Genomic DNA, 451,599 nt, shown 5'->3' on the forward strand with positions numbered 1-451,599 from the left:
GCGCGGCCAGGGCCTCATCCGCACGGTCCGCGGGCGCAGCGGCGGCAGCTTCATCGCCGACGACGCCCTGCCGTCCCCGCAGAAGGCCCGCCAGCGACTCGCTTCCCTCACCCGGCTCCAGATCAGCGACCTCAGCCTGCACTACCAGGCGATCGCGTCCGCCTGCGCCGGCCTGGCCGCCCGGCGTGCCACCGCGGACGACGTCGACACGCTCGAAGAACTCGCCTTCCTGCCCGGCAAGGACTCCGAGGATCCCCTCGCCTGGCGCATGGCGCACTCCGAATTCGTCCTGGAGATCGCCGCCGCCGCGCGTTCCGCACGCCTGGCCCGCGAGCTGCTCCGCATCCAGGCGGAACTCGGCACCTTGACGCTGCTGCCCTTCGGGGAACAAGCTTTTCGCGTGGAGGCCACCCGGCTCCATCAAGCCCTCGCCACCGCCATCGGACAGCACGATCCCCCCACCGCAGAGTCCCTGGTGCGCGAACTCATCCAGAACATCAGTTCATGGCTGCTCAGCGAACTCGCCACGGAGCAGCTCAGCCGCAAGGAGGCGGCTCATGACACACACTGACCCCATCACCCTTCCCCAGCCCGCCGAGGACGCCCCCGAGTCCATCCGGCACCTGAACACCCTGCTCTACACCCTGGACAGCCGCCTGGTGGCCTGGGCGGAGCAGACCACCGCCTGGCTCGCTGCGACGCCCCGGATCACCAGCACCGCTGTGGACAAGGTCATCCGCCCCGCCGTCGAAGCGCTGCTCCACCAGCCGGGCTCCCCGTTCGCGGGGGCCGGTTTCGTCGCGAACCTCGGCCTCCTGGCGCCCGACCGCAGCTACATCGCCTGGTGGCAGGGCGATGACATGGAACGCGTCGACGCCCTGGCGAACTTCAGCCCCCAGCCCGTCAGCCGGTACATGCGGGCGGAGTGGTTCCGCGTCCCCGTCTCGACAGGTCTGCCGCACGTCACCGGCCCGTACATCGATCTCCTCTGCACGGACGAATACGTCTGCACCTTCACCCACCCGGTGTTCCGCGACGGTCTCGTGGCGGGCATCGTCGGGATGGACGTGACGGCGCAGAATCTCGAGGTGATGGCCCTCGCGTCCCTGCGGACCCTGGGGCCGGAGGCGGCCCTGGTGAGCGACGCCGGCCGCGCGATCGTGGCCGTGAGCCCTGCGGTGGACCCGGGCGACGCCGTGCACGCGGCGCCGGGCGCGGCCTCCTATCGCCTGGGCCGGCACTTCACGGCCCACACCGCGGTCACCCCCGCCGGCTGAGCGACACGGGCGGGCGTTGGACGCCGGGCGCCGGGACCGGGCACCAGGTACCAGGTGCCGAGCCCGGGCACCGGGATCCCGGCGTCCCCGCCCGCCGTCCATCGCCTTCGTGACACATCCGCGCGCCTGTGACGCTTGACACCCACCCCTCTCACGCCGTTCAATAATTACGCATATTGAAAATCAACTTTCGCAATGCGAAATTGTGAGGAGCTTCCGTCGGGACGGTCTCACGCGGCGTCGCAGCCGCGCCCCTCCCCGCCCGGGACGCCTCCACGCAGAGGACAGAGGACACATGACGCTCGACGAATTCAACGCCCTGTCGCGGGAGGACGCCATCGCCGTCGTCCGCCCGTGCCTGGACATCCAGCGCTGGATCGAGGCCGTGGTGGACGCCCGCCCCTACGCCTCGGCCGGGGAACTGAGTGAGACGGCCGGATCCGTCGCGGACCCGTTCACCGCGGAGGAACTCGAAGCCGCGCTCGCGCACCACCCGCGGATCGGTGAGCGGGCCAAGGGGGACAGCAAGGAGGCCTCGCTGTCCCGCAACGAACAGTCCGCCGTCGATCCCAGCGACCGCGAGGTCCAGGAGGCCCTGGCCACCGGCAACGCCGCCTACGACCAGAAGTTCGGCCGGGTCTTCCTGATCCGCGCCGCAGGCCGCAGCGCTCAGGAGATCCTGGCCGCGCTGAACGAACGCCTGGGCAACACCCCGGAAGAAGAAGACATCATCGTGGCCGAGCAACTGCGTCAGATCGCCGTGCTCCGCCTGGAAGGAGCCGTGCAGGCATGAGCGTTTCCCAGATCACCACCCACATCCTGGACACCGGTTCAGGCCGGCCCGCGGCCGACGTCCCCGTGATCCTCTTCGCGGGCGCCGACGGCGCCTGGAACGAGATCGCGCGCGGCGTCACCGACGCCGACGGCCGGATCAAGAACCTCGGCCCCGAGTCCGTTACCGGCGGCACCTACAAGCTCAACTTCGCCACCGGCGCCTACTACGAGGGCCAGGGCCAGTCCACGTTCTTCCCGGAGGTCGAACTCACGTTCGCCGTGGCGGACACGGGCGAGCACTACCACGTGCCGCTCCTCCTGAGCCCCTTCGCGTTCTCCACCTACCGCGGCTCCTGACCCCCGATTCTCCTCCCGCGAACCGCCAGTAGGCGCCCGTATCGCCACCGCATACGGGCATCTACTGGCGGTTCGCGCATGAGTGGGCAGGGTTGCGAAGGATCCTGCGGGCCTGCACGGGTAGCTCGCAGGGAACGTCCAGTGATCCGGGATACCCTTGGAGGCATGCAGCAGGACCCCGCCTCCTCCGGCGAAACGACGTTCGAACAGCGCCAGATCACCGTGCGTACCGCCCCGAAGTACGTGCCGTTCCTGGTGCTCGGCGGCCTCATCGGCCTGGCCGTCGCCGCGATCTCCGCCTTCGGGTTCCCCAACCCCCAGTCGGCTTCCAACCCGGCCCGCTCCTATGACCCCAGCACGGTCTTCGGGTTCCTGGCCGTCCTGTTCGCCGGCCTCGGCGTCGTCCTCGGGGCCATCGTGGCGCTGATCCTGGACCGCGTGGGCCGCAAGCGCAGCCGCATCGCCACCGTTCAGGCCCTCACCCCGGAAGAGGACCGCGCGGCCGAGCAGGCCGAACGGGATGCCGACGCCTGACGGCGTCCACTCACGTCCCCCTCGGCCTCCGCACCGCTGCTGAACAGGCTCTTCACCGCTTTCCGCGACCCTCGCGACGGCGCCCGGCGCGCGACGGCGGAGGGCCGCCGTCGCGGTTCCCGTCACAGGGCGGCGCGTCCCTCCGGACATGCGATAATTGAGCAGTGGCACGCGGCGACGGAAAACTCACACACGATCTTCTTCCCGGCGAAAAAGGCCCCCAGGACGCCTGTGGCGTCTTCGGCGTCTGGGCACCGGGCGAAGAAGTGGCAAAACTGACCTACTACGGCCTTTACGCTCTGCAACACCGCGGGCAGGAATCCGCCGGCATTGCGACGAGCGATGGGCAACGCATCAACGTCTACAAGGACATGGGGCTCGTGTCCCAGGTGTTCGACGAGACCACCCTGAACACCCTCACGGGTCATCTGGCCGTGGGGCACTGCCGGTACTCCACCACGGGTGCGAGCCACTGGGCCAACGCCCAGCCGACCCTGGGAGCGACCGCCAACGGCACCGTGGCCCTGGCGCACAACGGCAACCTGACCAACACCGCCGAACTCCGCCAGATGATCATGGACCGCACCGGCGGCCAGCTCAGCGGCGAGATGAAGCAGGGCAACACCTCGGACACCGCCCTGGTCACGGCCCTGCTGGAGGGCGACAGCGGCAAGACCCTGGAGCAGACGGCGCTCGAGCTGCTGCCCAAGATCAAGGGCGGCTTCTGTTTCGTCTTCATGGATGAAGGCACCCTTTACGCCGCCCGCGACACCTACGGCATCCGCCCGCTGGTGCTCGGCCGCCTGGAGCGCGGCTGGGTGGTGGCCTCCGAGCAGTCCGCTCTCGCCACCGTCGGCGCGAGCTTCATCCGCGAGATCGAGCCCGGCGAGTTCCTGGCCATCGACGAGAACGGCGTCCGCACCCAGCGCTTCGCCGAGGCCACCCCGGCCGGCTGCGTCTTCGAGTACGTCTACCTGGCCCGTCCGGACGCCTCGATCGCCGGCCGCTCCGTCTACGAATCCCGCGTGGAGATGGGCCGTCAGCTGGCCCGTGAGAACACCCACGAGGCGGACATCGTCATCCCCGTGCCGGAATCCGGCACCCCCGCCGCCGTCGGCTACGCCGAGGAGTCCGGCATCCCGTTCGCGCACGGCTTCGTGAAGAACTCCTATGTGGGACGCACCTTCATCCAGCCCTCGCAGACGCTGCGCCAGCTGGGCATCCGCCTCAAGCTCAACGCCCTCGAGTCCGTGATCCGCGGCAAGCGCGTGGTCGTGGTGGACGATTCGATCGTGCGCGGCAACACCCAGCGCGCCATCGTGCGGATGCTGCGCGAGGCCGGGGCCAAGGAGGTCCACGTCAAGATCTCCTCGCCGCCCGTGCAGTGGCCGTGCTTCTACGGCATCGACTTCGCGTCCCGCGCGGAACTCATCGCCTCCGGCGCCTCCATCGAGGAGATCTCCAAGGCGATCGGCGCGGACTCCCTCGCGTACATCTCCGAGGACGGCATGATCGCCGCGACCCACCAGCCGCGCGAACGCCTCTGCACCGCCTGCTTCACCGGCAAGTACCCGATCGCCCTCCCCGATCCGGAGCTGCTCGGCAAAAACCTGCTGGAGCGCGAGGACGAGGTCCCGGCGGACACCCAGGCGGTTCCCGCTCCCACGGCCGAGCCGTCCGAGGAGCCGCAGGTCGCTCCCACGGGTGAGGTCGTCGCGGGCGCCACCGGATGCGATCCAGGCCCCGACTCCGAGTTCGAGAACTTCCTGACCGACGCAGACAAGCGCCCCGCTTCCTAAGCCGCGCCCACCAGAAAGGCAGCCATGAGCTCCTCCCCCGCCGAGAACGGCATCACCTACGCCTCCGCCGGCGTCGATGTGGAAGCCGGCGACCGCGCCGTCGAACTGATGAAGGACGCCGTCAAGGCGACCCACAACTCCTCCGTGCTGGGCGGCGTGGGCGGCTTCGCCGGCCTCTTCGACGTCTCCCGCCTCCTGACGTACCGCAAGCCGCTGCTCGCGACGTCCACGGACGGCGTCGGCACCAAGGTCGCGATCGCCCAGGCCATGGACATCCACGACACCATCGGCTTCGACCTGGTGGGCATGGTGGTGGACGACATCGTGGTGGTGGGCGCCGAGCCGCTGTACATGACCGACTACATCGCCTGCGGCAAGGTGGTCCCGGAGCGCATCGCGGACATCGTCCGCGGCATCGCCGCTGCCTGCTCCGTGGCGGGCACCGCGCTGGTGGGCGGCGAGACGGCCGAGCACCCCGGTCTGCTGGGCGAGCATGAGTACGACGTCGCGGGCGCGGCCACCGGTGTGGTCGAGGCCGACGCGCTGCTCGGCCCGGAGCGGGTCAAGGCGGGCGACGTCGTGATCGGCATGGCCTCCTCCGGCCTGCACTCCAACGGCTACTCCCTGGTCCGCCGCGTCATCAACCACGCCGGCTGGGAACTGGACCGTCAGGTGTCCGAACTCGGCCGCACCCTCGGCGAGGAGCTCCTGGAGCCCACCCGCGTGTACGCCGCCGACTGCCTCGACCTGACCCGTGCCTTCCCGGTGAACTCCGGCAAGGGCATCAACGGTTTCAGCCACGTCACGGGTGGCGGTCTGGCCGCCAACCTGGCCCGCGTGCTGCCGCAGGGCCTGCTGGCCACGGTCGACCGCAACACGTGGGAACTGCCCGCGATCTTCAAGCTGGTCTCCGAACTGGGCAACGTGCCGCTCGCCGATCTGGAGCGCACCCTGAACCTGGGTGTGGGCATGGTGGCGATCGCTTCCCCGGAAGCCGCGGATGCCGCCGTCGCGCGTCTGAACGAGCGTGGCCTGCCGTCCTGGGTCATGGGCACGGTCGCCGAGGACACCGGCGCCTTCACCGGCACGGTCGACTACGTCCAGGGCGCCAAGGGCGTCGACGGCGGCGCGGTCCGCCTGGTGGGCCAGTACGCCTGACTCTCCCTCCCCCTCATCGACTGCTCCATAGGATGTCGTTTTTCCCCGGAAATCGGGGATTTCGACATCGTATGGAGCAGTCGATCGTTAAGGGGGGCCCGCTTCCCGTTCGGTGTCGCACGGTGTGACACGGCCCATGCCAGAATGTGTCCGCACCGCACTCACATCGACTTCTGGAGGAATCCTTGACCGAGAACACCGCCGCCTCCGATCGACCCCGTCCAGAAGGGGACCCCCGGGACGCCATCGATTGGACGCAACCGCAGTCCTGGGAGCAGCCCCGGTACGGCGTCCGCTCGTCCGCAGACGTTCCGCCCTGGCACCCGGAGGCCAATGCGCAGCAGCGTGCGGCCGCCGTCCCGCCGGAGCCGGCACCCGGCGAGGATGTCCTGCGGGGAGCCCTGTTCGCGCTGGTGGTTCTCCCGCTCGGCATCATCGTCTGGATGCTGCTGTGGGAGGTGCATGTGATCGCGTCGATCGTCACCTTCGGCGTGGCCGCCGGCGCCGCGCGTCTCTACGTCGTCGGCACCAGGGGCCGCCTGAGCCGCACCGGGGTCTGGGTGATCGTGGGCATCACCGTCGCCACCGCGATTCTGGCATTCGTCGGCGGAGTCTGGCTCGACGCCGTCGACTTCCTGGGCGGTTCCCCTCTCGCCAGGATCTTCGGCCCGGAGCCGTGGCGCCTCATGGCAGCCAACCTCGCGTCGAACCCCGACTTCGTCAAGGGCTATTCGGGCGATCTGCTCATGTCCCTCGCCTTCGGCGCGCTGGGCTGCTTCTTAACCCTTCGTCGCCTCTTCGCGGCCACCCGTAATCGCTGAGCCTTCCACCACCCTCAAAAAAGATCGACTGCTCCATACGATGTCGAAATCCCCGATTTCCGGGGAAAAACGACACCCTATGGAGCAGTCGATCTTTAAGGTGTGCTACTTCAGGCCGAGCTGTGCGGTCGGGACCTTGGCCGTCTCGCGGGCGGTCAGTGCCGACACCGCGGCGATCACGCAGATGACCGCGGCGAAGATCGACGTCTGGACCCAGCCGCCGGGGCCGGTGCCGCCGATCGCCGAGACGATCGTGGGGGCGAAGCCGGCCATGAGGAAGCCGAGCTGGGTTCCCACGGCCAGGCCGGAGAAGCGGACCTGGGTGCTGAACATCTCGCCGTAGAAGGACGGCCAGACCGCGTTCGCCGCCGCATAGCCGCACGAGAAGTACACGATGGCCGCCGCGAACATCAGCGGGATGGAGCCGGACTGCAGACTCAGGAAGAACAGCGGCGTCATGACCGCGCTGGACAGGGCGCCGTAGACGAACAGCGGCTTGCGGCCGAAGCGGTCGGCCAGCGTGCCGAAGAACGGTTGGGTGCCGAGGGCCACCACGTTCGCCACGACCACGAGCCACAGCGTCACAGTGCTGTCCACATGGGCGACCTGCTTGCCGTAGCTGATGGCGAGCGTTCCGAAGACGGTGCTGATCGCGGCGATGAAGGCGCAGCAGACGACGCGGATCACGTCACGCCAGTGATACTTCATCAGCTCGACGAAGGGCAGCCGAGCCTTCTTGGCCTCGGCGAAGGTGGTGTGGGCTCGTGCAGGCTGCGGCGGATGAAGAACGCGACCACGACGACGGCGGCGCTCAGCCAGAACGGGATGCGCCAGCCGATGCCGTACTTGAGGTCGTCCGGCAAGGCGACGACGGGGATGAAGGCCAGGGCGGCGAGGATCTGCCCGCCCTGGGTCCCGGTGAGGGTCCACGAGGTGAAGAACGCGCGACGGTCGTCGGGGGCGTGTTCCAGCGTCATCGAGGAGGCGCCGGCCTGTTCACCGGCCGCGGAGAGCCCCTGGCAGAGGCGTGCGAGGACCAGGAGAGCGGGCGCCCACCAGCCCACCGTCTTGAAGTCGGGGAGGCAGCCGATGACGAAGGTCGAGGCGCCCATCAGGACCAGGGTGAACATGAGCACCCTCTGTCGTCCGAGACGGTCGCCGAAGTGACCGAGGAAGACCGCGCCCACGGGCCGGGCGATGTAGGCGAAGCCGAAGGTCGCGAAGGACATGATGGTGGCGTTCGCGTCGGCGCTCGGGAAGAACACCTTGGGGAAGATCAGCGCCGCGGCGGAGCCGAAGATGAAGAAGTCGTAGTACTCCACCGCGCTGCCGAGGAAGCTGGCCAGGGCGGCCTTCCGGGGAGTGCCGGAGTGGCCCGCGGCCGCTCCGGAGGGGACGGCGCCCGGCGCTGCGGGCGGAAGGGTCTGGTTCATGGGATTCCTTCGGTGTGACGGCGATGTCGCATCAGGGTGGAGTCGCTGGGGTGAATGCGGGCGGCCGGCCCGGATCACGGTTTCGGCTGGCGAGAGAATTCCCGCTCGACAACAGCTTCCGGATCATGAGAGCTGTTGGTGCGATATAGAAGATTCTGGCTGTGAGCGCCGTCACTGTCAAGAATTTTTCTCACGATCTAGATATAGCTCTCACAATGTGGCAATCTTCTCTTCATGAGCGAGAAGGAAACCGGCAAGACGGACATGATCGGCAAGGCGCTGAGTCTGCTGGTGCTGCTGGGCGACGAGCCCCGTGGCGCGAGCGCAGCGGAGCTGGCACGCCGATCCGATCTGCCGTTCAGCACCGCCTACCGGCTGCTCGGATCCCTGACGCGGGACGGTTTCGTGGATTACGAGCCCGAGGGGCGGCGGTACCACCTGGGCCTCCGGGTCTTCCAGTTGGGGCAGCGCGTCTCCAATCACCACGGCTTCGCCGGGACGGCCCGGCCGGTCCTGCAACGGGTCACCGAAGGCACGGGTGAGGCGACGATCCTCTCCGTCCGGGATCAGCACCGCTACCTGACCGTGAACAAGGTGGACGGCCCCCAGATGTTCCGCGTCACGAGCGACCCCGGACACCTCGGCCAGCTGCACACGACGGCGGTGGGCAAGGTCCTCGTGGCGTTCGCGCCGGAGGACGAGCGGGAGGCGCTCCTCGACGAGCTGGAGCTGACGCCGCTGACCGAGCACTCGATCACGGACCGCGAAGCGTTCCGCGCCGAGATCGCCCGCGTCCGGCACCAGGGCTTCGCCCTCATGGACGAGGAGAACGAGATCGGCATGCGGGCCATCGCGGTGCCGGTGCTCGCCGGCCACGGCGGCGTGCTCGCGGCCCTCGCCACGGCGGCGCCGGTGTTCCGGATGAGCGTGGAGCAACTGCAGGGCGCCGTCCCCCTCCTGCGGGACGCGGCGGGCGAGCTGGCCGCGCGCCTGCCGGCACGATGAGCGCCGGGACGAGCGACGCGATGAGCGACGCACTCGCCCGCAGCGTGACGAGCGCGCCGAGCGCGACGCCAGTTCGCGACGCCAGTTCGCGATACGAACACTTGTACTTGATGTGAACATGGTGTGTACCCTGAGTCATACCGTCCGGCACTGAACCTCAGGCCGACAAAGGAGCGAAGAGCATGAGCACTCGAGCAGGATCATTCCTGGTGGGCCTGGTGGGCGAAGGGGTACTTCCGTCCCTCACGCCACCGATGCACGAGCGGGAGGGCGACCGGCAGGGCCTTCGGTACCTCTACCGTCCCCTCGACCTGCTCGAGACAGGCATCCCCGCCGCCTCGATCGGCGATCTGCTGCACTGGGCCTCCGACCTCGGCTTCAACGGCCTGAACATCACCCACCCCTGCAAGCAGCTCGTGATGGCGCACCTCGACGAGGTGTCCGAGGATGCCCGGCGGCTCGCCGCAGTGAACACCGTGGTGATCGAGGACGGACGGTTCATCGGCCACAACACCGATTTCTCCGGCTTCGCCCGCGCCCTCGCCGACGGCCTGCCGGGAGCTTCGCTGGAGCGGGTGGTGCAGCTGGGTGCGGGAGGCGCCGGGTCCGCCGTCGCCTACGCGCTCCTGACCGCCGGCGTCGGGGTGCTGGATCTGGTGGACACGGACCCCGTCCGGAGCACCGAGCGGGCCGATGGTCTGAGGGAGCTGTTCCCTGGCGCGGTCGTCACCGCACACACCCCGGAAGAGCTGCCGACGCTCCTGCCGCTCGCCGCGGGTCTGGTGCACTGCACGCCCGTCGGGATGGCGGCGCACCCCGGACTGCCGCTGGATCCGGCGCTGCTGGAACCCCGGCACTGGGTGGCGGACATCGTCTACCGGCCGCTCGAGACCGAACTGGTGCGCCGGGCCCGGGCCATCGGCTGCCGCGTCCTGGACGGGGGCCGCATGGCGGTGGGCCAGGCCGCCGACGCCTTCCGGCTCTTCACCGGCCGCGAAGCCGACGCCGGGCGCATGCGCGAGCACTTCCTGGAGCTGATCGCGGCGGAGGACGCCGCAGCCGGCGCGGCCCCGGACAGCACCGCCGCCACGGAAGGGGGCCGCTGATGCGCACGGGAGTCGCCACCGTCTGCCTGTCCGGCACACTCCGCGAGAAGATGCAGGCCTGCGCCATCGCCGGCTTCGACGGGATCGAGATCTTCGAGCCCGATCTGATCACCTCCCCGCTCAGCCCCGAGGACGTCCGCACGCTGGCCGCCGACCTCGGCCTCGGCCTGGACCTGTACCAGCCGTTCCGCGATTTCGACAGCGTCCCCGAAAATCTCCTGCGGGAGAACCTCCGCCGCGCCGACGCGAAATTCCGCCTCATGTCCCGGCTCGGCATGGACACGATCCTCGTGTGCAGCAACGTCGCCACCGCGCAGATCGACGACGACGGCCTGCGCGCCGAGCAGCTCGCCCGCCTCGCGGAGCTGGCCGGTGAGCACGGGGTGAAGGTCGCTTACGAGGCGCTGGCGTGGGGCAAGTACGTCAACGACTACGAACACGCGCACCGGCTCGTCGAGATGGTGAACCACCCGAACCTCGGCACCTGCCTGGACTCGTTCCACATCCTCTCCCGGGACTGGGACACCGCGCCGATCGAGACGTTCGCTCCGGAGAAAATCTTCTTCGTCCAGGTGGCGGACGCCCCGCGCCTCTCCATGGACGTCCTGTCCTGGAGCCGGCACCACCGGGTATTCCCGGGCGAGGGGCAGTTCGCCCTGGCGAAGTTCATGGGCCACGTGATCCGGGCGGGCTACTCCGGTCCGGTCTCCCTCGAGGTGTTCAACGACGTCTTCCGGCAGGCCGATGTGGACCGAACCGCGGTGGACGCCATGCGGTCGCTCATCTGGCTGGAGGAGCAGAGCGCGCGCTGGCTCACCGAGCAGAACGGGGACTCGGAAGGGGCGCGTCGCCGTCGTCATCCGATGGAGCTGGCCACCCTGCCCAGGGTTCCGGAGCCCGCCGGCTTCGACTTCGCCGAGGTGAAGGCCGAGGACACCGCCGGTCTGGAGACGCTGCTCGGGCACCTCGGCTTCAGTTTCGCGGGGCGTCACCGCACCAAGGACGTCCAGCTCTGGACGCTGGGGCAGGCGCGCGTCATCATCAACGAGCAGGCGCCCTCCCAGGCCGAGCCCGCGATCGCCGCGCTCGGCTTCGACGTCGAGTCACCGCTGCTCGCCTCCGCCCGCGCCCAGCAGCTGAAGGCGCCCGCGGTCGCCCGCACGGTCCAGGCCGACGAGGAGGTCTTCCAGGGGGTCTCCGCCCCGGATTCCACGGAGATCTTCCTGTGCCAGAGCCGGCCCGGCGGGGTGGCCGTGTGGACCCACGAATTCGGTGACGGGGAACGCCCCGGGGAAGCGAACGGCGCCGCGAGGATCGACCACGTGAACCTGGCACAGCCATGGCAGCACTTCGACGAGGCCGTCCTCTTCTACACGAGCGCCCTGGCCCTGGAACCCGCGCCGTTCGCGGAGGTGCCCAGCCCCACCGGCCTGGTCCGTTCGCAGGTCATGCAGACCTCGGACCGTGCCGTGCGCCTGGTGCTCAATCTCGCGCCCGTGATCCAGCAGGGCCTCGGTGCGGGCGGGAACCCGGGCCGCAAGACCTACCAGGAGCACATCGCCTTCGCCGTGGACGACCTCGTGTCCACGGCTCGCGCGGCGAAGGACCGCGGGCTGGAATTCTTGCCCATCCCCGCCAACTACTACGAGGACCTGGACGCCCGGTTCCAGCTCGATCCGGACTTCCTGGCCACCCTCCGGAACCTCGATCTCCTCTACGACCGCGACGGCGACGGCGAGTTCCTGCACTTCTACACCGCCACGGTGGGCAGCGTCTTCTTCGAGATGGTGGAGCGACGCGGCGGCTATGACGGCTACGGCGCCGCGAACGCCCCGGTCCGCCACGCCGTCCAGTACGACGCCCGTCAGGACCGGCCGTCCGCCTGAGCGGCGCGGCCCGGCACGAGGAGGTGTCCCATGGCGAACTCCGCATCCGGTGACTCCGTGGTGGACCGCGTGGTGCGGCTGCTGGCCGCCTTCCCGGAAGGCACCCCACGGCTCAGCCTCTCCGACCTCGCGGCCCGGGCGGGGCTTCCGCTGTCCTCCGCGCATCGCCTCGTCCGGCAGATGAGCGATCACGGGCTCCTCGACGTCGAGGAGGGCGGCGCGGTCAAGCCCGGGCTGCGCCTCTGGGAACTCGTCAGCAGGAACGCGCCCACCCTGGAACTGCGCACCGTGGCCCTGCCGTTCATGGAGGACATCCAGCAGGTGCTCCGGCAGAACGTGAACCTCGCCGTGCTGGATGGGCAGGACGCCTTGTTCGTGGAGCGGCTCTCCCGGCCGGGCTCCGTGACGAACCGCGCGACGGTCGCGGGCCGGCTTCCCGTGTACATCTCCTCGGCGGGTCTGGCGCTCATGGCGTTCCAGCCCCGCGAGGTCCAGGCGGAGTACGTGACGCGGCAGATCCTCGCCGGCGCCGTGCCGGAGGACGAACTCCGCCAGCGGCTCGCGGAGACCGCCCGCAACGGGTATGCCCAACTCGTGGGGATCCTCGACCCCGAGACGTCGGGCATCGCCGCACCCGTGCTCGACCCGCAGGGCCACGCGGTGGCCGCGCTCGGCGTCGTCGTCCCGGTGACGGAGGTGCGCCTCCGGGAGATCGTGGCGGCGCTCCAGGGCGCGGCGCAGGGCGTGCGGCGCGGCCTGGAGACGATCCGGCGGGCTTAGTCCACCGGGCGCGACGTCGGGACGAACAGCAGCGCGGCCAGCGCGGCCACCGCGGCGAGGGCGAACACGTAGAAGCCCCACGGGTAGGCGATGCCTCCGGCGACGAGCGCTCCCGTGACGGCCGGCCCCAGAATCGCCCCCACGCGGCCCACGCCCGCGGAGAATCCGAGCGCGGTGCCCGTGAGTTCACGGGGGAAGAGCTGGCTCACCCACGCGTACACCAGGACCTGCGCGCTGAACACGAACACCCCGGTGACGAAGACGGCCAGGTCGAGCAGGATCTCGTTCTGGAGCTTCAGGCTGAGCAGGGCGAGCAGCACCGCGGCCAGGCCGAACCAGAGCAGGGTGATCCGCTTGGTGCCGTGCCGGTCAGCGAGCCAGCCGGCCAGCAGGAGCCCCGCCACGGCACCGAGATTCAGGATGAACAGCAGGGCGAGGGACGAGCTCATCGAGTACCCGGCACTCGCCATGAGGGTCGGGAGCCAGGTGTTCAGGCCGTACACGAGCAGCAGCCCCATGAAGGACGCGGCCGCGATGCCCGCCGCGATGAGCGGGTACGGCTTCCGCAGCAGGACCTTCAGGCCCGGCTTCGCGCCGCCGTCGGCCACCGCCTGGCCGCCCTCGGAGGCGCCCACGGCGAGCCGGTCCACGGTGGTGTCCGGCAGCCGGAACCACAGGATCGGCGCGAGGACGAGCCCGGCGACGCCGCCGATCACGAACACGGCCCGCCAGTTGGGAATGAGGGCCAGCGCGAGCAGCGACGTCACGACGGCGCCGGCGTGATAGCCGGTCATGGTGCGGGTGGTGGCACGGGCGGCGGAGGACGCGGGGGCGAAGTCGTTCATGTAGGCCAGGGCCGCGGGCAGGCAGGCGCCGAGCCCGACGCCGGCGAGCAGCCGGAAGGCGCTGAAGACCGCGACGTTCGGCGCCACGGTCACGGCCAGGGTGAAGACGGAGAACCACAGCACGCAGGCGACCAGAAGGCGCTTACGGCCGAAGCGGTCGGAGAGGGGCGCGATGAAGAGCGCGCCGAGTCCCACGCCCACGAGCGAGAGGGTGGCGGCCAGGGTGGCCCCTGCAGGATCGAAACCGAGGTCCTTGCTCTTGAGCAGGGTCGGGATCACGGCTCCGAGGACCACCAGGTCGAAGCCGTCCAGCACCATGGCCAGCCAGCAGAGGGCGGCCGGCCCGGAGGACCGGGGGCGGGACTGGGCGAGGGAAGGGGACGGCGGGGAGGGGGACGGCATTGTCACGAAAGGACCTCCTGAAGGGGATGGGTGTGAGAGGTGTATCACTTTCCCAACCCGGTCCGGAACGCGGTTTTCCATTGAATGGAACAGGACTTGGTCCAGAAGGTGATCCGGAGCACACTCGTCAGAGTCGTTCCGGGCCGATCCGATGAGGGGTCGGTCCCTGCCGAAAGAGAGGCGCCCATGAGCCAGACCGAGACCCTCCGCACCCAGGTGGCCATCGTGGGAGGCGGCCCCGCGGGGCTCATGCTGTCCCATCTGCTGGCCACCCGCGGCATCGAATCCGTGGTGCTGGAGGCCCGCAGCCGCCAGGCGATCCACGAGACGGTCCGCGCCGGCATCCTCGAACACGGCACCGTGAATCTGCTGGTGGACTCGGGGGTCTCCGACCGGGTGCTGCGCGAGGGCGACCGGCACGACGGCATCGAACTCCGCTTCGACGGCGAGAGCCACCGCATCGACTTCCAGGAACTCGTGGGGGAATCGGTGTGGCTGTACCCGCAGACCGAGGTGTTCGCCGACCTCGCCGCACGACGGGAGGCCGACGGCGGCGACGTCCGGTACGGGGTGTCCGGCGTGACGGTGCACGACGTCGCCTCCGATCCCCGGGTCACGTTCACGGACGCCGAGGGCCGGGACGTCGAGCTGCGCGCCGATTTCGTGGTGGGCGCGGACGGGTCCCGCAGCCACTGCCGGGGGCTGATCCCGGAGGACCGCCGTCACCGGTACTTCAAGGAGTACCCCTTCGCCTGGTTCGGCATCCTCGCCGAAGCGCCCCGCAGCGCGGACGAGCTGATCTACGCGAACTCACCCCAGGGCTTCGCGCTCATCAGCCAGCGGACCGAGACCATGCAGCGGATGTACTTCCAGTGCGACCCCGGCGAGTCGGCCGCCGACTGGGACGACGAGCGCATCTGGGCCACGCTCCGCGAGCGCGTGAACGGCAACGGCTTCGAACTGGTGGAGGGTCCGGTGCTGGAGAAGGTGGTGCTCCCGTTCCGGAGTTTCGTCCAGGCGCCCCTGCGTCACGGGAAGCTCTTCCTGGCGGGCGATGCCGCTCACACCGTGCCGCCGACCGGCGCCAAGGGCCTCAACCTCGCCCTCCACGACGTCAGGATGCTCTTCGAAGCTCTCGACTCCTTCTACACCGGCGGTTCGGAGGACCTGCTCGACGGCTACAGCGAGCGCGCCCTCGGGCGGGTCTGGAAGGCTCAGCACTTCTCCTCCTGGATGACGTCCCTGCTGCATGCGGCCCCGGGCGAGAGTGATTTCGACCGGGCCCGCCGGCGGGGCGAGCTCGACTCGGTCGTCTCCTCAGCCCACGGCCGGGCGTATCTGGCCGAGTCGTACACGGGGTGGCCGGACCGTGGGTGAGGGCCGCCGTCGTCGCGCATCCGATGCCGTGTTGTTCGCTAGACGAACACTAGTGCGTTATTCGAACGTCCCGGGTATGCTGGATCACACAGCGCCCGGTTCGCCCCCGGTCCCCACCGTCGAACCCCTCCCCGACCGCTCTCAGACCCGACCACTTCCCGAAAGGAGCCGGCCATGACCTCAGGGCCCCGCACCGTGCACCCTGACCCCGACGCCGCAGCGGAGACGCAGGCCGATCTCAACGCCGAGATCGCAGCGACCGCCGCCTCCTACCGCGAGGAGCTCCTCGGCGGCGCCGCCCCGGAGACCCAGCCGCGGCTCGACTTCGCGCCGTACCGCAGCTCGATCCTGCGCCACCCCACCAAGAGCCTGCACCACGCGGACCCGGAGACCATCGAGCTGTTCTCCCCCGCGTTCGGGCACCAGGACGTCCACGCGCTGGAATCGGACCTGACCATCCAGCACAACGGCGAACCCCTCGGCGAGCGGATCATCGTCTCCGGCAAGGTCCTCGACGGCGACGGCCGCCCCGTGGCCGGGCAGCTCGTGGAGATCTGGCAGGCCAACGCGGCCGGGCGCTACATCCACAAGCGGGACCAGCACCCCGCGCCCCTCGATCCGAACTTCACGGGCGTCGGCCGCTGCATCACCGGCGAAGACGGCTCCTACCGCTTCGTCACCATCAAGCCCGGCGCCTATCCGTGGAAGAACCACCTCAACGCGTGGCGCCCGGCCCACATCCACTTCTCGCTCTTCGGTTCCGAGTTCACGCAGCGCATCGTCACCCAGATGTACTTCCCGGGGGACCAGCTCTTCCCGCTGGACCCCATCTACCAGTCGATCGTGGACCAGGACGCGCGGGATCGCCTCGTGGCCCGCTACGATCACGACCTCACCCGCCCCGAATGGGCCCTCGGCTACAACTGGGACATCGTCCTGACGGGCGCCCACCGGACCTGGACCGAGAACGAAGCCTTCGGCGACGCCGGAGACGAGGAGTAGACCGCCATGACCGAACAGACCCCGGGCACCCTCACCGCCACCCCCGGCCAGACCGTGGGGCCGTTCTTCGGCTACGCCCTGCCGTTCCCGAAGGACAACGAACTGCTGGCCCCCGGCACCCCCGGTTCCATCCGCCTGCAGGGCACCGTGTACGACGGCGCCGGCCACCCGGTCCCGGACGCCATCCTCGAGATCTGGCAGCCGGACAGCGCGGGCCGGGTCCCGCGCCGCACCGGCTCGCTCGTGCGGGACGGCTACACCTTCACCGGCTGGGGCCGCGCCTCCACGGGGAACACCGGCCGCTTCACCTTCACCACCGTGAACCCGGGCCCCACCGAGGAAGGCGCCGCCGCGTTCATCGCCGTCGCGGTGTTCGCCCGCGGCCTCATGAACCGCCTGTTCACGCGGATCTACCTCCCGGAGCACCCGGAGTACCTCGTCACGGACCCCCTGCTCTCGTCGCTGCCGGAGGACCGCAGGGAGACCCTGGTCGCGCGGCGCGACGCCGACGGCGGCCTCAGCTGGGACGTCCGGCTGCAGGGCGACGGCGAGACCGTCTTCCTGGACTTCGAGGGCACCTCCACCCCGACGGGGGCGTTCCGGTGACGGACTTCGGACTGCTGAGCGCCGTCACGGCGTCCCCCGAGGTCGAGGCCCTGACCGGGGACCGCGCCGTGCTGACCGCGCTGCTCGATGTGGAGAGCACCTGGTCCACCGTGCTGGAGGACGCCGGGCTCGTCCCGGCCGGGGCTGCGGACGCCGTCGCGGAGGCCGCAGACCCGGACCTGTACGACCCGGCGTCGCTCGCCCGGCAGGCACAGGGCGGGGGCAACCCTGTGATCCCGCTGGTCGCCGCGCTCAAGGCGCAGGTCCGCGGGATCGACGCCGCCGCCGTGAAGGCCGTGCACGCCTCGCTGACCAGCCAGGACGTGCAGGACTCCGCCCTCATGCTGCTGGCAGCCCGGGTGCGCGCGGAGCTGCTCCGCGAACTCTCCCGCACCACGACGGCGCTCGCCCGGCTCTCGGAGGAGCACGCGGACACGCTGTGCGTGGGGCGCAGCCTGGGCCAGCACGCGCTGCCGTACACCTTCGGCCTCAAGGCGGCCCAGTGGCTCCAGGGTCTGACCTCCGCCGGCCGCCGGCTCGGCGAGGCCACCCTGCCCGCGCAATTCGGCGGGGCCGTCGGCACGCTCGCGTCCGCCACGCTGCTCACCGCGGGATCCTCCGCCACCCCGTTCGCCCTGGCACAGGACCACGCCGCCCGGCTCGGGCTCGCCACGGCCCACGTGCCCTGGCACGGCGACCGCCAGCCGGTGACGGTCCTGGGCGACGCCCTCGCGGGGGTGCTGGACGCGGCCGGCAAGATCGCCGGCGACGTCCTGTTCCTCACCCGTCCCGAGGTCGCAGAGCTGGGCGAACCGACCGGGGCGGGCCGCGGCGTGTCCTCGGCCATGCCGCAGAAGCAGAACCCCGTGCTGTCCGTCCTCCTCCGCAGCGCCGCGCTCCAGGGACCCACCTTCGCTTCGCAGCTGCACCTCGCCGCAGGACTCTTCAACGACGAACGGGCCGACGGCGCCTGGCACAGCGAGTGGCCCGCCCTCCGGTCCCTGCTGGGCCTCTCGCTGGGCGCGGTGCTCACCTTGCGCGAAATGATCGAAGGCCTGCGTGTCTTCCCCGACGCCATGCGCCGCAACCTGGATCTCACCGGTCCGCTGCTGCTGAGCGAAAAGGTCAAGGCCGCCGTCGGGCCGCTGCTCGGTGATGCCGGGCAGGAGGCTCTGCAAGCAGTCGTCGACGCCGCGCTCCGGGAATCCCCCGAGCGGCGAGCGGAGGCTTACGCCCGCGAACTCCGTGCGGCGGTGCCGGCCGAGGCCCTGAGCGACGACGCCCTCGCGCAGCTGCTCGACCCCGCCGGCTACGTCGGGGAAGCCGAGGAGATCCGCCGCAGGATCCTCGGCTCCCTCCCGGACACCGTCGGCTCCCAGGACACCCTCGACGCCCAGGACGCACCCAACTCCCTGGACGAAGGAGCCACTCGTGACTGACACGATCGACACCGCAGCCCCGGCCCTCAAGGCGGTCCTGCTCTCGCCCCGCCGTGACCTCGGAGACCGGCCGCTCCTGGTGCTCGGCCCGTCCCTCGGCACCTCCACCGTGCTCTGGAATGAGACCGCGGCCCTGCTCGCGGAGGAGTACGACGTGATCGGCTGGGACCTCCCGGGCCACGGTGTCTCCCCGGCCGCCGAGCGCCCGTTCCGCATGGAGGACCTCGCCGCCTCGGTGCTGTCGCTGGTGGACTCCATCGCCCCCGGCGCCCGATTCCACTACGCGGGGGTCTCCCTCGGCGGCGCAGTGGGTCTCCAGCTCGCGCTCGACCACGGCGACCGGCTGCTCGGCCTGTCCGTGCAGTGCAGCGGCCCCAAGCTCGCCACGGAGGAGAGCTGGCTCGAACGGGCCGGCACCGTCCGGACCCAGGGCACGGCCGTCATGATCCAGGGATCCGCGCAGCGCTGGTTCGCGGCGGGATTCATGGAACGCCGGCCGGAACAGAGCAGCCGTCTGCTGCACGTCCTGCGGGACACCGAGCGGAACAGTTACGCCGCGTGCTGCGAGGCACTCGCCGCCTTCGACGTCCGTGACCGCCTGGGCGGCATCACCGTTCCCGTGCAGCTCGTCGCCGGCGCCGAAGATCAGGTGGCGCCGCCGTCGCTCGCCGAGGAGACCGCAGCGGCCATCACCGCGGGAGGTGGCAAGGCGACCGTCGAGGTGCTCGACGGCGTCGCCCACCTCGCGCCGACTGAGGCGCCTGAGACGGTCGCCGCCCTGCTCCGTTCCTTCCTCCAGGAGGTCTCCGCATGAGTGAACAGCCACAGGATTCCGCACGTAACGGGGCCGTCCAGCCGGACGCCACCGCGCGCCAGATCCACGACGCCGGCATGGTGGTCCGCCGCGAAGTCCTCGGGGACGCCCACGTGGACCGGGCCAACGCCGCCAAGAACGAGTTCACCGAGGACTTCCAGGACATGATCACCCGCATCGCCTGGGGCGGGATCTGGACCCGGCCCGGGCTGTCCCGGCAGATGCGCTCCGCCGTGACCCTGACCGCCATGGTGGCGCATGGTCACTGGGAGGAGTTCGCCATGCACGTCCGCGCGGCGCTGCGGAACGGTCTGACCCGCGAGGAGATCAAGGAGATCCTCCTGCAGACCGCCATCTATTGCGGGGTCCCTTCCGCCAACACCGCTTTCAAGACCGCACAGCAGGTCTTCGCAGAAATGGATCAGCCCTCATGAATCAGGCCTATGTGTACGACGCCGTGCGCACGCCCTTCGGCAAGTTCGGCTCCGGGCTGGCGGCGGTGCGTCCCGACGACCTCGCCGCGCACATCGTCCGCGAGTCGGTGCGCCGCGCCCCGGGCCTCGACGCCGCCCGGATCGACGAGATCGTCTTCGGCAACGCCAACGGCGCGGGCGAGGAGAACCGCAACGTGGCCCGCATGGCAGGCCTGCTCGCGGGGCTGCCCGTCTCCGTGCCCGGGACCACCGTCAACCGCCTCTGCGGGTCCTCCCTGGACGCGGCGATCATCGCCTCCCGGCAGATCGAGACCGGCGACGCCGACCTCCTGCTGGTCGGCGGCGTCGAGTCCATGAGCCGCGCGCCGTGGGTGCTGCCCAAGACCACCCGCCCGTTCCCGGCCGGGGACATGACCCTCGCGTCGACCACGCTCGGCTGGCGCCTGGTGAACCCTGCGATGAACCCGGAGTGGACCGTGTCCCTCGGGGAGGCCACCGAGCGGCTGCGGGAACGGCACGGCATCAGCCGCGAACGGCAGGACGAGTTCGCCGCGGAGTCCCACCGGCTGGCCGCCGCGGCCTGGGACGAGGGCTTCTACGACGCCCTCGTCTCCCCCGTGCCCGGCACCGAGCTGGTCCGGGACGAGGGCATCCGCCCCGGGACCACCACGGAGAAGCTCGCCGGCCTCAAGACCGCCTTCCGCCCGGACAACGGCGACCGTTCCGGCACGACGGCGGGCGGCACCGTCACGGCGGGGAACGCCTCGCCGCTGTCGGACGGGGCCTCGGCGGCGTGGCTGGGCTCCGAACGGGCCGCCGGGCTGCTCGGGATGGATCCCGTGGCCCGTGTGGCCGGACGGGGCGCGCACGGCAACGACCCGCAGTTCTTCGGTTTCGCGCCCGTGGAGGCGGCGAACCAGGCCCTCGCCCGGGCCGGCGTCCGCTGGGAGGAGGTGGGCGCCGTCGAGCTCAATGAGGCGTTCGCCGCCCAGTCCCTGGCCTGCGTCGACGCCTGGGGCATCGACCCGGGCATCGTCAACCGGCATGGCGGCGCGATCGCGATGGGTCACCCGCTGGGCGCCTCCGGGACGCGGATCCTCGGCACGCTGGCGCGCTCGCTTCAGGCGAGTGGCGAACGCTGGGGCGTCGCGGCGATCTGCATCGGCGTCGGGCAAGGCCTGGCCGTGGTGCTGGAGAACGTGAGCGCGGGGGTGAAGGGCTGATGCTGACCTTCCTCGACTCCGTGACCGAGGCGGTCGCGGGAATCCGTGACGGGTCCACCGTGATGATCGGCGGTTTCGGCAACGCCGGGCAGCCGTTCGAGCTGATCGACGCGCTGCTGGACTCCGGCGCGACCGATCTGACCGTGGTCAACAACAACGCCGGGCAGGCCGACCAGGGCCTGGCGCTGCTCATCAAGGAGGGCCGGGTGCGGAAGATGATCTGCTCCTTCCCGCGCCAGTCCGACTCCTGGCACTTCGATGAGAAGTACCGGGCCGGCGAGATCGAACTGGAGCTCGTCCCCCAGGGCAATCTGGCCGAGCGCATCCGCGCGGCGGGGGCCGGGATCGGCGGGTTCTTCACGCCCACCGGTTACGGGACCATGCTCGCCGAGGGCAAGGAGACCCGCTTCCTGGACGGCGTGTGGCAGGTGTTCGAGACTCCGATCCACGCCGACGTCGCGCTGATCAAGGCGCTCAAGGCCGACGGCAAGGGCAATCTCGTCTACCGCAAGACCGCCCGGAACTTCGGACCCATCATGGCCGCCGCCGCACGGCACACCATCGCCCAGGTGTCCGAGATCGTGCCGGTCGGGGCCCTGGACCCGGAACACGTCGTGACCCCGGGCATCTACGTCAACAGCATCGTGAAGGTGGCCTCATGAGCACGCTCCCGTCCCTTCAAACCTCGCCCGAAACGCTCGGTCGGTCCGAGCTCGCCGCGCTCGTGGCCCGCGACATCCCCACGGGTTCCTTCGTGAACCTGGGGATCGGACAGCCCACCCTGGTCTCCAACTTCCTCACCGAGGAGCAGAACGTCACCCTCCACACGGAGAACGGCATGCTCGGCATGGGACCGGAGGCCGTGGGCGAACAGATCGACGGCGACCTCATCAACGCCGGCAAGATCCCGGTCACCGAGCTCCCCGGGGCGTCCTACTTCCACCACGCCGACTCGTTCGCGATCATGCGCGGCGGCCACCTGGACATCTGCGTGCTGGGCGCCTTCCAGGTCTCCGCCACTGGGGATCTGGCGAACTGGCACACCGGCGCTCCGGACGCGATCCCCGCGGTCGGCGGCGCGATGGACCTGGCCACGGGCGCCAAGGACGTGTTCGTCATGATGAGCCTGCTCACCCGCGACGGCGCGTCCAAGCTCGTGGAAACCTGCACCTACCCGCTCACGGGGGTCGGCTGCGTGACCCGGGTGTACACGGAACGCGCAGTGTTCCTGATCGGGCCCGACGGCGTCACGGTGCGGGAGACCTTCGGCTGCACCGTGGATGAACTCCGCTCCCTCGTGCCGATGCCGCTGCTCACGCCTGCCGGCTGAGCCTGGAGGTACAGGCTGACCCCGCGAGGCCTCCGCGGAGCGGCCACATAGGATAGGTGATCATGAGAGAAGCAGGACCAGCTGCCCCGCAGGCCGGCGATCAGTACGTGCAATCGCTCGCCCGCGGCCTCGCGGTGATCAGGGCCTTCGACGCGAACAACCCGCACATGACCCTGAGCGAGGTCGCCGCGCGGACGGGTCTGACCCGTGCCACCGCGCGCCGCTTCCTGCACACCCTGGTGGAGCTGGGTTACGTCCGCACGGACGGCAAGACCTTCGCCCTCACCGCTCTGGTGCTCCAGCTCGGCTACTCGTACCTGTCCGCGCTGACGCTCCCCCAGCTGGCGCAGCCGCACCTGGAGGAGCTGTCCGTGCGACTCGGGGAGTCGACGTCGGCCGCGGTGCTGGACGGGAACGACATCTTCTACGTCGCCCGGGTGGCCACCCGCCGCATCATGACCGTGGGCATCACGGTCGGGACCCGGTTCCCCGCCTACGCCACGTCCATGGGACGTGTGCTGCTGGCCGGGCTCCCGAATCCTGAACTGCGCGCCTACCTGGACGCCGTAACGCTCGAAGCGCTGACCCCTCGCACCGTGTCCACGCGACAGGACCTGCTCGCGGAGCTCGAGAAGGTCCGCGACCAGGGATGGTGCCTGCTGGATCAGGAGCTGGAGCTCGGCCTCCTGTCCGTGGCGGCGCCGGTGCGCAATGCCGCCGGCAAGACCGTTGCGGCAGTGAACGTCTCGCTGCAGGCCCAGAATGTCGCCGGTCAGGACGACCCCGAAGCGTACCTGGCCTCGGTGACCCGCGAGATCGTGGGGACGGCGGCGCTCATCTCCCAGGAGATCTCCGCGCGGGCCTAGTCCCGGGTGACAGCACCCGGTACCACCACCTCGCCTCCACCCGATCGACTGCTCCATAGGATGTCGTTTTCACCCGGAATTCGGGGATTTCCGCATCCTATGGAGCAATCGATCCAAGGCGCGCGCACGACGAAGGCGCGCGCACGACGAAGGCGCGGGCACGACGAAGGCCCCGTGGCCGGATCACTCCGGCCACGGGGCCTATCAGGGGAGGGGACTCATCCCGTCATCGCATCAGCTGATGCGGCGGGTATCAGTCTCATCCTCCTCGTCGAACGCGTCAGCGTATTTGTCCTCGTACTCCGAATAGTCCGGTTCAAGAGGGTCCGACTCGAAAGACGCCGCGGAACCACGACGGCCGGATACCTGAGAATTGGCGGAGCCAAGCTCACGTTGCAGTGCTGAATAGTCAGTGCTCGGAGAGTAGTACTTGATGTCCCGAGCCTGCTTGGTTGCCTTAGCCTTTTGACGGCCGCGCCCCATGGCGTGACCCCCTCTGTACGTCGATCCGGAGGTGGTCGCCCTGGCAGGTAGCGAGGCCCCGGAATGTTTGGTCAATGTTTCGTACTTCTAGATTACATGGTTTCGCATTATCGCGTGCGGCCGTGACCCCTCGGGACGCGTGTTTCCGGGCTGGCGAGAGTGCCATGCGGGTGCGGCTTGGGTAGAGTCATGAGTAGCATCGCCCCGCGCCACCACGCGTTCCTGCGGCCGCAGTCCGGGTCGCCGGACCTTTGGTGCGGGCAGAAGAAGGCATGATGGACGACACGGTGGGAGTTTGGCTATGAGCGAACCGACGCAAGGGCACGACGACGGCGCCGGGCAGCCAGGAGCCGCCCCCGGCCCGGGTCAGCCCTCACCGGGTCCCGGCTTCCCCGGTCAGCAGCCGCCCCAGCCGCCTGCCGGACAGCCGCACTCCCAGCCGACGCAGAGCTTCCCACAGCAGCCCCAGCCCACGCAGGCGTACCCCCAGCAGCCGCAGCAGCCCGGCTACGGCGCCCCCGGCGCTCCGGGGAACCCTGCCACTCCAGGGAACCCCGCCGGCGGCCAGGCGCCCGGCCAGCCGGCCTACGACCCCCGCACCAACACCTACGGCGGTCAGCAGAACGGGCCCCAGAACAATGGCCCCCAGAACGGCCCCGTCTACGGCGCGCCCACCGGCTACCCGGGCGGCTACCCCGCCCAGCAGGCCCCGGCGAAGAAGAGCAACAAGGGCCTGGTGATCGGCGGCGCGGTGGTCGGCGGCGTCGTCGTGATCCTGCTGGTGGTCTGGCTGGTCAATCTGGTGGTGGGCGGCATGACGCCCCAGGCCGATCCGACCGCGCCGCCGGCCACGTCCAACGGCCGCACCACCCCCGCGCCCGGGCAGAGCGGCAGCGCCGCTCCCTCGGACGCGGAGACCATCAGCGCCCTGGACGCCAAGAAGGGGCAGTGCTTCTGGGGCTACCCGGACAACAGCAACTCGCGGCTCGTGGTCGTGGACTGCGGCGAGAACCACTCGGCTCAGCTGGTGAACGTCTACTACTACCAGCAGGACGAGGCGTTCCCCGGCGTGGACACCTTCAAGACCAAGGGCCGGGAACTGTGCCGCACGGCCAGCCTGTCCAGCGATGTGGACTCCCTGAACCTGCGCCAGCGCTTCGCGTACCCCAGCCAGAAGAGCTGGGACGCCGGCGACCGCCGCGTGGACTGCATCGTCTTCTCCGATGACGGCAACACGCTCACCAAGAGCCTGACCAAGTAATCCGCGCCGGCACCCCGCCGCACGCACGACAAGGGCCACGCAGGAAGGGCCGCACCCCGTGGGGTGCGGCCCTTCGTGCTTCTGAGTCCGTCTGAGCCGGGACGGCTACTTGCGGTTCACGGTCAGTTCGCCGAGGTCCTCGCTGGTGTCCACCAGCACGGTGTCCCCGTCGGTGATCTCACCGCTGAGGATGGCCCGGGCCAGCCGGTCGCCGATCTCCTTCTGCACCAGCCGGCGGAGCGGCCGGGCGCCGAAGGCGGGATCGTAACCGGTCATGGCGAGCCAGGCCCGGGCGCCGTCGCTGACCTCGAGGGTCAGGCGGCGATCCCGCAGGCGCTTGGCCAGATCCTTGACCTGGATCTCCACGATGTCGTTGAGCTGCTCCACGGAGAGCGGCTCGAACATGATGACCTCGTCCAGACGGTTCAGGAACTCCGGCTTGAAGGCGGAACGGACCACCTCCATGACCGCGGTCTTCTTGGTCTGATCGTCCAGGTTCGGGTCCACCAGGAACTGGCTGCCGAGGTTGGAGGTCAGGACCAGGATGACGTTGCGGAAGTCCACGGTGCGGCCCTGGCCGTCGGTGAGGCGGCCGTCGTCGAGCACCTGGAGGAGGATGTCGAAGACCTCGGGGTGAGCCTTCTCCACCTCGTCCAGCAGGACCACGGAGTACGGACGGCGCCGCACGGCCTCGGTCAGCTGGCCGCCCTCCTCGTAGCCGACGTACCCGGGAGGGGCGCCGACCAGGCGGGAGACCGAGTGCTTCTCCGAGTACTCGCTCATGTCGATCCGGACCATGGCCCGCTCGTCATCGAAGAGGAAGTCCGCCAGGGACTTCGCCAGTTCCGTCTTGCCCACACCGGTGGGACCGAGGAACAGGAACGAACCCGTGGGGCGGTTCGGGTCGCTGATGCCGGCGCGGGCACGCCGCACGGCGTCCGAGACGGCCGCCACGGCCTTCTTCTGGCCGATCAGGCGCTCCCCGAGGAACTCCTCCATCTGCAGGAGCTTCTGGCTCTCGCCCTGAAGCATGCGCCCGGCGGGGATGCCGGTCCACGCCTCGATCACCTCGGCGATGTCTTCCGCCGTGACCTCATCGGCCACCATGGCGGCGGGCTTCTCGCCGAGTTCCGCTTCTGCGGCGGCCGCGGCGCTGAGCTCACGCTCCAGCGTCGGGATCTCGCCGTACAGGATGCGGGAGGCCTCGCCGAGGTCACCCTCGCGCTGGGCCTTGTCCGCCACGGAACGCAGTTCGTCCAGCTTGGCCTTCAGGTCACCCACGCGGTTGAGTCCGGCCTTCTCGGCCTCCCACCGGGCGTTCAGTGCCGCCAGCTCCTCCTTCTTGTCCGCCATGTCGGCGCGCAGCGCGGCGAGCCGCTCCACGGATGCCGGGTCGGTCTCGTCCGCCAGGGCCAGTTCCTCCATGGTGAGGCGGTCCACGGAACGGCGCAGCTGGTCGATCTCCTCCGGGGCGGAGTCGATCTCCATGCGCAGCCGGCTCGCGGCCTCGTCCACCAGGTCGATGGCCTTGTCCGGGAGCTGTCGGCCGGAGATGTACCGGTTCGACAGGTTCGCGGCGGCCACCAGGGCGGAGTCGGCGATGGCCACCTTGTGGTGGGCCTCGTACCGTTCCTTCAGGCCGCGGAGGATGCCGATGGTGTCATCCACGCTCGGCTCGCCCACGTACACCTGCTGGAAGCGGCGTTCGAGCGCCGGGTCCTTCTCGATGTTCTCGCGGTACTCGTCCAGCGTGGTGGCGCCGATGAGGCGAAGCTCGCCGCGGGCCAGCATGGGCTTGAGCATGTTGCCCGCGTCCATGGCGCCCTCGCCGCTGGCGCCGGCGCCGACCACGGTGTGGATCTCATCGATGAACGTGACGATCTGCCCGTCCGAGTTCTTGATCTCCTCCAGGACTGCCTTGAGGCGTTCCTCGAACTCGCCACGGTACTTGGCGCCCGCCACCATGGACCCGAGGTCCAGGGAGATCAGAGTCTTGCCCCGCAGGCTCTCCGGGACGTCCCCGGCGACCATGCGCTGGGCGAGCCCCTCGACCACGGCGGTCTTGCCGACGCCGGGCTCACCGATCAGCACCGGGTTGTTCTTGGTGCGGCGGGAGAGGACCTGGATGACACGGCGGATCTCCGAGTCACGGCCGATCACGGGATCAAGCTTGCCGGAGCGCGCGACGGCCGTCAGGTCCGTGCCGTACTTCTCCAGCGCCTGGAAGGTGTTCTCCGGGTCCGGGCCGTCCACCTTGCGGTCACCCCGCACGCCCGGCAGGGCGGCCAGGAGTGCCTGAGGACTGGCGCCGGCGTCCCGCAGAAGGCGCGCGACGGCGTCGTTCCCGGCGGCAAGGCCCAGGAGCAGGTGCTCGGTGGAGACGTAGCTGTCCCCCATCTTCTCCGCTTCGCTCTGTGCGGCCTGAACGGCCTGCAGGGCGGAACGCGAGAGCTGGGCCTGGGCGACGGACGCCCCCGAGGTGGACGGCAGCGCCTTGATGGCGGCGCTGGCCTGAACGCTCACGGCGTCCGGATCGACACCGGCTGCCTTGAGGAGGGCGACGGCCACGCCTTCCCGCTGGTCCATGAGGGCCTTGAGGAGATGAGCGGGCTCGATCTGCGGATTACCCGCGGTGGAGGCATTCATGGCCGCTGCGGACAGCGCCTCCTGGCTCTTGGTGGTGAACTTGACGTCCAAAAAAGGCTCCTTTCAGCACACTCTGGACCACGGTTTGGTTCTACTCTTCATCAAAGCGCTGCCAGGTGACTCCCGTCAACGCATCTAACTTGAGTCTACTTAACTCAACTTTGAGAGTCAAGTTATCCACAGGCTGTTTCCGGCCCCGGCGGGACGCTTCGCGGGCATAGGATGCGAGCATGACCGTGCTGATCGACCCGCCCTTCTGGCCTGCTCATGGCACGGTGTTCTCCCATCTCGTGTCGGACGCGTCGCTTGAGGAACTGCACGCCTTCGCGACGGCGGCGGGCATCCCGGAACGGGCCTTCGACGGAGATCACTACGACGTCGCCGCCCGCCACTTCGAACGCCTGGTGGCCGCCGGAGCGACCCCGGTGGGCGGCAAGGAACTGGTGCGACGGCTCGCCGCGAGCGGGCTCCGCATCCCGGCCCGCGAGCGCCCGTCCAAGATCGTCCCGGCCCTCCGGGAGCGCTGGTCGCGGCTGCTGCCCGAGGACCCGGAGCTCGGCGAGGACCTCCTGCTGCGCTGGGGCGAACCGCACCGGAGCTACCACTCCCGGGTCCACCTGCTCAACGTCCTCGAAGCCCTGGACGTGCTCCTGCCGGGGTCCGGACTGCCCGTCGAACTCCACCGTCCGCTCCTGCTGGCCGCCTGGTTCCACGACGCGGTCTACCAGGGAGTCCCCGGCCAGGATGAGGAGGAATCGGCCCGGCTGGCCGAGCGCGGTCTGGGGGCGCTGTCCGTTCACGGCGCCCTGCCGGGCGCGGAGGCCGCGGAGGTGGCCCGCCTGGTGCGGCTCACGACCAACCACGATCCCGCGCCGGACGATCTGCCCGGTCAGCTCCTCTGCGACGCAGACCTCTCCGTCCTCGCCTGGCCCGCGCCGCGCTACGCCCGCTACCTCGCCGCCGTCCGGGCCGACTACGCCCACGTGAGCGACGCCGACTTCGCGCGGGGCCGTGCCGCCGTCGTGGAGCAGCTTCTGGCGCTGGAACCGCTCTTCCACCGTCCGCTCGCGCGGGAGCTCTGGCTGGACGCCGCGCACGGCAACCTCCGGGGCGAGCTCGACGCCTTCCGTCGGGAGGGGAGCCGCTGATGCACGCCGCACACCGTCAGCTGCCCTTCACCGTCCGCCTCGAATGGGGGCTGCGCGGCGCTCAGGCGGTGCTCCCGGGGGCCGGGGCCGCCGTCGTGGTGGACACGCTGTCCTTCTCCACCGCGGTGTCCGTGGGGGTCGAGGCGGGGCTCGCCGTGCTCCCGTTCCGTGCCGCGCCCGGCGACGGCGAGCTGCACGACGCCGCGGCCCGCCTCGCGGAGGAGCGCGGCGCCCTGCTCGCGGGACCGCGCAGTCTCAGCCGCCTGAGCCTGTCCCCCGGTTCGATCCGCGCCCATGGCGCCGCGCACGCGGGCCGCGAACTCGTGCTGCCGTCGCCCAACGGCTCGGCGATCTCCGAGCACCTGGCGGGCCGGGTCCCCGAGCTGCTGGCCGGGACCCTCCGCAACGCCGGCGCGACGGCGGCCTGGCTGGCGCGTCACCTCCCGCCGTCCGCGGTGGTCGTGGTGGTCGCGGCCGGGGAGCGCTGGCCCGGCGGCGCCCTGCGGCCCGCCGTCGAGGACCAGCTCGGCGCGGGCGCCGTGCTCGCGGCGCTGCTGCGATCGGCGCCGGGCCGGACTCGCGAGCAGCTGTCGCCGGAGGCACGGGCCGCCGTCGCGGTCTTCGAAGCCTTCCGGGACGATCTGCCCACCGAGCTGGCGGAAAGCGCGAGCGGAAGCGAGCTGGTGCTGGGAGGCTTCGGCTCCGATGTGGATCTGGCCGCGGAACTCGACGCGAGCCGCGTCGCCGCGCACTTCAGCGACGGGGCGTTCCGGCCGGTGTGACCCCGTTCCGCCGCGGGCCCGGCTCCGGACCCCGACGTCACTCCGCCGGCGGGAAGGTGACCCGGACGCGCAGGCCGCCCCCTGGTCTGGCGGTCAGGTCCAGCCGTGCGCCGTGGGCCTGGGCGATGGCCGCCACGATCGCGAGCCCCAGCCCCGACCCGCGGCCGGGCCCGGCCTGGCGTCCGCGGCCCTGCACGAACGGCTCCGTCAGGTGACCCAGCAGCTCCTGACTGACGGCCTCCCCGGGGTTCTGGATCTCCAGGAACGCCCCGCCGCCGGGGTCCTCCCCCGTCCGGAGCCACAGGTCCCCACCGTCCGCCAGGTTGTGCACCACGGCGTTCCGCACCAGATTGCCCACGAGCTGCGCCAGGAGGACCCTGTCCCCCTCCACGGGGGCGCCGCCGTAGTCGGCCAGGACGGTGATGCGACGGGATTCCAGTTCCTCGCGCTGAGAGCCGAGCGACTCCTCGGCCAGCTCCGCCAGATCGCACGGTTCCGGGAGGAGCCGGGAGCCTTCGGCCCTGGTCAGCGCCAGGAGAGCCTCCACGGTGCCCGTGGCCCGCGTGTTGACCTCCCGCAGACGGCGCAGCAGATGCGGGACGTCCACGGCGTCGGGATCGGATTCGGCGAGCTCCAGCATGCCGCCCATCACCGCGTGGGGCGTCCTCAGTTCGTGGGACGCATTGGCCGCGAAACGGCGCTGCTCCTCCAGCATCGCCGAGAGCCGGTCCAGCATCGCGTCCACGGAATCGGCCAGTTCGCGGAGTTCGTCCCCCTTGCCCTCGAGGTGGATCCGGCGGTCCACCTCGCCCCGCTGAACGGCGAGCGCCACCTCGTGGATGCGTCCGATCGGTTTGAGCATCGCACCGGCCAGCAGCCAGCCGCCCACCAGTCCGACCACCGCGAAGAACAGGAGCCCCAGCGCGGCCTTGGGCAGCAGCGCCTCCATGAGGTCGCGGCGGCTCGGGGCGAACCCGCCGTCGACGGTCACGAGGAAACCCGCCGGGAGGTACCGCAGCAGCAGGAGGACCAGGGCGAAGAAACCCGAGCCGGACACGAACAGGAACGCCGCGTAGCTGAGGGTGAGCTTCAGCCGGAGCCCGAGGCCACGCGGCCGGGGCTGGGACGTCGGGGTGGCGACGGACGCGTCAGGCCGGTCACTCATCGCAGCTCCTCCTCGGCCGGCTCGCCGAAGCGGTAGCCGACGCCCACCAGGGTGTGGATCAGCCCGGGGTCCCCGAGCTTCTTCCGCAGCGAGGAGATCGTGATCCGCACGGTGTTGGTGAAGGGGTCGGCGTTCTCGTCCCAGGCCTTCTCCAGGAGTTCCTCGGCGCTGATCACGCCGCCGTCGGCCTGCATCAGCAGTTCCAGGACCGCGAACTGCTTGCGGGTCAGCGCCACGGACCGTCCGTCGCGGCTCACCTCCCGCCGGAAGGGGTCCAGGCGCACGCCAGCGCTTTCCAGGACCGGCGGTCGCGCCGCGCCCGGCCGCCGGAGCAGGGCCCGCAGCCTGAGGGTCAGCTCCTTGAGCATGAAGGGTTTGGGCAGGTAGTCATCCACGCCCGTTTCGAAGCCGCTGACCTTGTCATCCAGCCGGTCCGCCGCGGTGACCATGATGAGGCGCGCGGGCAGACCCTCCGCCACCATCCAGCGGGCGATCTCGTCACCGCTCGGGGCGGGGACGTCGCGGTCCAGAACGACGGCGTCGTAGCCGTTGACCCCGAGCAGCTCCATCGCGGTGGCTCCGTCGTACGCCACATCCACCGAGAAGGCCTCCCGCCGGAGCCCCTCGGCCATGGAATCGGCCAGATACGGCTCGTCCTCGACGATCAGGATCCGCATGCTCAGAGTCTAGCCATCGCGGGCTGGCGGCCGTCGCGCCGGATCACCGCTTCATCCTCGAGTCCTCGGTGGGGTCCTGGTACATGAGCGGGCAGGCGCCGCTCAGAGCGGACGGCCGGTACTCGTAGTGCCACCGCTCGTTGGAATAGATCTGGCACAGCCCGAACTGAGCACCGTGCTGGGACAGCCAGCTCATGGCGTCCTCCCCCGCGATGTCCACGGCATCCCCGCTGACGTGCGGAGACGTCTCCGGGGTCGCCACCCAGCGGGCGGCCTCTTCCTGCGAGCGGTACTTGCGGGTGGCATCCGCCAGGAGCTGCGCCTGGTACTTCGGACTGCGCCAGCCGCTGCTCACGGACAGGGTCACGCCGTCCGCCCCGGCGTGGACGGACGCCTCCCGCAAGGCGACGAGCAGTTCCGGACGCAGCCGGGAGATCGCGGCGTCCCGGCTGTCCAGGCCGAGAGGCCGGTCGAGCGGGATCGCCCCGTCCTCGGTGGTCGTCTGGCCGCCGGACCCGACCGCGACGGCGACGCCGGACCCTCCGCCGGGCCTCGGAAGGACGGGAGCGGCGGAGCAGGCCGCCAGCAGGGCGGCGCTGAAGATCGCCAGGGCGGTGGCCCGGCGTCGTCGGACGGTGAACATGTCTGCCTCCAGAAGTCGGTGGATGGCATCCACTCAACTCCGGGAGGCATATCGCCAGTGTTAAGCGCCGGCGGGCCGGCTCAGCGGTAGTTCGAGACGAACGGGCGGTCCGTGGGGACGATCTCCTTGCCCAGCGGCATGAGGGACACCGGGATGAGCTTCAGATTCGCGATGCCCAGCGGGATGCCGACGATGCTGATGAACATGGGGATGGCGGTCAGCACGTGACCGATCGCCAGCCACAGCCCGGCCACCAGGAACCAGATGACGTTGCCGACGAGCGCGAAACCGTTGCTCCCGCCCGGCTTCTCGACCACGGTCCGGCCGAACGGCCACAGGGCGTAAGCGCCCACCCGGAAGGAGGCGATGCCCCACGGGATCGTCACGATCAGCACGCAGCAGAGCAGGCCGGCGGCGAAGTAGCCGATCGCCAGCCACAGGCCGCCGAAGACGAGCCAGATGATGTTAAGAAGGGTCTTCATGACTTCAGTCTGCCAAGAATGCCTGGCAGAATCCCCCAGGGTTCCCCCTGATTGAACCCCCGATCTGACGGACTGCACCGCACCCACGCTCCGGACGTCAGTCGGTCCAGGGGATTGCCCGCGGCTCTGAACGAGGCGCATAGTTCGAGGGAGGGTCTGCGCTCAGGCGCCGACCACGACCCGGGAGAAATGAGGTCTGGCATGGCAAAGACAGCGAACCCGTTCTCGGTCCTGAGGCGAAAGCCCATCGAGGACATGGACGAGGAGGTCGCCGAAGGAGGGCTCTTCCGATCCCTCGGACTCTGGCAACTCACGGCGATCGGCGTCGGCGGCATCATCGGCGTCGGCATCTTCTCGCTCGCCGGGCTGGTGGCCCACGGCGATGACTCGACGCCGGGTGTGGGCCCCGCGGTGCTCATCTCCTTCCTCATCGCGGGTCTGGCCTCCGCGGCCGCGGCTCTGTCCTACGCCGAGTTCGCGGGCATGATCCCGAAAGCCGGCTCCGCCTACACCTACGGCTATGTGGCCCTCGGCGAGCTGATCGGCTGGTTCATCGGCTGGGACCTGCTCCTGGAGTACGTGGCGATCGTGGCCGTGGTGGCCATCGGCATCTCCGGGTACCTCAACTTCTTCCTGGCCGGCCTCGGCATGCAGCTGCCCGTCGAGCTGACGTCCACCTTCGACGAGGGCAAGGGCGGCTGGATCAACCTGCCGGCCATCCTCGTGTGTCTGCTGGTCACCTGGATCCTGAGCCGCGGCACCAAGACGTTCGGGCGTTTCGAGCTGATCGCCGTGGGCATCAAGGTGGTCCTGATCCTGTTCATCATCGGACTCGGCGTGTTCTTCGTGAACACGAACAACTACAACCCGTTCATGCCCAGCGGGTTCGGTCCGGTGTTCACGGGCGCGGCCACGGTGTTCTTCGCGGTGTTCGGCTATGACGCCATGAGCACCGCCGCGGAAGAGGCCAAGGACGGCAAGAAGCACATGCCGAAGGCCATCATCCTCTCCCTGGTGATCGCCATGGTGCTCTACATCCTGGCCACCCTGGTCCTGACCGGCATGCAGAACTACAAGGACATCGATCCCAAGGCCGGCTTCGGCTCGGCCTTCAGCAATGTGGGGCTGCCGGTGATCGCCACGATCATCTCCGCCTTCGCCGTGCTGTCCATCCTGACCGTGATGCTGACCTTCCTCCTGGGCGTCACGCGCGTCTGGTTCTCCATGAGCCGCGACGGTCTGCTGCCCAAGTGGTTCTCCAAGGTGGACCGCGGCGGCACCCCGCAGCGCGTCACCTGGATCGCCGGCATCGGCTCGGCTGTGCTGGCGGGCGTGCTCCCGATCCGGCAGGTCGCGGACCTCACCAACATCGGCATCCTGGCCGCGTTCGTGGTGGTGTGCATCTCGGTGATCTCGTTCCGCTACACCCGGCCCGAGGCGCCTCGCGAGTTCCGCCTGCCGTTCATGCCCGTGGTGCCGCTGATCGGCGTCGCGGCCTCGCTGTTCCTGATCTCGCAGCTGCACTGGGAGACCTGGCTGCGCTTCGGGATCTGGCTCATCATCGGCCTGATCATCTACTTCGGCTACGGCCGCAAGAACTCGATCATGAACCCGAACAGCCCCCGGCACCAGCTGAGCTGATCCGCCGGCCCACGGGGGCTTGTGTGCTCAGTTGTTGCGGGTGTTCCCGCGGAACACCCGCAACAACTGAGCACGCAACGGGAAGGGGTGGGTCAGCCTGCCAGCGCGGCCGCCACGAAGGCGCGGATCTTCTCCGGGTCCTTGACGCCACGGGAGCTTTCGACGCCGGACGAGACGTCGACGCCCCAGGCCGCGGCCGTCTGCGCGGCGGCGGCGACGTTGCCGGCGTCGAGCCCTCCGGCCAGCAGCCAGCGGCGGCTGTCCAGGCCGCGCTCGCGCACGGAGGCGTAATCCCAGGATTCGCCGGAGCCGGGCACGGAGGCGTCCACCAGCAGCAGTTCCTCGCCCCAGTCGGCGAAGACGCGGTCCGGGTCATCCATCCGCACGGCGCGGATCACGGAGAAGCCGCGTTCCTGCAGGGCGTCGACCTCCTGGGGAGTCCGCTCGCCGTGCAGCTGGATCCAGCTGAGACCGGCCTCCTCGGCCAGCGCGGCGGCCTGTTCGGCGTCCTCATGACGGAACACGCCCACGGCGGCGACTTCGGCGGGGACCTCGGCCAGCAGAGCCCGCACCTGCTCCGGGCTGACTTCGCGAGGGCTCGGGGTGAGCACGAAACCGACGGCCTGTGCACCGGCCTCGACGGCGGCGCGCACCGATTCGGGCGTGCTCAAGCCGCACACTTTCACGAACATCTACTGGTCCTCCCCGTGGATTGTCACCTCTGACGGTACCAAGAGGACACCGCGCGGCCCTAAGATGCCCCCTTCACCGAGGCCCCGGTGACGCCGCCTCCCCCGGGTCCGGCCGGAGTACTAGGCTGGTCGTGACGAGAGGAACCCATGGAGATCATCCGCTTTTCCAGCATCCGGCCCGAGCCCTGGCGCAACGGCGGCGGTGTCACGCGGGAGATCGCCCGGCACCCCCGCGGGGCCTCGGACGGTTCCTGGGACTGGCGCGTCAGCATCGCGGAGGTGGGCAAGGCCGGCGACTTCTCCACGTTCCCGGGCATGGAACGCGTCATCTCGGTGATCGACGGCGAGCTGCTCGTGCTGACCGTCGACGGCGAGGAGAACGCCATGGAGCGGTACCGGCCGTTCCGCTTCTCCGGGGACGCCGTCTCCTCCTCCGCACTCCCGACCGGGGACATCCGGGACCTGAACGTGATCGCCCGCCGCGGCGCCTTCAAGGGATACCTGTCCATCCTCGAGCTGTCGAAGAAGCGCGCGCATCCGATCTTCGAGGGCCAGCTCGCGATCCTTCTCGAGGGCAAGGCGTCGGTGGCCGAAGAGCGCGGCGAGGAGTCCGGCGACGGGCAGGTGGAGCTGGGCCGGTACGACGCCGTCGTCGGCTCCGACGAGGCGAGTCCCGAACTGCTCGGCCGGGGTTTCGTCGCGATCGTGTCGCTCGACCCCGCGGATCCCGCGGACGCCTGAGCAGCGCCTGACCGGGGCCTGACCCGGACCTGACCCGCCATCGCGCCCGTTCCGTAGAGTGGGCGCATGGACTCACTCACACATCCGCTCCAGGACATCACCATCCGGCGCATCTCCGTGGGCGGGATGGACAACAACGTCTACCTGCTGACCTCGCGGTCCTCCGGTGACCAGGTGCTGATCGACGCGGCCGACGACCTGCCGGCCATCCAGGCACTCCTCGCCGACTCGGCCGCCGACACCGACGCCACGCCCCAGCTGAAGCTCATCGCCACGACCCACCAGCACTGGGATCACGTGCGCGCGCTGCCCGGACTCGTCGAGGCTACCGGCGCCCCCACGGCCGCAGGGGCCGACGACGCCGCGGCGCTGCCCGTCCCGGTGGACGTCGCCTTGGGGCACGGGGACGTGAGCGGCTTCGACGGTTTCGCGCTCACCGCGGTGCACCTGCGGGGCCACACGCCGGGCTCGATCGCCTATGTGTACCAGGACCCCGCCGGCCCGGCGCACATCTTCAGCGGGGATTCCCTCTTCCCTGGCGGCGTCGGGAACACGGACAAGGATCCGGCCCGTTTCACCTCACTCCTGAACGACGTGACCGAGCGCCTCTTCGACGTCTACCCGGACGACACCATCGTGCACCCCGGCCACGGCGCCCCCACGACGCTCGGCGCCGAGCGCCCGCACCTCGACGAATGGCGCGCCCGGGGCTGGTGAAAGCCCCTTAAAAACCCATCGACTGCTCCATAGGATGCCGAAATCCCGGGAAATCCGGAGAAAACGACATCCTATGGAGCAGTCGATGGTTAAGGTGCGAGGCCTCAGCGGCCGCGGCGCTCGTTCGACGCCGGGGCGGACGCGCGGCGCGGACCCTTGCGGGGCGGACGGCCGGCACCGGACTTCTGCCCGCCGGCGCCGAAGGAACCGCCCGAGGTGCCCCCGGTGTTCGAGGACCACACGGTCGAACTGCCGCCACGCGGCGCGGCGGAACGCTGGCCGGTGCGCGGAGCGGAGGACCGCTCACCACGAGCCGGACGGTCAGCACGGGCCGGACGCTCACCGCGGGGCGCCCGCTCAGCACGAGGAGCACGCTCGCCGCGAGGCGCACCGTGTTCCGGACGAGCCTGGGCAGGACGGTCGTTGCGCGAGCCGGTGGCGCCGGCAGCGGCGGAGCCGCCCTGGCCGCCACGACGGGCACGCTTGCGCTGGGCGTTCGCACCGGTGGACTTGCCGCCACCCTGCTGCGGGGCCTTGGCGGCCATCACTGCGGCACGGGACGCGGGGTCCACGGCGTCGGCCTGCTCGCCCACGAAGTCGAGGATCTCGTTGGAGCCGGGAGCCACAGGGGTGAACGGGGCCTTGACGCCGGCTGCGCGGAGGAGCTTCTGCACCTCGGAGCGCTCCTCCGGCAGGACCAGGGTCACCACGGTGCCCTCGGCCCCGGCACGGGCGGTGCGGCCGGAACGGTGCAGGTACGCCTTGTGCTCCGCGGGAGGATCGACGTGGATCACGAGTTCGACCTCGTCCACGTGCACACCCCGGGCGGCGACGTCGGTGGCCACCAGGACCCGGACCTCGCCGGAGGAGAACTCCGCCAGGTTGCGGTCACGGGCGTTCTGGGACAGGTTGCCGTGCAAGTCGACGGCGGGGATGCCGTTGGCGGTCAGCGCCTTGGCCAGCTTCTTGGCGGCGTGCTTGGTGCGCGTGAAGAGCACGCGCTTGCCCGCGCCGGACGCCAGGTCGTTGATGAGGAGCTTCTTGGCGTCCTTGTCCTTCGCCAGGAACACGTGGTGCTCCATGGTGGTGACGGCGGCCTGGGGAGCGTCCACGGAGTGCGTGACCGGCTTCTGCATGTAGCGGTTGACCAGCTTGTCCACGCCGTTGTCCAGCGTGGCGGAGAACAGCAGGCGCTGGCCACCGGCCGGGGTCGCATCCAGGATGCGGCGCACCACGGGGAGGAAGCCGAGGTCGGCCATGTGGTCGGCCTCGTCCAGGACGCTGATGCTCACCTGGTCCAGGGACACGATGCCCTGCTTCATGAGGTCCTCGAGACGGCCGGGGCAGGCGATGACGATGTCGACGCCGGCCGCCAGGGCCTTCTCCTGACGCGTCTGGGACACGCCGCCGAAGATCACGGTGGTGCGCAGGCCCAAGGCCTCCGCGAGGGGTGCCACGGTGCGGTCGATCTGGGTGGCCAGCTCACGCGTGGGGGCCAGCACCAGGCCGCGCGGCTTGCGGGAGCCGGACGCGCGACGGCGAGCGCCGTCGTCGTCCGCGGCACCGGCGAGGCGGGTCACCAGCGGGATGGCGAAAGCGAGCGTCTTACCGGAGCCGGTCTGGCCACGGCCCAGGACGTCCCGGCCGGCCAGCGTGTCCGGCAGGGTTTTGACCTGGATGGGGAAGGGTTCGGTGATGTCCAGAGTGGCCAGGGCGGAAGTGATCCCGGCTGGCACGCCAAGGGAAGAAAAAGAAGTCATAGGGAAGAAAGTCCTCAGGCAGCGTGGCTCACGTGCTGAATCGCACAGGCCAGACGTACTAGTCTACCAGTGCCCGTGTGCGTGGCGCGATCAGCAGCATCGCCACCCCGCAGGCCGCCGCCACCGCGAACACCCCGGCGTAGGCGTTGCCGGTCCCGACGAGCGCCGCGAAGACCAGCCCGGAGACCGCCACGCAGAGGGCGTTCCCCAGGGAGTCGGCCATGGCGAGGGCGGAGCTGTTGAACCCCTGCTCCCCCGGTCGCGACAGCGCCAGCACCATGACGCTCAGGCGCGGGAACATGAGCCCCATGCCGGCCCCGCCGAACAGCCACACCGCGATCAGCGCCCAGGCGGGTCCCTGGAACAGGATGACCAGGAAGATCCCCACGACGACGGCTGCCACCATCGCCGAGCCGATCCGCACCGCGCGGTGATGCGGCAGCCGCGTGGCGCCGAGCCGGCCCTGGATCCCCGAGCTGATGCCCCAGGAGACCGCGCTGCACGTCAGGGCCAGGCCCGCGAAGGACGGTTCGAAGTGGTAGATCTCGAACAGGACCTTCGGCAGGTAGACCTCGGTGCCGAAGAACGCGGCGGAGCCGATGGCACGGGTCAGGACCACGCTCGGCAGCCCGCGCTGCGCCGTGAGCGTGCCCCGCGGGATGAGCGGGCGGATGGCCAGGATGCAGACCGCGGCCATCGCGAGGGCGAGCACCCAGCCGACCACCGGAACCTCACTGCTGAGGTTCAGGCCCATGACACTCGCGGCGGCCAGCACGGCCCAGAGCAGACGGCCCCAGGGATACGGGCCGGCGCGGTTCGGTGCGGCGTGCTGCTGGTCGTGGCTGATCCTCCGGAGCGCCGGGACGAGCCCGAGCAGGGCCGGGACCACCAGGATCAGCACGCCCAGAAAGACCCAGTGCCAACTGGCCACCTGGGCCACCAGACCGCCGATGTACGGGCCGAGGATCGACGGCAGCACCCAGGCCGCGGCGAAGGCGGCGAACATGCGGGCGTGCAGATCGGCGGGGTAGGCCTTGCCGACCAGGACGGTCAGGGCGACGCCGTTGGCCCCTCCCGCGAACCCCTGGACGATCCGGCCCAGAACCAGCAGTTCCATGGTCGGGGCCGTGCCCGCGATCACGAGGCCGACCGTGAAGAGGGCCACCGAGGCGTAGATGGCGCCGACCGGCCCGCGGCGGTCGGACCAGCTGCCCGCCAGGACCATGCCGATCACGCTGGCGGCCATCGGACCGGCGAAGGCGAGGGCGTAGAGCTGCTGCCCGCCGAGTTCCTGGGCCGCCACGGGCATGACCGTGGTGACGGCCATCGACTCGAACGCGTTGAACACCACGAGGGACAGCAGACCCAGGCTGGTCAGGGTGTACGGAGGGCTGAAAACACCGTGGTGGGAGGAGGGGGCGGCAGATGGCACAGCACCTATTTGAGCGCCTGCCCGAGCCCCGTGCCAACGTCCCGGGAACGCCGTCCAGTCAACCGAACACGAGTGCACAGCGGGGGTGGTTTTCTCCGGTGCCGAAGCGGCTTCCCGGGGGTGTCGGCCCGCCTTTCCCCGGCAGTCTGGACATCCCCCGCGCTGGGGCGGCGGGGACCGTCCACTCGGGTGGGGAAACCCGCGGCGGCAGCGGACGGCCGACGTCGGCGGCCCGGCTGTGCGCACGGCGGGCCGGGCGGGTTCCGCATCTTCGCGGTCGCGCCTAGGCTGGGAGCACATCACCGCATTTCAGACGGGAGAACACCCCATGGCCTGCCGCATCAGTGAACTCGTCTTCGGCTGCCGCGAACCCGAGGTCCTCGCCGACTTCTGGTGCAAGGTTCTGGACTTCGTGGTCCTGGGCCGGGAGGACGACGGGTCCGTGGAGATCGGCGCGCGGGACGGCTTCGGCGGCTCGCAGCCCACTCTGTTCTTCAGCTACCGGAATCAGCCCGAACCGGGCAAGTCCCGCCTGCACATCGACCTCAATGCGACGGACCAGGAGCAGGAGGCCGAGCTCGAACGGCTCCTGGCCCTCGGTGCACGGCCCGCAGACATCGGCCAGACCGGCGACGAGGCGTGGCACGTCCTCGCCGACCCGGAGGGCAACGAGTTCTGCCTGCTCAAGCCGCGCATCGCCCCCGTCCCGGTCCCGGCGGGCTGAGGTTCACCGACTTCTGAGGACGGCCCGGGGCACGTCGCAGCCGCTCCCGACGACGTCACCCACGTGGACTAGAGTGGCCAGGAACAGCCGACACCCCTGAGCCTTCCCGGCCGGTTCGACCTCTGCGCCGTTCCGCCCGGTGACCGATGGACGTCGTGTCAGGCAGAAGGTCAGGACCGCAGAGGAGGACGAGCCGCCGTGGCGCCAGGCAAGACTCCCTCGTCCAAGACCCCCTCGTCCCCCCGCCGGATCACCCTCAACCACGTGGCCGAACGGGCGGGCGTCTCGCGTTCCGCGGCGTCCTTCGTCATGAGCGGACGAACGGATCAACGCCTGTCCGCCGAGGTGTTCGCCCGCGTCCGCGCGGCGGCGGAAGAACTGGGATACAAACCGAATCTGACCGCTAAAACCCTCAGAACGGGGCGCTCGGGCACGGTGGCGCTCGTCTCGGACTTCGTCAGCACCACATCGTTCGCCAGCACGATGGTGCGTGGCGCTCTCGAGGAGCTCTGCCAGCGTGATTCGCTGCTCTTCACCGTGGACACCCACGGCCGCGAGGAACTCGAATCGCGACTGCTGGACAGCCTTCTGGCCCGCAACATCGACGGCGTCCTGTATGCCTCGATGTTCACCCGGTCCGTCACGGTTCCGCCGGTCCTGAAGGACACCCCCGTCGTCCTGCTGAACTGCCTCTCCGACGACGGCGGCGGGATCTCGGTGATCCCTGACGAGGCCTCGGCCGGCGCGGATGCGGCGCGTCTCCTCCTGGAGGCCGGCCACCTCCGGGACATCTGGTTCGTCGGTTCGATGCCCCCGGGCCAGGTGGGAGGCACGATCTGGCCCCCTTGGGCGCCACTCGCACTCTCGGAACGGCGCGAGGGAATCGATCGCGCTCTGAAGAACGCAGGCACGTCCCTCGCGGGCAGCGTGGTGGTGGAGGACGACTGGGACATCGCCAACGGCCGCGCCGCCGTCGCCGGGCTCCTGGCGAGCGGTGAGCGCCCCCGGGCCCTGATCTGCGTCAACGACGCGGTGGCCATCGGCGCAGGCCAGGCTCTCCGGGCCGCCGGGCTGCGCATTCCCGACGACGTGTCCCTGGTCAGTTTCGACGGCACCCCGTTGGCGCAGGCCGGCGAACCCGCACTCACCACCATCGCGCTCCCCCATCTGGAGCTGGGTCGCCGCGCCGCGTCCCTCCTCTTCGACCCGGACCGCACTCCCCGCCGTATCCGGGTCCCCATGCCGGTGGTTCCCGGGGGTTCCATCGCCGGCCCACGCACCGGTCTCTGACTCCACACGTCGGCACCTCCACCGGCTCCTTCAGGCATGCCGCCTCTCCTGTCGGATGACCTCTTTACAGCGAGTGCTAAATCGATCTAGCATTCATGTGTCCGACCGAACGGCATCTCATTCAGCCTTCGGATGCTGGAGTACAAAGGAGTAATCACATGGATGGATCGCGCCGCTTCGGGGCGATGAGCCCCAACCCCTGGTGGGTCGGTTTCGTCTGTGGAATGGCGACTTTCGTGGACGCCGCCGCCACCACGGGCATCGGCATCGCGTTCGTCCTCTTCCAGGCGCCGGCGCCGGGCGCGCCAGGACTCACGCCGGATCAGATCGGGATGCTCACCGGTGTTCTGACCGCCGGCGTCGCCATCGGCTCGCTTCTGGGAGGTCGGCTGGGAGACCGTTTCGGGCGCCGGACCGTCTTCCTCACGACCATGGCCCTGATCGTGATCGGGGCGGCCACACCGTTCCTCGGCACCGGCTTCGGGACGCTTCTGCCGGGCGTGGCTCTGATCGGCCTGGGCGTCGGCGCTGATCTGCCGGTCGCTCTGGCCACCATTTCGGAAGCCGCCACCGACCGTAACCGGGGAAAGATCATCGTGTTCTCCAATCTGCTGGGCGGATTCGGAATTCTCCTGGCGGTCGTGCTCGGCATCCAGTTCGGCGCTCTGGGACCCGACGGCGGAAGGATCATCTTCGGCGCCTTCGGCGGCGCAGGCCTTCTGGTCCTCGCACTGCGCCTGACAATCCCCGAATCCCGGACGTGGCTGCTGGCCCGGAGTTCGGAGGAGCCGGCGGCCCGCACCACACGCTTCACCACTGCGCGGCTCGCCGATCTGGGCAAGGCGCCGCTGCGGAAGCCACTGTTCATCCTCCTGGCGTACTACACGCTCACGTCCCTGGCCATCAGTGTCGCGGGCAGCTTCGGAACGTTCGTGGCGGTGAATGTCGCCCACCTCCCGGTCAGCGAATACCAGACCTGGACCCTTCTGGCGATGCCCGCGGCCGTCATCGGGGCGCTGTGGTTCATGTCAGTCGCCGACACCCGGTTCAGAATGATCTACTTCATCCTCGGAGCCGTCACCGTGGTCGTCTCCAACCTGGTGCCGGTCCTGTTCGGCTTCTCACTGCCCACCCTGGTCATCTCCGTGATCGGGTCGACGTTCGCCGGCGCATTCTGCTTCGAAACCATCATGAAGGTGTGGACGCAGGAGTCCTTCCCCACGATGCTCCGGGCCACGGCCCAAGGGACGATCTACGCCGTGGCACGGTTCGCCACTGCCGGACTCAACGTCGTCACCCCTGCTCTCCTCGCTCTGAATCCCTTCGGGGTCTATGCCGGAGTCGCCGCGGTCGCCGCGCTGGGCTTCCTGATCGGATGGCTCGGCTTCCGCCGCAACACCATCAACCACTTCACCCTCCCCAGCCCCGGCCGGCCGTCCGCGTCCGCCCGGCCCGACGTCGTCGCCGCGCCCTAGTTGATTCACGCCACAGGAAAGCTCACCACGATGGATCTCCGACCATTTCACACGACGGTTGACGGCCTCACGCTCCGGGGCTCCCACTACCTGCCGGTCGACCGCGCGCCCCGGGAAACCGCCGTGCTGTTTCACGGGTTCGGGGGCTCCCGGGTGGAAACCACGGGCGTGTTCGTCACCCTCGCCAGGGCCCTGACCGACGCCGGGGTCGCCGTCGTCGCCTATGACCGCGCGGGACATGGGGAGAGCGACGGCGACTTCTTCACCACCACCGCGTCGGGCGACATCCGCCAGGCGCACCGGGTCCTGGAGGCGGTCACCTGCCTCGAAGGGGCATCGGGCGGTGAGGTGCATCTGGTCGGCATGAGCCTGGGCGCGGTGATCGCGTCCGTCGTGGCGGCGGAAAGCCCGCTGCCGATCCGTTCGCTGACCATGTGGTCCACCGCCGCGGTCTTCACCGACGACATCAGATCAGGCCGGCTTCAGGGGAAATCCCTGGAATCCCTCGACACCGACGGGTTCTTCGACTTCCTCGGCATGCGGCTCGGCCCCGACATGCGGGACGACGCCCTGACGTTCGACGTGTACGGGCGCGCGGCCCCGTACCGGAATCCTGCGCTGCTGCTGCATGGCGACGCCGACTTCGTCCCCGTCTCCTACGCTGCCCGCTATCTCGAGGACGATGTCTTCGGCTCCCGGGCCGAATTGCAGGTCGTCTCCGGGGCCGACCACGGATGGGCGCAGCTTCCTCAACGGGATCGGCTGATCGAACGCACCACTGATTTCATCCTCAGCAACACCCACGGAAAGAAACCATGAACACCACCTCCCTTCGCGCCGGCCTCGGCGAAGTCGTCGACCTCGACGGCGGCAGCGTCCTTCTGAGTGGACATCTGGACACGATCCGTTCCTCCGGCGTCCGCCCCGTGCGGATCCCCACGGCGGCCTGGCAGAAGTTCCCGCCCCACGGCGAGAACTTGCGCGCGGTCACCATGCAAGCGAGCGGAGTGCGCATCGCCTTCGAAACGGCCTCCACCCGGGTCACTCTCCGCGTCCGGTGCACACGCTTCCAGGTCGAGGACTTCCTGGGCGCCCGGAACCAGTTCGTGGCTGAAGTCGAGGAACGCGAAGTGGGCCACGTCGAGTCTCCTGTGAACGCGGTCCTGAAGGTCAGTCTGGCAGGAGACCGGGCGCAGCTCCTCGGGGCCGGCGTGCCCTCGGACATCGTCTTCGATGCGCTCCCGGCCGGGCCGAAGAGGGTCGTCATCTGGCTTCCGCAGGGAATGATCGTCGACCTAATCGGCCTTCACGGCGATGCCCCCATCACCGCCTCAGAACCTCTCCGCCGCCCGGTGTGGATCCACCACGGAAGCTCGATCAGCCACTGTGTGGAGACCCCCTCGCCGACGGGCGTCTGGCCGGTCATCGCAGCGAAAGAGGCTGGGCTGGACGTCCTCAACCTCGGTTTCGGCGGGCAGTGCATGCTGGATCCGTTCGTCGCGGATGCCATCGCCTCGACGCCGGCCGACGTGATCTCCCTGAAGGTCGGGGTCAACATGGTGGGCGCCCGTTCCTTCGACCAGCGCACGTTCGCCCCGGCCCTGCACGGGTTCATCGACCGGGTGCGCGCCGGCCACCCGGACACACCCATCGTGCTGGCCTCGTCGATCCTGTGGCCGGGCAGTGAGGACACCCCCGGCCCGTCGGACGTCGAGTTCCTCCCGGGCGGCTCGCTGCGGTGCTTCACCGCCGGCGCCAAGGACGATGTCCTCAAGGGAGCGCTGACCCTGCAGGAGTCCCGGCATCACGTGGCCCACGTGGCGGGGGTGAGGGCAGCCGCGGGGGAGAAGATCCACTACCTCGAAGGCTTGTCCCTCTACGGTCCGCAGGATACGAAGCGCTTCACGCTGCCGGATTCGCTGCATCCCGACGCCGAGCTCTACGCCGAGATCGGGCACAGGTTCGCCCGAATCGTCTTCGGGGAGGGCGGCCTCGTGCCCCGGTCCACGTTGGGCTGAGGTCACCCTCCAGACGGCACGGCATACCGGCTCCGGCAGTCCGCACAGCACGGCTACCGAGCCGGGCCGCTCCGCTTTCGACGCCATCTTTCCCTGCCCGCAGTGTTACGGTCGCGCCAGGCGAAGCGGGCCCGCACCTCCCGCACACCCCGGCACATCCCGCACACCAGAGAGCGTTTCATGACCATCCTCCAGTCGATCCTGCCCATCATCGTCTCGCTCATCGCGGGTTACGGCCTGGGCAAACTGCTGCCCCAGCCGGCCAACACGCTCCTGATCAGGCTGATCGGCCCTCTCGTCTGGCTCTTGCTGTTCCTCATCGGATCGGAATTCGGCGAGGTCATCTCGACGGCGGAATCGGCGGGCAAAGTCCTGGGAACCGCCATGTCGTTCGCCCTTCTGGCCACTCTGATCCCATTCGCCCTGATTTTCGCCACGCGCCCGCGCACTTTGATGAAGGCCGCCGGCCGTCAGAGTTTCCGATGGGCTCACCTGTGGCACCCCCTCAGAGAGTGCGTGGTGGCGGTGGCCATGGTGGGGCTGGGCTGCGGGTTCCATCTGGCGAACAAAGCACTGTTCGACGGCGGCGTGAGTCTTCCCACGAGCTCCACCTTCCTCCTCGTCCTCATCGTCCTGGTCGGCGTCGATCTGGCGGAGACGAAGCTCGGATCGCAGTGGTTCACGTGGCGCAATCTCTCGATCCCGGTCCTCGTCGTCGCGGGTTCGATGCTGGCCGGACTGCTCGCTTCCCTGATGACCGGCGAGTCACTGCGCACGTCCCTGGCCCTCACCAGCGGCTACGGATGGTTCTCGCTGTCGAGCGTTCTGGTGGGGGACCAACTGGGCCAGACCTACGGCACCATGGCCCTGATGATCGACCTCGCGCGCGAGCTGCTGGCGATCGTCATCCTCTATGCGCTGGGGAGCAGCCACCCCCACGCCGGAATCGGCAGCGCCGGTGCGACAGCTCTCGACTCCACTCTGCCGATCATCAAGCAGGCGTGCTCCCCGGAGGCCGTTCCGACCGCCATGGTCAGCGGGCTGATCCTGACCGTGCTGGCGCCGATCGCGATCACCACGGCACTGGCCTGAGAGAATGGCCGGACCGCGCGCACCCGTGGAACAGCCGATTCGGCGAGCACACCAGGGTGCGGCGACCAGCTCCGCTTCTCTCCTCAGGTGGTGACCCCTCGTGACCGACCAGCCCTCCGCGGCACCTCAACAGGGCCGCGCTCTCCAGCAGTCCCCGGTGTCGCCGTCGCTCGCGCTGACCATCCTTGCGGGTGGAGTCCAGCAGGACATCGCCAGGATCCTGGCGGAGCACGGAATGAACCCTCGCAAGCATGGAGCGCTGGGGCATATCCACAGGGAGCCGGGGATCTCCATCAGCGAACTGGCCCGGCGCTCGGGGATCACGGCGCAGAGCATGCACACGCTGATCGCGTCCCTCATCGCCGATGACCTCGTCCAGAGCACGATCCCCCGGCCCGGCGCTCCGGCGTCGCTGGCGGTGACGGACGCCGGAACGCACCTTCTCGCAGCCATCCGGGCAGAGCTCGCCGTGCTCGACGAGCGCTTGTTCGGCCCGGCGGCCCCTGCCGAGTGGCAAGCCCTGGCCCGGGCCGTGCACGCCGTGGCGGAGCTCCGGAAGCGGACCTGAAAACCGGCGGTTCACGGCAGAGCACAACCCACCCTTCAGCTAAACTGCAAGGTATCAGTTTGGCTGAAAGGTAGGCAGTGAACAACGTCATTCTCATCGCGCACGTCATCGGGGCCATCGTGCTCATCGGCCCGCCGACGGCCGCCGCCAGCATCTTCCCCCGCCACCTCACGGTCCGGGCGTCCGGCGAGACGGAACCGGAAGGACCAGACGACGCGTCCGGCGTGGCCGCGCAGAACCCGACCCTCCTTGCGGCCTTGCACCGCCTGACCCGCGTGTACAGCACGCTGGGGGCGGTAGTGCCCGCGCTGGGCATCATCCTCGCCGCGAGGATGGGAATCCTCAGCGACGGCTGGGTGATCACGTCCATGGCACTGACCGTGCTGGCTGCCTTGATCCTCGCCTTCGCCGTCGTCCCCCTTCAGCGCGAGGCGCTCCAGGGCGCCGTGGAACGTTCAGCGCTCCTGAAGCTGCGCGCCTCAGCGGGCGCGTTCGCCGTCCTATGGGCCGTCGTGGTCGCGTTGATGATCCTTCGGCCGGGAGCCTCCGCATGAGCCCGCAGGATGAACGCACGCCGTCCCGAGCGGTCCTGAGGGCTGTGCCCTGGATGGGGATCGTCGAACTGTGCACGCTCAGCGTGATGCTCCTCAATCTCCTGACGCTTCGCGACCGGCTCATCCCGGCAGTCGTGGGTCCGCTCCACGGGCTGACCTGGGTGGCGCTGGTCATGGTGGCGGCACTCGCCGGGGGACTCTCCCGCCGGGACCGCGTGCTGCTGGCGATCCCCGCGATCGGAGGCCTCGCGGCCGCGGCCCGGCTCGCGGGGCGTTCCCGCAGGAAGACCGGGGGTGAAGGCTGAAATCATCACGCGCGACGACGGCGCGGGCGCGGGCCCGCTGAGCGCGCACGTCAGGGACGCCGAACGGTTCCCGGACCGCCTGCGGAGAACAGCTTCCGGTAGTCCTGCAGTGACCGCCCCGTGCACCGCTTGAAATGTGTCCGGAGATTGGCGCCGGTCCCCATGCCGACCGCCCGGGCGATCGCTTCCACGGAGAGCTCCGTGCTCTCCAGATACTCCTTGGCCCGTTTCACCCTCGCCTGGATGAGCCAGCGTCCGGGCGGCATCCCCTGCTCCGCCGCGAACCGCCGTTCGAAGGTCCGCGCGCTCAGGTGGGCACGTTCCGCCAGGGACGCCGTGGTGTGGTGGAGCTCGAGATGCCCTAGCAGCCATTCGACAAGCCCCGCCGTCGCCGGCCCGCGGTCGCCCCCGACCGGAGTCTCGATGTACTGGGCCTGCCCGCCTTCTCTGAACGGCGCCACGATGCACGCCCGCGCCACCGCATTGGCGATGCGCGTGCCGTGATCGGTGCGGATCAGATGCAGGCACAGGTCGAGCCCGGCGGCCACCCCGGCCGAGGTGAGCACCTCCCCCTCATCGACGAACAGCGCCTCAGGCTGGACGGCGACGGAAGGATGCCGCCGGGCCAAAAGGTCGCCGTGCCGCCAATGGGTGGTCGCGGCCCGCCCGTCCAGGAGGCCCAGGGAGCCGAGCAGGAACGCGCCGGAACAGATCGATGCGATGCGCCGGCCACGCGGCGTCGCAGTCTCCCCCAGAAGCGTCTCCAGCCCTCGGGCGAGACGGTCACTTTCGGTAGGATCCAGGAGGGACTCGCTTGAGCTGACGATCACGACATCCGCAGAGCGCAGCTTCTCCTCGAGCGGTTCGGTCGTGAGGGTGAGCCCTTCGGCGGTCACCACCTCGCGCTTCCCGTCCGCGGACACCACGGCCACGTCGTACAGTGGCGCTCCGGCAGCATCGCGCGCGGCGCCGAAGATGCGGGACGGTATCCCCAGCTCGAACAGGGGCGCCCCGGGGACGGCCACGGTCACGATGTTCTGCATGGCGGAATCCTTTCACAAGGTGACGATTCCGCCACTGTCGCCGGGCCGGCCACCTTGAAAGGCTGGAACCATGAACACCACCACGACCACACGCGACGTCGTCGACGCCTTCTTCGCTTGCTTCGCGGCCGGCGACCTCGACGCCGTCACAGCACTCTTCGCACCCGACTTCACCCTGACGGTCCACGGCAGCCCCCGCACACCCTGGGCGGGCAGCCGCCACCGCCGCGAAGAACTCGACGGCTTCTTCTCCGCCTTCGGCGCCCTGGGGCCCGCCACCGAGTACGCGGTCGAGCACCTGGTGGTCGACGGCGAGCACGCCGTCGCGATCGGCCGCAACGCCTTTCCCGTCACGGCGACGGGAAAGACCTTCACGAACGCCTTCGCGCTGCACTTCACCGTGGCCGACGGCCTGATCACCGGATACCGGATGCACGAGGACTCGTACGCCATCGACCAGGCCTTCACCGCCTCCTGACAGAACACCGGAAGGGCCCGCCGGGATGAACCCGGCGGGCCCTTCCGGGCTCTCAACCCGCACGGACCGGTGATGGCCTCAGGGAGTCCGGACCCGCCCCGCGCACGCCACCGACAGCAGCGCCACGCACGCGGTCAGCGCGAAGACCCCCAGGAACGCGCCGCCGGCTCCGAGCAGGTGGAACACCAGACCGGTCGCGGCCAGGGAGAGCGCGGCGCCCACGGAGTCCGCCACGTTCGCCGCGGACCCGTTGAACCCCTGGTTGCCCGGCGTCGAATACGACAGCACCATCACGCTCAGGCGCGGACTCATCAGACCCATGCCGCCACCCGCCAGGATCCAGCCGACGATGATGACCGCAGGCGGCAGGCCACCGAACGTGGCGGTGAGCACGATCAGGATCGACAGCGCCAGCGACGCCGCACCCAGCCGCACCGCGCCCACGTTCGAGAGTCCGGTGGACAGCCGCCCCTGGATCGCCGAGCCGATGGACCACGCCACCGCGGAGAGCGTCAGGGCCAGGCCGGCGGTCGCGGGTTCGAAATGGTGCCGGTCCATGAGGAGGTACGGGACGTAGACCTCGGCGCCGAAGAACGCCGCGGCGATCAGGAACTTCACCAGGATGACCGACGGCAGGCCGCGCCGTCCGAGCAGCACGCCGGCCGGCAGGAGCCTCCGCACCGCGAGCAGCGCGACGGCCGCCGCGAGCACCGCCACCGGCACCGCCCACGGGCCGGTCTCCACCGACAGGTTCAGCCCCAGCACGGCCACGCCCACCACGGCGGCCACCGCGAGACGCCGGCCGGTGGACAGGCGGCTCGTGGACGGGCGGGAGCCTTGCTCGGCGCCACCCGCCGCGGTTCCGTCCGGCACCTGCCCGCCGTCGAGGACGTCCCCCGCCTCCTCCGGCGACGCGTCCGCGGGCGCCGGGCCGGCGTCGTCGTGCGCGGGCTGGGCGGCCAGTCGCCGCAATGCGGGCAGCAGCAGAAGCAACGCCGGCACCACCAGGACCACCACGCCGAGGAAGACCCAGTGCCAGCTGATGTACTGCGCCACGAGTCCCGCGCCGAACGGCCCCACCATGGACGGCACCACCCACGCAGCCGAGAACGCGGCGAAGATCTTGGGGTGCAGCGCGGCGGGGTACGCACGGGCTACGAGCACGTAGAGCACCACGTTGATCGCGCCTCCGCCGAGGCCCTGGATGAGCCGACCGGCCAGGAAGACCGGCATGGACCCCGCCAGGCCCGCGACCAGGAGTCCCAGCGCGAAGACCGCCGTGGACGCGAAGAGCGGCAGGGCCGGTCCTCGGCGGTCGGTCCAGGCGCCGGCCAGCACCATGCCGATCACGCCGCTGGCGAGCGGTCCCGCGAAGGCGAGGGCGTAGAGGGCGGTGCCGTCGAGGTCGCGGGCGACGAGCGGCATGACCGTGGTGACGGCCATGGCTTCGAACGCCGCGAGGAACACGAGGGCGCAGGTCCCCAGGGTCGTGAGGAGGTAGGTGGGAGAGAGCACGCCCGGGGTCCGGGTCGGCGCCGTCTCCGGTCGCGCGCCGGGCGGCATCTGGTCCTCCTGGGTGCTGGAGGAGGTGCGAGTGGATTCCATGGTCCCGACGCTACGACCTCAACTATGGTTGAGGTCAAAGCCCTGAGCGAGGAGTATCCGCATGCCCCAGATCCACGGCGGGAAACAGCACGAACTGAGCATCGGGGAACTGTCCGCCCGCAGCGGCGTGCCGGTCTCCGCGCTCCACTTCTACGAGCGCCAGGGCCTCCTGCGCGCCGAGCGGAACAGCCTCAACCAGCGGCGTTACTCCCGGGACGCGCTTCGCCGGGTCGCGTTCATCCGCACGGCGCAGCGCGTGGGGATGGCGCTCAAGGACATCGGCGCGGCGCTGGACTCGCTCCCGGAGCAGCGCACGCCCACCAAGCGCGACTGGGCCCGGCTCTCCCGCCTCTGGCGCGAAGAGCTCGACGCCCGGATCGCCGCCCTCACACACCTCCGGGACGACCTGGACTCCTGCATCGGCTGCGGCTGCCTCAGCCTGAAACGCTGCGCACTCCAGAACCCCGACGACGAACTCGGCCGCACCGGCAGCGGCCCGGTCCTCTGGGAGTAAGCTCGGCCCTCCCCTCTCGATCGACTGCTCCATACGAGGCTCCCAACCCGGCGTGTCGCGGGGAGAACGACTTCCTGTGGAGCAGTCGATCGGAGGGAGGCGCGCAGTCACTAGGATCGGAGCCATGAACCGCGCATCTCCCGGACCCGACGGCACGCCCGGGGCCGCAGTAGCCGGCACCTCCCCGGTCCGGCAGATCCTGTGGCTGATGCTGGCGGTGGTCGTCGGGGTGCCGGCGTTCATCGGGTCGTGGATCGGGCTCCTGTTCCTCGGCGACCACCTCGACTGGGGCCTGAGCGCCAACCAGGTGTTCGCGTGGGAGCTCGCCGCCGTCGTCGCGGTCGTGCTGTGGCCGCTCGCGATCCGCGGCTCCCTGCGTCAGTTCTGGCACCAGCGCGGCCGGCGACCCGACCAGGTGACCGCCTGGGGATCCGAACCCACGACGCCGGTGCCCAAAGTTCCGCTCAGCGTCGGGCAGCGCCTCGCCCGGGTGGCGGTGGTGCTGCTCGGAGGCGCCGGAATCCTCGCGATCTGCGGGCCGCAGGAGGTCTCGCTCCTGGTGCTGCGGGCGCTGGGCGTCGTGAGCCTCGGACCGGCGACGCTGTGGGGCGCGCTCCAGCTCGTCACCGTTCTGCTCCTACTGGCGCTCCTGCTCCCGGTCATGGCCCTCACGGAGCACTCGCTGCGCCGGTATCCGCGCGGCAGCGAGGAGCGCTTCCGTCTCGAGGTGCAGCAGCACTGGTGCCTGGCGGCCGCCACGGCGTGGGTCATCTGCGTGGCGATGGGCCTGATGTTCGCCTGGCTCGTGGTCGCTTACCTCTGACCAGCCCTACTCCACCAGCCGGCGTCGCCCGGCCAAGTAGCCGAACACCGCGCCCAGCACCGAGATGCCCAGGAACACCCAGCCGGCCACGGTGAACGCTCCCGTCGCCTGGTGCACCTGCGCGACCATGAGCGTCCCGACCGACCCCACGCCGTAGCCGACGCCCTGCATCATGCCCGACAGCCGGGCCGCGGTGTGCTGGTCCTCGGTGCGCAGCATGATCAGCGTGAGCGCCACGGCCGTGAGGGCGCCCTGGCCCAGGCCCAGCAGGGAGATCCACGCCCAGATGCCCTCGATCGGACCCAGGATGCTGAGGGCGAACCCCGCGCCGGTCATGAGCGCCAGCACCACGTTGATCCCGCGCTGATCCCAGAACCGGGCCGCGAGCGCGGGAGCCACCAGGGAGCCGAGCATCTGCAACAGGATCGACACGGACACCATGATCCCGGCGGCGCTCCCGTCGATTCCCCGGTCGCGCAGCACCGGCGCCAGCCACGCGAAGACGCTGAAGGAACTCATCGCCTGAAGCGCCATGAATGCCGTGACCTGCCAGGCGACAGGCGAGCGCCACACATTCGCGCCGTCGTGGTCGACGGCCTCGCGGTGGCGCGGCGCCCCGAGCGCAAGCGGGGCGAACAGCAGCGCGACGACGGCGGCCGGCGCCGCCCAGGCGAGCAGCGCCGTCGTCCACTGGCCGGTGAGTTCGAAAAGCGGGTACGTGAATCCCGCGCCGAGGGCGGCCGACGCGCAGATGGCGGTGGTGTAGAGGCCGCCCATGAGGCCGAGCCGGTGCTGGAAGTCGCGCTTGACGACGGTCGGCAGGATGACATTGCACAGGGAGATCGCCGCGCCGCACAGGGCCGTTCCGAGCAACAGCATCGGCAGGTGGCCGAGGGTCCCGAAGTCGGCGGGACGGATCAGGAGGCCGCCCGTGAGGACCACCATCGCGCCGAGCAGCACGCGTTCGGCGCCGAATCGCCGCGCCAGGACCGGGGCCAGTGGGGCGAAGACCCCGAGCAAGGTGGCGGGAACGGTGGTGAGGGCGGTGACGGCCCATTCCGGAATGGCTCCGGCGGCACGGATCTCGACGAGGACCGCGGCGAAGCTCGAGAACACGGTGCGCAGGTTCAGACCGATCAGGACCAGACAGACCCCCAGGAACGCGAGGCGGGTGCGGCTGGGGGCGGGGGTCATGGTCTGCGTGTGCACGGTATCCATTCTGGCCCTCCCTGCTGAAACAGTGGGTTTCCGCCGAAACAGTGTGTTTACTACACGGTTTCGGCGGAAATCCACTGTTTCACGGGCCCGGCGAGGGTGCCCGGCGAACGGCTCCAGCGAACGACTCCGGCACGCGCTTCGGAACCACCCGCCCTGCGAGCGCGAGCCGCAACCACCGATCCCTCCAAAAAACTTACTGTGCATATCTTGCACAGGTAGTGCAGATATCGCTACTGTGATGTAGGCCTCATCAGAGACCGCGCAATGAAGCGAGGAGTCATCATGAACATCCCAGTGCCGGAGAATGCTTCCGCCACCCGTCGGCCGGATCCTGGATCCCTGCCGGAAAGGACCCTGAGGAAGGTCCGGTGGCGCATCGTCCCGCTGATCGTCCTCCTGTATCTGATCGCCTTCCTGGACCGGAACAACGTCGGATTCGCCAAAGGACCACTCACCCACGACCTCGGCATCAACGACGCCGCCTACGGTCTGGGAGCGGGGATCTTCTTCATCGGCTATGTCTTGATGGAGATCCCCAGCAACGCGGGCATGTACCGTTTCGGGGCCCGGCGCTGGATCGCGAGGATCCTGATCAGCTGGGGCATCCTGGCGACCGCCATGGCCTTCGTCTGGAACGAACCGTCCTTCTTCACGGCGCGATTCCTGCTCGGCGCCGCGGAAGCGGGGTTCTTCCCCGCCGTGCTGTTCTACTTCACCCTCTGGTTCCCCACGGCTCAGCGCGCGGCCGTCCTGGGCCTGTTCATCATGGCGCAGCCCGTGGCCAACGCGCTCGGCGCTCCGTTGTCCGCCGCCCTCCTCAACCTGGACGGATTCCTCGGGCTCACCGGCTGGCAGTGGATGTTCATCATCGAAGGCATCCCGGCAGTGGTGCTGGGTGTCTTCGTGCCCCGTCTCCTGACCGACCGCCCCTCCGAGGCACGCTGGCTCGCTCCGGACGAGAAGGCCTGGCTCACCTCCACCATGGAAGCCGAATACGCGGCCAAAGTGCTCCCGGGCAAGCACTCGTTCCTTCAGGGGCTCCGCGAACCGCGGGCCTGGGCTTACGGTCTGCTCAACTTCGGCATGGTCTGCGGCATCTACGGCCTCGGTCTGTGGCTGCCGACCATCGTCAAGGGCCTGGGCATCAAGGACAACACCTCGCTCGGCCTCCTGGTCATGATCCCGTACGCCGTCGCCATCCCCTTCGTGTACTGGTGGGCGAAACGCGCGGACCGCACCGGACGGCGGGCCCTGCACGCGTCGCTCAGCATGGTGCTCGCCGCCGTCGGCCTGATCGGCGCAGCGTATCTCCTGCCTGTGAACGCGGCCTGGGCCATGGCCGCGCTGTCGGTGGCCGCCGTCGGGATCTTCTCGGCCGGCGCACCCTTCCTGTCCATCCCGTCCGCGGCTTTCGCCGGCGCGACGGCCGCCGCTGCCCTGGGCCTCATGAACTCCCTGGGCAACGTCGGCGGCTTCGTCGCCCCGTACCTGGTGGGCCTCATCAAGCAGGCCACCGGGAGCGACCAGCTCGCCCTCACCTTCCTGGCCGGTTGCCTCACCCTGACCGCCGTGCTCGTGTACGCCTATGCGAACCGGCGGCCGGAGGGCAACTCCCGCATCCCGCAGACCACCCCGTGAAACACCATCTGGAGGAAACCATGACCACACAGCACCTCGCCGGCACCACCGCCCTCGTCACCGGAGGAAGCGTCGGCATCGGACGCGGGATCGCCCTGTCCCTGGCCCGTGCCGGAGCCCGGGTGGCCCTCACCTACCGCAGCCACGCGCCGGAGGACTCGCTCCTGGACGAACTCCGGGCGCTCTCCGGGGCGGAGCCCCTGGTACTCCAGGTCGACGCCACGGACGAGACCCAGGTCGGGAACCTGGCGGACGCCGTCGGCCGGGAGTTCGGCCGGCTGGACGTCCTGGTCAACAATGCCGGGGGCCTGGTGCAGCGCGCCACGCTCCGCCAACTCGATCTGGACCTGTGGCACCGCATCCTCAGCGTCAACCTGGACACGACGTTCCTCATCACCCACCACCTCAAGCCGCTGCTGCCCCAGGGCCGCGGCCGGATCATCAACATCGCCTCCCTGGCCGGGCACAACGGCGGGCACCCCGGCGCCCTCGCCTACGCGACGTCCAAGGCCGCGATCTTCGGCTTCACCCGCTCGCTCGCCCGGGAGGTCGCGCCCGAAGGCATCACGGTGAACGCCCTGGCGCCCGGCTTCATCGAGGCCACGCCGTTCCATGACACCTTCACGACGGCGGACTCGAAGAACGCGACGGTCGCCACCATCCCGGCGGGCCGGGCAGGGGTCCCCGACGACGTGGCGGACGCCGTGCTCTGGCTCGCCGGAGAGGGATCCGCCTTCGTCACGGGAACGGTGATCGACATCAACGGAGGTCAGTACGTCCGATGATCCGCGGATCTCTCAAACACCCCGTCGTCCTGGCGGCCCTGGCGGGCGCGGGCCACAAGTCGACCGTGCTGATCGCGGATCTCAACTACGCGGCCTCCACCGCGGTGGCCGCCGGAACCCCGACGGTCCATCTGGCCCTGACCGCGGGGACCCCCACGGTGCCGGAGGTGCTGGACGTGGTCCAGGGAGTGATCCCGGTCGAGCACGCCACGCAGATCCGCCCGTCCGAGGACGCGCTGCCCAGCCCCGTGCAGGACGAGGTGCGGACCCTGCTCGGCGTCGCCCCGGAGCTCGTGAGCCGCGAGGACTTCTACCGGCTCGCCCGTTCCGAGGACCTGGCCCTGGCGATCATCACGGGTGACACCCGCCGTTTCGGCAACGTCCTGCTCCGGATCGGCGCGCTCACCGAGCCGCCCTACTGAGCAACCTCACCGAACAACCTGAGTGACGACGACGGCGACGCTCCGCACGGCGGGGCCCCCACCACCGTGCGGGGCGTCGCCGTCGTCGTCACCCGGCCACCCTGTCGCAGAGTCAGCGAGGACGCCCGCTCAGGACGCCGTCGGGCTCCAGCCGAGAGACTCAGACACGGCGCGGGCGGTCTCCAGCAGATCCGGGAGCAGTTCCCGCAAGCGGATCAAGTCCATCTGGGACTTGATGGCGGTGATCGAAATGGCGCCGGCCGCGGTGCCCGCGTGGTTCCACACCGGGGCAGCGATGCAGTTGGAGATCTCCTCGTACTCGCCGTCGTCGTAGGCCCAGCCAGTGTCCCGCACCTCGTCCAGGCGGCGCAGGAACTCCTCACGCGAGGTGATCGAGGAGGAGGTGAAGGGCCGGAAGGTGATCCCGTCCACGATCCGGTCCCGCTGTTCCGGGTCCATGAAGGCCAGCAGCGCCTTGCTCACCCCGGCGGTCTGCACCACCACGTGCCCGCCGATGCGGGTGTCGAGGTGGATGGAATCGGCCGGTTCGATCTTGTCGACGTAGACCACCGCGTCGCCGTCCGGGACGGCGAACTGCACGGTCTGCCCGACGCGCTCGCTCAGATCCACGATGAACGGGTGCACCATGGTGCGCAGATCGAACTGACGGAGCGCCGAGTCGGCCAGCGCGGCCAGCCGGAAACCCACCCCGTAGAGGCCACGCTCGTCCCGCCGGATCAGCCCGCCGCCCGCCAGGGTCTGCACGAGGCGCAGCGCCGTGGTGCGGTGCACGCCGATCATGTCCGCGATCTCCAGCAGGGTCCGGGGCCGGACGCTGCAGAACTCCAGGATGTCGATGGCTCGCTGGACCGTCTGACTCATGGGGGGCCTCCCTTCAACTGTGCAATAGTTGCACACGCTGGCCCCTCGCCCAAGGCGCGTCCACCCCGGATGAATCCCTGTCACCCCTCCCCGGTACCCTGGAAGACGATGAACGGCATGGAATCCCCAGACCCCGCGAACGCCTCCGAGAGCGCCCCCGCCTCCGAGCCGCGCGCCCCGCACCACCCCGTCACCGAAGGCAGCCAGGCCTCCTTCGGGACGTACCGGCGCAACCCCGTGAGCTTCGTGCGGCGCGGCACCCGTTTGCAGGGCCGCCGCCAGGAGGCCTGGGACGAGTATGCGGACCGCTTCGTGGTGGACGTGCCGCGCCATGTCGCCGACACCTCGGTGCACCCCGACTACCGCTTCGACGCCGAAGCCGCCTTCGGCCGCAAGGCTCCGCTCGTCGTGGAGGTCGGCTCAGGCCTGGGCGAGGCCGTCACCCATGCCGCCGCGGAACACCCCGAATGGGACTTCCTGGCCGTCGAGGTCTACACGCCCGGACTTGCCAACACCCTCGTGAAGATCGCGCAGGCCGGCCTGACGAACGTCCGGGTGGTCCAGGCGAACGCCCCCGAGGTCCTGACCACCATGCTGCCGGCCGGCTCGGTGCATCAGGTGTGGGTGTTCTTCCCGGACCCCTGGCACAAGGCGAAGCACCACAAGCGGCGCCTCCTTCAGCCCGCGTTCGCGGAACAGGTCGCCCAGGCACTGGAGCCAGGCGGGCTGTGGCGGATCGCCACCGACTGGTCCAACTACGCCGTGCACGCGCGCGACGTCGTGAACGCGTCACCGGACTTCGAGAATCTGCACGACGGCGAGCGCGCCGGTGCGGACAGCCCCCTCACGCAGGTGTGGGCGAGCGGCGTGGAGACCGTGGTGGGCGGCGCACCCGTGCGGGAGGGCAGGGCTCCCGTGAGCACCGGCCACACCGGCCCGAACGAAGGCGTCGACGAGCTGGGCGGCTGGGCCCCGCGCTTCGACGGCCGGACCCTGACGAGCTTCGAGCGCAAAGCCCTGGAGGCCGGGCGCATGGTGTTCGATCTGACGTACCGGAGGAAGCCATGACCGAGACGCTCCATCCCGCCGCGGCCCGCGAGGCCACAGCCCAGGGCGCCCCCGCGAGCGACGCCGTGCTGTGCGAGGACGGTCTGCGCCGCCCGGCCTGGGCCGCCGTCGACGGCATGATGCGCGAGTACTACGACACTGAATGGGGCATGCCCGTCCGTGACGAGCAGGGGCTGTTCGAGCGGATCTCGCTGGAGGGGTTCCAGGCGGGTCTGTCGTGGGCGACCATCCTGCGGAAGCGGCCTGCGTTCCGGGCCGCATTCGCGGACTTCGCCCCGGACGTGGTCGCGGCTTTCACGGACGACGACGTCGAGCGGCTCATGGCGGACGCCGGCATCGTGCGGAACCGGGCGAAGATCCTGGCCACCATCGCCAACGCGCGCGCCACCGTGGCGCTCCGCGAGGAGGGCGGACTCGTGGATTTCGTCTGGTCCTTCAAGCCTGCCGAGACCCCGGCGCCGCGCACATTCGCGGACGTCCCGACCGTCTCGGACGAGTCCAAGGCCCTGTCCAAAGCCTTGAAGAAGAAGGGCTTCAACTTCGTGGGGCCCACCACCATGTACGCGCTCATGGAAGCCATCGGCATCGTGGACACGCACCTGGTGGACAGCCACCGCCGCGGGACCTCCGGGGTGTGGACGAGCGCCTAGCGAGCACCAGCAAGCACGACCAACCAGAGGAGCACAGCATGTCCGCAGCACTGACCCGCGTGGTGATCTCCGTCCGCGCCCTGGAACCGGCCCTGGCCTTCTACCGCGACCTCCTCGGTCTTCCGGCACAGCTCTCTCCGGGCTTCGCCATGCTGACGGCGGGCAACGGCGTCGAGGTGTTCCTCCACGAACGGGAGAGCCAGGCGAGTGACCTCTCCGTCGCCGCCACGTTCACCGTCCCAGGCCTGGACGCGCTGTGCGAGGCGTGGGCGGCGCAGGGCGGCGAGGTCGTCGACGCGCCGGACACCCGCCCGTGGGGCGACCGGATGGCCGTGATCCGCGACGCCGACGGCCACCTGGTCTGCCTCGTCGAGGAACGCTGAGGCCCGGGACGCCGGGGGCGCCCCTGGCGTCCCCGGCCCCGCCACCCGCTGGCCGCCGTCCGCCTCAGCGGACCGTCAGTGCGCCCTCCTGGATGCTCACGGTGAAGGACCGCACCTCGCCCAGGTCCTCGCCGTCGATCTCCAGAATCCGCGGCTCCGAGAGCGTCACGGTGAGGCGGCGCGCCTGCCGGTGGGACACCGACTCCGAATCGACCGCGGACTCCTCCTTGCCGATGAACTTCCGGATCCCGTTGTCCCAAAGGTAGGAGCGTGCGGTGTCGAGCCAGGTGCCGATGCCGTCCGCGCTGAGGAGGGCCAGATCCAGGAGACCGTCGTCCGGCTCCGCGTCCGGGAAGACCACCATGCCGCCCTGGATGGTGCCGCAGTTCCCCACCAGAAGGGTGTGGGCGGAGGTCTCCCAGGGCTCCTCCTCGTCGAGGGAGAGCGTGATGTCGAGGACGTCGCTCGTGCCGATCGCACGGCCGATCGCCTCGACGTACGCGAGCCAGCCGGCACGGGACTTGAGGTCGTCGTCGGTCTCGGTGATCATGTGGGCGTCGATCCCGATGCCGGCCATGACGGCCGAGGCGTGCTTCTCCGCGACGCCGTCGATCTCGGCCTCGACCCAGGCCAGGTCGATCTTCCGGGGCTCCTCCCCCGCGAGCGCGCGCCCGAGCGCGTCCTTCAGGCTGCCGAGCGGGACGCCGAGGTTGCGCGCCAGGAGATTCCCGGTGCCCAGGGGCACGATGCCGAGCGGCACCCCGGCGTCGCTCCCGGCGAGCGTCTCGGCGACGGCACGCACGGTGCCGTCCCCGCCCGCGGCCACGACGACGTCGGCCCCGTCGTCGAGGGCTCGCTGCGCGGCCCCCTGACCGGGATCCTCCGGGTCAGTCTCCCACCAGGAGACCTCGGCGTCCGGGAACTCGGCGAGCGCCGCCTCCAGGTCCTCACGGGAGACTTTCGACGGGTTCCAGACCAATCCGATGCGCTGCATCGGCCCCTCCTTCTCGTCCGGGCGTGAAGGGCGCGAGCCGGGAGTGAAACCCCTCAGCCCAGACCCCTCCGCACTCCTTCACTGCGAATGATGTTGTTATTCTCATGCATTCCCGGCAAACAACCTACGGGTGCCCGCGGCATCCGCCGGACCGACAGCTGTGGCCCGGGCATCGCCCGGGCCACAGCCTCTTCAACCGCCGCGCCGTGGGATCACCACGGCCGCGGAGCGCTGATCCCCTGGATTCAGGGGTTCACCTGGATTCAGGAGTCACGCGCCCTGCCGGCTGACCTTGGCAAGCTTCCGGCGGACCTTCTTGGTGGTGTTCCCGGTCAGAAGGCGCTCGACCTGGTGGCGGAGATCCTCGTAGTCCCCGTCCCTCTTCTTCGCCTTCACCACACCGATGCGGTATGCCGCCGCGGCGACCAGTGCCAGGATCAGAACGTTCTTTCCCATGACGACCTCATTTCCTCCAGATGCTTGAACTCTTCGTGGGCCGGATGAGCTCCGGTCCCGGACGCCGGGCAGATGACCGCCCGGCGCCTGCGCCGCGTCAGGAGCGGCGCTTGGTGACGAATCCCCAGATGACCAGCACGATCAGCGAACCGCCGATCGCCAGCAGCCAGGAACCCAGCGACCAGAAACTGTTGATGCCGGTGTTGAACACGGCGGATCCGATCCAGCCGCCGAGCGCGGCGCCGATGACGCCGAGGATCAGCGTCGCGAACCAGCCGCCGCCCTGCTCACCCGGCATGATCGCCTTGGCGATGGCGCCGGCGATGAGGCCGAGAATGATCCATCCGATGAAACCCATGTGTCTGCTCCTCTTTCAGGTGTTGGTGAAAAGTTTCGGGTGTTGGTGAAAAGTCCGGCCGTGCTCAGCCGGGGTGGGACGCCGAGGCGCCCAACCAGATTCAGATGCCCCGGATCCTGCTTGGCCGGAGCAGAGACGTCGAACCGCACGTGCCGTCGCGTGAAGCCCACGCCCAGCACGGTCTCCATGTCGGGGATGAGCCGCTGTTCCACCAGCTCCATCGCCTCCACGGCGTCGGCGTCCGAGCGCAGCGTGTACTTGGCGTAGAGCACGGGCTCCTTCGCGCTGCCGCTGATGCGGACTCCGGCCGCGCTCACGGTCGGGTGGGCCGTGGCGGCGTTCTCCGCGGCCCGGGCGATCACCCCGGTGTCGATCTGGGTCATCGCTCCTCCTGAGCGGTCACTGTGGAAACGGAAGGTGTGGGTGGCGGGCCTCGAGGGCAGCGCCGTCAGGATCACCCAGAGGGCCAGCACCACCAGGACGGCGCCCGCGATCACGACCGCCACTCCCGCCTGATCGCCCTGCCACGGGATCAGCCCGACGGGCTTCTCCGGCACCGCAACGCCCCAGGACGGAAGGACGGTCCGGCCGAGCAGCAGCAGCGCCGCCGCGGCTCCGAGGACCAGGACCGCGAGGATCAGGAGCACCCGCTGCCGGGGTCCGTGGGTCTTCCACATCAGCCTTCTCCCTTCCTGAGCACCTGCACCTGGACCTGCGGCACACGCCGCAGCGGCAGGCTGTCGAGCACGGTCTCCGCGCGGCGCCGGACGTCGTCGCGGATGGGCGCGGTGGTCCGGACCGGAGTGCGCACGACGACGCGCACACTCTTCTCACCGGACGTCACCGAGGCGGAGGAGACTCCGTCCGCGCGTTCGGCGGCGGCACGCACGAGGGCGGAGAGCCCCGCGGCGGCCAGCACTTCCTCGCGGCCGGCGCCGGCGTCGTCGCCCTGGAGCAGCAGGGTGGCCCTGCCGCCCGGGAGGACCGCCGCCAGCAAGAACACCAGCGCGAGCACGGCCAGGACGGCGCCGATGCCCACCCAGAGCGGATCCTGCCAGCCGGCCGCGGCGAGCTGGGAGAGCCAGCCGTTGACCGGGTCCGGCCAGGAACCGCTGGACAGCCGCGCCGCCCCGGCCCACAGGCTGAGGCAGCCGACGGCCAGCGCGAGCAGCGCGGCGAGCAGGATCGCCACTGTGCGCGCCGGGCGCACATGCCAGAAACGCTTCACAGGAGCCTCCTTCGCTCGTTCGTGTCCTCTGCGTTCAACCAGGACACCGTGATGTCCACCTGGGTCCGGGTGACGCCCGCGTCACGCCGGAGCCTTTCGTCGACCCGCTGCCGGACGGCATCGCAGGTCTTCTCGACGGGGCTCGGATAGCGCAGGCCCAGGTCCAGCCGCACCACCGCGGTGCTGCCGAGGATCTCGACTTCGGCGCGTGGCCTGCGGTCGAAGTCCCGTCGCTGCGCCACGCCCAGGACTCCGCCTGCGGGCGCGCCGACCCCGTCGACTTCCCGGGCCGCCTGCGCCGCGATCTTGGCCAGCACGGCGGCCGGGATGTGCGTGTTGCCCCGGCCGTCCGGCCGGGAGTCCGCTGTCGCGATCTCATGAGTGGTCATGAGCTCACCTGCGGCGTTGCTTGAGGAACCCGCTCACATCGGTGCGGTTCTGCAGCACCCATCCGACGGCGCCGCCCACCAGGGTGAAAAAGGCGACGACGATCAGCTGGGTGAACGAGCCGAACGCGATGATCAGGCCGATCACGATGCCGGCGGCCAGGCCCCAACGTGTTGCATTCATGTCTGCTCCTTGTGTGGCAGCTTGCTCTGGCGGCTTACGGGCCACCGGGCGGGGCGGCCGGGATGGCCACCCCTGCCCGTGGTGGTCACTTCAGTTCGTCACGCCCGGAGTCGGACGAGGTGTCGTCGTCATCCTCGGGCAGGTGCACATCGGAGACGTCCACGTTGACCTCGATGACCTCGAGGCCGGTGGCGCGCTCCACGGCGGAGATGATGTTCGCGCGGATGTCCTGGGAGACCTCCACGATGGAGAAGCCGTACTCGACGACGATGGTCACGTCGATGGCGGCCTGCTGCTCGCCCTTCTCCACGTTCACGCCGCCGGCGGTGTTGGCCGACGCGCCCGGGATGCGCTCCGCGATGGAGTTGAACGTCCGGCGGGCCGCGTTGCCCATGGCGTAGACGCCGGGGACCTCACGCGCTGCGATCGAGGCGATCTTCTGGACCACGCGGTCCTCGATGGTGGTCTTGCCGTGGTCGGTGTGCAGCGGGCCCGTGGGGCGGGTCTCCTGCTGCTCCTCGTGCTGCTGCGCTGCTTCGCGCTTCGCCTGGCGTTCCGCTTCCTCACCGGTGGGCTTCACGACGGGGCTGACATTCTGCGACATGGTCACTCCTTGCTTCTCAGTCTTGCTGTCGAAAACGCTGGACACAGAAGAAGACGGAACGGACACCGGAATCCTCACGCGGTATTTCCGTGATCTGCATCACATGGCGTGAGGGGTTCTGGGACCCCGCTCCCGCTTACTCCCATCCTGCCTTAGGCTGGCCACATGTCACAGGGGGTTCCCGACTCACTCGTTCCCTGGGTGGGCCGCGCCCAGGAGGGTGATCCGGCCGCCTTCGAACACCTCGTCACGCGCCTGAACGGTCCCTTGCGGAGCTTCGCCCGCGGTGTGCTCGGACACTGGGCGGAAGCCGAGGACGCCGTCCAGGAGGCGTGGCTGCGCATCTGGCGCCGGCTCCCCCATCTGAAGGACCGCGCAGCCTTCACCGGCTGGGCGTACTCGATCACCCGCAATGTCTGCCTGGACAGGATCCGTTCGCGGGATAGGCTCAAAGCCGACTCGCTCGACGCTCAGGTCCTGGAGCTCGCCGCCCCCGAGGACGCACAGCCCGAAGAGCAGACCGAGCGCAGACTGGAACTGGAGCGGGCGTGGAGCCGGGTGGCCGCGCTGCCGCTCGCGCAGCGCGAGGCGTTCCTCCTGGTGGCCGTGCACGGGCTGAGCTACCGGGACGCCGCACTCGCCATGGGGACCACCGAGACCACCCTGCGCGGACGCCTGGCACGGGCCCGCGCGGCTCTGACCACCGATCCTGGAGAGGAGGCGACGCCATGAGCACCCTGCCCTGCGGCAGGACACGCGATGACGTCCTGCAGAATCTCGACGGGCCACCCGACGCCCACGAAATCCAGTGCCCCTGGTGCCACGCCGAGCGCGCCCGCCTGAAGGACCTGGACACCGGCCTGGCCACGCTCCTGCGCAGCGAAGACGAGGATCAAGGCAACGACGACGGTGCGATCGCCGCCGTGATGCGCGCGGTCCGCGAGAACCTTCGTCCTCTGCGCAGCACCAGCGCCATCGCCGCCGACGGTGGCGAACCGGTCAAGGTGACGTCGCTGGATCTCGCCGACGCCGTGCGGAACGTCTTCGGCGGAATCGCCCGCATCCAGGTGAACTACGTGGACGTCCGGCCCGAGGACAGCGACTCCCCGCACGTGCGCTGGCGCGCGGAATGCGCCGTGAGCGTGGCCCCGGACAGCGATCTCACGGAGGTCGAGTCCGCCGTGGTGAGCAAGGTGTCCGAGGGTGTACGCGCCGTCGTGATGGCCGAGCACCTCGTGGTGGATGTGACCCTGGAGGACGTGCACGGCGAGACCCTCCGGCACGCGGTGCGGGACTCGTGATGACGGTGGAGACGTTCACCGGCGCCGAGGAGCTGCACCGCCCTGTCGGCATCTTCGACGCCGGGATCGGCAGCTACGACCTCGTGCGCCGCATCCGCGCGGCGTACCCCCGGCAGGACGTGCTGTACTTCGCCGATCGCGCGAGTTTCCCCTACGGGGCCAAAAGCGAGGAGGCCCTGCTGGCCAGCGTCGGCCGGGCGGCCGAGGCGCTCGAATCCCTGGGCGCGGGCTCGATCATCCTCGCCTCGAACGCGCCGAGCGTCACCGTCCTCGAACCACTGCGCGCTGAGGTGCGAGCGCCGATTCTCGGCGTGGTTCCGCCCGTGCGCTCGGCCCTGGCCTCGCTTCCCGACGACAGCACCCTCGTCGTGGCCGGGGCGAGCGTCCTGGTCCGGAGCCCTGCGCTGGGACGGCTCATCGCGGACGCCGCGGGCTTGGAAGCGCACCGCGTGCACGCCGTGGCCGCCGACGGTCTCATCGGCTTGGTCGAATCCGGGGCGTTCCTCGATCTCGCGAAGGTCGAACGGCCCATCGCCGCGTTCATCACAGCCCTCCGCGAGCGGCACCCGCGACTGCGCGGCCTATCCCTGTCGAGCACGCACTTGCCATGGCTCGCGCCCGCGATCGCTCCGGTGGCGCCGGACCTGACGCTCTTCGACCCTGCGGACGAGGTCGTGGAAGAGTTCGCTCCCCTGGCCACGCCCGGATCCGGCCGGCTCGTCTGCATCGCCACGGCCTCCGAGGAGCATCCCCTCGAGGAGTTCCAGTCCATGCTGACGAGACTGCGCCTCGACATCGCCCCGGCACTCATCGAGCTCTGACGAGGAGGAACGCCTCGCCGGGTGCGGGAGCGGGTGTTGATGGCCCCTCCATCGAGTGCGGCAGAATGAAGCCATGCACAGCATCCCGGACGAGATCGAGACCCCTGCCATCCTGATCGAGCGGGACATTCTGCACCGCAACATCGACCGCATGGCCTCGCGGGTGCGGGAACGGGGCCTGGCGCTCCGGCCCCATGTGAAGACGCACAAGATCCCCCAGATCGCGGCGCTCCAGATTGAGGCGGGAGCGGTGGGCCTGACGGTCGCGACGATCGGCGAGGCGGAGGTCTTCGCCGGCCACGGCGCCACCGACCTGTTCATCGCCTACCCCCTGTGGCTCAGCGCGGCGAAGGCGGAGCGTCTCAGGGCTCTCTCGCAGCGGGCACGGATCGCGTTCGGCACGGATTCCGTCGAGGCGATCCAGGAGGCCGGTCGTCTGCTGGGCCTGGCGGCCGCGGACTTCGGCGTGCTGGTCGAGATCGACAGCGGGCATCACCGCAGCGGCGTGCGGCCCGAGGACGCGGCAGCGATCGCCGACGCCGCCCGCGATGCCGGCTTCCGCGTCGCCGGCGTCTTCACGTTCCCGGGGCACAGCTACGCCCCGGGCATGCCCGGCACCGCGGTGGACCAGGAGGGAGCGGCCCTGGACCAGGCCGCCGTCGCGCTCCGGGAAGCCGGGCACGACGTCGCGGTCCTCAGCGGAGGTTCGACGCCGACCGCGCTGCTCACCGGGGATTCGGTCGCCACGGAGCTGCGGCCGGGTGTCTACGTGTTCGGGGACGCGCAGCAGCTCGAACTCGGGCGGTGCACCCCCGAGGACGTGTCCCTCAGCGTGGCGGCGACCGTGGTCAGCCGCCACGAAGGCGCTGATGGGATTCCGCGCCGGATCGTGCTCGACGCCGGCACCAAGATGCTCGGCGGCGACCGCCCCGCCTGGGCGAGCGGCTTCGCCCGGGTCCAGGAGGAGCCCGATGCGCGGGTCAGCGCCCTCTCTGAGCATCACGCGACGGTCCTGTGGCCCGAGGATTCACCGCTTCCCGCGCTGGGCAGCAGGCTGCGCCTCATCCCCAATCACGTCTGTGTGGCGGTGAACCTGGTGGACGAGGTCACCGTGGTGTCCGACGGCGCCGTCGTGGACCGCTGGGACATCGCGGCGCGAGGCCGCAACGCCTGAGCGTCTCTAGCTTTCTAGAGGGATCGCGGCTCTCACACGCGCCAGGTAGGGTGACCCCTATGTCGGGGGATCAGGAACGCCTGGATTTTGAGAAGCGCTACGCGTCGGACGCGGTGGAGATCACCGTCCTCACCGGTCAGCACACCGGTGGGGCGGGAAAAGCCGGTGGCGCGGTTCTCTGGACGGCCTCGGCCGATGTGCTGGCCTACCGTGACGAAGACGGCTCGGAGGTGACGGAATCAGGCCGCCTGTCGTGGCTCGCGACCGACGAGCAGCGCGATACGTGGATTCACGACCTCAAGCCGCTGACCCAGTACGTGGTCAGGGCGCGCCGCGCGACCCCGGATCCTGCCGAGTACGCCAAGTACAAGCTGCCTGTCCCCGATCTCTCGCACCACTTCGCCCTCGACGAGGTGGTGGAGCGGGACGTGCAGAACCGCTTCCTCCTCGAGTGGAGGGACCAGTGGGTCCAGCCCGTCATCATGTCCACCGACATCGGCGATTTCGAGCTCGATCGCGCCTTCGGATGGTTCTCGGGCCTGATCACGCGGGACGACGGCGACATCTCGGTGACGCTCGCCGTCGATGAACCCGCCGTTCTGGGCGCCGAGACCTGCCGGGCATCGTTCGCCTGCCTGCAAGCGCTGGTCGCCGATCTGCCGGGCATCGACGCACGGTGGCGGGCGTTCGCCGCGGAGAAGCTCACCGACCTGGCCAACGATTGGCAGGAAGACGAGCAGGATGAGGCGGCGCCCGAAGCTCCGATCACGGCCGGCACGTTCGCCCGGCGCATCCGCCTCCGCGAGCTCTCTATCGACGCGGATGGTTCGATGACCGCCTATTACGACGATGACGAGCTGTTCTGGGGCCACGTGATCCTCATCGAGGTGGCATCCGACGGAACCCTGGGCGACGCCTCCATCGCCGGTTAAGGCCCGCGATCAGGCGTGTTCGGCCTCGTAGCGGACCTTGAGGGCGCCGCGCTTGACCTTCAGTTCGAGCACGCGGACGTCCTTCAGCTGGGACAGGTCCGAGACGTGCGTGCCGCCGCACGGCTCCGCGTTCACGCCCTCGATCGTCACGGTGCGGTGCCCGGACTCGTCGGTCGTGGCGGTGACGGCGCCGCCACGGGCGAGCACAGTGTCGAACGCCTCCTGCAACTCGGCGCGCACCGCGTCCCGCAGCTCCGGCGTCGCGAGCTCTGATTCCAGGCCCTCGGGGCTGAAGTCGAGGCGCGCCTGACCCGGATAGTGGCTGTGACCGGCGCTCTGCCAGCCCCGCGCCTCACCCAGGTGTCCTAGAACGTGACCCGCGGTGTGGAGCGCGGCGTGCCGCTTGCGCAGGGTCTCGTCGATCGCGCTGACCACCTCGGCGCCCTCCTCCAGCGCGAGCCCGTCGCCGCTCAGCACCACGAGACCCTCCTCGGTGCGGGACGGGACCACGGGAACACCGTTCACGGTGCCCTCGTCGGACGGCTGACCGCCGCCCTTCGGGTGGAAGATGTTGGGGCTCACGGCGACCCAGGCGCCGTCGTCGTCCTGGCCTGCGGCCACCACCTGGGCGGGGGATTCGAAAAGGTAGGTGTCCCGGTAATAGGCCTGGTCCTGCGAGATGCTCATGGTTTCACCTTATCTGTCACAGATCGGCCCCGGCCGGTGTCTTCATGATGTCAGGAACAGAACACCCCTCAGGAGGAGTCATGACCACCCGCATCCCCGCCACCGAGATCACAGGCCTCTACGGGGCCCTGGTCAAGAAGTTCAGCGCCAAGATGTTCGGCCGCGTCCCGGAATCCCTGGGCGTCATGTGGCACAGCCCGGGCGTCCTGAAAGCCTCCATGGGCTTCGGGCAGAAGCTGCAGAAGTGGAACCACTGCGACGAGTCGCTGAAGTCCTACGCCCACATGGCCGTGGCCTCGTACATCGGCTGCAGCTGGTGCCTCGACTACAACTACTTCATGGCCTACAACCAGGGCCTTGACCTGGAGAAGGCGCGCCAGATCCCCTGCTGGCGGGACTCCGACGTCTTCACGCCCCTGGAGCGTGACGTCCTCGAGTACGCCGAGGCCATGACCAGCACTCCGGTCGCCGTGACCGACGAGCTCTCGGCCCGGCTTCTGAAGGCCCTCGGGGCGCCGGCGCTCGTGGAGCTGACCAGCGTCATCGGCTTCGCGAACCTCACGACCCGCGGCAACGTGGCGATGGGCATCGAGTCCGAAGGCTTCGCCGAGGCCTGCGAACTGAAGCCCCTCGCGGCGCGCAGCGGCCACGGGGTAGCCTGAGCGCCATGAGCAGCCCCGGCGCCATCGACAGCGCGGACCCGTTCGTCACCCACCGCAGCCTGCTCTTCACCGTGGCCTACGAGATGCTCGGCTCCGCCGCGGACGCCGAGGATCTGGTGCAGGAGGCCTGGCTGCGGTGGGCCGGGCTGGATCCGGCCTCCCGCGCGGAGGTGCGCGACCCGCGCGCCTATCTGGTCCGGACGGTCACGCGCCTGGCGCTCAACCAGCTCCGGACCCTGGCGCGGCGGCGGGAGGACTACATCGGGGAATGGCTTCCCGAGCCGGTGCTCACCGTGCCGGATGTGGCCGACGACGTCGAGCTGGCCGAGAGCGTCTCGATCGCCATGCTGACGGTGCTGGAGTCGCTGGCGCCGGTGGAGCGCGCGGTGTTCGTGCTGCGCGAGGTGTTCGACACCCCATACGAAGAGATCGCCCAGGCGGTGGACAAGTCGCCGGCCGCGGTGCGGCAGATCGTCAGCCGCGCCCGGTCCCACGTGGCCGCGCGGCGTCCTCGCCTCCACGTCGACCGCAGCGAGCAGCGCGCAGTCGTCGAGCAGTTCTTGGCGGCGGTGAGCACCGGCGATGTGCAGGGCCTCATGGACGTCCTGGCGCCCGACGTCGTGCTGATCGCCGACGGCGGCGGCCTGGCTCAGGCGGTCAGGGTGCCGGTGTCTGGCCTCAAGAAGGTCATCAACCTGCTCAAGTCGTTCCCGCAGGCGGCGGTGAATCCGCGCAGCGCGGTGCTCTGGCTCAACGGCCTGCCCGGCCTGCGCATCGACGACGAAGTGGCGGGCCCGACGCTCATCAGCGTGGCGGTCGAGGGCGGCCGGATCACCCGGATCTTCGCGATGCGGAACCCGCAGAAACTCGGCGCCGTGGAGGAGGAGACCCGGCTGACGCGGTGAGTACCGGGGCTGGGTTTTCCTAGCTCTCCCCCATGGCGGCGTTGAAGCGGTCCAGCATCTCGGCGAACGCCTCCAGGTCCTCGTTGGACCAATCGGCGAGACGCTCGGTCATGATCTCGTTGAGCAAGCGGGCCGAGGTCACCAGCGCCTCCTCACCCTCCGGGGTGAGCCGCAGGGCCTGACTGCGCGCGGTGGACTCCGGGTCCACCGCGGCCATGAGCCCCATACGGGTGAGCGCCGCGAGCTGCCGGGACACCGTGGAGCGGTTGAGTTCGAAGTGCGTGGCCATGTCCACGGCACGGCACCCGGGGTGGGAGCGGATGTACTCCAGCATCGAATGGTCCACGGGCGAGAGCGTCTGGTTGGAGCGCCTCAGCCGGGCGCTCCCCCGTCTGCTGACCGTGGTCAGGCCCGTCTGAATACGGGCGACGGCGGCGTTGTGCTCGGCATGCTCCTTCTCCGGTGTCACCATCCCTCCAGCCTAGTGCCGCGGCTGTCACGCCGGAGTCACGTCGGAGCGGTGGGCACCGTCTCAGGCGGACCCGCGCACCACGAGCTCGGTCTCCAGAACGGTCCGGCGGGGCGGCTCGGCGCCGGTGAGAAGGTCGATGAGGACACCGGCCGTCGCCTCCCCCAGCGCATGGAGCGGCTGGCGGATCGTGGTCAGGGGCGGGTTCGTGGAGATCGCGACCGGGGAGTCGTCATAGCCGACGATCGCGACGTCCTCCGGGACCCTGACTCCCTCCGCGCTGAGGGTCTCCAGCGCGCCACGGGCCATGAGGTCGTTCGCCGCGAAGATCGCATCGGGCAGCCGCCCGCCCGGCTCAGCGGCCCGGGCGAGCAGCTGGCGTGCGGCCTTGACGCCGTCGGCCTCGAAGTAGTCGCCGGGGACCTCCGCGAAGGGTTCCAGCCCGGCGTCGAGGAGTGCCTTGCGGAATCCCTGGAGCCGGTCCTCCGCGGCACCCATCGAAAGGGAACCGGTGATGGTCGCGATCCTGGTGCGTCCCGTGCTGATCAGGTGGTCGGCCGCGTACCGCGCGCCGGTGACATTGTCGACGTCGACGACGTAATCGCTCTCCCGTTCGGCCCACGGCCGGCCGCCGAAGACCACGGGAACGGCCTCGACGATGCTGTCGATGAAGGCATCGCTCGTGTGATACGAGAGGACGATCGCGCCGTCCACGCCGCCGTTGCGGACGAAACCGGTGACCCGCCCACCCGGATCGTCGCTGGCCACCAGCAGGTTCAGGACATAGTCGGAACGGGCGATCCGGTCGCTGATCCCGGCCACCACGGCCGCGAAGAACGGGTCTCCGAAGAAGCGGGTGGTGTCCTCCGGAACGACCAGGGCGATCGCATGGGTCTGGCGGGTGGCCAGGGAGCGTGCGGCACGATTCGGCACATAACCGAGCCGTTCGATGGCTGCTTCCACGGCTTCCAGGGCTTCAGGGCTCACCGCAGTGGAACCGTTCACCACCCGTGACACCGTGGATCGGGACACCCCGGCGGCGGCCGCGACTTCTTCCAGTGTCGGCCGGGTCGCGCTTTCCTTCTGATCCACCCCTGCTCCGTTCTCCTGCATACGCTTCGGCTTCGTCGCGGATGACAGCCGTGATCTTACACTGCCCGCCTTCGGGCAGCGCCCCTCCTTTCGGGCACCGCCTCACACGGCGCGTGCGGCGATGATCCGTCGGTATTCCAGACCCGAGTCCTTCACCAGACGCTCCTGCGTCTCGTAGTCGACCCGGACGATCCCGAACCGCTTCTCGTATCCCCAGGCCCACTCGTAGTTGTCGAGCAGAGACCAGTAGAAGAAGCCGCGGACATCGACTCCCGCGTCGATCGCCTCGAGGACGGCGCCGAGGTGGTCCCTCAGGAACGCGGTGCGCTCCGAGTCGGGGACCCGGCCGTCGACGAGTTCGTCGTCGTAGGCCGCGCCGTTCTCGGTCACGTACAGGGGCAGGCCGGGGGCGGACTCGGCGACGCGCTGGAGCACCCGCCTCAGGCCGTCGGGCTGCACCTCCCAGTCCATGCCGGTGCGCGGGAGCCCGCGTTCGACCCAGTGCACCCCGTCGGCGGCCGGGAAGGGCGACTCCGTGCGACGGGAGACGTGGGCGTCGCCTCCCGGCGCCTGCTCGTTCGCGCTCCCCGGAGCATGCCCCGACACCAGCTCACCGTGGTAGTAATTGACGCCCAGCCAGTCGAGTGGCGTGGACACCGCGGCGAGGTCGCCGTCCCGGACGGCCGCCTCCCACCGTGTCACCGCTTCCGGGTGGGCCGACCGGATGTCCTCCACGATGTCCTCCGGGTACGAGCCCCGGAGCACCGGGTCGAGGAACCACCGGTTGAACTGTCCGTCGATCCGCCGGGCGGCGTCGAGATCGGCGGGGTCCTGCGGATCGGCGGGATCCGCGACCGTCAGGTTGAGCGTGATGCCGCATTCCAGGGTGTCATCACGCTCGCGCAGGGCCTCGATCGTGCGTCCGTGGGCGAGCAGCAGGTGGTGGGCGGCCAGCAGTCCGTCGCCGGCGTCGTACCGGCCCGGGGCATGCGCACCCGCGGTGTAGGAGAGGAAGGACGAACACCACGGCTCGTTCAGCGTCGTCCAGTGCTTCACCCGGTCGCCGAGCGCGTCGTGCAGGGTGAGCCCGTACTCGACGAACCGGTCCGAGGTCTCGCGGACGGTCCAGCCGCCCTTCTCCTCCAGCGCCTGCGGCATGTCCCAGTGGTAGAGCGTCAGCCAGGGCAGGATGCCCGCCTCCAGGAGCTCGTCCACCAGGCGGTCGTAGAACGCGACCCCGGCCGGGTTGACCGCGCCGCCGTCCGGCCGCACCCGCGACCACGACGCCGAGAACCGGTAACTCTGCAGGCCCAGCTCGCGCATCAGCGCGACGTCCTCGGGGTACCGGTTGTAGTGGTCGCAGGCCACATCCCCGGTGTCGCCATTCACCACGGCCCCGGGAACCCGGCTGAAGGCGTCCCAGATCGAGGCGGTGCGGCCGTCGTCGAACGCGGCGCCCTCGATCTGATACGCGGCGGTCGCGGCGCCGAAGAGGAACTTCTCCGGGAAGGGTCGGGACATACGGGTCATCCTTTCACCGCACCCTGCATGATGCCGCTGACCAATTGCTTTCCTGCTCCGGCGAACAGGATCAGCAAGGGGATGGTCGACAGCAGCACACCTGCGAGCACGATCGAGTAGTCGACGAAATGGTTGGACTGGAGCAGCGACAGGGCCACCGGAAGGGTCGGGTCCTGCCGGTCGAGCACGATGAACGGCCAGAAGAAGTTGTTCCAGGCCGAGACGAAGGTGAAGAGCCCGAGCATCGAGGCAGCGGGCCGGGCGGCCGGCAGGCCGATGGTCCAGAAGGTGCGGAAGGAGCTGGCCCCGTCCATCCGGGCCGCTTCGATCAGTTCATCGGGCACCGCCTGCTGCAAGTACTGGGTCATCCAGAACACCCCGAAGGCGCTCACCAGCGCGGGGACGATGATGGCGCCCGTCTTCCCCGTCCAGCCGAGATCGTTGAAGAGCACATACAGCGGGACGACACCCAACTGAGTCGGCACCGCCATGGTCCCGACGACGAACGCGAGCAGCCACCCACGCCCACGGAAGCGGAGCTTGGCGAACGCCCAGCCGGCGAGCGTGGAGAAGAACACCACGGAGAGCGCGATCAGCGCCGAGGTGAAGACCGAATTCCACAGGGCCTTCCAGAAATTCAGGGCGGGGTCATTGACCACGGTCAGGGCGTTGGAGATGAAATTGCCGCCGGGGATCCAGGACATGTGAGGGTCGCGGAGCGTGTAGGCGTCCCCCGAACCGATCAGGAACGACCAGTAGAACGGGAAGACGCTCCCGGCCAGCACGAGACCGAGACACCCGTACACGAACCATCCGGGGCGGGTGCCGCGGACGCGTTTGGGGCGCTGTGAGGCGGGCGAGGTGAGCGCCGTCGTCGTGCTGCGGTCGCGGGCGGCGGCGCGTGTTGCGGTGGTCATCGCTGGTCTCCGTCCGTGCGCACCAGGGCGCGGGTGATGAGCATGTTGATCGCCCCGATGACGAGCACGATGAGGAACAGGAGCCAGGCCAGGGCGGCCGCACGTCCGAAGTTCCATTCGCCCCAGCCGATGTTGTAGAGGTACAGGGAGATGGTCAGCCACTGGCTGTTGGACCCTCCGGTCCCGTACTGGTCATACATCCGCGGCTCGTCGAAGATCTGCAGGCCGCCGATGGTGGAGGTGATGACGACGAAGATGAGCGTCGGGCGCAGGCTCGGCAGCGTGATGGCGAAGAACTGGCGGAACCGGCCCGCGCCGTCCACCGTCGCGGCCTCGTAGTAGTCGCGGGGGATCGCCTGCATCGCGGCCAGCAGGATCAGCGTGTTGTAGCCCGTCCAGCGGAAGTTCACCATCGTGGCGATCGCGATGTGACTGGCGAAAGCGTTGGTGTGCCACGGGATCGGCTCCAGGCCGATTCCCTGAAGCGCGGTGTTGACGAGGCCGTACCGGTCACCGAACAGATTCGAGAAGATGAGTGCGACGGCGACGGGCGCGACGACGTACGGCAACAGCACTCCCATGCGCCAGAAGGTCTTCGCCCGCAGGTTCTGGTCCAGGAGCGCGGCGAGGAACACCGCGAACACCATCTGAGGAACGCTGGAGAGCAGGAAGATGCTGAACGTGTTGCGGAGGGCGATCCAGAACTTCGGCTGCCCCAGCACGTAGGCGTACTGGTCGAAGCCGATCCAGGTGCCCGTGCCGCGGACCTGGTCCCAGTCCATGAACGAGATGACCGCCGTATAGGCGATGGGGAAGAGACCCACGACGAGGAACAGCAGGAAGAACGGCGAAATATAGAGGTAGGGCGAGAACTTCAGGTCCCAGCGCGAAAGGCGCGCCCCGAAGCCGAAACGCCGCGGCGTGGCAGTGGTCATGACAGGTCCTAGAGGGTTGTCCGGGCAGGAAGGCGGGAAACGGGCGGGGCCGCCCTGGTGTACGGAAGGCGGCCCCGCAGCGGCGTTACTTCAGTGCCGTGACTTCGTCGGTCCACTGCTTCCAGGAGGTCTCCGCGTCCTGGGTTCGTTCCTCGACGCGGGTCAGGGCCTTCTGCATCGCGTCGTTGATCGGGAAGTAGCGCTGTCCCTTGAACGGCGCCACCGTCACGGCCTTCGCGCGCTCCGACAGGATCTTGCCGACAGGCGCATTGTTGAAGTACTTGTCGGTCGCCCCGAGCAGCGTCTTGTCAGCGAGCCCCTTCTGCTGGCTCGGGAAGGTTCCGGCGTTGGAGAACGCCTTGATCTGCTGGGCAGGGTCCGTCAGCCAGTCCGCAAGCTCCTGGGCGGCTTTGACGTTCTTCCCGTTCTTCGGCACCGTCAGGTAGGAGCCGCCCCAGTTGCCGCCCCCGTTGGGGAACACATTGGCGATGTCCCAACCCTTGACGCCCTTGGCGTTGCCCGAGATGACGCCCAGCATCCATCCGGGGCAGAGCATCGTGGCGAAGGAGCCGTTCGACAGGCCCTTCATCCAGTCCGGCGACCACTGGCTGAGGTGTGCGGACTGCGTCTTGCTGGCCTTCAGGACCTTGTCATAGGCCGTCTTGACCTGGGCGTTCGTCGTCGCGATGACCTCACCACTCTTGGGGTCCTCGTACGCGGCTTCAATCTGGTTCACGATGCCCTGGTAGGTCCCGCCGGCCGAGTCGAAGAACGGCTTGCCCGTCGCGGCGGTGTACTTCGCACCCACCTCGAAGTAGTGGTCCCAGTCGCCCTGGAGAAGCTTCGCCACGGCTTCGCGGTCGGTCGGGAGGCCGGCTGCGGCGAACAGATCGCTGCGGTAGCAGACACCTTCCGGCCCGATGTCGGTGCCGTAGCCGATGAGGTTTCCGTCTTTGTCCGTGGCGGCTGCGGACTTCCAGTCGAGCCAGCGGTCCTTGAGCTTCGCGTCGACCGGTGCGAGCAGATCGGAGTACTTCATGACTTCGGGGAGCCAATCGACCTCGATGGCTTCGACGTCGGCCAGGCCGGCCTTGCCGATCTTCTGGAAGTAGTTCTCGCGAGCCTCATTACTGGTGGCGGCCCGGTTGTGCACGATCTTCACGTTGGGGTGGGAAGCCGTGTACTCCTTCAGCAGCGCATCGGTGTACCCGAAATCGTTGAAGGTCGCGACCGTGAGCGTGACGGGGGCATTCGGGTCGGCCTGGGTGTTGCCGCTGGAACAGCCGGTCAGAACCAGGGATGCGGCGGCGACGGCCGCCGCGGCGGGGATGACGAATCTGCGTGCTGTGAGTTTCACGGGCACTCCTTTGTGTGCGTGGTGATGATGCAGGGTTCATGTGGTGCGAGGTGGAGCATGGGAGCGCTCTCAAAAGGAATTTGAGTGTATGAGAGCGCTCCCACGCGTGTCAATGGATTTCATCGACTCTCAGATCCGGGCGGGAAATCCCCCTCCGCGGACCCGAGCCGGCTAACGGGTCGCGCAGGCTGCGCCGTTGAGGCGGAACTGCCACGGCGCCTCGGCCGCTCCGACGCCCCGCACGACGAGGGAAGTTTCAGCCCCGGGCGCCAGGGACGTGGCCCGGCCGCGCGCACTGACCGACACCTCGGCGCCCCACTGCGCGAACGTCGCGCCAGGAACGGCCTTGACCTTCTGGTCGCCGCCGAAGGTCCAGCTCAGCACCCAGGGCGCGGCAGGCTCCGACCCGAGATTTCGGATGCGCAGGGCCTGCGAGAACGAAGCGCCATGCCCGCTCGACGTCACCGTCACCTCACAGGTGAGCGGCGCCAGGGCGGGCACCGCGTTCGCCACGAGTTCACGCGCCTGCTCGGGGAACCACTGCCCTGCCGGCGGATCCTGAATTCCCCGCGCCGGATCGAGAGGCCCTGCCGTGCCGCGATAGCACTGGCCGTCGGACTCGCCCGGAACCTTGACCCAGAGGTATGCGTCCGCGAGATCGACGCCCGTGCTGGTGGTCGGCCTCTGACCCGCGCCACGCCCGGGAGGATTGCACCAGTCCTCGTGCTGCGGATACACGCCGGCCGGGTACTGCCAGGGGCCGATGCCGTTGCGGCTGGTGTCGACGATGAAGCGTGCGGTCGGCTTGACGCCGCCCAGCTGGGCGGCGTACCGCGAGTCGACCCCCGCCGTGTTGAGGGCCGGGTCCGCGGCTCCCGCACTCCACTCGCCGTACTGCGACATCGCGACGCCGTGCCACTCGTTGGCAGGGCCGCCATTCCAGAATTGGTCCCCGCAGTCCTTGAACTTGCCCTGCGCGACCTGGGTGGCATAGGCGATGCAGGACGAGACCCACGTGCCATAGGCGTTCGAGTTCTTCGTGTGCAGATAGTTCGACACGTTGAGGAAGAACCCCGTGGTGCGGCCCACGCCGGCCCGGACGAGACGCGAGGAGATCTCCCCGACGTTCAGCCACGCGGCGTTGGTGCCATCGAGATACGTGGCCGCGGAAGGCAGCGCGCTCAGGACGTCGACGGCGTGGTTCAGCTGCTCGAACCGCGCGTCCGAGGCACGCGCGGGATCGGCGCCCTCGGGCCGGCAGGAATCGAGCACGCCGTCGAGCGTCGTGTGGAACGGGATCACCCCGAGCCCGTCCGGCTCGATGAGAACGATCGCCCGGCGGTTGCCGATTCCTGCGGCGACGCCGTCGATCCATGCGTTGTAGGCCTTGGTGTCCACGGCGCCACCGGCCGAGTACAGCGCGCAGTCCCGGAAGGGCAGGTTGTAGGCGACGAGCACCGGGACCGTGCCGGACTTCGCGGCGGCCGTGACCACGCGATCGGCCTTGGCCCGCGCCTCCTGGGGAGTGCCGCCCGCCAGCCAGGTCGCTGACGGAATACTGGCCAGCAGTTGCGCGTCGGAGCGCGCCTGACCGCGGAGTCCCTGCGCGGCGGCGAGGGTCGTGCTCAGCGGGTCTGCGAACAGCGCCGAACCGCCGATCCCGGAGCCGCCACCCGGATCGTCGACCGCGGCCGGGGCCGTGGCCTGGGCCGGCAGAGCGGACCCCGTTCCGAGCAAGAGCGCGGACGCCAGAACCGCCGACGCTCGCATTTTTCTGAAGCTCATGTCACTCCTTCGTGAGGGAAAACTCGCCGCGGCGAGCGTTTGGGAGCGCTCCCAAATTGGATCAACCCTGCCCGACCGGCAACTCCTCCGTCAAGGGTCGGAGCCCAGCGCGCGGCCGCTCCCCGACCCCTTGACAGGGCGCGCCCGGTGCGTGAAGGTTGATGATGGGAGCGCTCTCATTTCGCCGTTGAAAACTCGATCTCGATGGAGGCTCAGCTCCCATGCGCTCAACCCTCAGGCACTCAACTCCGCGGCACTCCACCGCACGCCACTCAACCGCCCGTCTCAAGCGGAAGTTTTCGCCGCGCGTCGTTCACCGGCTCCTCCGCATGGCCGCGGTGGCACTTCTCCTGCTCGCCGCATCGCCACTGGGCGCGGGACCCGCGTCGGCGGCGACCGGCGGAAGCTTCTCCGACGATTTCACCTCTTACGACACCTCCCGATGGAGCAAGGCGGACGGCTGGTCGAACGGCGGCATGTTCAACGCAGGATGGCGCGCCGACCACGTCTGGTTCAACGGCGGCGTGATGGGGCTGAACCTGGACACCGCCACCTGCCCCTCCGGCTGCTCGGGCAAGCCGTACGCGTCGGGCGAGTACCGGACCAACGATCTCTTCTCCTACGGCCGCTACAGTGCCCGCCTGAAGGCGAGCGCCGGCGCAGGCACCGTCACCTCGTTCTTCACCTACACGGGGGCGAGTGACGGCCAGCCGTGGGACGAGATCGACGTCGAGATCCTCGGCAAGAACACGTGGCAGATGCAGACCAATTACTTCACCAACGGGGTCGGCGGACACGAGACCCTGATCAACCTGGGATTCGACGCGTCGGCCGGCTATCACGACTACGCCTTCGAATGGTGGCCGGGCGGTTCCATCAACTGGTTCGTCGACGGGCGCCTCGTCCACCAGGAGACCGGTTCACGCGGCCCATTGCCGACTCATCCTCAGCGCATCATCACGAACTTCTGGCCGGGGACAGGTGTCGACTCGTGGCTCGGCTCCTTCCAGTACTCCGGACAGCGCACGGCGACCTACGACCGCGTCCAGTACACGAAGTACTGACCACGCGGCACTGACGTCAGACGCTCCGGAGCGGCGCGGCCCGGCGGGCCGCGCCGCTCCGGCTGTCGACTGACGGACGCGTCCACGGCCCGCCGGGAGCATGGCCGCCTGTCGCCCGTCTCCTGTCGCGGGCCGCCCACCGCTCCAATAGTTGCGTAATGCAACAATTGGGCCTAAAGTAGTTAGCGAGCCTAATCTTCCCTTCGCGGAACACCTCCCCCTTGCTGACTTTTCTCCGACAGGAACCCATGTCCACGCATCGCCTCCCCCTTGTGAAAACGCTGCCCTCGGCACGCCCGCGCCTCTGGCCCGACGGCAAGACCTGGGGCCACATCGCCCTGCATCTGCTCATCCCCCTCGTCATGGGCGCCGGCATGGCCTTCGCCTACCTCGGTGCCTTCCACTCCCCGGATCCGCACCACTTCCCGGTGGCCGTGGTAGGCCAGGGCCCCGAGACGAAGGTGTTCGCCCAGTCGCTGAACGACGGTTCGGACGGCAAGCTCCAGGTCACGACCGTGGCCACCGCCGATCAGGCGCGCCAGCAGATCACCGACCAGAAGATCTCCGCAGCCTACGTCCCGAGCAGGGATCACGCGACCATCCTGGTCTCCGGCGCCGCTTCCGAAGCGGCCGCCGGCGCGGCCCAGAAGGTCTTCCTGCCGCTGGCGTACAAGCAGCACCTGCCGGTCGCCGTCGAGGACGTCCGCCCGGGCGGCCCCAATGACACCGCCGGCCAGTCCGTGTTCTTCATGCTCGTGGCCCTGAGCGTGGGCTCCTACGCCAGCGTGGTGGCGATCGCCGCCGCGACCGCGAAGCTCCGGGTGGGCATCCGCCTGCTGATCGGCGCGGGCACCGCCCTGGTGGTGGCCGGCATCGCGACCCTCGTGGCCGGCCCGGTGTACCAGGTGCTCAACGGCTACGAATGGAACATCTGGCTGCTCGGCTCGCTGTACTCGTTCGGCATCATCACGATCGGTCTGGGGCTGCACCCGATCCTCGGCAAGTGGACCACCCCGGCCCTGACGCTGCTGTTCGTGATGCTCAACTTCACCAGCAGCGGCGGGGTGTACCCGGCGTCGCTGTCGCCGGCCTTCTTCGCCGGCCTCAACACCTTCTGGAACGGCGCGGCCTGGCTCAACGCAGTCCGCGATCTGACCTACTTCCCGGGCGCCGACTTCGGCATGGACGGACTCAAGCTGGCCCTGTGGGCACTCGGTGGCGTCACCCTGGTGCTGCTCAGCCACCTGGCGACCGTCAAGAAGCGGCAGCTCGCGGACGACACCCTGCCCGTCTCCCGCGAGGAGGAGGAATCCTCGGTGGTCGCCGCGGGCTGACTCAGGCGTCCGGGACCCGGATGATCTTCTGCTGGACCGCCGTCGTGATGGCGGCGGTCCTGTTGTCCACGCCGAGTTTGGCGTAGATGTGCACCAGGTGCGTCTTGACGGTCGCCTCCGAAATGAAGAGCGCCCTGGCCAGCGCCCGGTTGGACAGCCCGGTGGCCAGCAGTTCGAGGATCTCGACCTCCCGGGCCGAGAGCTGCGGGACCGGATTCCTCAAGCGGCCCACCAGCCGGGCGGCGACCTCCGGGGCGAGGGCCGTCTCCCCCGCGGCGGCGGCGCGCACAGCGGACCGGATCCGCTCGGACTCGGCGTCCTTGAGCATGTAGCCACTGGCCCCGGCCTCGAGGGCGCTGAGGATGTCCGAGTCGCTGTCGTATGTGGTCAGGACCAGCACCGGAACCGGGCGGACCCCTCCCTCTCCCTGGCGGATTTTCCGGGTGGCCGTGGCCCCGTCCATGCCATCGCCCATCTGGAGATCCATGAGGACCAGGTCGATGTCCTCCCCGAGAATCTGGCGGCGCCGGAGCTCCGCCAACGCCGCGGCGCCGTCCGACGCTTCGGCCACCACGCGGATGCCCTGGGTGTCATCGGATGCAGGACCCTCGGACGGCACTGCGGGGTCCTCCAGCATCGCCTTCAGACCGGCTCTCACCACCGGGTGGTCATCCACCAGCAGAACCCTGATCATGGCCGTTCCTCCGTGTCAGTCGGGGCGTGGTCAACCTGCTCATCCAGGCCACTGGGGGAACCGCCGGGCGCGGCCCCCTCGGGGACCCTGATCGCCACCACGGTCCCCTCGCCGGGGGTCGACTCCAGCACCAGGCTCCCGCCCAGCGCCTCGACGCGGGACCTCAGCAGACCGAGCCCCACTCCCTCCCCCACCGCAGGGGCCTCGGGGCGGAAGCCGACGCCGTCGTCGAACACATCCAGCGTCAGTTCCTGCTCCAGGAAGCCGAGCGTGAGCACCGCGTGATCCGCCCGGGCATGGCGGAGGACGTTCGCGAGCGACGCCTGCGAGGCGCGGAGCAACGCCTGTGACAGCTCCACGGGGACGTCCCGCGGCTCTCCGCTGAGCCGGAACGTCACGGACAAACCGCTCCCGGCGGCACGGGCCTGCCGTTCGGTGTCGGCGCAGAGCGAGGCGAGCAGCTCGGGCAGCGCGGCGCCCGCGGAGGCGCCGGGCGAGCGCACGAACTCGCGCGCCTGCTCCAAGGCCGACGACGCCGTCTCCTCCACCACGGCCAGTCGTTCCCGGGCCGTGCCGAGATCCTCGGCTTCCAGGGATCGTCCGGCCGCACGGCTCATGAGCACGATCGAGGAGAGGCCCTGCGCCAGGGTGTCGTGGATTTCGCGGGCCAGGCGCGCCCGTTCGGACAGCACTCCGGCCTCACGCTGACTCGCGGCCAGCTCCGAGCGGGCCGCACGCAGGGCTGCCGCGACGCGCCGCTGCTCCTCCGCCTCCCGGTACAGGGCCTGATAACTGAGCGCCGTCACCACGGCGAACGCGGCGCCGAAGCCCGGACCGATCACGAGCGCGCCGTTCGGCGAGCCCGGCGCGGCGTGCAGGAACAGCGCCACCACCAGCGCCGCCGTCGTGCACACGACCGCCAGCAGACCCACCCCGCGCGGCAGCACGTGCAGTTCCAGGAAGAAGAGCGGGAACGCGAGCCACGCGAAATCGGCCGAGAACACCAGCAGGACCAGCCACAGCACCACGACGACGGCGAGCCACCCCCGGGCGTACGGCGCGGGATCGAGGCGGCTGGCGCCGAGGGCGTGGCGTTTTTCGGCGGCGGTGCCCCCCAGATAGACCGCCGCGAGCAACGCCGCCACCGGGTAGACCACCGCGGGACTCCAGGCAGGAGCCGGACCGCCCGACCCGAGCTCCAAAGACCCCAGCGTCAGGGAGTAGCGGACCACGCCCAGCAGCAGGAGCGCGGCGAATCCGAGATGCAGGCTCACCCGCAGAATCCGCAGGATGACCTGGGTCCCCTGGGCCGGGTTCCGGGCAGCGTCCAGGGCACTCTCACCCACGCCGCCACCGGCGACGGAGTGGCCGTGAGGTCCGGGCCCGATTCCCATGCCACCACCCTAACGGCGGGCGCCGACAGGAATCCCTCCGGACGCCGCCCCGCCCCATCAACCATTCGGTTGATTCGGCGCTCAACCACAGCGAGCGCCCGGTTCAACCACCCCGCCGATGTGCGCGCGCACGCTCCGCGGGAGGCTGGAGATACGCCAGAAACCCCGGCATTCCAGGAGACCCCACCATGTTCCTCGCGCTCCGCGACCTCCGCTTCAGCAAGGGCCGTTTCGCCCTCATGGGCGGAGTGGTCGCACTCATCACCGTCCTGCTCGTCATGCTCTCCGGCCTCACCGCCGGCCTGGCGCACCAGTCCACGTCCGCGATCGGAGCCCTGCCCGCCGGCCGCGTGGTCTTCGGGGCGCCACAGGGCACCGCGGCGAAGGCGAGCTACGCGGATTCCGAGGTCACCCCGGAGCAGGCCGCGGCCTGGTCGCGTGACGCCGGTGTCACGGCCGTCCCACTCGGCATCTCGCAGGGCAAGCTGCGCACCGGCACGGCGGCGTCCACCCCCGACGGCGGTCGCACCACCAACGCGGCGTTCTTCGGATCAGACGGTGTGGACGGCACGGCACTGGCGCCCGTGACGCCCGGCAAGGGCGAGATCGTGCTCAGCGAGTCCCTCGCCTCGGCGCTGAACCTGTCGCGACGGCGGCGTCCTGAACAGCAACGGCACAGACCTCACGGTGAAGGCCGTCGTCCCGGACCAGTGGTACTCGCACCTCGCCGTGGCCTGGGTGGGCCTGGGCGACTGGCAGCAGATGAACCGGGGCCGCGAGGCGACCGTCCTGGTGGCGCCCGGCGCGGACGCCGGCGCCGCGGACCGTGCGGACAGCCGGAACGGCACCGTCAGCGCGGAGCGCACCGCGAGCTTCCAGGCGCTCGAGTCCTTCAAGAGCGAGAACGGCTCGCTGCTCCTCATCCAGGGGTTCCTCTACGGCATCTCGGCCCTGGTGGTCGGCGCGTTCCTGAGCATCTGGACTGTGCAGCGCACCCGGGACATCGCCGTCCTCAAGGCCCTGGGCGCGACGCAGGGCTACGTCTTCAAGGACGCCCTGGCGCAGGCCCTGATCGTGCTGCTGAGCGGCACCGTCCTGGGCGCCGTGATCGGCGGGCTGGGCGGCTGGTTCGCCGGACAGGCCGCGCCGTTCGTCCTGGGGCCGCTGACCATCGCCGGTCCCGTGGTGGGCATCGTGCTGCTGGGCCTCGCAGGTTCCGCGCTGGCGGTCCGCAAGGTCACCCGCGTGGACCCGCTGCTCGCGCTCGGCGGCAGCTGAGCCGGCCCCCACCCCCGTCGTCATCACCAGGAGAATCTCATGAACACGCCCGCACTGCAGCTCGAATCCGTCACCGTCGACTACCCGGACGGCGCCGGGACCATCACCGCCCTGGACCGGGCGTCGCTCACCGTGCACCAGGGGGAATTCCTCGCCCTGACCGGCCCGTCCGGCTCCGGGAAGTCCACCCTCCTGGCCGTCGCCGCCACGCTTGTGAAGCCGACGGCCGGTCGGATCCTGGTGGACGGCCGCGAAGTCCAGGCGCTGGGCCGGAAGGAGCAAGCGGCTCTGCGGCGCGAGAAGGTGGGCATCATCTTCCAGCAGCCGAATCTGCTGCCGTCGCTGACCGCCGTCGAACAGCTGCTCGTGACGCAGCATGTCCGCGGCTTCGGCGGAAAGACGGCCCGCGCGTCGGCGGAGGCCCGGGCACGTCGGCTGCTCGCCGCCGTCGGGCTGGAAGGGCAGGAGGACAAACGTCCGCATCAGCTGTCCGGCGGGCAGCGGCAGCGGGTGAACATCGCCCGGGCGCTCATGGGCGAGCCGAGCGTGCTTCTGGTGGACGAGCCGACGGCGGCGCTGGACGAGGAGCGCAGCCGCGCCGTGGTCGAGCTGCTGGCCCGGATCACGCACGAGTTCGGCACCGCGACGGTCATGGTCACGCACGATCTGGAGTTCGTCGAGCTCTGCGACCGCGAGGCCCACATGCGCGACGGGAAGCTCAGCGAAGCCGCGTTCGCCTGACGCTGAGCCGCTGACCTTCCGTCGAGTTCGGGCAGAAAAGGCACGGGCGAGGCCTACAGTCGAGGCGTGAGCGATTCACTCGAAGACTTCGTCCTGTCGGCCGTCCTGGACGACCCGGTGTGCCGCGGGCTCCTGGAGCGACTGCCCGGACTGGGCCTGGACGACTGGTACCTCACCGCGGGAGCCGTCTTCCAGAATGTCTGGAATGCCCGCACCGGACGGAATCCGGGGCACGGCATCAAGGACTATGACGTCTTCTACTTCGACGACACGGACCTGTCCTGGGAGGCCGAAGACCGGGTCATCCGCACTGCGGACCGACTCCTCGCCGGCCTCGGGGAGACGGTCGAGACCCGCAATCAGGCCCGTGTCCACCTCTGGTACGAACAGAAGTTCGGCAAGAGCATCCTCCCGTTCCGCTCCGCGGGGGACGGGATCAGGGGCTTCGCATCGGTCACCTGCAGCGTGGGCGTCACGGTGCGGAACGGCCGTTACGAGGTCTTCGCCCCGTACGGCCTCGCCGACACGGTGGGCCTGCGGATGGTCCCGAATCCCCTCATGGCGCCCCGGTCCGTGTACGAACGGAAAGTGCGCGAATACTCCGAACGCTGGCCGGAACTGAGCCACGAGCCCTGGCCCGGAACGCGGGGTCACTCGATGTCGGATTCCGGTCCCGGATCCGACGTCATGTGACTCCGCATTGCTGATTCAGCCCGCGACGACCTCCGCCGTGGCCTCGGCGATCGCCTGCTCCTCGTTGGTGGGGATCACGAGCACCGGGATCCGCGACGCCGCAGTGGAGATGACCCGCGGCTCCTTGGAGCGCACGGCGTTGAGTTCCGGGTCGAGCTCGATCCCCAGCGCCCCGAGCTGCTCGCAGACCAGCGCGCGGAACGGCGAGGAGTTCTCCCCGATCCCGGCCGTGAACACGATCGCCTGCGCCCCGCCGACGGCCACGTGGTACGCGCCCACGTACTTCGCCAGGCGGTAGGCGGCCACCTCGAGCGCCCGCCGAGCGCGCAGGGGATCGACGCCGGAGGAGGTGGCGTCGTCGTCGCCCACGGCTTCGGCGGCGTCCACGAGCGTCCGCATGTCATTGGAGCCGCCCAGGCCCAGAAGCCCCGATTCGCGGTTGAGCAGATCGTCCAGCGCGTCCGCGTCCAGGCCCTGGCGTCCGAGGAACACGAGGATGGACGGGTCGATGTCGCCGGAACGGGTGCCCATCACGAGGCCTTCCAGCGGGGTGAAGCCCATGGACGTGTCCACCGAGGCCCCGCCCTTGACCGCCGTGGCGGAGGCGCCGTTGCCGAGGTGCAGGATGACGCCGTTGAACTCGTCCGGCGCCTCACCCAGCAGCGCGGCCGCGCGGGCCGCGACGTACTGGTGACTGGTGCCGTGGAAGCCGTAGCGGCGGATGCCATGGCGTGTGTAGAGCCAGTCCGGGACGGCGTAGCGCCAGGCCTTCTCCGGCAGGGTGCGGTGGTAGGCGGTGTCGAACACGGCCACCTGCGGCAGTTGCGGCCATTTCTCCGTGATGGCGCGGATGCCGAGCACGGCGGCGGGGTTGTGCAACGGGGCCAGTGGATTGAGCCGCTCGATGGACCGCGTGACCTCGTTGTTGATCAGGACCGGCTCGGCGAACCGCTCGCCGCCGTGCACCACGCGGTGCCCGACGGCGTCCACCTGCCGGTCTCCCAGGACCTCGTGCAGGCGTGCCGCCACGATCTCGAGGGCCGCGCCGTGGTCCGGGACCGCGGCCGGCGTGTCGCCGTCGGGCTGGCCGATCCGCTCCACGAGGCCCTCCAGCAGCACCTCCCCCGCGTCGACGTCGCGCACCTGGTACTTCAGGGAGGAGGAGCCGGAGTTGATGACGAGGATGAGCATTCAGTTCTCCTGGGATGCGGCGGGCGACGGCGCGGCGACGCTCTGGGCCTGGACGGCGGTGATGGCGACGGTGTTGACGATGTCCTCCACCGTGCAGCCGCGCGAGAGGTCGTTGACGGGCTTGTTCAGGCCCTGCAGCACCGGCCCGACGGCGACCGCGCCGGAGGACTGCTGCACGGCCTTGTACGTGTTGTTGCCGGTGTTGAGGTCCGGGAAGATGAACACCGTCGCCTGACCGGCCACATCCGATCCCGGCAGCTTGGCCGCGGCGATCGCGGCGTCCACGGCGGCGTCGTACTGGATGGGACCCTCGACGGCGAGGTCAGGCTTGCGCTCCCGCACCAGTTCCGTCGCGGCCCGCACCTTGTCCACGGTCGCGCCGGTGCCGGAGCCGCCGGTGGAGTAGCTGAGCATCGCCACGCGCGGGTCCACCCCGAACTGCCGGGCCGTCTCGGCCGAGGCCAGCGCGATGTCCGCGAGCTGTTCGGCCGTGGGCTCCGGGTTCACGGCGCAGTCGCCGTAGGCGAGGACGCGGTCCTGCATGAGCATGAGGAACACCGAGGACACGATCGCCACGCCCGGCCGGGTCTTCACGAACTCGAGCGCCGGCCGGATGGTGTGCGCGGTGGTGTGCGCGGCGCCGGAGACCATGCCGTCCACGATGCCCAGCTGCACCATCATGGTGCCGAAGTAGCTGACGTCCAGCATGGTCTCGAGGGCCTTGGCGAGGTCCACGCCCTTGTGAGCGCGGAGCCGGGCGTACTCCTCGGCGAACCGCTGACGCAGCTCACTCGTGGCCGGGTCCACCAGCGTGATGCCGTCCAGGGAGACGCCGTGCGCCGCGGCCAGCTCACGGACCGCGGCCTCGTTGCCGAGGATGGTCAGCTCGCAGACATCGCGGCGGCGCAGGATCTCAGCGGCCCGCAGGATCCGCAGGTCCGTGCCCTCCGGCAGCACCACGTGGCGGCGGTCCGCCTGGGCGCGGCCGATCAGTTGGTGGAGGAAGCGCAGCGGGGTCATCGACGCCGGGCGGCTCAGGTTGAAACGCTCGAAGATCTCATCCTCGTCCACCTGGCGGGACCACTCGCCGAGGGCCGAGGCCACCTTGCGGCTGTTGCCCGTCGAGATCTCGCTGCGCACCCCGGAGACAGCCGTGGCCGTGTGATAGGTGTCCTCAGGGTGGGCGAAGAACGGGAACGGGGCGCCGGCCAGCAGCGGCAGGATGTGCGGGTCCGGCATGAGGCCGCCGCTGAGGACCACGCCGGACGGCACCGGGAAGTCGGGCGACTGCGTGGAGGCGAGCACGCCAGCCAGGATGTCGGCCCGGTCGCCGGGGGCGATCACCAGATCGCCGGGCTCCAGGGCGCCGATGAAGTTGCCGAGGCTCATGGCGGCCACCTTGACCCCGGCGACTTCGCGTTCCATGTCCGCGGTGCCCGCGAGCAACTGGAGGCCCAGGGCCGCGGAGATCTCGCCGGTGGTGGGACGGGCCATCTCGGGCCGTTCCTCCAGGACGTAGACGGGCCGCTTCAGGTCACCGGGACGGATCGCGGCCCGCACCTCGTCCACCTGGTCCGGGTCCGCGCGGTTGACCATCACCATCAGGAGGTCGGCGTGCACGGCGGAGAGCTCTGCGCGGACCACGTCCACCGCATCCGCGATCTCCTCCGGGTTGAGGTCCTTGCCGCTCACCACGGCCACGACGGGACAGCCGAGATCCTTGGCCAGCTGGGCGTTGAGGTCGAATTCGACGGCGGAGTCGGCGCCGGAGAGGTCTGAACCCTCCACGATCACCACATCGCACAGGGCGGAGACTTCGCTGAACACCTGCACGCACCGGGTGCTGATCTCCTCGCGGCGACCCTCGGCCACCAGGCGTCGGGCCTCCTTGAGCGTGAGACCGGCCCGGCAGACGGCGGGATCCAGGTGGTAGCGCGTGCGGATCAGCTCGACCATGGGGTCGTGGTCCGGGGTGTCGCCGGGGACCACGGGCCGGAAGTACCCGATCCGTCCCGCCCGGCGGTAGAGGGCCTCGGCCAGGCCGAGAGCCACCACGGATTTGCCCGATCCCGTGGAGGTGGCGGTGACGTAGATTCCTGTGAACATGGCGCTCCTGAGGGTTGTTCCACCCCCATCTTTTCACCGCGGTTCCCGGCCGCCCATAGCGTGGGTCACTATGTCGCGAGGTTCACACCCCGCGCCCGCCACCGTAGGCTGGAATCCGGCCGGCAACCCGGCCCCACTTCAGATCCGATGCACCTTTTGGAGGCTCCACCATGTTGTTCAGCAAGAAGGGCGACGACGCCGCTCTCGCCAAACTCCGGGAAGCCCCCGCGCCGTACGCGGAACTCGGCGAGCGGCTGCACGCCATCATCCGCGAGAACGCCCCCTCCCTGGAACCGGTGGTCCGCTGGGGTCTGCCGTTCTACGTCCGGAACGGCGAGGACATCTGCTACATCAAGACCGGCAAGAACTACCTCGCCTTCGGCTTCGGCGAATCCGTGAACCCGGCCTTCCAGGAGGGCGCCTCAATGCACCCGATCGTCTGGAACATCACGTCCCTCGACGCGGAAACGGAAGCCACCCTCGCGGCCCTGATCCGCACGGCGGCCGGCTGACCCGCAACCCCTTAACGCGCGACGACGACGAGGGGAACCCGCCGCCGTCGCGCGTCAAGGCGTCGGGGCACTGAGGGACGTGCGGGAGTCGGCGTCAAGGGGCCCCGCGGCCACGACCACGGCGGATGCCGGGCACGAGGGCCGCGGGGATAGCCGACAGAGCATGTCCCTCAGTGCCCCGACCTTCCGCTCAGGCCTCGGCGCCGGCGGGTTCCAGCTCGTCGTCGTCGATCTCCTCGATCTCGACCGCGGCCACGACCTCGAGCGACTCCGGCCGGAGCATGAGGGCCTCGTCCTCCAGCTCCACCATGATGTACTCCTCGCCGTCGGCCAGGAAGTGCCAGGCCACCACGGTCTCGGCCTCGTAGACGAAGTTGGGGTCGCCGAGGGTGATCTTCTCCAGCTCCACCTCGGCGACGTCGCAGAGTTCGCGGATGATGATCTCGAAATCGGGCATGTCCTCCAGGGAGGCGGCCTCGGCCTGAGCACGGCGCTCCTCGAGGTCCTCGACGGTGGCCAGGCGCTCGTCGATCACGGCGTCCAGGCCGTCCTCGTCCACCACCAGCAGGCCTTCGAGGCCCCGCAGCCAAGCGCCGTTGAGCTCCATCAGGTCCTCGGTCTCCAGGAGCGCCTCGAATTCGTTGTCGAGCTCCTCCTGGGCCAGGACGGCGTCGCTGACTTCGCTGTCCTCATCCTCGGCGTCGCCGTCCAGGTAGGCGTCGACCTCGTCCTCGCTGAGGGCTTCGAAGGCCGCGGCGGTGCGGTCGAAGAGGTCCAGGTGGGCCTTCGCGCCCATGGCTTCGAGGCCGCCGCGGACGTAGGCGTCGATCTCTTCGCGATCCGTGGCCGTGAAGACGTACTGGGCGAAGCCGCCGCCCAGGGCCTGGGTCAGGTAGAAGTCCACGTAGTAGCTGCGGAGGGCGTCCTCGGCGATCTCCTCCTGGCCCAGGAGCTCCTGGTACATGGCATTGACCACGGTGACGTTGCCGTCCACCACTTCATCGGGGCCGGCTTCAAGGCTTTCCTTGAAAAGGACAACGGGGAGCTGCTTGCTGGTCATGCTGATCCTCACTCGAGAAGTCCACGGGACACTTCGACCGTACGCGCCGTCCCTGGGAGTGACCGGTGGTCCCGGGTCACAGGCGGGTGAACCTTGGGTGAACTGAGCCGGGCGCTCAGCCCTCCTTCACGTCGATCCCGGCCTGGAGCGCCATCTGCACGGCGAGCTCCCGCACCTGGGTCTCCGTCAGGGTGGCGCCGCGGAGCCCGGTCACCGAGGTGAAGACGCGGGCGTCCAGGCCGCGGAGGTCGACGTCGGTGGCGTCCAGGTCGCGGCTGTCCACGTCCTCGGCGCCGCTGTCCCGGAACGCGACGCGCTTGAGCTTCGCCAGCGGCACGTCGAGGGTGCGGAGCCGGCAGCCCGCCACGACGACGTCGTTGCCCTCGGCGCCGTTCAGGCCCAGGTAGTCGATCCTGACGTCCCGCAGTTCCAGGCTGTCCACCTCCGCGCCCGAGAGGTCCAGCGTGCCGATCCTGCCGCCGCTCATCCGCACGCGGCGCAGCCGCGCGTTCCGGAGCACGAGTTCGGTGACCTGCAGATCCTCGACGTCGAGGTCCGTCAGGGTGGCGCCGGTGAGGTCCAGACGGTCCAGCTGGGCGTCCCGGATCACGCATTCACTGAGGTGAGCGTGGGACGCGTCGACGTCCCCGGACAGTCCGAGCACGGCGCTCTCCGAGACCTCGTCGTAGCGCCGCAGCCCGTCCACCTCGCCGAGATGAGCGGGCAGGTCCGGGGCCGCGGCCCGGGGTGCGGCGGGGCGGTTCTTCCTCGTCTGTGCCATGCCGCTCAGCCTATCGGCCGGGTCCGACAGTGCCCGCGGATTCCGCCTCGCGCGGATCCGCCCACCGGGCACGGCCCGCGTGTGTCCCCGGGCCCGCGCCCGGGTCCCGGAGCCCAGGTCCCGGAGCCCGGGCGGCTGGCGGTCGTTCATCGGCTGTCGGCTGACGGGCCGTCCCCGCCCGAAGCGAGGAGCCCGCCATGCAGCTTTTCCAGGAGGAACACCAGCTGAGCCTGTTCGGCATCGCTCAGCGGCGCCACCAGCGACTCCTCGTGGTCGAGCAGTTGCCGGACGGCGGGGATGAGCACTTCGTGCCCTGCCTCCGTCAGCTCCACCGTGACCGCACGACGCCCCTCGGCGGACGGCTTCCGGAGAACAAACCCGTCCTTCTCGGCCCGTGCCACCCGCTGGGAGATGGCCCCCGCGCTGACCAAGGTCCGAGCGGCCAGCTCGCGAGTGGTCAACCGGTACGGGGATCCCGCGCGGCGCAGTGTCGAGAGCAGATCGAGAGTGGCGGCGTCGAGCCCCAGGCGCCGCAGCGTCCGTTGGCGGTCGTCCGAAAACACTTTCCCCGTCCGCCACAGCGTGGTGATGACGGGGATGGACCGAACGGGAATCCCGGGCACCTCGCGCTCCCACGCTCGCGCGATGTCCGCGGCGGGGATGCGTCCTTCCCAGCCTTCGGTATCCTGGCGGCCTCGTTCAGTCACGTGCTAGCCTCCCATATCGTTTAGGTCTAAACGTACAGGAGGACGGAATGGCTCGGCAGATCGTCATCACCGGGGGAACCAGCGGTATCGGCGCCGCGATCGCGCGCCGGTTCGTCGCCGACGGCGACGTCGTCACCCTCACCGGAAGGGACCCCGAGCGGGTCCGGAGCGTCGCCGCAGAACTCGGCGCGCGCGGAGAAGTCTGCGACATCACCTCAGCCGCATCCGTCGAGGCGTTCGCAGCGACCCTCGACGCTCCCCTCGACGTCGTGATCGCCATGGCGGGCGGCAATGCCGAACCGGACCGGGACGAAGGTCAGGAGCCTCTCAGCGCGGTCGCACTCGCGGACGCCGCCTGGACCGCGAACCTGCGCACCAACACGATTGGAACCGCCCTCACGGTGACAGCCCTCCTGCCGAAGCTCCGGGCGGGAGGAGCCATCATCATGGTCAGCAGCATCGGCGCCGAATACGCCTCCGGACCCTACGGCGCCTCCAAGGCCGCGGTCGCCGCCTGGACCGCCGGGCTGTCCGCTCAGGTCGGCCCCGACGGCATCACGGTGAACACCATCGCTCCGGGCTATATCGAGGACACCGCGTTCTTCGGCGACACCATGACGGAACAGCGCCGTCAGCGCCTGATCGACGCGACGCACACCAAGCGTCCCGGGCGGCCGGAGGACGTCGCCGGGCTGGCGTTCTTCCTGGCCGGACCCGACTCCCGTCACATCACCGGGCAGACCATCCATGTGAATGGAGGCGCCCACACCACCCGCTGACCCAGGATCCGCACACCGGGCACGGCCCGCCTGTGTCCACATAACCCCCTGTGCTCCATCTCGCAGACCGCTCCCGGGCTGCTCGCACTAGACTGTTGTGGATGGCCACCTCGCAGGCCCAGGAACGCTTGGGCACCCTCGCCGCGCGCTTTGACGAAGGCAGCGTGGAACGCGGCTACGAGTATGCCCGCCAGGAGCGCGTGTTCAACGTCGTCTTCGGCCGCACCACCGGGCTGCTCACCGGCCGCGTGGAAGGCACCCGCTCGTACCGCGCCGTCGCCAAGCTGCAGCCCAAGGACGACTCCTGGATCTGCCTCACCGCGCTGTGCGACTGCCCGGTCCGGCAGGACTGCAAGCATGTGGCCGCCCTCCTCTTCGCCGCCAAGGAACGCGGCCTCCTGGACTCGGACGACGCCGTCGCCCGCCGTCGCCGGGGCCCCGCGCCGCTGCCCGGGTCGGCGTCGTCCGCCAACGGCTCCGCGCCCACCTCACCGGCCGCGTCCTCCGCCTGGGAGAAAGCCCTCGCGCCCCTCCTGCCCGAGTCGGCCACGACCGCCGCCTCCACCACACCGCAGCTGGCCCTGCTCTTCGAAGTGACGGACCCCAAGCCGGCCGTGTCCCGCGGCGGCCGCGTCTACAGCCAGGCCGAGCCTTCCGGACTGCGGGTCCGCCCCATGTCCATGGGCGCGCGCGGCAAGTGGATCAAGAGCGAGGTGGCCTGGACCAACATCAACTACCTCAGCTATTACCGGAAGTTCAGCCGGGAACAGACGGACGCCCTCGCGGAATTCCTCGAGCTGTCCCGCATGCCGGGCCAGTACCAGGGCCCCGCGGGTCAGTGGCTGGAGCTCTCCCAGTACAACGGCAGGCACCTGGCCACGGCCCTCGCGGACCTGGCCGGCAAGGGGATCCTCCTCATCCAGGACACGGATCCGCGGTCGCCCGGCGTGCGGCTCGAGCGCGAACCCGCCGTCCTGGAGCTCTCGGTGGACCGCCGTACGGACGGCGGCCTGGATGTCGCGCCGCGGCTCGAAGCCCAGGGCCGTGATCTCGATCTGAAGAAACTCCACTTCACGGGTGAGCCCGCGGCGCTGGCGTTCCACGGCGGCGCCTCGGTGCCGGGCGGCCTCGTGGACGGGACGCTTGTGCTGACGCCTCTGGCTCCCGCCTCCCCCGAGATGGTGGCTTTCGCGCGCGCCGCGGAGCCTGTGCACATCCCCGCAGCGGACGAGGAACGCTTCCTCAGCGAGTTCTACCCGCGGCTGCGGCAGGGAGCCCCCGTGGTCGCGGCGTCGGAGAGCGTGCGCCTGCCGACCATCGGCAAACCCGTGCTGTCCCTCCTGGCCGACTACCGCAAGGACCACCGCCTCGATCTGCACTGGGAGTGGCACTACACGAGCAACGGCAAACAGGTCTCGCAGCCGCTCGCCTTCGACCGCGCTGATGCCGGCTACCGGGACGAGGCTCAGGAGAAGAAGATCCTGAACGCGCTCGGCAAGCCGTGGGAGGTGGTGGCCGCCCTGGCCACCGAACCCACGATCGGATCGGACGGGCTCTGGACCCTCCCGTCGCTGGCCCCCACCGCGACCCTTCACGGCATGGACACGGTCGCCTTCACCGAAGAGGTGCTGCCGCAGCTGCGCACCGTCCCGGATGTCGAGGTGGACGTGAACGGCGTGGTCCCCGACTTCCAGGAGGCCGTCGAAGCCCCGGTCGTGCACGTCTCCACGCTGGACAAGGACGACCGTGACTGGTTCGGCCTCGAGATCGTGGTCACCCTCGAGGGCGAGCAGGTGGCGTTCGGCCAGATCTTCTCCGCCCTGGCCTCGGGTCAGACGCGCATGGTCCTGCCGAGCGGCAAGCACTTCCCCCTCGACAGTCCCGAGCTCCAGCAGTTGCGCGAACTGATCGACGAGGCCCGCGCCCTCTCCGACCGCCCCGGCGAGGAGCTCCAGATCAGCCGCTTCCAGGTGGGACTCTGGGAGCAGTTCGCGGCGATCGGCGTGGTGGAGGAGCAGGCGAAGGAGTGGCGCCGCAGCGTCACCGGGCTGCTCAACGTGGACGACTCCACGCGGGATCTCGCGGCACCTGCCGGTCTGCACGCCGAACTGCGCCCGTACCAGCTGGAGGGTTTCCGCTGGCTCCGTTTCCTGTACGACCACCGGCTGGGCGGGGTCCTGGCCGATGACATGGGCCTCGGCAAGACCCTCCAGACCCTGGCGCTGCTGTGCTCGCTGCGCGAGGATCCCACGGGCACCACGGACGACGACGGCGCCCCGGCCGGCCCGTCCGCGACGGTCACCACGGCTGAGCCCGCCGCAGCCGTGGCCGGCGAGAGCGCGGAGGGCGGCCCGGCGTCGTCGGCGGCCGGAGAAACCGCGGCACCCGGAGATCCCGCAGCGACCCGCGCGCCGTTCCTGGTGGTGGCGCCGAGCAGCGTCGTGTCCAACTGGGCGATGGAGGCGGCCCGCTTCGCGCCCGGACTGAAGACCGTGGCCGTGGCCGAGACGTTCAAGCGCAGCGGCCTGAACCCGGCGGAGGAGTTCGCCGGGGCGGACCTGGTGGTGACGTCCTACGCTCTGTTCCGCCTGGAACTCGAGAAGTACCAGAAGCTCTCCTGGGGTGCGCTGGTCCTGGACGAGGCGCAGTTCGTGAAGAACCACCAGTCCAAGGCGTACCAGGCGGCGCGGAAGCTCGATGCCCCCTTCAAACTCGCGATCACCGGCACGCCCCTGGAGAACAACCTCATGGAGCTCTGGGCGCTGCTGTCGATCGTGGCTCCCGGCCTGTTCCCGAGCCCCGGGAAGTTCGCGGAGTATTACCGCAGGCCCATCGAGGTCCACGGCCACCCGAAGCTGCTGGCCAAGCTGCGGCAGCGGATCCGTCCGCTCATGTTGCGCCGCACCAAGGAGCAGGTGGTCAAGGAGCTGCCGCCGAAGCTGGAGCAGGTCCTCACGGTGGAGCTGAATCAGCGCCATGCGAAGGCCTACCAGACGCATCTGCAGCGCGAGCGGCAGAAGATCCTGGGGCTCCTGGAGGACGCGAACAAGCACCGCTTCACCATTTTCCAGTCGCTGACGCTGCTCCGGCAGATGGCTCTCGACCCGTCCCTCGTGGACCCCGAGCTGAGCGGTGTGCGGTCGAGCAAACTGGACGTCCTGTTCGAGCAGCTGGAAGATGTGCTGGCCGAAGGGCACCGCGCCCTCATCTTCAGCCAGTTCACCGGATTCCTCGGGAAGGTCCGGGAACGGCTCGATGCGGCGGGCGTGCAGTACGCGTACCTGGACGGGTCCACGCGGCAGCGCGCCGATGTGATCGCGTCTTTCAAGGAGGGCGACGCGCCGCTGTTCCTCATCAGCCTGAAGGCCGGCGGCTTCGGCATCAACCTCACCGAAGCCGATTACGTGTTCCTCCTCGATCCCTGGTGGAACCCGGCCAGCGAGGCTCAGGCCGTGGACCGGGCGCACCGGATCGGCCAGGACAAGCAGGTCATGGTGTACCGGCTGGTCGCGAAGGACACCATCGAGGAGAAGGTCATGGCGCTCAAGGCCAAGAAGTCCAAGCTCTTCGATTCGGTGGCCGGGGACGAGGCTCTCGCATCCACCCACCTCACCGCGGACGACCTCGCCGGGCTGTTCCGGGAGTAGGCCTCTCCCCCTCCCCCCGTTGCGGGGTCACATGATGTCCCCTCCGACGGTCACATCGGACACTATGTGACCCCGCAACGGCAGGACGAGGCGCCCCCTACCGGCGGCCTGACGGCCGGGCGTAGCCTGAAAGGGCAGTGTCCACGTCTGCCGAGGAGGAACCATGACGGACTTCCGCAGTTACACCGCCGAGGAACGGGCCAGCTTCGTCGCCCCCGCCTGCGAGATGTGCGGTCAGCACCGCCACGTGCGCTGGGTGCCGGTCGAGGATGCCGGGGACCCGCCGCGCTGGACGGCGCGCGACGCCGGGTGCAGCAACGAGGCGTGCACCGGTTTCCGGGTCTGACGCCTCGCCGGCCCCACCCTTCCGCACCGGCTGGCCCACGAAAAAGCGCCCTGGCTCACCTTCCGCGGGGACATCGACCCGCGGAAGGTGAATCAGGGCGCCGAGCTCGGCGAGGCAGGCTGGGCGAGGCGGACTCAGCCCCGCAGAGCCACGAGCCCTGCGACGGCGTCCGCCACCGGCGTCGAGCCGTCGGTGAGCTCCACGATCTCCCGGCTCACGGCCGGCTCGTGGAGCACCTCAGCCAGGAATGCCGCGACATTGCCGCGGCGGACGTTCCCGTACTCGATGGCGGGCCCGGCGGTGACCAGACCGTCGCCGGGCTCGTCCTTGAGCGTTCCGGGCCGGACGATGACCCAGTCGAGGTCCGTCCCGGCCAGGTGGACGTCCGCGGTCTTCTTGACCCGCATGTAGTGCTCGAAGCCGGCGTTCGGGGAGTCCCCGCCGCGCCCGGCGTCGGGGAACACGGACACCAGCACGAACCGCTTCACCCCGGCCAGGGCCGCGGCGTCGGCGGCCTTCACCAGGCCCTCGCCGTCGATCGCGGTGGTCATCTCCTGCCCCGTGCCGTGCGCCCCGGCGGAGAACACGACGGCGTCGTGCCCGGCCAGGTGGCCGGCCAGCGTCTCCGTGGAGTCATTGATCAGGTCACCGAGCACGGACTCCGCCCCGGTGCGCGTGATGGTGTCCGTCTGTTCGGGGCTGCGGTGCATCCCGGTGACCTGGTCCCCGCGCTCCACGAGGAGCCCGGAGAGGATGCTGCCGATGCCTCCGGCCGCACCGATCTGGAAAACCTTCATGGTATCTCCTTCCGGAGTGGTCAGGCGATGGTGGACACGTCGATGACGAAGCGGTACCGGACGTCGGACGCCAGCACGCGCTCATACGCCTCGTTGACCTGGTCCGCGTCGATCACCTCGATCTGCGCGCCGATGCCGTGCTCGGCGCAGAAGTCGAGCATCTCCTGGGTCTCCGGGATGCCGCCGATGTTCGAGCCGGCCAGCGCCTTGGCCCCGCCGATCAGACTGAAGATGTTCAGTTCCAGCGGCTCGCCCGGGGCGCCCACGCAGACCATGGCGCCGTGCGGCTTCACGAGGCGCAGGTAGTCGTCCAGGGGGATCTTGGCGCTGACCGTGTTGATGATGAGGTCGAAGCTGCCCTTGAGGTCCTGGAAGGTGGTCTCGTCGCTCGTGGCGTAGTAGTGGTCCGCGCCGAGCTTGAGCCCGTCCTCCTGCTTCTTGAGGGACTGGGACAGCACGGTCACCTCGGCGCCCAGTGCGTGGGCCAGCTGGACGGCCATGTGGCCCAGGCCGCCGAGGCCGATCACGGCGACCTTCTTGCCCGGGCCGGCGCCCCAGCGGCGCAGCGGCGAGTACGTGGTGATGCCGGCGCAGAGGAGCGGGGCTGCGACGTCGAGCTCAAGAGAATCCGGGATCAGCAGCGTGAACGCGTCGTTCACCACCACCTGGCTGGAGTAGCCGCCCTGGGTGATGGAGCCGTCGCGGTCCTTGGAGGCGTAGGTGCCCACGCTCCCGTTGAGGCAGTCCTGCTCCTGACCGGCCAGGCACTGCTCACACTCGCGGCAGGAGTTGACCAGACAGCCCACGCCCACGCGGTCGCCGACCTTACGGGTGGTGACCTCGGAGCCGACGGCGGCCACGATCCCGGCGATCTCGTGGCCGGGGGTCAGGGGGTACGGGACCGGGCCCCAGTCACCGCGGACGGTGTGGATGTCCGAATGGCAGATGCCCGCGTACTTGATGTCGATCAGCACGTCATGCGGGCCGAGTTCGCGGCGTTCTACGGTGGTGCGGATGAGCGGTTCCGTGGCGGACGGCGCGGCGAGAGCGGCAACGGTGGTCATGAGGACTCCTTCACAAGGGGGATGTCAGGTCCAAAGGGTTGAACTGGCCGGGGCGCGAGGTCATTCCCCGATCTCAGGATTCACCCGCAATTCCCACTCTGGCACAGCGAGACCCCTAACGGGAGGGCCTTCGGGAACCGCTCAGGGAATCCCCGGCGGAAGCTCATCCGCGCCATCGAATCCGAGCGGCGGTTCCACCAGCAGGGAGAGCGGGAAGCCGGAGAGCAGCGCGATCATCTCGTAGTAGTCGGAGGCGAAGACGTACCCGGGAAGACCGAACTCCCCGGCCCTGAAGTCCAGATACGCCGAATGGGACGGGAAGTACTGCTCCGGGCGGCGGCCCTGCAGGAAGGTCTTGGCGATCGCGAGTTCCCGCGCGGCCTGGAGGAAGATGAGCTGCCGGGCGGTCTCCGTGGGGTCCTGGGCGGTCCACCAGCGCTGACGGCGCAACGTCTCCTCGACGGCGAGCTGAACGGCCTCGGCGAACCGCTCCGCTGCGGCACGAGGAGTGGGATGCGCGGCCACGGCCTCCAGCAGCGCTTCAACACACACCGCGCACCCCTTCGGCCCGGGGTCACGGTGGCGCGGACGCACCACGCAGTTGATGATCACCCGCATGGGCCCGCCTCCCTCACTCCCCCGTGAGGCGGAGGCGCGGGCGCGGCGTGGCCCGGGAACGGGGGAAGAGACATGACGACGGTCCTTTCAGCGTGTCAGGGGCACGGCCCCTGCGCTTCAGGGGCCGGTCAGGCGTGGACGGCTGAGCCGTTCCGGGAGCGTCGCGCCTGGGCGGCGCGGCGCGGGTCTTTGAGCACTGTCTGTGCCGCGGCGCCGAGCGCCCGGACCAGGACGGGCGCCGGCTTGCCGGGCAGCCGCACCACCGCCAGCGGGGTGGAGACCTCCGGCTCGATCAGCGGCAGCACATGGATGGACGGATCGTCACGGCGGGCCGCGACGGCGGTCTCCGGGACGACGGCGGCCCACAGCCCGGAGGTGACCAGGCTCAGGAGCGCCTCGTTGGAGTCCGCTTCCAGGCGGGGCTTGATCTGAAGGCCGGCGGCCCGCCACGCTTCATCGGCGAGCTGCCGGGCCCGCATATCGGACGCCAGCAGTCCGAGAGGCACCTCGGAGAGCATGCGTCCCGTGATCGAAGCCTGGTCTTCGGGGAACATGCCCGGAGCGGCCACGACCACATTGGTGACCTCGCCCAGGGGCACCGACACGAGGTCCGGGCCGTCCGCCGCGGACGGGTGGATGATGCCGGCGTCGAGTTCGAAGGCCCTCAGCCGCGCCACCACGTCCTCGCTGTTCAGCCCGGATTGGACGGTGGACCGCACGAGCGGATGCGCATCCGCCAGGGCCGACACCACCGCCGTCGCGAGGGCGATCCCCGCCGGGATGGTGCCGATCCGAGCGACGCCGGTGAGCTGGCCCCGTGCCGCCGCGATCTCCGCGGAGAGCGCCTCCTGGTCGGAGACCACCCGGCGTGCCCAGGTGAGCGCCATCTCGCCTTCCGGGGTGAGCCCTTCGAAAGCATGTCCGCGGCGGACCAGCGGCACCCCGAGTTCGACTTCCAGCTTGCGCACCGCCTCCGAGAGCGTCGACGGCGAGACGAAGCATGCCGCAGCTGCCCGGCCGAAGTGCTCCTCCCGCGCCAGGGCGACGAAGTACTGGAGTTGTGTCAGAAGCATGGCATCCCATCTGGTCGTGGTCAGGAGAAGTGAGAGGAACCGCGCTGGACCCGCTCCCTCGCGGTCCCTCTCACCTCAAGAACTGCGGAAGAAGACCTCCGCAGCGTCGTGGGACCTTCGCTGGTGCCCCACGTTCGTACCGCCTTGGTGGGCGGTGGCTTGTCATCGTTGTGCTTTCAGCCTAGGAGCGCTATTGTTCGGCGTCCATCGGGCGAAACCGACCGGTCATTCGGAGCTGCCGAACAACCGGACGGCGCGGACGAACGAACGGAAGAACGGCTGAGCGCGGGATCTCCCCGCGGGGTCCCCGCGCCCGATGGGCTGCGGAGGACCCGCCTGAGGACACACGAAAGGCGGGACACCTGCCTGGTGTCCCGCCCCTGGTGATGCAGTCCTGGTGGTTCAGGCCTGGGACGGCACGGGATTGCTCAGAATCCGCACCGGATGCGAACGGGCGCAGCCCGGAAGGCTACGGCCGCCAGATGACGACGGCCTGGCTCCGCGGCGTCGGGCGCTGGCCCCGCGCGAGCGGGACCACGTCGCCGGCCGACACCCCGGCCGCGAAGACGCGGGGTTCCTGCGCCGCCGGGCGGCGCTCCAGTTCCTCGGTCAGTTCCCGGACGCGGGACTGCAGAGCCGCGACCTGGTTCTCCAATTCGAGGATGCGCTTGATGCCCTCGAGGGAGACGCCCTCCTGGGAGAGGCGCTGGACCTCACGCAGCCGGTCGACGTCGTGCTGCGAGTAGCGGCGCGCCTTACCCGGCGCCCGGCTCGGCGACACGATGCCCAGCCGGTCATACTGACGCAGGGTCTGGGGATGCATCTCGGCCAGCTCGGCGGCAACCGAGATCACGAAAAGCGGTTGATTCAGGTCGATCGCCATGGCTCACCTCCTACAGCACGGCGTGGGCGGCGATGACCGCCCGGGGGTCCTCACCGGCGGTGGCGTCGGCGAAGGCCTCGACTGCCGCCTTGGCGGCGTCGTTCAGCTTCTGGGGCACGACGACGTCGACCGTCACCAGCAGATCGCCGGTGGCCTTCGCCGTCTTCACGCCGCGGCCCTTGACCCGCAGGGTGCGTCCGCTCGGAGTGCCGGCGGCCAGGTGGAGCTTGACCTTCTCGCCCTCCATGGTCGGCACCTCGATGTTCCCGCCGAGGGCGGCCTCGTTGAAGCTGATCGGCACGTGGATGCGGATGTTGTTCCCGTCCCGTTTGAAGAAGGGGTGCTCCTTCACGTGGACGGTGATGATCAGGTCGCCGTTGCCACCGGATCCGGGGTTGCCCTTGCCCCGCTGGCGGACCTTCTGGCCGTCCTTGATGCCGGCCGGGATCTTGACGTCGATGACGTTGCCGTCCGGCTCGCGCAGGCTGACCGTGGTGCCCTGGATGGAGCCCTTGAAGGAGATCGTAGTGCTGGCCGTGCGGTCCGTGCCCTTGGTGGGCTGCTGGGAAAAGCCTCCGAAGCCGCCTCCGCCGCCGAACAGGTCGGCGAATTCCGGCGGGATCCCGCCCGAGGCGCCGCCGCGGGTGCGTCCGCCCTGGTTGAAGATGCCGCCGAAGAGGTCCTCGAAACCGCCGGGCCCGGCGCCCTGTCCGCCACTGCCCGGGGCGAAGCGTGCGCCGCTCCCCATGGCACGGATGGCGTCGTACTGCTGACGGTCCTCCGGGTTGGAGAGCACCGAGTTGGCCTCGGTGATGTCCTTGAACTTCTTCTCCGCTTCGGCGTCCCCGGCGTTGGTGTCGGGGTGATACTTGCGGGCGAGCTTGCGGTACGCCTTCTTGATGTCGGCGTCGGACGCGTCCTTGGCGACACCAAGGATCTTGTAAAAGTCCTTCTCAACCCAGTCCTGGCTTGCCAAGGGCGTTTCCTTTCCTGTCTGAAAATCCAAAGGGGGCGGTGCGGGCGCCGTGGCGCCCGCACCGCTGATGGTGCCCGCTTACTGCGGGACCGCGACGATGACCTGCGCAGCCCGCAGGACGCGGGAGGAGGTCCGGTAGCCGGCCCGGAGGACCTGGCTGACCGTGTCCACCTCGACCTCGCCGGGCTGCTGGATGAGTGCCTCGTGGATGGTGGGGTCGAACTCGACACCCGTCTCCTCGATGCGCTCCAGTCCGTAGGTCTTGAGCGTGTTCTCCAGCTTGCCGGCGATCGAGGCGAACGGGCCGTCGGAGAGGTCCCCGTGGGCACGTGCCGCGTCGATGTCGTCCATGACCGGGAGGATGGCGTTCAGCACGCCGATGACGGCCATCTCGCCCGCCACCGCCCGGTCACGTTCCACCCGCTTGCGGTAGTTGACGTACTCGGCCTGGAGGCGCAGCAGATCGTTGCGCAGCTCCTCCGCCTCGGACGACGAGGGAGTGTTCCCCGCATCGGCGCCCGCGGCGTTGAGGATCTCCTCGGCCTGGCTGAGTGCGTCACCGTTAGCGTCGGTGGCGCCGCCACCGGCTGGAGCTTCGGAGCCCTGGGGGGTCCGTGCCTGGCCGGTCTCCGGGTCGACCTTGCGGTTGTCCCGGATGACCGGCTCCTGGCGCTCGTCCCCGGTCCCGGAGCCGTGTTCTGCTTCGTTACCGTGGTGCGGCATGGTTACTTCTTCTCGTCTTCGTCGATGATCTCGGCGTCCACGATGTCCTCTTCAGGAGCACCGGCGGAGGCGCCTGCGGCTTCCTCACCACCGGCGGGAGCCTGGGACTGGGCGTAGATGGCCTCGCCGAGCTTCGTCTGGGAAGCCTGGAGCTTCTCGAACGCAGCCTTCACAGCGTCGTCATCCGTGCCTTCGAGGGCGGCCTTGAGGGCGTCGACATCGGCCTTGACCTCGGTCTTGACCTCTTCCGGCAGCTTGTCGTCGTTGTCGGCGATGAGCTTGTCGGTGGCGTAGGCCAGCTGCTCGGCGGCGTTGCGGGTGTCCGCAGCCTCACGGCGCTTCTTGTCCTCGGCGGCGTGCGCCTCGGCGTCGGCGACCATGCGCTCGATGTCCTCCTTGGAGAGGGCGCTGCCACCGGAGATCGTCATGGACTGCTCCACACCGGTGCCCTTGTCCTTGGCGGACACGTGCACGATGCCGTTGGCGTCGATGTCGAAGGTGACCTCGATCTGCGGCACGCCACGCGGTGCGGGGGCGATGCCGGTCAGCTCGAAGGTGCCCAGCGGCTTGTTGTCCCGGGTGAACTCACGCTCGCCCTGGAAGACCTGGATCGACACGGACGGCTGGTTGTCATCCGCCGTGGTGAAGGTCTCGCTGCGCTTGGTGGGGATCGCGGTGTTGCGCTCGATCAGCTTGGTCATGACGCCGCCCTTGGTCTCGATGCCGAGGGACAGGGGGGTCACGTCGATCAGGAGCACGTCCTTGCGCTCGCCCTTCAGCACGCCGGCCTGCAGGGCTGCGCCCACGGCCACGACCTCGTCCGGGTTGACGCCCTTGTTGGGCTCCTTGCCACCGGCGAGCTCCTTGACCAGCTCGGTCACGGCGGGCATACGGGTGGAACCACCGACGAGCACGATGTGATCGATGTCGGAGACCTTGATGCCGGCTTCCTTGATGACGTCGTGGAACGGCTTCTTGGTGCGCTCCAGCAGGTCCTTGGTCAGGTCCTGGAACTTGGCACGGGTGAGGTGCTCGTCCAGGTGGACCGGGCCGTCTGCGGTGACCGAGAGGTACTGCAGGGAGATGTTGGTGCTGGTCGAGGAGGAGAGTTCCTTCTTGGCCTGCTCCGCAGCCTCGCGCAGACGCTGGAGGGCGATCTTGTCCTTGGAGAGGTCGATGCCCTTGGCCTTCAGCTGGCCCAGGAGGTACTGGACGATCCGGTCATCCCAGTCGTCGCCACCGAGACGGTTGTCACCGGCGGTCGCGCGGACCTGGATGGTGGAGAAGCCGTCCTCGTCCTTGCCGACTTCGAGCAGGGACACGTCGAAGGTGCCGCCACCGAGGTCGAAGACCAGGATGAGTTCGTCTTCCTTGCCCTTGTCCAGACCGTAGGCCAGAGCGGCCGCGGTGGGCTCGTTGACGATGCGCAGGACGTTGAGGCCCGCGATCTCACCGGCCTCCTTGGTGGCCTGGCGCTCGGCGTCGTTGAAGTATGCCGGAACGGTGATGACCGCGTCGGTGACCTTCTCGCCCAGGTACGCCTCGGCGTCGTTCTTCAGCTTCATGAGCGTACGGGCGGAGATCTCCTGCGCCGTGTACTTCTTGCCGTCGACGTCGACGCTCCAGTCGGTGCCCATGTGGCGCTTGACGGAGGCGATGGTGCGGTCGATGTTGTTGACGGCCTGGCGCTTGGCGATCTCGCCGACCAGGACCTCACCGTTCTTGGAGAACGCAACCACTGACGGCGTAGTGCGACCGCCTTCAGCGTTGGCGATGACGGTGGGCTCGCCACCTTCCAGAACGGAGACGACCGAGTTGGTGGTTCCGAGGTCAATGCCTACAGCACGTGACATGTGTTGCTTCCTTCCTTGGAAAAAGTAGGTGTTCGCTGCGTTCAAGGCTTTTCCTTGAGCGCTCTGCACTCAACTCTACTCTTAAGCATTCAGGTGTCAAGCAAAGTTGAGTCGCCTCCACTCAAGTTCGCTGTGAGCGAACAAAAGTCGAGATGCCCGGCGTCCTCAGGCGAGGCCGACGCTCTCTTCAGCGGTGTCATTGGAGGGGTCTGTGTCGCCCGGGACGTTGCTGATCAGCGCCACGGCATGGGCCGCGTTCAGCGCGGTGGATGGGCCCGCCGTGAGGGACACGGCCGCCGGCGGGGCGCCCACGATGAGGGGCGCGACCGTCGTGGCGGTGAGCGTGAACACCTCGGTGCTGGTGATCGTCTGCGGCACCGTGGAGGTGAGCTTCAGGCGGGGATCGACCACGACGCCGGCCACCGGGATGGTGTTCTCCCGCACCAGGGTGACATCCAGGGTGAGCGTCAAGAGGACGCCCGCCGGGATGTCCCCGCCGGAGGACGGGCCGGCCACCACTCCGCCGCCGAGTCGGGTGCGGAGGCCGCCATCGATGAAGTCGGCCTCCGCCCACGCCGCGGCGTCGATGCCCGCTCCGCTCGCGGCCGACTGCGGGGCGGCCACGGCCGCGGCGATCACGGGAATGCTCCAGGCCGCGCCCCGCACGACCGCGCGCCGCGGCGTTCCGCCGGAGGACGGGGATTCGGGCGAACGCCCCTGCTGATCCATCATGTGCTCATGCCCTTCCGAGGGGCCGGCCGGAGACCCGCCAGGACCCACCGGCACAGGGCCCCGCTCTGAAATTCAGGAGGCCGCCGAGTACGGCGGCCAAAAGGTCAAAACTAGCATGACGATCGTTTGGGGATGACAACCGTAAGGGGATGGGGCGGCCTGCTCTCCTGACGCGCCCGCCCCCTGATTCACGCCGCCCCGATTCCGGTGCCCCGATTTCTTTCGGGTGCGGATATTGCCACACCGGAAGGAAACTGGCGCACCGGGATCACCACTCCAGATCGGACTCGCCGAGGGAGCAGAACCGGGGACTCCGCCGGTCCGCCTCATCGACCAAGGCCAGGAGTTCCCGGGCCGCCACCGCCGGGTCCTTGTCCGCACCGACCCGGCCCATTCCCGTCGTCAGCCGGCCGGGATGCACAGCCAGGACCCTGATTCCGGGAGACAGCTCCTGCGCCAGCGAGACGGTCAGCATGTTCTGCGCCGCCTTCGAAATCCGGTAGGCGTAGCTGGTGCCGAAACCGTCGAAACCGCCCTGGCCTGGGCCGTCACCGAACCCAGCCGCGAGCTCACGTTGACGATCACGGGAGCCGGCGCCTTGCGCAGTGACGGCAGCAGCGCCGCGACGAGCCGCATCGGACCGGCGACGGCGACGTCTAGGCTCGCGAGCACGAGGTCCGGATCGGCGCGCTGGACACCGCCGCCGGGCGCGCCCTGCGCCGCGTTGTTGACGAGCAGATCGACCGGGCGATCCCCGACCGCCGCCATCAGATGCTCGGGCGTGTCAGCCCGCACGTCGTGCCGGAGGACCGTCAGACCGGCCCGCGGTTCGCGCCGCACTCCCGGCTGACGCTCCAGGCCGATCACCGACCAGCCGGCGCCGAGCAGTTCCTCCGCGATGGCCCGCCCGAGGCCCCGGCCCGTCCCGGACACCACGGCGAGCCGGGTCATCCGGCCCCGCCGTTGAAGGGCCCTGGAGTGACATCCTGCACCGTGATCATTCCGCCACGGAACCAGCCCGCGCCGAGCGGGTCAAGTCATGACCATCGTGCGCGACTCACGCCGCCCCGATTCCGGTGCCCTGATTTCTCCCGGGTGCGGATATTGCCGCACCGGAAGGACATCAGGGCACCGGAATCGGGAGCAGGGCGCGCTGACTCTACAGCCCGACGACGTCGGCCAGCGTCCGCATCTGATGCGCGAAGAGTTCCTCCCGGGCGGGGAAGGTGTCCGGCCCGTACTGCCCGAACACCTCGAAGCTGACCGCCCCGAACACTGACGTCCAGACCAGGACGCCCCGGGCGAGCAACTCGTCCGGCAGTTCCAGCCCGAGTTCGTCGCGCACCGCAGCGAGGTTGCCGGCCAGGTCGTCGGACACGACGCCGGCCTCCCCCGCGTCCCGCAGCGCACCGGCTCGGTATGCGGCATCGAGGATCCCGACCAGCCGGAGCACCACCCGGGTCCCGGGCTCCACGGTCCGCTCCCCCGGCGCCTGGTACCCCGGCACGGGGCTGCCGAACAGCAGCGCGTAGCAGGCGGGTTCTGCCACGGCCCAGCGGCGGACGGCCTGCGCGAGGGTCAGGAACCGCTCCCTGAAGTCGTCGTCCGGCACCTGGTTCACGGCCGCGTCGACGGCGTCGCCCAGTTCGTTGTAGGCGTCGATCAGCAGGAGCGTCAGCAGTTCGTCCCGGCTCTCCACATAGCGGTACACGGCCGAGGAGACGACGCCGAGGTCACGCGCCACCGCCCGCAGGGACAGGGCCGCCGCCCCCTGCTCGGCGAGGTGCTTCCGCCCGAGGCTCACGATGTCCGCGATGGTGCGGGCCCGGGCGCGCTCACGGGGTCCGGGGGTGCGATCGGCGGGAGGAGCTGAGGTGTCCGGCATGGACCCATGCTGTCCGATTCCGAGAGCAGCGTCAACTTTTGAGAGCAGTGCTCTTGACATCCCCCAAAAGGAGCCTCATTCTGGATTCAGAGAGCGGTGCTCTCGCTTCCGCTTCGAACTCAGGAGAACACCATGTCCCAGAACCCCAGCACCTACCTCGTCATCGGCGCCGGCCCCATCGGCTGGACCGTGGCCTCCCAGCTCGCCGAGCAGGGCGAACGGGTCCGCCTGCTCACCCGCTCAGGCTCCGGCCCGGATCACCCGCTGATCGACCGCGTGCGGGGCGACGCCGGGGACCCGGCATCGCTCGCCCGGGAGCTCGACGGCGTGCGGGCCGTCTTCCACTGCATGCACGGCAGCGCCTACACGGAGCAGGCCTGGCGCGCCGAGCTGCCGCAGGCCGAGCGCGCGGTGCTGGATGCCGCAGCCGCGGCGGGGGCCGTCGTCGTGTTCCCCGAAAGCCTGTACTCGTACAGCGAGCCCGACCGCGTCATGCGCGAGGACGGCCCACGCCGGGCCCGCGGCGGAAAGCGCGGGGTGCGCACCGAATTGCTCGCGGCCCGGGCGGCCCATCCCGCACACACCGTGAGCATCGTGGCGAGCGATTACTTCGGCCCGCAGGCGCTCAACGCCCACGCCGGCGAGCGCATGGTCCCGCTCGTCCTGGCGGGCAAGACGGTGCGCGTCGTGGGGTCGGCGGACCAGCCGCACTCCTTCACGTACGTGCCCGACTACGCGGCCGCCATGATCGCCGCCGCCCGCGACGTGTCCCTCTGGGACCGCGTGCTGCACGCCCCCACTGGGCCGGCCCTCACGCAGCGCGCGCTGGCGGAGGCCTTCGCGACGGCGGCCGGCGCTCCTCCCGCCAAGGTCGCCGTGCTGCCGCGCTCGCTAATGAAGGGGCTGGGCCTGGTGATGCCGTCGATCCGGGAGCTGAACGAGTTGGAGTACCAGTTCACGGCGCCGTTCGTGATGGACTCGACCGCGAGCGAGGCACTGCTCGGTTTCGGGCCGACCCCGCTGGACGAGGCGGTCCGGGCGACCGTGGCCTGGTGGCGGGAGCGCGCGACGGCGTGAGGCGGGGCCGCCGCCGATGGCCTCGGCCCGGCCCCGCCTCAGGTCAGCTCGGCTCAGCTCAGCTCAGCTCAGCGTGTCAGCGCCGTCGGCGCAGCACGAGCACGATGAAGATGGCCGCAGCCACTGCGACAAGAGCGCCAGGATTCGTTGCTCAACCCTTCAGAACGGAATGGGCGGGACAGTCGGGCCGTCCGCCTCCTGCGGCCATTCTCCTCCGTGTTCGCCGCGACCGCACGGCCCCAGCCCCTGACGCGTGCGTGACCGCACGGATCCGCGCCCTCTTGCCGCTGGGTGCGCCGCCTGCGGTACTTTGTGTCCATGATCGCCGACAGCACCGCACTCGATGTGGGAATCCTCTTCCTGCGCCTCGTCGTAGGGGTCACGATGGCCGCCCACGGTTTCCAGAAGTTCCTCGGCAAGGGCGGGATCGGGCAGGTCGCCGCCTGGTTCGACAGCATCGGCATGAAACCGGGCAGGTTCAACGCGCTCATGGCCGCTTCGACTGAGACGGCCGCCGGGATCGCGCTCGCCCTCGGACTCGTCACCCCGCTTGCCGCGGCCGCGTATGTCGCCCTGATGGCTGTCGCGTTCTGGACAGTCCACCGGCACGGCTTCTTCGCGACCAAGGGCGGATGGGAGTACAACCTGGTCCTCGGCGCGACGGCGGTGACCGTGGCGATGCTCGGTGCCGGAAGGCTCAGCGTGGACCACGTGTTCACCGGCACCGGGATCGCCGGCCTCCTCTGCGGCTGGGCGGGACTGCTCATCGCAGTCCTCCTCGGGGTCGTCGGCGCGGTAGGCCAGCTCGCGATCTTCTATCGACCTCCCGCGCCCACGGATCGATGATGGGCGATCGCCGACGTCGAGCCGGCCAAGCTGACGCGGAGAACTGACTCCCGCGTGAAACGAACTCAGTCGAGCGGCTCGCGTTCGGGTCGCCGGCCGTGTGCGTGAGTGGCCTCCACGAGTGCCGCGACGACGTCGGAGGCGAGTCCGCCGCTGAAGGCTTCGCGCTGCAGGCGCTCCCCTGAGCCGTGCTCGAGGATCCGCGCGATCCCGGCGCGGACGAGCGGGAGGTCGCCGGCGCCGTCGAGCGCCGCTTCAAGGTGATGCGCGAAGTCCTCGACGACGGCGGCCGCGGGGCGGGGGACGCCGGTGGCCGGATCGAGCAGTTCGCCCCGCAGTCCGAAGCGGCTCGCCTGCCAGTCAGCCAGCCGCAGCGTGTCCGTCCGGACGGCTGGAGCGGGAATGCCCGCCCGCCACTCCATGGCCGCGGTTTCGACCAGTGCCCGCACGGCGGCGGCGAGCACCACGGCGTCCTCGGCCAGGAGGCAGATGTCGGCGATCCGCACCTCCACGGTGGACTGGTGCCGGCAGAGCCGCGCGTCGAAATACACCATGCCCTCGTCCAGCAGCACCCCGGTGCGGATCAGCCGCGCGATGGTCGCGTCGTATCCGTCCGCGGTGCCGAAGATCTCGGCTGGCCCCGCCGAAGGCCAGCGGCTCCAGATCTGCGTGCGGTAGCTGGCGAACCCCGTGTCCTCGCCCTTCCAGAAGGGCGAGTTCGCGCTGAGGGCGAGGAGCACCGGGAGCCAGGGTCTGATGCGGTCCAGGACGGCCACACCCTCGTCCCGCGAATCCACGGAGACGTGGACATGGAATCCGCAGGTGATTTGTTCCCGCGCGACCATGCCGAAGCGCTCGGACATGGCGGAGTACCGCTGGTCGCCTTCCGTCGGCGTCGTATGCATCAGCGGAGGGGTGCCCGAGGCGGCGATCCGCGCTCCGACAGTCCGGGCCGCAGCATCGGCCAGTGAACGTCCGGCCACGATCTCGGCGCGAAGGTCATCCGCCGTCTCACAGGGCCGGGTATTGACCTCGATCTGCTCCTGCTTGAACTCCGTCGTGAAATCGGGTCCGGGTGGGGAATCAGTACCGGAGCGCGCCACAGCGTCGAGAACCGCTCCGGCGAGTGGCAGCGGCCACCCGCTGTCCGCCGAGACGATCAGCAGTTCCTCTTCGACTCCGAACGTGCGCATCCGCGCCTCCGCTCACCTGGCCCGAGAGGTCCGATCCGTCCGGGCGCCATGCCGTGTTCCCCCTTGAATCATCCCACCGCGACCAGTGCGGAGAGAAGGTGGGTTCAGGGGGCTCGGTCATCCCTCTCCGCCCACTTCACCGCCGGCACGCGGGTTGTCATGAGACCGCCATCCATCACGGAGTGGAGCGAGTCGCCGGGGTGATGTCGCGTCGGCCGGCGGGCCAGGAACGCCATGCCTGGTCAGTGGAAGCGGACTTCGGCTGCGGCTTTCCTCAGCTGTTCCCGCCTGCTTTCCGAGAGGTGAGGCGCCGGGTGCGCCGGGCGGTCGGCGTCGTCGACGACGTCGGAAAGTTCCTGGATCAGTGCGCCTAGCAGGAGCGCGAGCCCCTCGCTGAGTTCGTCCAGGGTGGTGTTGGTGATATCCAGTCGGCGTTCATTGAGAATGAGCCCGACGTCCGGGTAGCCGGCCTCCGTGAGCCGGTCGGAAGCGGCAAGGTGAAGGAGCCGTTCATGTTCGGACCGGCTGGGGCGCCGGTTCAGGATCGTTGGAACGGTGTACCTCTCCGCCTGCGGGAATTCTTCGATTCCAGCGACCAGACAGGAGAACACCACCCCTTCCACCCGAAGGAGTTCCGGATGGCTCGTCATGCTGCCGTGCGTGTTCATGGTGTTGATCCTTGGTCTGCTGGCGGACACCCGTTCAGCTCGTGAGCGCCGGCCGTCGCAGTGTCTGCGCGACAGGGCATTCGAAGACCGATCCGCGCCCGTAGCCGACCTCGTTGAGATATTTGATGACGGTCCCGTAGGAGGCCAGCAGTGTCGATGTGGTGTACGGGATGCTCTCCTCGGCGCAGGTACGCCGGACGATCGCCGCGGCGCGTCGGAGGGCGGGTCGAGGCATGGTGGGGAAGAGGTGGTGCTCGATCTGGTAGTTCAAGCCGCCCATGAGCAGATCCATGGCCCAGTTGCCGGTGATGTTCCGCGAGGACCGGACTTGCCTGGTCAGGAAGTCGACCCGGTCCCCCGCTGCGTACACCTTCATGCCCTTGTGGTTCGGGGCGAAGGTGGCTCCCATGTAGAAACCGAAGACACCCTGCTGGACCAGCACGAAGGTGATGGCCAGGGGCAGCGGAAGGAAGACGAACGCCAGCACAGGGACTGCGCAGGTCCTGGCCGTGAGAATCACCAGTTCAAGGGCGCGCCGGTCCACCCGCCCTCTGCTGAGCAGGTGCCGGTAGGAGTCCACCTGCAGGCTGATACCGAGGAACGGCAACAGCAGAAAGAGGAAGTAGCCCTGCCCCTTGGCGATGAAGTGCAGTGCCCTCGGCCTTGCCGCAGCCGCCTGATCGTAGAAGGCAACGAACCCGGGGCGGATATCGGGATCCTTGCCGATCATGTTCGGCGTCGAATGGTGCCTGGTGTGTTTCTGCTGCCACATGGCGTAACTGATGCCGGACAGCCCCGTGGCGACCAGACGCGCGAACCAGTCGTTGGCTTTCCAGGTGGAGAAGATCTGGCGGTGCGCCGCCTCATGGGCGAGAAAGCCGAATTGGGTCATCAGCACGCCCAGGCCCACCGCGATCAGGATCTGGAAACCGGAATCACCCAGCAGGCCGAAGCCGGCCCATGCGGCGCCGTAGGCCACGATCAGGATCGAAAAAAGTGTGAGGTAGAAGCCCCGGCGGCGAACCAGAAGCCCATCGGATTTCATCTGGGTTTGAAGAGCGACGAATCGCTCCACCAGGGGGTTGCTCCGCGCAGGGCGCGAGAGAAGGTCAGTGTTCATTCAGTGCCGCCAATGGCTGGGAGGTTCGGTGCGACCCTCGATATCGGGGCACCATTCCCTCGTTTCTCGACTCTACGGGATCCACCTGAGAGAGCTGTCGGAATGTCGACGGACCCGCCCGAATCGCCATTGACCCGGACGGGAGTGCAAGGGAAGCCTGGGGAGGATCCCACGCGGGCGACCAGAACCGGTGTCACCGGCCTCAGATGGTTATTCGTGATGTTCCGCTCTCCATCAGGAGTCACTCCTCCCCGGTCGAGGACTGCCGCCAGAAGGAGATCTGCATCACAGTCTACCAGAAAGGTTGCTTGTCTAGCTAGGAAACTTCGGTCGGAACCCGTCAGCGCACCGGCAGACGTCAATCCGCCATGCCACGCTTGGGCCGCGGGTCGAACTCGGCCAAGGCTCCGATGAGGGCCTCCAGATACTTCTCCACGGTGGCGAGTTCGGCCGCGCTGAACGTGCTGGCGGCGGACAGCAGGGCGCTGACCTGACGCTGCAGTCCCGATTCGAGCATGGCCTGAGCCGCCTCCGTGGCATGCAGGATCCGCGCTCGGCGGTCCCGCCTATCGACTTCGCGGGTGAGATAGTCGGCCGAGATCAGTCGCTCTACGAGTGCGGAGACGGAAGCCGAGGTGAGTTTGAGGTAGTTCCCCAGTAGTCGTGACGTGACCTTCCGGGTCGCGGATTCATCCACGACGAAGCGCAGAGCGTCCAGGTCGGTGTTGTTGATGTTCAGATCCGCTCGGAGCGTTTCCCGTGCGCCCGCCTCGACCAACCGGAACTCGCGCAAGAGGTGGAGTGAGTTGAGGACGTGATCTTCCCGCCCTCCCTCGAGCCAACTGCGATTGATCAGTTCCAATGCCATGAGCGGTGAACCTTCCGTAGGGTGAGCGCCTCGCTTAACGAACTAGCTTTAAGGTTCACCTCCATTTTAGAACCGCTTCACATCGCATTGAACCCCCCTTAGCTGATTCCGCCTTCCCGAACGTCGAATTCGAACCCTCTTGCGTGTAGATAGTTTGATAAACTAGATTTCAGCTAAGGGGTCGTTTACCGCCCCAACGAAGAGAAGCGCCACCGGTCTCACCCGAACAGTTCACTCGTCTCAACCCCTTCAAGGAGAGAGCATGCGAATCGTCAGCAAGACCCAGAACATCGTGGACAACCAGGTCCAGAACCAGTACGAGATCTACCGGGACGGAAACGTCCAGGGCGTCGTGAAGTACCGCATCGAGGGAACCACTCTCCGGTTCTTCCTCTGCCGCACCACCGGCCTCCGCTCCCCGTGGGAACGACGCGCGTTCTATCTGGCGGCGGCCCGGGACGCGAAGCGCCGCCGTATGAACGTTCAGATCACGTCCCGTTCCATGGCCGAAGATCTCGCCCCCTTCAGAAAGTGGTGCCATGCCGCGCCGCAGGAGCGCCCGGTGCGCCGCGTCGACAGCGCCCGCGTCACTCCCTCACTGCAGCACGCCGCCTAGCCGTTCGACTTCGCCGGCTGACGGCGTCGACCCGGTCGACGCCGTCAGCCCCCTCGCCCTACTCCAGCGCCCTCATCCGGCCCGACCGCCGGGGCGCACCCTGAATCCACAGGAGGACACCGTGGCCGCGGACACTCCCGGACATGAACCTGGCCGCGCGGACGAAGCGAACGAACCGCACGGCGCGAAGAAGTACCTTAAAGCACTCGGCCCGGGTCTGATCTCCGGAGCCTCCGACGACGACCCCTCGGGCATCGCGACCTACGCACAAGCAGGCGCCACTTACCAGGCCTCGGCCCTGTGGACCGTGCCTGCCACCCTGCCGCTCATGATGGCGGTGCAGGAGATCTGCGACCGCACGGCCCTTGCCACGGGGAAGTCCCTCGGCGCCCTGGCCCGGGAGAAGTTCTCCAGCAGTCTCCGTCTGCTCATCGCCATCCTGCTGGTCGCGCTCATCATCGCGAACGTCGTGAACCTCGCCGCGGACACCCTCGCCGTCGGCAAAGGCATGGAGATGCTGGGCGCCGGTCCCGCGTTCCTCTGGAACCTGATCGCCGGTGCGGGCATCGCGTTCACTCTCGCCAAAGGGTCGTTCGCCACCATCGAGCGCATCTTCAAGTGGCTGTGCCTCGCCCTGTTCGCCTACGTCGCCGTCCTCTTCACGGTCCATGCGGACTGGGGTGAGATCCTCCAGGGGCTCCTCGCCACCCGCCTGCACTGGGACCTCAGCTATTGGGCGCTGATCGCGGCGATCTTCGGCACCACCATCTCCCCCTACCTGTTCTTCTGGCAGAGCGCCAACCGCGTGGAGGATCTCAAGGCCGAGTCCTCGGACGGTGACGCCGCCGGGCTCAACGAGCGCGGACCACAGGACACGAAGAACAAGAAGCGCCTCGCCCGCGTCGACGTCTTCACCGGCATGGCGTTCTCGGTCCTGATCATGTTCGCGATCATCGTGGCCACGGCGGCGACCCTCGGACAGACCGGAACCGAGATCGGATCGGCGGATGACGCCGCAAAGGCCCTGGAACCCATCGCCGGCCCCTTCGCCAAACTGCTCTTCGCCCTCGGATTCATCGGCTCCGGCATCCTCGCCATCCCCGTGCTCGCGTCCTCCGGCGCGGCCGGCCTGTCCGGCCTGCTGAACAAGAACTGGGACCTCGACTCCTCGCCCCGCAAGGCCCCGGTGTTCTACACGCTGGTCCTCGTCGGCGCGGCGCTGGGCACCGTGCTGAGCCTCATCTTCAGCAACCCGATCCAGCTCCTGGTCCTCTCGGCCACCATCAACGCGATCGCCGCAGCGCCCTTCCTGATCATCACGATGCTCATCGCCCGCGACAGGAAACTCATGGGAGATCAGGTCAACGGACGGCTCAGCAACACCCTCGGCTGGCTCACCGTCGCCGTGATGACCGTGCTGGGGATCCTGGGGATCGTCGGAACCATCTTCGGCGCCTGACGCAGGGCTGCGCCTCCCGGCCCGTGCCGGGAGGCGCAGCCGTGCACGACGACGGCGGCAGGGTCAGTCCCCGCGGTATGCCGCCTGCATCGCCGCGAGGTCGATCCTGGTCATCGTGATCAGGGCGTTCATGGCACGCAGGGACGCCGCCGTGTCCGTGGACGCGGTCATGGCGTCCACCTCGGCGGGGACCACCTGCCAGGAGACCCCGAACTTGTCCTTGAGCCAGCCGCACGGCTGTTCCAGGCCGCCGTCGGCGGTGAGGGCGTCCCAATAGTGGTCCGTCTCCTCCTGGTCCTTCGTGATGATGACGAAGGAGACGCCTTCGCTCGGGCTGAACATGGGGCCGCCGTTGAGGGCCTGGAAGGCCGCGCCGTCCAGGGTGAAGTCCACGGTGAGCGCGGTCCCGGGCGGGAACGGCGCCGGGAAGGGCGAGCCCTCCAGCACGCGCGTGGTGATGCCACGGGCGGAGTTCGGGAACACCGAGACGTAGAAGTCCGCGGCCTCCTCGGCGGTGCCGTCCAGCCAGATGCAGTTCTTCAGGGCGGGCATGACGGTCACTCCCCCCGGTAGGCGGCTTCAAGCGCCGCGATGTCGAACTTCTTCATCCCCATGAAGGCCTGCATGGCCCGGCCCACGCCTGCGGCGTCGTCGCCGGACATGATCGAGCCGAGCGCCTGCGGCACCACCTGCCAGGAGACGCCGAACTTGTCCTTGAGCCAGCCGCACTGGCCCTCGGAGCCGCCGTCGGCGGTGAGCTTGTCCCAGTAGTAGTCGACTTCGGCCTGGTCGGCGCAGCTGATGGAGAAGGAGATGGCTTCGTTGAAGTTGAACTGGGGGCCGCCGTTCAGGCCCTGATACGGGGTCCCGTTGAGCTGGAACTCGACCGTCAGCGCGGTCCCGGCGGGGAACGGGGCGCCCTCACCGTAGCGGGACACGGCGGTCACGGAGGAGCCGGGGAACACGGAGACGTAGAACTCGGCGGCTTCCTCCGCCTGGCCGTCGAACCAGAGGCAATTGGTGATGCTGGACATGGGACATCCTCTCGAGGGTCCGGAGTGGGCCCGGGCAGAGCCCACGTCTTCCAAGCCTACGTCCGGACGGTGCCCGGCACGAGGGTTCAATTCGGGTCCGCGGAACCTCTGGCCCCGGACGCCATCCCGGCCTAGCGTGGCAGAGGGGGATTCAGCCGTGAATCGTTCTGAAAGGACATGACATGACGTTCAAGGTCGGCGTTCTGGTGGGTTCGCTGTCATCCACCTCGATCAACCGGAAACTCGCCAAGGCGCTGGAGAAACTGGCGCCCGAGCAGTTGCAGCTTGAGGAGATCCCCCTGAAGGACCTCCCGCTCTACAGCCAGGATTACGACAAGACCTTCCCGCCCGTCGCCCGCGAATTCAAGGCGCGGATCGAGGCCTCCGACGCGCTCATCTTCGTCACCCCCGAGTACAACCGTTCCATCCCCGGATCCCTCAAGAACGCCATCGACTGGGCCTCCCGCCCCTACGGCAGCAACTCCTTCGCGAAGAAGCCCTCGGCGGTCACGGGCGCCTCGCCGGGCAACATCTCCACGGCCGTGGCGCAGCAGCACTTGCGGAGCATCCTCTCCTTCGTGAACTCCCCCGAGCTCGCCAGCCCGGAGGCGTACATCCACTTCACGCCCGGCTTGATCGACGACGACGGCACCGTCACCAACGAGGGCACCGCCGAGTTCCTGCGCGGCTGGCTGGACGCGTTCGCGCTGTTCGTCGCACGCGTCACCGCCGCGGTGAACGACGGGCAGGATCCCGACCGGGGCTAGGCTCCCACCATGGGGAATGACGCGGGGAACAACACGCACACCGACCACCAGCTCCGCACCGGCCGGCTGCTGACCGGTGCGGGCCTGCTGGTGTTCGCCGCCACGGTCGTGTGGTTCCTGACCGTGGCACCGGGCACCGTGCCGGGCCATTTCGGGGTGGACGGCACGGTCAACCGCTGGGACACCAAGGGACGTTTCGTCCTCACGCTGTCCGCGGTGGCGGTGGGCATCACCCTGCTCCTGACCACCGCGCCGTCCTGGATCTTCCGGCTCCCGGCCGGCCTAGTCAACGTGCCCAACGCCGAATACTGGTTCCGGCCGGAGAACCGCGCCCGTCTGGCCCGCAATCTCACCCGCGACCTGGGCGTGGTGAATCTGATCGTGCTTCTGCTGCTGAGCTGGATCATGGTGGCTTCCGTCATCGCGGCGGATCGCGACGGTCAGGTGTCACCGCTTTTCCTGATCATTCCCACGCTGCTCGTGGCGGGAGCCGTCATGGGTCTCGCGCTCAGGATCTACAGCAGCCCGCGCTACGCGATCCCGCCCGACGACCGGCGTTCCTGACTATCATTCCTGACCGGCGCACCTGGCCGGGGAGCCCGTCAGCGTCGGGAGACGAGCCCCGCGAACCGGAGGAGCGCCAGAATCCCGAGACCCACCGCCAGGACCCCGAGCACCGTGGCCGACGGGAACCGCGTCCCGGCCCAGAGCAGCCAGACCGCCGGAATCACGGGCCTGAGCAGCCACAGGACCATGAACACGGCGGTCGTGTCACCCACCGGGGTGCTGACGGGCGTCAGGTACTGGGCGGGAAGGCCCGCCGCTCCCAGACTCGCGAACCGGATCAGCGCGGCGCAGGCCGTCACCAGGAGGGCGGGCGCCAGACGGGCGGGATCGACGACCAGGACCGGCGCCGCGACGGCTGCCAGCAGGACCATCAGCGGCAGCGCCGCATGGGCCAGCAGCCGGGCCGGCAGCGGCTGCGGCACGACGACGTCGTACCCCACGGTGTCCGCGACGTCGCCGAGGGCGCCGCTCAGCCGGGTCATGGCGGCCTGCGCGAGCAGCAGCAGCACCGCGAGCATCGCCGGAGCCGCTCCCGCCAAAGCCAGAGCCGTCGCACCCGCCACCAGAAACACGAGCGTGAGCCCCACACCCCACGGGTCCTGCCGGAGATACCGGAGATCGATGGCGACCGAACGCGCGAGCAGACCCGCCGGGAAGGCACGCCCGGTCCGGCGTGGCCCGCGGCGCGGGATGCCGGCGGCGAGGGACCGGCTGTCGCCGGTCATGAGTCCGGCGAGCGCGACATCGCGCGCGGCGGTCAGATCCTCGAGCCGCGGGATCGTCAGGCCGGCCGGGCCCCGCTGCTTGCGGGAGGCCAGCACGGCCGAGACGAGCCCGCCGATCAGTCCCACTCCGAGCGCCGTCCCGAGGAGGCCGGGAAGTCCCGGGGCTTCGCCGTTCCCCTGCCACCAGGCCAGGACCGGCAGCGCGGCGAGGACCAGGGCGAAGAGCACCGCGCACCCCTGGATGAGCCGCGTGCGAGTGCCGAGGGTGGCCCGGAGACCGAAGGGTCCCGCGGCCAGGTAGTGGATCTCCTCGGCGGAACTCCACACCGGTCCGAGGTAGGCGGGGGTCGCCGCGGCGGCCAGGACCAGAAGCGCTTCCAGGCCTGCGACGAGGCCCAGCAGTCCGGCCGAAGACAACGGTGCGACCGGCCCGGCGAGCACGAGCACCACGGACCAGACGCCCGGGCCGATCACCAGTCCCAGGAGGAGAGCCGCCAGATACCAGGGGTACCAGCGGCCGTCCTCGGACGCGCCGCGGAGCAGCACCCTGACGGCCTGAAGCTGCCGACGCCCCGCCGGGGCGGGTGCTGTGGCAGGGTCGCGTGGTGTGGCGGGTCCGGGTGATGCGCTCACAGCGCTCCGTCGCCGGGGTCGCGGGAGCCGCCGTCGATGGAGTCGTCGCCGGGCTCGTCGCCGTCCGCCCACGCGCTCCCCTCCTGCCCGCGGGCGAGCACCACTTCGCGGGCGCCCAGCAGGTCCACGAGACGGGGATCGTGCGTGGCCAGCAGGACGCCGGTCCCGAGGTCGCGGCGGCGCAGCATCAGCTCGGCGATGACCTGACGGCGCCGGGCATCCAGACGCTGTTCCGGTTCGTCCAGGACGAGCAGCGCGGCGGGGCGGGCGAACGCCATCACCAGCCCGATCCCCTGGCGCTCCCCCGAGGACAACTCATCCGGGTACTGGTCGGCCAGCCGGGCCAGGTCCAGGGCTTCGAGCACCTCGTCCAGGGGGAGGGCCATGCCGCCCGAACCGGCCCAGGAGGTCTCCACGAGATCCAGGTGTTCCGCGATCGTCAGACGGGCGTAGAACGGCGGTGGGCCGGTCATGGCGGCGATGCCCCGGGCTCCGTCCCCCAGGGCCACTCGCCGGTCGAGGGCCCCCGTCGTGGGGGCGAGACGGCCCAGCGCCAGCCTCAGCAACGTGGTCTTGCCGGAACCGTTGGGCCCCGTGAGGGCCACGATCTCCCCGGGCCGTACGGTGAAGGTGGTGGGGCGCACGAGCCAGCGCTCGCCCACCTGGGCTCCCACGGCGGAGGCGCGCAGCAGCGCGGCCGGGGTGTCAGTCATCGGTGCGTCCCGTCATCGTGCGTCCGGAGGTCATCCGCGGCTCCTGACCAAACAAAAGCGCCCGCGCCGGAAACCGGCACGGGCGCTTGAAAGCCGATCAGCCTTCGCACTCGACGCAGTACACGAGGCCATTCTTCTCTCGTGCGATCTGCGAGCGGTGCCGGACCAGGAAACAGGAGGCGCAGGTGAATTCATCCGCACGCTCCGGGATGACCACCACGGTGAGTTCCTCATTGCTGAGGTCCACATCAGGGACATCCACACCATCAGAGGTGTCCGCCTCGTCGAGCTCACGCACCACGCTGCGGGCATCACCCGAGTTGACGGTCTTCAGCGCCTCAAGGGACTCGTTCTGGATCTCCGCAACATCAGAGCGCACTGCATCGTAGTCGGTTGCCATGTGTGGCCTGCCTCTCCTCGCCTAGCGGACGCCTGGTGGGACGTCACGGCAATGCATCATAGGGCACCCATGACCACATAGCCAATCGCTTCCGGAATTCCTTCCACCGGACACCCATTCCCCCACGTCATGCCCGGGAGTACGGTGTCTGCATGAGCGCGCAGGAACAGGACGACATCTACACTCACGGCCACCACGCCTCCGTTGTCCGGGCCCATGCCAGCAGGACCGCGCGCGAGTGCGCGGGCTACCTCCTGGAGCACCTCGCACCGGGCGTGACGATGCTCGACGTCGGCTGCGGCCCCGGCAGCATCACGTGCGACTTCGCGGAGCTGGTCGCCCCCGCCGTGGTCACCGGACTGGACCGGGCGCCGGAGGTGGTGGAACAGGCCGCGGAGCTCGCCCGCACCCGTGGCGTGGAGAACGTCGCCTTCGTCTCCGGCAACATCTACGCGCTGGACTTCCCGGACGACACCTTCGACGTGGTGCACGCCCACCAGGTGCTCCAGCACCTCACGGATCCCGTGGCCGCCCTGCGGGAGATGCGCCGTGTGGCCAAGCCCGGCGGCCTCGTGGCCGTGCGGGACGCCGATTTCCACGGCATCTTCTGGTACCCCGAGATCCCGGAGCTGGACGAGTGGATGGAGATGTATCAGAAGGTGGCCCGGCACAATCAGGCCGAACCGGACGGCGGACGGCACCTGGTGGCCTGGGCTCAGGAGGCCGGTTTCACGGACGTCGCCCCGAGCAGCAGCAACTGGACCTACGCCACCGCCCAGCAGCGCCGCTGGCTGGCCCGTGTCTGGGCGGAGCGGGTGGTTCACTCGTCCCTCGGAGAGCAGGCCCTCTCCTACGGTTATGCCACGCAGACCGGCCTGGAGAGGATCGCCGCGGGCTGGCACCGCTGGGGCGAGACGAGCGACGGCTGGCTCGTCATGCCGAACGGCGAGGTGCTGCTGAGGGCCTGACGGGCTGCGCGGCGGGCGCCTCGGCGCGGCGGGCGGCGGGCGGCGCGGGAGGCCAGGCCGCGCGGCGCTACTGGCTCTGCACGCCGGAGGCGCCGGCGGTGAACATCAGGGTGAAGATCCCGATCATGAAGAACAGCACGATCGCCCAGCCCACCAGCATGATGCTGTTGATGATGATGCCCGCGACCGCGATCCCCTTGCCCGCGGGCTCCTTCCGCGAGCCGACGATGCCCAGCACGAGCCCGACGATCGGCACCAGGAAGGTCCAGCCGAAGAACATGCTGCTCAGGCCGAGGACCAGGGAGGCGATGGAGTTCCCCTTGGGCTGCGGCGCGGGGAAGGTCAGGTAGACCGGGGCCGGCTGCGAACCGTAGGGCCCGGGCCCGGTGGGCGGGTAATCCGGCGGATAGTTCGGCGGCACCTGGGACACTGCGCAGCTCCTAGTTTCGTGGCGGCGCCGGTTCATCCGTCGCCTCCGTCTCGTTCTCCCGGCATTCTGTCAGACCGCGGGCCCTGGGTCCCGGGTCAGACCGCTGTCGGCTCCGGCACGGTGCTCCGGGCGGGGACACTGGCCACCTGACGGATGAAGAGGATGAGCCACGTGAAGATCAGGGCGAACGCGATCAGCTCCATGCCCGTGAGGTTGTAATAGCCGAGCGGCAGGTACAGGACCACGGAGACGACCACACCGGTCACGAACACGCCACTGGCCACGTGGAAGGTGAAGCCGAGCCCGGGGATCCACCACGGCAGCGCGATGACCAGCACACCCCAGGCCACGACCATGCCGGTGGCGCCGGTGTTGTGCAGGAGCTCGGACTCGTCCACGGGCACCAGACCCGCGAGCGCGAGGCCGACCCCCATGAGCACCAGGCAGCCGTAGACCGGCCGCAGTTTCGGGTGCAGATAGCGTTCGCGTCCCACGTTCTTCGCCCAGCCGCGCGCGCCGAAGAAGCGCAGCCACCGCTGTCCCGCCTGCTGCCGCAGGGCCTGGATCTGCGTGAAGGCGACCGCCCCGGCGTCGGACTCCGAGAAGTGCTGCAGATCCGCCAGGATGAAGTGCGCCATCGTGACGATCAGCGCGCCCGCCACGAGGAGCGTGATGTTGAAGGTGTAGGCGGTCCCGGAGTGGGCGGTGCCGAGGGCGCTGATGTTGGACTGCCACCAATCCGCCTGCTCCGTGTTCACCATGGCGTTCAGCACCCCCATGACCAGGAAGGCGCCGAGCAGGGTCGCGACGCGCTCGGTCGTCAGGTTCTGGGCGTTCACCGCGGTCAGATAAGCCGAAGCGCCGGCCGTCATGGCCAGGAGCAGCGCAGCGGCGAAGGCGTCCAGGGTCAGCCCGATGAAGGCCTGCTGGAACAGTGCGAACAGTGCCACGGCCCCCATGTACGCGAGGGCGGCATGGGAGAGGGCCAGCGCGACGACGTCGAGCAGATAGAGCCATGGCGGACGTCCCGCGGTGCGCACGCGCCGGACGACCCGGCCTCCCACCACGAACCCGAAGGCCGCGAGCGCGACGACGGCGCTGAGCACGGCGGCGGCGACACCGATCGAGCCGCTGCCGGATAGCGGCGGATGCGCGCCGAAGAACAGCACGAAACCGGCGAGGAACCCGAGGATCAGGGCGCCACCACCGGCCTGCAGAGCACGCTCCTCGGCCGTGTGCCGAGGCGTGGAGGCGGGGTTGCTGGTTCTCAGGGGCGGCAGTGACATGTCTCTATTCTGCCCAGTCGCCGGCGCTCCCCTACTCTTGTCGGGTGGAACTCTCCCTTTGGCTGGCTCTGGCCACCGCAGCGCTGCTCATCAGCCTCACCCCCGGCGCGGGTGCCGTCAACACCATGAGCAACGCCCTCAACGTCGGATTCACCCGCTCGATCTGGGGGATTCTGGGGCAGCAGGCGGCCTTGGTGATCCACGTGGTGGTGGTCGCCCTGGGACTGGGCGTGCTGGTCTCGCAGTCGCCCGTCCTGTTCAACGTGATCCGCTACGCGGGCGCCGCCTATCTGGTGTATCTGGGCATCCGGCAGTTCCTGGCCAAGCCGGTGCACACCGCGGAGGCGCAGGCGGAACTCGCGGGCGAACCCGCGTGGAGCATGTTCCGCCGGGGCCTCTGGGTCAACCTGCTGAACCCCAAGGCGATCGTCTTCTTCCTGGCCTTCCTGCCGCAGTTCATCAAGGCCGATCAGCCGCTGCTCACGCAGTACGCGGTGGTGGCCGTGACGGTGGTCGTGATCGACATCCTGGTCATGTGGTTCTTCTTCGCCCTGGCCGCGAAGTCGGTGCGCAGCTTCACCCGTTCGGCACGCGGGCAGCTGGTGCTCAACCGGAGCTTCGGGGTGCTCTTCGTCCTGCTCGGCGTCGGGCTGGCGCTCCTGCACTGATTCACTGGCCGTTCACTGGCCGGGGGCGCCGAACGGGGGCACCGACCGGACGGGCCGGACGGGCCGCACCCCTGCCTGCGCCGGCCCGGTTCTTCGTCACTCCTCGTCGGCGCCTTCGGCCGGGTCCTCCGCATGGACGCGTTCCGTCTCCTCGGATTGCTCCTCGTCTTCGCCTTCCGCGGGTGCCTCGCTGTGGGTGCGGTCATCGTCACCGGGCTGGATTCCGGACATCGCCGGACCTCCCCTCGAACGTGCCCCACGACCCTTCGCGTGGGGTCTGTCCTTCCAGCGTAGGCCGGTGCGGCTCACGGGGCCAGGGGTTCCGGGGCCGTCATGCAAGGGCCTGAAGGCCGGCCCGGAGGCCTCCTCCGGCACCCGGCCCCCCGCCGTCGTGGGCGGAGCGGCTACCGTTGGAGCATGGCTGAAAAACCTTTCCGGGTGATCACGGTGTGCACGGGCAACATCTGCCGCTCACCCATGGCTGAATACCAGCTGCGCCGCGCTCTGGCGGAGGCCGCGCAGCAGCACCCCGAGGACGGGTTCCTGGCCGCCGTCGTCGTTGATTCGGCCGGGATCAGCGACGAAGAGGTGGGCCGCTCGATGGACCGCCGCGCCGCCACTCAGCTGCGCGCCCTGGGGATCGACCCCGCCGGGCATGTGGCCCGTGAATGGGACAACGCCTGGTTCCGCGAACGCGACCTCATCCTGGCCATGGATGAGAACCACTACCGGGCTCTGCAGCGCTGGGTGCCGGACGAGCAGTCCCGCGCCCGGATCCGCATGTTCCGGTCCTTCGATCCGTCGCTGGCCGGCAGGAGCACCGCGGAACTCGGCATCTACGACCCCTGGTACGGCGACCAGCGCGACTTCGTGGAGTGCGCGGACATGATCTCCGGCTCGCTGGAACCGCTCGTGGAGTACATCCGGGCCGCGGCGGCGCACGGGGCCCAGCCCGAGTGATGTCCGCACCTCGCACGGCGCCCCTGCTGATCGGCATCGACGGCCGGTCCGGCGCCGGGAAGACCACCCTCGCCGTCGAACTGTGCGCCCGGCTGCGGCAGCACCGCACCGTCTCCCTGTTCCACCTCGAGGACATCTACCCGGGGTGGCAGGGTCTCGACCAGGGGATCCAGCGCTATCTGGACTCCGTCCTCGCGCCGCTCTCCACAGGCCACGACGCCGAGTGGACCACCTGGGACTGGGCTGCCGGCACGGACGGTCCGCTCCGCACGACGCCGGCCGCGGACGTCGTCGTGATCGAAGGTGTGGGCGCCTGTGCCGCTGGCGCCCGGGAACTGCTCGACGCCACGATCTGGGTCTCCGGCGCGGACGACGAGCGGAAGTCCCGCGCCCTGGCCCGCGACGGCGAGAGCTACGTGCCCTTCTGGGACACCTGGGCGGAGCAGGAGGAACGCTGGCTCGCCACGGATCCCGTGCCGGCGTCCGTGGATGTCACCGTCCGGGACGCGGCGGGCGAAGGCGGCCCGGGCGAGGGCGGGCCCGGCTCCGGCCACGCCGTCGATGAGGTCCTCGAACTCCTGAGCCACCACCCCGCGCTCCACGCGGAACTCGCCCCGGAACGCAGCGCGCTGGCCTCCCGGCCCGTGCGTATCACCGCGGCCGGACCTCTGGCCTCCGAGAACGGCACGGCGCTGGACGCCGGAGCCCTCTTCGCGGAGCTCTTCAGGAACGACGCCCACGCCGTCTGGCTCGACTCCTCGGACGCGGGGCTTCCCGGCGCCACCCGGAACCGTTTCAGCATCATGGCCGGCAACCCGGGCGCCGGGCTGTCCATGAGCCATCGCCGCGGCGTCACGGAACTCCGCCGCGGCACCTCGTCCGCGAGCCTGCCGCTGCCGTTCTTCCGCTGGCTCGCCACCGCCTGGACACCCCAGCCCCTGCCGGCCGGCCCCACCGGGTACGACTGCCCGTTCCGCCTCGGCTGGCTCGGCTGGCTCGGGTACGAACTCAAGCGCGAGACCGGCGGCTCGGATCAGGACACCTCCGGCTCGGCCGTGCCGGACGCGGGCCTGCTCTTCGCGGATCACGCCGTGGTCCTGGACCATCAGGAGGGCCTCGCCTGGGCGCTGGAGCTGGCCGGCACCGAGCCCGACGACGACGCCCCCGCTCCCGCCCCGGCCTCCCCCGGCGCGGGTCCGGTCCGTCGTGAGGGCTGGGCGGCCGCCGTCGCCCGCGCGCTGGAGACCGCCAGGACGCCCACGGACGCCGCACCCGGCACCGTCACGGCCGCGCCGGCGTCGCCCGCCCCACGCTTCACCGCCCGCGACACCCATCAGGACTACCTCGCGAAGGTGCTGGCCAGCCAGGACGAGATCCGTGAGGGCAACAGCTACGAGGTCTGCCTGACGACCACCCTCACCGCGGACGCCTCCGGTTTCGACGTCACCGCCGCGTACCGGGCCCTGCGGCGGCGCAACCCGGCGCCCTTCGCGGCCTTGCTGCGCTTCGGGGACGTGAGCATCGCGAGCACGTCGCCGGAACGGTTCCTCTCGATCGACGCGGGCGGCGGGCTGCTGGCCGAACCCATCAAGGGCACGCGGCGCCGTTCCGCCGACGCCGCGGAGGACGCGGCGCTCCGCGAGGACCTCTCCACGAGCCTGAAGGACCGGGCGGAGAACATCATGATCGTGGACCTGCTCCGCAACGACCTCAGTCACTTCGCCGAACCGGGGTCCGTGACGGTGAGCCGGCTCTGCGCCATCGAAAGCTACGCCACGGTGCACCAGATGGTGAGCAGCATCCGGGCGCAGCTCAGGCCCGGGGCGTCCCGCGTGGAGGCCGTCGCCGCGGCGTTCCCGGCCGGGTCCATGACGGGCGCTCCGAAGATCAGCACCATGGCGATCCTGGACGGTCTCGAGGGCGGTCCCCGGGGGATCTACTCGGGCGCGCTCGGGTACTTCTCGCTCGACGGGTCCGTGGACCTCTCGGTCGTGATCCGCACGCTGGTGGCCTCCGGCGCCGGCGAGGACACGCGACTGAGCCTCGGCGTCGGCGGAGCGGTCACGGCGGATTCCGTGCCCGAGGACGAGTACCAGGAGATCCGGACGAAGGCGTACGGGGTGCTCAGCACGCTCGGCGCCGAGTACCCGGAATAGGCGGGCCACCTCCCGGCTGAGTCCGCTGGAAACGCCGTGAGTCCGCTACACGATGCAGCGGACTCACGGACTGGAGAGCGGACTCGGCGCCCCGGGAGCTGGGTGACCAGCCCCTGAGTGTGCGGCTACTGCGCCACCGGCTGCGGGGAGGTCATGCGGTACAGGGCGTCGACGTCGCGCACGGCGCCCTTGTCCGCGGAGGTCGCCATGGCCGCGTAGGCCCGCAACGCGGCGGAGACCTGACGTTCGCGGCCCACCGGGTGGTAGCCGGTGGTGGCCTCGAGGCGGTCGCGACGGGCTTCCAGCTCGGCCGGGTCCACCAGCAGCTCCAGGGAACGGGTGGGGATGTCGATGCGGATACGGTCACCGTCCTCGACCAGGGCGATCATGCCGCCCGACGCCGCCTCCGGCGAGATGTGGCCGATCGAGAGCCCCGAGGTGCCGCCGGAGAAGCGGCCGTCCGTGATCAGGGCGCACTTCTTGCCCAGACCGCGGCCCTTGAGGAAGGACGTCGGGTACAGCATTTCCTGCATGCCCGGGCCGCCCTTGGGGCCTTCGTAGCGGATGACCACCACGTCGCCCTCCTTGACGGTCTTGTTGAGGATCTTCTCCACGGCCTCGTCCTGGGATTCGCAGACCACGGCGGGTCCCTCGAACGTCCAGATCGACTCGTCCACGCCGGCGGTCTTCACCACGGCGCCGTCCACGGCGATGTTGCCGCGCAGCACGGCCAGGCCGCCGTCCTTGGAGTAGGCGTGCTCCACGGAGCGGATGCAGCCGCCCTCCGCGTCGGTGTCCAGGGAGGTCCAGACGTTCGACTGCGAGAACGCGGTGGAGGAGCGGACGCCGCCCGGGGCCGCGTGCCACAGGTCCTGCGCTTCCTGGGTGGCCTTGCCGCCGCGGACGTCCCAGTCGTCCAGCCAGCCGTTGAGGTCCGTGGAGTGCACGGAGTGGACGTCCTGGTGCAGCAGCCCGCCACGGTTCAGCTCACCGAGCAGTGCGGGGATGCCGCCGGCGCGGTGCACGTCCTCCATGTAGTAGGTCTTGTCCTTGGCCACATTCGGCGCCACCTTGGCCAGGCAGGGCACCTGGCGGGACTTGGCATCCATCTCGGCCAGCCCGTACTCCACGCCGGCCTCCTGGGCGGCGGCCAGCAGGTGCAGGATGGTGTTGGTAGAGCCGCCCATGGAGATGTCCAGGGCCATGGCGTTGTCGAAGGCCTTCGCGGTGGCGATGGAGCGGGGGAGGACGGACTCGTCGCCGCCGTCGTAATACCGCTTGGCGAGCTCGACGGCGGTGGCGCCGGCGCGCTCATAGAGCGCCTTGCGCGCGGTGTGGGTGGCCAGCACGGAACCGTTGCCGGGCAGCGAGAGGCCGATGGCCTCGGTGAGGCAGTTCATGGAGTTGGCCGTGAACATGCCGGAGCAGGAACCGCAGGTGGGGCAGGCGTTCTCTTCGATGAGGTTGATGTCCTCGTCCGAGATCGATTCGTCCACGGCGTCCGCGATGGCGTTCACCAGGTCCAGGGAGCGCACGGAGCCGTCGGTCAGGGTCACGCGGCCGGCTTCCATGGGGCCGCCGGAGACGAAGACCACGGGGATGTTCAGGCGCAGGGCGGCCATCAGCATGCCGGGGGTGATCTTGTCGCAGTTGGAGATGCAGACCAGGGCGTCCGCGCAGTGGGCGTTGACCATGTACTCCACGGAGTCCGCGATCAGGTCCCGCGACGGCAGCGAGTAGAGCATGCCGCCGTGGCCCATGGCGATGCCGTCATCCACGGCGATGGTGTTGAATTCGCGGGCAACGGCGCCAGCGGCGTGGATGGCCTCGGAAACGATCCGGCCCACCGGGGCCAGGTGCGTGTGGCCGGGGACGAATTCGGTGAAGGAGTTGGCGACGGCGATGATCGGCTTGCCGATGTCCTCGTTGGCAACGCCGGAGGCACGCAGCAGTGCGCGGGCGCCGGCCATGTTGCGGCCGTGGGTGACAGTGCGGGAACGATATGCAGGCATGGTCCCAGTCTTCCGTCTGGAACGACCAGCACCAAGACGGCGCTGCTTCTGGTAGTGGGAGTACTAGAATCAGTACTCGATGACGGCGGCGAGCCCCGCCGAATCCCGCCGAGTTCGTGGGTTTCGCGTGAGTTCGCGGGCCTTGTCCACGAACTCACCCGGAATCCACGAACTCAGGCCCCGTACCCCGCCCGGGTGACCCACCGAAAGGCGACCACCATGACCGAAGCCGAAGCCTGGCGGAAGGAAGTCGGCGGATTCCTGGCCGCGCGGCGTCGTCGTGCGGTGCGCAGCGATTACGGCCTCCCGCAGGCCGGCCGCGGCAAGGACGTCGGGCTGCGGCGCGAGGAGGTCGCGTTCCTCTCGGCCATCTCGGTCACCTGGTACACGTGGCTGGAACAAGGCCGGAAGGTCAACCCGTCGCGGGAGGTGCTCACCTCGCTGGCGACGGTGCTCCGGCTGGATCCCGCCGAGGAACGGTACCTGTTCACCCCGTTCGGGTACGCCGCCCCCGCGCCGAGCCTCGGCACCGCGGAGACCACCGCGCACGTGCAGCGGCTCCTGGACGCGATCGACCCGAACCCTGCCCTGGCGCTGGAGGGCAATTGGGACATCGTGGCCTGGAACGACGCCTACAGTTCGCTCTTCCCGCGCGTCCTGGAGGTCTCCGGGCCGGACCGGAACCTGCTGCGACTGGTCTTCACGGATCCGGCCGTGCGTGCCCTGCTGCCCGACTGGGACCAGACGAGCGCGCAGTTCCTCGCCGAGTTCCGGGCCGAGACGGGCTCACGGATCGAGGACGCCCGGAAGGCCAGTCTGGTGGCGGGACTCCTGCAGTCGAGCCCGGAGTTCCGCGCCCAGTGGGAGGCGCACGGCATCCGTGGGTTCACGCCCCGGACCCGCAGCTTCAACCACCTCGACGGCAGCACGGTCACCTACGAGCACCACCAGCTCACGCTCGCGGACGCCCCGGCGCTGAAGCTGATCGTCTACACGCCGGCACAGGACCCTGCGACGGACGACGGCGGCGCCGCCTCCCGCTGACCCCGCCCGGCCCGGCGTCGTCCGGGTCAGCCCCCCGTCGGCGTCGCCCACGCTTTCGTGGTTCACCCACGGACATTTCCGTGGGCGAACCACAAAGCCGTGGGTCCGGCCAGATCCGATGCAGCTACTGCAGAGTGGCCGAGAGCCGGCAGACGTTGTCCACGTACTTCGAGAGCACGGACCGTTCCTGCCACTCCTCCAGCGTCAGTTCCCGCGAAGTGGCCCGGTAGGCCTCCTGCACCTTCCGCAGCGCTGACACGATCTCGGGGCCCACCATCATGAGGGACACCTCGAAGTTCAGGGAGAAGGACCGCATGTCCATGTTGCTCGAGCCGAGGACCGCCACCTCCTCGTCCACCGTGAAGTGCTTCGCGTGCAGCACGGCGGGCGCTTTGTAGAGGAAGATCCGCACCCCGGCCTCGAGGAGGGCCTGGTAATAGGACCGCTGGGCGTGATGCACCAGGAACTGGTCGCCCTGCTCAGAGACGAAGAGCTCCACGTGAACGCCACGCTGAACGGCGGTGGTGATGGCATACAGCAGGGAATCGTCCGGGACGAAGTACGGGCTGCAGATGGAGACCCGCTCCTGCGCGGAGTAGATCAGCGTGTTGAACAGGCGCAGGTTGTTCTCCTGGGAGAACCCGGGCCCACTCGGCACCACCTGGGCCGGGATGTGGCCGTCGACCGCCTCGGGCAGGACGATCTGCTCCTCCAGGGATTCATCCGTCTCGCTCAGCCAGTCGGTGGCGAAGACGACGTTCAGGCTCGCGACCACCGGCCCCTCGACCCGGGCCATGAGCTCCACCCAGTGGCGGCCGGCCTTGCGGTGCTTGGGATTGTTGTAGGAGGGCTCCGTGAGGTTCTGCGACCCGGTGAAGGCCACCTCCCCGTCGACCACCATGATCTTGCGGTGGTTCCGGAGGTCCGGGCGGCGCCACTGCCCGGAGAACGGCATGACCGGAAGCATGCGCCGCCAGCGGATCTGGGAATTCTTCAGACGCCGCAGCAGCCGCCGGTAGCCCCGTACCCGCAGCGTGCCGATGTGATCGAACAGCAGGCGGACTTCCACCCCTCGTTCGGCCGCCTCCTCCAGGGCCGTGAACAGCGGTTCCGTCACCGAGTCGTACGCCATGATGTAGAACTCGACATTGACGTAGCGCTTGGCCCCGCGCGCCGCCGCCGTCATCGCATCGATCGATTCCAAGTAGCCGGGGATGAGTTCGACACGGTTCCGGGTGGTGAGCGGCTGGGCTCCGAGCCGGTGGTTGAGTTCGATCGCGGAACGCAGCCAGACCGGCAGGTGCAGCTGCTCGGACTCGCCTTCCAAGAGGGAGCTGGCCTCCCGCACCCGTCGGTTGACGTCCTCCAGTTCGCGGACGCGGCGGCCCTTGAGCCGGAAGTTGCCGAACAGCAGGAACAGGACCAGGCCGGCGTCGGGCACCAGGAAGATGGCCAGCAGCCACGCCATCGCCGTGGTGGGACGGCGATTGCCGGGCACCACACCGAGCAGGACGAGACGGATCACGATGTCGGCCATGACCCAGATGGTGAACCCCACCGACCACTCCTGAGGCCAGCTGTATGGCAGCACGCATCTCCCCCTTGTCGTGGTCGCGTTCCCCTCTCCGGATGGTCCCGGGTGGCCGCGGTCTCCCCTGAGAATATCCGTCCCCGGGCGTTTCCGGGGCGGGCTTCCCAGCGCGGCCCTGCGCGAACCTCTCCTCCCCTCGTGTTGTGTGCTCAGTTGTTGTGGGTATTCCGGCCGGACACCCGCAACAACTGAGCACGCAATGCTGGGCAGACACCACCGGGCCGCGCGCACCTCAGGGGCTGCGGCTCTAAGCTGGACCCATGACTTCGACGTCCCCCAGCACCGTGCTCGTGTTCCTCGATCCCGCCTTCCCGCAGGGCCGCGTGGCGGATGCCTCCGTGCCTCAGCTGATGGCGACGGACCTGGGCGCGACCCGCGGTGACGGTGTCTTCGAATCGCTCCTGGTGCTCGACGGCAAGCTCCGCAAGCTCCCCGCGCACCTGGCCCGCCTGGCCGGGTCCGCCGCCGCCCTGGACCTCGCGATCAGCGATGCGGACGTGTGGCGCGCGGCGATCGGCACGGCCGTGGACGAGTACCTCGAATCGCACCCCGGCGTGGACGAGTTCGTGGTGAAGCTGCTGGTCACGCGTGGCGTGGAGGGGGCGGGGGCGCCCACCGAGTGGGTGCAGGCCAGCCCGGCCCCCGCTCTGGGGAAGAAGCAGCGCGTGGAGGGGATCGACGTCGTGCTGCTGGACCGCGGCTACGACAGCGATCTCGCCGAGCGCGCCCCGTGGCTCCTGCTCGGCGCGAAGACCCTCAGCTACGCCGTTAACATGGCGGCGCTGCGGCACGCGCATTCGCTCGGCGCGGATGACGTGATCTTCACGTCCGCGGACGGCCGGGTGCTGGAAGGGCCGACCTCCACCGTGCTGCTCGCGCACCGTGACGTGAACGACGACGGCTCGGTCACCAAGCGTCTCGTCACGCCGCAGCTTGATGCCGGGATCCTCCCGGGCACCTCGCAGGGCGCCCTCTTCGCCGCGGCGAAGGAGGCAGGCTGGGAACTCGGCTACGGGCCGCTCGAGCCGGAGGACCTGTTCGACGCCGACGCCGTGTGGCTGATCTCCTCGATCCGCCTGATCGCACCGGTGAAGCACCTCGACGGCAGGACGATCGGCTCCGACCCGGCCGTTGCGGCGGAACTCACCGAGGAACTGAACCGGCTGTTCGCCGGCATCGAATAAGCGGGGTCGCGCGGCCGGAACCCCGACCTACAGCTCCGCGGCCATGACCACGCGCGGCCAGCGGTCCAGGCCGTGGGCGGCCTCCTCGGCGACCTTGGCGCGGAGCTCCGGCCCCCACTCCGATTCCGGCAGGACGGCGAATCCGAGCCGGGCGTAATAGGCCGCGTTCCAGGGGATCTCGCTGAAGGTCGTCAGGGTTGCTCGGCGCATCCCGCGATCCCGGGCGACGGTACGGAAGTGCTCCAGAAGCCGCGCGCCCAGCCCCTGCCGGCCGTGTCGCGGGTCGACGCTGAGCTGTTCCAGGTGGGCCTCGCCGTCCACCACCTCGCCGACGGCGTAGCCAGCCACTTCGACGGTGGCGTCCTCCACGCCGGGGACCGGCGCAACCCCGCCGGCCGGCACGGTCAGCACCCACGCCCAGCCGGACGCCGCGAAAGTGGCCAGTACGGCGTCACTGAAGGGCTCGTCGTCGGCGATCGAGGCCATCCCGGCCTGCCGGAAGAGTTCGCCGGCGGCACGTTCCAGGTCCTGGACGGCACGGAAGTCTGCAGTGGTCATGGCGCGGATCATCACTCCAGTCAACCAGTCCCGGGATTGCGCCGCATGACCCGGGATGAACGCCGGTGACGAATTGTGCCGCCCGATGAGGGCTGTCGTTGACCTTGGATGACGGCCGCCGCAGACTTCCAGGAGAACAAGGAGGACGAACAGGTGGAGAGCATCCGGCAGCTCGAGGAATGGCAGGGCCTGCGCGGCATCAACAGGGTCTGGGAGTTCGACGCGCCCGTTGAGACCGTGTTCCGCGCGCACACCGACCCGCTCTGGCTGGCCCGCTGGCTGGTGCCGGACGGCGTCGAACTGCGGTTCCGCCGCTGGGATGCCCGCACCGGCGGATCCTGGAGCTACTCCGTGGGCGCCGGCGGGGACGACTGGACCTTCTACGGCTCCTTCCACGAGGTCTCCGAGCCGTGGCGCATCGTGCAGACGGTGGAGGCGGAGGCCGACTCGCACGGCCCCGTCCTCGAAGTCCTCGACTTCCTCGAACTGCCCGGCGGCGGCTGCCGCCTCGAGGCCATCGCCATGTTCACCTCGCCCGCCGCCCGCGAAGAGGTCGGCGGCTCGGACGACGACGGCGGCCTGGCCCGCCTGACCGACCTCCTCTCCGAGCTGGGCGCCTTCTCCACCCCGCTGCCGCAGTAGAGTTACGCGCCCTCTGACCCCGCACGCGCCCTGTCGGACCCGCGCCCGAGCCCTTTCCCCGTCATCTGACGTCGCATCCGGAATGCCGTCGTCGCGAGTCCCGTTGCACGGGGCATCAGTGGGAACAGCATCAGTGAGAACAGTGCGCCGGACCGGCCCCTCACGCGAGAGGTGACCGGGACGACGCCGACAGCGCAAAGCGAGGAATCACCATGACACGTGCAGTGCGGTATGAAGAGTTCGGCGGACCCGAGGTCCTGCAGCTGGTCGCCGGCGAGGTGCCTCAGCCGGGCCCGGGCGAGGTCCGTGTCCGCGTCGCGGCCGCCGGTCTGAACCCGGTCGACTTCAAGATCTTCCACGGCGGCCCCGCGGCGGAGGCGTTCGGCGGAGCTCCCGGCTCCGGCGTCGGCAACGACTTCGCCGGCGAAATCGACGAACTCGGCGAGGGCGTCACGGGCTTCGCCGTGGGCGACCGGGTGTTCGGCGGCAAGCGGCACGAAGCGGTGGCCGACTTCGGTCCTGGTCCCCGCGAGCGGACTGCACCGCACCCCGGACGGACTCTCCGATGAGCTGGCCGCGACCCTGGACATCGCCGGACGGACCGCTGCCGCCGCGATCGACCAGTTGAAGCTGACGCCGGAGGACACCGTGTTGATCGGCGGGGCCGCGGGAGGCGTGGGCGTTCTGGCCACGCAGCTCGCCGTCGCGACCGGAGCCACGGTGATCGGGACAGCGTCCGAACGCAATCACGAATTCCTGCGCGGACTCGGCGCCGTGCCCGTCACGTATGGCGCGGGCCTGGCGGACCGCGTCGCGGAGATCGGCACGCCCACTGCCGCTGCTGACCTCAACGGCACCGAAGTGATCACCGTGGCGCAGGGCTTCGGTGTCCCCGCGGAGCGCATCACCGCGATCGCCGCGCACGGCCATCAGGACGGCGGGTTCATCGCGACCGGTGGCGGGGATGCCGGTCCGGGCGCGCTGGAGCGCATCGCGGCGGGCCTCGCCGACGGTTCCCTGGTCCTGCCCCTCGAAGCGACCTTCCCCGTGGAACAGGTGGCGGACGCCTACCGGCTGCTGGAGGAGGGCCACGTCCGCGGCAAGGTGGTCGTCACGCTCGACTGACGGGCGCAGCGCCGGGCCGGCCGGTTCCCGCGCCTTCACCCACGGAAACGTGGTTCACCCCCTGAAATTTCCCGGGGTGAACCACGTTTCCGGGGGCGCTTCCGTCAGCGCCCCTGGCAGAGCCCGCCCACAGAGGGGGTGTTGGATTCCCCGGCCCCGGCCTAGCGTGGAAGGGAGGGGCGACGCCCCGCCGCCGCCGTCGGGAGCACGGCGCATCACCCGGTGACGGTGGTTCCATCCGATCGAGGAAGGGGAACACCATGACGTCACTCTGGCTGGACCGGCCACCGATTGAGGGAGCCGGCGAATTCATTCCGGAGGCCCGCTACGACACCGTGGTCGTCGGCGCGGGACTGAGCGGACTGGCCACCGGGCTGCTGCTGGCCCGTGGCGGCCAGCGCGTCGCGATCGTGGAGGCCCGCGCCGTCGGCTCCGGCACCACCGGCAACACCACCGCGAAACTGAGCCTCCTGCAGGGCACCCGGCTGTCCGCGCTGCGTGACCGCCATCCGCTGAGTCTGGTGGAGGCCTACGTCGAGGGCAACCGGGAGGGTCAGGCCTGGCTCCTCCGATTCCTGGAGGAACAGGGCGTCCCCTTCCAGCGGCGTGACGCCTACGTCTTCTCCGTGACCGACGACGGCGCGCGGCAGCTGGGCGCCGAGTTCCAGGCCGCGCGGGACGCCGGGCTGGCCGTGGCTGAGGTCGCGGCCACGGAGCTGCCGTTCCCGATCACGGCCGCACTCCGCCTCGACGACCAGGCGCAGTTCGACCCGATGGACGTCCTGGAGGCCATGACCCGGGACTTCCTCGCCCACGACGGTGTGCTCCTGGAGGGCACCCGCGTCCACGACATCGAGCAGGAGGAGGAAGGCCTCATCCTCCGGACGTCCCGCGGCCGGCTCCTCGCGGACCGGGCCGTCCTCGCCACCGGCATTCCGTTCCTGGACCGCGGCGGCTACTTCGCCCGGCTCCACCCCTCGCAGTCCTACGCCGCGGCACTCCGGCTGCCTCCGGGCACGCCCGTCCCGCAGGGCATGTACCTCTCCGTCGAGACGCCAGCGCGGTCGCTCCGCAGCGCCCCGGACGACGACGGCGGCGACCTCCTCCTGATCGGAGGCAACGGTCACGCGACGGGCAAGGAACCCTCGCCCCAGGCCCGCCTGGACGAACTGCTCGACTGGGGCCGGCACCACTTCCCCGGAGCCGAGGTCACCCACACCTGGTCCGGCCAGGACTACCGTTCCGCGGACCGTCTGCCCTACATCGGACCGATGCCGTTCGGCGGAGGCCGGATCTTCGTGGCCACCGGGTACGACAAGTGGGGCATGAGCACCGGCATGGCGGCCGGGCTGGCCCTGAGTGCCGAGATCCTGGGCGGTCGGATGCCGTGGGCCGAGAGGCTGCGGGACCGTTCGGCCACCAGCCCCGGCCTGAGGTCCGGACTCGCGCAGAACGCCGCGGTCGCCGTCGACTGGGCCAAGGACTGGGTCAGTTCCCGTTTCCTCTCGCCGCCGGACGCCCACGAGGTGGTGCCGCGGGAGGGCCACGGCGTGGTGGCGCACGACGGCGACGGACCCGAGGCCGTCTCCACGGTCGGCGGGCGCACGTGCAGGCTCTCCGCCGTGTGCACGCACCGTGGCGGGATCGTGCGCTGGAACGACGCCGAACGCAGCTGGGACTGCCCTTTGCACGGGTCCCGGTTCGCCCCGGACGGCACGGTGCTCCAGGGACCGGCGACGCAGGATCTGGTGGTCGACTCCGTGGCCACCGGCGCCGCGACCCACGAGCCGGAGGAGTGAGCGCCGGCCGGTCCTGCGCGTTCACCCACGGAAACGTGGTTCACCCCCTGAAATTTCCCGGGGTGAACCACGTTTCCGTGGGTGCTGTTTCCGTGAGCGAATCCGCCCGGTTCATGACAGAAGATGAAGCCTCCCGTCACACTTCTCCCCGGGGCCTGGTGCTAGATTTTTTGCAGAGTAACGAGCACCGGTGACAAGCCCTGACTGACCGGTCGGCAACCCTCCACACGCGGCGGGGTGCCTCAGGTGACTACTCGGCATGTGTCAACTGCAAGCGCGAAGGAGCCCCACTTGCCTGCCCGCAAAGAACCCACGTCCGCCCCTGCCGGAACCGCCGGCGCCGCCAAGGCCACGACGCCCAGGAGCACCGCGGCCAAGCCCGCCACCCGGGCTCCGCGCACCACGAAGGCCGCGGCCGCCAAGCCGGCAGCCGCCAAGGCCTCCCCCGCGAAGGCCGCCACGACGACGGCGACCGCCCCCGCCGCCGAGCAGGCCACTGCCGCCGCGCCCGCCGTCGCGCCCCAGGACGTGACGGCCGAGACGCCCGCCCGCCTGCCCTACCGCCTCCTGACCGGCCCGGACACCCGCGAATTCTGCGAACGGGTCTCCGCCGCCCTGGCCGATGGGTACATCCTCTACGGGAGCCCGTCCGTGACCTTCAACGGGGAGACGGTGATCGCGGCCCAGGCCGTCGTCCTGCCCTACGCGCCGCCCGCGCCGCCGGCCCCGGTCGTCGACCCGTACGCCGTCCCCGCCACCGGCTTCGCCCCCTACGGCGGTGCCCTGTGAGCTACGCGGGTGACCTGACGCCACAGCAGGCCTGGAACAAGCTCAAGGACGGCGCCATCCTCGTGGACGTGCGCACCGAGGCGGAGTGGGCGCACATCGGCCGTCCGAAGGCCCCGTCCGGCGACCCCCTGTTCATCCAGTGGAACCTGGCCGGTGGCGCGCCGAACCAGGGCTTCCTCACGGAGCTCGCCGAGCAGGCGCCGGAGGCGGGCACCGCGGAGCTCGTGTTCCTGTGCCGCTCCGGGCAGCGCTCCATCGCGGCGGCCGAAGCCGCGACGGCGGCGGGCTGGTCCTCGTACAACGTCCTGGAAGGCTTCGAGGGCGTCCCGGACCGTTTCGGGGAGCGCACCGTGAACGGCTGGAAGAACAGCGGCCTGCCGACCACCATCGGGGCGTGAGGCATGGCGTTCAATCCTGAGGCCGCGTCCTGGTCGCCGGCCACGCAGGCCGTCCGGGGCGGGCTGGACCGCACGGGCTTCTACGAGACCTCCGAGGCGTTGTTCCTGAACTCGGGCTTCGTCTACGACTCCGCGGAGGCCGCCGAACGCGCCTTCACCGGTGAGGACGAGCGCTTCGTGTACTCGCGCTACGGCAATCCGACCGTCGCCACCTTCCAGGAGCGGCTGCGGCTGCTCGAAGGCACCGAGGCGTGCTTCGCGACGGCGTCCGGCATGTCCGCGGTGTTCACGGCCCTGGGCGCGCTGCTCGCCGCCGGGGACCGCGTGGTCGCGGCGCGGTCGCTGTTCGGTTCCTGCTTCGTGATCCTGAACGAGATCCTGCCGCGCTGGGGCGTGGAGACCGTGTTCGTCGACGGGCCCGATCTGGAGCAGTGGCGCGAGGCCCTGTCCGTGCCGACGCAGGCGGTGTTCTTCGAATCGCCGTCGAACCCGATGCAGGAGATCGTGGACATCGCCGCGGTCAGCGAGCTCGCGCACGCCGCGGGCGCCACCGTGGTGGCCGACAACGTCTTCGCCACCCCCATGCTGCAGCGCTGCACGGATCTGGGGGCCGACGTCGTCGTGTATTCCGGGACCAAGCACATCGACGGGCAGGGGCGCGTCATGGGCGGCGCGATCCTCGGGACCAAGGAGTTCATCGACGGGCCGGTGAAGAACCTCATGCGGCACACGGGGCCGTCGCTGTCGAGCTTCAACGCCTGGGTGCTGACGAAGGGCCTGGAGACGCTGGACATGCGCGTGCGGCACTCGTCCGCCTCCGCTCTGAAGCTGGCCGAGTGGCTCGAACGGCAGCCCGGGGTGACCTGGGTGAAGTATCCGTTGCTGCCCTCGCACCCGCAGTTCGAACTGGCGAAACAGCAGATGAGCGCGGGCGGCACCGTGCTGACGTTCGAGCTCGCGCCGCTTCCCGGCGGCACGGCCAAGGACGCGGCGTTCACGCTGCTCAACGGCCTGAAGATCGTGGACATCTCGAACAACCTGGGCGACTCCAAGAGCCTCATCACTCATCCGGCGACGACGACGCACCGCGCCATGGGTCCGGAAGGCCGGGCCTCGATCGGGCTGGGTGACGGTGTGGTGCGCTTGTCGGTCGGGCTGGAGGATGTGGACGACCTGATCCGCGACTTCGAGCAGGCGCTGGCGGGCTAGCCCCCTGGAATGCGGGGTCAGTTGATGCCGCGCGATCGGCGATCATGCGGCATCAACTGACCCCGCATCGGGTCTGGGCCATGGGGAGCACTCCATGGGTACCCCTACCCATCGACGGTTCGTGCACGATCCGGATAGCTTTGAGTCAACAGAAACCGGGCAGGCCGGGTTCACCACGAGCAAGGAGTAAGACAATGGCAGTTTGGGGTGCAGACGTCCAGCAGCTTCGCGCACTGGGTAAGAAGCTCGAAGCAGGCGCACAGGCCATCGACGAGCAGCGTAACCAGCTCACCAGCGCCCTCAACGGCGTCCAGTGGATGGGCCCGGACGCGGACAAGTTCAAGAACGAATGGCAGTCCCAGCACGTGCCGGCCCTGAACAAGGTCGCCGAAGCACTGCGCACCGCCGGCAAGAGCGCGGCCAAGAACGCCCAGGAACAGGAAACCGCTTCCCACTAAGCGGCCCACCCCACCCACCGTGGGGAACCCTGGACCACACCCACGGCGGGCACCCCACACACGGGGAGCCCGCCGTCGGGCATTTAAAACACCACCCGCCGCCCCTCCTGCCGCGAGGGAACAGCTCACGCCCCCAAAACCCCGCCATGAGGGCACGAACTGCTCCCTCGCGACGCCGGACGGCAAGGGGCGCCGCAATGGGGAGCGCTGCCCATCGACTCGGGGGCCGCGGCTGCGTACGGTGATCGCAGGATCCCCGGCCGCGACAGCCCCCGGGCAGAACACCGAGGAGGATGTCATGGCCGTATGGGGCGCGAACGTCGAGCAGCTCAGGACCCTGGGCAAGAGGATGCAGAAGGGCGCCGACGTGCTGAACGACCAGCGCACCACCCTCTCCTCCAGCCTGAACAGCACCCAGTGGATGGGCCCCGACGCGGAGAAGTTCCGGACCGAGTGGGACTCCACTCATGCCCCGGCGCTGTCGAACGCGGCGCACGCCCTGAGCGTCGCCGGCACCGCGGCCGCCCGCAACGCCAACGAGCAGGAGCAGGCCTCGCACTGACGGGTCACCGCGAGGGAACAGTTCGCGCCCCGAAAACGGTGCGGAGAGGGCATCAGCTGTTCCCTCGCGGAGAAACGCACGACGACGGCGGGTGCGCACCGCTGCCCGGCACCCCCGCCCCGCGCCCCCTACGCGCGCACGGAGTCCCAGGTCAGCCAGGTCATGTCGACCGAGACCTCGAGCCGCGAACCCCCGCCGCCGGACAGGATGCCCTTGAGCGGCGCCACGTCGCGGTAGTCCCGGCCGCGGGCCACCACCACGTGGAAGTCCCCGGCGGCCTTGTGATTGGTCGGATCCCAGCTGTGCCAGGCGCCGTCCCACCATTCGAGCCAGGCGTGAGACTGCCCGGCCACGGTCTGGCCCGGGTCGGCCTCCGCCCGCGGGTGCAGGTATCCGGAGACGTACCGTGCCGGGATCCCGAGGCTCCTGAGGCAGCCGATGGCCAGGTGGGCAAGGTCCTGGCAGACCCCCTGGCGCTGCGCCCACGCCTGCGCCGCGTCGGTGTGCACGCCGGTGCTGCCGGGCATGTACGTCATCTCGCCCCGCAGCCTCGAGAACACCTCCTCCGCGGCGGCCTTCGGCGTCGGCCGTCCGGCGAGCGCCGCCACCAGTTCCGTCGCCTCCTCACCCGGCGCGGACAGGCGCGTCTGGGGCAGGTGGTCGCTGAACTCGTCCTGCACCGCTCGGCTGGACAGCTCAGCCCAGCCGAGCGGTTCGCCGTCGGGCGCCGGAGCCTGCTCGCGGTTCACGTCGACCGTGGCGGTGGCCACCACTTCGAGCCATTCGTGAGGCTCGTGGACCTCGAAGGTGGTCACCTGGGTGCCCCAGTAGTCGGCGTACCGGGCCTGGGTGGCGCCGGGCCGTTCGACCGTGATGCGCGAGCCGAGCACCGTCTGCCCGGGCTCCGTGGGCGGTGTCATCCGTGCTTCGTTGTAGCTGACCAGGACCGGCTTGTTGTAGTGGTAGCCGGTGCGGTGCACGATCTTCAGACGTGTCATGACAGTTCTCCCACCCAGGCCTGCTCTTCGCGGGCGCTGTAGTACCTGCGGGCGATCTCCTCCGAGGCCCGCGCGACGGATCGCTGGATGCGTTCCATGTGTTCCGGCAATTCGTCCATGAGGTTCTCGCTGCGGTGGAACTCCAGGAACGTCCTGGCCTGGCCCACGATGCGCCGGGCGTCGTTGAACATCCCGGAGCGCTGGTCGCTGGGTTCCAGCAGGGCGAGCGCCTCGTCCGCGTTCTTGAGCGAGTAGACGATCGACCGTGGGAACTGCCGGTCCATGAGCAGGAACTCGGCGGCGTTGCGGTCATCGAACGCGGCGCGGCGCGTGCGCAGGAACGACTCGTACGCCCCTGCGCAGCGCAGCATGTTCACCCAGGACACGCCCGCGGGGTTGGCGTCGCACGTGGCGAGCATCCGGGCGGTCATGTCCGCGCGCTCCAGCGACCGGCCCAGGACCATGAACAGCCAGCTGTCGTCGTGGCTCATGGTGCTGTCCGTCAGGCCGCTCGTGGTGGCCGCCCGCTCGATCACCCATTGGCAGAAGCGGTACGTCCCCGCCACGTCCTCACGGTGCCGGCTGAGGCCGAAGTACGTCGTGTTCAGGCATTCCCACAGGCTCGTGGAGACGGTCTCCCGGGCCCGTCGGGCGTTCTCCCGCGCGGCTCCGAGAGCGCCGGCGATCGACGTCGGGCTCGACCGGTCATAGGCGAGCACCCGCAGCAGCTCCGGCAAGGTGATGTCCTGCCGGTCCAGGGGCGACCCCATGACCTGCAGCAGGTCCCGCGCCACCTGTTGCTGCTGCTCCGGCGGCAGATGATTGAGGCGTTCCAGGTGCACATCGAGGATGCGGGCTGTCCCGTCCGCACGTTCCACATAGCGTCCGATCCAGAACAGGGACTCGGCGATCCGGCTCAGCATGACGTCCTCCTGACGTACGGTGCGGGATGTGATTGACGACGACGGCGCGCGGCGCTCATTGCTGCTGCCCCGCCTGGGAATCGCGCCAGCTGGTCTCCACGGGCCACACGCTGGTGCGTGCGCTGTGGCCGAACCGCCGCCGTGACGGCCCTGGGTCCGCCGCGCCCGTCTCCTCCCCCAGCACCCACGTGTCCTTGGACCCGCCGCCCTGGCTGGAGTTGACCACCAGGCTGCCCTCCTTGAGCGCCACCCGCGTGAGTCCGCCCGGCAGCACCCAGACGTCCTCGCCGTCGTTGACCGCGAACGGCCGCAGGTCCACGTGCCGGGGGCTGAACCGCTCGCGGTGCAGGGTGGGGACGGTGCTCAACTGGAGCACGGGCTGCGCGATCCAGCCGCGCGGGTCTTCGATGAGCTGCCGGCGCAGAGTGTCGAGCTCCTCGCGGCTGGCGTCGGGACCGATCACGAGACCTTTGCCGCCCGAACCGTCCACGGGCTTGACCACGAGTTCCGGCAGCCGGTCCAGGACCTCCTCGCGGGCCGCGTCCTCCTCGAGCCGGAAGGTGTCCACATTGGCCAGGATCGGCTCCTCGCCCAGGTAGTACCGGATGAGGTCCGGGACGTAGGAGTAGATGAGTTTGTCATCGGCCACCCCGTTGCCGACGGCGTTCGCGATCGTCACCCCGCCCGACCGCGCCGCGTTGACCAGGCCAGGGCAGCCCAGCATGGAGTCGGCCCGGAACTGCAGGGGGTCGAGGAACTCGTCGTCGAGGCGCTTGTAGATGACGTCCACGCGCTGCTCGCCGGAGGTGGTCCGCATGAAGACCTGGTTGCCGCGGCACGTGAGGTCCCGGCCCTCCACGAGTTCCACGCCCATCAGCCCCGCCAGGAGGGTGTGCTCGAAGTACGCGGAGTTGAAGATGCCCGGGGTCAGGACCACGACCGTCGGGTCCTCCACGCCGTCCGGGGCGGTCTTCCGGAGGGCCGAGAGCAGGCGCCGCGGGTACTCCTCCACGGGGCGGATGGACTGCTGGCTGAACACCTCCGGCAGCGCCTTCGCCATGGCCCGCCGGTTCTCCAGGACGTAACTGACGCCCGAGGGGACGCGCACATTGTCCTCGAGCACCCGCAGCGTGCCCTCGCCGTCGCGGACGATGTCGATCCCGGACACGTGCACCCGGACGCCGCCCGCCGGACGGAAGCCGTGGACCTGCCGGTGGAAGTGCTTGCTGGACGTGATGAGCTTGCGCGGCAGGACGCCGTCGCGCACGGCATCCTGCGCGCCGTAGACGTCGTTGAGGAAGGCCTCCAGGGCCCGGACCCGCTGGGCCACGCCTCGTTCCAGGCCCTGCCATTCCTGGGCGTCGATGACCCGCGGGACGATGTCCAGGGGGAACGGCCGTTCCTCGCCGGCGAAGTCGAAGGTGACGCCGCGGTCCAGGAAGGTGCGGGCCATGGCCTCCGCCCGGGCAGCGATGTCGTCCGGGGTGAGCCCCGCGAGGACCGTGGTCAGCTGGCGGTAAGAGCCCCGTGCCGTGAGGCCCGCGGACTCCGCGCCACCGCCCGCCGCAGCCGCGATGAACATCTCGTCGAAGGCTTTCGACGTGGCCAAGGCCCCCGAATAGCTGGCGAACAGATCCGATGATGATGCCGGCATGACCCCTCCAAAGACCGCGGTGACGCTGAGGAACAGAGCTTCCCACCGGGATGTGTCAGGCGGATTTCCAGCAGTCACCCTACGATGTCCAGGGTGTTTCGGGCGGGTGTCCTGGCCGGTCAGCGCACCGGGGCGGCGACGCCCGGTCCCGTGGTGCCGGGCGCTTGCCACGGGACCGCCGGCTTATTCGCGGGAATGTGACGCGGGGCGGCGCCTCCCGGCCGTCCGGAGCACGGAACGCCCGACGCCGGGCCGCCGGACCGCGCGACGCCGCCTCAGCTGGGGAGCTCCGGCGTCATGGTGGGCTGTTTTCGGCCCGTGACAACGTCGAATCCCGGCGAAAAACGCCGGAATTCCGGGGTTTTCCGCATGGGGAGAGGTTCATGGGGAGCACTCCCCATCGACGGCTCGTCCAATCATTGGATAGTTTGTTCTCAGAGGTTCACGGAAACGAACCACCACCCGCCAGGGAGGTGAGCCGGGAGCCCACAACGGAATACCACTGACATGGGAACCCGGCACAGTTCGGATCCATCACAACAAAGGAGTAAGACAATGGCAGTTTGGGGTGCAGACGTCCAGCAGCTTCGCGCACTGGGTAAGAAGCTCGAAGCAGGCGCACAGGCCATCGATGAGCAGCGTAACCAGCTCACCAGCGCCCTCAACGGCGTCCAGTGGATGGGCCCGGACGCGGACAAGTTCAAGAACGAATGGCAGTCCCAGCACGTGCCGGCCCTGAACAAGGTCGCCGAAGCACTGCGCACCGCCGGCAAGAGCGCGGCCAAGAACGCCCAGGAACAGGAAACCGCTTCCCACTAAGCGGCCCACCCCACCCACCGTGGGGAACCCTGGACCCACACCCACGGCGGGCACCCCACACACGGGGCGCCCGCCGTCGGGCATTTAAAACACCCGCCGCCCCCGTCCCGGCCCGAGGGAACAGTTGATGCCTCGAAACCCGCGCTTTCGGGGCGCGAGCTGTTCTCTCGCGTCTCACGCAGGGCCGGCGGGTGCACACTGGAGGCATGAGCTTCACCATCGCGGAGGTCGCCGAACGCACCGGCCTCAGCCAGCACACCCTCCGGTACTACGAGCGTGACGGGCTCCTGCCGCGCGAGGTAGGCCGCGCGTCGTCGGGCCGTCGCGCCTATACCGAGCAGGACGTGAACGGCATCATCATGATCGCCCGGCTGCGGGCCACCGGCATGCCGATCTCCGACGTCAGGCGGTACGCGCGACTGGTGCGCGACGGCGACGCCTCGGTCCCCGCGCGACTGAGCCTCCTGCTGGAGCATCGCGAGCACGTGATAGCACAGCTGCGCCAAGTCGAGGAGAACCTCGCCGCGATCGACACCAAGATCGACATCTACCGCGCGACAACGGCAGAGACGTTCGCGTGCCCAGCCCGGAGCGGCGCGTTGAGTCCGTTGGCCGCGGGGTCGTCGAGTCCGCTATCGAAGGGGTGAATCCGCTACCAGATGTAGCGGATTCACAGCCCACCCAGCGGACTCAGTCGCCCCCGGACGGCGACCCCTTGACTTAGAGTGCGCTCGAAGGAGTTTGCTGGTCTCATGACGATCTCCACACGAACTCTCGGCACTGATTCCCCCCTCACCGTCTCCGCCCTGGGCCTCGGCTGCATGGGCATGTCCGAGTTCTACGGAACGCCGGACCCGGACGCAGGCCTCGCCACCATCCACCGGGCGCTCGACCTCGGCGTCACCTTCCTCGACACCGCGGACATGTACGGGCCGTTCACGAACGAAGAGCTGGTCGGGCGGGCGATCGCCGGACGCCGCGACGAGGTCCAGCTCGCCACCAAGTTCGGCAACATGCGCGGTCCGAACGGCGAACGACTCGGCATCAACGGCCGGCCCGAGTATGTGCGTTCCGCCTGCGACGCCTCCCTGCAGCGGCTCGGCGTCGACCACATCGACCTGTACTACCAGCACCGCGTGGATCCGAACGTCCCCATCGAGGAGACTGTCGGCGCCATGGCGGAGCTCGTGACGGCCGGCAAGGTGCGGCACCTGGGGCTGTCGGAGGCCTCGGCCGCGACGATCCGCCGCGCCCACGCCGTGCACCCGATCACCGCCGTCGAGACGGAGTACTCCCTGTTCTCCCGCGATGTGGAGGACTCGGTCCTGCCCGCGCTGCGCGAGCTGGGGATCGGCCTGGTGCCGTACTCGCCGCTGGGCCGCGGCATCCTGACGGGCACCATGACGGCGGAGTCGGTGACCGGCGACGGCGACGCGCGGTCGTCCGCCTACTTCCCGCGTTTCCAGGGTGAGGCGCTGGAAGCCAACCTGGCGCTGGCCGCGAGGGTGACGGAGTTGGCCGAAGCACGCGGCTGCACCCCGAGTCAGCTCGCACTCGCGTGGCTGCTGGCCCAGGGCGAGGACATCGTCCCGATCCCGGGCACCCGCCGCGTGAAGTACCTGGAGGAGAACGTGGTCGCCGCGTCCCTGGAACTCAGCCCGGCGGAACTGGAGGCGCTGGAAGAAGCCGTCCCGCGTGATGCCGTGGTGGGCGAGCGGTACGGGGACATGAGCTCGATCGACGGGTAGTTGCGTCGAGTGCCGCGAAGGAACACGTGGCGCCCTCAAAACGTGGTTTTGGGGGCACCACGTGTTCTCTCGCGCTCACCAACTTTTGAGATACTCCTGAAAACGCCGGTCCAAGCTGGCGGGGTCCGGGCGGAGCGATATTACGCGTGGGACGTACAACGAACGACCATTCATGTCCTGCATCCCGTGCTTCACCAGCGAAGTGCTTGGCAACGCGAGAACATCGGGTCGCACCGATACTCGATAATGACGGTCAATGCTCAGCAAATTGCCGTCAAACGCAGCATGATGCAACTTACACAATGCCAAACCATTGGACACCTCGGTTGAGCTCGAGACATGAGCGTCCGGAGTGATATGCGCAGCATCAATCAAGGCGGGAATATCCAGTTCACAGACGGCGCAGTGATACTCATAGGCGTGCACCACACGACGCCGGAAGTCCCGCTGATGCAAGCGGACGCTGCGGACCTGTTGGGCGTATGATTTCGGCAACGCGGGCTCGTAAAGCGGGTCCTCCGGGTCACTCAGCGCACGATCCAAAAAGACGTCAACGTAACCTTCGACCGGATCATCTCCTTCAAGAAAGACCGGGTATCGAGGCACATACAACGCCGGATGGACTTCCTGAAACAGAATGACTGGGTCTTTACGCTCCGCCGCGGCCCGGAGCTTAAGATTGCGGCCACTGACCAATGGCTGGCCGGACCGCCTCTCGTAGGAGTACCTCAAATACTCCGCGTTCGCCTCGTCATCGTAGGGACCCTTCAGCGTATTGGTAATAGACAGGGTTGTATCGAACCCTCGAGGATTCCAAATACCTGTCTGGGGGTCCATCAGCGCGATCTGATGCCCACGGTAGCTATAGGCAGACCGGAGGAATTCTCTGCGAAACTCATAACCGCCATTGGCAATCTCCTGGCCCTGAAGCCACTTGAAGATGTCGCGTCTGATCTCCGCCTGTTCGTCCACGGACCACCGCGTCGCGTCCGTGCCCGAATGTGTTCCCCTAGCCATGACATCCCCCTCGCTTCCAGCCTATTGTGCAAGATTTCCCGATCACCTGTGCCGCCACTCCACGCCCCGTGCCACAATTCCCCCATGCCCCACACGCCCCCGCCCGTCCTCGGCCCCACGGTCGATGACGAGACCCGGTGCATCCACTACCGCACGCCCGTCGACATCATCGCCATCAAGTTCTTCTGCTGCGGCGACTACTACCCGTGCCACCTCTGCCACGAGGAAACCGCCGACCACCCCGCACGCCAGTGGCCCCGGGAACGCCGCGGCGAGAAGGCAGTCCTCTGCGGAGTCTGCCGGACCGAGCTGAGCATCGACGCCTACCTCGCCACCGACAGTTGCCCCGACTGCCACGGCCTCTTCAACGAGCGCTGCCGCCTCCACACACACCTCTACTTCGACTGACCTCGCCGCCCGGCGACCCGGATGAAGTGCGGCGACACCGCACGGATTCCCATCCGCGTGCCCCGCGCCGCCGTCGTCGGGCATGCTGGAAGGACCGCACCACCTCATTGAAGGAGAGAACCTTGATCTTCATCACCGCCCAGTTCCCGGTCAAGCCCGAGCACGCCGACGCCTGGCCCGAGATCTCCCGCGCCTTCACCGAGGCCACCCGCGCCGAAGAAGGCTGCCTGTTCTACGAATGGTCGCGCTCCCTGACGGACCCCAGCACCTACGTGCTGCTCGAGGCGTTCAAGGACGACGACGCCGGCGCAGCCCACGTGAATTCCGCTCACTTCAAGCAGGCGCAGGCTGAGCTTCCGCAGTACCTGTCGCGGACCCCGGACATCGTCAATGTGAAGGTCGACGGCTGGTCCGAGCTCGGCGAACTCGCCGTCCGCTGACCTCTCCCACCTGAGCCGGCGCGACGCGGGGTTTCCGGACACCTCGTGGTTGTCCACATAGAGGACTTCGGGGAACCCCGCGCCGGGCCCGGAAGCCCTATCCTGAAGGCGGGAACTCACTCTCACCTCACGGCCGTTCGGCCCATTCAGGAACAGGGACCATGAAGAATCGTTTGGCCGCGGCCTTTGCCGCCCTCCTGCTTGGCGCGGGCCTCCTCGTCACAGCCCCGGCACCCGCCGGCGCGGCGACCCCCACCGGCAAGGTCGCGATCAAGACGCAGCGCATGGCCAAGGCCACCCTCAACAGCACCCAGCTCGGCTGGTACAACGCCGGGCAGTCGCTCACACTGAAGTGCTACGCGCGCGGCCAGGCCGTCAGCGGCTACTACAGCCCCTGGCTCCCGAACGGCGGCCTCGACGACCTCTGGTACAAGACGTCGGACAACGGCTTCGTCGCCGACGTGGACATCAACACCAACTCGAACGACCCCGTGACCCCGGCGTGCACGGACCCCTTCACCGCCGCGCCGAACCCCACCATCGCCGGCACAGCGGCCGTCGGCCAGGCACTCCGCGCCGTCCCGGGCTCCTGGGATCCTGCCGCCACCTTCAGCTACCAGTGGATCCTCGCGGGCACGGCCGTCGCCGGAGCCACCGGACCGACGTGGGCTCCGCCCGCCACCGCGCTCGGCAAGACCGTCTCGGTCCGCGTCACCGGTTCCCGGGCGGGCTTCGCGACGACCGCACGCACCTCCGGAGCCACGGCCGCCCTGCAGCGCGGGTCGATCGCCACGGTCCAGCCCGTCATCACCGGTGTCCCAGCACCTGGTCAGACCGTCACCGTGAATCCCGGGGCGTGGAATCCGAAGCCGGCCACCTTCACGTACCAATGGCGCCGCAACGGAGCGAACATCGCCGGGGCCACCACCGCGTCCTACAAGGTCGCGGCGGCAGACACCGGCGCTGACCTGACCGCTGTAGTCACCGGCGCCGTCACCGGCTACAACACCGCCACCGCCGTAAGCGCCCCGGTGCGTGCCGGCAAGCAGTTCACCGCGGCCCCGAATCCCACCATCTCCGGCGGGCTCGACGTCGGCAACCGGCTCACCGCCGTCGTCGGCGCCTGGAATCCCAAGCCGGCGTATGCGTACCAGTGGCTGCGCAGCGGCGCGCCGATCGCGGGGGCGACCGCGACCACCTACGTGCTGACGAACGCCGACGCCGGCCGGGCCATCAGCTTCCGCGTCACCGGCACGCTGAGCGGCTACGCCACGGCGGTGCGCACGTCGAACGCGCTCACCACGCGCTCGCTCCTGGTACCCGCACCCGCCCCGGTGTTCCGCGGCTACCCGGCAGCCGGGCAGACCCTCACCGCCCTCGCGGGAACCTGGGGACCAGGCGCCGTGTCGCTCAGCTATCAGTGGCTGCGCAACGGCGCACCGATCGCCGGGGCGACGTCCACCACGCTCACCCTGAATAGTTCGCACGTCGGGGCACAGATCGCGGTTCGAGTCACGGGAACGCGGGCCGGGTTCATCCCCGCGACGCGCACCTCGGTGGCGTCGACCGTCGCGGCCAGCACTGCCGGGAGGCGCCCCTATAAGCTGCCGTTCCCGAAGGGCAAGTCGTACTCGATCCTGCAGGGTCCCGCCGAGCACGCCCGGGGCATCCTGCCGGAATACAACAAGCACGCGGTCGACTTCGGCACGGGTATGGGCGCCCCCATCACCGCTTCCGCGAGCGGCCTCGTTGTCTTCAGCGGCTGGGGCAGCACCGGCGAGATCCAGGTCCGGATCGACCACGGCGACAACCGCTGCACCCAGTACTCACACCTGAGCAGCACCACGATCAGTGCCGGGACGCCGATCCAGCAGGGGCAGCTCCTGGGGTACTCCGGCCAGACCGGTATCGCGTCCGGACCTCACCTGCACTGGAACGTCGTCTACTGCGATTCCCAGATCAGCCGCGAAGTGCCCAATAGCGTCGAAATGGGCACGACGTACCGCGTGGGAGCCATCGCCACCAGCCAGAACGGCTGACAGCCGGGGGGCCGCATACCCCTTCCCCCGCGTGTTTCCGTCCAGTATGCTCTGGCTAACTTACCGAACATTCGGTCATCATCGCGCGGCGGATCCGCCCTGCGCGCAGGATCAGAACAATGGAGTTCGCATGTCGTCACCTGCCATCGCTCCCGCCAGGGGCCGGAATCTCTCCTCCGAAGAACGCAAGGTCCTTGCCGGAACGCTCGTGGGGACGTCCATCGAGTGGTACGACTTCTTCATCTACGCCCAGGCGGCCGCCCTCGTGCTGGCACCGCTCTTCCTGGCACCCGTCTCGCGCGAAAACCCCGCCCTGGCGCAGGTCCTCTCGTTCGCCACGATCGGCATCTCGTTCCTCTTCCGGCCCCTCGGCGCGGTCGTCGCAGGCCGCCTCGGCGATCGCCTCGGACGCAAGAAGATGCTCGTCCTCACGCTCGTCATGATGGGCCTCTCCACCTCCCTGATCGGCTTCCTGCCGGACTACAACGCCATCGGCATCGCGGCCCCGATCCTGCTGATCCTCCTCCGCATCCTGCAAGGCTTCTCGGCCGGCGGCGAATGGGGTGGCGCGGCGCTCATGGCGGTCGAACATGCCCCGAAGAACCGGCGCGGCCTCTTCGGCGCGTTCCCCCAGATCGGCGTTCCCATCGGCATGATCCTGGCGACCTTCACCCTCTGGGCCCTCACGAGCTCCATGTCCAAGGAAGCCTTCCTCGCCTGGGGCTGGCGGGTTCCCTTCCTGCTCTCGATCGTGCTGATCGTGGTCGGCTTCGTGATCCGCCGCGCCGTCGAGGAGAGCCCGGTCTTCGACGAACTCGTGCGCCGTCGCAAGGAGTCCTCCGCACCCCTCGGCGAGCTGTTCCGCCACCACACCCGCCAGGTCTTCCTGACCGCGATCATCTTCATCGCCAACAATGCGGCCGGCTACCTGCTCATCGCGTACTTCGCCGCCTACGCCTCGACCGCACTGCACATGGACCGCCCGAGCGTCCTACTGGCCACCGCGCTCGCCTCTTTCGGCTGGCTGATCTTCACGCTCTGGGGTGGCCACGTCTCCGACCGGCTCGGACGGGTCCGGACCTTCCAGCTCGGCTACATCCTCCTGGCCGTCTGGGCCATCCCGATGTGGTTCCTGATCGATTCCCGGAACATCGTCCTGTACTTCGTGGCGCTCTTCGTCATGACTCTGGGCCTCGGACTGTCCTACGGACCCCAGGCTGCACTGTATGCGGAGATGTTCCCGGCCAAGGTCCGCTACTCCGGTGTCTCGATCGGCTACGCGCTCGGCGCCGTGCTCGGTGGAGCCTTCGCGCCGATGATCGCCGACGCCCTGCTCAACCAGTTCCATTCCTCCTGGGTGATCGGCCTCTACATCGCGATCGCCGCCATCATCTCGTTCATCGGGGTCTCGGCCGTGAAAGAACCGCGCGACGTGGACCTGCTCGCCTGACCGCCTCCCTCCCGCAGCCCGACGACGGCGCGTCGCCGAGCCCCGCTCAACGCCCCGGCGGCGCTGTCAATGGGGAGTCGTCCCCTCATTTCGCAGGTGCCCGACGGACTCCCCGCCTTTAGGATGGTGCCTAGCGGTAACTACAGTCGCTTGACTATCACTCGGAGAGCACCATGTCGCACAACACCCCTTCCGCCGGCTCGGGACCCGACGGACGAGAGCCAGGAAACCAGCCTGGGAATCCCCCGGCTCCGCCGTACCCCGGTCAGGCGGCACCCGGTCAGGCGGCATCCGGCCAGGGTTTCCCTGCGCCGGGCCAGCCCGGCCAGCCCGGCCAACCGGGTCCCGCGCAGCCGGGCCAGTCGTACCCAGGTCAGCCCTCCTCCGGACCGTCGTATCCCGGTCAGCAACAACCCCCCGGTCAGCCCGGTCAGCAGCCAGGCCGGCCGCAGCCCGGTCAGTCCTACCCGGGACAAGCCCGTCCTGGCCAGGCTCCCGGCGGCGCCCCGTACGGTGGCGCCCCCTATGGCGGGACTCCCCAGAACGGCGGATTCGGCGTTGGAGGACCCGGCCAGGGTGGTCCAGGCGCCGGCGGCCCCGGCTATGGTGGCCCGAGCTATGGCGCGCCGCAGTACGGCGGCCTCCCGCCGGCGTCGTCGGGCCCTAAGGGTCTGGCGATCGCGGCACTGATCTGCGGCATCGCCTCCCTGGTGTTCGCGTGGATCCCGGTCGTCAACGTCGTGGCCCTGGTCGCCGGGCTCGCCGCCATCACACTCGGCGTGGTGTCGCTGGTGAAGAAATTCGGCGGCACGGTCATGGCGTGGTTCGGCGCGGGCCTCGGCCTGGTCGGCGTGCTGGGATCGATCCTCGCGATGCTCGCGTTCGCCGCCCTGACCAGCATCGCGGACCGGCCCGACCCGCTCAAGACGTACAACGAGGACCGGAACAAGCAGGTCTCCGTCAAGTACATCGTCACCACCACGACGCCCACGGACGTTCGCTGGTCCACCCCGACCGGAACCTCCGAAGTGAGCGTCAGCAAGGACCAGACCACGGAATTCACCGCTCAAGCGAAGGATTCCCTGAGGATCTCGGCGAACCCGACCGACGGCTCGGCGACCGACACGAAGATCAGCTGCGAGATCGTGGTCGACGGGACCACCGTGGCAAAGGAGACCGGAGAGGGCAAGTACGCCGCCGCGAGCTGCTACTACTACAAGTTGTACTCGCGCTACTCGAGCGAGAAGCCCTCCAACGACGTGTCCGTCGAGTTCAAGGTGACCACGAACGGCAAGGTCTCGGTGAACTCACGCTGGTCGGCGAGCGGCGCCCAGAGCAGCAGCAGCCGTTATGCCGAGGTCGGCTCGGACTCCACGAGCACCGTCCAGGCCAAGTCCGACGGCACGCTCTCCCTGACCGTGCGCAGTGAGGACCGGGAGGCCGCCAGCCCGGCCTTCGGCTGCGAGATCCTGGTGGACGGGAAGTCCGTGTCGAAGCAGGCAAGCAACACGGCCTACGGCTCCGCCCGCTGCACCTACACACCCGAGAAGTGAGCTGATCTCCACACGCTGAGCGGGCGGGCGGTGACCGGCGGAGTGATCCGCACGGTGACCGCCCGCCCTTCGGCGTTTAACATGGGCTCCACCGTCGTTGTCCCACGGGTCCGGGGCAAGGGGCGGCGCCGCATCGGTCGGAAACGGGCAGTCCCGCCTCTACAGTGGGTGTTCATGGAGTTCACCATCCGCCCCCGCGTTCCCGGGGACGTCCCCGCCCTCGCCGAGTTGCTCGAACGCCAGCAGCCCACTAGCCGCTATCCCTTCGTGTGGCCGTTCCCCGGCGGGGCCGAATCCTTCCTGGTGCGCGCCGGCGAACTGGCCTCCTGGGTGGCCGAAGCCGCCGACGGCACGCTACTGGGTCATGTCGCGGTCACCCGGGTGGACGACGGCATCGAGGGACGGCTGTGGGCGGACGCACTCGACGCGGGCCTCGACGAACTGCGCTGCGTGAGCGTCCTCTTCACGGACCCGGCGCAGGCGGGATCCGGCGTGGGCTCGGCGCTCCTGGAATGCGCCACCCGGGCCGCCGCGGCCGACGGCCTGCCCGTGCTCGACGTCGTCGCCTCGGCCGAGCGCCCCGTGCAGCTCTACCAGCGGCGCGGCTGGCGGATCATCGCCACCATCTCCGCGCCTTGGCACCCCGAGCTCGACCTGCCCATCCATCTCATGGTCCTCCCCCGGGACGGCGAGGCGTAACCCTCGCCGAAGGCTCCGCCGCGCGTCACTCCGGCCGCACGACGACGGCGGCCCGCCCCCGAGCGGCCCGGATCAGCCGGGCGTTGGCCTCGTCCGTCCCGAGGGCCCAGGCGCGCGCCGCCTCGGGGCTCTTCCCGAACGCCTCGTGACGCGCGATGAGCCGCTCCAGCCGGACGCCGTCGTCCGATTCCACGAACCAGGCCTCGTCGAGAAGCGGGAGCACGCCCGCCCAGGGCCCGTCCTGCAGCAGGAGGTAGTTGCCCTCGGTGATCACGAGCCGCGCTTCCCGCGGAACGGCGATGGCGCCCGCCACCGGTTCCTCGATCTCGCGCCGGAATTCCGGGGCGAACACGACGTCCTCATCTCGCGCGCGGAGCCGCCGCAGCAGCGCGACGTAGCCCGCGCCGTCGAACGTTTCGGGAGCGCCCTTGCGCTGCCGCAGCCCGCGCCGCTCCAGCACGGCATTCGCCAGGTGATAACCGTCGAGGGGCACCGCGACGGCGAGGCCCGGGCCGAAGTGCTCCACCAGCGTCGTGGAGAGCGTGGTCTTCCCGGCGCCTGGCGAGCCGGCCAGTCCGAGGATGACGCGCTCCCCGGACGCCAGTAGCCGCTCGATCCGCTCGAGGGCTGCGGGCAGGCCGAGGAGGGAAGGGGCGGTGTCCGGGGTGGCGAAGTCCATGCCGGAACCGTACCGCGACGGAGCCGCCGCACCGGTTCCGCACCGGTTCCACACACCGATTCAGCGCAGCGCGAACACCCTCTGAACCCCCGCCATTCCGGGCTTTTCAGAGGTTCCTGGGAGTTCGCCGGGTTGCGGACCCAGAACAAGTGTGATGAGGATTGAAGTATCGCTTCACGGCGTAGCGGTTGATGGGAGAGTCATCTCTTACCGCCCGTTCCAGGATTCGACCAAGGGCCACGAGCCCGCTGACGAGGAGGACATCATGGGTATCGGCGACAAGATCAACAACAAGGCTGAAGAGCTGGGTGGCAAGGCCAAGGAAGCAGCCGGCCAGGCAAGCGGCGACGAGCGCCTCGAGGCCGAGGGTCAGAAGGACCAGGCTTCGGCGGGCCTGAAGCAGGCCGGCGAAAAGGTCAAGGACGCCGCGGCCGAGGCCGTGGACAACGTCAAGGACATCTTCAAGAAGTAGCGTCCCGACGGCGGTCTTCCGCCACTCGCGACGTGCACACTGTGGCCCGGGCGATGCCCGGGCCACAGTCGTGTCCGGAAGAGTGCCCGCCGCTCGGCCCGGCTGGGTTCATTTGATTAGCCCATCGACTGGATACACTGTCGCCATGCAGACCATTCCAGAGCGTCAGCGCCGCGTCTTCCATATCGCCTTGCTGTGCCAGTTGACCGCCGTGGGGCTGGTGCTCGGCGGATTCGCTGGACTGTTCCTGGGCCTGAACCGCAACAGCGGCAGCATGGTCCCGTCCGTGATGGTGGCGCTCTCCGTCGCTCTCTCGATCGTGATCATGGCGGTGCTCCTCCCACTCATGTCCTCGGAGGAGCGGAACCTGCAAGGACGGCTGCACGAGTGCGACACTGCCGCGATGGCCTCAGGCGCGACGGCTTGGCCTGCGGCGACGGCGGTCCTGGTGCGCGTCATGCCGGCACGACGACGCGCCACGTTCAAGACCGCGCTCTTCGCGGCGAACACCCCCGAACGGGGCGTCCTTCCCGTGGCCGTCCGGCTCCCTGCGGCGGCTTCGCCCCAGCCCTCCAGTGGCGCGTGGCTCCGCCTGAACCCCGCCGACCCGGCGGTCGCGGTCATCGACCCCCTCGCCACCCCGGACGACCACGCGAACGCAGGTACCGACCCTGCCCTCGCCCGCCTCAGCCGGGTGCAGCGGGGCCTCGCAGTGCCGGCCGGAGCCTGGGTCGGCCCGGCGCTGATCGGCGTCGCTGTCGCGGTGGTCATGGCGGCACTGACGGCCCTCCTCGCCCACTGACCGACGACGGCGGGGCGGGCACCGGGGATTCGTCAGCTGACCGTCCGACAAATGCGTGACAGAGTCCTTAGCTAGGGTGGCGTCATGGTGGAGAACGGAGAACACGACGCAATACGGCGGCAATTCGTGACGAACCTCGGGCTCGTGGCGAACGGCCTCTCGAACGGGTGGACCCGATGGGCACAGGACGGCACTGGATTGGCGAAAACGGTGAACGATCTCTTCGGAACGCTACGCCCCGTCCAGTTCACCGGCGAATGTGTGAACGTCTACATCCCTGACCAACCGTCGTATCTCAGCTTCAAGCTGGCCAACGAGGATGGGCCACTGCTGGATGTATATATCAGCGCCCACAACCGACAGAAGATCCGGGGGTTTCTCGGAGAAGACCCGTGGGACATTCTGCAAGAAGGAACACTGATTTCGGTGGGCGGCCGCCTTCAGCCCCGGCAGAATGTATCGGCTTACCGCTTGGCTGCTGAACGGATCGGCCCGGTGTGGGTTCAGGGCGGAGGCCTTCACCATCTCCGCCTTCAAGAATCCAGAAACGTCCTTCTGGCAAAGTACGCTCCTGGGACACCTGTGGGTGATCGGCTGAGGAACCCGGCCTTCTCACACGAAAGTAAAGGCAAGCGCCTGGCATCGAAACTGACTACCCGCGGCGTTCGGTTGCATCACGTCCTGCTCCTGTGCCCACGCACCACCGGCACCACCGAAGAGTTCCTGGAACAGCTTCCACCCAAAGGCATCGGGTATGAGGCGGCCCAGGTCGATTTCACTCCCGCGTCCCTCGCAGAGTTTCTCGGCAGTCTGCCACCGGCCCGAAACACCGTGGTGGCTCTGTACCGAGGTGGCGGCTCCTGGGCCGATCTCCGGATGTTTGATTCGCACGTTCTGGCGGCGGCCATTGCGGAATGTGCAGTACCTGTGCTCACAGGAATCGGCCATCGCTATGACATCAGTCTGTCCGACCGAACTGCCTTCGCTTCTGCCAGCACACCCACCGGGTTAGGGAAACTGCTCAGCGGTATCTACTTCGGGCAGCGCGACGAGGCAGCTCCGCAGGCAGATCGTCACACCCCTCTGCTCCGTGAACGTGAGCAGACGCCGCCTGCGGCAGCAAGCCGCACTGGTGGAGAGCTACGAACGCAAGCGGAAGCCGATGCAGCCGTGCGGGAAGCGCGGGAAGAGCAGCTCCGAAATCAGCTGGGTCGCGACCTTGAGGCCGCCCGCCGAGTTGCTGGCGCCATGCGTGACCGCTTCGCCGCGGAACGACAGGCTCGCTCGGAGGAGGCCCAGAATGCTGCCCTTCAACGGGTGGACCAGCGCGCCACCTTCCAGGCAGTGCTGTGCTCGATAGCTTCGGTACTCGCTGGGTGCTTCTGCTTGGCGCAGGCCATCAACGGGCGGCCCGCCCCTTCACTGACATGGCTCATGATCGCGCTACTGGCGGCAGGGTTCGGCCGGTGGCTCTGGCTCGGCAAGAGCCGTGCACGTCAGCATCTTGCCTACGGCGAACCGCTCGACCGTTCGGGGGCCACCCCGGAGTGGTTCGCAGTTGCCGCTCGCGCTAGCACCCCACGGGAAGTCACGGAAGTGTTCGGGGTGAAGTGACCGGGTACCTGGCACCCCGTGCCACGCGCGTTCGTGGGTGTCGTGTGCATTCGTGGCTTTTGGTAGCGAATTCACTCAAAATCCACGAACCCAGGGCTATGGCGGGACCGGGCCTTCCGCGGCCGGCCGACCCTACCCGCCCATCCGGTTCTTGGTGCGGGCGGTCGCGACGGCGGCCCACGGGTCCTCCGGCCAGGGATGTTTCGGGTACCGCCCCCGCATCTCGGCCCTGACCTGCGCATACGGACCGGACCAGAACGACGCCAGATCAGCCGTCACGGCCAGCGGCCGCCCAGCCGGGGACAGGAGATGGAACACCACGGGCACCCGCATATCCACGAGCCGCGGCGTGTCGGCCCAGCCGAAGCACTCCTGAAGCTTCACGGCGACCACGGGCTGCGGCACGGGAGCGCCATCGGCCGGAGCCTCCTCCACCTCCGGGTACTCCAGGCGCACCCGGCGTCCGCTCGGCACCTCGAGCTCCGCGGGAACCAGCTCCTCCAGCCGCACGGCCTCGGGCCACGGCAGCAGACGGCGCAAGGCGTCCACGAGCGGTAGCGACTTCACGGAGGCTCCGGCGGCGAGCGCCTCGAGTTCGGGCCCCAGCCACTCGTCGGCACGGGCCAGCAGCGCCGCCGACGACGTGTCCGGCCACGGCTCCCCCAGCACGCGGTGCAGCAGGGCGAGTCGACGACGCAGTGCGTCCGCCGGGCCGGGGAAGCCGATGACCTCGAGCCCCTCCCGTTCCAGAGCCCGGAGGACCGCGGCGTGACCCTCCCGGGGACCGGGCTTCACAGGCGTCGAGGACAGCACGATCGCCCCCAGCCGGTTCACCTTCCGCGCGGCCACCTTGCCGCCGTCGAAGGACGCCTCCACGCCATCGGCCAGCAGATGCGACGCCGCGAGCGCCGCGGTCTCCCCGGAGATCCCGGCGGCCGCACGGATCACGGCACCGGTCCCGGCGGCCTCCCTGCCGCCGGCTCGGCTCGCCTCCGCCACGGCGAGCCACTCGTGCCCCGAGAGCGGGCTCCCCGACGGCAGGGCCGCCCGGGTCCCGGAGGCCAGCAGGTAGACCTCCCGCTCGCCCGGCACCCTGCGCGCCACTTGCGCCGGGAAGGCCAGCGCGACGATGGCACCCACCTCCTCCCCGCGCGGCACCGGCCGGGCGGGGGCCGGCGTCGTCGTGCGTGAGGAGTCGGCGATGCGCTCGAAGCGGCGGACTTCGTCCTTCCAGGCCCGCGCCTGCGGGTCCTGTCCGGAGCGCAGCCCGCTCAGGAGTCTGCCCAGATCGGCGCCCGGCGCCCGGAACTCCCGCGCCACGAGGGCCACGGCCTCCGCCGCGGGCCGGGCGCCCAGGAGCGCGGCGCCTTCCAACAGGGCCCGGCCCAATCGGGGGTCGGCGGGGATACCGGCGAGGGTTTGGCCCTCCTCGGTCGGCTGCCCGTTCGGGGTCACGGCTCCGAGGGCTGTCAGGGTGGCGAGGGCGTCGCGCAGGGCGGGCTGCGGGGGTGCGTCGGGCAGGGCGAAACGGTCAGGATCATCCGCGCCGGACAGCACGCCGGGCAGCGCGCCCCAGCAGGCCAGCACGAGGGCGGCCTCCGTCAGATCCGCTGCGGCGATCTCGGGCGTCGGCTGCGCGGGGGCGGCGGCGAAGGCCCGCTCGTCGCAGCAGCGCACCGCACGTCCCGGGCCTTGTCGCGCGGCGCGTCCGGCCCGCTGTTCGGCACTCGCCCGCGAACACGCCACGGTCACCAGACCGTTCATGCCTCGCGAGGCATCTCTCCGGGGCTCGCGGCTCAAACAGGAGTCGATCACGAGTCGCACGCCGGGGACCGTGAGCGAGGATTCCGCCAGGGATGTGGACACGACGATCCGCGGGCGGTCCCCCGGCCGGCGTCCCGAGACGGCCCTCTGCTGTTCCGCGGGGCTGATCTGACCGTGAAGCTCGAGAACCTCCGTGTCGGGCGCCAGGCTGCGGAGCCGATCGGTGACATGCCTGACTTCGCGGGCGCCGGGTACGAACACGAGAGCGTCGATCCCGGGATCCGCGGCGAGCGCGGACCGGTGCTCGCGAGCCGCCGTCTCAGCCACGTGGTCCAGAAAACCCCTGGTCACGCCGCGTTCGTCCATGCGAGTGACGGGCGACGGGCGCCAGGCCACGTCGAGCGGATGCAGCGCCGAGGGGCAGTCGACCACGGGCACCGCGCCCGCGGTCCCGCCGAGCAGCTCCGCAAACCGCGCGGCGTCCAGGGTGGCGGACATCGCGACCACCAGCAGATCGTCGCGGAGCTGCCGCAGTTCGGCGAGCATGGCGAAGAGCAGGTCACTCTCCAGAGCGCGTTCGTGCACTTCATCCAGGACGACGGCGTCCACCCCGTCCAGCCCCGGATCGGCCAGGAGACGGCGCAGCAGGATGCCCGGGGTCACGAACTCCACCACCGTGTCCCGCCCGGCCTGCCGTTCGCCCCGGACCGTGAAGCCCACTCTCCGTCCCAGCGGGCTCCCATCCAGAGCGGCCAGGCGCGCTGCCGCGGCGCGTGCGGCGACCCTTCTCGGCTGGGTCACGACGACGCGCGGGCTCCTCCCCGCGGCCCGCGCGGCGGCCAGCGTGGCCACGAGAGGCGGGACGAGGGTCGTCTTGCCCGTCCCGGGCGGCGCCTGGACGACCGCGGCGGGCCCGGCGTCGTCGTCCGCCCGACCGGAAGCGGACCCGTCCGGTCCGCCGAGCGCGGCGGACAGGTCTCCCAGCGCCGAGGCGAAGGGCAGTCCCGCGCCGATCACGTCGAGGTCGAACAGAGACGCTCCGGTCATGTGGCAGCCTGGGCCCGGCGCAGTTTCGTGACGGACAGGACAGCGATCTTCAGGCCGACCAGCACGCTGCGCAAGCCGAAGGCGAAGGCCAAGACCGTGGTCCCGGTGCCCGGCAGAACCGCGCAGAAGGCGGCCAGGACCAGGTCCAGGATGCTCCGGAGAAGGTCCTGCCACGGCGCGTCGGAGTGGTTGCGGAGCACCTCGACCAGTCGCGTGGCCCCGCTGGAGACGAAGGTCAGCGCTGCCAGGTACACCAGCACAGCGGACGGGAGCGGGATCAGCAGCACGACCAGGCCGGCCGCGATCCAGACGAGCCCGAGGAGGAAGGGCCAGAGCCGTCGTCGCGACGTCCCGGCACGGGCCTCCTGCGCGGCGTCGGCCAGATCGCCCACGCCGGACAGCACGAAGCCCGCCCCGGCGTAGATCTCGATGCGGGTCAGCGCCCCGAGCGGATGCAGGAACAGCCAGACGCCACCGGCCAGGGACGCCAGGCCGACCAGGAACACGACCCACCAGGGCAGCCGTGCGACGTGCTTGCCGAGCAGGCCGGGCAGGGTCCAGAAACGCTGGTGGATGGAGCTCATTCCTCCATTCTCCCCGGCGGACGCCCGCACGGTGTGGAGCGCCCCCACGCGAGAGAACAGGTGATGCCCCCAAAACCGGGTTTTGGGGGCATCACCTGTTCTCTCGCGAACCGCGCGCGGAGGATCAGTCCTCGAAGTACTCGATCCGGGCGCCGATGGAGTTCAGCCGGTCCGCGAGGTCTGCGTAGCCGCGCTCGATCACGTAGATGTTGCGCAGGGTCGAGGTGCCGCGGGCCGCGAGCATCGCGAGCAGCAGGCAGGCCGCGGGGCGGAGAGCCGGCGGGCAGCCGATCTCGGCCGCGCGCCACTTGGTCGGGCCGTTGACGTAGATGCGGTGCGGATCCAGGAGCTGCACGTTGGCGCCGAGACGGTTGAGCTCCGTCAGGTAGATGGCCCGGTTCTCGTAGACCCAGTCGTGGATCATCGTCTGACCCTCGGCGTTGGCCGCGATGACCGCGAAGAACGGCAGGTTGTCGATGTTCATGCCCGGGAACGGCATGGGGTGGATCTTGTCCACGGAGGCGTGCAGCTTGCTCGGCTTGGTGGTGACGTCCACCAGGCGCGTGTGGCCGTTGCGCGCCACGTACTCGCCGGAGATCTCCAGTTCCTGGCCCATGTGCTGCAGGAAGGCCAGCTCGATCTCCATGAACTCGATCGGCACACGGCGCACGGTGACCTCGGAGTTCGTCACGATGCCCGCGGTGATCAGGCTCATGGCCTCGATCGGGTCCTCGGACGGGAAGTACTCGATGTCCTGGTTGATGTTGGTGCGGCCCGTGATGCGCAGCGTGGTGGTGCCGATGCCCTCGATGGTCACGCCCAGCATCTGCAGGTAGAAGCAGAGGTCCTGGACCATGTAGTTGGGGCTCGCGTTGCGGATCACGGTGGTGCCGGTGCGGTGCGCGGCGGCCATGATCGCGTTCTCGGTGACGGTGTCGCCACGCTCGGTCAGCACGAAGGTGCGGTCCTTGCTGTCGGCCTCGGGGGCCTGGACCAGGTAGAAGCCGGACTTGGCCTCCACGGCGAGCCCGAACTGGCGCAGCGCCTGCATGTGCGGCTCCACGGTGCGGGTGCCGAGGTCGCAGCCGCCGGCGTAGGGCAGCTGGTACTCCTCGCGCTCGTCCAGGAGCGGGCCGAGGAGCATGATGACGCTGCGGGTGCGACGGGCCGCGTCCACATCCATGGCGTCCAGGTCCAGGACGGCGGGGCGGCGGATCTGCAGATCGTTGTCGTTGAGCCAGGTGCACTCGACGCCGATGCTCGCCAGCACCTCGACGATCCGGTTGACCTCCTCGATGCGCGCCAGGCGGCGCAGCGTGGTGGTGCCGCGGTTGATGAGGCTGGCCAGCAGAAGCGCGACGCCGGCGTTCTTGCTGCTGTTGACGTCCACCGCGCCGCTGAGCTGATGTCCGCCCTCCACCCGCAGGTGGGTGACGCGCGGCCGCGCGGGGGTCAGGAGCGTTGCCTCGAAGAGATCCTCCAAGCGGCGGATCATGCGCAGGCTCAGATTCTGCTTGCCGGTCTCCATACGGGCCACGGCGCTCTGGCTGGTGCCGAGCTCCTCGGCCAGCTTGCCCTGCGTCCAGCCCTTCTCGCTGCGGGCGTCGCGAAGCCAGGAAGCCAGGTGATCCATCGTCTCAGTCATGAGCATGAATATATCAGATGTGAGTTACCGCGAAGCAAATCACCGGCCCGTCGGCGTGAATATGGGATACCTAAGTCGCAGGGTGCGATATTTCTTCCGGAATTTCGCGTCACGATCCGCAAGCCCAGGCCACTCAGCAGCCCAGGCCATCAAACCCGACCACCCCTCAGCCCGGTCAGTACACCACGTGCCAGACGCCGAGCAGCACCGAGATCCCCACGGACAGCCCGGCGATGACCACAGAGCCGAGCACCACCCAGGTGTCGACCGCGGAGAGCCGGGACGGGCGGGCCCATGTTCGCGGCCCGGCGCCGAAGCCCCGGGCCTCCATGGTCACAGCCAGACGGGAGGCCCGGCGGATCGACTGGACGAGCAGCCCGAAACTCTGCCCCAGCTTCGCGGCAAGCCCGGACAGGACGTTCCCGGTGGCACCGACCCCGCGTGCCCGGCGAGCCATGCCGATGGTCTGCCACTCGGCCACCATGAGTCCCACCAGGCGCAGCGCCGCGAGGGTGCCCAGGACGAAGCGGTGCGGGAGGCGCGCCAGCTGTGCCAGAGCATCGGCCAGGTCGGTCGGCTCGGTGCACGCCATGACGATCACCGCCGGCAGTGCGATCGCGAGTCCACGCAGGAGGAACCCGACACCCAGGAGCAGAGAATGTTCGCCCATGGTCCAGATCCCGAAACTGAAAATGAGCGGCCCCTTGTCCGGGGCGAGCACCGCCGTGCTCCAGCCGCCCAGGACGGCGGCGGCCACGAGCGGCCACGCCCTGGTCCACAGCAGGCGGAGATTCAGGCCCGCCAGCGGCAGCACGAGGAGCTCGCAGAGCACCGCGATCCCGGCCGACAGCCAGTCGATCGACCACACGAGGGCGAGCGTGATGATCGCGAGCGCGCCGAACTTGGACAGCGGATTCGCACGCCCCAGGAGCGGAAGCTCGGCACGGGACGCCGCGTACGGGTCCACGACGGCGCGGTCCTCGGTCACGACGCTCATGCCTCCCCCTTTCCGGGTTCATCCCCGGTTCGCACGACGGCGGCCGCGCCCGCGAGCTCCGGCCCCGGGGCTCCCCCGAGCACCAGCTCCGTGGCGCCGAGGGCGCGGGTGAAGTCGGCGTCGTGCGTGACGGACAGGAGCGAGACGCCCTCGTCGAGCAGTTCGAGCAGCAGTGAGCCCAGCTCAGCCCAGGTACGCGCGTCCTGCCCGAAGGTGGGCTCGTCCAGGATCAGCAGCCGGGGATGGGCGGCGAGCACGGTCGCGACGGACAGCCGCCGCTTCTCGCCCCCGGACAGGGTGTACGGGTTGGCGTCGGCCAGGCCGTCGAGCCTCAGCCGGTGCAGCAGCTCGTCCACGCGCTCCTCGCCGCGACCCAGCTGCCGCGGCCCGAAGCGCAGTTCGTCCAGCACGCTGCCGGTCACGAACTGGTGCTCGGGCTCCTGGAACACGGTGCCGATCCGGGTGATCAGCTCCTTCGCCTTCCAGCGGTACGGCTCCGGGTGCCGGGGCAGGGCAGCACCCGCGGCCAGTAACTCGGACGAGCCGACGACGGCGCCCCCGGCCGGGGCGAGCAGCCCCGCCAGGGTGAGGGCCAGGGTCGATTTGCCCACGCCATTGGGCCCGGTCACCGAGAGCGCGCTGCCGGCCCGCAACTCCAGCTCCACCCCGCTCAGCACGGGGACGGACTTCCGGGGCGCGAGTCCACGGCGGGACGCTGACGCCCGGCTCACCGCCAGGTCGCGGGCTTCCAAAAGGACCGCGCCGGCAGGCGACGTCGCGGGACGGGACGCCACGGAACCAGCGCTCGAACGGCCGACCGTGCGATCTCCGGAACGGCCCGCGCCGGCCTCGGACAGGACGCGACTTCCGGAACGGCCCGCGCCCGCCAGCACCGGCACCCGTCCCGGGATCCAGACTCCCTGGGCGGCCAGAGCCTCACCCTGCGCGTCGAGCACGGCGTCGGGATCACCGGACGCGACCACGCCCGACGGCCCGTCGGCGCCCGCACCCAGAACCACCACACGGTCCACCGAGTCCTTCCACACCTCCACCCGGTGCTCGACCACCAGGAGCGTGGCACCGGAGGCGGCGACCGCACGGATCACGGCATCGCGGACCTCGAGCACGCCGTCGGGGTCCAGGTTGGCGGTGGGCTCATCCAGCAGCACCAGTCCGGGGCGCATCGCGAGCACCCCTGCGAGCGCCAGCCGCTGCTTCTGCCCGCCGGACAGGGCATGGGTGGGGTGGTCGAGGGGCAGAAACCCGAGCCCGACGTCGTGCAGGGCCTGGCGCACCCGAGGCCAGATCTCAGAGGGCGGCACGGCGAGGTTCTCCGCTCCGAAGGCGACGTCGTCGCCCACGCGGCCGAGCACCACCTGCGTCTCCGGATCCTGCTGCACCAGACCGGCCCGGCCCCGGGCGTCCCTGGGCGCACGGCCGTCGATCAGCAGCGTGCCGGACTCGTCGGCGTCGTCGTCCTCCGCAGAGCCGAGAACTCCGGCGAGGGCGTGGAGCAGCGTCGACTTGCCCGCGCCGGACGGGCCCAGCAGGAGGACCTTCTCCCCGGGTTCCAGGTCGAGGTCGAGTCCCGCCACAGCAGCGCGGCTGCGCCCGCCGTGGCGCCAGCCCCAGTCCCGTGCCGTGACGCGGGCCGGCTGCACGCCGCCGGCGACTCCGCTCATGATCAGCCGAAGACCGGCTCGGTACGGGCCTTGCGGGAGGCGAAGGAGGCGAGGGCGCCGGTCCGGGCCAGGCCACGCGTGGCCACCCAGGACAGCGCGCCTGCGATCACGGCGCCGGAGATGAGGCAGAAGAGGATGTAGAGGAACTTGGCGGTGCCGTCGTAGGCGATGTTCCAGCCCCAAGGCAGGAAGCTGTCGTTGAGGCCGCAGAAGAGCCCGGATGCCGCTCCGGCCAGGAGCGCGGTGGGCAGGTTGAACTTCCGGTAGAGGAACGCGGCGAAGATCAGCTCCGCGCCGAGGCCCTGGAGCAGCCCGGAGATCAGCACGGTCAGGCCGTACTGCGAGCCCATGATGAGCTCACCGCTCGCAGCCACGGCCTCGCAGAAGATGGCGGCGCCGGGCTTGCGGATGATGAGCGCGCCGAGCACGGCCGGGATCATCCAGCCACCGGCGTAGAGGCCCGAGAGCGGGGCGTAGGCGGCGGTCAGCGGGGTGATCAGGTTCGCGCCCTGGGACCACGCCCAGAACAGCACGCCACCGGCCACGGCGATCAGTGCCGCCACCACGATGTCCACCACGCGCCAGCCACGACGCTGGGCAACAGCCTGAGTAGTCATTGTCATCCTCCTGGGATTACAGGAGGGGAGGTGCCCGGAGGCACGTTCTGAGATGCTCGACTCCCTATCGCCGGTACTAACCGGATCAGGTTCGAGGGTCTGCGGTTGCTCCGCACTCTCAGCGCCCACACACCCTGCGGTGGCGGCGCTCCCCTGTCGTTCGTTGTGCGTCCCAGTTTATACCTGCACGACGACGCCGGCGCAGGCCCCGCTGTCACATTCCCCGGGTGCCGCGGAAGTCAGCCCGGGCCGGGTGCGCGCGGGACGCCTCCCGGCTGCCGAACTCGCTAGGGAGAGCCGGAGGTCGCTGTCGCCGGTAGCGACCTCAAACCCTTCATAGCGAGTTCAGCGCCACGCCTACAGAAAACACGGGTGGCCCGCCTCACGAAACTTGGCCCCGCCTCCGCGCCCTCGTTAGGCTCACACGCAAGCCGAACGTGACGATGGAAGAAGACTGATGCGCACCCAGAAGGCCGGACTGACCGCCAAGACCCTCCTCGCCTCGCTGGCCCTCGTGGTCGCCGCGGGGACGCTGGGAGCGTGCGGGGCGCCGTCGTCGTCCAATGCCTCCGCGCCGTCCGCGAGCGCCACGGCCACCGCACCGGCCACGCCGTCCGCCGAGCTCATGGCGAAGCTGGTCCCCTCGGATGCGCGGATCATCGCCAACCCGGCGAAGCCGCGGACCACGCTCATCCTCTTCACCGATTACCAGTGCCCGTACTGCGCCAAGATGGACACGCTGATCGAGCGGGCCAAGAAGGAGTACGGGTCCGAGGTGCGGATCGTCGTGCGCAACTTCCCGCTCCCCATGCATGAGAACGCCCCGCTCGCGGCCAAGGCCGTGGAGGCCGCGGCCGAGCAGGGCGCCCTCGAGAAGATGAGCCACCTCGTGTTCAGCAAGCAGGCCGAATGGGCCAAGTCGACGTCGGGCCAGGCGGAGACCTTCACCGGATACGCCCGCGAACTGGGGCTGAACATGGACCGCTTCGCCAAGGACTTCACGTCCCCGGCCGTCGCGACCCGCGTCCAGCGCGACCTCGACGATGCCAAGGAACTCGGCCTGCGGGGCACCCCCTCCCTGGTGCTGGAAGGTCAGCTGCTGCAGGTCGACTCCAGTGACTACAACACCCTGAAGGCCCCGCTCGATCAGGTTCTGGGGAACTGAGCACCAGCCCCGAACTTTGCACTCGGTCCCCTAATTGCACTGGGTGCACAAATTGCCGTAGCATCGGAGCATGGACTCCACCACTTTCCTGGACGGAACTCCACCGGATCATCCCCACGGCGGCTCCGCGGAGGAGAAGACCTCTCGCCGCGAGCTCAATAAGCAGGCCACTCGCGCCGCCATCATCGAGGCCGCGGTCAACCTGCTCTCCGAAAACGGCCTGGGCAACTTCACGGCGGAGGACCTGGCCGACGCCGTCGGCATCTCCCGCCGCACCTTCTTCAACTACTTCCCGAGCCCCGAAGCGGCCCTGGCGGCCACGGTCCAGAACTTCCTGGACGGCGCCATCGAGGAGTTCCGCCAGCGCCCCGCCGACGAGACGATCCTCGACTCCGCGATCGCCGCGGTCATGGCGCTCGTCGAGCCCGGATCGCTCTCCCGCATGGCGCGGATGTGCCTCCTGACCGAGAACCAGCCCCAGGTCCAGCGCTGGCAGCTCATGGCCTGGGATGATGCCACCAGTAAGCTCAGCGCCGCCGCGGTGGAACGTCTGGGAACAAAAGCGGACCCCTTCTTCGTCAGAACCATGGTGGGCGCCATCATCGGCGCCGGGAAGGCCGCCATGGAGTACTGGCTGGAGCACGAGGCTCCTCGCAGTGGACAGGTGACGGATGCCCACAGCATGGTCCTCAGAAACCTCATCACCCAGGCCCTCCAGCACCTCCGCAACGGCTTCGCCTGAGCGGCTCACGCCGCCCAGGAACCCCAGACCTCCCGTCCACTCGCACTCCGCTCCGCACCACCGGCACCAACAAAGGCACAGACCATGGCACTCCTGCTCTACAGGCTCGGCAAGTTCTCCTACCGGCACCGCTGGTGGGTCGTCTCCTTCTGGCTCGTGGTACTCCTGGCCGTGGGCGGCTCCGCCGCGCTGTTCAAGGGGCAGCTGACCAACGAGTTCAAGATCCCGGGGACCGAGACACAGCGGGTCATCGACCACCTCAAGCAGGCGCTCCCCGAGGCGGCTGGCGGCACGGCGTCCGTGGTGTTCCAGAACAAGGACGGCAAGCCGTTCACGGACGAGCAGAAGAAGGCCGTCTCCGACGCGCTGACCAAGCTCAACGGCACCTCGCAGGTCCAGTCGAGCGTGGACCCGTTCACCACGCAGGCCGAGGTGGACGCCGCCCCGGCGAAGCTGGCCGCGGCGCAGAAGCAGCTCGACGCCGGCAAGGCCCAGCAGGAGGCCGGCAACAAGCAGCTGGACGACGCCAAGAAGCAGCTGGACAGCGCCAAGGCGCAGGCCGCCGCAGCCCAGAACTCGGGCGTGCAGGTGCCCGCCGCCCAGGCCGAGGCCGCAGCCGCCCAGATCGCCGCCGCGGAGAAGGACTACAACGCCGGCCGCGCCAAGGCCGACGCGGCCGCCAAGGAACTCGCGAGCCACCAGGCCGAGCTGGACTTCAACAAGCGCAAGTCCGACGCCTCGCAGGGCATCCGCTTCGTCTCCAAGGACGACACGGTCGCGGTCGCGCAGATCAGCTTCAAGGGCTCCCTGAGCGCCCTCTCCACCGAGGACCGGGACCACGTGGTGAAGAGCCTCGTCGCCACGGAGAACACCGGACTCAACGTCTACCCGAGCAAGGAACTCTCCGAGGATCTGGGGAGCCTGGCCGGCCCCGCGGAGATCATCGGCCTCTGCGTGGCGGTGCTGGTCCTGATCATCATGCTCGGCACCCTGATCGCCGCGGGCCTTCCGCTCCTCATGGCGATCGCCGGGGTGGGCGTGGGCGTCGGTGGCACCATCGCGCTCTCGGGCGTCATCCAGATGAACAGCATGACGCCGATCCTGGCCCTCATGCTCGGGCTGGCCGTCGGCATCGACTACTCCCTCTTCATCGTCAACCGGCACCGTGGTCAGATCCTGTCCGGCATGTCGATGGAGGAATCCGTCGCCCGCGCGACCGGCACGAGCGGCAATGCCGTGTTCTTCGCCGGCGTCACGGTGGTCATCACTCTGGCCGCCCTCGCCGTCCCCGGCCTGCCGTTCCTGAGCCTCATGGGTCTGGCCGCCGCTGCCACGGTCGCCGTGTCGGTGCTGGTCTCCCTGACCCTGACGCCCGCGGTGCTCGGGCTGATCGGCAAGCGCGTCATCTCGAAGCGGGGCTGGCGGCGCGCCGCGGACAGCGCCGCGCACCCGCTGGCAGATCACGACGACGCCGCCCGCGGCTGGGGCGCCTGGGTCACCAAGTGGCCGTGGCTGGCCGTGGTGGTGTCCGTCGTCGTGCTGGGCGTGGTGGCGCTTCCCGCGCAGAAGCTGCACCTGGCGCTGCCGGACGGCGGTTCCGAGGCCGCCGACTCCTCCGCCTACAAGGCGTACTCCACCATCAGCACGTCCTTCGGGGACGGCATGAACGGGCCGATCGTGGTGGTCGGCGAGTTCCCGGCCGGTCTCAGCGAGCAGGACGCCGCCCTCAAGCAGCTCGACCTGGCCGACCGCCTGCGCTCCGTGCCGGGCGTCGTCGCGGCCGTGCCCGCCAAGCTCAGCGATGACCGCCAGACCGCCGTGTTCCAGGTGATCCCCACCGAGGGACCGGCGAGTGAGAAGACCGTCCAGGTGGTCGCAGACATCCGTGCCAAGGGTGCGGACATCCAGCGGGATCTCGGCGTGACGATCGGCCTCACGGGCCAGACCACCGCGAACATCGACGTCTCGAACAAACTGATCGAAGCCCTGCCGCTCTACCTGAGCATCGTGGTGGGTCTGTCCCTGATCCTGCTGCTCCTGGTGTTCCGCTCCATCTGGGTCCCGGTCCTGGCGACGGTGGGCTTCCTGCTGTCCCTGGCCGCGTCGTTCGGAGCCGTGGTGGCCGTGTACCAGTGGGGCTGGCTGGGCGCCGTGTTCGACGTCCCGCACCCCGGCCCGATCCTGAGCATGCTGCCCATCATCCTGATCGGCGTGCTGTTCGGCCTCGCGATGGACTATCAGGTGTTCATCGGCTCCGGCATGCGCGAAGCCTATGTCCACGGCGCGAAGGCCAAGGCGGCCGTCCGGATCGGCTTCAAGCACGCCGCCGTCGTGGTCACCGCCGCAGCGATCATCATGACCAGCGTGTTCGCGGGCTTCATCTTCAACCATCTGACGATGGTCCGGCCGCTCGGCTTCTCCCTGGCGTTCGGCGTGCTGGTGGACGCGTTCGTGGTCCGCATGACCCTGATCCCCGCGGCCATGCACCTCCTGGGCAAGCGGGCCTGGTGGCTGCCGGCCTGGCTGGAGAAGCACCTTCCCGATGTCGACGTGGAGGGCGCCCGCCTGAACCAGGGCCACGGTGAGGACTCCACCACGACCGACGACGCCGACGGGCCGGCCCTGGCCACGGCTGCGGCGGGCGTCTCCGCCCCGGCCACCGCTGCGGCGGGCCCCGCGAAGGCGAAGAAGGCCAAGGGGAAGCGCGTCGTCGTCGAGCAGCCGGAAGAGCCGCACGCCCTCACCGGGTCCCACGCGCTCATCCAGCTTCCGGACGCCGAACCCCGCGAACTGGGCAATCCGGTCCCGGGCGGACGGCGCGAGGCCCGTCAGCGCGAGCGGCTGATCGCGACGGGGATGATCCCCGTGGTGCCGGCCGCGGGCGAGCAGGACTCCCAGCGTGACGACAAGCCCGAGAGCGATCCGGTGAACGCCGGCCGCTGACCCGTCCCGCACACGCACTGAGCCCCCGCCCCACCGGCGGGGGCTCAGTCGTTCCGGGGTTCGGCCGTTTCCCAAACCCACGACTTCGCTTGGACCCCCTGCGTACTACGCTTAGGGTGACGGCATTGTCAGCACCGTGAGGGAGAAACATGCAGCTTCTGTTCAAATTGCTCGGTACGGCCGTGAGCATCGGCGCAGGTCTCGTGGGGTCGAAGCTGGTGAACGCCGCGTGGGAGAAGGCCACGGGCAACAAGCCGCCCCAGAAGGGCGACGACGCCGAGGCGAGCCTCCGCGCGGCCCTCAGCTTCGCGGTCATCTCCGCCGCCGTGAGCGCCGTGATCCAGGTCCTCACCAACCGTGGCACCCAGCAGGCCATCGCCAAGTTCAACAAGTCGCGGGACGTCGTCTGATCTGACGGTCGCCGCGCCACCCGCATCGCGAGTGGGCCTTCCGATCACCATCCCGTCCGGGATCCGGTGATCGAAAGGCCCACTCGTGGCGTTTCTGGGACTTTCAGCCCTCGGCAGGCGCGTGGCTGTCGTGGGCGGAGCAGTGCGACTGCCCACCATAGACGGGCAGCGGCGCCGGATCGACGTCGGCGTCGTGCACCACCTCGCCGCCCACCAGCGTCAGGGCCGCGCGGTGTTCCAGGAGCGCCGCGGGATCCTGCTCGTGGTCGTAGAGATTCCCGCTCCAGGCCACCAGATCAGCGAGGGCCCCGGGCCTGATGACGCCGAGTTCGTGCTCCGCGTGCCAGGCCCAGGCACCCTCCGCCGTGTAGCCGCGGAGGGCCTGATCCAGGGTGAGCCGTTCCGCCGGAGTCCAGGCGTCCGAACCGTCCAGCCCGGCCCGGGTGAGGGCCGAGTAGAAGCCCACCACGGGGTCCATCTCGCCCACCTGCCAGTCGCTGGACAGGGCCACATGCGCCCCGGATTCCATGAGCGACCGGAACCGCCAGGCACGGTCCCAGCGCTGTTCGCCCACGTTCTCCATCCAGGTCCCGGCCACGAGATCCGGGGAGCAGTGCCGCGGCTGCATGGCCGCGGTGACGCCCAGCTGACGGAACCGGGGGAGGTCCGCGGGGTCCAGGCACTCGACGTGGACGATCCCGTGGCGGCGGTCCGTGGTCCCGTTGGCCCGCGCGGCGTGCTCGATCGCGTCCAGCGCCAGGCGGATGCCGCCGTCGCCGGTCGCATGGGTGTGGGTCTGGAAGCCGAGGCGGTCCAGCTCGGTGACGATCCGCGTGAGTTCGCCCAGGGCCGCCGACGGGTGCCCGCGATGGCCGGGGCGGTTCGCGTAGTCGTCCAGCATCCAGGCGGTGTGGGGCTCGATCACGTCATCCGCGTAGAGCTTGATGGGGCCGAGCCGGAGGCGGTCGTGGGACGGGCCGTGGTCGACGGCGTCCCGGAGCTCGCGGCGGAAGGCGTCGTCCGCGTCGACGGGGTGGAAGAGCGCGGCGATCACCCGGGAGGACAGCTTGCTCTCGCGGATCGCGCGCTCCAGGAGCGGCACCTCGGCGAGGGGGACCTGCGGCTCCACGACCGTGGTGATGCCCGTGGCCGTGGCCATCTCCAGGCTCGAGAGGAACTTCCGGTAGCGGCGGTCCGGGGAGTACATCGGGATGTCGCGCTGGAGACCCGCGAGCCCCGCCGTCGTCATGGCGCTCGTGTAGAAGTCGGTGACCCAGCCGGTGGGACGGCCGTCGGCATCGAGCTCCGGGTTGCCCCACGGGATGTCGCCGCCGTCGTTGATCCCCAGAACCCGCAGAGCCGCTTCGTTGAGCCAGACGGAGTGCTGGTCGTAAGTGGTGACGAACACCGGGCGGTCCGTCAGCCCGGCCAGGTCGCGGGCGTTCGGGCGGCGGCCGTGGACCACGGAGTAGACGGCGTTCTCCGCACAGATCCAGTCCAGCCCGGGGCGGCGGTCCGCGAGCTCCTTGATCCGCCGGCGGACCTCCTCGAGTGTCTCGGCGCCTTCGAGACTGACCGCGTCGGCGTCGAAGCCGAGGAGGAGATGGTTGTGCGAGTCGATCACGCCCGGGGTGACCAGCGCGCCGTCGAGGTCCCTGGTGCGACGGGCCGACGGCGCGTCCGCCGCGCGGCCCACATAGCTGATGCGGCCGTCGGTGATGCCCACGGCCTCGGCCCACGGCTGGGCCGGGTCGAAGGTCCGGACGGTCGCGCGGGTCAGGAGGAGATCGAGCATGGCGGGGTCCTGTCGGGAGTCAGAGAAATTCTTTGACATCAGCGTCAAGGAATTCCTCCCAGTGAAGCATCGGCGCTCTGCTAACGTCAAGGCATGGCGAGGCCGAGCAACCAGACTGCACGACGCGAGAAGCTCGTGGCCGCCGCATTGGAGGCGGCATCGGAACGCGGGCTGCGCTCCATCTCAATGACCGACGTCGCGGCGAAAGCCGGCCTGACCAGGGGCGCCGTCCTCTACTACTACGAGGATCTGGACGAGCTGCTCGTGGAGGCGCACCGCGCCGGCGTCGCACGCTTCTGCGACGCCCGCGATGCGATCGTGGCCGATCTGCCCACCGCCGCCGCCCGTCTCGCGGCAGCCATCCGGCACGGCCTTCCGAGCGGCCCGGACGACGCCCTCATGCGCCTGCTCTACGAATTCGACGTCCTCGCCGGAAACTCCACGCTGCACCACGAACTCGTCGAGACCATGTACCGGCGACAGCTCCGGACGTACCAGGGCATCCTGGAGGGCGGCGCGGCGAGCGGGGAATTCGCCCTCCGCCTGCCCGTCCAGACCCTGGCCATGAACCTCGTCGCGCTGGAAGACGCCTACGGCCTGCACATCACGGCGGGGAACAGCCTCATCACCGTCGCCACGGCGGAACAGGCCATGCGCGACGCCGCGGCAGCCCTCGGCGCGGCCCCCGCCTGAGGGGTGCCGCGGGCAGAGTCCGTGGACGTGACGAGACCGCCTTCATATACTCCGACTGTGAACCTCACGACGATCGAGACGATTCAGCAGGCCACTCGCGACTCCGCCGCCAGGCTTCTCGGCGTCGACCCCGCATCTCACGTCCCCCAGGTGCGCCGATCCACGTTCGCCGACTTCCAGGTCAACGACGCCCTCAGCATGGCCCGGGCAGCCGGGCGCGCCCCGCGCGAGATCGCTGCGATCCTCGCGAGGGACCTGGCGGAATGTGAGTGCGTCTCCCGCGCTGAGGTCTCCGGGCCCGGCTACGTCAACCTGACGCTCGACGACGGGTGGCTGCTCAGCAGACTCGCGGAGCTGAACACCTCATCCGCGGCCTCACGGGAGGGGACAGGGCGGCGAGTGGTCATCGACTATTCCTCCCCCAATGTCGCGAAGAGCATGCACGTTGGACATCTGAGGACCACGGTCGTCGGAGACGCGCTGGCGAACATCCACGAGCACCTCGGCGACGAGGTGATCCGCCAGAACCACATCGGCGATTGGGGCACGCCGTTCGGGATGATCCTGGAATACCTCCTCACTGACGACGTCGACATCGACAGGCTGTCCCAGAACGACGTCGGCCGCCTCTACCGGGTGGCGCGTGCCCGGTTCGACGCGGACCCGGCCTTCGCCGAGCAGGCGAAGCAGCGCGTCGTCCTGCTGCAGTCCGGCGATCCGACCACCGTCACCCGGTGGAAGGCCCTCGTCGCACGGTCCGTGGAGTACTTCCAGGAGCAGTACCGGGAACTGGGGGTCGGACTCGCGGAACAGGATATCCGCGGGGAGAGCTTCTACAACGACGACCTCGCGGCGGTCTGCGGCGAGCTCGAAGCGAAGGGCCTGGCCTCACTCAGTGACGGCGCCCTCTGCGCTTTCCCCCGTGGCTTCATCGGCCGGGACGGCGAGCGCCTCCCGCTCATCGTGCGGAAGTCGGACGGCGGGTACGGCTACGCGGCCACCGACCTCGCCGCGATCCGGTTCCGCACCTCCGAGCTGGCCGCGGACCGGATCGTCTACGTGGTCGGGGCTCCTCAGCGCTTGCACTTCGCCATGCTGTTCCAGACCGCGCTCGACGCCGGTTGGGTCCAGGACCCGGACAGCCTCCGGCACGTGGAGATCGGCAATGTGCTCGGCCAGGACGGCAAGATCCTCAAGACCCGGAGCGGCGACGCCCCGCTGCTGTCCGAGGCCCTTGGAGACGCAGTGGACGCGGCGGAACGCCAGCTCGCCTCCCGTGCCGACGGCGCGGATCCGGCGATGCTCCGGCGGAGCGCACACGCCCTGGGGATCGGCGCCCTCAAGTTCGCGGATCTATCCACACAACCGGGCACCGGCTACATCTTCGATCTGGCGCGCATGCTCAAGCCGACGGGCAACACCGGCCCCTATGTCCAGTACGCGGTGGTGCGCCTCCGCTCCCTGCGGGACAAGACCGGCTTCGCCCCGTACGAGGCGGCCATCGCACCCGTGTTCCATTCCGCGGAGGAACGCGAGCTGGGCATCCATCTCCTGGATCTGGACCAGGCCACGGCGGACGCCCGGGATGCGGGTTCACCGGCCCTGCTCTGCGACTATCTCGTCGAGCTGGGCCGGCTTTCCAACGCCCTCTACGAGCGCGTCAGCATCACCGGCGACGAGGATGCCGACCGGAGGCGGGCCCGATTGTCGCTCTTCGCCGTGACGGAACGCCGGCTCGTGATGGGCCTGTCCCTCCTGGGAATCGACGTCCCCGAGGTGATGTAGTCGGCAAGCCCGCCGCTGTCAGTCCTGCGTCTTCCGCTCCTCCGCGGCCTGGGACACGACGGCGGCGAGGTCGTCCTCGGTCAGCAGCTCCGGGTGACGGTGCTTGGTGCGGTAGCCGGCGCGGCTGACCATGTGCGCGGAGATCGGCACCGTCAGCAGCTGGAAGAGCCAGGCGAGCAGGAGCACGGGCCAGACCACCCAGCTGCGCATCTGGAGCCCCAGTGCCACGAAGACGAGCAGCAGGCCCAGGACCTGCGGCTTGCTGGCGGCGTGCATGCGGCTCATGAGGTCCGGGAAACGGACCATGCCCACCGCGGCGCCGAGGCTCAGCAGAGCGCCGAGGGTCAGGGCCACACCACTCAGGATGTCGACCACGCTGTTCCAGTCGATGCCAGTCCCGTCAGCGGTCATCGCGGGGCTCCTCACGGCGGTCCTGCACGAAGCGTGCGACGGTCACGGAACCGATGAAACCCACCACGGTCAGCGAGATCACCAGGATCAGATTGTTCAGGTGCCGGTGCACGGCCATGTCGATGCACAAGGCCGTGACCACGATGCTCAGCAGCACGTCCGTGGCGAGCACGCGGTCCAGCAGGGAGGGCCCCTTGGCGATGCGGTAGATCGCCGCGGCGGAGGCGAGCCCCAGCGCCACGACGGCCACCGTCACGAAGACCGGGTTGATCATGCCGTCACCTCCCCGGCCCGTTCGGCCTTCAGGCGTTTCAGTTCTTCGCGGGAGCCCATGACCTCGATGAGCTTCGCCTCGATGCGGCGCACCCCGGCGCGCACCTTCTCGGCGTCGGCTTCAGTGTGCACATCCAGCGCGTGCAGGTACAGGGTGGAGGTGGAGCGGTCGACCTCCACGACCATGGACCCGGGAATCCACGAGCTGACGTGCCCCACGGCCGTCAGGATGAGGTCGGAGTGGCTGCGCAGCGGCACGCTCAGCACCGCGTTCCGCACCTTGGGGCCCTGGAAGACCGCCACGAGGCTGACCTGGAGAGAAGCCCACGCCATGCGCGCCAGCACCTCGATGCCGAACGCGACCGCGTGGAACACATTGAAGCGCCCGCTCAGCTGCACCGGCGGCAGGTAGAACACCCGCGTCACGGCGATGGCCAGCAGCGCGCCGAAGAGCAGCGTCCCCGGGCTGAAGTCCTGCCAGAGCATGGCCCACACCAGCATCAGCCAGATGAGCAGGGGCAGCTCCTGCAGGAACCGGATCTTGCGGCGGTGGAGACTCATCGTGCACCTCCCTGAGTGTCAGCGGCCGGGGATTCCGCGGGCGACGGCGGCGCCTCCTTGGGCGGCACCGCCACCTCCGGGCCGAGCACCGCGTGGATGTAGGAACTGCGGTCCAGCATCTGGGCGGCGGACCGGTCCGCGAGCCCGAAGAGCGGACCGGCGAACACCGTCAGGGCCACGCCCAGAACGACGAGTGCAGCCGTCGGGGCGACCATGCCGCGCGGCATGAGCCGCCGTGCCGCCGCGCCCGTGGTGAGGAGTTCGGGCTCCGGGTCCTCGGCGTCGTCGGTCGTGCGCCAGAAGGCGCGGTTCCACACGCGGGCGATCGCCAGCAGCGTCAGCAGCGAGGCGAACACGCCGCCCACCACGAGGATCACGGCGAGCACCGTCCCCTGCGCGACACCGGCCTGGAGCAGGCCCAGTTTGCCCAGGAAGCCGGAGAACGGCGGGATGCCGGCCAGGTTCATCGCCGGGATGAAGAAGAGCACGGCCAGGAGCGGGGACAGCTTGCCCAGACCACCGAGGCGGTCGAGGGACGAGCTGCCCGCCCGGAGTTCCACCAGGCCCGCCACCAGGAACAACGAGGTCTGGATGGTGATGTGGTGCGCCACGTAGAAGACGGCGGCGCCCAGCCCCGCGGTGGAGCTCAGAGCCAGCCCGAACACCATGTACCCGATGTGGGAGACGAGGGTGAAGGACAGGAGACGTTTGATGTCGTTCTGCGCGACGGCGCCCAGGATCCCCACCACCATAGTCAGCAGCGCGACCACCATGAGGGGCTGGTTGAGGGTGTCGCCCGGGAACAGGAGCGTCTCCGTCCTGACCATCGCGTAGACGCCGACCTTCGTGAGCAGACCCGCGAACACCGCGGTGACCGGCGCGGGTGCCGTCGGATACGAGTCGGGGAGCCAGAAGGACAGCGGGAACACGGCCGCCTTGATGCCGAACGCCACGAGCAGCATGACGTGCAGCAGGGTCTGTATGCCGGGGTCGAGCTGCGCGAGCTTCACGGCCAGGTCGGCCATGTTCACGGTTCCGGTGGCCGCGTAGATCATCCCGATCGCGATCAGGAAGAGCAGGGAGGACACCACCGACACCACCACGTAGGTGACGCCGGCCCGGATGCGCGCCTCGGTCCCGCCGAGCGTCATGAGCACGTAACTCGCGGTGAGCAGGATTTCGAAGCCCACGTAGAGGTTGAACAGATCGCCCGAGAGGAACGCGTTGGACACGCCCGCGATCAGGATCAGGTAGCTCGGGTGGAAGATCGACACCGGGCCGTCGTAGCCGGATTCACTGGCGCCCTGGGCCGAGGCGTACAGGAGCACGCAGAGGCTCACGGCCGAGGAGACCACGAGCATCAGCGACGAGAACGCGTCCACCACCATGACGATGCCGAATGGCGGGAACCAGTGCCCCAGCCGCACGGCCGTGGTGCCGCCGTCCCAGCTGGAGGCCAGGAGGAAGCACTCGAGCACCAGGGTCAGGGACAGGACCGAGACGCTGACGGTGCGCTGCGCCCGGGGATGCCGGACGAGCGTGAACGCCACGGCCGCGCCCAGGATCGGCAGCAGGACGGCCAGGGGGGCCAGGTACGCGAGATTGACGCTCATGCCCGGCCTCCTTCCTCGGGGTGCTGTCCATGGTCGGCTTCAGGGTCGGAGCGGTGGTTCCAGCCCTCTTGGGGCTCGACGCCGGGCTGCGGGCCGGCGCCGTCGGCTGCCGGACCGCGCGTCCCGCCATCGGCGGAGCGGGTCTCGGTGTCCACGCCGTCCGCCAGGGCGGCCCCCGCACTGGACGCCGCGGAACGGGTTCCCCCGGAGCTGTCCGGGGCGGTGGAGCCGGTGGAGCTATCCGGGGCGGCGGAGCCGCTGGAGCCCTCGGCGTTCTCGCCGCCCTCCCCCGCGGAGCCGTCGGTTCGCGCGGCGCCGTGGGCGTGGGCGTGGGTGGCGGCGCCCACGGCGGCGAGGACCGCGCCGTGCTGGGCGTCGTCGTCGGCGGTGAGCGGGAACTCGGTGGTCTCCTCCGGGATGACGGCGTCGTCCTCGGCGTCGAAGCTGGGCGTGTTGGCCACTCTCTGGTCTTCCGTGTCGTCCGCGATGACGTCCTGGCGGCCCAGGACCCACGTGCGGTAGATGATGCCGAGCATGAACGCCGTGACCGCGAAGCTGATGACGATCGAGGTCAGGATGAGGGCCTGCGGGAGGGGGTCGTTGTAGTCATGCGGGTCAGTGCCCTTGACGAACAGCGGAGCCAGGCCCGCGTACCCGCCCGTCACCAGGATCAGCAGATTGGTGGCGTTGGCCAGGAGCATGAGGCCGAGGGTGACGCGGGTGAGGCTGCGCTCCAGCAGGAGGTAGATGCCGCACGCGTACAGGATCCCCATGATCACCAGGAGGGTCATATTGGCGCTCATCGTGCCGCCACCTCGCTTTCCTCCTCGAGTTCGACATCGATCTGGGCGCCGAAGCCCCTCAGCACATCCAGCACCAGGCCGATCACCACGAGATACACCCCGATGTCGAAGAAGGTGCTCGTCACGAATTTCACGTCGCCCACCACGGGCAGGCCGAAGTGGACGATGGCGCTCTGGAACACGTTCCCGCCCAGCAGGAGCGGGGCGAGCCCCGACACGGCGGCCAGCGCGAGGCCGATGCCGAGCACGAGGCCTGGGCTCATCCGGACGGCTTCCGCGAGTTCGAAGCGACCGCCGGCCAGGTACCGGATGGTCAGGGCCATGCCGGCCATCAAGCCGCCGGCGAAGCCGCCGCCCGGAAGGTTGTGCCCCGCGAACAGCAGGTACACGGAGAGCACCACCATGGTGTGGAAGATGAGCCGTGTGACCACCTCGAAGAGGATGGAACGGCGTTCCGGAGCCAGCGTCCGGCCGGCCACGATCCACGGGTTCCGCAGTGCCACACCGGTCTTGGCGCGGGGCGGCGCCCCGAACTTGCGGGCCGTGGCAAGCGCCGCGGCCTCTGCGGAGCCCTCCGCCTGGACGCGTACCCGTCCGACGCTGCCGGTCTCCACCCCGGCACTGCGGCCGAGGCTGTTGCCGATGTTCCGGACGAAGATCAGGCTGGCGACGCCGGTGGCGGCCAGGGCCAGCACCGAGATCTCGCCGAAGGTGTCCCAGGCCCGCAGGTCCACGAGCGTCACGTTGACCACGTTGAGGCCGCCGCCCTGTTCGTAGGCGAGCTTCGGGAAGTCGAGGGAGATGGGCGACGCCACCCGGGAATCCGTGGCGAAGAGCGCGAACACCACCATGGCGGCGCCGAAGGCCAAGCCCAGGATCACGCGGATCACCCGGAAGTGACCGCCCGTGCGGTCCCGGAGTTCCGGAGGAAGCCGGCGCATCGCCAGGACGAACGCCACCAGGGCCACCGTCTCCACGAGCATCTGGGTCAGCGCGAGGTCCGGCGCACCCTGCAGCGCGAAGATCAGCGCCATGCCGTAGCCCGTCACGGAGACGAACAGGACGGCCATGAAGCGCTTGTCGGCGCGGACCGCGCCGAAGGCGCCGATCACGATCGCCAGGCCGATGAGCCACTGGAACGGCGAGCCGGGGTCGATCCAGTACAGATTCGACGGCACCGCCTGGCCATGCCAGAGCAGCGTGACCGCCGGCATGATCACCGCGACGGCGAGGATCACCACCAGGTAGAAGAACAGGGAACCGCGCTGCGTGCGGCCCGTGACCCAGACGGCGGTGTCATCGAGCCCGCCGATGACGTGCTGGTACACCCGGTCCGCTTCGGGGACCTTCGGCATCGCCGCCTGGAAGCGGGTGACCCGCTCGCGGGCGATCACGAGCAGGGTGCCGACCAGGAAGGTCACCGCGGTCAGGCCGAGCGCCGCCGTGAAGCCGTGCCACAGCTCGAGATGACCGGCGGAGGCCGCCTCCTCGATGTGTTCCTCGGTCTCCTGGAAGAGCGCCGCGTACGGCTGGACCCAGGAATCCACCGGCACGGGCCACAGACCGTAGACCAGGCTGAGCGCGGCCAGGATGGCGGGCGACGCGAGGAAGGAGAAACGGATCGGCTTGAACGGCGTGGGCGGCACACCCGGCTTCGTCGAGAAAGCACCCCATATGAACCGAGCGGAATATGCGAACGTGAGTATAGATCCCACCACGATGCCGATCAGCACCACCGGGCCCCAGGGACCCGGCGCCGTCGACGTCTCGCCCGTAGCCCAGTCGACGAACGCCGTGAACACGCTCTCCTTGGCCACGAATCCGGCGAGCGGCGGGATGCCGGCCATGGAGGCCGCGGCCAGCACGGCCACGACGCCGAGCGCCCGGGAGGAGCGGAACACCCCGGAGAGCTTGCGGACGTCACGCGTTCCCGTCTGGTGGTCGATGATGCCCACCACAAGGAACAGCGCGGCCTTGAACAGACCGTGCGCGAGGAGCAGGGCGAGTCCCGCAAGGGCCGCCTCGGGCGTCCCCAGGCCCACCACCATCGTGAGGAAGCCGAGCTGCGACACCGTGCCGTACGCCAGGATGAGCTTGATGTCCGTCTGGCGGAGAGCCCGGTACCCGCCCACCAGCATGGTGATGAGCCCCAGACTGAGGACGACGGGGAGCCACGTCTCGGCCTGCGCGAAGCCGGGCGCCAGACGCGCCACGAGGTAGATGCCCGCCTTCACCATGGCCGCCGCGTGAAGGTACGCGCTCACCGGGGTAGGCGCGGCCATCGCGCCGGGCAGCCAGAAGTGGAACGGGAAGAGCGCGCTCTTGGTGATGGCGCCGACCAGTACCAGCACGACGGCGACGCCGAGCGCGGCGGCCGCGGCGCCGTCGCGGTTCGCGCCCGTCAGCAGGGCCGGGGCGCGCTCCAGGAGGGTCGAGACGCGACTGGTCCCGGTGATCTGAGCCATCATGAGCAGGCCGATCAGCATGGTCAGGCCGCCGGCCGTGGTGACGATCAGGGCCGTGAGGGCGGAGCGCCGGGCGGACAGGCGGGCCCGGGCGTAGCCGATCAGGAGGTAGGACAGGATCGTGGTCAGTTCCCAGAACACGAACATGAGGATGAGGTCGTCCGAGGTGACCAGGCCGAACATGGCGCCCGCGAAGGCCAGGAGCTGAGCGCCGAAACTGCCCAGATCGGCGTCGTCCGCCTTGAAATAGCGGGCGCAGTACGCGAGCACGAGCGATCCCACGCCGAGGACCAGGAGGCACATCACCCAGGACAGCGGATCCATGCGGAAGGTCAGGTCCAGCTGGAGCTGCGGGATCCAGTCGAAGTGCTCCACGAGGCCGGCGCCGTAGGCGGCGGGGTACTGGAAGAGCAGCCAGACGAAGGCGGCGGCAGGGGCCGCGGCCAGGAGGTAGAAGGCGTTCCGCCCCAGGCGCTTGAAGATCAGCGGAGCCACCGCGGCAAGCGCGAAAAGGGAACAGAGGACTAGGGTCACGTGGTCATCACCACTTCCGGTGTTGCTGGCCGCGGGCAGTCCTGTCATCCGGAGCGGTTCCTTAAACAGGTGTCTTCTCATTTTAGCAACTGGCGCCCGTTACTATTCGTGCTATGAGCCCCGAAGCGACTTACAACGCCGGTAGCGAACACGCGTCGCAGGAGACCGGACGGCGGCGGGGCATGGTCCTGGCCTGGGCCTCGTGGGATTGGGGCTCGGCCTCGTTCAACGCGGTCATGACGACGTTCGTTTTCACCGTTTACCTGACGTCCAAAGCATTCGGCGGCGAGGACCACGCGTCCGGAGTCCTGGGTCTCGGTTTCGGGCTGGCGGGCTTCGCGATCGCCCTGCTCGCCCCCGTGACGGGCCAGCGCGCGGATGCGGGCGGTCGGCGGAAGCTCTGGCTCGGCATCTACAGCGCCGTGGTGGTCATCCTCATGGCGCTGTGCTTCTTCGTGCGGCCCGAGCCCGAGTACCTCCTGCTCGGCGTGATCCTCATCAGCGTGGGGCACGTGTTCTTCGAACTGGCCGGGGTCAACTACAACGCCATGCTGACCCAGATCTCGACTCCGGCGACCATCGGGCGGGTCTCCGGCTTCGGCTGGGCCGCCGGGTACCTGGGCGGGATCGTGGCGCTGCTGCTGGTGCTCCAGCTGTTCGTCCAGCCCGCGTTCCACTGGTTCGGCGCGTCGACCGACGACGCCCTCAACATCCGCCTCGTGGCGCTCTTCTCCGCGGTGTGGTTCGGGGTGTTCGCGCTGCCGGTGTTCTTCCGGGTGCCGGAACCCCCGGTTCAGCCGGGCGAGGCGCGGGTGGGTTTCCTGCAGTCCTATGTGGTGCTCGTCCGGCGGATCCGGGCCCTGTTCCGGCGGTCCCCGCACACCATCTACTTCCTCCTGGCGAGCGCGGTGTTCCGGGATGGCCTCGCGGCGGTGTTCACCTTCGGCGGGGTGATCGCGGCCGGGACGTTCGGCTTCCAGCTCAAGGACGTCATCTTCTTCGCGGTCTTCGGGAACGTGGTGGCCGCGGCGGGTGCGATCCTGGGCGGCTTCCTGGACGACCGCATCGGGCCGAAGCGCGTCATCGAGCTGTCCCTGGTGGGCCTCCTCGTGGCGGGGACGGCCATCCTGATCCTGGGCAACAGCGAATATTCCTTCTTCGGCATGCAGTGGCACGGCAAGCTGACGTTCTGGGTGTTCGGGCTGCTGCTCTGCCTGTTCGTGGGGCCGGCGCAGGCCTCCGCACGGGCATTCCTGGGGCGGCTGGCCCCCGACGGCGAGGTGGGCGAGCTCTTCGGCCTCTACGCCACGACGGGCCGCGCGGTGTCCTTCCTGGCGCCCACGCTCTTCACCATCTCCATCGCCGTGGCGTCGCGGTACGTCGCGGAGGGCCAGGCGCAGCGCTGGGGGATCCTCGGCATCATGGTGGTGCTCCTGGCCGGCCTGCTGGTCCTGATCCCGGTCAAGGCCCCGGCGAAGGACAAGGTCACCGCCTGATCCCGCTCAGCACGCCCGCCCCACGCGTTGTGTGCTCAGTAGTTGCGGGTGTATCGGGCCAAGACCCGCAACTACTGAGCACGCAACTGCGGGGACCTGGAACCACCGGAAACCGGAGCCATCCACATAGGTGAAACGGCCCGACCGTTCGCGTTCCCGCCTTGTTCGGATGGGTGGATGAGAGCACAAGAACTTCCCGCACGATTCCTGAACACCTCCTTCACCGTGGCGGACGCCCTGGCAGGTGGTGTGTCCAACAGCCGCCTCCGGGCCGCCGACCTGCGAGCGCCGAGCCGTGGGATACGCATCCCCCGGGGCGCGGACCCGACACTCCTGGCGAGCCTTCGGGCTCTGACCGCACTTGACGACGCGACGGCGATCTCCGAGCTGACCGCTGCACGCGCCCGGGGCATGCCGCTGCCGTTCTGGGCTGATCAACGGATCCATGTCTCGCGCACACGGGGTGGCACGCACCCCCGCCGCGCCGGTGTGGTCGGGCATCGAACGCTGCTCCTTCCAGGAGAAGTCGAGTACCTGGCCGGTGTGCGCATCACCTCGGCAGCGCGAACCTGGCTGGATCTGGCGCACCACGTGCCCCTGGCCGATCTCGTGGCGGCGGGAGACCATCTCGTCAACGAGCACGGCCCGGACCACCCGTTCCCACGGGCGCCGCTCTGCACGGTGGCCGACCTCCGCCGAGTCACGGTGGCCCACCCCAAGATGAAAGGGAAAAGGAACGCCCTGGCGGCGTTGGACCTGATCCGCCCGGGCGCGGACTCGGTGCAGGAGACCCGGATGCGCCTGATCCTGCTGGATCATGGCGTCCCCGAACCGGAGCTCAATGTGGTTCTCTACGACCCCTGGGGCACCCCCCGGGTCTGGCCCGACCTTGCCTACCAGCGGCAGCGGTTCAGCATTCAGTACGACGGCAAGGTCCACGGGGAGGAGCGGCAGTACGACAGGGACATCGCCCGGGCCACGATCACGGCGGAGCTGGGCTGGCAGGAACTACGGATCGGCGCCGCCGACCTCCGCGGAACGCGGCCGAGCGTGGTCCGGAAGGTACAACGGGCACTTCGCGCGGCCGGCGAGCCCTCATGACCACGTTGTGTGCTCAGTAGTTGCGGGTGTCAGGGGCCAGGACCCGCAACTACTGAGCACACAACGCGAGGGGAGTCCGGGGACTAGGCTTATGCCATGCACGTGGATGAAACCGACCTCCCCGGACTCGGGGTGCGGAAAGACTTCATGACCGCCAGCGGCCGCAGGATCGGCGTGGTGGTCCACCGTGATGGAACCACGGAGTTCATCGTCTCCACCTGGGACGACCCGGACACTTGCCAGGCCTCCATCCCCCTCACGGGGCAGGAGACCACCACCCTCGCTCAGCTGCTGGGCGGCCAGCTCATCGTCAACCAGCTCACGGAAGAGCACCGGGACGTCCCGGGCATCGTGACGCGCCAGTTCTCCATCCTCCAGGATTCGCCCTTCCGGGACCGCCCCATGGGTGCAGCCTCGATCCGCACCCGCAGCGGCGTCTCGATCGTGGCGATCATGCGGGAAGGCGAGGTCATCCCTTCGCCCGGTCCCGACGTCGTGCTCCACCGTGGTGACCTGCTCGTGGCGGTGGGAACGCTCGAAGGCCTGGACAGGGCCGCCGAAATCCTCCGCAAGGGATAGCAGTGGACCAACTCGCGGTGACCCTGATCGAGTTGGGGGCCGTGGTCTTCGTACTCGGCCTCCTGGCCCGGCTTGCCGGACGGGTGGGCATGTCCCCCATCCCGTTCTACCTGCTGGGAGGCCTGGGCTTCGGCGCGGGCGGGATCATCCAGCTCGACGGTGTCCGCGAGTTCAGCCACCTTTCGGGCGAGATCGGCGTGATCCTCCTGCTGCTGATGCTCGGCCTAGAGTACACCGCGGATGAGCTTTTCACCGGCCTCAGGAAATCCTGGCAGGCCGGTGTGCTCGACGCCGTGCTGAACGCCATCCCGGGCGCGGCCGTGGCACTCCTGCTCGGCTGGGGTCCGGTCGGCGCGCTCGTGATGGCCGGCGTCACCTACATCTCGTCGTCGGGGATCGCCGCGAAGACCCTCACCGATCTGGGACGGCTCGGCAACCGCGAGACGCCTGTGGTCCTCTCCGTGCTGGTGTTCGAGGACCTCGCCATGGCCGTCTATCTCCCCATCCTGACGGCCACGCTGGCCGGCGTGGGCTTCTTCGGCGGGCTGCAGGCGGTGGCCATCGCGCTGGCGGTCATCACGGTGGTGCTCCTGGTCGCGATGAAGCACGGGCAGCGCGTCTCGGCGATCGTGCACAGCGAGAACGCCGAAGTCTTCCTGCTCACGGTGCTCGGCGCGGCCCTCCTGGTGGCGGGCCTCGCCTCGGCGCTTCAGGTGTCCGCCGCCGTGGGCGCGTTCATGCTGGGCATCGCCATCTCCGGCGCGACGGCGCACAACGCCACCCGGATGCTGGAGCCGCTGCGCGACCTCTTCGCCGCCATCTTCTTCGTGGCGTTCGGCCTCAGCACCGACGCGACGTCCATCCCACCGGTCCTCGGCTGGGCGCTGCTCCTGGCCGTCGCGACCACCGCCACCAAGATGCTCACGGGCTGGTGGGCCGCGGGACGGGCCGGGATCGGCAAGCCGGGTCGCGTGCGCGCGGGCGCGGCGCTCGTGGCGCGCGGCGAGTTCTCCATCGTCATCGCGGGCCTCGCGGTCGCCTCCGGCGCGGTGCCGGGACAGATGGCCGCCCTCGCCTCGTCCTACGTGCTCATCATGGCGGTCCTCGGGCCGCTGATCGCCCGGTTCATCGAAAGCTGGGCCAAGCCCTTCATCAAACCCCGCAAAGCGCCGGTGGCCGGAGCCGGAACCTCGGCCTGAGGTCCGGTTCCGGCCACCGTCGGATCGCTGCGGCGAGTTGGACTCAGGCGGCGAGCGCCTCGTCCGACCGGATCGGGATTCCTGCGCGGGAACGCGCGGCCAGCACCTGGCGGATGCGCCAGGCCGCGAAGATCGCCACCACGCTGATCACCAGGTGCATGATCAGGAACGCGTCCCCGAGTCCCGCACCCAGCAGCACGCCGGCGATCAGCGGGCCGGCCGCGGAGAACGCCGTCTGCAGCGCCGCGACCACGCCCAGGGTCTGGCCGACCATGCCGGCGGGCGCCAGCGACGCCGTGAGCGGGTTCAGCACCGGGCTGTACACCGTCTCCCCCACCGCGAAGATCCCGTACGTCATGACGAACAGCGCCGATGCGATCCCGGGCATGAACTGCGCCACCGAGAGCAGCAGCCAGGACACCAGCCAGACCGAACCGACCGCCATGAGCAGGGTCGCGGCGGGCCGCTTGGCCGTCAGCTTCACGACGACGAGCTGCAGCGCCACGATCACCAGGCAGTTCACGGCCGCGGCGGTTCCGATCACGGACGGTTCGGCGTTCAGCACCGTGAGCGCGTAGGCGGGCAGGCCGGACTCGAACTGGGCGTAGAACCCGAGGGCGAGCGCGATCGTCACGACGGCGGTCCAGCGCATGGCGGGGTCCGCGAAGATGAGCCGCAGGGCGCCACGGCGGCGGCCGCCGTCGTCGAGCGCCTGATCGGTGGTGGAGGCGACGCCGTCGGGCACCGGGGCGGTGCCGCGGCCGAGGCTTCCGGCCAGTGCGATGATCGCCGAGGAGATCACGAAACCGCCGGCGGCCATGAGGAAGCCGACGGTCAGACCGTCGGCGCGGCCGAGGTCGACCACCAGGCCGGCCAGGAACGCGCCCGCGGCCATGCCGAGGGACTCGCCCGTGAATTTGTAGGCGAAGACCTTGCGGCGGTCGGCGCTGGAGGACCACTCGAGCGCGAGGACCTGCTTCGCCGGGACCGCGCCGGCCAGGCCGAGGCCGAACACCAGCATGCCGAGCAGGAAGGTGCCGGGCTCCTGGACGAACATCAGCGAACCGACCGCCACCGCGCCGATCAGCTGTGCCAGCACGGCCACCAGGACCGGGTTGAAGCGGTCCGCGAGCCGCCCGGCCACCGGCGAGGCGAAGAGCGCCCCGAGGGAGAACAGGGAGGCTGCCGCGGCGGCCAGCAGGGCGCCCCAGCCGCGCGTTTCCGCGGCATAGGCGTACTGATAGGGAAGAACGGCTCCCCAGCCGAGAGAACCGATGGCGGACGCGAGGATCAAAAGCTTCGCGCGCATGAGTGCACCCCCTTGGGTCTGATGAAGGAACGATGTCCGCTGACGGACAGGTGGTGTGGTACGCCCTGTGCTCAACAGGCTCTGTGCTCAACAGGACGAGCCGCCCTCATTCCTCCCGGAGTGAGCGCGGCCACATTTATTCGACTTCGAATATTTCGATATCGAAATATTACCACATCGAAGTTCATGAGAGAATCCCTGAATGTCCCCTCGCAAGCCCAGTGCCCAGGAAGAACACCGCCGGAGCGTCGCGGCCTATGTCGCGGCCGGCGGCGAAGAGACCGTGCAGCGGGTCATCACCGCCGTGCAGTCCCTCAACCGGAAGCTGGACCAGTGGTACGCCCGTCAGTTGGCCGATCTGGACGTCACAGCGGGCGAATGGGGCGTGGTCACCGCACTGGTGAAGGCGAAGGAGCCCCTCACGCCGAGTCAGCTCGCGGACCTGAGCAACGTCGCGCCGTCGTCGATGACGCATCGCCTGGACAAGCTCGCGCTGCGCGGACTGGTCGAACGCACGCAGGACCCCGGCAACCGCACCCGCGTGTTCGTGAGCCTCACCGAGGAGGGCCGTCAGCTCTTCAACCTCGCGATCAAGGGGTCGAGCGTCGTGGAGACGGATGTGCTTCAGGACCTCAGCAGCCCGGAGATGAAGGAACTGGCCCGGATGCTGGAGGTCGTGATCGCGCGGCTGGACGACATCGAGGCGTAGGCCGGGCGGCTCACCACCCACCCCGCGGAACGGTCAGGCCCCTGCCCCGTCCGCCTCCTCGAGTTCCTCGATGCGCTCCGACGCCGCCAGGGTGGCCGGCAGCTCCAGCAGCACCACCAGCAGGATCATGACGAGGGAGGCGGCCACCATCGAGCCGAGGGTGTTCTCCCCGGGCACCAGCGCACAGGCCGCCAGGAGCACGGTCAGCACCAGGAAGAGCAGGCTGGTGGGGCGCGGAAGCGACTTCCGCAGCGTGATGAACCAGGTGGTGAGCACGAAGAGCGCGATCGGCACGGTGAGCGTGGCCGCGGCGGCCACCCGGCCCAGCTCGGCGTGCCCGTCCGCGAAGTCGATCGCCACCTCGATCCCCGCCGAGAACGAGGCCGCGGCGGCGAACACCAGGTAGTGGCCGTAGCCGAAGGTCAGCGCGTTCCGGAGGCTGCCGAAGTGCTCGTGATGCTCGCGGGAGAAGTAGATCCACCACATCCCCGCCGCGAGGACCAGGCCACACGCGGCGATCGGCAGCAGGGCTCCGAGATGCTCCTGGGCGGCCGCGGCGTCGACGACCGCACCCGTGGACGCCAGGATCGACTCGCCCAGCACGATCAGGGTGAAGCAGCCGTACCGCTCCGCAATGTGGCTGGGGTGCCAGGGGGTCTTGCGCGCTGTCTCGGCCCACACCGGCACCGACACCTCGGCCAGCACCAGGATCACGAATCCCCAGAACCCGATCTGCCCCGGCAGCAGGAGCCTGAGCAGCCACAGCACCTGGACCACCGCCACCCCGCCGGCGTAACGCAGCGCGGTGACCCTGAGCTCCGGGCTGGACGCCGCGGCGCGGAGCCATTGGCAGACCAGCGGCACCCGCATCACGAGGTACCCCAGGGTCACGACGGTGAAGTCTCCCTCGGACATCGCCGCCCCGACACCGCCGGCCAGGACCAGGGCACCGGCCATCTGGATGATCGTCAGGATGCGGTACAACCAGTCATCCGTGTCGAAGGAGGTGGCGAACCAGGTGAAGTTCATCCACGCCCACCAGATGCCGAAGAACACCAGGAGGAAGGCCACGATCCCCTCCCCCACATGGTTTTCGGCGTAGAAGTGGTGCAGCTGCGCGGAGATCATCGACACCGCCACCACGAACACCAGGTCGAAGAACAGTTCCAGCGGGCTTGCGGCGCGGAACGACTCGAAGGGGTCGCGGGGCGTCATGCGCCGGAGTCCAAGTCGGGCGGTGCTCATGTGCGGTTCTCCCTGCGCGAGGCCGGGGCGGTGCGCCCCGGGTTCCGGATCGGTTCTGCCTCCCACGATAGAGAACCCGCGCAAGCCGACGCCGTTCCTGCCCCGAAAACGCCGATGTCCCCTGGTCCCCGCACTGCGGAACCAGGGGACACCGTGGACTGCACGGCCTCGCTTCAGGCGAAGTTGCCGATTTCCAGGACGAGGCCGCCGGGCGCGCGGACGAAGGCGGCGCGCTGGCCCCATTCGCGGTCGGTGGGCTCCACGAGCGACTCCGCGCCCGCGGTGACGGCCTGCTGGTAGGCGGCGTCGACGTCGTCGGCGACGAAGCTGAGCACGCCCGTGACCCGGGCGGGGTCGGCGACCTCGAGCGGCTGCCCGGGAAGGTGGTTGCCGGCGGCCTCGAGAGTGCCGAAGGCGAGCTTGGTGTCACCCGCGGCGACCTCGGCGTAGCCCTCGCCGTAGACCTGGGTCTGCAGTCCGAAGGCGGTGCCGAAGAACTCGGCGGCGTCCTTGGCGTTGTCGACGTAGAACATGCTCTTGGCGTAGCGCATGGGATTCTCCTTCAGGATCGATACGGGCACTTCCCGCATTCACCCTCTTGACGTCTGGGCGTTCGAAGATGTGACATGGCCAGGGCGGCGCGTCACATCCAGCGCCCACCGGACGTCGAAGAGACATGGAGAACATGGAATCCGAGCTCGAACTCGCCACCCGCTTCGACCAGGAGCGCCCCCGTCTGCTGGGCATCGCCCAGAGGATCCTCGGACCGTCCGGCCCACTCGGCGCCGAGGACGCCGTCCAGGAGGCCTGGTTCCGTCTCGCCCGGCTGGACGACGACGTCGACAACCTCCCTGCCTGGCTCACCACCGTGGTGAGCCGCATCTGTCTCGACGCCCTCCGCTCCCATGCACGGCACGAGGCGCTGGCGGAGACGCTCGCCGGACAGCTCGACGAGGTCGCGCCCGGGCCGGAAGAACAGGCCCAGCTGGACGACTCCCTGAGCGTGGCGCTCCTGGTCGTCCTGGACACGCTGAGCCCGGCGGAGCGGGTCGCGTTCGTCCTCCACGACCTCTTCGGCGCACCGTTCGAGGAGGTCGCCGCGGCCACCGGACGGTCCGCCGCGGCCGCGCGGCAGCTGGCCAGCCGCGCACGACGCCGGGTGCGCGGCCAGGCCGGACCGGAGCCGTCGGCGTCGTCGGACGACCTCCCTGAGAGCCCGACGGCGGACGCCGCCGACGGAGCACGGGCACCCCGGGAGGTGGTCGAGGCGTTCATGACGGCGGCGAAGGGCGGCGACCTGGCCGCGCTGGTCAGGCTGCTGGATCCCGACGTCGTCATGACCTCGGATGCGGCCGCCGCGGCGATGGGTTCCCCGGCCCTCAAACTCGGACGGGACGAGGTCTCCGGTTTCTTCAACGGCAAGGCCAAGGCCGCCCGCTTCGCGATGCTCGGCGGCGAACCCGGCCTCGTGTGGCAGTACCGCGGCGTGGTCCAGGTGGCGTTCACCTTCCAGCTCCGCGACGGCGTCATCCATGCGGTGCGCCTGATCGGCGACCGCGAGGAACTGGACCGTCTGACGGCGTAGAGCGCTGCGCCGCGCGCCTGACCCGGTCTTGTGTGCTCAGTTGTTGCGGGTCATTCCGTCGAGAACCCGCAACAACTGAGCACACAACCGTCCATGGCCGGCCGGTCCCCATCCCCGCGGCCGGATCGGGGAGACTGGGACCATGGACGAGATCCTCGCCGCCATCCCCGCCGGAGCCGACCACCACCAGGCCGAACGCGCGTTCCGCTCCGCCGGGTGGACGCCGTGCGGCGCGGGCGACTGGGCCATCGCCTTGCGGTCCCCGGACGGACACCTGGCCGCACGGATCAGCCCCTTCGACCCGACCGGCCCGTACACCGCGGCGCTGTACCGGGCGGCCGCTCACACGGGTCAGGTCCCCCGGCTGCACGCACACCGCAGGCTTGCCGGGGGTGGGGACCTTCAGATCATGGAGTGGCTCGCTCCGGCGTCCGAGCACGAGGCCGCGGGCTTTCTCCGGGCCGTTTCAGAGGGCACGGCACCCGCTGAGGACCTCTCCCGGATCGTCCGCGAAGTGCACGCTCAAGCGGTCGCGGACCTGCCCTGGTGTGGCCCGCTGGACGAGAACCCGGCCAATGTCATGCGCGGCGACGACGGCCGCCTCGTGGTGACGGACCTCTTCTACGCCGATGGCCCCGCACTCTACGCCCAGGCCGCGGAGGACCCGGAGGCGTTCGTGGCGAGGATGCCGGAGGAGGAGCGCCGCTTCATGACGGAGATCCCTCTCGCGACTTCCGGTCCCTGGCCCGACGCCGAGCGGATGGCCCTGCGCGCTGCCCTCGCGGAGGCCGACAGGAGGAAGTCTCGGGGGACGAGCGCCTAGCTGGGAACCCGCTGATCCACGGGTTGAGCGAGCAGGCCCAGACGCCTTCCGAGGTGTGCCAGGGGACGTTTCAGGCGGTCGCCGTCACGTTCCATCCTGCACTAGCCGTCGAGACATTCAGATGACGGATGCGCGGGCGACCGCGCCGCGCCCTCGGCCTGGTGCGCTCTCGCAGTGAACCGGAAGCGAGCGTCAAGGACGTTCCTCGAGTACGCCCAGACCCAGGGCAAGCAGCGTGGTGTTGGCCATCTCGCGATGACCCACGCTGTTCGGATGGGTGTGATCGTCCATCCAGGGAGTCGGGAGCGCTTGACCGAAACGCTCCTGCCAATGCCGCTCGTGGTCGACGAGAGTAGCCCCGAGCGCACTGGCGACGCGGCGCACACGCTCCGCGTAGCGCGGCAGTGCGCGGCGACGGTTCTCGGGGGCGTCGGGCAATGTGAGAACCGGGGTGTGAAGCACGACCTGGGCCCCTAGTTCCTGGGCCTGGCGGGAGAGGGCCGCCAACTGGGTTTCGAATTCATCCAAGTGTCCGACTCCCGAGTGCGCGTCGTTCGTGCCAAGCGCGATGCTGACCACCTGCGGAGCGAATCGGCCGATCAAATGATCGAATCGATCCGCGATGAGGGGAACAGTCCAACCCGAAACGCCCGTGTTGATCACGACGTCGTCGAGGCGGTCACATTCCCATCGAATGCGCTCGTGCACCAGCTCGACCCAGGAGCGCGCTCCGTGCGTGTGATACACGCCTTGCGTGATGCTGTCGCCGGTGAAGACCCAGGTTGCACCGGCAGGCAGGGAAGAAAAGTCCGTGTGCGTCATGTCGGCGGTAACGGCTGTGATCCGCGCCCTATTCCGTTTGCGGTCGTGCTGGACCGCGGCTCAGCAAGGCGCCACTCGTTGGGCCTCTTGATGTCTCAGCGCTCGAGGATGCTCGCGGCTCACACCCGCCGAAACCGATCCTCATTCCCGCCTGGCCGTGGAGGGCCCGTCAAGTGAACCCCGCTTTGGCAGCACGCATGCCAGAAAGGCATCTCTTTGCGGACTGGACTGCTCGGGGCGCCAGGCGAGCCCTAGGCCGAGATGCGGGGAGGGTGTCAGCTTCCGCGTCACGAGTCCCCTGACGCGGCCGACCCTCGCCCGGTCCAGCAGACCAATACCCCCGTTAGCGCGCACCGCCGCGAGAATGTTGTCGGCGTCGGGCTCGCTTCGCAGCACTGGGCGGATGCCCGCGCCGAAAAGCTCCTGGAGGAGCGCGTCGTGTGCCCCAGGGGCCTGCTTCCGGGGCCAGAAGATCAAGGTCTCTTCAGCCAGATCAGCGGCGTTCAGGACGCGCCGCCGCGCCAAGGGGTGATGAGCAGGCAGTACCGCGACGATCTCCGAGACGCCGAGCTGGTCGACACGGACCCCCTGTTGGGAGACAGGCATGCGGACGAGCGCGGCATCGATGTCGCCGCGCACGAGTTGTTCAAGATTCCACGACGTCCATCCTGCCTCGGTCTGCACCTCCACCCCGGGATGCAGCCTCTGGAATTCGGTCACCAACGCACGGCCGACGGCATCACCATCGGATCGAGTCAGTGCCAGGCGCAGGACGCCTGAGGCTCCACGGCCGATAGCGATGACCTCGTTGCGCAGAGCCTCATAGGAGGACAGCACTGCGGCCCCGCCGCTCGCCAGCCGACGTCCGGGCTCCGTGAGGCGGACGCCCTGGGCATCACGCTCACAAAGCATCACCCCGAGCTCGGACTCGAGACGTTTGATCTGCTGGGAGAGTGCGGGCTGCGACAACCGCAGCCGCGTCGCAGCGCGACCGAAATGCAGTTCTTCCGCCAGAGCCAGGAAGTACTCCAGCCGTTCGAGCTTCACCCTCGCAGTATAAGCACCGCTTATCACGCGAGTGGCGATCAGTCTTGGACGGCATGGCCTGCCGGCCGCCACGGTGGTGAGGTGACTATTCCGCAGCTCCCTCAATCACCGGCCCGGACTCCGTGGTCGCAGCACACACTTCTGTACGCCCTGTTCTTCCTCATGGGCGCCGAACTATTCCTCATCTCCCCACTCCTGGCCACGATCGCCGCCGACTTCCGCGTCCCGGACGGAGAGGCGGCGTGGACGGTGAGCGGATATGTCCTCGGCTATGCGCTGTCGAGCCCGGTGCTCGCCGCGCTGACTGACCGCCGACGCCGGCGCACAGTCATCCTCGCAGGCGCCGCGCTCTTCGCCGTCGGGGACGTGGCCTGCGCTTCGGCGCCCTCGGCACCCCTGCTCGCTCTCGCCCACGCGCTGAGCGGTGTCGGCGGTGGCTTGGCCGCCCCGGCCGTCTGGGCGTATCTCGGGGAAACCGCCTCAGCGGATCAGCGTGGCCGCGCCATCGCGATGGGAGCCGCGTCATACGCCGCCGGCCAGATCCTCGGCGTGCCACTCGGGACCTTTCTCTCCGCACATCTCGGCTGGCGGGTGGCGTTTCTCGCGATCTCCGCAGGAGTCATCATGGTGGCGGCCTTGATCGCCCTGCGGCTGAAGGAACCAGACCCTGCTGACCGCCGGCGCCTTCGTCCTCGCGAGGCGATCCGTCACTCCCTCGGCCTATGGACGCGCCGCCCGTTCACCACCGTCCTCACCGCCACGGCGCTCAGCCAGGCCGCACGAATCGGAACCTACAGCTACATCGGCGTCCTGTTCGCGGATCGCTTCGGTTTCACCCTCACCGAACTGGGGACGCTTGGCGCGATCGTCGGCGTGGGATCCCTCAGCGGTTCACTCGCGATCGGTCCTGTCATCGATGTGTGGCATCGCCGAGGTCGATCGATCCCGTTCCTGCTCGGAGCCTGCGCATTCCTGCTCGCGATCGCGATCGGGATCGCTCTCACGACGTCGTCCCTCGCGGTCGCCATCCCCGTGCTCTTCCTCTGGTGCGCTGCCGGGGGCGCCTGCTTCAGCACCACCCAGGCATTTCTCTCGCTCCGGTTCTCGGACGCCCGGGCCGCCGCCGTCAGCTGGAACAACGCGGCGATGAACGGCGGCGTCGCCCTCGGCACGGCGGCGCTCGGGACAGCCGCCGTCGGCTCGGCGACATTCGACATGATTGCGATCGCCCTCGCACTGGCAGCTGCCATCGCAGCCGCAATGGCCGGTCAGCGACGCCGGGTCCCGTGATGGCTGCCAACGGTGTGTGTGCAAGACGGTGTGTGCAAGACTGGCCGCATGCGCTTGAAAGCCTGCATCAACGGTGCGAGGCGGCCCACCGAACATCCGGAGTTGCCGGTCTCAGCGGGACAGATGGCAGCGGACGCGCTGGCGGTCCTTTCGGCGGGTGCGGACGGCATCCATCTTCACGTGAAGGATGAGCACGGTGTGGACACGCTCGCTGCCCAGCCGTTGGCCCTGGTTCTCGACGCGGTGAGCGACAAGGCCCCAGGCCTGCCCCTCGGAGTGACGACGGGTGCGTGGACGCTGCCCGATCCGGCCGCTCGGATCGCCGCCATCCGGTCCTGGGACAAGTGGCCTGACTTCGCGTCGGTCAACTGGCACGAGGATGGTGCCGACGAGGTGGCCAGGGCACTACTGGATCTCGGGGTCGACGTTGAAGCCGGGCTGTGGCATGAGGCCGCAGTGGACCGGTGGGCCAGATCGCCTGTCCGTGACGACTGTGTGCGGGTCCTGCTCGAGCTTCCCGATGGTCCGGGCCCCTCCGCCACCGCAGCGATGGCTCGGCGATTGCTCGCCCACGTTGAACGCGTGGCAGGCGACCAGCTGCCGGTTCTCCTTCACGGCGAAGGAAGCAGCTGCTGGCCGGCCTTGAAAGAAGCCGCGCGGCTGGGGCTGCCCACACGCATCGGCCTGGAGGACACCTTGGTGTTGCCGGACGGCAGTCCCGCACCCGATAACGCTGCACTTGTGCATGCTGCGCTGCGGCTGATCGACGCAGAGCGCTCGCTAGGATGAGGCAAACGGGGCGGATGGCATGTTTTCGCGGCCCCCGTTGGAACCAGTGCACCATCACCAGGCATCTGAAAGGGACATCATGACTCACTCGAACCGCCCCCTGGCTGTCGTCACCGGGGCGACCGGAGGAATCGGCCGCGACATCTGCCGCCTGCTGGCCCGCGAGGGTTACGACATCGTGGCGCAGTACAACTCCCAGCACGACAGGGCCGAGCAGCTGAAGAGTTCTCTCGAAGAGCTCGGAGCGCACTGCGCCACGGTGTCCTGCGACCTGGGAACCCCCGAAGCCGTCGACGCCGTGGACGCCGCCGTCGCGGAAGCGCTCAGGAGCACCGGCGGCGAGCTCAAGGCGCTCGTCAACAACGCGGCGATGCTCCTCGGGCCGTCGCTGAACAGCGCCACCCACGAGCAGTTCGACGCCTACATGGCCGTGAACGTGCGCGCCCCCTTCTTCCTGGCGCAGAGGCTTTCGCTCCGGATGCCGCCGGGCGGGTCGATCGTCAACGTGTCCTCCGCCGGGGTGCACTTCTCCTGCCCCGACGACATCGTGTACGCGATGGGCAAGGCCGCGCTTGAATCCATGGCGTTCCACGCGGCCGAGTCACTGGCGGAACGCGGGGTCCGCATCAACGCGGTGATCCCCGGGTTCACCGACAACGGTCACGAACTGTTCAGCATCCCCGAGGCCCGCGCCCACATGTCGACGTTCGCGGTGCAGGGCGACGTCGCGGCCCCGTCCGTGGTGGCCGAGGCCGTGCTGTTCCTCGTGTCCGACCGGGCGTCACGGACCACCGGGACCACTCTCGACGTCAGCGGCGGCAGCACCCTGGGAGCGAGGCCGCGCTCCGCGGAGAAGCTGACCCTCCTGGCCTTGCAGGGCCAGGGCGCCTGACGGAGGCGCGACGCCGGCGGCGACCTCGCGTTGCGTGCTCAGTTGTTGCGGGTACCGGGACGGATCACCCGCAACAACTGAGCACACAACGGGTGATGGCCCCGATCCCGTGGCCAGTGATTCCAACTGGCTACATCTTTCAAGGCCATTTTCGGCGAGACTGGCTTCCTGGCGCTGCGCCGGTACCCCTCGGGAACGCCCTGCGGCGCGAAGGATCCCGGATCGTGAAGGAGCCCCACTCGGCATGGACCGTGAACAGCTGCGACAGGCCTATCAGGACCTCAGCACCCCGCACGTCGCCGACGCGTGCCTGCGTCTCGGCGTCGAGGTCCGCTGTGCCCCCACCGGCACGAAAGCGCCCTGGGAAGGGGCCGTCGTCGTCGGCCGCGCCCGGCCGGTGCAGCACTTCGGCAGCGCCGACATCTTCCTCGAAGTGATCAACGGCGCCGAAGCCGGCGACGTCCTGGTCGTGGACAACGGCGGCCGCGTGGATGAGGCGTGCGTCGGCGACCTGGTCGCCCTCGAAGCCGGCCAGGCGGGACTGGCCGGCGTGGTCATCTGGGGCCTGCACCGCGACACCTCGGAGCTCCGGGCGATCCAGCTGCCGGTCTTCAGCCTGGGAGCGATGCCGGCCGGGCCGCAGCGCCTCGACCTGCGGACCGCGGACGCGATGGCATCGGCACGGATCGGCGATCACGTGATCACGGCGGAGGACTTCGTCCTGGGCGACGACGACGGCGTCCTCTTCGTCCCGCTCGACCGCGCCGCCGAAGTGGCGGAGACCGCCGCGGCGATCCGCGAGACCGAACGAGGCCAGGCCCTCAGGATGCTCCAGGGCACGAGCCTGAGGCAGCAGACCGATTTCGACGGATACCTCGCGGCCCGCTCCGCGGACCCGGATCTGACGTTCCGCCGCTACCTCCGGGCGGTCGGTGCGGAGATCGAGGAGTAGGCAGGGGCCCGGGCGGACAGCCCGCGGCGCCCCGACGAGTCAGCTCAGCCGTTCCCGCAGGACCTCGAGATGCTCCGGACCGATCCCGCAGCATCCCCCGATGATCGACGCGCCCTGCTCGCGCCAGCGCTCCGCCCAGCTCAGGTACCCGGCCGGGTCGAGATCCTCGCGGAGTTCGTCGAGGCCGTCATTCGCCGTCGCGTCCTCGGGCTGCGGCGGGAAGGCGTTCGCGTACACGCCGAGCTCCAGCTCAGCCCCCAGCCGCTCGACGACGGCGCCCGCCTCAGCGAGTGCCGCCCCCATGACCTCGGGCCGGCTGCAGTTGAACAGCAGTGCCGCGGCTCCCAGGGCGACGGCCGTCTCGGCGGCCTCGGCCACACTTTCCCCGGAGCGCAGCACGGCCGGGCCGTCCTCCTGCTCGTCGCGCAGGGTGAACGAGATCCAGAAGGGGAGGCCGTCCTCGGGAAGTCCGGCCTTCACGGCACGGGCTTCGGCGAGGGATCCCTGGGTCTCGGCCAGCCAGAGGTCCACGTGCCCGGACAGACCCGCCACCAGGGGAGCCAGCACCTCCGGCGCGCGCTCGGCGTCGAAGAGATCGGGGCGGTAGGAGCCGAACAGCGGCGGCAGGGAGCCCGCGACGCGCACGCCCGGGGCTCCGGCGTCGTCGGCCGCAGCACGCGCCAATCGCCCCGCGCGGTCGGCGAGTGTCCGGGCCTGGGCGGCGAAGACGTCCTCACCCAGGTGGAAGGGGACGAGGGCGTAGCTGTCGGTGGTGATGACCCGCGCGCCGGCGCCGATGAAGTCCTCGTGGACGGCCTGGACGTGCTCCGGCGCTTCCATGAGGGCGAGCGCGGACCATTCGGGCTGCCGGAACGGGGCGCCTCGGCGGGCCAGCTCACGGCCCATGCCGCCGTCCAGCAGTGTCAGAGCGACGGACACCCTCAGATGTCCGTCCGGTGGAAGTTCAGGTGGCTGCGGGACGCGGTGGGACCGCGCTGGCCCTGGTACCGGTTGCCGTACTCACGGGAGCCGTACGGGTGTTCGGCGGCCGAGGTGAGCTGGAAGAAGCAGAGCTGGCCGATCTTCATGCCGGGCCACAGCTTGATGGGCAGGGTCGCGACGTTGGAGAGCTCCAGGGTGACGTGGCCGGAGAATCCGGGGTCGATGAACCCGGCGGTCGAGTGCGTCAGCAGGCCGAGCCGGCCCAGCGAGGACTTGCCTTCGAGGCGTGCCGCGATGTCGTTCGGAAGCGTCACCGTCTCGTAGGTGGAGCCGAGCACGAATTCGCCGGGGTGCAGGATGAAGGGTTCGTCGCCGTCCACCTCGACCAGACGCGTCAGCTCGGGCTGCTCCTGCGCCGGATCGATGTGCGCGTATTTGTGGTTGTCGAAGAGGCGGAAGAACCGGTCCAGCCGGACATCGACGCTGGAGGGCTGCACCATGGAGGGCTCGAAGGGGTCCAGAGCGATGCGCCCTGCGGCCAGTTCGGATCGGATGTCGCGGTCAGAGATCAGCACAGTCTCAAAAATACCGCACCGGGCTCAGGCCACGCGTTCCAGAGGCGTCTCGAGGACTTCTTTGAGACGCTCCAGCTGGCGGACCTCCTGTTCGAGGATGCGCTGGGAATCGCGCCAGTAGAAGCGGCGGAAGCCACGCGGCGTGAAGTCGAGCGCGTACCGCACGCGGGTGGAGTCGCCTTCGGTGCTCAGGTAGTAGCCGCCGCGAGTGCCCACCGGCCCGTACAGCACGGCGAATTCCAGCTCGGCGCCGCTGCGGGAGGCGGTGATCCGGTAGGTGCCGGGGATGCTGCTGGCCGAGCTGTGCTCATACGACTGCTGGTAGACGGCTCCCACGGCGCCCGGGGACCCGCTGCGCAGGATCACGGAGCGCAGACCTTCCCTCCAACGGGGATTGTTCGCGCCGTCCGCCAGGAAGCTGAAGACAGAGAGCGCATCACAACGGATGAGCACATCATGCGAAGCATGCACCACTGCCATAGTCCTTCCTCGAGAGTCGTCAACAGCCCGTATCCCCCGATCAAGGCACAAAAAAGAATACGTTTCACTTGCAGGTACAACCAGGACTTCCGGCCAGGTTTTACCGAATGGTTATCCCCTGTCACGCTGAACGCCTCCCCCGCGCCCCTTCCACCCGGCGGAAAACAAGGGGATGATGAGCCTGACTGCACAGGGGGTTGCTCATGTCCGAATCCGTTCACGTGTCCGCATCGTCACCTGCCCGCAGACCGCGCAGACTGCGCCTGCTGGCCGCCGCGGCCGCCGTCGCCGCGCTGACTCTGGGCTTCACGACGCCGGCGCACGCCACCGGCAACCCCCTTCCGTCCGCGGACCCCTCGCCGTCCGCGTCGAGCATCGCGGTGCTGGTCAACAAACAGCGCCCCCTCAATCCGAGCCAGTACTACCCGTCCGATCTGGTGAATTTCCGTGGCACGGGATACTCTCTCCGCCGCGAGGCCGCCACGGCGCTGAACAACCTCTTCACGGCGGCCGGCGCAGCGGGGCGGTCCCTCACCGTCGTCAGCGCGTTCCGGAGCTATCAGACCCAGGTCAGCACCTACAACTACTACGTCAGCCAGTACGGCGAGGCGTACGCCAACACCATCTCCGCCCGGCCCGGTTACAGCGAGCACCAGACGGGCCTGGCCGTCGACGTCGGCAACACCTACAACTGCGGCCTCAGCACCTGCTTCGGCAGCACCCCGGAGGGCCAGTGGGTCGCGGCCAACGCCTGGCGCTTCGGCTTCATCGTGCGGTACCCGAACGGTTACACCGGCACCACGGGCTACGCCTACGAACCCTGGCATCTGCGGTACGTCGGCGGCGATGTCTCCTCGGACATGCGCGCCCGGAAGATCCCGACCCTGGAGCAGTACTTCTCCGGCAGCCCTGCCCGCGCGGCCACGGTCAAAAGCGGCGGCGACATCCTGGCGGTGGACAGCTCGGGCGCCCTGCGGCTCTACCGGGGCGTCAACGGGACGGTGACGCTCGTCGGGACCGTCAGTAACGGCTGGTCCGGGTTCCGGGAGGGTCACCTCGTGGACTGGACCGGCGATGGGATCTACGACATCGTGGCCGTCACCAAGGACGGGCGCCTCATGCTGTACCGGGGCGGCGGACAGGGTGGATTCGCGGCGGGCCAGCAGATCGGCAGCGGCTGGGGACCCATGACCCTGGCCATCGGACGTCTCAAGGCCGGGCAGCGACCGGGGATCGTCGCCTACAACGCCACCGGGTACCTCTACCACTACGCCAACCCGACGGGCGGCGCCCCTGCGGCCGCCACGTACATCGGGGCCGGCTGGAAGGGCGCGGCCCTCTCGCTGACAGATTTCACCGGCGACGGCCAGACCGACCTCATGGCACGGATGCCCAATGGCACGCTCCGCGCCTACCCGGGCAACGGCACGGGAACAGTGCGAGGCTTCTCCACGGTCGGCAGCGGCTGGCAGGGCTACACGAGCATCTTCGCGGACTACGGATTCGCGGGCGCCGGGAGCCGGGGACTGATGACCCGCCAGGCGAACGGCGGGCTGGTCTACCACGGGTTCCGGAACGGCCAGTGGCTCGCTCCACGGACGGTCGGCTGGGGCTGGGGGCCGCTGAACATCTTCCGCTGAGCGGCGGTTTCAGCGCTCTGGACCGGATTCGCACCGGACGGCCGGCTGCGCTAAGCTGAGGCGTGCTGCCACGGCTTGACCGTGGCTCCGGGGCTGTAGCTCAATGGTAGAGCACCTGCTTCCCAAGCAGGTGACGCGGGTTCGATTCCCGTCAGCCCCTCGTTTCCGAAGGCCCCCACTCCTCGAGTGGGGGCCTTTCGCGTGCCCGGCCGGGGCAGGCCCGGCCGGCGGCCCGGACCCGGGGGCGCGGACCCGCACCCGGGCACGCGAAAGGCCGGCCATCCATGCGGATGACCGGCCTTTCAGTCTCAGGTGGAAGCGACCCTCAGAGGGTCACGGTCCTACCAGGAAGACTTGGTGATGCCCGGCAGCTCGCCCTTGTGGGCCATGTCGCGGAAGCGAACACGGGAGATGCCGAACTTCTGGAAGGTGCCACGGGGGCGGCCATCGATGGCGTCGCGGTTGCGGACGCGGATGGGGGAAGCGTTGCGGGGCAGCTTCTGCAGACCCAGGCGGGCCTCCTCGCGTGCCTCGTCCGACGCGTTCGGGTCGACCAGGGTCTTCTTGAGCTCGAGGCGCTTGGCAGCGTAGCGCTCAACGATGACCTTGCGCTGCTCGTTACGAGCAATCTTGGACTTCTTCGCCATGTTTAGCGCTCCTCTCGGAATTCGACGTGCTGGCGCACAACCGGGTCGTACTTCTTCAGGACCAGACGGTCCGGGTCGTTACGACGGTTCTTGCGCGTCACGTAGGTGTAGCCGGTGCCCGCGGTGGACTTCAGCTTGATGATCGGACGTACGTCCTTGTCCTTCTTTGCCATTAGAGCTTCACCCCACGAGCCAGAATCTCGGCGACAACAGCGTCGATACCGCGCTGGTCGATGACCTTGATGCCCTTGGCAGAAACCTGCAGGGTCACGTTACGGCGCAGGGACGGAACCCAGTAGCGCTTCTTCTGGATGTTCGGGTCGAACCGACGCTTGTTGCGGCGGTGCGAGTGCGAAATGCTGTGCCCGAAGCCCGGCTCGGCCCCAGTCACCTGGCAGTGTGCTGCCATGATCGACTCCTCGATGTTCAGTGATACCGGGAGGGTTTTCCTTCCCGGGCGCCGCCGTCGCGTCCACGCACGTCACCCCTGAAAGGATGAGCACGGGAAACAGAAATGGCTGACTTGAGCCCCTAACTACCGGCGAGCTTGACCGCGAGGTCCGCTGCAAGCCGGAGCAATCAGGCACACTTCACACAACTGAGCGCCTATCAAGTCTACGGGGCCGCGTCAATTAAGGCCAATCAGCGTGTTTCGCCCGCACGACGACGGCGGGCGGCGCGGCAGTCGCGACCGGCCGGCCGGCGCGGTCCCCGGCTCAGTCGCCCAGACCGCGCGGGTCCACCAGGTGAGGGTAGCGGGGGCTCAGCGAATCCCCGGAGGAAGTCCCCGTCAGACGGCGTTTGACCCACGGCACGGCCTCGTCGCGCGTCCACGCCGCGTTGGCCTTGAGCGCCTCGGCCCGCGGAACCACGGGCGCCGCCGGGAGGAGGGGAGGCGTGAACGGCCCCGGCTCCGCGCCAGGCGTCTGGATCCCGCGCAGGCGATGGAACACCCGCTCGGCCATGTTCTGATGCCCGAGCGTGGACATGTGCATCCGGTCGACGCCCCAAAGGCGCCAGTCGTTGTATTCCGCGAAGCGCCAGTAGTCCACCACGATCGCGCCATGGTCTTCAGCGATGCCCCGGACCAGCTCGTTGTAGATCGCCGTCCGGCCGCGCATGGCGCCGAACACCTTGGAGGAACGCGCGTCGAAGCCGGTGAAGAGCAGCACCTGCGCACCGGAATCCCGGAGGCGGGCGACGGCCCGACCGTAGTCGGCCAGGAGCGCGTCGATGTCGATCTTGGGCCGGAGGATGTCGTTGGCGCCGGAGTAGATGCTCACGAGCGTGGGTTTCATCGCGAGCGCAGGCTCGATCTGCTCAGCCAGGATCCCGCGCATCTTGCGCCCGCGGATCGCCAGGTTCGCGTAACCGACCCCGCCGTCGTCGGCCGCTTCCCCGGCCAACAGCGCGGCGAAACGGTCCGCCCAGCCGCGCACGCCGTTCGGGCGGGTGGGGTCGATGTCGCCGACGCCCTCCGTGAAGGAGTCGCCCAGTGCCACGTAACGGGTGGTGAAGTCGGTCATGGTCCTTCTTTCAGTGGCCTTCCTGGAGTTCCCGGCCCTCACGGAGGATCCAGTGGTCGCAGTTGAGGCGTTCCACGATCCGTTCGCCGACGCGGGCCAGGTCTTCCACATCCTGCTCGTCCAGCGCGTCGAACACCAGCTCCCGCACCACTTCGACGTGTTCCGGGGCGAGCCGGGCCAGGGTCTGGAAGCCCTCGTCCGTCAGATGCGCCACGGTCACCCGGGCGTCCTCAGGATGCGACTCCCGCTGGACCCAGCCGCGTCCCTGGAGCTTCGTCACGACATGCGAGAGGCGGGAGAGCGACGCGGACGTCCGCGCGGCCAGTTCGCTCATGGCCAGATACCGTCCGTCGGCCTCGGAGAGCATGGCCAGGACGTTGTAGTCAAACAGGGAGAGACGGCCCCGCGTATTGAGGTCCGTGTCCAGCGCCGCGGGCAGGAGCGTGCTCACGCTCACCACCGCCAGCCAGGCGCGCCGCTCAGCCGGCGAGAGCCACCGTACATCCTTCATAGGGAGATTCTATGTGCACTGACGGGCGAGGTCAGGGCCGGATTCCGCGGTCCGGCATCAAGGGCACGGGAGCGGCGGCCGGGGCGGCCCGGCCTTTCGGATTCATCGCGACTTCATCGCGACACGAGCGGGGTCCTGGACCACGGACGACGCGTATCGTCCGGACGCCCACCCCGCCCCCACGTCACGAACCACCGTCGAGTTGAAGAGATAATGAGAATCATTATCATTTAACGAATGACACGCACCCTCTTGAAACACGCCCCTGCCCACCCCCTCCCGGACTCGCACCGCGCCAAGCACTGGCTCGCGCTCACCGTGCCGGCCGCCGTCGTCGGGCTGCTGCTCACCGGCTGCGGCACCCCGGCGCCCGCCGCCGGGCCCTCCACTACGAGCACGTCGACGGCTAGCGCGAAACCGCGCGAGGCGGCCGGACCGACCCCGCGGCTCGTCCTCAGCCACGACGGCGGCCTCACCGTCCTCGATGCGAAGACGCTCAAGCCCGTGGGCGGCGCCGAACTCGACGGCTTCCTCCGCCTCAATCCCGCCGGGGACGGCCGCCACGTGCTCGTCTCGACCGGGGACGCCTTCCGGGTGTTCGACGCCGGGGCCTGGTCCGAGCCGCACGGCGACCACTCGCACCACTACACCTCCGCCCCGCGCCTGACCGACCGCGCCTTCCCCGCCGACCACGCCGGTCACGTCGTGCGGCACGCCGGACGGACGGTCCTGTTCAGCGACGGCTCCGGCAAGGTCGAGTCCTTCGATCCGAAGACCCTCACGGAGGCGCTGAAGACCGGCCTGCCCACCACCTCCGTCTACACCACGCCGCATCCCCATCACGGCGTGGCGGTCGAGCTGTCCGACGGGAAGCTCCTGGTGACCCGCGGCGACGAGAAGTCCCGCAGCGGCATCTCCGTGCTCGGTCCCGCTCCGAAGGGCGGCAGCAGCCAGGACCGCCCCGAGCTGCTGAAGAACGACGACTGCCCCGGCGTGCACGGTGAAGCGGTTGCGGCGGAGGAGGCCGTGGTGGTCGGTTGCCAGGACGGCATGCTGATCTACCGCGACGGGAAGATCACCAAGGTCGACAGCCCGGACTCCTACGGCCGCTTAGGCAACCAGGCCGGATCGGAGAAGTCGCCCGTGATCCTCGGCGACTACAAAGTGGACCGTGACGCGACCCTGGAGCGCCCCACCCGCGTCTCTCTCGTGGACACCAGGACGGCCACCCTGCGGCTGGTCGAGCTGGGGACCAGCTACTCGTTCCGTTCCCTCGGCCGCGGACCCGCCGGGGAAGCGCTCGTGCTCGGCACCGACGGCGGCCTGCGCGTGATCGACCCGACCACCGGGAAGATCTCCGCGACCATCCCCGTGGTCGGCGCCTGGACCGAATCGGAGACCTGGCAGGACCCCCGCCCGACGCTCCACGTCCGCGGCGGCACCGCCTACGTGACCGAGCCCGGAAAGCGCACCCTGCACACCGTCGATCTCGCCACGCGCAAGGTCAGCGGAAGCACGCAGCTGGAGCACGTCCCCAACGAGGTGACCAGCATCGACGGCTGACACACGGCCACACGAAGCCGTGTGACGTGGCCCCGCCGGGCACCCTGTCCGGCGGGGCCACGGGCCATTACCCTGGAAGCATGATCGTGGTGTCCCTCAGCTACAAAGTCCCGCTCGACGTGGTGGAGTTCCACATCCCGGCCCACCTCGAGTGGCTGGACGAGTGCTACTCACGCGGGCTGTTCGTGGCGTCCGGCCGCAAATCGCCCCGCACCGGCGGCATCCTGCTGTCCACGGCGGGCCTGGAAGAGGTCCGCGCCGCCGTGGAACGCGACCCCTTCAACGTCAACGGCGTGGCCGAGTTCGACATCGAAGAGTTCGTGCCCAATCGGGTCGCCGAAGGGTACGAGGCGCTCCTGCCGCCCCAAACCGACTAGCCCCGTCACGGGATCCACCGGGCCGGGCACCGGCCAGCGGGGGCCCAGCGCATCGCCGCTGGACACTCCCCGCACCTTGCGCCCGAGCCAGGGCGCGAAATCGCGGCGCAGCCACGCGGCGTCGTCCCTCACGCGGCGCGCCAGGGTCGCTTTCGCCTCAGCCCCCGACGACGGCGCCTCCCCCGCCGCGGTCAGGCGCGGCACCCCGAGCACCTCCAGGACTTTGGCCGCCATGTAGCGGTGACCCTCCGCGGACATGTGGAGACGATCAGGAGCCCACAGCGCCCGGTCCTGGAAACGCTCGAAGCACCAGTAATCCACCAAGGGGCAGTCGAGCTCCCGTGCGACGCGCCGGACCCTCGTGTTGTACGCGGCACTGCGGAGCTTGAGCGGTTCCAGCAGCGGCGAGAGCGGCACGTTGTAGCCCGTGAACAGGAGCACCTGCGCGCCCGACTCCCGCAGCGTCCGCACGGCCCGTTCCAGGCGGCCGAGCAGGGAGGCGAGGTCGAGGCGGGCCATGAGCAGGTCGTTCCCACCCGCGTAGAAACTGACCAGCGTGGGGTCGAGGGCGAGCGCCGCCTCGACCTGCTCCTCGACGATCCGGTCGAGACGCCGCCCCCGGACAGCCAGGTTCGCGTACTCCGTGCCGGGATTGAAGCGGGCTAGCTCCTGGGCCACACGATCCGCCCAGCCCCGGCAGCCGTGAGGAAGGTCGGGCGCCGGATCGCCCACCCCCTCCGTGAACGAATCCCCCAGCGCCACGAAGCGCAGCCGCCCGCTCAGATCCAGGATCACGGGCGCTCTCCGTCCGATGCGGCGTCCAGCAGGCGGCATTCCGCGAGTTTCCTCAGGCCGCCCTTACGCGGGACCTTCACGGGCTCCGGCCAGCGCGGTTCGAGGGTGTCCCCCAGGGTCACCCCGCGCAGTTTCCGCCCGAACAGGGGCAGCACCCACTCGTGCACCCAGCGGCGCTGAGCGGCTTCCCACTCACGGAAACCCCGGGGTGTGGGCGCGTCCCAGTCCTTCTCCTTGATGCGGTGCGGGACTCCGAGCTGCTCCAGGACGCGGGCGGCGAGGTACTTGTGCCCGGCCTTCGACATGTGCAGCCGGTCGGTGTCCCACATGCGCGGGTCGTTGTAGGCGTCGAAGCACCAGTAGTCCACGAGGATCGCGTCGTGCTCGGCGGCGATCTCCCGGACGCGCTCGTTGTAGAAGGTGTTGCGCTTCTTCAGGGGCTCCAGGAGGGCGGAGACCTTGACGTCGTAGCCCGTGAAGAGGATCAGCTTCGCGCCCGTGGACGCCAGGTCCGACACGAGCCCCCGGTACTCCTCCATGAGCCGGTCCATGTCGGTGCCGAGGTCGAGGATGTCGTTCCCGCCCGCATAGAGCGAGATGAGCGTGGGTTTCATGGCGAGCGCGGGTTCGAGTTGCTCGTCGATGATATGGCGGAGCCTCTTACTGCGGATCGCCAGGTTGGCGTACTCCCACCCCGGCTCCGCCTTCGCCAGCCGCTCCGCGACCCGGTCCGCCCAGCCCCGCACCCCGTTGGGCATCAGGGGATGACGGTCCCCCACGCCCTCGGTGAAGGAGTCCCCCAGGGCGAGGTACCGTCGCACCCCGTTCTGCTCGGCCACAGCGCCAGCCTAGGGACCCCGGGCGACGGGCGTGGAACCTCCACGGAACGGGAGGGTGAACTCATGTCCCTCAGGATGCCGGCCAGATCAGGGCCCGCCACCTCATCGGCCGAGTTCGTGGTTTTCCGGCCAGTTCGCGGACAAGGTCCACGACCTCACCCGGAAACCGCGAACTCGGCGGGAGGACGGAGCCGAGAGATTCGGCGGGGAGCAGGGCGCAGCCTGGACGCAGGCTCAGTCGATGACGCGGCCGTGACGCCAGTAGCCCATGAAGGCGACCTGCTTACGGTCGATGCCGGCGTCGCGCACCAGGTAGCGGCGGATCTCCTTGACCACACCGGCCTCCCCGGCCACCCACGCGTAGAACGGCAGAGCGCCGGCGGGCGCGCCCGGGACGCGGGTCGCCTTGACCTCGGACGGATCCAGCAGCTGCGGGGTGTCCCAGAGGATCTCGGCGTCGATGTTGACGTCCGCGGGCTCGGAGCCCGCCACGGCGGGCCTGCCGTCGGCCCCGAGCCGGGCGTGACCCGGAAGCGGGACGGCCCGGCGCACGGCCTCCTGCAGCACCTCGCCGTGGGGACGGGAACGGCCCAGCGAGGCGCCGCGCGCCAGCCACGTGATCTCGATGTCCGCCGCGGTGCGCACATCCTGGAAGTCGCCCGCTTCCGGGACCTCCAGGAAGGCATGCCCGCTCATGTACGCCGGCAGGGTCTCCAGGATGGCGCAGATGGCGGGGACCGCGGTCTCATCGCCCGCCAGGAGCACGCGCTGGGCCAGGCCCGGCCGCCACTCGATGCCGCCGTAGGTCTGCGCGGTGATGCAGTGCGCCGCCCGATTGTTCGGCCCGATGATCGTCAGACGGTCGCCCGCCGTCGCCTGAGCGGCCCACGTCGCGGCAGGGCCGGCCTCGCCGTCGCCGTGCACGCCGTGCAGCACGAAGTCCACGTCGATCTCCGGGTAGGCCGCGTCGAGACGCGCCTGGCGGACGGAATAGGTGCGCATCGAACCGCGCTCCTCCTCCGGCAGCGCGAGCCACTGCTGATACCAGCCCTCATCATGCGCGTCGAACTCCGGGAGCGCGGCCCAGCCGTCGGCGGTCCGCGGCGGGATGATCACCTTGATGCGGGCGTCCAGCAGCTCACCGTGCACGCCGAACTGGCGCAGGCTGTAGCCGCCGAACGTGATCCGCCGGAAATTGGCGCCCAGATCCTGCACCGCCGTCACCTGAACGGCGAAAGCGATGGCCATGGGTTCGACGGCGGCGGTGCCTGCCGTCACGGACGTTCCACTCATGCGTGGGCCTCCTCGCGTCGGGTGCTGTGGTGCCTGCCGATGGGGACGATCAACGGCGTCCCGGAGACAGGGTCGAGCAGGACCTGGGATTCCAGGCCGAACACCTCGGACACCAGGTCCTGGGTGAAGACTTCCTGGGACGGACCCTGTGCCACGATCCGTCCTTCCTTCATGGCCACCACGTAGTGGGCGTAGCGCGCGGCCAGATTGAGGTCATGCAGCACGATCGCCACCGTGGTCCCCCGGCGCTGGTTCAGCTCCGTGACCACGTCCAGGACCTCCACCTGATGGGCCAAGTCGAGGTAGGTGGTGGGCTCGTCGAGGAGGAGCACGTCGGTCTCCTGAGCCAGGGCCATCGCGATCCAGACCCGCTGGCGCTGCCCGCCGGACAGCTCACTCACAGGGCGCTCGGCCAGCTCCAGCGTGCCGGTGACCTCGAGCGCCTGGTGGACGGCGGCGTCGTCGTCCGCGCTGGCACTCCGGAAGAAGCCCTGGTGCGGGTAGCGGCCACGCCCCACGAGTTCCCGGACCGTGATCGCGTCCGGCGCCAAGGGGTGCTGCGGCAGCAGGCCGAGTTCGCGGGCCAGATCCCGGGCGGCACGGGTGTGGATGTCCTTGCCGTCCAGGGTGACCACGCCCTGCGCGGGCTTCAGCAGACGGGACAGGCCGCGCAGCATCGTGGACTTCCCGCAGGCGTTGGCCCCCACGATCATGGTGATCCGGCCCTCGGGCAGCGTGAGGGAGAGGTCCTCCACGATCGCCCGGTCCTGGTACTGGAGCGTGATGTTCTGGGCGTTGAGCCGGCTCATGCCGCCGCCTTTCGTGTCGTACGGTCCGCCCGCTGGGCGCGCCCGGCCGGGGCCACCAGAAGCCAGAGGAGGAAGGGAGCGCCGAGTGCGCCCGTGACGAGGCCCACCGGGAGGACGGAGCCACCCAGCAGGAGAGGCGCCAGATTGGCGCCGGCGAAGTCCGCGATCACCACGATCGCCGCGCCGCTCAGAGCCGCGGTCGGCAGTCCGGCCCGGGGGTCGAGCTGCCGGGCCAGCGGCAGGGACAGGAAGGCCACGAACGCCAGCGGACCGGCCGCGGCGGTGCCGAACGCTGCGAGCGCGACGGCGACCAGGAGCAACCCGAGCCGCGCGCGGGGGACGTTCACGCCCAGTCCCGCGGCGGCGTCGTCGCCCAGCTCCAGCACCCGCAGCGGCCGGGAGAGCCAGAGGAGTGCCGGGACCAGCACCACGAGGGCGAGCGCCAGCACCGTGATGCGCTCCCCCGACGCCGGGTTCAGCGACCCGGAGACCCACAGCAGGGCGTCGGCGGCGGTGCGGATGTCGGTGCGCGCCATGAGGAACTGCACCACGGCCTGGAGGGCCGCGCCCACGCCGATGCCGGCCAGGATGAGCCGGAGACCCGCGTTGCCACCGCCCAGACCACCCCGCGAGAGCGAGTAGATCAGCAGCGCCACCGCGAGGGCGCCCACCAGCGCGGCCACCGAGACGGCCGCTCCGGACGCGCCGAACAGCACGATCGCGGCCACGGCACTCGCGCTCGCGCCGGAACTCACGCCGATCACATCGGGGCTGGCGAGCGGGTTGCGGAGCATGGTCTGGAAGGTCGCGCCGGACAGGCCGAACGCGAGACCCGCCAGGGCGCCGAGCACGGCGCGCGGGATCTTGTTCTCCAGCACGATGAAACTGGCCCCGGGGATCCCCGGTTCGCCGCGGAGATTGCTCACCACGATCGTCACCAGGTCCGGGAACGTCACCGTGTAGCTGCCGAGCAGGACGTACCCGAGGACCAGCAGCGGCACCAGGACCGCCAGGACCACGGTCAGCGGCCGCACGCGGCGGCGGGCTTCACGCGGCGAGCGCACGACGGCGGCCGGCGCCTCCGCGCCGCCCTCCCGCGGGTGACCGCTCGCCGGAGCCGTGGAACCGGGGCCCGAGACCCGCGGATCCGTGAGAGCCGGGCTCATACGCCCACCCCCTTGCCGCGTCGGAGGAGCAGGACGAAGACGGGGGCGCCGACCATCGCGGTCAGGACGCCGGCCGGAATCTCGCCCGGCAGCACGACGACGCGGCCCAGGACATCCGCCACGAGCACCAGGGCCGGGGCGGCCAGGAGCGTCGTCCCGAGGAGCCAGCGGTGATCCGGGCCCGTGAAGCGGCGCAGGGCGTGCGGGACGATCAGGCCGACGAAGCCGATCGGCCCCGCCACGGCCGTGGCCCCACCGGCCAGCAGCACCACGGAGATGCCGGCCACCACGCGGGTCAGGCCGACGCGCTGGCCCAGGGCGCGGGCCGCGTCATCGCCCATGGCCAGGCCGTTGAGCGGACGCGCCATGCCGAGCGCCAGGACGGCGCCGACGGCCAGGAAGGGAAGAGCGGGAAGGACGGCGTCCCATTCGCGCGCGGCCACACTGCCGAGCTGCCAGAAACGGAACCGGTCCAGGGTGTCCTGCCGGGTCACGAGGGCCATGCTCATGAGGGAGTACAGCCCGGCGGACAGGGCGGCGCCGGCGAGGGCGAGGGACAGCGGGGTGGGACCGGAGCCGCTTCCGCCCTGGGCCCGTCCGGCGAGCGTCGCCAGGACGTAGACGAGGACCATGGCCACGGCGGCGCCGATCAGGGCGACCCAGAGGTACGCGCCCACGGTGGCGAGGCCCAGGAACTGGATGCCGAAGACCACGGCGCACGCGGCGCCGGCGTTGACGCCGAGGATGCCGGGGTCGGCCAGGGGGTTGCGGGTCACGCCCTGCATGAGGACGCCCGCCAGGCCGAGCGCCGCACCCGCGACGACGGCCAGCACGGTGCGCGGCAGACGCGACAGCACGACGGCCTGGTCGCCGTTGCCGGGATCCGCGGCCGGGGAGAACGCGTGGCCGAGGGCGTCCAGGACCTCGGGGAACGGCACGGCCCGCGCGCCGACCGCCAGGGAGGCCAGGCAGGCCAGCCCCAGCAGGACGGCGAGGGCCAGCAGGAGGAGGCCGCGGCGTCGTGCGTCGCGGCCTTCCCCCGTGGTGACCTTCCCCGGGGACGCCGGAGACTTCAGGCGCTGCACGGCGTCATCTCCGGTGTCCGTCCCCGAGGAGGGCCGTGCCTGGGTGAGGGACACGGGCTACTTGCCGGCCTTCTCGGCCGCGGCCGCGATCTGGTCCAGCGTGGTGTCCAGGGCCCACGGGAGGCTCAGCGGGGAGGCCGCGGAGGTGGCGAGGGTGACCGTCTTGTCCTCGAACGCGACGAAGGCGCCCTTCTTGATGGCCGGGATCTGGCCGAGCAGCGGGTCCTTCTTGATGGCATCGGTGGTCTTGGCGTCCGGCACCCAGGTGACGAAGACGTCGCTGGCGAGCTCATTGGCCTTCTCCGCCGACCACGGCAGGAAGAACTCCTTGCTGTTCTTGCTCTTGTCTGCGACGACGGGCGCCAGCGTCATGCCGATCGCGGAGAGGAAGCGCGGGCGGTTGTCGTTGGCGGTGTAGACGTTCACGCCGTCACCCTTGGCGGGCTCCAGGTTGCCGTAGATGAAGGACTTGCCGGCGATCGCCGGGTGGGCGGCGGCCTTGTCCTTGATCTGCTGCTCGACGTTCTTGACGAGCTCATTGGCCTCGGTCTCCTTGCCGAGGGCCTTGCCGATCATCGTGGTGGCGGTCTCCCAGGGCGTGCCCCAGGCGAGTTCCGGGTAGGCGACGACGGGCGCGATCTTGGAGAGCTTCTGGTAGTCGTCCTTGCTCAGGCCCGAGTAGGCGGCCAGGATGACATCCGGGTTGGTCTTGGCCAGCTCGGTGAAGTTGATGCCGTCGGCCTCGGAGTACATGGCGGGGGCTTTGGCGGTGCCGAAGGACGCGCCGAGCTTCTCCAGGGCGGCGTCCTTCCACGGGGTGGAGCCCTTGTCGTTGCCGCCCCACTCGACCTTCGGAACGCCCACGGGGACCACCCCGAGGGCGATGGCGACGTCGTCGTTCACCCAGGCCACCGTGGCGACGCGCTGCGGCTGAGCCTTGATGGTGGTCTCGCCGTACACGTGCTTGATGGTCACGGGGAAGGAGGCGGAAGCGGAGCCGGACTGCGCGGGTGCGCTGGTGGAGGCGGTGCCGCCGGCCGGGCCCGTGGCGCAGGCCGCCAGGACGACGGCGGACAGGGCGGCAGCGCCCAGGCCGGCTCCCGTCCGGAGCAGGGTGCGGCGGCTGGGCTGGTTGACGTCGGACGACATGCGGGCTCCTCGAGGAACAATGAAAGGTACTTAGGCAAGGCTAAGCTATTTCGGCGGCAAATACGTTAAGTTTTTATCACTTATTGCTCCGAGCTGGGAATCCTTCGTCGCCGATGTGACGAAGCGCACGTTCCACGGGGCGCGCTACACTGAAGAAGTCGGAAAAGACGCTTTCACATCCCGGTGCGTCCGGGCAGAGGAGTTGAGCATGCGCACCAGTACCGTGCCTCATGCCGCGGATCGCGGGGTGGCCGTCATGGCCTGCTGCGCACCCGTGCCCTCCTCCTCTCATCACTGAACCGCCGGTTCCTCCTCGCTCAGACCCCGGGCATTCCTCTGCCCGCTGGCGTCTTCGGAGCGACCTCGCGGCGGTTCTCCACCGACTCATCGTGAAAGCACAGAACCATGCAGCAACCCAGCGCCCAGAAGATCCGCGCGTCCTTCATCAACGCCAGCCGCTCCGAGGCCTCCAAGCTCAACCTCCCCAAGGACTTCGACTCCCTGGACTGGGAGAACCTGGACTATCTCGGCTGGCGGGACCCCAAGATGCCCCTGCGCGGGTATCTCGTCCTGCCGTCCGACGACGGCGGACTCACCTCCGTCCTGCTCCGGGCACCCGAAGGCGGGGCCCGGAAGAACCGGTCCGTGCTCTGCGAACTCTGCCGGGCCGTCCACGCCAAGAACGATGTGTTCCTCTGGGTGGCCCGCCGCGCCGGCCAGTCCGGCCGCGACGGGAACACCGTCGGCACGTTGATCTGCGCGGATTTCGACTGCAGCGCCAACGTGCGCGTGGAGCCGCCGAAGAACGAGATCAACCCGGACCCCGCCGTCGTGGTGAAGGAACGCATCGTGGGCCTGAAGGACCGCGCCCAGCTGTTCCTGGACCGCGTCCGGGGCGTCTGAGTCTCAGGGCCCGGGGGCTCGCGCGCTGAGTTCGTGGGTTCCGACCGTCCAGGTCCTGAGTTCGTGGGTTTCGGGTGAGTTCGTGGTTTCAGCCCGCGAATTCAACCCCACCCCACGAACTCGGTGTCGTTCCGGCCGCCCGACGCCGAGTTCGTGGGTTCCGACCGGCCGACGCCGAGTTCGTGGGTTCCGACCGGCCGCACGCTGAGTTCGTGGGTTTCGGGTGAGTTCGTGGATCCAGCCCGCGAATTCACTCGAAACCCACGAACTCGGCAGCCGGAGCCCACTCGATCCCGGCAGAACCGACTGAGTTCGCTGAGTTCGCTGAGTTCGCTATTGAGGGTGCGAGTCCGCTACACGATGTAGCGACCTCGCACCCTCAATAGCGAACTCGGCAGCAGGGGCGGGCCACAAGACCCAGGGTCACGCCCGGCGGGACGCCACAACCCGCCGGAACACCGCCGGCGCGATCACCACGAGCAGGCCCACGGCCGAGCCGATCACGGTGTCGATGAGCCGGTCGTGGAACAGCGCGCCCGGCTCCACCGGCGCGACCAGAAGCGTGGACAGCAGGGCGAGCGGGGTCACGAGCACCTGTGCCAGGAAGTACTGCCGGGTGATCAGCAGCTCGACGCCGAACTGGCACAGCGCGATGAGCACCACCATCTGCCACACCTCCGGCCGGAGCGCCACGATCGCGCCGAGCACGGCCAGACCCACCACGGTGCCGAACACACGCTGAAGACCCCGGGTCACGCGATGCCGGGTGGAATGCCCCACGAGCGGCACCACCGACGCGACCATGGCCCAGTAGTTGTGCCCGAAGCCCAGCGCCTGGCCCACCGCCGTCGCGACACAGCCCGCGATGGCCGGCGCCACGATGTACCCCACGGACTCGATCCACACCATGCGCTGCTCCGCGGGAGCCACCCGGATCCGCCAGACCCTCCGCAGCTCTTTCCAGTTCAGCGGCGTGCGATGGGACGGCCTGACGCGGGACAGGAGGCCGATGCCGAGGCACAGGGCGATCGTGAGGATCGAAGTCAGCGCCACCTCCCAGAGAGGCGGCTGATGCGGGACGGACGCCACGGCGGCGAAGGCGAAGATGTAGAACAGGGAACCCGCGGGCCGCAGATGCCACAGCCCGGCGATCACCGAACAGGCCCACGCGACGCCGGTGGTGACGGCCACGCTGACCCAGGGGTCGAGGGTCCCGCCGGGGCTCTGCCGGGCCAGGAGCGTCGCGGCCATGAGCACGCCGAACATGAGGAGACCGGCCCGCGCCTGCGTGACCACGCGCATCCGGTGCGGCTCATTACGGCCGTAGATGCCCGTGAACGCGGAGAAGTTGGCGAAGATCGCGAGGTCCAGACGTCCCGTCAGGACCAGCAGGAGCAGCGGCAGGAAGAGCCCGAGCGCCACGCGGGCGGCCGGGTGATGATCCCGTCCTGCCGGCCCGATGCTGAACAGCATCTCCCGGAAGAACGTGCCCACGGCCCGTGCGCGCCCTCCGGCGGCCCGGCCGTCGCCGGGCGCCTCGTCCAGTGCGCCGCTCCGAGTCACGTGCCGCTTACTCCGCCGCGGCGAGCTGCCCGCAGGCGCCGTCGATCTCCTTGCCGCGGGTGTCCCGCAGCGTGGTGGGCACGCCGGCGTCGCGCAGGGTGGTGACGAAGAGGTCCTGGATCTCCGGCTCGGAGGCCGTCCAGATCGAACCGGGCGTCGGGTTCAGCGGGATCGGGTTCACGTGGACCCAGCCACGGCCGCGGCGGTTGAGCTTCTTGGCCAGGAGCGCGGCACGCCAGGCGTGGTCGTTCATGTCCTTGATGAGCGCGTACTCGATGCTCACGCGGCGGCCGGTCTTGCGGAAGTAGTCGTACGCGGCGTCGATCGCCTCGTCCACGTTCCAGCGGTTGTTGACCGGGATCAGCTCGTCCCGGAGCTCGTCGTCCGGGGCGTGCAGGGACAGCGCGAAGGTGACGGGGACGTCCTCGTCCGCGAGCTTGCGGATCGCCGGGACCAGCCCGACCGTGGACACCGTGATGTTACGGGCGCTCATGCCGAGGCCCTGCGGGGACGGGTCGACGAAGCGGTGCACGGCCGCCATGACGCGCTTGTAGTTGGCCAGCGGCTCACCCATGCCCATGAAGACGATGTTGGTGACGCGCTCGTCGTCGTGCTCCTTCTCGCCCAGCTCACCCGCGGCGATGGCACGGTTCGCGGCCACCACCTGGTCCACGATCTCCGCCGTGGACATGTTGCGGGTCAGGCCGGCCTGACCGGTCGCGCAGAACGGACAGTTCATGCCGCAGCCCGCCTGGGAGGAGACGCAGAGGGTGATGCGGCCGGGGTACCGCATGAGCACGGACTCGACCAGCGCGCCGTCGAACAGCCGCCAGAGGAACTTGATGGTGTTGCCGTCATCCGTGCGAAGGCGGCGGACCTGCGTCAGGAGCGGCGGGAACATGGCCTCGACCAGTTCCTCACGCCCGGCCTTGGGCAGATCGCTCATCTGCTCGGGGTCCGTGGTCCAGTGCTGGAAGTAGTGCGTGGAGAGCTGCTTGGCGCGGAACGCCGGCAGGCCGAGCTCCTTGAGCTTCGCGGCGCGCTCGTCCAGGGTCATGTCCGCGAGGTGCTGCGGCGGCTGCTTCACGCGCGGCGAGGCGAACTGCAGGAGCGGGCGGCCCTCGGTGGTGCGGGCCTGCTCCCAGCCTTCAGCCGCGGGGCGGACCTGCGGGCGGTCCTCGGTGAGGGCCACCTTCGCGACCGCTTCACCGTGTGCCGAACCCTGGATCTTGGCGGGCACGACGCCGGCACGCGCCGGGCGCGCGGAAGCCTTGCCGTTGCTGGGCGTTTCGGAGCTGGGGTTACGGGGTGAGGAAGCCATCACCTTCCATTGTCCCACGGCTGCCCGGCGGCCCGACAGCTCCCGGGCCCCGACCCGGCCCGAACCCCGCCGGACTCCACGTGCCGAGACAGTGAGTTTCCGCTGAAACAGTGTGTTCTGATCACTGTTTCAGCGGAAACTCACTGTCTCGGCGGGGAGGGCCCTACCCCAGCCGGATGTCCACGGGGTTCGCCTCACTCCGGGGCTGACCTGGGGCGGCCTTGCCCCCGATCGGCAGGACGCCCGAGCGGTTCGTGCGGCGGTCCCGCAGGATCTCCGTGACGGATCCGAGGTGGCGTGAGAGATCGATCACGTTCTCCGGCGCCGCCAGAAGCAGCTGGAAGCCGAACTCGTGCAGCGCGGCGATGCCCTGACCCGCGAACTCCTCGCTGGCCAGCACGAACGCCTCGTCCATCATCACGGTGCCGTAGCTCGTGAAGCCCTGCTCCGCGATGCCCAGCTGGTAGCTCAGGGCCGCCGCCATGATGAAGGCCGTGAACCGCTGCCGCTCGCCACCGGACATGGACCCGGTGTCCGAGTGCATGAACACCTCGGCCCGGGGCTCCTCGCCCTCCACCTGGACCATGCGGTGCTCCTTGCACGCGATGAACAGATGCCCGCGGACGTCCAGGACTTCCGCCCGCCAGCGGCGATCCTCCGGCGCCTGGGAGGAGAGTCTGGTGACCAGGTTTTCGAGGGTCTTGTAGCGGATGGTGAGCTCGTCGTCGTCGGCCGTGGCGCCGGCCGCGCCCCCGGAAGCCGTCTCCGCGCCGCGCGCAGGCCGGACCCGCAGAGCCCGCGAGATGGCGTCCTTGAACGCCTTGGCGCTCGGCGGGACCGTCTGCTTGATGTCGAGTTCCAGGTGGCTGCCCTCGTGGAAATCGACGCCGGCCAAGATGCCGTTGAGGGGCAGGATGCGGCTCGTGATGGCGCGCCGCTCCTCGTCCAGGAGGTGCAGCAGGGTGGAGAAGGACTCGTGCGTGCGCTGGTTGAAGAAGGCCCGGAACTCGTCCTCCTGAGCGGGCAGTCCGTCCCGGACGATCGCGTGGTAGCGCTGTTCGTAGTCCGGCGCGGCCCCGATCCCGGTGCCGTGATCCGCCGAGACGGTGCCGCCCCAGCGGCGGGCGAACGAGTCGAAGATCCTGGTCAGGCGCTCGGCGGTGGCCTGCGCGGCGCTCTCGGCCCGGTGCAGTTCGTCCTGCAGGGCCGAGCGCACGCGCACGGCGGCCAGGTCGAGCTCGGCGATGTCCCCGAACTCCCCCATCTCCTCGAACCGCGGGGCGAGCGCCTCCACGGTCTCCGGCGACGGCGGGTTCTCCGCCACGCGCTTGCGGGCGGCGGCGAGCAGCTTGTCCGCGGAGACCAACTGCGCGTCGAGGGCCTTGTACTCGTTCTGGAGGACGGCCGCGGCTTCGGTGCTCTCCTGGTGGTGCCTCCGGGTCTGCTCGACCTTGGCCCGCAGGGGCTCCAGGTCGGCCTGGGCCGCGAGCGCGTCGGCCAGACGGCGCTCCAGCCGCTGCACCTCCTCGGCCGCGACCTCCGCGGAGACCTCGCTCCACTCGCGGTGGTCCGCGGCGACCCGGCGCAGGGCCTCGAGCTGCCGGGCCACGCCCTGGTGCGAGTCCTCGCGGTCCTGGGCCACGGTCTCCGCGGCCTTCAGGGTCTCCCGCAGCTCGGCGATCCGGTCCTGGACCATCGCGACCTTGCTGGCGTTGTCGAATCCGAGCACGAAGTCACGGCGCGCAGCGAAGCGGTCGTCCTTCTCCACGGTGTGACTGTTGCGCTTGACCACGCCACCCAGCGACAGGCCGCGTTCCAGCCCGGCGAGCTCGGCCGGGTCCTCCACACACGGATACGCGTAGTCCAGCGCGATCCGCTCGCGCAGCCACTCGACCGCCGTCTCCCGGGCCGGCGTCAATCCGGTCTCCAGGAAGCGCAGTTTCGCCAGAAGGTCCCGCGGTTCCACGGCGGACAGGGCCGCTTCCGCGCCAGGGAGCACGCGGGAGACGTCGACGGCGCGCAGCGCCCCGCGGATCGTGGTGCCGTCCAGGAACTCGGTCACGCGGGTGAACAGCTCGCCCGGGACCAGGAGCGTGGTGGCGAGATTGCGCAGGGCGCGCTCAGCGGCGGGACGCCACCGGCCCTCCTCGGGGAGCAGGTCCATCAGCTCGCCCGCGAAGGGCAGCTCCGAGATCTCGACCTCCAGCGCCGCGGCGATCGCGGCCCGGTTCTCGAGGGCGGGCTGCGGCATGAGCGACGTCCCCGACTGCAGGGACCGCAGCTCCTTCCCGGCCTCCTCCAGCTCGCGCTTGGCGGTGGCGTGGGCGTCGAAGGCCTCGAAACGGAGCGCCCTGAGGGACTCGGCGTCGCCCGTCAGCTCGGCACTGCGCTGCTCCGCCTGCTGGTGCGCCTGCGCCCAGCCCTCGGCCGTCCACTGGAGTTCCAGACCGGCGTCGCGCAGTTGCTTCTGCACGGTCGTCTCGAGGTCACGACGGAGCCGCTGCGCCAGCCGCGCGTTCTCCAGACCCGCCTCGATCGAGGCGATCGCGTTGCCGCCCTGGTTGTTGTAGTCCAGTTCGAGTTCGCGCAGCTGCGCGGCGAGCGCGTCACGGCTCATCCGCTCGGCCTTGAGCGCCTGCGCCTTGTCCGCGGCGAGCGCCTTGAGCCGCGCCACGGTGTTCTCATGCACGACGACGGCGAGCGCCTGCCGCTGCGCGTCGAACTCGGTGCCGCCCAGGGTCCGGAGGCGGTTGGCTTCCAGCAGGTGGCGGGCGTAGTCCTTGTTCAGCTGCGGGACGGGGGCGAGATCATCGCGCTGGAGGCGGACGTCCTCGAGCCGCTGACGGATGGAGATGAGGTTGCTGAACTCCTCCACGACCGCGTCCGCGGCGTCCAGCGTGGCGGGCGGGTCCAGGACCTGGTCGCGGAAGAAGGTGTTGACGCTGCCGCCGAGGCCCTTGCCGGCCTGGATGACGCGCAGGAGCGGAAGGGCCTGGTCACTGCCGATGCCGAGGATGCGCCGGAACCGTTCGGCGAAGGTGCGATGCACGTCGAACACCTGCGCGCCGGGGAAGGCGTCCTCGAGGGCCGAGCGCGTGAAGCGTCTGTGCGCCAGGGTCTCCAGCACGTCTACGTCGAGCGGGACGGAGTCGATCATGTAATGGCGGCCCACATTGGCCTCGGTGCCGTTCTTCGGCAGGTCGAAGAGGGCGGAGAGCGTCACCGTGGTGCCGGCGGCGTTGTCGAAGGTCAGGGCGACGGCCGACCAGGTGGCGCCCGGACGCTGGAACGCGCTCGTGGCGCCGTCCGTGGTGGCGCGGTCGCCGACCTTGCCGCGCATGTAGGTGTAGGTGGTGCGCTTGTCGTCCACCGCGCCGCCCATCCGTGCCGCGGCGGCTTCGTTGGAGCGGGGACGGGCGTCGAACACGCGGAGCATGGCGTCGAAGAGCGTCGACTTGCCGACTCCGGAGTTGCCGGTCAGGAGGGTGCCGCGGCGGTCGACGTGCATGACGTGGGCGCCGTGGAACGTGCCCCAGTTGACGAGCTGGACGCGCGCCAGGCGCATCTGGCCCGGGTTGATGTCGTCACCGATGGGCAGCAGCACGGGGATGCTCATGCCTGCTCCTCCTCGTGGGTTCCGGGCTCGTCAGCCGGCTCGGCGTCCGGGGTTTCGGCGTCCGGGGTTACGGCATCCTGCACGTCGGCGTCCGCCGAGTTCGCGGGTTCCGCGTCGATTCGTGGTTCTTGTGCGCGAACTGAACCGCCATCCACGAACTCGGCGGCGGAATCCGGGGCGACGCCGGCCACATCCGAGTCGGCGACGTCCGGCTCCGCGTCGACGTCACCGGCGTCGTCGATGTCCAGGAGCGCCTGGGTGCCCACCGCGTCCTCCGTGGCGTGCTGGAGCCGTTCCAGCTGGGCTGTGATGGCGGTGATGCTGTCGAACGGGAGAGCCAGCGGCAGGGCCCCGCTGATGCCGTAGACGTTCTCCAGACCGGTCGGCAGGAGGAGCTGACGGGCGCGGAGCTTCTCGACGGCGGCCTGGACGGTCTTGGCGTCCCGGTACGCGTCCTGCTCCGCGGCAGGTTGGTAGTGCGCCACGATCTCCGCGATCTCCTCCAGGGTGACGGTGGGCTCCGTCTGGGCCTCGCTGTGCCGGTCGAGGAGGAGCCGCAGGCGCAGCAGGACGATGGTCTCCACGCGGCTGAGAGCACGCTGCTGCCGGAGCAGGCTGGACCGGGCGTTGCCGCCGAGCAGCTCCGGATCGACCGGGCGCAGGACGGCGATCTTGCGTTCGTGGTCCAGGTGCAAGGTGAGGAACAGCTCCGAGAGGCGGGACCGCAGGACCTGCTGATGATCGGTCAGCGTGGTCCACAGCTTCTCGTCGCGCCCGCCGTCCACATAGGGACCCTTGAGCAGGCGCACGAGGGCATGGCGCAGCCGCAGCGGGAGGACGCCGGTGTCGCCGGGGTAGAGCTCGGCTCCGTCCACGAAGGTGTCCCGGGCGTCGACGCCCTGGATCTGCTCGCTCATTCCTGTCCTTCCTTCGTGCGTTGCCTGCGCTTGGTGCTCGGCGTCTGCGTCGCCGGCCCACCCGGCGTGTCCGGCGCGTGAGCGCCTTCCTCGACTGTGCCGCTGGCACCCGCCGCGCCGGCACTGGTACTGGCACCGCCGCCGCCGTCGTCCGCAACGCCGCCAGCACTGCCCGGCAGGGTCACGAGCGGCACGGTCGCGGCGCGCAGGCTGCCGTCCACCTGCTCGAACTCCACGCTCTCCTGACCGGCGGCGGAGAACGCCGCCCCGGAGTTGAGCGCTTCGGACAGCAGGGCGCGGATCGAGTTGATGTGCCGTTCCTGCGGAGGGAGGGCCGACCAGGCTCCGCCCACCGTCTGCGCCCCGGCCAGGGCGGTCCTGATCAGCGCCGGCTTGGCCTTCGGTGTCCGCGGCGAGCGGGTCCGGTCCTGCTCGGCGAAGTCGATGGGATCCGCCAGCCGCGGCGGCTCCTCGAATTCGTCCGGGTCGAACAGCTGCACCATGGAGATCGACTCCAGCACGCCGCCGAACAGCTCCGGAGCGGCCGCGAAGCCTGGCTTGTCCCGTTCATAGGGAAGACCGCGGACGGCCTGCTCGGCCTGCCGGAGCGCCTGCCGGAGGCGGAGCGAATGCCGGAAGTCGTCGCTCTGCACATAGGTGTTGAGGCTCTCGGAGAGCTTGCCGTAGATCCGCTGGATCTGCGCGTGCTGGTTCCGGAGCTCCGAGACAAGGCTCTTGAGGGTCTCCCGGTCCTCGGCGGCGAGGGTGTCCGCGAACTGCCGGCTCAGCACCTCGGCGATTGCCGAGCGGAACCGCAGCTGCTGCTGAGGGTCCTCGAGGAATGCGGTGAAGGAGCGGAACGTCCTGCCCTCGGGGCTCTGGCGCAGGATGCGGTCCTGTTCCAGCACCTGGGCCATCGTGGCGCCCTTGGTCAGGGACTCTTCGATGATCTGGTTGCGGAGCTTGCCCACCAGATCCTCGATGCTGTCGCGCATCTTCTTGTAGTCGGCCGGCAGGCTCGCGGCGAGGTCGAGGATGTTCTCCGTGGCCTCCACGGCCTCGTCCTCGTCCAGCAGCCCGTCGAGTTCGCCGGAGGTGATGCCGCGGATCAGTTCCTCGCGTTCGTGGATCTCTTCGCGGAGCGATTCTAGGCGCGCCGTCTGGTCCGGGTTGGTCTCGTGGGCCAGCTTCTCGACGTCGTTCAGCAGCGTGCCCAGGCGGGATCCGGTGAGCGTGGAGCGGGGCGAGCTGAGGCTTTCCAGGAAGGCGAGCACGCGGGAGGCCGCTTCGGTGAGTTCGTAGACGATGTGCCCGGAGTGGTGGCGGCGGGTCACGAACTTCCGGCGCGTCCACTCATCGGCCACGGTGCGCCCGGTGTTCGCGCCCGCGATCGTCGGGTCGGTGGTGCGCAGCTGTTCCAGGCAGAGGTCGAGTTCCGCGTGGAACTCCTCCAGGGTCAGGCTCGGCCGGGTCCGGGTGAAGGTGGACTGCAGGACGGCGATCACCCAGGGGGCCGATCGCGTCAGCGCCCAGGCGGGGCCTTTGGTCAGCGCTTCGAGCGTGGCGAGCCGTCGCGAGAGGTCCGTGGTGTCCACCGGGCACACCCCTTTCCTCAACCTCTCGACCCCGCGCGGAGCGAGGCACGCCGAAAATGACCAGCTTTAAGGGTACGCGGGCCGCGCGCCGGGTCCGGACCTGTCATTTTTCATCACAAACGAACTACGATTCCGCAACGGACCCGACACGTCGTTCCCCTGACCGTCCCCCGGTCGCTACCGTTGAATTTCAGAGTTCCGTCAGAGCGTCCTAGGAAAGCGCCCTGACACCTGGTCTGCACACCGCCAAAGGGGATGACGGCGAATGACATCTGATACGACCATGATCTTGAACCTCACCTTCGTGGGGACGCTGATGATCGCCGCCTTCCTGGCGGCCCTGGTGCTCTTCGCGGGCTGCATGGCGCTGGTCTTCACGGGCCTCGGCCGCCTGGTTTATCTGGGCGCCACCCGGCTGATCGGCGCGGGCCGCTCACTCGGCGGCCGCGTGGTCGCCGCACGCCAGCCTGCGGGTCACCAGATCGCGCCGCACGACGCCGACGCCCCCGCGCCTGCCTCCGTCACCTCCTCTGCCGCGGGAGACGGCCCGGGCCGGGTTCCGGCCCCGTCGTCCGGCGCCGCCGCGGCGGCTTCCGGAACGCCCACGCCGAACGGCAAATCCGGTCTCATCCCGTCCTGGCGGAAGGCTTCCAGCCCCGCGGCCACCCCCGTAGCGGACGCGGCGTCCACCGAGAAGGCCGCGCCGTCTGTGACGGTGAAGCTGAGCGAACCGGAGACGCCCGCCGCCGAACGCGCGGGACTCCGCGCCGAACCGGCCCCGGAGCAAGCCCTGGAAACAGCGCCGGAGCCCGCCGTCGCAGTCACCCCCGCGGGTGTCCCCGCGAGCGGCCCCCGCACGCCGAAGAAGGCCGCGCCGAAGCCCGCCGGACGGACCGCCCCGCGGCCGACCGGCTCCGCCCGGAACACCGTTCCCGGCATCCTCCGGCCGTCCCAGGATCCGGAGGAACAGCACGCCAAGGGCGCTTAAGGCGCATAATCAATACCCATGGCTGCCCCTTCCGGGACCTCGTCCCTTTCCAAGTCCGCGCCCAACGCCGTCCGGGTGGATGCGTGGCTCTGGGCCGTGCGCGCCTACAAGACCCGTTCCGCGGCCACGGCGGCCTGCCGGGCGGGCCACGTCCGGCTGAACGGGAACCCGGTCAAGGCGTCCCAGATCGTGATCCCCGGCGATGAGGTCCGCATCCGCATGCCCGGCTACGAGCGCATCCTCGAGGTGCGCCAGCTGATCGCCAAGCGCGTGGGCGCCGAGGCGGCGTCGCACGCGTTCACGGACCGCACCCCGCCGCGCCCGCTGGCCCCGCAGCTCGGCATCCCGGTCCGGGACCGGGGCACCGGGCGACCCACCAAGAAGGACCGCCGCGAGATGGACCGCCTGCGCGGGAGCTGATCACACCGCGGGACCGCATGCTGCGCTGAGGCCCGCAACTCCGCCGCCTGATCCACGTGACGCGCGTCGCAGTCACATTTCACCCTCACCCAGGCCTGCCCGGACACTGGTGGCATGACCCTCAAGTTCGCCCGTTTCGGCTCCCTCGGGGCCGAGGAGCCCGTGGTGGTTGTCGATGACGCCAACGGCCGCACCCGGCATTTCAGCCTCCTGCCCCTGACGCAGGACATCGACTCCGCCTTCCTCTCCCGCGACTTCGTGGCCGAGACCCAGCTCGCCCTCGACGCCGGGCGGCTGCCCGCCGTCGAACCGTCCGCCCGGATCGGCGCCCCGGTGGCGCGCCCCGGAACCGTGGTGGGCATCGGCCTGAACTACGCGGCCCACGCCGCGGAGTCCGGGCTGGAGCCGCCGGCGTCGCCGGTCGTGTTCCTCAAGCCCGCCAACACCGTCGCCGGCCCCTACGACGAGTTCCCGGGCCTGCCCGGCAGCGAGCAGCTCGACTGGGAGGTGGAGCTCGGCCTGGTGATCGGCCGCCCCGCGCACCTCCTGGCCGACGAACACGAAGCGCAGGCCGCCATCGCCGGCTACGTCCTCGCCAACGACCTCTCCGAGCGCTCCCTCCAGCTGGGCGGCGCGGGCGGTCAGTGGACGAAGGGCAAGTCGCTGCCCGGCTCCACGCCGCTCGGCCCGTGGCTGGTCCCTGCCGTCGGCGCGGACGGAGCGCCGTTCGACGTCTCCTCGCTCCCCCTCGCCACGCGCGTGAACGGCGTGGAGTGCCAGCGCTCGACGACGGCGGACATGGTCTTCCGTGCCGCGTTCCTGGTGCATCATGTCAGTCAGTTCATGGCCCTGGAGCCGGGCGACGTGATCATCACGGGCACCCCCGAAGGCGTCGCCATGTCCGGCCGGTTCGAATACCTCAAGCACGGTGACGTGGTCGAGATCGAAGCGCCGGGCCTCGGTGCGCAGCGCGTCGTCGTCGGCTGACCAGATGTCCGCCGGCATCGCCCGCCCGTCTCCCGTTGATCGGGGGAACCGGCGGGCGAGGTGGCCGCGTGTCCGGCGCGGCGCTTCCTGTGGTTGCTCAACGCAACTAGCCTGGGGACATGACTCTGGATCTCACCGCCATATACAAGGACCTCCACAGCAACCCGGAACTCTCCTTCCAGGAGACCCGCACCGCCGGCATCGTCGCCGGGCACTTGCGTGAGCTCGGCTTCGAGGTGACGGAGGGCGTGGGCCGGACCGGCGTCGTCGGCGTCCTGGCCAACGGCGTCGGCCCCACCGTGCTGCTGCGCGCGGACATGGACGGCCTGCCCGTCGAGGAGCAGACCGGCCTCGACTACGCCAGCACCGCCCGCGGGACCGATCCGGACGGCAACGACGTCCCCGTCATGCACGCCTGCGGCCACGATGTGCACGTGACCTGCCTGCTCGGGGCGGCCGAACTGCTGGCCGGGTCCCGCGAGGAGTGGTCGGGCACGCTCGTCACGGTCTTCCAGCCCGCCGAGGAGGCCGGAGGCGGCGCCGCAGAGATGCTCCGCGACGGTTTCCTGGACCGTTTCCCGCGTCCCGATGTGGTGCTGGGACAGCACGTCGCGCCGATCCCGGCCGGTTTCATCGGCCTCACGCCCGGCCCGGCCATGGCCGCCGCGGACAGCCTGAGCATCACGCTGCACGGCGTGGGCGGTCACGGTTCGCGTCCCGAGGCGACGGTGGACCCCGTGTACCTCGCGGCCAATGTCATCAACCGCCTGCAGGGCGTGGTGTCCGCGCGAGATCAGCGCCCTGGACACCGCCGTCGTAACGGTGGGCCAGGTTCACGCCGGGACCAAGAACAACATCATCCCGGACAAGGCGACCCTCGGTCTGACGGTGCGCAGCTACCGCGAGGAGGTCCGTTCCAAGGTCCTGGAGAGCGTGGAGCGCGTGGCCAAGGCGGAGGCGCAGGCCTCGGCCAGCCCGAAGGAACCCACGATCGAGTACTTCGAGCGCTTCCCCGTCACGGTCAACGACCCCACCGCGAGCGAGCGGGTCGCCACCGTGCTGCGGGGCGTGCTGGGCGAACAGCGGGTGCTGAACCCGGGGCCGCTCTCCGGCAGCGAGGACGTCGGGGAGTTCTCCACGGCGGCTGACGTGCCGCTGGTCTACTGGTTCCTGGGTGGCGGCGAACCGTCCCTCGCGGAGATCGTGGCGAAGACCGGCCGGATGCCCGACGACATCCCCTCCAACCACTCGCCGTTCTTCGCCCCCGTCATTGACCCGACGCTGGACAACGGCGTGAAGGCCCTGGTGGCCGCCGCCCGGGAGTTCCTGAGCTAGGCGCCGGTCGCAGGGGCGAGCGGGTGCTCGCCCCTGCGACCACGCACCGATTGACAGCCACCATAGAACTTCACGACGCCGTTCAGCGGGCGTGGCCGTCGGACATCCGGCGCGTGGAACCCCGCACTTCTCCGGAGTGCCGCCGGAGGCCCGGTCATTCGGGCCTGAGCGCGCAGCGGAACGCCCCGGCCAGGCTGCGATTTTCGACAGGAATGTCGTGGGCCGGCGGGTATAGCCTGGGACCGACCACACCGAAGGGCTCACACCGAGCGGATCAAGGAGCTGTCATGGGACACGACAAGAACGACGAACTGCGCGAAGAGCACAACGAGCAGGACGAGCAGCGCCAGGAACGCCGCGACGCTGATTTCTTCGAGGGGAACGACGGCGCCGACCTCGGCTCCCAGGACGACCGCCGCGAAGAAGGCGAAGAAAAGAAGCACCACTGATCAGCGTCTCCTCTGCTGAATCCTGAGGCTTCTCAGGGCCCGAATCCCCCGGTCAGCGCGCACTGGCGCGCCGGCCGGGGGATTTTCGTTGTTCTGGAGATTCCGACCACGTCAAATCTTCTGGAGCGCGAAACGAAAGACCAGCGGGATTTTTGAGTGCGAGTTCCGTAGCAATGAGGTCCGAAACGACATCGCAAACTTCGCCCCATGGCGCTCGCTTCCGGACGTTACAGCCACACCGCGGCCACGACCAGGCCATCGCCGATCACCAGCTCTCCCAGTGGTGGATCCACCACTGGGATGCGCACGCCAGGGTCCTGTTCAGCCCGTCTGGGCCATTCGAGTCGTGGCGCTACGGACGACACCAATTCTTCAACAAGAGCGAGTCCTACACGCCCCGCCTGGTCGCCGAACTTCCGCCGCCAACGTGGGCGCCGTGAGTCCACTTGCCGATTGGCCCCGGGTCTCCGTGCCGCCGAAAGGTGGCCAGCAGAATCCGAAGGCCTTCGGCTTCGCCTCATCAACGGCAGTGGTCGGGCCCGCCCCCCTGGTCCTGCAACCAGAACCTCCAACAGAGGCCCACCCCAAAGGGGGAGAGGACAACGTCGGCGCGTACCAGCGAGGCGCACCGCTGAACGGTCCGTTCGACATCAGCAGCGATGCAATGATGAGCTGGTGGCCCAGGCCTTGGGCTCTAGCTGATCGATTTCCCTGTGAGGTCGACACGCAAATTAGGCATCCAGGCAAACACGATAGGACACAACCTTGAGTCGATCCAAGGATAGGCCCATCGCAGCGGCCGTCTTCATGACAGTTCCTCCCTGGATGACAGGAGGAGACCCAAAGCAGCTTCAGGACATATGTGAATGGCATATGAAAAGTACTGATGACTCGGAGAGGCCATACCTCGTACGCACCGCCGAAGCACTGCATGGACGGAGTCCACAGCTCCTGACGATGACTAAATTAGCCGACTCAGGAAACGCAAATAAGCACGGTGCCTTTTCGAGAATGCACCGGCTCAAGCACCTTGACGGCTTAGTGCCGGAAGAGTCGTGGGAGGCAGCCACCAAAGCACACAGCCGCCTCGTGGAGCATTACCCGCAAGAACCAACGGCGCTCCTGATGAGCATGCGAATGCTCATCAGTTCGGCTCCCACCGCGGAGAAAGCCGCCAAGGTGCTCCACAGGTCGTTTGCGGAATGGTTCCTGGACTCCGCACCCGAGGCGTCCTGCTACTTGATCGAAGTCTCAGAAACGCTCGGATATCGCTACTCCGTCACCAGGGCGCTCCTGAATACGCATGACCCCGCTCGAACGGAGCATGGCCGGGCTACTCAAGACCTCCTGTTCGAATCGGCGCGGGGCTTGTTTAGCGACACAACCTTCGGGTTGAGCGCCTACCTCGATTGCATGTGCACCAGCCTCAGCCCGGAGGTTTGGGCATTTCCGATTGGTCGCCCAGGTGCTGTGATTCTGATCCTCTTCGGGGCGCCGATGTCAGGCCAGTCGAGCTTGCCACTCGACAAGATTCAGTTGTTTTCACCAGCGGGCTACGGAGGATACAAAAGCCGCGTGGATCCGACGATCAAGTCGTCCGTACTGGCAAAGGCTGCCTCCTGGTGGATCCAGCAACTCAACACCCTATTTTCTGTGGCTACGGAACCCGCCAATTACGTGCGAAATGAAACCTACGAGCCATCCATGGCCATGGAGAAGCTACTCACCCTGGAACAGGTTTTTCGTGATTGCCAATCCATCGCAACTGCCACTCGGGACCGGCATGCTCGGTTGAGTCTGGCGTTCCAGGCCCTTGTGCGGATACAGGGCCTGGTGCCAGGGCTAACCTGGAAGAAGGTGGCTGGCCTCTCAGAGGTGCGATTAACCTTGGCACTCATCCAGGAGAGCATGCCAGCAAAGCTTCATCCAGTTTTTCTTCCCCGAGCCGAGCAAGCAATAGAGGCATTGGAAGAACTTGAACGAGGCTTTTTTCTCGCCAACCTGGCCGGCGAAGACGAAGTGAGACTCCCTGGCCCAAGGGGGAAAGAGGAAAATGTGCCCCGGCGTCAAGCCGTCACAGAGTGGTTGCTGTTGTACAGAAACAGCCTTCACGGCTTCGACAAGACCCCGACACTTCGTCAACGCGCTCTACTGGCTGCACACGACGGGAGGATTCCCGGGGCCATAGCTGATTTGGCCTGGCTGCAACTTTTGGCTCTTCTCGCCCGGCCCGAGTCGTTGAGTCGCTTTCGGCGAAAGACCGGAAGAAGCTCACAGGCCTCTGAGTGACTACCGGCCGTTCCTAGCCGCGGCGCCAGGATCCGCGTTCGCAGTTCTCGGTTGCGCGGCGGAGGTAGCAGCTTTTCGTTGCGGATCTGCTGCTCGGTCTTGAGCCGCCGCAAGGTCGACGCCGTCTTCCGGCCCTCTTCGCGGTGGTTAATCGCAGCGGCTTCACGGGAGGCGACCCGGCCCTCGTATCGGCGCGGTAGCGGTCGATGTAGCTAGCACAATGAGCCTCAATCAACCCGTTCCAGTCCGCCGCACACAGCGCACGCCGGCCATTCGCCCACAGCCAATGGCCAGCTGCCTCTCGTCAGCGCGCCTTTCAAGCGCCTGCAGGCGAAGCCCGAATCGTTCGCCCTATCCCCGGCGGACGGCTCGCTTCAGGCATGCCGCCTTGCGAGCTGACAGGCGATGATCCACACTTCACGCTGGACACCGGACATCCGCCCGAACTCCTGCGGCGCCAGCGCACAAAACCCCGTTCCCCGCACGGTCGCCATGCCGTGCGCGACCGATGCCTTTGACGCTCGTGATGGTTTCTTGAAGAATGGCCGTGCGGGGCGCATCTCGCGATCCGGTGACGTCCGGAGAGGGAAATCCCAGCTCAGAGCGATGGCGCCACGCTCCGGTCCCGTGTGGATCCGGACGGCCGGGGTTCTCCCTCGGCGCCGAGTGCACCTCGCCCGGGAACGGATTGACCCGAACAACCGAAGGAGAGCACGACATGACATTCGACAGTGACTCGCAACTCGACGCCCCTGTGCCGTCGACCACGGAATCGGGAGCCCGTCGCGACAGCGACGCCCACTCGCTCAGCGTCGGCCCGGACGGCCCCCTGCTGCTCCATGACATCGCACTCATCGAAAAGCTGGCACGTTTCGACCGGGAGCGCATCCCGGAGCGCAGCCCCCACGCGAAGGGCTCCGGGGCCTTCGGGCAGCTCGAGGTCACCGAGGACGTCTCGGCCTACACCAAGGCGAAGCTGTTCCAACAGGGCGCCGTGACCCCGATGCTCGCCCGGTTCTCCACGGTGGCCGGCGAACTCGGCTCGCCGGACAGCTGGCGGGACGTGCGCGGTTTCGCGCTGAAGTTCTACACCGAAGACGGCAACTACGACATCGTCGGCAACAACACGCCGGTCTTCTTCGTCCGCGATCCGATGAAGTTCCCCGACTTCATCCACTCCCAGAAGCGCCTGCCGGACTCCGGTCTGCGGGACGTCAACATGCAGTGGGACTTCTGGACGCTCTCCCCCGAATCGTCGCACCAGGTCTCGTACCTCATGGGCGACCGCGGCATCCCGCGGAGCTGGCGCCACATGAACGGCTACTCCTCCCACACCTACATGTGGGTCAACGAGGCCGGCGAGCGCTTCTGGGTCAAGTACCACTTCCTGACCGAGCAGGGCCTCGAGTTCCTCACGAACGACGAAGCCGCCACCCTGGCCGGCGAGGACGCCGACGCCCACCGCCGCGACCTCTTCGAGGCGATCGGCCGCGGCGAGTTCCCGTCCTGGCGCGTCGAGGTCCAGATCATGCCGTACGAGGAGGCCCGAAGTTACCGCTTCAACCCCTTCGACCTGACCAAGGTGTGGTCGAAGAAGGACTACCCCCGCATCCCGGTGGGCCGCTTCACGCTCAACCAGAACCCGGTGAACCACTTCGCCCAGATCGAGCAGGCCGCGTTCAGCCCGTCGAACCTGGTGCCCGGCACCGGCGTCTCCCCGGACAAGATGCTGCTGGCCCGGACCTTCTCCTACCCGGACGCGCAGCGGAACCGCCTCGGGACCAACTTCAACCAGCTGCCGGTCAACCGCCCGGCCGTCCCGCTGAACTCCTACGACAAGGAAGGGGCCATGCAGTATCACCACAGCGGCGCGGCCCCCGCCTACGCCCCGAACTCGTACGGCCGTCCGTACCAGGAGACGCAGGGCCGGGACGAGAACGGCTGGGAGGCCGACGGCGAGCTGGTCCGTTCCGCGTACACGCTCCACGCCGAGGATGACGACTTCGGTCAGGCCCACACCCTGGTCCGCGACGTCATGAACGACGCCGAGCGGGACCGCCTCGTCGACACGGTCGTCGGCATGGTGTCCGGCCAGGTCGTGGAACCCGTCCTCAGCCGCGTCTTCGAGTACTGGAAGAAGATCGACCAGGAGGTCGGCGAACGGATCGAGGCCGGCGTGCGGGCCGACGGCGCCGCCTGATCCCGGGCGCGCTGGGCAGGCTCTGACGGCCTGACCACGAAGCCCGTCCGAACCGGTGAAGCCACCGGTTCGGACGGGCTTTCGTGTGCCCGGAACCGGGTATCCGGGAACCGCGAGCATCACCCGGCCCGTGTCAGGCGAGCAGGATCCCGGCCCACGCGGCCAGGAGGCACAGCGCCGCGCCGCCCAAGCCGTAGAGCACCGCCCGCAACGGCTCGCGGTTGTGCAGAAGCCGGACGGTCTCCAGGCTCGCCGTGCTGAAGGTCGTGTACCCGCCGAGGAACCCGGTGCCGGCGATCAGCAGGGCTTCCGGGCCGATCCTCTGGGCCGCCACAGCCCCGGCCAGCACGCCCAGGGCGAAGGACCCGGTCACGTTGATGACCAGGGTCGCGAAGGGGAAGTCCGTGGGCCAGCGGCGCCGCACCGCGCCGTCGAGCATGAATCGCGCGACGGCGCCCACCCCTCCTGCGAGGGCCAGCCAGAGCGGGATGAGCGCGCTCATGCCGCGCCTCCCGGCGTCGCGCGGCCGTCCCGGCGCGTTTCCCTCAGCCGGTGGCTCAGCGCGGCGAGCCAGATGCCGAGGGCCGTGGCGGCGCCCCCGAGCAGGAGCGTCGCGGCGAGGTAGCCGAACGCCTCTGCGAGGCGGCCGGCCTGCAGCAGATGGACGGCGTCGACGGCGAAGGTGCTGTACGTGGTGAAGGCGCCCAGGAAACCGGTGCCGGCCATGAGACGGATGCGGCGCGCCCAGCCGATGTCCGAGCCGCGGCGGATGAGCGACTCCAGCAGCAGGCCGAGCAGGAAGGCGCCCAGCACATTGATCAGGACGGTCGCCAACGGCCAGCCGCCGGGGGCCGGGACGACGACGGACAGCCCGTACCGCGCGTAGGCGCCGAGCACTCCACCGCCGAACACCCAGCCGATCGCCCGGGGATCCAGATGCAGAGGGGGGACCGCGCCGTGGGCGGTGGTCCTGGACGGCTCCCGCATCGGTCAAGCTCCCTCCGGACGGTGTGACACGGCTTCGACACACGCCGCCTTCCAAGGCTAGCGCGAAGTTCCCCGGGAGCCCGGCGCGGCGAGCGATGACCCGCTCTTCCCGCGTCATCCCGCGGAAGTGGCGAAGTGGACTCTCAGTTCACGCCGATTTTTTGAAGATGTCATTTCATGACAAATTTAAAAACCTCTTGACTGCGAGTTAACTTCTCCTGCATTCTCAGTCGGGGGGCAACACCAATCAAAATCAGGAGGAATCATCGTGCGATCCACGTCAGGCCTCAAGAGGCTGGGAACCATGTGCGCTGTCGGTGCACTCGCCACAGTCGGCCTTTCCGTCAACACGGCCTGGGCCGGCCAGAACAACCCGGACGACAGCCAAGCGTTCACCTCGAAGTCAGGCCAGGCCGAGAGCTTCGTCTTCAAGAGCAAGTCACATCATGTCGATCGCAATACTGTCAGCGGAATGCTGGAGGAGTCCTTCGGCTCGGCGCCCGGATCCCAGTTCAAGCAAGTCCGGGGACCAGCAGCTCGGCACCGGTCACCTCTCCCGCTTCGTCCAGGTGATCGACGGTCACGAAGTGGCGGGTTCCTCCGTCGCCCAGACCCTCGACAAGGACGGCGCCCTGATCCAGGCCATGGGTTCCGTGGCCACCGGCACCACGAGCGCCACGTTCCCGCAGCAGCGCGATCTGGCCAAGGGTGAGAAGGCCGCCAAGGAAGCCGCCGCCACCCAGGTCAAGCTCCCGGCCTCCAAGGCCAAGGTCACCAAGACCGTCTGGTACGCACCGGCCCTCGCAGGCTTCCCGGAAGGCGGCACCGTCGGTCAGCCCGCTTACCAGGTCGTGGTGAGCAACAAGGACGCCAGCTTCACCGTCACCGTCGCCGCCACCGGCGCACCCACGGTCCTGGCCACCGCCACCAACACCCACGAGCTCAACCGCGCCGTGTGTGACGCCAACCGCTACAGCGCCGTCACCTATGACGACCTCAAGTGCGGCGTGGGCACCAAGAACGTCCTGAAGCGCAAGGAAGGCCAGGCGGCCTCCACCGTGGCCGACGTCAACGCCGTCTACAACTTCTTCGGCGACACCAGCTCCTTCTACGCCGCCAACACCAACGCCGGTGACCTGACCACGCTAGTGGGCGCGAACTACAACGACGGCGTCGGCACCGCGATCCGCGGCAGCGTCCGCCAGTGCGTCAGTGGCGATTCCTGCCCCTACACCAACGCCTTCTGGTCCGATGAGATCAGCGCGATGGTCTACGGCGAGGGTGTCACCACCGATGACGTCACCGGCCACGAGCTGACCCACGGCGTGACCTCCAAGACCAACGGACTGCTCTACCAGAACGAGTCCGGCGCCATCAACGAGTCCATGTCCGACATCTTCGGCGAACTCACCGACATCACCAACGGCAGCGCCGATGACACCGCCGCCAACCGCTGGAAGATGGGCGAGGGCAGCTCGCTGGGCGTCATCCGTGACATGAAGAGCCCGAAGAACTACCAGCAGCCAGGAGATCTACAAGGGCACGTACTGGCACGCGACCAGCACCAACCCGAACCAGAACAACGACCAGGGCGGCGTCCACACCAACAGCGGCGTGGGCAACAAGCTGGCCTACCTGATCACCGACGGCGCGACCTTCAACGGTCAGACCATCACCGGCCTGGGCGTCCACAAGACGGCCGAGCTGTACTGGACCACGCAGACCCTGCTGCCGTCCAACGCCACGTACGCCTCCCTCAAGAGCGCACTGAAGCAGGCCTGCACCGCGAACGTCACCAACGGCGTCGCCGGCACCACCACCGCAGACTGCACCCAGGTGAACAACGCGATCACCTCGGTGGGCATCTGATCCCTCTCCATCCCGCGAAGTAACAGATGGTGCCCCTTCCCAGCACGGGAAGGGGCACCATCTGTTCTCTCGCGAGGAGCCGGAGCCGTGCCTACGATGGCTTCATGGGAGCGGTGCAGGGGGAAAGCGTCATCCGGGTGACTCGTGCGAGCACGAACAACCTGAGGAATGTCAGTGTGGACGTGCCCAAGAAGGCGCTGACCGTGGTCACCGGGGTGTCGGGATCCGGGAAATCCTCGTTGGTGCTCGACACCATCGCCGCGGAAGCCCAGCGGCTGGTCAACGACTCCTACCCGACCTTCGTCCGCAACCGCCTGCCGCAGCTCCCCGCCCCGGAAGTCCAGGCCATGGGAGGCCTCACCTTCACAGCCCTCATCGATCAGCGGCGGTTCACCGGCAACGCACGGTCCACGGTGGCGACGGCGTCCGACGTCGCGCCCTTGCTGCGGCTGGTGTTCTCCCGCATCGGGGAACCCTCCGCCGGTTACTCCCCGGCATACTCCTTCAACGACCCCACCGGCATGTGCCCCCGGTGCGAAGGGCTGGGCACGGTGGTCGACATCGACGTCGAGGCGCTGATCGATCCCGCGAAGAACATCGACGAGGGCCCGGTGCGCTTCAGCCAGTTCCGGCCCGGCGTCTACCGCTGGAAGCGTTTCGCCTACAGCGGGCTGTTCGACCGGAAGAAGCCGCTCGGCGAGTACACCCCGGAGGAAATGGATCTCTTCCTCTACGCCGATCAGCTCAAGCTTGAGGACCCGGACCCGCGGTTCCCCAAGACCGCGCGGTTCGACGGCGTCGTCACCCGGATGCGCGACGTGTACGTCAAGAACCGTCCGGAGAAGATCGCGGCGCCGGTGCGCGAAGAACTGGATCACCTCACGTCCCGCCGCACCTGTCCCGATTGCCACGGCGCCCGGCTGAATGCCGCAGCCCGGAACAGCCTGATCGACGGCCGTTCGATCGCCGACTGGTCCGCCCTGTCCGTGGCGGAACTCCGCACCCTCCTGGAGGAGATGGACGACCTGCGGGTGGAGCCCGCCCTGGTGGGGATCCGCCACACACTCGACGCGCTGCTGTCCGTGGGCCTGGGGTACCTCTCCCTGGACCGCCAGTCGTCGACGCTGTCCGGCGGGGAGGCCCAGCGCGTGAAGATCGTGCGCCACCTGGGCAGCGCCCTCACCGATGTCACCTATGTCTTCGACGAGCCGTCCACCGGGCTGCACCCCGCCGATGTCCGTCGCCTCAACCGGCTCCTGCACAGGCTGCGGGACGAGGGCAACACCGTGCTCGTGGTGGAGCACCACCCGCAGGTGATCCGGGTCGCCGATCACGTGATCGACATCGGCCCCGGCGCCGGTCCGGACGGTGGCACGGTCCAGTTCGAGGGAACGCCGGACGCACTGGCGGAGAGCGGCACCCTCACGGGACGGCTGATCTCGCGACCGCTCCACCTCAAGGAGACGCCCCGGGTGCCACGAGGCGCCGTCACCGTGCGGCAGGCGGCCGCCCACAATCTGCGCGGCTTCGACGTCGACGTGCCGCTCGGCGTCCTCACCGCGGTGACCGGCGTCGCGGGCTCCGGCAAGAGCTCCTTCGCCACCGCGGAACTGCCGCGCCAGCATCCGGAGTTCACCGTGGTGGGCCAGGACCCGCTCCGCGGCGGGGTCCGCTCCACATCCCTCAGCGTCCTCGGCATCGCCGACGAGGTCCGCGACGTGTTCGCCGACGCCGGCGGGCTCGCCCCGGCCTGGTTCAGCTTCAACTCGAAGGGCGCCTGCCCCGCGTGCAAGGGCAAGGGCTACATCACGACGGAACTCGCGTTCCTGGACGACGTCGCCACGCCCTGCGACGTGTGCGGCGGCGCACGGTTCAACGGCGAAGCGCTGAGCGTGCGGATCGGCGGCCACACCATCGCCGACGTCCTGACCATGACCGCGGCATCCGTGGCCCGGCTCTTCTCGGAGCATCCGGCGATCGTCTCCGCCATGACCTGGCTGGAACGGGTGGGTCTGGGGTACCTCGCCGTGGGGCAGTCCCTCGACACCCTGTCCGGCGGGGAGAAGCAGCGGCTCCTCCTGGCCCGGCACCTGCAGGCCTCCGGCGACCTCGGCGCCGAACGCATCGTGCTGGACGAACCCACCACGGGCCTCCACCCGAGTGATGTGGACCGGATCAACGATCTGTTCGCGGAGCTCGTGGACGCGGGCGCGACCCTCGTAGTGGTGGAGCACAATCTCCGGGTCGTCGCGCAGGCCGACCACGTCATCGACATCGGCCCCGGAGCCGGATCGGACGGGGGAAGCCTGCTGTTCGCCGGCCGCCCCGCGGATCTGCTCGAGTGCGCCGACTCGCAGACCGGCCATGCCCTCGCTCTGGCCTCGGCGCGCTGAGACCGGCCGGCGAGGAGGAGGTCGGCAGTGGCCGCGGAACAGTCTTCACATCGCGTCTGGATCCTCCAGGCGACGGAACACCTCATCGGTTCGACCCTGCACGGGGGCACCACGGTCCCGCGGTTCATGATCGACACGCTGCGGCTGGTGAAGCCGTCGTCCCTGGACCGCTTCGCCTTCTCCGCCGCGGAACGCCAGACCATCGGCGCGGCCATGATCATGGCCCAGGTCCGCGTCAACGATCTGACGGCCGCCCTGGACCTGGCGGAAACTGTGCGGGAATCGCGGCTGGCGGTCGCGCCCGTCGCCACGGACGCCGTCCCCGCCTTCCTGGCCCTGGAGGCGGCACTGTCCGAAGCAGCCCTCGCCGCCGGCCTGTCCACCTCCGCCCTGGAGCACGGCGTCCGGCTCGCCGACTACGCCGCGGCCCATGGAGATCCCCGCTGGATTCAGCGAGCCCACGGTCTGCTGGCGGCGGCCGCGGCTTTCGGAGGCGAGCATCTTCTGGCGGAGGACCATCTGAACGCCCTCCGGAGTCTTGCCCGCGAACAGGGCTGGGACACCCGCCGGGCCGAGTACATGGAGGGCATCGCGGAATCCCTCCTCGCCTTCACGCAGGCGAACCGGGGAAGGATGGACCGTCTCCTGCCCCGGGTCGAAGCGCTGCAGGGGGCCGACGCGAGCGCCGCGTCGCTCGTGGTCATGGTGTCCGTGCTGTGCCATGTCCTGCACGGCCGGCTCCACGAGGCCATGGCCCAGGCGTCATTGCTGGCCATGGGCAAGAGCCAGCCGTTCACGCCGAAGCTCCTCCGCGACTACGCCGTGTCCCTTCAGGCGTTCCTCCTCATCCTCCGCGGTGATCCCCTTCGCGCGCAGGGCATGCTGCGGGGCCTGGAATCCTCGGAGAACCACTTCCTCTGCACCGGCACGCTGCGCGCGTCGGCGGCGCTGCAGCTTCAGGACTACCGGGGCGTCCTGAGCGGGACGAGCGACTGCCTCCAACTGCGCAGCGCCCACAACCTCTGGACGCTGCCCCAGGTGCTGCTGCGCCGGTCCATCGCGAACTTCCGGCTCGGCAACACCCAGACGGCCCTTCACGAGTTCGGCGACGCGGTGCAGCTCCTCCGGCTCTCGGCTTCAGGCCCGGCCCTGCTGACCACACCGGTCCCGGAGCTCGAGTACCTCGCGGCCCGGCTGGCACAGCACTCCCCCGAGCTGGCAGCCGACGCGGCACTCCTGGTCCGGCAGGCCGACGACGTGCTGCAGACCGCGGAGCCGGCGCTCGTGCTGCCCGCGTTGTCCGAGCGGGAACGGCTCGTCGCCACCATGCTACGGTCGGACACGCCACTCCCGCAGATCGCGCAGCAACTCCACGTCGCCCCGAGCACCGTGAAGTCCCAGGCGATCGCCATCTACCGCAAGCTCCAGGTGAACTCCCGCCAGGAGGCCGTGGAACTTCTGGAGCGCAGCGGCTTCTTCGAAAGCTGAGACGCCGTTCACCACCCTGCGTGACGGGCTTCACGGAACCGGCCGCAGCAGGTGGAAAGCCCGGTGGAAAAACACTCCGATCCCGCTCCGCCGCACGTCCGCCCGGATAGTTTCTCCAGGTCAGGCAGGCCCTTCTGAGGCCCTGCGCAGTCCCGGCCGCAGCGAGCCGCCGGGCCGGAGATTTCCAGGAGCCCCCATGACCGAGCACTTCCACAGCCACCACAGGACCCCCGCGGAGGCGGGTCCCGGGGGTATCCAGCCTCTGGATCTTCCGGCCGGCACCGGGCGGCCGCAGCACTCGCGGCGCTCGGTGGTCAGGGCGGCCGCGTGGTCGGTCCCGGTGATCGCGGCGGCTGTGGCGGCCCCGGCCGCCGTCGCGAGCGCGGCTCCCGGGCTCATGCTGACCGGGGTGCCGGGCGTCGTCGTCGCAGGGGCACTGGTGAAGAGTGTGATCACGACGGCGACGGCGACCGGCGGGCAGGACGTCGCGGTGACGCTGCCGGCCGGCTTCGCCTGGGTGGACGGCGCGGGCGGCGCGGGCCTGCCACGCGTGGTCGGGCGAGGAGACGGCGCGTTCACCGTGCCGCCGTTCCGGGCCGGAACCGTTGCCGGGACCGCGTCGGTGACGGCGGAGATCCGGGGGACCAGCGCCACGGCGACGGCGGTCCTGACCGTGGAGGCGGTGTACTCGATGGCCCTCCTCGGCGGCACCAACGCCATCGGCGACGGCCCCGACGAGTTCCGTGCCGATTTCACGGCGATCGTCCCGCGCGGCGTGCGCCCCCGGCGTCTCGAGTACCTCTTCTACCCGGAGGCCGGCACCGGCTGGACGGCCCTGAGTCCGACCGCTCCCCCGACCGGCCAGCGCTACGACGTGGTGCACGCCCAGCGCCTGGACGACGACTTCGAGCGGATCTTCCTCTCAGCCCGGGGCGACGCAGACGTTCCCAACGCCCCGTTCGGCTCCTACTCGTGGCCGATCCGCGCCACCTGGCCCGACGGCACCGTGACCACGCTGTCCATGCCATTCGAGCACGTCCACTTCGGCAGCGACGGCCGGCCCCTCGGCGTCAACGCCTGGGACACCATCACCTCCGGCGTGCCGGGATATCCGGGCCCCGATTCCCAGACCGGCTGGGGCAACGTCATCGACGCGGGCTCGGACGGGCTGATCGACGGCAACCGCTTCTTCGTCGGCGCGAAGACCTCCGGGCGCACTCCCGCGCGGGGCAACGACCGGACCACCTCAGTGTTCTTCCAGTTCGTCCACGAATCCGGCACCGCCGCCTCCATCACCCCCGCACCGCGCGCGCTGACCGTCCCGAACTACGTCTCCGACGCCTCCGGCGTGTACCTCGGAGCCACCCTCGGCTCATTCCGCCTCGACCTGCCGGGCTACTGGAAGCTGCTCGTCTGGCCCCAGAGCAGCAACTCGCAGCCGGGCAACCCCGCCACCCCCGACGGCGTCGCGTGGGACCCCGCCACCGAACCCGGCCATCAGCTCGGCTCGGTCTTCTACCGGCTCACTCCTTGAACTCGCCTCCTGAACTCGCCGCGAGAGAACAGCTGGTGCCCCTTCCCGGCGCGGGAAAGGGCACGAGCTGTTCCTTCGCGAGCCGGGCAGGGAGCGGTCAGGGCGCGGTGCGGCGGAGCAGCGCGACGCCCGTGACCAGCTCCCAGGCGATGATCGTGTAGACCGACCCCCGTTCCCAGACGCCGTCCGGCAGCCAGGTGTGGGTCGTCAGGAGCACGGCGAACACGAAACCCGCCGCGCCCAAGGACCGTGCTGATCCTCCGGTACAGCGCGCCGCCGGGCTGGTCCCGGAACGCGAGCGCGTCTCCGGTCCCCGCCACGAGTGCCGCGGCATTGCCGGCCCCGATGGCCGCCACGGCCCCCAGGCCGTGGAACAGCATCAGCCCGTTGGCCGCGTTCTCCGGTGAGCCGTGCACCAGACCCACCACGGCGATGCCGGCGGAGTGCACGAGGAGAAGGGCGAAGAGGGCGCCGCGGCGCCGTCGTCGGCCGGCATCCGCGGCGAGGAGCGCGACGACGGCGAGGGTGATCAGCAGTCCCTCGCCGATGAAGCCGGCGTTCATCACTTCGGCGAGGCGGGACTCCATCGCCCGGCCCTCGAAGACTCCCCCGGCAGGGACGCCGAGGTCACTGATGTAGTTCCGCGCGTAGTCGTAGCCGGGGAAGCCGAGCGCGGCGATCGTCTCGCAGAACAAGTACCAGCACGCGGCCAGGACGAACAGGACCGCGGCGGCGCGCACGGCGGGACGGGACAGGGATGGCGGAGCAGCCTGGGATGAGGACACGACCGGACTTCCTTCCACGAGGGCGGCGGCCCGCCCGTTCAGGGACAGGGGCTCAGTATTCGAGGGCTCAGAACCCGGGGGCTCAGTACTCGCCCTTGATCACGAAGTATGAGCCGCGGATCTCCCCGGCCAGCTTCGACTTCTGGCGGGCGAACTTGAAGCGGGACGCCAGCTCCTCCGGGACCTCCATGCCCTGGGAGAGCTTGAAACCCACGGCCCGCTTCCCGCCGTCCTCCAGCGTGTACATCACGTTGAGGACCAGGCCCGATTCGTAGATGACGTAGTCCATGCGGATCCCGTCCACCTCGAAGGAGGAGACCTCCAGCGGCGTGGAGGCGATGACGATCTCCCGTTCCTCCCGCAGGATGCGGTTCACGCGCTCCAGGACCTCGGGCGCGTCAGCGGCGGGCTGGACGGTGAAGACGTGGTCGTACTTGTTCTTGAAGTACCGGGCCTCATTCGCCCGCAGGCCGGCGAGCGCGTCCACGACGGGCGAGGACTCCAGACCGGTGGTGGAGACGTTGACGAAATCCACGATGTACGACATGAGACCTCCTGGGATCGGTTGACTACAGCAACCATAGCGAACCGGAGTGACGGATCCGTCGCGGGGAGACACCAGGGGCCCTCCGGCACTGCCGGAGGGCCCCTGGTATGGGAATCACTGTTTGACGCAGTTCTCCGCGAACCGGTCGTCCTTCACACAGGGTTCAATCGCGACCATGAACCGTGCGCTGAAGTCGGCCACGGTGCCGAGCGGGCTCGCCAGCCAGCCGCCGCCCTCCTTGACGGCCACGAGCGGGGCGGTGTCCAGCCCGATGTTGCGCAGCAGTTCGACGTCCTTGAGGCAGCCGCCCCGCTTCTCGGCGTCGCCGAAACCACCGAGCGGTGTCATCCAGACACAGCTGTCGGCAATCTGGAGAGCGGCGCCTCCAGCGCCGTTACGGCTCTTGATCTCGGCGCCGAGCTTCAGGTTGATGCGCGCGACGTCGCCGTCCACCTTCGCGTCGCCGCCCGCCTCCTGCACCGTGAACTCGAGCTGACGCAGCGAGCGCGAAACGGCCGGGTTCATCAGGGAGCCGCCGTAGATGGAGACCAGCCGGCGCTCGGCCAGCGGCAGCGTTTCGGCGAAGGGCGTCGGGTCCGCGGCGCCGGACGTGAGCGTCGCCGCCAGCCCGTCGAACATGCCCTTCGCGGCGGCTTCCGGGGTGTCGAAGCGCTTGGCGTCCACCACACGGGATCCACGGTCAGCCTTGGAGCCGTGCCGGCCCAGCATCTGACGGCCCAGTTCCGCGCCGGACATCATGGGGCTGATATACCAATCCCCCTCCTTGACGGTGACCAGGCCGAACTGCGTTGCGGGGCCGAGCTGGCGGTGCAGGGAATCCACGTCGATCGTCAGCGGGAGCATGCGCTTGAGCTGCTCGAGGGACTTCTCCTTCTGCCGCTCCAGCTCCCGCTTGATCTCCTCCTCATCGGCGCCGGTGGCCTTGGCCCGGTCCCGCGCGCCGGCTTCACTCGCCGTGGACTGCAGCTCGGCGATCTTTTCGGCGTCGCCGTCGATCACGAGACGACCGCTGGTGATCTCGACGAATGTCACCCCGTCCGCGATCTTCTCCTCGGAGAACGTCAGGGAGTTCTCTTTGACGTTCAGGCTCTGGAAGGCGTCCTGGCTGCGTTTCAGAGTGTCCAGGCCGCCGCTGGGCTTCAGCTTCGCAGCCTCCTGGGTCACCTGGTTGATGAACTTGGCCTCGCTGGGAGCCATGATCGAGGTCAGCTTGAGCAGGTCATGTGACCCGATGCCGTCGATGACATTGGTGACCGCGGCCGTGGGCGTGGCGCCCCCGCCCGGTCCCCGGACGAGCGCCCAGAGCCCCACCCCTCCGATGCCGAGCACGACGACGAGCGCCGCCACGAGCGCGATGACCAGCCCCTTGCGCGACTTCCGCGGCGGGCGAGGAGCATGGTCCGGCGTCGGCGGCAGGGCGGGCGCCTGGGTGGGAACGCCGTGCGGCTGCGGAGCCGGGACACCGAACGGTTCGGGCCGGAACCCGTCTACCGGCTCAGGCTGGCCCACGGGCTCTGGCTGATGCACCGGCTCAGGCTGCTCAACAGGCTCGGGCACCTCGCCCGGGTTCCGGGCCTGTCCGTTCTGCTGCTGGGCAGCGCTGTCCGCTGCCGGATCGTTCGATGTCACAGTCCTGCTCCGTTCATTCCTTGTCCCCCTGCCCGGAACTACCCGGCGTGCCGGAGATCCGGCGGCCACCCCGTGTCAGACGGAGCGGCGACGAGCGGCCCACCGGACGGCCGCGGGATTCCCCGCGGACCGGCCCTCGGCGGGCGGCATCACCACAGTCTCACCGAGTATGCCGCGAGCAGGCAAACCTGTCATGTCGCAGGATCGGCCCGTATCAGCCCCGCGTGAGCCAGAGGGCCAGGACCGAGGCGACCATCACGAGCGGGGCGGCCACCAGGCCCAGGCGGACATAGGCGCCCCAGCTGACGCTGACGCCGACCGTCTTGAGGCGGTCGTGCCAGAGGAGCGTGGCCAGGGATGCCCACGGCGTCACGAGGGGCGCCGTGTTGACGCCGATCAGCAGACTGCCGAGCAGCTGAGGCGAGGTCGCGAACGGCTCCAGGCCCAGATACGCGGGCAGATTGTTGACGGCGTTGGAGCCCACGGCGCCGCTTCCGGCCATGGCCAGCAGCTGCGGAAGGCCCGAGCCCTGATTGCCGAGACCGGCCAGGACCGTCGTCACGCCGAGCGAATGCACGGACTGCACCACCAGGAAGAGGCCGCAGACGAACACGATCAGCGGCCCGGGGAACAGCCGCCAGCTCAGGGAGGCCCGGCGTCGCACGGCGAACACCGCGAGCAGCACCACCGCGGCGGCACACGCCGGGATCCACGGCTCCAGACCGCTCGTGAGCAGAGGCAGCAGCACGGCGGTCACCACGGCCGAGATCCAGAAGAGCACCGTGTCCTCCGGCGGCTTCACGGTCTCGGGGGTGAACGTGCCGCGCAGTTCCTTCCGGAACAGCAGGAAGATGAGGAGCGCCGGAAGCAGGCTGGCGACCAGCGCCGGCGCCCAGAGCAGCTGCAGGAACCCCCCGGCACTGCCGTCGCCGAGCCGATGGGTGGCGAGCAGATTGCTCAGATTGGACACCGGCAGCCACAGCGACGCCGTGTTGGCCAGCCAGACGGTGGTCAGGGCGAACGGGAAGGGGCGCAGGCCGGCATGCGACGCCAGGAGGACGACCACGGGCGTCAGGAGCACGGCCGTCGTGTCGATCGAGAGGAACGCGGTGCACAGGATGGACAGCAGCACGATCAGGAGCCACAGGAGGACCGTCCGGCCACGGGCCAGGCGGGCCAGGAGCCCCGAGACCGCGCGGAACACCCCGGCGTCGGCGGCGAGTTCGGCCACCACGGTGATCCCTCCCGCGAACAGCAGCACCGGCAGCACGCGCTCGCCCAGCGCGAGCGCCTCGGTGGCCGGCAGCACGCCGGTGAGCACCGCGATGCCGCCGAGGAGAAGGAGACCGAAGCCGATCAGGAGAAGTCGCACGTTCTGATGGTACGGACCCCGGCTCTCGACAGGACACCCGACCCACGTCAGAGTGGATTCATGAGCACCGTGGACACCCGCGCACCCCGGCCCGACGGCCTCAGCACCGCCCCCGCCGCCTGGGACGAGGTGGAACGCCTCTTCTCCCTCGGCGGGGACGCGGCGGGCTGCTGGTGCCAGTGGTTCAGACTCCGTCCGGCCGAATGGAAGAGCCACTCGCGCGAAGAGCGCAAGGAACTGCTGCACGGGCAGTTCCTTCAGGACAGCCTGCCGCCGGGGGTGCTGGCGTTCGTCGACGGCGAGGCGGTGGGCTGGGCGGCAGTGGCCCCGCGCTGCTGTTATCCCCGCGTGGAGCACGTGCAGCTCGTGCAGCGGGCCGACCGCGCTGCCCCCGCCCGAGGACGGCGAGCACTGGGTGGTGAGCTGCTTCGTGGTGGCGCGGACGCACCGCCGTCGCGGGGTGGCCCGCGCACTGCTGGACGCGGCGGTCGCCTTCGCGGCCGAGCACGGGGCCGACTGGGTGGAGGGCTACCCGGTGAACACCGCCAGCCGGCCCAAGGCGACGTCCTCGGATCTGTTCCACGGGACGGTGGCGCTCTTCGAGCAGGCGGGCTTCGAGTCGGTGTACGACGGCGTGCCCGGCCGCGCGCTCATGCGTCGCCGGGCGCGGGAGAACCGGACGGCCTAGCCTCGGCCGCGCCTCTCGCCGCCAGGACCTCGATCCAGGCGACGGACGCCTGAATGGCGAGGGTGAGGCCTTCGGCCACCCGTTCGGACGGCGTCGCGGCGGCGACCGCCTCGTGAAGCGCCGGCTGCGAGAGCGGGGACGTGAGCCAGAGGGGGTCCGGCGAGACGGCGTCGGCCGCCGAACCGAACACGACGGCGTCGAGCATCGACACCACCGCGACCCGCTGCCGCGCCGGGACCCCCGCCTCGGCGAGCAGCGCGACCAGCGTCTCGTATACAGCGAGCGTGGGCCGGTCATCCACCATGCGGCCCATCAGGAGCGGGATCGCAGCGGGGTACTGGGCCACGGCCTCGCGGTACGAGCGGATCCAATGCTCCACGCGCTCCTGCCAGGGGCGGTCCGCGTCCCGCAGCGCGTCGAGGCTGATCTTCCGGTAGAACCGCTCGCGGAGCGCGTTGATGATCTCGTCCCGCCCGCCGCTGAGGTGGTGATACAGCGACGACGGGTTCACGCCCAGGTGCTTGCCGATCCCCTGGATGGTGAAGTCATGGTGGCGGTCGATCAGTTCCAGCGCCGCGTCCAGGATGATGTCGCGCGAGAGAAGACGCGTGCGGGGTCTGGCCATGGTCCGAGTATTCCAGTTCCCGCCTGCACGGCCTAAAACCAAATGCCATTTGATTAAAATGTGATCCAGGCCATACCATGGTGAAAACTTTCGTTGCATACCAGACAACCCGACTCTTCCAGCCCCGCCCGATACGCCGTCATCCCCCTTCTCCCGGACCTCATCTCGCCGGGATCCCTCCCCCTCGAAGGAACGCCATGACCACCACCCCTTCAGACACCGGCAGCCCCGCCCGGCTCATCGAAGCCCGGTCCATCGACTGGGTCCCGGAGAGCGAACGCCACGGCAAACTCTGGCACCAGGGCCCGTTGTGGTTCCTGGGCAACTTCCAGTACTTCTCCATCCCCATCGGCTTCATCGGCCCGTCCATGGGGCTCTCCCTCGGCTGGACCGTCGTGGCGAGCGTCCTGGGCATCGCCGTCGGCACGGTCTTCATGGCCTTCCACGCCTCCCAGGGCCCCACCATGGGCCTGCCCCAACTGATCCAGTCGCGGGCGCAATTCGGGTACCGCGGCGTCGTGGTCCCGCTCCTCGCCACCCTCTTCACGTACATCGCGTTCAACGTGGCGGACACGGTCCTGCTGAGCGAAGGCCTGAACAGCTCCTTCGGCTGGAACCCGACGCTGATCGCCATTCTCGCGACGGTGGCCGGCGCGGGCCTGGCGATCTTCGGCCACGACTGGCTGCACAAGGCGTTCCGCATCCTCCTGTACGTCTCGCTGCCCATCATGACGATCCTGACCATCGGGGTCATCAGCGGCGGCGCCGGCGGGTCCTGGGATGCCTCGCACTACGGCTTCACCTGGGTCGCGTTCATGGCCCAGTTCGCGGCCTGCGCCGCGTACAACATCACCTACGCCCCCTACGTCTCCGACTACTCGCGGTACCTCCCCACGAGCACCCCGGCGCGGTCCGTGATCGCCGCCGTCTTCTTCGGCGCCTCCTCCTCGGCCATCTGGCTGATCTCGCTGGGCGCGTGGCTGTCGATCGCCCTCGGCGCGACCGACGGCCTCGCCGGCCTCCAGACCGCGGGCAACACGATCTTCCCGTCGCTCGGGAACGTGGCCGCGCTGCTCTCGGCGCTCGCCCTGACCGCCACCATGGGCATGAACGCCTACGGCGGCATGCTCACCGTCCTGACCACGGTCGACTCGATCCGCCCGATCAAGCCCAAGACCACCGCCCGCGTGGTCACGGTCCTCGGGCTCGCGGTGCTCTGGTACCTGGTGGCCTCCTCGATCAGCTCCGGATCCGTCGCCACGGTCTTCTCCGCGCTGACCCTGATGCTCTACATCCTGGTCCCGTGGACGGCCACCAACCTGGTCGACTTCTTCGTGGTGCGCCGCGGCCACTACGCCATCGCGGACCTCTTCACACCCAACGGAATCTACGGCGCCTGGGGCTGGCGCGGGCTCACCGCCTTCGCCATCGGCCTCCTGAGCGAGATCCCCTTCATGGTCCTGCCGACCATCGGCGGCTGGAGCTTCGTGGGCCCGGTGGCCTCGGCTCTGGGCGACGTCGACATCGCCTGGCTTGTCGGCCTCGCCGTCACCTCGGTGGCGTACTGGCTGCTGGGCCGTTCGCTCGACCTGGCAGCGGAGGAGAGCGAACGACGCCGGAGCGACGAACAGCTCTCCGGGCAGGGTCCCGCGTAGGCGGCGTCCGCCTCCACACCGTTCCGATCACAGCTTGCCGACTGCAGCTTTCCGGCTGCTGCCTTCCGATCAGGAGATCACCATGACCGAAGCCACCACCTTCCGCACCGGACGCGGAGTGTCCCGGGAACCGCTCACCGTGGCGTCCCCCGGGCCGGGCCAGGTCCGGGTCGGCATCCGCGCCACCGGCGTCTGCCACTCGGATCTGCACATCGTCAACGGCGACTGGCCCGCGGAGCAGCCCCTGGTCCTGGGGCACGAGGCCGCCGGCGTCGTCGAGGAGACCGGCCCGGGCGTCACCACCGTTCAGCCCGGCGACCATGTGGTGCTGTCCTGGTTCGCCCCGTGCGGACGGTGCGTCAACTGCGCCGCCGGCCGCGGCTGGCTGTGCACCGGCACCACCGCACTCTCCAACACCCTGCCGGACGGCACCACCGCCTTCCGCGACGCCGACGGCGAGCCGCTGTGGCCCTACCTCGGACTCGGCACCTTCACCCCGACGGTCGTCGTGCCCGAGTCGGCCGCGGTCAAGGTCGACGAACGGCTGCCCTTCACGGTGGGCGCCCTCCTCGGCTGCTCGGTGACCACCGGTGTGGGCGCCGTGCTGAACACCGCCCGGGTGCCCGCCGGAGCGTCCGCCGTCGTGATCGGCTGCGGCGGCGTCGGGCTGTCCGTGGTGATGGGGCTCCGGCTGGCGGGTGCGGACCCGATCATCGCCGTGGACCTCTCCGAGGAGAAACGCGCCAAGGCCCGGGAGCTGGGGGCCACGGTCACCCTGGACCCGCGCGAGACGGACCTGACCGGGTTCGTCACGGAACAGCTCGGAGGCGTGGACTTCGCGTTCGAGGCGATCGGGAACGAGAAGGTCATTGAGACGCTTCCCGGGCTGCTCGCTCCGGGCGGTGCCGCCGTGCTGGTCGGCATGACCCGCATCGGCGCCCGCGCCAGCATCGACCCGTTCGACCTGGCGGATCAGGGGAAGAGCATCCTGGGGTGCAATTACGGGTCGAGCGTGGCGCAGGTGGACATCCCCCGGCTCGCACGGCTCCACCTCGCCGGCCTGCTGCCGCTCGAACGGCTCATCGACCGCGTCCGGCCCCTCTCCGAGGCGGCCGATGCCCTCGAGGACCTGGCGGCCGGAACCGGGCTGCGGTCGGTCCTGTCCCCCTGACGGGTTCCATGGACCGGACCGACGCCTCAGGCGACCCGCCCCGCTTCCCACCAACGGAGGCGACGGCGGTCAGATATCTCCGCCACCCAAGCAAGGCCACTCGAGCGGCGGCCGAAGGTGAAGCTCGAAAGAATCCCATTGCTCAACATTTCTCAAGTCGCAATTTCTTATTAGACGTGACAGGGTCACATGCTTCAAAATGCCCACAGCGCGGTTTTATACCGGAAGTAGATCGGTCGTTTGCCGATCTCGTCACTTCCAGGAGGTAAGCGTGCGATCACGTCTAAGACAACTTCTTGCAGTCCTCGCAGTCAGCGCGTGTGCCCTGAGCGGGGCAGCCCCTGCTGTCCAGGCCGCAGGGGCCAATTCCGATTCTCTCCAGATCGCGACGCAGCAGGCCACCCCGAAAGCCGATCGGGCTACTGTCGCTCAAGTCGCACTGGCCGCCAGGAGCACCTCAAGAGTCGGACCAGTCGTTCAATTCAATTACGATGCGGCCCTCAAGTCTGGGGTCGCCGAAGGTATTGCTGACGAATTCGCTGGCGGCATCGTTGCTGGTGGAGGATCCGTCATCCATGCCCCAGCATCAGCGAGGATCGCGCCGACTTCGCTTAGTTCCGTCGCCGCAGCGATCTCCAATTGTCAGGGACGGAACGGCTTCTCCACCTACTGGTGGGGAACCCAGATCCAATTGGATTCCTGCGCCGCGAACGTAGTCACGAACGCCATGTGGGGCGGGGCCGGCGTCGCAGCCATCGCGGGTATCATCTCTTCTGAAACCGGTATTGGAGGAGCAGCCGGCGCTGTTGCTGCAGCGGCCTTCACCATCGGGGCCGCCGGGCTGGGGTCTGCTCCGCCTGGGGCACCGGGATTTACGTCAACCAAGTCTGGGGAGCCGTCCCCGGATGCTGGGCTCAGTAAGTCGTCGAATGGAGGAACCAAATGCTTGATGCATGGAAAAGGTTCGGCATTCCGATTCGAATTTGCATCGTCATCGCCCTGTGTTTGCTGCTCGCAGGGGTCACGATCTTGATGACAACCCTGTTCTCCACCGAACACGGTTCGGCGTCATTCGATGCTGGAATGGCAGCATCTCGCTGGGTCCTACAAGGGGGCGCGATCCTCGGCTTGCTGACTCTCCTTTACATCCTGATCAGGAGACCGCGAAAGCAGCCGTAAAGCAGGCTTGGCAGGCAGGGGGTCCCTCCCTGGGTCCAGTCTTACCGGTCAGCGCTCGAAATGGTGACCGCAGGCAGTAGACCACCCCCGCGCCTCAGGCGACCTGCTTCGCTTCCCACCAGCGGAGGACCCGGAGCGCCCGGAAGGTGATCCAGCGCGACGGGAGGCCGGCGCCGTCGTCGAGGGTGAACCAGACCCGGCCGCGCAGCTCCTCGTCCAGGAGCCAGCGTCCGTCGGCCTGACGCCGGGACCGCAGATGGTCGATCACAGGGGCCAGCCGGGGATCGGGCGCGGTGCCGTCCACGAGCGACGCGGCCCGGAGGTGGTCGGCGGCGCGGAGGACGTCGTAGCGCCACCGCCACGGATAGCGGAGGTCCAGATACCCGGGGTCGGCGGGTTCGCCCGTGCTCTTCCGGCGGAAGAGGCCGCGTTCCAGGAGGTACTCCTCGCCCGCCTGACGCGCCCGCTGGGTCGCCAGGGTGCCCTGCCCGTGGCGTTCCAGTTCCAGGAGCGCCTCGAGGACGTTGAGGGTGGTGTCGAAGGAGGAGCGCACGGAACCGTTCTCACGCTCACAGTTCCAGCCGCCGTCGGGCTGCTGTTCGGCGAGCATCCACTCGACGAGAGCGGGAAGCGCGAGACCGAAGTAGACGCCGTCCGCGAGCGTCCTGGCGTTGATGCAGGTGTCCACTTCGCCGTCCCAGAACCGCTGGCCGTCATGATCCCAGCGGGAGTTCCGGCCCACGAGTTCCACGATCTCCCGGATTCGCGGGGTAGAGGAGTCCAGGCCGAACTCGCGCAGCTGCGTGAGGCTGTAGGTGGTGGCGGTCCAGGGCTGCCCCTCCGCCTTCCAATCCGCCGGTGTGAAGCCGTCGGGCACGAACGATCCACCAGCCCATTGGCCGTCCTCCCCGGCCAGGGCGAGGAGCCTGGCGCCGGCGCCCTCGGTCGCGATCCGCGCCCGTTCGGCCTCCCACACGGAGGCGGGCGCGTCCAGGAGATCGCGCAGCACCTGCCAGCGCAGCGCGGGGTCGCCGCGCAGGAGCCAGTCGACGACGGCACCGTCGGGGGCCGTGATCTGCTGCTCGCCGTCGGCATGCTCAGCCGTCATCGCCGCACCGTCCCTTCCGAAGTTCGCCGCCGCGGAACCCGATGGCCCGCGACGGCGGGGACGCTCCACCCCCTGCCCAGAGCGTCCCCTGCCGATCAGCTGATGCTGGTCAGCTGAGACCGATCAGCCGAGACCGGTCAGCTCAGGCCTTTGTCCTTGAGCCAGGCCGTGGCGATCTCGGCGGGCTGGCGCTTGTCCACCGTGCTCTGGACGTTCAGCTTCACCAGTTCCTCGGTGGTCAGCTTCGCGCTGATCGCGTTGATCACCTTGGAGATCTTCCCGGAGACGGCCTCACTCGCGATCGGCACCACGTTGGAGGACAGGATCATGTTCTTCGGATCCTTCAGCGCGACCAGGTCGCCCTTTTCGAACGCCGGATCCGCCGAGTAGATGTCCGCCACCTGCACCGTCCCGGCACGCAGCGCGTCCAGGGTGGTGGGGCCGGTCGCGGAGAAGGCGAGGTCCACGCCGTACTGGGTCTTCGCGGCTGCGGGGCCGTACGGGCGCTTCTCGAACTCCGGTGCGCCGCCGATCGTGACCTTGCCCTCCACCTTGCTCAGGTCCGCGATCGTCTGGAGACCGTACTTGTCGGCGGTCGCCTTGGTCACCGTGTAGGTGTCCTGGTCCGCGGCCTGGGCGTAGTCGAGCGCCACGAGACCCTTGGGCAGGGCCTTCTTCAGCTCGGCGTAGACGTCGGCGGGGCTGGTCGAAGCGGCCTTGCCCTGCAGGAACTCCAGGAGGTTCCCCGTGTACTCGGGGAACAGGCTGATCGCCCCGGACTTCACGTCGCCCATGTACGCGTCGCGCTGGCCGATGTTGAACCGGCGCTCCACCTTCTGGCCGTCCTTCTCGAGTCCCTGAGCGTAGATCTCGGCGATGATCTCGTTCGAGTAGTACGCCTGCGACCCGACGACGATCTTGTCCCCGGAGCCGCCTCCCGCGCTGCTGGGCTGGTCCAGCGGGTTGCCGGAACCGCACGCGCTGAGGGCGAGGGTGACGGCGAGCGCGGCGCCGGCCGCGGCGATCCTGGCGATGCGAGCAGTGAACATGGTGGTTCCTCTCTTCACTTCCTCACGCGGAGTTTCACTCGGCGTGCTGTCTGGACGCGGCTGGGGTGTTCAGCCGGACGCGGGATGACGTGCGACGGCGCGCACGGGGTTCGGCCTCCTGACGCCCGCCGCCGGACGCGCGGACCCCGGCGGGGACGGCGGCGCGCTGAGCCAGGGCGAACAGGAGGTCGACGATCAGGGCGAGGACGGCCACCAGCAGGGCGCCGGCCAGCACCTGATCGAAGCGGCGCAGCGGGATGCCCTGGATGATGGGCCAGCCGAGACCGCCCAGATTGACGTAGGCGGCGATGGTGACCGTGGCGATGACCTGGAGCGTGGCTGCACGGAGCCCGCCGATGAGCAGTGGCAGCCCGAGGCGGAACTCCACCTTCCAGAACACCTGCCACGGGGTCATGCCCATGGCCTTGGCGGCGTCGATCACGCGGCGGTCGATCGCCTCGATCCCCGTGTACGCGCCGGCCAGGAGGGACGGGATGCCGAGCAGCACGAATGTCACGAGGGCGGCGGCCGGGACCTGCAGCACGCCGAACAGGAGCACCAGCAGGATGAGCAGGCCGAACGACGGGATCGCCCGGGCGGCGCCGGAGATCGCGACGGCCACCTCACGCCCGCGCCCCGTGTGGCCGATGAGCCAGCCGGCAGGCACCGCCACGACGGCGGCGATCAGCACGGACAGCGCCGTGTACAGGAGGTGCTGCCCGAGGAGGGTGGGGAGCGCGTAGGTGCCGGTCCACTGCGCGGGATCGGTCAGCCAACGGACCGCATCGGCGAAGAGGTTCATGCGGACACCTCCGCCGGCTCGGTGGCCCGCGGGCGCTTCGCCCGGCCGCTCGTGGCACGCTGCCAGGGCATGAGCAGGCGCCCCAGAAGCACCAGGACCACGTCCACGACCACCGCCAGGATCACCACGGCCGCGACTCCGGCGAACACCTCTTCGATGAGCCGGCGGTCCAGCCCGTTGGTGAAGAGGTACCCCAGATTGTTGACCCCGATCAGGGTGCCCACCGTGGCGAGGGCGATCGTGCTGACCGCCGCCACACGCACCCCGGCGAGGATCACGGGGGCGGCGAGGGGCAGTTCCACCGTCCAGAAGCGGCGCGCCGGCGCGTACCCCATGGCGGTGGCGGCACGGCGCACGTCCGGGTCCACGGCGTCGAGGCCGTCCGCCACGGAGCGCACCAGGATGGCGACGGCATAGATGGTGAGCGCTGTGACGAGATTGGCCTCGTTGGTGGCCGGGTAGCCGAAGAGCGCCGGCAGCAGGATGAGCAGGGCGAGCGACGGGATCGTGTAGAGCAGCCCGGTCAGCAGGATGACGGGCCCGCGGACGAGCCGGTATCGCCAGGCGAATCGGCCCAGCGGGACCGCCACTACGATGCCGAGGGCGAGGGCGATGACGCTCTGCCGCAGATGCACTCCGGTCAGGTTGAGGATCAGCCCCAGGTTGTCGAGGATCCAGGTCACGTCAGCCGCCGGTCCCGCCGCCCGGCGCCACGGACGGGGCGGTTCCGCCCACGGCTCCGGACGTCGCCGGGGCATCCACGAGCGCTCCCTGGGCCCGCCCGGTCGCGTCGACCACCACGGTGCCCTCGGGAGTCTCGACCAGGCGCAGGGCGCGCTTGCCCCGGTCCGCGCCGATGAAGGCGGCCACGAAGTCGTCGGCAGGATTCGCGATGATCTCCTCGGGAGTGCCTTCCTGCACGATCTGCGCGCCGGCGCCAAGGATGACGATGCGGTCGCCGAGCAGGAACGCCTCGTCGATGTCATGGGTCACGAACACCACGGTCTTGCCGAGTTCGGACTGGAGGCGCAGGAGTTCCTGCTGGAGCTCGGCGCGGACGATCGGATCCACCGCACCGAACGGCTCGTCCATGAGCAGGATGTTCGGGTCTGCCGCGAGACCGCGGGCCACGCCGACCCTCTGCTGCTGCCCGCCGGACAGCTGGCTCGGGTACCGGTCCGCGAGCTTCTGGGAGAGGCCCACGGTGTCCAGCATCTCGCGGGCGCGCGCGTGGGCGTCGGCCCGGGAGGCCCCGTTGAGCCGCATGACGGTGGCGACGTTGTCCAGCACCGTGAAATGCGGCATCAGGCCGGAATTCTGCATGACGTAGCCGATGCCACGCCGCAGGGCCACGGGGTCACGGTCCAGGACGCTTTCGCCGTCGATCTCCACGGTGCCGGAGCTCGGCTCCACCATGCGGTTGATCATGCGGAGCAGGGTGGTCTTGCCCGATCCGGAGGAGCCCACCAGGACGGTCGTCTGACGGGGCGGGATGACCAGGTTGAAGCCGTCCACGGCGAGCGTGCCGTCGGGGAAGGTCTTGGAGACGGAGCGGAATTCGATCATCGTCCGGCCCGCCCCCGGTCTCCGGCGAGCGCCGGGACGTCGGGACACGCCGGCGCGGCGGCCCGTGTGGTCTCGGCGCGCGCGACGGCGGCCCGCGGCTCAGCCACGCTGCCGGCGGACCCGTGCGGGCGGCCGTTTCCTGCGAATTCGGTGTGCATGATCTTCCTTCTCCCGTGTCCTTCCGACACTACGGTGAGCCTCTGACACTCTTCGGAGCCGACCCCTCAGGCGGATTGCCGCCCGTACGATTCGAGGAGCCGCAGCCAGACCTCACTCAGCGTCGGGTAGGACGGAACGGCGTGCCAGAGGCGCTTCACGGGCACCTCGCCCACCACCGCGATGGCAGCGGCGTGAATCAGCTCGGCCACGTCAGGCCCCACGAACGTCACCCCGAGGAGCACCTGGCGATCCTCGTCCACCACGATGCGGGCGCGGCCCTGGTAGCCGTCCTCGTGCAGGGAGGCCCCCGCCACGGAGGAGAACTCGACGTCCACGGCCCGCACCCGGCGCCCCGAATCACGGGCTTCCGCTTCGGTGAGCCCCACGGCGGCGACCTCCGGCTCGGAGAAGATGACCTGCGGCACCGCGGCGTGATCGGCGGTGGCGACGTGGCGGCCCCACGCGCCGTCGTCGATCGGCTGACCCTGCGCACGCGCCGCGATCACGTCCCCGGCAGCCCGCGCCTGGTACTTGCCCTGATGGGTGAGGAGCACACGGCCGTTGACGTCGCCCACCGCGTAGAGCCAGTCCACGCCCGTCACGCGCAGCGTGTCATCGACGGCGACGGAAGCACCCGGCTCCAGCCCCACCGTTTCCAGCCCGATATCGCTGCTGCGCGGCTTCCGGCCGGTGGCCACGAGGATCTCGGCGGCGCGCACGTCGCCGGCGTCGGTGCGGACGGTCACGCCCTCGTCGTCGCGCTCCACGGACAGGGTCTTCACGTCCAGGCGCACGTCCACGCCGAGGTCCCGCAGCCCGTCGGCCACCAGGTCCCCGGCGAACGGCTCCACCGAGCCGAGCAGCCCGCTCCGCGCCAGCAGCGTGACCTGCGAGCCCAGCGCGGCGTAGGCCGTCGCCATCTCGACCGCCACGACGCCGCCTCCCACCACCACGAGGGAATCCGGCACCTCCTGGGCACTCGTCGCCTCGCGGCTGGTCCAGGGCTTGGCCTCGCGCAGACCGGGGATCCCGGGAACCGCGGCGTCGGAACCGGTGCTCAGCACGACGGCGTGGCGGGCCGTGAGCGTGCGCTCCTCGCCGTCCGGCGTCGTGACGGTCACCCGGCGCTCACCGCTGAGGCGCCCGTGCCCGCGGACCAGATCGATCCCGGCCGAGTCGAGCCAGGACACCTGCCCGTCGTCCTTCCAGTGGCTCGTGAACGAGTCACGCCGGTCCAGAACGGCGCGGATGTCGAGGTCGCCCGTGACGGCTTCGGCGCTGCCGGGCACCTTCCGGGCAGCCCGCAGCGCCTGCGGGGACCGGAGCAATGCCTTCGACGGCATGCAAGCCCAGTAGGAACACTCTCCCCCGACCAGTTCGCTCTCCACGATCACGGCCGTGAGGCCACCCTGGACGGCCCGGTCGGCCACGTTCTCGCCCACGGGGCCACCGCCCAACACGATCAGGTCATACTCGTCACTCATGCGCAGCGCCGCCTCCCCGGTTCGCGTGGTCTCTCCACTCAAGCCGATCCGCTCACCGCGCGTCAACCACCCATGACGAAACCGCAGTTCAGAGGCCCCTTCCGAGCGCCTTCCGGGCTCGTCCGGGGTCATTTCCGGCGCTTGAGCTTCCGGAACTCCTTGCTCCACTCCTGGTGGGCGTCCCGCTCGCCCGACCTCGGCTTCGGCGCCACCCTCCCGGGGCGTGTTCGCGGCAGGGCCTTCCAGCCGGCGTCGAGCACCAGAAGTGCGCGCTCGGTCAGCGCCGCATTGCGCAATTGCAGTGCCGTGCCTTTGCGCCGCAGCACCTCCGTGAGCGTCGCCTCGGCATCCTTGAGGCGACCGCTCTGCCGCTGAGCCCGCGCGCGGAGAAGCAGCAGGGCGGCACTCAGCTCGTCCGCGTTCCGCGCCCCCTCACTCAGCCGGATCACGGACTCGAAATCCTCCTGCAGACTCGCCAGCTGGGCGAGCGCGAGCGCCTTGGCGGGCGAATGCGGCACCTGCTCCAGCTCGACGACGGCGGCCTCCACCTCGCCGACCTCGCGCAGCGCGTGCGCGGCAGCGTAGTGCAGGGCCTCATCGGAGTAGAGGATGCGGGCCGCGACCCCGTCGCTGAGTTCGACCTCCACCACAAGGCCCAGCAGATGGCGCTGCATGAAGCGGTGGGCGGCGTCGTCCACCAGCGTCTCCTGCCCGCGGCGCAGCAGTTCCACGGCCTGCGGGTACTGCCGCCCCTGGTACGCCCGCAGCCCGGCCAGGACGTAGCAGAGCCCCGCGAAGCCACTGTGGCTCCGGGCCAGGAGGATGAGACGCTCCGGTCCGCCACCCATCGTGATCTCGGTGTGGAGCGCCTTGGCGAACTTGCCGGAGAACCCCTGCAGCCGCCCCGGCCCCTCTCGGAACGCGAACCGGTTCACCGGGTCGAGACCTCGCCCGGCCCTGATCCTCTCGCCCAGTCCCCCCGCGATCTTCCGCACCGACACCTGGAAGACCACGCCCACGAACGGCGTGATGTCCCGGGTCTCCCGGTGCACGGGCATCCCGCCGCCCACCGGATGCGGGGGCAGGCTCCGGGGAGGCTTCCCGGGAGGCTGGGGACCGGCCACGTCTAGTCCACTCCCTTGATCCGCACCACGAACACCGCCCCCAGCAATCCGATCACCGCGGCGGCGACATAGAGGGAGAGGTATCCGCCCCAGAGCGTCACAAACGGCCAGGCGATGGCCGGCGCGATGACCTGCGGCAGCGAGTTGGCGATGTTGATGACGCCCAGGTCCTTGCCGCGCTCCTCGGCGTGGGGCAGGACCTGCGTGATGAGCGCGAAGTCGACCGCGAGATACGCGCCGAAGCCGATCCCGAGCACCGCGGCGCCGATCAGGCCGCCCGCCCAGGTCGGGGAGAACGCCAGGATGAGCGCGGAGGTGGCGATGATCGCGGACGAGATGATGACCAGCGGCTTCCGCCGGCCCAACCGGTCGCTGATCCGGCCGCCGATCACGCTGGTGATGATCACGAAGATCGCGTAGAGACCCGTCAGGATCAGCACGCCGGTCTCCGCGGGGATGCCCTGCGTCTCCTGAAGGTGCACGGCGTCCGTGAGGAAGAACAGGAGATACAGCGTGATCATGTGGTTGCCGATGTTCACGAGCAGGCGCGTGATCCAGGCCCAGCGGAAATCGGCGGAGGCCAGCGGCGTGATGAAGCTCAGCAGGAACTTCCCCCAGTTCAGGGGCGGGACGGCTTCACGCGGAAGCGGCGCGTCACCGGACCGGAAGGCGAAGAGGACCACGCCGAGCACCAGCGCCAGAGCGGCCAGCCCGTAGCCGAGCCACAGATTGCCGCTGACCACGGCCGCGATGACGGCGCCCAGCAGGATGCCAGCCGTCTGGCCCATCGCCGCGAGGCCGCCCACCGTGGCGCGCTGCTCCGTGGGGACCTTGTCCGGGACGGCGGCGGTGACGGCGGCGTAGGCGCCGTTGCAGCCGGCCTGGACCAGGCACCAGGCCAGGGTCATGAGGGCGACGTCGGGCACCCCCGCGAGCGCCACCAGAGCCAGGGCGCCGACGACCGCGCCACCCACCACCCAGGGCACGCGGCGTCCGAAGCGGCCGGTGGTCCGGTCACTGAACGCGCCGAAGACGGGGTTGGCCACGAGGGACACGGCCGCGCCGCAGCCGGTCACCAGGGCGAGGATGCCTTCCTTCTGGCCAGGGTCCAGCTGCGCGGCCTGCAATCCGAGCAGCACCTGGAGCGGGGCGAAGAAGGCCGCGTTGATGCCCAGGTTGACCAGGACCACACCCGTGATCCAGATCGGGCTCACCTCACGGGTGGGCTCCTGGGCCACACCCGACGGGCCGTGCTGGGCGATCGACATGCCGTGCTCCTCATCCCCTGAAGGCCGGGTCCCGTGTCCTGCACGCGGGCCCGCCGTGCCTCATCCTATGCCGAGCGGCGGACTCGTGGGCGGGCGAACCGTGCCCTGTGGACACGTCACGGCCGGGCCAGACAGGGCGTCAGGCGCGCCAGTAGCCCAGGGCGTCCACGCGGTCCCGCGTCATGCGGTGGGTGGACCGCAGTTCCTTGGACAGGAGGCGGAAGGCGGAGCTTTCACTCGCGATCCACACGAAGTCCTGTTCCGGGTCGAGGGCGTGGTCGCCGGTGGACCAGGCGGCGCTCACCTCGGCGACGAAACGTCGCCCGTCGTCCTCCCGCGGAATCCAGATGAGGCTGTCCTGAGGGCGCAGACGCAGCGGGATGCCGCCGTCGCTCTCGTGCTGCTGCTCGAGGAACACGACGGCGGGCGTCTCCCCCAGCACGTCCAGCAGGGTGTTGAGTCCGGGGACCGCCGCCGCATCCCCCACCGCGTGGACGCGCCGTGGCGCGGGGTCCGGGAGGCGGAAGGCGCTGCCCTGGATGGTGACGTCGAGGACCTCGCCCGCGGCGGCGGCGCGCGCCCAATCAGCCGCGGGCCCTCGGTGCATCGCGAATTCGAGGCTGAACGTGCCCGATGCGGGGTCGGGGTCCACCAGGGTGTACGCCCGCTGGTGGCCGCGGCCGCCGGTCGGGAACCAGACCCGGATCCAGGCGGTGGGGTGGGCGCCGATGGCCTCCAGCAGTTCACGACCGGTGAAGTCGACCCGGAGGTAATCCTCGGTGATCCAGCGGCTGCCGACCGTCCTGACCTGGAAATCCTTGGCGCCGAAGGCCTTGAGGACCACGCCCTCCCAGCCGTGCTTGGTCAGCGCCATGTGCCGTCCTCCGTCTCGCTCGTGTGCCGCGGACCAGTCGGCCGGCCCACGCGAGACTTAGGATAGCTTAACCTCACCTCGGGGGCCGGTGCGGCGGGAGGAGGTCAGACCACCGACGTCGCGCCCTCCCGTTCGCGGAGCTCCCGCGAGCGCTTCGCCGCCGTCGCCCACGGCCAGTACACCGCGGCGGTCACCACGATGCCGACGATCCAGGAGATGTCCGTCCCGCCCAGGTAGGCGGTGAGCGGCCCGGTGTAGAGCGCCTGGGACAGGAACGGGATCTGCACCAGGATGCCGATGGCATAGGACACGAGCGCGACCACGTTCCAGCGTCCGTACCGGCCGTCCGGGTTGTAGAGCGCGGCCACGTCGATCCGGTGACCGGACACCTTGTAGTAGTCGATGAGGTTGATGACCGACCACGGCGTGAACACCATGAGCAGCAGCAGGATGAAGTTCTTGAAGAGGTTCAGGAAGTCGGCGGACGCCACCAGCGCCACGATCACGCTGAGGGCGATCACCACGAGCACGGACACCGCGCGGACCGCGGGACGGACCGTGTTCCGGCGGGTGAACGCGGTGGAGATCGTGGCCGAGCACATGAAGGAGCCGTACGCGTTGAGGCAGTTCACGGTCAGCTTGCCGGTGACGATCATGATGTAGACCCCGAGCGCCAGCAGTCCGCCGCCCGCCAGATCTCCCATGTAGCCCACCTGGTTCTTGAGGAAGCTGCCACCCAGCCCCGCGGCGGAGAGCCCGCCGGCCAGGGCGCCCAGGGTCATGGCCCACTGCGCACCGATGGTCGACCCCGCGAAGGTGTACCAGAACGTCCGCTTCGCGCTGGTGTCCTCCGGCAGGTACCGCGAGTAGTCCGCGACGTACGGGCCGAAGGTCAGCTGCCAGCCGGCCGCCACGGAGACCGCGATCAGGAAGGTGCTCACCTCGAAGGGCTTGGTGAACAGGACCTGGGAGATGTCGTAGCGGGTCAGGATCACGAAGGTCAGATACGCGAAACCGGCCAGCCCCAGCACCGTCGCCACGCGGCCCAGGGCGTGGATGTAACGGTAGCCCATGATCGCGAGGACGGCCGTCAGCGCGCCGAACACGATGATGCCCACCGAACGGTTGTCAGACCCGATGATGAGGTTGATCGCCTGCCCGGAGAGGACCGTGCCGGTCGCCGCGAAGCCGATGTACATGAGGATCACGAACACCAGCGGGATGATCGCGCCGTACACCCCGAACTGCGCTCGGCTCGAGATCATCTGGGGCAGGCCCAGGCTCGGCCCTTGCGCCGAGTGCAGCGCCATGACGGCCCCGCCCAGGAGATTGCCCACCAGCAGGCCGATGATCGCCCAGAACGCGTCGGCCCCGAACACCACGGCCAGGGCGCCGTCCACGATCGCCGTGATCTGGGCGTTCGCCCCGAACCAGAGCGTGAACTGGCTCCACGGGCTGCCGTGGCGCTCCCCGCTGGGGACCCTGTCGATGGATCGGATCTCTAGAGTGGCTGCCGCCATGGTCACGCTCCCGGGGGTGAGGTTCCTGCTGGGTGTTCTGCTCCATTGCACTCCAGCGGAGGAATGCTGTGAACCGGATCACAGGGGAAGCTGTCCGGCATCCCGGACGGCGACGCACGACGACGGCCGCCCGCCGTCGTCGCACCCCGTCGCCCCCCGCAACCGCCCTGTCGACGCGCCCCCCAAACGCGCGAACCGCCGGCAGGCGCCCATATTCGCGGGGAATACGGGCGCCTACTGGCGGTTCGCGAGGGAAACGCGGGAGGCGGAGAGCCTCAGACGATGTGCGGCTCGTGGGCGTTCAGGTACTTCCGGCCCGTGAAGATCGCCACGAGGGAGAAGACCATGATCACCGCGGCGAAGAAGAACGGCACCTGCGCCCCGAAGTTCTCACCGAGTTGCGCCGCGATGAACGGAGCCAGCGCGCCGCCCATCCAGCGCACGAAGTTGTACCCGGCGGACGCCACGGGCCGCGGCGAATCGGACACCTCCATGGCCAGCTCGGTGAACAGGGTGTTGTTGATGCCGAGCAGCGCGCCCGAGATGATCACGAGCACCACGACGGTGGGCACGGAGTGCGCCAGGGCGGCGAGCCCCAGCCCCACGAGCACCACGAGCAGGCCGGTCAGCGCCAGCATCACGCTGCGCGTCGTGCCGAAGCGGCGCTGCAGGATCGGCGCCACGAAGATGGAGAACACCGCGAGCGCGACGCCCCAGCCGAAGAACACGGCCCCGATGCCGTAGGCGTTCATGTGCAGGATGAACGGCGTGAAGGCCAGGATGGTGAAGAAGCCGAAGTTGTAGAACAAGCCGGCGAGAGCCGTGGTGCGCAGACCCGCGTGGCCGAGGGCCAGGATCGGATCGCGGAGCCGCACCTTTTGCGCGGGCTTCGGCAGCGTCGGCAGCATGATGAAGAGGGCGATGAACGCCGCCGCCATGAGGAGTGCGGTGCCGAAGAACGGGGCACGCCACTGCCAGCCGCCCAGCAGGGCGCCCAGGAGCGGGCCGAGCGAGATACCGAGGCCCAGCGCGGCCTCGTAGAGGATGATGGCCACGCCCGAGCCGCCGCTGGCGACGCCGACGATCACCGCGAGCGCGGTCGCCACGAACAGTGCGTTTGCCGAGGCCCCAGCCGGCGCGGAAGCCGACGAGCTGCTCGACCGATCCGGACAGCCCGGACAGGGAGGCGAACACCGCGATCAGGCCCAGACCGATCAGCAGCGTCTTCTTCCCGCCGATCCGCGAGGAGACGAAGCCCGTGATGAGCATGGCCACGGCCGTCACCAGGAAGTAGCTGGTGAACAGCAGGGACACCTGGCTCGGGCTGGCGTGCAGATTCTCCGCGATGGCCGGGAGGATGGGGTCCACCAGGCCGATCCCCATGAAGGAGAACACGGCCGCCAGAGCGGTGGCCCAGACTGCCTTCGGCTGTCGGAAGAAGGACGCTTTCTCCTCTTCCAGGACTTCTTGACTCTCGTGGATGGTCTCATCCAACTGGTTCATTACTCGCTTCTCTCCTGTGGGCGGGATCCGGAAGGTCCGGTCACTCGCCACGCAAACGGTCGTAAATACTGGTCAGAACAGGAATGGCGGCTTCGAGGGCCGCTCGGTCGCGGGGCGCCAGATCGTCGATCACGGCGGCGATGGCGCGGTTGCGGCGCAGGTTGACGCGGGCCACCGCGTCCCAGCCGTCATCGGTCAGCCGCACGACGACGGCGCGCGAGTCCTCGGGATCGCTGTCGCGCCGCACGTAGCCGCGTCCTTCGAGGCGGGTGATCTGCTCCGTCGCGGTGGGTGCGCGCACCCCCAGGTTGCGGGCGATGTCGCTGACGCGTGCTCCGCCGTCGGCAAGCTGCGTGAGAAGGCTCAATTGCGAGCCGGTCAACTCGGTCTCCCCGACGTCCAGTCGGCGCGTGACGTAGACCGCCTGGCGGAGCGCCTCCCGGAAGGTCCGGGCCAGCTCCAGAGCTGCATCTGATTCGCTGTTCATACTTAGGTATCCTAACAGTTAGGGAACCTAACTTCAAGAGTCGACGTTCAGGAGTGACGGTTGCGGACACCGCCCGCGCTCTTCGACAGTTCGTCGCGTAACACCCGAAAGCATTCGACAACTGTCCCCTTCGGAGAAATCCCCTTCGCGCTAGGCTATGAGCGGCAAAATGTCAGCCAGGTCACAACCAGGCATTGCGAACGAGAGGGCCCCGCATGACCAATCCGCAATCGGCCACCACAGCCACCCGGACTCCCGGCGCCGCCCCCTCGGGCGAGGGCGAGCCGCACCTCGCCCGGGCCCTGAGCAACCGGCACATCCAGCTCCTGGCCATCGGCGGAGCCATCGGCACCGGCCTGTTCATGGGCAGCGGCAAGACCATCTCCGTCGCCGGGCCGTCCGTCATCTTCGTGTACATGATCATCGGCTTCATGCTGTTCTTCGTCATGCGCGCCATGGGCGAACTGCTGCTCTCCAACCTGAACTACAAGTCGTTCAGCGACTTCGCCGGCGACCTCCTCGGCCCGTGGGCCGGATTCTTCACCGGCTGGACCTACTGGTTCTGCTGGGTGGTCACCGGCGTCGCCGACGTCATCGCGATCGCCGGGTACGCGGAGACCCTCATCCCCGGCATCCCCCTCTGGATCCCCGGCGTGCTGACCATCCTGATCCTCCTGGCGCTCAACCTGCCGACGGTGAAGGCCTTCGGCGAGACCGAGTTCTGGTTCGCGCTCATCAAGATCGTCGCGATCGTCGCCCTGATCGTCACGGGTCTCGTCATGATCCTCACGGGCTTCCAGTCCCCGGCCGGCCAGGCGAGCTTCACCAACCTCTGGAGCCACGGCGGCTTCTTCCCGCGCGAGTTCATGGGCTTCGTGGCGGGCTTCCAGATCGCCGTCTTCGCCTTCGTGGGCATCGAGCTGGTGGGCACTGCCGCCGCCGAGACCAAGAACCCGGAGCACAACCTGCCCAAGGCCATCAACGCCATCCCCGTGCGCGTGATGCTCTTCTACGTGGGCGCCCTCATCATCCTGATGTCCGTCACCCCGTGGACCGAGTTCAAGGCCGGTCACAGCCCCTTCATCGGCATGTTCTCCCTGGCCGGCCTCGGCATCGCGGCGACCGTCGTGAACCTCGTGGTCCTGACCTCAGCAATGTCGAGCGCCAACTCCGGCATCTACTCCACGTCCCGCATGGTGTTCGGGCTGGCCCGCGACGGCGACGCCCCGGCGGTCTTCGGCAAGCTGTCCCGCCGCAAGGTGCCCCAGAACGCGCTGTTCCTGTCCTGCGTGCTGCTGCTGGGCGGCGTCGTCCTCCTGTACGCGGGCAAGGACATCGGCGCGGCCTTCGACATGGTGACCACCGTCTCCGCCGTCTGCTTCATGTTCGTGTGGAGCATCATCCTGCTGAGCTACCTGGTCTACCGGAAGAAGCGTCCCGAACTGGCCGCGGCGTCCAAGTACAAGATGCCCGGCGGCGTCGCGATGGTCTACGTGGTCTTCGCGTTCTTCGTCTTCCTGATCTGGGCGCTGACCACCCAGCCGGACACGCTGACGGCCCTGCTCGTGACGCCGATCTGGTTCGTGATCCTCGTGATCGCCTGGCTCGTGATCCGGCGATCGCCCCATCACCTGGCACGTCATGAGGCGTGGAAACAAAGTATGAAGTAGCGTCTTTTAGTGGGCGGGCCTCAGGCCCGCCCACTAGTATTTCGACAGTGTTGCCAGCACATGATCCGTGTGAGTCGATCGGAGTTTTCACCATGGGGTTCCAGGGAGTCGGAGTCAATCCGGGCCGCGTCATCGCTACCGTCAAGCACATGCCGGAGCCGTTGGCGGAGCCTCAGGCCGGGGAGACTCTGCCGCCGGGAGCGGACCCCGCGGAGGTGATCGCGGGCCTGAAGGCCGCGGCCCTGGCGGTGCACGACGAGCTCAAGGAACGCGCCACCCGTGCCAGTGAGGACGGCAAGGCCGTGCTCGAGGCCACCGCGCTCATGGCCAAGGACACCATGCTCCTCAAGGCCGCCGGGAAGCTGATCACCGCCGGCACCGGCGCCGAACGCGCCGTCTGGGAGGCGGCCGAAGGCGTGGCCGCCCAGTTCAAGGCTCTCGGCGGCTACATGGCCGAGCGCGCCACGGACGTGCTGGACGTGCGCTCCCGCCTCGTCGCGCAGCTGCGCGGCGTCCCCGCGCCGGGCATCCCGGCGTCGGCGACCCCCTTCATCCTCATGGCGGAGGACCTGGCCCCGGCCGACACCGCCACCCTGGACACCTCCGTGGTGCTCGCCCTCGCGACCTCCGGCGGCGGCCCCCAGTCCCACACGGCCATCATCGCCCGCTCGCTCGGCCTGCCGGCCGTGGTGGCAGCCGAGGGGATCGAGGAGATCCCCGAGGGCACCGAAGTGTACGTCGACGGCGCGGCCGGCCTGGTCGTCCCCGAGCCGGGCGACGAGGAGCGCGAAGCCGCCGCGAAGTGGGCGAGCAGCGCCGCGACCCTGGCCACCTTCGACGGTGAAGGCTCGACGGCGGACGGCCACCTCGTGCCGCTGCTCGCCAATGTGGGCAACGCCAAGGACGCCGAAGCCGCCGCGGCCCTCGGTGCGCAGGGCGTGGGCCTGTTCCGCACCGAATTCTGTTTCCTGGAACGCGACACCGAGCCGTCCGTGAACGAGCAGGCCGACGCCTACCGCGCCGTCTTCGCCGCCTTCCCGGGCAAGAAGGTCGTGGTCCGGACCCTGGACGCGGGCGCGGACAAGCCCCTGCCGTTCCTCACCGACACCACCGAACCGAACCCGGCCCTGGGCGTGCGCGGTTACCGCACCGACTGGACCACCCCGGGCGTGCTCGAGCGCCAGCTCTCCGCGATCGCCGTGGCCGCCGTGGACACCGAGGCCGAGGTCTGGGTCATGGCGCCGATGATCGCGACGCAGCCCGAGGCCGCGCACTTCGCCTCCCTCTGCGCCGGCGTGGGCCTGAAGACCCCGGGCGTCATGGTCGAGGTCCCGTCCGCGGCGCTGAACGCGTCCAGCGTTCTCAAGGACGTCGCGTTCGCCTCGCTCGGCACCAACGACCTCACGCAGTACACGATGGCCGCGGACCGTATGCTCGGCCCGCTCGCGAGCTTGAACGACCCGTGGCAGCCCGCCGTTCTCCGCCTGGTCCAGCTGACCGTCGAGGGCGCCAGGGCCGCCGGGGACAAAGCCGTGGGCGTCTGCGGTGAGTCCGCCGCGGACCCGGCCCTCGCCGTCGTGCTCACCGGTCTGGGAGTGAACACGCTGTCCATGACCGCGCGGTCGCTGGCCGCCGTCGGCACCGTGCTGAAGAGCGTCACGCTGGCCGAGGCGCAGGAGATCGCCGCGCTGGCCCTGAACGCCGCGACCGCCGTGGAGGGCCGCGCCGCCGTCCGCGCCCGGCTGCCGATCCTGGACGACCTCGGCCTGTAACGGCCCCGGTCTGCGACAGCGCCCGGAATTTCACCCGACCCCCACCGTTTCCACCTGAAGGAGAACCCCATGCCCGAACGCACAGCAGTCGTCGCCAGCGCCTCCGGCCTGCACGCCCGTCCCGCTGCGATCTTCGCCGAGGCCGCAGCCGAGCTCGACGTCGAGGTGACGATCGCCCTGGCCGGCACCCCCGAGGATGAGGCCATGGACGCCTCGAGCATCCTGTCCCTCATGACCCTGGGCGCCGGCAACGGCGACACCGTGGTCCTCCGCGCCGAGGGCCCGGGCGCCGAAGAGGCCCTGGACAAGCTCGCCACCCTCGTCGAAACCGACCTGGACGCCGAGTAACCCTCCCTGCCTTCCTGTCCACTGTCCCCGGCGGCTCCCGGGCCTCGCAAGCTCGGCTCGGGGCCCTCGCCGCCGGGGGCCCACCATAGGATGCCGGAATCACCCCGAATCGGGTGGAAAATGGCATCTTATGGAGCAGTCGACGATTAAGGCCCAGCCGCACACCACCGGCCCCCTCACCGCCGACGCCGCCTCCGGGCTGCGGCGAGCGCTCGACGGCGGGCAGGACGTCACCGTCTTCGTGGACGGCACGGTCTTCCGGCTCCCCGACGGCGCACGGGACGCCGTGGTGGACCTCCTGACGCGCCTGTCCCGCGGGGAGACCGTCACCGTGACCAGCGGCGATGCCGCCCACGCGGAGACCCGGGACCCGCTCGACGACGAACTGCTCACCACGAGCAAGGCGGCGGAGCTGGCCGGCATCTCCCACACGTACCTGCGGAACATGACGGACCGTGGTGAGATCCCGGTCCAGTACCGCGGCACGCACCGCCGGATCCGCCGCGGCGACATCACGGCCTGGCTGGCCGCGCAGAAGGCCTCACACCCCGGAACCGTAGACTGATCCCGTGCCCAAACTCTTCGGTCTTCACAACCTCTACGGCGCCCTCGCGGCGGTCCTCGTCGGGACGCTCCTGAGCCTGCTGAAGGCCGACGGACTGATGCAGCTGCTCTTCGTGGCGGTGGCGTACATCGGCGGATCGATCGTGGCGCATGACGTGCTGAAGAAGCGCCGGGCGGCCCACGAACCGGCGCCCAGCCCCGAGGAGGACCAGGGGACGCGCTTCCACCACTTCGACTCCCGCTCCCTGGACCGGATCCAGGAGGAACGGGCCCGTTCGGACCGCCGCGAAGCGGACGCGCAGCGCCTGCAGCCCGCTCCCCCGGCTCCCGTCACGTCGCCCGCTGAACGGCCGGCGCCCGCTCCGGCCACCTCGGCCCAGGACGAGTCCGCACCTCAGCATTTCGACGCCCGCGCGCTGGACCGCATCGAGCGCGAACGCCAGGCCACCGAACGCCGAGACACCGAACGTCGCGACACCGGCCGCCGGGACGGCTGAGAGGCAAGACCCGTGGGCGAAGGGCCGACGGCCCCTCAGATGCGCGGGCGACCGTGCCAGCGCGCCGCCTTCAGCGCCGCGTGCAGCTCCAGGCGGACGGAGCCCTTGAGCGGGTCGGCGCCGATGATCTGCCGGACCTTCGCGAGCCGGTTGTACACGGTGCTGCGGTGCAGATGGAGCTCGTCGGCCACGTCCTGCACGGTCCCGCCGGTGTCGTAGATCATCTCCAGCACCGGCCGCAGCTCCTGGTTCTTGTCCCCGGCCTCGAGCGCCGCGAAGTTGAGCGTGCTCGCCCCGCCCCAGTCCATGGGGCCCTGCGCCGCCGTCGCGAAGAACTGATAGATGCCCGTGTCGCGGCAGTCCACCAGCTCACCCAGGGACGGTTCGACGACGCCGGCGAGCGCCGCCGTCCGCGACTCACCGTAAGCGTCCGGCAGCTTCCGGATCTCGGCGAAGGGCTCGCTGAGCCCGATCACGATCCTCGGCCTGCCCTGTCCCGACCGTTTGGCGAGTTCCAGCTGGTAATGCACCAGGACCTGCGCATGCACCGCCCGGCCCTGCGAGGCCCGGAACAGCATGACGGAATGGCTGGGACGGCCTGCGCTGAAGAGAGCCTCCTGCACACCGACCGTGGACTGCAGCGCCGCGCTGCGGTGCGTCAGGGAGGCCGCGAGGGGGTCCTCGGGCTCGTGGCGCGCGCCGGCGTCGAGCACCGTGATCAGCTGCCAGGGGCCTTTGCCGTGCACCTCAGCCCAGTTCCCGACGGCGGCGATCGCGCCACGCTCCCCCGAGCAGGCGGAGAGGAACTCGACCTCGCGGCGCTTCCGCTGCTCCGATTCGGCCGTGTTGGATTCAAGGAGGAGGGTCGCCAGGAGCTCGATCTCGTGGCGGACCTCGGCGAGCTGACCCAGGATGGGAGCGGCACTGCTCTCCCCGCTGCTCTGCTGCACCCAGAGGTACCCGACCCGGAAGCCGCGCACCAGGAGCGGGACGCAGACACGGCCGAGCATGCCGAGCTCCTCGTTGGCCGGGACCACCACGGGACGCACGGCGGCCGAGATGCCATGCGAGAGCTGCCAGGCGCTGACATCCGGCGGGACCCTCTTGGTGAGCAGGAAATTGACCCGCACACGGTCCGCCTGCTCCTGATTGGAGCTGTAGGCCACGAGGAGACCGTCCAGGTCCTCCAGAGACAGGCCTCGCCCCAGGCGGGCGGCGAGCTGCTCGACGAGCTGTTCCACATCGGGTTGCTGCATGTCGTCCAGCCTACTGGACGGCAAGCTACACCAGGCGACAGTTGCCGCCACGGCCTTGAACAAATGTAGACAGCAAACAAGGAAAATCCCCGGAAATCCGCGGATCATCTTCAGCCACCAGGGCATCCGCCCTGTCGGGTGGCTCACACCGGACCTAAGCTGATCCCACAGAAACTTCCCCGGTCCGCACCGGGCCAGAGACCGGCCCGACGGACATGAACGTCATGGAGCCCCCACATGATCATCGGTGTCCCCAAGGAAATCAAGAACAACGAATTCCGCGTGGCCATCACGGCCTCCGGTGTCCACGAACTGCGCCACCACGGCCACGACGTCCTCATCGAGGCGGGGGCCGGCCTCGGTTCCGGCATCACCGACGCCGAGTACGAAGCGGCCGGCGCCACCCTGCTGGCGGACGCCGACGAGGTCTGGGCCCGTGCCGACATGGTCATGAAGGTCAAGGAGCCCATCGCCGCGGAGTACCACCGTTTCCGTGAGGGCCTCATCCTCTTCACCTACCTGCACCTGGCCGCTGAGCCCGAGCTGACCGCACGACTCGTGGAGTCCGGGGTCACGGCCATCGCGTATGAAACCGTGCAGGAAGGCCGCGCCCTGCCGCTGCTCGCCCCCATGTCCGAGGTGGCCGGCCGGCTCTCCGTGCAGGTGGGCGCCTCCTCGCTCCTGGCCCCGAACGGCGGCAAGGGCATCCTCCTGGGCGGCGTCCCCGGCGTGCGCCCGGCGAACGTCGTCGTCCTCGGCGCCGGCGTGGCGGGCACCAACGCCGCCGTCATGGCCATGGGCGCCGGTGCGGATGTCACCATCCTGGACATCAACATCAACCGCCTCCGCGAGCTCGACGCCCTCTATGGCGGCCGCCTCAAGACCGTGGCCTCCAACTCCTACGAGATCGAGCGCGCCCTGGTCGAGGCCGACCTGGTCATCGGCTCCGTGCTGATCCCGGGCGCCAAGGCCCCCAAGCTCGTCACCAATGAGCTGGTCGCCAAGATGAAGCCAGGCTCGGTCCTGGTGGACATCGCCGTGGACCAGGGCGGCTGCTTCGAGGACACCCACCCCACCACGCACGAGGACCCCACCTTCAAGGTCCACAACTCGATCTTCTACTGCGTGGCGAACATGCCGGGCGCCGTCCCGAACACCTCCACCTACGCGCTGACCAACGTCACCCTCCGCTACGCCGTGGCGCTGGCCAACCTGGGCGTCCGGGCCGCTTTCGAGCGCGACGCCGCCCTGGCCGCCGGCCTGAACGTGGCGGCGGGCAAGGTGGCGCACCACTCGGTCTCCGACGCCTCCGGCCTGGAGCTCTCCGACTGGCGCGAGCTGGTCTAGTCCGCTCTCCTCGCTTGTGACGGGTGGGGAGGGGTGAAGCTCTGGCTGCTATCCCTGCGGCCCTGCCCGCAGCTTTCGCTGCGCGCGGGGCCGCAGGGGCCCTTGACGCAGCCTGCCGCTTCACCCCTCCCCACCCGTTTGCTGTTAGCCTCCCCGGACCGGCCCGTCGCACTCGAACACCCCACACCACCGCGCGTCGGGCGGAGACCTCGCTCCCGAGGGAAGAAACACCCCGGGCTCCTTCTCCCCCTCGACCCTGCCGGCACCGTCGAGACGGCCCACGCTCACGTTCCGGCCCACGACGGCGGGGACCCGCCGAGGTGCGGGGTGAGGGGGTGGTGTTGCGGCCGCTTGCGTCAAGGGGCCCCATGCCCCGACCCGAGTGGAAGCCGACCCACCGCGCATGGGGATAGCAAGCAGAGCAATGCCACCCCCTCACCCCGCCAACCCACAAAACCCAGCCCCCGCCGTCGTGCCCATAAACTGAAGCAATGGGCCATATCGACGTTGCCGGCATCGACTACTTTCTTTCGGACGGCACCCAACTCCTCAACGGCGTGACCTTCAAGGTCCCCGACGGCACCAAGACCGCCCTGATCGGGCCGAACGGCACCGGCAAGACCACGCTCTTCCGCATCATCTCCGGCGATCTCAAGCCGGACGAGGGCGTGGTGGGCCGTTCCGGCGGCATGGGCATCATGCGCCAGTTCGTGGGCCAGGTCCGCGACGAATCCACCGTCCGCGACCTCCTGCTCACCACGGCCACCCCCGCCCTCGCGGCGGCCGGCAAAGCGGTCGAGGAGGCGGAGAACGCCATGCTGGAGCACGACGACGAGCCCACCCAGATGCGGTACGCGCAGGCGATCGTCGATTGGGGGGACGCGGGCGGCTACGAGCTGGAGACCGTCTGGGACGAGGTCTGCATGGCCGCGCTCGGCGTCTCGTTCGACAAAGCGGCGCACCGTGCGGCGTCGTCGCTGTCCGGCGGCGAGCAGAAGCGCCTGGTGCTGGAGGCACTGTTCTCCGGTCCGGACGAGCTGCTGCTCCTCGACGAACCGGACAACTACCTCGACGTGCCCGGCAAGCGCTGGCTCGAGGACAAGCTCCGGGAGTCCAAGAAGACCGTGTTCTTCATCAGCCACGACCGCGAGCTGCTGAACAACGCCGCGGACCGCATCGTGACCCTGGAACCCGGCATCAACGGCGCCGGCGCCTGGATCCACGGCGGCGGCTTCGCCTCCTATGTGCAGGCCCGCGAGGACCGCAACGCGCGCTTCGAGGAGCTGCGCAAACGCTGGGACGAGGAGCACGTCAAGCTCAAGGAACTGGTCACCATGTACAAGACCAAGGCCGCGTTCCGCTCCGACATGGCCAACAAGTACCAGGCCGCCCAGACCCGTCTGGCGAAGTTCCTGGAGGCCGGTCCGCCCGAGGCCCTGCCCCTCGAACAGAACGTCCAGATGCGCCTGCGCGGCGGCCGCACGGGCAAGCGCGCCGTGGTGGCGGAGAAGCTCGAGCTCACGGGCCTCATGAAGCCGTTCTCCACGGAGATCTGGTTCGGCGACCGGGTGGGCGTGCTGGGGTCGAACGGGTCGGGCAAGAGCCACTTCCTGCGGCTGCTGGCTCTGGGCGGCACGGATCCCGAGCGGGAGCACCTGCCGGTCTCGGACATCCAGATCCGCGAGGTGCCCCACGAGGGAACCGTGAAGCTCGGGGCCCGCATCCGGCCCGGGTACTTCGCCCAGACGCACTCCCGGCCCGACCTGGCCGGGCGCACCCTCCTGGACATCCTGCACCGGGGCGACGAGCACCGTTCCGGCCTGGGCCGGGAAGCCGCTTCCGGCGCGCTCGACTCCTACGGGCTCGTGGCGCAGGCGGAGAACAAGTACGAATCGCTCTCGGGCGGTCAGCAGGCGCGTTTCCAGATCCTGCTGCTGCAGCTCTCCGGGGCCACGCTGCTGCTCCTGGACGAGCCGACGGACAACCTGGACCTCCACTCGGGCGAAGCGCTGGAACGCGCGATCGACGCCTTCGAGGGGACCGTCCTGGCCGTGACGCACGACCGCTGGTTCGCCAAGTCGTTCGACCGCTTCCTGGTGTTCGGCTCGGACGGCAAGGTCTACGAGTCCGAGGAGCCGGTCTGGGACGAGAAGCGGGTGGAGCGCGCCCGCTAGTCGCGTCCCGCACCCCTTCCTTGTCCACGAGAAGCCACCTCAGCACAGTCCGGGACCCCGGCATGGTGCTGAAGTGGCTTCTCGCGTCTCAGGAGGAGCTCAGCGTGCGATCCTCCGCGCCTCTTCGATCAGGCGCAGCCCGGCGAGCGGTCCTGTCTCACCGGCCACCTCGACGGGCGCAGGACCTTCGCCGCGCACGTGACGCGCCAGGAGCCGGTAGAACTCCTGATACCCGCCGGGCTCACTCGTCACGGGCCGCACAGCGGTACCGTCGCTGAACGTCCCGGACGCCTCCTCCGGCTCCACGCCGTAGCCGGGGTCGGACGGACGCAGCCCCGCCGACAGCTGGCGTTCCTGCGGGTCGTAGCCGTATTTCAGGTAGCTCCCGGCGCTCCCGCGGACGTCGAACACCGGGCCCGGCTGGGCGGCGGAAAGGGTCATCGACAGGTGGCTGAGCACCGGCGCCCCACCGCCTTCCGGGGCGTGCTCGAGGACGAGGAACGCGTCGTCGTCGGCCGGCTCACCGGGGCGGCGCGCCGCGATCTCCGCATGGACGACACGTGCTGGGCCGAAGAGCTGCAGGGCGCAGTCCACCAGGTGGGTGCCCAGGTCGAAGAGCAGGCCACCGCCCCGCTCCACACCCGAAGCCTGTTTCCAGGCCTTGGAGAACCCCGGCGACCACCGCTCCATGCCGGCGTTGAACCGGTGCACGTCCCCCAGCGCCCCGTCCGCCAGGAGCTTCTGAAGGGTGAGGAACGCGTTGTCCCAGCGGCGGTTCTGATACACCGCCAGCGTGCGCCCCAGCCGCTCCGCGAGCGCCACGAGCTCCTCACCCTGTGCACTGGTGACGGTGAACGGTTTGTCCACCACGACGTCGAGCCCCGCTTCCAGCGCGGCTTTCGCCTGCGGGTGGTGCAGTTCGGGCGGGGTGGCGATGACCACGAGGTCCAGTTCCGCCGCGCGGGCGAGGACGTCCTCGAAGCCGGGCACCACCGTCACCTCGGGGTACGTCTCCCGCGCCGAGCCGGCACGCTCAGGATTGCCCGTGACGATCACGTCCAGGCTGAAGTCGGGGCTGTGCTCGATCAGCGGTGAGTGGAAGGCCCGGCCGGCCAGTCCGTAGCCCACCACGGCGGTTCTCAGGGGTGCGGGTCGCTGCATGGTCCTCAGTGTCCCAGCAAACGGCGCCCCTGTCCCCTGCCCGCCCGGAAACGAACAGGCCTGGGAGAGTCAACAGCCCTGCAACGACGAGAGCCCCGGGGAACGCTGAACGTTCCCCGGGGCCTTCGGCTCCGATGCGCCGGCCGCTCACCTCAGGGTGAACGGGGCGTCGGCAAGCGGTGAGTCACCGCCGGATGGTGTTACTTGTGGGTGGAACCCTTTTCCCAGCCGACCGTGGTCCAGTCCGGGACGTGGGTGTCCGTGGCCTGGTTCGCGAAGAGGGTCGGGCCATAGTTGGCCAGGCCCTTCTTGACGAACTCGATCTGCGGGCCGTTCAGGACCGGGCCGAGGGTGAAGTACTGCTTGGCGTAGTCCTTCTCCACATCCAGGGCTTCCTTGTTGCGCTTGGCGTCGTCAGCCTCGGACTGCAGAGCGGCGATGCGCTTGTCCAGGTCGGCGTTGCCGAGGCCGTTGCGGTCGCTCTCGGTGGAGTAGTACTGGCCCACGGCCTGGGTGGCGTCGGAGCCGACCGTGTAACCGGACATGGTCACGTCGAACTCGCGGTCGCCCACGATCTTGCCGAACTCGGCGCTGCCGCGCTGGTCGATCCCGACATCCATGCCGGCGGCCTGGAGCTGCTTCTGCAGGGTCTGCACGGAGGCGAGGACGGTGGGATCGTCACCGAAGTTGGTGATCTTGAAGGTGACGGGCTTGCCGTTCTTCTCCATGATGCCCTTGGCGTTCGGCTTGTAACCGGCGTCGCTCAGCACCTTCTTGGCGGCGTCAGCACCCTGCTCCTGCACCGGCCAGTTGTCCTGGTAGTACTTGGAGAACGGCATCAGCATCATGGTGCCGGAGTTGGGCTCTTCCCAGTTCAGACCGTTGAAGCGGACCTTGCGGATGGCTTCGCGGTCGACGGCGGTGAAGATGGCCTTGCGGACGGCGACGTCCTGGACGCCCGGACGCTTGGCGTTGACGTTCAGACCACCGGCGAACAGACGCTGGCCACGACGGATGTCGGTGTCCTTGGTGCCCTCGAGCTGCTTGTAGCGGCCCACGGTGCGGCCACCGGTCGCGTCGATCTCACCGTTCTTGAACGCGGCGATCGTGGCGGAATCCTCCATCTGGCGGAAGACGACCTTGTCGAGCACCGGCTTGTTGCCCCACCACTTCTCGTTCTTGACCATGCTGACGGTCAGAGCGGCGGAGTCGAACTTCTCCACCTTGAACGGGCCGGCCATCCACTCGGGGTGCATGTTGTTGTTGAAGCCCTTGTTGAAGATCTCCGGGGTGTTGACCTTCGGGTGGACGATACCGGCGAAGAAGGACGCCAGCGGGTACACGGGCTGCTTGACCGTCACGACGACGTCCTTGTCGGTCGCACCACGGGTCACAGACTCGATGTACTTGTAGGAGCCGGAATCGACGATGTCGTAGTCCTTGTTGGTGCCGTTGAGCACCTTCCAGGTGTTCTCGAAGGTCTTCCAGTCGATGGGGGTGCCATCGTTCCAGGTCGCCTTGTCGTTGATCTTGATGTTCAGGATCTGCTTGCCGTCCTTGACCTCAGACTTGAAGTCCTCGCAGAAGTCCTTGTCCAGCTCGAAGTCGCCCACCGCGGTGGTCTTCCAGCAGCCGTAGTAGAAAGCCTGGTTGATCGGACCCATGAGCGCGGTGTTGTCGGAGGAGTTTCCGCTGTTGCCGAAGCCGTTGAAATCGGGGCCGATGTTGCCCAGTTCCAGAGTCAGGGTGCCGCCCTGGTCCAGGTCCTTGACGTCTTTCGGGTTGGTCTGGATCAGCTTGGAGACGTCCGAGCCGGACCCCTCGGCCTTGGCGCTCTCGGGGCCCTTGGCCGTGCCGCCGCCGCAAGCGGTCAGCGCCAGCGTGACGGCCGCCAGAGTGGCGACGCCGAGCGTGACTTTCTTTTTCATACTGTTCCCTTCAAAGGAGCGAGGGTTGGGTTTCCCACTGTCATCAACGATATTCACGCAGCGCTGTCCGATGAGTCGTGCAGCACCAGCATGTCCGCATCCATCTCCCCGTTCGGGTAGAAGCAGGCGAACTGGTGGTCCCCTCCACCATTCTCGAGGGGAGGTTCAAGTTCCAGGCACTTGGTCCTCTTGTCCTCAGGCAAGGCAGCGAAAATGGGGCACCGGGAAGCGAAGTTGCATCCTCGGGGGGCATCCAATGGCGTTGGAAGGTCTCCCTTGAGGATGATCCTCTCCCGTGAGCGCTCCGCCTCGGGATCCGGAACCGGAATCGCCGAAAGCAGTGCACGGGTGTAGGGGTGCCGGGGATTGTCGAAGACGCTGTCCACGTCGCCGACCTCCACGATCTTCCCCAGATACATCACAGCCACCCGGTTCGAGATGTGACGTACAACTGAGAGGTCGTGAGCCACCATGAGGTAGCTCAGACCGAGTTCCGCCCGGAGCTTGTCCAGGAGGTTGATGACCCCGGCCTGGACGGAGACGTCCAGCGCAGAGACGGGTTCGTCCAGCACCACGAGCTTCGGGTTCACGGCCAGGGCACGGGCGATGCCGATGCGCTGGCGCTGACCGCCGGAGAACTGGTTGGGGAAACGGTTCACGTGGTCCGGCTGGAGACCCACCAGCTTCATGAGCTCCATGATCCGCTTGCGGATCTCGGACTTGGGGGTGCCCAGGTTCTCGAGGGGCTCCGCGAGCGCCTCGTACACGGTGAAGCGGGGATCCAGGGCGCCCGTGGGGTCCTGGAAGACGATCTGCAGCGACTTCCGCATGGCGGTCTTCTCGCCGGCCGAGGTGGCGGCCTTCGAATTCACGCCGCCGATGGTGATCTCGCCCGGCTGATCCTTGCTGAACTCCATGATCTCCAGGAGCGTGGTGGTCTTGCCACAGCCGGACTCGCCCACGATCGAGAAGCACTCGCCTTCACGGATGTCGAAGCTGAGGCCGTCCACGGCCTTGACCGTGCCGATCCGCTTCTTGAAGAGCGACCCCTTCATGAGGGGGAAGTGCTTCTTGACGTCCTTGAGTTCCAGCACGGTGGTGCGGTCGGTCCGCGGGGTCCCCTCGAACTTGGACACCGGCACCGGGGGCGCCTTGAAGATCTCATGGACGTCGACGCCGGCGCCGAACTCCTCCATCTTCACGCAGGCGGCGCGGTGGCCGTCGTCGCCGGGCACGAGGCGCAGCGGCGGCTCGCCGCTCAGGCACTCCGGACCGGCCAGGGGGCAGCGCGGCGCGAAGGAGCAGCCGGTGGGCGGGGTGATGAGGTTCGGGGGCATGCCCTCGATCGGGACCAGGGACGTCTCAGCGGAGACGTCGACGCGCGGCACGGCGCCCAGCAGACCCATCGTGTACGGCATGCGCGGGGCGTAGTAGAGCTGGTCCACCGAGCCGGTCTCCACCGGCTTGCCCGCGTACATGACCATGATGTCGTCGGCCATGCCGGCCACGACGCCGAGGTCGTGGGTGATCATGACCAGCGCGGCGCCGGTCTCCTCCTGCGCCTTGTGCATGACCTCCAGCACCTGCGCCTGGATGGTGACGTCCAGGGCGGTGGTGGGCTCGTCGGCGATCAGGACGCGCGGGTCGTTCGCGATCGCGATCGCGATCATCACGCGCTGGCGCATGCCGCCGGAGAATTCGTGCGGGAAGGACTTCAGGCGGGCCTGCGGGCTGGGGATGCCCACCAGGGTCAGGAGTTCGACGGCGCGGGCCTCCTTCGCCTTGCCGCTCATCCTCGGGTTGTGGACCGTCAGCGCCTCGATGATCTGCGCGCCGATGGTGAAGACCGGGGTCAGCGAAGAGAGCGGATCCTGGAACACCATGGCCAGGTCATTGCCGCGGTACTTGCACATCTGCGAGTCCGTGAGGCCCAGGAGCTCCTGGCCGTGCAGCCGGACCGAGCCCGTGATCTCCGCCGTCTCCGGCAGCAGGCCCATGATCGCCATGGACGTGACGGACTTGCCGGAACCGGATTCGCCCACGATGCCGAGGGTTTTGCCGGGCAGGAGGTCGAAATCGACGCCTCGGACGGCGTGCACCACGCCGTTCTCCGAGTTGAAGCGGACGTTCAGGTCGCGGACGGAGAGCACCGGTTCGCCGGGGGCGTGCAGTCCCGCGACGTGGAGGCGTTCGGTGGTGTCCAGTGCTCCGGTGCCTTGTGTCACGGTGCCTTCCTGCGTGCTGTCGTGCTGGGAAGCGCTCATACCGCCGCCTCCACGGTGTTCTTGCGGGCCTTGCGCGACTTCTTGGCCTTGCCCACGGAGCTGGAGCTCGGGTCGAAGGCGTCGCGGAGGCCGTCATTCATCATGGCCATGGAACCGGTCAGGGCGAACATGGCCAGGAGCGGGAACCAGAACATCCACGGGAAGCTGCTGACCTGCTGGCTGGCCTGGCCGATCAGGATGCCGAGGCTCATGTCCGGCGGCTTGATGCCGATGCCGATGAAGGAATACGCCACCTCGGAGAGGATCGCCAGGGTCACGCCGCGGGTGATCTCCAGGACCAGCAACGAGCCGATGTTGGGGATCAGGTGCTTCCAGACGATGCGCCAGGTGGAGACGCCCATGTAGCGGGCGGCCTTGACGTAATCCCGTTCGATGAGGGACATGGAGATGGAGCGGATGAGTCGCGCGGCGCCCATCCAGCCGAACACCAGCAGGACCACGGTCAGCAGGAACCAGCTCGGGAGCGCGTCCTTCAGGTCGCCGCCGTTGCCGCTGGTGACCACGGCCACCACGAGCAGCGAGGGCATCATGATGAGCGCTTCGAGGATGAAGAGCATCACCTTGTCGACTTTGCCGCCGTAGAAGGCCATGACACAGCCGTAGACGGCTGCCACGAGCATGGAGCCGACGCCCACGATCAGGCCGATCAGAATCGAGGTCCGCACCCCTTCGACCATGAGGACGTAGAGGTCCACGCCGGCCTGGGTGGTGCCGAAGAAGTGGTCAGCGGAGGGGCCTTCGCCGATGAAGGCGGGGTCGATGTCGTTCTTGGTCCAGGGGGTCAGGAACTGACCCACCAGGGAGAAGACCGTCAGGGCCAGGAAGAGGATCAGGCCCGCCACGGCGGTCTTGTTCCGGAGGAAGCGGCGGAAGATGATGACGCCCTTGGCGATCACCACGCCGTCGTCCGTCGTGAGAATGTCCGCCTCTGTCTCAGGCTGGACCGCTTCAACAGTGGACATCAGGAAACCCTCACTCTCGGGTCGACCAGGGTGGTGGCAAGGTCCGCGAGGATGGCGCCGACGGCGAAGATCACGGAGCCGTAGGCCAGCGTCGCGGTGGCCGCGTTGACGTCCTGCTTGCCGATCGCGTCGATGCTCCAGAAGCCGACGCCGGGCCACGCGAAGATGGCCTCGGCGAAGAAGCCGCCCGCGAAGATGGCCGGCACGGTGAAGGCGATGGTCTGAGCGACGGGAATGAAGGAGACCCGCAGCGCGTGGCGCCGGATGGCCTGGTTCCGGGTGAGGCCCTTGGCCCTGGCGGTGCGGACGAAGTCGGCGTTGACGTTGTCCAGCAGATACTGGCGCTGGGCGATCTGATAACCGCCCCAGCCCACCAGGGTGATGGCGAAGGTCGGCACCACGTAGTGGGCCACGAGGTCCACGAAGGCGGGCCATCCCGGCTCCACGCCGGGTGTGGAGATGCCGGTGACGAAGAAGATCTGCTGACCGGTGGCGTCGTTGATCCAGATCGCCGCCAGCTGCACCAGGAAGTAGGCGATCGGGGCCGGAACGATGTACGTCAGGTAGGAATAGCTGGTGATCGCGCGGTCCGAGGCCTTGTACTGCCGTGCGGCCGTGAACACGCCGAGCGCGACGCCGATCACGAGCGTCAGGAAGATCGCGGCAATGAACAGGCGCGTGGAGACCCACACACGGTCACCGAAGGCCGCGTTGACCGATCCGCCGGCCGGGCTCATGCCCCAGTCCCAACGGGTCACGATGCCCGTGAGCCACTGGACGTAGCGGTCCCAGGCGCTCATGGCGGGATCGAGTCCCTTGAGCGCCAGGGAGTGCGCGACCTGTTCGGGGGTGGGCCGCGGGATCTTCTCCTGCTCGATCAGGGCCGGCTTCATGGTGGAGACCGCCAGGAAGTATCCGGCCGAGGTGGTCAGGAAGATCATGACCACATAGGTCGCCATGCGCTTGAGGAGATACTTGATCACTGACGTCCGCCCTTCTCACGCACGGCGTGCAGGCGTGAGGGCGTACGGCTACCGCGCAAGGCAGGGGCCGTGGATTTTTGGTGCACGGGGTTTCCTTCCAGACTGCCGCGGGCTCGTGGCCTGTGTGCGGCGCGTCACATTCCACGGGAAAAGTACCACGAACCAGACGGTCTGAAAGGCCTATTTCACTCCTTGGCAATCAGATCGTTATCTAGCTACCGGTCGGTAACGCAGGGTTGCGCAAGGAGTGGACACCCGACGGCCCTCACTATAAAGTGACCGTTTCACATCTCCTCCGGCCGTGCCGAACGATCCGCCAGCTCGGATGCACTTTTCCGCCGTGCCGCCGCCGTCTACAGTTACTTGCAACATAAGCATCAACGAGGAGCGGATATGTCCGGAATTGTGATTGTTGGCGTCGACGGTAGCGAGACCGCGGCCCGGGCTGCCGCAGCGGCCTACAAGCTGGCCCAGGGCCTCGAAGCCCGGCTGCACGTGATCACCGCCTTCGACAAGGACAACGTCGAGGTCTTCGGCAGCGGCAGCGACACCTTCATCATGTCCGACGCCGATGACGCGCAGCGTGTGGCCAAGCAGGTCGCCGAGGGCCTGGGCACGGACGTCGAGTACCTGTCCGCCCGCGGCAAGCCGGCCGACGCTCTCCTGTCCGAGGCCGAGCGCCTCGGCGCCGATGTGATCGTGGTCGGCAACCGCCGCATGAGCGGCATCGGCCGCGTCCTGGGTTCCGTCGCGAACACGGTCGCGCACAACGCCCCCTGCGACGTCTACATCGTCAACACCACGGTGTCCTGACCGGTCTCCCGACCAGCGCACGCACCGGCCGCGCGTTCACGCGCAGCCCACACGACGACGGCGCCGTCCCCCGAGGTTCCCTGCGGAACGTCCGGTGGGCGGCGCCGTCGTCGTGAGGCCTCCGATCAGGCCTCGAGGTCGAGCTGGTAGGTCAGGAACGGCGTGCGGGTGGAGAGGCGGTCGTAGACGGCGCGGGCACGGTAGTTGTCCTCCGAGGTGATCCACCGGACGTGGCTCCAGCCTTCCTCCCGGGCCTGGGCGCGGATCGCGTCGAACAGGGCGTCCACGACGCCTCCGCCACGCCCCGCGGGGTCCACGAACAAGTCGTCCAGGTAGCCGGCGACCACGCCGAGCGTGGGACGCACGACGGGCCGCACATGGGCCAGGCCCACCAGACGTCCCGGAGTCGCAGGATTCTCGGCCACCAGGCCGGTCAGGCGGCCGTCCTGAAGCCACGACCAGACGACGTCCCGGTGCTCCGGGGTGAGCTCACGGCCGTAGAAGGCGCAGTACCCCTCGAACAGCCGGGCCCACTCCTCCCGGTCGCCGTCGGTCAGCGTGCGGGTGATCCACTCGGTCATCCCGGTCCTCTCTCGAATCGTTCCGCTCCCGGCGTTTCCGGCCCTCGGAGGCCCGGCTCGCGCTGATGCCCGCGGTGGGGAGGCTCAGCGGATCGCCGGCTTTCGGTCACGCGGCAGACACTCAGTCGAGCAGCAGCGCGGGTTCTTCCATGATCGCCGCGACATCGGCCATGAAGCGCGCCGAGAGGTCCCCGTCGACCACGCGGTGGTCGAAGGAGCCGCCGAGCGTGGTGATCCAGCGCGGGATGACCTCACCGGAGACCACCCACGGCTTCTGCTTGATGGTGCCGAACGCGACGATCGCCACCTCACCGGGGTTGATGATCGGAGTGCCGGTGTCGATGCCGAGGGCGCCGATGTTGGTGACCGTGAGGGTCCCGTCCCGCATGTCCGCCGGGCTGGTCTTGCCCGCCCGGGCCGTGGTGGCGAGCTCATTCAGGGCCACCGCGAGTTCCTTGAGGGAGAGGTCCTGTGCGTCCTTGATGTTGGGGACGAGCAGACCGCGCGGCGTGGCGGCGGCGATGCCGAGGTTCATGAAGTGCTTGACGTGGATCTCATCGCCCTCAGGACCGGACACCCATTCCGAATTCACACTGGGATTGCGCGCGGCGGCCCAGATGACCGCCTTGGCCAGGATGAGGAGCGGGGAGACCTTGATGCCTTCGAAGTCGCGGGACTTCTTGAGGCGCTGCACGAACTCCATGGTGCGACTGGCGTCGATGTCCACGAAGATCGAGACGTGCGGGGCCTGGAAGGCGGAATCCACCATGGCCTTCGCCGTCGCCTTGCGCACGCCCTTCACCGGGATGCGTTCGATCCGGCGCTCCGGATTCCTCGCCGGAGCGGTCCAGAACTTGCCGGCCTGATCCTGCTCGGCCTCCCGCTGGGACTGGTAGCTCACCAGGTCCTCACGGGTCACCTCGCCGCGGGCGCCGGTGGGGGTCACCAACGCGAGATCGATCCCGAGGTCGCGGGCGATCTTGCGGACCGGCGGCTTCGCCAGCACCCGGTTGACGAGGCCGGTCAGGGCACCGCCGATACCGGGGCGCTCCTCGCCGGCGGCCCCCGTGGCCGACGGCGCGGGAGGTGCGGACGGGACGGGAGGCGTGGACGGGGCTTGCTGAGCCGGCCGGACGACGGCGGCCTGCGCGGGAGCCTCCGGGGTCTGAGCGGCGGCCGGGGCCTGAGGGGCTGCCTGGGCGACCGGTGCCGGCGTCGCGGCTGACGCGCCGTTGCGGCGCGGGCGCCGCTTGACCGCGTCGGCCTTCGGGCCGGAGCCCACGAGGGGGCCCGGGGCCTCGGAGTCGTCCACAGGGAGTGTGCCGTAGGTGACCCGGGGGGACTCGGCCGCAGCGGACGGCTGGGCCGCAGGTGCGGCCGGCGATGCGCCGTCGTCGTCCACAGTGCTGTCTTCTGCGGCGCCCACCGCGATGATCGGGGTGCCCACGTCGACCGTCTTGCCTTCGGGAACCAGGAGCGCGGTCACGGTGCCGGCGAACGGGGACGGAAGCTCCACGAGGGACTTCGCGGTCTCGATCTCGCAGAGGACGTCGTTGATCGCGACCGTGTCCCCCACCTTGACCTTCCAGGACACGATCTCGGCCTCGGTCAGGCCTTCGCCCACATCGGGGAGATTGAATTTCTGCGTGCTCATGATTTCCCTAAACTCCGTGGCTCAGTAGGAGAAAGCGCGGTCGAGTGCTTCGAGGATGCGGTCGATGTCCGGCAGGTAGTGTTCCTCCACCTTCGCCACCGGATACGGCATGTGGAAACCGCCCACCCGGATGACCGGCGCCTCCAGGCTCAGGAAGGCGCGTTCGCTGATCCGGCTCGCGATCTCTCCGCCGATCCCGCCGAAGGTCGGGGCCTCGTGCGTGACCAGGAGGCGGCCGGTCTTGCGGACCGAGGCCTCCACGGTGTCGAAATCGATCGGGGAGATGCTCCGCAGATCGATGACCTCGATGCTGCGGCCGTCCTCCTCCGCGGCAGCGGCCGCCGCGAGCGCCACCGGGACGAGCGGACCATAGGCGACCAGCGTGGCGTCGGAGCCTTCCCGCACCACATGAGCGCTGAACGGATCCGCCGACGTGCCGGGATCCTCCGTGTTCACCTCACCCTTCAGCCAGTACCGCTTCTTGGGCTCGAAGACGATCACCGGGTCCTGGCATTCAATGGCCTGCCGGGTCATCCAGTAGGCGTCATGCGGGTTGGACGGGGTGATGATCCGCAAGCCCGCCGTGTGGGCGAACAAGGCCTCGGGGGACTCCGAATGGTGCTCGATCGAACCGATGCCGCCGCCGTACGGGATGCGGATGGTCACGGGCAGCGTCACCGCTCCGCTCGTCCTCGCGTGGTACTTGGACAGCTGAGTGGTGATCTGGTTGAAACCGGGGAAGACGAAACCGTCGAACTGGATCTCGCAGACCGGCCGGTAGCCGCGCATGGCCAGGCCGATCGACGTGCCGATGATGCCGGCTTCCGCGAGCGGGGAATCGACCACGCGGTCCTCGCCGAACTCCTGCTGCAGGCCGTCGGTGACCCGGTAGACGCCGCCGAGGGCTCCGATGTCCTCGCCCATCAGCAGGGTCTTCTCATCCTGGCCCAGGGCCTCGCGAAGGCCCTCGTTGATGGCCTTGGCAATGGTCATGGTGGTCATGGCTCAGCCCTCACCCGCGCCTTCCGCGTTCTCGAATCCTGCCTCGTACTCTCGGAACCACTGCAGTTCCTCCTGGACCAGAGGATGGGCCTGCGAGTACACATGAGCGAAGGCTTCCTCCATGCTCGGGCCCTCCATCGCCAGCACGGCCTGACGGACGGAGTCCGCCAGTTCCTGACCCTGACGACGGACCTCCTCGAAGAAGGAGTCATCCGCGAGGCCCTCGGCCCGGAGGTAGGTCTCCAGACGCGTGAGGGGGTCCTTCGCACGCCACTGGTCCTCTTCGGAACTCGTGCGGTACTTGGTGGGGTCGTCGGCCGTGGTGTGAGCGCCCAGGCGGTAGGTGAAGGCCTCGATCAGCACCGGGCCCTCTCCCTTGCGGGCACGGTCGAGCGCCCACTGCGTGACCGCGTGCACCGCCAGGATGTCGTTGCCGTCCACGCGAACTCCGGGGAAGCCATATCCCTGGGCGCGGTGCGCCAGGGGGACCTTCGTCTGGACCTTGGACGGCACCGAGATCGCCCAGTGGTTGTTCTGGCAGAAGAACACCACGGGAGCCTTGTAGCTGGAGGCGAAGACCATCGCCTCGTGGACGTCGCCTTCGCTGCTCGCGCCGTCACCGTAATAGGCGACGACGGCGGCATCCTCCGCCGCCTGGCCCTTCGCCTGAGCGGAGGCCTGGTCACGCTGGATGCCCATGGCGTAGCCGACCGCGTGGAGCACCTGGGCGGCAAGCACCAAGGTGTAGATGTTGAAGTTCTTCTCCTGGGGATCCCAGCCGCCGTGAGTGACACCGCGGAAGATCCTGAGCAGGTCCGACATGTCGAGGCCGCGGGACAGCGCCACCCCGTGTTCGCGATAGCTGGGGAAGACGAAGTCCTCGGGGCGGAGCGCGTGCCCGGACCCGATCTGGGCCGCTTCCTGGCCGGTCAGAGGGACCCACAGGGCCAGCTGGCCCTGGCGCTGGAGAGCGGTGGCCTCCTGGTCGAAGCGGCGCACCACGGCCATGTCACGGTAGAACGCACGCAGCGCCTCGGGATCCAAGGACTCGACATACGGCCCGAACACCGGGTCCTCCCGACGGTTCCCCTGAGCATCCAGAAGCTGGATCATGTCCCCGCCGGCCGGCTGGGATGCCGGGTCCTGGTGAGTCTCCGGGTGATCGTCGAGTTCCTCGTCATTGAATTCAGTGGTCGGCAGCTGCCCTACGCCCATGCCGTCTCCTTGCCTCCGTCCCACACCTCGTGGGAATCAATCGATATATTCCGCCCTAGGCATGTATTCCCGAGGTGGAATATATCTGGTCCGGGGATCACTTTAGCCGGATTTCCGGGAGAAGTGATCATTAAGTCGTGAACGCAACGGAATACACGCGACCCCTCAGGACCGCCTGAATTCCTCACACAGTTCGATGAATCGCGAGTTCGCCTCAGGCTCGCCGATACTGACCCGCACGCCCTCCGGAGCGAACGCCCGGACCGACAGTCCGTTCGTTCCGGCCAGTTCGGCGAAGCGGGCCGTGTCCTCGCCCAGCGGCAACCAGACGAAGTTGCCCTGAGCCTGGGGGATCTCCCAGCCCTGGGATGCCAGAGCGGCGACCACACGCTCACGCTCGGCCACCACGCCGTCCACCCGCTCCAGGACCTCCGGAAGATGGTCCAGCGATGCGACGGCGGCGCGTTCCGCCACCTGAGACACCGCGAAAGGAGTCGCGGACAGTCTGAGGTACTGGGTCACCTCGGGATGGGAGACCGAGTAACCGACGCGGAGACCCGCCAGGCCATGGGCCTTGGAGAAGGTCCGCAGCACCACGACATTGGGATAGCGTTCCAGGAACTCCAGACCCTTGACGGCATCGGGATCACGGACGAATTCGACATACGCCTCATCGATCACCACCAGGACGTTGGCCGGAACCTTCGCCAGGAAGTCATGGGTCTCCTGGGTCCGCAGGACGGGACCCGTGGGGTTGTTCGGAGTGCAGAGGAGGATCACCTTGGTGTTCTCGGTAATCGCCGCGGCCATGGCGTCGAGGTCATGGCGTCCGTCGGACAGCAAGGGGACCTGAACGCTGCGGGCTCCGGCCAGGCCGACACAGATGGGGTACGCCTCGAAAGAACGCCACGCGTAGAGAACTTCGTCCTGGCTCCCGTCCGGATTCTGCCCTGCGAAGGCTCCGATGATCTGCACCAGGGCCCCAAGGCTCCCGGCGCCGGTGACCACGTCCTCGGCGGGCACGCCGAACTCTTGGGCGATCCGTTCCCGCAGCTGAGTGACCAGGGGATCGGGATAGCGATTGAAGCCGTCGAAGCCCGCCACGGCCTCCTTGACCTGCGGCAGGGGGCCAAGCGCCACCTCGTTGGAGGAGAGCTTGTAGCTGGTCAGCCCTTCCAGGACGCGCGGCGGCTTGCCGGCCGTGTACTTGGGAAGGAGTCCCACTGCGGGACGGGGAAGGATTTCCTGACCGTGGTCTGCGGACACGCCCTCGGAGGGCGACACATGGGAGCTCATATCTCCACCCTAATTGCCGGGCCTACGCCCAGACAGGTATGACAGCATGGTTGCATGGCGAAGTTCCTCCTGCGTCTGGCGATCAATGCGTTCTCCCTCTGGGTGGCGGCCTGGCTTCTGCCCGGGCTCACCCTGTCCACGGGAGCAGCCCAGAACCTGGTGGCCGGCGCGGCTCCCTCAGCGCCCGCGGACACCCTCGGAAGCATTCTGGCGTACCTCTTCATCGGCCTGATCTTCGCGGTGGTCAACGCGTGGATCCGGCCCGTGGTCCGCTTCCTGGCACTGCCCGTGACGGTCCTGACGCTCGGTCTGTTCACTCTCGTGATCAATGCCGCCATGCTCTACCTCACCTCCTGGCTCAGTGGTTTCACGCCCGTCCACCTCGGAATCGACACTTTCTTCTGGACGGCTGTCCTGGGTGCGCTGATCATCAGCCTGATCTCCCTGATCACGGACCGTCTCTTCGACCGGGACAAGGACCGCTGAGCCGGCCGGGGCTCTGACGGCGCAGGGGCGGACGCGCACGCGTGGTCAACGTGATCAGCGCCGGCACTGGTCCTCACCCAGCGGCGGCTCATGGGCCGTGTAAACGGTCCGCGTGGCTTTTCTGACCGAGTCCGGGGAAGTGTCTAGCCGGTCGGGACCCAGGATGTCCGCGAGCACCTTCTGATGCCTGAGCACTCCTGGATCGTGGCTGGTCTCCAGTCGATCCGCTGCCGCGATGTAGTTGCCGATATCGTGAGCGTTCCTGATCTTCGTCGGCACATCGAAAGTGCCGGTCACCATTTCCACCGGTCTCCCTTTGGCCATCCCGGACAAGACCGGGTCGACCGTGGCCGTCTCCGCGGAGAAGCGCGCCGTCACCACGTTCGGCCTTCGCGGGTTGTGCACCCCGTCCAGCGCAGGAACCATGTCCCGCTGGTTCTCGAGCGCCAGCACGCTCGCGTCCACGCGGCCCAGGAATCGGCCGACCGGCGAACCCGCGGTGTTGACGGCGCGGACCGTGTACGTGGCGGTGAAATCCTTGTTCGCGGCGAGCGCCACCGCGTTGATGCCTCCCTGGCTGTAGCCGTTCAGCACGATGTCGTCCTTCCTGGTGACGTGCTCCGCCTCGAGCGCTTTCACCACGGCCGCCTGGGTCTGGGTGAGATAGCTCCGGCGCTCCGTTCCCTGAGCCATCGCCGAGATATCGCCTTTGAGGTCGTCGGTGGTGTCCGGGGAGTCGAACGGCGCCCACTTCTCAGTGCCGGGAATGCTCACGATCACGGCGTAACTGCCGTCAGTCCGGGGGTACTTGTCCACCACGACGGACGACAAGGGGATCGGCTTCTCGCCCGGGGTCACGGGCCCATCACCAGCCGCACGATTCGCGCTCCGGAACGCTGAACCCAGGAAGGTCCCGGGCGTGGGGGCCGGAGGCACGGAATGCCATCGCTCGGCTGTCACCGTCACCGCGTCCTGCCGGAGGCGTGCCTCCTCCACGCCCCCGTCCCAGGACGACAGGGCATGAGTGAGAGCATCCACGGAGTCCTTGGCCCCGGTGGCGCTGAGCGCCCTGACATATTCGTCCCGGGCTCGCGGGTCGATCATCCCCAGGACATAAGCGAGCAGCCCTGGCACGAGCCACAGCCCGGACTGAATCAGATCCCCCGCACCGGCCACCGTCGATTCGGCGCCGCGTTCGGCCTCCTGATAGGAGGTGGCCGTGCCTCGAAGTGAAGCAGACAGAGACCGTAACGCCGAGACGACTCCGTCAAGGAGTGCGGTGGCCTGGTTCACCGCCATTCCGCACTGACTGACCCGTGCCCCGCCCGCCGGCCCCGGACTCAGATCCAGATTCAGGTCCAGAATCGCCTCCCATCGGCCCTGGATCCCCTGAAGGCACCTCAGCAGACCGTCCGCGACGAGATCGATCCGCCCCGATGCCGTCCAGAGCTCATCCGGATTGACGCTGACCATGCTGTACCGCCCGTTGATCCAGAAGCCGGTCTCGCCCGACGTGTCGGCCATCATCGCCCCTCGTAGTGGATCGCCGGACCCGTGTCACCATCGGCTGCACCTCCGGGCCGCAGGGCGGACGCCGGCCCCCTTCCACCGCTCGACGACACCGCACTGGAGTAGGAGTACAGGAGCATCAGTGCCGTCCGCGCCGCCTCCATCGCCTCGCCGGCGCGAAGGAGGCTGCGCCGTCGTTCCTCCAGGGCCGTCCGGTACGCGTTTCCCGCCGCCGATGCCCAGCCCAGACCGCCTGCCTGACGTAAGGCGGCGAGGGCCGTGGTGAGTTCGTCCCGTTGCCGCCCGATCCAGAGCGCGAGCTCCACGAGCCCTGCTCCAGCGTCGCCCTGCCCGCCCCGGGGATTCGCGGACCTCTGATGCACCGCGTCCATGTCGTTCCTCCTCACTCGATGGATGCCGCCCTGACTCCACGCTAGGAGCTCGGGCCCTTCGCAGGAGGAGGGGACGTGACCATGTGGACGGAGCACGTCACGCATTGTCCACATGGCCGCTCCGAGATGAGACAGCCGCCCTGCCCGTGAAAGAATGAGCACATGGCTGAAACCACTGCGCGCATCCCGTCCGGACGTCTCTCCCTGGCTGCAGGCGAGGGCCAGATCGCCCTAGGGCCCCTGGACGGCCGGTACCGTGCAGCCGTGGCACCCCTCGTGGACTACTTGTCCGAGGCCGCGCTGAACCGTGACCGCGTCGCCGTCGAGGTGGAGTGGCTGATCCACCTCACCTCGAATTCCGTCCTTCCCGGCTCGGCCCCGCTGAGCCAGGAACAGCAGGAGCAGCTGCGCGCCATCGTCACCGAGTTCAACGCGGACTCCGTGGCCGAGCTCGCGGAGATCGAGGCCGTGACGGTCCACGATGTGAAGGCCGTGGAGTACTACATCGGCCGCCGCCTGCCGGCCATCGGGATCGAATCCCTGACCCCCATGGTGCACTTCGCCTGCACCTCGGAGGACATCAACAACCTCTCGTACGCGCTCGGTGTCAAGGGCGCCGTGGAAGACGTCTGGCTTCCGGCCGCACGCGCCCTGGTGGACCAGATCGGCGCCATGGCCACGGAGAACCGTGACGTCCCGATGCTGTCCCGCACCCACGGTCAGCCTGCCACCCCCACCACGCTCGGCAAGGAACTCGCCGTCGTGGCTCACCGCCTCAGCCGCCAGCTGGACCGGATCTCCCGCACGGAGTACCTCGGCAAGATCAACGGCGCCACCGGCACCTTCGCCGCCCACGTGTCCGCCGTGCCGGCTGCCGACTGGACCGAAGTCTCCCGGACCTTCGTCGAGGGTCTGGGCCTGGACTGGAACCCGCTGACCACCCAGATCGAAAGCCATGACTGGCAGGCGGAGCTGTACGCGGACGTCGCCCGCTTCAACCGCATCCTGCACAACTTCTGCACCGATGTGTGGAGCTACATCTCCATCGGGTACTTCGCGCAGATCCCCGTGGCCGGCGCCACCGGTTCCTCCACCATGCCGCACAAGGTCAACCCGATCCGCTTCGAGAACGCTGAAGCCAACCTCGAGATCTCCAGCGGACTGCTCGACGTCCTGGCCTCGACCCTGGTCACCTCCCGCTGGCAGCGTGACCTCACGGACTCGTCCTCGCAGCGCAACATCGGTGTCGCTTTCGGGCACTCCCTGCTGGCCATCAGTAACGTGGTCAAGGGCCTCAAGCAGCTCAAGGTGTCCGTGGACGTCCTCGCCACCGATCTGGACGGGAACTGGGAGGTCCTCGGCGAGGCCATCCAGACCGTGATGCGTGCCGAGGCCATCGCGGGTGTTCCCGGGATGGAGAACCCGTACGAGCGCCTCAAGGACCTCACGCGCGGCCACCGCGTCGACGCGGCGCGCATGCAGGAGTTCGTCTCCGGCCTGGGCCTCTCGGACGAAGCCCGGGACCGTCTCCTCCAGCTGACCCCCGCGTCCTACACGGGCGTGGCGGCGGCACTGGTCGACTACCTGAAGTAGCCCCGGCCGTGCGCCTGTTCCTCGTCCGGCATGGCCAGACGCCCAGTAACCTGCTCCGCGCCCTGGACACGGGGCGCCCGGGTCCTGGGCTGACGGACCTGGGTCTGGAACAGGCGCACGCTCTCGTGGAACGGCTGTCCGCGGAACACCTGGACGCCGTCTACGCCTCGCCCCTGCTGCGGGCCCAGCTCACTGCCGGCCCGCTCTCCCAGGCCAGGAACCTCCCGGCCACCGTGCTCGAGGGCCTGGAAGAGATCGGCGCCGGCGTGCTCGAAATGCTGAACGACGACGACTCGTGCTCCAGCTACGGCGCTCACGTCATCGCCTGGGCCCTCGGCGACACCCTGTCGCGGATCGACGGCGCCGAAGATCACACCGCCTTCTTCCGCCGCTTCGACGCCGCGGTGGACCAAATGGCCCGGACCCACGGTTCCGACGCCAGTGTCCTGGCCATCAGCCACGGCGCGGCGATCCGCTGCTGGACCGCGGCCCGGGTGACGCACGACGGCGCGTTCGACGTCCGTCTGCCACTCGCCAACACCGGGATCGTCGCTCTCGAGGGGGCACCGGGATCCTGGCGCCTCACCGGCCTCCTCTGACGCGCGACCCGCCCGCCTGACCCACCCAGGCCGCCCGGGCTCACGGGACCCGCCCTGACCCGCCCTGGGCCTACCCCAGTCCCGCGGCCGCGGCACACCGCATCCGTAACCGCCCATCCGTAACCGCGCCCTCACCCACTTCTTACGGCACCGAAACCCGCCTGAAATCCCAGGCCGGTTGACTGGGAGTACCGAAAATTTCTCTCCGTGGAGGTGAAGGGACATGACCGCACGAACCCTCATCAGTTCGCTCCACCAATTGCGCCGTGGTGATCACGTGGAGGCCGAACGCTTCCACCTGATGCCCCGGACCACGTTCGTCCGGCGCGGCCAGGTTCAGGACATCGCTCCCGGCCTGGGCGTGGTGTGGATCCGGGACGAGGAGACGGGCCAACGCCGCGTTCTCGATTCCCAGGACTACCAGCTGTGGCGGGTCGCCTGACGGGCCGGAGTCCTAGCCACCCGCGACGGACTGGATGATCATCAGCTCCGCCCCATCAGGGACTTCGGTCTCGAGCCCCTGAAGCCTGCGGACCTCATCGGGTCCCAGGTACACGTTCACATGACGCCGGAGAGCTCCCGTCTCATCGCGGAGCCGCCGGCCCAGCACGGGATGGTCGGCCGCCACAGAGCCCAGGATGCGGGCCACGGTGGCCGGCCGGCCGTCGTCGGGAAGCTCGACGTCCAGCAGGTCTGCGTCCTGCACCAGGGGGCGCAGGACACTGGGGATCAGAACGGTGAAGGCGCCCATTCAGCTCGTCACCGGGACTCCGTCATCGGCCGCTGATTCCTGGTCCGGCACCTCGATGACCGCCGCTCGGACACACAGCACGTCCGGCAAATGGGACGCGATCTCCTGGAAGGTGGCGCCCTCATCGGAGCTCGCATAGACACTGCCGCCACGGGTCCCGAAGTAGACCCCCACGGGTTCCGCCGTGTCGACGGCGGCGGCGTCCCGGAGAATCGAGTTGTAATCCTTGGCGGGCAGGCCTGCGTCGAGCATCTCCCAGTTCTCCCCGGCGTCCCGCGTGCGCCCGACGGCCGGATGCCCATCCACCGGGATACGCTCCACGTCCGCGGCCAGCGGGATCACCCACGCCGTCCCGGCGTTGCGCGGATGGCTCAGCATGACGAAACCGAAGTTCGCCGGCAGCCCGTGCTCGATCGCCTGCCAGCTGTCGCCGGCATCCCGCGTTCGGTACACACCGCCGTGGTTCTGCGCGTAGATCTGGTCCGGATCGCCCGCGTCGGCGGCGATCTTGTGAACGCATTGCCCGAACTCGGGAAGCTCGCCGGGCAGGAACGACGCCCCGATGCCCCGGTTCGTGGCCTGCCAGCTCTCCCCGCCGTCCCGCGTGCGATAGACGCCGCCGGTGCTCATGGCGACGTGCACGGTGGATCCGTCGGGCGCGGGGATGATCGAGTGCACCGCACCGCCGCCTGCCCCCTCGCCCCATTCCGGACGGTGCGGGTGCTCCCACAGCCCGCGGTTGAGCTCGAAGTGCTCGCCGCCGTCGTCGGATCGCCAGAGCGAGATCGGCTCGACGCCGGCCCAGACGACGCCCGGACGGTCCTCGCGGTCGGGCTGCAACTGCCAGATGCGTTCGACGGCGGCGCCGTCGCCTTCGCCGAAGGCGATCCCGCCCCCGTCCGGTTCGGTCCAGGTGGCGCCGAGATCATCCGAGTGCGCCACCGTGGGACCCCAGTGCTCGGAACGGATGCCCACGAGGAGCCGCGTTCCGTCCCGGGTGTCGATGCCGATGCTCGGGATCTCCGTCATGAGGAAATGGGGTCCGTCCAGGACCCAGTCCTTGCGGTCCTTGCTGCGGGCCAGCCAGAGGCCCTTTTTCGTACCGATCGCCACCAGATACTGCGTCGCCGTTGACATGCCTCCATGCAAGCACTGCTTCAGAACACCCGCAATAGTGCGGAATTCTGCGCCGATTTTCTCCGCATCTGCGATTCATACGGTTGTTGATTTTCTGTCACGAAAGTCCGCCGCGATTAGTAATCGGCAGAAGTGGCGAAGCGCCCGGAATTGCCGCTAAGCTCGATCCAGCGACGAAGAAGTTGCCCCATGAGCTGCCCCGGAGCACGTATCCCCCAATGACGTGTTCCGGGGCTTTCCATTTCCCGGGATCGCGCGTCCGGCCCCGGAGCGGCCCTTGATTGATACCCCTAGGGGGTATACCCTCGAGACATGAGCGAGTCCGGCATTCAGGAACACCCCCACCAGCACGGCTACTCCGCCAACAAAGAGGCCTACCAGCGGCGTCTGAAGCGGATCGAAGGGCAGGTCCGGGGCATCGCGCGCATGGTCGAGGAGGACAAGTACTGCATCGACATCCTCACGCAGATCGCCGCCGTCAACAAGGCTCTGCACGCCGTCAGCCTGGGCCTGGTGGAGGAGCACATCGGCCACTGCGTGGTGGGCGCCGCGGAGGAGTCCGACGGCGCACTGCGCCAGGAGAAGGTCGACGCCAAGGTCAAAGAGGCCACGGACGCCATCGGCCGCCTGCTCCGCTGATCAAGCACCCGTCACCCGAATCACGTCACCCCGAGGAGAACATCATGAGCACCCCTGAATCCCTGATCACCACCCAGGTCTCCGTCTCTGGCATGACCTGCGGCCACTGCGTCTCCTCCGTGACGGAGGAGCTGGAAGCGGTCGACGGCGTGGAGCGCGTCGCGGTGGACCTGAATGCCGGTGGGGTCTCCACCGTGACCATCTCCTCGCGCGGAAAGCTCTCCCCCGAGGAGATCGGCGAGGCCGTGGCGGAGGCCGGTTACGTGGTCGTCGCAGACCGCGCCTGAAGCGCGGCCCCTGCGATCACGACGACGGCGCCCCACCCCCGGCCGCGCCCCCACCCGGAAGGGCGGGTGGCGGCCGGGAGGGGGCGCCGTCGTCGTCGAAGCGCCGCTCCCGGGCGCTCGGCTCAGGCGTCGACCCGGGCCTCGGGCCGCCCGGCCGGCACCGCCTCGGCCACCATGGCGGATTCGTCCGTGAAGTCGGGATCCCGGAGCTCGTCCACCCGCACCAGGAGGACGCCCAGGACGATCAGCATGCCGCCGCCGATCTGGATGGGCGCCGGCAGTTCGCCGAGCAGCAGCCACGCCCACACGACGGCGAACAGCACCTCGGTGAGGGACACGAACGACGCCACCTTGGATCCCAGGGCGCGCGACGCGTAGATGCCGGTCACGTAAGCGATCACGGTGGACAGGATGACCATCCCGGCCAGGGAGATCCACCACGGCACCGACGCGCCGCCGAGGTGGGCTTCGCCGAAGGTGAAACGCAGCGGCATGATCCCCGTGAGGGTCACGATCCACAGCACCACGGCCCCCACGAGCATCCCGCCCGAGGCGAGCACCAGCGGCGGCAGGCCCTCATTCTGGCGAGCGGTGATGAAGAAGTAGACCACCAGGCAGACCGCGGCCGCGACGCCCCAGAGGACGCCCACCGGGTCGACGCGCGCGCCGCCCAGGTCGAGCACCAGGAGCAGGCCTGCGATCGACACGACCGTGCCGGTGATGGTGAGCCAGCGCGGCGCGTGCCGCTTGACCACCCACAGCCACAGCACGATCATGACGGGCGCCAGGTACTCCAGGAGCAGCGCGACCCCCACCGAGAGGGTCTGGACGGCATTGAAGTAGAAGAGCTGGCACGCCGCCACGCCGAACAGGCCGAAGAGGACGATGGTGAGCCAGTTGTCCCGCACCTGGTGCCATTTGCCGCGCAGCGACCAGAGGGCCGGAAGGGTCAGAATGAGAACGGCGCCGCTCAGGCGCATCGCGACCGCGGCTCCGGGCGACCAGCCCATCTCCAGCAGGGATTTGCCGAAGGACCCCGAGGTGGCGAACACCGCCGAGGAGAGCAGCGCCACGGGGACGCCGACGAAGGCCGAAGGGGCGCGGCGCGCGGTCGTTGCGGTGCGAGGCATGGCGAGTTCCTGTCAGGAGTGAAACGTGCTTTACTCGTGACAGTAGCGGCAGGAGAAGTAAGGAGTCAATATGGTTTTTGCTCATGACACCGAGGTGGCCCTGCGTTCCGCCATGAATCTCATCAACACGAGCGCGAACGGGGCGGAACTCCTCCCCGATGACGGACACCTGACCGCCTTCCTGACGCGCGAGGAGTTCTACGGCTCACGCACGCACGACGACGCCGAGCTCGCCTCCGTGCGACGGCTGCGGGACGTGCTGCGCGCCCTGTGGACGTCCCCGGAGGACGAGGCGGCGGAAGAGGTCAACAGGATCCTCCGGGACGCCCGGGCGCTGCCCCAGCTGATGAAACACGACGGCCTGGACTGGCATCTCCATGCGACGACTCACGAGGCGCCGCTGGCGGACCGCATCGCGACCGAGACCGCCATGGGGATCCTGGACGTCATCCGCTCCAAAGAGCTCTCCCGGCTGGCGCTGTGCGCGGCCGAGGACTGCGACGCCGCGGTGCTGGACCTGAGCCGCAACCGCTCCAAACGCTTCTGCGACACCGGCAACTGCGCCAATCGCACGCACGTCGCCGCGTACCGGGCCCGCCAGCGGAGCTGACGGGCGACGCAGCCGCCAGAAGGCGGGCGAGGACGGTGCCGCCATCGGCGCCGCGCCCGGGCTTGCCCGCCGCGCCCGACAGGGCCGTCAGGCCCGGATCGAGGTGCTCAGCGGCCGACCTTGCCCATGAGGGATGCGATCGGCCGCAGGAAGACCGGGCGGGCGAGCAGCCACGCCGCCGCCATGACCACCAGCGAGGCCACGAAGAGCCAGAAGCCCAGCCAGTCCTCGCCGTCGTGGTTGCCGTACATGTGGTTCAGGTTCCGCAGCATGCCCGTGCTGAGCACGAGGAACACGTGCACCACCACGAAGGCCACGAAGTAGATCATGACCGGGAAGTGGACCTTGCGGGCGAGCTCCAGCGGGTAGAACTTGTTGATCGCGGCCTTCTTGGGCCACGCGCCGGACATCCGGATGCCGGTCAGGAGCGCCAACGGCGCCGCGACGAACACCGTGAGGAAGTACGTCAGCAGCTGCAGTGCGTTGTAGTTGACCCAGCCGTTCTCGGTGGGCCAGTTCAGGGAGGCGTACTGCAGGCCCGCGGAGACGGCGTTCGGGAAGGCGTCCCAGCTCGTGGGGACGATCCGCACCCAGTGGCCGGTGGCGAAGAGCAGCACGATGAACACCACGCCGTTGAGGACCCAGAGCGCATCGAGGCAGAGGTGGAACCACAGGTCCAGCGAGATCTTGGCCGGCGGGTTCTTGGTCTTGATGAAGCCCTTGTTGTTGCGCGTGAAATACGCCGCGGGGCGCTGCACGGTCCGCACCTGGAGGCCGGTGCGCACGATCAGCAGCAGGAAGAAGGCATTCAGGAAGTGCTGCCAGCTCAGCCAGAGCGGAAGGCCTTCCTGCGTCCCCGCCGGAAGCCCGGAATGCCCGGGGTAGGTGCGGATGAAGTCCTGGCCTGCGGTGGTGGACCGGATCCAGATGGCCAGGAGCACCACCACGATGGCTCCCAGCACCACAGCGCCCGTGGCGATCAGGGTCTTCCGTGACGGCATCGCCAGCACTCCGCCCCGCGCGTTCTTGGAGGCACCGCTGCCCGGTTTGCGGGCTGCTTTGGGGGCTTGGGGGACGCGGGACATGGACCGGGACACCTCATCTGTTGGCGGCGCTCAGGGTGTCGGCGCCGTGGCGGTATGCGAAGTGCAGCCAGTCTAACGAGTGGTCAGGAATTCTCCCTAGTGGTGTGAACCCTGTTCGTCGTCGGGCTTCTCAGAGTCACGGGATTCGCCGGCCTCGTCCGCGGAGGAGAGGTGCACGCCGGAGCCCTCACCGAGGTGCGGGGCGTTGTCCTTGTGCGTCAGGGAGAGCATGGCCGAGATGACCAGGGTGACGATGAACGCGATCCCGGCGCCGGTGAAGGCGAGGTCGAAGCGCTGCATCTTGGCGCTGCCGCCGGAGGCGAAGATCAGGACACCGAAGAAGGCCACCACGGCCCAGAAAGCGGAGAACATCAAGGGACCCTTGATGGACGACCGCACTGAACGCTGTTCTTCCGGCTGCTGCCCGTCCACTGTCCAACTCCTGGCTTGTCGTGCGTCTGAATCGTGCAGCCTCCACGGCTGCCCTCGTGTGTGCCCTCGTGGCACTGGTTTCTACCTCGCGTAGAACCTCTACCAGTTTACGCGTTCAGCGATCCGGGGCTGCGCCGCGCATCGTGACGGAGGGTGAGCGCCGAGAGGATCCACAGGACACCGGTCAGCACGGCGCCACCGCCGGCCACTCCGAGGAGCGCGTGGGCGCCCAGTGAGATGAAGAAGGGAAGCAGCAGCGCGGTGCCGAGCCCGACGACGCCCGAGATCAGCAGATCCCGACCCAGGACCCGCGCCTCGGAGGATGTGCGGCGCTTGAGGAACAGCCCGATCTCCACCGCGCCGGCCACTGCCAGGGCCGCAGAGAGCGCCAGCGTGACCCCCGCGTCGGTGTGCGGATTGAGCGCCAGGATCACGACGGCGGCGGCCGCCTCGGCGATCGCGGCCACCGAGAGCGGTGTGCGCAGTGAGTCCGAGGAGAGCCGTCCGAGCCAGAAGAGCGAGGCTCCACTCGCCAGCAGATACCCGGCGGCGGCATAGGCGTAGACGGCCAGGCTGGGCCCGACCCAGAAGACCGTGACGGCGCCGAACACCAGGGCCACGAGGGACCGGACCAGCAAGGGCGCCCAGAGTTTTCCGGCATCCTGCGAGACGCCCGGGCGCCCGGCAGGCTCGTTCTGGGGGAGTTCCTGGTCCATAGTCACGCCTTCAAGCTTAAAGCCGCGGCGATCAGGCGGCGAATCGGGCCCCCGCCGCGAGGCTGAGTCTCATGCCCCGGCCACCATCCAGTTGTCCTTCCTGACCCGCCAGCCCAGCGTCAATGCCCGCGCAGACATATAACCGATGCCGAATGCGAGCCAGAGCCAGAACAGCCCCCACGGACCCTCCTGCGGCCCCAGGAAGTACACCCCGAGCAGGAGCGGCGCATACACGAGGACGTTGACCACGCCCGCCAGGGCGAGATACCGCGCATCCCCGGCGCCGATCAGGACACCGTCCAGCACGAACACCAGTCCCGCGATGGGCTGCCCCACGGCCAGGACCAGGAGCGCGGCGATCAAGGACTGGTGAACCCGTTCATCCGGGGTGAACAGCCAGCCGGCCCAGGGGGAGACCGCGGCCAGGAACACCCCGGTGATGACCCCGAACCCGAGGCCCCAGCGCATCATGGTGCGGGTCAGTTCGCGGACCTTCTCCAGCTGGTGGGCGCCCAGCTCCTTGCCGATCATCGCCTGGGCCGCGATGGCGAGGGCGTCCAGCGCGAAGGCGAGGAAGCTGAAGATGGTCATGGTGAGCTGATGGGCCGCCAGATTCACGGCGCCCTGCGCACTGGCCACGAAGACCGTCGCGAGGATGGCCAGGCGCATGGAGGCCGTGCGCAGCATGAGCCACGAGCCCACCTGGGCCAGCGAGAGGACGCCCTTGAGGTCCGGAGCCATCCCCACCCCCAGCCGCGAGGCCCTTCGGGCGACCATGACGATGTAGACGAGCGCCATGAGCCACTGAGCGATGCTGGTGCCGAGGGCGGAGCCCGCCACGGAAAGCCCCATCCCGTACACCAGGATCCAGTTCAGCACGATGTTGATGCCGAAGCCCGCTCCAGCCACCACGAGGGGCGTGCGGGTGTCCTGGAAGCCGCGCAGGACGCCCGTCCCGGCGAAGACGAGCAGCATGGCCACCAGGCCCGGCAAGGACCACAGCAGGTACTCCGCCGCGAAACCGAGCACCGCCTCGTCGCTGGCGCCAAGGGTGGCCAGCAGCGGACGCGCCGTCCACAGGCCCAGCAGGGCGAGGATGACCCCGAGGACGCCCGCCAGCCACAAGCCGTCCCGGCCCGCCGCCAGAGCCTTCTCCGGATGTCCGGCGCCCACGAGCCGCGCGACGGCCGGCGTGGTGGAGTACGCCAGGAACACCATGAGCCCCACGGCAGTGTGCAGGACCGTGGTCGCCAGGCCGGCGCCGGCCAGTTCCGCGACGCCGAGGTGGCCGATGATCGCGGAGTCCGCCAGCAGAAAGAGCGGCTCCGCGATGAGCGCGCCGAAGGCCGGGACGGCGAGCCGGAGGATCTCCCGGCCCAGCCGCGCATCACGGGCCATCAGAATCCTTCTTGTTCTGCGGCCATGTCCTTGAAGCGCGAGTACCGGCCCTGGAAGGCGACCACGAGGTCCTTGGTGGGGCCGTTACGGTGCTTGGCTATCAGGATGTCCGCCTCACCGGCACGGGCCGTCTCCTTGTCGTACACCTCTTCACGGTGGAGGAGGATGACCATGTCGGCGTCCTGCTCGATCGAGCCGGATTCACGCAGATCGGAGACCATGGGCCGCTTGTCCGTACGCTGCTCCGAACCACGGTTCAGCTGCGAGAGCGCGATGACCGGGACCTGGATCTCCTTGGCCAGCAGCTTGAGGGCACGGGAGAACTCGGAGACCTCTTGCTGGCGGGACTCGACCTTCTTGCCGCTCGTCATGAGCTGGAGGTAGTCGAGGATGACGAGCTTGAGACCGTGCTGCTGCTTGAGGCGGCGGCACTTCGCCCGGATCTCCATCAGCGTCATGTTCGGGCTGTCATCGATGAAGAGCGGAGCGTCGTTCATGCTGGCCATGCTCCCGGCGATCTTGTCCCACTGGTCCTGCTTGACCGTGCCGCGGCGCAGGTCCTGAAGGTTGATCTCCGCCTCCGCCGACAGCAGACGCATCGCGATCTCGTTCCGGCCCATTTCGAGCGAGAAGAAGACGGTGGGCAGGTTGTTGGCGATGGCGGCCGACCGTGCGAAGTCGAGGGCGAAGGTCGACTTGCCCACGGCGGGACGGGCCGCGATGACGATCATCTGACCGGGGTGCAGGCCGTGGGTGAGCTCGTCGAACTCCCGGAAGCCCGTGGGGATGCCGGAGATGCCGCCGGTCTGCGTGCCGGCGGCCTCGATCTCATCGAGGGTCGGCTCCATGACGTCCTTCAGGGCGACATAGTCCTCGGTGGTGGTGCGCTCGGCCACGGCGTAGACCTCGGCCTGCGCCTGGTTGACCAGTTCTTCGACCTCGCCGTCCTGGCCGTAGCCCAGCTGGACGATCTTGGTGCCGGCGGTGATGAGCCGGCGCAGCACTGCGCGCTCGGCGACGATGTCCGCGTAATAGTTGGCGTTCGCGGCCGTGGGGACGGTCTGCAGGAGCTCATGGAGGTAGGCCGGTCCGCCGATGCGGTTGATCTCGCCGCGCTTGGTCAGCTCGTCCGAGACCGTGACGGCGTCCACCGGCTCGCCCCGCGAGTCCAGGTCGAGGATGGCGTCGAAGATCGCCTCGTGGGCCGGGCGGTAGAAGTCATTGCCGCGCATGACCTCGCTGACGCTGGAGATCGCGTCCTTGGAGAGGAGCATGGCTCCCAGGACGGATTGTTCAGCGGCGATGTCCTGCGGGGGAGTCCTCAGGTTGTCGTCTTGACGCGGGCCATCCACGGCCTCGATGGGCGCTACGGACACGGTTGCCTTCCTTTTTCCTGCTGTCTGTCAAGAAGATCTTCCCCGGGAGGACTGACAGTATTTCCGAGCCGACAGGCGCTCGATCTGACAGGGGTGTCCGGCCGGAGTGCGGCTCCGCCCTCCGGCCGTTCCGGATCGGTCCAGCCCCGGATCACGGGAGGAGGGACACCCTGGAGAACCGACTCGGGAATCGGTCGCGACGGCGGCCGCATCGCGCGGCGCGCGCCGTCCCGGGTGGAGTACCCACTCACGGTAGTCGGGTTTCCCACAGCCTCAAAGCCCACATTTCCTCACAGCTGTGGATAACTTGTGGATGACCAAGCTGAGCTTGTGCGCTTCCCTGGGTCCACTTGTGGGTAAGTGGGAGAGGCCGTTACTGCAAACGCGCTCTGACCTGCGGAAATGCTATCTACATCATGTGGAGGGAAAGAATTTCCGGATATTTTTTCATCCACAGGCCGCAGCCCGAGATGTGGACAACCTGTCGCCCACTCCCCGGTGAGCCTGTGAGCTGCGCCCATGCGCGGCGCGCCTGTCTGGAACGCGCCTGTCTGGAATAGGCTGGTGGCGTGGAACCTCTCCTGATCCCGCTTCTCATCCTGATCGCCGTCGTGGCCGTGGTTCTGCTGCTGGCCCGCCGCTGGAACCGCCCCGCGGAGCCCCGGGAAGAAGTGGATCCTCGGGAGCTGGCCCGGGAGGCCACCCGCGGGCTGAACTCGGAGCAGCACCGTGCGCTGTACTCCCTCATCGCCCAGGAGCAGCTGATCGGCGCCATCAAGGTGTACCGCGAAGCCACCGGGGTCGGACTCCGTCAGGCACGGGACACCGTGCTGGCCATGGCCCGCTACCCTCAGCCGTACATCGCCGCGCCCCAGCCGGCGAACTCGGGCGAGGCCGGGGAAGAGGACACCCCGGAGGTGTTCGGCTACCGCTACCGCGCCATCGCGAGCAGCGGCGACACCACCCTCGAGGTGAGCAGCAACATGCTCAACGATCAGATTTACGGACGGATCCGGGATCTCGCCGTCCAGGGCGAGCGGGAGCAGGCCGCAGCCCTCCTCGCCCGCCACTCGACGATCTCCCTCGACGAGGCCCGGGAGTTCGTCTCCCTGCTCTAGTGAGCTGCTCTAGTGAGCGGAGATGCCTGCCAGGAGCTGCTCGAAGGGGAGGGAGACCATGTCGTCCTCGCGCCGGCGGGCGGGAGCTTCCGCGATGACGGCTGCGAGCTCACCGCCTGCGCGCTCGACCCGGTCGGCCAGCGAACCCCGCTGCGCGCCGTCGTCCGTGTTCCCCCAGTCCTGCGGACCCGCGAATACGGCGGTGGGCACCACGCGCGAGCGGAGGTAGCCGAACAAGGGACGCATCGCGTAATCCAGCACCATCTGGTGCCGGTCGGTCCCGGCCGTGGCGCCCAGGAGCACCGGGGTCCCCTCTAGCGCCTTCGGGTCGACGACGTCGAAGAAGGACTTGAAGAGGCCGCTGAAGCTGGCGCTGAACACCGGGCTGACCGCCACCAGTCCGTCCGCGTTCTCCACAGCCGAGATGAGGTCCGCGAGGCGCGGCGCCGCGAACCCGGTGACGAAGTTGTTGGCGATGTCGACGGCGTAGTCACGCAGTTCCACCACCTGAACCTCGGACTGGATCCCCAGTCCGGTCAGGGAGCGCTGAGTCGCCGCGGCGAGCTGATCCGCCAGCAGACGGCTCGACGACGGCACGCCCAGGCCTGCCGAGAGAACCACGACCTTGCGGGGCTCAGTTGCTGATTCCATGTGATCCACACTCCCATAGTAGATGCATTTGCATTTACTTTCCTTAACGCGTGCCCGCCGGATCTATTCCCTGGACGTCGGCGGTGCTTGGATGGGGGTATGCACCCCCTCGACGCCGCCGTCGGCTCCTCGCCCGTCGATGACCTGATCGTCTCCCTGGACCGTCCGGAGCAGCAGGTCGACTCCCGGGCTCTGATCCGGCTGTTCGAGGCGCTGAGCGGCCATACGGCGGTCCTCTGGACGGGAAAGATCGTGGGCTTCGGTCAGTATCACTACCGCTACGAGAGCGGCCACGAGGGCGACGCTCCTCCGCTCGGCTTCTCGCCGCGGAAGGGGAAGTTCGCCCTGTACGGCCTGCTCGCCCATCCTGAGGCGGAACACCTGCTAGAGCGGCTGGGCAAGCACCGACGCGGCGTGAGCTGCCTGTACGTCAACCGGCTCTCCGACGTGGATCCCGACGTCCTGAGCGAGCTCGCACGGCTCGGCTACGCCCACACGATGGAACACGACCACCGGCCCTGACCACCGCTCCGCGGCGGGGCGGCTGCCCGTGGGAGTGGCCTGGAAGGCGGCCCAGGATGCGGACCGCCTCCGTAAATGACGAAGGCGCCCCACCCCCCAAGGGGTGGAGCGCCTTCCGAAGCACTGCGGCAGGTCCCTGGCGCCTCGCTACGCTCGGTCTCGGGGAACCCTATGCTACTTCCGCAAATTACTTGCTGGCCACGATCTCCAGGTTGACCACAGCGGTCACGTCGTCGTGCAGACGGACGTTCGCGGTGTAGGAACCGGTGGACTTGATGTGGACCGGCAGCTGCACGGAGCGCTTGTCGACCGAGCCCAGGCCAGCGGCCTCGACAGCGGCGACGACGTCGCTCGGCTTGATGGTGCCGAAGAGACGACCGGCGACGCCGGCCTTCGCCTTCAGGACGACCTTCTTGGCAGACAGGGCGGCAGCCTGGGCCTGAGCGGCCTCGAGGCTGGCCTGCTGACGAGCAGCGCGGGCAGCCCTGATGCTCTCAACCTGCTTCTCGCCACCGCGAGTCCAGGTCAGAGCGAAGCCGCGGGGCAGAAGGTAGTTACGGGCGTACCCGTTCTTGACCTCGACCACGTCGCCAGCAGCACCGAGACCGGTGACTTCCTGGGTAAGAATGAGCTTTGCCATGGTAGTGAATCCCTTCCTTAGCCGCGGCCAGCGCCGGAGTAAGGGAGCAGAGCAACTTCGCGGGCGTTCTTGATTGCCTGTGCGATCTTGCGCTGTTCCTGAACGGAGACACCAGTGACACGGCGGGCACGGATCTTGCCACGGTCAGAGATGAACTTGCGCAGAAGTGCGACGTCCTTGTAGTCGATGACGGTGATGTCAGCGGCCTTCAAGGGGTTGGACTTTGGTTTGGGCTTACGGATTTCAGCCTTAGCCATCGTGGAGCTCCTTTTCCTGGGAGCCCGTGGAGTGATCCACGGGATGGTGAATGTTGTGGTTTAGAAAGGCGGTTCGGAGTCCGGGCCGTTGCCCCAGCCATCGGACACACCCGGGGTCGCCCACGGGTCGTCCTGCGGCTGGGAGGCCGGACGCTGCTGAGGACGGCTGTTGCCGCCGCCCCAGTTGCCACCCTGGGTTCCACCGGAGGGGGCCGGAGAGCCCCCGCCCTGGTTGCCCCAGGAGTCGCCACCGTTGCCGGACTGGCCACCGTTCCAGCCACCGCCGCCCTGGGCGCCGGAGCGCTGGTTGCGGTTGACCTTCGCGTTGGCGTACCGGAGGCTCGGGCCGATCTCGTCGACCTCGAGCTCCATAACGGTGCGCTTCTCGCCTTCCTTGGTCTCGTAGGTGCGGCTCTTCAGACGGCCGCTGACGATCACGCGCATGCCCTTGGTCAGGGATTCTGCGACGTTCTCGGCAGCCTCACGCCAGATCGAAGCGCGAAGGAACAGGGTTTCCCCGTCCTTCCATTCATTCGACTGGCGGTCGAAGGTCCGCGGGGTGGAAGCAATGGTGAAGTTCGCAACGGCCGAACCGGACGGCGTGAAACGCAGTTCGGGGTCGTTGGTCAGATTGCCAATAACGGTGATTGGGGTTTCGCCTGCCATCTGCTTCCTCCTTGGGGTTCCTGCGAGAAATGTGGAGGACCGAAGTCACGCAGAATTACTCTGCGGAAACCTTCTGGTCTTCCGGACGGATGATCTTGGTGCGCAGAACGGTCTCGTTGAGGCCGAGCTGGCGATCCAGTTCCTGAGCGGTAGCGGGAGCAGCGGTGAAGTTGACCACTGCGTAGATACCCTCAGACTTCTTCTTGATTTCGTAGGCCAGACGGCGACGGCCCCAGATGTCAACGTTGTCGACGGTTCCACCGTCGGTGGTGATGACATTCAGGAACTTCTGCAGCGACGGCTCAACGGCGCGGTCTTCGACCTCGGGGTCGAAGATCACCATCAACTCATAAGGACGCATATGTGAACCCACCTCCTTTGGGCTGAACGGTTACGGTCTCTCCGTAACAGGAGGTTCATTGCGACTGTCGGTGGCCCGACCCTCCGATTGAGGGCAAGGCGCAACACAGACTTCACAATCTTAGTGCATTTCACGTCTCAAGCCTATTCGGCGTCTCCGCAGGAGGACAGTGCGCGCGTCCATATGTGGATCGCTGCGACAGGAGGTGCTGTGGACCGACGGTTAGCCTTGGGTCATGACCCCCAAGAAACCGGTCCGCAGGGCACGCCTGCGCTTCCTCATCATGCTGATCGTCGGAGCGACGACGGCCGTGATCGTCCTCCTCACGGGACACCCCGTCCAGGCCCCGGCCGCGGGCTGGGCCGCGGCCGCAGCCTCCTACGTGGGATGGGTGCTCTCCCGGACCATCCGGCTCAACGCCGCGCAGACGCGCGAGCACGCGACGTCGGAGGACCCGTCCCGCGGCGTGACGGAGGCGCTGATCCTGAGCGCCAACATCGCGGCGATCGTCGCCGTCGCGATCCTGGTGATCTCCTCCCACCAGGGGGATTCGTCCGAGCGGCTGTCCAACGCCGCACTCGGTTTCGTGACCGTGGCCTTGTCCTGGATGCTCATCCAGACCCTGTTCACCCTCCGCTACGCGGAGATGTACTACGGCGGAGACAAGGTGGGCGGCATCGCCTTCAACCAGGACGAGCCCCCTCAGTACACCGATTTCGCCTACCTGGGCACGAGCCTCGGCATGACCTACCAGGTCTCGGACACCAACCTGGAGACCACTGCCATCCGCAAGGAGGCGCTCAAGCACTCGCTGCTCTCGTACCTGTTCGGCACCGTGGTCCTGGCCAGCACCATCAACCTCGTGGTCAGCCTGGCGTCCTGACACAAGCACCCTGAAACGCCGGTGGCCCCACGGATTTCCGTGGGGCCACCGGCAATTGAGGGGAGGAACGTGCAGGGAGGAAGAGGCCTCAGACCGCCGTCCGGAAGAACAGCTCCGAAGCCTTCGCCAGCCGGAACGGGTCCTCCACACCGCACAGCTCGCGGGCCGAGTGCATGGAGAGCAGCGCGACGCCCACATCCACCGTCCGGATACCGAGCCGGGTGGCCGTCAGGGGCCCGATCGTGGAGCCGCAGGGCACGTCGTTGTTGGACACGAACTCCTGGTACGGCACGCCGGCCTCCGCGCAGAGCCGCGCCCAGAAGGCGGCCCCCATGGCGTCCGTGGCGTACCGCTGATTGGCGTTGATCTTAAGGAGTGGCCCCGCCGTTCAGGACCGGACGGTTGGCGGGGTCGTGCCGCTCGGGATAGTTGGGGTGCACGGCGTGGCCGGCGTCCGCGGACACGCAGAACGACGCCGCCAGGGCCTGCCGCCGCTGACTCACCGTGGCGCCGAGGCCGTCCGAGATCCGGGTCAGGATGTCCTCGAGGATCGGACCGCAGGCTCCCGATCGCGAGCCGGATCCGATCTCCTCGTGGTCGAACGCCGCCAGCACCGCGATGGGACCGCCCGCGGGGACCTCCGATGCGGAATGCCGGATCAGGGCGACGAGGCCCGCGTGCGTCGCCGAGAGGTTGTCGAGACGTCCGGAGGCGAAGAATTCGTCCTTCGCCCCGAACACCGCGGGCTGCTGCGTGTCCGCCACCACGACGTCGTACCCGCCGATGTCCGCGGGATCCACCCCGCCGCCCGGAACGCTCGCGGCAAGGACCGCCAGAAGGTCCTCCTGCAGCGGATCGCCCAGGCCGAACACGGGGTTCATGTGGTGCTGCTTGTCCAGGGTGAGCCCGTCGTTGACCCCGCGGTCCAGGTGGATGGCCAGCTGCGGGAAGCGGAGCACGGGCCCCGTGGCCGTGAGATGCTCGCTGCCGTCGCGCAGGACCAGGCGGCCCGCCAGGCGGAGCTCGCGGTCCAGCCAGGAGTTCAGGAGCGGACCACCGTAGACCTCGACGCCGGCCTGCAGCCACCCGAAGCGGCCCGTGGTGGGGCGGGGCTTGAGTTTGAAGGACGGGGAGTCCGTGTGGGCGCCCAGGATGTTGAAGGGCGTGGTGGGGCCGGCGCCGTCGGGGGTGACCCAGGCGATGAGCGCCCCGTCCCGGACGACGTAGAAGGCGCCGGGGCCGCCAGCCCACGGCTCGCGCTCGTCCAGCGCGGTGAAACCCGCCGCGTCGAGGCGGGCTGCGGCCTCATGGGCGGCATGAAAACTCGACGGCGAGGCGCTGACATACGCCCCCAAGTCCTGGATGTGTTCGTATGCGGTGGCAGGTGAAGACATGGTTCAAGGCTAGCCCCCCGCCGTCGCGGGCTCAGGAGCGGCGGCCCCGCACCAGGGGAAACGACCACAAATGCGCACGCACCCCGTGGAGCACCCCCGCGGAGCACCGCGAGGGAGCGGCTCAGTAGTCCGGGTTGCTCGGGACCACGAGGCCCGTCTCATAGGCGTACACCACGGCCTGGACCCGGTCCCGCAGGTGGAGCTTGGCCAGGATGCGGCGCACGTGCGTCTTCACCGTCGCCTCGGAGAGGAAGAACTTCAACGCGATTTCACCGTTCGTGAGGCCCTCGGCCATCGCCAGGAGGACCTCGGTCTCCCGCGGCGTGAGCTCCTCGAGCATCGGGTCGCGGGGAGGCGTCTGGCCGTCGCCATGCCCCCGCCCCGCTCCGCGGACGTAGGTCTCGAGCAGCCGCTGCGTCACCCGGGGCGCCACCACGGCGTCGCCGCTCGCCACGACGTGCACCGCGTGGATGAGCTCCTCGGGGGCCACGTCCTTGAGAAGGAACGCCGAGGCTCCGGCCTGAAGTCCCGCGAACGCATACTCGTCCAGATCGAAGGTCGTCAGGATGATCACCCTGGTCTCCGGGTGCGCGGCGGCGATCAGGCGGGTGGCCTCGATCCCGTCCATACCGGGCATCCTGACGTCCATGAGCACCACATGCGGCTTCAGGGCGGTCACCTGGCGCACTGCCTCGGCGCCGTTGGAGGCCTCGCCCACCACGACCAGGTTCTCCTCGCCTTCCAGCACCAGCCGGAACCCCACGCGCAGCAGCGGCTGGTCGTCCACCAGTAGCAATCGCACCGGACCACTCACGGCGCCACCCGTCTCATTCACCAGCTCAGGCATCGCCTGCAACCCCCTTGTCATAGTGCAGCTCCGCGGTGACCAGCCAGCCGCCGGCCGGCAGGGCGGACGCCTGCACAGTGCCACCGTACATGCCGGCCCGCGCACGCATCCCCGGGATGCCCTGTCCGCTGCCGAGGGCGCTGGCGGTCCCCGACGCATAAGCCGACCCGACGCCGTCGTTCTGCACCCGGATGTGCACGACGCCGGGCGCGTGCTCCACCACGGCGTCCACACGGGACAGTCCTTTGCCGTACCGCAGGACATTGGTCAGCGCCTCCTGCACGATCCGGTGGACCGACAGGCGCAGCGTGGTGTCCTCGGGCAGGCCCGGACCCGTGAAGGTGAAGGTCAGCGGCAGCCCCGCCGTGCGGAAACCGGTGACCATCCGTTCGAGATCGTTGTCGCCGTTGAGAGGGGTCAAGGGTGCCGCGCCGTCCTCCTCGCGGAGGACGCCGAGGACCCGTCGCGTGTCCGCCAGGGCCGCACGCCCTGTCCGCGAGAGTTCGGTGAGCACCTCCGCCGCGCGCTCAGGATCCCTTTTCAGCACCGTCGACGCGCCGTCCGCCAACGAGACCATGACCGTCAGGGAGTGCGCCACCACATCGTGCATCTCCCGCGCGATCCGGCTCCGCTCGGCCGAACGGCCCCATTGCGTCGACTGTTCCGCCCAGGACGCGATCGCGGCTTCGTACTGCCTCCGCTGGCGGACGGCGATGCCGAATCCGACCGCGATCACGCAGCTCAGGTAGGTGGTGAGCACCACCGAGAGGCGCAAGGCGATGTCGCTGACCTCGGGGCCGCCGTTCGTGAACGCCTCCGCGTACTGCTCGGCGCTCGTTCCGAAGACGTAGCGCCAGACCAGGGGGGCCGGCCCGAGGATCAAGGCGATGACCGCGACACGACGGCGGTACGCGACCCCCACCGCATAAAGGGCGAACCACAGCCCGGCGCTCAGATTGGACGCCCAGAGATCGGTCAGGGCCAGGACGAACTCCAGCACCGCCACCACGCCGAAGACCACCAGCGGGGCCTTCCGCCGGAAGAACAGCGCCGCCGCGATGGCCAGGACGGCCACGGGGGCGAGCCAGGTTCCGCGCGCGGCGTTGCTGATCGACGTCGCGAGGGAGAGCAGGAGGTAACAGACCACCACGACGGCGTCCATCACCTTCGGATGCGCGCTGAAGTACCGGCGGACCGCCCCGCGGTGGCGGGCGTTGATCTCCGCCAGTGAAAGCGGCGCGGGCGCCGTCCCCGTGGGGGACGGCGCCGCGAAGGAGTCCTTGGAGCGGGTCACGTGCTCAGACGTCCCGTTTCTTCAGGACGAACAGGGCCGGGATGGCCAGCAGCAGGACCCAGCCGAGCAGGACGAGACCCGCGATGCCCGGATCCAGCATCCCGTCGACGTGCCCGATGGCGAGGAAACGCCCGCCGGCCTGGCTCGGGAGGTACTGGGGGACGTACTTCCAGAACTCGCCCGGGATGAGCTGCATGAAACTGCCCGCGAAGTCCAGGACGAACAGGAGCGCCACCAGCACGGTCACGCCGCCGGCCGAGCTCTTCAGGAGAGCGGCGAGGGAGAGGCCGATGATCGCCACGGCGGCCACGTACAGGCCACCGGTGAAGACCCCCTGCAGCACGCCCTCGGTGTCCCAGCCCAGATTGAAGACGGGCATGTCCGAGAAGATCGCCATCGAGATCAGGAAGGTGATCACGGCGGTGACGGTGGCCAGCACGTACCCGACCACGGCCAGGATGATCGCCTTGGCCGCGAACACCGGAAGGCGCTGAGGCGTGGCGGACATGGTGGAACGGATCATGCCGGTGGCGAATTCGCTCGAGAGGAACAGCACCGCGAGGGAGCCGAGGACCAGGACGGCGATCTGAAGGCCGGCGTTCGGCAGGTTGTAGAGGTCGATGCCGCTGCCCTGGCCGATCGAGGACTGCAGTTCCTGAGCGGACGGCTTGGCGCCCATCTTGCTGGCCTGATCGATCATGGTCTCGAAGATCGTGTGGCGGACCCAGGCGGTCAGCGCGCCGACACCCACAGCCGCGACGGCGGTGCACGCCAGCAGCCAGATGGTGGAGCGGAGGCTCCAGAACTTGATCCATTCGCTGCGCAGCAGGCCGAGGAAGCTCCAGTTGCCGGTGGTGGCCCCCTGGGCGGGGGCCTTCTGCGTCGTGTTCAAAGTCTGTGTGCTCATCACTGTCCCCTAGTTCCCGAAGCCCTGGCCATCGGCGGGACCGGCCGCCGCGGCGTGAGCGTGAGTGGCGTTGGCCATGCTGAAGTCGGACTGGTATTCGGCGGCCCCGCGCGTCAACTCGAAGTACGCCTGCTCGAGGGAGGCCTCCTGCGGCGTCAGCTCGTACAGGAGGATCTGACGCTCCAGCGCTGCGCGGGCGATGTCCCGCGTGTCCAGGCCGGAGACCTCGAGGGTCTCGTGGGCGGACTGGCTGACGGAGACGCCGGGAGCCGCGAGTGCCGCGGCGAGTTCCGCCGACTGCGGCGTTCTGACCAGGGCTTTCTTCTGCTGGACACCCGCGATCAGCTCCTGCACGGACATGTCCGCGAGGATCTGACCGCGGCCGATCACCAGCAGGTGGTCAGCGGTCTGAGCCATTTCGCTCATCAGATGGGAGGAGAGGAAGACCGTCTTGCCCTGCCCGGCGAGGTAGCGGACCAGGTTCCTGACCCAGTGCACACCCTCGGGGTCGAGGCCGTTGACGGGCTCGTCCAGGATGAGGGTCTGGGGGTCGCCCAGCAGTGCGTTGGCGATGCCGAGCCGCTGGCCCATGCCCAGCGAGAACCCGCCGGCACGCTTCTTGGCCACCTCGGTCAGGCCGGTCATGGCCATCACCTCGTGGACCCGGCTCAGCGGGATGTCGTGGGTGGCGGCCATGGCGCGGAGGTGGTTGTAGGCGCTCCGGCCGGTGTGCACGGCCTTGGCGTCCAGGAGCGCGCCCACCTCACGCAGCGGCGCCTTGTGCTGGGCGAACGGCTTCCCGTTGACGGTCACGTGCCCGGCGGTCGGCTTGTCCAGCCCCATGATCATGCGCATGGTGGTGGACTTCCCGGCGCCGTTCGGCCCCAGGAAGCCCGTGACCCTGCCTGGCTGGACGGTGAAGCTGATGCCGGAAACAGCGGTCTTGGGTCCGTACTGCTTGCGCAAGCCTTGTGCTTGGATCATGCCTGGTCCTCGCTTTTCGATGATGCGATCGGTGTCGGCTCCTGCCAGGTTCGGCTGGCGAAGTGCCCTGCTTCCAGGCTATCCAGCGGGATCGCGGCATGCCTCTGTCCGGCGGATGATTCCCGACGACGCCGGTACGCCCTCAGGTGGACCCCGGCGGTCAGCGGGGCGTACGTTCCACGCTGAGCGGCTTGGCTGCCGACGCCAGGACGGCGGCGAGCACGATCGGGATCCCGATGAACAACAGTGCATTGCGGACGCCGAGGTGGTCAGCCAGGAAGCCCAGCACGGGCGGCCCCGCCAGGAACGCCACGTAGCCCACCGTGGACACCACGGAGACACGCGCCGCGGCCAGGCGCGGATCGTCGGCGGCGGCGGACATGCCCATGGGGAAGGTCAGCGCGGCGCCCGCACCCCACAGGAGAGCCCCCAGGATCGCGAGCCAGAGAGTGCCGCTCCAGCAGAACAGGGCCAGACCGGCCGCGGCCGCGAGCATGCTGCCGCGCAGCACGGCCACGCGTCCGAAGCGGTCGATCAGGCCCGCGCCCAGCACCCGGAACACGGTCATGCCGGCAACGAACACCGCGAAGACGAGCGCGCCCGTCGATTCACTCTGGTGCAGACCGTCCACGGTGCCCTTGGCGATCCAGTCGTTCCCGGCGCCCTCGCTCAGGGTCGCGCCCATGACCACCACGCCGATGAGCAAGGTGCGGAGTTCCTTCCAGGCGAACATCCGGCCACCGGCTGGCACGTCGTCCTGGTCTTCCGGGGCATGGGGCAGGAAGTAACGCGGCGCCGCGAGGCCCATCACCAGGACGAGGACCGCGATGCCGATCATGTGCGCGGGCAGGCCGACGCCCACGGCGGAGAGACCCGCACCCAGGAGGGCTCCCACGAACGCGCCTCCGCTGAACGCCGCGTGGAACTGCGGCATGATGGTGCGCCGCAGCTGGTGTTCCACGTCGGCGCCCTCGATGTTCTGCGCGACGTCCCACAGCCCGATGCCCACGCCGATCAGCACGAGGCTGCCGCCCGTGACCGGCACGGAGTGCAATGCGAGGCCCGTGGCGACCCCGGAGACCGCAAGGGCGCAGAAAACACTGGCCACCCGGATGGTGTTGGCGACCCCGATCCGGTTCACGCACCATCCCGCGCTAGGCAGCGCCACGAGCGATCCGACCGCCATGCAGAGCAGCAGACCGCCGATCTCGCCGGGGGAGAGCTGCAGGGTCGCGGCGACGGCCGGGATGCGTGACGCCCAACTGGCGAACACGAGTCCGTTGATGCCGAAGACCACGAAGGTCATGATGGTTGCGCGTCGGAGCTGGATGTTCACGGCTGAGCCTCGGCCTCTTCCTTCTGGAGTTCTGCTGTCTGGAATTCTGCTGTTTGCGGTTCTGCCGGCACGGGTGCGGGTGTCACGGGTGCGGGTGTCACGGGTGCGGTCCTCACGGGTGCGGAGTGTGCTGCGGTGCTGCGGGTGTGCGCGGGGTCCTGCGGAGCGACGCGCCGAGACGGCGAGGCTCGAGCCTCAGCCGGTCCGGACGGAGGTCGAAGACGCCGCCCTGAGGGTCGTCCACCCCGCCGGCGCGCACGACGTCGTCGTCCGGATTCACCATGTCCCACACGACCCGGACCATCAGATAGAAGGTGGCGGCCATGTGCAGGAGCACGGCACAGACATAGTACGGGACGTCGATGTTGTGCTGCGGGCCGCTTCCACTGGCGCCGGCGCCGAGGTACATCCAGATGGCGGCCCAGTGCACCACCTCGGCCGCCTGCCAGATCAGGAAGTCGCGCCACACAGGGCGCGCGAGCACAGCCAGTGGGATCAGCCAGACCACGAACTGCGGCGAGTAGACCTTGTTGCACAGGACAAACGCGGCCACCAGCAGGAAGAGGACCTGCGCCAGTCGCGGACGCTGCGGGACCGACAGCGCCAGGAGCGTGATCAGCAGCGCGACGACGGCGAACGACACCACCGCCGCCACGTTCACCTGGGCGGGACTCAGGCCCGGCTGCCCCAGCCGGGCGGCCACGAGGTTCCAGGATTCCCAGAGCGAGGAGAATCCCGCCCCGCGGGAGAAGGCGAAATCGAAGAAGTACCGAAAGGCGCCGGGGTTGAGCAGCGCGAACGGCAGATTGACCGCGAGCAGCGCCGCGCAGGATCCCAGGACCGTCCGGCCGAACGTGCGCATCGTCCCGCTCCGGATCGCGAGGATCAGCACCGCCAGCAGCAGAAGCAGCGGATAGAGCTTGAAGGACGCGCCCACGCCGATCCAGACCCCGGCCCACACGGGACGGTCGCGCGCGAAGCAGAGCAGGGCGAGCGAGAGCGCGAAAACGGCCCACAGGTCCCAGTTGATGAAGCCTGACGTGATCATGCCCGGGGCCAGGGCCACCATCGCGGCGTCCCACTTCCTCCGGCGGGCCAGGCGGGCGATGACCAGCACCGTGCCGATCCAGAGTCCCACCACCAGAAGGGAGTTGAGGTCGAAGTAGCCGAGCGCACGCTGCGCGCCGTCTCCGCTCGCCGGGACGGCCAGCGCCGTCACCGCCGCGACGACGCCGAGCAGCACCGGATACTCGAAGCGGACATCCGGCGTGAAGACCGGGAGGGACCCGCCCGCGAAGGCCGGCCCGCCGAGAAGGGTGGGGAAGTCCGAGTGGCACGTGGCGTAGTACGCTCCGGCCCCGGCCCAGCCCTGGACACGGCAGGACGATTTGATGGCGAGTGCGAGGAGCGCGGCGACCACGGTGAGCAGCACCAGGACCCGGTCCACGGTGAAGAAACCGGGGGAGACCACTCCCGGCGCGGTCCGGCGGCCGAGTGGTCCGCCCACGAGCTCCGTGAAACGGCTCAGCAGCGAGTCCGTCCGGGAGGGCACCACGAGCCGCATCCGGGTCCTGGGAGCGCCATGTCCTGCCATGTCACGAGCCTACCGGCCAGGATGCGTCCAGCACCGGGCGTGACGGGGCCGAACTTGACAGTGCCAGGGCGACCCCGTCCCGGCCCGGGACACACGGAAGCCCCGGGTGTCTGCTTCACCCGGGGCTTCCGCCGGTGCTGCGGCGCCTGTGCGTCTGAAGGCGCCGCGGTCTGTGGTCGCCACGTCGAGCCGTCTGTCAGTACGGCTAGCGCAGCGTGTTCATCAGGTGGATCTGGACGAACACGTCATCACGGGTCTGCTCCAGGGTCCGGCTGCTGATCTCCTGGTTGCTGAACCGGTTCTGCTGCTGGAAGACCAGGGATTCTTTGGGAAACTTCCTCATGAGGGCACACCCCCCTTCGTGTGGTGCGGGTTCTTGTCGCGGAGCTCGGGGCTCCGGGACCTGGACGATGCCTTGCTGACACGCTTCATGTGTCTCGGCGAGGCGGGAATGGGGTCATCAAAAGCGACGATGATCATGATTTCCTCTGTTTTCGGGCGCGGTGAATCAACAGTGAAATGCCGGGAAAGAATTCAGTGCCGAGGGCATGGGAATTCCACAAAAGAAATCCACAAAAGAATTCAGGGTGCGCTGATGCGTATGCCGGAATTCATCAAGAACCGGGGTGCATCAGTGTGAGAATGCCCGCAGGCGGAGTGGCAGGACTACGCTGCCGTGAGGAGCGGTTCCCGCAACCTGGCGGGAACCGGACGCAGAACTACGCTGCGCGCCGGAGCCAAGTACGGGAGGCTGCCACTCCGCCAACCATGTGCACATCCGTGTACAGTGCGGTGATCTTGGTGATATTCATGTCGCAACCTCCTTTTCTCTTGACGCCGATAGTTACCATCCCGGTCCGGCACGCAGTGGTCGCACGAAGCGATGCCAGAGGGCACTGACCGGGTTTCGCTCCCTCGCTGTGAAGGGAACAATAAACAACGTACAGGAAGTTTTCAGGCTTCGCCAGCCCGGAACCGCACTTTCCTGAAAATTTTCTCAAATTCTTTTCCCGGATACCTGACGGACCGTAATCCGATCCCTCCCGGAGGGGAATTCCCGGTGACCCGGGAGCCTGATGACGGGGAACGGAGAACGCCCCCGGCAGAGGTTCCAGGGGCGTCGTCGGAGGCCGCGCCCGAGCGGGCGGCGAGCTGGTCCGTGAAGTGTTCAGTGGTGGGAGGTCTACAGACCCCAGGACACGACGGCGGGCGTCTTCTTATCCCAGCCGAGCGTGCACACGCGCGCGGTGCCCAGCAGGAAGTGCCGGCCCTCGACGGGATCGAGTTCCAGCCAGCGGGCCGCCAGGATGCGGCAGAAGTGGCCGTGGGCGACCACGAGCACGTCGCCGGCGCCACCGGAACGGACACGCTCGACGATCCGGTCAGCCCGTTCCGCCACCTCGTCGATCGTCTCGCCGTTCGGCACACCGTCGGTCCAGATCAGGTAGCCGGGGTTCTTCGCGCGCACGTCCGCGGAGTTGACGCCCTCGTAGTCCCCGTAATTCCACTCCACCGCGTTCGGCTCCGGCTGGGCCTCCGGGAAACCTGCCAGCTCGGCGGTGCGCCGGGCCCGCTGCAGGGGAGAGGTCAGCACCTCACGGAACTCCACATCCTTGAGAACCCCTCCGGCGCGGAGCGCCTGCCGCTCGCCCTCCTCGGTGAGCGGCAGATCGGTCAGGCCGGTGTACTGGCCGCTCTTGGACCATTCGGTCTCTCCGTGGCGCAGGAGCCACAGCTGGGGGAGATCCGTGTTCGGGGTGGCGTTCATGGCTGTCCTTCAGTCTTTCCGGCCGTCGACGGCGGCCTGCTGCGCTGGGTTTTCAACGGCTGGGGAGCCCTTGGCCGGTTTCTCTGCGGCTGGCTTCTCTGCGGCCGCCTGGTCCGCGACGGCGCCCTCCGGGGACGCCTGGGATTCCGGCTGCTGCGCCCACCAGGAACGCAGCTCCTCCTCGGCCCGCTCGGGATCGAGAGGACCGTGCTCCATCCTCAGCTCGAGGAGGTGCTTGTAGGCGCGGCCCACCACGGGACCGGGGCGGAGATCCAGGAGCTGCATGATCTGCTGGCCGTCCAGATCCGGGCGGACCGCGTCGAGCACTTCGCGCTCCCGCAGCTCGGCGATGCGCTGTTCGAGATCGTCGTAGGCGAACGCCAGGCGCTCGGCCTTCCTGCGGTTCCGGGTGGTCACATCCGAGCGGGTCAGGCGGTGCAGCCGTTCCAGGTGCGGACCGGCATCGGTGATGTACCGGCGGACCGCGGAATCGGTCCAGCCGGCGTCGCCGTAGCCGTAGAAACGCATGTGCAGCTCCACCAGGCGGGCCACGGCCTTGATGGTGTCGTTGTCGAAACGGAGCGCCTTCATGCGCTTGGACACGAGCTTCGCGCCCACCACGTCGTGGTGACGGAAGCTCACGGCACCGCCATCTTCGAAGCGGCGCGTGGCCGGCTTGCCGATGTCATGCATGAGCGCCGCGAACCGCAGCACGAAGTCCGGTCCCGGCACCGCGCCGTCGTCGTCCGTTTCGAGGTCCGCCGCCTGCTCCAGGACCTGCAGCGAGTGCTGGTAGACGTCCTTGTGGCGGTGGTGCTCGTCGGCTTCGAGGCGGAGCGCAGACACCTCGGGCAGCACGCGGTCCGCCAGGCCGGTCTCCACCAGGAGATCGATGCCCACCCGCGGCCGGGCGCCGTTGATGAGCTTCACCAGCTCGTCCCGGACCCGTTCGGCGGAGATGATGGAAATGCGGTCGGCCATGTCCGTCATGGCGGCGCGGACGTCGGCGCTGACGCCCACGTCCAGCTGCGAGGCGAAACGCGCGGCCCGCATCATGCGCAGCGGGTCGTCGGAGAAGGACGCCTCGGCCGTGCCCGGGGTGGCGAGGATGCCGGCGCGCAGATCCCTCAGCCCGCCGAAAGGATCGACGAGCTGGCGGCCGGGCAGCCGCAGCGCCATGGCGTTGATGGTGAAATCGCGGCGGAAGAGATCGTCCTCCAGAGAGGTCCCAAAGGCCACTACGGGCTTGCGCGACTCCGGGGTCGTACGACTCGGCCCGGTACGTGGTGATCTCGATCTGGAAGCCGGCCTTGCGCAGGCCGATGGTGCCGAAGGCCTTGCCGATCTCCCAGTGCGTGTCCGCCCACGGCTTGATGATCGCCAGGGTGCGGTCCGGGGTGGCATCGGTGGTGAAGTCGAGGTCCAGGGCGTCCCGGCCCAGGAACAGATCGCGTACCGGTCCGCCGACCAGGGAAAGGTCATGTCCTGCATCCGCAAAGAGCTGGCCCAGTTCCAGAATCACGGGGTCCAGGTGGAAACCGATCGAGTCGGCCGCGCCACCCTGAAATTCACTCACCATAGTGATCCAAGCTTGTCACGTTTCCGTCACCGTCCCCAATGCCGCACCGGCCCCGCCAGCCCGCGCCAGGACGAGGACCGGTCCTCAGGCCACCGAAAGGTCGATAGAGTTATGGGCATGGCCAATCCAGTACCGAGCGCTCCGAACAGGAGGAACAGCGCGCCCCTGCCCTCGGCGATCGGTGCCCACATTGCGCCAGCAAACCAGAACTTCACCACTCCTCTGCCCACCGTGGAGGAGGTCTCGGCCGGCGGCGTCGTGGTGGACACCACGTCGCCCCAGCTGCCGGTGGCCATCATCGCCCGCATCAACCGCGGAGGCCGGCTGGAATGGTGCCTGCCGAAGGGCCATCCCGAAGGCGCCGAGAGCAATGAAGCCGCCGCGGTCCGGGAGATCGCGGAGGAGACCGGGATCGAGGGGAGCATCCTCACCCCTCTCGGCAGCATCGACTACTGGTTCACCGTGACCAGCCACCGCGTCCACAAGACCGTGCACCACTACCTTCTGGAAGCCACCGGCGGCGAGCTCACCATCGAGAACGATCCGGACCACGAGGCGGTCGACGTCGCGTGGGTCCCTCTGGCCGATCTGGCCCGCCGTCTCTCCTTCCCCAATGAGCGGCGGATCGCCGACCTCGCACGGGAACTCCTGCCGGGCCACCTGCCCTCCTGACAGCCGACCGACAGGCCGCCCGACAGGGCGTCCCGGCCCGTGCCTCAGGCGGAGGAGCAGCCAGGAGTGAGACGATACTGGGGATGTCTCACGCGAAGAAGGCCGATGCGGCCCTGAACTCCCCGACCTCCGCAGCCTCCCGCGCCAGCGATTCACGCGCCAGCGCCCTGATGGCGGCGGGCACCCTGATCTCCAGGATCCTCGGTTTCGTGAAGTCGTGGCTGCTGATCGTGGCGCTCGGCCTGGGCTCCTCGGTCACGGACACCTTCATCAACGCCAACAACCTGCCGAACATGGTGTTCGTGCTGGTGGCGGGCGGTGTCTTCAACGCCGTGCTGGTGCCCCAGATCCTCAAAGCGAGCCGCGCACCGGACAGCGGGGCGGATTACATCAGCCGCCTCATGACGTTGGCCGTGATCGTCATGTTCACCCTGACGGCGCTGGTCACGCTGTGTGCGCCCTTGCTGATTCAGGTGACCACCTCGGGCTACGGCCCGGCGCAGATGAGCCTGGCCGTCACGTTCGCGGTCTACTGTCTGCCCCAGATCTTCTTCTACGGGCTCTACGCGATGCTCACCCAGGTCCTCAACGCCCATGGGTCCTTCGCGCCGGCCATGTGGGCCCCGATCGTCAACAACATCGTGGCGATCGCCGGTCTCGGCCTCTTCGTGGCGATCTTCGGCGCCAGTGCCGCCAACCCGCACACGCTGGACAACTGGGGCACCGGCCAGACCATCCTGGTGGCAGGTTTCTCCACGCTCGGCGTCCTGGTGCAGACCGCTCTGCTGTTCATCCCGCTCCGGCGCCTCAAGCTGGGCCTGAAGCCGCGCTTCGGCTGGCGCGGCGTCGGCCTCGGCGCAGCGGCCAAGGTGGGTTCGTGGGCGCTGCTGACCACGGTCGTCAGCCAGCTCGCGTTCCTGTACGTCATGAAAATCGCCACGATCCCCGGCGCCGTGCGGGCCAACGCCCCGGCGGGCTCGCCGCCCATCGCCGGTAACGCGGTGCTCGAGATCGCCAGCCAGCTCTACTTCCTGCCGCACTCGATCATCTCGGTGTCCCTCGCCACGGTGCTGTTCAACCGCATGGCGAAAGCCTCCCTGGACAACGATGTGCGCGGTCTCCGCGCGGCCCTCTCCAACGGCCTGCGCACCAGTGCCGTGGCGATCGTGTTCAGCGCCATCGCCCTCCTGGTGCTGGCGGCTCCGATCGGCATGTTCTTCTCGGCCGGCAAGCCGCAGGACGGCGCCCTGCTGGCGATCACGCTCTCCATCCTGGCGCTGACGAGCCCCTGCCTGAGCATCAACTTCATGATGACCAGGGTGTTCTACTCCCGCGAGGACGCCCGGACCCCGTTCTACGTCCAGCTCGCACTCGCCGTGCTGAACCTGGTCGGCGCCTTCGTCATCCAGTTCCTGCCGGCCGAGATGATCATCTACGCCATCGCCGGTCTCTACTCCGTGGGCAACATCCTCTCCGTCCTGATCAGCGCGTTCTTCCTGCGCCGTGTCCTGGGCCATCTGGACGGTCCCCGCATCATCAACTCCTACATCCGCATGGGCTACGCGGGCATCGGCTCCGCCATCGCCGGCGGGGTGGTGCTGTGGCTGTTCGGCGCCTACCGCGCCGACGGCTTCCTGTGGCACAACCAGGCCGCGGCCCTGCTCTCCATCTGTGTGGCCGCTCCGGTCATGCTGGGCGTCTATGTCGTGCTCCTGCGGGTCTTCCACGTCGAAGAGCTCCGTGACCTGCTCCGCCCGCTGCTGGCGCGCTTCATCCGCCCCACCCCTGCCGAGAGCCCGACGACGACGGCGGCCGCCGCGCCGTCGTCGGCCTCCTCCGCGCAGGCCGGGCAGGCACACCGCGGGACCCGCGAGGATCTCTCCACGGGCGCCCTCCCGGCCGTGTCGATGGACACGGGCCTCCTGCCCAGGATCTCGGGCGGGTTCGACTCGGAGGGCTTCCGTGCGGCGCCCAGCGCCGAGGACGTGGGGGAGGGTCTGACGCAGCGTGCGGGCAGCGGCCATCCGTCCACGCCTCACTATGGCGACGAGGTCACGGCGGTGCGCCCGGAAGGCCGCAGGAGCCTGCTGACGGTGTTCCGCGACTGGCTCTGGGCCCCTCCTGCACAGCAGCCTCAGCTCGGACGTCACACATACCAGGGCCGCTCTGGGGAGAATCCCCACTTCCCATCTGACCTCCGATAGGATCGAAACTCGAAACACCCCGTGTCTTCCCGGGGCCTGAGGAGGTTGTGATGTCCCAGCAGATCGAGGCAGGATCCGTCCTGGGTGGCCGCTACAAGGTCACAGGCTCGGTGTTGCTCTCCCATGACCGCGATCAGGTGCTGGACGGTGTGGACCAGGTCCTGAACCGTCCGGTCAGCATCCTGGTGGCCAGTGAGCAGAACGCGGATCAGCTCTCCCAGAGCGCCCGTGAAGTCGCCACGGGGGAACGCCCCGGGGCCATGCAGGTGCTGGACCTTGGGGTCAACGATGGTCTGACGTACCTGATCACCAGCCATTCGAGCGCCCCGGATCTGCTGGATCTGCTGGTCGCCACCGATGCTCCGTACGTGGAGCCCTTCTTCACCGAGACTCTCGGCAGCGAGATCTTCGGCGAGGAGCGTTCCCGGGAACCTGAGACCTACGGTGGGCGCTACGACGAGAACTCCGGTGACGTCATCCACTACGACTCGGAACAGGGTTGGTCCCCCGAGCACGAGGCTGCGCACACCGCCCCCGGTGCACAGGTCCCGGCCGAGCCGGAGCGCCCTGCGGCCGCTGCGCCGCCCGCCACCGAACCCGTGACGCGTGCCCAGGAGCCCTCCGCCCCTGAACAGCCGAAGGCGCCTGAGCAGCCCAAGGTGACGGTCTGGAACGATGAGGACCGCAGCCACGCCGAAGCCGCCCCGGCGCCTGAGACGGCCGCCTTCCTTCAGCAGCCTGCGGCCGCCGCAGAGCGCGACCGCCGCGAAGCAGGTCACTTCCCTGCCGCGGCGCGGGATCAGATGCTCGGCTTCGAGACCGAGCCGGACGACGACGAAGCGGCGCCTGCACCGGAGAACCGCAGCACGCGCTGGATCGTCGGCGGCGTGCTCGTCGTCGTGCTGATCGCCGCCCTGGTGTTCGCGGTGACCAACCTCGGCAACCTCTTCAATGCGGGCGCCCCGTCCGCGGACAAGACCACGACGTCGACGGCGCCGACCGCGACGAATCCCGGCTCGCAGCCGCCTCCGAGCACGGCTCCCGTCGCCGCTCCGCCGGCGATCGACTCACTGACACGACTCGGTGATTTCGACTTCGCCGCAGGCTTCGACAAGGACCTGCCGAAGGCGATCGACGGTAACAATGCGACGTACTGGTCGAACATGGAGTTCGGCTCGGAGAACTGGGGTGGCCTGGTCAAGAGCATCCCCCTCGTGGTGAAGCTCAAGCAGCCCGCGCAGGTCAAGTCGATCACCCTGACGCAGCTCGGCGGATCCGGCGGTTCGGTGACGATGTACACCAATGACAAGCCCAGTCTTGACGGGGCCAAGCAGGTCGCCAGCAACACCTTCACCGGTCCGAACCTGACCATGGCGGTAGGCGGAGACATCACCACCCAGTACGTGATCATGGACATCACCGCGCTGCCACGACTCGCGGCGCCACGGACACAGTTCCCGTACGGCCTGAGGCTGGCGGAAATCAAAATTCAGTAGTCGACTGGCCCCAGGTACTCTGTGAAGAGGCCTGGGGCCACTTCTTTGACGGAATAGTTCAGCGCTCCGTTCCGTTGTGCCCTCTGCCGCATTCGTTTGGCTTGAGCGAGGAAGAGGATTCCACCCACGTGAGCACGCAAGAAACCACGGCCCCTGAGGTCCACGACGTCATCATCATCGGATCCGGTCCGGCTGGGTACACCGCTGCCATCTACACGGCGCGTGCCAAGCTCAACCCGATCGTGTTCGCCGGCTCGGTGACCGCCGGTGGCGAGCTGATGAACACCACCGAGGTGGAGAACTTCCCGGGCTTCCCGGAGGGCATCCAGGGACCCGATCTGATGGACAACCTGGAACAGCAGGCCAGCCGCTTCGGTGCTCAGGTCGAGTACGAGGATGTCGTCTCCGTGGACCTCGACGGCGACGTGAAGTCCGTGACCCTCGGCAATGGGGAGACGCACCGTGCCCGCACGGTCATCGTGTCCACCGGGTCCGCTTATCGTGAGCTCGGCCTGGAGAACGAGAAGCGTCTCTCGGGCCACGGTGTCAGCTGGTGTGCAACCTGTGACGGTTTCTTCTTCAAGGATCAGAACATCGCCGTGATCGGTGGTGGCGACTCCGCGATGGAAGAGGCCCTGTTCCTGACCAAGTTCGCCTCCAAGGTCACGGTGGTCCACCGTCGCAAGGAGCTCCGCGCTTCCAAGATCATGGCCGACCGCGCTCTGACCCACGAGAAGATCGATTTCGTGTGGGACAGCGAAGTCGTGGATGTCATCGGTGAGGACAAGGTCACCGGCATCCGTCTCCGCAATCTCGTGACCGACGTCGAGGAGGAACTTCCGGTCACCGGCCTCTTCGTCGCCATCGGCAACGACCCGCGCACCGACCTCTTCAAGGGCATCCTCGATCTGACGGCCGAAGGAACCATCGCCGTGGACGGTCGCACCTCGAAGACCAGCCTCCCGGGCGTCTTCGCTGCGGGTGACGTGATCGATCCGAAGTACCGTCAGGCGATCACCGCAGCCGCCTCCGGTTGCGTTGCTGCCATCGACGTCGAACACTACCTCCAGAACCACTGAGAATTCCGAAGAAAGAAGGAAACCATGAGCAACGCCAAGGACGTTACCGACGCAAGCTTTGAGAACGACGTTCTCCAGGCTGAAAAGCCCGTGATCGTTGATTTCTGGGCGGAATGGTGTGGCCCCTGCCGCCGGCTGAGCCCGATCCTGGACCAGATCGCGGAAGAGAACGCTGACAAGGTCGAGGTGGTGAAGGTGAACGTCGACGACAACCCCGCCGTCGCTTCCCAAGTACGGAATCACCTCCATCCCCGCCGTCTACCTGTTCCAGGGCGGCGAGGTGAAGAACACCGTGACCGGTGCATACCCGAAGCAGTACTTCGAGAAGGAATTCGCCGACGTTCTCGGCTGAACCGTCTCCTCGCGGTGATAAGCCGCTCACGAAGGGCCCGATGCGCAGGCATCGGGCCCTTCGTTTTTTGTGTTTCACGTGAAACGCCCTGTGGCGGCCAGACTGGTGGGACGAGCTCTTCAGCTTTCGGTCCACAAGATCCACGGCAGTTCACCGGGCTACGGCGTGGCCTCGCCATGCGAGAGCGAGACCTGATGCAGGAGAGGAGGGGAGGGAGAGGGGCGAACTCTCCGACGACGCGCGATCACTCGACCGGCTTACGAGACGCGGCAGGTTCTCCAACTCCTTGCAGATTGACGTCGCACGATTCAAGAAGTCAGGTCTGTAAGTGTAATCAGTGAGTTCTGTGAATTCATGAAGATCTCGATGAAGAGCCACGCGGCTGCATTAAAAGAGGCGGACCTGAATGTACGACGGCGCCGGCAGCAGAAAGAGCAGGCCACCCGGCCGACTCCGGGGATCATCTATTAGGTCCGGCGTGAAACACGGCAGACCGATCACGACTACTCCACACGCACTCGTGCAGCCGTCGCGCCGTCAGAGCGGGTCCGCGGCAGGGGAGACACCTCTGAAGTCCGGTTCGCCTGGAGCCCCCTCAGGACATCCCGGCAGGCAGAAAGATGTGAAGACTTCGGCACAGCGCGAGACCATCAGGATGAGAAGACGTGATGCGCACAGCCTCCTCCGCGGGTTGAGTCGAAACGAGCAGACAGCGCGATATCAACCGCCCAAGCTCTTCTCTGCAGGTCTTCGTCGTAAGCCTCAAGGCGTCCTCAGACGACAGACTCACTACGACACGGCCACGAGCGACCAATACCGCGAAGGGCACACCCTGAGATGACTCGCCCTGGAGGACGCCCGGGAAGGTCTCACCCGGCTCCCTGAAATGGCATGGTTCGAAAGCATGCAGCACCACGACGGACAGTCGACCGAACATGAGTTGCTCAGCACAGCAGTCCCCACCCTCCTCGAGGCCTCGATCGTGACCGGTCCAGTCCGCCTGATGCTCGGTGCACCTCGTGCCGAACGGCGCGGGTCTCCTGCACGGACAACGGGAGATCCCGGCTTTCGACTGTCTACGGGGCCCAGGGCATGCGAGGAGAGGCGGGAGGCTCTGGACGCGGTGCAAGCCACTCGAATCCCCTCACGACGCTCCAGCGCGCCTCCTGGGGGCACGAGACCGCCACAGCCCTTTGAGAGGCTGGGAGTGGGAGTTGGCTCCGCAGAGGGAGGAGGTCGGCTCATACGCTCACACGCTCACACGCTCCCGCGGTCCCTACGACGCCCTGGCGCCTAGACACCCAGGTGCCCAGGTGGAGCGTGGAGGCGCGCAACCGCAGTGCAATTCCCGTCATAAGGCGGATGGCTCCCACCGGCCTGAAGTGGAATATACACACCCCTCAATCACCACGTACGACCTCCTCACCAGTGCGGGGAGGAGGTCAGACCTAGTGGAACACGCGCTCTCGCCAGACTCACCCTTGTAATCAGTTTGGCCTGATAGGGACTAAGACCGCCCACCAACAGCCCGGTAGACCTCGTCGAGGCCTCAGTGTCACAGGGGATCGACGTAGCGCCAGGCCTTTTCCGCGGCTTGGCATGGCATTCACCCATACCCACAACCTTCAGCTCGCAACTCACCGATCACCGGTCACCGGTCACCGACGACCGACGAGTGACAACCGGCCACTGGGTCCTGGGTCATGGGTTCAGGTCATGGGTTCAGGGTTCCGGGTTCAGGCAACCTTGTTTCCCGGACTTCAGGCATCGAAGGCGTACTTCTCGTGAGACTCATTGAGGGCCGGCCAGCGTAGGGCACCCTCAGACTGTTCACACCCGACCGAGCGTACGTGGCAACCATCAGCGTTCATACCGACTCTAAAGGCCTCATATGGGCCGATCAGCCACTTCATATCCCGGACGCCCACGAGCCCGCCCCGGGAGTCGACCGATTAGACACTCTGTTGCGAATCCGGCATCGGAGGGAGAACCTAACCACCGGTCCCGCGCGCCGCCGCGGATACCCACCCCGTTGTTTCACGTGAAACACGCCCCCATACCCGCCGCAGGCGGAGACTGGGGCGGAAAATTTGGATCCCGCGCACTTGCTACTGCGGTTTCGGTCAACTGTCGAGAAACACTACCTGCCATACGGTCCCTCGTCCGTCCGCCGGAAGACACACAGCCTCTGGGGGCCACCACACACTTCAGGTCGGCCCACCGCCCCGCCTGACGGTCAGGCACCGTCTGGATGCTTCGACGACGTGCATGGACAGCGGCTAGCGCTCAAGAGCGGATTACAGCCTCTCGTCTCACGCCTGGGGACTATGCAGCCCCGCCGGAGACGTCAGGAAATCCGACCCGACGCCACAGCACCAGAGCCCCCCTCTGGAAACCCGGGGTGCCGCCCTTAGCGGATCTTCTACAGACCCAATGGGAAGACAGCCACGAATCCCAAAGAGCTTCCCCTGGCGACTCGGAAGAGATGGCACATTGCCGATCCGCGGACCCTACCTGATGGGCCCTGTGGCCACGACGTCGGACTGTCCGCTGTGCTCGCTCCCGAATGTGAACAGGCCCAAGCCGCAGTTCCCTTAGGCGCGCGCGACCGATAGACGAGTCCCCAGGAGGCGGGTGGACCCTCTCAACGGGTACACGTTCGTGCAGAACGTCAACGCAGCCGGCAGCCACGTGATCGCCACAGAGATCGCCACATTCCCAACTGTTGGAAGGGAGTTCGGCTAAGAATGATTAAGGCATCGAAGACCGGGGGACACCGGGAGCACGCATCCAGTCGGGCCCATCATGCACCCGACAGTTCGACTCCCTCCCTGCTGCCGAGAACCTCGGCAGGCGCACGACAACGTCGAGGTTCTCAGCGAGCCCTGACCGTACCTTCAGCTCTCTAAGGGCCAGCGTTCTCCACACCACTTATCCACAGCTCTATCCACACCGCCTGAGCCAAGGCTCCAGTGATCCTCGAGGCCTCTCGAGTCCTTGTCCACAACAGCCTGTGGACAAAGATGCGACGCCGGTTTCACGTGAAACATCGCCCGGTCAAAGAGCTCGTGATGTCGATGCGGCGACGATGCAGCTGCCGGACCGGCCACGAGACCCTGGCGCCGATCAACATGAACAGACCCACCCACGAACTCGAAAGCCCGGAAATCCGCGGATTCTGAATGGTCTACTTCATCATTTGATCCATTCGGCGATCACATCGGACCCCTGCTCAGCCACCGGGACCTGTCAGGGCTACCACCTGACTCACGCCACTTTGCCCTACGACCGCGACGGCCGTGGACCGCATCTGAACAGCGATGCTGTCCACAGCCATGCCAAGCTGTTCGACTCAGCAGACCCTCTCGCTCCAGACTGCGGGATCCCTATCCACAAAGTTATCCACAGAGGCTTTCCACAAGGTCGGCGCACACGCGTTGCGCCCGGATGGCCTGCCGGCCTCCGAATACGGCAGCCTCAGTCAGAGCCAGAGTGACCGATCGAATGGGAACGCAGGTCCCACGAGTTCACCCGACATGCCCCGGGACATGAGCTGGCCACCACCTACCCAACGTCCACTCGGGCACTGGGATGATTCCCTCAGGAATGGGCCGCAAGCGTCGATCGGATGCCACCCAACGCCGCACCATCTACGATCTGAGCTTGTCCACCTGAACCGGAGACATCAGTACTCCGCACACCTACCCGACCGTCGGGAAGGGGCCATCCCATCTCCAGGGCAGCTCCGGATTCACTGCAACGAACCACAAGTTCAAGGAACGTTTCACGTGAAACACGAACAGCCGCCACAGTCGAATGCGGGGTTGCGACACTCCAGGGTGCAATGGCATGAGTAGCTTGCGCTCCAACCTCAGGCTTTGAGGGACCGTCGGCAGGACTGGGGAGAGTGCCAGAACACCGACTGGACTCTCGCCTGACGCGAGGGCCGTCACGGTGCTCTCAGCGCCCTTTACACGCCCCATCTGACAGGAGGGAGGCCGATCGCGTCAAACCTCAGGCCATGAGCGCCTGACGACCGGAACAGTCACCAGGTCGGCGCACGCCGCTATCGGAGGTCCGCAAACCGGGGAGAGGGCGTGACACCGGCTTTTACTCGCTCCAGACTAGGGCCCTCCCTCCAGTACTGGGATGCACCTGCGAATCAAAGTCCCTTAGCCGAGCTGCTGGACCTCTTGGGGATGCACCCGGCCCAGGGGTCTCGCCGTCACAGGGACGCCAGAGTTTGCGTACAACAAGCAGGGTTGGATGCAGCAGCATGATGGCCTGATGTCGCTCGGAAAACGTCCCTCTGCGCGCGGAGAGCTACCTGGAACTGCAAGGTCCAGCGGCCTCACGCCCAGGGTGGCGGCGAGGAAGAGGCCGCCTGCCGGGTGTAGAGGTCATGCGGGACTACACACTCAGCAGCGAGGCGGTAAGCGTCACTCTTGATTGAACCCCTCATAAACAACTTCTTTCGCTATTCGAACCCAGTTCGTCCGCCAGAGACGATAGGTGCGGTGGGCCAGATGCGCAGGGGGCCAGACAGCTCGAGGCGATCGCAATGCGCCTTCCGGAGAGCCGAGCCAATGGATGGTGCCTACCGGAAGGGGAGTGGCTTCTACCCGGCGAACGAAGTCCCGGTGGTGCGACATTCTCCGTGATATATAGGCCCAAGCCCAACGCACTTCGTCACGGCCTTCCCACCGATGCGCGCTCTGGAGTGAATCGCGTTTCACGTGAAACATCTGCCCGCGCAGACGCCCTGTCCGCCAGAGCATTGGATCCGCAATTGGTGGAAGTCGTCAGTTCATGCATCATCGGCCACATCTGTATGCGCGACGTGCCCGACCTATGCGATCTCACGGGCTCGCAGACGATAAGCTCCGGGCCGGCCAGGTCCATATCTCATCCCATCAGAGCATTGGCCCAGGCAACAAGAGGCGACTCACGACACGAACAGGGGACTTTGCGCCCGGTCGACTGGCGGATTCTTCTGACCCAAAGTATCGAGACTGGGTGAGAGCGAAATCGCGGGCTAGGCGCGAGAGTCCAAGCCCTGTTTCACGTGAAACGTGGTGCCGGGTCCCCGTGATTGGGGGGAGACTCGCGTGGGGCGCTGTGTATGAAAGGCGCCTATATGCCGAAAAGGGTGCAGTTCCCAGGTGTTGACGGCGCCTACGAAAGGCAAAAGTCCTAGAATCAGGACCGAGAAGTCAAGGGTAACTGTGGCGCCCTGATGCACTTTCAAGCTTCAGTTCGCCATGATTCCGGGATCCCTTAGCCGCCGAGACCGCACCTCAAGGTGTGCAATCCTGGATCGTGATCAGAAGAGGGCTATCGAGTTCTTGCCATTCTCCGACCTCACCAGCGTTCGAGACGAAGGCCCTCCTGGACATGCACCGCACAGTCCAACGTGCAGGTTCACAGCACGGTCGATGACCACACAAATAGGGTCCGTGTTTCACGTGAAACACGGACCCTCTGAATGACGCCTTCAGGCCTCCATCACTAGGACGGATTAATCACGTCCATGATGCGGTTCAGATCGTCAACACTCGCAAATTCAATGCTGACGCGTCCCTTTCGAGCACCAAGCGTGATCTTCACATTCGTGTCGAGACGGTCGGCGAGGGAGGTTGCCAAGTAGTCCAACCGTTCGTGTCGTGCCGTGTTCCGAGGAGCCGCGGGTTTCTTCGGATCCGCGGGATCCTGGAAGAGCACCACAGCTTCCTCGGTCGCACGAACGGAGAGTCCTTCTGCGACGATCCGCTGAGCCAGACGTTCCATCGCGGGCGCATCCGGAAGCCCGAGCAACGCGCGAGCGTGGCCGGCAGAAAGAACGCCGGCGGCCACTCGGCGCTGAACCAGGGGAGGGAGTTTCAGCAGACGGATGGTGTTGGACACCTGAGGACGCGAGCGACCGATCCTGTCAGCAAGTTCTTCGTGGGTGGCACCGAAGTCCTCCAGAAGCTGCTGGTACGCCGCCGCCTCTTCAATGGGGTTCAGCTGACTGCGGTGGAGGTTCTCCAGCAGCGCATCGCGCAACAGATCATCGTCTGTGGTCTCACGGATGATCGCGGGGACCGTCTCGAGACCGGCTTCCTGGGTGGCGCGCCAACGACGCTCACCCATGACCAGCTCAAATCCGGGTCCCTCGGGCTTCCGCCGCACCACGATGGGCTGCAGAACACCGATCTCGCGCACTGAGTGCACGAGCTCCGCCATGTCCTGTTCGTCGAACTCCTGGCGGGGCTGACGAGGATTGGGGGAGATGTCGCCGACCGGGATCTCAGCGAACTGAGCGCCGGGGACCGGCACCAGGCCGTCCGGAGTATCGGTCGACTCGGGTACGGCGGGAGCCGCCGTCGACGTCGTGGATTCGGAGGTGGCAGCCTCCGCCGGCTTCGAACGGCGAGACCTGACCGGCTTCTCCGCAGGAGCAGCCGCACTCTCGGATGCCGTCTTCGAGGCACGGGAGGGTGCCTTCTTCGCGGGGCTCTCCTCGGCCGCGACAGCCTTCGCGGGGGTCTTTCCGGCCTCGGGTGCGTCGGCAGCCTTCGCGGGCCGCTGAGCAGCCTTCTGGGGCTTCTCGGCAGCAGCCGGCCCCTCCTGCACGTCGGCATTCTTTTGCTGGGCGTTCTTCTGCTCGGCCGTCTGGGCGTCCTCTTGGACCCGGTTCCGCTGAGGAGAGGGGAAGAACAGGTCCACCGGTCGGGTGGCGGGTGCAGCGCTGCCTGCATCAGCAGCATTGGGGATCAAGGCACCCAGACCGCGGCCCAGGCCACGTCGCTTTTCACTCATGTGGGATTCCTCCCTCCTTCCGACGGCGCGAAATCAATCGCAGGGGGTTTTGCTCTGACTGTTCCGCTTCACGCATCAGCTGCGCTCGGCGATCTCTGCTGCGGCTTCCAAATAGGAAAGCGCACCACTGGAGTTCGGATCATACGTCAGCACGGTCTGCTGATAGCTCGGCGCCTCCGAAATTCGCACCGACCGAGGGATGACCGCGGACAGCACTTCTTGCGGGAAGTGCTCCCGTACCTCCGCCGCCACCTGGGCCGCGAGGTTGGTCCGTCCGTCGTACATCGTCAGCAGAATGGTCGAGACGCGGAGGTCACCATTGAGGTGCTTCTGAATCATCTCGATGTTCTTGAGCAACTGGCTCAGACCTTCCAGAGCGTAGTACTCGCACTGGATCGGGATGAGGACTTCCTGGGCCGCACAGAAGGCGTTGACCGTGAGGAGTCCGAGACTGGGCGGGCAATCGATGAAGATGAAGTCCAGACGTTCCAGGCCCTGCTGCTCGCGGTGCTTGGCGTACACGTCGATTGCCCGGCGAAGCCGCTGCTCTCGGGCCACGAGAGAGACGAGCTCGATCTCGGCGCCGGCCAGGTGAATCGTCGCCGGTGCACACTGCAGACGGTCGATATCCGGGCAATCGGCCACGACTTCGGCCAGGGGAAGGTCGTTGATGAGCACGTCATAGATCGAATCGACCTCGGCGTGGTGTTCGATGCCCAAGGCGGTCGATGCATTGCCCTGCGGGTCGATGTCGATCACCAGGACGTTCAGTCCAGCGGAGGCCAGTGCGGCCGCGATGTTCACCGTGGTGGTCGTCTTGCCGACGCCACCCTTCTGATTGGACACCGTGAAGATGCGAGTGGCCTTCGGCTTGGGCAGCACCCGGCCGGCGAGCTTCTCCCGCCTGCGCGTCTCACTGGCCAGCTGCCGCGCGATGGGGCTGGACTCGTCAATCGAATCGATCACAGTACTCGCCTTCTTGGCGGGCGTTTCACGTGAAACGCCTTCCTTCGATGAATTATCAACCGAATTAGGTTTCTTAGGCGTTGGTCGTGTCGGGACGCTTCGAACCTCCGTGGAACGTGCGGAACCCAGCTGAACGAAGGGCGGGATCCGGTGCACGGTACTCTCGCGTTCACTCACGGGACACACTCTTTCTCCTGGAAATCTCTCCGACCGACTTCTAGCCTAACTGCTCGACCCTCCGGCCGACGGGCGGGCTTCACACGGCGCGCGCCCCCGACACCACGCCGGACGGTCTCCCGGACGGCATCAGCCGAGGTCAGTTCTCCTTGCCGACCTTGACCCGGACCACCGTCGTCGACTCCTCCAGGAGGTCCTCGCCGCAGATCACGATGTCCGTCTTCACGGCGCCCAGCTTCCTGAGGACCTTCTGAGCCTTCTCGATCTCCTCCTGAGCACTCCGGCCCTTGATCGCGACCAGTTCCCCGCGGCCTGCCAGCAGCGGCAGGGTGAGGCGGGCCAGCTTGTCCAGCGCGCTCACGGCCCGCGCAGTCACCACGGTGAAGTCCTCCAGGCCAACAGCGGCCTCCGCGCGGCCGCGCCACACCACCACGTTGTCCAGCCCGAGATCGTCGATGACCTCCTGCAGCCAGATGCAGCGGCGTTCCAGCGGCTCGATCAACGTGAGTTGGAGATCCGGCCGTGCGATGGCGAGGCAGAGACCGGGAAGACCGGCGCCCGATCCGACATCCGCCACCACGGCGTCCTCAGCGATACAGGATTCGATGACCGCGCAGTTGAGGACATGCCGGCTCCAGAGCCGCGGCACCTCACGCGGGCCGAGCAGTCCGCGTTCGATGCCCGACGTCGCCAGGTGTTCCACGTAGCGCTCGGCGAGCGGCAGACGGTCACCGAAGATGCGCTGCGCAGCCTCCCGCTCACCGTCGGTCAACGTGGCATCGGCTGCGGACACCTCGGGGGCGCTCTCAAGGTTCTGTGCCGACTCGTCCTGGATGGGGGACATCCGTTCCTCTCCTGATCTGATTCCGGTGGGCCGACTGCGGCCCGTGTTCTCCGGTGGGAAAAAACGACCCGCCCGGTCCTGAGGGCCGGGCGGGTGGGAAGTCAGTCTGCGCTGACCACGATGTGCCGTCGGGGGCCTTCACCCTCGGACTCGCTCACGAATCCGAGTTCGGCCACCGCGTCGTGCACGATCTTGCGCTCGTAAGCGCTCATCGGCGCGAGGGCGACCCGGCCGCCGTCGCTCTTGACGCGGTCCACGGCATCCTGGGCGATCTTGGAGAGCTCCACGGTGCGGCCACGGCGATAGCCGTTGATGTCCAGCACCAGGCGCGAGCGGTTCTCCGTGGCGGACAGGACGGCCAGTCGCGCCAGCTCCTGGAGAGCCTCCAGCACTTCGCCGTCTTCGCCGACCAGGTTGTTCAGGCCGTGGTCGTCCCCGTCGGCTTCGATGGAGATGTAGGTGCGGCCGTTGCGGACCTCGATGTCGATGTCACCATCGATGTCTGCGATGTCCAGAAGTTCTTCGAGGTAGTCCGCGGCGACGTCGCCTTCCTCGTCAAGACGGTTCACATTCTCCGGAGCCTCGGTCACAGCGGTCTCCTCGGCGGGCGTCTCTACACTCACTTCTTCTTCTTCCGGTTGTTCTTGCGGCTCGGCTGGTAACGCTGGCCCTTGGGCTTCTCCGGCTCGGCCGGGATGTCCTCCGGGTCGACCTTCTTACCCGTGGTGACGTCGATCGGGGCCAGACCCTTGGCCTTGCGGCGCTCGTTGAGCTCGCGGGCCGCCTGGGAACCGGGGGTCGGCATGCGGCGGATGACGTAGAACTGCTGGCCCATGGTCCAGAGGTTGGAGACCGTCCAGTAGATCAGGACACCGATGGGGAAGTTGATGCCACCCACACCGAAGACCACCGGCAGGATGTAGAGAAGCATCTTCTGCTGGCGCATGAACGGGCTGGCCAGAGCCTCTTCGGACATGTTCTTGGCCATGATCTGCTTCTGGGTGATGAACTGCGAAGCGGTCATCGCCAGGATCATGATGATGGACAGGATCCAGACGGACACCCCGCCGCCGTGCAGCAGCGCGGAGGAGAGCGGCGCACCGAAGATGGAGGACTTGTCGAACTCGACGACGTTCTCGTGGCTCAGGGCGCTGATGCCCTCGCCCTTCTCCTTGGCCTGCGAGATGCCGGACAGCACCTGGAACAGCGAGAAGAAGAACGGCATCTGGATCAGCATGGGGAGGCAGGCCGAGAACGGGTTGGTGCCGTGCTTCTTGTACAGGGCCATCTGCTCCTGCGCCATCGCCTGGCGGGAGAGCTGGTCGGTCTTGCCCTTGTACTTCTCCTGGAGCTTCTTCAGATCAGGCTGCAGGAGCTGCATGCCGCGCTGAGCACGGATCTGCTTCACGAACACCGGGATCAGGGCCGCACGGATCACGACCACCAGGCCGATGATGGACAGCGTCCAGGTCCAGCCGGATTCGCTGGGCAGGCCCAGGAACGTGAAGGCTTCGTGGAAGCCCAGCATGACAATGCTGACCAGCCATTTGAAAGGCGCCAGTATCGCCCCAAAGATGTCCATGATGTGTCCCTCAATCAGGCCGCGGAGCGGCGCTCTTCTTCAGTGGTCTTGGCTGCTGCCGGGCCCGGCTCGGCGTCCTGAGGCAGGTAGTCGTGCGGATGGTTCAGCATGACGATCCGCGGAACCTGGTCCACCGGCCAGGAACGACCGCCGCTCGGCACCGGATCCAGACCGCCCTCGCTCCACGGGTGACAGTGGAGCAGGCGTTTGCCCGCGAGCCAGCTGCCCTTGACGGCGCCATGGACGGTGACTGCTTCCAGCGCATAGGCGGAACAGCTGGGGAAGTACCGGCACACCTGTCCGTAGAGAGGCGAAACCGCCAGTCGGTACAGCTTGAGCGCACCGATCAGGATGTTCCTCGGCAGATCGATCACACCGCGGACGACGGCGGCGGCCACGTTCACGTGTGAACCTCGCCGGGCGCGGCGTCCGCCACGGCCTGCTCGCGCGTGCGCGCGGCAAGACGGCGCTGTGCCACGGCGAAGGCCTGTTCCATGTCCGCCACGAGTTCCTCCCAGTCCGCCTGTGCCGCCGCCGGCAGGGAACGCACCACCACATCGATTCCAGTGGGGTGTTCCTGCAGCAGTCGAGCACCGATCTCCCTCAACCTCCGCTTAACGAGGTTGCGGACCACTGCGTTCCCGACGGCTTTCGAAACGATGAAGCCGAAACGGCCGGAGGCGTCCGGTGACGAAAGGCACGCAGATAGAACTAAGTTCCGGCGCCCTACACGGACACCGGAACGAAGTGTGGTGGAGAAGTCGGCAGGAAGCCGCAGGCGGTTCTGTGCGGGAAGCACTCTGTCGCCAGGCCTGGCTCGGGTCGACTAGTCGGCTTTACGCCGAGAGCTCAGTGCGGCCCTTGCCACGGCGGGCAGCCAGGATGGCGCGGCCTGCACGGGTACGCATACGAAGACGGAAGCCGTGCTTCTTGGCACGACGGCGGTTGTTCGGCTGAAAAGTCCGCTTGCTCACGGTGGTTGCTCCAGTTGTTTGACGGGACGCGTCTACCTGGATCGCGGGGAAGCAAAGGCTGACGCAAAGTTTGTACTCACCCACGGAACGAACGGAACGGCTGGCTGCCATGTTCGCCCCTGCTGTGTGGGCGTGGACCCCCCATGAGGACATAGGGGACTAGTCAACGTTAGGGCAGCCGGGAGCGGGGCGTCAAATCTAGAGCATACCCACACCCGTCCACAGGGGAGTGGACAAGAAGCTGTGGAAACTGTGGATGAGCGGCATTCCCGGCCATTCCGCGGAACCACATCGGTGTAATTATCCACAGGCCGAAGGCTGGCTATCTTCTGGATTTTCGATCGTCTACAGTGTCTCAGTAGCCGTTTTCCACCGATTGTGCATAACACTGTGGAAAAGTGCGGTCCATCACGCCAGGACTGCGCGGCACGACGTACGGGAACCCCAGAGTCAGAAAGTCACGGTGCGCATGGACGAGAGCAATCACGCAGACACGGTCGGTGGTCCCTGGCGCCAGGTGGTCCATCTTCTGGAACGGGATCCGCAGGTTTCCCCACGTCAGCGCGCTTTCGTCTCCCTCGCACAGGCTCAGGGCCTGGTCGGTTCCACCCTCCTGGTGGCCGTCCCCAACGAGATGACCCGTGACGTCCTGATCAACCAGGTGAAGGATTCCCTGGACGCCGCATTGCGTGAGGTCTTCTCCGACGAGATCCGCTGCGCGATCGATGTGGACGCCAATCTGTCCCCCGTGGCACCCGCCGTGCCGGCCGCCGTCGTGATCCCTGAAGAGCTGGACGTCGAGACTCCGGCCAGCGAGGTCCGGGCCCAGCCCACGCCGCCGAGCAATTCGCAGGAGTTCGGCCGGCTCAACCCCAAGTACCTTTTCGACACCTTCGTGATCGGCCAGTCGAACCGCTTCGCGCACGCCGCAGCGGTGGCGGTCGCCGAGGCGCCGGCCAAGGCCTACAACCCGCTGTTCATCTACGGCGATTCCGGCCTGGGCAAGACGCACCTGCTGCACGCGATCGGCCACTACGCCCGGCGTCTCTACAGCGGAATCCGCGTCCGGTACGTGAACTCCGAGGAATTCACGAACGACTTCATCAACTCCATCCGCGACGACGAGGGCACCAGCTTCAAGCAGATGTACCGGAACGTGGATGTGCTGCTGATCGACGACATCCAGTTCCTGGCCGGCAAGGACGCGACGATGGAGGAGTTCTTCCACACGTTCAACGCCCTGCACCAGAACAACAAGCAGGTGGTCATCACCAGCGATCAGCCGCCCAAGGCACTCGACGGTTTCGAGGACCGTCTGAAGTCGCGGTTCGAGTGGGGCCTCCTCACAGACATCCAGCCGCCGGAGCTCGAGACCCGCATCGCCATCCTCCGCAAGAAGGCTCTCAGCGAGGGCCTCTCCGCACCGGACGAGGCGCTCGAGTACATCGCCTCACGGATCTCCAGCAACATCCGTGAGCTCGAAGGCGCGCTCATCCGCGTGACCGCCTTCGCCAGCCTGAACCGCCAGCCGGTGGGATGTGGCCCTGGCCGAGATGGTCCTGAAGGATCTCATCACCGATGAGGGCGCTCAGGAGATCACGGCTTCCCAGATCCTCGACGCCACGGCGGACTACTTCAAGCTGTCCCTGGACGAGCTGTGCAGCAAGTCCCGGACACGCACCCTGGTGACCGCCCGCCAGATCGCCATGTACCTCTGCCGCGAGCTCACGGACATGTCGCTTCCGAAGATCGGCCAGGAGATCGGCGGACGGGATCACACCACGGTGATGCACGCAGATCGGAAGATCCGCGAACTCATGAGCGAACGCCGCCAGATCTTCAACCAGGTCACCGAGCTGACCAACAAGATCAAGCAGCAGCAGCGCGAGGCCTGAGGGCCTTCGCGGAACCCACTCCTTATTAACTTAACAACACCTGTGGATAAACCTGGGGACAGTTAAGTGGAGAAGCCGCCGCGATGGTCTTAAAACCTCCCTCGGCGCTGTGGATCCCCGAAATGGCGCGGAAGCACTGCCCCCACAGGCCCGCTGCGGTTGTTGGCATTAATGCCCACAGCGGGTCAACAGGACACTTCCGCGGAAAGACGCGGCAGGATCCGGTTATCCACAGAATCCACAGCAGTTATTAACACTACGAATCCCAAAAGATCTGAAATTCGTGAGATAACAACTTCCCTCCGCTCCGGCACCCGTCCACCGAAGACCCCGGGACCTCCGGCTCCGCCGGAACGGGAACACCACCGACGGCAGGGTCGGCCGATCCAGCGGAACGCCTCTGGACGAAGCGGATCCCGGGGTGGACCCGGCGACGCCGGACCCACCCCACTCCCGTGACCTCGGACACCGGTGCGGCACTTGCCTCTCCGGCCGGGTATTCTTGCAAGCTGAATCCGACTAAGCTGGGCGCAACGAGCTCCCGTACTTGAAAGGCGGCACCCTTCCGTGAAGTTCAGAGTTGAACGGGACGTTCTCGCCGAGGCAGTGAGCTGGGCAGCACGCTCACTTTCTCCCCGGCCTCCGGTACCGGTTCTCTCTGGTCTGCTCCTCAAGGCCGAGCACGGAACGGTCAGCCTCTCGAGCTTCGACTACGAGACCTCCGCACGCCTGGAGATCCCCGCCGAGATCCGCGACGAAGGCACCATCCTCGTGTCCGGACGTCTGCTCGCCGACATCTGCCGCAGCCTTCCTTCCGCACCGGTCGACATCGAGACCGACGGATCCAAAGTCACGCTGACCTGCCGCCGCAGCTCGTTCCACCTGGCCACCATGCCGGAGAACGAATACCCCGCCCTGCCGGCGCTCCCGGACAGCAACGGCATGGTCGACGGTGCAGCGTTCTCGCAAGCCGTCAGCCAGGTGATCATCGCCGCCAGCAAGGACGACACCCTGCCGATCCTCACGGGTGTGCGCCTCGAATTCGAAGACGACCTGATCACCTTCCTCGCCACGGACCGTTACCGTCTGGCCATGAAGGAACTCCCCTGGGCGCCTTCGGCTCCCGGGCAGTCCATGTCCGCGCTGGTCAAGGCCAAAACGCTCAACGAAGTCGCCAAAACCCTCGGCGGCAGCGGTGAACTGAAGCTCGCGATCACCCAGGACGACTCCCGGCTGATCGCCTTCGAAAGCGCCGGACGTGCCACAACGTCGTTGCTGGTGGACGGCGATTACCCCAAGATCCGTTCACTCTTCCCGGAGACCACGGCCATCCATGCCGTGGTCAACACCTCCGAACTCGTGGAGGCCGTCCGCCGTGTCTCGCTCGTCGCCGAGCGGAACACCCCGGTGCGTCTGGCCTTCACTGATGGACAAGTCCACCTCGATGCCGGCACGGGCGAAGACGCCCAGGCCTCCGAAGAGCTGGAAGCACGTTTGGAAGGCGAGGACATCACGGTCGCGTTCAACCCGGGTTATCTGATCGAGGGCCTGAGCGTCATCGAAACCCGGTTCGTCAGGTTCTCCTTCACCTCCGCCCCGAAGCCGGCCATGCTGACGGCTCAGGCGGAGCTCGAGGGCGAGGACTCTGACGACTACCGCTACCTGGTGATGCCCGTCCGTCTTCCGAACTGACGTGCGAAACCAGCTAAGGAAAGAAGTGGACGCCATGCACATTGGTCTGATCGGGCTCGGCAAGATGGGCTTCAACATGCGGCAACGCCTCCGCGATGGCGGCGTGACCGTCACCGGATTCGACCGCAATCCGGAGAAGACCGACGTCGCGAGCGTGGACGAGCTCATCAAGGCGCTGCCCACCCCGCGCGTCGTCTGGGTCATGGTGCCCGCCGGTGAGATCACCGACGCGCTGATCCGCGAACTCTCCGAGAAGCTGTCCGCCGGTGATCTGGTGATCGACGGCGGCAACTCGCGCTTCACGGAAGACCAGAAGCACGCCGCGCTGCTCGCCGAGAAGGGCATCCGCTTCGTCGACTGCGGTGTGTCCGGCGGTGTCTGGGGCCTGCAGAACGGCTACGGCCTGATGGTCGGCGGCAGCGCCGAGGACGTCGAATCGGCCATGCCGGTGTTCGACGCCCTCCGTCCCGAAGGTCCCCGCGAGGACAGCTTCGTCCACGTCGGGGACGTCGGCGCAGGTCACTACGCCAAGATGGTGCACAACGGCATCGAATACGGTCTCATGCAGGCCTACGCCGAAGGCTACGAACTGCTCGCCGCCAAGGACATCATCAAGGATGTGACCGGCACCTTCCGCGCCTGGCAGAAGGGCACCGTCGTGCGCTCCTGGCTGCTCGACCTCGCCGTCAACGCCCTCGAAGAGGACCCGGGCCTCGACAAGATCGCCGGCTGGGCCGATGACTCCGGCGAAGGCCGCTGGACCGTGGAGGAGGCGATCGCCAACGCGGTGCCCGCCCCCGCGATCACGGCGGCACTGTTCGCCCGTTTCGTCTCCCGCCAGGAGGATTCGCCCGCCATGAAGATGGTGGCCGCCCTCCGCAACCAGTTCGGGGGCCACGCCGTCAAGCAGGCCGGCACCGACGCCCCGCAGTAGTCAGCCGGCGTGTACCTGGCGCATCTCTCGCTGACGGATTTCCGCAGTTACCCTCAGCTTGAACTCCCGCTGGAGCCGGGCGTCACCGTCCTGGTCGGGTCCAACGGCGTGGGCAAGACCAACGTGATGGAAGCCATCGGCTACCTGTCCACGCTCGGCTCGCACCGTGTCTCGTCGGACCAGCCGCTGCTTCGGTTCGGCGCCGAACAGGCGTTCATCCGGGCCAGGCTGGTCCGGGGCGAGCAGCAGGCCAGCGTGGAAGTGGAGATCAACGCCGCCAGGGCCAACCGGGCCCGCATCAACCGGGGCAACCCGGTGCGGGCCCGGGACATCCTGGGCCTGGTCCGTTCGGTGCTCTTCGCACCGGAGGACCTGGCCCTGGTCAAAGGGGAACCGGCCATCCGTCGCCGGTTCCTCGACGAACTGCTCGTCACGCTGGAACCCCGTCATGCGGGGACGCGCGCCGATTACGACCGGGTGCTCAAGCAGCGCAACGCCCTGCTGAAATCGGCCCGCGGCGGGCGGCTGTCCTCCGCGCAGGAAGCCACGCTGGACGTGTGGGATCACCACCTTGCCACTCGCGGCGCGGAACTCCTGCACGCCCGGCTCGCCCTGGTCCGCAGTCTGCAGCCCCATATCGACACGGCTTACGCGTCCCTCACCGACGGGTCGAAGATCGCCCGGGCGCACTACCGCTCCACGGTCGCCTTCGAGACCGAGGAAGGCGGGGCCGGCCTGCTGCTCGCTCCGGCCGCGGCGGACGACGACGGCGGCCCCGCCGTCGTCGGGATCCCCGCGGTGGAGGATGACGCGGCGCGGCTCGCCGGAGACGACATCGCCCGGCTCACCGAACGCTACTTGCTGGCGCTGAAGGCGAGTCGGCAGCAGGAGGCCGACCGGGGCCTGACCCTCGTGGGACCACACCGCGAGGAATGGGAGCTACTCCTGGGGCAGGCGCCCGCGAAGGGCTTCGCCTCGCACGGCGAGACCTGGTCGTTCGCGCTGTCCCTGCGCCTGGCCGCTTACTACGCCCTGCTGGAGGACGACCTTTCCGGCACCCAGGCGCCCATCCTGATCCTCGATGACGTCTTCGCGGAGCTCGACGCACAGCGGAGGGCCCGGCTCGCGACCATCGTGGCCACCGCCGAACAAGTGCTGGTCACGGCCGCGGTGGACAGCGATGTCCCTCCGGAACTGGCGGGTTCCAGGGTCCGCGTCCTGCCCGGCACGATCCTTCCGGGAGCCGGCGATGGTGCGTGACCCCGATCCCGGCAGGCCCGGACAGGAGGGCACGCCCGAACAGGAGGGTCCGGACGCCGCGCGTGACGCCCTGCGCCGGGCTCGCCGCGCCGCAGAACTGCGGGGCGAGATCCGGAGCAAGTCCGCAGCGGGATCACTCGAGGGCCCTCGCGTCCCGAAGAAGAAAGCCCGTCCCTCCCGCGAATTCGGGCTGGGCCGGGATCCCCAGGGCGTCGGCTCGATCATGGGACGGCTCGTGGTGGACCGGGGCTGGAGCTCGCCGGTCGCGGTGGGATCGGTGGTCAGTCAGTGGCCGTCCTTCGTGGGGCCGGAGGTCGCCGCGCATTGCCAGGCGACCGGATTCGCGGGCACGACCCTGACGGTGCGCTGCGATTCCACGGCCTGGGCGGCCAATATGCGTCTGCTGCGACCCAGCCTCCTGGAGAAGTTCCGGACCGAAGTGGGGCCGGGGATCGTGACGGTGATCGAGATCCACGGGCCCAATCCTCCGTCCTGGAAGAAGGGGCGCCGGAGTGTGCCCGGACGGGGTCCGCGTGACACGTACGGGTGAAACGCTCCACGGCCTCCAGGAGCTCTGAACGCCCCGTATGCCGTATCCCGGGCCATCCAAGAGCCCTCCGAGAGCGCCAGGAGCCCGTTGCGGGCCGGTCAGGGCAGTTTTTCTTCGCCAGGAGTGTCCCAGAATCAGGAATCGTTCAGTTCTAAAGGGTAGAATGAACGGTGAGGCTCAGAGCGCCGCTTCGTGACGGATCCGGCGCTCGATCCATGTCCCGGGACCGCACCGGCGGTGCCTCACGCCGGAGGACCCATGGAACGAGCACCACACACGTCAGCCCGTTCACGTCAGCCCACCGCCGCGGCGGATGACTGGCCGAGCACGCTTTAAGAGCAACGAAGGAAAGACACGCCTGTGGCCATTGAGAACGCCGAACACCCAGACGCCGATCCGCAGCCGGAAAGCGGATTGTCCGCCACCACGCAGCGCGACTACGGCGCCAGTGACATCACCGTCCTTGAAGGTCTGGAAGCCGTCCGCAAACGGCCCGGCATGTACATCGGCTCGACCGGCCCCCGCGGTCTGCACCACCTGGTCTACGAAGTCGTGGACAACTCGGTGGATGAGGCCCTGGCCGGGTACTGCTCCCACATCGAGGTGGTGCTCCAGGCAGACGGCGGCGTCAGCGTGGTGGACGACGGCCGTGGCATCCCCGTGGACATCCACCCCACCGAGGGCAAGCCGACGGTGGAAGTGGTCATGACCATCCTGCACGCCGGCGGCAAGTTCGGTGGCGGCGGCTACTCCGTCTCCGGTGGTCTGCACGGCGTGGGCATCTCCGTGGTGAACGCGCTGTCCCGCCGCGTGGACACCGTGGTCCGTCGTCAGGGTCACGCCTGGCGCATGTCCTTCGCCGACGGCGGCAAGCCCATGGGCCCGCTGGTCGAGGGCGAGGAGACCGTGGAGACGGGCACCACCCAGACCTTCTACCCGGACCCCGAGATCTTCGAGACCACCGAGTTCGATTTCGAGACCCTCCGTGCCCGCTTCCAGCAGATGGCGTTCCTGAACAAGGGCCTGCGCATCACGCTGACGGATGAGCGCGAGATCGAGACGCCCGACGAGGACCTGGACCTCGATCACCTCAATGAGGCGGAGAGCGGTCCCCGGACCGTGGTCTACCAGTACGACAACGGTCTTCTGGACTACGTGACCCACCTCAACAAGAGCAAGAAGACCGAGCTGGTCCACCCGGACGTGATCTCCCTCGCGACCGAGGACACGGACAAGCAGATCTCGCTCGAAATGGCGATGCAGTGGACCACGGCATACTCCGAGAGCGTCCACACCTACGCCAACACCATCAACACGCATGAGGGCGGCACGCACGAGGAGGGTTTCCGCGCTGCGCTGACCACCCTCATCAACCGCTACGCCCGCGAGAAGAACATCATCAAGGAGAAGGACGACAACCTCACCGGTGATGACATCCGTGAAGGCCTGACCGCCGTCATCTCCGTGAAGCTCTCCGAACCGCAGTTCGAAGGACAGACCAAGACCAAGCTCGGCAACTCCGAGGCCAAGGGCTTCGTGCAGCGTGCCGTGACCGAGGAGCTCGGCGACTGGCTGGAGCGCAACCCCGGCCCCGCGCGGGACATCATCCGGAAGGCGATCAACGCCGCCCAGGCACGTCTCGCGGCCCGGAAGGCCCGTGACAACGCCCGACGGAAGAGCCCGCTGGAGTCCTTCGGCATGCCCGGCAAGCTCTCCGACTGCTCCTCCAAGGACCCGTCGCGCTGCGAGGTGTACATCGTGGAGGGTGACTCCGCAGGTGGTTCCGCCAAGCGCGGCCGCAACCCGGAGACCCAGGCGATCCTGCCCCTGCGCGGAAAGATCCTGAACGTCGAGCGTGCCCGCCTGGACAAGGCTCTCGGCAACGCCGAAGTGCAGTCGATGATCACGGCGTTCGGCGCCGGCATCGGCGAGGACTTCGACCTCGAGAAGCTGCGGTACCACAAGATCGTGCTCATGGCCGATGCCGATGTGGACGGCCAGCACATCACCACGCTGCTCATGACCCTGTTGTTCCGCTACATGCGGCCGCTCATCGAGAACGGTTACGTCTACCTGGCGCAGCCGCCGCTGTACCGCATCAAGTGGTCCAACGCGACGCACGACTACGTCTACAGCGACGCCGAACGTGACGCCGCGCTGGTCAAGGGCCAGGCCGAGAACAAGCGCCTGCCCAAGGAGAACGGCATCCAGCGCTACAAGGGTCTCGGCGAGATGGACTACACCGAGCTCTGGGACACGACCATGGACCCTGACCGCCGCACGCTGCTGCAGGTCACCATGGATGACGCCCTCGCCGCGGACCAGGTGTTCTCGGTCCTCATGGGCGAGGATGTCGAATCCCGCCGTAACTTCATCCAGCAGAACGCCAAGGACGTCAGGTTCCTGGACATCTAGGTGAGCCGGCGACGGCGGCCGAGTGCCGCCGTCGTGCGCCTGATCCGGAACTGATCAACGTGAAACGAAAGACGGAACGATGAGTGACGAAACTCCCGAAATCCCTGGCATGAAGAGCCCCGAGGCCGCCATCGAGGGCACGCTGGTGGACCGCGTCGAGCAGGTCGACCTGCAGACCGAGATGCAGCGCTCCTACCTCGATTACGCCATGGCCGTGATCGTGGGCCGTGCCCTTCCGGATGTCCGGGATGGCCTCAAGCCGGTGCACCGCCGCGTGATCTACGCGATGTACGACGGCGGCTACCGCCCCGACAAGGCGTTCAGCAAGTGCGCCCGCGTGGTCGGCGACGTGATGGGCACGTACCACCCGCATGGCGACATGGCGATCTACGACGCCCTGGTCCGTCTCATCCAGGACTGGGTGATGCGCTACCCGCTCGCACTCGGCCAGGGCAACTTCGGCTCCCCGGGCAACGACGGCGCGGCCGCCCCCCGGTACACCGAGACGAAGATGTCCCAGCTCGCCATGGAGATGGTCCGGGACATCGACGAGGAGACCGTCGACTTCCAGCCCAACTACGACGGCCGCAGCCTCGAGCCGACCATCCTGCCGGCCCGCTTCCCGAACCTGCTGGTCAACGGATCCTCCGGCATCGCCGTCGGCATGGCCACCAACATCCCGCCGCACAACCTCCGCGAAGTGGCGGACGGCGTGCAGTGGTACCTGCAGAATCCGGAAGCCACTCGCGAAGAGCTCCTCGAAGAGCTCCTGCTCCGCATCAAGGGTCCGGATTTCCCCACCGGCGCCACCATCCTGGGCCACAAGGGCATCGAAGACGCCTACCGCACGGGCCGTGGTTCCATCACGATGCGTGCCGTGGTCAACGTCGAGGAGATCCAGGGCCGCACCTGCCTCGTGGTCACCGAGCTGCCCTACCAGGCGAACCCGGACAACCTGGCCGTGAAGATCGCCGAACTCGTCAAGGACGGCAAGGTCCAGGGCATCGCCGACCTGCGCGATGAGACCTCCGGCCGCACCGGTCAGCGCCTCGTGATCGTGCTCAAGCGCGACGCCGTGGCCAAGGTGGTCCTGAACAACCTCTACAAGCACACCCAGCTGCAGGAGAACTTCTCTGCGAACATGCTGGCGATCGTGGACGGTGTGCCGCGCACGCTGAGCCTCGACGCTTTCATCCGCCACTGGGTGGCGCACCAGTTGGACGTCATCGCCCGCCGGACCCGGTACCGCCTGCGCCGTGCCGAGGAAGAGGCGCACATCCTGCGTGCGCTCCTCAAGGCGTTGGACATGCTGGACGAGGTCATCGCCCTGATCCGCGCTTCCAGCACCACGGAGGCCGCCCGCGACGGTCTGATGGAACTGCTCGAGATCGATGAGCTCCAGGCCCGCGCCATCCTCGACATGCAGCTGCGCCGTCTGGCCGCTCTGGAGCGCCAGAAGCTCCAGGAGCGTCACGCCGAACTCGAAGCGCTGATCACCGAGTACAAGGAGATCATCGCGTCCGAGGACCGCCAGCGCGCCATCATCTCCGAAGAGCTCGCCGGGATCGTCGAGAAGCACGGCGATGACCGCCGCACGCAGATCCTGCGCGGCTTCGACGGCGACATGTCCATCGAGGACCTCATCCCCGAGGAAGAGGTGGTCGTCACGATCACCCGCGGCGGCTACGTCAAGCGCACCCGCAGCGACAACTACCGTTCGCAGCAGCGCGGCGGCAAGGGCATCAAGGGCGCCCAGCTGCGGGGCGACGACGTCGTGGAGCACTTCTTCGTCACCACCACCCACCACTGGCTGCTGTTCTTCACCAACCTGGGCCGCGTGTACCGCGCCAAGGCGTACGAACTGACCGAGGCCGGCCGTGACGCCAAGGGCCAGCACGTGGCGAACCTGCTGGCCTTCCAGCCGGACGAGCACATCGCCCAGGTCCTCGACCTGCGTGATTACCAGCAGGCCCCGTACCTGGTTCTCGCCACGAAGGGCGGTCTGGTCAAGAAGACCCGCCTGGAGGACTACGACACCAACCGTAGCGCCGGCGTGATCGCCATCAACCTGCGCGACGGCGACGAAGTGGTCTCGGCCCAGCTGGTCAGCGAGACCGACGACCTGATCCTGGTGTCCCGCAAGGGCCAGTCGATCCGCTTCACCGCCGACGACGAGGCGCTGCGTCCCATGGGCCGCGCCACCTCGGGCGTCACCGGCATGAAGTTCCGCGAGGCTGACGAGCTTCTCGCCGCCGATGTGGTCACGGAGGACTCCTACGTGTTCATTGTGACCGAGGGCGGCTACGCCAAGCGCACCGCGGCCGACGAGTACCGTCTGCAGAACCGTGGCGGCCTGGGCATCAAGGTGGCCAAGCTCGCCGAGGAACGCGGTGACCTGGTGGGCGCTCTCATCGTGGATGAGAACGACGAGGTCCTCGTGGTCATGGAGGGCGGCAAGGTGGTCCGTTCCTCGGTCCAGGGCGTGCCCGCCAAGGGCCGCGACACCATGGGCGTCATCTTCGCCAAGCCGGACAAGAACGACCGGATCATCGGCGTCGCGCGCAACACCGAACGTGGTCTGGAGGTCGAGGAATCCGGGGAAACACCGGACGATGCCGAAGCCGATGACGTAACGTTGAGTCAGAACAAGGACGGCGCCGACGCGTCCGTCCCCGTCCAGGACACCGAATCCGGCGAATCCGGCTCGGACGATCCGCAAAGCGATGAAACCAGTGGAGGTACCGCGTGAGCCCCTCGAACTCGAGCCCCTTTGAGAGCCGACCGACGAAGGACGAAGGCTCCGCGAACCCATCGGGCGGCTCCGGCGACAAGAGTGGCCAGACCTCCCGCCCGGCGGCTTCCCCCTTCGAGGCCCCGCAGCAGCCGAAGCCTCAGGCCAAGCCCGCCGCGGACCAGCAGCGCCAGGCTCCCGCCTCGCGCCCGGCTCCGGCCGTGAGCAAGTCTCCCGTCCCCGGCGCCACCGGTGCGGCGACGCAGGGTTCGGCTCCGGCCGGCTCGGCGAACGCCTCCCGTCCGGCCGAGGCACGTCCGGCGCAGGGAGGTCCCGCCCAGGGCCGTCCTGCCCAGGCCCGTCCCGCTCAGGCGCGTCCTGCTCAGGCTCCTGCGGGTCCGGCTGCTTCCGCCGCCACCGCGGGGCTCGTGAAGCCCGCGCCCAAGGCGAAGGTGCGCCGCGCCAAGCTCATGATCAGCAAGGTCGACCCGTGGTCGGTCCTGAAGATGTCCTTCCTGCTCTCCGTGGCGCTGGGCATCGTGACCGTGGTGGCCGCACTGGTCCTGTGGACCGTGCTGGACCTGACCGGCATCTTCAACCAGGTGAACAAGCTCGTGGGTGACGTGGCCGGCAGCGAAAGCGGCGGCTTCGACCTCCGGAAGGTCGCCTCGCTCGGCCAGGTGGTCTCCTTCTCCACGATCATCGCCGTGGTGAACGTCGTGCTCCTGACGGCCATCTCGACGCTGTCCGCCGTGCTGTACAACCTCGCCGCCACCCTGGTGGGCGGCGTGGGCGTCACGCTCACGGACGACTGAACGACCCCTTCGAGGGCCAGCCTCTGATCGGCCGGGACACCGTGTGGACGGTGTCCCGGCCGATTTGGATTGGGCAGGGAAGTCCTGTAAAGTCTTATCTCGGCCCGATCGAGGAGACTCGTGGGCTGTGGGGGCGTATAGCTCAGGCGGTTAGAGCGCTTCGCTGATAACGAAGAGGTCCCAGGTTCAAGTCCTGGTACGCCCACGGAACACCGAGTTCACGGAACGAGGCACCATGAAGAAATTTGCTCGTCATCGCACTGGCAGTCGCTTCCGTGGTCATCGTGAAGAAGGCCCGGGAGTCCGAAGCCCAGAAGGGTGCCTGGAAGCAAGGAACCGATTCGGTTTCCTGACCGGGATTCTGGGGGCATGGCGCAATTGGTAGCGCACCTGCTTTGCAAGCAGGGGGTTAGGGGTTCGAGTCCCCTTGCCTCCACCATCACAAAAGGATCGTCGCAAGACGGTCCTTTTGTTTTGCCCCCACGACGACGGCGGAAGGCTGAGGCATGAACGCACTGATGGCCACGCTGGGCATCCTCGGAGTCTCCGCCTCGGGGCCGCTGGTCTCCGCGACACTCGCGGGCACCACGGTCGGAGCGATCGCCATCGCCTTCTGGCGCAACGCGATCGCCGCCGTCGTGATGGGGGCTCCCGAACTGGCACGCCGCCCGCAGTCGTTCACCCGCGTGAGCCGCCGTTCCCTCGTGTGGAGCGGCGTCGCGGGGATCGCCTTGGCGTTCCACTTCGTCTGCTTCTTCTACTCGCTCGAACTGACCAGCGTGGCCGCCTCCACCGCGCTCGTCTGCCTGCAGTCGGCCTGGATCGCCCTCATCCAGCTGTTCCGCGGCACGAAGCACTCCTGGCACGTCCTGGCGGGGCTGGGGATCTCGTTCCTGGGAGTCGTGGCGATCACGGGTTTCGACCTGGGGTCGTCCCCTCAGGCGCTGTGGGGTGACATCCTGGCGATCCTGGGCGGCATCCTGGCGGGCGTGTACACGCTGGCCGGCAGCAAGGCGCGGGAGGACATGACGACGGGCGCCTACACGGGCATCTGCTACGCATTCTGCGCCCTGGTGGTCCTGGTGCTGGCACTCGTGGGGCGGCAGCCGCTGGTCGGGTTCGAGCTCAACGGGTGGCTCGGCATCCTGGCCATCACGGTGGCCGCGCAGCTGCTGGGCCACACCTCGCTGAACTACTTGGTGGGGCACATGAGCGCGCTCGTGGTGTCCATGCTGGTGCTGCTGGAGATCCCCGGAGCGGCGATCCTGGCGGCGGTGTTCCTCCACGAGGTGCTGCCGGCCGGGACCTACGCGGGCCTGGCCCTCATCATCGCCGGCCTCGCGGTCGTCATCGCGGGTCAGCGCGGCAAACGGGAGAAGCTCGCGGAAGCCCCGATCGACTGACGCCGCCTCGACTGACGTCGCCGGGCGGGCGGAGGCGCGGCAGGCGAGGCCCGCGGCGTCCTAGAGCCCGCCGCGCTCCGGAACGGCCGCCGTCGCGCTGTGGATGGCGCGGAGGATCTTCGCCGGGAAGTAGACCGAGTAGAACACCACCATGGGCGCCTTCAGGGCGATCTTCTTGATGTTATGCGCCTTGTAGGTGCGGTCGAAGCGGGTCACGTAGTAGCTGTAGTCCCGGGGCGAATCCTCGAGGCGCCGCGCGGACATCCCCGAGACCATGGTGGGGACGTACTGGACGCGGAGGCTGTGCTCGGCCAGATGCAGTGAGAGATCGATGTCCTCGTGCATCTCGTCCTTCTCATCCAGGCACGTCTCGGAGCGGATGATCTCCCAGGCACTCTTGCGCAGGGCCATGTTGGAGCCGAAGAGGAAGTGGTACTCGTGGCGGGCCAGCCGCAGCATGAGCTGCCGCATCCGGTCGTCGGCCTTCTGGCCCCAGCGGCGCAGCGGCATGTCGTAGTAGAGCACGGGACCGGTGGCCGCCTGCACGGTGGGGTCCAGGAAGGCGTTCTGCACCTGTTCGACCCATTCGGGCTCCAGGACGGAGTCGGCGTCGATCCGGCCGAGCACTTCACCGCTGCCGTAGTCGAGCCCGGCATTGCGGGTGGGGATCAGCCCCTGGGCGTCATTCTGCGCGACCAGGTGGATGGGCGATTCGGGGTATTCCAGCTGCATGGAGCGGACGATCTCCGCCGTCCGGTCCGTGGACTTGTTGTCCACCACGATGATCTCGTGAGCGGGGGAACTCTGATAGATGGCCGCCGTCAGGCACTGGCGGATGACGCTTTCCTCGTTGTAGGCGGGGATCACGATCGACACACTGGGCCGGTTCACTCAGTCCTCGATTTCCAAAACACGGATGCGCCCGATGGGGCTTGATCCCCTCAAACATAGCAAGACGCCCCGCCGGCTGGTCTGCCGACGGGGCGTCTTGCGGTGAAACGTGGTGTGGAAGGCTACTTGCCGTCCGTGGAGTCCTTCACCTCGGAGGCGGCTTCATCGGCCTTGTCCTTGGCTTCCTCGACCTTCGCCTTGCCCGCTTCGGCGGTCTTCTGGCTGGCCTCGTGGATCTTCTCGGCTGCCCGGCGTGCCGTGGTGCGGGCGCGTTCGCTGACATCGGAAGCGGAGCCGGAGACCTTCTCCGCGGTCTCCTCCACAGCGGCCTTGGCCTCCTTCACACCGGCTTCGGCGGCTTCGCCGGTCTTCTCCGCGACGTGCTGGGCCTTGGAGGCGACCTTCTCACCGGCGTCCTTGACGGCCTCGACGACGGCGGGTGCGCTGTGTGCGGGGCCGGAGGACTGGGCAGGGCGGTCCTGAGGACGGTCCGCCGGGACCTTCCACGGATCCTGCGTGGGGCGCGAGGCCTTCCAGACGGCCACGCCGGCCGCGACCGCGGCGCCGATCACCGCGACGACCAGAAGGCCCTTCTTCTTGCCCTTCTTCGGCTTGGCCAGCTGCTGGTTCGCGGCTTCCGCGGCGGCCGAGGCGATCTGGCGACCCTGCTGGCCGAGTTCGGAGGCCTGCTCCTGCAACTGGTTGACCACGGGGGAATCGGCGAAGCGGCGGGCAACGGCGTCGATCTGCTCCGGAGCCTGCTCCAGGCCGTGATGGACGGCGTCGGAGGCCTTGCCGAGCTGCTCCGAGATCAGGGGAAGGTATTCACCCACCACCTTGTCCCGGGCGGTGGCGAGAGCCGGGGTGGTCTTGTCCAGGGCTTCCTGGATCCGCGGGCTGGCCTCCTCCACGGCGTCGTGGATCTTGGGGCCGAGGTGGGCCAGGCCCTCCTGAAGGCGGGGGGTCACGGTCGCGACGCCGTCGGCCAGGTTGTGGGCCGCGCTCTTGAGGCCGTCCTGGATCTTCGGCGAGGCCGTTTCGATGCCCTGCTGGATGCGGGGAACAGCCCAGTTCACGGCGGCTTCGACACGCGGCGCCGCCCAGTCACGGGCCTGTTCGATGCCCTGCGTCACGCCCTGCTCAAGGTCCCGTGCGGAATTGACGGTCTTTTTCATGGTGCCTCCTAGCATCAACACTTCCTGTGGAGTGAAGCCCGTCAGTCCCATGACGGCGACCGGCAGGCACTCTGCAGTGCTTGGTGTCCTTAGCAATCAGCCTAGTTGCATTTCCTGATGTGCGGCTATGTGGAATGTATCGCGGCGCAAGATTTCACCCACCGCAGAACCCGGCCCGCGTCCAGGACCCCTTCAGCGCTGCGTGGGAGAATCGGGGGTATGAGTATTGCAACCGCCAAGGCAACCATCCACACCAACCAGGGCGACATCGTCGTCAACCTCTTCGGCAACCATGCGCCCAAGACGGTCAAGAACTTCGTCGGTCTCGCCACCGGCGAGCAGGCCTGGACCCACCCGGAGACGGGCGAGGACAAGACCGGCACCCCGCTGTACGACGGAACGATCTTCCACCGCATCATCAAGGACTTCATGATCCAGGGCGGCGATCCCCTCGGCCGCGGCGTCGGCGGCCCCGGCTACCGCTTCGATGACGAGATCCACCCCGAGCTGAACTTCAACGAGCCCTACAAGCTCGCCATGGCCAACGCCGGCATCCAGATGGGCCAGGGCACCAACGGTTCCCAGTTCTTCATCACCACCATCCCCACCACCTGGCTGCAGGGCAAGCACACCATCTTCGGTGAGGTGGCTGACGAGGAGTCCCGCAAGGTCGTCGACGCGATCGAGGGCGTCCGCACCGGCATGGGCGACCGTCCGGTCGAGGACGTGGTCATCAAGAGCATCGAGATCGAGCAGCTCTAAGACCGCATGAGTTACGGAACCCCGGCGGCCGGACCGGTCCCTGTCTGTCCACGCCACCCTGACCGAGTCTCCTATGTGAGCTGCCAGCGCTGTGGCCGGCCGGCCTGCCCGGAATGCCAGAGGCCGGCGGCCGTCGGGGTTCAATGCGTCGATTGCGTCCGTGAGGCGCAGGCGACGGCGCCGCGCGTGCGCGGTGCTTTCGGCGGGGCCGTGGCCTCCGGCCGCCCCGTGGTCACCTGGGGGATCATCGCCGTGTGCGTGGCGGTCTACGCCCTGCAGTGGCTGATCCCCGGGGACTTCATCTTCCAGAATTTCGCGTTCGCGAACATCTACGCGGGCTCCGAGCCGTGGCGCATGCTCACCTCGGCCTTCCTGCACTCACAGGGCAACATCCTGCATCTCGCCCTGAACATGTACACCCTGTGGATCTTCGGCCAGGCCCTGGAACCGCTGCTCGGGCGAGCGCGCTACCTGGCCCTGTATCTCATCTCTGCGGTGGGCGGATCCGTGGGCTATCTCCTGCTGACCCCCTGGCTGCCGGTGGTGGGCGTCGTCGGCGCCTCGGGTGCGATCTTCGGCCTCTTCGGCGCCATGCTGCTGGTCCAGCGCCGTCGAGGCGGGCCCATGACGCAGTTGTGGGTGCTGCTCGCGATCAACCTGGCCTTCGGCTTCCTGGTGTCCGGGATCGCCTGGCAGGCCCACCTGGGCGGCCTGGTCACGGGAGCGGCGTGCGCGGCCGTCCTCGTGGGCACCGGACGCTCCCAGCGGGCACCGCTGTGGCAGTGGCTCGGACTGGGCCTGGTCACCGTGGTTCTGGTGCTTCTGACCATGTGGAAGGACGGCGCTCTGGCGCTCTCGTAATCCACAGGGGTTGTCCACAGTGTTAATAAGTTACAGCCCTGTAGTTCAGGAGGCTCCGGACCGGGATTGAGCCGGACTCCATGAAATCCCCAGATGTTATCCACCCCTGTGGATAACATCTGGGGATTTTTTTGTGGATTTGTGGGCGAGGACGTCATCGGGGTCCTGCGCCTGTGGGCGCGCTACGGCGCGATCCGGTGGGGCGACGGCCCCGGGGGCAACCGGGCTGGCAGGACCCACGGGGTATCCGGACGGTTTGTCCACAGGAGATGTCCACAGCTGTGGCTTTCTGTGGAACGGTCTATGACGCATCATCGAACCCGGATCCCCGCCATGGCGGCTCGGAGCGAGGTTTCCCACAGTTTCTATCCACACCTGTGGATAACTCCGTCATCCTCTATGCAGAGGGTGTGTGTAACCCAGAGTGGACGCTCACTTAGGACGACGGCGGTGACGGCTGGGTGGCGCAGGAGGAGATTGCGACGGCTCAGAAGGCCGCGGCGAGTTCCGTGCCTTCGCGGATGGCGCGCTTGGCGTCGACCTCCGCGGCGAGGGCCGCTCCGCCGATCACATGGACGCTCTGTCCGCGACGCTCCAGTTCCCCGGCCAGCGAGTTCACGGACTCCTGCCCGGCGCAGATCACCACGCTGTCCACCTCGAGGACGCGCGGATCCTTCCGCTCGGCGCCGAAGCTGAGGTGCAGGCCGGCGTCGTCGATCTTCTCGTAGTTGACGCCGCTCAGCTGCACCACGCCCTTGGCCTTCAGGGAGGCTCGGTGCACCCACCCGGTGGTCTTGCCCAGTCCTGCGCCGATCTTGCCCTCACGGCGCTGCAGCAGGTACACGGTGCGGGGGCTGGGCTGGTGTTCGGGGCGGCGCAGGGCGCCCGGGGCGTCGGGGTCGGTGCTGACGCCCCATTCGCGGCGCCACAGGTCCAGATCCAGGCTCGGCGACTCCTGATGGGTGAGGAACTCGGAGACGTCCACCCCGATGCCGCCCGCCCCGATCACGGCCACGCGGGACCCGGCCTGGCGGGCGCCCCGGACGAGCTCCGCGTAGCTCATGACGCTGGGGTGCTCGATTCCCGGAATGGCCGGCATGCGGGGTTCGACGCCGGTCGCCACGACGACCTCGTCGAAGGCGCCCGCCAGTTCCTGAGCCGTGGCCCGCTCGTTGAGGCGCACCTCCACGTCCAGCAGCTCCAGCCTCCGCGTGTAGTACCGCAGGGTTTCGGTGAACTCCTCCTTGCCGGGGATGCGCTGGGCGATGCCGAACTGGCCCCCGATCGTGTCTCCCGCTTCGAAGAGCGTCACGGAGTGCCCGCGTTCGGCGGCCGTCACCGCGGTGGCGAGTCCGGCCGGCCCGGCACCGACGACGGCGACGCGCTTGCGGAGCACGGTCGGCCCCAGGGTGAGGGTGAGTTCGCGGCCCGCCCGGGGATTGACCAGGCAGCTGACCTTGCGGCCCGAGAAGGCGTGGTCGAGGCACGCCTGGTTGCAGCCGATGCACGTGTTGATCTCGTCCACACGACCGGTCGCCGCCTTGAGCGACCACTCCGGATCGGCCAGCATCGGACGCGCCAGCGAGACCGCCTGAATGCCGGTCCCGGCCAGGATCTCCTCCGCGACGGCCGGCATGTTGATGCGGTTCGACGCTGCCACGGGGATGGTCACGGCCTTGGCGACCACCTCGGTGAATTCGGTGAACGCGGCGCGCGGCACCGAGGTGACGATCGTGGGGACGCGGGATTCATGCCAGCCGATGTCCGTGGTGATCATCCCGGCGCCGGCCGCTTCGAGTTCGCGCGCCAGGTCCAGGATCTCCTCCTGGGTCTGGCCCTGCGGGACCAGGTCCGCCATGGAGAGCCGGAACAGGACCATGAAACCGTCCCCGACCGCCGCGCGGATCCGGCGCACGATCTCCACCGGCACACGACGCCGCGCGGCCGGACTCCCGCCCCACTCATCGGTGCGCTGGTTGCTGAGCGAGCTGAGGAACTGGTTGATGAAGTAACCCTCCCCGCCCATGATCTCGACGCCGTCGTACCCTGCGGCCTGGGCCAGCCGCGCACAGCGGACGAAGCCGTCGATCTGGCGCTCGACGCCGCGGGAACTGAGGGCGCGGGGCGTGAACGGGGTGATGGGCGCTTTGAGCCGCGACGGCGCGACGATGAGCGGGTGGTGGCCGTAGCGGCCGGCGTGCAGGATCTGCAAGGCGATGCGGCCGCCGTCGCGGTGGACCGCCTCCGTGACGGTTCTGTGGGCGCCGAGCTGGCGGCGGGAGGTGAGGCTGGATCCGAACGGTGAGAGCCATCCACTGAGCGTCGGGGCGTAACCGCCGGTCACGATCAGCCCGGCGCCACCGCGGGCGCGCTCGGCGTAGAAGGCCGCGAGGGCGTCCGCGTCCTTGCGGTGGTCCTCGAGTCCCGTGTGCATGGAACCCATGATGATGCGGTTCTTCAGCCGGACGCCGTCGACGGTGAGCGGGCTGAACAGCAGGGGGAAGGCCTCGGCCTGGGAACTGTGGTTCACGCCACTATGTTACTCGTCAGTAACATGTTTGGCCAAGGGGGCCCGGTGCTTTTTCCACAGCTTGTCCCCACTGTGGGTAACTTACACCTGTGTAAGTCAGGGTGCCGGAAATGCGGGGATCGGGCGGCGGGCGGGGCGGAGAGCAGGTTTTCCTACAGAAATATCCCCACTGTGGATAACTTTCCTGTGGTGTTGTGGACGAGCCGTTGAAATCCCGGTCCGCCGGGCCTGGAGCACTCAGAGGAGGACCTGCCCGGGAAACGAGACCCGGAAAACGAGAAAGGACCCGCCCCCGGTGGGGACGGGTCCTGACAGCAGGGCCGGAGTGGTTCAGGACCGCCAACGGGTGGTCATGAGGAACCCGACCAGGAGCAGACCGAAGCCGACGCCGATGTTCCAGCCGCTCAGGGCCGGGATCGGCAGGAGGCCGCTGGAGATGTAGAAGGTCATGATCCAGAGCAGGCCGAGGATCATGAGTCCGAACATGACCACCTTGTACCAGGTGGGGGTCGGCTTGATCGCCTTGCCCTGGGTGGCGGCGGCCGGGCGGGACACGCGGCGTCGCTGTTTCGACTCAGGCATGGGGCTCCTCCATTGGTGTTAAGCGGACGACCAGCCGGTCTTGATATCCTGCTGGGACACGCTGGACCGGCCGCGGACGCCGGGGCGCAAGCGGTTCAGACTCCAATGGTAGCCGCTGGAACCCTGGCCGATCTGAGCGTGTGCCGTCAAGGACCTGAGGGTCCAGCGAAGAGGAGGCTCCGGTGCGCAAAGTCATCCAGGTGGTGGGTGAGCTCCTCATGACCGCGGGACTGGTCCTTCTGCTGTTCGTCGGCTGGGACCTCTGGTGGACGAACGTGACGGCCGATCATCAGCAGGAACAGGCAGTCCAGAGCTTCACCCGGCAGTTCACCCCGCCCGCGGCCCCGCCGGCCGGCGCCGGTGCCCGCGACTACGGCACCCCCCGCGTGGCCCAGGCGCAGCCCCATGGTGAGATGCTCGGCGTCGTCTATGTGCCGCGTTTCGGCGCCGACTACTCCCGCCCCCTTATCCAGGGCACGAGCCAGGACGTCCTGGACACCCTGGGGCTCGGCCACTATGACAAGACCGCCATGCCCGGCGCCGGTGGGGAACTTCGCCCTGGCCGGGCACCGGCAGACCCACGGCTCGGTGCTGGACAACATCCACCTGCTGCAGCCCGGTGACAAGATCTACGTCCAGACCCGTGAAGGCTTCTACACCTACGTGTACCGCAACACCGAGATCGTCCTGCCGAACCGGGTGGACGTGATCCTCCCGGTTCCCACGATCCCCGGGGCCCAGCCGAAGGAGCGCCTGATGACCATGACGAGCTGCAATCCACGGTTCGGCTCCGCGGAGCGCATCATCGCCTACTCGGTGATGGAGAGCTGGCGCCCTCTGAGCGCGGGAGCTCCGCGGGAGATCGCACCGCTCGTGGCCAAGGTTTCGGGAAAGGGCTGACCGCATGTACTCCTGGATCTTCCGCCATCTTCCCGGGCCGCTCTGGCTCAGGATCCTCCAGACCCTGATCCTCGTGGCCGTGGCCCTGTTCCTCATGGTCCAGTTCCTCTTCCCCTGGATGGCCCAGTTCACCTCCTTCACCGACTCGACGATTGGTTCCGCGCAACGCCCATGAGCACTTCAATCCTGGTCATCGACAATTACGACAGCTTCGTCTACACCCTGGTGGGCTACCTCCAGGAACTCGGCGCCGACACCACGGTGGTGCGCAATGACGACGTCTCGCTCGAGGAAGCCATCGAGCTGGCTGCCGTCCGCGACGGCGTCCTGGTCTCCCCCGGCCCCGGCAACCCGGCGGGCGCCGGCGTGTGCATCGAGCTGATCAAGTGGTGCGGCGAGCACGCCAAGCCGATGCTCGGTGTCTGCCTGGGCCACCAGGCCCTCGCCGAGGCCTACGGCGGGACCGTCTCCCACGCCCCGGAGCTGATGCACGGGAAGACCTCGCAGGTGGAGCACGGGACGGATCCGCTCTTCGCCGACGTGCCGTCGCCGTTCACGGCCACCCGCTACCACTCGCTCGCCGCGGAGAACGACTCCATCCCCGCCGAGCTCGAGGTCACCGCGCAGACCGCCAACGGCGTCATCATGGCCCTGCGCCACCGCACCGCGCCCCTCTGCGGTGTCCAGTTCCACCCCGAGTCCGTCCTCACCGAGGGCGGCTACCAGATGCTCGGGAACTGGCTCGAGTCGCTCGGGCTGACGGGGGCCGCCGCCAAGGCGTCCACCCTGTCGCCGCTGATCCGGAAGTAACGCGGTCTACGGGACCCGCACACGGAAGAGCCCCCAGAACCGGATGGTTCTGGGGGCTCTTCCGTGTCTGCTTTCGTGTCGGCTGCTAGTGCGCGACGGCGACGGGGCGGCGGGAGCATCAGCCGCCGTCGGCCGTCGGCTTCCCGCTCGGGGTGGCGGACGGGGTGCTGCTCGGCGTGGGCGGCGGCGTGGGTTTGCGGGCGACCGTCAGCAGCACGGTGCCGCCCTGATCGATCCGCTCCTTGGCCGCCACGCTCTGACCGGTGACCTGGCCCGCGGGAACCACCGAGTTGTCCTTCTCCTCGACGCGGACCTGCAGGCCCAGGCCCTCCAGGACGGTGGTGGCCTGGTCCACGGTCTGGCCCCGTAGCTCCGGCACCTCGACCTTGCCCGTGGAGACGATGATCTGCACCGCGCCGTTGACCGACACCGTCTGACCGGAGGCCGGCTTGGTGGCGATGACCTGATTGGCCGGGACGGTGGCGCTGTCCGCGAAAATCGTCTCCGGCGTGCTCTTGAGCCCTGCGGCGCGCAGGATGTCCCGGACGGCGGCCTCGCTCTGCCCCTGAAGCTTGTCCGGGATCTGCACGGCAGTGGGGCCTGCGGACACCACGAGCTTCACGTCCCGGTTGACCTCGATCATCTCCCCTTCCCGGGGATCCGTCTCGATGGCCGTGCCTTCCGGGACGGTCGAACTCGCCACATGGGCCACCTTCGGCTGGAGATGCGCGTCGTAGAGCTTCTGCATGGCCGCCGACTCATTCAGCTGCGCCACGGCCGGGACCGCGACCAGTTCGGGCGCGATCGGCCGGGTGAGCCAGCTGTAGATCCCGAAGCCGGCGCCGCCCAGCACCATGAGTACGAAGATCCAGATGGTGACCATGAGACCCCGGCGATGACGGCGATGCTTGCGCTGGGCCTGCTGCACCTCGGGCAGGTTCCGGATCTCCGGCAGGAGCACGCGGAGCTGGTCCTGCGTCAGCGTGAGGGCGTCCTCGGCCGTGCCGTAGGGGGCAGGCGTGGCGTCCGCGGCAGCTTCGGCTCCGTGCCCGGCGCCATGTTCCGGAACCTGGGCCAGGGCTGTGGTGGACTCGCCGGTCTGGCCTGCCGCGGCGCGGTGACGCGCCGTCGTCGGCTGCTCGACGGCGGCCGTGAGCGCATCCGCCGGGACGGCCACGAGGTTCGCCGCGGTGGAGTCCTGGGGTGCGTCGTGCACGGCCACACCTCCGAGGGCGGCGCGCAGGGCGCGCCGGAAGGCCGCGGCGTCGACGAAACGGTCCTCCCGCTTCTTCCGCATGGCCTTGGCCACCACGGAGTCCAGAGCCCCGCTGACCTCGGGATTGAGCTTGCTGGGCGGCACCGCGATGCCCTGGACGTGCTGATACGCCACGGAGACGGGGCTGTCGCCCTGGAACGGCGGTTTGCCGGTCAGCAGTTCGTAGAGCAGGCAACCGGCCGAGTAGAGGTCGCTGCGGGCGTCCACGGTCTCGCCGAGGGCCTGTTCCGGGGAGAGGTACTGAGCGGTGCCGACCACGGCCTGGGTCTGGGTCATGGTGGCCGAGGAGTCCGTGACGGCCCGGGCGATGCCGAAGTCCATCACCTTGACCCGGCCGGAGTCGCTGCGGACCATGACGTTGCCGGGCTTGATGTCGCGGTGCACGATCCCGGCTTTGTGGCTGTACTCCAGTGCCGTGAGCACTCCGAGGGTGTACTCCACGGCCTGATCGAGGGAGATTTCCCCGGCCTTCAGGAGGTCCTTGAGCGTCTCGCCCTGGACGATCTCCATGACGATGTACGGGGCTTTCACGCCGTCCACGCCGTCGCCCTGAAGCTCTTCGCCGGAGTCGTAGACGGCCACGATCGAGGCGTGGTTCAGGCCCGCCACCGATTGCGCCTCACGCCGGAACCGCGCCAGGAACTGAGGGTCCCGGGCAAGATCCGCACGCAGGATTTTCACCGCGACATCCCGGCCCAGGCGCAGGTCTGTGCCTCGGTACACGTCGGCCATGCCGCCGCGACCGATCAGATCGCCGAGTTCGTAACGTCCGTTGAGGACGCGTGTGCCGGTGGACAGGTGAAACTCCTAACTGCTGGGAAGAGCCGCTCGGTGCGGCCAGGACTCAGGGAGTGGGCGAGCCGGAGGGCTTGGGAGTCGGGGTGGTGGGCGGCTCGGGAGCGGTGATGGTGAACGTCACCGTGCTGCCCTTGGCCACCTCGGTGCCCGACGGCGGGTTGAACGTCACAGTGCCGGAGGACACCGAACCGGAGCCCGCCTGCGGGACGAGACCGGCGTTGGTGAGCGCCTGGCGGACCTGTGCGTCCGTGACCGTGCCGTTCAGGTTCGGAACAGCGACCATCTCCGGGCCCTTGGAATAGGTGACCGTGACTGTGTCGCCCTTGGCGACCGGGCCGGACGGGTTGACGTCGATGACGGTGCCGGCGGTCTCCTTATTGGTCACCTCGTTTCCCTTGACTTGCAGACCGAGGGCGATGAGCTCATTGCGGACCGTGGCGTAGTCCCGGCCGTTGTACGCGTCCGGGATGATGTTGACGGTGTCCGGGGTGGACGGCGTCTCGCTCGGCGTGGTGCTGGTGGTCGTCTCCGACGGCGTCTGGCTCGCCGTGGTGACGGCGGTGCTGGGCGGCGTGACCGGAGCGCTGGAGGTGCCTGACTTCGGGCTGAAGAAGCCGGCCGAACTCAGCCACACACCGAGGAAGATCAGGGCGGCCAGCACGGCGAGTATGATCAGCGGCCAGATCCAGGCGCTGCGCTTCTTCTCCTCGCGCTCCGGAGTCGGTTCCTCGTAGTCCTCTTCGTCGTCGGTCAGCCAGTTCCGTTCAGCCGTCAGCTGCTCCGGGGGGACGACCGGCAGGGCGGAGGTCGCCGTCGTCGCGCTCACGGGAGGGACCACCGTGGTGGCCGCCGTCTGCTGCACGTCCACGGGAGCCGTGATGGGGCCCGTGGTGGACTCGAACAGGAGCATGCCCGGAACGGCTCGGTGTGCCGCGTCGATGTCGCCGCGCCGAATGGCCTCGGCGGCGTCGGCGAGCTTGAGGGCGTCCGCCGGACGATTGGCCGGATCCTTGGCCAGCATGGACATCAGGAGGGCCCGGATGGGCTTCGCCAGAGAATCCGGAAGGGGCGGCGGCGCGTCATTGACCTGGGCGAGGGCGATCGCGATCTGCGATTCGCCGGAGAACGGACGGTGCCCCGTGAGGCACTCGTAGCCGATGATGCCCAGGGAGTAGATGTCGCTGGAACCCGTGGCCGTCTGGCCGGTGGCCTGCTCCGGCGCCAGGTACTGGGCGGTGCCCATGACCTGTCCGGTCTGGGTGAGCGGCACCTGGTCGGCCAGGCGCGCGATGCCGAAGTCGGTGATCTTCACGTTCCGGTCCGGCGTGATGAGCAGGTTGCCCGGCTTCACGTCACGGTGCACCAGGCCCTTCTCATGCGCGACGGCGAGGGCCCGCGCGGTCTGGGCGATGATGTTCAGCGTCAGGTCGGGGCTGAGGACGTGCTCGCGCTCGATGATGGTCGACAGCGGCTCACCCGGCACCAGTTCCATGACGAGGTAGGCGGAACCGCCCTCTTCGCCGTAGTCGAAGACGTTCGCGATGCCTTCGTGGTTCAGCAGCGCCGTGTGACGGGCCTCGTTGCGGAAGCGCTCGAGGAAACCGGGATCGCCCGTGTATTCCTCTTTGAGGATCTTGATGGCGACCGTGCGCCCCAGGACCTGGTCCTGCGCACTCCAGACCTCGCCCATGCCACCGATGGCAATGCGCGTGGTCAGGCGGTACCTCCCGCCGAGAGTGATTCCAGACGTTGGCCTCACTTGTTCAACACCGCCTCAAAGAGTTTCTTCGCGTTAGGACTGGTCAGTTGCGCTCCGGTGGCCGAGTTCACGCCGTGGAAGGCGAGGGTCACGACCACCTGGGGATTGTCCGCCGGGGCAAAACCGGTGAACCAGGAGTTGTTGTAGTCGTCCGCCGTGAGCTCGGCGGTGCCGGTCTTCGCCGCCACCTTGACCCCGGGGATCGCGGCCGGCGCGGCGAGACCGTTGTCCACCACGCCCACCATCCAGTCGGTGATCTGACGGGCGACCTCAGGGCTCGTGGCGGTCCGCAGCGGCTCGGGCTTGTACTCGGCGAGCACGCGCAGATCCGGGGCCCGGAGCGCCTTCACGAGTTGCGGCTTCATCTGCACCCCTCCGTTGGCGATGGCGCTGGTGAGCATGGAGATCTGCAGCGGCGTGACCTGGACGTTGTACTGGCCGATGGCCGACTGGGCCAGCTGCGGCTTGTCCAGATCAGTGGGGAAACGGCTCTGGGCGTACTGCAGGTCCAGCCGGTCGCCGAGGTCCTGGCCGATGCCGAAGTTCTTCGCCGTCTCCGCGATCTTCTTCTCGCCCAGGTCCAGTGCGATGCTGGCGAACGGGGTGTTGCAGGAGTTGGCCAGGGCGAAGTCGAATCCGGCCTTGTCCTTGGCGTAGCACTGGCCGCCGCGGTAGTTCGGCAGGGTGTACTGCAGACCTGGGAACGTGAGCTCAGCGGGGTTCGGCAGGACCGAATCCTTGGTGTACTTGCCCGATTCGAGGGCGGCCGCAGTGTCGACGAGCTTGAAGACCGAACCCGGAGCCATGAGCGCGCCCGTGGGACCGGAGACATTCTGGTAGAGGTTGATGCCCTTGGTCGCGTCCAGCTTGGCCTTGGCGGCCAGCGCGGCGTCGCTGTCCAGGGTGGCGACCGTGTTGGGGTCATAGGACGGCTTCGAGACCATGGCCAGGATCGCGCCGGTCTTGGGGTTCTGGACCACGGCGTAGCCTTCGATGTCATCCGGGAGGAGATCGTAGGCGAGCTTCTGGATCTTGGGGTCGATCGTCGTCTCGACGTTGGCGCCCTGCGGCTGCTTGCCGAGGAACAACTGGCGCACGCGCTCCAGGAACTGCTGGTCCGAGTCGCCGGTGAGGGCGCCGTTGAGTTCGCGCTCCAGGCCGGTGGATCCGGCGCTTCCATTGGTCGAGAAGTATCCGGTGATGCCCGCGTAGAGGGCCCCTCCCGGGTAGCTCCGCTTCGACTTGCAGGACTCGGTCCCGGGCACCGACTCCGCGATGGGCTGACCGCCCGCCAGGATGGTCCCGCGGTCGCTGCAGAGGTTCCGCTGGAGAGCGCGGTCATTCAGGGCGTTGGTGCTCAGGTCCTGGGCGCCGACCACCTGGATGTAGCTGACCGCGCCGAAGAGCAGGGCGAAGAGCGCCACGGTGGCGATCCACGCATTGCGGATGGACTGATTCACGAGTGCACCTCCTGACCGCTCTGTGCCGTCCCCAGGGCGGGCGTGGTGGGCCGCGACGGGGCTTCGGCCGTAGCCGAGGGGCCGGACACGGGAGCTTCACCGTCACGCAGCGGGCTGGTGTCGATGGGGCCGCGGGCCACATTGGAGATCATGAGCAGCAGGCCGGCGACGATCCAGTTGGCCAGCAGGGAGGAGCCACCGGCCGCGAGGAACGGGGTGGTCAGGCCGGTGAGCGGGATGAGGCGCGTGACGCCGCCGATGACCACGAAGCACTGGACCGCCATGACGAAGGACAGCCCGACGCCGAGCAGCTTGCCGAAGGAGTCCCGCGTGCCGAGCGCCGCGCGGAAGCCGCGGGTGATGAGCAGGAGGTAGAGCAGGATCATGGCGGACAGGCCGATCAGGCCGAGTTCCTCGCCGAACGAGGCGATGATCATGTCGCTGTTGGAGAACGGGACCCGGTTCGGCTGTCCCTGGCCGAGCCCGGTGCCGAACACGCCGCCGTCGGCCATGCCGAAGAGGCCCTGGACGATCTGATAGCTGCCGCCGAGATCGCGGTTGTAGATCTCAGGGTCGAAGGCATTGGACCAGCTCTCCATGCGGTACTTCACATGCGAGAACAGCTGGGACGCCACGATGCCGGCGACGGCGATGAGGACCACGCCGATGATGACCCAGCTGACGCGGCCGGTGGCCACGTAGATCATCACCATGAACAGGCTGAAGAACATGAAGGACGTTCCCATGTCCCGCTGCAGGACCAGGATGCCGATGCTGACGGCCCAGGCCGCGAGCATAGGTCCCATGTCCCGGAAACGGGGGAACTGGAGCTTGCCCACCTTGCGGCCGGCGAGCAGGATCAGGTCGCGGTTCACCGAGAGGTATCCGGCGAAGAAGATCGCCAGCGTGATCTTCGCGATCTCACCGGGCTGGAACGTGAACGGGCCGAGCTTGATCCACAGATTGGCGCCGTTGATCTCCCCGGCGGAGAGGCCGGGGACCAGCGGCAGGACCAGGAGGACGGCACTGGCAGCCAGGGAGATGTAGGTGAAACGGCGCAGCCGCCGGTGGTCCTTGAGGAACCAGATCAGCGCGATCGTGCACACGACGGCGATCAGCGTCCAGCGCAACTGGGTGTTGCCGACGTCGCTCTTGGGCCCGTCCAGCCGGTGGATCATGGCCAGGCCGAGGCCGTTCAGTGCGACCACGATCGGAAGAATGAACGGATCGGCATACTTTGCCCGGAGACGCAGCGTTATATGCACCGCGAGGGATGCGACGACCAGCAGGCTCGACTGGAACCAGAAGTCCTTGTTGAAGGAGTCCGGATTGTTGATGCCGACCATCACGCTCGCGCCGATCCCGACCAGGAGGGCGAGGACCAGGAGCACCAGTTCGATGTTGCGGCGGGACTTCACGACCGGCTGAGTGGCGGCGGCTGAACTCATCGGGCACCTCCACAGGCTGCGGGTGACGTGGCGGTGGCGGAGGGCGACGCCGAGCCGGACGGCTTCGGGCTCGCCGAGGAGCCGGGCTTGGGCGTGGCCGTGCCCGGGCTTGCCGAGACCTTGCCGCTCGGAACCGCCGACGGCGAAGGCGACCCCGTGGGGCACTGACGTTCGTCGAAGTCGTGGCCCAGGCTGAGGTTGCGGACCACCAGCTCGGCGTCCGGCAGATCACGGGCCGGGATGGTCTCCTTCACCCGCTGCTGGGAGAAGGACGGCAGACTGCTCACCTGGATCTCCGTCACGGAGTGCACGGTGGAGAGTTTGATGGGGCCCAATTGCTGGGAGACCCCGTTGTAGATGGCCACGCGGCCGTCCACTTCACCCACGTAATAGCGGGTCTGGGTCCAGGCGTACCCGAACCAGAGGCCCACGCCGAGGACGGCGGCCACCACAAGCGAGACGGCCCAGCGGAACCAGCGACGGCGCGGCCGTGCGGCGGGCGCGACGGCCTCCTCGTCGGTCTCCGCCTCCGGGCTCTCCTGCCGGTGCGTGAGCACGGTCGCCGCGCGCCGTGCGACGGCGCGGCCGGCGATGTTGGGGATCTTGCCCGTCTCGAGGGCCAGGGCGGCTGCTCCGACGAGTTCGTGGGGCCGGGCCTCCAGTTCCAGACGGAGGACCTCGGCCGTCAGGTGGGCGCCGAGGTTGGGGTCGGTACGGGTGTCCTCGGCGGGGGACGGGGTGAGGAGAACCGTGTTGATGCCTTCGGTGAAGGACGGGTCCGGGCCGGTTTTGCCGGACTTCTCGTCGGCGTCGGCGCCGGCTCCGGGAGCATCGGTGTCGTCGTCCACCGGCTCGGCCACTGCGGGAGCGGCGTCGGCAGCGGCGCTGTCCCCGGCTGCGGCGCCGGCGGCCCCGGCGGGTACTGCGGTGGACGCGGAGGCGTCGTCGGCGATGATGTCCAGGACGATCACGGTGACGTTGTCCGGGGAACCGGCGGCGAGCGTGAGTTCGATGAGCTGATCGGCGGCGCGGGCGACCGACGCGGTGCCGCGGACCACCGCCTCCACCATGTGGTGCGGGACGAAGTTCAGGCCGTCGGAGCAGAGGAGCCAGCGGTCGCCTTCGCGGGCCTCGAGTTCGTTGAGATCGAGTTCGGGGCTGGCGTCCACATCGCCCAGGACGCGCATGAGCACGTTCTTGTGCGGGTGGGTCTCGGCTTCCTCGGGCCGCAGCCGGCCCTCATCCACCAGGCGCTGAACGAACGTGTGGTCCACGCTGACCTGCTCGAAGGCGCCGTCACGGAGCCGGTAGGCGCGGGAATCGCCGATGTGGGCGTAGTTGAGCTTGCCGTCGGCCAGGAGCAGGGCCGTGACGGTGGTTCCCATGCCGGCCAGGAGCGGGTCGACATGGACGAGCTGCGAGAGGATCGAGTTCGCGGTCTGGATCTCGTCCGCGAGGACGGTGCCGGCGTCGCCGTCGTACTCGTCGTGATCCAGGTGGACCAGATCGAGCACGGTCGAGGCGGACGCGACGTTGCCGCCCGCGTGTCCGCCCATGCCGTCGGCCACCACGGCGAGGTGACGCCCCGCGTAGGCCGAGTCGTCGTTCTTGGCGCGCACGAGCCCCACATCTGATCGTGCGGCGTAGCGCATGACGAGATGCGGCCGGGTCCCCTCAGGGCCCAGCTCTGCGTTCTTCTCCTCGGATGCCAAGGTCACGGCCTCAATTCGATGACCGTCTTGCCGATCCGGACGGGGACGCCCAGCTCAACGGGCAGCGCTCGGGTGAGCTGCTGATCTCCGAGATAGGTGCCGTTCGTGGAGCCGAGGTCCTCGATGAACCAGCGGCTGCCCTGCGGGAAGAGGCGTGCGTGACGTCCCGAGGCGTAGTCGTCCTCGAGGACCAGCGTGGCTTCCTGGGCGCGGCCCAGAAGGATGGGGCTGGACGCCAGGTCCAGGTGGGTTCCCGCGAGGGGGCCCTCGGTGACCACGAGGTGGCGGGCCTGCTGGCGGGCCACGGGAGCCTGTGCCTGAGCGAGTTCGGGGTGTTTGCGGAGTTGGCGTGCGGTGAGGGCGCCGGTCTTGGCCGTGCCGCCGATCATGAGGTCCCGGCGCATGGCCGAGACGATGCTGAAGATCAGCACCCAGATCAGCAGGAGGAAACCGAAGCGGAGTGCCGTGACGGTCAGATCGCTGAGTTCATTCATGCGTTCCTCCCCGGGTCGACGGGAATGAGTTGACGGGAATGAGCCGGAAGATCATGCGGGTGCGCCCCATGGTGATGACCGAGCCGTCCGTCAGCTCCATGCTGCCGTTCAGCCGCTGGCCGTTGATGTAGCTGCCGTTGGTGGACCCCAGATCCACGGCCCAGCTGGCATTGCCCTGGGTGCGGATCTCGAGGTGCCGACGGGAGACGCCGGTGTCATCGACGGGGATGTCGGCGTCGGACGCGCGTCCGAGGATGATGCTGGCGGCGTTGAGCGAGTAGCGCTGATCGTTCAGATCCAGCACGGGCTGGACCTGGGTGGGCGCGCGGTCGGGGGCCGACGGCGCCACGGGCCCGCGGGTCGGCGAGGGCGTGGAGCCCTGGGACTTATCCGCGCGGGACTGGACGGTCACGTCGCCGGGTTTGAGGGTGGGTTCGCGGACGAAGGCCACGCGCACCGGACCGGGCAGCGTGTACCCCTGGCTCTTGGCGTGAGCGATCACGACGTCGCACAGTTCCTCGGCCAGGGCGGTCCCCCAGTCCTCGGCGCGGGCGTAGTCGGTCTCGCTCAGCAGGACCTCGAAACTGTTCGGGGCGATGCTCCGGCTCGTGGAGACGGTCAGCACCTTGTTGTCCATTTCGCGGCGCAGGAGGCTGGCGATCTCGACAGGCTGCAGCTGAGCCTTCGAGCCACCGCTGAAGACGCCACGGACGGCCTTTTCCAGGCCGCGTTCAACACGGTCGAGCAAACCCATGACGTACTCCTTTCCTCTCGCTTCCTCAGGGACATCACCCAGGGACGGCCGACGGCGAAGTGCCGGCCATTGAATCCGATACTACTGTCCAGGCTCCTTCAGCCCCTACCCCGGAGCGCCTTAAACGCCCCGGAACGGCAGAACTCCCAGCAACTTCCCACCGGGTCTCCGCCCTGAGGGGGAGGGCCCGGATGCCAGCGGTGGGGCGGTGAAACGGGCCCTGGGGGACGTGTGGTCCACCAGCCGAGGGGAAGGGGTGGAACCCGATTTCACATTCCGGCTCCCTCATGGTTATGATTGTTCCCGTTGCTTTCACCGGTCACGGGGAAAGCGAAGTGCGCGCGAGTGGCGGAACGGCAGACGCGCTGGCTTCAGGTGCCAGTGTCCGAAAGGGCGTGGGGGTTCAAATCCCCCCTCGCGCACAAAGGGAAACTCCCGGTTCATTGAACCGGGAGTTTTTTTGTTGTCTGGGCGGCGGCGGGCATGACGGGGGCGGGCAGCGCCGAGGACGGCCGGGCGGGGCGGCGGCTGCCCTCGGCCACGGCTTTCGGCATCAATCCGTGAAGAGCCGGTCCAGATGGGCGTCGATGGCGCTCAGCGCCGTCCTCCGCTCATCACCATGCCGCGCGACGTCGAAGCGACCGTCGAGGCGTGGGCAGAGCGGAAAGCGGCGCGGCTGGAAGAGGCCCGGGCCAGGGAGCGTGAAGAACGGGAGCGGGGAGAGGAGGAGCTCCGCCGGCGCCGTTCGGCACGTTGCCGTCGTCTGTGGTTCGGCCGCCGCTGAAAAGTCCCGCCCCACCCGTTGACACCCGGTGTGACGCGCGTCACGATGGACTTACTTGCAAAAAGCAAGTGCCATCACAGCATCGGAGTATCGACGTGAGCACCATGATTTTCGTGAACCTGCCCACCAGCGACCTGGATCGGGCCAAGACCTTCTACACCTCCCTCGGCTTCACCATCAACCCGCTTTTCACCGATGAGAACGCGGCCTGCGTGGTGCTGGACGAGAACGTCTTCTTCATGATCCTGCGGCGCGAGTTCTTCTCCACCTTCACCACGCGTGAGCTGGTGGACCCCGCCACCCAGGTCCAGGTCCTCAATGCGATCAGCCGCGACTCCCGCGACCACGTGGACAGCACCGCCGAGGCGGGCCTCGCCAACGGCGGCAAGGAGCACCGCGACCCCCAGGATCTCGGCTTCATGTACTCGCGCTCCATCGAGGACCCGGACGGCAACATCCTCGAGTTCGTCTACATGGAGCCGCAGGCCGTGGAGAACGGCCCGGGCGAGCACGTGGCCGAGCAGGCAGCCGGCTGAAGGAACTGACGACAAGGAGGAACGCATGGCCGCGCGGAATTACGGCCAGTACTGCGGTGTGGTGCGGGCCCTGGAACTCGTGGGGGAACGGTGGGCGCTGCTCATCGTCCGGGATCTTCTGGTGGGCCCGCGCCGCTACTCCGATCTGAAGAAGGGTCTGAGCCGCATCCCCACGAACATCCTCAGCGACCGGCTCAAGGAGCTCCAGGCCGCGGGACTCGTGCGGCGCGTCCCCGTGCCGCGCTGCGGGCTGGTCTACGAGCTCACTCCCTACGGCCGGGAGCTGGAGGACGTGGTCCTCGCGCTCGGCCGCTGGGGGTTCAAGGCGATGGGGGAGCCGCGGGAAGGCGACGAGGTCACCGCGGACTCCCTCACCATGGCGTTGCGGACCGCGTTCGACGCCGAAGCGTCCGCGCGCACGCCCGCCACGGTGTTCACCCTCCACCTGGGGGACGTCACGCTCGTGGCGCGGGCGGCGGACGGGCGGCTCGACGTCGTCGGCGGGGCGGACGCGAAAGCGGCCTCAGGCGAGTCGGACGCCGTCGAGTTCGCTGCCGGGCCGCAGCTGCGGGAGCTGATCGCCGGGACGCTGTCCCCGGCCGAGGCGCAGCACTCCGGCGCCCTTCACGTGCTCGACGGCGACGCGCGCCTCCTTGAGCGCTTCACGTCCCTCTTCCACCTGGACGGAGCGGTGGCCGCCTAGGCGGGCGACGTCGCGGGGAGCAGGGCGCGGAAGCCGCCGATCAGCGCGTCGAGGCCCATGCTGAAGGCCCGGTCCGGGTTGCTCCCGCCTTCGGCCTCCTCGAAGCTGGCCACGGCCGAGGTGAAGTGCGGGGTCCGCTCGCCCTCGGAGCCGGTGCTGAAAATGTCCGCGGGTGCGGTCGCGTCGTAGGCCGAACCGAAGATGAAGGACTCCAGGGCCACGATGGCCGGGACGATCCGCGCCTCCGGGAAGCCCGCCTGGCGGAACCCGGCGCTCACCGCCTCATACATGGCCAGCGTGCGCGGGGCGTCGGTCACGGGCAGGACCGCGATGATCGGGATGAGCGGAGTGTGCTGCGCGAAGACCTCGCGGTAGCTCCAGGCCCAGTGCCGGACGGCGTCCTCCCACGGCTCGCTCTCGAAGGCGCTCACATCCACCTGTGCGGCGAGGTGGTCCTCCACCAGGATGAGGATCTCCTGCTTGTTGGTGACGTGGTTGTAGAGCGCGGAGGGCGAGACGCCCAGCTTCTTCGCCATGGCGGACATCGTGAGGCCTTCATACCCCTTGACCGTCACCAGTTCCAGGGCGGCCTGGACGATCGACTCATGGGTCAGGACGGCCTTGATGGGCCGGCCCACGCGCCGACGGGGGGCCTGGTCCTCAGTGCTGGGGGTGCTCATGGGGATCCTCGTTCTTCAGGTCTGGGGCTTGCACCACTCTAGCGGGAGGAACATCTGTGGCCGGGGGTCTTTTGCGGGACGGGTCACATGGGTTATAGTCATTCTAAATGAATGGTGTTCATTTAGTGACGATGGTCACGGCACCACTGACCCATCCACTTGGAGGAAAAATGCTCACTCTTGATCGCGACGTCGTGATCGTCGGCGCCGGCCCGTCCGGCCTGACCGCAGCCCGTCGACTCAAGAAGGCCGGCCTGAGCGTGGCCGTCCTGGAAGCGCGCGACCGTGTGGGTGGGCGCACCTGGACCGACACCATCGACGGCGCCATGCTCGAAATCGGCGGCCAGTGGGTCTCCCCGGACCAGACCGCGCTCATGGAACTCCTCGACGGGCTCGGCCTCGAGATGTACTCCCGCTACCGTGAGGGCGAGTCCATCTACCTGGGCGCCGACGGCAAGCTCAGCCGCTACACCGGCGCCAGCTTCCCGGTGAGCGAGGAGACCGCGGCCGAGATGGACCGCCTCACCGCCATCATGGACGAGCTCGCCGCCGAGATCGGCGCCGAGGAGCCCTGGGCCCACGCGAAGTCCCGCGAACTCGACACCATCTCCTTCCACCACTGGTTGCGTCAGAACTCCAGCAATGAAGAGGCCTGCAACAACATCGGCCTGTTCATCGCCGGCGGCATGCTGACCAAGCCGGCACACGCCTTCTCCGCGCTCCAGGCGATCCTCATGGCCGCCTCCGCCGGTTCCTTCTCCAACCTCACGGATGAGGACTTCATCCTGGACAAGCGCGTGGTGGGCGGTATGCAGCAGGTCTCCCTGCTCCAGGCCGCGGAACTGGGCGACGACGTCGTGCTGGATTCCCCGGTCCGCACCATCAACTACACCGAGGACGGCAACGGCGGCTACAAGGTCGTGGCCGAGTCCGATCGCGCCGTGGTCAACGCCCGCTTCGTCATCATGGCCGTGCCGCCGAACCTCTACAGCCGCGTTTCGTTCAACCCGCCGCTGCCCCGCCGCCAGCACCAGATGCACCAGCACCAGTCCCTGGGCCTGGTCATCAAGGTCCACGCCGTGTATGAGACCCCGTTCTGGCGCGACAAGGGCCTGTCCGGCACCTGCTTCGGCGCGGACGCCATCGTCCAGGAGGTCTACGACAACACCAACCACGAGGATCCCCGTGGCACCCTCGTGGGCTTCGTCTCCGACGAGAAGGCCGACGCCATGTTCGAACTGAGCGAGGAAGAGCGCAAGGCCACCATCCTGGACTCCATCGCGACCTACCTCGGCGAAGAGGCCAAGAACCCGTCCGTGTTCTACCTCTCCGACTGGGGCTCCGAGGAGTGGACCCGTGGCGCCTACGCCGCGAGCTACGACCTGGGTGGCCTGAGCCGCTACGGCAAGTCCCAGCACGACGCCGTGGGCCCGATCTACTGGTCCTCCTCCGACCTGGCCGCCGAGGGCTACCAGCACGTCGACGGCGCGGTCCGCATGGGCCAGAAGACCGCCGACCGCATCATCGCCGCGAACCAGGAACTGCGCCAGGAGGCCCTGAGCCAGGCCTGATCCAGGCCTCACCCGTCCCCGCTCCCGGAAGACCCCGGGGCCGGAGGCACGCCTCGCAACAGGCACACGACGCCGCACCGGAGCTGACTCCCCGGTGCGGCGTCGGCGTTTAACGCGGGTGTTCCGCGCGTGCCGCGCGTGCCGCGTGCCGCCGTGTGCCGGCGCTCAGAGCTCCGCGAGGTCCTCCCGCAGCGCGCGGACGACGGCGGTGGCGCGGCCGGCGTCGGGCTCCATCCAATTGCTGAGGTAGCCGAAGCCGGTGCCCTGCTCGGGTTCGGCGAAGCCCAGCTGCCCGCCCGCGCCGTAGTGGCCGAAGCCCGCGGGGCCGAGGAGGTCCTGGTCGACGCCCGGCAGCTGGAACCCCGCGGCAAAGCGGTCTTCGCCGGGGCCGGGGATGTCGAGCTCCAGCGGCCCCTCACTCACGACCGTGAGCGCATCGGCCAGCGCGGCGTCGCCGAGGAGGCGCGCGCCGTCGTCGTGCACCGTGGCCGACCAGTAGGCGGCCAGGGCGCGAGCAGTGGTGATGCCGCCTGCGGCCGGGAATTCGTGGCGGTGGAAGAAGGGGTCGTTGGCGCCGGTGTCCTCGCCCACGAGGGTCGGCGGCAGCGCGCCGCCCAGCTCCGGACCGTGGGCGGCGAACGGATTGGGCAGGGACAGTCGGTCCTGGACGCCCCGCAGGTAACCGTCCGACAGGCTGATGTGGGCCACCCGGTGTTCCTCCGCGGCCGGCAGGCCGAGCCAGCCTTCAGGATGCACCGGACCGAAGACCTCGGCGAAGAGTTCGCCCGCGGTCTTGCCCGTCACGCGGCGGATCAGCTCGCCACTCAGCCAGCCGTGGGTGATCGAGTGGTAGGCGTATCCGGCGCCGGGCTCCCAGAGGGGTTCCTGATCCGCCAGCAGGGCGGTCATGAAGTCCCAGTCCAATACCTGCTCCCGCGTGAGCGGGACCCGGACGGCTGCGAGACCACCGCGGTGCCCGAGGGCCTCCCGCACCGTGAGCCGGTCCTTGCCGCGCGCTCCGAATTCCGGCCAGTAGGTGGCGAGCGGCGCGTCGTAATCGACCAGTTCCTGCTCCGCCAGCCGGGCCACGAGCACAGACGCCAGACCCTTGGTGCAGGAGAAGATGACCGCGGCGGTGCCCTCTTCCCAGGGTTCCGCCGTGCGGGCGTCCTTCACGCCGCCCCAGAGGTCCACCACTTTCTCGCCGCCGCGGTAGACGGACAGGGCCGCGCCCATGTCCGGACGGCCGTCGAACCCTTCCGCGAACGCTTGCCGGGTGCGCTCGAAACCGGGGGCGGTGGCGCCGTGGACGGCGGGGGTGGACGCTGTGCTCATGGGGATCCTTCCGGAGATGTCGGCACGTGATGTTCAGACGGTACAGGGTCCCACCGACAGCCGGTCCGCGTACCCTTGATCACATGCGAGTGAAGATGTGCAGTATCCATGTGACCGACCCCGCCGCGGCCCACGCCGTCTACACCGAGAAGTTCGGTTTCGACACTCTGATGGCGATCCCCGAGGCCAATCTCTTCATCGTCCAGGACGCCTCCATCCCGGGCGGCCCGGGTCTGCTGCTCGAGCCGAGCGACAACCCGATCGGCGAGGACTACCGCTCCCGCGTCTACGAAGCCGGGATGCCGGCGATCGTCTTCGGCGTCGACGACGTCGCCGCCGAGGCCACCCGTCTCGCCGCCGCCGGACTGCGCGTGGTGGGCGAACCTGTCGTTGACCCGTCCGGGACCTACGTCGACGTGGACGACTCCTGCGGCAACCTCATCCGCCTGCACCAGGACTGATGTGGATTCCCTGACCTTCCTGTACGTCCCTGGCGTCACGCCGGGGAAGTGGATCCGCCGCTGGGAAGAGCGGATGCCGCAGATCGCGCTGGAGCGCCGCCTGGTGGAAGACGACGCCGTGGCCACCCTGGCCCTGCTGGACGCCGGCGAGGCGGACCTCGCCTTCGTCCGCGTCCACGCCGGGACCGCCGCCACGCTGCGTGAGGGCCGTTTCGCGATCCCGCTCTACGAGGAGCAGCAGGCCGTGGTGGCCGCCAAGGGCCACGAGATCGCGGCCTTCGAGGAGCTCGCACTGGAGGACCTGGAGGGTGAGACGCTTCTCGACAACTCCCTCGAGGGACTGCGGGCACTGGGCGGGCTGGAGATGGCGCTCGAGGTCGTGGCCAGCGGCGCGGGACTCCTGGTCCTGCCGCTGCCCGAGGTGCGGCATCTCAACAACCCGGACGTCGTGGCCCGTCCGCTGCACGACACCGCACCGAGTGAGATCGTCCTCGTGTGGCGGCAGGACGCGGATTCGGACGAGATCCAGGAGTTCGTGGGGATCGTCCGCGGACGACGTGCGGATTCCGGCCGGCAGCCCTCGGTGAACCAGGAGCAGCAGGCGCAGGCGGCCAAGGCCCGGAAGACGCGCAGCGCCGTGGCAGGAGCTCACGGGGCGTCCAGGGGCAAGGGCGGCGCCCAGAAGGGGCGATCCGGCGGCAAACCGGCCCAGGGGAAGCCGGGGGGCGGCAAAGGGTCCGGTCGCGGGCGCGGCAAACCGCCGTCGTCGGGCCGTAAGGGCCGCTGAGCGCTAGCTTGCCTGCTCGTTAAACGCCGAGTTCGGGGGTTTCTTTCGAAACCGTGGTCCGCAGACCACGAACCCGGAAGGAACCCCCGAACTCGGCGTTTAAGGTGGTTACTGCTGCGAGGCTTCGATGTTCCTGAGCCGGAACTTTCCGCCTGAGGGGAGGGCCGATAGGGACAGGGACAGGACCGCATAGGTCGCCCACGGTGGAGCCGGCTGTCGCATGAGCTGCGGAAACGAGGCGTACTGCCACGATCCGTTCGTGTAGGCGAGAGCTGTGTCCGCATATTTGGTCGGGTCGATGACCTTTTTCGAGGTTCCGTAGTGGATGCGGGCCTGCACGGTTCCGGCCTGAACGGCTTGCCATTCGAAGCTGATCCTGAAGCGGGCGTTCTGCCGAATGGGGAGGAACAGCTGCGCAAGGGATGACTCCTTGACTGTCTGCGCCAGCTCGAACGCTTTAGAATCCCCGTCATCCACCACAGTGATCGAGGCGTTCGAACTGGTGAACTTCCAGTCGTCGAGAATCAGACTCGCTGTGGGAACGGGGTCATAGAGGAGGCCTTTTCCTCGCTGAACGTGCGGCCAGAACCGAGAACTCGCATCCATCGACGTGTCCTGCACGGTCAGGGTCCCGCCTCCTGCCCCGAGGTACCCGAGAGTTTCGTCGCTGCTGGCGAAAAATCCTCCGGAGATTCTCGCGCGTTGAGCTTTGGCGGGATCGTCGTGGAAGCGGATGAAGGGAGGACCATCGACCTCCCGACCTACGCCAGTGATTTCAGGACGTTTCTTCAGTCGGAAATTCGAGTCGACGATCGACAAGTTGGCGAAAGCACCTGTCAGGTCGAACCACGGTCGGGACCTGGCATCGGGTTGACCTACGGTGCTCGCTCGCGGGACATAACCTTCCAGATGGCAGGCATGAAGGACGGCGAACCCGCCGTCAACGATGCCGATCAAAGGATCCACCGCCGTGGCGCCACCCGACGGAGCGTACGGCAATTGTGCCTCCGTGCCGTATTGGTCGAAAGAGCAGGCGATGAAGTGCGCCCCGACTTCTTTGCCGATCACGAACGCCTCCACATTGCCGGTGATATCGCAGTCCTCGAAGACGATGCGTTCTCCGGTGTCTTTCGTGCCGGTGAGGCTCCTGAGTCCGAGTTGGTTGCGCTGAATGGATGAAGAGTGGAATCCGATCATGTAGGAGCGATCGCCCAGCTCTACTGCACAACCGAATTGAATCCAGGCTGTGTTGCGGAAAGTCAGCTGACTGGTTTTCAAGCCTCCACTGACGCCATCCCCGTCGGGGTAGGCGATCAGGATTCCCAGCGATCCTTCTCCGTTACCCCGGCTGACGACGTGTGAGAACGATGTTGCGCGATGGCGCGCCAGATACATCGGATCACTCTGGTCGACACACACCGCTCGCCATAGTGGCTTTCCCGGCTCGGAGATCTCACTCTTGATCTCGCAGTGACCTTCGATCGAGACCCGAACATCCCACTCGAGTGTGTCGTTGATCAGGAATGAGCCTCCGGGAGCCGTCACGATCGGATATGTCTTCGCGGACGTGCCATAGCTGCCATACCCGACCGCACTTTTCGCCGCGGCCAGACAGGCCTTCCATGCGTTGGTGTCATTCTGAGCCGTGTTTCCCGTGGGGGCGCCGTAATAGTCGAACACGTTGAACACCAGAGACTGAGTTGTTCCATCGGCTGCAGCCGGAGACGCGGAAGTCAGCGATGTGACACCGATCAATGCCGTCACGAGGCCGCCGGAAGTAAGAAGTGCTCGGCGGGAGCGTGAATGATGGTCCCCAGAGTTATTCATTTCCTGACCGTAATTAATGGATCAAGGGATGTCCATCAAAATTGCTCCTCTGAAATGGCCGAGAAATTCTGTGATGGTTTCACGCGCCTGCCTGCTCGTTAAACGCCGAGTTCGGGGGTTCGCGGTGGGGCGGTGCGTCAGACGGCCGCGGGCACCTGCTCCGGCTCGCTGTCCGTCGCGGTCTCGGCGGCCGGGGACTGCTCGCCGTCGCGCTTCTTGCGGCCCTTGCCGTAGCGGAAGTGGAAGAACACGTAGCACGCCACCGTGAACGGGACGCCGATGTAGAGGGCCGCGACCTGGGTGGGGTCGAAGGCGATGCCGACCATCGAGGCGAAGCAGGCCGTGAAGGCCAGGATCGGCACGAGCGGGAAGAACGGCGCCCGGTACGGCAGGGTGCGCACATCGCCGCCGTTGCGGACGAAGGCCCGGCGGTGGAAGAAATGCGACGCCGCGATGGACATCCACACGGCCACCGTGGCGAACGCGGCGATCGAGATGAGCACCAGGTACACCGTGGTCGGGGCGACGATGCTGCTGACCAGGGACGCCAGACCGCCCACGAGGCTGACCAGGAGCGCAATCATCGGGATGCCCCGCTTGGTGAGCTTCGCGAACGCCTTGGGGGCGTGGCCCTCGTCGGCCAGGGAGAACAGCATGCGGGCGCAGGAGTACAGGCCGCTGTTGCCGGCGGAGAGCAGCGCGGTGATGACCACGAAGTTCATGATGTCCGCGGCGTACGGGATGCCGAGCTCGGAGAACACCGTGACGAAGGGGCTCTCGTCGAGGCCGGCCTTGTCGTAGGGGATGGTGGCCGCGATGACGGTGATCGCGCCGATGAAGAAGATGACCAGACGGAGCACCGTGGTGCGCATGGCGCGGGGCACGCTGCGGACGGGGTCGGCGGTCTCACCGGCGGCGACGCCGATCAGCTCGGAACCGGAGAACGCGAAGAGCACGGCGAGCACGGTGACCATCACGCCGGTGAAGCCGTTCGGGAACAGGCCGCCCGGGGTGTTGAAGTTCTCGAAGAGGTGCGGGTAGTGGCCCTGCGCGGCCGGGTGGAAGCCGAACAGCGCGGCGCCGCCCAGGATGATCAGGCCGACGACGGCGGCGACCTTGATCATGGCGAACCAGAACTCGCTCTCGCCGAACACGCGGGAGGAGATGGCGTTCATGGTGAACAGCACGGCGGCGAAGATCAGGCAGAAGATCCAGACCGGCACGCCCGGGAACCAGCGCTGCATCATGACGCCGGCCGCCGTGAACTCGGAGCCGATGGCCACGGCCCAGGTCAGCCAGTACAGCCAGGCGGTGGTGAAGCCCGTGGCGGGGCCCATGGTGCGGGCGGCGTAGATGTGGAAGGCGCCGGACACCGGGTACGCGATGGCCAGCTCGCTCAGACAGGCCATCACGAGATACACGACGACGGCGCCGATCAGGTAGGCGATCACGGCGCCGAGCGGGCCGGCCTGGGAGATCGTGTAGCCGGAGCTGACGAAGAGGCCGGAGCCGATCACTCCGCCGAGTCCGATCATCACCAGGTGCCGGGTGTCCATGGACCGCCGGAGCCCTTGCTGAGGTGGTTCGGGCGTCGATTCCTTCACGCCGGATTCGTGGAGCGGGACAGCGCTCATGGATCCTCCAGGGGGTGGTGCAGCGGTGAAACGGGCGCGGGGAAGCCGCCGGTCAGGACCGGATTCTGCAAGGTTTGCGGTTTCAGGGTAGGGGTTCAGCGTTCCCTGCGACCATGTTGGTGATCAAGCTAACACCGGGCGCCCGGAGGCCTGAGAGCTTCGCCACAGCGGTTAAGGATCCTCAAGGAAGGGCCGCGTGGAAGCGGTTTGAGCAACAGCAGAGCTGATGCTCGCCGCTCAATGTTTCAAGCATTGCTGATGAATGGTGCTATGGTTCCCTGCCGTTCGAGGGGGAGGGTCCGTTGCGGTCCCGTGGCGCGGCAGGGCGCGGTCAGTCCTGGAGCGGTTTCCGCGCCAGCCAGGCCGCCACGACCGCGCCGGAGATGTTGTGCCACACCGAGAACACGGCCGACGGCAGCGCCGCGAGCGGGCTGAAGTGCGCGTTCGCCAGGGTGGCCGCCAGCCCCGAGTTCTGCATGCCCACCTCGAACGCCAGGGCGCGCCGGGCCCGGCCGTCCAGGCGGCCGATCTTCCCCGCCAGGTACCCCAGGCCGAGCCCGAAGCCGTTGTGCAGCACCACGGCCAGGAAGACGATGCCGCCCGCCGCCACGAGCTTGGACGCGCTTCCGGCCACCACCACGGCGACGATCAGCGAGATGACCACGGCCGAGGCCCAGGGTAGGACCGGCAGCACCCGGGCCACGGCCTTCCGGAGGAAGAGCCGCGCGAGCAGCCCTGCGACCACCGGAAGCAGCACCGTCTTGAGGATGTCGAGGACCATGCCGCCGGCGTCGATGTGGAGGAAGGAGCCGGCCAGGAGGAGCGTCAGGGCCGGGGTGACGAGGGGTGCGATCAGAGTCGAGACCGAGGCGACCGCCACGGACAGCGCGACATCGCCCTTCGCCAGGAACGCCATGACGTTCGACGCGGTGCCCGATGGCGCGCAGCCCACCAGGATGACGCCCACGGCCAGCTCGGGCGGCAGCTGCAGGAGGACGGCGATGGCCCACCCCGCGCCCGGCATGATCACGTAATGCGCCACGATCCCGAGCAGCACCGCCCAGGGACGCCGGGCCACGGAGGCGAAATCCGGTGGCGTGAGCGTCATGCCCATGCAGAACATGATGACGCCCAGCAGATACGGCACGGACGGGGTGAGGGGTTTGAAGACTCCGGGCGCCACGAAGCCCGCGACACCGGCCGCGAGGACCAGGAGCGGGAACACCGTCACCGCCAGGCGGGCCACCTTCGCTTCGGCGGCCAGGGCGGGATTCTCCAGTGAAGTGCTGTCCGTGGGCATGCCCTCATGCTGGCACGACGGCGGGTGGGAGCCAAAGCGCGGCCCGGCGCCCGGCGTCGCCATCCCCAGCGCCCGGCGCCCACGGAGCCGGGTGCGACTTGCCCTCCGCGGTACGCCGGTTGACTCTCGGTGCCCGAACGAGGGGCCTGTTCTTGTTGGGGCCCGCCCCCGGATCAACCATGAAGTGACGTGGATAACACCCATGGCCGTGCGCGGGAGCACCTCGCGGACCGCCGAGGACCGGGAGGAACACTGTGACCACAACGACCGACACCGACTCCGACGACTGGCGGACCTACGACGAATTCGCCGCGGGCATCGACAGCTACCGGCTGCCGTCCGCGAACCTGACCGGCACCGTCCTGGACGTCACCCTCGACGACGGCACGAACCTGCTGCTGTCCTTCGGGGAGCACCAGGTCAGCTGGCGTGCCGAGGGCCGGATTCAGGAGAACGGCGCCACCGACCCCTACGACGCGGTCGCGGTCCGGGAGGACGTCTTCTTCGTCAATCTTCCGCTCGAAAGCCGGGAGCGGGAGTCGCTCACTCTCGTCTACTCGGCCTCAACCCACCGGGCCACCGCGGTGCGCTCGCGGATCGCTGCCGAGGCGGTCGACGGCACGCCGCAGGTGCAGCAGGACTTCTGGGCCGGCGTCGTCGTCGGCGGGGAGGCGACGGGCGAGGCGCCCGGCCCGAGCCGCGACCTGATCGGCAAGCGCAACATCTACCGCTACAGCCCGGAACACCTCTACGAACACGTCTACATCTCAAGCCGGCGCTACGCCTGGCAGTGCCTTCAGGGCGTGCAGCGCGGCCACGGGGACATGGACCTCTCCACCGTGTGGAAGTTCGACGACGGCCTGTACCTCTTCTGCTTCCGAGAGTTCCGGATCGCGGTGGCGAGCGTGTGGCTGCACGACCTCGGCTACCAGCTCCGGACCACGGGGATCTTCCTCGGGCTCAACGGGGCGGGCGAGTCCGAGCACTCGCGGGCCGGGGGCCACATCTATCCGCTGGGGTCGGTGTCCTATCCCGATGAACAGCCGGTCTGAGCCGTCGTCGCGGCCCGGAGCCGCCCCCACCCGACCGTCCGGCCCTGGCCCGGACGTCACCACCCCGGGCGAGAGCCCACGGACCGCCGCGATGGCGCGGCGGACAAGCAGGAGGAACACCATGAACAAATCAGCACTGGGCTCGCTTGCCGCCCTCGCCGCCGCGGCGCTCGTCCTCTCGGGGTGTTCCGGCGCGGACGGGGGAGGCGGTGGCGGCTCGATCGTCGTCGGCTCCGTCAACACCAAGTCCGGTGCGGCCACCTTCCCCGAATCCTCGCTGGCGGCGAAGGCCGTCTTCGACGCCTTCAATGACGCGGGCGGTCTGAACGGGAAGAAGATCGACTACAAGGCGCTCGATGACAAGGGCGACCCGGCCGGCGCCACCGCCGCGGCGCGGGAGCTCGTCGGGTCCGACGAGGCGGTCGCCCTGGTCGGCTCCGCCAGCCTGCTCGAATGCGATCTCAATGCCAAGTACTACGAGCAGCAGGGCATCGTCTCGGTGCCGGGTATCGGCGTGGACACGGGCTGCTTCAACAACAAGAGCATCTCCCCGGCCAACGTCGGCCCGTACAACGACATGACCCTCACCCTCACCTACGGTTCCGAGGTCAAGAAGCTGGACGACATCTGCATCCTGCTCGAGATCGCGGGATCCACGCGGCCCAGCTACCAGGCCGCCATCGACAAGTGGACAGCGGCCACCGGGAAGAAGCCCAAGTACGTCGACGACACCGTGCCGTATGGCGCCGCGGACTACACGCCGTACATCGTCAAGGCACGCCAGCAGGGCTGCAAGGCGCTCGCCATCAACGGCGTGGAGCCGGACGCGATCGCGCAGGTCAAGGCCGCGAACGCCCAGGGCTGGAACGACGTCACCTGGCTGTTCCTGACCAGCACGTACAGCGAGAACTTCGCCAAGGCCGTGGACAACGCCGGGGCCGGGATCTACGTCCCCGCCGAGTTCTACCCCTTCACGGAGCAGAGCGACATCACCAAGGAATGGCGCGATCTCATGACGAAGAACAACATCCCGCTGACCTCCTTCAGCCAGGGCGGTTTCCTCGCGGCGAAGCACTTCATCGAGGCGCTCAAGACGATCAAGGGGGACGTCACGCGCGAGTCGGTGGCGAAGGCCCTCCGCGACGCCGCCCCGATGTCCAACCCGATGATCGGCGACCCGTACAAGTTCGGGCAGGTTCCGGCGGCCGGCTGGCCCATCGTGCTCAAGTCCGGCACGCATCGCTGGGAGAAGGCGGCCACCGACTGGCTGCGCCTTCCGAAGAGCTGAGGTCCCCGCATGCTTGAAGGCGCACTTTCCGGCCTCGCCGCCGGAGGACTCTACGCGGTGCTGGGGGTCTGCCTGACCCTCATGTCCCGGCTGGTCCGGGTGGTGAACTTCGCCCAGACGGCCACCGGGATGTTCGGCGGATTCTGCGCGGTGTGGCTCGTCACCCGTGGCGGGCTGCCGGTGTGGCTGGGGTCGGTGATCGGGGTGCTGATCGGCGGTCTGCTGGCCGCGGCGATCGGCTGGATCGCCGCCACCTGGCTCTCCGAGGCGAGCACGACGAACCGGTCCGCCATGACGGTCGGCCCGCTCCTGCTCCTGGTCTCCCTGTCGTTCATCCTCTTCGGCAACAAGCCCCAGCCCTTCGCGCCCCTGGTGCCCGGGCCGGCGCTCGTGGTCGGCGGGGTCGCCATCAGCTGGGTGGCCGTGGTCATGGTCGTCATGGCGGTCGCCGTCGCTGCCGCGGTGCACTGGCTCCTCAAGCACACGAGCGTGGGGACGCGGCTGCGGGCGCTCAGCGAGCGGCCGACGACGGCGGAGCTCCTGGGCATCCGCTCCCGGCCCCTGTCGATCGCGGTCTGGTTCGTCACCGGCGTCGTGAGCTCCTTCGCGATCATCCTGGTGGCGCCCTCCCAGGCGAACGACGCGACCAGCCTCGCGATGCTGATCGTGCCGGCCGCCGCGGCCGCTCTCCTGGGCGGTTTCCGGCGGCTGAGCCTCGCGGTGGTGGGCGGTCTGGTGCTGGGGATGCTCTCCGGCCTGGTCGCCCAGATCGACGGGGTGGCCTTCATTCGCAACTTCCTGCCGTTCCTGCTCATCGTGATTCTGCTGCTGTGGACGCAGCGCAAGGAGGTGTGGGATGCGGCGCGCTGAAACGTTCTCCTCCCGGCCCTGGTTCCGCCTGGGCTGGCCCGTGCTGGTCGCCGCGGTGGCGATCGGCCTCGGCTCGCTGCTCAGCACCGCCCTGTCCGGGTACTTCGTGTTCCTGGGCGTCTCCGCGATCACCGCGGCGATCGCGATCCTCGGTCTGGGCGTGGTCACCGGCTCGGCCGGCATGATCGCGCTGTGCCAGATGACCTTCGCCGCGATCGGCGCGTGGGTGGTCGCGGGACTGAACCTGATCAACGCGCCCGGCGGTTTCACCGTCTGGCTCCTGGCCGGAGGGCTCGCCGCGGGTGTGGCCGGTGTCCTGGTCGGGCTCCCGGCGCTGCGTCTGCGCGGTGTGAACCTCGCGGTCGTGACTCTGGGCTTCGCCGCGGCCGCGGACGTGACGCTGGTGCAGCTGCAGTTCCCGGGGTCCGCGGACGGCGTGGCCGTGGCGCGGCCCGAACTCTTCGCCACGGACCGGAAGTACTTCTTCTTCAGCGTGATCGTGCTGACCCTCTGCGCTCTCGGCGTTTTCTTCCTGCAGCGCAGCCGGATCGGTTCGAGCTGGAAGTCCGTGGCGTTCTCCGAGCGTGGCACGGCGTCCGCGGGCCAGAGCGTCCGCACGGCGAAGCTGACGGCGTTCGCGGTGAGCGCGGCCCTCGGAGGCGTTTCGGGCGGGCTCCTGGCCGGTCAGGTGCAGCTGCCCTTCGCCTCGAGCTTCACACCCCTGCTGTCCCTGGCCCTGTACATCCTGGCGGTCATGTCCGGAGCGCACCTCATCGACATGGCGATCTTCGGAGGGATCATGTGGGTGGCGGTCCCGGAGCTGCTCAAACGATGGGGCGTCCCGCAGGACTGGGGTTTCGTGATCTTCGGCCTGCTCGGCGTCCAGGCGCTGACCAGCGGTTCCACCCTCGGTGACGCCATCCGCGGCGCCGTGCGGCGCCGTCGTCGGGCGGTACCGGAGCATGCCGTGCCACAGCTCGCCGCCGCCGGTCCTGAGGAGGAGGCGGCGCCCGCCGCGCCGGCCCCCGTGCTCCAGGACGACGGCGGACAGGATGCCCGCGAACCCGTCCTCGTGGTGGAAGGCCTGAGCGTGCGGTTCGGTGAGCTGAAGGCGCTGGACGGGGTGTCCTTCAGCCTGCCGGACAAGGGCATCATGGGGCTGATCGGGCCGAACGGCGCGGGCAAGTCGACCTTCGTGGACGCCCTCAGCGGCTTCCTGCCCCGGCACGGCGGCACGGTGCTCCTGGACGGCGCCGATCTGGCGGGACTGACGCCCACCGAACGGGCGCGGCGTGGCCTGCGGCGCAGCTACCAGCAGGACCGGGTGCCGCCCGAGCTCACGGTCGAAGCGTATCTGCGGTTCGTGGCCAGAACGCGGCTCAGCCGGGAGGACATCGACGGGACGCTCGCGTTCTTCGGCTGCCCGCCGGCCACGGAGCGGCTCTCCGGCGTCGACGTCGGCACGCGGCGTATCGTCGAAGTCGCGGCCGCGGTGCTCGCCCGGCCGCGGGTCCTGATCCTGGACGAACCCGCCGCCGGCCTCTCCCACGAGGAGCACCTGGCCCTGGCTGAGCGCCTCAAGGCCATCCCGGAACGGTTCGGCGTGGCCCTCATCATCATCGAGCACGACCTGGACCTGGTCCGTTCCGTCTGTCCTTGGCTCACGGTGCTGGACTTCGGCAAGGTCATCGCCTCCGGCCGGCAGGCCGAGGTCATGGCGGACCCCGCCGTGCTCGCCGCTTATCTCGGCACGACGGAGATGATCGCATGACCACTCTCACCCTCGACGGCGTCGCGGTCAGCCGCGGCGCCGGCCCCGTGATCTCCGGGGTCAGTTTCACCGTGACAGCTGGCGAGGTTCTGGCCCTGGTGGGCCCGAACGGAGCCGGGAAGACGAGCCTGATCGAATCCATCTCCGGCGTGGTCGCGAACTCCGCCGGGTCCATCAGTCTCGGAGGCCGGCGGATCGACAAGCTCTCCCGGGTGCAACGGGCGCGCCAGGGGATCGTGCACATCGAGCAGGGCCGGGCGGTGTTCCCCTCGCTCACCGTGCGGGAGAACCTCTCCCTGACGGCCCGCACCCCGCAGGCCCTCGCGGAGGCGCTCGAGAACTTCCCCGAGCTGGAGAAACGGATCGACTCCCCGAGCGGTCTCCTCTCCGGTGGCGAGCAGCAGATGGTGGTGCTCGCGCGGGCCTTCGCAGCGAAGCCGTCCTTCCTGCTCATCGACGAGATGTCCCTCGGCCTTGCCCCCGTGGTGTTCACCCGGCTCTTCCCGATCGTGGCGAAGATCGCCGAGACCGGTGTCGGCGTGGTGCTCGTGGAACAGTTCACTGAGCTGGCCCTGGGGCTCGCGGAACAGGCCGTCGTCGTCGCGGGCGGGGCCGTCAGCTACAGCGGGCCCGCCGCCCGCCTCAAGAACGAACCGGAGGTGCTGCACCGTGCGTACCTCGGCTGACCCACCCCACCTCACCTCTGGAGGCTCCTCATGACCGCAGATCTCGTCCTGCTCGGGACCATCCGGACCGCGGACCGCTCCCGGCCGCTCGCCGGGGGGCTCGCCGTCCGGGACGGACGGATCGCCGCCGTCGGCACGCCCGAGGAAGTGCTGGCCGCCGCCGGACCCGGCGCGGAGGTGCGGGAGCTGGGGAGCTCAGTGGTCTACCCCGGTTTCGTCGATGTGCACAACCACCACGCGCTCGCGGGGCGCGCAGAACTGTTCGAGCTGGTCCTGGAGCCCTCGCTCGGGCTCGAGGAGATCCTCGACCGAGTCCGCGAGAAGGCGGCCGGACTGCCTGAGGACGCGTGGATCGTCGGCGGCGTGATCGCCTCGACGCTGCTCACCTCGCTCGCGACCACCGCCACCCGGCGCCGCCTTGACGAGGCCGCCGGCGGCCGTCCCGTGATGCTCGCGGAGGACTCCCGGCACAACCGCTGGGCCAGCAGCCGCGCACTCGAACTCGCCGGGATCACCCCGGAGACCATCCCCGCGGAGGGCGAGACGCTGCTCGACCCGGTGGACGGCACCCCCAGCGGCGTGCTGCTGGAGGCCGCCGGGATCCCGGTGCAGGAGGCGTACGACGGCGCCGGCGGACTGAGCGCGGAACAGCACCGGGCGGCCTCCCGCCGCGGCGTCGAGCTGCTGAACTCGTACGGCGTCACCGCGTTCCAGGATGCCGGCGCCTCCCTGCAGATCCTCGAGGCCCTCGCGGACCTGGACCGTGCCGGGGAGCTCACCGCGTGGGCGGTGAGTTCCCTCCTGATCAACGACCCGATCTTCGGATTCGACCCGGTGGGGGTGGAGCTGATCGAGCGGGGTGAGGAGTTCCGCACCGGGCACCACCGTCCCGACTTCGTGAAGATCTTCCTGGACGGCGTCCCGCCGGCCCGTACGGCCTCGTTCCTGGAGCCCTACGTGCCGGATGCCGCCCATGGCGCGCACTTCCACGGTTCCACCACCATGACGGCGGATGAGCTGCACGGCTGGCTGCGCGACGTCGCGGGCCGGGGCCTCGGCGCGAAGATCCACTGCACGGGGGACGGCTCCGCCCGGCTCGTGCTGGACGCCGCCGAGCGGCTCCGCGCCGAGGGAATCGATCTGCCCCTGCAGATCGCCCACGGCCAGTTCCTCGCCGCCTCCGACATGCCGCGCCTCGCGGCCCTGGGGGTTTCCGCGGACATCTCGCCGTTCCTGTGGTTCCCGGGGGTCATCCCGATGGCCCTGTCGGAGGTCCTCGGGGAACGCGCCGAGCACTCCCAGCCCAACCGGACCCTGCTGGACACGGGCGCCCTCGTGGCGGGTGGCTCGGACTGGCCGGTCAGTGAGTCGCCCAACCCCTTGGAAGGCATCCAGGGCCTCGTGACCCGTGCCGATCCGCTCGGACGCGCCCCGGGAGTGCTGTGGCCGGAGCAGGCGATCGGGCCGGAGGAGGCGCTCGAGGTGTTCACCGTCAACGCGGCCCGCGCGATGGGCCTGGGGGACGAGACGGGCTCGCTCGAAGCGGGGAAGTCCGCGGATTTCGTCATCCTCGACGCGGACTTCGTGGTGGGTGACCCGGAACGGATCATCGACACGCAGGTCCAGGAGACCTGGTTCGCCGGGCGCCGCGTGTACTGAGACCAGGTGCACTGAGAAGGCCAGCGCACTTGAGGTGCCTTGTGCGCTGACCTTCAGGCGGCGCGCCGGCCGGGCCGGACGAGGGAAGGGCCGGGGATCGCGGATCCCCGGCCCTTCCTGTCGCGCTGTCGTCTCAGCCTTCCCGCTGCGCTTCCCGGAGCTCCTCCAGCAGCAGGGCCGCGCCGCGCTCGCCGATCATGACGGCCGGCGCGTTGGTGTTCCCGGTGGTGATGGTCGGCATGACCGAGGCGTCGATGACCCGCAGGCCGCTCACGCCGCGCACCCGGAGCCGGGCGTCCACCACGGCCTCGGCGTCCGACCCCATCCGGCACGTCCCCACCTGGTGGTGGTAGGTGACGGCGGTGCGGCGCACGTAGTCCTCCACCTCCTCATCGGCGACTTCCGGGCCCGGATACAGCTCGACGGCGCCCCACTCGTTGGCGAGGGCCGCCTGCCGGCCGACCCTCCGCATCTGCCGGACCGAGGCTGCCAGGGACCGCACATCCTCCGGGTCCTGCAAGGCGCCGAGATCGATGTCCAGCGGGTCATCGAGGTCCGCCCCCGTGAGGCGCAGGGTGCCCCGGCTGCGGGGGCGGACGATGCCGGCCATGAGGGAGAACCCGTGCTCGGCCGTGGCAGGGAGCTCTTCCGAGAACATCGGCACGGAGAAGTGGATGGGCTGCGTGTCCGGCTCCGGCAGGTCCGGCAGGCTCCGCCAGAAGGCGTGGGTCTGGGTGACCGAGACGCCCGGCTGCGGTGGCTCGACGGCGCGGGCCGTCGTCGTGAAGATGACCGGCGAGAGCAGGTGGTCGTGGAGGTTGCGGCCAACGTGCGGGGAATCCACCGCGACGTCGATGCCCAGCGCGTCCAGTTCCTCCGCCGGACCGATGCCGGACCGGAGCAGGATGGCGGGGGACTCGAGGGCGCCGGCCGCGAGGACCACCGTGTCGGCGCGCAGTTCGTGCTCGCCGTCGGCGTCCCTGTACCTCACGCCCACCGCCCGCCCGTCCTCGAGGATGACCGAGTGGACGTGGGCTCCCGTGCGGATGTCGACGGCGTCGCGCACCGGCTTGAGGTATGCCATCCAGGTGTTGACCCGGCGGCCGTCCCGTGCGGTGATCTGCTCCTGCGACGCGCCGTCGAGGGGCCCGGCGTTGTAGTCCGGATTCCGGGGCACGCCCTCCTCGCCGTAGGCGGCGACGATGCTCTCCTGGATGGGGGTGAGGGGGTAGTCGTCGGTGACGGGCAGCAGATCGTTCTCGATCGCCTCGTAGACCGGCCGGACCGCGTCCCATCCCCAGCCGGGGCAGCCCGCGGCTTCCCAGCCGTCGTAGTCGCTCGGCGCGCAGCGCACCCAGATCATGGCGTTCAGGGCGTGCGAACCGCCCAGCACCTTGCCCCGCGGGAGGTGCAGCCGGCGACCGGCCGCGTGCTCCTGCGGCACCGTGTGCCGGTCCCAGTCCTCGGGGCCGTGCCAGAGTTCCCCGGCGCGGGAAGGGTCGTGGATCGCCGGGTTGAGGTCCTCTCCGCCGGCCTCCAGCAGGGTGGTGACGACACCGGCGTCGTGCAGTCTGCGAGCGACGACGGCGCCTGCCGAGCCGCCGCCCACGACGATCGCGCTGCTCATCTCAGCCCCTCCCGCGAGGGGCCGGGGGCCCGGTGGGCACGGGTGGGTTGGGACTGGGACATCATCGGCCTCCTTGAGTCGCTTCCATGCCGCCACGCGGCGTGCTCCCATTCTGTTCCGGGGACGGAGGCGGCGGCTTTGACGGTCCGTGCACAGCACCGTGCGGGGCGCGAACGATCCGGGAAGGACGGCGGCCAGGAGGCGGGCCGCGCGGGGCTCAGACCTCGGGGTGCACGGTCCGGTAGCGCTCGATCTGCTTGAGCCGTCGGCCCAGCGAATCGCGGCGCGGGTGCGGGGTGACGTCGGGAGCCTCGCCCGTCAGCTCGACGTGTTCCTGGCCGTACTTCCAGAGCAGGAGGTCGTCCAGGAGCCGGTCGGGACCTGGGGAGTAGCGGTGGTCCAGGGCGTCGCGGACGAGGCGGATCCGTTCGGCAGTCAGGAGCTCCGCCATCTCGATGGTGCGCGTCAGCCCGTGCGCGGCCAGCAGTTCCGCGGCCCAGCCCCAGTCGTCGTCGACCTTGCGGTCCACATGGGGGAGGAGGGTCTGCCAGACGCGCCGGACCTGGTCCGGGGTGAGCGGGATGGACCCGTTGCCGTCCTCGTCCCAGTAGCTCCGGACTTCCTGGTAGCTCTCCTGGAGGTCCGCGAAGGCGCCCTCCACGGTCTCCAGCATGGCCGCCGTCGCGGTGAACTGACGGTCGAACTGCGGGGTCCAGGCGCGCGGGTCGTCCGCCTTGAAGCGGATGTCGTGCTCGATCTCGCTCCAGGCGTGCGCAAACACCGTGCGGATCTGGCATTCGAAGAAGTAGCTGCCGTTCGGCGGGATGTCCGGGTTGAAGAGCTTCTGGTATTCCCGGACCACCTCGTTCTGGATGGTGCGCAGGATGAGGTGACGGCTGGAGTAGCCGTAGGTGCCGGACTCGATGGACCCGATGTCCTTCTCGCGGTCGCCGCGGCAGTCGAAGAGCTGTCGCTGCTTCTTGATGACGTTGGCGACCGTGGCGTTCTCCGCCGGGAGCTTGGTGATCACGCGGATGCCGACCATGTCGTTGAGGGTGCGGAAGGGGTCCGGGAACTTGAGCACCGGCTGGCCGCCCGGTTCCAGGGGCGCTTCCAGGCGGGAGATCTTCTCCTGGAACGATTCGACGGTCTTGGTGCGGCCTGTGACGAACAGCGGCGTCACCTCGGAGGCCTTCAGGATGCCGCGCAGGGTCAGCAGGACGTTCTGGGTGACGAGTTTCAGGGATGGGCGCACCTTGCGGTACAGCTCCACGTGCTCGGCGACCAGCGCGCGCTGGTCATCGTCCAGACGATCCCAATTGCTTGCCATGCCGCCAGCGTACTAGGCGCCGGGCGCCGCCCACGTCATGCAGCGGCCCGGGACGGCCGGGCACTTCCAGCGCATAGCACGTGTTAGTTACGATGAGGCCCATGCTCACAGTCATTGGCGAAGCCCTCGTGGACGTGGTCCACAGCAAGTCCGGAACCTCGGCGCATGTGGGCGGCAGCCCCCTCAACGTGGCCGTCGGCCTCGCACGCCTGGATCACCCGGTCCAGTTCCTCGGACGCTACGGGCAGGACGAGTTCGGTGACGCCATCGCCGTGCACCTGCGGGACTCCTCCGTCATGGTGCCGCTGCCGCCGGACGCGCTGCCGTCCAGCGTCGCCAAGGCCACCCTCGACGACGACGGCGCGGCCACCTACGAGTTCGACCTCGTCTGGGAGCTCCCCGGCCTCGCCGAACGGCTTCCGGTCGTCCTGCAGGGCAGCACCCTCCTTCACACGGGTTCCATCGCCACCGTCCTCGCGCCCGGCGCCGCGGACGTGCTGGCCGCCGTAGAGTTCGCCCATCCGAACGTGACCATCAGCTTCGACCCCAACTGCCGGCCGAGCCTGACCACCGACGCGGACGCCGTCCGCGAGCAGGTGGAACGGTTCGTGCAGCTGGCAGATGTGGTCAAGGCGTCCGACGAGGACCTCGAGTGGCTCTACCCCGGTGTGGACGTCAAGGAGTCGGCCCGCCGCTGGCTGGGTCTGGGTGGTGAGAACGGCCCGGCTTTCGTCGTGGTGACGCGCGGCGCCGACGGCCCGTGGGGGGTCGCCGCGTCCGGCGAGACCGAGGTCCCGGCGCCGCGCGTCACCGTCGCCGACACGGTCGGGGCGGGTGACTCCTTCATGGCGGCCCTGCTGTCCGGGGTGGTGGATGCCGGGTACGACGGCGCGCTGAACCGTGAGCGCCTGCGCCGCGTGAGCGTCGAGGAACTGCGCTCCTTCCTGGCGTACGCGGCCCGCGCCGCGGCCATCACCGTGTCCCGCGCGGGCGCCAACCCTCCGGGCCGGGAGGAGCTCGCCGGGCGCTGAGTCCGTGAGCGTGAAGGGTCAGGCTTCCGGGTCTCCGACGGGCAGGCCTGTCGTAGGCTGGTGACCACACACTGACAAAGGAGCCGGACCATGTCCTTCGATCCCTATGCAGCCCTTCCCGCCGTCGCGGCGTTCCAGGTGACCAGCACCGATGTGGAGAACGGGGCGGTGTTCGCGCAGCCCCAGGTGAGTGGGGTGTTCGGGGCCGGCGGCGAGGATGTCTCGCCGCAGCTCAGCTGGGAAGGCGCGCCCGCGGGAACCCGCAGCTACGCCGTCACCGTCTTCGATCCGGACGCTCCGACGGCCAGCGGTTTCTGGCACTGGGCCGTGCTGAACATCCCGGCTGAGGTCACGAGCCTCCCGTCCGGAGCGGGATCGCCGGACGGTGCGTTGCTGCCCGAGGGCGCCATTCAGCTGCGGAATGACGCAGGATTCGCGGGCTACGTCGGCGCGGCTCCGCCCCAGGGCCACGGACCGCACCGCTACTTCGTGGTGGTGCACGCGGTCGACGTACCCGTCCTGGACGTGCCGCTGGACGCCTCCCCGGGCCTGCTCGGCTTCAACCTCTTCAGTCACTCGATCGGCCGCGCCACCCTCGTGGCCGGTTACGAACGCCCGTGACCATGCGGCTGGTGGCCAGCGACGTCGACGGCACCATCATGGGGCACGACGGCGTCATCAGCACGCGCACCCGGAACGCCTTCGCGGCGGCGCGGGAAGCGGGGGTCCAGGTGGTCTTCGTGACCGGCCGCCCGCCGCGCTGGCTGGGGCCACTGGCCGAACAGCTCGGTCATGACGGAACGGTCATCTGCTCCAACGGCGCGGTGGTCTGGGACATGGCCGGTGGCGAGCTCGTCAGCGCCGACGCCCTCCTGCGGGAGCAGGTGCTGCGGCTTCGCGGGATCATCCAGGAACTGCATCCCGAAGCGGGCTTCGCGGCCGAGTGCGTGACGGGTCTGCGGGTGGAGGAAGGCTTCCACCGGGCGCACGCCGGGTCCCGCCTGGCGGAGCTGGAGTTCGCGCCGCTGGAGGAGAGCCTCGGCGCGGAGGACCGGGTGGTGAAGTTCCTGGCCGTCTCGCCCGTGCTGAGCGCCGAGGAGTTCCACGCGCTCGTGGTCGAGGCCGTGGGGCCGCTGGCCCACGTGACCCACTCGGATCCGCGCTTCTGTCTCCTGGAGATCTCCGCGCCCGGCATCACGAAGGCCCACACCCTGGAACGCTATGCGGCGTCCCTCGGGATCGACGCCTCCGAGGTCGTCGCGTTCGGTGACATGCCCAATGATGTCCAGATGCTCGCCTGGGCCGGCGAGGGCTACGCCATGACCGGCGGCCACCCCGAGGCGCTCGCCTCCACGTCCTTCCGGGCGCCGTCCCTGGCGGACGACGGCGTGGCGCAGGTCATCGAGTCGAAGCTGGGTGGGATCCGAGTCCGGACGGCCGGCGCCTCGGGAGATATGCCGATCACGGCATTCATGGGAGGAGAAGCATGACCACCAAGGAATACTTCGCGAATCCTCGCGGGGCGGGCAAACCCCTGGTCCTCGCGCACCGGGGCTACTGCCGTGGCGCGCTGGACGGGGTGCGGCTCGAGGGGCTGGAGAACACCCTCGAATCCTTCCGCGCCGCCCAGGAGCTCGGCGTCGCGCATCTCGAGACGGATGTCCGCCTGACCGCCGACGGCGAAATCATCTGCTTCCATGACCCCATCCTGGACCGGATCACGGACCGGACCGGCGCCGTCGAGCGTCTGAGCTGGGAGGAGATCCGCCAGGCCAAGGTCCGCGGCAGGGTGCCGGTGGCACGGTTGGCCGATGTGGTGGACCTCCTGCCCCAGGCGCGGTTCAACATCGACGTGAAGGACGCCGCCGCGGCCCAGCCGCTCGCCGCGCTCATCGAGGAGAAGAACCTGCAGGACCGCGTCCTGGTGGCCTCCTTCTCCGACGGCAGCCGCAAGGCCGTCACGAGCCGCGTGGCCTGGCCTGTCGCCGGCTCTGCGGGGCAGGCGACGACGGCCGCGTTCGTGCTGGGCCGCTTCCTGCCGGAGAAGATCGCTGCGTCCCTGGTGGCCGACGTGGACGCCTTCCAGGTCCCGGAGAACTTCGGCAAGGTTCCCGTGGTCACCCAGGACTTCGTGGACCGTGCCCATGCGCTGGGCAAGCAGGTGCACGTCTGGACCGTGAACGAGGAGGCGGACATGCGCCGCCTCCTGGACCTCGGCGTCGACGGGATCGTGACCGACCGCCCGGACCTCGCGCTGCGCCTGGTGGACGAACGCTTCTGACGCATTGCCCCTTCGCCCCCACCATCGACTGCTCCACAGATGTCGCGTCTGAGCCCTTTCGGGGCCTCGAATGACATCCTGTGGAGCAGTCGATGAGGGGTGGGGTCACACTCCTGGGAGGGGTGGCTCAGGAGTAGACCGCGGCGCTGCCGTAGAGCTCCCGGGTGAAGGAGGAGATCACCGAGGAGTAGTTCCCGGCCCTGAGGTCGTAGGTGACGTACACCCCGTACCCGTCGGTCTTGGTGCGCTGGGCGAAGGACTTCATGGTGCTCGTGGACGTGTTGTTGAGGTCCACCGCCGCGGCGCCGAGCTTCGAGGGGCCCATGCCGTCGATGACCGGGGCGTCGTAGCTGCCGTAGTACGGGTTCCAGGCGTAATCCACCATGTCACCCACGCGGAGGCCGCCGTAGGACAGATGATCCGCGGCGGGGCCGATGTTGTAGAAGGTGATGAGCTTGCCCGGCAGGCGATTCCGGAGGGACTTCACCAGGTACACGAAGGACCAGTCGTTCGGCTGGGAGGTGCCGTTCTTGCCGTACTCGGCCCACTCGTCGTCGAAGTCGATGCCGTCCAGGCCGTAGCGCGTGACGGTGTCCGCGAGGCTCGCCGCGAACCGGTCCGCCGCGGCTTCGTCCGGGAAGTTGGCGAAGCCGGCGCCCTGGTGGTTGCCGAGCACGGACAGGATGACCTTGATGCCCTTCTGCTGGAGCGGCCGGATGGTGGTGGCCGCGTTGTCGAGCACCGCCTGGACCTGCGGGTTGCAGTAGAAGACGGCGTTGGTTCCGTCGTAGTTGATGTTGGCGGCGAAGATCACGGCCAGGTCGAAGGCATTGGCTCCGGAGCCGGCCAGGGTGTAGCGGCCGACGTTGCTGATGCTGTTGCTGTTGACCTCGATGTAGGCCACGCTCTTGATCCGGCCCGCCGTGGTGGCTCCGGTGGCCGCGCCGGCCGCCGTCGCGCCGCCGAGCCCGGCGGCTCCGAGGAGCGCGGCCCCGCCCAGGCCGCGCAGCAGTGCGCGGCGGGGGAAGGGGGAGTGCTGGGGGGTGTTGCTGGGTGTCGTCATGGACAAGTCCTTAGGTCGATCCGGTAGGAAGGGTGATCCGTGAGGGATGAAGGGTCTTGCATCACTGGTCCCGGTCGACGTCGGCCGGGAACCCCAGTGGGAGAAACTCTTGATGACTAAACCGTTATAGTCAAGAGGTCGGCCCTACTAAACCCCGGGATATAGCGGTTTAGCCACGGCCTCGATAGCATCTGGGCATGGTCTCCCCTTCGGCCCCCGCGGGCCCGGAACGCACATATAACTCCCTGCCCGGCGTCGGGCTCGAGTCGCCCGCTGCGCGCGCGCTCCACGGGCAGGAGCTGCCCGGATCCGGCCAGCCGCGCCGCAACCGGGAGGCTCCGGAGCAGGCGGGGTCGGAATCGGTCCCGCCCCGCGAAATCGACGCCGGATCGCTCGCCGGTCACGTCGTCCGGGAGGGTGACGAGCTCGTCTACGACTGGTTCCCGGAAGCCGGGCCCACCTTCGCCACGCGCTGGACCGCCACGGCCTTCGCCCTGGATCTGGAATTCGACGACGGCGGCACCCTCTCTGCGGTCCTGGCCCCGGACAGCGCGGGAACCCCGATGCTGCCATGCGCTCAGGGGGCGTCCCTGCGCCACGCGGTGGACCAGTGGAACCGCCAGGTGGTGCCCCTCGACGCGTTCGCGGGCCGCCGCATCCGACGGGTCCTGTTCCGGCTCCTCGCGCCCGAGACCAGCACGGTCTGGCTGGACGGCCTGCGTCTCCGGACCCGTGACGAGCCGGGCGGTGAGATTCTGGACCGCGTCCTCACCACGCGCGGCAGCCATTCGAGTGACCGCTTCTCCCGCGGCAACACCGCGCCGCTGGTGGGCCTTCCGCACGGCGGCGTCTTCGGCCTGCCCATGACGGACGCCTCCGCCGGGAACTGGCCCTACGCCTACCACGCCCACAATCTTCTGCCTGAGAACCGCCCGGCACTCCAGGCGTTCGCGACGTCCCACCTGCCGAGCCCGTGGATCGGCGACCGCGGCGTCTTCGAAATCATGCCGAGCCTCGACGCGGATCCCGACCCGGACCGCCGGGCGCGGGCCCTGACCTTCAGCCATGGCGCGGAGGAACCCCGGGCCCACGAATACCGGGTCACCTTCGACAACGGCCTGCGCGCCGCCATGACCGCCGGCGAGTTCGCGCTGGGCCTCCGCTTCGCCGCGGACACCCCCGTCCGCTCGCTCATCGTGGACCACCTCGGCAGCGCGCGGGACGTCGTGTTCCGCCAGGGGGAGGGCGCCTCCGTGCTGGAGCTGACCCTCGACGACGGCCCCGGCCGCCTCCCGCACCACGTCCACGTCCGCTTCCCGGCAGGTTCCTCGGCGTTCCTCACGGGGACCGCGGCGTCGGGTGTCGAGAAGGCGGTGGACGCCCACGGCGCCGGAGGCCGGCTGGGTGGGCACGTGCGGCTCGCGGGGGAGGGCGCCGTCGTCGAGGTCCTGGTGGGCATCTCGACCGTGAGTGCCGAGCAGGCGGCGGAGAATCTGCGCGCCGCCGGCGACTACGATGCGATGCTCGCCGCGGCGGAGGCCGCCTGGCGGGAGTCGCTGGGCGTTCTCACGGTGGAGGGCGTCTCGGCGGAGCAGGAGCGCGCCCTGTTCTCGGACCTGTACCGCCTGTTCCTGTACCCGAACCGGCACGACGAGCAGACCGCCGACGGACGGCGGCTCTACCGGAGCCCCGTCGACGGTCAGGTGCGGCCCGGCGTCTTCGGCGCGAACAACGGCTTCTGGGATACCTATCGGACGTGCTGGCCGCTGCTCGGGCTGCTCTCGCCGGACCGGGCGGCACTTCTGGCGGACAGCTTCGTGCAGCACTTCCGGGACTCCGGGTGGACAAGCCGGTGGAGCGCGCCGGGCCCGGTGGACTCGATGACCGGGACCACGACGGACACCGTCTTCGCGGACCTCGTGGCCTCCGGCGTGACCGGCTGGGACGTGGCGGCCGCCTACGAATCCGCCCTGGTCAACGCCACGGTTCCCGCGCCCCGGCCGGAGGTCGGGCGGAAGGGGCTGAGCGACGGCCGGTTCCGCGGGTTCATCTCCACGGACGTCCACGAGGGCCTCTCCTGGACACTCGACAACGCCATCAACGACTGGGGCGCCGCCGTCCTCGCCGGGTGGCTCGCGGAGCAGGAGGAGGTCGGGCCGCGTCGCGACCGGCTGCAGACGGAGGCCGAGTACTTCGCACGCCGCGCGCTGGGATACCGGAACGTGTTCCACCGCGAGCTCGGCTTCTTCCTCGGCAGGACGCCCGACGGCGCGTGGCGCGTCACCGCGGCCGCCTACGACCCCGATGTGTGGGGTTACGACTACACCGAGACGAACGGCTGGGGCACGGCGTTCACCGCACCGCACGACGGGGCCGGTCTCGCGGCCCTGCACGGCGGTGAGGACGGGCTGAGCGTCGCGCTGGACGCCTTCTTCGCCCGTCCGGAGACGGCCGCGGAGGAGCTGTGCGGCTCTTATGGCTTCGTGATCCACGAGCAGACCGAGGCCCGCGACGTCCGGATGGGCATGCTGGGGCTGTCCAATCAGCCAGCGCATCACATCCCGTACATGTACTGCTTCACCGGCCGGCACGACGCTGCGCACCGCGTCGTCACCGCCGCGCGGGACCGGCTCTTCAGCGGCTCCGAGATCGGCCAGGGCTTCCCGGGCGACGAGGACAACGGCGAGATGTCCGGCTGGCACCTCCTGGCGAGCCTGGGGCTGTACCCACTCGTGCCGGGATCCGGACGGCTCATCCTGACGCCACCGCTCGCGCCGAGGGCGGTGCTTCGACCGCTGGGCGGCGCGGAGCTGGTCATCACAGCGGAGGGCGCCGGGAAGCCGTACATCGAATCGGTCCGTTTCAACGGGCAGCCGTGGGAGCGGATCGACATCCCGCGGAGCCTGCTGGCGGGCGGGGGTCATCTCGAGTTCGTGCTCTCCGACGTGCCGCGCGGCTGGGCGGCGGACTCCCGGCCGTGGTCACTGAGTGGCGAGGCGCCCCACGAGATCCTCGGCGCCGCGGTGCCCGGTCTGGTGCTGCCGGACCAGCCGTGGCGGGACCTCCTCGCCGTGGCCGAGGGAACCGTTACGGACGACCGTGGCGGCCGGCCGGTGGACCTTGCCGCCGGGGAGACGGTGTTCGTCCCACTCACGGCCGCAACCAAGCTGCCCGGGCTCTACACGGTGACCCTCGACCAGCCGCAGGAGGCCTCGTGGCGGCTGGAGGCCCTCGACGTCGCGGGCGAATGGCACCTCCTGGATCACCGCGAGGACGAGTTCTTCCAGCGGTCCGGGCAGCTTCGCCCCTTCCGCCCGCACGACGACGGCGCCGGCCGCGCCGCACTCTTCAACGCCGTGCGCTTCACGGCGCTGAGTCCGCTGCGGCTCGTGCAGCTGGAGGTGCTGGCGTAGGGGGTCTAGGCACGGAGAACCCGCCGAATCCGCTGCCCAGGGCGTGAGTCCGCTACAGGATGTAGCGGACTCACGCCTCCGACAGCGGACTCAGCGGAGGCCCGGCCCGCCAGGGCGTTCCGGGCGTCCTGTCGAGCCCGTGGGTCCCGCGAGTTCCGGAACCGTGGAAGTCCCCGGGTGCTGCTCGAAGATGATCTGGGTCTCCGTCCGGCCGAGGTCCGGATCGGACCCGAGATGGAGCTTGATGAAGTCGCGGAGGGCCGGCACGCTCTCACAGGCGATGTGGAGCACGAAATCGTGGTCTCCGCCGATCAAATAGATGCGCTGAACTCCGGGAATTGATCGGAGGCGGTTTGCGACGACGGGCAGGCGGTTGCGGACCGTGCTGTGCACACTGACGAAGATCATCGCCTCGACGCTGGTTCCGACCGCCTCCGGGTCGATGTCCGCGTGGTAGCCGCGGATGACCCCCGCCTCTTCGAGAGCCCGCACACGGCCGTGGCACGTGGACCGCGGAAGTCCCACCCGGGCGGAGAGCTCCTTGTTGGACAGTCGCCCGTCTCGGCTGAGTTCGGTGAGGATCCTGCGGTCCGCCGCGGAGAGCTGAATTCGGTTCACGGAACCGCCTTTCATCAGAGCAGGGATTCGACGGTGAAACGCCCCATGGAAGCAAATCTGAATTCTGTCCGGAATTCTAGAAGTGATCCCGGAGGATTGCGAGACTTGATGCGTACAGGACGAATCTGCGACTCACGGCACAGGTGGTTCGCACCAGGATTCTCACCAGGAATGGAGTGGCAGTGGGGCATGCATGGATCGGCGGGATCACCCGGGACGACTGTGAGCGGGCGGACCGCGCGGACCCTCTGGCGTCCTTCCGCGACGAGTTCGACCTGCCCGAAAGGTTGATCTATCTCGACGGCAACTCGCTGGGCGTCCTGCCCCGGGGTGCCGCCGAACGCTGTTCCGCCGTGCTGAGGGACGAATGGGGCACCGATCTCATCGGCAGCTGGAACAAGAACCACTGGTTCGGGCTTCCTTCCCGGATCGGGGAGAAGATCGGACTTCTGATCGGCGGCGGGGACGGCGGCTGCGTCGCCACGGACACCACCTCGGTGAACCTCTACAAGGTGCTCGGCGCGGCGCTGAGGCTGCAAGCGGAGGACGCTCCCGGGCGGCGGGTCATCGTCTCCGAGCGGGAGAACTTCCCCACGGACCTCTACATCGTCTCGGGCCTCATCGACGTCCTGGACAAGGGCTACGAGCTGCGGCTGATCGACGGGCCGGAAGACCTGGACGGTGCGCTGGGAGCCGACGTCGCCGTCGTGCTCCTCACGCAAGTCAACTACCGGAGCGGCGCGCTCTGGGACATGCGGGCGACGACGGCGCGCATCCACGACGCGGGCGCGCTCGCGGTCTGGAATCTGTGCCATTCGGTGGGCGCCGTCCCGCTCTCCGTGGCGGAGTCCGGTGCCGACTTCGCGGTCGGCTGCACCTACAAGTACCTCAACGGAGGGCCCGGTTCTCCCGCGTTCCTCTGGGTCGCCGCGCGTCACCTGGCCCGGGCCGAGTCGCCGTTGACGGGCTGGTGGGGGCATGCCGAGCCGTTCAGTATGGCTCCGGAGTACGCACCGGCCGCCGGCATCGACCGATTCCTGGTGGGCACCCAGCCGATCCTGTCCCTGGCGACCATGGAGGTCGGCGTCGACCTGGCGCTCCGGGTCGACCAGGAGGAACTGCGCCGGAAGTCGCTGGCGCTCACGTCGCTCTTCATCGACCTGGTGGAACAGCGGCTTCCGGGGCATCCGCTGACCCTCATCACCCCACGGGAGGAGGAGCGGCGCGGAAGCCACGTCTCGTTCCGGCACCCCGAAGGCTACGCCGTCATGAAGGCCCTGATCTCCCTGGGGGTGGTGGGGGACTACCGCGAGCCCGAGGTGCTGCGCTTCGGGATCACCCCGCTGTACCTGCGCCACGTAGACATCTGGGACGCGGTGGAGGTCTTGCGCCGGGTCCTGGACGAGGAACTGTGGAGGTCTGCGGAGTTCCAGCTGAAGGACGCGGTGACCTGAGGGCCCGGCCCCCGGGACCAGTCGCCCGCCGCAGGCCCTAGCCGTACACCGTGAGGTTCGGGTATTCGCTGTCGTCCGGCTCGGAGGGGAGCTGATATCCCAGGCGATTGCGCAGTCCCGGAGCCTTGGCCTCGAGGACCGCCCGCACCCACACCAGCACGCCGCCGAGGGCAGCCCACAGCACCGCCAGGATCGCCGTCCCGGTCAGCTCACCGCCGCCCAGCACCCAGCCTCCGGCCAGCACCGCCCCGACGGTCCAGAGACGCAGCGCGGCGTCACCGGCGTCGAGCACTTGGGCGGTGGCCGTGCGGGCGATCCGCCGCTGCCGCGGATTCGCGCTCTCCGGTGCCGCGGTGCGGATCGCCCCGAACGCCCGGGCCAGGTCGACGCCGCTCGTGACGGCACTCAGCACCAATCCCACGGCGACGATCAGCCCGCCTGCCAGGGCGATCCCGCCGATCACCTGCTCGACAGGCTCCTCAAAACTGATCTTGTCCGCGTACAGCCCGGGCTGGTGCAGGTACACGCCCGCGAACACGAGCACCGCCCCGATCACCGTCAGCGAGCCACCCGCCTGCTGGAACCAGTCGTGCGCGGTCCAGGCCCGGCGCGCCCGCCGGCGCTGTTCTTTCGTGGTGATGCGGACCGCAGGTCCGCGATCTCCCAGGGCACTCTTCGGCAGAGACGGCGCCATCTCCCGAGCCCAGCGCCGGTTCCGCGCCACGAGCACGAAGCACGCCACGGTGCACAGCGCGACGACGGCGAGCAGCACCCCGGACGCGACCGCCCAGCCGGTGAAGGCGTCGCGGTGGTCCGGGTCGTCGAGGCGTTCGGCCTCACCCGCTGCGAGGACGAGGCACGGGATCAGTCCCAGCACGGCTACGGAGCCCAGCCCGACGGCGCTCCACACGGCGGGGAGGTACGGATCCGAGACCTGTCCCCGGACCGACAGGGCACCCGGGAAGCCGGAGTCCCTCGGGCCCAGCCCGGCATAGAAGCGGCCCTTGGCCAGGCGTTCCGGGACCAGTGCGACCCCGTACAGGAGGATGAGCGCCGCGATCCCGATCGAGCTCACGGCCACGACGCCCAGGGCTCGCGAATCCATCCCCGAACCCCGCACGGTCAGGCTCGCGACGAGCATTGCGAGAAGCAGGAGGCCCAGCGCCACCGCGCACCCTGCGATGCCCGCGCGCAGCACGGCGAGCACGGCGTCCGCCGCGACGAGAGCGCGCGTCGGCAGCGCCTCCTGGTGCCTGGACATCGTGCCTCCCGGAGCGTGAGTGAGGTGGACCGTGCCGGCCCGCACGACGCGGCACACCCCCAAACTACCGCGTCGTCTCTCCGGCCTGGGGCCCTTCCAAGACCTGTCGGGATTCGTCGGGGGTGGTCTGGCTCGCTGAGTCCGCTATGGATGGTGTGAGTCCGCTACACGATGTAGCGGACTCACACCATCCATAGCGGACTCAGCAGGGGGGTGAGGGCGGCCCCGGTGCCACTTCGACCCCGCCGGGGTGCCCGCCGCCGTCGTGGTCCACACCCTGGACAGCCTCACCGCACCATGTTTGACTGCAGTCAACCCGGGGAAAACCCGTCACGGACGGCGAGGCATTCCGGACCGGGGCGGGCCCTGCACGCGGCTCCGCTCGACGGCGATGATCGGAAAGGCGGCGGAACCGCATGGCTGGGGGAGTCGCACGCCGATGAACTCCCTGTTCCGAACCTCCAGCGCCGTCCTTGTCCGGGCCTTTCCCTTGATCCTGTCGGGTCTGGTTCCCCAGCTGACGAGCCTGGTGGTGCTCACGATCAGCCGCATGTCCGGCACTCCGTCGGCCACCGCACTGCTGGGGCTCACGTCGTCCCTCACGGGGCTCGCCTTCGTGGCGACCGTAGGGGTCTCCATCTGCACCGTGCGGGATCTGGTGCGAGCTCGGAAGCAGTCCACGACGGCGGCATCCGGCGATCCTGAGGCGGCCCGTGTGGCTCAGTCGAGTGCTGTGCAGGCCAATTGGCGCATCGCCAATTCGTTCGCGGTGTTCAGCCTCCTGCTGTCAGCGGTCTTCATCCTCATCTACTCCCGCAGCATCCCGGAGGAGCATGCCTGGATCGTCTGGAGCTACTTTTTCTCACAGTCACTGTCCCTGCTGGTCACCCCCTACTTCGCGGTGATGAACGGCGCCTACCAGTTCGTGGATCGGAGCCGCGAGAACCTCTTCTCCTCCGCGGCCGTGGGGCTGAGTTCGGTCGGTGCTGCAGCGCTCTGTTTCCAGTTCTCCGGATCACCGTCCACGGCATTGATGGCGTTCGGGCTGTCCCAGTCCGTCATCAGCGTGGCCGTCCTCCTGATCCGGCTGACGCGACTGTCCCGGAAATTCGGAGTCGTTCCCTGGGACCTGCGCTTCGACTTCTCCGCCGGACGGATCGTCGAACGCCTGGCCGGTGCGATCGACGGCGCCGTGTTCATGACGGTCTTCCTCCTGGTCCAGATGATCGCGACGTCGATCTCGGTGCAGACGGGCGCCGAGATCGCGCTCGCGGTCGGCGTCGCCCGCATGGTGGTGGTTCCCCTGAAGCAGGTGGGACTGACGTACGGGCGGATGCGGATCTCGGGGCTCGTCCCGGCAGACGACGGGAAGGCCGCCTCCCTCGGCGTGCTCGCCATCTCGACATGGGCCATCGTGGTCCCGATCTGCTTGGTGATCGTCGCCGTCGGCCTGCTGGGCCGGCCCGTCGCGGGGAGCTGGACCCTGTCACTCCTGATCGTGGCGCAGTTTCTCGTGGAACCCTTCGCGGGCGTCCTCTACGGCGCACTGAAGATGACGGCCGGTCCGAAAGCCGGGCTGGTGGGACTCTTCGTCTCGTACGGTCTCGTCGCCTCAGCTGGGTTGGTCCTCCTGCAGCAGACGGCCGGCGACGCGGTGCAGTTCTGGGCGCTGCTCCTGGCGGTCCGGGTGCTGTTCGCGCTGCTGACCACTCGCGCGTGGGTGCGCTTCCGCCCCGCCGTGGAGCCCGTGACGGTCCGCTGAACTCGCTAGGGACGGTTCGAGCTCGCTACCCGCGACAGCGAAGTCGGCCCCTGCGTAGCGAGTTCAGCCGGGTTCCGCGCCCTCGATAGCGAGTTCAGCGCCGCACCCCCGACCCGCCCTACGACGACGCCGGCGCGGGCCCCGAGCTTTCGCGGATGCTCAGGCGCGGCTGAGCTCCCTCGATGCTGGGCACCGGGGTCTCGGCGGCGATGTGCTCCAGCAGCGTCTTGACGGCGAGGGTCCCGAAGGCCACGGTGTCGCGGGTCAGCGACGTGATGGGCGGATTGCCGAGCTGCACCAACAGTGAATCCTCGAAGGAGACGATCGAGAGTTCGTCCGGCACTCGGAGCCCGAGCCCCTGGGCGGCACGGAGGCTGGCCATCGCCATGACGTCCGTGTCGTACATGACGGCGGTGGGCCGCGCGGACCGTGCCAGCAGCTCCCGGGTGACCCGGGCGGCGTCGTCGGCCTCATAACCGCTGATCACGCTCTGGGAGGCGTCGAGTCCCAGCGCCTCGGCGCTCGCGGAGAACTCCTGGCGCCGGAGCTGGGTGTGCTCCAGCTCCTCGGGCCCGGCCACGTAGGCGATCCGGCGGTGACCCAGTCCGTGCAGGTACCGGACCAGGGTGTCCGTTGCGGCGCGGTCGTCGGCCCAGACCGCCGGGATGGCCGCCGTCTGGGAAGGGTGTCCCGCGACCTGGACCGCGGGCAGCCCGAGGTGTTCCAGGACCTCGAGCCGGGGGTCGTCCACGCGGGGATCCACCATGATCACGCCGTCCACGATCCGGGACTGCCACCACTCCCGGTAAGCCTCCAGCTCCTCCTCGACGCTGCCCACCACCATCATGTGGAGGGCGGTGTGGCTGCCGGTGAGGCCGAGCTGCATCCCGGACAGCAATTGCGGGAAGAACGTCTCCGTTCCCAGGATCCGGGCCGAGCGGTTCAGCACGAAGCCGATGGCGCCGGCCTGGGACTGGCCGAGCGCGCGGGCGGCTCGGTTGGGTTTCCAGTTCAGCTCGTCCGCGATGGCCTGGACGCGCATGCGGGTCTCCTCGCTGACGCCGGGCCGCCCGTTGAGGGCGAAGGAGACGGCGCCTTTCGAGACGCCCGCACGCGCGGCGATTTCGCTGATCGTGGCGCGCTTCGGGTGGTTCATAGCAAGGATCATACGCCGTCGAGGGGTCTTGACTATATCGGTTTAGTTTGGAAGTCTGGCTTCACTTCAGTGACGGGGAGACGTGCGACACAGTGGACGCGCCAGGGACCCCCCAGCCTTGCTACAAAGGAGTCGCACGATGCACCAGAAGAAGACCACGAAGAAACTCATGGCGGGAGCCGCCCTCCTGCTCTCCGCCGCCCTCGGCATGACGGCCTGTTCGGGCGGAAGCCAGGGCTCCGACCAGCAGAGCGATGCCATCGAAGGCGAGATCACGCTCCAGACCTGGTCCCTGACCCCCAAGTTCAGCGACTACCTGAACAAGGTGATCGCGGACTTCGAGAAGGCCAACCCGAAGGCCAAGGTCAAGCTCCTCGATCAGCCCGGTGACGGCTACTCGGAGAAGGTCCTCAGCCAGGCCGCCTCCAACTCCCTCCCGGACGTCGTGAACCTCCCGAACGACTTCGCCTACCCGCTGGCCCAGCAGGGCGTGCTGCAGGACCTCTCCCAGGGTGACGACCTCTCCAAGAACTACGTCCAGGGCGCGCTCGACGCGTACAAGTTCCCGGGCATCGACGGCACCTACGCCTACCCCTGGTACCTCCAGACCGATGTGAACTACTGGAACACGGACCAGCTCTCCCAGTGCGGACTGGACCCGGCCAAGCTGCCCTCCAGCCGCGACGAGCTGTTCACCCAGGCCAAGACCATGCACGACAAGTGCCCGGACAAGTTCCTCATCAGCACCTTGCCCGGCCTGAACGCCCTCACGGCCACCGGCCAGAAGGTCATCAACGACGACGGCACCCAGTTCACCTTCGCCACGGACGACTCCGCCAAGGTGATCGACAAGTACCGCGACGCCTACAAGGCCGGCTACATGCCGCCGTCGATCCTCAACAACAACTACCAGGGCAACGCCAAGCTGTTCACCCAGCAGAAGGTCGCCTGGACCACGGCCGGCTCCTCCGGCGCACTCGACTTCGTGCGGGACAACCCCAGCCTGAAGGGCAAGTTCACCGAGAACAAGGCGCTCGACACCCCGCCGCTCTACCCGCAGGGTCTCTCCGTCTCCGCCAAGAGCAAGCACCTGGCCACCGCCAAGGCGTTCGCCAAGTTCATGACCAACGCGGAGAACCAGAACGCGTTCGCCAAGCTCACCAACACCTTCCCGTCCTCCACCGGCTCCTCCGAGGACCCGTTCTACTCCAAGGACGACGGCACCGAGGCCGGCAAGGCCCGTGTTCTGGCGTTCAACAGCCTCAAGGAAGGCAAGGTCCTGAACCCGGTGCAGTGGAACTCCGCCATGGACGACTACTTCAAGCAGCAGGTGGCCCTCGCCGTGAAGGGCGACATCTCCGGCAAGGAAGCCCTGCAGAAGGCTCAGGACAAGGCGAATCAGCTGCTCAAGCAGCAGAAGTGAGCCGTTCCTGAGCGGGTGGGCCGCCGGTCCCGGCGGCCCACCCCGTTCGTCAGCTGAAAGGAGACGTCCATGGCGTCGACCACCATCCCGCGCCCGGTGAAAATCCCGGCGAAACCCCCGGTGGGCACCCGGGTCCGCACCAGCAAGTGGTTCACCCCGTGGATCCTCGTGGCGCCGGCGCTGCTCTGGCTCCTGGTGTTCAACGTCTGGCCGTCCCTGAACACCATCCGCATGGCGTTCACCAACGCCAAACCGCTGGGCGGCAAGGAACGCTACGTCGGCGTCCAGAACTTCCAGCAGATCCTCGAAGACGACCAGGTCATGAACGCGCTGCTCAACAGCGTGGTCTACATGGTCATCTGCGTGCCGCTGCTGACCCTGCTCCCGCTCCTGCTCGCGATCCTCGTGCAGAAGCCGCTCAAGGGCATCGCCTTCTTCCGCACGGCGTTCTACACGCCGGTGATCGCCTCCGCCGTCGTGGTCGGTCTCATGTGGAGCTGGCTGCTCGACTCGCGCGGCGCCGTCAACAACCTGGCGCAGGCGCTGCACGTGGTCACCGAGCCGATCCCGTTCCTCACCGACCGCTGGCTCGTCATCATCTCCGCCATCAGCCTGACCGTCTGGAAAGGCCTCGGGTACTACATGATCGTGTACCTGGCGGCCCTCGGGAACGTCGGCAAGGAACTGCACGAAGCCGCCGCGATCGACGGAGCGGGCGCGGTCCGCCGCTTCTGGAGCGTCACCGTCCCGGGCGTCCGGGGAGCCATGGGCCTGGTCGCCGTGCTGGTGGCCATCAGCGCGCTGCGGGTGTTCTCCGAAGTCTTCATCCTCACGGGCGGCAAGGGCGGACCCGGCGGCGAAGACCTCACCATGGTCATGCTCATCCAGCAGTACGCCCGCGGCTTCACCGGCAACCTCGGCTACGCCTCGGCCCTGAGCATCCTGCTCTTCCTGCTGACGCTGATCCCCATGCTGGTCCTGGCCCGCCTGAACTCCAAGGGGGACAAATGAGCGCCACTGAACTGCGGCCCTCCGCACCGGACGACGCCCTGGAAGGCGCGACGCCGCCGGCCCGCCGCCGTCGTTCCCGCACCTTCGGCGAGCCCTCCGCCGCCGAGAAGTTCTGGCGCTACGCGGCGCTGATCTTCGTCCTGTTCGTCACGGTCGGACCCTTCCTGTGGCAGATGTCCACGTCTTTGCGCAGCAGCACCGAGGACATCTACACGGAGAACCTCAGCCTCCTCCCGCAGCAGCCCACGCTCGGCAACTACGTCCGGGTGTTCCAGGCGATCGACGTGTGGCGGTACATCGGCAACTCGCTCTTCGTGGCCGCGGTGGCCGTGGTGGGCAACGTGGTCTTCTCCACGGCCGCCGGGTACGCGCTGGCCCGGCTGTCCTTCCGCTTCAAGAAGTGGGTCCTGGGCCTGTTCATGATCACGCTCATCCTGCCGGCCGAAGCCACGATCATCTCCCAGTACGTGACCGTGCGGGACCTGGGCCTCGCGGACACTCTGCTCGGTGTGGCGCTGCCCGGCATGGTCAGCGTGCTGAACGTGCTCCTCATGTTCAACGCCTTCCGCCAGCTCCCCACGGAGATCGAGGAGGCGGCCGTGGTGGACGGCGCCAACGCCTGGCAGCGGCTCATCCGGGTGGCGCTGCCGTCCGTCTACGGCACCATCGCCGTGGTGGCGATCTTCTCCTTCATCGGCGCCTGGGATGATTTCCTCTGGCCGCTGATCGTTCTCACCACCCCCGAGAACTTCACGCTCACCATCGGACTGCAGTACCTCTCCGGCACCTTCACCAATGACATGCGGCTCATCGCGGCCGGCACCATGATCGCCTTCATCCCCATCGCCGTGGTCTTCGGCGTCCTGCAGAGATTCTTCTTCAAGGGCGTCGAAGAGGGCGGCGTCAAGGGCTGAGACCATTCATCAACGATTTCAGGAGGACAATTCCGTGCGATTCGGGGTCAACTACACACCGGCGTCGGGGTGGTTCCACTCCTGGCAGCATCTCCGGGAGGAGGACGTGCGCCGGGACCTGGGGCAGATCGCCACGCTCGGCGTGGACCACATCCGCATCTTCCCGCTCTGGCCCGTGGTGCAGCCGAACAGGAGCCTGATCAGCCAGACCGCGCTGGATGACGTGATGACGGTGGTGGACGTCGCCGCGGAGTTCGGCCTGGACGTGAACCTGGACGTGCTCCAGGGGCACCTCTCGAGTTACGACTTCCTCCCCGCCTGGATCTCCACCTGGCACCGGGCGGAACCTGTTCACGGACCCGGACGTGGTGCGGGCCGAGGCGGATCTGGCGGCCGAGTTCGCCCGTCGCCTCGAGGGACGCCCCAACATCATGGGCATCACCCTGGGCAACGAGCTCAACCAGTTCGCCCCGCCCATCCACCCGGACGCCCATCCCGTGACCCCGGAGCAGGCGTCGGCCTGGCTGGAGACCCTCGTGGCGGGCGCCCGCTCGCACGGGAACCCCTTCGTCACGAACGCCATGTACGACGCGTCCTGGTACGACGACCGTCAGCCTTTCGAGCCCCGCCACGCCGTGGAGTTCGGCGACGCCACCGTCGTGCACTCGTGGGTCTTCAACGGCGCCGCGCAGACCTTCGGACCCCTCCACGACGGTTCCGTCCGCCACGCCGAATACCTCCTGCGGCTCGCCGCCGCGTGGCACCAGGACGCGACCCGCCCGGTGTGGCTCCAGGAGGTCGGCGCCCCGACCACGGTGATCCCGCGGGAGTCCGCCCCGGACTTCCTCGAGGCCACCATCCGCCACGCGGCCGCCGTGCCCGGCCTGATGGGGGTGACCTGGTGGTGCTCGCATGACGTCTCCCGGGCGCTCGCCGACTTCCCGGAGGTCGAGTACGACCTGGGTCTCTTCACCCACGACGGCGCGCTGAAGCCCACGGGGGAGCGCTTCGCCGCGCTCGTGGCCGAGTTCCGGGCGGCCGGGGCGGGCGCGGCCGGCAGCACCGGCGCCGTGCCCGCCGTCGAGCCCTCCGCCGTCGCGCTCGTCCTCGACGACACCGCCGAGGGCTACCGCGCGAGCTGCGCACCCGGAGGGGCGTTCCACCGTGCGTGGCTGGACGCCGCCGCGGCCACCGGACAGGGCCCGCAGGTCCTCCTGGCCTCCCGCGGTCAGGACCCGGCCGTGCTCGCCGCCCGCGGCATCACCGCGGTCCTGGAGAGCGGCGCATCCGCTCCCGGGGCAATTACCGCAAATCGCTAGCGAAACCCCGGAAACCGCTGCTAGTCTCGCCCTTTGCGAGCCGTTGACCTACCAAGCCACCTGACACCAGACGTGAGGACACGAGCACATCCATGCATGACGACATCAACCTGACCACCGGACGGGTCAAGCGGGTTCTGGCCGAGCGGCTGTATCCCGCCGTCTACGAGGAGAGCGTGGCGCTGGACGTCGCCTGGCACGAACTGCCGGGCGAGCCGATCGCCCCCGCCGAGGGCCTGGCCCTCGAGTACTCGCCGTACCAGGTGGGAACCCCGTGGGGCGCCGCCTGGGGCACCACCTGGTTCCGTCTGCAGGGCCGGATCCCCGAGGGGTGGGCCGGACGCCGCGTCGAGATGGTGGTGGACCTCGGCTTCGATGTGAACATGACGGGATTCCAGTGCGAAGGCCTGGTCTACGCGCCCGAGGGCGAGCCGCTGAAGTCGCTCAACCCGCGCAACCAGTGGGTCCTGGTGGCTGACGAAGCGCAGGGCGGGGAGACCGTGGAGCTCTTCATCGAGGCCGCGTCCAACCCGGTGCTCCTGGATTACCACCCCTTCCTTCCCACGCAGGAGGGCGACATCCGCACCTCCTCGCCGAAGAAGCTCTACACCACGCGCCGCATGGACCTGGCCGTGTTCAACCGCGAGGTCCACGAACTGTGCCTGGACCTGGAGGTCCTGTTCGAGCTCCAGGCCGAGCTGCCGGAGTCCTCGCCGCGCCGGATGCGCATCCTCCAGGGTCTGGACGACGCCCTGGACCGCGTCGACCTCCAGCGCATCGCCGAGACCGTGGGGGAGGCCCGCGAGGTCCTCGCGCCGCTGCTCGAGCGTCCCGCCGAGGCCAGCGCCCACCACGTCTCCGCCATCGGCCACGCGCACATCGACTCCGCCTGGCTATGGCCTCTGCGCGAGACCATTCGCAAGGTGGCCCGCACCAGCTCCTCCATGACCGAGCTGATCGGGCAGGACCCGGACTTCCGGTACGGCATGTCCAGCGCGCAGCAGTACAAGTGGCTCAAGGTCCACCGGCCCGAGGTGTACGCCAAGGTCAAGGCCGCCGTCGCCGAGGGCCGTTTCGTGCCGCTGGGCGGCATGTGGGTCGAGTCGGACACGGTCATGCCCAGCGGCGAGGCCCTGTCCCGCCAGTTCCTGTACGGCCAGTCGTTCTTCCGGGACGAGTTCGGCGCGGCCTGCCGCGGAGTGTGGCTGCCGGACAGCTTCGGCTATTCGCCGGCCCTGCCGCAGCTCATGCGCCGCGCCGGTTTCGAGTGGTTCTTCACCCAGAAGATCTCCTGGAACCAGGTCAACAAGTTCCCGCACCACACGTTCAACTGGGAAGGCATCGACGGCTCCCGGGTCTTCAGCCACTTCCCGCCCATGGACACCTACAACGCGCAGCTCTCCGGCGAGGAGATGGCCCGCGCCAGCCGCCAGTTCCGCGAGGCCCGCGTCGCCTCCGGGTCGATCGCGCCGGTCGGCTGGGGCGACGGCGGTGGCGGCACCACCCGCGAGATGACCGGCAAAGCCCGGCGTCTCGCGGACCTGGAAGGCAGCGCCACGGTCCGCTGGGAGAACCCGGACGACTACTTCGAGCGCGCCCGCGCCGAGATGCCGAAGCCCCCGGTCTGGGTCGGTGAGCTGTACCTGGAACTCCACCGGGCCACCCTCACGAGCCAGCACAAGACCAAGCAGGGCAACCGCCGCGTGGAGCACCTGCTGGTGGAGGCCGAGCTGTGGAGCGCCACGGCCGCGGCCCGCACCGGCTACGCGTACCCCTATGACGAACTGAACGCACTGTGGGAGGACCTCCTGCTGCACCAGTTCCACGACATCCTGCCCGGCACCTCCATCGCCTGGGTGCACCGCGAGGCCGTCGAGACCTACCGCCGCCTCACGGAGGAGGCCGAGGCCCTGATCGGCCGCGCCCTGGACGCCCTGGCCGGCGACGGCGACGTGCAGCTCACGTTCAACGCGGCGCCGTTCGGCCGCTCCGGCGTGCCCGCGCTGGGCGCCTCCGAGGCTGCCCCGCGCGGCGCCGAGCCGGTGACCGTGAGCGAGGAGGCGCGCGGCGTCGTGCTCCGCAATGGACTGGTGGAGGTCGTCATCAGCCGTGAAGGCCACGTCGTCTCCGCGGTGGACCTGGCCAGCGGGCGCGACGCGATCCCCGCGGGCGCCGAGGCGAACGTGCTCCAGCTGCACCAGGACTTCCCGAACATGTGGGACGCCTGGGACGTGGACCGGTACTACCGCAACCGCGTGACCGAGCTGCGTTCACTGACGTCGTTCTCCGTGGAGGGCGACGGGGACGAGGCGCGGGTCGTGATCGAGCGCGAGTTCTCCGGGTCCCGGGTCCGTCAGGTGCTGCGCCTGGCCGCGGATGCGCGCACGCTGCGGATCGATCAGGAGACCGACTGGCACGAGGCCGAGAAGTTCCTCAAGGTGTCCTTCCCGCTGGACGTCCGCGCGGAGCACACGGCCGCGGAGACGCAGTTCGGCTTCAACAAGCGCGTCACGCACACCAACACGAGCTGGGAGGCGGCGAAGTTCGAGACGTCCATGCACCGCTTCGTGCTGGCGGAGGAGCCCGGCTTCGGCGCGGCCCTGGTGACGGAGTCCAGTTACGGCTTCGACATGACCCGCGACGCTGACGACGACGCCGGCGTGACCACCACCCTGCGCCTCTCCCTCCTCCGGGCTCCGCGGTTCCCCGACCCGGAGACGGACCAGGGCGTGCACCAGCACTCCTACGGCCTCGTGATCGGGGCCGACGCCCTGGTGGCGACCCGTGAGGGCATCCACCTGAACAGCCCGGTCCGTTCGCGGTCCGGCGCCGCTCCGGTCGAGTCCCTCGTGCGGGTCGACGGCGATGGCGTGCTCGTCTCCTCGGTGAAGCTCGCCCACGACCGCTCCGGCGACCTGGTGGTCCGCGTCTACGAGCCGCAGGGCCACCGCGCGAACGCCGTGCTGCACGTCGACCCGGCGTTCGGCGCCGGCCGCGAGGTCAGCCTGATCGAGGACGAGCTCCCCGGACGCCCCGGCCCTGGAGGCGGCCGGCGCCGGCTCCGGTGGCGAGGGCGCGACGGCGGAGGCCGGCGTCGCGCTGTCCCTGTCGCCGTTCTCGGTGCGCACGTTCCGGTTCAGCCCGGCGCAGGTGGGCTAGGCGGGTTAGGCAGGTCTCCTCGCCCGAGTTCGTGGGTTTCGGGTGAGTTCGTGGACCATCTCCACGAACTCGCCTCGAAACCACGAACTCGGCAGGGGGCGGGGGCTGGTACAGAGCAGGGGCCGGTGCGGGCTGCCTGGCTCCGTGAGACCGTGGGTTTCCGTCGAGTTCGGGGGTTCGTTCCGGCGTCGTGGGTTGCGGGGGGTGTTCTCGGCACGGACCCCCGAACTCGGCAGGGGTGGCCCCGAGTGGACCCGCCCCACACCCACCTGGCTTCGTCGCTCGGGCTTGTCTGGCCAGCCGTTATTCGTGAAACCGTGGGTTTCCGTCGAAACAGTGCATTAACCACACTGTTTCGACGGAAACTCGCGGTTTCGGCGTTTCCGGGGCCCTCGCGGACGGGTGGGAAGCGGGTCGGGAGCGCGATCCGGAGTGGCTTTGGCGGTGCTCGTCCGTCGAGTTCGTGGGTTTCGGGTGAATTCGTGGATTATTTCCACGAACTCGCCTCGAAACCACGAACTCGGCAGGGGTGGCCCCGAGTGGACCCGCCCCACCCTCGCCTCGGCCCCGGTGCACCAACGCGTTTTCCGGGCCGATCGCCACTCCACACCCGCCCGTTTCTGCTGGACCCACACCCACCTACGCCCCCGGATTGTTCAACAAAGCCTTGCCGGATTGTTGAACAAAGTTTTATGATGTGAGTCACGTGGTCCCGTGATGGGCGCCACGGACAGCTCCTGGACCGGTCGGTCCCCGTGGAATGGACTCGCATGCTCGTACTCATCGGGGTGCTGCTGGTGATCATCGGATTCGCCGTTCGCCTCAACCCCCTCATCGTCGTCACCGTCGCCGGGATCGTCACCGCGCTCCTGGGCGGTATGAACCCCCTGCAGATCCTGGAGGCCTTCGGTTCCGGCTTCGCCAGCAGCCGCTCCGTCACGGTCTTCGCGGCCGTGCTGCCGGTCATCGGCATCATCGAATACTTCGGGCTCCAGGAGCAGGCCAAGAACCTGATCTCCAAACTCGCCCGCCTCACCGCCGGCCGCGTCCTCCTGGCGTACCTGGCCATCCGCCAGGTGACCGCCGCCGTCGGGCTGACTAGCATCGGCGGGCACGCGCAGGCCGTGCGTCCGCTCGTGTACCCCATGGCCGAGGGCGCCGCGATGCGCCGCTACGGCACGGTCCCGGAGAAGCTCAAGGAACGCATCAAGGGCCACTCCGCCGCGGCGGACAACGTCGGCGTCTTCTTCGGTGAGGACGTCTTCGTGGCCGTCGGGTCGATCCTGCTGATCACCACCTTCGTGGACACCACGTACCACCTTCAGCTCGAACCGCTCGAACTCGCGCTCTGGGCCATCCCGACCGCGATCGCCGCCTTCCTCATCCACGGCTTCCGGCTCCTCCGCCTGGACCGTCAGCTGGACCGCGAATACGCCCGTCTCACCGGGAAGACCGTCACCGTCGAGGCCGGGAGCGCCGCATGATCAACGTCGAAGCCGTCTACTGGTTCATCGGGGCCCTCTTCATCGCCTGGGCCTCCCTCATCGCGCGGGACACCGGCCACCGGCACCGCATCGGCAGCTCGCTGTTCTGGGGCATCCTCGGGCTCTGCTTCTTCTACGGCACCTGGGTCCAGGCCGGGAAAGCGCCCGCGTGGATCCTGGGCGTGGCGGTGCTGGTGCTCGTCGGACTCGCCTCCAGCGGGCAGCTCTCCGACGGCAAGGCGAAGTCCTCCACCCCGGCTGAGCGCGTCGCCTACGCCGCCCGTTTCGGGAACAAGCTCTTCATCCCGGCGCTCCTCCTTCCGGTGGTCACCGTGGCCCTCGTACTCGCGGCCCCGGTCCTCGTCATCGGGGGCACTCCGATCCTGGACCCCAAGAACACCACCCTGGTGGCACTGACCATCGGCGCGATCGTGGCCGCAGCCGCCGCCGTCGTGATCCTGAAGCCCCGCAACAAGCTCGCGCCGCTGCTGGAGAGCCGCCGCATCCTCGAGTCGATCGGCTGGGCGGCACTGCTGCCCCAGATGCTCTCGACCCTGGGGATCCTGTTCACCAAGGCGGGCGTCGGGACGGCGGTGGGGACCCTCACGGCGTCCATCCTGCCCGAGGGATCCCTGCTGGCCGCCGTCGCGGTCTACTGCGTGGGGATGTTCCTCTTCACTGTGCTCATGGGCAACGGCTTCGCGGCCTTCCCCATCATGACGGCGGCCATCGGCTGGCCCGTCCTGATCCAGCAGTTCCACGGCAACCCGGCGATCGTCTTCGCGATCGGCATGCTCGCGGGCTTCTGCGGCACGCTCTGCACCCCCATGGCCGCGAACTTCAACCTGGTCCCGGCCGCGCTCCTCGAGATGAAGAACCGCTACGGTGTGATCACGGCGCAGATCGGCACCGCTCTGCCGTTGCTGGTGGTCAACATCGGCCTCATGTACTTCCTGGCGTTCTAGAAAGGCACCCTCATGACCGACACCTTCTTCCCGGGCGCCGCCCAGCACTGCGCCGACGTCGTCCTGGACAATCTGGGCCGCCCGTACCCCTACGCCTCGCACCACGTGGAGCGTTCCGAGACCGATCTGCACACGCCGGCCGAGCTCCACCCGGCGTTCCACACCTCCTTCGACTGGCACTCCTGCGTGCACATGCACTGGCTGGGCGTCAGCGTGCTCGACGCCGCGCTGCGGGGCGAGGGTGTGCTCGACGCCGGCACGGCCGACGCCCTCCGCGCCGCCCTGGGCGCCAACCTCACCGCCGCGAAGCTCGCCGTCGAGGCGGACTACCTCCGAGCCAACCCCAGCTGGGAACGCCCGTACGGCTGGGCCTGGCTCGTGCGCCTGGCCGCGGCCTGCCACGCCTCCCAGGATCCGGAGATCGCCGCCTGGGGCCGCGACCTGGACGGCTGCGTAGACGTGGTGGCGGAGCTGGTCCAGGCGTGGACCGCGACCGTCGAGCACCCGGTGCGGCACGGCCTGCACACCAACTCGGCCTTCGGGCTGTCCTACCTCCTGACCGCGTTCCGGGATCTCGGCCGCGACGACGCCGCGGCGGCTTGCGAACGGGCCGCCGTCCGCTGGTTCGGCGAGGACCTGGCCTGGGCCACCGAGTGGGAGCTGAGCGGGCAGGACTTCCTCTCCGCAGGGCTCAGCGAGGCCGATCTTCTCCAGCGCGTGCTCCCCGCCGACGAGTTCGCCGCCTGGCTGGAGGGGTTCCTGCCCGGGCTGACCGCGGAGTCGCGCATGCTCGCGACCGTGGGCGTGGCCGATGAGAGCGACGGCTACATGGTCCACCTGCACGGTCTGAACCTCACGCGGGCGGGTCAGCTCGCACGCGTGGTCGCGGCGCTGGACGCCGTGTCTGACGCCCGGTCCAGCACCGGGTCCGACGCCGGGCCCGAGGCCCGGCCCGGCACGCCGCCGGCCCTGCGCGCGGTGCTGGACGCCGCCGTCGAGCCGCTGTTTGAGGCCGGGATGCACGGCCTGCGGAGCGGCGACTTCATGTCCACGCACTGGCTCGCGAGCTTCGCGTGGGACGCCCGGGAGTCCATCGGCCGCCTGCGGAGCGTGACCGCGTGAGCGTGATCGACCTCAACAGCGACGTGGGGGAGTCCTTCGGGAACTGGACCTTCGGGGACGACGCCGCCATCCTGGCCAACGTCTCCAGCGCCAACGTCGCGTGTGGTTTCCACGCCGGGGACCCGGTGGGCATCCGCGCCACCGTGCGCGCGGCCGTGCGGACCGGGACGACCGTCGGGGCCCACCCCGGCTACCGCGACCTGGCGGGCTTCGGGCGCCGCTTCATCGACATGGACGCCGGGGAGCTCCGCGACGACGTGATCTACCAGATCGGCGCGCTCCAGGCCCTCGCCGCGGGCCGAGGGCGCCGCTGTCCGGTACGTGAAACCGCACGGCGCTCTCTACAACACGATCGTGCGCCACGAGGGCCAGGCGCGGGCCGTGGTCGACGCGGTCCTCGCCGTCGACCCGGCTCTTCCCCTGCTGGTGCTGCCCGGTTCCGCGGTCGAGCGGATCGCCGCCGAGGCCGGGCTCCGCACCGTGGCCGAGGCGTTCGCCGACCGCGCCTACCGGCCCGACGGAACTCTCGTCCCCCGCAGCGACCCGGGCGCCGTGCTGCACGACATCGACCGGATCCTGGACCACGTGTTCCGCCTGGTGGACGGCACGGTCCGGGCCGTCGACGGGACCGTGCTGCCCGTGGCCGCCGGGAGCATCTGCGTCCACGGCGACACCCCCGGGGCGGTCGCCATGGCCGAGCGCATCCACCGGGAACTCACGGCGCGCGGCGTCGTGATCCAGAGCTTCGCCTGAGATGGGCCGACTGCTGGGCGTGCGCCGCGTGGGGGTCCGCGCGGTGCTCGCCGAACTCGACGGCCTGGACGCCGTGCTGGCGCTCCAGGCGGGCCTGCTCGCCGACCCGCCGCCCGGCGTCGTGGACGTCGTTGCCGCCGCCCGCACCGTGCTCGTGACCGTGGGTCTCCCGCAGTCCCTGGCCGGGGTGGTGGAACGGCTGCGGACGGCTGACCTGGCCGCCGGGGCGCGCTCCGCCGGGCGTGAGGTGAGGATCGAGACCGTGTACGACGGCGAAGACCTCGCCGAGGTCGCCCGCCTCACCGGCCGCAGCGTCGAGGCCGTCGTGGCCGGGCACGCGGACGCCGTCTGGACCGCCGCGTTCGGCGGATTCGCCCCGGGGTTCGCCTACCTCAGCGCGCCTGGCGCACCCGAGGTCCCGCGCCGCACATCCCCGCGCACCCGCGTGCCGGCCGGTTCCGTGGCGCTCGCCGGTGGGTACTCGGCCGTCTACCCCAACGACTCGCCCGGCGGCTGGCAGCTCATCGGCCGCACCGGCGCGCTCCTGTGGGACGCCGCCCGCGACGAACCCGCGCTCATCAAGGCCGGCGACACGGTCCGCTTCGTCCCGGTCCGCGACGTCGTGCAGGCCCTGCCCGCCCGGCCCGCCACCGAGACCGGCGAACCCGTCCTCGAGGTCCGCAACCCCGGCCTCCAGACCACGGTGCAGGACCTTGGACGACCCGGCCACGCGGCGTCGGGGGTCAGCGATTCCGGCGCCATGGACCGCGGCGCCCTCAAGCGGGCCAACCGCATGGTCGGCAACCCTGCCGGCGCGCCGGGCCTCGAGGCCTTGCCCGGAGGACTCACGCTGCGGGCCCTGCGGGACACGATCCTCGCCGTCACGGGTGCCGACGTCCCGCTCCTGATCACCGACGACGACGGCGCCCAATGGGACGTCCCGCTCGACTCCCCGCTCACGCTCCTGGCCGGTGAGACGCTGCGGCTGGGTGCCCCCGACGCCGGTCTGCGCAACTATGTGGCGGTACGAGGAGGCGTGCGGGGCGGCACCGTGCTGGGCAGCGCCGCCACGGATGTCCTGTCCGGGCTGGGTCCCGCCCCGCTCACGGCGGGGAGTCGTCTAGGCCTGCTCGATCCGCGACTGCCTGGCGCCGTGGGGGAACCGGAGACGGCACCCCCGCTGCCGTCCGCGGAGGAGGTCACGGTGCTCCGGGTGGTCCCCGGTCCCCGCGACGACTGGTTCACTGACGAGTCCCTCGAGGCGTTCCACACGGGGGAATGGACCGTGACGGCCGAGTCGAATCGCGTGGGGATCCGGTTCTCCGGCGAGCCCCTGGTGCGCAGGACCGAGGGTGAGCTCCAGAGCGAGGGCACGGTGCGGGGCGCCATCCAGGTTCCCGCGTCCGGGCTGCCCCTGGTCTTCATGGCAGACCATCCCGTGACCGGCGGGTACCCCGTGATCGGCGTGGTCCTCGACGCGGACCAGGACCGGCTGGCCCAGCTCCCGCCCGGGGCGAGGGTGCGCTTCGAGCCGGTGGCCCCGGCGTCGCTGTAGGGAGGGAGCGTGGACCATCCGTGGGCCGAGCACAGGCTGAAACAGTGAGTTCGCGACGAAACAGTGATCAGAACACGCTGTTTCATCGCGAACTCACTGTTTCAGCGCTGTGACGGCGATTCCGGCCTGTTCCGCCCGTCGGCATACAGTGGGCCTGTGAGTTCTGATGCTGTCCTGGCGGGGTTGCGCCGCGAAGCGCGTGCCGCCCACGCGCACACCGCCCAGTGGGTGGCGGCCACGCTGCGGCAGCGCATCGCCGACGGCGAGCTGACCCCCGGCACCAAGCTTCCCGAGGAGGCACTGCGGGAGGCCCTGGGCGTCTCGCGGAACACACTCCGCGAGGCCTTCGCCACCCTGCACGCCGAACGCGTGGTGCAGCGGATCCCGAACCGCGGCGTCTTCGTGGCCCATCCGACGGCCGAGGATGTCCGCGAGATCTACCGGGTCCGGAAGCTCGTGGAGCCGGCCGCCCTGCTGTGGGCCCCGCGGATCGACGTCGAGGAGCTCGCGGGGATCGTCAGCCGGGGCCGGGCCGCCGTCACGGAGGGCGACATCGCCGGGATGGCCGGGGCGAACCAGGATTTCCACCGGGCCGTCCTCGCGGCCGCCGGGAGCATCCGGCTCGACGCGCTCATGGAACAGGTGCTCGCGGAGATGCGTCTGGTGTTCGCGGCGATGGGCCGGGACCCCCGCTTCCATGCGCCGTATGTCGAGGGCAACGAGAGGATCGTCGAGCTCCTGGCGGCCGGGCAGCGTGCCGAGGCCGCCGAGTACCTCCGGGAATATCTCGACCGGGCCGAGCAGCAGCTCGTGGACGCGGTCGAGGGGCGGGCTTAGGCGGGTTCCGCGGCGGGTGCCGTCGCGGGTCAGCCCCGTCCCGCCCGCGTCAGTCCGCTAGGAGGGACGTGAATCCGCTACATCTCGTAGCGGATTCACGCCGCAGTCAGCGGACTCGGCGAAGCAGGCGGAGGGCTTCAGGGTGAGCAGTGAGCCCTGCCCCGTCATCAGCCCCGGTTCTCCTTCGGGTAGAAGCGTCCGCGGCGTGTCAGGACCCAGAACATCGACACTCCGCTCAGCACCGCCAGGCCGATCCCCAGCAGCAGCGAGTACGGGGAATCGCGGGACACCACGGCCGCCACCACGAGGAGCAGGGCGAGGAGCCCGAAACTGGCGGAGTTGAAGGCGAGCTTGCCCTCGAGAGCCGGCTTGATCTGCCCGTAGACCGCCGCCTGGATCACTACGAACACCACGTACGCCCCGGCGCTCACCAGATGCCACGGCGCGGGAGCGGCGGCGTACAGCCCCAGCCCCACGCCGAACGCGATGGACAGGCCCATCCAGTAGGACCGGGCCTTCGCCAGGGCCGGAGGTGTGGTGCGGGGCATGTCGTTCGGGCTCCTTCGGGGCGGTTCATGCCGCCGGACGGCACGGTCGTGGGGGTGGTCCGGGGACGAGGCCGCGGGCCAGGGCGGATGGGCAGGTCGCAGGGTCAGGTCACATCGTCAGGGCAGGTGCAGGACGATGCAGGGACCGCCGTCGTAGAGCCCTCCGTCAATGTCTACCACAAGGCCGTCGGCGTACACGTCCGGACCCTGGGTGAGGGGTGCGGGATGCCCGTGGACGTCCGCGATGATGCTGTGGCCGTGCACCAGGCGGGACCCTCCGAACTCCCGGAGGAAGCCGCGTGCCACGGACGGCCGGTCGCGGAACGCGTGCCGGGTGGTCAGCCGCGCCCAGACCTCCCAGACGTCGAGGGGGTCGTCGCTCTCGAGGCGGCTCCGCAGGGTGTCGTTGACCGCGGTGGTGTCCGATCCCCAGTGCAGGTACTCCGTCGTGTCCGCGTGGACCAGGAGGTGCGACCCCGTCAGAGCCATGCCCGGGAGCGACGCGAGCCAGGCGAAGTCCTCGTCGCTGAGTTCGCGCTGGTCCTGTTCGCGTCCGCCGTTGCGCTGCCACGAGTCGTGGAAGGACCTCGGCCCATTGGGAGTCTCGAGGCGCAGCGCGCCGAAGCGCCGCTTGCCCAGCGCCAGGACCTCGTGGTTCCCCAGCAGCGCGTGGACGGCGCCGCCGTCGTCGGCCGCCTGATGCTGGAGACGGCGCACCAGGTGCACCACGCCGGAGCCGTCCGGCCCGCGGTCCATGAAGTCGCCGAGGAGCCAGAGGGTGCGCTGCCCGCCGCACCAGGATCCCATGCGGTCCAGGAGACCTTGTCGCCGCAGGGCGTTGGACAACGGCTCCAGCGCGCCGTGGACATCACCGATGACGACGTCGGGCGCCTGCCCGCCGTCGTCGAGGGTGAGTCCCGGCCTGGTCATTCGGTCTCCGGCTCCGCCACGGTGCCGCGCGCCTTCGCGATGGCCTTCATGCCGTGATACATCACGAGGGCCGCCGCGGACCCGAGCGCGATGCCCGTGAAGCTGAGCTCTCCGAGGTTCCACGTGTAGTCCGCGATGCCCACGATCAGCGCGACCGCTGCCGTGCTCAGGTTGATCGGGTTGGAGAAGTTCACCTTGTTCTGCACCCAGATCTTCACGCCCAGGATGCCGATCATGCCGTACAGCATGGTGGCCGCGCCGCCCAGCACACCGGCCGGGACGGTCGCGATGAGGGCCCCGAACTTGGGGGAGAAGCTGAGGACGATCGCGAAGACGCCGGCCACCCAGTACGCGGCCGTGGAGTACACCTTGGTGGCGGCCATGACGCCGATGTTCTCCGCGTACGTGGTGGTGCCGGAGCCGCCGCCCGCGCCGGCCAGGATGGTCGCGGCGCCGTCGGCCATGAGGGCGCGCCCGGCGTAGGCGTCGAGGTTCTCGCCGGTCATGGTGGCCACGCTCTTCACGTGTCCGACGTTCTCGGCCACGAGCACCAGGACCACGGGGACGAACAGCCCGATCACACCGACATTGAAGCTCGGCGCCTGGAAGTGCGGCAGCCCGATCCAGGCGGCGGCGTCCATCTGGCTGTAATCCACCTCGCCGCGCCACATGGCCACCAGGTAGCCGAGGACCACGCCGATCAGGATGTTCAAGCGGCCCAGGATGCCCCTGAAGAGCACACCCACCAGGATGATGGCGAGCAGCGTGACCAGGGCCGTGATGGGCGCCTTGACGAAGTTCGCCTTGGCCGCGGGGGCAAGGTTCAGGCCGATGAGGGCCACGATCGCGCCCGTGACCATCGGCGGCATGAGCCTGTTGATCCACTCGGAACCGAACGCCTGCACGACGAGGCCCACCAGGAACAGCGCCGCGCCGGCCATGATGACGCCGCCGAGAGCCCCGGCCACGCCGTACTGCTGCTGCGAGGCCATGATGGGTGCGATGAACGCGAAGCTCGATCCCAGGTAGCTGGGCACCCGGCCCCGCGTGACCACGAGGAACAGCAGGGTGCCGATGCCCGAGAAGAAGAGGGTGGTGGCCGGCGGCATGCCCGTCAGGATGGGCACGAGGAACGTGGAGCCGAACATGGCCACCACGTGCTGGGTGCCGATGCCGATGGTGCGGGGCCAGCTGAGCCGTTCGTTGGGGGAGACCACTTCGCCGGGCCGGACGGTCTTGCCGTCGCCGTGGAGGGTCCAGGAGGTTCCGAGCAGGCTCACGCGAGGCCTTTCCAGAGGTGTGGGGGTGTATCCAGAGCCACTTTACTGGGTGGACGGGTGGACCGAGCAGGCCGATATGTGTCCCATCTCACACTCCGTCGGGGAAGAACGGTCGAATGCTTGAAGTTGAAACCATTCGGAACCCCCCCGGAACTCCCCGAAGGAACATGACATGAGCATCGCCCACGAAGAAGCCGTCCTCGACGCGGCCTCCGTCAACGCCCTTTTCCACGAAGCCCGCACGGCCAACGCCTTCCAGGGCGAGGTCACCGAGCAGCAGCTCCAGGCGATCTGGGAGCTGACCAAGTTCGGCCCCTCCGCCTTCAACGCCCAGCCGCTGCGCGTGACCTTCGTGCAGTCGCCGGAGAAGCGCGCCGAGCTCGTCGACGCCATGATGGCCGGCAACCAGCCGAAGACCGCCGCGGCCCCCGCCGTCGCCGTCCTGTCCTACGACACCGAGTGGCACGCCAAGTGGGACGAGTTCTCCCCGGGCTGGGACGCCCCCAAGGCCATGTTCTCGGACAACGCTGAGCTGAGCGGAACGTTCGCCAACAACAACGCCCACCTCCAGGCCGGCTACTTCATCCTGGCCGTTCGCGCCCTCGGCCTCTCCGCAGGCCCGATGACCGGCGCCGACTTCTCCGCCATCGACGCCGCCTTCTTCCCGGAGGGCGACCAGAAGAGCTTCCTCGTGGTCAACATCGGCCAGGCCGGCGAGGGCGCCTGGGGCGCCCCGAAGCCGAAGTTCGGTTTCGACGAGGCCGTCACCGTCCTCTGATCCGTCCGGATGCCCGAAGGCCCCGGCTCCCCTGTGGGAGCCGGGGCCTTCGTCGTTCCTGGGCGGCCGGGTCGAGGGTGACCGTGCCGTCAGACCCACGGATTTGTAGTCCACCCCCTGAAATTTCGGTGGGTGAACAACGAATCCGGGGGCGGGAGCGCCCAGTGCGCGTTGCGCCTGACTCACTTGCCGCACGACGACGCCGGGCTCAGCCCTCCGCGCCGACGGCCTTCTGCGTGGGGGACGGTTCCCCGCTGCCGCGCTCGCGGGCGTTCTGCTCCCTCAGCTCGCGGTGTTCCGCCCAGACGTGCCGGAGCTGCTTCCTCACGGTCCCCTCGCCCCAGCGGCTGACCAGGAGGAGTCCCGCGAGCCCCGCGAGGAGCGCGACCGCCCCGCCGCCGAACACCGCCCAGCGGGGACCGAACTCGTTGGCGATCCACCCCACGAGCGGCCCGCCGATCGGCGTTCCGCCCTGGATGACGGTCATGTACAGTGCCAGGACGCGGCCCCGGTAGGCGGGCTCGGTCCGCATTTGCAGCAAGGTGTTCGCGCTGTTCAGGAACGTCAGGGCGCAGAGTCCCACGAGCACCAGCATGATCGCGTAGAGCGTGTACCCGGGCATGAAGGCGGCCACGCAGGTCGTGACACCCAGCCCGATCGCACCCATCACGAGGTACCGCAGCCGCGGAGCCGCGCGCCGGGCCGCGAGCAGCGCCCCGGCGAGGGTGCCGACCGCCATGACGGAGCCCAGCAGGCCGTAGGCGTCGGGGCCGGCGTCGAACACTGAAGCGGCCATGACCGCATTGGTGAGCTGGAAGTTCAGGGTGAAGGTCCCCACCAGGCCCGCGAGGATCATGACCAGCAGGGCCCGTGGCCGGGCGAGGACGTACTTCACGCCGTCCTTGAGCTGCCCGCGGCTGCGGGGCACGGGGTCGGTGCGGTAGAGGGTCGCCGTGTTCATGCGCAGGATCCCGATCAGCACCGCCGCGAAGCTCGCCGCGTTGAGCAGGAAGACCCAGCCGGTGCCGATCAGGCCGATCAGGAGTCCCGCTATGCCGGGGCCCGCCAGGCGCGCCAGGTTGAAGGACGCGCTGTTGAGCGCGACGGCGTTGGCCACGCTGTCCCGGCCGACGATCTCGGAGACGAAGGCCTGGCGCGGCGGGGCGTCGAAGGCGCTCGCGACACCCAGGGCGAGGGCGATGACGTAGATGTGCCAGAGCTGGGCGGTGCCGGTGAGGACGAGGACGGCCTGCAGCAGGGCCAGCAGTCCCATGGCGGACTGGGTCGTCAGGAGGATCTTGCGCTTGTCCAGGCGGTCGCCGAGCAGTCCCGCGTAGGGGCCGAGGAGAAGGATCGGGAGGAACTGGAGGCCGGTGGTGAGGCCGACCGCGGCGCCGTCGTGGTCCGTGAGCTGCGTCAGGACCAGCCAGTCCTGCGCCACCCTCTGCATCCAGGTGCCGATGTTGGACACCAGCGCTCCTGCCGCCCAGAGGCGGTAGTTGGGGTTCTTCAGTGACTGGAACATGCGGCTGCTCATGCGGTGGCTGGATTCCTCCTGGGGTCGGTGCGGGTCATGTCCAGGAGTAGGAGCGCGGCGTCGTGCAGGGTCTCCCGCTCGCGCTCGCCGAGGCCCTCGAGCCGTTCGGCGAGCCAGGCGGAGCGGAGCCTGCGGGACTCCTCGAGGATCGCGTTCCCCTCGCTGGTCAGGGAGATGAGCACCTGCCGTCCGTCCTCGGGCCGGGCCTCGCGGCGGATGAGGCCTTTGTCCGCGAGGGCGTTCACCGTGCGGGTCATGCTGGGCGCCTGGACATGTTCGGCTTCGGCCAGCTGGCCCATGGTCTGCGGTCCGTGCTTGTGCAGCAGGGCCAGGACGGTGTTCTGACCAGGGGTGACGGCGTCACTGCTGGCCTGGGAGCGCAGCACCCGCGACGTGCGCATGAGCGCGACGCGCAGTTCGGAGGCCAGGTCCTGAAGGTCGGGTGGGGTGTTCATCGTTATTTAGCATAGCTAATTAGCGAAGTTAAGTACATGAGGAGTGGCCGGTCTCACGGTCACGCCCTCCCTATCGACTGCTCCATACGATGTCGTTCTGGGCCGGATTTCGGGGATTTCGGCATCCTATGGAGCAGTCGATGAGGGGGCGCGACGACGGCGGCGGGCCGGGCGCCGCGTTAGCCACCGCCGCGTTAAACACCATTGCGTTAAACACCGCCGCCCCGGACGGTTCCGGGGCGGCGGCAGGGGTGCGGGTGCTCCTCTTCGGTGCGAGTGCGCCTGGCGGGTGCGAGCCTGGGGAGTCGGTGGGTCAGCCGATGACCGAGTCCACGAGGGACTTGGCTTCGGCCTGGACCTGCTGGAGGTGATCCGCGCCCTTGAAGGACTCGGCGTAGATCTTGTAGACGTCCTCGGTGCCGGACGGCCGGGCCGCGAACCAGGCGTTCTCCGTGACCACCTTGAGGCCGCCGATCGCCGCGCCGTTGCCGGGGGCCTCGGTCAGCTTCGCGGTGATGGTCTCGCCGGCCAGTTCCGTGGCGGTGACGTCGTCCGAGGAGAGCTTGCCCAGCTTGGCCTTCTGCTCGCGGTTCGCGGCGGCGTCGATGCGGGCGTACACCGGGGCGCCGAACTGGTCCGTCAGGCCGCGGTACAGCTCGGACGGGCTCGACCCCGTGACGGCCGTGATCTCGCTGGCCAGCAGCGCCAGCAGGATGCCGTCCTTGTCCGTGGTCCAGACGGAGCCGTCCTTACGGTTGAAGGCGGCGCCCGCGGACTCCTCGCCGCCGAACGCGCCCTCGCCGGACAGCAGTCCCGGCACGAACCATTTGAAGCCCACCGGGACCTCCACGAGCTTGCGCCCGAGCCCGGCGGCAACGCGGTCGATGATCGACGAGGACACCAGGGTCTTGCCGACCACGGAGGCCGGGTTCCAGCCGCTGCGGTTGCGGTAGAGGTAGTCGATCGCGACGGCGAGGTAGTGGTTCGGGTTCATGAGCCCGCCGTCGGGCGTGACGATGCCGTGGCGGTCCGCATCCGCGTCGTTGCCGGTGGCGATGTCGAAGGGCGCCGCGCCGTCGTCGCTCTTCATGCGGCCGATCAGCGAGGCCATCGCCGAGGGGGAGGAGCAGTCCATGCGGATCTTCTCGTCCCAGTCCAGGGTCATGAACGCCCACTGCGGATCCACGGTCGGGTTGACCACGGTGAGGTCGAGGTGGTGGCGCTCGCCGATCTCGCCCCAGTAGTCGACGCTCGCACCGCCCATGGGATCCGCTCCGATCCGCACGCCCGCCTCGCGGATGGCGTCGAGGTCCAGCACGGAGGGCAGGGAGTCGACGTAGCTGCTCAGGTAGTCGAAGGTGCCGACGTTCTCGGCTTTCAGCGCCTCGGTCAGCGGGAGGCGGCGCACGCCGTTGAGGCCGTTCTCGAGGTACTCGTTGGCGCGGTTCGCGATCCAGCCCGTGGCGTCCGTGTCCGCCGGTCCGCCGTGCGGAGGGTTGTACTTGAAGCCGCCGTCCGCGGGCGGGTTGTGGCTGGGGGTGACGACGATCCCGTCCGCCTGGTCCGGGTGCCCCGCGTTGTTGTAGCTGAGGATCGCGTGGCTGAGGGCCGGGGTGGGGGTGTACGCGTGGCGGGCGTCCAGCAGGACCGTGACTCCGTTGGCCGCCAGGACCTCGAGGGCGGTGTTCTGTGCGGGCTCGCTCAGCGCGTGGGTGTCCTTGGCGAGGAACAGGGGACCGGCGATGCCCTGAGCCGCACGGTATTCGACGATCGCCTGGGTGATCGCCGCGATGTGCCGCTCGTTGAAGCTCGCCTTGAGGCTCGAGCCGCGGTGCCCCGAGGTGCCGAATGCCACGCGCTGTCCCGGATCCGTGGGGTCCGGCTGCACGTCGAAATACGCGTCCAGGAGTGCGGTGAGATCGACAAGGTCTTCGGGAAGGGCCACGGTGCCCGCGCGGTTAGCCATGGGGCCAGCATGCCAGAGAAGCCCCCGGTCTTCTATGCCTTGGCCAGGGTTACGCCGCTGTGACGCGGAGCAGCCCCGGGACGGCCGCGGTACCGGCAGGTAACCTGGAGAAGGAGGTCAGCAATCGTGAGGGGGATCATGAGCGATCACACGCCCGAGCAGGGCGAACAGGAGTCCCGCGGCGCATCGGGTCGGGGTGCATCAGGGCAAGGCGCGCCGCAGTACCGTGCGCCTGGAGAGCCGACGACGGCGCCGCGGCCCGGTCCGCCGTTCGCCACACCCCCAGCGCAGCCTGGACAGCACGGCCAGTGGGCGGGGCCAGGCGCCTCGCAGCCCCCTCAGGCTCTGCCGCCCGGCGCTCTTCCCGGCCCGGTTCCCGGGCAGGCGCCCCGGCCGTCGTCGGGCCGTATGGTCCCACCCGTGCCCCCGGCGCCGCAGGGAGGTTTCGCCGCTGCGAGCTATCCCGGAGCGCCGCAGGCCGCTCCTCCGCAGTACCCAGCGGCCCCCGTTCAGGGGCCGGGGCAGTTCCCGCAGCAGCCGTACCCGGCCGCGCCCGGCAACCGGCCCGTCCAGCCGTACGGGCAGCAGCCTTACGCGCAGACGCCTCCGCAGCCTTACGGACAGCAGCCCTACGGACAGCCGTACTACTCCGGCCTGGCCCCGTCCCAGCCGAAGGGGATGAGCATCGCGGCGCTGGTGCTCGGCATCGTCGGGGTGATCTCCGGAGGGTGGTTCATCATTCCGCAGATCCTCGCCGTGGTCTTCGGCCACATCGGTCTGAAGAAGGAGCCCTCGGTCAAGGGCATGGCCATCACCGGCCTGGTCCTGGGTTATCTCATGGTCGCGATCTCGCTCGCCTACGGGCTGGTGCTGCTCTTCGCCTTCTCCTCCTCATCGAGCTGGGACTAGCTCCTCCGGCTGGGACCAGTCGTTTCCGGGCCGCCCAGCGTCCCTGGATGGTTCGCAAAAACAGGTTGTAGACAAGCTGTATACAGGTGGTCTACAGTGTGAGTATCACCACAACCGGTGATATCGCCCCGATCCTCTAGGCTGCCAACATGTCGATCTATCACAAGCCCGCTCCGACGGCGCCTGAAGTCGCCTACCAATGGCTGCGTCAGGAGATCTCCACCCTGCCCTGGGACCAGGAGATCTTCCTGAGCGAAGGATCCATCGCCGAGGCCTCCGGAGTCTCCCGCACCCCGGTGCGGGAAGCGCTCCTCCGGCTCGAGGCGTCGGGCCTGATCAAGCGCGTCGCTCACAAGGGGGCGTTCGTCCCCGCCCTGACCGGGCGGGACATCGATGACATGGTGGAAGTCCGCCGCGTGATCGGGGACTGGGCGGTCCGCAAGGTCGCCCAGGGCGCCGTCCCCGCAGCGGAACTCCACGAGATCCTGGACCGGCAGGAAGCCGCAGTCCAGGACCCCGTCGCCTTCATCGAATGCGACATCCAGTTCCACCAGAGGATCGTCTCCGCCGCGGGCAACCCGATCCTCGCGGGGGTCTACGAGGCCCAGCGTTTCAAGCAGCTCCGGATGGGCCTCAAGGCCGTCCTGGACAGCGAAGGACGCAGCCGCCGCGTGGTGGAGGAGCATCGCGCGATCGTTCAGGCCCTGCTGAGCGGTGACCCGGACCAGGCGGCCGCCGCCTCCCGGGCCCACCTGGAGTCCACTCTTTCGGCACTCAACGTGCCCCACGTCCCCGGCCTGCCCTCCTGAGCAGACCGGTGCAGAAACCCAGGAGCGTCAATGGAGATCTCACTGATCCAGCTGTCCAGTCCGGACGCTGAAAGCCAGGCGGACCGCATCGACCGTGCGGAAAGCCTGATCCGCGCCCAGGAGGGGGCGGACCTGGTGGTCCTCCCCGAACTCTGGAGCGCCGGGTACTTCCACTTCGGCCAGTACCCGGACCTCGCCGAGACCCTGGACGGCCCCACGGCCACCATGTGTGCGGCGGTGGCGCGGGATCTGAAGACCCATGTGCACCTGGGCAGCATTGTCGAACGGATCTCCGCGGACCGGCTCCGCAACACCTCGGTGCTGCTGGGTCCGGACGGGAGCATCGTCCACCAGTACTCGAAGATCCACGTCTTCGGGTACCAGTCCCTGGAGGCCGAACTCCTCACCCCCGGGACCAGCCTGCCAGTGGCCCGGACACCCTTCGGGACCATGGCCGGCATCACCTGTTATGACCTCCGCTTCCCCGGCATCTGGTCCGAACTGAGCACTCGCGGTGCGGGGATCGTGGTGGTCCCCGCCGCCTGGCCCGCCGCGCGCCGGGAGCACTGGAGGCTCCTCACTTCGGCCCGCGCGGTCGAACACCAGATGTTCGTCCTCGCCTGCAACGCCACTGGTGTGCAGGAAGGCGTGGAACTCGGGGGCACGAGCCGCGTGGTGGACCCCACGGGCCGGCTGCTCGCCGAGGCCGGCGCCGAGGAGGACGTCCTCCGCGCCACGATCGACCCCGCTCAGATCGAGGCCGTCCGCCGCGAGTTCCCGGTCATCACCGACCGCCTGGACGACTACGCCGGGCTGAGCCACTGACCCGATCCAGCCACTGAGCCGACCCGCTCACTGAGCCGAGCCGCCCGCGACCCAGCGGGCGACGCCCCACACCCGCCCGCCTCACGCGGCAGGCTTTCACGGACCACGCCCCGTCGTCCGCTCCCACACCCGATCCCAGATCGAACGGAACCCTCATGACCCCTGCCCTCAGCTTTGCCGTGTCCGGAACCGGCGAGCGGATCGAGCTCACCGAGTTCACCGCCGTCGTCGCCGGGTACACGGGCCGCGACGCCGCGGCCGTCCAGCACCACATCGACGAGCTCGCCGCGATCGGCGTCGCCCCGCCGCCGGAGGTGCCCATGTTCTACCCCGTGGAGGCGGAGACCGTCAGCACGGCCCCCGCGTTCCGGGTGGCCGGGGCGCAGACGTCCGGCGAGATCGAACCCCTCTACATCCGCCATGCGGGCCGGTACTACCTGGGCATCGCGTCGGACCACACGGACCGCCTCCTGGAGACCGAGGACATCGGGGAGTCCAAGCGGGCCTGCCCCAAGCCGGTGGCCGGGACGGTCATCCCCGTCGAGGACCTCGCGTCCCTCTCCCTGGACGAGTGCACCGCCCGCAGCCGAGTGGACGGCGAGCTCTACCAGGAGGGGACTCTGAGCAACCTCCGCACGCCGGCCGACGTCGTCGGCCTCTTCCTGGAGCGCCGCGACCCCGGCGACGGCGACTTCATCTGCCTGGGCGGGACCCTCCCGCTGCTGGGCGGCACCTTCGTCTACGGCGCCGACTGGGAACTCGAGCTGAGCTTCCCCGACGGCGCCACCATCAGCCACCGCTACACCATCTCCCAAGGAGCACAGTCATGAGGACCGGAGCCGAGTACATCAATTCCCTCAACGACGGCCGGACCGTCCTGATCGACGGTCAGGTGGCGGGGAACGTCGCCGAGCACCCCGCGTTCAGCAAGGTGGTGGAGACGGTCGCCGAACTGTTCGACATCGCCGCCGACCCCGCCAACGGCATGCAGTACGACTGCCCCGAGATCGGTGGGCCGGCGAACCTCGTGTTCGGCATCCCGCGCTCGCCGGAGGACCTGAAACGACGCCGATCCGCCGTCGAGCGCTGGGCCAAGCACACCCACGGCTGGGTGGGCCGCAGCCCCGACCACGTCGGCACCTTCTTCGCCGCCTTCGCCGCGCACCCCGAGGTGTTCGCCTCCGAAGAGCGCGACTACGCCGGGAACCTCACCCGCTACTACGAACGCATCCTGCGCGAGAACCTCTACGTCTCCTACGCGATCATCCCGCCGCAGTATTCGCGGGCGACGACGGCGTCCGGCTGGGAGGGCGACTTCATCCAGGTGGGCGTCGTGGGGGAGACCGAGGAGGGCCTGATCGTCCGCGGCTCGCAGATGCTCGCCACCGGCGGGGCGATCAGCGACGAAGTGTTCGTCACCTGCATCAAGCCCCTGGGCCCGGACGATGTGGACTTCGCCGTCTCCTTCGCCTTGCCGGCCGCCACGGAGGGCCTGAAGTTCCTCTGCCGCCGCCCGTACGCCACCGCGGCCACGAGCGAGTTCGACTACCCGCTCACCAGCCGCTACGACGAGCCGGACGCCCTGGTCATCTTCGACGACGTCCTCGTGCCCTGGGACCGCGTCTTCATCAACCGCAACGTGGAGACCCTGCGCCGCCAGTTCTTCGACACCGGCGCCCACGCCCTGGGCAACTGGCAGGCTCAGACCCGCCTGACGGTCAAGCTCCAGTTCATCGCCGCAGTGGCCCGCAAGATCGCCGCCGTCAACGGCACCGACCGCATCCCCGGGGTGCAGGAGCGCCTGGGTGAGCTGGCCGCCGTCGTGTCCTCCGTGGAGTCCGCGCTCCTGGCCGCCGAGTACAGCGCCGAGCCGGACGCGAACGGCATGATGGTCCCCGGCCGCCGCGCCCTGTACGGCATCATGGGCCTGCAGTCCGAGACGTACCCGCGCGTCATCCAGATCCTGCGCGATCTGGCCGGCGGCGGTGTGCTCCAGCTGCCCTCCGGCGTCGCGGACATGAAGAGCGATGTCACGGCCGCCGACGTCGAGAAGTACGTGGCGTCCCCGAACGTCAGCAGCGAGGAGCGCATCAAGCTCTTCCGCCTGGCCTGGGACATCATCGGCACCGAGTTCGCCGGCCGCCACCAGCAGTACGAGCTGTTCTATGCGGGGGCTCCCTTCGTGGTGAAGGGCGTCTACACCTACCGCAACTTCGGATACGAGAAGCACGTGGCCGAGCTGGACGAGTTCCTGGCCGGTTACACCGTGGACGGCCGCGTGCCGTCCGGTCAGGCGCTCGTGGGCGCCGGAGAGGAGGCCTGAGCCATGGCCAAGCCGGAATTCGAGTTCGGCCCGGTGGACCGGGTGGAGTTCACCGACTGCAACCCCCACATCGAGGGCCTGTCTGAGGCGATCCTCGCCCGGGATGACCGCAGCGACGCCGTGACGCGCATCCTGAAGTTCGAACCGGGCACCGACACCTCGCCCAATGGCGCCCTGCGGCACGACTTCTGGGAAGAGGTCTTCATCTTCGAGGGCTCCATGCGGGATCTGCGCCTGAACCAGGTGTTCAAGGCCGGGGACTGGGCCACGCGCCCGCCGGGCATGGAACACGGACCGTGGATCTCCGAGGAGGGCGCCCGGATGTTCGAGGTGCGCTACTACCCGCGGGACGAGGCCTGAGATGGCGGCCCCGGCTTTCGCCACCCCCGACGCCTCCGGAATGCGGCGCACCCTGGGCCGCTTCCTCACCGGGGTGGCCGTGGTGACCGCGGAGCACGACGGCGAGAAGGTGGGCATGACCATCAGCTCGCTCACGTCGATCAGCCTGGAGCCGCCCATCCTGATGATCTCGCTCAACTTCGACACCCGCACCGGTGACGCCCTCCTGGCGAGCGGCCGGTTCGGTGTCTCGATCCTGGGCGCGAAGCAGGAAGGGGTGGCCCGGCAGTTCGCGGTCCGGGGCGGGAAGCGCTTCGAGGACGGCGTCTTCGACCTCACCCCCGCGGGCCTGCCCGTGGTGGCGGGGGCGCTGTCCCAGGCCGAGTGCGAGGTGGTGCAGAGCCACGTCGTGGGGGACCATCAGGTCTTTTTCGGCGAGGTGAAGTCCGCCCGGTACCGCGACGGCGAGCCCCTGGCCTTCTACTCGGGCAAGTTCGGCGACTTCCGCGACTTCAACCACGACGCCGTGCCGTGGTTCTACTGAGCCGCTGAAGCCTCCCGGCTGGCCGGCTGGCCGGGTCGGCCGCCGACCCGCCGGCCAGCCGCCCGGCTGCGCAGCTGAACCGCCCCCGCAAGCGCCCCGGAAGGGCCCGCGACCCCTGGTCCCGGGCCCTTCCGTCGTGCCCTGAAACGGCCTCCGGAACCCCGGTGAAAAACGTTCGATATTCATCCGCGAAACCTCTTGACGGCCGATGTGGCGAGCCTCACATTTAAGTGTATGGCTTTCACTAAATCCGCTGCGGACCCCCAGCCGCACGCGTCCGGTCCCTCCCCGGCCGGCCTCAAGAAGAACTCCCTCGGCACGCGTGACATCGTCTTCATGCTGGTCTCCGCCGCCGCGCCGCTCACCATCGTGGTGGGCGTCTCCCCGCTCGCCCTCGCCGTCGGTGGCCCGGGCGCCCCCGTCATCTACATCGCCGCGGCGCTGGGGCTCTCCCTCTTCGCCGTCGGCTTCATGGCCCTGACCCGGCACATCCTGTCCTACAGCGGGTTCTACGGCTACATCGCCAAGACCCTGGGCCGCGTGACCGGTCTCGGCGCCGGATTCACCGCCTGGCTCAGCTACAACGGCATCCAGATCGGCCTCTACGGGCTCCTCGGCATCCAGGCGAATCTGGCCGTCAAGCAGTTCACCGGGGTCGACCTGCCCTGGTGGGTCTACGCCCTCGTCTCGATCGCCGCGGTGCACTACCTGGGCTGGCGCGGCATCGACGTCGGCGCCAAGGTCGTGGGCGTGCTGCTCACCCTGGAGACCGTGATCGTGGTGATCCTCGCCGTCGCCGTCCTGGCCCACGGCGGGGCGAACGGCATCAGCCTGGACTCCTTCACGCCGGACGCGATCTTCACCCCGGGCATGGCCGCCGTGCTGAGCATGGGCTTCTCCGCCTTCATGGGCTTCGAGTCCGGTGCGCTGTACCGGGAGGAGGCCCGCAACCCCGACCGCACCGTCCCGCGGGCCACGTACATCTCCATCGCGTTCATCGGCGCCTTCTACGCCTTCGCGGTGTGGATCCTGGTCCAGGCCGGCGGCTTCGGCGCGATCCAGGCCTTCGCGGGCCAGCACCTCGACACGGGTGACACCGCCTACGTCCTGGCGGGGACCTTCGCGGGCGACTGGCTCGTGAACCTCATGAGCGTGCTGATCGTGACGAGCATCTTCGCCTCGCAGCTGGCCTTCCACAACACCATCAACCGGTACACGCTCTCCCTCGGCCGCGAAGGGATCTTCCCCGCCCGCATGGCCCGGGTCAGCCGCCACCTCACCCCCGGCAACGCGGGCGTCCTTCAGACCGTCCTGAGTGCGATCTGCGTGATCGTCGGCGCAGTGCTCGCGCTCGATCCCTTCACCCAGTTCGTGGTGTGGCTGAACTCCCCGGGCATCATCGGGATCCTGGCGCTGCAAGCGCTCATGGGCGTCGGCGTCGTGATGTTCTTCGTCCGGAACCGCGGCCTGAACACCCGCTGGTACGTCATCCCCTCCACGGTGCTGGCCACCGCGGTCATGGTCGTGGTGATCTGGCTCAGCGTGACCAACATCCAGTACCTCACGGGCATCCCGGCGGGCGACCCCGTCAACACCACCCTGCTCGTGATCGCCCCGGTGACGTTCGTGCTGGGCCTTGCCGTAGCGTGGTGGCTGAAGAAGAACAGGCCAGAAGTCTTCGGACGGATCGGACATTCCGAATGAACCCACCGCAGGCAGCGGAACCAGAGGGCGGCCGGGTCCACCGGCTCGGCCGCCCCAGCGTGCCACGGCTCACCGTGGACAAGATCGGGCAGGAGGCCCTCGCGCTCCTCGAGGAGGAGGGCATCCTCTCCCTGCCCCGATTGGCGGAGCGCCTGGGCGTCCGCCAATCGGCGTTTTACAAGCACGTCTCCAGCCGCGCGGACATCATCGAACTGGCGCGGGGGGTCCTGGCCGAGCGGACCGTCTTCGGGAAGCTCTCCCGGCGGCTCGACGTCCTGGTGGTGGAGCTCTTCGAGTCGCTCCTGAAGACCTATCAGGGCGTCCCCGCGCTCCTGCCCCTCATCCTGGTGCAGCCCGTGACCAACCCCGAGGTGCTGGGGATCTACGAACGGATCGCCACGGCCCTCCGCGAGGCGGGGGTCCCGGACCGGCTGGTCCTGCCGACCATCGAGGCCATCGACAGCGCCGCGATCGGCGCCGCCCTGGACACGCAGGCCATGGAGGACGCGTGGCAGGTGCCCGCCCATCGCCGGGCGGACTTCCCGAGTCTCGTGCGGGCACAGGAGGCCGCCGCTCAGGACCGCAGCGACCGCTTCGGCTTCCTCGCGCGGACCCTCGCGGCAGGGCTCAGCGTCACGGCCGCCCCGGACGACGACGGCGGGTCCTGAACCACAGCCTCCCTCGCCCCGCCGCCTGCTCGCCGCGGCCGTGGGCGGGGCCGCCGTCGTCGTCGCGGCGCAGCGTCCCGCCGGAGCGGACGCCCGCCAGCACACCGTGCGCTCAGCGCATCGGATCCTCAGTACACCGGGTGCAGGGCCTCCGGGCGGAAGACGAGGTACCCGAGCTCCTTGTCGTAGCCGTGGATCTCGCGGGTGTCCAGCACGTCCATGTAGTCCAGGATGTCCGCGGAGAAGCACTGGCCCGGCACGAGCACCGGGAAGCCGGGCGGGTACGGCGTGACGAAACTCGCCGAGACCACATCGCCCATCGCCAGCCGGTCGCGGATCTCCGCGGAGGAGAGGTGCTCCGTGGTGCCCTTGCGGTAGCTGAGGTAGTAGGCGGAGCGCATGTCGCCTGAGGCGCCGTCGGCGGTGAGGAAGGCGGGGGCGAAACGGCTGAAATCCGGGAGCGGGATCGACGGGATGCTGTCCGGTCCGGGTGGCAGGGCGCGGGTCTTCACGCGGGAAAGGGCCCGCTTGCGGTCCAGGTCCTCGGCGATCTTGACCAGGACCTCGATCAGGTACGCGACGGAGCTGCGGGTGGTGCCGATGGTGGTCATGATCAGGACGTTGGAGCGGCTGGTCTTGTTGACCTGGATGCGGTGGCCGTCCATGAGGTAGTCGTGCTTGAAGGTGTCACCGTCCACGCCCGTGGCCGTGATGTCCAGGGTGATGCGGCACGGGTCCACCACGAACTCGTCCTCGGCCCACGCCTGATCCCAGGAGGCGAGGCCGTCCTTGGCCGGGTTCGGACTGGTCGAGACGCGGTAGGCGTCCGGGACGAGGTCCGAGGTGTAAAGGACCCGGAAGTACTTCCGCAGAAGGGCGTGCCGGCCCACGGTCCGCCGGATGCTCATAGCGAGGTCGGCCTGGCGCTGCACCAGGGCATAGCCCTCCAGCTCCACCTGGCGTCGGCCGATGTCCAGGGACGCCAGGATCTGGTAGTTGGGGGAGGTGGAGGTGTGCGTCATGAACGCCTCCAGGAAGGACTCCTCGTTCAGTTCGGCGAAGTCCTGGTCGAAGACGTGGATCATGGAGCCCTGGCGGAGCGAGGTCAGGGTCTTGTGCGTCGACTGCGTGGCGTACACGCGGAGGCGGGTCGACGTCGGGTCGGCGAGCAGGCGGGTGCGCACCAGAGTCTCCGTGTCGGCTCCTGCCAGCAGCGCCTTCTGCTCTTCGAAGCGGCGGCCGTAGTCCGCCGTCGTGAAGTCCTGTTCGAGGACCGCGGCGGCATGCATGGCCGTCCGCTGGCGGTACACGGGGTGGAATCCGGCGAAGGCGAACCAGGCCTCGTCCCAGAGGAACACGAGATCCGGTTTGATCGCGAGGCATTCCTCCATGACGCGGCGGGGGTCGTAGACGATGCCATCGAAGGTGCAGTTGGTCAGGGTGATCATCTTCACCCGGTCCAGCTGCCCGGCGTCGCGGATGGCCAGCAGCCGCCGCTTGATGCTTTCGAGGGGCACCGCGCCGTAGAGGGAGTGCTCGTCCAGGGGGTAGGCGTCGAGGTAGCTGACCGAGGCGCCCGCCAGGACCAGGGCGTAGTGATGGGACTTGTGGCAGTTCCGGTCGACCAGGACGATATCGCCGGGGCCGACGATCGACTGGTGCACGATCTTGTTGGCCGTGGAGGTGCCGTTGGTGGCGAAGTAGCTGCGGTGGCTGCCGAAGGCGCGGGCCGCGAGTTCCTGGGCCTCCTTGATGGCGCCGTGGGGATCCAGCAGCGAATCCAGGCCGCCCGACGTCGCGGACGTCTCGGCCAGGAGGAGGTTCATGCCGTAGAAATCGGCCATGTCCTCGATCCAGGGCGAAGCCAGCACGGAGCCGCCGCGCGAGACGGGCAGGGCGTGGAACACCCCTCCGGGGCGGCGGCTGTACTCCTGGATGGCGTCGAAGAACGGCGTCTCGAAGCGTTCCGTGATGCCGCCGAGGATGGACAGGTGCAGGTCCATGGCGTCGGTCCGGGAGAAGACCCGGCGGAAGCGCGGCCGTTGACTGATCCGGCGAGGGATTCCAGGGCGACGCCGGCCATGAGGAAGACGTCCAGTTCCGGGCGGATCTCCGCCACGGCGTCCGCGAGGTGGATGATCCGTCGGATGGATCGCGTCTCCTGAAGGCGGCTCCCGGCGCGCCGCTCGACGAAGCGGCGGAGCGAGCTGCTGAGGCGCTGCTGGGAGTGGGCGGAGATGCGCGGCGTCAGGATGACGGCCTGGATGCCGGGGTTGATCACGAGGGCGACCAGGGCGTCCACGAAGCTCGGCACCACATTGACGTGATAGGTGAACTTGTCCAGGCCACGGCGCTGGTCCCGCAGTTCCTTGGTGAAGCGCTCCAGTTCCTCGGACGGGCCGGAGTCCACCACGAGCACCTCGATGTGCGGGGCGGGGCGGGAGGGGGTGGGCCCGTCGGGGTCGGGGGAGAGGCCTTCGCCCGGGGCGCCGTCCTCGCTGACATGGAAGCCGGTCCGCAGCATGTCATTGACGCTTTCCACGCGGCTCATGGCTTCGGAGTAGCGCCCCAGGCTGATCAGTTCGGAGATGTCCTTGACGGCCTGCAGGCCCGGGAGCGCCCAGTAGGGCTCGAGCGATTCGAGGAGCTGAAGGATGCCGGTGAAGGACGCGGAGCTGCCCGTTTCGAGCTGCCCCATGCGGCGCTGCTGCAGGATTCCGGAGAGGGCGTACCCGAGGTACTCCCAGGTGTCCTTCCGGGTGCGCCATGCGCTTTCGGGGGTGCCGATCTCGGCGCCCCACCGTCCCCCGGCTGTTGGTGCGAACGTCATTACTGTCCCTCGGCCTCACATCGAGAAATCCGGGACTGCCCCATTGCAGTCCGGCCGGCCCTGACGGCCTTGCGCATGACCTTACCCGCGCTTCTGGCAGCTCAGAAGGCTTCCGGGAACATTACGGTATACACGTAATATACAACTCCTGTTCGAGGGGCCCGGCGCCCGCGGAACCGCTGGAATGCGCCGGAGGCCCGGACACCTGACGGTGTCCGGGCCTCCGGACAGGAGACGTCGTCATGAGACGGAACGGGCCTCAGCGCACGCCGCTCATGAGCTTGCGGATGGCCGGTGCGCCGGCCAGCAGGGCCAGGCCCAGCACCACGGCCACGCTGCCGATGCCGAGGAAGTACGGCGTCTCATTGGACGGGTCGTAGTAGCCCGCCAGGATGCCGGCCAGCGTGGTGCCGAGCGACACGGACAGGAAGAACAGCGCGACCATCTGCGCCTGGAAGGCGGCCGGGGCCAGCTTCGTGGAGACGGACAGCCCGATCGGGGACAGGCACAGCTCGGCCAGCGTGAACAGCAGCAGGATGCCGACCAGCGCCAGGAGCGGGGTCTTCTCAGAGCCGGCCAGCGGCAGGAACGCCAGGAACGCCAGGCCCATGAGGACCAGACCCAGGGAGAACTTCACGGGGGAGCTGGGCTGCTTCTCGCCGAGGCGGGTCCACAGGGCCGCGAGCACACCCGCGAAGATCACGATGAACACCGGGTTGATCGACTGCACCCAGGCCGCCGGCATCTCCCAGCCGAACAGGTGGCGGTCCAGCTTCTCGTCCGAGTAGACCGCGATGAACGTGAACTGCTGCTGGAACAGCGCCCAGAATGCGGCCGACGCGATGTAGAGGGGGATGAACGCGAACACGCGCTTGCGCTCCACCGGCTGGGTCTTGCTGCTGCCCAGCAGGATGAGGAAGTACGCCACGGAGGCGCCGATCGCCACGTACGCCATCCAGGTGGCCAGGTTCTGCGCGGTCACCAGGTGGGTCAGGAGCAGGGACACGATCAGGACGACGACGGCGCCGAAGATCAGCGTGTACTTCTTCCGCTCGCCCGGGGCCAGGGGGTTCGCCACATGGTGGGCGCTCTCCGGCATGTCCTTGCGCTTGAGGCTGTAGACGATGAGGCCGAGGGCCATGCCCACGGCGGCGGCGCCGAAGCCCCAGTGGAATCCGGCGCGGCTCTGCAGGAAGCCGGTGACGAGCGGGCCCAGCAGGCCGCCCAGGTTGACGCCCATGTAGAAGAGGGAGAACCCGGCGTCGCGGCGCTCGTCCTTCTCCGCGTACAGGGTGCCGACCAGAGCCGTGGCGTTGGCCTTGAGACCACCGGAGCCGAAGGCGACCAGCACCAGGCCGATCACCAGGCCCAGCACGCCCGGCAGGAGGGCGAGGGCGACGTGGCCCGCCATGATCACGCAGGCCGAGAAGAACAGCACCCGCTCGGAGCCGAGCAGGCGGTCCGCGAGCCACGCGCCCAGGATGGTGGAGAGGTACACGCCACCGCCGTAAGCGCCGACCAGACTCAGGGAGAGGGCCTTGTCGAGGCCCAGGCCGCCGTCCGTGGCCGTGTAGTACATGTAGTAGGCCAGGATGCCCTGCATGCCGTAGAAGGAGAAGCGTTCCCACATCTCGACGGTGAAGAGGTTGGCCAGCAGTCGGGGGTGACCGAAGAAGCCTTTGTCCGTGGACACGGTGGTGCCCGGCTCGGTCTGTACGGGGTTCATTTCATCCATGCTCCCAGCGGCATGTGAGTTAAGTCATCTTTAGTGGCCCCGGTCACGTTCTCTGGCGTTGGCCGGGCCGGGGCCGTCCGAGCCGCGGAAGGCGAGCGTCACAGCACGGAGAGCCAGCACGAACCCGGCGAAGAGCAGGGTGAAGCCGAAGAACGAGTGCCAGGACAGGGAAGCCGTGAGAGAGGGCCCAGAGTCGTCCAGGATCAGCAGGACGGCGCCGATGGTCGCCGCGGCAGCGAGCACCGCCACGATCAGCTGCTGGAACAGGCGTGTGAGGAAGCCCCGGTCGCCGTCGTCGGCCAGCACCCGGACCCGCGCCGTGAGAGTTCCCTGTTCCAGAGCGTCGGCCAGGCGGTCCACTCGCCGGGGCAGCCGGGCGAGCGTGGGCAGGAGCGTGAGGGCTTGCCGGCTCAGTTCGGTCCTGAGCCGTTCGGGGGTGAACTCCTGCTCCAGCTGTTCCGAACCGAGTTCGCGGGCTTCCGCGATCACATCGAAGCCGGGATCGAGCAGCCGAAGAGTGCCCTCGAGCGCGGCCAGTGCGCGGAAGGCTGCGGCGATCTGGGGCGGGACGGCGAACCCGTGATCGAGGACCAGCGTGAAGAGCTTGCCGAACAGGGCCGCGCCGCCCTGGGGGCCGAAGCCTCCGCGGAAGCGGACCATGAGCTGGCCGAGCTCGCGCGTCAGGCGCCGTTCGTCCAGCCGGGTGGGCGGGTCGAGGAGTTCGAGCAGGGCGTCACAGGCCAGGCGCTCGTCGTCGGCGTCGATCGCGAAGAGCAGGGAGGCGAGGGCGCGCCGGCTGCCGCTCTCCAGGCGCCCGACCGACCCGAAATCCAGAAGGGCGAGCCGGCCATCCTCGCAGAGCAGGACATTCCCGGGATGAAGATCGGCGTGGAAGACACCGTCCACGGTGAGCTGGCTGATGGTGGCGCGCAGCAGGGTCCGTGCCAGGGATCGCCGCGTCGCGGGGTTCAGGGCCGCCAGCTGTTCCCCGGCCCGGCCCAGGGGGACCCCGTGAAGGCGCTCCATGACCAGAAGCCGCTCGGTGCTGAGCTCCTCGTGGACCTGTGGAACCCGGAGTTCCTCCCCGCGGTTGGCGTGGGCGAGGGCCCGCGTGTTCTCCGCCTCCACCCGGTAGTCCAGCTCCTCCGTCAAGGAGTCGGCAAAGCCGCGGGCGAGCGCCACGGCGCCCAGCCGCCGGGCCCACGGGGCCGTCCGTTCCAGCCAGCGCGCCAGCTGCTCGATGATGGAGATGTCCAGGCTCACTTGCTGCAGCGCCGAGGGCCGCTGAATCTTGAGCACCACGTCCGGCCGGGTGTGATCCGGTTCGACGGGGCCGAGTGTCGCGGTGTGCACCTGCGCCACGGACGCTGCGGCGAGGGGCACGTGGTCGACGTGGCTGAACACCTCCGCGGCGGGCCTGCCGAGTTCGCGGTCGAGAGCCTGCCGGATGCGGTCCCAGGGCTCGGGCTGCACCTCGCTCTGGAGCCGGGAGAGCTCCCGGATATAGGCGGCGGGCAGCAGATCGCTCCGGGTGGACAGCATCTGACCCAGCTTCACGAAGGTCACCCCGGCCTCCTCCAGGGTCTGCCGTAAGGCCCGCGCGGTCCGGTCTTCCCGGTCCCGTGCGTGCCGGGAAAGACCCCGGAATCCGAGGGCCAGGCCGTGGCGGCTGGCGATCCGGACCACCTCCGTATACCGGCCGGCCTGCCGGGAATGGGTCCGGGCGGACCGCAGCCAGGAGAAGGGGTTGGGCAGGGTGCCCGTGGGGACCATGATCTCGAAGGCCATCAGGACCGCCACCCCCAGGGCGAACGTCCAGAGGGCCGACAGGCCCGCGACCAGGACCGCCGCCAGCGGATCCCGGCTCACGCTCTCCTGGCTGTCCAGGCCGGCGGCGCCCAGGAACAGCAGGACCGTGGCGGAGAAGAAGAGGGTCAATGCGAAAGCGACCAGAATCGAACGCGGCCAGCCCACAGGCACACCGAGAAGCCTCCGGGAGACCGACGCCAGGAACCACGTCTGGACGAGGAAGAAGATGAGCGTGAGGAGGACTTCCACGAGGCCCCCGAACCAGAAAAGTGCGTCCACGCTCTCATTCTCACCTGGGGTTCGGAGGCCTGGCATCATCCCGGAGTGGGAATGTGGACAACTCCAGGATGACGCGTTGTGGAAGTCGCACAGGAGCGCTCGCAGGATAGTCTGGGTGCAGTTGTCCTGGCGTTGCTCGCCGGGCCGGAGGCAGAGGAGAAGACGCAGCGTGAGCGAGGTTGAGACCGTACGGGTCCAGGACATTCCGGAAGGCGCCACCATCGTCGATGTCCGTGAGGACTACGAGTGGGAAGCCGGCCATGTGGAGGGTGCGGTGCACGTTCCGCTGAACACCTTGCCCCTGCGTTTCGAGGAGCTCGACCCGGACGAGGACCTCTACATCATCTGTCGCACCGGTGGACGCTCCTGGCAGGCCAGCCAGTGGCTCGTGGGCCAGGGCTACTCCGCCATCAACGTGGCGGGTGGCATGGACGAGTGGTTCGAGGCCGGCCGCCCCATGGTGGCCGAGGGGTCCGAGACCCCGCGCGTCCTGTAACCACCCGCCCGCAGAACACCGGAAGAACCGAGCACCCCATGAGCGCTGCAACGCCCCGCTACACCTACCTGGGCCCGGAAGGCACCTTCACCGAGGCCGCGCTCCTCCAGGTGCCCGGCGCCTCCGAGGCCATCCGCATCCCCGTCAGCAACGCCAAGGTGGCGCTCGAGAAGGTGCGTCTGGGTGACGCCGACGCCGCGATGATCCCCATTGAGAACTCGGTGGAGGGCGGCGTTCCCGCCACGCTGGACGCCATCGCCACGGGCAGCGAGCTCCGGATCATCCGCGAGGTGCTGGTGCCGGTGAACTTCCAGCTGGTCGCACTGAAGGGGACCGCGCTCGAGGACATCCGCGTCGTCTCCACCCACGGCCATGCCTGGGCGCAGACCCGCGAATGGTTCGACGAGCACCGCCCCGGCGTCGAGTACCTGACCGCGCCGTCGACGGCGGCCGCCGCCGTCGCGCTCCTGGAGAAGGACCCGCAGCACCAGGCCGCCGTCTGCGCGCCGATCGTGGCGCGCAGCCACCCCGAGCTCGAGGTGCTCGCGGAGAACATCGGCGACAACCCGGATGCCGTCACCCGCTTCATCCTCGTGTCGCGGCCGGGTTCGATGCCACGCCCGACCGGGGCGGACAAGACCACGCTCGTGGTGCCGCTGCCCGAGGACCACCCGGGCGCGCTCATGGAGATCCTGGAACAGTTCGCCAGCCGGGGCGTGAACCTGAGCCGGATCGAATCGCGCCCCACCGGCCAGTACCTGGGCCACTACTTCTTCAGCATCGACGCCGACGGCCACGCTCACGAGGCCCGGGTCCAGCAGGCGCTCGCGGGCCTGCACCGCATCAGCCCCGCCACGCGCTTCCTCGGCTCGTACGCACGGGCCGATGCGCAGTCGCCCGTGGTCGCGCCGCACAATTCGGACGCCGCCTTCGCCGCCGCGGATCAGTGGGTGGCCGGGATCCTGGAGGACGGCGCGGCGGGGTAGTCGCTGCCTGGTCTGTCGCCGCCGAATGAGCGTCCAGGCCGCTCCGGCGGCGTGCCTCTATCTGACGGATGCCCGGGCGCGTATGCTTACCTGAACATTTCCAGTGCGCGCCGGGTCTCAGCGTTCCGGCGGAAAAGGCGGGCCTCGCCAGGCACGCCGGTTTGCGCCCGAACCGAGTCAGGGAGGCACCATGAGCGAGAACGATGGCCAGGGGATGATCGTCAACCCCGTGCCCGACAGCGACAACCAGGACTGGGACGGCGACGAGGCCGATCGTGCCGACCGCCTGCGCTTCGCCGAGGAGCAGGCGATGATCAAGGAGCAGTCGGAGCACCATCACCAGGATGACGCCCTCCGCCGCGCCCAGCAGCAGGCTGACGAGGAGTCCGGCGAGGCCAAGTAGCCGCGCGGGTCACCCCGAAGACCTCACGCTGCGGACGTCACCCCGCGGACCTCACTGCTCCGGGCGCACCCGCACGGACAGGGACTGCGGCCAGATCTCCACGCTGATGCGAGTGGCTGGCCCGGACGGATCGCCGTCGAGCTGTGTCTCCATCGGCTCGGGGCTCCACACCGTCATCCGGTTCACGGCGTAGGAGCGCATGATCGGCAGGACGCCGTTGTGCTTGAACAGCACCTTCAGGTACATGAGGATCCAGCCGGCCACACTGCGCGGGCTGATCACGACGGCGTCGAGCAGGCCGTCGTCGACCATGGCGTCCGGCAGGAAGTCGAGACCGCCCGGCATCTGGCCGCAGTTGGCGAAGAGGATGCTGCGGATCTTGCGCTTCTGAGGGTGCGCGCCGTCGAGGCTGATCGTGACCGCTTTGCGCCGCCCGCTCAGATGCCGCAGGCCCGCGGCGGTGTAGGCCATCCAGCCGATGGTCTTCTTGAGGTCGTCCCGGGTGTCGACGAGCACCTCGGCGTCCATGCCGATCCCGGCCATGACCAGGAAACCGTGCCGCGTGACGGTTCCGTCCACCGCATTCTGGAGTTCCGCCGTCGCGGTGTCGATCCGCCGTTCCCAGCCGAACAGCGCCGCGCCGACGCAGCCGCGGAGATCGGTGACGTTCATCTGGAGATTCCGGGCCAGGAGGTTCCCGGTGCCGAGTGGGATGAGCCCGAGCGGCACGTCACTGCCGGCCAGGACTTCGGCCACGGCGCGGACGGTGCCGTCGCCGCCCGCCGCGAGCACGGCGTCGTACCCCTCCTCGAGGGCGGTTCGCGCCTGACCGTAACCGGGGTCCTCGACGGTCGTCTCCAGGAAGACCGGCTCGGGCCAGCCCGCGGTCTGGATGGCGTGGCGGATCTGTTCGCGGGCGCCGGTGGCGTTGTTCTTCACCGGATTGATCACGACGGCGATCCGCTGCGGACCGCTGATCGGCGCACTGACGGGCCCGGCCACCGAGCTGCGGCGATGGATCGCTTTGAGGCGCCGGGCGCCCCACCAGCCGGCCACGGCGGACGCGGTGAAAGCGGCCGCGCCACCCGCGAAGAGAACGTACTGACCAGTCTTCCCCATAGTGCTCCTAAGCGTACCTGCGAGGGGCCCCGTCCGAGCGAAGCGAGGAATGGGGTAGCAGCCCCGGCCCTCTCGATCCCGCCACTTAGCAGGGACTGAGCCCTATTCGATACCCTTGGACCGTGATCGACGTTAAAGAACTCATTGAGAATCCTGAGAAGTTCCGGGCCAGCCAGCGTGCGCGTGGTGCGGACGAGTCTCTGGTGGACCAGCTGGTCGCCGCGGATGCCACACGTCGGTCCGCCCTGACCCGGTACGAAAACCTCCGCGCCGAGCAGAACGCGTTCGGCAAGCGCGTCGCCCAGGCGAAGGGCGAGGAGAAGCAGGCACTCTTGGCCGAGGTCAAGGAGCTCGCGGCCAACGTCAAGGCCGCGGCAGCCGAGGCCGACACGGCTCAGACCACGCAGGATGAACTGCTCCGCGTGATCCCCAACCTCGTGCTGGACGGCGTTCCGGAGGGCGGCGAGGACGACTACGTGGTCGTGAAGACCGTGGGCGAACCGCGCAAATTCACCGATTTCGAACCCCGCGATCACCTGGAGATCGGCGAGCTGATCGGCGCCATCGACATGGAACGCGGCGCCAAGGTCTCCGGTTCGCGCTTCTACTTCCTCCGGGGTGTGGGCGCCCGTCTGGAGATGGCGCTGCTGCAGATGGCCATGGACCAGGCGATCGCCAACGGCTTCGTCCCGATGATCACCCCCACGCTCGTGCGTCCGGAGACCATGCAGGGCACCGGCTTCGACGTGAAGCACGACGCCGAGATCTACCGTCTGGCCGAGGACGACCTCTACCTGGTGGGCACCTCCGAGGTGGCCCTGGCCGGTTACCACGGCGATGAGATTCTGGACCTGTCCGACGGTCCCATCCGCTACGCGGGCCAGAGCTCCTGCTACCGCCGTGAGGCCGGTTCGCACGGCAAGGACACCCGCGGCATCATCCGCGTCCACCAGTTCAACAAGGTGGAGATGTTCATCTACACGACCCAGGAGGAGGCGGCCGCCGAGCACGAGCGTCTGCTGGCCTGGGAAGAGGAGATGCTGGCCAAGTGCGAGCTCCCGTACCGCGTGATCGACACCGCCGCCGGTGATCTGGGCTCCTCCGCCGCACGGAAGTTCGACTGCGAGGCCTGGGTCCCCACGCAGGGCGCCTACCGCGAGCTGACCTCCACCTCCAACTGCACCGGCTACCAGGCCCGCCGCCTGAACATCCGCGAGCGGGTGTTCGCGGAGGACGGGACGCCCAAGGGCACGCGCGCCGTCGCGACCCTGAACGGCACCCTGGCCACGACCCGCTGGATCGTCGCCATCCTGGAGCACCACCAGAACGCGGACGGCTCCGTCACGGTCCCGGCCGCGCTCCGTCCGTACCTGGGCGGGCCTCGAGGTGTTCCCGGTCCTCTAGGGGCTGCGCTTCCCCCACGGTTTTGTTGATGACCCACGGAAATTTCCGTGGGTCATCAACGTTTCCGGGGGTGTCGCCGGAATCATCGGGCACGGAGCGGAACACCCGCCCTGAGCAGGAGTGCCGCGAACCGCTCGGGTCGCCGCAGATCGTCCCAGACCCAGCGGACCACGCCGTAGCCCTCCGCCCGGATCCGGTCCTCCCGGCGCTTTTCCTCCACGACCACCCTGGCCGGATCCGTCCCCCTGAGGTCCTGCGACCGTACGTATTTCACCAGGCCGTCGAATTCGCCCACGAGTCGCGTCCCAGGCCAGAAGAAGTCCGTCCGCGCGATCTCGCCCTGCGGTCCGGAGATCCGGTGCTGGAGTTCGGGTGTCTCGAAGCCGAGCCGGTGGATGAGGGCCCTGCTCCACGACTCCCCGACCGATTCGGACCGCGGATCAGCCAGGGCGAGCGCCTCCGACATCCTGCGTCGTGCGGCGTTCGAGGGCAGTCTCCCGCAGATCCGCAGCAGTTCCTCCCGTGTCCTGGTGGCTCCCGCCGACCCGCATCCCGACAGCACTTGATCCAGCACCACGACGGCGTCGTCGAAGGTCAGGCGGTGAATGGTGTCGAAGAGCAGATCATCGAACGCCTGGACTCGGAGGTCGAGTCCGAGGATCGGAACCCGCAGCCGAAGGCTTCCGTCGGCGGAGCCCAGCCTGAGCGCGTCCCGGAATCCGGGCGGGAGCGGGCCCGGCGGAGTGCTCTCCCGGACGACGCCGGCCCACGCCTCAGCGGCCGGGCCGCGGTCACCGTACAGTTCCGGAAGCGGACGGCGCCCCAGCTTCTGGGGGAGCGGGGTCAGGAAGTCGACCGTCAGAGGGACCTGGCGCAGCCCGAGACCCCAGAGTGCCAGTCCCGTCTCGCGGCAGAAGACCGGTGAATGACCGGTCACTGCCAGCGACGCGATCGTCAGGGCGTAACGGTCCCACGCGGTGCCGGTAAGCCACTCGGCCGTGGGCAGGTAGACGCCCCTGCGCAGCCGGACGAGCCGTCCCTGGCGGAAGTCGTGGTGGAGCCGCCAGGGCGTCGGGCCGGACCGCAGACCGGAGGGGGACGTCACGAAATGGGCCGGTGGGAACTTCATCCCTCCACGATTCGGGATTCGCGACCGTCCCGCGTGGGGCCTTTGCTGGATGTGGACAAACTCCCACGCCAACCACCCACGCCAACGTTGTCGACCCACGGAAATTTCCAGGGGTGATCCAATAAACCGTGGGTGGTCCGAGCGTGGGCCTCAGGCGGTCGCTTTCCGGCCACGCCCACGCCCCCGGAGCCGCCGGATCCCCTTCACCAGGAACACCAGCACCACCGGGATCAGCAGCAGGAACGTCACGAACAGACCCACGCCTCGGAAGAAGATCCCCCAGGTCTCGTACCCCTCCACGACGGCGCGGGACGGGTTGCCGGGTTCGTGCACCACGGTCACCGGGTCGCCTTCTGCCGGATGGAGTTCGGTGGGGATGAGGGCCCGGACGGTCAGCGGTTCGCCTGCGTCATCGGAGTAGGACACGGTGATCTGGCGATTGCTCGCCTTCTGGCCGTCCTCCACCCTGACCACGACGCCGGGCGTCCGGGCCCCGTGGGCGAGGAGGTCGTCGTCGTGGGCGACCATCACGAAGCCGGCCACGGCGAACGCGGGCCCGACCAGCAGGATCGCGATCATAAGAGCGGTGTAGAACCAGCCCTTGACCCTTGGCCACAGACCCTTCTCCGCCGTCGCTGCGGCCGGCCGTTTCCTCGGCATCGCGCCCTCTCGCCCCCTGTCCGCGGGCCGTGTGCCCACCGGTCTGTACTGTACGTGGAGCCCGGACCGCCGCCCACCCAGGCGAACATCCACACTGTGCGCAAGGCTGTGAGTATTAACCTCCGCGCCCGGCTGTTCACACTGAATTCACGCCACGCTGTGACCTGGCTCCTTGGCCCGGCGCGCCGCGGAGTGCTTCACTGAATCATGACCATTTTGACTGAACATGCAGTCGCTGACATCGAAGATCAGCAGCAGAATCCCACCGCCCACCTCATCGCCCTGGACGTCGACGGCACCCTCGTGGACCACGACGGCCACATGTCGCCCGGCGTCCGTGAAGCCGCTCAGGCCGTCGTCGCCGCAGGTCACCAGGTGATCATCGCGACCGGCCGTTCCCTGAACGCCACCCTTCCGATCGTCGAGCTCATCGGCCTCACCGAAGGCTATGTGGTGTGCTGCAACGGCGGCGTCACGCTCCGCCTCGACCCCACCCTGGCCGATGGCTACGAAGTCATCCACCGCGAGACCTTCGACCCCGCTCCGGCCCTCACCGCGCTCCGCAAGCGCCTGCCCGTCGCGAAGTACGCCCTGGAGGATTCCGAGGGCCGTTTCCTCTCCACCGAACGCTTCCAGGACGCGAGCTTCGGCGTCGAGGCCACCGCGGTCGACTTCCACGAAATGCTGGAGGCGGAAGCCGTGCGCGTGGTGGTCTTCAGCTCCGAGAACACCTCCGAGGACTTCACCGAGGCGATCGTCGGCATCGGTCTGAGCGGCGTCACCTACTCGGTCGGCTGGACGGCGTGGCTGGACATCGCCGCGGCCGGCGTCACCAAGGCCAGCGCCCTCGAACGGCTCCGGGATTCCCTCGGATGGGATGCCACGCGCACGCTCGCCATGGGCGACGGCCGCAACGACGTCGAGATGCTCGCCTGGGCCGCCCGCGGCGTCGCCATGGGCCAGGCCCCCGACGAGGTCCGGGCCGTGGCGGACGAGATCACGGCCTCCGTGGACGACGACGGCGCGGCACGCGTCCTGCGTTCCCTCCTCGCGTAGGGGCCGGGTCCGCCTCAGTCGCCGGCACCGGCCGCTCCCCGGAGCAGCCGGGTCGCCAGTCCGCGCCCGAGGAGCTCCTCGTGCCACCCCGTCCGGCCCAGGGCTTTGCTGACCGCCTGGGTCGTGATCCCGAGCGCCGAGGCCACGGTCTTGTACTGGCCGCGGACGCCGGGTGTGAGCAGGTCCACCACGCGCCACTCGGCTTCGGAACGGGCCGCCACGGTCCGGGCGACGAGCCGCAGGGCGCCCTCCGCGTCCAGCGCGGCGTCCGGTGATTCACCGGCGACCGCCACGGCATAACGAACCTGCCCCTTCTCCAGCGCCACCATGGCGCCCGTGGCCAGGTCCCGGGCGAAGCGCGCCGAGGTGTCGTCCACGCCGTGGGCCGCCCCGACCGCGGCGAGCAGTCCCGGATGGCGGGGCGCCAGCAGAGCCGCGCGCACGGCGTCGTCGGCGTTCTGCGTGGTCAGCCACCAGGTCGGTGACGCTTCGGTCTTCCGGGCCCCGAGGGCTTGCAGCGCGTCGGTCGCGTCCGGGGTCATCCGGGCGGCACGGAAGCAGACGGCGTAACTGTTCATGAGCGGAAACCTCCGGGGACGGTCGTGGGATCCGCGGCCGGGTCGGGGACGGGCGGCATGGCGAGCGCCAGCCCGGAGCGGAGGTCGACGGCGGTGAACTTCGCCGTGTAGCCGTCGCCGCCGCTGGTGTGACCTTCGAAGAGGGACAGGATCAGGAGCGCGACCCACAGCGGCGCGAACGACCAGCACAGCGCCCGCCAGCCGCCCAGCCAGGCGCCCGCGCGCGAGCCGTCGCTGATCCGGACCCCTCGCATGCCGGCCGCGAGGTCGCCCAGACCGCCGACCCGGCCGCAGATCATCCCGTATAGGAAGACCACCAGGAACCAGATCGCCGCGGCGACTCCGGCGTAGGCCCAGAAACTCGTCTGGAACGTGATCGACAGGGATCCCAGCGCGTAACTCTGGACCAGGGCGTTGAAGACCGCGATCAGCGACCCGGCGACCACCAGCACCGCCACCGCGTCCAGGGTCCGGCCCCAGAAGTGCGGCCACCCCTTCTTGGCGACGTAGAGCTGTCCGGTCCGGGGGTGCCGCAGCACGGGCCGTCCCGTGACGGCATCGACGAAGCCGGTGCGCTCCGCGGTGTTCCCGCTCATCCGTTCGTCCCTCCGACGGTCCCAGGTCCGGGCCGCGTTCCCGGCCTCCCTGCAACTGTAATGGCTGGGTTCCGGCGGGTGTTTCCCCACGACGACGGCGACCCGCCGCGGACCGTCAGTGACAGTCGCGCGGCGGGTCGCCGTCGTCGTGCGTCCGGGGCGTGCCCCGGCGGGGATCAGTGGCCCTGGGCCTGGAAACGCTCGATGGAGGCCTGGAGCTCGGCCTCGGCGGCGGCGCGGTCCGACCAGCCGGCGGCCTTGACCCACTTGCCCGGCTCGAGGTCCTTGTAACGGGTGAAGAAGTGCTCGATCTCCTTGATCAGGAATTCGTCCAGATCGCCGATCTCCTGCAGGTGGTCGAAGCGCTTGTCGGCCGGCACGCAGACGACCTTGGCGTCGCCGCCGGCCTCGTCCTCCATGTTGAAGATGGCGATCGGGCGGGCTTCCATGACGATGCCGGGGAACAGGTCCACATCCGGGTAGAACACCAGGGCGTCCAGCGGGTCGCCGTCCTCACCCAGGGTGTCGTCGAAGAAACCGTAGTGGGTGGGGTACTGCATCGAGGTGAAGAGGACGCGGTCCAGGCGGACGCGGCCGGTCTCGTGGTCCACTTCGTACTTGACGCGGGAGCCGCGCGGGATCTCGATCGTGACGTCGTGCTTCATGGGAACTCCGTAGCTTGTCGTGCCGCCTCGCGGCGTGAGGTACTGAGCGGCAGGCTGGTGACCCTGCCGCCGACTACTATTGAGGATATAGCCACGGCCTGGGATTTTCCCCGGCCGGGCAGCCCGCAGCAGGCCGATGACGCCGCCGGGCCGGGACGGTGACAGGGGATTCACGCACATGAGTAGGGTGGCGCGCGCCGCGGGTTCGGCACTCCTGGTCCTGGTGCTGCTGGCCCTGATCGTCCCCCTGGGGATCCGCTGGTCCGGGGCCTCGTTCTCCGCCTCGCCCCGGGCCCGCCGTGAGCACCCCGCCGTGGCAGCTGCCGCCCTCCGCACCGGCCCTGCAGAGCGGCGGCCTGCGTTCCAGGGCCCCGCAACCGTCTCCGTCGGCGCTGTCCGCGCTGCTCGGCAAGACCCTGGTGCCCGACGGCGACGGAAGCTTCGCCGCCCAGGTCGTGGACGCGGCGTCGGGAGCGGTCCTGTACTCGCGCACCGCTGACGACGCACGCACTCCGGCCTCCAATATGAAGCTGCTGACCGCCGCCGCGGCGCTCCAGTCGCTCGGCCCGGACAGCCGCTTCACGACCGAGGTCATCCGCACGGGTCCGTCCTCCCTGGCGATCCGGGGCGGGGGAGACGTCCTGCTCACCGCGGGCGCCTCGCAGCCGGACGAGGTGATGGGGCACGCCGGGCTGGCGACGCTCGCCGCCCGCACGGTCGCGCAGCTGCGGACCGCCGGGGTGAAGGGCAAGGTGACGGTCGCGGGGGACGCCGGGCTGTTCAGCGGTCCGGCACTGAACCCGGCCGTCGACCCGGGTGACGTCGCCGCGGGGGAGACCGCGCCCGTCGCGCCGATGGCGCTGAACTCCGCGCGCACGGACCCCGACGTGCTCACCGGACCCCGTCCGCAGGATCAGACGGCCACCGTGGTCAAGGCGTTCCTGGCCGCGCTCACCACGGCGGGCGCGACCGGCGGGAGCCCTCTGACCTTCGTGGCCGGCGGCAAGGCCGGGCCGGGCGACGTCCTGGCCGGCGTGGACTCCGCCACGGTCACCGAACAGGTGTCCTGGATGCTCCAGCACTCGGACAACTTCCTGACCGATGTCCTGGGCCGGATGGTCGCTGTGAAGTCCGGCCGGCCCGGAAGCTATGCCGGCGCCATCGCAGCCGTCCGGAGCGAACTCGACCAGCTCGGACTGGACACCCGGGGCATGGTGATCGCCGACCTGAGCGGTCTCTCGGCGGCCAACCGGGTCAGCCCCGCCCAGTTCGCCGCGCTGATCCGGCTCATGACCACCGGGTCCAACGCCGCGCTGCGGGCCGCGCTGGACGGCTTCCCGGTGGCGGGGCTCAGCGGAACGCTCAACGCCCGCTACGGAGACGCCTCCAGCAAGGGCGGTGCGGGCCTGGTCCGCGCGAAGACCGGCACGCTCAACACCGTGCTCAGTCTTTCGGGCTATGTGGTGGACGCGGACGGACGGCTCCTGGTCTTCTCCTTCATCGGGAACGGCCTCACGCCGGGCGCGGCAGGCAACAAGGCCGCCCTCGACGATTCGGCGACGGTGCTCGCCGGCTGCGGCTGCCGTTGAGACGCTCCGCCACATCCGGACCGAAAGCCCGGTGAACTGTCAGCCCGGTAGGGCAGGATGGTGACATGAGCTCTCAGTCCACACCAGCACTCATCGACTGGAATCTGGCCGCGGCCACCGCGGCACGGCTCGCCCCGGCGGGACCCCGATTGCGCCCGGCAGAGATCGCGGCCGCGGTGCAGGACATCCGGGCCAAGGCTGACGCCTCGGTGGAGCATGTGCACCGGATCACCGGCCTGGAAGCCGCCCGTGACCTGCGGGACTCCCAGGTCCTCGTGGTGGACCGGGCCGGCTGGGCGAAGGCGAACACCCAGGGTTTCGCTGCCATGATGACGCCCGCCCTCCACGCCTTCCGGGAACGCCTGGCCAAGGACATGACCTCGGGCAGCGCCAAGGTGGGCGGGGCGATCACCGGCGCGCAGATGGGCTCGGTGCTGGCCTTCCTCTCCAGCAAGGTGCTCGGCCAGTACGAGCCGTTCTCCGCCCACCTGAACCAGGGCGAGGGCCAGGCGGGGCGTCTTCTCCTGGTCGCTCCGAACATCGTGGAGATCGAGCGGCAGCTCGGCGTGGACCCGGACGACTTCCGGCTCTGGGTCTGCCTGCACGAACAGACCCACCGCGTGCAGTTCGCCGCGGCCCCCTGGCTCGCCGGCTTCATGATGGAGCAGATCGGGCAGCTGAGCGGCTCCCTGGTGGACAACGCCGGCTCCTTCCTCGAACGGGCCTCCCGCGCCGTCGTGTCCCTGAAGGAGGAACGCCAGGACCCGGACGCTCCCAAGGGTTCCATCACGGATCTGCTGCAGGGCCCGGAGGAGAAGGCGATCATGTCGCGGCTCACCGGCATCATGAGCCTGCTCGAAGGGCACGCGAACGTGGTCATGGACGCGGTGGACGCCGACGTCGTGCCCAGTGTCCGCACCATCCGGCAGCGGTTCAGCGCGCGCGGCAAGGACCGCGGCGTGGTGGAGAAGTTCTTCCGGCGCCTGCTCGGGCTGGACGCCAAGATGCGGCAGTACACGGACGGCGCGCGCTTCGTCCGCGCCGTGGTGGACAGCGTCGGGATGGAGGGCTTCAACAAGGTCTGGGAACGTCCCGAGAACCTCCCCACCGAGGCCGAGATCCACGACGCCGACACCTGGCTCGTGCGTATGGGGCTCGCCGGCGGTGTCTGAGGCGGACGTTCCGGGGGCTTCCGCGGACGGCGTGACACCCGCGGTGCCCGGCTCAGTGGACGCCGCCGATCCCGCACCCGGCCCCGACGGGCGGCCCCGCGGACGCCGCAGCAAGGGGAGGCTCGCCCCGGTCCTGGGCACGGCGCGGCTGCACCTGCGCCAGGCGCTCGAGGACGAAGGATACCTGCCTCGGAATATGGCTCGCGGTGAGCGGGCGCTGAATTCGTCGGGTGAAGGTCCGTTGAGAGTGCTCGTGGCTCTGAGCGGAGGCCCGGATTCCTTGGCCCTGGCCGCCACCACCGCGTTCTATGCCCGGGGCGGCATGTTCGAGGCCGGTGCCGTGGTGGTGGATCACCAGCTGCAGGAGGGCTCCGCGGAGGTTGCCCGACGAGCCGCGGAACAGGCCCGGGACCTCGGACTGGACCCGGTCCAGGTGGTCACCGTGACGGTCCCCGACACGGGTGACGGTCCGGAGGCGTCCGCCCGGATCGTGCGGCACGCGGCCCTGGAGGCGGCCGCCCGCGACGCCGGAGCCCAGGCGGTCCTGCTCGGCCACACCCTGGACGACCAGGCCGAACAGGTCCTCCTCGCCCTCGCCCGCGGTTCCGGGACTCGCGCGCTGTCAGGCATCCCCCGCCGGCGGGACTTCCCTGACGGTGCTTACCTGAGGCCGTTCCTGGACCTGCGCCGTGAGGACACGGAAGCCGTGTGTGAGGCGGAGGGGCTGGAGCCCTGGCAGGACCCGAGCAACGCCGATCCCGCCTTCGCCCGGTCCCGCGTGCGGACCGTGGTGATGCCGTTCCTGGAACAGCAGCTCGGCCCCGGTGTCGCCGCCTCGTTGCACCGCTCGGCTCACATCCTCGCGGCCGACGCCGCCTTCCTGGACGCCGAGTCCGAACGGCACTTCGCCGCACTCGCCGTGACCCGTGAGGACGGCGTCATCGAGCTTCCCGAGCAGGGGCTCCGTGACCTTCCGGAGGCGCTGCGTGTGAGAGTCGTCGCACTCGCGGTGACCGCGCTGGGCGGCTCGCCGAGCTACGAGAGGCTCCAGGCCGCCGTCGCGCTCCTGAAACGGCAGGGGAGTGCGGGTCCTGTCCAGTTGCCGGGCAAGGTGAGCGTGCATCGCCTGCCGAGGCCCAAAGGGGCGCGCAGGGGCAGCGGGGAGTATGGGAAACTGGTGCTCAGGAGTACCGGGGGTCGCGCGGCAGACGCGGGACTGACAGGCCAAGGCTAGACACAACAGGAGTCAGGGTGGATTCGCAGGACGTCCAGGCAGATCTCAAGGAAATTCTTCTGACCAAGGAGGAGATCCAGCAGCGCATCACGGAACTCGCCGCTCAGATCGACAAGGATTACGAAGGCCGCGATCTGCTGATCGTGGGCGTGCTGAAGGGCGCCGTCATGGTCATGGCGGACCTGGCGAGGGCACTGCACAGCCACGTGACCATGGACTGGATGGCCGTGTCGTCCTACGGCTCCGGCACACAGTCCTCCGGCGTCGTCCGCATCATCAAGGACCTCGAGACGGACCTGCTGGGCAAGCACGTCCTGATCGTCGAGGACATCATCGACTCCGGTCTGACCCTCTCCTGGCTCAAGGCCAACCTGGAATCCCGCGGCCCCGCGAGCGTGGAGATCTGCACCATG

Annotated in this window: 415 protein-coding genes, 4 tRNA genes, 12 pseudogenes and 2 riboswitches (2 of these 433 only partly in view); of the genes and pseudogenes, 221 read left to right on the forward strand and 210 right to left on the reverse strand. The window is 68.9% G+C overall.

What is annotated here, in order from left to right:
• From QFZ52_RS13595 to QFZ52_RS13630, 8 genes are all read left to right on the forward strand, one after another.
• On the forward strand, positions 1–571 hold the 3' portion of the coding sequence (locus tag QFZ52_RS13595; protein ID WP_307498123.1) for a FadR/GntR family transcriptional regulator. The gene continues 212 nt to the left of window position 1, outside the view; the window shows 571 of its 783 coding nt (coding positions 213–783); the start codon falls outside the window, past its left edge; it ends in the stop codon at positions 569–571.
• Complete coding sequence (locus tag QFZ52_RS13600) at positions 558–1,277, forward strand: cache domain-containing protein (protein WP_307498124.1); 720 nt, start codon at positions 558–560, stop codon at positions 1,275–1,277. Before QFZ52_RS13595 ends, QFZ52_RS13600 begins: the two co-directional genes overlap by 14 nt.
• 295 nt (positions 1,278–1,572) lie before the next feature.
• Positions 1,573–2,070, forward strand: a complete 498-nt coding sequence (uraD, locus tag QFZ52_RS13605) for a 2-oxo-4-hydroxy-4-carboxy-5-ureidoimidazoline decarboxylase (protein ID WP_278267429.1) — start codon at positions 1,573–1,575, stop codon at positions 2,068–2,070.
• Entirely contained in the window at positions 2,067–2,408 is a 342-nt protein-coding gene (gene uraH, locus QFZ52_RS13610; protein WP_307498125.1) for a hydroxyisourate hydrolase, read from the forward strand. The genes uraD and uraH overlap by 4 nt, the downstream gene beginning before the upstream one ends.
• A gap of 165 nt (positions 2,409–2,573) precedes the next feature.
• On the forward strand, positions 2,574–2,942 hold the full coding sequence (locus tag QFZ52_RS13615) for a hypothetical protein (RefSeq protein ID WP_307498126.1): 369 nt from the start codon (positions 2,574–2,576) through the stop codon (positions 2,940–2,942).
• Between the two features lie 164 nt (positions 2,943–3,106).
• Entirely contained in the window at positions 3,107–4,741 is a 1,635-nt protein-coding gene (gene purF / locus QFZ52_RS13620; protein ID WP_307498127.1) for an amidophosphoribosyltransferase, read from the forward strand.
• A gap of 24 nt (positions 4,742–4,765) precedes the next feature.
• Positions 4,766–5,899, forward strand: a complete 1,134-nt coding sequence (purM, locus tag QFZ52_RS13625) for a phosphoribosylformylglycinamidine cyclo-ligase (protein ID WP_307498128.1) — start codon at positions 4,766–4,768, stop codon at positions 5,897–5,899.
• A 185-nt stretch (positions 5,900–6,084) separates the two neighbouring features.
• Entirely contained in the window at positions 6,085–6,720 is a 636-nt protein-coding gene (locus QFZ52_RS13630; protein WP_307498129.1) for a hypothetical protein, read from the forward strand.
• Between the two features lie 105 nt (positions 6,721–6,825).
• Here QFZ52_RS13630 and QFZ52_RS13635 read toward each other — a convergent pair.
• Positions 6,826–8,153, reverse strand: a pseudogene (locus QFZ52_RS13635) (MFS transporter).
• A gap of 234 nt (positions 8,154–8,387) precedes the next feature.
• Between QFZ52_RS13635 and QFZ52_RS13640 the strand changes: the two are divergent.
• The 4 genes from QFZ52_RS13640 (at position 8,388) to QFZ52_RS13655 (ending at position 12,930) form a co-directional block, all read left to right on the forward strand.
• Complete coding sequence (locus tag QFZ52_RS13640) at positions 8,388–9,158, forward strand: IclR family transcriptional regulator (RefSeq protein ID WP_307498131.1); 771 nt, start codon at positions 8,388–8,390, stop codon at positions 9,156–9,158.
• A 182-nt stretch (positions 9,159–9,340) separates the two neighbouring features.
• On the forward strand, positions 9,341–10,264 hold the full coding sequence (locus QFZ52_RS13645) for a shikimate dehydrogenase (RefSeq protein ID WP_307498132.1): 924 nt from the start codon (positions 9,341–9,343) through the stop codon (positions 10,262–10,264).
• Positions 10,264–12,150: a bifunctional sugar phosphate isomerase/epimerase/4-hydroxyphenylpyruvate dioxygenase family protein gene (locus QFZ52_RS13650; RefSeq protein ID WP_307498133.1), complete on the forward strand. Its 1,887-nt coding sequence runs from the start codon at positions 10,264–10,266 to the stop codon at positions 12,148–12,150. Before QFZ52_RS13645 ends, QFZ52_RS13650 begins: the two co-directional genes overlap by 1 nt.
• Positions 12,151–12,180: 30 nt before the next feature.
• Entirely contained in the window at positions 12,181–12,930 is a 750-nt protein-coding gene (locus tag QFZ52_RS13655; protein WP_307498134.1) for an IclR family transcriptional regulator, read from the forward strand.
• On the opposite strand, the gene QFZ52_RS13660 is transcribed toward QFZ52_RS13655, so the two are convergent.
• The gene (locus QFZ52_RS13660) at positions 12,927–14,177 is read right to left on the reverse strand and encodes an MFS transporter (RefSeq protein WP_444861220.1); all 1,251 of its coding nucleotides are present in this window, start codon (positions 14,175–14,177) and stop codon (positions 12,927–12,929) included. The genes QFZ52_RS13655 and QFZ52_RS13660 overlap by 4 nt on opposite strands.
• Before the next feature lie 186 nt (positions 14,178–14,363).
• Here QFZ52_RS13660 and QFZ52_RS13665 point away from each other — a divergent pair, with 186 nt between their 5' ends.
• From QFZ52_RS13665 to QFZ52_RS13710, 10 genes are all read left to right on the forward strand, one after another.
• Positions 14,364–15,554, forward strand: a complete 1,191-nt coding sequence (locus tag QFZ52_RS13665) for a 4-hydroxybenzoate 3-monooxygenase (RefSeq protein WP_307498135.1) — start codon at positions 14,364–14,366, stop codon at positions 15,552–15,554.
• A gap of 174 nt (positions 15,555–15,728) precedes the next feature.
• Positions 15,729–16,556 carry a protocatechuate 3,4-dioxygenase subunit beta gene (gene pcaH / locus QFZ52_RS13670; protein ID WP_307498136.1) on the forward strand — a complete coding sequence of 276 codons (828 nt, stop codon included), beginning with the start codon at positions 15,729–15,731 and terminating at the stop codon, positions 16,554–16,556.
• Between the two features lie 6 nt (positions 16,557–16,562).
• Complete coding sequence (pcaG, locus tag QFZ52_RS13675; protein WP_307498138.1) at positions 16,563–17,162, forward strand: protocatechuate 3,4-dioxygenase subunit alpha; 600 nt, start codon at positions 16,563–16,565, stop codon at positions 17,160–17,162.
• Positions 17,159–18,601, forward strand: coding sequence for a lyase family protein (locus tag QFZ52_RS13680; protein ID WP_307498139.1), 1,443 nt, complete (start codon positions 17,159–17,161; stop codon positions 18,599–18,601). Before pcaG ends, QFZ52_RS13680 begins: the two co-directional genes overlap by 4 nt.
• Positions 18,594–19,415, forward strand: coding sequence for an alpha/beta fold hydrolase (locus QFZ52_RS13685; RefSeq protein WP_307498141.1), 822 nt, complete (start codon positions 18,594–18,596; stop codon positions 19,413–19,415). The genes QFZ52_RS13680 and QFZ52_RS13685 overlap by 8 nt, the downstream gene beginning before the upstream one ends.
• Positions 19,412–19,849, forward strand: a complete 438-nt coding sequence (pcaC, locus tag QFZ52_RS13690; protein WP_307498142.1) for a 4-carboxymuconolactone decarboxylase — start codon at positions 19,412–19,414, stop codon at positions 19,847–19,849. Before QFZ52_RS13685 ends, pcaC begins: the two co-directional genes overlap by 4 nt.
• A complete protein-coding gene (locus tag QFZ52_RS13695; protein WP_307498143.1) occupies positions 19,846–21,072 on the forward strand; it encodes a thiolase family protein in 1,227 nt (408 codons plus the stop codon). Before pcaC ends, QFZ52_RS13695 begins: the two co-directional genes overlap by 4 nt.
• Positions 21,072–21,734 carry a 3-oxoacid CoA-transferase subunit A gene (locus QFZ52_RS13700; protein WP_307498144.1) on the forward strand — a complete coding sequence of 221 codons (663 nt, stop codon included), beginning with the start codon at positions 21,072–21,074 and terminating at the stop codon, positions 21,732–21,734. Before QFZ52_RS13695 ends, QFZ52_RS13700 begins: the two co-directional genes overlap by 1 nt.
• Positions 21,731–22,402, forward strand: a complete 672-nt coding sequence (locus QFZ52_RS13705) for a 3-oxoacid CoA-transferase subunit B (RefSeq protein ID WP_307498145.1) — start codon at positions 21,731–21,733, stop codon at positions 22,400–22,402. The genes QFZ52_RS13700 and QFZ52_RS13705 overlap by 4 nt, the downstream gene beginning before the upstream one ends.
• A 62-nt stretch (positions 22,403–22,464) precedes the next feature.
• Positions 22,465–23,268: an IclR family transcriptional regulator domain-containing protein gene (locus QFZ52_RS13710; RefSeq protein WP_307498146.1), complete on the forward strand. Its 804-nt coding sequence runs from the start codon at positions 22,465–22,467 to the stop codon at positions 23,266–23,268.
• Between the two features lie 234 nt (positions 23,269–23,502).
• Here QFZ52_RS13710 and QFZ52_RS13715 read toward each other — a convergent pair whose 3' ends face one another.
• Complete coding sequence (locus tag QFZ52_RS13715; RefSeq protein ID WP_307498147.1) at positions 23,503–23,751, reverse strand: DUF3073 domain-containing protein; 249 nt, start codon at positions 23,749–23,751, stop codon at positions 23,503–23,505.
• A gap of 301 nt (positions 23,752–24,052) precedes the next feature.
• Here QFZ52_RS13715 and QFZ52_RS13720 point away from each other — a divergent pair, with 301 nt between their 5' ends.
• Positions 24,053–25,012, forward strand: coding sequence for a septum formation family protein (locus QFZ52_RS13720; RefSeq protein ID WP_307498148.1), 960 nt, complete (start codon positions 24,053–24,055; stop codon positions 25,010–25,012).
• Positions 25,013–25,117: 105 nt separating this feature from the next.
• Here the strand turns inward: QFZ52_RS13720 and clpB are convergent, their stop codons facing one another.
• Positions 25,118–27,709, reverse strand: coding sequence for an ATP-dependent chaperone ClpB (gene clpB / locus QFZ52_RS13725; RefSeq protein WP_307498149.1), 2,592 nt, complete (start codon positions 27,707–27,709; stop codon positions 25,118–25,120).
• A 179-nt stretch (positions 27,710–27,888) separates the two neighbouring features.
• On the opposite strand from clpB, the gene QFZ52_RS13730 reads away from it, so the two are divergent.
• Positions 27,889–28,806, forward strand: a complete 918-nt coding sequence (locus QFZ52_RS13730) for a DUF4031 domain-containing protein (protein ID WP_307498150.1) — start codon at positions 27,889–27,891, stop codon at positions 28,804–28,806.
• Entirely contained in the window at positions 28,806–29,588 is a 783-nt protein-coding gene (locus tag QFZ52_RS13735; protein ID WP_307498151.1) for a 2-phosphosulfolactate phosphatase, read from the forward strand. Before QFZ52_RS13730 ends, QFZ52_RS13735 begins: the two co-directional genes overlap by 1 nt.
• Before the next feature lie 37 nt (positions 29,589–29,625).
• Here QFZ52_RS13735 and QFZ52_RS13740 read toward each other — a convergent pair whose 3' ends face one another.
• The 4 genes from QFZ52_RS13740 to QFZ52_RS13755 all read right to left on the reverse strand — a co-directional run bounded on the left by QFZ52_RS13740 (position 29,626) and on the right by QFZ52_RS13755 (position 32,555).
• A complete protein-coding gene (locus QFZ52_RS13740) occupies positions 29,626–30,753 on the reverse strand; it encodes a sensor histidine kinase (protein WP_307498152.1) in 1,128 nt (375 codons plus the stop codon).
• On the reverse strand, positions 30,750–31,430 hold the full coding sequence (locus tag QFZ52_RS13745; RefSeq protein WP_307498153.1) for a response regulator transcription factor: 681 nt from the start codon (positions 31,428–31,430) through the stop codon (positions 30,750–30,752). Before QFZ52_RS13745 ends, QFZ52_RS13740 begins: the two co-directional genes overlap by 4 nt.
• Before the next feature lie 43 nt (positions 31,431–31,473).
• Complete coding sequence (locus QFZ52_RS13750) at positions 31,474–32,073, reverse strand: M15 family metallopeptidase (protein ID WP_307498154.1); 600 nt, start codon at positions 32,071–32,073, stop codon at positions 31,474–31,476.
• Between the two features lie 80 nt (positions 32,074–32,153).
• Positions 32,154–32,555, reverse strand: coding sequence for a YccF domain-containing protein (locus tag QFZ52_RS13755; RefSeq protein WP_307498155.1), 402 nt, complete (start codon positions 32,553–32,555; stop codon positions 32,154–32,156).
• Between the two features lie 201 nt (positions 32,556–32,756).
• Between QFZ52_RS13755 and QFZ52_RS13760 the strand changes: the two genes are divergently transcribed.
• Positions 32,757–34,196: an amino acid permease gene (locus tag QFZ52_RS13760; RefSeq protein ID WP_307498156.1), complete on the forward strand. Its 1,440-nt coding sequence runs from the start codon at positions 32,757–32,759 to the stop codon at positions 34,194–34,196.
• Between the two features lie 92 nt (positions 34,197–34,288).
• On the opposite strand, the gene QFZ52_RS13765 is transcribed toward QFZ52_RS13760, so the two are convergent.
• The gene (locus tag QFZ52_RS13765; protein WP_307498157.1) at positions 34,289–34,888 is read right to left on the reverse strand and encodes a phosphoribosylanthranilate isomerase; all 600 of its coding nucleotides are present in this window, start codon (positions 34,886–34,888) and stop codon (positions 34,289–34,291) included.
• 147 nt (positions 34,889–35,035) lie between these two features.
• Here QFZ52_RS13765 and QFZ52_RS13770 point away from each other — a divergent pair, with 147 nt between their 5' ends.
• Positions 35,036–35,629 (forward strand): HutD/Ves family protein, encoded by a 594-nt coding sequence (locus QFZ52_RS13770; protein ID WP_307498158.1) that lies wholly within the window; start codon positions 35,036–35,038, stop codon positions 35,627–35,629.
• 66 nt (positions 35,630–35,695) lie between these two features.
• Positions 35,696–36,346: an MBL fold metallo-hydrolase gene (locus QFZ52_RS13775; RefSeq protein WP_307498159.1), complete on the forward strand. Its 651-nt coding sequence runs from the start codon at positions 35,696–35,698 to the stop codon at positions 36,344–36,346.
• Between the two features lie 104 nt (positions 36,347–36,450).
• Here QFZ52_RS13775 and QFZ52_RS13780 read toward each other — a convergent pair whose 3' ends face one another.
• Together QFZ52_RS13780 and QFZ52_RS13785 are read right to left on the reverse strand one after the other, a co-directional pair.
• Complete coding sequence (locus tag QFZ52_RS13780) at positions 36,451–38,106, reverse strand: DEAD/DEAH box helicase (protein WP_307498160.1); 1,656 nt, start codon at positions 38,104–38,106, stop codon at positions 36,451–36,453.
• 58 nt (positions 38,107–38,164) lie between these two features.
• The gene (locus tag QFZ52_RS13785) at positions 38,165–39,538 is read right to left on the reverse strand and encodes an MFS transporter (protein WP_307498161.1); all 1,374 of its coding nucleotides are present in this window, start codon (positions 39,536–39,538) and stop codon (positions 38,165–38,167) included.
• 328 nt (positions 39,539–39,866) lie between these two features.
• On the opposite strand from QFZ52_RS13785, the gene QFZ52_RS13790 reads away from it, so the two are divergent.
• From QFZ52_RS13790 to QFZ52_RS13830, 9 genes are all read left to right on the forward strand, one after another.
• Positions 39,867–40,262, forward strand: a complete 396-nt coding sequence (locus QFZ52_RS13790; protein WP_307498162.1) for a VOC family protein — start codon at positions 39,867–39,869, stop codon at positions 40,260–40,262.
• 198 nt (positions 40,263–40,460) lie between these two features.
• Complete coding sequence (locus QFZ52_RS13795; RefSeq protein ID WP_307498163.1) at positions 40,461–41,552, forward strand: LacI family DNA-binding transcriptional regulator; 1,092 nt, start codon at positions 40,461–40,463, stop codon at positions 41,550–41,552.
• Between the two features lie 158 nt (positions 41,553–41,710).
• Positions 41,711–43,027: an MFS transporter gene (locus tag QFZ52_RS13800; RefSeq protein ID WP_307498164.1), complete on the forward strand. Its 1,317-nt coding sequence runs from the start codon at positions 41,711–41,713 to the stop codon at positions 43,025–43,027.
• A gap of 30 nt (positions 43,028–43,057) precedes the next feature.
• On the forward strand, positions 43,058–43,846 hold the full coding sequence (locus QFZ52_RS13805; RefSeq protein WP_307498165.1) for an alpha/beta hydrolase: 789 nt from the start codon (positions 43,058–43,060) through the stop codon (positions 43,844–43,846).
• A complete protein-coding gene (locus QFZ52_RS13810) occupies positions 43,843–45,045 on the forward strand; it encodes a GDSL-type esterase/lipase family protein (protein ID WP_307498166.1) in 1,203 nt (400 codons plus the stop codon). Before QFZ52_RS13805 ends, QFZ52_RS13810 begins: the two co-directional genes overlap by 4 nt.
• 180 nt (positions 45,046–45,225) lie before the next feature.
• Positions 45,226–46,137 carry a lysine exporter LysO family protein gene (locus tag QFZ52_RS13815; protein WP_307498167.1) on the forward strand — a complete coding sequence of 304 codons (912 nt, stop codon included), beginning with the start codon at positions 45,226–45,228 and terminating at the stop codon, positions 46,135–46,137.
• A 100-nt stretch (positions 46,138–46,237) separates the two neighbouring features.
• Positions 46,238–46,705 carry a MarR family winged helix-turn-helix transcriptional regulator gene (locus QFZ52_RS13820; protein ID WP_307498168.1) on the forward strand — a complete coding sequence of 156 codons (468 nt, stop codon included), beginning with the start codon at positions 46,238–46,240 and terminating at the stop codon, positions 46,703–46,705.
• A 77-nt stretch (positions 46,706–46,782) separates the two neighbouring features.
• Positions 46,783–47,259 (forward strand): hypothetical protein, encoded by a 477-nt coding sequence (locus QFZ52_RS13825; RefSeq protein ID WP_307498169.1) that lies wholly within the window; start codon positions 46,783–46,785, stop codon positions 47,257–47,259.
• The gene (locus QFZ52_RS13830) at positions 47,256–47,564 is read left to right on the forward strand and encodes a hypothetical protein (protein WP_307498170.1); all 309 of its coding nucleotides are present in this window, start codon (positions 47,256–47,258) and stop codon (positions 47,562–47,564) included. Before QFZ52_RS13825 ends, QFZ52_RS13830 begins: the two co-directional genes overlap by 4 nt.
• Positions 47,565–47,614: 50 nt before the next feature.
• Here QFZ52_RS13830 and QFZ52_RS13835 read toward each other — a convergent pair whose 3' ends face one another.
• On the reverse strand, positions 47,615–48,607 hold the full coding sequence (locus tag QFZ52_RS13835) for a GlxA family transcriptional regulator (protein WP_307498171.1): 993 nt from the start codon (positions 48,605–48,607) through the stop codon (positions 47,615–47,617).
• 70 nt (positions 48,608–48,677) lie between these two features.
• On the opposite strand from QFZ52_RS13835, the gene QFZ52_RS13840 reads away from it, so the two are divergent.
• Entirely contained in the window at positions 48,678–49,085 is a 408-nt protein-coding gene (locus QFZ52_RS13840) for a nuclear transport factor 2 family protein (RefSeq protein WP_307498172.1), read from the forward strand.
• A 78-nt stretch (positions 49,086–49,163) separates the two neighbouring features.
• Here QFZ52_RS13840 and QFZ52_RS13845 read toward each other — a convergent pair whose 3' ends face one another.
• Positions 49,164–50,648 (reverse strand): MFS transporter, encoded by a 1,485-nt coding sequence (locus QFZ52_RS13845; RefSeq protein WP_373425720.1) that lies wholly within the window; start codon positions 50,646–50,648, stop codon positions 49,164–49,166.
• A 103-nt stretch (positions 50,649–50,751) separates the two neighbouring features.
• On the opposite strand from QFZ52_RS13845, the gene soxR reads away from it, so the two are divergent.
• Both soxR and QFZ52_RS13855 read left to right on the forward strand, forming a co-directional pair.
• The gene (gene soxR, locus QFZ52_RS13850) at positions 50,752–51,204 is read left to right on the forward strand and encodes a redox-sensitive transcriptional activator SoxR (protein ID WP_307498174.1); all 453 of its coding nucleotides are present in this window, start codon (positions 50,752–50,754) and stop codon (positions 51,202–51,204) included.
• A 124-nt stretch (positions 51,205–51,328) separates the two neighbouring features.
• The gene (locus QFZ52_RS13855; RefSeq protein ID WP_307498175.1) at positions 51,329–52,027 is read left to right on the forward strand and encodes a hypothetical protein; all 699 of its coding nucleotides are present in this window, start codon (positions 51,329–51,331) and stop codon (positions 52,025–52,027) included.
• A gap of 6 nt (positions 52,028–52,033) precedes the next feature.
• On the opposite strand, the gene QFZ52_RS13860 is transcribed toward QFZ52_RS13855, so the two are convergent.
• Positions 52,034–53,221, reverse strand: a complete 1,188-nt coding sequence (locus tag QFZ52_RS13860) for an MFS transporter (protein WP_307498725.1) — start codon at positions 53,219–53,221, stop codon at positions 52,034–52,036.
• Positions 53,222–53,527: 306 nt separating this feature from the next.
• On the opposite strand from QFZ52_RS13860, the gene QFZ52_RS13865 reads away from it, so the two are divergent.
• The 3 genes from QFZ52_RS13865 to QFZ52_RS13875 are packed head-to-tail and all read left to right on the forward strand — an operon-like array spanning position 53,528 to position 56,090.
• The gene (locus QFZ52_RS13865; protein ID WP_307498177.1) at positions 53,528–54,883 is read left to right on the forward strand and encodes an MFS transporter; all 1,356 of its coding nucleotides are present in this window, start codon (positions 53,528–53,530) and stop codon (positions 54,881–54,883) included.
• Between the two features lie 20 nt (positions 54,884–54,903).
• Positions 54,904–55,668 carry an SDR family NAD(P)-dependent oxidoreductase gene (locus tag QFZ52_RS13870; RefSeq protein WP_307498178.1) on the forward strand — a complete coding sequence of 255 codons (765 nt, stop codon included), beginning with the start codon at positions 54,904–54,906 and terminating at the stop codon, positions 55,666–55,668.
• Entirely contained in the window at positions 55,665–56,090 is a 426-nt protein-coding gene (locus QFZ52_RS13875) for an RbsD/FucU domain-containing protein (protein WP_307498179.1), read from the forward strand. Before QFZ52_RS13870 ends, QFZ52_RS13875 begins: the two co-directional genes overlap by 4 nt.
• 129 nt (positions 56,091–56,219) lie before the next feature.
• On the opposite strand, the gene QFZ52_RS13880 is transcribed toward QFZ52_RS13875, so the two are convergent.
• Positions 56,220–56,972, reverse strand: a complete 753-nt coding sequence (locus QFZ52_RS13880; protein ID WP_307498180.1) for an IclR family transcriptional regulator — start codon at positions 56,970–56,972, stop codon at positions 56,220–56,222.
• A gap of 117 nt (positions 56,973–57,089) precedes the next feature.
• On the opposite strand from QFZ52_RS13880, the gene trmB reads away from it, so the two are divergent.
• The 3 genes from trmB to QFZ52_RS13895 are packed head-to-tail and all read left to right on the forward strand — an operon-like array spanning position 57,090 to position 59,073.
• Positions 57,090–58,040 (forward strand): tRNA (guanosine(46)-N7)-methyltransferase TrmB, encoded by a 951-nt coding sequence (gene trmB, locus QFZ52_RS13885; protein WP_307498182.1) that lies wholly within the window; start codon positions 57,090–57,092, stop codon positions 58,038–58,040.
• Positions 58,037–58,690 carry a DNA-3-methyladenine glycosylase I gene (locus QFZ52_RS13890; protein WP_307498183.1) on the forward strand — a complete coding sequence of 218 codons (654 nt, stop codon included), beginning with the start codon at positions 58,037–58,039 and terminating at the stop codon, positions 58,688–58,690. The genes trmB and QFZ52_RS13890 overlap by 4 nt, the downstream gene beginning before the upstream one ends.
• A gap of 38 nt (positions 58,691–58,728) precedes the next feature.
• A complete protein-coding gene (locus QFZ52_RS13895) occupies positions 58,729–59,073 on the forward strand; it encodes a VOC family protein (protein ID WP_307498184.1) in 345 nt (114 codons plus the stop codon).
• Between the two features lie 64 nt (positions 59,074–59,137).
• On the opposite strand, the gene QFZ52_RS13900 is transcribed toward QFZ52_RS13895, so the two are convergent.
• The 8 genes from QFZ52_RS13900 to QFZ52_RS13935 all read right to left on the reverse strand — a co-directional run bounded on the left by QFZ52_RS13900 (position 59,138) and on the right by QFZ52_RS13935 (position 63,283).
• Complete coding sequence (locus QFZ52_RS13900) at positions 59,138–60,067, reverse strand: diacylglycerol/lipid kinase family protein (protein ID WP_307498185.1); 930 nt, start codon at positions 60,065–60,067, stop codon at positions 59,138–59,140.
• Positions 60,068–60,337: 270 nt separating this feature from the next.
• The gene (locus QFZ52_RS13905) at positions 60,338–60,523 is read right to left on the reverse strand and encodes a hypothetical protein (protein ID WP_307498187.1); all 186 of its coding nucleotides are present in this window, start codon (positions 60,521–60,523) and stop codon (positions 60,338–60,340) included.
• Between the two features lie 97 nt (positions 60,524–60,620).
• Positions 60,621–60,881: a GlsB/YeaQ/YmgE family stress response membrane protein gene (locus QFZ52_RS13910; protein ID WP_307498188.1), complete on the reverse strand. Its 261-nt coding sequence runs from the start codon at positions 60,879–60,881 to the stop codon at positions 60,621–60,623.
• A complete protein-coding gene (locus QFZ52_RS13915; protein WP_307498189.1) occupies positions 60,782–61,558 on the reverse strand; it encodes a hypothetical protein in 777 nt (258 codons plus the stop codon). The genes QFZ52_RS13910 and QFZ52_RS13915 overlap by 100 nt, the downstream gene beginning before the upstream one ends.
• Positions 61,558–62,109 (reverse strand): DUF6286 domain-containing protein, encoded by a 552-nt coding sequence (locus QFZ52_RS13920; protein ID WP_307498190.1) that lies wholly within the window; start codon positions 62,107–62,109, stop codon positions 61,558–61,560. The genes QFZ52_RS13915 and QFZ52_RS13920 overlap by 1 nt, the downstream gene beginning before the upstream one ends.
• A complete protein-coding gene (locus QFZ52_RS13925; protein ID WP_307498192.1) occupies positions 62,106–62,498 on the reverse strand; it encodes an Asp23/Gls24 family envelope stress response protein in 393 nt (130 codons plus the stop codon). Before QFZ52_RS13925 ends, QFZ52_RS13920 begins: the two co-directional genes overlap by 4 nt.
• A gap of 4 nt (positions 62,499–62,502) precedes the next feature.
• Complete coding sequence (locus tag QFZ52_RS13930; protein ID WP_107004201.1) at positions 62,503–62,679, reverse strand: DUF2273 domain-containing protein; 177 nt, start codon at positions 62,677–62,679, stop codon at positions 62,503–62,505.
• Positions 62,680–62,764: 85 nt separating this feature from the next.
• Complete coding sequence (locus QFZ52_RS13935; protein WP_307498194.1) at positions 62,765–63,283, reverse strand: Asp23/Gls24 family envelope stress response protein; 519 nt, start codon at positions 63,281–63,283, stop codon at positions 62,765–62,767.
• Positions 63,284–63,448: 165 nt separating this feature from the next.
• On the opposite strand from QFZ52_RS13935, the gene QFZ52_RS13940 reads away from it, so the two are divergent.
• The 5 genes from QFZ52_RS13940 to QFZ52_RS13960 all read left to right on the forward strand — a co-directional run bounded on the left by QFZ52_RS13940 (position 63,449) and on the right by QFZ52_RS13960 (position 67,511).
• Positions 63,449–64,015, forward strand: coding sequence for an RNA polymerase sigma factor (locus QFZ52_RS13940; RefSeq protein ID WP_307498195.1), 567 nt, complete (start codon positions 63,449–63,451; stop codon positions 64,013–64,015).
• Complete coding sequence (locus tag QFZ52_RS13945) at positions 64,012–64,584, forward strand: hypothetical protein (protein ID WP_307498196.1); 573 nt, start codon at positions 64,012–64,014, stop codon at positions 64,582–64,584. Before QFZ52_RS13940 ends, QFZ52_RS13945 begins: the two co-directional genes overlap by 4 nt.
• Positions 64,584–65,405: a glutamate racemase gene (locus tag QFZ52_RS13950; protein ID WP_307498197.1), complete on the forward strand. Its 822-nt coding sequence runs from the start codon at positions 64,584–64,586 to the stop codon at positions 65,403–65,405. The genes QFZ52_RS13945 and QFZ52_RS13950 overlap by 1 nt, the downstream gene beginning before the upstream one ends.
• 73 nt (positions 65,406–65,478) lie before the next feature.
• Positions 65,479–66,579 (forward strand): D-TA family PLP-dependent enzyme, encoded by a 1,101-nt coding sequence (locus QFZ52_RS13955; RefSeq protein ID WP_307498198.1) that lies wholly within the window; start codon positions 65,479–65,481, stop codon positions 66,577–66,579.
• Positions 66,580–66,638: 59 nt separating this feature from the next.
• Entirely contained in the window at positions 66,639–67,511 is an 873-nt protein-coding gene (locus tag QFZ52_RS13960; RefSeq protein ID WP_307498199.1) for a DUF2262 domain-containing protein, read from the forward strand.
• 9 nt (positions 67,512–67,520) lie between these two features.
• Here QFZ52_RS13960 and QFZ52_RS13965 read toward each other — a convergent pair whose 3' ends face one another.
• Positions 67,521–68,198: a hypothetical protein gene (locus tag QFZ52_RS13965; RefSeq protein ID WP_307498200.1), complete on the reverse strand. Its 678-nt coding sequence runs from the start codon at positions 68,196–68,198 to the stop codon at positions 67,521–67,523.
• Between the two features lie 80 nt (positions 68,199–68,278).
• Here QFZ52_RS13965 and QFZ52_RS13970 point away from each other — a divergent pair, with 80 nt between their 5' ends.
• Both QFZ52_RS13970 and QFZ52_RS13975 read left to right on the forward strand, forming a co-directional pair.
• Complete coding sequence (locus QFZ52_RS13970) at positions 68,279–68,860, forward strand: carboxymuconolactone decarboxylase family protein (protein ID WP_307498201.1); 582 nt, start codon at positions 68,279–68,281, stop codon at positions 68,858–68,860.
• Between the two features lie 5 nt (positions 68,861–68,865).
• A complete protein-coding gene (locus QFZ52_RS13975) occupies positions 68,866–69,765 on the forward strand; it encodes an RNA polymerase sigma-70 factor (RefSeq protein ID WP_307498202.1) in 900 nt (299 codons plus the stop codon).
• A gap of 19 nt (positions 69,766–69,784) precedes the next feature.
• Here QFZ52_RS13975 and QFZ52_RS13980 read toward each other — a convergent pair whose 3' ends face one another.
• The 7 genes from QFZ52_RS13980 to QFZ52_RS14010 form a co-directional block, all read right to left on the reverse strand.
• Positions 69,785–70,237 (reverse strand): MarR family winged helix-turn-helix transcriptional regulator, encoded by a 453-nt coding sequence (locus tag QFZ52_RS13980; protein ID WP_307498203.1) that lies wholly within the window; start codon positions 70,235–70,237, stop codon positions 69,785–69,787.
• A gap of 60 nt (positions 70,238–70,297) precedes the next feature.
• Entirely contained in the window at positions 70,298–71,326 is a 1,029-nt protein-coding gene (locus QFZ52_RS13985; RefSeq protein WP_307498204.1) for a LacI family DNA-binding transcriptional regulator, read from the reverse strand.
• A 102-nt stretch (positions 71,327–71,428) separates the two neighbouring features.
• On the reverse strand, positions 71,429–72,847 hold the full coding sequence (locus QFZ52_RS13990; RefSeq protein WP_373425679.1) for a glycoside hydrolase family 1 protein: 1,419 nt from the start codon (positions 72,845–72,847) through the stop codon (positions 71,429–71,431).
• Positions 72,848–72,852: 5 nt separating this feature from the next.
• A complete protein-coding gene (locus tag QFZ52_RS13995) occupies positions 72,853–73,764 on the reverse strand; it encodes a carbohydrate ABC transporter permease (RefSeq protein ID WP_307498206.1) in 912 nt (303 codons plus the stop codon).
• Complete coding sequence (locus QFZ52_RS14000; protein WP_307498208.1) at positions 73,761–74,699, reverse strand: carbohydrate ABC transporter permease; 939 nt, start codon at positions 74,697–74,699, stop codon at positions 73,761–73,763. Before QFZ52_RS14000 ends, QFZ52_RS13995 begins: the two co-directional genes overlap by 4 nt.
• Before the next feature lie 85 nt (positions 74,700–74,784).
• Entirely contained in the window at positions 74,785–76,056 is a 1,272-nt protein-coding gene (locus QFZ52_RS14005) for an ABC transporter substrate-binding protein (RefSeq protein ID WP_307498209.1), read from the reverse strand.
• A gap of 171 nt (positions 76,057–76,227) precedes the next feature.
• A complete protein-coding gene (locus QFZ52_RS14010) occupies positions 76,228–77,841 on the reverse strand; it encodes a glycoside hydrolase family 6 protein (RefSeq protein WP_307498210.1) in 1,614 nt (537 codons plus the stop codon).
• A gap of 329 nt (positions 77,842–78,170) precedes the next feature.
• Here QFZ52_RS14010 and bglS point away from each other — a divergent pair, with 329 nt between their 5' ends.
• Both bglS and QFZ52_RS14020 read left to right on the forward strand, forming a co-directional pair.
• Complete coding sequence (bglS, locus tag QFZ52_RS14015) at positions 78,171–78,905, forward strand: beta-glucanase (RefSeq protein WP_307498211.1); 735 nt, start codon at positions 78,171–78,173, stop codon at positions 78,903–78,905.
• Positions 78,906–79,153: 248 nt separating this feature from the next.
• Positions 79,154–80,239, forward strand: a complete 1,086-nt coding sequence (locus QFZ52_RS14020; protein ID WP_307498212.1) for a hypothetical protein — start codon at positions 79,154–79,156, stop codon at positions 80,237–80,239.
• Between the two features lies 1 nt (position 80,240).
• On the opposite strand, the gene QFZ52_RS14025 is transcribed toward QFZ52_RS14020, so the two are convergent.
• Together QFZ52_RS14025 and QFZ52_RS14030 are read right to left on the reverse strand one after the other, a co-directional pair.
• Positions 80,241–80,933: a response regulator gene (locus QFZ52_RS14025; protein WP_307498213.1), complete on the reverse strand. Its 693-nt coding sequence runs from the start codon at positions 80,931–80,933 to the stop codon at positions 80,241–80,243.
• A complete protein-coding gene (locus QFZ52_RS14030) occupies positions 80,930–82,327 on the reverse strand; it encodes a sensor histidine kinase (protein ID WP_307498214.1) in 1,398 nt (465 codons plus the stop codon). The genes QFZ52_RS14025 and QFZ52_RS14030 overlap by 4 nt, the downstream gene beginning before the upstream one ends.
• Before the next feature lie 687 nt (positions 82,328–83,014).
• Here QFZ52_RS14030 and QFZ52_RS14035 point away from each other — a divergent pair.
• The 3 genes from QFZ52_RS14035 (at position 83,015) to QFZ52_RS14045 (ending at position 85,039) form a co-directional block, all read left to right on the forward strand.
• Positions 83,015–83,605, forward strand: coding sequence for an ABC transporter permease (locus tag QFZ52_RS14035; RefSeq protein ID WP_307498215.1), 591 nt, complete (start codon positions 83,015–83,017; stop codon positions 83,603–83,605).
• A 39-nt stretch (positions 83,606–83,644) separates the two neighbouring features.
• A complete protein-coding gene (locus QFZ52_RS14040) occupies positions 83,645–84,346 on the forward strand; it encodes an ABC transporter ATP-binding protein (RefSeq protein WP_307498216.1) in 702 nt (233 codons plus the stop codon).
• A 66-nt stretch (positions 84,347–84,412) separates the two neighbouring features.
• Positions 84,413–85,039, forward strand: coding sequence for a nucleotidyltransferase family protein (locus QFZ52_RS14045; protein ID WP_307498217.1), 627 nt, complete (start codon positions 84,413–84,415; stop codon positions 85,037–85,039).
• Between the two features lie 15 nt (positions 85,040–85,054).
• Here QFZ52_RS14045 and QFZ52_RS14050 read toward each other — a convergent pair whose 3' ends face one another.
• Positions 85,055–86,230: an acetate/propionate family kinase gene (locus QFZ52_RS14050; RefSeq protein ID WP_307498218.1), complete on the reverse strand. Its 1,176-nt coding sequence runs from the start codon at positions 86,228–86,230 to the stop codon at positions 85,055–85,057.
• Positions 86,231–88,336, reverse strand: coding sequence for a phosphate acetyltransferase (gene pta, locus QFZ52_RS14055; RefSeq protein WP_307498219.1), 2,106 nt, complete (start codon positions 88,334–88,336; stop codon positions 86,231–86,233).
• A gap of 170 nt (positions 88,337–88,506) precedes the next feature.
• On the opposite strand from pta, the gene QFZ52_RS14060 reads away from it, so the two are divergent.
• Positions 88,507–88,848 (forward strand): DUF1801 domain-containing protein, encoded by a 342-nt coding sequence (locus tag QFZ52_RS14060; RefSeq protein ID WP_307498220.1) that lies wholly within the window; start codon positions 88,507–88,509, stop codon positions 88,846–88,848.
• A 190-nt stretch (positions 88,849–89,038) separates the two neighbouring features.
• Here QFZ52_RS14060 and QFZ52_RS14065 read toward each other — a convergent pair whose 3' ends face one another.
• The 3 genes from QFZ52_RS14065 to QFZ52_RS14075 all read right to left on the reverse strand — a co-directional run bounded on the left by QFZ52_RS14065 (position 89,039) and on the right by QFZ52_RS14075 (position 91,396).
• A complete protein-coding gene (locus QFZ52_RS14065) occupies positions 89,039–89,908 on the reverse strand; it encodes a DMP19 family protein (RefSeq protein ID WP_307498221.1) in 870 nt (289 codons plus the stop codon).
• Positions 89,909–90,023: 115 nt separating this feature from the next.
• On the reverse strand, positions 90,024–90,689 hold the full coding sequence (locus QFZ52_RS14070; RefSeq protein WP_307498222.1) for a pentapeptide repeat-containing protein: 666 nt from the start codon (positions 90,687–90,689) through the stop codon (positions 90,024–90,026).
• A 146-nt stretch (positions 90,690–90,835) separates the two neighbouring features.
• A complete protein-coding gene (locus QFZ52_RS14075; protein ID WP_307498223.1) occupies positions 90,836–91,396 on the reverse strand; it encodes a MarR family winged helix-turn-helix transcriptional regulator in 561 nt (186 codons plus the stop codon).
• Positions 91,397–91,443: 47 nt separating this feature from the next.
• Between QFZ52_RS14075 and QFZ52_RS14080 the strand changes: the two genes are divergently transcribed.
• From QFZ52_RS14080 to QFZ52_RS14090, 3 genes are all read left to right on the forward strand, one after another.
• A complete protein-coding gene (locus QFZ52_RS14080; protein ID WP_307498224.1) occupies positions 91,444–92,175 on the forward strand; it encodes an SDR family NAD(P)-dependent oxidoreductase in 732 nt (243 codons plus the stop codon).
• Positions 92,176–92,276: 101 nt separating this feature from the next.
• On the forward strand, positions 92,277–95,822 hold the full coding sequence (locus QFZ52_RS14085; protein WP_307498225.1) for a DEAD/DEAH box helicase: 3,546 nt from the start codon (positions 92,277–92,279) through the stop codon (positions 95,820–95,822).
• Positions 95,823–95,985: 163 nt separating this feature from the next.
• Positions 95,986–96,168 carry a hypothetical protein gene (locus tag QFZ52_RS14090; RefSeq protein WP_307498226.1) on the forward strand — a complete coding sequence of 61 codons (183 nt, stop codon included), beginning with the start codon at positions 95,986–95,988 and terminating at the stop codon, positions 96,166–96,168.
• A gap of 134 nt (positions 96,169–96,302) precedes the next feature.
• Here QFZ52_RS14090 and QFZ52_RS14095 read toward each other — a convergent pair whose 3' ends face one another.
• From QFZ52_RS14095 to QFZ52_RS14150, 12 genes are all read right to left on the reverse strand, one after another.
• Positions 96,303–96,965, reverse strand: a complete 663-nt coding sequence (locus QFZ52_RS14095) for an NAD(P)H-binding protein (protein ID WP_307498228.1) — start codon at positions 96,963–96,965, stop codon at positions 96,303–96,305.
• A gap of 20 nt (positions 96,966–96,985) precedes the next feature.
• On the reverse strand, positions 96,986–98,029 hold the full coding sequence (locus tag QFZ52_RS14100; RefSeq protein WP_307498229.1) for an NAD(P)-dependent alcohol dehydrogenase: 1,044 nt from the start codon (positions 98,027–98,029) through the stop codon (positions 96,986–96,988).
• Between the two features lie 141 nt (positions 98,030–98,170).
• Positions 98,171–98,581, reverse strand: coding sequence for a hypothetical protein (locus QFZ52_RS14105; RefSeq protein ID WP_307498230.1), 411 nt, complete (start codon positions 98,579–98,581; stop codon positions 98,171–98,173).
• A gap of 194 nt (positions 98,582–98,775) precedes the next feature.
• Positions 98,776–99,720 carry a LysR family transcriptional regulator gene (locus QFZ52_RS14110; protein ID WP_307498231.1) on the reverse strand — a complete coding sequence of 315 codons (945 nt, stop codon included), beginning with the start codon at positions 99,718–99,720 and terminating at the stop codon, positions 98,776–98,778.
• A 469-nt stretch (positions 99,721–100,189) separates the two neighbouring features.
• Positions 100,190–100,603 (reverse strand): heat shock protein transcriptional repressor HspR, encoded by a 414-nt coding sequence (locus QFZ52_RS14115; RefSeq protein ID WP_066216178.1) that lies wholly within the window; start codon positions 100,601–100,603, stop codon positions 100,190–100,192.
• Positions 100,604–100,613: 10 nt separating this feature from the next.
• On the reverse strand, positions 100,614–101,579 hold the full coding sequence (locus QFZ52_RS14120; RefSeq protein WP_307498232.1) for a DnaJ C-terminal domain-containing protein: 966 nt from the start codon (positions 101,577–101,579) through the stop codon (positions 100,614–100,616).
• 78 nt (positions 101,580–101,657) lie between these two features.
• The gene (locus QFZ52_RS14125; protein ID WP_107004234.1) at positions 101,658–102,302 is read right to left on the reverse strand and encodes a nucleotide exchange factor GrpE; all 645 of its coding nucleotides are present in this window, start codon (positions 102,300–102,302) and stop codon (positions 101,658–101,660) included.
• Between the two features lie 2 nt (positions 102,303–102,304).
• Positions 102,305–104,155 carry a molecular chaperone DnaK gene (gene dnaK, locus QFZ52_RS14130; protein ID WP_066216172.1) on the reverse strand — a complete coding sequence of 617 codons (1,851 nt, stop codon included), beginning with the start codon at positions 104,153–104,155 and terminating at the stop codon, positions 102,305–102,307.
• 165 nt (positions 104,156–104,320) lie between these two features.
• A complete protein-coding gene (locus tag QFZ52_RS14135) occupies positions 104,321–104,887 on the reverse strand; it encodes a hypothetical protein (RefSeq protein WP_307498234.1) in 567 nt (188 codons plus the stop codon).
• 268 nt (positions 104,888–105,155) lie between these two features.
• The gene (locus tag QFZ52_RS14140) at positions 105,156–105,362 is read right to left on the reverse strand and encodes a hypothetical protein (RefSeq protein ID WP_307498235.1); all 207 of its coding nucleotides are present in this window, start codon (positions 105,360–105,362) and stop codon (positions 105,156–105,158) included.
• The gene (locus QFZ52_RS14145; protein WP_307498236.1) at positions 105,356–105,838 is read right to left on the reverse strand and encodes an SDR family NAD(P)-dependent oxidoreductase; all 483 of its coding nucleotides are present in this window, start codon (positions 105,836–105,838) and stop codon (positions 105,356–105,358) included. The genes QFZ52_RS14140 and QFZ52_RS14145 overlap by 7 nt, the downstream gene beginning before the upstream one ends.
• Positions 105,839–106,046: 208 nt before the next feature.
• A complete protein-coding gene (locus QFZ52_RS14150; protein WP_307498237.1) occupies positions 106,047–106,772 on the reverse strand; it encodes a TetR/AcrR family transcriptional regulator in 726 nt (241 codons plus the stop codon).
• A gap of 132 nt (positions 106,773–106,904) precedes the next feature.
• Between QFZ52_RS14150 and QFZ52_RS14155 the strand changes: the two genes are divergently transcribed.
• Complete coding sequence (locus QFZ52_RS14155) at positions 106,905–107,849, forward strand: NAD-dependent epimerase/dehydratase family protein (RefSeq protein ID WP_307498238.1); 945 nt, start codon at positions 106,905–106,907, stop codon at positions 107,847–107,849.
• 318 nt (positions 107,850–108,167) lie between these two features.
• The gene (locus tag QFZ52_RS14160) at positions 108,168–108,695 is read left to right on the forward strand and encodes a DoxX family protein (RefSeq protein ID WP_307498239.1); all 528 of its coding nucleotides are present in this window, start codon (positions 108,168–108,170) and stop codon (positions 108,693–108,695) included.
• Positions 108,696–108,760: 65 nt separating this feature from the next.
• On the opposite strand, the gene QFZ52_RS14165 is transcribed toward QFZ52_RS14160, so the two are convergent.
• The 4 genes from QFZ52_RS14165 to QFZ52_RS14180 form a co-directional block, all read right to left on the reverse strand.
• Positions 108,761–109,888 carry a glutamate--cysteine ligase gene (locus QFZ52_RS14165; protein ID WP_307498240.1) on the reverse strand — a complete coding sequence of 376 codons (1,128 nt, stop codon included), beginning with the start codon at positions 109,886–109,888 and terminating at the stop codon, positions 108,761–108,763.
• Positions 109,889–110,130: 242 nt separating this feature from the next.
• Positions 110,131–110,556, reverse strand: a complete 426-nt coding sequence (locus tag QFZ52_RS14170) for a hypothetical protein (protein WP_307498242.1) — start codon at positions 110,554–110,556, stop codon at positions 110,131–110,133.
• Positions 110,557–110,590: 34 nt separating this feature from the next.
• Positions 110,591–111,676, reverse strand: a complete 1,086-nt coding sequence (locus QFZ52_RS14175; protein WP_307498244.1) for a fatty acid desaturase family protein — start codon at positions 111,674–111,676, stop codon at positions 110,591–110,593.
• Between the two features lie 358 nt (positions 111,677–112,034).
• Positions 112,035–112,544 carry a MarR family winged helix-turn-helix transcriptional regulator gene (locus QFZ52_RS14180; protein ID WP_307498246.1) on the reverse strand — a complete coding sequence of 170 codons (510 nt, stop codon included), beginning with the start codon at positions 112,542–112,544 and terminating at the stop codon, positions 112,035–112,037.
• A gap of 262 nt (positions 112,545–112,806) precedes the next feature.
• On the opposite strand from QFZ52_RS14180, the gene QFZ52_RS14185 reads away from it, so the two are divergent.
• Positions 112,807–113,160, forward strand: coding sequence for a hypothetical protein (locus tag QFZ52_RS14185; protein ID WP_307498247.1), 354 nt, complete (start codon positions 112,807–112,809; stop codon positions 113,158–113,160).
• A gap of 121 nt (positions 113,161–113,281) precedes the next feature.
• Positions 113,282–114,619 (forward strand): Nramp family divalent metal transporter, encoded by a 1,338-nt coding sequence (locus QFZ52_RS14190; protein WP_307498249.1) that lies wholly within the window; start codon positions 113,282–113,284, stop codon positions 114,617–114,619.
• Positions 114,620–114,682: 63 nt separating this feature from the next.
• Here QFZ52_RS14190 and QFZ52_RS14195 read toward each other — a convergent pair whose 3' ends face one another.
• Entirely contained in the window at positions 114,683–115,171 is a 489-nt protein-coding gene (locus QFZ52_RS14195; protein ID WP_307498250.1) for a VOC family protein, read from the reverse strand.
• A gap of 5 nt (positions 115,172–115,176) precedes the next feature.
• Positions 115,177–115,653, reverse strand: a complete 477-nt coding sequence (locus QFZ52_RS14200) for a VOC family protein (RefSeq protein WP_307498252.1) — start codon at positions 115,651–115,653, stop codon at positions 115,177–115,179.
• Between the two features lie 182 nt (positions 115,654–115,835).
• Between QFZ52_RS14200 and QFZ52_RS14205 the strand changes: the two genes are divergently transcribed.
• Positions 115,836–116,420: an NADPH-dependent FMN reductase gene (locus tag QFZ52_RS14205; RefSeq protein WP_307498253.1), complete on the forward strand. Its 585-nt coding sequence runs from the start codon at positions 115,836–115,838 to the stop codon at positions 116,418–116,420.
• Between the two features lie 9 nt (positions 116,421–116,429).
• On the forward strand, positions 116,430–116,984 hold the full coding sequence (locus QFZ52_RS14210; protein ID WP_307498254.1) for a hypothetical protein: 555 nt from the start codon (positions 116,430–116,432) through the stop codon (positions 116,982–116,984).
• 38 nt (positions 116,985–117,022) lie between these two features.
• Here the strand turns inward: QFZ52_RS14210 and QFZ52_RS14215 are convergent, their stop codons facing one another.
• The 3 genes from QFZ52_RS14215 to QFZ52_RS14225 all read right to left on the reverse strand — a co-directional run bounded on the left by QFZ52_RS14215 (position 117,023) and on the right by QFZ52_RS14225 (position 119,458).
• Positions 117,023–118,345 carry a hypothetical protein gene (locus QFZ52_RS14215; protein ID WP_307498255.1) on the reverse strand — a complete coding sequence of 441 codons (1,323 nt, stop codon included), beginning with the start codon at positions 118,343–118,345 and terminating at the stop codon, positions 117,023–117,025.
• Entirely contained in the window at positions 118,342–119,058 is a 717-nt protein-coding gene (locus tag QFZ52_RS14220) for an ABC transporter ATP-binding protein (RefSeq protein WP_307498256.1), read from the reverse strand. Before QFZ52_RS14220 ends, QFZ52_RS14215 begins: the two co-directional genes overlap by 4 nt.
• Before the next feature lie 97 nt (positions 119,059–119,155).
• Positions 119,156–119,458 (reverse strand): DUF4193 domain-containing protein, encoded by a 303-nt coding sequence (locus tag QFZ52_RS14225; RefSeq protein WP_066216141.1) that lies wholly within the window; start codon positions 119,456–119,458, stop codon positions 119,156–119,158.
• Between the two features lie 152 nt (positions 119,459–119,610).
• On the opposite strand from QFZ52_RS14225, the gene QFZ52_RS14230 reads away from it, so the two are divergent.
• On the forward strand, positions 119,611–120,426 hold the full coding sequence (locus tag QFZ52_RS14230) for a class I SAM-dependent methyltransferase (protein WP_307498257.1): 816 nt from the start codon (positions 119,611–119,613) through the stop codon (positions 120,424–120,426).
• Positions 120,427–120,493: 67 nt separating this feature from the next.
• Here the strand turns inward: QFZ52_RS14230 and QFZ52_RS14235 are convergent, their stop codons facing one another.
• Both QFZ52_RS14235 and QFZ52_RS14240 read right to left on the reverse strand, forming a co-directional pair.
• Positions 120,494–120,856, reverse strand: a complete 363-nt coding sequence (locus QFZ52_RS14235) for a DUF4190 domain-containing protein (RefSeq protein WP_307498258.1) — start codon at positions 120,854–120,856, stop codon at positions 120,494–120,496.
• A gap of 95 nt (positions 120,857–120,951) precedes the next feature.
• Positions 120,952–122,142 (reverse strand): hypothetical protein, encoded by a 1,191-nt coding sequence (locus QFZ52_RS14240; RefSeq protein WP_307498259.1) that lies wholly within the window; start codon positions 122,140–122,142, stop codon positions 120,952–120,954.
• A gap of 44 nt (positions 122,143–122,186) precedes the next feature.
• Between QFZ52_RS14240 and QFZ52_RS14245 the strand changes: the two genes are divergently transcribed.
• Positions 122,187–122,810 carry a LysE family transporter gene (locus tag QFZ52_RS14245; protein ID WP_307498260.1) on the forward strand — a complete coding sequence of 208 codons (624 nt, stop codon included), beginning with the start codon at positions 122,187–122,189 and terminating at the stop codon, positions 122,808–122,810.
• Positions 122,811–122,906: 96 nt separating this feature from the next.
• Here the strand turns inward: QFZ52_RS14245 and QFZ52_RS14250 are convergent, their stop codons facing one another.
• A complete protein-coding gene (locus tag QFZ52_RS14250) occupies positions 122,907–123,041 on the reverse strand; it encodes a hypothetical protein (protein ID WP_307498261.1) in 135 nt (44 codons plus the stop codon).
• Positions 123,042–123,227: 186 nt separating this feature from the next.
• On the opposite strand from QFZ52_RS14250, the gene QFZ52_RS14255 reads away from it, so the two are divergent.
• Both QFZ52_RS14255 and pabB read left to right on the forward strand, forming a co-directional pair.
• Complete coding sequence (locus tag QFZ52_RS14255; protein ID WP_307498262.1) at positions 123,228–123,770, forward strand: low molecular weight protein-tyrosine-phosphatase; 543 nt, start codon at positions 123,228–123,230, stop codon at positions 123,768–123,770.
• Entirely contained in the window at positions 123,770–125,926 is a 2,157-nt protein-coding gene (gene pabB / locus QFZ52_RS14260; protein WP_307498264.1) for an aminodeoxychorismate synthase component I, read from the forward strand. Before QFZ52_RS14255 ends, pabB begins: the two co-directional genes overlap by 1 nt.
• Positions 125,927–126,051: 125 nt before the next feature.
• Here pabB and ilvD read toward each other — a convergent pair whose 3' ends face one another.
• Positions 126,052–127,938 carry a dihydroxy-acid dehydratase gene (gene ilvD / locus QFZ52_RS14265; protein ID WP_307498265.1) on the reverse strand — a complete coding sequence of 629 codons (1,887 nt, stop codon included), beginning with the start codon at positions 127,936–127,938 and terminating at the stop codon, positions 126,052–126,054.
• A 219-nt stretch (positions 127,939–128,157) separates the two neighbouring features.
• On the opposite strand from ilvD, the gene QFZ52_RS14270 reads away from it, so the two are divergent.
• Positions 128,158–128,982, forward strand: coding sequence for a helix-turn-helix transcriptional regulator (locus QFZ52_RS14270; RefSeq protein ID WP_307498266.1), 825 nt, complete (start codon positions 128,158–128,160; stop codon positions 128,980–128,982).
• A 124-nt stretch (positions 128,983–129,106) separates the two neighbouring features.
• On the opposite strand, the gene cls is transcribed toward QFZ52_RS14270, so the two are convergent.
• Positions 129,107–130,519 carry a cardiolipin synthase gene (gene cls / locus QFZ52_RS14275; protein ID WP_307498726.1) on the reverse strand — a complete coding sequence of 471 codons (1,413 nt, stop codon included), beginning with the start codon at positions 130,517–130,519 and terminating at the stop codon, positions 129,107–129,109.
• 314 nt (positions 130,520–130,833) lie between these two features.
• Between cls and QFZ52_RS14280 the strand changes: the two genes are divergently transcribed.
• The gene (locus QFZ52_RS14280; RefSeq protein ID WP_307498267.1) at positions 130,834–131,757 is read left to right on the forward strand and encodes an aminodeoxychorismate lyase; all 924 of its coding nucleotides are present in this window, start codon (positions 130,834–130,836) and stop codon (positions 131,755–131,757) included.
• 27 nt (positions 131,758–131,784) lie between these two features.
• Here the strand turns inward: QFZ52_RS14280 and QFZ52_RS14285 are convergent, their stop codons facing one another.
• A complete protein-coding gene (locus QFZ52_RS14285) occupies positions 131,785–132,315 on the reverse strand; it encodes a GNAT family N-acetyltransferase (protein ID WP_307498269.1) in 531 nt (176 codons plus the stop codon).
• A gap of 108 nt (positions 132,316–132,423) precedes the next feature.
• Here QFZ52_RS14285 and QFZ52_RS14290 point away from each other — a divergent pair, with 108 nt between their 5' ends.
• The 9 genes from QFZ52_RS14290 (at position 132,424) to QFZ52_RS14330 (ending at position 139,297) form a co-directional block, all read left to right on the forward strand.
• Complete coding sequence (locus tag QFZ52_RS14290; protein WP_307498270.1) at positions 132,424–132,957, forward strand: SRPBCC domain-containing protein; 534 nt, start codon at positions 132,424–132,426, stop codon at positions 132,955–132,957.
• 212 nt (positions 132,958–133,169) lie between these two features.
• On the forward strand, positions 133,170–133,526 hold the full coding sequence (locus tag QFZ52_RS14295) for an alcohol dehydrogenase catalytic domain-containing protein (RefSeq protein ID WP_307498271.1): 357 nt from the start codon (positions 133,170–133,172) through the stop codon (positions 133,524–133,526).
• 55 nt (positions 133,527–133,581) lie between these two features.
• Entirely contained in the window at positions 133,582–134,082 is a 501-nt protein-coding gene (locus tag QFZ52_RS14300; protein WP_307498273.1) for a zinc-binding dehydrogenase, read from the forward strand.
• A 260-nt stretch (positions 134,083–134,342) separates the two neighbouring features.
• Complete coding sequence (locus tag QFZ52_RS14305; RefSeq protein ID WP_307498274.1) at positions 134,343–135,881, forward strand: FAD-dependent oxidoreductase; 1,539 nt, start codon at positions 134,343–134,345, stop codon at positions 135,879–135,881.
• A 176-nt stretch (positions 135,882–136,057) separates the two neighbouring features.
• Positions 136,058–136,164, forward strand: a riboswitch (SAM riboswitch).
• 8 nt (positions 136,165–136,172) lie between these two features.
• Positions 136,173–136,670: a DUF1737 domain-containing protein gene (locus tag QFZ52_RS16180; RefSeq protein WP_373425680.1), complete on the forward strand. Its 498-nt coding sequence runs from the start codon at positions 136,173–136,175 to the stop codon at positions 136,668–136,670.
• Positions 136,667–137,068: a rhodanese-like domain-containing protein gene (locus QFZ52_RS14315; protein WP_307498275.1), complete on the forward strand. Its 402-nt coding sequence runs from the start codon at positions 136,667–136,669 to the stop codon at positions 137,066–137,068. Before QFZ52_RS16180 ends, QFZ52_RS14315 begins: the two co-directional genes overlap by 4 nt.
• A 3-nt stretch (positions 137,069–137,071) precedes the next feature.
• Positions 137,072–138,277 carry an O-succinylhomoserine sulfhydrylase gene (locus QFZ52_RS14320; protein WP_307498276.1) on the forward strand — a complete coding sequence of 402 codons (1,206 nt, stop codon included), beginning with the start codon at positions 137,072–137,074 and terminating at the stop codon, positions 138,275–138,277.
• 194 nt (positions 138,278–138,471) lie between these two features.
• Positions 138,472–138,735, forward strand: a complete 264-nt coding sequence (locus QFZ52_RS14325) for a WXG100 family type VII secretion target (RefSeq protein WP_278267542.1) — start codon at positions 138,472–138,474, stop codon at positions 138,733–138,735.
• Between the two features lie 298 nt (positions 138,736–139,033).
• Entirely contained in the window at positions 139,034–139,297 is a 264-nt protein-coding gene (locus QFZ52_RS14330) for a hypothetical protein (protein ID WP_307498277.1), read from the forward strand.
• A gap of 128 nt (positions 139,298–139,425) precedes the next feature.
• On the opposite strand, the gene QFZ52_RS14335 is transcribed toward QFZ52_RS14330, so the two are convergent.
• Genes QFZ52_RS14335 through QFZ52_RS14345 form a run of 3 tightly spaced genes read right to left on the reverse strand, consistent with a single transcriptional unit; the run spans position 139,426 to position 142,872 of the window.
• Positions 139,426–140,295, reverse strand: coding sequence for a transglutaminase family protein (locus tag QFZ52_RS14335; RefSeq protein WP_278267545.1), 870 nt, complete (start codon positions 140,293–140,295; stop codon positions 139,426–139,428).
• Positions 140,292–141,218, reverse strand: coding sequence for an alpha-E domain-containing protein (locus QFZ52_RS14340; RefSeq protein ID WP_278267546.1), 927 nt, complete (start codon positions 141,216–141,218; stop codon positions 140,292–140,294). Before QFZ52_RS14340 ends, QFZ52_RS14335 begins: the two co-directional genes overlap by 4 nt.
• Positions 141,219–141,273: 55 nt before the next feature.
• Positions 141,274–142,872: a circularly permuted type 2 ATP-grasp protein gene (locus QFZ52_RS14345; RefSeq protein ID WP_307498279.1), complete on the reverse strand. Its 1,599-nt coding sequence runs from the start codon at positions 142,870–142,872 to the stop codon at positions 141,274–141,276.
• 555 nt (positions 142,873–143,427) lie between these two features.
• On the opposite strand from QFZ52_RS14345, the gene QFZ52_RS14350 reads away from it, so the two are divergent.
• The 3 genes from QFZ52_RS14350 to QFZ52_RS14360 all read left to right on the forward strand — a co-directional run bounded on the left by QFZ52_RS14350 (position 143,428) and on the right by QFZ52_RS14360 (position 145,439).
• A complete protein-coding gene (locus tag QFZ52_RS14350) occupies positions 143,428–143,691 on the forward strand; it encodes a WXG100 family type VII secretion target (protein ID WP_278267542.1) in 264 nt (87 codons plus the stop codon).
• Positions 143,692–143,897: 206 nt separating this feature from the next.
• The gene (locus tag QFZ52_RS14355; RefSeq protein WP_307498280.1) at positions 143,898–144,338 is read left to right on the forward strand and encodes a MerR family transcriptional regulator; all 441 of its coding nucleotides are present in this window, start codon (positions 143,898–143,900) and stop codon (positions 144,336–144,338) included.
• 111 nt (positions 144,339–144,449) lie between these two features.
• Positions 144,450–145,439, forward strand: a complete 990-nt coding sequence (locus QFZ52_RS14360) for an aldo/keto reductase (RefSeq protein ID WP_307498728.1) — start codon at positions 144,450–144,452, stop codon at positions 145,437–145,439.
• Between the two features lie 75 nt (positions 145,440–145,514).
• Here QFZ52_RS14360 and QFZ52_RS14365 read toward each other — a convergent pair whose 3' ends face one another.
• Positions 145,515–146,411, reverse strand: a complete 897-nt coding sequence (locus QFZ52_RS14365) for an HNH endonuclease (RefSeq protein ID WP_307498281.1) — start codon at positions 146,409–146,411, stop codon at positions 145,515–145,517.
• Positions 146,412–146,540: 129 nt separating this feature from the next.
• On the opposite strand from QFZ52_RS14365, the gene QFZ52_RS14370 reads away from it, so the two are divergent.
• The 6 genes from QFZ52_RS14370 to QFZ52_RS14395 all read left to right on the forward strand — a co-directional run bounded on the left by QFZ52_RS14370 (position 146,541) and on the right by QFZ52_RS14395 (position 153,045).
• On the forward strand, positions 146,541–146,864 hold the full coding sequence (locus tag QFZ52_RS14370; RefSeq protein WP_307498282.1) for a CHY zinc finger protein: 324 nt from the start codon (positions 146,541–146,543) through the stop codon (positions 146,862–146,864).
• A gap of 122 nt (positions 146,865–146,986) precedes the next feature.
• On the forward strand, positions 146,987–147,304 hold the full coding sequence (locus QFZ52_RS14375; protein WP_307498283.1) for a putative quinol monooxygenase: 318 nt from the start codon (positions 146,987–146,989) through the stop codon (positions 147,302–147,304).
• 161 nt (positions 147,305–147,465) lie between these two features.
• Positions 147,466–149,343: a peptidoglycan DD-metalloendopeptidase family protein gene (locus QFZ52_RS14380; protein WP_307498284.1), complete on the forward strand. Its 1,878-nt coding sequence runs from the start codon at positions 147,466–147,468 to the stop codon at positions 149,341–149,343.
• A gap of 130 nt (positions 149,344–149,473) precedes the next feature.
• Positions 149,474–150,793 carry an MFS transporter gene (locus QFZ52_RS14385; protein ID WP_307498285.1) on the forward strand — a complete coding sequence of 440 codons (1,320 nt, stop codon included), beginning with the start codon at positions 149,474–149,476 and terminating at the stop codon, positions 150,791–150,793.
• Between the two features lie 173 nt (positions 150,794–150,966).
• Entirely contained in the window at positions 150,967–152,346 is a 1,380-nt protein-coding gene (locus tag QFZ52_RS14390) for a DUF4190 domain-containing protein (RefSeq protein WP_307498286.1), read from the forward strand.
• Positions 152,347–152,520: 174 nt separating this feature from the next.
• A complete protein-coding gene (locus QFZ52_RS14395) occupies positions 152,521–153,045 on the forward strand; it encodes a GNAT family N-acetyltransferase (protein WP_307498287.1) in 525 nt (174 codons plus the stop codon).
• A gap of 25 nt (positions 153,046–153,070) precedes the next feature.
• Here QFZ52_RS14395 and QFZ52_RS14400 read toward each other — a convergent pair whose 3' ends face one another.
• The gene (locus QFZ52_RS14400) at positions 153,071–153,724 is read right to left on the reverse strand and encodes a nucleoside/nucleotide kinase family protein (protein WP_307498288.1); all 654 of its coding nucleotides are present in this window, start codon (positions 153,722–153,724) and stop codon (positions 153,071–153,073) included.
• Positions 153,725–153,989: 265 nt separating this feature from the next.
• On the opposite strand from QFZ52_RS14400, the gene QFZ52_RS14405 reads away from it, so the two are divergent.
• From QFZ52_RS14405 to QFZ52_RS14415, 3 genes are all read left to right on the forward strand, one after another.
• Complete coding sequence (locus QFZ52_RS14405; RefSeq protein WP_278267580.1) at positions 153,990–154,196, forward strand: CsbD family protein; 207 nt, start codon at positions 153,990–153,992, stop codon at positions 154,194–154,196.
• Positions 154,197–154,341: 145 nt separating this feature from the next.
• Positions 154,342–154,998, forward strand: a complete 657-nt coding sequence (locus tag QFZ52_RS14410) for a hypothetical protein (protein WP_307498289.1) — start codon at positions 154,342–154,344, stop codon at positions 154,996–154,998.
• An 84-nt stretch (positions 154,999–155,082) separates the two neighbouring features.
• Positions 155,083–156,612 (forward strand): exodeoxyribonuclease VII large subunit, encoded by a 1,530-nt coding sequence (locus QFZ52_RS14415; RefSeq protein ID WP_307498291.1) that lies wholly within the window; start codon positions 155,083–155,085, stop codon positions 156,610–156,612.
• A gap of 132 nt (positions 156,613–156,744) precedes the next feature.
• Here QFZ52_RS14415 and hrpB read toward each other — a convergent pair whose 3' ends face one another.
• From hrpB to QFZ52_RS14445, 6 genes are all read right to left on the reverse strand, one after another.
• Positions 156,745–159,423, reverse strand: coding sequence for an ATP-dependent helicase HrpB (gene hrpB, locus QFZ52_RS14420; protein ID WP_307498292.1), 2,679 nt, complete (start codon positions 159,421–159,423; stop codon positions 156,745–156,747).
• Complete coding sequence (locus tag QFZ52_RS14425; protein WP_307498295.1) at positions 159,420–160,007, reverse strand: HdeD family acid-resistance protein; 588 nt, start codon at positions 160,005–160,007, stop codon at positions 159,420–159,422. The genes hrpB and QFZ52_RS14425 overlap by 4 nt, the downstream gene beginning before the upstream one ends.
• A gap of 124 nt (positions 160,008–160,131) precedes the next feature.
• Complete coding sequence (locus QFZ52_RS14430; RefSeq protein ID WP_307498296.1) at positions 160,132–161,652, reverse strand: UDP-N-acetylglucosamine 1-carboxyvinyltransferase; 1,521 nt, start codon at positions 161,650–161,652, stop codon at positions 160,132–160,134.
• A 175-nt stretch (positions 161,653–161,827) separates the two neighbouring features.
• Entirely contained in the window at positions 161,828–162,649 is an 822-nt protein-coding gene (locus QFZ52_RS14435) for an energy-coupling factor transporter transmembrane component T family protein (RefSeq protein WP_307498298.1), read from the reverse strand.
• Positions 162,646–164,331 carry an ABC transporter ATP-binding protein gene (locus QFZ52_RS14440; protein WP_307498299.1) on the reverse strand — a complete coding sequence of 562 codons (1,686 nt, stop codon included), beginning with the start codon at positions 164,329–164,331 and terminating at the stop codon, positions 162,646–162,648. Before QFZ52_RS14440 ends, QFZ52_RS14435 begins: the two co-directional genes overlap by 4 nt.
• A gap of 2 nt (positions 164,332–164,333) precedes the next feature.
• Positions 164,334–164,948, reverse strand: coding sequence for an ECF transporter S component (locus QFZ52_RS14445; protein ID WP_307498300.1), 615 nt, complete (start codon positions 164,946–164,948; stop codon positions 164,334–164,336).
• Between the two features lie 44 nt (positions 164,949–164,992).
• A riboswitch (TPP riboswitch) is annotated at positions 164,993–165,113 on the reverse strand.
• A gap of 292 nt (positions 165,114–165,405) precedes the next feature.
• Here QFZ52_RS14445 and QFZ52_RS14450 point away from each other — a divergent pair.
• The 4 genes from QFZ52_RS14450 (at position 165,406) to QFZ52_RS14465 (ending at position 170,208) form a co-directional block, all read left to right on the forward strand.
• Positions 165,406–166,113 (forward strand): DsbA family protein, encoded by a 708-nt coding sequence (locus QFZ52_RS14450; RefSeq protein WP_307498302.1) that lies wholly within the window; start codon positions 165,406–165,408, stop codon positions 166,111–166,113.
• A 70-nt stretch (positions 166,114–166,183) separates the two neighbouring features.
• Complete coding sequence (locus QFZ52_RS14455) at positions 166,184–166,855, forward strand: TetR family transcriptional regulator (protein ID WP_307498304.1); 672 nt, start codon at positions 166,184–166,186, stop codon at positions 166,853–166,855.
• Between the two features lie 84 nt (positions 166,856–166,939).
• Positions 166,940–169,798, forward strand: coding sequence for an MMPL family transporter (locus QFZ52_RS14460; protein ID WP_307498305.1), 2,859 nt, complete (start codon positions 166,940–166,942; stop codon positions 169,796–169,798).
• A 149-nt stretch (positions 169,799–169,947) separates the two neighbouring features.
• Positions 169,948–170,208 carry a DUF4235 domain-containing protein gene (locus QFZ52_RS14465; protein ID WP_066213955.1) on the forward strand — a complete coding sequence of 87 codons (261 nt, stop codon included), beginning with the start codon at positions 169,948–169,950 and terminating at the stop codon, positions 170,206–170,208.
• 103 nt (positions 170,209–170,311) lie between these two features.
• Here the strand turns inward: QFZ52_RS14465 and QFZ52_RS14470 are convergent, their stop codons facing one another.
• The gene (locus QFZ52_RS14470) at positions 170,312–172,003 is read right to left on the reverse strand and encodes an amidohydrolase (protein WP_307498307.1); all 1,692 of its coding nucleotides are present in this window, start codon (positions 172,001–172,003) and stop codon (positions 170,312–170,314) included.
• Positions 172,004–172,096: 93 nt separating this feature from the next.
• On the opposite strand from QFZ52_RS14470, the gene QFZ52_RS14475 reads away from it, so the two are divergent.
• Together QFZ52_RS14475 and argS are read left to right on the forward strand one after the other, a co-directional pair.
• Positions 172,097–172,696, forward strand: coding sequence for a TetR/AcrR family transcriptional regulator (locus tag QFZ52_RS14475; RefSeq protein ID WP_307498308.1), 600 nt, complete (start codon positions 172,097–172,099; stop codon positions 172,694–172,696).
• 57 nt (positions 172,697–172,753) lie between these two features.
• Positions 172,754–174,481, forward strand: a complete 1,728-nt coding sequence (gene argS, locus QFZ52_RS14480) for an arginine--tRNA ligase (protein ID WP_307498309.1) — start codon at positions 172,754–172,756, stop codon at positions 174,479–174,481.
• A gap of 18 nt (positions 174,482–174,499) precedes the next feature.
• Here argS and mnhG read toward each other — a convergent pair whose 3' ends face one another.
• From mnhG to QFZ52_RS14510, 6 genes and pseudogenes are all read right to left on the reverse strand, one after another.
• Positions 174,500–174,892 carry a monovalent cation/H(+) antiporter subunit G gene (mnhG, locus tag QFZ52_RS14485; protein WP_307498310.1) on the reverse strand — a complete coding sequence of 131 codons (393 nt, stop codon included), beginning with the start codon at positions 174,890–174,892 and terminating at the stop codon, positions 174,500–174,502.
• The gene (locus QFZ52_RS14490; RefSeq protein ID WP_307498311.1) at positions 174,882–175,166 is read right to left on the reverse strand and encodes a monovalent cation/H+ antiporter complex subunit F; all 285 of its coding nucleotides are present in this window, start codon (positions 175,164–175,166) and stop codon (positions 174,882–174,884) included. Before QFZ52_RS14490 ends, mnhG begins: the two co-directional genes overlap by 11 nt.
• Positions 175,163–175,726 (reverse strand): Na+/H+ antiporter subunit E, encoded by a 564-nt coding sequence (locus QFZ52_RS14495; RefSeq protein ID WP_307498313.1) that lies wholly within the window; start codon positions 175,724–175,726, stop codon positions 175,163–175,165. The genes QFZ52_RS14490 and QFZ52_RS14495 overlap by 4 nt, the downstream gene beginning before the upstream one ends.
• The gene (locus QFZ52_RS14500; RefSeq protein WP_307498315.1) at positions 175,723–177,339 is read right to left on the reverse strand and encodes a Na+/H+ antiporter subunit D; all 1,617 of its coding nucleotides are present in this window, start codon (positions 177,337–177,339) and stop codon (positions 175,723–175,725) included. The genes QFZ52_RS14495 and QFZ52_RS14500 overlap by 4 nt, the downstream gene beginning before the upstream one ends.
• 329 nt (positions 177,340–177,668) lie before the next feature.
• Positions 177,669–178,142 (reverse strand): annotated as a pseudogene (locus QFZ52_RS16210) (Na(+)/H(+) antiporter subunit C); the annotation flags it as partial.
• The gene (locus tag QFZ52_RS14510) at positions 178,139–181,141 is read right to left on the reverse strand and encodes a Na+/H+ antiporter subunit A (RefSeq protein ID WP_373425721.1); all 3,003 of its coding nucleotides are present in this window, start codon (positions 181,139–181,141) and stop codon (positions 178,139–178,141) included. The gene QFZ52_RS14510 and the pseudogene QFZ52_RS16210, both read right to left, overlap by 4 nt.
• Positions 181,142–181,254: 113 nt before the next feature.
• Between QFZ52_RS14510 and QFZ52_RS14515 the strand changes: the two genes are divergently transcribed.
• The 4 genes from QFZ52_RS14515 (at position 181,255) to QFZ52_RS14530 (ending at position 185,516) form a co-directional block, all read left to right on the forward strand.
• Complete coding sequence (locus tag QFZ52_RS14515) at positions 181,255–182,637, forward strand: MFS transporter (RefSeq protein ID WP_307498320.1); 1,383 nt, start codon at positions 181,255–181,257, stop codon at positions 182,635–182,637.
• 177 nt (positions 182,638–182,814) lie between these two features.
• Positions 182,815–183,738 carry a hypothetical protein gene (locus QFZ52_RS14520; RefSeq protein WP_307498322.1) on the forward strand — a complete coding sequence of 308 codons (924 nt, stop codon included), beginning with the start codon at positions 182,815–182,817 and terminating at the stop codon, positions 183,736–183,738.
• A 96-nt stretch (positions 183,739–183,834) separates the two neighbouring features.
• Positions 183,835–184,317, forward strand: coding sequence for a cation:proton antiporter regulatory subunit (locus QFZ52_RS14525; RefSeq protein WP_307498324.1), 483 nt, complete (start codon positions 183,835–183,837; stop codon positions 184,315–184,317).
• Between the two features lie 2 nt (positions 184,318–184,319).
• On the forward strand, positions 184,320–185,516 hold the full coding sequence (locus QFZ52_RS14530) for a cation:proton antiporter (RefSeq protein ID WP_307498326.1): 1,197 nt from the start codon (positions 184,320–184,322) through the stop codon (positions 185,514–185,516).
• A 43-nt stretch (positions 185,517–185,559) separates the two neighbouring features.
• On the opposite strand, the gene QFZ52_RS14535 is transcribed toward QFZ52_RS14530, so the two are convergent.
• Positions 185,560–186,825 (reverse strand): MFS transporter, encoded by a 1,266-nt coding sequence (locus QFZ52_RS14535; protein WP_307498327.1) that lies wholly within the window; start codon positions 186,823–186,825, stop codon positions 185,560–185,562.
• Between the two features lie 202 nt (positions 186,826–187,027).
• Here QFZ52_RS14535 and QFZ52_RS14540 point away from each other — a divergent pair, with 202 nt between their 5' ends.
• Positions 187,028–187,534, forward strand: a complete 507-nt coding sequence (locus QFZ52_RS14540) for a MarR family winged helix-turn-helix transcriptional regulator (protein ID WP_307498328.1) — start codon at positions 187,028–187,030, stop codon at positions 187,532–187,534.
• A gap of 33 nt (positions 187,535–187,567) precedes the next feature.
• Here the strand turns inward: QFZ52_RS14540 and QFZ52_RS14545 are convergent, their stop codons facing one another.
• Entirely contained in the window at positions 187,568–188,779 is a 1,212-nt protein-coding gene (locus tag QFZ52_RS14545; RefSeq protein WP_307498329.1) for a low temperature requirement protein A, read from the reverse strand.
• Positions 188,780–188,952: 173 nt separating this feature from the next.
• The gene (locus QFZ52_RS14550; protein ID WP_181282112.1) at positions 188,953–189,330 is read right to left on the reverse strand and encodes a VOC family protein; all 378 of its coding nucleotides are present in this window, start codon (positions 189,328–189,330) and stop codon (positions 188,953–188,955) included.
• 125 nt (positions 189,331–189,455) lie between these two features.
• Here QFZ52_RS14550 and QFZ52_RS14555 point away from each other — a divergent pair, with 125 nt between their 5' ends.
• Both QFZ52_RS14555 and QFZ52_RS14560 read left to right on the forward strand, forming a co-directional pair.
• Positions 189,456–190,364: a sigma-70 family RNA polymerase sigma factor gene (locus QFZ52_RS14555; protein WP_307498331.1), complete on the forward strand. Its 909-nt coding sequence runs from the start codon at positions 189,456–189,458 to the stop codon at positions 190,362–190,364.
• 142 nt (positions 190,365–190,506) lie between these two features.
• Positions 190,507–191,187, forward strand: coding sequence for a hypothetical protein (locus QFZ52_RS14560; protein WP_307498332.1), 681 nt, complete (start codon positions 190,507–190,509; stop codon positions 191,185–191,187).
• A 192-nt stretch (positions 191,188–191,379) separates the two neighbouring features.
• Here the strand turns inward: QFZ52_RS14560 and QFZ52_RS14565 are convergent, their stop codons facing one another.
• Positions 191,380–192,009, reverse strand: coding sequence for an SGNH/GDSL hydrolase family protein (locus QFZ52_RS14565; RefSeq protein ID WP_307498333.1), 630 nt, complete (start codon positions 192,007–192,009; stop codon positions 191,380–191,382).
• A 141-nt stretch (positions 192,010–192,150) separates the two neighbouring features.
• On the reverse strand, positions 192,151–193,056 hold the full coding sequence (locus QFZ52_RS14570) for a LysR family transcriptional regulator (RefSeq protein WP_307498334.1): 906 nt from the start codon (positions 193,054–193,056) through the stop codon (positions 192,151–192,153).
• 81 nt (positions 193,057–193,137) lie between these two features.
• Here QFZ52_RS14570 and QFZ52_RS14575 point away from each other — a divergent pair, with 81 nt between their 5' ends.
• The 4 genes from QFZ52_RS14575 (at position 193,138) to QFZ52_RS14590 (ending at position 196,979) form a co-directional block, all read left to right on the forward strand.
• Positions 193,138–194,346 carry an MFS transporter gene (locus tag QFZ52_RS14575; protein WP_307498335.1) on the forward strand — a complete coding sequence of 403 codons (1,209 nt, stop codon included), beginning with the start codon at positions 193,138–193,140 and terminating at the stop codon, positions 194,344–194,346.
• Between the two features lie 48 nt (positions 194,347–194,394).
• A complete protein-coding gene (locus tag QFZ52_RS14580; protein ID WP_307498336.1) occupies positions 194,395–195,135 on the forward strand; it encodes a 3-keto-5-aminohexanoate cleavage protein in 741 nt (246 codons plus the stop codon).
• A gap of 79 nt (positions 195,136–195,214) precedes the next feature.
• Positions 195,215–196,027, forward strand: a complete 813-nt coding sequence (locus tag QFZ52_RS14585) for an SDR family NAD(P)-dependent oxidoreductase (RefSeq protein WP_307498337.1) — start codon at positions 195,215–195,217, stop codon at positions 196,025–196,027.
• A gap of 244 nt (positions 196,028–196,271) precedes the next feature.
• Positions 196,272–196,979 carry an RraA family protein gene (locus QFZ52_RS14590; protein ID WP_307498338.1) on the forward strand — a complete coding sequence of 236 codons (708 nt, stop codon included), beginning with the start codon at positions 196,272–196,274 and terminating at the stop codon, positions 196,977–196,979.
• A gap of 39 nt (positions 196,980–197,018) precedes the next feature.
• Here the strand turns inward: QFZ52_RS14590 and QFZ52_RS14595 are convergent, their stop codons facing one another.
• Genes QFZ52_RS14595 through QFZ52_RS14605 form a run of 3 tightly spaced genes read right to left on the reverse strand, consistent with a single transcriptional unit; the run spans position 197,019 to position 198,976 of the window.
• Positions 197,019–197,918 carry a homocysteine S-methyltransferase family protein gene (locus QFZ52_RS14595; protein ID WP_307498339.1) on the reverse strand — a complete coding sequence of 300 codons (900 nt, stop codon included), beginning with the start codon at positions 197,916–197,918 and terminating at the stop codon, positions 197,019–197,021.
• Between the two features lie 2 nt (positions 197,919–197,920).
• On the reverse strand, positions 197,921–198,496 hold the full coding sequence (dcd, locus tag QFZ52_RS14600) for a dCTP deaminase (RefSeq protein WP_066213902.1): 576 nt from the start codon (positions 198,494–198,496) through the stop codon (positions 197,921–197,923).
• Between the two features lie 24 nt (positions 198,497–198,520).
• Positions 198,521–198,976: an SRPBCC family protein gene (locus tag QFZ52_RS14605; protein ID WP_066213900.1), complete on the reverse strand. Its 456-nt coding sequence runs from the start codon at positions 198,974–198,976 to the stop codon at positions 198,521–198,523.
• A 203-nt stretch (positions 198,977–199,179) separates the two neighbouring features.
• Between QFZ52_RS14605 and QFZ52_RS14610 the strand changes: the two genes are divergently transcribed.
• Both QFZ52_RS14610 and QFZ52_RS14615 read left to right on the forward strand, forming a co-directional pair.
• Positions 199,180–200,616 carry a M15 family metallopeptidase gene (locus QFZ52_RS14610; RefSeq protein ID WP_307498341.1) on the forward strand — a complete coding sequence of 479 codons (1,437 nt, stop codon included), beginning with the start codon at positions 199,180–199,182 and terminating at the stop codon, positions 200,614–200,616.
• 89 nt (positions 200,617–200,705) lie between these two features.
• Positions 200,706–200,776: transfer RNA gene (locus QFZ52_RS14615), tRNA-Gly, on the forward strand.
• A 181-nt stretch (positions 200,777–200,957) separates the two neighbouring features.
• Here QFZ52_RS14615 and rpsN read toward each other — a convergent pair.
• The 5 genes from rpsN to QFZ52_RS14640 form a co-directional block, all read right to left on the reverse strand.
• Positions 200,958–201,263, reverse strand: coding sequence for a 30S ribosomal protein S14 (gene rpsN / locus QFZ52_RS14620; RefSeq protein WP_307498343.1), 306 nt, complete (start codon positions 201,261–201,263; stop codon positions 200,958–200,960).
• A gap of 2 nt (positions 201,264–201,265) precedes the next feature.
• On the reverse strand, positions 201,266–201,436 hold the full coding sequence (rpmG, locus tag QFZ52_RS14625; protein WP_066213893.1) for a 50S ribosomal protein L33: 171 nt from the start codon (positions 201,434–201,436) through the stop codon (positions 201,266–201,268).
• Positions 201,436–201,672, reverse strand: a complete 237-nt coding sequence (rpmB, locus tag QFZ52_RS14630) for a 50S ribosomal protein L28 (protein ID WP_066214183.1) — start codon at positions 201,670–201,672, stop codon at positions 201,436–201,438. Before rpmB ends, rpmG begins: the two co-directional genes overlap by 1 nt.
• 307 nt (positions 201,673–201,979) lie before the next feature.
• Complete coding sequence (locus tag QFZ52_RS14635) at positions 201,980–202,789, reverse strand: SGNH/GDSL hydrolase family protein (protein WP_307498345.1); 810 nt, start codon at positions 202,787–202,789, stop codon at positions 201,980–201,982.
• A 10-nt stretch (positions 202,790–202,799) separates the two neighbouring features.
• The gene (locus QFZ52_RS14640; RefSeq protein ID WP_307498348.1) at positions 202,800–203,300 is read right to left on the reverse strand and encodes a MarR family winged helix-turn-helix transcriptional regulator; all 501 of its coding nucleotides are present in this window, start codon (positions 203,298–203,300) and stop codon (positions 202,800–202,802) included.
• 237 nt (positions 203,301–203,537) lie between these two features.
• Here QFZ52_RS14640 and aztD point away from each other — a divergent pair, with 237 nt between their 5' ends.
• Both aztD and QFZ52_RS14650 read left to right on the forward strand, forming a co-directional pair.
• On the forward strand, positions 203,538–204,863 hold the full coding sequence (aztD, locus tag QFZ52_RS14645; RefSeq protein WP_307498349.1) for a zinc metallochaperone AztD: 1,326 nt from the start codon (positions 203,538–203,540) through the stop codon (positions 204,861–204,863).
• Between the two features lie 80 nt (positions 204,864–204,943).
• Positions 204,944–205,240 carry a YciI family protein gene (locus QFZ52_RS14650; protein WP_307498350.1) on the forward strand — a complete coding sequence of 99 codons (297 nt, stop codon included), beginning with the start codon at positions 204,944–204,946 and terminating at the stop codon, positions 205,238–205,240.
• Between the two features lie 15 nt (positions 205,241–205,255).
• On the opposite strand, the pseudogene QFZ52_RS14655 reads toward QFZ52_RS14650, so the two are convergent.
• The 7 genes and pseudogenes from QFZ52_RS14655 to QFZ52_RS14685 form a co-directional block, all read right to left on the reverse strand.
• A pseudogene (locus QFZ52_RS14655) lies at positions 205,256–206,074 on the reverse strand (SGNH/GDSL hydrolase family protein); the annotation flags it as partial.
• Entirely contained in the window at positions 206,032–206,874 is an 843-nt protein-coding gene (locus QFZ52_RS14660) for an SGNH/GDSL hydrolase family protein (protein WP_307498351.1), read from the reverse strand. The pseudogene QFZ52_RS14655 and the gene QFZ52_RS14660, both read right to left, overlap by 43 nt.
• A gap of 234 nt (positions 206,875–207,108) precedes the next feature.
• Entirely contained in the window at positions 207,109–208,167 is a 1,059-nt protein-coding gene (locus QFZ52_RS14665) for a siderophore-interacting protein (protein WP_307498353.1), read from the reverse strand.
• Positions 208,164–208,976, reverse strand: a complete 813-nt coding sequence (locus QFZ52_RS14670; RefSeq protein WP_307498354.1) for an ABC transporter ATP-binding protein — start codon at positions 208,974–208,976, stop codon at positions 208,164–208,166. The genes QFZ52_RS14665 and QFZ52_RS14670 overlap by 4 nt, the downstream gene beginning before the upstream one ends.
• Entirely contained in the window at positions 208,973–210,142 is a 1,170-nt protein-coding gene (locus QFZ52_RS14675; RefSeq protein WP_307498355.1) for a FecCD family ABC transporter permease, read from the reverse strand. Before QFZ52_RS14675 ends, QFZ52_RS14670 begins: the two co-directional genes overlap by 4 nt.
• Positions 210,139–211,227, reverse strand: a complete 1,089-nt coding sequence (locus QFZ52_RS14680) for a FecCD family ABC transporter permease (protein ID WP_373425722.1) — start codon at positions 211,225–211,227, stop codon at positions 210,139–210,141. The genes QFZ52_RS14675 and QFZ52_RS14680 overlap by 4 nt, the downstream gene beginning before the upstream one ends.
• 57 nt (positions 211,228–211,284) lie before the next feature.
• Positions 211,285–212,376, reverse strand: coding sequence for an ABC transporter substrate-binding protein (locus tag QFZ52_RS14685; protein ID WP_307498357.1), 1,092 nt, complete (start codon positions 212,374–212,376; stop codon positions 211,285–211,287).
• A 405-nt stretch (positions 212,377–212,781) separates the two neighbouring features.
• On the opposite strand from QFZ52_RS14685, the gene QFZ52_RS14690 reads away from it, so the two are divergent.
• A complete protein-coding gene (locus QFZ52_RS14690; protein ID WP_307498358.1) occupies positions 212,782–213,279 on the forward strand; it encodes an FBP domain-containing protein in 498 nt (165 codons plus the stop codon).
• 423 nt (positions 213,280–213,702) lie between these two features.
• Here QFZ52_RS14690 and QFZ52_RS14695 read toward each other — a convergent pair whose 3' ends face one another.
• The 5 genes from QFZ52_RS14695 to QFZ52_RS14715 all read right to left on the reverse strand — a co-directional run bounded on the left by QFZ52_RS14695 (position 213,703) and on the right by QFZ52_RS14715 (position 222,291).
• Positions 213,703–214,842: an FUSC family protein gene (locus QFZ52_RS14695; RefSeq protein WP_307498359.1), complete on the reverse strand. Its 1,140-nt coding sequence runs from the start codon at positions 214,840–214,842 to the stop codon at positions 213,703–213,705.
• 7 nt (positions 214,843–214,849) lie between these two features.
• Positions 214,850–216,163, reverse strand: a complete 1,314-nt coding sequence (gene rlmN / locus QFZ52_RS14700) for a 23S rRNA (adenine(2503)-C(2))-methyltransferase RlmN (RefSeq protein ID WP_307498360.1) — start codon at positions 216,161–216,163, stop codon at positions 214,850–214,852.
• 163 nt (positions 216,164–216,326) lie between these two features.
• Entirely contained in the window at positions 216,327–219,779 is a 3,453-nt protein-coding gene (locus QFZ52_RS14705; protein WP_307498361.1) for an ATP-binding protein, read from the reverse strand.
• Positions 219,776–220,696 carry a DUF4194 domain-containing protein gene (locus QFZ52_RS14710; protein WP_307498362.1) on the reverse strand — a complete coding sequence of 307 codons (921 nt, stop codon included), beginning with the start codon at positions 220,694–220,696 and terminating at the stop codon, positions 219,776–219,778. The genes QFZ52_RS14705 and QFZ52_RS14710 overlap by 4 nt, the downstream gene beginning before the upstream one ends.
• Positions 220,693–222,291, reverse strand: a complete 1,599-nt coding sequence (locus QFZ52_RS14715) for a DUF3375 family protein (protein WP_307498363.1) — start codon at positions 222,289–222,291, stop codon at positions 220,693–220,695. The genes QFZ52_RS14710 and QFZ52_RS14715 overlap by 4 nt, the downstream gene beginning before the upstream one ends.
• 283 nt (positions 222,292–222,574) lie before the next feature.
• On the opposite strand from QFZ52_RS14715, the gene QFZ52_RS14720 reads away from it, so the two are divergent.
• The 8 genes and pseudogenes from QFZ52_RS14720 (at position 222,575) to QFZ52_RS14750 (ending at position 230,959) form a co-directional block, all read left to right on the forward strand.
• Complete coding sequence (locus QFZ52_RS14720) at positions 222,575–223,279, forward strand: hypothetical protein (protein WP_307498364.1); 705 nt, start codon at positions 222,575–222,577, stop codon at positions 223,277–223,279.
• A gap of 18 nt (positions 223,280–223,297) precedes the next feature.
• Positions 223,298–223,699, forward strand: a complete 402-nt coding sequence (locus tag QFZ52_RS14725; protein ID WP_307498365.1) for an RNA-binding S4 domain-containing protein — start codon at positions 223,298–223,300, stop codon at positions 223,697–223,699.
• 114 nt (positions 223,700–223,813) lie between these two features.
• Complete coding sequence (locus QFZ52_RS14730; protein ID WP_307498366.1) at positions 223,814–224,686, forward strand: fumarylacetoacetate hydrolase family protein; 873 nt, start codon at positions 223,814–223,816, stop codon at positions 224,684–224,686.
• A gap of 119 nt (positions 224,687–224,805) precedes the next feature.
• Positions 224,806–226,021: pseudogene (locus QFZ52_RS14735) on the forward strand (amidohydrolase).
• A gap of 287 nt (positions 226,022–226,308) precedes the next feature.
• Positions 226,309–226,470, forward strand: coding sequence for a hypothetical protein (locus QFZ52_RS14740; protein WP_307498367.1), 162 nt, complete (start codon positions 226,309–226,311; stop codon positions 226,468–226,470).
• A gap of 173 nt (positions 226,471–226,643) precedes the next feature.
• Positions 226,644–226,910, forward strand: a complete 267-nt coding sequence (locus tag QFZ52_RS16185; protein WP_373425683.1) for a DUF4913 domain-containing protein — start codon at positions 226,644–226,646, stop codon at positions 226,908–226,910.
• A gap of 571 nt (positions 226,911–227,481) precedes the next feature.
• A complete protein-coding gene (locus tag QFZ52_RS14745; RefSeq protein ID WP_307498368.1) occupies positions 227,482–228,759 on the forward strand; it encodes a hypothetical protein in 1,278 nt (425 codons plus the stop codon).
• A 718-nt stretch (positions 228,760–229,477) separates the two neighbouring features.
• Positions 229,478–230,959 carry a catalase gene (locus QFZ52_RS14750; RefSeq protein WP_307498369.1) on the forward strand — a complete coding sequence of 494 codons (1,482 nt, stop codon included), beginning with the start codon at positions 229,478–229,480 and terminating at the stop codon, positions 230,957–230,959.
• 133 nt (positions 230,960–231,092) lie between these two features.
• On the opposite strand, the gene crcB is transcribed toward QFZ52_RS14750, so the two are convergent.
• Both crcB and QFZ52_RS14760 read right to left on the reverse strand, forming a co-directional pair.
• Positions 231,093–231,461 (reverse strand): fluoride efflux transporter CrcB, encoded by a 369-nt coding sequence (crcB, locus tag QFZ52_RS14755; RefSeq protein WP_307498370.1) that lies wholly within the window; start codon positions 231,459–231,461, stop codon positions 231,093–231,095.
• Positions 231,458–231,946, reverse strand: a complete 489-nt coding sequence (locus tag QFZ52_RS14760; RefSeq protein ID WP_307498371.1) for a fluoride efflux transporter FluC — start codon at positions 231,944–231,946, stop codon at positions 231,458–231,460. The genes crcB and QFZ52_RS14760 overlap by 4 nt, the downstream gene beginning before the upstream one ends.
• A gap of 446 nt (positions 231,947–232,392) precedes the next feature.
• Between QFZ52_RS14760 and QFZ52_RS16215 the strand changes: the two genes are divergently transcribed.
• The 4 genes from QFZ52_RS16215 to QFZ52_RS14780 all read left to right on the forward strand — a co-directional run bounded on the left by QFZ52_RS16215 (position 232,393) and on the right by QFZ52_RS14780 (position 239,230).
• A complete protein-coding gene (locus QFZ52_RS16215; RefSeq protein WP_307498372.1) occupies positions 232,393–233,838 on the forward strand; it encodes a M4 family metallopeptidase in 1,446 nt (481 codons plus the stop codon).
• 81 nt (positions 233,839–233,919) lie between these two features.
• Positions 233,920–236,208 (forward strand): excinuclease ABC subunit UvrA, encoded by a 2,289-nt coding sequence (locus tag QFZ52_RS14770; RefSeq protein WP_307498373.1) that lies wholly within the window; start codon positions 233,920–233,922, stop codon positions 236,206–236,208.
• A 27-nt stretch (positions 236,209–236,235) separates the two neighbouring features.
• Positions 236,236–237,696: a helix-turn-helix transcriptional regulator gene (locus tag QFZ52_RS14775; protein WP_307498375.1), complete on the forward strand. Its 1,461-nt coding sequence runs from the start codon at positions 236,236–236,238 to the stop codon at positions 237,694–237,696.
• A 196-nt stretch (positions 237,697–237,892) separates the two neighbouring features.
• A complete protein-coding gene (locus QFZ52_RS14780) occupies positions 237,893–239,230 on the forward strand; it encodes a hypothetical protein (protein ID WP_307498376.1) in 1,338 nt (445 codons plus the stop codon).
• On the opposite strand, the gene QFZ52_RS14785 is transcribed toward QFZ52_RS14780, so the two are convergent.
• The 4 genes from QFZ52_RS14785 to QFZ52_RS14800 all read right to left on the reverse strand — a co-directional run bounded on the left by QFZ52_RS14785 (position 239,212) and on the right by QFZ52_RS14800 (position 243,584).
• A complete protein-coding gene (locus QFZ52_RS14785) occupies positions 239,212–240,015 on the reverse strand; it encodes a DUF998 domain-containing protein (protein WP_307498378.1) in 804 nt (267 codons plus the stop codon). The genes QFZ52_RS14780 and QFZ52_RS14785 overlap by 19 nt on opposite strands.
• 82 nt (positions 240,016–240,097) lie before the next feature.
• Complete coding sequence (locus tag QFZ52_RS14790; protein WP_307498379.1) at positions 240,098–240,562, reverse strand: phage tail protein; 465 nt, start codon at positions 240,560–240,562, stop codon at positions 240,098–240,100.
• 114 nt (positions 240,563–240,676) lie between these two features.
• Positions 240,677–242,212 carry a hypothetical protein gene (locus QFZ52_RS14795; protein ID WP_307498381.1) on the reverse strand — a complete coding sequence of 512 codons (1,536 nt, stop codon included), beginning with the start codon at positions 242,210–242,212 and terminating at the stop codon, positions 240,677–240,679.
• Positions 242,213–242,426: 214 nt separating this feature from the next.
• Positions 242,427–243,584, reverse strand: a complete 1,158-nt coding sequence (locus QFZ52_RS14800; protein ID WP_307498382.1) for an SLC13 family permease — start codon at positions 243,582–243,584, stop codon at positions 242,427–242,429.
• 385 nt (positions 243,585–243,969) lie between these two features.
• Between QFZ52_RS14800 and QFZ52_RS14805 the strand changes: the two genes are divergently transcribed.
• Positions 243,970–244,272 (forward strand): GNAT family N-acetyltransferase, encoded by a 303-nt coding sequence (locus QFZ52_RS14805; RefSeq protein WP_373425724.1) that lies wholly within the window; start codon positions 243,970–243,972, stop codon positions 244,270–244,272.
• Here the strand turns inward: QFZ52_RS14805 and QFZ52_RS14810 are convergent.
• On the reverse strand, positions 244,235–244,897 hold the full coding sequence (locus QFZ52_RS14810) for a TetR/AcrR family transcriptional regulator (RefSeq protein ID WP_307498384.1): 663 nt from the start codon (positions 244,895–244,897) through the stop codon (positions 244,235–244,237). The genes QFZ52_RS14805 and QFZ52_RS14810 overlap by 38 nt on opposite strands.
• Before the next feature lie 197 nt (positions 244,898–245,094).
• Here QFZ52_RS14810 and QFZ52_RS14815 point away from each other — a divergent pair, with 197 nt between their 5' ends.
• Positions 245,095–246,552 carry a purine-cytosine permease family protein gene (locus tag QFZ52_RS14815; RefSeq protein ID WP_307498385.1) on the forward strand — a complete coding sequence of 486 codons (1,458 nt, stop codon included), beginning with the start codon at positions 245,095–245,097 and terminating at the stop codon, positions 246,550–246,552.
• Positions 246,553–246,634: 82 nt separating this feature from the next.
• Positions 246,635–247,723 (forward strand): alcohol dehydrogenase catalytic domain-containing protein, encoded by a 1,089-nt coding sequence (locus QFZ52_RS14820; RefSeq protein WP_307498386.1) that lies wholly within the window; start codon positions 246,635–246,637, stop codon positions 247,721–247,723.
• A 1,273-nt stretch (positions 247,724–248,996) separates the two neighbouring features.
• On the opposite strand, the gene QFZ52_RS14825 is transcribed toward QFZ52_RS14820, so the two are convergent.
• The 13 genes and pseudogenes from QFZ52_RS14825 to QFZ52_RS14885 all read right to left on the reverse strand — a co-directional run bounded on the left by QFZ52_RS14825 (position 248,997) and on the right by QFZ52_RS14885 (position 261,846).
• Positions 248,997–250,010, reverse strand: coding sequence for a squalene cyclase (locus tag QFZ52_RS14825; protein ID WP_307498387.1), 1,014 nt, complete (start codon positions 250,008–250,010; stop codon positions 248,997–248,999).
• 137 nt (positions 250,011–250,147) lie between these two features.
• Complete coding sequence (locus QFZ52_RS14830) at positions 250,148–251,059, reverse strand: ABC transporter substrate-binding protein (RefSeq protein ID WP_307498388.1); 912 nt, start codon at positions 251,057–251,059, stop codon at positions 250,148–250,150.
• A 34-nt stretch (positions 251,060–251,093) separates the two neighbouring features.
• Positions 251,094–251,861, reverse strand: coding sequence for an ABC transporter permease (locus tag QFZ52_RS14835; protein WP_307498389.1), 768 nt, complete (start codon positions 251,859–251,861; stop codon positions 251,094–251,096).
• Positions 251,858–252,544: an ABC transporter permease gene (locus QFZ52_RS14840; protein ID WP_307498390.1), complete on the reverse strand. Its 687-nt coding sequence runs from the start codon at positions 252,542–252,544 to the stop codon at positions 251,858–251,860. Before QFZ52_RS14840 ends, QFZ52_RS14835 begins: the two co-directional genes overlap by 4 nt.
• Before the next feature lies 1 nt (position 252,545).
• A complete protein-coding gene (locus tag QFZ52_RS14845; RefSeq protein ID WP_307498391.1) occupies positions 252,546–253,427 on the reverse strand; it encodes an ABC transporter ATP-binding protein in 882 nt (293 codons plus the stop codon).
• Positions 253,424–253,585, reverse strand: coding sequence for a hypothetical protein (locus tag QFZ52_RS14850; RefSeq protein ID WP_307498392.1), 162 nt, complete (start codon positions 253,583–253,585; stop codon positions 253,424–253,426). The genes QFZ52_RS14845 and QFZ52_RS14850 overlap by 4 nt, the downstream gene beginning before the upstream one ends.
• Positions 253,586–253,651: 66 nt before the next feature.
• Complete coding sequence (locus QFZ52_RS14855) at positions 253,652–255,070, reverse strand: dihydrolipoyl dehydrogenase family protein (RefSeq protein ID WP_307498393.1); 1,419 nt, start codon at positions 255,068–255,070, stop codon at positions 253,652–253,654.
• 128 nt (positions 255,071–255,198) lie between these two features.
• Positions 255,199–256,194, reverse strand: a complete 996-nt coding sequence (locus QFZ52_RS14860) for a hypothetical protein (RefSeq protein ID WP_307498394.1) — start codon at positions 256,192–256,194, stop codon at positions 255,199–255,201.
• A gap of 2 nt (positions 256,195–256,196) precedes the next feature.
• Positions 256,197–257,462, reverse strand: a complete 1,266-nt coding sequence (locus QFZ52_RS14865) for an MFS transporter (protein WP_307498395.1) — start codon at positions 257,460–257,462, stop codon at positions 256,197–256,199.
• 139 nt (positions 257,463–257,601) lie between these two features.
• Positions 257,602–258,336 (reverse strand): siderophore-interacting protein, encoded by a 735-nt coding sequence (locus tag QFZ52_RS14870; protein ID WP_307498396.1) that lies wholly within the window; start codon positions 258,334–258,336, stop codon positions 257,602–257,604.
• Positions 258,337–258,440: 104 nt separating this feature from the next.
• The gene (locus QFZ52_RS14875) at positions 258,441–259,856 is read right to left on the reverse strand and encodes a purine-cytosine permease family protein (RefSeq protein ID WP_307498398.1); all 1,416 of its coding nucleotides are present in this window, start codon (positions 259,854–259,856) and stop codon (positions 258,441–258,443) included.
• A 275-nt stretch (positions 259,857–260,131) separates the two neighbouring features.
• Positions 260,132–261,359 (reverse strand): annotated as a pseudogene (locus tag QFZ52_RS14880) (MFS transporter).
• A 40-nt stretch (positions 261,360–261,399) separates the two neighbouring features.
• Entirely contained in the window at positions 261,400–261,846 is a 447-nt protein-coding gene (locus QFZ52_RS14885) for a MarR family winged helix-turn-helix transcriptional regulator (protein WP_307498399.1), read from the reverse strand.
• A 215-nt stretch (positions 261,847–262,061) separates the two neighbouring features.
• Between QFZ52_RS14885 and cycA the strand changes: the two genes are divergently transcribed.
• The 5 genes from cycA (at position 262,062) to QFZ52_RS14910 (ending at position 266,697) form a co-directional block, all read left to right on the forward strand.
• The gene (gene cycA / locus QFZ52_RS14890; RefSeq protein WP_307498400.1) at positions 262,062–263,516 is read left to right on the forward strand and encodes a D-serine/D-alanine/glycine transporter; all 1,455 of its coding nucleotides are present in this window, start codon (positions 262,062–262,064) and stop codon (positions 263,514–263,516) included.
• Between the two features lie 92 nt (positions 263,517–263,608).
• On the forward strand, positions 263,609–265,288 hold the full coding sequence (ptsP, locus tag QFZ52_RS14895; RefSeq protein WP_307498401.1) for a phosphoenolpyruvate--protein phosphotransferase: 1,680 nt from the start codon (positions 263,609–263,611) through the stop codon (positions 265,286–265,288).
• 69 nt (positions 265,289–265,357) lie between these two features.
• Positions 265,358–265,636 (forward strand): HPr family phosphocarrier protein, encoded by a 279-nt coding sequence (locus tag QFZ52_RS14900; protein WP_066213729.1) that lies wholly within the window; start codon positions 265,358–265,360, stop codon positions 265,634–265,636.
• Between the two features lie 130 nt (positions 265,637–265,766).
• Complete coding sequence (locus QFZ52_RS14905) at positions 265,767–266,201, forward strand: helix-turn-helix domain-containing protein (RefSeq protein ID WP_307498402.1); 435 nt, start codon at positions 265,767–265,769, stop codon at positions 266,199–266,201.
• 4 nt (positions 266,202–266,205) lie between these two features.
• Positions 266,206–266,697 carry a hypothetical protein gene (locus QFZ52_RS14910; protein ID WP_307498403.1) on the forward strand — a complete coding sequence of 164 codons (492 nt, stop codon included), beginning with the start codon at positions 266,206–266,208 and terminating at the stop codon, positions 266,695–266,697.
• Positions 266,698–266,732: 35 nt separating this feature from the next.
• Here the strand turns inward: QFZ52_RS14910 and QFZ52_RS14915 are convergent, their stop codons facing one another.
• The gene (locus tag QFZ52_RS14915; RefSeq protein WP_307498405.1) at positions 266,733–267,953 is read right to left on the reverse strand and encodes a PucR family transcriptional regulator; all 1,221 of its coding nucleotides are present in this window, start codon (positions 267,951–267,953) and stop codon (positions 266,733–266,735) included.
• Positions 267,954–268,190: 237 nt separating this feature from the next.
• On the opposite strand from QFZ52_RS14915, the gene ald reads away from it, so the two are divergent.
• Entirely contained in the window at positions 268,191–269,300 is a 1,110-nt protein-coding gene (gene ald, locus QFZ52_RS14920) for an alanine dehydrogenase (protein ID WP_307498406.1), read from the forward strand.
• A gap of 491 nt (positions 269,301–269,791) precedes the next feature.
• Positions 269,792–271,474 (forward strand): ABC-F family ATP-binding cassette domain-containing protein, encoded by a 1,683-nt coding sequence (locus QFZ52_RS14925; protein WP_307498408.1) that lies wholly within the window; start codon positions 269,792–269,794, stop codon positions 271,472–271,474.
• Positions 271,475–271,573: 99 nt separating this feature from the next.
• On the opposite strand, the gene QFZ52_RS14930 is transcribed toward QFZ52_RS14925, so the two are convergent.
• The 5 genes from QFZ52_RS14930 to QFZ52_RS14950 all read right to left on the reverse strand — a co-directional run bounded on the left by QFZ52_RS14930 (position 271,574) and on the right by QFZ52_RS14950 (position 278,793).
• On the reverse strand, positions 271,574–272,635 hold the full coding sequence (locus QFZ52_RS14930) for a Gfo/Idh/MocA family oxidoreductase (RefSeq protein WP_307498410.1): 1,062 nt from the start codon (positions 272,633–272,635) through the stop codon (positions 271,574–271,576).
• A 200-nt stretch (positions 272,636–272,835) separates the two neighbouring features.
• Positions 272,836–274,563, reverse strand: coding sequence for an ABC transporter family substrate-binding protein (locus QFZ52_RS14935; protein WP_307498411.1), 1,728 nt, complete (start codon positions 274,561–274,563; stop codon positions 272,836–272,838).
• Between the two features lie 53 nt (positions 274,564–274,616).
• Positions 274,617–276,827, reverse strand: coding sequence for a dipeptide ABC transporter ATP-binding protein (locus tag QFZ52_RS14940; RefSeq protein ID WP_307498412.1), 2,211 nt, complete (start codon positions 276,825–276,827; stop codon positions 274,617–274,619).
• Complete coding sequence (locus QFZ52_RS14945) at positions 276,824–277,810, reverse strand: ABC transporter permease (RefSeq protein WP_307498413.1); 987 nt, start codon at positions 277,808–277,810, stop codon at positions 276,824–276,826. Before QFZ52_RS14945 ends, QFZ52_RS14940 begins: the two co-directional genes overlap by 4 nt.
• Positions 277,810–278,793, reverse strand: coding sequence for an ABC transporter permease (locus tag QFZ52_RS14950; protein ID WP_307498414.1), 984 nt, complete (start codon positions 278,791–278,793; stop codon positions 277,810–277,812). Before QFZ52_RS14950 ends, QFZ52_RS14945 begins: the two co-directional genes overlap by 1 nt.
• Positions 278,794–279,186: 393 nt before the next feature.
• Here QFZ52_RS14950 and QFZ52_RS14955 point away from each other — a divergent pair, with 393 nt between their 5' ends.
• A complete protein-coding gene (locus QFZ52_RS14955) occupies positions 279,187–279,606 on the forward strand; it encodes a universal stress protein (protein ID WP_278267670.1) in 420 nt (139 codons plus the stop codon).
• 125 nt (positions 279,607–279,731) lie between these two features.
• Here QFZ52_RS14955 and QFZ52_RS14960 read toward each other — a convergent pair whose 3' ends face one another.
• The 5 genes from QFZ52_RS14960 to QFZ52_RS14980 form a co-directional block, all read right to left on the reverse strand.
• Positions 279,732–280,187 carry a GNAT family N-acetyltransferase gene (locus QFZ52_RS14960; RefSeq protein ID WP_307498415.1) on the reverse strand — a complete coding sequence of 152 codons (456 nt, stop codon included), beginning with the start codon at positions 280,185–280,187 and terminating at the stop codon, positions 279,732–279,734.
• A gap of 121 nt (positions 280,188–280,308) precedes the next feature.
• Positions 280,309–281,841 (reverse strand): dihydrolipoamide acetyltransferase family protein, encoded by a 1,533-nt coding sequence (locus QFZ52_RS14965; RefSeq protein ID WP_307498417.1) that lies wholly within the window; start codon positions 281,839–281,841, stop codon positions 280,309–280,311.
• A 21-nt stretch (positions 281,842–281,862) separates the two neighbouring features.
• Positions 281,863–282,843: an alpha-ketoacid dehydrogenase subunit beta gene (locus QFZ52_RS14970; RefSeq protein ID WP_307498418.1), complete on the reverse strand. Its 981-nt coding sequence runs from the start codon at positions 282,841–282,843 to the stop codon at positions 281,863–281,865.
• A gap of 3 nt (positions 282,844–282,846) precedes the next feature.
• Positions 282,847–284,058, reverse strand: a complete 1,212-nt coding sequence (pdhA, locus tag QFZ52_RS14975; protein WP_307498419.1) for a pyruvate dehydrogenase (acetyl-transferring) E1 component subunit alpha — start codon at positions 284,056–284,058, stop codon at positions 282,847–282,849.
• A 165-nt stretch (positions 284,059–284,223) separates the two neighbouring features.
• Positions 284,224–285,354 (reverse strand): histidinol-phosphate transaminase, encoded by a 1,131-nt coding sequence (locus tag QFZ52_RS14980; protein WP_307498420.1) that lies wholly within the window; start codon positions 285,352–285,354, stop codon positions 284,224–284,226.
• Positions 285,355–285,408: 54 nt separating this feature from the next.
• Between QFZ52_RS14980 and QFZ52_RS14985 the strand changes: the two genes are divergently transcribed.
• Positions 285,409–285,840: a phage holin family protein gene (locus tag QFZ52_RS14985; protein ID WP_307498421.1), complete on the forward strand. Its 432-nt coding sequence runs from the start codon at positions 285,409–285,411 to the stop codon at positions 285,838–285,840.
• 54 nt (positions 285,841–285,894) lie between these two features.
• On the opposite strand, the gene QFZ52_RS14990 is transcribed toward QFZ52_RS14985, so the two are convergent.
• Positions 285,895–287,367, reverse strand: a complete 1,473-nt coding sequence (locus QFZ52_RS14990) for a WXG100 family type VII secretion target (RefSeq protein ID WP_307498422.1) — start codon at positions 287,365–287,367, stop codon at positions 285,895–285,897.
• Positions 287,364–287,741: a hypothetical protein gene (locus tag QFZ52_RS14995; RefSeq protein ID WP_307498423.1), complete on the reverse strand. Its 378-nt coding sequence runs from the start codon at positions 287,739–287,741 to the stop codon at positions 287,364–287,366. Before QFZ52_RS14995 ends, QFZ52_RS14990 begins: the two co-directional genes overlap by 4 nt.
• Positions 287,742–287,903: 162 nt before the next feature.
• Here QFZ52_RS14995 and purB point away from each other — a divergent pair, with 162 nt between their 5' ends.
• From purB to QFZ52_RS15010, 3 genes are all read left to right on the forward strand, one after another.
• Positions 287,904–289,334, forward strand: coding sequence for an adenylosuccinate lyase (gene purB / locus QFZ52_RS15000; protein WP_307498424.1), 1,431 nt, complete (start codon positions 287,904–287,906; stop codon positions 289,332–289,334).
• Positions 289,335–289,342: 8 nt separating this feature from the next.
• Complete coding sequence (locus QFZ52_RS15005; protein WP_307498425.1) at positions 289,343–289,933, forward strand: histidine phosphatase family protein; 591 nt, start codon at positions 289,343–289,345, stop codon at positions 289,931–289,933.
• A 223-nt stretch (positions 289,934–290,156) separates the two neighbouring features.
• On the forward strand, positions 290,157–290,375 hold the full coding sequence (locus QFZ52_RS15010) for a hypothetical protein (RefSeq protein ID WP_066213663.1): 219 nt from the start codon (positions 290,157–290,159) through the stop codon (positions 290,373–290,375).
• Positions 290,376–290,387: 12 nt separating this feature from the next.
• Here QFZ52_RS15010 and QFZ52_RS15015 read toward each other — a convergent pair whose 3' ends face one another.
• Positions 290,388–290,684: a MoaD/ThiS family protein gene (locus tag QFZ52_RS15015; protein ID WP_307498427.1), complete on the reverse strand. Its 297-nt coding sequence runs from the start codon at positions 290,682–290,684 to the stop codon at positions 290,388–290,390.
• Positions 290,685–291,821 (reverse strand): WD40/YVTN/BNR-like repeat-containing protein, encoded by a 1,137-nt coding sequence (locus QFZ52_RS15020; RefSeq protein WP_307498428.1) that lies wholly within the window; start codon positions 291,819–291,821, stop codon positions 290,685–290,687.
• Positions 291,822–292,133: 312 nt separating this feature from the next.
• On the opposite strand from QFZ52_RS15020, the gene QFZ52_RS15025 reads away from it, so the two are divergent.
• Both QFZ52_RS15025 and QFZ52_RS15030 read left to right on the forward strand, forming a co-directional pair.
• Positions 292,134–292,460, forward strand: a complete 327-nt coding sequence (locus QFZ52_RS15025; RefSeq protein ID WP_307498430.1) for a metal-sensitive transcriptional regulator — start codon at positions 292,134–292,136, stop codon at positions 292,458–292,460.
• A 44-nt stretch (positions 292,461–292,504) separates the two neighbouring features.
• Positions 292,505–292,747 carry a heavy-metal-associated domain-containing protein gene (locus QFZ52_RS15030; RefSeq protein ID WP_307498431.1) on the forward strand — a complete coding sequence of 81 codons (243 nt, stop codon included), beginning with the start codon at positions 292,505–292,507 and terminating at the stop codon, positions 292,745–292,747.
• Positions 292,748–292,869: 122 nt separating this feature from the next.
• On the opposite strand, the gene QFZ52_RS15035 is transcribed toward QFZ52_RS15030, so the two are convergent.
• A complete protein-coding gene (locus QFZ52_RS15035) occupies positions 292,870–293,877 on the reverse strand; it encodes an EamA family transporter (RefSeq protein WP_307498432.1) in 1,008 nt (335 codons plus the stop codon).
• A 70-nt stretch (positions 293,878–293,947) separates the two neighbouring features.
• Here QFZ52_RS15035 and QFZ52_RS15040 point away from each other — a divergent pair, with 70 nt between their 5' ends.
• Complete coding sequence (locus QFZ52_RS15040; RefSeq protein WP_307498433.1) at positions 293,948–294,487, forward strand: CGNR zinc finger domain-containing protein; 540 nt, start codon at positions 293,948–293,950, stop codon at positions 294,485–294,487.
• 107 nt (positions 294,488–294,594) lie between these two features.
• On the opposite strand, the gene QFZ52_RS15045 is transcribed toward QFZ52_RS15040, so the two are convergent.
• The 5 genes from QFZ52_RS15045 to dnaB all read right to left on the reverse strand — a co-directional run bounded on the left by QFZ52_RS15045 (position 294,595) and on the right by dnaB (position 299,494).
• Positions 294,595–295,488, reverse strand: a complete 894-nt coding sequence (locus QFZ52_RS15045; protein WP_307498729.1) for a cytochrome b/b6 domain-containing protein — start codon at positions 295,486–295,488, stop codon at positions 294,595–294,597.
• Between the two features lie 180 nt (positions 295,489–295,668).
• Positions 295,669–296,004 carry a hypothetical protein gene (locus tag QFZ52_RS15050; protein WP_373425685.1) on the reverse strand — a complete coding sequence of 112 codons (336 nt, stop codon included), beginning with the start codon at positions 296,002–296,004 and terminating at the stop codon, positions 295,669–295,671.
• Between the two features lie 107 nt (positions 296,005–296,111).
• Entirely contained in the window at positions 296,112–296,720 is a 609-nt protein-coding gene (locus tag QFZ52_RS15055; RefSeq protein WP_307498731.1) for a hypothetical protein, read from the reverse strand.
• 69 nt (positions 296,721–296,789) lie between these two features.
• The gene (locus tag QFZ52_RS15060; protein WP_307498434.1) at positions 296,790–298,118 is read right to left on the reverse strand and encodes an MATE family efflux transporter; all 1,329 of its coding nucleotides are present in this window, start codon (positions 298,116–298,118) and stop codon (positions 296,790–296,792) included.
• Entirely contained in the window at positions 298,118–299,494 is a 1,377-nt protein-coding gene (dnaB, locus tag QFZ52_RS15065; protein WP_066213631.1) for a replicative DNA helicase, read from the reverse strand. Before dnaB ends, QFZ52_RS15060 begins: the two co-directional genes overlap by 1 nt.
• A 569-nt stretch (positions 299,495–300,063) precedes the next feature.
• Here dnaB and QFZ52_RS15070 point away from each other — a divergent pair.
• Complete coding sequence (locus QFZ52_RS15070) at positions 300,064–300,612, forward strand: hypothetical protein (RefSeq protein WP_307498435.1); 549 nt, start codon at positions 300,064–300,066, stop codon at positions 300,610–300,612.
• A gap of 9 nt (positions 300,613–300,621) precedes the next feature.
• Here QFZ52_RS15070 and QFZ52_RS15075 read toward each other — a convergent pair whose 3' ends face one another.
• Positions 300,622–301,263 (reverse strand): FMN reductase, encoded by a 642-nt coding sequence (locus QFZ52_RS15075; protein WP_307498436.1) that lies wholly within the window; start codon positions 301,261–301,263, stop codon positions 300,622–300,624.
• Positions 301,264–301,362: 99 nt separating this feature from the next.
• On the opposite strand from QFZ52_RS15075, the gene QFZ52_RS15080 reads away from it, so the two are divergent.
• A complete protein-coding gene (locus tag QFZ52_RS15080; RefSeq protein WP_307498438.1) occupies positions 301,363–301,785 on the forward strand; it encodes a DUF1801 domain-containing protein in 423 nt (140 codons plus the stop codon).
• 187 nt (positions 301,786–301,972) lie between these two features.
• Here the strand turns inward: QFZ52_RS15080 and rplI are convergent, their stop codons facing one another.
• Genes rplI through rpsF form a run of 4 tightly spaced genes read right to left on the reverse strand, consistent with a single transcriptional unit; the run spans position 301,973 to position 303,709 of the window.
• Positions 301,973–302,425 (reverse strand): 50S ribosomal protein L9, encoded by a 453-nt coding sequence (gene rplI / locus QFZ52_RS15085; RefSeq protein WP_307498439.1) that lies wholly within the window; start codon positions 302,423–302,425, stop codon positions 301,973–301,975.
• A 17-nt stretch (positions 302,426–302,442) separates the two neighbouring features.
• Complete coding sequence (gene rpsR / locus QFZ52_RS15090; RefSeq protein WP_026820365.1) at positions 302,443–302,682, reverse strand: 30S ribosomal protein S18; 240 nt, start codon at positions 302,680–302,682, stop codon at positions 302,443–302,445.
• Positions 302,683–302,742: 60 nt separating this feature from the next.
• A complete protein-coding gene (locus tag QFZ52_RS15095) occupies positions 302,743–303,348 on the reverse strand; it encodes a single-stranded DNA-binding protein (RefSeq protein ID WP_307498440.1) in 606 nt (201 codons plus the stop codon).
• 55 nt (positions 303,349–303,403) lie between these two features.
• Positions 303,404–303,709, reverse strand: coding sequence for a 30S ribosomal protein S6 (gene rpsF, locus QFZ52_RS15100; protein ID WP_066213614.1), 306 nt, complete (start codon positions 303,707–303,709; stop codon positions 303,404–303,406).
• Between the two features lie 235 nt (positions 303,710–303,944).
• Between rpsF and QFZ52_RS15105 the strand changes: the two genes are divergently transcribed.
• On the forward strand, positions 303,945–304,592 hold the full coding sequence (locus tag QFZ52_RS15105; RefSeq protein WP_307498441.1) for a DUF1345 domain-containing protein: 648 nt from the start codon (positions 303,945–303,947) through the stop codon (positions 304,590–304,592).
• Between the two features lie 88 nt (positions 304,593–304,680).
• Here the strand turns inward: QFZ52_RS15105 and QFZ52_RS15110 are convergent.
• From QFZ52_RS15110 to QFZ52_RS15155, 10 genes and pseudogenes are all read right to left on the reverse strand, one after another.
• Positions 304,681–305,986, reverse strand: a pseudogene (locus QFZ52_RS15110) (M18 family aminopeptidase).
• Between the two features lie 121 nt (positions 305,987–306,107).
• Positions 306,108–306,833 carry a response regulator gene (locus QFZ52_RS15115; protein ID WP_307498442.1) on the reverse strand — a complete coding sequence of 242 codons (726 nt, stop codon included), beginning with the start codon at positions 306,831–306,833 and terminating at the stop codon, positions 306,108–306,110.
• On the reverse strand, positions 306,826–308,127 hold the full coding sequence (locus QFZ52_RS15120; RefSeq protein ID WP_307498443.1) for a sensor histidine kinase: 1,302 nt from the start codon (positions 308,125–308,127) through the stop codon (positions 306,826–306,828). The genes QFZ52_RS15115 and QFZ52_RS15120 overlap by 8 nt, the downstream gene beginning before the upstream one ends.
• A 4-nt stretch (positions 308,128–308,131) precedes the next feature.
• Positions 308,132–309,034: an ABC transporter permease gene (locus tag QFZ52_RS15125; RefSeq protein ID WP_307498444.1), complete on the reverse strand. Its 903-nt coding sequence runs from the start codon at positions 309,032–309,034 to the stop codon at positions 308,132–308,134.
• 9 nt (positions 309,035–309,043) lie between these two features.
• Positions 309,044–310,018: an ABC transporter ATP-binding protein gene (locus QFZ52_RS15130; RefSeq protein WP_307498445.1), complete on the reverse strand. Its 975-nt coding sequence runs from the start codon at positions 310,016–310,018 to the stop codon at positions 309,044–309,046.
• A 160-nt stretch (positions 310,019–310,178) separates the two neighbouring features.
• The gene (locus QFZ52_RS15135) at positions 310,179–311,399 is read right to left on the reverse strand and encodes an MFS transporter (protein ID WP_373425725.1); all 1,221 of its coding nucleotides are present in this window, start codon (positions 311,397–311,399) and stop codon (positions 310,179–310,181) included.
• Between the two features lie 67 nt (positions 311,400–311,466).
• Complete coding sequence (locus QFZ52_RS15140) at positions 311,467–312,948, reverse strand: glycosyltransferase family 87 protein (protein WP_307498446.1); 1,482 nt, start codon at positions 312,946–312,948, stop codon at positions 311,467–311,469.
• 205 nt (positions 312,949–313,153) lie between these two features.
• Positions 313,154–313,291, reverse strand: coding sequence for a hypothetical protein (locus QFZ52_RS15145; protein ID WP_157412729.1), 138 nt, complete (start codon positions 313,289–313,291; stop codon positions 313,154–313,156).
• Positions 313,292–314,131: 840 nt separating this feature from the next.
• Positions 314,132–314,716, reverse strand: coding sequence for a histidine phosphatase family protein (locus QFZ52_RS15150; protein ID WP_307498447.1), 585 nt, complete (start codon positions 314,714–314,716; stop codon positions 314,132–314,134).
• Between the two features lie 9 nt (positions 314,717–314,725).
• Positions 314,726–316,295, reverse strand: a pseudogene (locus tag QFZ52_RS15155) (CCA tRNA nucleotidyltransferase).
• A 165-nt stretch (positions 316,296–316,460) separates the two neighbouring features.
• On the opposite strand from QFZ52_RS15155, the gene QFZ52_RS15160 reads away from it, so the two are divergent.
• The 5 genes and pseudogenes from QFZ52_RS15160 (at position 316,461) to trxA (ending at position 322,098) form a co-directional block, all read left to right on the forward strand.
• Complete coding sequence (locus tag QFZ52_RS15160; protein ID WP_370960586.1) at positions 316,461–316,967, forward strand: NUDIX hydrolase; 507 nt, start codon at positions 316,461–316,463, stop codon at positions 316,965–316,967.
• Positions 316,968–317,050: 83 nt separating this feature from the next.
• Positions 317,051–319,171, forward strand: coding sequence for a murein biosynthesis integral membrane protein MurJ (gene murJ / locus QFZ52_RS15165; RefSeq protein WP_307498449.1), 2,121 nt, complete (start codon positions 317,051–317,053; stop codon positions 319,169–319,171).
• A 50-nt stretch (positions 319,172–319,221) separates the two neighbouring features.
• On the forward strand, positions 319,222–320,667 hold the full coding sequence (locus QFZ52_RS15170) for an ABC transporter substrate-binding protein (protein ID WP_307498450.1): 1,446 nt from the start codon (positions 319,222–319,224) through the stop codon (positions 320,665–320,667).
• Positions 320,668–320,795: 128 nt separating this feature from the next.
• Positions 320,796–321,746 (forward strand): thioredoxin-disulfide reductase, encoded by a 951-nt coding sequence (trxB, locus tag QFZ52_RS15175; protein WP_307498451.1) that lies wholly within the window; start codon positions 320,796–320,798, stop codon positions 321,744–321,746.
• Positions 321,747–321,770: 24 nt separating this feature from the next.
• Positions 321,771–322,098, forward strand: a pseudogene (trxA, locus tag QFZ52_RS15180) (thioredoxin).
• A 5,508-nt stretch (positions 322,099–327,606) separates the two neighbouring features.
• Here trxA and QFZ52_RS15185 read toward each other — a convergent pair.
• The 8 genes from QFZ52_RS15185 to rpmH form a co-directional block, all read right to left on the reverse strand.
• Positions 327,607–328,899, reverse strand: a complete 1,293-nt coding sequence (locus QFZ52_RS15185) for a ParB/RepB/Spo0J family partition protein (RefSeq protein WP_307498452.1) — start codon at positions 328,897–328,899, stop codon at positions 327,607–327,609.
• Positions 328,900–328,974: 75 nt separating this feature from the next.
• A complete protein-coding gene (locus QFZ52_RS15190) occupies positions 328,975–329,862 on the reverse strand; it encodes a ParA family protein (RefSeq protein WP_373425726.1) in 888 nt (295 codons plus the stop codon).
• Between the two features lie 319 nt (positions 329,863–330,181).
• Positions 330,182–330,835, reverse strand: a complete 654-nt coding sequence (gene rsmG / locus QFZ52_RS15195; protein WP_373425727.1) for a 16S rRNA (guanine(527)-N(7))-methyltransferase RsmG — start codon at positions 330,833–330,835, stop codon at positions 330,182–330,184.
• A gap of 152 nt (positions 330,836–330,987) precedes the next feature.
• Positions 330,988–331,509, reverse strand: a complete 522-nt coding sequence (locus QFZ52_RS15200; RefSeq protein ID WP_278267711.1) for a Jag family protein — start codon at positions 331,507–331,509, stop codon at positions 330,988–330,990.
• Entirely contained in the window at positions 331,506–332,468 is a 963-nt protein-coding gene (gene yidC, locus QFZ52_RS15205; RefSeq protein ID WP_307498455.1) for a membrane protein insertase YidC, read from the reverse strand. The genes QFZ52_RS15200 and yidC overlap by 4 nt, the downstream gene beginning before the upstream one ends.
• A gap of 14 nt (positions 332,469–332,482) precedes the next feature.
• Positions 332,483–332,872: a membrane protein insertion efficiency factor YidD gene (gene yidD / locus QFZ52_RS15210; protein ID WP_307498456.1), complete on the reverse strand. Its 390-nt coding sequence runs from the start codon at positions 332,870–332,872 to the stop codon at positions 332,483–332,485.
• Entirely contained in the window at positions 332,869–333,267 is a 399-nt protein-coding gene (gene rnpA, locus QFZ52_RS15215; RefSeq protein WP_307498457.1) for a ribonuclease P protein component, read from the reverse strand. Before rnpA ends, yidD begins: the two co-directional genes overlap by 4 nt.
• Positions 333,268–333,304: 37 nt before the next feature.
• A complete protein-coding gene (gene rpmH, locus QFZ52_RS15220; protein ID WP_003800212.1) occupies positions 333,305–333,442 on the reverse strand; it encodes a 50S ribosomal protein L34 in 138 nt (45 codons plus the stop codon).
• Between the two features lie 463 nt (positions 333,443–333,905).
• Here rpmH and dnaA point away from each other — a divergent pair.
• The 12 genes and pseudogenes from dnaA (at position 333,906) to QFZ52_RS15280 (ending at position 347,137) form a co-directional block, all read left to right on the forward strand.
• Positions 333,906–335,337 (forward strand): annotated as a pseudogene (gene dnaA / locus QFZ52_RS15225) (chromosomal replication initiator protein DnaA).
• A 567-nt stretch (positions 335,338–335,904) separates the two neighbouring features.
• A complete protein-coding gene (dnaN, locus tag QFZ52_RS15230; RefSeq protein ID WP_307498458.1) occupies positions 335,905–337,029 on the forward strand; it encodes a DNA polymerase III subunit beta in 1,125 nt (374 codons plus the stop codon).
• 1 nt (position 337,030) lies between these two features.
• A complete protein-coding gene (gene gnd, locus QFZ52_RS15235) occupies positions 337,031–337,963 on the forward strand; it encodes a phosphogluconate dehydrogenase (NAD(+)-dependent, decarboxylating) (protein ID WP_307498460.1) in 933 nt (310 codons plus the stop codon).
• A gap of 9 nt (positions 337,964–337,972) precedes the next feature.
• Positions 337,973–339,223 (forward strand): DNA replication/repair protein RecF, encoded by a 1,251-nt coding sequence (recF, locus tag QFZ52_RS15240; RefSeq protein WP_307498461.1) that lies wholly within the window; start codon positions 337,973–337,975, stop codon positions 339,221–339,223.
• On the forward strand, positions 339,213–339,773 hold the full coding sequence (locus QFZ52_RS15245) for a DUF721 domain-containing protein (RefSeq protein WP_307498462.1): 561 nt from the start codon (positions 339,213–339,215) through the stop codon (positions 339,771–339,773). Before recF ends, QFZ52_RS15245 begins: the two co-directional genes overlap by 11 nt.
• Before the next feature lie 360 nt (positions 339,774–340,133).
• The gene (gene gyrB / locus QFZ52_RS15250; RefSeq protein WP_373425686.1) at positions 340,134–342,188 is read left to right on the forward strand and encodes a DNA topoisomerase (ATP-hydrolyzing) subunit B; all 2,055 of its coding nucleotides are present in this window, start codon (positions 340,134–340,136) and stop codon (positions 342,186–342,188) included.
• A 79-nt stretch (positions 342,189–342,267) separates the two neighbouring features.
• Positions 342,268–344,937 carry a DNA gyrase subunit A gene (gyrA, locus tag QFZ52_RS15255; protein ID WP_307498463.1) on the forward strand — a complete coding sequence of 890 codons (2,670 nt, stop codon included), beginning with the start codon at positions 342,268–342,270 and terminating at the stop codon, positions 344,935–344,937.
• A gap of 203 nt (positions 344,938–345,140) precedes the next feature.
• The gene (locus QFZ52_RS15260; RefSeq protein ID WP_307498734.1) at positions 345,141–345,734 is read left to right on the forward strand and encodes a DUF3566 domain-containing protein; all 594 of its coding nucleotides are present in this window, start codon (positions 345,141–345,143) and stop codon (positions 345,732–345,734) included.
• A 131-nt stretch (positions 345,735–345,865) separates the two neighbouring features.
• Positions 345,866–345,939 (forward strand) — tRNA-Ile (locus tag QFZ52_RS15265).
• A gap of 40 nt (positions 345,940–345,979) precedes the next feature.
• The gene (locus QFZ52_RS15270) at positions 345,980–346,087 is read left to right on the forward strand and encodes a DLW-39 family protein (RefSeq protein ID WP_307498465.1); all 108 of its coding nucleotides are present in this window, start codon (positions 345,980–345,982) and stop codon (positions 346,085–346,087) included.
• A 10-nt stretch (positions 346,088–346,097) separates the two neighbouring features.
• Positions 346,098–346,173 (forward strand) — tRNA-Ala (locus QFZ52_RS15275).
• Positions 346,174–346,240: 67 nt separating this feature from the next.
• Positions 346,241–347,137, forward strand: a complete 897-nt coding sequence (locus tag QFZ52_RS15280) for a DMT family transporter (RefSeq protein WP_307498466.1) — start codon at positions 346,241–346,243, stop codon at positions 347,135–347,137.
• Positions 347,138–347,197: 60 nt separating this feature from the next.
• On the opposite strand, the gene QFZ52_RS15285 is transcribed toward QFZ52_RS15280, so the two are convergent.
• Complete coding sequence (locus tag QFZ52_RS15285; RefSeq protein ID WP_278267722.1) at positions 347,198–348,028, reverse strand: glycosyltransferase; 831 nt, start codon at positions 348,026–348,028, stop codon at positions 347,198–347,200.
• Between the two features lie 122 nt (positions 348,029–348,150).
• Positions 348,151–349,203: a hypothetical protein gene (locus QFZ52_RS15290; RefSeq protein WP_307498468.1), complete on the reverse strand. Its 1,053-nt coding sequence runs from the start codon at positions 349,201–349,203 to the stop codon at positions 348,151–348,153.
• A gap of 219 nt (positions 349,204–349,422) precedes the next feature.
• Between QFZ52_RS15290 and QFZ52_RS15295 the strand changes: the two genes are divergently transcribed.
• A complete protein-coding gene (locus tag QFZ52_RS15295; RefSeq protein ID WP_066213542.1) occupies positions 349,423–349,965 on the forward strand; it encodes a peptidylprolyl isomerase in 543 nt (180 codons plus the stop codon).
• 6 nt (positions 349,966–349,971) lie between these two features.
• The gene (locus QFZ52_RS15300; protein WP_307498471.1) at positions 349,972–350,826 is read left to right on the forward strand and encodes a rhomboid family intramembrane serine protease; all 855 of its coding nucleotides are present in this window, start codon (positions 349,972–349,974) and stop codon (positions 350,824–350,826) included.
• Positions 350,827–351,313: 487 nt separating this feature from the next.
• On the opposite strand, the gene QFZ52_RS15305 is transcribed toward QFZ52_RS15300, so the two are convergent.
• Positions 351,314–353,356 (reverse strand): NADPH-dependent 2,4-dienoyl-CoA reductase, encoded by a 2,043-nt coding sequence (locus tag QFZ52_RS15305; RefSeq protein WP_307498472.1) that lies wholly within the window; start codon positions 353,354–353,356, stop codon positions 351,314–351,316.
• A gap of 330 nt (positions 353,357–353,686) precedes the next feature.
• Entirely contained in the window at positions 353,687–353,938 is a 252-nt protein-coding gene (locus tag QFZ52_RS15310) for a cell division protein CrgA (protein WP_307498473.1), read from the reverse strand.
• Positions 353,939–354,120: 182 nt separating this feature from the next.
• Here QFZ52_RS15310 and QFZ52_RS15315 point away from each other — a divergent pair.
• From QFZ52_RS15315 to QFZ52_RS15325, 3 genes and pseudogenes are all read left to right on the forward strand, one after another.
• Positions 354,121–354,838 (forward strand): annotated as a pseudogene (locus tag QFZ52_RS15315) (class E sortase).
• Between the two features lie 4 nt (positions 354,839–354,842).
• On the forward strand, positions 354,843–355,013 hold the full coding sequence (locus QFZ52_RS15320) for a hypothetical protein (protein WP_169795514.1): 171 nt from the start codon (positions 354,843–354,845) through the stop codon (positions 355,011–355,013).
• Positions 355,010–355,648 carry an anthranilate synthase component II gene (locus QFZ52_RS15325; RefSeq protein WP_307498474.1) on the forward strand — a complete coding sequence of 213 codons (639 nt, stop codon included), beginning with the start codon at positions 355,010–355,012 and terminating at the stop codon, positions 355,646–355,648. The genes QFZ52_RS15320 and QFZ52_RS15325 overlap by 4 nt, the downstream gene beginning before the upstream one ends.
• 118 nt (positions 355,649–355,766) lie before the next feature.
• On the opposite strand, the gene pknB is transcribed toward QFZ52_RS15325, so the two are convergent.
• From pknB to QFZ52_RS15360, 7 genes are all read right to left on the reverse strand, one after another.
• The gene (gene pknB, locus QFZ52_RS15330) at positions 355,767–357,722 is read right to left on the reverse strand and encodes a Stk1 family PASTA domain-containing Ser/Thr kinase (RefSeq protein ID WP_307498735.1); all 1,956 of its coding nucleotides are present in this window, start codon (positions 357,720–357,722) and stop codon (positions 355,767–355,769) included.
• Between the two features lie 46 nt (positions 357,723–357,768).
• The gene (locus QFZ52_RS15335; protein WP_307498475.1) at positions 357,769–359,481 is read right to left on the reverse strand and encodes a protein kinase domain-containing protein; all 1,713 of its coding nucleotides are present in this window, start codon (positions 359,479–359,481) and stop codon (positions 357,769–357,771) included.
• Positions 359,478–360,941: a peptidoglycan D,D-transpeptidase FtsI family protein gene (locus tag QFZ52_RS15340; protein WP_307498476.1), complete on the reverse strand. Its 1,464-nt coding sequence runs from the start codon at positions 360,939–360,941 to the stop codon at positions 359,478–359,480. Before QFZ52_RS15340 ends, QFZ52_RS15335 begins: the two co-directional genes overlap by 4 nt.
• A complete protein-coding gene (locus tag QFZ52_RS15345) occupies positions 360,938–362,389 on the reverse strand; it encodes an FtsW/RodA/SpoVE family cell cycle protein (protein ID WP_307498478.1) in 1,452 nt (483 codons plus the stop codon). Before QFZ52_RS15345 ends, QFZ52_RS15340 begins: the two co-directional genes overlap by 4 nt.
• Entirely contained in the window at positions 362,386–364,041 is a 1,656-nt protein-coding gene (locus QFZ52_RS15350) for a PP2C family protein-serine/threonine phosphatase (protein WP_307498736.1), read from the reverse strand. Before QFZ52_RS15350 ends, QFZ52_RS15345 begins: the two co-directional genes overlap by 4 nt.
• Positions 364,042–364,103: 62 nt before the next feature.
• Positions 364,104–364,595: an FHA domain-containing protein FhaB/FipA gene (locus QFZ52_RS15355; protein WP_278267734.1), complete on the reverse strand. Its 492-nt coding sequence runs from the start codon at positions 364,593–364,595 to the stop codon at positions 364,104–364,106.
• A complete protein-coding gene (locus QFZ52_RS15360; protein WP_307498479.1) occupies positions 364,588–365,349 on the reverse strand; it encodes an FhaA domain-containing protein in 762 nt (253 codons plus the stop codon). Before QFZ52_RS15360 ends, QFZ52_RS15355 begins: the two co-directional genes overlap by 8 nt.
• Positions 365,350–365,688: 339 nt before the next feature.
• Between QFZ52_RS15360 and QFZ52_RS15365 the strand changes: the two genes are divergently transcribed.
• The 3 genes from QFZ52_RS15365 (at position 365,689) to QFZ52_RS15375 (ending at position 367,372) form a co-directional block, all read left to right on the forward strand.
• Positions 365,689–365,771: transfer RNA gene (locus QFZ52_RS15365), tRNA-Leu, on the forward strand.
• 466 nt (positions 365,772–366,237) lie between these two features.
• Positions 366,238–366,669, forward strand: a complete 432-nt coding sequence (locus QFZ52_RS15370) for a VOC family protein (protein ID WP_278269183.1) — start codon at positions 366,238–366,240, stop codon at positions 366,667–366,669.
• 25 nt (positions 366,670–366,694) lie between these two features.
• Positions 366,695–367,372 carry a winged helix-turn-helix transcriptional regulator gene (locus QFZ52_RS15375; protein WP_307498480.1) on the forward strand — a complete coding sequence of 226 codons (678 nt, stop codon included), beginning with the start codon at positions 366,695–366,697 and terminating at the stop codon, positions 367,370–367,372.
• Here QFZ52_RS15375 and QFZ52_RS15380 read toward each other — a convergent pair.
• The gene (locus QFZ52_RS15380) at positions 367,369–368,052 is read right to left on the reverse strand and encodes a TetR/AcrR family transcriptional regulator (protein WP_307498481.1); all 684 of its coding nucleotides are present in this window, start codon (positions 368,050–368,052) and stop codon (positions 367,369–367,371) included. The genes QFZ52_RS15375 and QFZ52_RS15380 overlap by 4 nt on opposite strands.
• Positions 368,053–368,222: 170 nt before the next feature.
• On the opposite strand from QFZ52_RS15380, the gene QFZ52_RS15385 reads away from it, so the two are divergent.
• Positions 368,223–369,623, forward strand: coding sequence for a flavin monoamine oxidase family protein (locus QFZ52_RS15385; RefSeq protein ID WP_307498482.1), 1,401 nt, complete (start codon positions 368,223–368,225; stop codon positions 369,621–369,623).
• Positions 369,624–369,788: 165 nt separating this feature from the next.
• Here the strand turns inward: QFZ52_RS15385 and QFZ52_RS15390 are convergent, their stop codons facing one another.
• A complete protein-coding gene (locus QFZ52_RS15390; protein WP_307498483.1) occupies positions 369,789–370,958 on the reverse strand; it encodes a serine hydrolase domain-containing protein in 1,170 nt (389 codons plus the stop codon).
• Positions 370,959–371,041: 83 nt separating this feature from the next.
• Between QFZ52_RS15390 and QFZ52_RS15395 the strand changes: the two genes are divergently transcribed.
• Together QFZ52_RS15395 and QFZ52_RS15400 are read left to right on the forward strand one after the other, a co-directional pair.
• On the forward strand, positions 371,042–371,419 hold the full coding sequence (locus QFZ52_RS15395; RefSeq protein WP_307498484.1) for a VOC family protein: 378 nt from the start codon (positions 371,042–371,044) through the stop codon (positions 371,417–371,419).
• A 1-nt stretch (position 371,420) separates the two neighbouring features.
• Positions 371,421–372,206, forward strand: coding sequence for a LysR family transcriptional regulator substrate-binding protein (locus QFZ52_RS15400; RefSeq protein ID WP_307498485.1), 786 nt, complete (start codon positions 371,421–371,423; stop codon positions 372,204–372,206).
• 108 nt (positions 372,207–372,314) lie between these two features.
• Here the strand turns inward: QFZ52_RS15400 and QFZ52_RS15405 are convergent, their stop codons facing one another.
• From QFZ52_RS15405 to QFZ52_RS15415, 3 genes are all read right to left on the reverse strand, one after another.
• Positions 372,315–373,970, reverse strand: coding sequence for a hypothetical protein (locus QFZ52_RS15405; RefSeq protein WP_307498486.1), 1,656 nt, complete (start codon positions 373,968–373,970; stop codon positions 372,315–372,317).
• A gap of 200 nt (positions 373,971–374,170) precedes the next feature.
• Positions 374,171–375,667 carry an amino acid permease gene (locus QFZ52_RS15410; RefSeq protein WP_307498487.1) on the reverse strand — a complete coding sequence of 499 codons (1,497 nt, stop codon included), beginning with the start codon at positions 375,665–375,667 and terminating at the stop codon, positions 374,171–374,173.
• Positions 375,668–375,998: 331 nt separating this feature from the next.
• Positions 375,999–376,967 (reverse strand): bile acid:sodium symporter family protein, encoded by a 969-nt coding sequence (locus QFZ52_RS15415; RefSeq protein WP_307498488.1) that lies wholly within the window; start codon positions 376,965–376,967, stop codon positions 375,999–376,001.
• 254 nt (positions 376,968–377,221) lie between these two features.
• Here QFZ52_RS15415 and QFZ52_RS15420 point away from each other — a divergent pair, with 254 nt between their 5' ends.
• From QFZ52_RS15420 to QFZ52_RS15445, 6 genes are all read left to right on the forward strand, one after another.
• Positions 377,222–378,019 carry a MoaF C-terminal domain-containing protein gene (locus tag QFZ52_RS15420; RefSeq protein ID WP_307498489.1) on the forward strand — a complete coding sequence of 266 codons (798 nt, stop codon included), beginning with the start codon at positions 377,222–377,224 and terminating at the stop codon, positions 378,017–378,019.
• A gap of 121 nt (positions 378,020–378,140) precedes the next feature.
• Positions 378,141–379,307, forward strand: coding sequence for an ABC transporter substrate-binding protein (locus tag QFZ52_RS15425; protein WP_307498490.1), 1,167 nt, complete (start codon positions 378,141–378,143; stop codon positions 379,305–379,307).
• Positions 379,308–379,316: 9 nt separating this feature from the next.
• Positions 379,317–380,177 (forward strand): branched-chain amino acid ABC transporter permease, encoded by an 861-nt coding sequence (locus tag QFZ52_RS15430; protein WP_307498491.1) that lies wholly within the window; start codon positions 379,317–379,319, stop codon positions 380,175–380,177.
• Positions 380,164–381,948: a branched-chain amino acid ABC transporter ATP-binding protein/permease gene (locus tag QFZ52_RS15435; RefSeq protein ID WP_307498493.1), complete on the forward strand. Its 1,785-nt coding sequence runs from the start codon at positions 380,164–380,166 to the stop codon at positions 381,946–381,948. Before QFZ52_RS15430 ends, QFZ52_RS15435 begins: the two co-directional genes overlap by 14 nt.
• Entirely contained in the window at positions 381,945–382,634 is a 690-nt protein-coding gene (locus QFZ52_RS15440; protein WP_307498495.1) for an ABC transporter ATP-binding protein, read from the forward strand. The genes QFZ52_RS15435 and QFZ52_RS15440 overlap by 4 nt, the downstream gene beginning before the upstream one ends.
• Positions 382,635–382,664: 30 nt before the next feature.
• Positions 382,665–384,293 (forward strand): amidohydrolase, encoded by a 1,629-nt coding sequence (locus QFZ52_RS15445; protein WP_307498496.1) that lies wholly within the window; start codon positions 382,665–382,667, stop codon positions 384,291–384,293.
• 133 nt (positions 384,294–384,426) lie between these two features.
• Here the strand turns inward: QFZ52_RS15445 and QFZ52_RS15450 are convergent, their stop codons facing one another.
• Complete coding sequence (locus QFZ52_RS15450) at positions 384,427–385,920, reverse strand: GMC family oxidoreductase (protein ID WP_307498497.1); 1,494 nt, start codon at positions 385,918–385,920, stop codon at positions 384,427–384,429.
• A gap of 217 nt (positions 385,921–386,137) precedes the next feature.
• Positions 386,138–387,250 (reverse strand): GTP pyrophosphokinase, encoded by a 1,113-nt coding sequence (locus tag QFZ52_RS15455; protein ID WP_307498498.1) that lies wholly within the window; start codon positions 387,248–387,250, stop codon positions 386,138–386,140.
• A 101-nt stretch (positions 387,251–387,351) separates the two neighbouring features.
• Here QFZ52_RS15455 and QFZ52_RS15460 point away from each other — a divergent pair, with 101 nt between their 5' ends.
• The 4 genes from QFZ52_RS15460 (at position 387,352) to QFZ52_RS15475 (ending at position 390,562) form a co-directional block, all read left to right on the forward strand.
• A complete protein-coding gene (locus tag QFZ52_RS15460; protein WP_307498499.1) occupies positions 387,352–388,281 on the forward strand; it encodes a carbohydrate kinase family protein in 930 nt (309 codons plus the stop codon).
• Between the two features lie 90 nt (positions 388,282–388,371).
• Entirely contained in the window at positions 388,372–388,902 is a 531-nt protein-coding gene (locus tag QFZ52_RS15465; RefSeq protein ID WP_307498500.1) for a YbhB/YbcL family Raf kinase inhibitor-like protein, read from the forward strand.
• A 2-nt stretch (positions 388,903–388,904) separates the two neighbouring features.
• Complete coding sequence (locus tag QFZ52_RS15470) at positions 388,905–389,771, forward strand: HAD-IIB family hydrolase (RefSeq protein WP_307498737.1); 867 nt, start codon at positions 388,905–388,907, stop codon at positions 389,769–389,771.
• On the forward strand, positions 389,768–390,562 hold the full coding sequence (locus QFZ52_RS15475; protein WP_307498501.1) for a glycerophosphodiester phosphodiesterase: 795 nt from the start codon (positions 389,768–389,770) through the stop codon (positions 390,560–390,562). The genes QFZ52_RS15470 and QFZ52_RS15475 overlap by 4 nt, the downstream gene beginning before the upstream one ends.
• Before the next feature lie 127 nt (positions 390,563–390,689).
• Here the strand turns inward: QFZ52_RS15475 and QFZ52_RS15480 are convergent, their stop codons facing one another.
• Positions 390,690–391,625: an endo-beta-N-acetylglucosaminidase H gene (locus QFZ52_RS15480; RefSeq protein ID WP_307498503.1), complete on the reverse strand. Its 936-nt coding sequence runs from the start codon at positions 391,623–391,625 to the stop codon at positions 390,690–390,692.
• A gap of 197 nt (positions 391,626–391,822) precedes the next feature.
• Between QFZ52_RS15480 and QFZ52_RS15485 the strand changes: the two genes are divergently transcribed.
• On the forward strand, positions 391,823–395,038 hold the full coding sequence (locus QFZ52_RS15485) for a GH92 family glycosyl hydrolase (protein WP_307498504.1): 3,216 nt from the start codon (positions 391,823–391,825) through the stop codon (positions 395,036–395,038).
• 90 nt (positions 395,039–395,128) lie between these two features.
• Here QFZ52_RS15485 and QFZ52_RS15490 read toward each other — a convergent pair whose 3' ends face one another.
• Entirely contained in the window at positions 395,129–395,656 is a 528-nt protein-coding gene (locus QFZ52_RS15490) for an Lrp/AsnC family transcriptional regulator (protein WP_307498505.1), read from the reverse strand.
• 182 nt (positions 395,657–395,838) lie between these two features.
• Between QFZ52_RS15490 and kynU the strand changes: the two genes are divergently transcribed.
• Positions 395,839–397,110, forward strand: a complete 1,272-nt coding sequence (gene kynU / locus QFZ52_RS15495; RefSeq protein WP_307498507.1) for a kynureninase — start codon at positions 395,839–395,841, stop codon at positions 397,108–397,110.
• Positions 397,111–397,147: 37 nt separating this feature from the next.
• Here kynU and QFZ52_RS15500 read toward each other — a convergent pair whose 3' ends face one another.
• A complete protein-coding gene (locus QFZ52_RS15500; protein WP_307498508.1) occupies positions 397,148–398,371 on the reverse strand; it encodes a hypothetical protein in 1,224 nt (407 codons plus the stop codon).
• Between the two features lie 439 nt (positions 398,372–398,810).
• On the opposite strand from QFZ52_RS15500, the gene QFZ52_RS15505 reads away from it, so the two are divergent.
• On the forward strand, positions 398,811–400,133 hold the full coding sequence (locus tag QFZ52_RS15505; RefSeq protein ID WP_307498509.1) for a hypothetical protein: 1,323 nt from the start codon (positions 398,811–398,813) through the stop codon (positions 400,131–400,133).
• Between the two features lie 118 nt (positions 400,134–400,251).
• On the opposite strand, the gene QFZ52_RS15510 is transcribed toward QFZ52_RS15505, so the two are convergent.
• Positions 400,252–401,289 (reverse strand): LacI family DNA-binding transcriptional regulator, encoded by a 1,038-nt coding sequence (locus QFZ52_RS15510; protein ID WP_307498510.1) that lies wholly within the window; start codon positions 401,287–401,289, stop codon positions 400,252–400,254.
• Positions 401,290–401,428: 139 nt separating this feature from the next.
• On the opposite strand from QFZ52_RS15510, the gene QFZ52_RS15515 reads away from it, so the two are divergent.
• From QFZ52_RS15515 to QFZ52_RS15565, 11 genes and pseudogenes are all read left to right on the forward strand, one after another.
• Positions 401,429–402,712, forward strand: coding sequence for an ABC transporter substrate-binding protein (locus QFZ52_RS15515; protein WP_307498511.1), 1,284 nt, complete (start codon positions 401,429–401,431; stop codon positions 402,710–402,712).
• Positions 402,713–402,781: 69 nt separating this feature from the next.
• Positions 402,782–403,723: a carbohydrate ABC transporter permease gene (locus QFZ52_RS15520; RefSeq protein ID WP_307498512.1), complete on the forward strand. Its 942-nt coding sequence runs from the start codon at positions 402,782–402,784 to the stop codon at positions 403,721–403,723.
• Complete coding sequence (locus tag QFZ52_RS15525; RefSeq protein WP_307498513.1) at positions 403,720–404,637, forward strand: carbohydrate ABC transporter permease; 918 nt, start codon at positions 403,720–403,722, stop codon at positions 404,635–404,637. Before QFZ52_RS15520 ends, QFZ52_RS15525 begins: the two co-directional genes overlap by 4 nt.
• Before the next feature lie 365 nt (positions 404,638–405,002).
• Positions 405,003–405,956: a glycosyl hydrolase gene (locus QFZ52_RS15530; RefSeq protein WP_307498514.1), complete on the forward strand. Its 954-nt coding sequence runs from the start codon at positions 405,003–405,005 to the stop codon at positions 405,954–405,956.
• A gap of 92 nt (positions 405,957–406,048) precedes the next feature.
• On the forward strand, positions 406,049–409,816 hold the full coding sequence (locus QFZ52_RS15535) for an alpha-mannosidase (protein WP_307498515.1): 3,768 nt from the start codon (positions 406,049–406,051) through the stop codon (positions 409,814–409,816).
• 69 nt (positions 409,817–409,885) lie between these two features.
• Positions 409,886–410,599, forward strand: a complete 714-nt coding sequence (locus QFZ52_RS15540) for a DUF969 domain-containing protein (protein ID WP_066213417.1) — start codon at positions 409,886–409,888, stop codon at positions 410,597–410,599.
• Positions 410,596–411,564: a DUF979 domain-containing protein gene (locus QFZ52_RS15545; RefSeq protein WP_307498516.1), complete on the forward strand. Its 969-nt coding sequence runs from the start codon at positions 410,596–410,598 to the stop codon at positions 411,562–411,564. The genes QFZ52_RS15540 and QFZ52_RS15545 overlap by 4 nt, the downstream gene beginning before the upstream one ends.
• 12 nt (positions 411,565–411,576) lie before the next feature.
• On the forward strand, positions 411,577–412,686 hold the full coding sequence (locus QFZ52_RS15550; RefSeq protein ID WP_307498517.1) for a DUF2891 family protein: 1,110 nt from the start codon (positions 411,577–411,579) through the stop codon (positions 412,684–412,686).
• Positions 412,683–413,439, forward strand: a pseudogene (locus tag QFZ52_RS15555) (LamB/YcsF family protein). Before QFZ52_RS15550 ends, QFZ52_RS15555 begins: the two are co-directional and overlap by 4 nt.
• A gap of 1 nt (position 413,440) precedes the next feature.
• The gene (locus tag QFZ52_RS15560; protein ID WP_307498518.1) at positions 413,441–414,994 is read left to right on the forward strand and encodes a 5-oxoprolinase/urea amidolyase family protein; all 1,554 of its coding nucleotides are present in this window, start codon (positions 413,441–413,443) and stop codon (positions 414,992–414,994) included.
• Positions 414,995–415,150: 156 nt separating this feature from the next.
• Positions 415,151–415,831, forward strand: a complete 681-nt coding sequence (locus QFZ52_RS15565; protein WP_307498519.1) for a GntR family transcriptional regulator — start codon at positions 415,151–415,153, stop codon at positions 415,829–415,831.
• A 167-nt stretch (positions 415,832–415,998) separates the two neighbouring features.
• Here QFZ52_RS15565 and QFZ52_RS15570 read toward each other — a convergent pair whose 3' ends face one another.
• From QFZ52_RS15570 to QFZ52_RS15580, 3 genes are all read right to left on the reverse strand, one after another.
• Positions 415,999–416,379 carry a hypothetical protein gene (locus QFZ52_RS15570; protein WP_307498520.1) on the reverse strand — a complete coding sequence of 127 codons (381 nt, stop codon included), beginning with the start codon at positions 416,377–416,379 and terminating at the stop codon, positions 415,999–416,001.
• A 117-nt stretch (positions 416,380–416,496) separates the two neighbouring features.
• On the reverse strand, positions 416,497–417,309 hold the full coding sequence (locus QFZ52_RS15575) for a metallophosphoesterase (protein WP_307498521.1): 813 nt from the start codon (positions 417,307–417,309) through the stop codon (positions 416,497–416,499).
• Entirely contained in the window at positions 417,306–418,589 is a 1,284-nt protein-coding gene (locus QFZ52_RS15580; RefSeq protein WP_373425688.1) for a uracil-xanthine permease family protein, read from the reverse strand. The genes QFZ52_RS15575 and QFZ52_RS15580 overlap by 4 nt, the downstream gene beginning before the upstream one ends.
• A gap of 172 nt (positions 418,590–418,761) precedes the next feature.
• On the opposite strand from QFZ52_RS15580, the gene QFZ52_RS15585 reads away from it, so the two are divergent.
• Complete coding sequence (locus QFZ52_RS15585; protein WP_066213389.1) at positions 418,762–419,367, forward strand: malonic semialdehyde reductase; 606 nt, start codon at positions 418,762–418,764, stop codon at positions 419,365–419,367.
• Positions 419,368–419,575: 208 nt separating this feature from the next.
• Here QFZ52_RS15585 and QFZ52_RS15590 read toward each other — a convergent pair whose 3' ends face one another.
• The 3 genes from QFZ52_RS15590 to pgm all read right to left on the reverse strand — a co-directional run bounded on the left by QFZ52_RS15590 (position 419,576) and on the right by pgm (position 423,325).
• The gene (locus tag QFZ52_RS15590) at positions 419,576–420,904 is read right to left on the reverse strand and encodes an MFS transporter (protein WP_307498524.1); all 1,329 of its coding nucleotides are present in this window, start codon (positions 420,902–420,904) and stop codon (positions 419,576–419,578) included.
• Complete coding sequence (locus QFZ52_RS15595) at positions 420,901–421,359, reverse strand: MarR family winged helix-turn-helix transcriptional regulator (protein ID WP_307498525.1); 459 nt, start codon at positions 421,357–421,359, stop codon at positions 420,901–420,903. Before QFZ52_RS15595 ends, QFZ52_RS15590 begins: the two co-directional genes overlap by 4 nt.
• Before the next feature lie 313 nt (positions 421,360–421,672).
• A complete protein-coding gene (gene pgm, locus QFZ52_RS15600; protein WP_307498526.1) occupies positions 421,673–423,325 on the reverse strand; it encodes a phosphoglucomutase (alpha-D-glucose-1,6-bisphosphate-dependent) in 1,653 nt (550 codons plus the stop codon).
• 138 nt (positions 423,326–423,463) lie between these two features.
• Here pgm and QFZ52_RS15605 point away from each other — a divergent pair, with 138 nt between their 5' ends.
• The 9 genes from QFZ52_RS15605 (at position 423,464) to QFZ52_RS15645 (ending at position 431,446) form a co-directional block, all read left to right on the forward strand.
• Entirely contained in the window at positions 423,464–424,234 is a 771-nt protein-coding gene (locus QFZ52_RS15605) for a DUF4190 domain-containing protein (protein WP_307498527.1), read from the forward strand.
• 149 nt (positions 424,235–424,383) lie between these two features.
• Positions 424,384–425,043: a GntR family transcriptional regulator gene (locus QFZ52_RS15610; RefSeq protein ID WP_307498528.1), complete on the forward strand. Its 660-nt coding sequence runs from the start codon at positions 424,384–424,386 to the stop codon at positions 425,041–425,043.
• Between the two features lie 30 nt (positions 425,044–425,073).
• Positions 425,074–425,868 carry a carbon-nitrogen family hydrolase gene (locus QFZ52_RS15615; protein WP_208187382.1) on the forward strand — a complete coding sequence of 265 codons (795 nt, stop codon included), beginning with the start codon at positions 425,074–425,076 and terminating at the stop codon, positions 425,866–425,868.
• Between the two features lie 155 nt (positions 425,869–426,023).
• The gene (locus tag QFZ52_RS15620; protein ID WP_107003819.1) at positions 426,024–426,698 is read left to right on the forward strand and encodes a DUF2848 family protein; all 675 of its coding nucleotides are present in this window, start codon (positions 426,024–426,026) and stop codon (positions 426,696–426,698) included.
• Entirely contained in the window at positions 426,695–428,191 is a 1,497-nt protein-coding gene (locus QFZ52_RS15625; protein WP_307498531.1) for a 4-hydroxyphenylacetate 3-hydroxylase family protein, read from the forward strand. The genes QFZ52_RS15620 and QFZ52_RS15625 overlap by 4 nt, the downstream gene beginning before the upstream one ends.
• Positions 428,192–428,194: 3 nt before the next feature.
• Entirely contained in the window at positions 428,195–428,551 is a 357-nt protein-coding gene (locus QFZ52_RS15630) for a cupin domain-containing protein (protein ID WP_278267783.1), read from the forward strand.
• Position 428,552: 1 nt separating this feature from the next.
• Positions 428,553–429,074: a flavin reductase family protein gene (locus QFZ52_RS15635; protein ID WP_307498532.1), complete on the forward strand. Its 522-nt coding sequence runs from the start codon at positions 428,553–428,555 to the stop codon at positions 429,072–429,074.
• Positions 429,075–429,308: 234 nt separating this feature from the next.
• Positions 429,309–430,778: an APC family permease gene (locus QFZ52_RS15640; RefSeq protein WP_307498533.1), complete on the forward strand. Its 1,470-nt coding sequence runs from the start codon at positions 429,309–429,311 to the stop codon at positions 430,776–430,778.
• Complete coding sequence (locus tag QFZ52_RS15645; RefSeq protein ID WP_307498535.1) at positions 430,775–431,446, forward strand: TetR/AcrR family transcriptional regulator; 672 nt, start codon at positions 430,775–430,777, stop codon at positions 431,444–431,446. Before QFZ52_RS15640 ends, QFZ52_RS15645 begins: the two co-directional genes overlap by 4 nt.
• 128 nt (positions 431,447–431,574) lie before the next feature.
• Here the strand turns inward: QFZ52_RS15645 and QFZ52_RS15650 are convergent, their stop codons facing one another.
• The 4 genes from QFZ52_RS15650 to QFZ52_RS15665 all read right to left on the reverse strand — a co-directional run bounded on the left by QFZ52_RS15650 (position 431,575) and on the right by QFZ52_RS15665 (position 438,099).
• Positions 431,575–433,353, reverse strand: a complete 1,779-nt coding sequence (locus tag QFZ52_RS15650; RefSeq protein WP_307498738.1) for an aminotransferase class I/II-fold pyridoxal phosphate-dependent enzyme — start codon at positions 433,351–433,353, stop codon at positions 431,575–431,577.
• Complete coding sequence (locus QFZ52_RS15655) at positions 433,269–434,276, reverse strand: hypothetical protein (protein ID WP_307498536.1); 1,008 nt, start codon at positions 434,274–434,276, stop codon at positions 433,269–433,271. Before QFZ52_RS15655 ends, QFZ52_RS15650 begins: the two co-directional genes overlap by 85 nt.
• 259 nt (positions 434,277–434,535) lie before the next feature.
• Complete coding sequence (locus tag QFZ52_RS15660; protein WP_444861218.1) at positions 434,536–436,011, reverse strand: peptide MFS transporter; 1,476 nt, start codon at positions 436,009–436,011, stop codon at positions 434,536–434,538.
• Positions 436,012–436,041: 30 nt separating this feature from the next.
• Entirely contained in the window at positions 436,042–438,099 is a 2,058-nt protein-coding gene (locus QFZ52_RS15665; RefSeq protein ID WP_307498538.1) for an ABC1 kinase family protein, read from the reverse strand.
• Between the two features lie 169 nt (positions 438,100–438,268).
• Here QFZ52_RS15665 and QFZ52_RS15670 point away from each other — a divergent pair, with 169 nt between their 5' ends.
• The 3 genes from QFZ52_RS15670 to QFZ52_RS15680 all read left to right on the forward strand — a co-directional run bounded on the left by QFZ52_RS15670 (position 438,269) and on the right by QFZ52_RS15680 (position 439,984).
• The gene (locus tag QFZ52_RS15670) at positions 438,269–438,595 is read left to right on the forward strand and encodes a rhodanese-like domain-containing protein (RefSeq protein ID WP_144629674.1); all 327 of its coding nucleotides are present in this window, start codon (positions 438,269–438,271) and stop codon (positions 438,593–438,595) included.
• Between the two features lie 38 nt (positions 438,596–438,633).
• Positions 438,634–439,581, forward strand: coding sequence for a prephenate dehydratase (gene pheA, locus QFZ52_RS15675; protein ID WP_307498539.1), 948 nt, complete (start codon positions 438,634–438,636; stop codon positions 439,579–439,581).
• Positions 439,582–439,771: 190 nt separating this feature from the next.
• Positions 439,772–439,984: a hypothetical protein gene (locus QFZ52_RS15680; protein ID WP_307498541.1), complete on the forward strand. Its 213-nt coding sequence runs from the start codon at positions 439,772–439,774 to the stop codon at positions 439,982–439,984.
• Positions 439,985–440,035: 51 nt separating this feature from the next.
• On the opposite strand, the gene QFZ52_RS15685 is transcribed toward QFZ52_RS15680, so the two are convergent.
• Entirely contained in the window at positions 440,036–441,103 is a 1,068-nt protein-coding gene (locus QFZ52_RS15685; RefSeq protein ID WP_307498542.1) for a diacylglycerol/lipid kinase family protein, read from the reverse strand.
• Positions 441,104–441,225: 122 nt separating this feature from the next.
• Here QFZ52_RS15685 and serS point away from each other — a divergent pair.
• A pseudogene (serS, locus tag QFZ52_RS15690) lies at positions 441,226–442,507 on the forward strand (serine--tRNA ligase).
• An 82-nt stretch (positions 442,508–442,589) separates the two neighbouring features.
• Here the strand turns inward: serS and QFZ52_RS15695 are convergent.
• Both QFZ52_RS15695 and QFZ52_RS15700 read right to left on the reverse strand, forming a co-directional pair.
• Positions 442,590–443,636, reverse strand: a complete 1,047-nt coding sequence (locus tag QFZ52_RS15695) for a hypothetical protein (protein ID WP_307498544.1) — start codon at positions 443,634–443,636, stop codon at positions 442,590–442,592.
• A gap of 150 nt (positions 443,637–443,786) precedes the next feature.
• Positions 443,787–444,296 carry a DUF3592 domain-containing protein gene (locus QFZ52_RS15700; RefSeq protein ID WP_307498545.1) on the reverse strand — a complete coding sequence of 170 codons (510 nt, stop codon included), beginning with the start codon at positions 444,294–444,296 and terminating at the stop codon, positions 443,787–443,789.
• Positions 444,297–444,503: 207 nt separating this feature from the next.
• Here QFZ52_RS15700 and QFZ52_RS15705 point away from each other — a divergent pair, with 207 nt between their 5' ends.
• Positions 444,504–445,352 (forward strand): HAD family hydrolase, encoded by an 849-nt coding sequence (locus QFZ52_RS15705; RefSeq protein ID WP_307498546.1) that lies wholly within the window; start codon positions 444,504–444,506, stop codon positions 445,350–445,352.
• 14 nt (positions 445,353–445,366) lie between these two features.
• On the opposite strand, the gene QFZ52_RS15710 is transcribed toward QFZ52_RS15705, so the two are convergent.
• From QFZ52_RS15710 to QFZ52_RS15720, 3 genes are all read right to left on the reverse strand, one after another.
• Positions 445,367–445,930 (reverse strand): hypothetical protein, encoded by a 564-nt coding sequence (locus QFZ52_RS15710; RefSeq protein ID WP_307498547.1) that lies wholly within the window; start codon positions 445,928–445,930, stop codon positions 445,367–445,369.
• Positions 445,927–446,526, reverse strand: coding sequence for a hypothetical protein (locus QFZ52_RS15715; protein WP_307498548.1), 600 nt, complete (start codon positions 446,524–446,526; stop codon positions 445,927–445,929). Before QFZ52_RS15715 ends, QFZ52_RS15710 begins: the two co-directional genes overlap by 4 nt.
• 176 nt (positions 446,527–446,702) lie before the next feature.
• On the reverse strand, positions 446,703–447,191 hold the full coding sequence (locus QFZ52_RS15720) for an inorganic diphosphatase (RefSeq protein ID WP_208187406.1): 489 nt from the start codon (positions 447,189–447,191) through the stop codon (positions 446,703–446,705).
• Positions 447,192–447,490: 299 nt separating this feature from the next.
• Between QFZ52_RS15720 and dacB the strand changes: the two genes are divergently transcribed.
• The 4 genes from dacB to hpt form a co-directional block, all read left to right on the forward strand.
• A complete protein-coding gene (dacB, locus tag QFZ52_RS15725; protein ID WP_307498549.1) occupies positions 447,491–448,780 on the forward strand; it encodes a D-alanyl-D-alanine carboxypeptidase/D-alanyl-D-alanine endopeptidase in 1,290 nt (429 codons plus the stop codon).
• 65 nt (positions 448,781–448,845) lie between these two features.
• A complete protein-coding gene (locus QFZ52_RS15730; protein ID WP_307498551.1) occupies positions 448,846–449,952 on the forward strand; it encodes a zinc-dependent metalloprotease in 1,107 nt (368 codons plus the stop codon).
• Entirely contained in the window at positions 449,945–451,186 is a 1,242-nt protein-coding gene (gene tilS, locus QFZ52_RS15735) for a tRNA lysidine(34) synthetase TilS (protein ID WP_307498552.1), read from the forward strand. The genes QFZ52_RS15730 and tilS overlap by 8 nt, the downstream gene beginning before the upstream one ends.
• Before the next feature lie 17 nt (positions 451,187–451,203).
• Positions 451,204–451,599, forward strand: the 5' portion of a protein-coding gene (gene hpt, locus QFZ52_RS15740) for a hypoxanthine phosphoribosyltransferase (protein ID WP_066213334.1). The gene runs 156 nt beyond the window's last position; the window shows 396 of its 552 coding nt (coding positions 1–396); its start codon is at positions 451,204–451,206; its stop codon lies off the right edge, out of view.

The organism is Arthrobacter woluwensis (genome assembly GCF_030816155.1).
Classification (GTDB): domain Bacteria; phylum Actinomycetota; class Actinomycetes; order Actinomycetales; family Micrococcaceae; genus Arthrobacter_E; species Arthrobacter_E woluwensis_A.

What these genes read in the sequence shown, in the direction of transcription:
- QFZ52_RS13600 (WP_307498124.1), top strand. Translation starts at nt 558, where the DNA reads ATGACACACACTGACCCCATCACCCTTCCCCAGCCCGCCGAGGACGCC.
- uraD (WP_278267429.1), top strand. Translation starts at nt 1,573, where the DNA reads ATGACGCTCGACGAATTCAACGCCCTGTCGCGGGAGGACGCCATCGCC.
- uraH (WP_307498125.1), top strand. Translation starts at nt 2,067, where the DNA reads ATGAGCGTTTCCCAGATCACCACCCACATCCTGGACACCGGTTCAGGC.
- QFZ52_RS13615 (WP_307498126.1), top strand. Translation starts at nt 2,574, where the DNA reads ATGCAGCAGGACCCCGCCTCCTCCGGCGAAACGACGTTCGAACAGCGC.
- purM (WP_307498128.1), top strand. Translation starts at nt 4,766, where the DNA reads ATGAGCTCCTCCCCCGCCGAGAACGGCATCACCTACGCCTCCGCCGGC.
- QFZ52_RS13640 (WP_307498131.1), top strand. Translation starts at nt 8,388, where the DNA reads ATGAGCGAGAAGGAAACCGGCAAGACGGACATGATCGGCAAGGCGCTG.
- QFZ52_RS13645 (WP_307498132.1), top strand. Translation starts at nt 9,341, where the DNA reads ATGAGCACTCGAGCAGGATCATTCCTGGTGGGCCTGGTGGGCGAAGGG.
- QFZ52_RS13650 (WP_307498133.1), top strand. Translation starts at nt 10,264, where the DNA reads ATGCGCACGGGAGTCGCCACCGTCTGCCTGTCCGGCACACTCCGCGAG.
- QFZ52_RS13655 (WP_307498134.1), top strand. Translation starts at nt 12,181, where the DNA reads ATGGCGAACTCCGCATCCGGTGACTCCGTGGTGGACCGCGTGGTGCGG.
- QFZ52_RS13660 (WP_444861220.1), bottom strand. Translation starts at nt 14,177, where the DNA reads ATGCCGTCCCCCTCCCCGCCGTCCCCTTCCCTCGCCCAGTCCCGCCCC.
- QFZ52_RS13665 (WP_307498135.1), top strand. Translation starts at nt 14,364, where the DNA reads ATGAGCCAGACCGAGACCCTCCGCACCCAGGTGGCCATCGTGGGAGGC.
- pcaH (WP_307498136.1), top strand. Translation starts at nt 15,729, where the DNA reads ATGACCTCAGGGCCCCGCACCGTGCACCCTGACCCCGACGCCGCAGCG.
- pcaG (WP_307498138.1), top strand. Translation starts at nt 16,563, where the DNA reads ATGACCGAACAGACCCCGGGCACCCTCACCGCCACCCCCGGCCAGACC.
- pcaC (WP_307498142.1), top strand. Translation starts at nt 19,412, where the DNA reads ATGAGTGAACAGCCACAGGATTCCGCACGTAACGGGGCCGTCCAGCCG.
- QFZ52_RS13695 (WP_307498143.1), top strand. Translation starts at nt 19,846, where the DNA reads ATGAATCAGGCCTATGTGTACGACGCCGTGCGCACGCCCTTCGGCAAG.
- QFZ52_RS13700 (WP_307498144.1), top strand. Translation starts at nt 21,072, where the DNA reads ATGCTGACCTTCCTCGACTCCGTGACCGAGGCGGTCGCGGGAATCCGT.
- QFZ52_RS13705 (WP_307498145.1), top strand. Translation starts at nt 21,731, where the DNA reads ATGAGCACGCTCCCGTCCCTTCAAACCTCGCCCGAAACGCTCGGTCGG.
- QFZ52_RS13710 (WP_307498146.1), top strand. Translation starts at nt 22,465, where the DNA reads ATGAGAGAAGCAGGACCAGCTGCCCCGCAGGCCGGCGATCAGTACGTG.
- QFZ52_RS13715 (WP_307498147.1), bottom strand. Translation starts at nt 23,751, where the DNA reads ATGGGGCGCGGCCGTCAAAAGGCTAAGGCAACCAAGCAGGCTCGGGAC.
- QFZ52_RS13720 (WP_307498148.1), top strand. Translation starts at nt 24,053, where the DNA reads ATGAGCGAACCGACGCAAGGGCACGACGACGGCGCCGGGCAGCCAGGA.
- QFZ52_RS13730 (WP_307498150.1), top strand. Translation starts at nt 27,889, where the DNA reads ATGACCGTGCTGATCGACCCGCCCTTCTGGCCTGCTCATGGCACGGTG.
- QFZ52_RS13735 (WP_307498151.1), top strand. Translation starts at nt 28,806, where the DNA reads ATGCACGCCGCACACCGTCAGCTGCCCTTCACCGTCCGCCTCGAATGG.
- QFZ52_RS13740 (WP_307498152.1), bottom strand. Translation starts at nt 30,753, where the DNA reads ATGAGTGACCGGCCTGACGCGTCCGTCGCCACCCCGACGTCCCAGCCC.
- QFZ52_RS13745 (WP_307498153.1), bottom strand. Translation starts at nt 31,430, where the DNA reads ATGCGGATCCTGATCGTCGAGGACGAGCCGTATCTGGCCGATTCCATG.
- QFZ52_RS13750 (WP_307498154.1), bottom strand. Translation starts at nt 32,073, where the DNA reads ATGTTCACCGTCCGACGACGCCGGGCCACCGCCCTGGCGATCTTCAGC.
- QFZ52_RS13755 (WP_307498155.1), bottom strand. Translation starts at nt 32,555, where the DNA reads ATGAAGACCCTTCTTAACATCATCTGGCTCGTCTTCGGCGGCCTGTGG.
- QFZ52_RS13760 (WP_307498156.1), top strand. Translation starts at nt 32,757, where the DNA reads ATGGCAAAGACAGCGAACCCGTTCTCGGTCCTGAGGCGAAAGCCCATC.
- QFZ52_RS13765 (WP_307498157.1), bottom strand. Translation starts at nt 34,888, where the DNA reads ATGTTCGTGAAAGTGTGCGGCTTGAGCACGCCCGAATCGGTGCGCGCC.
- QFZ52_RS13770 (WP_307498158.1), top strand. Translation starts at nt 35,036, where the DNA reads ATGGAGATCATCCGCTTTTCCAGCATCCGGCCCGAGCCCTGGCGCAAC.
- QFZ52_RS13775 (WP_307498159.1), top strand. Translation starts at nt 35,696, where the DNA reads ATGGACTCACTCACACATCCGCTCCAGGACATCACCATCCGGCGCATC.
- QFZ52_RS13780 (WP_307498160.1), bottom strand. Translation starts at nt 38,106, where the DNA reads ATGACTTCTTTTTCTTCCCTTGGCGTGCCAGCCGGGATCACTTCCGCC.
- QFZ52_RS13790 (WP_307498162.1), top strand. Translation starts at nt 39,867, where the DNA reads ATGGCCTGCCGCATCAGTGAACTCGTCTTCGGCTGCCGCGAACCCGAG.
- QFZ52_RS13800 (WP_307498164.1), top strand. Translation starts at nt 41,711, where the DNA reads ATGGATGGATCGCGCCGCTTCGGGGCGATGAGCCCCAACCCCTGGTGG.
- QFZ52_RS13805 (WP_307498165.1), top strand. Translation starts at nt 43,058, where the DNA reads ATGGATCTCCGACCATTTCACACGACGGTTGACGGCCTCACGCTCCGG.
- QFZ52_RS13810 (WP_307498166.1), top strand. Translation starts at nt 43,843, where the DNA reads ATGAACACCACCTCCCTTCGCGCCGGCCTCGGCGAAGTCGTCGACCTC.
- QFZ52_RS13815 (WP_307498167.1), top strand. Translation starts at nt 45,226, where the DNA reads ATGACCATCCTCCAGTCGATCCTGCCCATCATCGTCTCGCTCATCGCG.
- QFZ52_RS13830 (WP_307498170.1), top strand. Translation starts at nt 47,256, where the DNA reads ATGAGCCCGCAGGATGAACGCACGCCGTCCCGAGCGGTCCTGAGGGCT.
- QFZ52_RS13835 (WP_307498171.1), bottom strand. Translation starts at nt 48,607, where the DNA reads ATGCAGAACATCGTGACCGTGGCCGTCCCCGGGGCGCCCCTGTTCGAG.
- QFZ52_RS13840 (WP_307498172.1), top strand. Translation starts at nt 48,678, where the DNA reads ATGAACACCACCACGACCACACGCGACGTCGTCGACGCCTTCTTCGCT.
- QFZ52_RS13845 (WP_373425720.1), bottom strand. Translation starts at nt 50,648, where the DNA reads ATGCCGCCCGGCGCGCGACCGGAGACGGCGCCGACCCGGACCCCGGGC.
- soxR (WP_307498174.1), top strand. Translation starts at nt 50,752, where the DNA reads ATGCCCCAGATCCACGGCGGGAAACAGCACGAACTGAGCATCGGGGAA.
- QFZ52_RS13855 (WP_307498175.1), top strand. Translation starts at nt 51,329, where the DNA reads ATGAACCGCGCATCTCCCGGACCCGACGGCACGCCCGGGGCCGCAGTA.
- QFZ52_RS13860 (WP_307498725.1), bottom strand. Translation starts at nt 53,221, where the DNA reads ATGACCCCCGCCCCCAGCCGCACCCGCCTCGCGTTCCTGGGGGTCTGT.
- QFZ52_RS13865 (WP_307498177.1), top strand. Translation starts at nt 53,528, where the DNA reads ATGAACATCCCAGTGCCGGAGAATGCTTCCGCCACCCGTCGGCCGGAT.
- QFZ52_RS13870 (WP_307498178.1), top strand. Translation starts at nt 54,904, where the DNA reads ATGACCACACAGCACCTCGCCGGCACCACCGCCCTCGTCACCGGAGGA.
- QFZ52_RS13875 (WP_307498179.1), top strand. Translation starts at nt 55,665, where the DNA reads ATGATCCGCGGATCTCTCAAACACCCCGTCGTCCTGGCGGCCCTGGCG.
- QFZ52_RS13880 (WP_307498180.1), bottom strand. Translation starts at nt 56,972, where the DNA reads ATGAGTCAGACGGTCCAGCGAGCCATCGACATCCTGGAGTTCTGCAGC.
- trmB (WP_307498182.1), top strand. Translation starts at nt 57,090, where the DNA reads ATGGAATCCCCAGACCCCGCGAACGCCTCCGAGAGCGCCCCCGCCTCC.
- QFZ52_RS13890 (WP_307498183.1), top strand. Translation starts at nt 58,037, where the DNA reads ATGACCGAGACGCTCCATCCCGCCGCGGCCCGCGAGGCCACAGCCCAG.
- QFZ52_RS13895 (WP_307498184.1), top strand. Translation starts at nt 58,729, where the DNA reads ATGTCCGCAGCACTGACCCGCGTGGTGATCTCCGTCCGCGCCCTGGAA.
- QFZ52_RS13900 (WP_307498185.1), bottom strand. Translation starts at nt 60,067, where the DNA reads ATGCAGCGCATCGGATTGGTCTGGAACCCGTCGAAAGTCTCCCGTGAG.
- QFZ52_RS13905 (WP_307498187.1), bottom strand. Translation starts at nt 60,523, where the DNA reads ATGGGAAAGAACGTTCTGATCCTGGCACTGGTCGCCGCGGCGGCATAC.
- QFZ52_RS13910 (WP_307498188.1), bottom strand. Translation starts at nt 60,881, where the DNA reads ATGGGTTTCATCGGATGGATCATTCTCGGCCTCATCGCCGGCGCCATC.
- QFZ52_RS13915 (WP_307498189.1), bottom strand. Translation starts at nt 61,558, where the DNA reads ATGTGGAAGACCCACGGACCCCGGCAGCGGGTGCTCCTGATCCTCGCG.
- QFZ52_RS13925 (WP_307498192.1), bottom strand. Translation starts at nt 62,498, where the DNA reads ATGACCACTCATGAGATCGCGACAGCGGACTCCCGGCCGGACGGCCGG.
- QFZ52_RS13930 (WP_107004201.1), bottom strand. Translation starts at nt 62,679, where the DNA reads ATGAATGCAACACGTTGGGGCCTGGCCGCCGGCATCGTGATCGGCCTG.
- QFZ52_RS13935 (WP_307498194.1), bottom strand. Translation starts at nt 63,283, where the DNA reads ATGTCGCAGAATGTCAGCCCCGTCGTGAAGCCCACCGGTGAGGAAGCG.
- QFZ52_RS13940 (WP_307498195.1), top strand. Translation starts at nt 63,449, where the DNA reads ATGTCACAGGGGGTTCCCGACTCACTCGTTCCCTGGGTGGGCCGCGCC.
- QFZ52_RS13945 (WP_307498196.1), top strand. Translation starts at nt 64,012, where the DNA reads ATGAGCACCCTGCCCTGCGGCAGGACACGCGATGACGTCCTGCAGAAT.
- QFZ52_RS13950 (WP_307498197.1), top strand. Translation starts at nt 64,584, where the DNA reads ATGACGGTGGAGACGTTCACCGGCGCCGAGGAGCTGCACCGCCCTGTC.
- QFZ52_RS13955 (WP_307498198.1), top strand. Translation starts at nt 65,479, where the DNA reads ATGCACAGCATCCCGGACGAGATCGAGACCCCTGCCATCCTGATCGAG.
- QFZ52_RS13960 (WP_307498199.1), top strand. Translation starts at nt 66,639, where the DNA reads ATGTCGGGGGATCAGGAACGCCTGGATTTTGAGAAGCGCTACGCGTCG.
- QFZ52_RS13965 (WP_307498200.1), bottom strand. Translation starts at nt 68,198, where the DNA reads ATGAGCATCTCGCAGGACCAGGCCTATTACCGGGACACCTACCTTTTC.
- QFZ52_RS13970 (WP_307498201.1), top strand. Translation starts at nt 68,279, where the DNA reads ATGACCACCCGCATCCCCGCCACCGAGATCACAGGCCTCTACGGGGCC.
- QFZ52_RS13975 (WP_307498202.1), top strand. Translation starts at nt 68,866, where the DNA reads ATGAGCAGCCCCGGCGCCATCGACAGCGCGGACCCGTTCGTCACCCAC.
- QFZ52_RS13980 (WP_307498203.1), bottom strand. Translation starts at nt 70,237, where the DNA reads ATGGTGACACCGGAGAAGGAGCATGCCGAGCACAACGCCGCCGTCGCC.
- QFZ52_RS13990 (WP_373425679.1), bottom strand. Translation starts at nt 72,847, where the DNA reads ATGTCCCGACCCTTCCCGGAGAAGTTCCTCTTCGGCGCCGCGACCGCC.
- QFZ52_RS13995 (WP_307498206.1), bottom strand. Translation starts at nt 73,764, where the DNA reads ATGACCACCGCAACACGCGCCGCCGCCCGCGACCGCAGCACGACGACG.
- QFZ52_RS14000 (WP_307498208.1), bottom strand. Translation starts at nt 74,699, where the DNA reads ATGACCACTGCCACGCCGCGGCGTTTCGGCTTCGGGGCGCGCCTTTCG.
- QFZ52_RS14010 (WP_307498210.1), bottom strand. Translation starts at nt 77,841, where the DNA reads ATGAGCTTCAGAAAAATGCGAGCGTCGGCGGTTCTGGCGTCCGCGCTC.
- bglS (WP_307498211.1), top strand. Translation starts at nt 78,171, where the DNA reads ATGGCCGCGGTGGCACTTCTCCTGCTCGCCGCATCGCCACTGGGCGCG.
- QFZ52_RS14020 (WP_307498212.1), top strand. Translation starts at nt 79,154, where the DNA reads ATGTCCACGCATCGCCTCCCCCTTGTGAAAACGCTGCCCTCGGCACGC.
- QFZ52_RS14025 (WP_307498213.1), bottom strand. Translation starts at nt 80,933, where the DNA reads ATGATCAGGGTTCTGCTGGTGGATGACCACCCGGTGGTGAGAGCCGGT.
- QFZ52_RS14030 (WP_307498214.1), bottom strand. Translation starts at nt 82,327, where the DNA reads ATGGGAATCGGGCCCGGACCTCACGGCCACTCCGTCGCCGGTGGCGGC.
- QFZ52_RS14040 (WP_307498216.1), top strand. Translation starts at nt 83,645, where the DNA reads ATGAACACGCCCGCACTGCAGCTCGAATCCGTCACCGTCGACTACCCG.
- QFZ52_RS14050 (WP_307498218.1), bottom strand. Translation starts at nt 86,230, where the DNA reads ATGCTCATCCTCGTCATCAACTCCGGCTCCTCCTCCCTGAAGTACCAG.
- pta (WP_307498219.1), bottom strand. Translation starts at nt 88,336, where the DNA reads ATGTTCACAGGAATCTACGTCACCGCCACCTCCACGGGATCGGGCAAA.
- QFZ52_RS14060 (WP_307498220.1), top strand. Translation starts at nt 88,507, where the DNA reads ATGTTGTTCAGCAAGAAGGGCGACGACGCCGCTCTCGCCAAACTCCGG.
- QFZ52_RS14065 (WP_307498221.1), bottom strand. Translation starts at nt 89,908, where the DNA reads ATGACCAGCAAGCAGCTCCCCGTTGTCCTTTTCAAGGAAAGCCTTGAA.
- QFZ52_RS14070 (WP_307498222.1), bottom strand. Translation starts at nt 90,689, where the DNA reads ATGGCACAGACGAGGAAGAACCGCCCCGCCGCACCCCGGGCCGCGGCC.
- QFZ52_RS14080 (WP_307498224.1), top strand. Translation starts at nt 91,444, where the DNA reads ATGGCTCGGCAGATCGTCATCACCGGGGGAACCAGCGGTATCGGCGCC.
- QFZ52_RS14085 (WP_307498225.1), top strand. Translation starts at nt 92,277, where the DNA reads ATGGCCACCTCGCAGGCCCAGGAACGCTTGGGCACCCTCGCCGCGCGC.
- QFZ52_RS14090 (WP_307498226.1), top strand. Translation starts at nt 95,986, where the DNA reads ATGACGGACTTCCGCAGTTACACCGCCGAGGAACGGGCCAGCTTCGTC.
- QFZ52_RS14095 (WP_307498228.1), bottom strand. Translation starts at nt 96,965, where the DNA reads ATGAAGGTTTTCCAGATCGGTGCGGCCGGAGGCATCGGCAGCATCCTC.
- QFZ52_RS14100 (WP_307498229.1), bottom strand. Translation starts at nt 98,029, where the DNA reads ATGACCACCGTTGCCGCTCTCGCCGCGCCGTCCGCCACGGAACCGCTC.
- QFZ52_RS14110 (WP_307498231.1), bottom strand. Translation starts at nt 99,720, where the DNA reads ATGCTTCTGACACAACTCCAGTACTTCGTCGCCCTGGCGCGGGAGGAG.
- QFZ52_RS14115 (WP_066216178.1), bottom strand. Translation starts at nt 100,603, where the DNA reads ATGGCGATCGACCTGAATCAACCGCTTTTCGTGATCTCGGTTGCCGCC.
- QFZ52_RS14125 (WP_107004234.1), bottom strand. Translation starts at nt 102,302, where the DNA reads ATGCCGCACCACGGTAACGAAGCAGAACACGGCTCCGGGACCGGGGAC.
- dnaK (WP_066216172.1), bottom strand. Translation starts at nt 104,155, where the DNA reads ATGTCACGTGCTGTAGGCATTGACCTCGGAACCACCAACTCGGTCGTC.
- QFZ52_RS14135 (WP_307498234.1), bottom strand. Translation starts at nt 104,887, where the DNA reads ATGATGGATCAGCAGGGGCGTTCGCCCGAATCCCCGTCCTCCGGCGGA.
- QFZ52_RS14140 (WP_307498235.1), bottom strand. Translation starts at nt 105,362, where the DNA reads ATGCTGACCGTCTCGCTGGCGCAGGAGCTGTCTCCCGGAATCAGGGTC.
- QFZ52_RS14145 (WP_307498236.1), bottom strand. Translation starts at nt 105,838, where the DNA reads ATGACCCGGCTCGCCGTGGTGTCCGGGACGGGCCGGGGCCTCGGGCGG.
- QFZ52_RS14150 (WP_307498237.1), bottom strand. Translation starts at nt 106,772, where the DNA reads ATGCCGGACACCTCAGCTCCTCCCGCCGATCGCACCCCCGGACCCCGT.
- QFZ52_RS14155 (WP_307498238.1), top strand. Translation starts at nt 106,905, where the DNA reads ATGTCCCAGAACCCCAGCACCTACCTCGTCATCGGCGCCGGCCCCATC.
- QFZ52_RS14160 (WP_307498239.1), top strand. Translation starts at nt 108,168, where the DNA reads ATGATCGCCGACAGCACCGCACTCGATGTGGGAATCCTCTTCCTGCGC.
- QFZ52_RS14165 (WP_307498240.1), bottom strand. Translation starts at nt 109,888, where the DNA reads ATGCGCACGTTCGGAGTCGAAGAGGAACTGCTGATCGTCTCGGCGGAC.
- QFZ52_RS14170 (WP_307498242.1), bottom strand. Translation starts at nt 110,556, where the DNA reads ATGAACACGCACGGCAGCATGACGAGCCATCCGGAACTCCTTCGGGTG.
- QFZ52_RS14175 (WP_307498244.1), bottom strand. Translation starts at nt 111,676, where the DNA reads ATGAACACTGACCTTCTCTCGCGCCCTGCGCGGAGCAACCCCCTGGTG.
- QFZ52_RS14180 (WP_307498246.1), bottom strand. Translation starts at nt 112,544, where the DNA reads ATGGCATTGGAACTGATCAATCGCAGTTGGCTCGAGGGAGGGCGGGAA.
- QFZ52_RS14185 (WP_307498247.1), top strand. Translation starts at nt 112,807, where the DNA reads ATGCGAATCGTCAGCAAGACCCAGAACATCGTGGACAACCAGGTCCAG.
- QFZ52_RS14195 (WP_307498250.1), bottom strand. Translation starts at nt 115,171, where the DNA reads ATGCCCGCCCTGAAGAACTGCATCTGGCTGGACGGCACCGCCGAGGAG.
- QFZ52_RS14200 (WP_307498252.1), bottom strand. Translation starts at nt 115,653, where the DNA reads ATGTCCAGCATCACCAATTGCCTCTGGTTCGACGGCCAGGCGGAGGAA.
- QFZ52_RS14205 (WP_307498253.1), top strand. Translation starts at nt 115,836, where the DNA reads ATGACGTTCAAGGTCGGCGTTCTGGTGGGTTCGCTGTCATCCACCTCG.
- QFZ52_RS14210 (WP_307498254.1), top strand. Translation starts at nt 116,430, where the DNA reads ATGGGGAATGACGCGGGGAACAACACGCACACCGACCACCAGCTCCGC.
- QFZ52_RS14220 (WP_307498256.1), bottom strand. Translation starts at nt 119,058, where the DNA reads ATGACTGACACCCCGGCCGCGCTGCTGCGCGCCTCCGCCGTGGGAGCC.
- QFZ52_RS14225 (WP_066216141.1), bottom strand. Translation starts at nt 119,458, where the DNA reads ATGGCAACCGACTACGATGCAGTGCGCTCTGATGTTGCGGAGATCCAG.
- QFZ52_RS14230 (WP_307498257.1), top strand. Translation starts at nt 119,611, where the DNA reads ATGAGCGCGCAGGAACAGGACGACATCTACACTCACGGCCACCACGCC.
- QFZ52_RS14240 (WP_307498259.1), bottom strand. Translation starts at nt 122,142, where the DNA reads ATGTCACTGCCGCCCCTGAGAACCAGCAACCCCGCCTCCACGCCTCGG.
- QFZ52_RS14250 (WP_307498261.1), bottom strand. Translation starts at nt 123,041, where the DNA reads ATGTCCGGAATCCAGCCCGGTGACGATGACCGCACCCACAGCGAGGCA.
- QFZ52_RS14255 (WP_307498262.1), top strand. Translation starts at nt 123,228, where the DNA reads ATGGCTGAAAAACCTTTCCGGGTGATCACGGTGTGCACGGGCAACATC.
- pabB (WP_307498264.1), top strand. Translation starts at nt 123,770, where the DNA reads ATGTCCGCACCTCGCACGGCGCCCCTGCTGATCGGCATCGACGGCCGG.
- ilvD (WP_307498265.1), bottom strand. Translation starts at nt 127,938, where the DNA reads ATGCCTGCATATCGTTCCCGCACTGTCACCCACGGCCGCAACATGGCC.
- QFZ52_RS14270 (WP_307498266.1), top strand. Translation starts at nt 128,158, where the DNA reads ATGACCGAAGCCGAAGCCTGGCGGAAGGAAGTCGGCGGATTCCTGGCC.
- cls (WP_307498726.1), bottom strand. Translation starts at nt 130,519, where the DNA reads ATGGCCGACATCGTGATCCGTCTCGTCCTGCTCGGTGTGGTGCCCGGC.
- QFZ52_RS14280 (WP_307498267.1), top strand. Translation starts at nt 130,834, where the DNA reads ATGACTTCGACGTCCCCCAGCACCGTGCTCGTGTTCCTCGATCCCGCC.
- QFZ52_RS14285 (WP_307498269.1), bottom strand. Translation starts at nt 132,315, where the DNA reads ATGACCACTGCAGACTTCCGTGCCGTCCAGGACCTGGAACGTGCCGCC.
- QFZ52_RS14290 (WP_307498270.1), top strand. Translation starts at nt 132,424, where the DNA reads ATGACGGCCGCCGCAGACTTCCAGGAGAACAAGGAGGACGAACAGGTG.
- QFZ52_RS14295 (WP_307498271.1), top strand. Translation starts at nt 133,170, where the DNA reads ATGACACGTGCAGTGCGGTATGAAGAGTTCGGCGGACCCGAGGTCCTG.
- QFZ52_RS14305 (WP_307498274.1), top strand. Translation starts at nt 134,343, where the DNA reads ATGACGTCACTCTGGCTGGACCGGCCACCGATTGAGGGAGCCGGCGAA.
- QFZ52_RS14320 (WP_307498276.1), top strand. Translation starts at nt 137,072, where the DNA reads ATGGCGTTCAATCCTGAGGCCGCGTCCTGGTCGCCGGCCACGCAGGCC.
- QFZ52_RS14325 (WP_278267542.1), top strand. Translation starts at nt 138,472, where the DNA reads ATGGCAGTTTGGGGTGCAGACGTCCAGCAGCTTCGCGCACTGGGTAAG.
- QFZ52_RS14330 (WP_307498277.1), top strand. Translation starts at nt 139,034, where the DNA reads ATGGCCGTATGGGGCGCGAACGTCGAGCAGCTCAGGACCCTGGGCAAG.
- QFZ52_RS14335 (WP_278267545.1), bottom strand. Translation starts at nt 140,295, where the DNA reads ATGACACGTCTGAAGATCGTGCACCGCACCGGCTACCACTACAACAAG.
- QFZ52_RS14340 (WP_278267546.1), bottom strand. Translation starts at nt 141,218, where the DNA reads ATGCTGAGCCGGATCGCCGAGTCCCTGTTCTGGATCGGACGCTATGTG.
- QFZ52_RS14345 (WP_307498279.1), bottom strand. Translation starts at nt 142,872, where the DNA reads ATGCCGGCATCATCATCGGATCTGTTCGCCAGCTATTCGGGGGCCTTG.
- QFZ52_RS14350 (WP_278267542.1), top strand. Translation starts at nt 143,428, where the DNA reads ATGGCAGTTTGGGGTGCAGACGTCCAGCAGCTTCGCGCACTGGGTAAG.
- QFZ52_RS14355 (WP_307498280.1), top strand. Translation starts at nt 143,898, where the DNA reads ATGAGCTTCACCATCGCGGAGGTCGCCGAACGCACCGGCCTCAGCCAG.
- QFZ52_RS14370 (WP_307498282.1), top strand. Translation starts at nt 146,541, where the DNA reads ATGCCCCACACGCCCCCGCCCGTCCTCGGCCCCACGGTCGATGACGAG.
- QFZ52_RS14380 (WP_307498284.1), top strand. Translation starts at nt 147,466, where the DNA reads ATGAAGAATCGTTTGGCCGCGGCCTTTGCCGCCCTCCTGCTTGGCGCG.
- QFZ52_RS14385 (WP_307498285.1), top strand. Translation starts at nt 149,474, where the DNA reads ATGTCGTCACCTGCCATCGCTCCCGCCAGGGGCCGGAATCTCTCCTCC.
- QFZ52_RS14390 (WP_307498286.1), top strand. Translation starts at nt 150,967, where the DNA reads ATGTCGCACAACACCCCTTCCGCCGGCTCGGGACCCGACGGACGAGAG.
- QFZ52_RS14395 (WP_307498287.1), top strand. Translation starts at nt 152,521, where the DNA reads ATGGAGTTCACCATCCGCCCCCGCGTTCCCGGGGACGTCCCCGCCCTC.
- QFZ52_RS14400 (WP_307498288.1), bottom strand. Translation starts at nt 153,724, where the DNA reads ATGGACTTCGCCACCCCGGACACCGCCCCTTCCCTCCTCGGCCTGCCC.
- QFZ52_RS14405 (WP_278267580.1), top strand. Translation starts at nt 153,990, where the DNA reads ATGGGTATCGGCGACAAGATCAACAACAAGGCTGAAGAGCTGGGTGGC.
- QFZ52_RS14410 (WP_307498289.1), top strand. Translation starts at nt 154,342, where the DNA reads ATGCAGACCATTCCAGAGCGTCAGCGCCGCGTCTTCCATATCGCCTTG.
- QFZ52_RS14415 (WP_307498291.1), top strand. Translation starts at nt 155,083, where the DNA reads ATGGTGGAGAACGGAGAACACGACGCAATACGGCGGCAATTCGTGACG.
- hrpB (WP_307498292.1), bottom strand. Translation starts at nt 159,423, where the DNA reads ATGACCGGAGCGTCTCTGTTCGACCTCGACGTGATCGGCGCGGGACTG.
- QFZ52_RS14425 (WP_307498295.1), bottom strand. Translation starts at nt 160,007, where the DNA reads ATGAGCTCCATCCACCAGCGTTTCTGGACCCTGCCCGGCCTGCTCGGC.
- QFZ52_RS14430 (WP_307498296.1), bottom strand. Translation starts at nt 161,652, where the DNA reads ATGACTGAGACGATGGATCACCTGGCTTCCTGGCTTCGCGACGCCCGC.
- QFZ52_RS14435 (WP_307498298.1), bottom strand. Translation starts at nt 162,649, where the DNA reads ATGAGCGTCGTGACCGAGGACCGCGCCGTCGTGGACCCGTACGCGGCG.
- QFZ52_RS14440 (WP_307498299.1), bottom strand. Translation starts at nt 164,331, where the DNA reads ATGAGCGGAGTCGCCGGCGGCGTGCAGCCGGCCCGCGTCACGGCACGG.
- QFZ52_RS14445 (WP_307498300.1), bottom strand. Translation starts at nt 164,948, where the DNA reads ATGACTACTCAGGCTGTTGCCCAGCGTCGTGGCTGGCGCGTGGTGGAC.
- QFZ52_RS14450 (WP_307498302.1), top strand. Translation starts at nt 165,406, where the DNA reads ATGCGCACCCAGAAGGCCGGACTGACCGCCAAGACCCTCCTCGCCTCG.
- QFZ52_RS14455 (WP_307498304.1), top strand. Translation starts at nt 166,184, where the DNA reads ATGGACTCCACCACTTTCCTGGACGGAACTCCACCGGATCATCCCCAC.
- QFZ52_RS14460 (WP_307498305.1), top strand. Translation starts at nt 166,940, where the DNA reads ATGGCACTCCTGCTCTACAGGCTCGGCAAGTTCTCCTACCGGCACCGC.
- QFZ52_RS14465 (WP_066213955.1), top strand. Translation starts at nt 169,948, where the DNA reads ATGCAGCTTCTGTTCAAATTGCTCGGTACGGCCGTGAGCATCGGCGCA.
- QFZ52_RS14470 (WP_307498307.1), bottom strand. Translation starts at nt 172,003, where the DNA reads ATGCTCGATCTCCTCCTGACCCGCGCGACCGTCCGGACCTTCGACCCG.
- QFZ52_RS14475 (WP_307498308.1), top strand. Translation starts at nt 172,097, where the DNA reads ATGGCGAGGCCGAGCAACCAGACTGCACGACGCGAGAAGCTCGTGGCC.
- mnhG (WP_307498310.1), bottom strand. Translation starts at nt 174,892, where the DNA reads ATGACCGCTGACGGGACTGGCATCGACTGGAACAGCGTGGTCGACATC.
- QFZ52_RS14490 (WP_307498311.1), bottom strand. Translation starts at nt 175,166, where the DNA reads ATGATCAACCCGGTCTTCGTGACGGTGGCCGTCGTGGCGCTGGGGCTC.
- QFZ52_RS14495 (WP_307498313.1), bottom strand. Translation starts at nt 175,726, where the DNA reads ATGAGTCTCCACCGCCGCAAGATCCGGTTCCTGCAGGAGCTGCCCCTG.
- QFZ52_RS14500 (WP_307498315.1), bottom strand. Translation starts at nt 177,339, where the DNA reads ATGAGCGTCAATCTCGCGTACCTGGCCCCCCTGGCCGTCCTGCTGCCG.
- QFZ52_RS14515 (WP_307498320.1), top strand. Translation starts at nt 181,255, where the DNA reads ATGAGCCCCGAAGCGACTTACAACGCCGGTAGCGAACACGCGTCGCAG.
- QFZ52_RS14520 (WP_307498322.1), top strand. Translation starts at nt 182,815, where the DNA reads ATGAGAGCACAAGAACTTCCCGCACGATTCCTGAACACCTCCTTCACC.
- QFZ52_RS14525 (WP_307498324.1), top strand. Translation starts at nt 183,835, where the DNA reads ATGCACGTGGATGAAACCGACCTCCCCGGACTCGGGGTGCGGAAAGAC.
- QFZ52_RS14535 (WP_307498327.1), bottom strand. Translation starts at nt 186,825, where the DNA reads ATGCGCGCGAAGCTTTTGATCCTCGCGTCCGCCATCGGTTCTCTCGGC.
- QFZ52_RS14540 (WP_307498328.1), top strand. Translation starts at nt 187,028, where the DNA reads ATGTCCCCTCGCAAGCCCAGTGCCCAGGAAGAACACCGCCGGAGCGTC.
- QFZ52_RS14545 (WP_307498329.1), bottom strand. Translation starts at nt 188,779, where the DNA reads ATGAGCACCGCCCGACTTGGACTCCGGCGCATGACGCCCCGCGACCCC.
- QFZ52_RS14550 (WP_181282112.1), bottom strand. Translation starts at nt 189,330, where the DNA reads ATGCGCTACGCCAAGAGCATGTTCTACGTCGACAACGCCAAGGACGCC.
- QFZ52_RS14555 (WP_307498331.1), top strand. Translation starts at nt 189,456, where the DNA reads ATGGAGAACATGGAATCCGAGCTCGAACTCGCCACCCGCTTCGACCAG.
- QFZ52_RS14560 (WP_307498332.1), top strand. Translation starts at nt 190,507, where the DNA reads ATGGACGAGATCCTCGCCGCCATCCCCGCCGGAGCCGACCACCACCAG.
- QFZ52_RS14565 (WP_307498333.1), bottom strand. Translation starts at nt 192,009, where the DNA reads ATGACGCACACGGACTTTTCTTCCCTGCCTGCCGGTGCAACCTGGGTC.
- QFZ52_RS14580 (WP_307498336.1), top strand. Translation starts at nt 194,395, where the DNA reads ATGCGCTTGAAAGCCTGCATCAACGGTGCGAGGCGGCCCACCGAACAT.
- QFZ52_RS14585 (WP_307498337.1), top strand. Translation starts at nt 195,215, where the DNA reads ATGACTCACTCGAACCGCCCCCTGGCTGTCGTCACCGGGGCGACCGGA.
- QFZ52_RS14590 (WP_307498338.1), top strand. Translation starts at nt 196,272, where the DNA reads ATGGACCGTGAACAGCTGCGACAGGCCTATCAGGACCTCAGCACCCCG.
- QFZ52_RS14605 (WP_066213900.1), bottom strand. Translation starts at nt 198,976, where the DNA reads ATGGCAGTGGTGCATGCTTCGCATGATGTGCTCATCCGTTGTGATGCG.
- QFZ52_RS14610 (WP_307498341.1), top strand. Translation starts at nt 199,180, where the DNA reads ATGTCCGAATCCGTTCACGTGTCCGCATCGTCACCTGCCCGCAGACCG.
- rpsN (WP_307498343.1), bottom strand. Translation starts at nt 201,263, where the DNA reads ATGGCGAAGAAGTCCAAGATTGCTCGTAACGAGCAGCGCAAGGTCATC.
- rpmG (WP_066213893.1), bottom strand. Translation starts at nt 201,436, where the DNA reads ATGGCAAAGAAGGACAAGGACGTACGTCCGATCATCAAGCTGAAGTCC.
- rpmB (WP_066214183.1), bottom strand. Translation starts at nt 201,672, where the DNA reads ATGGCAGCACACTGCCAGGTGACTGGGGCCGAGCCGGGCTTCGGGCAC.
- QFZ52_RS14635 (WP_307498345.1), bottom strand. Translation starts at nt 202,789, where the DNA reads ATGACCGACTTCACCACCCGTTACGTGGCACTGGGCGACTCCTTCACG.
- QFZ52_RS14640 (WP_307498348.1), bottom strand. Translation starts at nt 203,300, where the DNA reads ATGAAGGATGTACGGTGGCTCTCGCCGGCTGAGCGGCGCGCCTGGCTG.
- aztD (WP_307498349.1), top strand. Translation starts at nt 203,538, where the DNA reads ATGACACGCACCCTCTTGAAACACGCCCCTGCCCACCCCCTCCCGGAC.
- QFZ52_RS14650 (WP_307498350.1), top strand. Translation starts at nt 204,944, where the DNA reads ATGATCGTGGTGTCCCTCAGCTACAAAGTCCCGCTCGACGTGGTGGAG.
- QFZ52_RS14665 (WP_307498353.1), bottom strand. Translation starts at nt 208,167, where the DNA reads ATGAGTGGAACGTCCGTGACGGCAGGCACCGCCGCCGTCGAACCCATG.
- QFZ52_RS14670 (WP_307498354.1), bottom strand. Translation starts at nt 208,976, where the DNA reads ATGAGCCGGCTCAACGCCCAGAACATCACGCTCCAGTACCAGGACCGG.
- QFZ52_RS14675 (WP_307498355.1), bottom strand. Translation starts at nt 210,142, where the DNA reads ATGAGCCCGGCTCTCACGGATCCGCGGGTCTCGGGCCCCGGTTCCACG.
- QFZ52_RS14685 (WP_307498357.1), bottom strand. Translation starts at nt 212,376, where the DNA reads ATGTCGTCCGACGTCAACCAGCCCAGCCGCCGCACCCTGCTCCGGACG.
- QFZ52_RS14690 (WP_307498358.1), top strand. Translation starts at nt 212,782, where the DNA reads ATGCAGCAACCCAGCGCCCAGAAGATCCGCGCGTCCTTCATCAACGCC.
- rlmN (WP_307498360.1), bottom strand. Translation starts at nt 216,163, where the DNA reads ATGGCTTCCTCACCCCGTAACCCCAGCTCCGAAACGCCCAGCAACGGC.
- QFZ52_RS14705 (WP_307498361.1), bottom strand. Translation starts at nt 219,779, where the DNA reads ATGAGCATCCCCGTGCTGCTGCCCATCGGTGACGACATCAACCCGGGC.
- QFZ52_RS14710 (WP_307498362.1), bottom strand. Translation starts at nt 220,696, where the DNA reads ATGAGCGAGCAGATCCAGGGCGTCGACGCCCGGGACACCTTCGTGGAC.
- QFZ52_RS14720 (WP_307498364.1), top strand. Translation starts at nt 222,575, where the DNA reads ATGATCTTGAACCTCACCTTCGTGGGGACGCTGATGATCGCCGCCTTC.
- QFZ52_RS14725 (WP_307498365.1), top strand. Translation starts at nt 223,298, where the DNA reads ATGGCTGCCCCTTCCGGGACCTCGTCCCTTTCCAAGTCCGCGCCCAAC.
- QFZ52_RS14730 (WP_307498366.1), top strand. Translation starts at nt 223,814, where the DNA reads ATGACCCTCAAGTTCGCCCGTTTCGGCTCCCTCGGGGCCGAGGAGCCC.
- QFZ52_RS14740 (WP_307498367.1), top strand. Translation starts at nt 226,309, where the DNA reads ATGGGACACGACAAGAACGACGAACTGCGCGAAGAGCACAACGAGCAG.
- QFZ52_RS16185 (WP_373425683.1), top strand. Translation starts at nt 226,644, where the DNA reads ATGAGGTCCGAAACGACATCGCAAACTTCGCCCCATGGCGCTCGCTTC.
- QFZ52_RS14745 (WP_307498368.1), top strand. Translation starts at nt 227,482, where the DNA reads ATGCACCGGCTCAAGCACCTTGACGGCTTAGTGCCGGAAGAGTCGTGG.
- QFZ52_RS14750 (WP_307498369.1), top strand. Translation starts at nt 229,478, where the DNA reads ATGACATTCGACAGTGACTCGCAACTCGACGCCCCTGTGCCGTCGACC.
- crcB (WP_307498370.1), bottom strand. Translation starts at nt 231,461, where the DNA reads ATGAGCGCGCTCATCCCGCTCTGGCTGGCCCTCGCAGGAGGGGTGGGC.
- QFZ52_RS14760 (WP_307498371.1), bottom strand. Translation starts at nt 231,946, where the DNA reads ATGCGGGAGCCGTCCAGGACCACCGCCCACGGCGCGGTCCCCCCTCTG.
- QFZ52_RS16215 (WP_307498372.1), top strand. Translation starts at nt 232,393, where the DNA reads ATGTCGATCGCAATACTGTCAGCGGAATGCTGGAGGAGTCCTTCGGCT.
- QFZ52_RS14770 (WP_307498373.1), top strand. Translation starts at nt 233,920, where the DNA reads ATGGGAGCGGTGCAGGGGGAAAGCGTCATCCGGGTGACTCGTGCGAGC.
- QFZ52_RS14780 (WP_307498376.1), top strand. Translation starts at nt 237,893, where the DNA reads ATGACCGAGCACTTCCACAGCCACCACAGGACCCCCGCGGAGGCGGGT.
- QFZ52_RS14790 (WP_307498379.1), bottom strand. Translation starts at nt 240,562, where the DNA reads ATGTCGTACATCGTGGATTTCGTCAACGTCTCCACCACCGGTCTGGAG.
- QFZ52_RS14810 (WP_307498384.1), bottom strand. Translation starts at nt 244,897, where the DNA reads ATGGCCAGACCCCGCACGCGTCTTCTCTCGCGCGACATCATCCTGGAC.
- QFZ52_RS14815 (WP_307498385.1), top strand. Translation starts at nt 245,095, where the DNA reads ATGACCACCACCCCTTCAGACACCGGCAGCCCCGCCCGGCTCATCGAA.
- QFZ52_RS14820 (WP_307498386.1), top strand. Translation starts at nt 246,635, where the DNA reads ATGACCGAAGCCACCACCTTCCGCACCGGACGCGGAGTGTCCCGGGAA.
- QFZ52_RS14825 (WP_307498387.1), bottom strand. Translation starts at nt 250,010, where the DNA reads ATGACGGCTGAGCATGCCGACGGCGAGCAGCAGATCACGGCCCCCGAC.
- QFZ52_RS14830 (WP_307498388.1), bottom strand. Translation starts at nt 251,059, where the DNA reads ATGTTCACTGCTCGCATCGCCAGGATCGCCGCGGCCGGCGCCGCGCTC.
- QFZ52_RS14835 (WP_307498389.1), bottom strand. Translation starts at nt 251,861, where the DNA reads ATGAACCTCTTCGCCGATGCGGTCCGTTGGCTGACCGATCCCGCGCAG.
- QFZ52_RS14845 (WP_307498391.1), bottom strand. Translation starts at nt 253,427, where the DNA reads ATGATCGAATTCCGCTCCGTCTCCAAGACCTTCCCCGACGGCACGCTC.
- QFZ52_RS14850 (WP_307498392.1), bottom strand. Translation starts at nt 253,585, where the DNA reads ATGCACACCGAATTCGCAGGAAACGGCCGCCCGCACGGGTCCGCCGGC.
- QFZ52_RS14855 (WP_307498393.1), bottom strand. Translation starts at nt 255,070, where the DNA reads ATGAGTGACGAGTATGACCTGATCGTGTTGGGCGGTGGCCCCGTGGGC.
- QFZ52_RS14865 (WP_307498395.1), bottom strand. Translation starts at nt 257,462, where the DNA reads ATGTCGATCGCCCAGCACGGCCCGTCGGGTGTGGCCCAGGAGCCCACC.
- QFZ52_RS14870 (WP_307498396.1), bottom strand. Translation starts at nt 258,336, where the DNA reads ATGGCGCTGACCAAGCACGGCTGGGAGGGCGTGGTCCTCAAGGCCTTC.
- QFZ52_RS14875 (WP_307498398.1), bottom strand. Translation starts at nt 259,856, where the DNA reads ATGGCGGCAGCCACTCTAGAGATCCGATCCATCGACAGGGTCCCCAGC.
- QFZ52_RS14885 (WP_307498399.1), bottom strand. Translation starts at nt 261,846, where the DNA reads ATGAACAGCGAATCAGATGCAGCTCTGGAGCTGGCCCGGACCTTCCGG.
- cycA (WP_307498400.1), top strand. Translation starts at nt 262,062, where the DNA reads ATGACCAATCCGCAATCGGCCACCACAGCCACCCGGACTCCCGGCGCC.
- ptsP (WP_307498401.1), top strand. Translation starts at nt 263,609, where the DNA reads ATGGGGTTCCAGGGAGTCGGAGTCAATCCGGGCCGCGTCATCGCTACC.
- QFZ52_RS14900 (WP_066213729.1), top strand. Translation starts at nt 265,358, where the DNA reads ATGCCCGAACGCACAGCAGTCGTCGCCAGCGCCTCCGGCCTGCACGCC.
- QFZ52_RS14905 (WP_307498402.1), top strand. Translation starts at nt 265,767, where the DNA reads ATGGAGCAGTCGACGATTAAGGCCCAGCCGCACACCACCGGCCCCCTC.
- QFZ52_RS14915 (WP_307498405.1), bottom strand. Translation starts at nt 267,953, where the DNA reads ATGCAGCAACCCGATGTGGAACAGCTCGTCGAGCAGCTCGCCGCCCGC.
- ald (WP_307498406.1), top strand. Translation starts at nt 268,191, where the DNA reads ATGATCATCGGTGTCCCCAAGGAAATCAAGAACAACGAATTCCGCGTG.
- QFZ52_RS14925 (WP_307498408.1), top strand. Translation starts at nt 269,792, where the DNA reads ATGGGCCATATCGACGTTGCCGGCATCGACTACTTTCTTTCGGACGGC.
- QFZ52_RS14930 (WP_307498410.1), bottom strand. Translation starts at nt 272,635, where the DNA reads ATGCAGCGACCCGCACCCCTGAGAACCGCCGTGGTGGGCTACGGACTG.
- QFZ52_RS14935 (WP_307498411.1), bottom strand. Translation starts at nt 274,563, where the DNA reads ATGAAAAAGAAAGTCACGCTCGGCGTCGCCACTCTGGCGGCCGTCACG.
- QFZ52_RS14940 (WP_307498412.1), bottom strand. Translation starts at nt 276,827, where the DNA reads ATGAGCGCTTCCCAGCACGACAGCACGCAGGAAGGCACCGTGACACAA.
- QFZ52_RS14945 (WP_307498413.1), bottom strand. Translation starts at nt 277,810, where the DNA reads ATGTCCACTGTTGAAGCGGTCCAGCCTGAGACAGAGGCGGACATTCTC.
- QFZ52_RS14955 (WP_278267670.1), top strand. Translation starts at nt 279,187, where the DNA reads ATGTCCGGAATTGTGATTGTTGGCGTCGACGGTAGCGAGACCGCGGCC.
- QFZ52_RS14960 (WP_307498415.1), bottom strand. Translation starts at nt 280,187, where the DNA reads ATGACCGAGTGGATCACCCGCACGCTGACCGACGGCGACCGGGAGGAG.
- QFZ52_RS14965 (WP_307498417.1), bottom strand. Translation starts at nt 281,841, where the DNA reads ATGAGCACGCAGAAATTCAATCTCCCCGATGTGGGCGAAGGCCTGACC.
- QFZ52_RS14970 (WP_307498418.1), bottom strand. Translation starts at nt 282,843, where the DNA reads ATGACCACCATGACCATTGCCAAGGCCATCAACGAGGGCCTTCGCGAG.
- pdhA (WP_307498419.1), bottom strand. Translation starts at nt 284,058, where the DNA reads ATGGGCGTAGGGCAGCTGCCGACCACTGAATTCAATGACGAGGAACTC.
- QFZ52_RS14980 (WP_307498420.1), bottom strand. Translation starts at nt 285,354, where the DNA reads ATGAGCTCCCATGTGTCGCCCTCCGAGGGCGTGTCCGCAGACCACGGT.
- QFZ52_RS14985 (WP_307498421.1), top strand. Translation starts at nt 285,409, where the DNA reads ATGGCGAAGTTCCTCCTGCGTCTGGCGATCAATGCGTTCTCCCTCTGG.
- QFZ52_RS14990 (WP_307498422.1), bottom strand. Translation starts at nt 287,367, where the DNA reads ATGATGGCCGACACGTCGGGCGAGACCGGCTTCTGGATCAACGGGCGG.
- QFZ52_RS14995 (WP_307498423.1), bottom strand. Translation starts at nt 287,741, where the DNA reads ATGGACGCGGTGCATCAGAGGTCCGCGAATCCCCGGGGCGGGCAGGGC.
- purB (WP_307498424.1), top strand. Translation starts at nt 287,904, where the DNA reads ATGGCTGAAACCACTGCGCGCATCCCGTCCGGACGTCTCTCCCTGGCT.
- QFZ52_RS15010 (WP_066213663.1), top strand. Translation starts at nt 290,157, where the DNA reads ATGACCGCACGAACCCTCATCAGTTCGCTCCACCAATTGCGCCGTGGT.
- QFZ52_RS15015 (WP_307498427.1), bottom strand. Translation starts at nt 290,684, where the DNA reads ATGGGCGCCTTCACCGTTCTGATCCCCAGTGTCCTGCGCCCCCTGGTG.
- QFZ52_RS15020 (WP_307498428.1), bottom strand. Translation starts at nt 291,821, where the DNA reads ATGTCAACGGCGACGCAGTATCTGGTGGCGATCGGTACGAAAAAGGGC.
- QFZ52_RS15025 (WP_307498430.1), top strand. Translation starts at nt 292,134, where the DNA reads ATGAGCGAGTCCGGCATTCAGGAACACCCCCACCAGCACGGCTACTCC.
- QFZ52_RS15030 (WP_307498431.1), top strand. Translation starts at nt 292,505, where the DNA reads ATGAGCACCCCTGAATCCCTGATCACCACCCAGGTCTCCGTCTCTGGC.
- QFZ52_RS15035 (WP_307498432.1), bottom strand. Translation starts at nt 293,877, where the DNA reads ATGCCTCGCACCGCAACGACCGCGCGCCGCGCCCCTTCGGCCTTCGTC.
- QFZ52_RS15040 (WP_307498433.1), top strand. Translation starts at nt 293,948, where the DNA reads ATGGTTTTTGCTCATGACACCGAGGTGGCCCTGCGTTCCGCCATGAAT.
- QFZ52_RS15045 (WP_307498729.1), bottom strand. Translation starts at nt 295,488, where the DNA reads ATGCCGTCACGGAAGACCCTGATCGCCACGGGCGCTGTGGTGCTGGGA.
- QFZ52_RS15055 (WP_307498731.1), bottom strand. Translation starts at nt 296,720, where the DNA reads ATGGACCAGGAACTCCCCCAGAACGAGCCTGCCGGGCGCCCGGGCGTC.
- QFZ52_RS15060 (WP_307498434.1), bottom strand. Translation starts at nt 298,118, where the DNA reads ATGGCCCGTGATGCGCGGCTGGGCCGGGAGATCCTCCGGCTCGCCGTC.
- QFZ52_RS15075 (WP_307498436.1), bottom strand. Translation starts at nt 301,263, where the DNA reads ATGGAATCAGCAACTGAGCCCCGCAAGGTCGTGGTTCTCTCGGCAGGC.
- QFZ52_RS15080 (WP_307498438.1), top strand. Translation starts at nt 301,363, where the DNA reads ATGCACCCCCTCGACGCCGCCGTCGGCTCCTCGCCCGTCGATGACCTG.
- rplI (WP_307498439.1), bottom strand. Translation starts at nt 302,425, where the DNA reads ATGGCAAAGCTCATTCTTACCCAGGAAGTCACCGGTCTCGGTGCTGCT.
- rpsR (WP_026820365.1), bottom strand. Translation starts at nt 302,682, where the DNA reads ATGGCTAAGGCTGAAATCCGTAAGCCCAAACCAAAGTCCAACCCCTTG.
- QFZ52_RS15095 (WP_307498440.1), bottom strand. Translation starts at nt 303,348, where the DNA reads ATGGCAGGCGAAACCCCAATCACCGTTATTGGCAATCTGACCAACGAC.
- rpsF (WP_066213614.1), bottom strand. Translation starts at nt 303,709, where the DNA reads ATGCGTCCTTATGAGTTGATGGTGATCTTCGACCCCGAGGTCGAAGAC.
- QFZ52_RS15105 (WP_307498441.1), top strand. Translation starts at nt 303,945, where the DNA reads ATGACCCCCAAGAAACCGGTCCGCAGGGCACGCCTGCGCTTCCTCATC.
- QFZ52_RS15115 (WP_307498442.1), bottom strand. Translation starts at nt 306,833, where the DNA reads ATGCCTGAGCTGGTGAATGAGACGGGTGGCGCCGTGAGTGGTCCGGTG.
- QFZ52_RS15125 (WP_307498444.1), bottom strand. Translation starts at nt 309,034, where the DNA reads ATGAGCACACAGACTTTGAACACGACGCAGAAGGCCCCCGCCCAGGGG.
- QFZ52_RS15130 (WP_307498445.1), bottom strand. Translation starts at nt 310,018, where the DNA reads ATGATCCAAGCACAAGGCTTGCGCAAGCAGTACGGACCCAAGACCGCT.
- QFZ52_RS15140 (WP_307498446.1), bottom strand. Translation starts at nt 312,948, where the DNA reads ATGGCAGGACATGGCGCTCCCAGGACCCGGATGCGGCTCGTGGTGCCC.
- QFZ52_RS15145 (WP_157412729.1), bottom strand. Translation starts at nt 313,291, where the DNA reads ATGAGGAAGTTTCCCAAAGAATCCCTGGTCTTCCAGCAGCAGAACCGG.
- QFZ52_RS15150 (WP_307498447.1), bottom strand. Translation starts at nt 314,716, where the DNA reads ATGAACGCCACCCCGAACACGGATCTCCCCCAGCTGTGGCTCCTGCGC.
- murJ (WP_307498449.1), top strand. Translation starts at nt 317,051, where the DNA reads ATGTCTCACGCGAAGAAGGCCGATGCGGCCCTGAACTCCCCGACCTCC.
- QFZ52_RS15170 (WP_307498450.1), top strand. Translation starts at nt 319,222, where the DNA reads ATGTCCCAGCAGATCGAGGCAGGATCCGTCCTGGGTGGCCGCTACAAG.
- QFZ52_RS15185 (WP_307498452.1), bottom strand. Translation starts at nt 328,899, where the DNA reads ATGAGTGAAAAGCGACGTGGCCTGGGCCGCGGTCTGGGTGCCTTGATC.
- yidC (WP_307498455.1), bottom strand. Translation starts at nt 332,468, where the DNA reads ATGGACATCTTTGGGGCGATACTGGCGCCTTTCAAATGGCTGGTCAGC.
- QFZ52_RS15245 (WP_307498462.1), top strand. Translation starts at nt 339,213, where the DNA reads ATGGTGCGTGACCCCGATCCCGGCAGGCCCGGACAGGAGGGCACGCCC.
- gyrA (WP_307498463.1), top strand. Translation starts at nt 342,268, where the DNA reads ATGAGTGACGAAACTCCCGAAATCCCTGGCATGAAGAGCCCCGAGGCC.
- QFZ52_RS15280 (WP_307498466.1), top strand. Translation starts at nt 346,241, where the DNA reads ATGAACGCACTGATGGCCACGCTGGGCATCCTCGGAGTCTCCGCCTCG.
- QFZ52_RS15290 (WP_307498468.1), bottom strand. Translation starts at nt 349,203, where the DNA reads ATGAAAAAGACCGTCAATTCCGCACGGGACCTTGAGCAGGGCGTGACG.
- QFZ52_RS15295 (WP_066213542.1), top strand. Translation starts at nt 349,423, where the DNA reads ATGAGTATTGCAACCGCCAAGGCAACCATCCACACCAACCAGGGCGAC.
- QFZ52_RS15300 (WP_307498471.1), top strand. Translation starts at nt 349,972, where the DNA reads ATGAGTTACGGAACCCCGGCGGCCGGACCGGTCCCTGTCTGTCCACGC.
- QFZ52_RS15310 (WP_307498473.1), bottom strand. Translation starts at nt 353,938, where the DNA reads ATGCCTGAGTCGAAACAGCGACGCCGCGTGTCCCGCCCGGCCGCCGCC.
- QFZ52_RS15320 (WP_169795514.1), top strand. Translation starts at nt 354,843, where the DNA reads ATGTACTCCTGGATCTTCCGCCATCTTCCCGGGCCGCTCTGGCTCAGG.
- QFZ52_RS15325 (WP_307498474.1), top strand. Translation starts at nt 355,010, where the DNA reads ATGAGCACTTCAATCCTGGTCATCGACAATTACGACAGCTTCGTCTAC.
- QFZ52_RS15345 (WP_307498478.1), bottom strand. Translation starts at nt 362,389, where the DNA reads ATGAGTTCAGCCGCCGCCACTCAGCCGGTCGTGAAGTCCCGCCGCAAC.
- QFZ52_RS15350 (WP_307498736.1), bottom strand. Translation starts at nt 364,041, where the DNA reads ATGCGCTACGCCGCACGATCAGATGTGGGGCTCGTGCGCGCCAAGAAC.
- QFZ52_RS15355 (WP_278267734.1), bottom strand. Translation starts at nt 364,595, where the DNA reads ATGAATGAACTCAGCGATCTGACCGTCACGGCACTCCGCTTCGGTTTC.
- QFZ52_RS15360 (WP_307498479.1), bottom strand. Translation starts at nt 365,349, where the DNA reads ATGGGTTTGCTCGACCGTGTTGAACGCGGCCTGGAAAAGGCCGTCCGT.
- QFZ52_RS15370 (WP_278269183.1), top strand. Translation starts at nt 366,238, where the DNA reads ATGATTTTCGTGAACCTGCCCACCAGCGACCTGGATCGGGCCAAGACC.
- QFZ52_RS15375 (WP_307498480.1), top strand. Translation starts at nt 366,695, where the DNA reads ATGGCCGCGCGGAATTACGGCCAGTACTGCGGTGTGGTGCGGGCCCTG.
- QFZ52_RS15380 (WP_307498481.1), bottom strand. Translation starts at nt 368,052, where the DNA reads ATGAGCACCCCCAGCACTGAGGACCAGGCCCCCCGTCGGCGCGTGGGC.
- QFZ52_RS15385 (WP_307498482.1), top strand. Translation starts at nt 368,223, where the DNA reads ATGCTCACTCTTGATCGCGACGTCGTGATCGTCGGCGCCGGCCCGTCC.
- QFZ52_RS15390 (WP_307498483.1), bottom strand. Translation starts at nt 370,958, where the DNA reads ATGAGCACAGCGTCCACCCCCGCCGTCCACGGCGCCACCGCCCCCGGT.
- QFZ52_RS15395 (WP_307498484.1), top strand. Translation starts at nt 371,042, where the DNA reads ATGCGAGTGAAGATGTGCAGTATCCATGTGACCGACCCCGCCGCGGCC.
- QFZ52_RS15410 (WP_307498487.1), bottom strand. Translation starts at nt 375,667, where the DNA reads ATGAGCGCTGTCCCGCTCCACGAATCCGGCGTGAAGGAATCGACGCCC.
- QFZ52_RS15415 (WP_307498488.1), bottom strand. Translation starts at nt 376,967, where the DNA reads ATGCCCACGGACAGCACTTCACTGGAGAATCCCGCCCTGGCCGCCGAA.
- QFZ52_RS15425 (WP_307498490.1), top strand. Translation starts at nt 378,141, where the DNA reads ATGAACAAATCAGCACTGGGCTCGCTTGCCGCCCTCGCCGCCGCGGCG.
- QFZ52_RS15430 (WP_307498491.1), top strand. Translation starts at nt 379,317, where the DNA reads ATGCTTGAAGGCGCACTTTCCGGCCTCGCCGCCGGAGGACTCTACGCG.
- QFZ52_RS15435 (WP_307498493.1), top strand. Translation starts at nt 380,164, where the DNA reads ATGCGGCGCGCTGAAACGTTCTCCTCCCGGCCCTGGTTCCGCCTGGGC.
- QFZ52_RS15440 (WP_307498495.1), top strand. Translation starts at nt 381,945, where the DNA reads ATGACCACTCTCACCCTCGACGGCGTCGCGGTCAGCCGCGGCGCCGGC.
- QFZ52_RS15445 (WP_307498496.1), top strand. Translation starts at nt 382,665, where the DNA reads ATGACCGCAGATCTCGTCCTGCTCGGGACCATCCGGACCGCGGACCGC.
- QFZ52_RS15450 (WP_307498497.1), bottom strand. Translation starts at nt 385,920, where the DNA reads ATGAGCAGCGCGATCGTCGTGGGCGGCGGCTCGGCAGGCGCCGTCGTC.
- QFZ52_RS15455 (WP_307498498.1), bottom strand. Translation starts at nt 387,250, where the DNA reads ATGGCAAGCAATTGGGATCGTCTGGACGATGACCAGCGCGCGCTGGTC.
- QFZ52_RS15460 (WP_307498499.1), top strand. Translation starts at nt 387,352, where the DNA reads ATGCTCACAGTCATTGGCGAAGCCCTCGTGGACGTGGTCCACAGCAAG.
- QFZ52_RS15465 (WP_307498500.1), top strand. Translation starts at nt 388,372, where the DNA reads ATGTCCTTCGATCCCTATGCAGCCCTTCCCGCCGTCGCGGCGTTCCAG.
- QFZ52_RS15470 (WP_307498737.1), top strand. Translation starts at nt 388,905, where the DNA reads ATGCGGCTGGTGGCCAGCGACGTCGACGGCACCATCATGGGGCACGAC.
- QFZ52_RS15475 (WP_307498501.1), top strand. Translation starts at nt 389,768, where the DNA reads ATGACCACCAAGGAATACTTCGCGAATCCTCGCGGGGCGGGCAAACCC.
- QFZ52_RS15480 (WP_307498503.1), bottom strand. Translation starts at nt 391,625, where the DNA reads ATGACGACACCCAGCAACACCCCCCAGCACTCCCCCTTCCCCCGCCGC.
- QFZ52_RS15485 (WP_307498504.1), top strand. Translation starts at nt 391,823, where the DNA reads ATGGTCTCCCCTTCGGCCCCCGCGGGCCCGGAACGCACATATAACTCC.
- QFZ52_RS15500 (WP_307498508.1), bottom strand. Translation starts at nt 398,371, where the DNA reads ATGTCCAGGCACCAGGAGGCGCTGCCGACGCGCGCTCTCGTCGCGGCG.
- QFZ52_RS15505 (WP_307498509.1), top strand. Translation starts at nt 398,811, where the DNA reads ATGAACTCCCTGTTCCGAACCTCCAGCGCCGTCCTTGTCCGGGCCTTT.
- QFZ52_RS15510 (WP_307498510.1), bottom strand. Translation starts at nt 401,289, where the DNA reads ATGAACCACCCGAAGCGCGCCACGATCAGCGAAATCGCCGCGCGTGCG.
- QFZ52_RS15515 (WP_307498511.1), top strand. Translation starts at nt 401,429, where the DNA reads ATGCACCAGAAGAAGACCACGAAGAAACTCATGGCGGGAGCCGCCCTC.
- QFZ52_RS15520 (WP_307498512.1), top strand. Translation starts at nt 402,782, where the DNA reads ATGGCGTCGACCACCATCCCGCGCCCGGTGAAAATCCCGGCGAAACCC.
- QFZ52_RS15525 (WP_307498513.1), top strand. Translation starts at nt 403,720, where the DNA reads ATGAGCGCCACTGAACTGCGGCCCTCCGCACCGGACGACGCCCTGGAA.
- QFZ52_RS15535 (WP_307498515.1), top strand. Translation starts at nt 406,049, where the DNA reads ATGCATGACGACATCAACCTGACCACCGGACGGGTCAAGCGGGTTCTG.
- QFZ52_RS15540 (WP_066213417.1), top strand. Translation starts at nt 409,886, where the DNA reads ATGCTCGTACTCATCGGGGTGCTGCTGGTGATCATCGGATTCGCCGTT.
- QFZ52_RS15545 (WP_307498516.1), top strand. Translation starts at nt 410,596, where the DNA reads ATGATCAACGTCGAAGCCGTCTACTGGTTCATCGGGGCCCTCTTCATC.
- QFZ52_RS15550 (WP_307498517.1), top strand. Translation starts at nt 411,577, where the DNA reads ATGACCGACACCTTCTTCCCGGGCGCCGCCCAGCACTGCGCCGACGTC.
- QFZ52_RS15560 (WP_307498518.1), top strand. Translation starts at nt 413,441, where the DNA reads ATGGGCCGACTGCTGGGCGTGCGCCGCGTGGGGGTCCGCGCGGTGCTC.
- QFZ52_RS15570 (WP_307498520.1), bottom strand. Translation starts at nt 416,379, where the DNA reads ATGCCCCGCACCACACCTCCGGCCCTGGCGAAGGCCCGGTCCTACTGG.
- QFZ52_RS15575 (WP_307498521.1), bottom strand. Translation starts at nt 417,309, where the DNA reads ATGACCAGGCCGGGACTCACCCTCGACGACGGCGGGCAGGCGCCCGAC.
- QFZ52_RS15585 (WP_066213389.1), top strand. Translation starts at nt 418,762, where the DNA reads ATGAGCATCGCCCACGAAGAAGCCGTCCTCGACGCGGCCTCCGTCAAC.
- QFZ52_RS15590 (WP_307498524.1), bottom strand. Translation starts at nt 420,904, where the DNA reads ATGAGCAGCCGCATGTTCCAGTCACTGAAGAACCCCAACTACCGCCTC.
- QFZ52_RS15595 (WP_307498525.1), bottom strand. Translation starts at nt 421,359, where the DNA reads ATGAACACCCCACCCGACCTTCAGGACCTGGCCTCCGAACTGCGCGTC.
- pgm (WP_307498526.1), bottom strand. Translation starts at nt 423,325, where the DNA reads ATGGCTAACCGCGCGGGCACCGTGGCCCTTCCCGAAGACCTTGTCGAT.
- QFZ52_RS15605 (WP_307498527.1), top strand. Translation starts at nt 423,464, where the DNA reads ATGAGCGATCACACGCCCGAGCAGGGCGAACAGGAGTCCCGCGGCGCA.
- QFZ52_RS15610 (WP_307498528.1), top strand. Translation starts at nt 424,384, where the DNA reads ATGTCGATCTATCACAAGCCCGCTCCGACGGCGCCTGAAGTCGCCTAC.
- QFZ52_RS15615 (WP_208187382.1), top strand. Translation starts at nt 425,074, where the DNA reads ATGGAGATCTCACTGATCCAGCTGTCCAGTCCGGACGCTGAAAGCCAG.
- QFZ52_RS15620 (WP_107003819.1), top strand. Translation starts at nt 426,024, where the DNA reads ATGACCCCTGCCCTCAGCTTTGCCGTGTCCGGAACCGGCGAGCGGATC.
- QFZ52_RS15625 (WP_307498531.1), top strand. Translation starts at nt 426,695, where the DNA reads ATGAGGACCGGAGCCGAGTACATCAATTCCCTCAACGACGGCCGGACC.
- QFZ52_RS15630 (WP_278267783.1), top strand. Translation starts at nt 428,195, where the DNA reads ATGGCCAAGCCGGAATTCGAGTTCGGCCCGGTGGACCGGGTGGAGTTC.
- QFZ52_RS15635 (WP_307498532.1), top strand. Translation starts at nt 428,553, where the DNA reads ATGGCGGCCCCGGCTTTCGCCACCCCCGACGCCTCCGGAATGCGGCGC.
- QFZ52_RS15640 (WP_307498533.1), top strand. Translation starts at nt 429,309, where the DNA reads ATGGCTTTCACTAAATCCGCTGCGGACCCCCAGCCGCACGCGTCCGGT.
- QFZ52_RS15645 (WP_307498535.1), top strand. Translation starts at nt 430,775, where the DNA reads ATGAACCCACCGCAGGCAGCGGAACCAGAGGGCGGCCGGGTCCACCGG.
- QFZ52_RS15655 (WP_307498536.1), bottom strand. Translation starts at nt 434,276, where the DNA reads ATGACGTTCGCACCAACAGCCGGGGGACGGTGGGGCGCCGAGATCGGC.
- QFZ52_RS15660 (WP_444861218.1), bottom strand. Translation starts at nt 436,011, where the DNA reads ATGGATGAAATGAACCCCGTACAGACCGAGCCGGGCACCACCGTGTCC.
- pheA (WP_307498539.1), top strand. Translation starts at nt 438,634, where the DNA reads ATGAGCGCTGCAACGCCCCGCTACACCTACCTGGGCCCGGAAGGCACC.
- QFZ52_RS15680 (WP_307498541.1), top strand. Translation starts at nt 439,772, where the DNA reads ATGAGCGAGAACGATGGCCAGGGGATGATCGTCAACCCCGTGCCCGAC.
- QFZ52_RS15685 (WP_307498542.1), bottom strand. Translation starts at nt 441,103, where the DNA reads ATGGGGAAGACTGGTCAGTACGTTCTCTTCGCGGGTGGCGCGGCCGCT.
- QFZ52_RS15695 (WP_307498544.1), bottom strand. Translation starts at nt 443,636, where the DNA reads ATGAAGTTCCCACCGGCCCATTTCGTGACGTCCCCCTCCGGTCTGCGG.
- QFZ52_RS15700 (WP_307498545.1), bottom strand. Translation starts at nt 444,296, where the DNA reads ATGCCGAGGAAACGGCCGGCCGCAGCGACGGCGGAGAAGGGTCTGTGG.
- QFZ52_RS15705 (WP_307498546.1), top strand. Translation starts at nt 444,504, where the DNA reads ATGACCATTTTGACTGAACATGCAGTCGCTGACATCGAAGATCAGCAG.
- QFZ52_RS15710 (WP_307498547.1), bottom strand. Translation starts at nt 445,930, where the DNA reads ATGAACAGTTACGCCGTCTGCTTCCGTGCCGCCCGGATGACCCCGGAC.
- QFZ52_RS15715 (WP_307498548.1), bottom strand. Translation starts at nt 446,526, where the DNA reads ATGAGCGGGAACACCGCGGAGCGCACCGGCTTCGTCGATGCCGTCACG.
- QFZ52_RS15720 (WP_208187406.1), bottom strand. Translation starts at nt 447,191, where the DNA reads ATGAAGCACGACGTCACGATCGAGATCCCGCGCGGCTCCCGCGTCAAG.
- QFZ52_RS15730 (WP_307498551.1), top strand. Translation starts at nt 448,846, where the DNA reads ATGAGCTCTCAGTCCACACCAGCACTCATCGACTGGAATCTGGCCGCG.